The organism is Acinetobacter sp. NEB 394 (assembly GCF_013374795.1).
Lineage (GTDB): Bacteria > Pseudomonadota > Gammaproteobacteria > Pseudomonadales > Moraxellaceae > Acinetobacter > Acinetobacter johnsonii.
In genome coordinates this window covers 173,015-634,387 of sequence record NZ_CP055277.1, presented here as the reverse complement: position 1 = coordinate 634,387, position 461,373 = coordinate 173,015, and the positions used below count along the sequence as shown (strand labels likewise).

Sequence of the window (461,373 nt, the reverse complement as noted above, 5' to 3'; positions counted from 1 at the left end):
CGAAACAAAGCGGGATGCCATAACAGTGCTTGCTTGGCACTGCCCGAATAGTGATATTGGTACTCGGCATCGCCATACCACACCACTTTTCGTTCCGTGACATAACGTTTGCCATACAGTACGACCTCGTCAGGTTGCCATGCCAAATGTGCTAAAAAATAATCCAAATATTTCGCACTTTGCTCTGCCGTTAAAATCAAGCCCAAGTCCTGCACCTGCCCATCAAATGGGAGCAAGTTTGCTTGCGGTTCAGGACTAAACAGATCTAAGGTCATGACTTTTCCTCCTCTGCAAACAGTTTAACTGAATTTAGAACGACACAAATCAAAACAAAGTCACAGCTTGTCGCCTAGCCTCCTTATGCATACACTCATGTGAACTTTCACAATAAAAAGAAGCATGTATGAACCTTTGGCAGTTGTTTCAAAAGCTTCGCCCCTTTGTCCGTCCCTATCGGATATTGGTGATTGCGACCTTGATCCTGACGCTGATTGGCTCCTTCACCGCGCAGGTTAATGCTCTGACTTTGCAATATGCCGTCGACAGTATCAACCGTCTGGTCGAACAAGGCCAAGGACTGACCGAAGGCCTACATATTTTGATCACCATTTCTGTGATTTTACTCAGTAAAGAAATCATCAGTGCCTTGGTGCAGTTTGGTCAAAAGTTTTATGGGGAAAAGCTCCGCATTCTGGTATCGCAAGACTTGGCGCAAAGCATTATCGAAAAATTTCTCAGCTACCGTTTGGCTTTTTTTAATGCCGATCAAAACCAAGCGGGTAAGCTACAAACGCGAATTGACCGTGGCATTGGTTCACTGACCCGTCTGGTACAAATCTTTTTTATCGATATTTTGCCACTTTTTAGCAGTGCCATTGTGGCACTGGGGCTGATGTACTATGCCAACTTCTACGTCGGTTTAGTGGCGACCAGTATTATCCCAATTTACTTTTGGCTGACCTTCCAACAAGCTAAAAAACTGGGCGGATGGCGGCGCAACCTGCGTGATGGCCGTGAAAAAAAGAGCCAAGGCATTCTCAGTATTATCCAGTCGATTAGCGTGATTAAGTCCTTTAACCGAGAGTCCATTGAATCGACTAAACAACTGAAATTGCAAAAAGCACTGACCGATAACCAGATGCAAACGCGTCAACTCAGCTTTTTATTTGATGGCTTAAAGACCTTTATTGAACAAATCGGGATTGTGCTGATCATCATCCTCACGGCGTACTTTGTGCTCGATGGACAAATGAGCATTGGCATGATCATGTTTCATATTTTGCTGTTTAATAATGTCTCCGCACCCATTCGTTCATTGCACCGTATTTATGATGAAGTGAATGATGCAATGATTTATGCGGAAAGCTTTTTTAAAATTTTAGAAGCAGATGATGAAATCGAGCAAAGTGGTGCACTCAAACCCGCCATTCAGGGAAAATTCAGCCTAAAGAATGTCGATTTTTTCTACCCCAATGGTCATCACGCTTTAAAACAAATCAACATGGAAATTCGACCCAACAAAATTACAGCGTTGGTCGGTTTATCGGGTGCAGGAAAATCGACCCTAATTAGCCTATTAGATAAATTTTATCAGCCCGAAGCAGGAAAAATTGAACTCGATGGAATTGATTTACAAGACATCGACACCGCCTATTTACGCGATCACATTGGCCTCGTCTTACAGAAAAATCACATTTTCCAAGGCAGTATTTTAGACAATATTCGCTATGGAAAAATCAATGCCAGTGATGAAGAAGTGTATGCTGCCGCAGAAAAAGCCTCTATTCATGAACAAATTTTGCAGCTCCCCGCAGCTTACCAATCCGATGCACTGATGCTTTCAGGCGGGCAACAACAACGCATTGCGCTGGCACGGATGTTCCTCAAAAACCCACCGATTATTTTTCTCGATGAACCAACCGCCAGCCTCGATGCGATTGCTAGCGAGCAAATTAAACAGAGCCTCGATGAGATCAAACAAGGGCGAACGGTGATTATTATTTCGCATAGTTTGTCACAAATTATCGATGCCGATTATACCTATGTCATGAAGGAAGGCTGTATTGCAGAACATGGGGAACATGAAGCACTGTACCGTCAGGATGGGGTCTATAAGGAAATTTTCGATGCCATGGCCAAGAGCCTCAATATTGAAAAAATTGCCAAGACTTTTGAAGATGATACTGAGTAAGAAACGCATAGTTAATCTTTTCAAACACAAAAAAAGCTCCCGCAGGAGCTTCTTAAAAATCTAACAATCAAGGCTGTTTTAAGTAAGGCCAAGCCGCTTTGAGATAAATAAACATCGACCATAAAGTCAAAATTACTGCGGTATACAACAATGCATAAGCCAACATTTCAAGCGGCTGCCAATTCAGTAAGAACACGGTAATCGCAATCATTTGAAAAGCGGTTTTATATTTCCCGACCGTAGACACGGCTACATTAGTACGCGCACCTAATTCCGCCATCCATTCACGCAGTGCTGACACCGTAATTTCACGGGAAATAATCACAATCGCCGCAAATGCCATCGAAATTTCAGGTTTCCACTGTACCAACACGATCAGTGCCGCTGCCACCATCAATTTATCCGCAACTGGGTCTAAGAAACGCCCAAATGCAGAGGTCTGATTTAAAGTCCGCGCCAAATAACCATCGAACCAATCTGTCACCGCTGCAACGACAAAAATAGACGTCAACAAAATATGACGAGACATACTTACCGCTTGTTCAGCGATACCCATTACAGGGGGCCAATAGGCCACCAACAAAAAGACCGGAATTAAGGCAATACGCGCCAAGGTCAAGATATTAGGAATATTCAGGATGCGACCTGTAGTCATAAACACCGCCCGTTGTTTCCCTCATGTACGATGAAAATGCACACTTTTTTGAGGTTTAATCCATCGTTAATAGCGCCCACTTTATACGAATTGACCTAAGGTGTCACTAGGCAAACACGGTAACTGTTTGACGTGAAATTGCAATTAAACGATTCTGATCATCCCACAAATAGGCGGCTTCGGTGGAATATCCATCCGCAGCATATTGCGTTTCAACGTGGTATTTCATCCAATCGTGTAACTGATTTTTCAGCGGATGCACATAGGTCAAATGCCATGTTAGCGAACTGGCAGGTGCCATACTTTTAAACATCGGTAGCACCCCTGGTGGCCAAATGTCCATCGACACCATGAGGTCGGCTACGGTCATGTCTCGATTTTCATGTAAGTCTGGATTAAAGCGATACCAGCCAGAAAAGTCAGGCTTTGGGCTGGCTGTACACGGATACTGCCCTGTGACCCAAACCATATCCAGCTGCTTAAAACACTCAGGTGCAAGCGGGTGATGCGGTGCTGTTGTAAGACCATCAACCGATGGAAACGCTGGCGCTACAGGTTCTTGATGCACATGGATACTCGATTCACGCTGTGTCCCAAAGCTTGCCACTAAAATGCTTTGAACTGCATCATCTTGCCATAAGCGTACTTCCAAGGTGGTAACCGACTTGCCTTGACGTAGAATCTCGCTGGTTAAACGAACTTTGGCCTGTTGTACTGGGCCAACAAAAGTCACGCTACAACTGAGTAAATGCTTCGTGTCATCGGCAAGAGTCGACAATGCTTTTTGCATCATTAAACCTGCGACCAGTCCCCCATAAATCGTGCGTCCTTGTAACCAGCCTGTAGGAATATCAATCCATTCTTGTTCTGCTAAAGCCTGATAACTGTGTTGAAGCGACATGTGGCATCCTTGTTTTAAATTCCGTCTATATCTTTACAACACAATTCAACCAATGTGAATGATCAATGACCCATGGGTCAATAAGCACTTTTGCCATCGCAGTAGATGCTGTTCTATTCATGCAAAACTTTATAAATAGTACGGGCCATCACTTCACCCAAACCGGGGACTCTGATTAAGTCTTTTTCGGAGGCCTTTAACACCCCTTGAATCCCGCCAAAGTGCGTCAATAAATCGCGGCGGCGTTTCGGCCCCAACCCCGGAATCACTTCCAAAATCGATGAACCCCGTTTTTTATCACGTTTAGCCCTGTGTTTAGTAATCGCAAACCGATGTGCCTCATCACGTACCTGTTGTATCAAATGCAACGCTTTATGATCTTCAGGCAACTGAATTTTAGTTCCATCGGTAAAGTGTAAGGTTTCAAGGCCCGGTTTACGCCCTTCACCTTTTGACACCCCAACCATAAAGGCTTCTAAACCCAGCTCTTGCATGACTTCCATCGCCATATGCAACTGCCCTTTGCCACCATCAATCAGCAGTAAATCAGGCAGCATAGCTTTTTTATAACGACGAGTCAGCGCTTGACGCATTGCGGCATAGTCATCACCAGCGGTAATGTCTTGAATTGAAAACTGACGATAATCGCGCTTACGAATGCCACCACTGTCGAATACCACACACGAAGCCACGGTTTCTTCACCCATGGTATGTGAGATGTCAAAACATTCGATCCGATCAATCGGACGCCCCACCACTTGTTCAAGTTGATGGAAACGCTCATTCAGTTCAAAGTGATTGGCCAATTGTCCTTTGATCGCATGCTGCACATTCATCTGTGCCAGCTCTAACCATTCTGCACGTGTCTCACGCACGCTATGTTTAATCTGTACTTTCTTATCAAACTGTTGTTGTAACGCTTGTTCCAGTTCTTTTCGATCGGGCAATTCAACATTTACAATCAACTCACTGGGTACTTCATCTGCCACTTGGAAATAAAAGTTCGCCATGAAGTCAGCCAGCATTTGCCCCAAATTATCTCCGAGCATATCTGGAAAATAACTTTTACCTCCGAGCATTTTGCCGTTGCGCACATGCATAATCTGCACGCAGGTCACCCCTGCCTGATAAGCAATCGCTAAAATATCTGCCTCGCCTTTGAGCTTATAAATAGCTTGTTGTGACTGGACATCCCGCAGTAATGCCATACGATCACGGTAAAACACCGCTTTTTCAAATTCTAGGGCTTCGGCCGCTTGCTCCATTTTCGCAATCAGTTCTTGATTCAGCTCTTTGGTGTCCCCTTGTAAAAAACGAATCGAGTTATCGACATCATTTTTATACTCTTCAGGGCTAATGAGTCCCACACATGGCGCTGAACAACGTTTGATTTGATACTGCAAACAAGGACGCTTACGCTGTGAAAAATAGCTATTTTCACACTGACGAACATTAAACAGTTTTTGCAAAACCAACAAAGTATCCCGTGCATTATAAGCACTCGGATAGGGCCCAAAGAACTTACCAACTTGGTGTTTGCCTTTGCCCCGACCCGATGCAATCCGTGGATACGGTTTGTCGGCAGAGACAAAGATATACACATAGGATTTATCGTCCCTGAGCATAATGTTATACGGAGGACGGTGCAGCTTAATCAGGTTTTGTTCAAGCAGCAGTGCTTCAGTTTCGGAACGAACGACTAAGGTTTCGATGTCATAAATACGTGCTACCAAAGCCTGCGTCTTCGGGTGCTCAATAGTTTTGACAAAATAACTCGAGACACGATTTTTTAAATTTTTCGCTTTGCCCACATACAGCAGTTCACCGTCTTTGCCGAGCATGCGATAAACGCCCGGCAGTGTGGTCATATTGGCTAAAATTTTTTCGATATGTTCTCGTGCGTTTTCGTTCACAGGGTTCCCTAATTTTCTCGGCTCGCCGTCACCTGTTCTGCTTAGGCTTAGCCTTTGATCTGTCTTTTAGATTGGGCAGATCTGACACATTTCAAGCTTATTGCTAGTGCGTTTCAAAACCAGTCCGCTGGTAAAAGACATTGATACTGAGATTGAAGGCTTACTCCAGATCCATTGCTTCAAAGTCGATCCGTTCAAACACACCTTGTTCATTGCGGGCAAAGTGACTTCCCGCAGGTGCATTTAAGTGAGCAATGATGTCCGCATCATAATTGGCAATCACATTGACCTCATAAAGGCCTAAATTTTCAGGGTCTTCAATATAGTCATCTCCTTCTTCACCCGATAAAAACACCCAACCACTTTCATCGCTAGATTGTGCTTCTTCACGGTACATATAAGCCACTTTTAGGCCTTGCACCGTAATCATATCTGATGCGATACAACTCCCCATATGCGGCACTAAAGTTTGAATTTGTGTCGGACTCAATTGATACGACTTCATAAGCATATCCTTCAACGGCAAGTAGACGTTTTGCATGTGGAGGTTTGTGGGATGAACAGAACTCAAGTTTATTTTACTTTAGTCCTCACGGCATATTTGAGCAAGGCTTTCACTCGCTTAGTCCCGTAAAGCATACAACTTGCCTAAGACTGTATTTATGACAATTTTAACGCAGCTTTAAACGCGACTTTGTCTTTCGGCGACACCAAAATGGTTTTGGTTTGGCCCTGTTTCAAGTATTCAATCTTTAGACGATCTAAGGACAAGGCTGGTGAACTGATGGAATTATCTGTTTCAGAAACCGACTGTATCGCGCTTAAGGGAATGATCCACTTAAAACAGAGACTGCGAATTGTCAGTTGCTCCTGATCGACCACATAGCGGGTACTCCACAGCGGCCACCACAGCAAAACAATAGTCAAAGCATAGACCACAACGAACAAAAGATTTTGCATCAAAATGCCTTTGCCATAGGTGGTCAAAATCAATTGGGCCAACAGGCCTGACATCGCAATAATAAACCCCAAAAACCACCAGTCCATCTTCGAACGAAACTTTTGCACCTTGAAACCTCATGCTTTATCTAAATTATAAGTTGCGATCTTAAAAATGACACAGATACGCGCTCATGTTGTTTTTAGTTTTAACTGGATAAAGCATAAAGCCATACGTGGTTCGAATCCACTGTGAGCCTTGAAATAAATAGAAAAATCAAAAGGGCAGATAGGCTTCCCCCTTTTCTGCCCAAATAAAAAACGCCCCTCAGGGCGCTTAATGTGCTTTAAAACACATAAGGCCGAACAAAGATCAAAAAGAAAATTCCGAGCATCAGGAACCACTTTAAGAAGTAGTACAATTGACGGTTGGTTTTCTTCAAAGCTTTGGCTTTGATCCGCACTTGATAGACATAACCAAAGACTTTATTCAGCCCACCCGTTTGATCCCCTGCTTCATTTGGAGAACTGGCAGCGGTCATCACTTTTTTACCAAACCAATGGTTAAACTTTTGCATAAAGCGTGTTTTTAAAGGACGCTCGACATCAGCAAAGAAAATAATGCGGTTTTGATCAGTGGTGTTTTCGGCATAGTGAATATAAGTTTCATCAAAGACCACACTTTCACCATCGCGCCATGAATAGCGCTGACCATCCACATCAATAAAGCAGCGGTCATCGTTCGGTGTGATCAGCCCCAAGTGATAACGCAATGAACCCGCATAAGGGTCACGGTGACGAACCAAACGGCTGTCTGGTGCCAGTTCAGTAAACATCGCGGCTTTAATGGTCGGCAAGGTTTTCAGCAACGCCGTCGTTTTTGGACAAAGTTCAGCGGCTGACGGATGCGCAGAGTCATACCATTTCAGATAAAAACGCTTCCATCCTGTTTTGAAAAAGGAGTTAAACCCCAAATCATCATAACTGCTCGATGCTTTAATTCCGCCTTTTTCATATAAAGCTTTTGCTTCATCACGAATCATTTCCCAGTTTTCATCCAACACTTTTAAGTCTTGAAAATGCTGGGGGTCGATATATGGCTGATTCGGCACCTTTGAAAACATGTACATGAGGTAGTTTATCGGCGCAAGAATCGTTGAGTGATCGAAAAATTGACGATAAAACGAGTGACGAACCTTCCCACGTTGCTGAATATAAAGTGCAGAAAGAATAAAAATCGCCAGAATGATCCACTTAATCATATGAAAACCTGGAAACCAAAGAAAACGAAATAAAAGAAAAAGAAAAAGACCGGTATTCGGTCTAGACTGCGAATTGTAACATAGGCTGCAAAGTACGTCCTATTTCCAGCTTTTCATCACAAGTTTTCATTCTGTTTGGGTTTACCTGCAAGTGCAGCATTGACTAAATTGCCAAAATCGGCACAAAGATTGACTTGAAATATAAGGACGCCGTCTAATCATTTTTTAACCACTCATCCATAAAAAATCTTAAATGAAACAAAAACTTCACTCTATTTAGGCCGCATCATTCAAAAATACATCACGCAAGCACACGAAATAATTGAATAAAAATAGATGACCCTTGCGTCACGGCTTGATACAACTTGTTATGTTCTTTTTCGATATAGTTATCGTAAGATTGGCGGAGCATAGATGTACGTAGGAATGACGTACTCGCTTCACAACATCAACTTAGAAGTCCTCCAAAATAAAGGAGATCAGGCATGATCCACGCTGGCAATGCCATTACCGTCCAAATGCTTTCGGACGGAATTGCAGAATTCCGCTTTGACTTACAAGGTGAGTCGGTCAACAAATTTAACCGTGCAACGATTGAAGATTTCAAAGCTGCAATTGACGCTGTTAAAGCAAACGGTGACATCAAAGGCTTAATCGTTACTTCGGCTAAATCTACATTTATCGTTGGCGCAGATATTACTGAATTTGGTGCAAACTTCGCTCAAGGCGAACAAGCGATTGTGGATTGGGCATTGCCTGTTCACGACATCTTCAACGCGTTTGAAGATTTAGAGATTCCTAAAGTTGCAGCGATCAATGGTATGGCATTGGGCGGTGGCTTTGAAATGTGTCTCGTGTGTGACTATCGTGTGATGTCAGAAGCGGCTCAAGTCGGTCTTCCTGAAATCAAACTGGGCATCTTCCCTGGTTTCGGTGGTACGGTTCGTTTAAGCCGTCTAATTGGTATCGACAATGCAGTTGAATGGATGGCCATGGCTAATCCTAAAAAACCAGCTGCTGCACTGAAAGATGGTGCGGTTGATGCGGTTGTTGCTGCCGACAAACTCCAAGACGCTGCAATTGACTTGGTTAAACAAGCCCTTGCTGGCCGTGTAGACTGGAAAGCAAAACGCCAAGAAAAACTTGACCCAGTTAAATTGAACCCAATCGAACAAATGATGGCGTTCAACTCGGCAAAAGGTGCGGTACTTGCAAAAGCAAATCCTGCTCAATACCCTGCGCCTAAACTTCTTCTTGACTCATTACAAGCCGGTGCAAGCCTTCCACGTAATGAAGCACTGCAAGCTGAAGCAGCTGGTTTTGCAAAAGCAGCGATTACACCACAAGCAGGTGCATTAATTGGTCTATTCATCAATGACCAAGTGGTGAAGAAAACTTCGAAGAAATATGAAAAAGGTGCGCACCCTGTCAACCAAGCGGCTGTTCTAGGCGCGGGTATCATGGGTGGTGGTATTGCTTACCAAGCGGCAAGCAAAGGCACACCAATCATCATGAAAGACATTGGTAATCCACAACTTGCTTTGGGTATGAAAGAAGCCAATGGCTTACTGACCAAACAAGTTGAACGTAAGAAGATGAAACCTGCTCAAATGGGTGAAACGCTTGCGCGCATCCGTCCAACTTTAAGCTATGACGAGTTTAAAGAAGTGGACATCGTGATTGAAGCAGTAACTGAAAATCCAAAAGTAAAAGGCATTGTACTTGCTGAAACTGAGAAGAATGTTCGTGACAACACAATCATTGCCTCAAATACTTCAACAATTTCAATCACACGTTTGGCTGAAAACCTACAACGTCCTGAAAACTTCGTGGGTATGCACTTCTTTAACCCAGTACACATGATGCCTTTGGTAGAAGTGATCCGTGGTGAGAAGACTTCGGCTGAAGCGATTGCGACCACTGTAGTTCTTGCTCAGAAGATGGGTAAAACACCAATCGTTGTGAACGACTGCCCAGGTTTCCTTGTAAACCGCGTATTGTTCCCTTACTTCGGTGCATTTGACCTTCTATTGAAAGACGGTGCTGACTTCCAACAAGTCGACAAAGTGATGGAAAAATTCGGCTGGCCTATGGGTCCTGCTTACCTAATCGACGTTGTTGGTATCGACACGGGCGTTCATGGTGCAGAAGTGATGGCTGAAGGTTTCCCTGACCGCATGAAGCCAGACTTCAAAGGTTCAATCGAAATCATGTACGAAAACAAACGTTTGGGGCAAAAGAACGACGTTGGTTTCTACAAATACGAACTTGACCGTAAAGGCAAAAAAGCCAAAGTGGTTGATCCTACTGCGTATGAGCTTGTTGCTACTGTGGCAACTGCGGAAAAACGCGAGTTTGATGCTCAAGAAATCATTGACCGTATGATGCTTGCTTTCTGTAACGAAACTGTTCGTTGCCTAGAAGACAACATCGTCGCGACTGCTTCTGAAGCAGACATGGCGATGATCATGGGTGTAGGTTTCCCTCCATTCCGTGGTGGTCCATGCCGTTACATCGACCAAACAGGTGTTGCTGAATACGTTGCCCTTTGCGACAAATACGCACACTTAGGTAAGGCTTATGAAGCGCCACAAATGTTGCGTGACATGGCTGCTAACAACAAAAAATTCTACGGTTAAGGAGCAACGTGAATGGCTACTTTAAATCCACGTGACGTTGTCATCGTTGATGGCGTACGTTCAGCAATGGGTAAAACCAAAAACGGTATGTTCCGCAATGTACGTGCTGACAGCTTATCGGCTGAATTGGTTCGTGCTTTAGTTGCTCGTAACCAGTTTGACACCAATGAAGTTGAAGACCTGATCTGGGGCTGTGTAAACCAGACTTTAGAACAAGGTATGAACATTGGCCGTAACATTGGTTTATTGGCTGACCTTCCAAAAACTGTGGCAGGTCAAACAGTTAACCGTTTGTGTGGTTCATCTATGCAAGCGCTTCACACCGCTGCTGCACAGATTGCAACCAATCAAGGTGATGTATTCATCATCGGTGGTGTTGAGCACATGGGCCATGTCGGGATGATGCACGGCATCGACCTGAACCCAGAAGCGTCTAAACACTATGCAAAAGCGTCTAACATGATGGGCTTAACGGCTGAAATGTTAGGTCGTATGAACGGCATTACGCGTGAAGAACAAGATGCGTTCGGTGTTGAATCTCACCGCCGCGCTTGGGCTGCAACGCAAGAAGGTCGTTTCAAAAACGAAATCGTAGGTGTTGAAGGTCATGATGCAAATGGCTTCAAAATCCTTTGTGATATCGATGAAGTGATTCGTCCAGATGCAAACCTTGAAGCATTCAAAGGTTTACGTCCTGTATTTGACCCGAAAGGCGGTACAGTAACAGCTGCGACTTCTTCAGCTTTGTCTGATGGTGCATCTGCAATGTTGTTGATGTCTGCTGAACGTGCTCAAGCTTTAGGTCTTAAGCCACGTGCTGTCATTCGCTCTATGGCGGTTGCAGGCTGTGATGCTGCGATTATGGGTTATGGTCCAGTACCTGCAACGCAAAAAGCGCTTAAACGCGCAGGTTTCACCATGGCGGATATTCAAACCATCGAGTTAAACGAAGCGTTTGCTGCTCAGGGCTTATCGGCCATGAAAGGTTTAGGCATATATGAGAAGCAAGACATCATTAACTTAAATGGTGGTGCGATTGCATTGGGTCACCCATTGGGTTGTTCTGGTGCACGTATTACAACCACGTTGTTGAACGTAATGGAACAACAAGATACGCAAATTGGTCTTGCGACTATGTGTATCGGTTTGGGTCAAGGTATCGCAACCATTATCGAACGTGTTTAATGTTTAGTTAAATACTGAGATAAAAAGAACCCCGCTTATTGCGGGGTTTCTTTTTATAGAATCCTAAAATCATCATCACTAAACGGTTGAAAACTATCAGGCCATACAGCATTCATTTCACATAAGACTCTAAATTGTACAGGAGCGTCGGAATTTACCTTTAGAACAGTAAATTTAACTTTATCCCTATCAATAAAATTCAGTAAATTTTTAAGATCCTTACATAAATAGTGTGGCAGATAACCAACTTTAATCTGCTCATCTTTCAATAAAATAGTAGCATCAGCATCAATAGTATTCACATTATCAAATTGATAATTTAATTCATCACCAATATTGACCTGCTTCAATGACTGTTTTTCACTGGAAGTTAAATAGTTAATACTACTAATAAAAAACTTTACTCGATAAAAATCATTCACTTTTTGGGGTACGTTCACAATTCTAAAGTGATCTGTCTTTTTTTCTCCACCAGAAATAGCTAGTAATTCCAAGTAGTCTTTAGAATTCGCAGACAATCCAGACCATTCAAACATACTATCGTGCTCTGGTCGGCTTTCAGGAATTAAACGGTTTTTAAAAAAGGCGAACAATTTATCTGACTTATATTCCTCTAACTTATTTTCCATACTAGGAAAATAAGTAAAATTTTTATGATCAGAGCCTTTCGTATACTTAAAAACATATTCCAGGTCAGATTTCTGAGTTAATTTAGCCACTGGATACCACATTCTTGTATCCGCTGAATCCTGCCATAACACGAAAACATTCTTCATCATGACAATTTCACCTTAAACACCTTCACTAAATTCATTGTACATTTTTAACAAATTATCTCTATTGCAAATAAGCAATTGGAAAGTAAATTGTTTTGAAATATTAGACATTAACAAACTTGGAACTTTATCAATAATTATCCAAATTTGAGTATCTTCAATCTGATTTAACCTATCCAACCATGCCAATGCTGCAACTTTTTCCATTAAAGCATAACGTCTAAAAGCTTCAATCAACTTTAGGCGCTTATTCGTAGAAGAGTCTTGAAACTGTGATTTAGCCTTTCTTACATAATTAGGAACTTGTTGGCCTTGATCCCTACTCTCAAGTCTAATTTGACGTGTTTTATCACTTTCATTTCTTGCTAGGCTAGCACCATGATCATAACTAGGTGCTAAATGAGTAACACCTTTAGAAGTTATAATCATTCCCCAATTTTCATTATGTCTATCCTGATTTGAAATCAGAACATCAAACATTAAGTAACCAACAAAAAACTCACTTGCTGTCTTAATGTTATGAAAACTCGAAAAGCCGATCGGCTTTCCTTTAACATTATTTTTCATCACTTTAAAAACATGCTCTACATATTGAATATTAGGATTTTCGCCCCCCAATTGAGAAACATGTTCTTGTAGTAACTCATTACCGGCTGTAAGTGATTCAGAACGTTGGGCAAAATTTTTATTAATAAAGTTCTTCGTGACAACACCCCGTACCCCCTTATGTATAGCCAATTCATAATGAGCATGAGGTAATCCTAATAACTCTGCAAGTTCACACGCTATTTTTTCAGCCCAATCTTCACCTAAGCGCTCGCCAGTATTAGATGTAACACTTTTAAAAAGATATTCTATATCTTCATTTACATACCAAAACTTACTTTTTGTCCCTAATTGTTCTAAAGAATCTGAATCAAATTCAGAAATGTCTTGGATCAGATATTCATTACTCTCAGGTGTGTCCATAATAGCCTATTTAATTCAATAATAGAGGTCGTCTATCTGATAAGACGTCAATATATGACGCACAATTTTTATGTCGAAAAGAAATCTAATTTAATAAATTTTAGCAAATAATTTTAAATCAAAAATTACATTAAATTTTGATTAATTTATATCCTCTGTGCCAACAAGGTCGCAAAATGCTGCTTAATCCGATTGCCCTGCTCATCGACTCGATGTAACTCACCTACATTTTCATTGTATTTCACAATGTTCCAGCCATCGTATAGCGCACTTAACTCTCCTGCTTTAAACGCAAAAGGAAATTCAGCCTGCGCAGGAATAGTATCGGTATCCATCGCACAGACGATCAAGTTAAATCCATTTACATTTGTGGCTTGCTGCATCTGCGCAATCAATGGTTTCACTGTTGAGGCCTCTAAAAACATCATCACCACCGTACAGCAAATAAAGTCGTATGTGCTGGTAATGCTTGGGTCAGCATTGAGGTCACGCTGTTGCAGATGAATCTTTTGAATACCTTCGGCATCTATTATCTGCTGTAATTTTTGCAAACTTTGCGGATTCACATCCCAAGCATCCACCTCAAAGCCCTGCTGGCTTAAGTACAGCGAATTTCGCCCTTGTCCACAGCCGACATCCAAAGCCCGACCACCGTGTAAATACGGCGTAGCCGCCAAAATTTCTGAATGCGTGGGTGAAAGCTGATATTTCTTATTAAAATAATCCTGCGGAGTACAGTAAAACTGTAGTTGACACTCTATGTCGTCGCTGGTCGAAACAATCTTGTGCCATGCTTGAGGCTCAATAAACGGTGGCTGTTGCTCAGGGGTAAATAGATGTTCAGATTGCACTTGACCTGCCTCATCTAGAAAAGCAAAACTCAGCTCACCTTGATAAATCTTTAGCTTTGCCCACGTGCCCGCTTTGGTATTGTGTTGATTTTTAAAGCCTTGCGGAATGGTCTGCGCAGTCCACACAGGAAGTTCTTTATAACAAATCAAGTCTTGCATCAGCCGATTCCCACCTTTGTTATGACGTATTTGCTAATCCATCTTTTATTATTGAACGCTTGTATGATCATAGCCAGTTCAGACTCAAATGAACATTCATTCAGTGACTAAAAACTACAGATGTGTAAGAAATAAAATCTGTCGCTCCCCTGCATTGAGCGACTCATAGAACTTTCATGACGTTAAACTTTTGAGCTTTGACGCCTTTTTGAACATTTTAATGATAGGCTTAAAGACAATAAAAATTCAGCTTAACTATATTTCAAATGATTCGGAGTCTATCGATGTTTGCATCACCTTTAAGAACCATCATTTGCTTAGGCGTCATGGGAACATTATTCACAGGCTGTGCCACCAAAACCCTGATGACCAAAGACAATAAAACCTATACCCTTACCAACAAAGTGACCTTAATCGAAGACCAAGTGGTGGCTTTTGGCAAACCTGCTCAGCCTCTACCGAATTTACCTGCGCATAGTTTAGTGATTGCAGGCCAACAAAAAAGTTATGTATTGACCCAAGGTGGGCCTCAATTTGTCAGCTTGATTGGGAAACTGGATCCGAAGAATATTCAAGTGACCCGAGCACTAAGTTTCTATTCAGAAAAGAATGATGGTCATTTTACAGGGACATTGCCATTATCTTATGTGAAGCTCAAAGAAGACATCAGCAAAAAAGATCTGGAATTTTTTATTGAAAATGGCGCGAAGGAATGTTCAAGTTCCAGTGATGAACGCATGTTTGCACAGCGTTTCTGTTTTGAGATCAAACTGGCAGGTGTAGTTTACCCTGCCGCGAACAATTTAGCGTCGTTAAAAGCTTTGAGTAAGCCTTATCAGGTGAGCATTTATACCCACCAAGAGGAAAGTTATAAATCGAAGTCAGGCATGAATCCTTTTGAAAAATTAGTGCTGCTACCTTTTGCCGTCGCAATTGATGTGGTCAGCCTACCGTTCCAAGCCGCCGATAAAATTTTTGATTAAGACAATAAAAGTACAGCGCCTAAAACGAATCAGGCGCTGTACTGTTGTGTGAAGGATTTAAATTAAGAGCTCGCCCATCAACCAAGCCATATACTTTTCTTTGTCCATAAAGTCAGGCGCGCTGCCCGTATCTAGACTGAAGTACTGTTGGTTGAACTGAATCACGATTTGTTCGGTGTGGTGCCAGTCTTCGATCATTTTGAAATATTGGTTGAAGAAAAAACGATTCTTCCCCCAGTTGCTTAAACGTTCTAATTTTGGATAGTTTTTATTTTCTACAAACTCACTATACACATGCTGAATATCATCAAAAACGTGTATGGTTCTCATGACTCACCTGCCTGCACTGAAAAGTCGTCATCGTTATGTGCTTTTACTCTAGCAGCCAATTTTGAACAACAGATGACAGCCCGCTTACAAGACTGTCATCTTTGCACGGTGTTATAACTTCTGTTCTACCTCTTTTTGTGTCTGTTTTTCGACCTGCTGCATTTGGCTATTCAGTGCCAAAATCTCTTTATACAGCGCATTAAACTGCTGTAGTGGTGCATCTTCATAAAACATAAAGGTGTTATTTTTCTTTTCCCATTGGTTATTTTTCAGCACCAAGAAAATTTGATCCGCTTTGGCTAAATTCTGCTGTTCAAGACTAAACAGGCGGATAGCTTCATGGCTTTTTTCACTGGCTTTCATGCTGTCGGTCAGTTGATGGCGGAACCGCGAAGATATTGCTAAATCTTTGGCCTGAGCAATGGCATCTTTTTGACGTTGTTCAACTTGCTGTGCATAGCTCTCAACAACGGCATGTACGTTTTTCAGCATTTGCTCAGTTTCAGCATAATTGTTCTTTTTGTCTTTGCTTAATCGGTCAATATTTAGAAACTGATCCCAATTTAAGGCTTTTAAATCTCGCAGATATTGATTACGCGCTTCGGTATTTTGCAGCATATGACTGAGCACAAACTCCGCCATAATTTGATAGTCACCTGTCAGACGTGGGTCTTTTACATCGACTTGAATTGGTGTGGTCCAATCTTGAGCTTGTTTGTAAATTTGTTCAGTCTTTTCATACAGCACCGTTTCATAGCTTTGTAGCTGCTGCTGCTCTTTTTGTTGTTGAGAATACTGATAAAACATCCAACCAAAAACGGCACTGGTCGCAAGAACTAAAATCAACACGATACGTCGCATGTTCAGCTTCCTCTTCATTTCTTTTCATCATAGCAAATATAGGTACATGATCAATATTTCAACATGTTATCTATCTTTTAAGACCCTACGGCCGTACCTTCCCCAAGTCGATGAGGAATGTACTGGCGATAAACAAATAAGGACGTGTTACTTCGCTGGAGCTATTCTCGGCTGCTGACTATTCTGTTGAATCCCTTGCATAAAATTCCGATCAATCTGCCCAATCGAAATTTGTTCACGGGTAATTTGTACATTGGTCGCATTACGGTCAATGCCAAACGGCTGCAACATGATATACAAACCTTCAGTTGGATTAGACGACTGCAAACCAGCGGCGATGTTTAAGACATGCTCACGTAACAAAGGTGGCACAGAATTTAGATCTGCTGTGACCGCAGGTGGCAAAATATCGATGTTTTGAGTGATAGTCGGATCGACCACAAAAGACTGTGCATCATCCTGTAACTGAACAATGCGGTGCTGCAAGGCTTTACGAATATTTTCATCCTGTTGATAAGGAATCACGCCCGTTTCAGCACGTAGCTCTGATTCCGCCATGGTTTTAAAAGTCGGTAGACTCACGATCTCCCCATTGGCTTGCAGCAAAGTCGGCATAAGAAGAGCGCAACAAAAAATCGGAAGAGAATTTAAAAATTTCATAAAACAATCCCAAACGATAAGAGATATAAAAAGACATGCTCACACTGAGCGTCTTAACCCTATTGTATATTTTTCGATCTTTGTGCTGCGTAGTTGTCAGATAAACGGTCAAGCCCAGAAGATTCAACTGATTGAATCCATAGCGAAACAGCTTTTTTTAATGGCCCTGCTTTAAATTTTATAACTCATCCCCATCATTTCCTTAGTTGCTCTTTTTACTATTTTTGAGAAATCGCATGCGTGTAGATATTTGGTCAGATGTTGTTTGTCCTTTTTGTTATATTGGCAAAAAACGTTTAGAAGCGGCGGCTGAACAGGCTGGTGTGGAATTGGAAGTGCATTGGCACAGTTTTGAACTGGATCCAGATGCACCAGTACGCCAAGAAATTTCGAACTCAGAACGTCTCGCACTAAAATATGGTCGCACAGTGGCTGAAGTTGAAGAGATGCAACGTAATATTGCCAAAATGGCTGCGGAAGAAGGCATTGAATTTAACTGGGAAAATGCCAACTCAGGCAACAGTTTCAATGCACACCGTATTATTCACCTTGCTCAAAGCCATGGTTTAGGCAATGAAGCTAAAGAAGCCTTTTTCTTTAGCTATATGACGCAAGGCTTACCGATTGGTGAACGTGAAACCATTGAAGACGTGGCCTCTCGTATTGGCTTAAACCCAGTTGAAGTAGATGATGTGCTGGATTCTGACGAATACGCAGATTTCGTGAAGTTTGACCAAGAAGTGGCGCGTGAACAACTGAAAGTAACGGGTGTACCTTTCTTTGTTTTCGATCAACGTGTGGCTTTAGCGGGTGCACAGCCGCGTGAAGTCTTTTTACAAGTCCTTGAAAAAGCACAAATGCCAGCAGAAGAAAATAATGCGGCACAGTGTTCCGATGAGTCTTGTGAAACACCCAAATAATCATAAGGATACTGGTTTCAGACCTTAACTGAGCCCTATCTATAGATGAGAAAATCCCCGGCCTGCGGGGATTTTTTTATAGGTTAAAAAAAATGGATTTATGTTTAATCGACCAAGAAACTAATTTTAAGATTGACCCGATATTCTACAATTTGGTTGTCCTTAATCACCACTTTTTGTTCATTGATCCAAGCACCTTGAACATTCTTCACCGTCTCAGTGACTTTTGCGATCCCTGTCTGAATCGCATCTTCAAAACTTTTCGCACTGCTTGAATTGACTTCTACCACTTTTGCAATGGCCATCTGTTTGTCCTCAGCTATTGTTGTTTTTGCCTGTTCATCTTAGGTGAATTTTTAATCAAAAATAGATAACTTAAACATTCCACAGCAAAAACTTACACAGTATGCACAATCAAAAGACTTCAAAATGATGAATATTTAAACAATTAATCATGTAACTCCAAGTCCTTTTTCAGGTCTCATTTCAGACAAAAAAGTCCTACTTTCAAGCTTCATTTCAAACTTGAAAATCTAAATTTTCACTTTAAATTTAAACAGCTTAGCGCTGGAGTAAAAACTCTATACCAAGCTAGATCACTTATTCTAATTTATTGTTTTTTAACAATAAATGAACTCAACATTCATCTTTTAATGGCCTAAACCAGCGCTTAAATCGATCATTTTTTGATATTATTCATGCGAAATTTATCTTTTTAAAACTCCCAGTCTCCTTAGTGAGACCTCCTTTTTAGAGGAAATATCATGAACGCTGTTAAATATGCTTTGGCTGTCGCTGTAATGGCTCTTTCTGCAACTGTTTCTGCACAAGTTGTTTTTGTTCCAGATTTTCCTGTAAAAAAACCAGCAGACACTCAAACGGCAACGGCTGATGCTCCTGCGGCTGCACCACATCAAGAAGCGTAATTTGTGCTGACTTGGTCAAAAATAGGCAATGTTGATTGCCTATTTTTTTGCCCAAAATTGCAAAGAACTGACAAAAAATTTCAGCTATGAACCCTCTAGGGCAAAATATTTAATTCAATCTGTGCTGAAATCGAAATTATCTACATTTTTCACTACCCTTTTCTCGTATCGAGAGCAGAATAATTTTTGCCTATTTACTCTTTTATAATTATGATCAAACAAGAAGACTGAATTCCAAAACCAATAAATTAAATGCACTCAATAGCACATGCCTATGCAAAATTTACAAGCCCTTATCCAAGGTCGTATTACGCCCCAAGCCATTGACCTTGATCAATTGATTGCGTTTGCACAGCAGTATACGCAGCCGACTTCAGCCGAATATAAATTACTTGAACTGGCCATCAATATGGTTTTGGCAAGCTACTTGGAACAAGCACAAAAACAACTTTAGAGTTCAGCGCATGAAAGCAATCGAAAAAGCACTGCTGATCAAAGAACTGCATCAATTGATTGATGGTTTGGAACATCAACCTCTGTCTTTTTTTGAAATTGCGCGCTCGAAAAAACGCATCCGCGAAATCTTTGCACTCTGTGATGAACCCATTTTTCAAAAACAACTCGAAGCCTATAAGGCACTGACGCAACCTCAAGCGGCGGCTGAACGCTGGATACAACAAAGCCCCTACCAGCATGCCTATATTGGACTATTTCAATATGAGTCTGCTTTAACCGATGCCTTAAAACAGCAGGCGGCTTTCGCATGGGGTGTTTTATATAAATCAGGTTTAGGTTGGCAAATTGCTTTTCAAAGCACCCCACCTACACTGTATAGCAGCCCATGGCACATAAAGTTTGAACACGCTTACCAATGGTTTTTGAGTCATGCACAAAGTGCTCAACAACCCGAGAACGTACCTTTTCTCACAACATCTGAAACATCCATAGAAGTTGCAGAAGTTGCAGAAGTTGCAGAAGTTGCAGAAGTTGCAGAAGTTGCAGAAGTTGCAGAAGTTGCAGAAGTTGCAGAAGTTGCACGAGACCAGTTTATCCTGCCCGTTACAACCACATTCCATAAAAAAACTGACATAAGGCATGCACAGGACAATGTAGTTACCGATGCTTTTGTTTTCATGGGTATTGAGCTTTTAAGCATTGCTACAAATGATGATACATCGACTGTACGAACCCAAGAGTCTGAGCCCTCCTTCCCCAAAGTCAGTCCTGAGTCTAGTCTACTTTTATCTAAGGCTGAAGTAGCGCTTCATTTCAATACGGAAATTCAACCTACATTCGACAGCAACCCAAATACAACTCAAATTGAAGGAACCAAACTCAGGTCTTTTAAACAAAACACTGTAGAAGATGTCGTCCCAATCAATGCTATTGAGCTAAGTATCAAACAAGATAAGGAACCTGAAAATCAGGTCAATATCGTACGAACAGATTTAGAGCCTCGACCTGAAGTATTAGCAGAAAATCATTCACTTCTCAGTCACCTGCCTCTTTTAAGTGATGAGCCATGTCAGCCTCAGGAAGAATTTATCATTGAGGCCGCTGCACCCATTCGATTTGACCTCAAGCCAAGCACATCTATTTCAACGCTTGCCATTCAGGACTTTATCCAAAGGCGATCGATCTTGGCTGAACAACCAGATACAGACATTTCATCTGAATCTCAAAAGCAAGATCGACTTAAAAGCGAAGTGACAGCACCACACCTTGCTTTGCAGGATAGCCATACAGAAAATTCAGAAACATCGGCCACTGCTGTGCAACCTATACTGCCCACACAGATCAATCTAGGGCAATATCAAGCGAAATTGCGCACGCTGCATCAACCAAACTTAGATCCTAAGCTGTATGGCCTCGACCTTTCAGGGCACACCGAGATCGGCCAAAATATCGATTTTCTGATCCACAGCGACCGACTCGATCACTGGTTGGACTCTCCCATCTATGTGGCAGAACAGACCCATCAACACGGCGGGTTTATTAAGTATTTGGCTCTATTTGGTGCTGACAGTCCCACGGAAGCCATTTGCCTGAGCCAACAATTTGCCCAGAGTTGTCAACATCAAGTCGCAGCTATTCGCGAAATTGGATGGGACCAGCTACAGGGTCACATGCATGATGTATTTTCGATTTTTCAGCTGTATACCCAACAGGCCAAACTGGTATGGCATATTGAAGACTATCACCCCTTTATTCTGGCCGATCTACTCAATAGCCGTAAATTCATCCAGTTTGAAGAAAGCTCCGCGGACGCAAATACGCCCATTTTAGTGTTAAAAGAACGACAAAAAATTCGAGTAATTCATGGTCAGAAGCGGGTTGAACTCTCACGTACCGAGATCGCGTATCCGTGCTTGGTCTTAGACCGACAGCACGGCATCAGTTGGCAACTGATTCAAAATACGATTTCTACTTTGCCTGAACCTATCACTGTGTTTCAATTATTTGATTCTATTCAAAAACAACTGGGCAGCGAGTTGTAGAGTTTTGTATTTTCTACTTGTGTTCTTATGTGAAATTTACAACACTAAAACATCGAAGAACAATAAAGTACGAAAGCATGCTAAGAACTCAACATGTGGGATCCATCTCTTTATTTTTCTGCCTAAGTTTAGGTACATACGTCAACGTGGCTTGGGCGGAAAGCAATACCAACAGCACACAACATTTTGTGCCACCTCACGACGTGGCTGAAATTGACAAAATCGCATCGCCCCCCAAAGGTAGTGGACTTTTATACCAAATTCCACAGTGGATAGACTCACTTCCAACCGTTCTACCTGAAGAATCGGACGAGCTGATTGTGCCCACGACTGACCTCACTGAAGAACGCACGTGGGTCGACCGCCAGCAAAAAGAAGTTCGAAACTGGGCAGACCGAACAGCCGCCAAAATGGACAATTGGTTTGGTGAAACCGATCCTAAAAAACCGGCCACAGCCACCTTACGGGTCTTGGTCGATAACCGCTGGAATAAACATGATGAATATGATGTAAAACCGCGTATTCGGGGTCGAGTTAAACTTCCAACCTTAGAACATAAACTCAGTGTGGTGTTTGGGGATGATTCTTTAGATAACGAACTACAAAACAATGTCGCGATTACCAATGAAAATCCACCCAGTGCGAATAACGATAAAACATTTGATCGCCGCCAAACCCGTGATGCCAATAGTTCAATAGCATTAAGATGGTCGCAATTATCAGATCGTCTGCCTTTTGAAACCGATTTCGACTTGGGTGTACGCTCAGGGGATGATATCTATGCGCGGATCGAGTTATCGAAAGAATGGAAACTCGACAATGATTTTCGTGCGTATGCTGAACAGATTTATCGTTATGGTATCGACAGTGAAAATTATTTACGTACCAACCTAGAGCTGACCCATGCGCGACCCAATCAACCCTTTTTATCCAATCAGTTCAGTCTGACCTATGCCGACGAACAAGATGATGATCTGCTCTGGGATAACTATAGCTTTAGACAACACCAATTCTTTAATGGCAATCGTTTTAACTACGGCATTTACACTGGCGGTTTCTACAACAACGACGACCTGCGTTTGAACCGTTGGGGACCTTTTGTCTCGTGGCGTCAACCGTTCTTAAGGGAGTGGTTTTATATCCAAGGTGACTTAAATTATTTTAACGATCACCGTGAAGACCGCAGCCATTACGTCAGTGCTTTGGTGCGTTTTGAAGCTTTATTTTAATGGCATGGTGGATATTTAAGCTGAACTGTGGATAAGTTCTAACTTATCCACGAATATCCACATCAGCTTCTTTTCCGCCAATTTAATCGATGCGTTCAACAGATATTAAGGTGCTTGATCCAACTCATTGACATAAAAAAAAGCCTATCTTAACGATAGGCTTTCTTTAAACATATAATGGTTTATTGAAGCAATAAGCTGTTAATCCGTTTGATATATTCGGCAGGATCATCAGGTAAGCCGCCTTCAGCAATCACCGCTTGGTCAAAAATTACATTAGCCAAGTCATCAAACTGTGCCGAATTTTCTAATTTTCTCACCAATGGATGCTCTGGGTTAATTTCCAAAATTGGCTTGCTTTCAGGTACGGCCTGACCCGCTTGTTGCAGCATACGAATCAGTTGTGGAGAAAGTTCTCCCTCACCTGTCACCAAGCATGCAGGTGAATCGACCAAACGTGTGGTCACACGTACTTCTTTGGTCTTGGCTTTCAATGAGTCAGACAGTTTTTCAACCACAGGTTTAAACTGCTCTGCAGCTGCCTCAAGTGCTTTCTTCTCTTCGGCATCTTGAAAATCACCTAAGTCGACTGCACCTTTCGCCACGTTCTGCATTGGTGTGCCATCAAACTCATGGACAAATTCCATTGCCCATTCATCGACACGGTCTGCCATGAGTAAGACTTCAATGCCTTTTTTCTTAAATAACTCAAGTTGTGGCGAGTTCTTCGCAGCATTGAGACTGTCTGCAGTCACATAGTAAATCGCTTTTTGCCCATCAGGCATACGCGCTTTATAGTCCTGCAAAGAAGTGCTCACCGCATCATTGTTTGAAGTTGAGAAGCGTAAAAGTTTTAAAATACGCTCACGGTTACCCAAGTCTTCGCCCAAACCTTCTTTTAACACTGAACCAAATTCACGGTAGAAGGTTTTGAACTTCTCTTGATCTTTTTCATCTTCCGATTTGGCTAAACCATCCAACATGGTCAATACACGGCGTGCATTCCCTTCACGAATGGTTTTCACATCGCGGCTTTCTTGTAACAGCTCACGACTGACGTTTAATGGTAAATCGGCACTATCGACCACCCCTTGAACAAAGCGTAAATAGTTTGGAATCAAGTTATCCGCGTCATCCATAATGAAGACCCGTTTTACATAGAGCTTAATTCCTGCTTTGGCTTCACGGGTAAAGATATTCGCAGCAGCTTTACTCGGTACATACAACAACTGCGTATATTCGGTACTGCCTTCAACACGGTTATGCGCCCATGCCAGTGGGGCTTCAAAGTCATGGCTGAGGTTCTTATAAAACTCGATGTACTGCTCTTCAGTCACTTCATTTTTATTACGTGTCCACAGAGCACTGGCTGAGTTAATCGCTTCCCACTCACCCGTTTTCACATACTGACCCGGTTTTGGCTCTTCATCTTCGACCGCTTCTTCTTGCTGCCAAACCTCTTTTTGCATCTCAATCGGCAGGCTAATGTGATCTGAGTATTTATTGATAATTTGCTTCACTTTATGCGACTGTAAATAGTCCAACGCATCTTCACGCAAATGTAAAATAATATCGGTCCCGCGGCTGTCTTTGTGGATCTGCTCGACTTCGAACTCACCCGTGCCCGCACTGACCCAACGTACCGCCTGATCAGCATCCACACCTGCACGGCGTGATTCTACGGTAATTTTGTCAGCCACAATAAAGCCTGAGTAGAAACCGACACCAAACTGACCAATCAGTTGTGCATCTGATTTTTGGTCACCTGTAAGCTTAGACATAAAGTCCTTGGTTCCAGACTTAGCAATCGTACCTAAGTGGTCAATCGCTTCTTGTTCAGTTAAACCAATCCCATTATCTGAAATGGTCAGTGTTTGATTGGCTTCATCAAAGCTGACGCGCACATGTAGGTCTGGGTCATTTTCATAATATTCAGGATGATTAATGCCTTCAAAACGCAATTTATCGCAGGCATCGGACGCATTTGAGATCAATTCACGTAGGAAAATGTCAGGATTCGAATACAGTGAGTGCGTCACTAAATGTAATAGCTGAGCCACTTCAGCTTGGAAACTATGTTTATGTGCGTTTTGCTCGCTCATCAATCGCTCCTTAATGTATTAAGTCTTATAGAGAATGCTTAATGAATTGGAGTGAGCGATACGTTTTTCAATAGCAATCGCAAGTTTTTTTGCTTTTTTTAAAATGGGCCCTGACGGTAAATACGATCTAGCTGTAGTTCTAACTGCTGCTGGCGCATTTTATACACATCCATAAGGCAACTTTGTGAAGCACCACAACGGTCACGAAGACTCAACCACTTCACTTGCTCATCCTGAATCATGCCACGCGTCCCCATCGGAACAAGGCGTTTTAAAATGGTATAAGTGGTGGCCATTTTCACATCGGCGTCATTAATTTGGCGATGTTCACAGATCGCGTGCTCCGTCGTCGTTTTCGCTTTATCACAATTAAAACTGGCCGCTTGAGCATGCATGCTCCACGCCAAAGCACAGACTAAACCAATCCCGAGCATAGCTTTCATTTTTATAACTCTCTTATTCTGTTTCTATCCATTCTATAGATGATTTTCTTTAAATACTGAATCATCGTGATTTATTTCAGCATTGACCACTATTCAACTTTAGTCTTTGCATAAAAAACCCCATCATTGATGAGGTTTTTAAAAAGCTACTTTTGATTATTAAAATTTGTAGCTATAACCGAGGGTATAAATCACTGGATCGATATCTAATTTAAAGTTTTCAACCACAGTTTCAACTTTTGGGTTTAAGTCCGCATAACGAACATCGACAAACACACCCCAGTTTTTCGCATCAGCAGGTTGGTAATTAAAACCAAGTTGTGCAGCGTAGCCGTAGTCGTCTTTGACTTTAACTTTAGTTCCTGCAAGTACACCTGAAGTTTCTTCATCCCAAGCAATAAATGCTGTTGCACCGACACCAATATAAGGCGTGAAACCTGTTGAGTTTTTAAAGTTATACTTTGCCGTTAAGGTAGGCGGTAAATGTTTAATTTTTACTGCTTCTGCACCATTAATGAGTACATCGTGGCTAATTGGCGTTGCTAGCAGTAACTCGGCAGAAATATTGTCATTAAAGAAATATTCAACCGATGGCGTAAACGCAAGTTCGCTATCAGCTTCAATTTTTGCATTCCCCAATGCAGCAACTGTTGTATCTTGCGTTGGTGCAATTGCAGATCCACCGACTTTGACTTGCCATTGACCTGCCATTGCAGCAGATGCAGAAAGACCCATTAATGTAATTAGAGCAATTTGCTTCAACATTTCAAACAACCTCTGTTTGTAAAATAATTAATATAAAAATTAACATTAACTCATCATAAACAAGAGTGTAATTAATATGCAATTATAATAATAATGTATTTTAAATGCTATTTTTAAGTGATTGTTTATAATTGATTTAAATATTAAATACACTGTTTTAGTTGGTTTTAAATTAATAACGAAAAATCAAAATAAATATATTTTAATTCCAACCTTTTTAATCCGAATTAACATTATAAACCCGATTATTTTAATCTGAATAAATAATAAAAAAGGCGATTTAAAATCGCCTTTTTATAATAATTGGAGGGTAAATTACAAAACCATGGCCGCAATCCAACCGAAAATCATGAGTGGAATATTAAAGTGAATAAAGGTCGGGATCACGCTGTCTTTCATGTGATCATGCTGACCATCCATGTTCAAACCCGAAGTCGGTCCCAAAGTGGAGTCAGAAGCCGGAGAACCCGCATCACCGAGTGCCGCAGCCGTACCAATAATCGCAATGGTTGCCGCTGGACTGAAACCAAACTGGATACACAAAGGCACATAAATAATTGCTAAAATTGGAATGGTAGAGAACGAAGAACCAATTCCTAAAGTAATCAGTAAGCCAATCAATAGCATCCAAAATGCAGCGAGTCCTTGGCTAGAACCAATCCATTGCACTGATGCTTCTACCAATGCTGGCACTTGATTGGTCGCAGAAATAACAGATGCAAAACCTTGTGCTGCAATCATAATGAAACCAACTAATGCCATCATTCGCATACCGCTAATAATCACATCATCTGCTTCTTTCCATTTAAAAATTCCCGCACAGCTCAAAATCGCAACACCAACCAGACCAGCTAAAATCATGGAATCTGATGCAATTTGTACCCAAAGCGTAGCCACTACAGCAATAAGCGCCATAGATAACGTAAACTTTGAAATTTCGGGCTTAGACTTCTCACCCGTGATATCAAGTTCAGAAGAAATACTTTGCTGCACTGGTTCCACATGCACTTCTTCATATACACGTTTCTTACGGTAACTAAAGAATACAGCAACCAATAAACCGACAAACATACCCGAAACAGGAATGGCCATTGCTGAAGGGATATCGGCATAATTGATTTTAAAACCGTAGGGTTGCCCAAAAGTATTAATATTTTGACCTAAGATGTCATTTAGGAAAATCGCACCAAATCCAAATGGTACCAACATATAAGTGGCAACCAAGCCAAAGGTTAGAACGCAAGCAATTAGTCGACGATCTAACTGGAGATGGTTAAACACACTTAATAAAGGAGGAATCAGGACTGGAATAAACGCAATATGCACAGGAATGACGTTTTGTGAACAAATGGCTGCTAACGCGACGGTTATAAAAATCAGATATTTAACCCGATTTTGCGCCTTTTCATTGCTCGAACCTTTCAATGTTTTAATAAGCTTATAAGCCAACAAGTCAGGTAAACCTGAGCGTGCCAAAGCCAAAGCAAATGCACCTAAAACCCCGTAAGCCAACGCAATTTTTGCGCCGCCCCCAAGCCCATTATTAAATGCTTCGAGGGTACCGTGTAGCCCTAAACCAGCCAATAAACCGCCTGTGACAGCACCAATAATTAATGCAAATACTACAGGCACACGAGCTAATGAAAGTCCAAACATGACCCCAATAGCGGCAAGAATTGCGAACATAGTGAAAAGAGTGACTTGGAAGAAAGGCGCATTTTATCAGAAAATAACCAAAAAATTCTGCCCTTACAGGTCGCTAGCGCCTTTCTCTTTCACAGATCATTTCAGCTGGCTTCAACACAACGCCAGTTTTGAACAAACCTTTTGATTTCTTTAGCAATTACCTCTGGCTGGCTCAAGATTGCCCAATGGTTGGCATTCACATTCACCCGTTGAAAATCCTCGACCCACTTCGGCATTTCATCGATTAACGCTGGACTCACAAACTGATCTTGCTCCAACACAATCGCTTGTACGGGACAAATTGCAAAGCGTTCCCGAGGTTTCGTCAGACGTGGGATAAAGTTAGCGCGGTAGAGCGCAACCCCGTGTTTACCATCGGCAGCAATGTGATGATTCAGCGGTAAGTCTGAGCGTCCTTCTAAACGCGATAAAACTTTGCCCCAATGCTCAGGACTAAAAAACTGCCATACAGTTGGTGCTAAAAAAGGCAACTGAAAGGCCGCAATGTACCAAGACTTCGTTAACTGATTAAAAAATTGAGGCTTGTGTTGTCTGAACTGTTCTCGCATCCAAAATGCGGCATGGTCTAAGCATGGGCCTGAAATAGTGGTAAATGACAACATACGCTCTCTAAATTTTGGCTCAGTCGCGGACTCCCATGACTGAATCGCTCCCCAATCATGCGCAACCAGATGAAAGCTACGCTGTGGGATCATACTATTCACCACACTTTCCAAATCTAGCGATAGCTGAGGCAAGGCATAGGCCCGTGTACGACGCGGCACACTCGACATCCCTGCACCGCGAACGTCATAAGTCACAATATAATAATCATGGATGAGGTATTGAATCACAGGCTCCCATACGTCCTGATTATCAGGATGGCCATGCACCAAGACTACGACAGGATTGTTCGCATTGCCCCATGTTTTCACATAAAGTCTTTGCTGATCTGTAGTTTGTACCCAGTAACTTTGCTGCTCCATATTCAGCTCCTTATTGTTATTGACTGTTTTTTATACTTTACTGGCAAAACGATCAATGCGAATTGATTTGATCTTCTCTAGTATGGATAGAAGTTCATCAGATACCATTGACCGAAATGAGCATTTTAAAAAACTTGTGACACAGCCAATTGTCGCGAAATACTTTCTCAATCATTTTGCTCCCTTTAAAGGTGCAGGGATTCAAATTTAAAAATTTGACCTTAAACACTACCACATTCGTGTCAAAATGCCTTTGACCCGACACAATCGGAATATAGTCGGCGTACATTTTGGCGGGAGTTTATATGCGATGGTCGACCCGTTTTATATGACCCTACTGATGCACTACTTAGGCAATAAGTATATTGTCTGGGACAAAGCAGCCTCTATCCAATTTCTGAGACCAGGGCGAGGTACGGTTTATGCCGATTTTCATCTCGATGCTCAAGAGATTCAAACTGTAAAACAGTTGACTGAAAACCATGCTCCCATACATCGTGTGTATACCCTCAGCATTTATGATGATGCAGGGCTACGTATTGCAGAGGTAGAAAAAACCTTATACATCCGCCGCAAAAAACCTAAACCCGCACAGCTATAAAAAAAGCACTTCCATGAAGTGCTTTTTTTTGAAAATTTGAACTTAAAACATTATTTACGTTCTTCAATAGCCGCACCTGCACCGCCACCGATAGCACCACCAATCGCAGCGCCGGTATTACCACCAAACACGCTTTTACCTACTGCTGAACCAATCGCACCGCCAACACCACTGTAGGTTGCATTACGGTTTGATCCACCTTGAGCTTTACTGCCCACAGCCGCACCAGCACCACCACCAATGGCTGCACCTACACCACCACCGAGACTATTCCCAGCAGCGCCACCCACTGCACCACCTAAAGCCGCTGTACCAATACGTTGCTCAGAAGCGCTCATATTTTCACAACCTGCCAACAGCATCGTCGAAAGAGCTGCCACTGCAATAATGCTCATATACTTTTTCATGAGATTTGTCCTTATTGGCTATTTCTTACAGCATAAAAGATCAGTATGAACTTAAAACCCGTGAAATGTTACGGTTACAGGTGCTATTGCTGAAAATTTGTAAGCAAGAAGCCCTCCTGAGAGGGCCTCTTACCGTATTCAACTCAAGATTATTCAGGCTCTTTCACCACAACCACATCTTTGGTGGTGGTGCCATTTTCTTGGAGCACCGCACGCGTCACACTTTCTTGACTGTTCGGGTCTTTCACTTGATCCAGTTTCAGCTCCTTACGTACAGGTTCCTGCCCTTTCTTAAACTCAACCCCTTGTGCATCAACTTGCTTACCTTCTGCAAGGACGACACCACCTTGACTCAAGGTCGATTTCACTTCAACTTTGGATGTCGGAACAATCACGCTACCTTTTTGCACAATCGGTGCAGACATTTTTTTATCTGAAAATTGGCTGGCATTTTCTTCGAGAACCACTTCACGCGCCACAATATCTTTACCACCATTTTTCACTTCAAAAATAGTCGCTTCGGTCGTCCGCACTGGGTCTTGACCCGCGACACTGCGAATAATCTGTGTTTTGACAATCGGTACAACCGCCTTATCCTCCACTGTGATGGTATTCGGCATCGGCGCTGCCATCGTTTGGCTCACAAATGCGAAGATGCTTAAGCCCAATAGTTTTGATGTCAATTTCATGTAGAACCACCTCTATTTTTTAATCGTTAATGAAGTAAGGAGATTTGTGTACTTATATTTTTACTATAGGAAAAATGTGAAATTTATAAAAGCTTAAATCCACTTCTGTAACAAAAGGACAAAAAAAGCCACCCGAAGGTGGCTTTTTCATGCATTTAAAGGGCTAATTATAGACCGTTAAACTCATCGCTAAATGCTTGGCTTAATGCTTGATCCACATCAGAGAAGTCATTTACAAGCTCATGCTCTGCAGCTTCAGCTTCTTGACGACGACGCTCTAAGTGATACGCAAGACCGGTACCTGCAGGAATCAAACGACCTACAACTACGTTCTCTTTCAAGCCACGTAAATCATCTTCTTTACCTGTTACAGCCGCTTCAGTCAACACACGAGTGGTTTCCTGGAACGATGCAGCAGAGATGAACGAGTCAGTAGAAAGCGACGCTTTGGTAATACCCATCAATTGACGTTCAAACTTCGCAGGGAACTTGTTTTGCGCAAGAACAGCTTGGTTCTCTTGCATCACGCGGATGTAATCCACTTGCTCGCCTTTGATGAAGCTTGTATCACCGCCATCAGTGATATCAACTTTACGCAACATTTGACGTACGATCACTTCAATGTGCTTGTCGTTGATTTTTACACCTTGCAGACGGTATACGTCTTGAACTTCGTTCACGATGTAGTTGGTCAGCGCAACTTCGCCTTTCAAGCGTAGGATGTCATGTGGGTTTTGTGGACCATCAGAAACAGTCTCACCACGGTTCACATGTTCGCCTTCGAACACGTTCATGGTTCGCCATTTTGGAATCAGTTCTTCGTAAATCTCAGAACCATCATCTGGAGTAATCACTAAACGGTTCTTACCTTTAGTCTCTTTACCAAAGCTTACAACACCTGAAATTTCAGCAAGAATCGCATGCTCTTTCGGTTTACGTGCTTCGAACAAGTCAGCTACACGCGGTAGACCACCGGTAATGTCACGCGTACGTGAAGTTTCTTGTGGTACACGACCAATAACGTCACCCACACCAATTGTTTCGCCATCACGGACAGAAAGAATCGTGTTTTGTGGTAGGAAGTAGAACTGCTCACCACCGTCCGTCGTATCAAGAACAACCGCAGGACGTAAATCTTTACCAGACGCAGGACGTGCAGTCACAGGTAAGATTTCAATCGTCGTCATACCCGTTGCATCATCAGTTTTAGAGGTAACAGTTACGCCATCAGCGATTTGGCTGAAACGTACTTTACCTGCAACTTCTGTTACAAGTGGGTGTGTGTGCGGATCCCAAGTCGCCACAATACCGCCAGCTTCTACAGCTTCGCCATCTTTCAACAAGATAGACGCACCGTATGGCAGTTTATAACGCTCACGCTCACGACCTAAATCATCCGCAATACCGATTTCGCCTGAACGAGAAGTCGATACCAAGTGACCTTTAGCATGTTGTACTGTTTTCACATTGTGGAAACGTACGGTACCTTTGTTACGTACTTGTACGCTGTTTGCAGCAGACGTTCGGCTTGCAGCACCACCTACGTGGAAGGTACGCATTGTTAACTGTGTACCCGGCTCACCAATCGATTGTGCAGCCATAACACCCACAGACTCACCAGGGTTCACCTGATGACCACGCGCAAGGTCACGACCATAACATTTCGCACATACGCCGAATGTAGATTCACACGCAACCACTGAACGTACTTTAACTTCATCGACACCTTGCTCTTCTAGGAAGTTTGCAAGTTTCTCATCAATCAAAGTGTTACGAGGCAGGATAACGTCGTCAGAACCTGCTTTCTTCACATCTTCAGCAACAACACGACCCAGTACTCGAGTACCTAAGTTCTCGATCACGTCACCGCCTTGAATGAACGGAGTCATTACAAGACCGCCCAAAGTACCACAGTCAGGCTCAGTAATGACCAAATCCTGCGCTACGTCTACAAGACGACGTGTCAAGTAACCAGAGTTTGCTGTTTTCAGTGCTGTATCGGCCAAACCTTTACGTGCACCGTGTGTTGAAATGAAGTACTGAAGTACGGTCAAACCTTCACGGAAGTTCGCTTTAATTGGAGTTTCAATGATCGAACCATCTGGTTTCGCCATCAAACCACGCATACCCGCTAACTGACGAATCTGAGCTGCCGAACCACGGGCACCTGAGTCAGACATCATATAGATCGAGTTGAATGATTTTTGCTTCTCATCTTCACCCTGTTTGTTTTTAACAGTGGTAAAAGACAAGTTGTCCATCATCGCTTTCGCTACTTGGTCGTTGGTACGTGCCCAAATATCGACAACTTTGTTGTAACGTTCGCCCGCAGTTACGAAACCTTGTTCGAACTGTTGCTCAATTTCACGAACTTCAACTTCTGCTTTTTCAATAATTGAGTACTTCGCAGGTGGAATCACCATGTCTTCCATACCTACCGATACGCCTGAACGTGTCGCTTGACGGAAACCTAAGTACATCAATTGGTCAGCAAAGATCACGGTATCTTTAAGACCTAATTTACGGTAGCAAGAGTTAATCAATTTAGAGATGTTTTTCTTGGTCATCTCAACGTTGATTTGTTGGAAATCCATACCTTCTGGCACAACTTCCCAAAGTAAGCAGCGACCTGGTGTGGTATCCACAACAATAGTTTGCTGTTCACGGTTACCATTTTCATCAATCACAGTCTGGTGTACACGTGCTTTTACGCGAGCGTGTAAATTTACCTGACCTGTTGCAAGTGCACGGTTAACTTCGTGAGTATCTGCAAACACCATGCCTTCACCTTTGGCATTGATCGCATCACGAGTGATGTAATACAAGCCTAAGACAACGTCCTGAGACGGTACGATGATTGGCTCACCGTTCGCTGGAGACAAGATGTTGTTGGTCGACATCATTAACGCACGCGCTTCTAACTGCGCTTCAAGCGTTAATGGTACGTGTACCGCCATTTGGTCACCGTCGAAGTCGGCGTTAAACGCAGCACAAACGAGTGGGTGAAGACGGATCGCTTTACCTTCAATCAGGATCGGTTCAAATGCTTGAAGACCCAAACGGTGAAGTGTAGGCGCACGGTTCAACATCACAGGGTGCTGACGAATCACGTGAGCAAGAACGTCCCAAACTTCTGGCGTTTCGCGCTCAACCATTTTCTTCGCAGCTTTAATGGTTGTTGCTTGGCCAGATGCTTGTAGTTTCGCGAAAATAAATGGCTTGAATAATTCAAGTGCCATTTTCTTCGGAAGACCACATTGGTGCAAACGTAAAGTAGGACCTACAGTAATTACCGAACGACCCGAATAGTCAACACGCTTACCAAGTAAGTTTTGACGGAAACGACCTTGTTTACCTTTGATCATGTCTGCCAAAGATTTAAGAGGACGCTTGTTCGAACCCGTGATTGCACGACCACGACGACCGTTGTCTAACAATGCATCGACAGACTCTTGTAACATACGTTTTTCGTTACGTACGATAATGTCTGGCGCTGCAAGGTCAAGAAGACGCTTCAAACGGTTGTTACGGTTGATCACACGACGGTAAAGGTCGTTCAAATCAGAAGTCGCGAAACGACCACCTTCAAGTGGTACTAACGGACGAAGATCTGGTGGAAGTACTGGAAGTACATTCATCACCATCCATTCTGGCTTGTTGTTTGACTCTTTAAACGCTTCCATCAACTTCAAACGCTTAGACGCTTTTTTAAGCTTCGTCTCAGACGTTGTGTTTGGAATTTCTTCACGTAAACGTGAAATTTCGTTTTCAAGATCGATGTCTTTTAACAAGTCTTGAACGGCTTCTGCACCCATTTTCGCAGTGAATTCATCACCGTGTTCTTCTAAAGCATTGAAGTATTCTTCATCGTTTAAAAGTTGGTATTTCTCAAATGGAGTCATACCTGGGTCAGTTACCACGTAAGATTCGAAATACAATACACGTTCGATATCACGTAAAGTCATGTCTAATAATAGACCGATACGGCTCGGAAGTGATTTTAAGAACCAAATATGTGCAACTGGAGAAGCCAATTCGATGTGACCCATACGCTCACGACGAACTTTCGCAGTTGTTACTTCAACGCCACATTTTTCACAAATGACGCCTTTGTATTTCATACGCTTGTATTTACCACACAAGCATTCGTAATCTTTGACTGGACCAAAAATTTTGGCACAGAATAAACCATCACGTTCTGGTTTGAACGTACGATAGTTAATGGTTTCAGGCTTTTTAACTTCACCATGAGACCATGACTTAATCATTTCTGGTGACGCAAGACCAATACGGATGCGATCAAACTCAACTGGAGCATGACCGTCTGAATCCGTCTTTTTGCGCATGATATCGAGCAAGTCTTTCAATTTTTTTCTCCGTGTGTTGTGGAGACTTTCACTACACAACTGGGTCACAAATATTGTTTTTTAACTGAGAAATCTCCCCGCTTCCCTTTCGAGGAAGCCTCTCTTTGAACAAGAGAGGTTGGGGAGATTCAATGGAGAAACTTAGTCACCATTTTTCAGTTCAATGTTGATACCTAAAGAACGGATCTCTTTGGTCAATACGTTGAACGATTCAGGCATACCTGGGTCCATATAATGGTTACCATCTACAATGTTCTTATAGATACGGGTACGACCTTCAACGTCATCCGACTTAACAGTAAGCATTTCTTGAAGCGTGTAAGCTGCGCCATATGCTTCAAGCGCCCAGACTTCCATCTCACCGAAACGCTGACCACCGAATTGTGCTTTACCACCAAGCGGCTGTTGAGTTACTAATGAGTAAGAACCAGTAGAACGCGCGTGCATCTTGTCGTCTACCAAGTGGTTCAGTTTCAACATGTACATGTAACCTACAGTTACAGGACGGTCAAACTGTTCACCTGTACGACCATCATACAATACTGTTTGACCAGTACGTGAAATGTTCGCAAGCTCTAACAAGTCTTTAATTTGAGATTCTTCAGCACCATCGAATACCGGCGTTGCAAGTGGAACACCCGCACGTAAGTTACCCGAAAGCACCAAAATTTCATCATCAGTTAAGCTATCAAGATCTTCTTGCTCGCCACCAACTTTGTTATAAATCTTGTCTAAGAATCCACGAAGCTCAAGTACAGTACGTTGCGCTTTTAACATCTTGTCGATTTCTTCGCCAAGACCTTTCGCTGCCATACCTAAGTGAGTCTCTAGAATCTGACCCACGTTCATACGTGACGGCACACCCAGTGGGTTCAATACGATGTCGACTGGAACACCATTGGCATCGTGCGGCATGTCTTCAACAGGTAAGATGTTAGAAACAACACCCTTGTTACCGTGACGACCCGCCATCTTATCACCCGGTTGAATGCGACGTTTAACAGCCAAGTAAACCTTAACAACTTTCAATACACCTGTTGTTAATTCATCACCTGTAGAAAGTTTGCGTTTTTTCTCTGCAAATTTCTCATCAATTTCGAAGCTCTTCTCTTTCAAGAACACTTGAATTTGAGTTAAACGCTCTGCAATAGCTTCATCAGTCGGTTGGATTTCAAGTAAATCAACCAACTCTAAACCAGACAATACGTCTGCAGAAAGCTTATCGCCACGCTTAGTTGTACCACCACCGTTAGACTCTTGACCTGTCAACAAACGAACAATACGTTCACGTGCTGCTTCTTCGAAGATTTTGTATTCTTCTTTCAAGTCTTTACGGTATGAATCAAGCTGAGCTTTTTCAATTGCTTGCGCACGTTCGTCTTTTTCAAGACCATCACGTGTAAACACTTGAACGTCAATGACTGTACCTTTCGTACCTGATGGAACACGTAAAGATGAGTCTTTTACGTCAGCTGCTTTTTCACCGAAGATTGCACGAAGCAATTTTTCTTCTGGTGTTAACTGCGTTTCACCTTTAGGCGTTACTTTACCTACAAGAATATCGCCAGCAGTCACTTCAGCACCAATATATACGATACCTGATTCATCAAGCTTAGACAGTGCAGCTTCACCCACATTCGGGATATCCGCTGTGATCTCTTCCGCACCCAATTTCGTATCACGTGCAACACATGATAATTCTTGAATGTGAATTGACGTTAAACGGTCTTCTTGAAGTACGCGCTCTGAAAGTAAGATCGAGTCTTCATAGTTGTAACCATTCCACGTCATGAACGCAACGCGCATGTTTTGACCGAGTGCAAGCTCACCGCCATCTGTTGATGGACCATCAGCCAATACATCGCCACGACCCACTTTATCACCAAGTTTCACAAGCACTTTTTGGTTAATACAAGTGTTTTGGTTCGAACGTGTATATTTGATCAGGTTATAGATATCTACACCTGCCTCGCCTGCAACCATTTCATCTTCGTTGACACGAATCACAACACGTGAAGCATCGACGAATTCGATGCGACCACCACGACCCGCAATCACACACACACCAGAGTCATGCGCTACATTTGCTTCCATGCCTGTACCCACAAGCGGTTTGTCAGCAATCAATGTAGGCACAGCTTGACGCTGCATGTTTGAACCCATCAATGCACGGTTGGCGTCATCGTGTTCAAGGAATGGAATGAGTGATGCAGCAACAGAAACAACCTGCTGTGCAGAAACGTCCATATGCGTCACTTTTTCAGGCGGCATACGTACGAAATCACCTTGGTGACGTACAGAAACAAATTCTTCTGTTAAGTTACCGTCTTTATCTACGCCAGAATCGGCCTGTGCAATCACAGTACCTACTTCTTCAATTGCAGATAAATACTCAACTTCATCCGTTACACGACCATCAACCACTTTACGGTATGGTGTTTCTAAGAAACCGAAATTGTTACATTTCGCATAAACAGAAAGCGAGTTGATCAAACCAATGTTTGGACCTTCCGGCGTTTCAATTGGACATACACGACCGTAGTGAGTTTGGTGTACGTCACGTACCTCAAAGCCCGCACGTTCACGTGTCAAACCACCGGGACCAAGTGCCGACACACGACGCTTGTGCGTAATCTCAGACAATGGGTTGTTTTGGTCCATGAACTGAGATAACTGGCTTGAACCAAAGAATTCTTTGATTGCAGCAGCCACTGGTTTCGCATTGATCAAATCTTGCGGAGACAAGTTATCTGTTTCAGCTTGGCTTAAACGTTCTTTAACAGCACGTTCTACACGAACTAGACCAACACGGAATTGGTTTTCAGTCATTTCGCCTACTGAACGCACGCGACGGTTACCCAAGTGATCGATATCGTCGACTTCACCTTTACCGTTACGGATTTCAACCAATGTTTTTAATACATCAGTGATATCTTCGTTCGACAAAATACCTTCAACTTCACGAGACTTCTGATCCGTACCCACTTCGTAAGGACGACCTAAACGACGGTTGAACTTCATACGACCCACTGGAGAGAGGTCATAACGTTCTGAAGAGAAGAACAAGTTGTTGAATAAGTTTTCAGCCGCTTCTTTCGTTGGTGGCTCGCCTGGACGCATTACTTTGTAGATTTCTACCAATGCTTCTTCACGACCTGTCGTGGTGTCTGCACGTAAAGTATCTGCAACGAATGAACCACGATCGATATCGTTGGTGAATAGAATGTTAAATTGTTTAACACCACCTTCAGCCAATTTCACCATAATTTCATGGCTTAACAAGGTGTTTGCTGCAATCACATCACCATCTTTAAGTGGAATGTCTTCTGCAGTAATACGCTCGTATAAGTACTCATCAGGCACAGAAAGCTTTTCTAGGCCAGCAGCTTCCATTTGACGCACATGACGCGCGTTGATACGCTTGCCTTGCTCAACAATGGTTTTGCCATCATTGTCTACGATATCAAATTGTGCCATTTCGCCACGTAAGCGTTCTGGAACAAGGTCAATCTGGTAGCTACCCATGTCTAGATATACAGGCACTTTTTCATAGAACAAGTCTAAGATTTGCGCATTGTTATAACCCAAAGCACGAAGAACCACAGTCGCAAGTAATTTACGACGACGGTCAATACGCACAAATACAAGGTCTTTTGCGTCAAATTCGAAGTCTAACCATGAACCACGGTAAGGAATAATACGCGCAGAATAAAGCACTTTACCACTAGAGTGGGTTTTGCCTTTATCATGGTCAAAGAATACGCCAGGTGAACGGTGTAATTGAGATACGATTACACGCTCAGTACCATTAATAACGAATGTCCCGTTATCGGTCATGAGTGGCATTTCACCCATGTACACTTCTTGCTCGCGCACGTCTTTAATTGATTTAGTTTCGCGATCTTTTAAGATCAAACGAATTTTTACGCGCATTGGTGCTGCATAAGTTGAGCCACGAAGAATACATTCGCGTACATCAAACTCAGGCTTACCAAGACTATACTCAACAAATTCTAAAGCAGCATTGCCAGAATAACTTTCTATAGGAAAAACTGAACGAAACGCGGCTTGCAGACCGATATCTTCGCGGTTTTTTGGTGATTTGCCATCTTGTAAAAATGTTCTGTACGAGTCGACTTGAATCGCGAGCAAGTACGGAGCATCCATAACACTAGGCAATTTACCAAAATTCTTACGGATCCGTTTCTTTTCGGTATATGAGTATGCCATCTGGAGTCCTCGGAAAGTAAACCGAGCCCGCCTGCAGAACGGGCTCAGAAGGAATTACGCAGGCCGATATGGCCACCACTTTTTACAAATGCTGCAATTTTCAGTGGTATTGAAACGCTTACCAATATTTTTAAATTTGAAAAATATTGGTAAGCGTTTGATTCTTTTCTTTATTTTAATTTGATGGATTTTCCACCAAGCAAACAAAAATCGAGCCGATTATTGTAACGCAAAAAGGCTGATGACCCAAGAGCCATCAGCCAATTTTTGGGGTGAAATTAATATTCCCCCCCTGGTAACATTACTTAATAGTAATAGTAGCACCAGTTTCTTCAAGTTTTTTCTTAAGTTCTTCAGCTTCTTCTTTAGAAACTGCTTCTTTAAGAACTGAAGGAGCACCTTCAACCATGTCTTTCGCTTCTTTCAAGCCAAGACCAGTGATTTCACGAACTGCTTTAATCACAGCTACTTTGTTCGCGCCGAAAGAAGTCAACTCAACGTTGAATTCTGATTGCTCTTCAGCAGCAGCAGCAGCAGGACCTGCAGCTACAGCTACAGCAGCAGCAGATACGTTGAATTTTTCTTCGAAAGCAGAAATAAGTTCAACAAGTTCAAGAACAGTTTTTTCAGCAACTGCGTTTAAGATTTCTTCGTTTGTTAAAGCCATGAGAGTAACTCCAAATGGGTATTGAATGATGTGTGTTTAAGTTTGAGCTTATGCAGCTTCTGACTCGTTTTTCTCTTGAAGCGCTGTAAGTAAGCGACCCAATTTCGAAATAGGAGCTTGAAGAACGCTTGCAAGCATAGTAAGCGCTTTCTCTTGGTTTGGAAGATTCGCGATAACGCTAACTTCTGCGCCTTGATAAAGTTTGCCTTCAAATGCAGCAGCTTTAAGTTCAAATGCTTTGTTAGTTTTCGCAAATTCTTCGAATAAGCGTGCCGCAGCACCCATATCATCTGCAGAAGTTGAGAAAGCTAAAATTGTTGGGCCAACAAGGTTGTCGTTCAAGATATTGAATGGAGTATCTTGAAGAGCGCGTTTAGCCAAAGTATTACGTACAACACGTGTAGCAACACCTAACTTACGAGCTTCAACACGAAGAGCAGTTAATTGCTCAACAGTTAAACCTTGGTAGTCAGCAACAACAGCAGCAAACGCAGTAGAAGCAACTTCAGTTACTTCAGCAACGATCTGTTTTTTGCCTTCGATAAGAAGAGCCATTGTAAAACCTCCTAACGGTGATTTATGTACTTACGCGAAGTACACTCCCAATTCGCAAGTTCATCACTGAACTTACACGCGGAGGATGAACAAATCACACCACCGCGTCTACTCAGGCTGGGAAATTAAGAAAGTAATCGAAATTACTCTCGCCTGAGGTCTTTGACGCTGATAAATCTACATTTACCAATTCAAAGTTTGCCTAAGTTTGCAAGTAGTCCGAAACCGGTTTCTCTTGCGTAATATTTGAAGCAGTGCTTCAAATATTACTCAGGGCTTCAAAATTCTGTCTAAGTTAAACTTAGTTAGAAACGTTGTTTACATCAACAACAAGACCTGGACCCATAGTTGAGCTCAAAGTGATCTTTTTGATGTATACACCTTTAGATGTCGCAGGCTTTAACTTTTTCAAGTCTGCAATCAAAGTTTCAACGTTTTGACGAACAGCTTCAGCAGAGAAATCTACTTGACCGATCGCAGCGTGGATAATACCCGCTTTGTCTACACGGTAACGTGCTTGACCAGCTTTTGCATTTTTAACTGCACCAGCTACGTCAGGAGTTACAGTACCCACTTTAGGGTTTGGCATTAAGCCACGTGGACCAAGAATCGTACCCAACTTACCCACAACGCGCATTGCATCAGGAGCAGCAATCACTACATCAAAGTCAAGGTTACCCGCTTGGATGCTTTCAGCAAGGTCATCAAAACCAACCACGTCCGCGCCTTCAGCTTTAGCAGCTTCAGCAGCAGCGCCTTGAGCAAACACAGCTACACGTACAGTTTTACCAGTACCTGCAGGAAGTGTAGTCGCGCCACGAACAACTTGGTCAGATTTACGAGGGTCAACACCTAGGTTTACCGCAACATCCAAAGATTCTTTGAATTTCGCAGCAGGAAGACCAGCAAGAACAGCTACGGCTTCTTCTAAAGTGTAAACTTTGTTTGCTTCAATAGCAGCAGCAATGGCTTTTTGACGTTTAGTTAACTTTGCCATGTCTTATAGCTCCACTTCCAAGCCCATAGAACGTGCAGAACCAGCGATGGTACGAACACGTGCGTCTAAATCAGCACCAGTTAAATCTGGTTCTTTAGTAGTCGCGATTTCTTCCAATTGAGCACGAGTCAACTTACCAACTTTAGTTTTGTTAGGTACAGCAGAACCCTTTTGGATACCAGCAGCTTTCTTAAGAAGAATAGATGCAGGAGGAGTTTTCATGATGAATGTGAACGACTTGTCGTTGTACACAGTGATCACGACTGGAATTGGTAAACCAACTTCAAGTTTTTGTGTCGCAGCATTGAATTCTTTACAGAATGCCATGATGTTAACACCACGTTGACCCAATGCAGGACCAATCGGTGGAGATGGATTCGCTTTACCAGCTGGAACTTGCAGCTTGATATAGCCGTCAATCTTCTTAGCCATTTCAAATTACCTCTGGGTACAAACGCCGATGAAGGCTCCCCAATTTCTAAGTAACGATACCGTTACAACAACAATGCCTGACTTATAAATAAGCCAGGCGTTTTTCAACCAGTTCTAATTAAACTGATTTTTCGACTTGGCGAAATTCCAGCTCAACCTGAGTTGGTCGATTAAATACATTAATGGTCAACGTTAAACGTGACTTTTCGTATAGAACTTCTTCCACCACACCTTTAAAGTCTGTGAATGGACCGTCAATTACGAGTAATTCTTCGCCTGGTTCAAACATCGTCTTCGGACGTGGTGCTTCACCAGTATTGCGTACACGAGCAAGAATCGCATCTGCTTCACGTTGGGTAATTGGCGCCGGTTTCTCAGCCGTACCACCAATAAAACCTAAAACTTTTGGACATTCTTTAACAATGTGCCAAGTTTCATCATTCATTTCCATTTCGACCAACACATAGCCTGGAAAGAACTTACGTTCAGATTTACGTTTCTTACCATCCTTCATTTCTACCACTTCTTCGGTAGGAACAAGGACTTCACCAAAGCTATCGGCTACAGCGCTACGCTGGATTCGATCATTAAGTGAACGCATCACTTGTTTTTCATAACCTGAATAGGCATGAATAATGTACCAACGTTTCATAGCTCTCTTACCCGATAATAAACTTCATTAACCAGCCCAAAATGTAGTCAAAACACCATAATAAAATGGATGCAACAACTACAACCGCAAGCACCTGCCAAGATGTGGTCATGGTCTCTTGCTTCGTTGGCCAAGTCACTCGACGCAGCTCAATTCGTGAATCTTTCAACAAACGAGCAAAGCCTTTGCCTTGATGGGTGGCGTATAATAAACCGAATGCCACGATGATACAAGCCAAAATTACCCCAACGCGCACCCAGATATCGTTGGCTGGTGCCCAATACGCTGGTAGGTGTTGATTCACCATGGTCGCACCAATTAATAAAATCAATGCGATAATCCATAAGACGACGTCCAGGGGAGAACCAGATTTAACTACTTCAGCAGAATTATTTCTTTGAGGGATTGCCGCGTCGCTTTGTGCGTCGCGTAATTTTTCATTCGACATTTTTGTACTCGTCGTAGGTTTCGCGACTTATTATATGACCAGTTTTGCCGACATCAAGCGTCTTTTATAAAAAAGTTGGCAGGCCAGGAGGGACTCGAACCCCCAACATTCGGTTTTGGAGACCGACGCTCTACCAATTGAACTACTGACCTGCAAAACAAATTGGAGCCGAAACCCCAATTTGTAATTTTATTTTATAATTATGCAGTTACTTTAGCAACTACACCAGCACCAACTGTACGACCACCTTCACGGATCGCAAAACGTAGACCTGGGTCCATTGCGATTGGGTGAATTAATTCTACTGACATTTCTACGTTGTCACCAGGCATAACCATTTCAACGCCATCTTGTAATTTGATCGCGCCAGTTACGTCAGTTGTACGGAAGTAGAACTGTGGACGGTAACCGTTAAGGAATGGAGTGTGACGACCACCTTCTTCTTTAGAAAGTACGTATACTTCTGCATCGAATTTAGTGTGCGGCTTGATTGCACCTGGTTTAGCAAGTACTTGACCACGTTGTACGTCTTCACGCTTAGTACCACGTAGAAGAACACCACAGTTCTCGCCCGCACGGCCTTCGTCTAGAAGTTTACGGAACATTTCTACGCCAGTAACTGTAGTTACTTGAGTATCACGGATACCAACGATTTCAACTGATTCGCCTACTTTCACAATACCAGTTTCTACACGGCCAGTTACTACTGTACCACGACCAGAAATAGAGAATACGTCTTCGATTGGCATTAAGAATGCTTGGTCGATTGCACGTACTGGCTCTGGAATGTAAGTGTCAAGCGCGTCAACAAGCGCAACAACTGCTTCTTCGCCATACTGACCAGCGTCACCGTTAAGTGCAAGAAGAGCTGAACCACGGATAACTGGAGTGTCATCACCTGGAAAGTCATAAGTAGAAAGAAGTTCACGAACTTCCATTTCTACTAATTCAAGAAGTTCTTCATCATCAACAAGGTCACACTTGTTAAGGAATACAAGAATGTAAGGTACACCAACCTGACGAGAAAGAAGGATGTGTTCACGAGTCTGTGGCATTGGACCATCAGTCGCAGCACATACAAGGATCGCGCCGTCCATCTGAGCAGCACCAGTAATCATGTTTTTAACATAATCGGCGTGGCCCGGGCAGTCTACGTGTGCGTAGTGACGAGTTGGAGAATCGTATTCTACGTGTGAAGTATTAATTGTAATACCACGTGCTTTTTCTTCTGGTGCAGAGTCAATTGCAGCGTAGTCTTTCGCTTCGCCACCGAATTTCTTCGCACATACAGTTGCAATTGCAGCTGTTAAAGTTGTTTTACCATGGTCAACGTGACCGATTGTGCCCACGTTAACGTGTGGCTTATTACGTTCAAACTTAGCCTTAGCCATGTTCATCTTCCTCGTTTACGTCGAACACAGGTATAAACAACTCAGTATCGACACATCGCCTAAAAAATCAAACACCAAATACTTGAAAAGCAGACTAATAAGCCTGCTTCTTTAAAAATTTGTAGAAATTCTACTAAACTGTAATCTGGAGCTCTTATCGAGATTTGAACTCGAGACCTCTCCCTTACCAAGGGAGTGCTCTACCACTGAGCTATAAGAGCAAATATAAAACTTCAAATGGAGCGGGAGACGAGGGTCGAACTCGCGACATGTAGCTTGGAAGGCTACCGCTCTACCAACTGAGCTACTCCCGCACGATGTTGGTACAAAGACCACTTTCTTGAAGTCTTAAAATTGGTGGTGAGGGAAGGATTCGAACCTTCGAAACTTTCGTAGCGGAGTTACAGTCCGCCCCCTTTGACCGCTCGGGAACCTCACCATTTTACACTTACTTCAGTGTCGTTCTTTACTTAACCCACTCAACTCTCTAAGATGGTGCCGGCACACGGATTCGAACTGTGGACCTACTGATTACAAGTCAGTTGCTCTACCAACTGAGCTATGCCGGCGTTTCTTAGTGTTTCGTACGTTTCGTATCGGAACGGTGTGCAGTTTAGCAAAACTCAAAATCCTTGCAAGTGTTTTTTTCAAAAAAAACGTCAAAAACTCACAAAATCAATCCGTTTGACGATAATTCAACCGCTTTGATCACTGCGCGAGCTTTTATTTGGGTTTCATTCCACTCAGATTCAGGATTTGAGTCATAAACAAGCCCCGCTCCTGCCTGAACATACACCTTATTTTCACGAATAACGCAGGTACGAATTGCAATCGACATGTCCATTTCGCCATGCCAGCCTAAATAACCAACAGCACCACCAAAAATTCCACGTTTTACGGGCTCAACTTGATCAATAATTTCCATCGCACGAATTTTTGGTGCACCTGAAAGTGTACCTGCTGGGAAAGTTGCTTTAAAAACATCCAAGGCATCTACATCATCACGAACTTCGCCTTGCACATTGGAAACAATATGCATGACATGCGAATAACGTTCGATCACCATTTGATCAGTCACTTGCACTTTGCCAATTTTCGAGACACGACCAACATCATTTCGCCCCAAGTCAATCAACATTAAATGTTCAGCAATCTCTTTTTCATCCGACAGCAAGTCTTGTTCAAGCGCCAAATCTTCTTCTTTGGTTTTACCACGCGGTCGCGTTCCTGCCAGCGGACGCACGGTTGCAATCCCATTTTCAAGGCGAGATAAAATTTCAGGGGAAGAGCCGACAATATGAAAAGGCTGATTATTTCCCAAAGTTTGCCCTTGTACCAAGAACAAATAAGGCGATGGGTTCAAATGACGTAGCGCACGATAAACTTGTAAAGGCTCACCATCAAAGTCAGAGACCATGCGATGCCCTGGCACCACCTGCATCACATCGCCTGCACGGATGTACTCTTTCACCGTTGCAATCGATTCTAAAAATTTTGCTTTGCCCGTGAGTGACTCAAAATGCGGTGCAGTATGCGGCGTGGCTTTTAAACTAATTGGCGTTGCGAGCAAATCTTCCAAAGCATCCAGTTGCTGCTGGGCTTGGTTATATGCATCCGCATCTACTACATCGGCATGCACGATCAGGAATAGCGTATCTTTTAAGTTATCAAACACAATCACTGTTTTAGACAACATCATCCAAATATCAGGCAAACCCACTGGGTCTGCTTCTGGCGCGTTGTTTAAACGCGGCTCAATGTAACGTACCGCATCATAACCAAAGTAGCCCACCAAGCCCCCTGTAAAGCTTGGCAAAGCAGGTAAATCAGCTTGAGTTGGTACTTTATACTGCGACTGAAAATCTCGAATGAATTGAAACGGATCTGTACAAGGTTGCTTTTCTATAGTGCCGTCGGCTTGTTGAATGGTCAGCTCACCCGCGTTGCATGAGAACACAGTAGATTCACCTAAACCAATAATCGAGTAGCGTGCCCAGTTCTCCCCACCTTCTACGGATTCAAACAAATAGGCTTGCTTATGCTCTTTTAGGCGCGCAAAAACTGACAATGGTGTCTCAGTATCGGCTAAGCGCTGACGATAGACTGGAATCAGGTTATACCCTGCTGTTTTGAGTTGATCGAATTGAGTTTGCGTTGTCATGAGTGTTCTCTATTTTTTCAATATGGCGTGATCAGTTTTTAAAATTAGTGCTTGGAGTTTCGCCATCGAAAAGTCATATGTTTACTCATGTTCATTCCTTCGTTTGCAAAGTTACCCAATCAGTTCACACAGATTATCCACCACTTGCTGTGGCTGACAGTCTAAAATATTTTCACCATGATTATAGCCATAGCTGACCACAACACAATCAATACCCGCACGACGTGCAGCCTCAACATCATTAGATGAGTCCCCAATCATTAAGACCTGATCTTTGCTTTGCGCATATTGTTCAACACAGTGTAACAATTGACGCGGATGCGGCTTCCGCTCTTCGAAACGATCGCCGCCGATGACATCAGCAAAATAATGATTCATACCTAAATGATCGACAATCGCGCGTGCAGGCGCTTCAGGTTTATTGGTCACACAAATCATGGTTTTCTTTTGTGCCAAGCCCCATTCTAAAAACTCAAGAATGCCATCGAAAGGCTGAGTTTCCACACATGGGTCGGCATTATAAATTTTTAAAAACGTATCCAACAATTGTTGTTGCTGGGCAGGATCAACTTTACCCGTTAAATGCTGCAAGGTACTTTGACAAAACAGCGCCGTTCCCTTCCCAACCCAGATTCGCACCTGCGCTTCAGTAACAGTAGGCAGCTGCAAAGCATTCAGGCTCATATTCATGGCACGATGCAAATCTGTTGCTGAATCCACCAAGGTTCCATCTAGATCGAAAAGTAAAACCTCTCGCTGTGCCACATTTGCAATATTCATTCACCCTCACCCATTTTTATCGTGTACTGCCCAAAACAATCAAGGCATGCTTGTGCATGCCTTGATTGTAGTGTGATCTGCGTTTTATTTGAACATCAGCCAAGCAATAATCGCTAAAATAATCAAGACAATAATCGAGATTAGACCCAGCGAGGCATTTTTCTGAGTTTCAGCCTCTTGCTCAACCTGTACTTTTGGAGCCTCATTATTCTCAACCTGAGGCACGCTAGGCGCAGTCAAATCCACCCCTGCAGGAATAGGAGCGGGTTTCGGAATACCGACATTTTGTGGCATCCCGTCACGCGTTAAACTCACATTGCCATCGCGTTCTTTTAGCTCAGGCATACCCTGATCGCTCATATGCTGTGCTGCCGTTTTCGGCAGTTCTGGCTCAACAACAGGCGCATCAGCACTCACTTCCGCTTGAGCCGTTTCTGAAGCAGCTACTGCTTCAGATGGCTGGCTAATCGGTGTTTCAACCACAGCTGCACCTAAAGTTGCAGCCTCTACCGATTCCACCACATCTTCTAACGCTTTAGCAGGCTCAAAGACCGAAAACTTTATGCTTGCAAACTGGACGATATCACCTTGCTTCAACAACGTTTCTGCCGTAATTTGCACATCATTCACATACGTGCCATTGGAAGAACCCAAGTCCTGTAGCCACAAAGCCTGTTCTTTCAGTAAAAAGGCCGCATGTTTACGCGAAATTTCAGATTGTTGTAATAAAATATCCGCTGCTTGATGACGACCGACCAACATATCACGGTCAATGCTAATTTCCTGACCCGTTAATTCGCCAGTAATTGCTTGTATTTTCCAAGTCATGACTTATCTCTCTATGTGCTGATTTATGATAACACAGAGAATATTCTTTACCATTTCACCTTCCCTCACAGACGAATGGCAGAACAGCTAGGCAGAACCTATCGAGATATTCTCAGTATACCGCTCAGGGATGGAATAGCTTGTCGATACCACCTGTGCCATGTGTGCCACGCGAGCACCTTGAACATTTTGCATCATCAAGTTCAAGCCAATGTGAGGATGAACCGTTGGGTATAGCTGACGCGAGGTGGTATTTTTAGGAACATTAGCAATCGGCTGTTTACGAATCGCAGGCTCAATAGTCACAGGCGTTGTTTCAACCATCGGCTGCGTTGAGGTTGGACTGCTTGGCACCTGTTGATACGATTGTGGCAAGGTCGGTTTGGTTGATGTCACAGGCAAACGTTGTTGGAAAACATCATCGACATTTTCAGGCAACTTAGCAAAGCTACCATCTTTATCCATGGCCAACTGCAAACTATAAAGCTGACTGTAGCGCTGCTGAGAAAGGCGACGTGCAGACTCCCCATCCCCCACAATCGTCGGATGAATGAAAACCAGCAAATTGCGTTTCTGATCTGACTTACCATCTGAGCGGAACAAACGCCCTAACCCTGGTATTGCACCAAGACCTGGAATCGATTGGCGTGAATAAGACGTATTATCCGAAATCAAGCCACCTAAAACGATGGTATTACCATGTTCCGCCAAGACTGAGGTTTTAATCGCACGCTTACTGGTGACCAAATCCTGCGCTTCACCTTTATTGGTTTTGACATCCGAGACTTCTTGTTCAATCTCTAAGCGGATGGTGCCACCTTCACCAATATGTGGCACCACCTTAAGCGTTACACCCACATCTTTACGCTCAATGGTGGTGTAAGGGTTAGCTGTACCTGAAGAAGTCGTAGAAACTGAGCCTGTTACAAAGGGCACATTTTCACCCACGACGATATAGGCTTCTTCATTGTCCATGGTAACAATCGATGGTGTAGACAGCAAATTCGACTTGGTATTACTTTTTAATGCTTGGATCATTGCGCCATATAACCGACGCGAGCCATCACTGCCTTCTTTATAATCGCCAAGGATTAACGAACCACCCGCGCCGATTGCACTTGCAGCCCCCGCACCGCCCCCCGTTAAATAATTTGCAGCAATACTTTTGAGACTCGAACCAATATTGTCAAAATTGATAATCCCAACACCACTGCTTAAATCGCCCATCGCCCATTGCACGCCCAACTGGTCGGCATCGTTACCTTCCACCTCGAGAATAGTCGCCTCAATCAGGACTTGCTGACGACGGGTATCCAACTGCTGAATGGCAGACTCGATTTCACGCATCAACTGAGGGTCTGCTTTGACCACCAATGCATTTTGCGAACTATCGGCAATAATACTGACCCCATTACTGTTAAAGCTGGTGATGTTATTCTGATTGCGATTGGACTGGCTATTTAAGTTAATACTTGGGGTAGAAATCTGTGAAGATGAACCTTCACTCGAGCTATTACTTTGGTTATAGCTCGAATTACTATTGTTATTGCTGTCGTTAGACTGGCCAGAATTAACAGCCTGCCCTGAGACCAAACCTTGTAAAATTTCGGATAAGCTTTTAGCGCTGGCATATTTTAAGCGGAACACTTTCAATCCGCCTAGACGCTCCGCAGCAGGTACATCCAGCATCTCGATCATTTGGCGAATACGTTTACGCGTCGCGGTATCTCCTTTTAGAATAATTCGATTGGTACGGTTATCTGCAATGATTCGTATTCTGGAACCCTTTAAATCTTTGATCGAGCCCGTTCCGCTCATATTTTCTAGTAACCCAATCATTTCTTCAGCCTGACTCGACTGCAACGACACCGCTTCGATGTCATTTTGTCCCGTCCCATCCAAATTACGGATAATGGTCTCAAGCTGATAAATATTGTTGGCGCGATCAGACACAATCAGTGCATTGGTGCCATTCACCGCAGATAAATGTGCAAACTGCGGCATCAATGGACGCAGTGCAGGAATCAGGTCATTGGCATTGGTGTTTTCCAGCCAAATCACCCGCGTCACAACCTGATCGCCTGTGGCGCGGTGACGAACATCATAGGGAATGCCAGAACTTTTGACATTACTGTCAGGCACAATTTTAATGGTCCGACCAGAAGGAATCGCAACCACACCATTGACATTCAAGACCCCTAAGAATAAGTCGTAGACTTCTTGCTTATTCAACGCTTTGTTTGAAATCACCGTGACATTGCCGCGTACCCGTGGATCAACTGCAAAGTTTTTCCCCGTAATATCGGCAACTTCATTAATAAATGCAGTTAAGTCCGCATCGCGCAGATTAATTTTCCATGTTTGTGCATAGCTGGCTGTACTCACCATGGCAAGCAAAGGCGCTGCGATTGTCAGTGCCCAAACAGGGCGGTGATTCAATAAAGCCATAAATCCAAGTCATTCCTAACTAATATTGGTGATGTTCGATCACTGAAAATTCTGTTGTACCGTAATGATACGATCACCACGTTTCACTTCTATTTTTACTTGTCCTTCACGGCGCGCACGTTCTAACAGCTGCGCGTCGTTTTGCCCCTGTCCGATCGTTTGACCATTTAAAGACATAATCTGATCCCCAGCCTGTAAGCCCAAACGACTTCGCAGTGCAGCTGGTGTTTGCTCAGTGACTTGATACCCCTGCCCTGTGTTATTGGTATTTACACCCAAATCTTTTAAATATTGCTCACGATCCTGTTGTAAGTTTTGTACTGCTTGGCCTAATGCTTGCTGCTCTTGACTCACAGGAGGCGCTGCAACGGGTGCTGTTGCTGGGGGCACAATTTGCTGATCTAAATTATCAATCCCTTGAAAGAACAATTCTCGGGTTTGCCCACTGTTATTTTTAAGAATAGCGCGATCCCAATACACCTCTGCCAAATAATAAGCGCTGCCTTCGATGTTTTCCCCCACTCGATAACGCTCTGCCACATTATTTGCCTTAATCACAGCAGATGAGAACTGACTGGGTTGTCCAACCACCACCCCTTGTAGCTGTAAATTGAGCTGATCATCTGCGGGATTCTTACTTTGCTCTGCAAATAACGCAAAATTGGTAATATTCGGAACTTGAGGTTGCTGCGAACCCAATTCAACGCGTGGCATTTGCATGACTTGTGGTGGCGCCACCCAAAGCCAAAATAAGCCAGCCAACTTCCAGCATAGTGCCAAGATCAAAAGCATTAAGCACAGTGGTGCTACGCGTTCAAACTGTTTGAGATTCAGCTCTGGTAATTTTTGCAGATCAAAACCCATTAAAAGCCCCCACTAAGTAAAGGCTGACGTGAACTCACCACATAACTATCTAGGCCTGCTTTACCTTGATATGAAGGCACATTCAACATGAGACGCTGGGTTAATTGCACATCTAACATCAGACTTGGGTCGATGGTCAGGTTCATCAGTTTTTGTTGTCGTTGATCGCGTAAATCGACCATCAGCTTATTTTGCTCCTGCGACAAACGGCCCGCTAACGATGGAATCTGCATTTGTTGTGGGCGCTGCGCAAAGATATACATGAGTTCGCCGCCTGCCCATTGTATTCCCCCATCCACTTGATCAAATCCCTGCTCTTTTTTATAGTTAAAATCAATTTCTTTTAACTGAATCGCATTACTTGGCCATTGCCAATTGGCCAACGACTTTAACGTTTCAGGTGCAATTTGTCCGTTTAAATCACGTACCATTATTTTTTTCCCAAACCCATAGGCCAAAACGCCTTCAAGCTTGGTATTGGCACTATAAATTTCGAGATTGGCACCTGCACGAAGGAGCAGTAAATCTAAAGGTCGGGTGGTCCAAAGCACAGTTCCACGCAATTTTCCAGTTTGCCAATCAGCCTGTCCATGCCAAATATTACCGCTGACGTTATGTAAAACTTGGTTGTTTTTATAAAATTTTGCAATGAGCCATGCCGCAGGAATTTGCAGCAAAACAAAAATTAAAAAGGCAACGACTGCAAACATCCACCACGTGATGTATTTAGGTTTTGTGATTCTCCCACCACGAACTTTCAATTATTCTTCCTTGCTTCATTTCTTGTCTTTCTTTGATAGACATTATGCATAATTTTACAACAACACCAAACTTTAACTATAAAAAAACCAAGCAGATGATGCTTGGTTTTTTGAGCTTATGTCACATCTGTGACAAGGTGATGACTTAGATTAGAAAATCTTCAAGCTTCGCACCTTTTTCTAACTGAGCCACCAACCAACGTGGTTGCTTACCACGGCCAGTCCATGTCTCAGCAGCATTGCCTTTGTTACGGTAACGCGGTTCAACCGACTTACGTGTGCCTTTTTTACGCTTGGTCGCGCCAAACTCTAAAATTTGTTCAATGCTTAAGCCTACATTTTCCGCAATCGCGTTAATTTGAGTATAAGCATCTTCAATTGCTTGATCTTTTTTAGATGCAATTAAAGCTTCCGCTTCGATTTGTAGACGCTTTAACTCTTCTACGGATAAATTACTAATATCTGGCATTACATTAACTCCATTAACCAACATTTTATTTACTGAGTCTATTTAATAATATTTTGATTAGACCAAAGACTCAACTCATCCATGACTTAAACAACAATACTTAGACAATATTTATATAGTCTAACGACTTTTAAAATAAATAAAAAGAGATTTATATTTGGTGACCGACGGTTAACTCAAATTCTTTGAGTTTTTGACGCACCAGTTCAGGAATTAATGTTTTCTGCATATTGGTTTTATTAACACAAACAATGACCGCTTCTGCTTCCGCAACGAATGCTTGTTGCTGTTCACTCCATAATAAATAGTGCATACGAAATGCACTATTTCTGAGTTCTTCAATACGTGCACTAATTTTTAATTGGTCTGGATAAAATACTGGTTTTAAATATTTGCACTGATTTGATGCAACAACAGTCAGCACATCAGCAGATAAAATACCCGTATGTTCAATATAAGCCAAACGAGCACTTTCAACATAACGATAATACATGACATTATTAACATGACCAAAGGCATCCATATCTCCCCAAGCCACGTGTTGAGTATAAACCAATGGGTAATCTAAAACGCTCTGCATTATGCACCTATATTTTCATTTCTACAAAATTTGCATTATTTTCAAAAATTAAATTTAACTGTTTAATTAAATCTTCATCACCATTTAAAGTCGATTTGATTCTTAAATAGTTCATTAATACATTATCGGGATATAAACTTAATAACGCATCCGCCTGCTCTTGCATGCCTAAAGCAGTATAAATATGCCACTTGGCAAAACTCAAAACCGGCACACTCGTATACTTCGCTTCCCATGCTTCAATGTGTTGCTGCAAGTCCACATAATCGGGTTGCTGTTTCAAAAGTTGCTGCTGGAACCACAAATAAAATACTTCCGGATTAAACTGCTGATTGAGCAAATAAATCGACAAGTGTTCGTGCTGTTCACTCATGTCTGGCATACGTGCTAATAACTTAAGCCACAGCAGTTGAACATCATAACTGCGGCTGAAAATCTGATCAGACAAGTCCAAATAACGTTGTTTTAAATCCTCTAAATTTTCATAATTGGCTTGATCAAATTTTATCAATAAACGCTTCAGCCATGCTTTTTTCACATCTTGATCTAAATGACCATATTGGGTTGAGCGTAAATACAGCCACGGAAACTGAATCGCAAAACGCCCCCATAGCTCTTTTAAACACGCTTCATAAGCGGTTTGCACATCTTTAAGCCAAGGTGACAGTTCATGTTGATTGAGAAACTCTAGATGAGTTAAAGCTTGTTCTGCATCTTCTTGTGCTAAAAACAGTTCAATACGTTGCAGTTCAGCCAACTCAAAGGCCATGGCATTGCTTTGGCTCAAGGCGCTTAAGGCTTCAGGGAACTGCTCCTTCATCAAATATAAACGTGCATCGATAATACTTTTGAGCAAGCCTGACTGCGCGAAGACATTTTGAATAAAGGCTTGTTGATCTCGGCCTGCATCCAATAACCAAATCACAGCCAGTTGTTCATAAGGATGCAAACTTTTAAAATCAAAAACGGTTTCTGCTTTGCGTTTTTCTCGACTGAGATAGCGTTTTAGCCCCAACCAAACCAAATGCAAGCTAAAACTAAGCAGTGCTAGCGCAATAAATACAATCCAGAGATTGGTTTGTAACTGCCAGTCATGCCAAAACACGTAGACATAACCCGCACCATGCCCATAACTCAAGACACTCAACACAGCAATTGCAATTAAACTCACCAAACCATAAGCAATCAGTATTTGTTTCATTCCATTACCCCAACAACGCACGCGTACTTAAAATAGGCGTTGGGACAACCACCAATGTTTTCAGCTTATTCAGTTGTTTCAACAGCTCTTTGGCTTTAGGGTCTGGAAGTTGCTGGATCAACAGCATCACTTCGGTTAAGTCTTTTTGATATTCGGTATATTGCCCTGCAGCTAAGGCTTGGCGTGCCAACAATAAACGTAACTGAGCTTCTTTAAGCACGATTTGTCGTTGCATTAATGCTGTTGCAGGTGCTTGCGCAGGTTCGAGCCTCAACCATTGCTTCCAAAAGGGTTCGGACGGATCGCGTGTGGTGTTTAACTGAGGTTGTTGTATTTCCCGACTTAAGACCTGACCAATTTGTTGCAGCTGGCGGTTAATCAGCGCTTGCTGCTCATTGCGCTCAGCCACAAATTTCTGAATGGTTTGCATATCTCGCGCTATGACCTGATGCAAACTTTGCTTCAAAGCCACAGCCAAGTTATATTTTTCCAGCTGCATATCTAAAAAAGCCAACTTATCAGTGGCCACCACATACTGCTGTTGCTTTAAGGCAAACTCAACCAAGTCCAGCTGTTGCTTAATAAACAAAATTGGATCAATGCCTTCAACCACCAATTCGGCAGGTTGGCTAATCGTCGCATTCGCTGCTGTTGAGTCTTGTTTCAAAGTTCCTTTTTGACGCTGCATAGCCACGACTTGATCGTTCAAATTGGCGCTGCGCTGTTCGATTTGGTGCATTTCATTGAGCAAAGTGGCTTGCTGTGTACTCAGCCCCCACACGTCATAGCTTAGCTTCGCAATCCACGCCAATGCAGCCATCAATACAATGATAAGAATCTTCTTCATGCGTTCCCTTGCTCACTTTGTAACAACTGTACAATCGTGGCTGTCTTTAAATCTTTCAGTACACTCATTTTAAACAGCACATGCATTTGCTGTTGATACTGCTTCAAGATCTGTGCCAAACGCTCACCCAACACCAAAAAGTGTCCTTGTTGCAGAAGCTGAATATTTGAGTCCAGCAGAGCTAACCAATTCAGCCAACTGGCCTCACTGCTGATCAGTGCGACGTAGTGATTATGTTCTGATAAACATTGAATTAATTCAGCCTGTTGCTGCATCGTTTCATTTGGACAGCGACGCTCATACAAAACAAAGTTTAGTATAAGACGCCCGTGTTGCATTAAGGTGTCCATCATAAACTGACGCCCACCTTCTCCTCGCCAAAACGCAATGCTCGCATCACTGGCCAAGTTCTGCAAAACAGGCAGTTGCAACATCCCTTCAGAGGTTTCCACCTCAGGCACCACACTGTCCAAACCATATTCGCCCAAAGCCTGCGCTGTTTTTTGTCCGACTGCAATCCATTGAATATGCTGTAAATCGGACACCGTTAAACCGCTTTGCAGCAAATGTGCCATACCAAACTGCACAGCACTAGGGCTGACCACCACAATCACTTGGGTGTACACTAGCTGCTGATACAAGCGCTCTAGGTCATGACTCCATGCTCTAGGCAACAACTCCAGTAACGGCAATGGATAGACCTCAACAGCCTGTTGCTCTAGTGCCATCGTGAGGCTTGCCGCGCGATCAACAGGGCGCGTATTAATAAACAGCATCGTTAAGCAATATTAGTGATAAAAGGCTTTGAGTAAATCACCTGCACCTTGAGCCAATAGCTCTTGTGCAAGGACAACGCCCAAATGCTCGGCTTCAGCTGCATTGCCCGCCACTTGTGCTTTGAGGAGCGTTTGCCCATCGACACTCCCCACACGCCCTTCGATATGGATGCGGTTGTCTGCTAAAGTAGCATAGCCTGCAATGGGTACCTGACATCCACCTTCAAGATAAGCATTGAAAGCACGTTCAGCCCGTACACAGGTATCAGTTTCTACATGCAATAAAGGATGGATTAAATCCAATACCGCTTGATCATTTGCACGGCACTCTAGCCCTAAAGCGCCCTGACCCACGGCAGGTAAACTCAACTCAGGTCGAATGGTATGACGGATACGTTCTGCCAAACCCAAACGTTTTAATCCCGCACTGGCCAAAATAATGGCATCGTAATGACCCGCATCCAATTTAGATAAACGCGTTCCCACGTTACCACGTAAATCGATAATTTCTAGGTCAGGTCGTTGTTTTAAAATTTGGCATTTACGGCGTAAACTCGAGGTGCCGACCTTCGCCCCTTGTGGCAAGGCATCAAAACTCACGCAACTATTCGACACAAAAGCATCTAAAGGATCTTCACGCTCACAAATGACGGCCAGCGATAACCCCTCAGGCAAAGCCATCGGAACATCTTTCATCGAATGCACTGCCAAATCAGCACGACCATCCAACAAAGCTGCTTCAAGCTCTTTAACAAATAAACCTTTGCCACCAATTTTTGCCAATGGTGTATCTAAAATTTTGTCCCCTTGGGTAACAAAAGTCACCAACTCTACTGTGAGCCCCGCATGCAGTGCTTCTAAACGAGCACGAATATGTTCAGCTTGCCAAAGAGCAAGCGGGCTTTGTCGAGTAGCGATCTTTAGGGTTTTCATAAATTTTAGTATGTGCCAATAAGAATGAAACTATCTTAAACTGAATTTCCCCTATTGGAAATGTATTCAGCCCAAAGCACCCCGTCTCATCAGCAGCAGAGCCATTAAATTGGCATGCTAAAGCTTATGTAAACGCTCGCGCAAGCCTGGCAAATGCCGTCGACTCACCGCTAAACGCTCATCTAACTCACGGCAACGCACTTGATGCTGCCCAGAGTTGACCACTTCAAGCCCTTCTAAAAAGTGAACTGAAACCAAGGCATTACGGTGGATACGAATAAAGGCCTCCCCAAACTCATGTTCTAAGTCTTTTAAGGTCTCATCAATTAAGACACTGCCGTTTTTGTGGCGTACCGTGACATATTTTTGATCCGCCAAAAAATAATAAATATTTTCAATGGGAACCAATTCCACACCACGATAGGTTTTCGCTGCGATTTGATGTCGCTTTACGTTAAATTCGTCCATATTTTCTTTTTGTTTTATCTCGCTCATTTGAGCTTGGGTTAATTTAGTGAGGTGACCAAGCACCTGTTGCAATTCCTGTTGCATCACTGGTTTTAATAAATAACCTTCAGCATGTGACTTAAATGCATCGAGTGCATGTTCATCATAAGCTGTACAAAACACCAAAGCAGGCATCGGCTCAAGCTGACGCAAATAATGCGCACAGGTCAAACCATCCATTTCTGGCATCTGAATATCTAAAAGTACCACATCTGGTTCATATTGTTGAGTTAATTCAATTGCTTGTTGACCATGTGAGGCTGTTGCCACCACTTGATGTCCGAGCTGACTCACCAATCTAGACAAACGTTCGATTGCTAAAGGCTCATCATCACAAATTAGGATGTCCATTTATCTCCTCCCCAACAGTCACCTTGTTTATTTTTATAGGTTCACTGCGGCTTATTTATATTGATACTGCACAACAGTGGTATACATTCCCTCCCCTGCATAGGTTTGAAAACTCACAGTTCGCCCAAAATATGCTTCTAGACGCTGCTTCACATTTTCTATGGCAATACCATGTCCTTGTCTTTTATGAATTGTTTCCTTTGTAAATGGGTTAGTTATGACGATATTAACTTGATTTTGCAATATTTCAATCAGTACACTTATCGTACTCTTAGTTAAAAATTTTTCAACACCATGAAAAATACTATTTTCAAGTAAAGGTTGTAAAGTTAAGAGTGGAATTTGTACCTGCTGACACAATTCGGCATGCTCGATTTTCCATTCAACCTGTAAACGATCCCCCAAACGAATTTGCTCAATCGCCAAATAACGCTGACACAACTCAATTTCATCACTGAGCTTGACCAGTTTTAACTCTTGGAAACTGGCTCTAAACAGACGCGATAGATTGAGCAACATCTGTTCGGCTTTATCTGGATCAATCGCGATTAGGCTAATCACATTGTTTAAACTATTAAACAAAAAATGCGGGTGGATACGGGCTTGCATGGCCTGCACCCGTGCATTCAGCTCACTATTTTGCTGCCTAAACCACTGTTCTCTTAGGTACAAATAACGAAAACAAAAGCTGCCTAACAGCAAGCCATAGCCCAAATGCAAAGCAACATCATTCCATAAGATGGCTGAAGTCAAACCATTGAAACTAAAATTAGCTCCAAAGAAGATCAGTATATTAAGGCTGAGCGTGGTCACCAAAACAATGATCTGTAATAGAAAAAAGCCTGACAATAAAGTCATACCCAGACCCAAATTCTGCAACTTTTTTTGCCCATATTGCATTAGCGCAGCAAAAGACAGTAAAACCCAATTGATGTAAAGCATATAACCGAGTACATGCTCAAACACCAAGTTTGACCAAGACTGCGCCTCGGCCAAAGCCAACAGCATGGCCAACAAATTTCCACCAACAAATAATTCCAACAAATGCGGCCATTGCACGATTTTACTAAATAAATAAGAGATATTTGGCTTAGCCATGCTGGAAGTTAAACTTTGCGCATCTTGAACTTCGGCAAGTTGTCTTGAATTTGTTATACTCATGCGAGTTCTACCGCTTTTTATCTTATTGAGCCGACATGACCACATCTTCTAATTCCTCAAATCCGTCACAAGCCCAAACTTCGGGTATGTGGGGCGGTCGTTTCTCTGAAGCTACTGATGCCTTTGTTGCTGAATTTACAGCATCTGTACAATTTGACCAACGCTTTTATAAACAAGATATTGCAGGTTCTATTGCTCATGCGACCATGCTTGCAAAAGTTGGCGTTCTGACTGAACAAGAACGCGATGACATCATCAATGGCTTAAACACCATTCAAGCTGAAATTGAAGCGGGTCAATTCGAATGGCGTATCGACCTAGAAGATGTGCACATGAACATTGAGTCGCGTTTGACTCAACGGATTGGCATCACAGGTAAGAAGCTCCACACCGGTCGTAGCCGTAATGACCAAGTGGCAACCGATATTCGCCTCTATGTCCGCGATGAGATCGATGCCATTTTAGAATTACTAAAAAAATTACAAAAAGGTATTTTGAGTATCGCTGCTCAAAACACGCATACCATTATGCCGGGCTTTACCCACTTACAAACAGCACAGCCTGTGACTTTTGGTCACCATCTGTTGGCATGGTTTGAAATGTTAGTGCGTGACTCTGAGCGCCTCATTGACTGTCGTAAACGTACTAACCGTATGCCTTTAGGTTCAGCAGCACTTGCGGGTACTACTTACCCAATCGACCGCGCATTTACAGCAGAGTTACTGGGTTTTGAAGCAGTTTCTGAAAACTCACTCGATGCAGTATCTGACCGTGACTTCGGTATTGAATTCAATGCTGCGGCTTCTTTGATCATGATGCACTTATCACGCATGTCAGAAGAACTGATTCTGTGGACGTCTGCACAGTTTAAGTTTGTAAACATTCCAGACCGTTTCTGTACGGGCTCATCCATCATGCCACAAAAGAAAAATCCAGATGTTCCAGAGTTAGTGCGCGGTAAAACAGGCCGTGTCTATGGCGACTTGATGAGTTTGCTAACACTGATGAAAGGTCAACCGTTGGCGTATAACAAAGACAACCAAGAAGACAAAGAACCGTTGTTTGATGCGATTGATACCGTGCGTGGCTCGCTCATGGCTTTTGCAGACATGATTCCTGCTTTGGTTCCAAACATTGAAATCATGCGTGAAGCAGCGCTGCGTGGTTTCTCAACCGCAACGGACTTGGCTGATTATCTTGTAAAAAATGGCGTAGCTTTCCGTGATGCACATGAAATTGTGGGTAAAGCCGTTGCTTTAGGTGTACAAGAATCAAAAGATCTTTCTGAATTAACTTTAGAACAACTTCAACAGTTCTCTGACTTAATTCAAGCGGATGTATTTGAAAAAGCACTAACCCTTGAAGCGTCAGTCAATGCACGTAACCACATTGGTGGAACTGCACCTGCGCAAGTAGAAGCTGCCATTGAACGTGCCCATGCGCGTTTAGAAAAACTTTATGCTCAATAAGGACGTCTAGATATGACTCGACAAGTTTTTTGCCGTAAATATCAAACAGAAATGGAAGGTTTAGACTTTGCACCGTTTCCTGGTGCAAAAGGCCAAGAACTTTTTGAAAGCATCTCCAAGCAAGCTTGGGGAGAATGGTTAAAGCACCAAACCACTTTAATCAATGAAAAACGCCTAAATGTGTTTGAACCTGATGCGAAAAAGTTTCTTGAAGAACAACGTGAGAAGTTCTTTAACAATGATGAAAGCTTAGAAAAAGCAGAAGGCTTAAAGCCTGAGGCATGATAAAGCGGAGCACTGCTCCGCCACGCTGCAAGATGAAAAGCTATGCTTGGCGTGACCCATAGAGTATTGCTCTGAAAATTATCTAAAGTAAGCGCAGTACGTAGTTTCACATTTGAAAAGCCCCGACATCGGGGCTTTTCTTTTTATTCATAGAGTGTTCTATCTAAGCACAGGGATGACCAACCCCCAAATAGATGACATATTGATGACTCAATCAGACTATAGAACAGCTATTTGTATCTAAATAATTAAGTGTAAACATAGCGCTACACAACCATTGCAAAACTCAACATTACACTACAAGAACCTACATGACGCAGAAAAACATCTTTCCTATAATGGCATTCAAGGATAGAGGGAAACCTCTTATCGATAACGATAAATATCCCCGATTTTAGTCTCAGATTTCCCCCAAAGTCTGAGATTTTTTTTATTCAAAAATGAAGCAACCATTAAAAAGCACAACCGAAGTTGTGCTTGAAAAATAAGATATGCTTTTTATTTTTGGATATGTTTTTCAACTTCTTCAAAACTGGTATGACGCACATCCAAACCTTTCACCATGTAAATCACTTGCTCAGAAATGTTACGCGCATGATCGCCAATACGCTCCAATGAACGTAATACCCACATCACATTAATCACACGCGCAATATGACGCGGGTCTTCAATCATATAAGTCATCAAAGTACGCGTTGCAGATTGATATTCACGGTCAATATCAGCATCGGCCATCATCACACGTAGCGCTTGTTCTGCATCTAAGCGTGCAAAAGCGTCTAGGGCATCATGAATCATGACACGGACTTGGTTACCAATATGACGCGTTTCCATATAACCGCGAGGGGATTCACCGTCTTCACATAAGCTTTGCGCAATACGAGCAATTTTCGCAGCTTCATCACCAATACGCTCTAGGTCGGTATTGGCTTTCGACATCGCAATCACCATACGCAAATCAATCGCAGCAGGATGACGACGCGCCAAAATCAAGGTCAAGGCTTCATCAATTTCACGTTCGAGCTGATTCACCGCATTGTCTTTAAACTGAACATCAACTGCTAAGTTGGCATCGGTGTCGAGTAGCGCATGAATTGCATTTGCCACTTGTTGCTCTACCAAACCACCCATGGTCATAAATTTGGTGTTCACATCCTGCAAATCTTCATTGAACTGTGAAGAAATGTGATGGTTTAAAACAGGACTATTTGGCAAAGGACGTACTCCACAGCAACATCATGAGGGACTAAAGATTGAGCGATATTAAAGCATAGCAATTGTGAAGATTTGATGACAAGACCCTTTTATAAGCGTGCTTTGTCCACCAACCATGCATTCATTTCTTGAATATCTTGTTCAGTCAACTTACCCACAGATGCCTTTAAATGCAAGACATTGATCAGGTAGTCATACTTGGCATTGACATAGTCTTGCTTGGTCGAAAAGGCATTGCGCTGTGCCAGTAAAACATCGACCATGGTTTTTAAGCCTTCTTGATACTGCGCTTGTGAGGCACGAGAGACGAGGCTGGATGATTCCATGGCAGCTTTACGTGCTTGCAACTTGGCTTGGTCTGTTTCCACTTGTAAATAAGACTTTTTCACCTCGGTATTGGCTTTACGGATGGCGGCATCCAGTTCAGCTTCAGATTTTTTGACGTTGACGGCGGCTTTTTGAATCGACTTCTTGGTTCGCCCCCCCGTATAGACATTCCAATTCATCTCAATACCAATCTGATCAAAGTTGCCTTTGGCCGACATAATATTCTCAGGCGTCTGCTCACTATAACCATAGCTTCCCACAGCTTCAATTTGCGGATACAACGCAGCTTGTTCAACCCGTTTTTGATCTTCAGCATAGCGCTGCTGTAAACGTGCCTGCTGAATGCCTAGGTTCTGTGCGAGAGCTAAATTAGTCCATGCTGAAAGTTCTGCAGGATAAGGCTTTTGAAACTGAAAGTCTTCACGCAGCACTGCCAAGTTTTCTTGATAAGGCCCGATAATTTGCGCCAGTTGTTCCTGCGCCAAGACCAGTTGTACATGCGTCGCAATGCGGTTAGCCTGTGCGCTTTGGTATTGTGCATTGGCCTCACTCACATCACTTTTTGCCACCAAACCCTCTCTGAGTTTGGCATTCATCATATTCAGTTGCTCAAGTAGAGCCTGTTCTTCTTGTAAATTGGCTGCGGTTAAACTTTGTTGGCGCAGTACATTAAAATAGGCTTCCGTCACGTCTAAAATGTGTTGCTGCCGCTGTAGCTGTAAATTGACTTCACTTAAACTGAGGGAGGTCTTGACTTGTTTCAATCCTTCCCACGCATCCCAACGAAAAAGGGGTTGGCGCGCCGTAATCGCCACTTGTTTGGTGGTGGTCGTATCGGGCATGGAAAGAACCGAACTCACCTGTCCAATGGGTTGATTTTTTCGAGTCACATTACCAGACAGACTAATGGTAGGTAGTAAGTTACCTTGAGCAATGCCTAAATTGAGTTGATCTGCTTCATATTGGAGTAAATTGGCTTGCCAGTTAGGATCATTGACTTTGGCGCGTTGTAACGCGTCGACCAAATCCAAGGCATGACTCCACGGCGCGAAAAACAACACACAGCTGGCTAGGACACATTTAATCTTCATTGTTTTCAGTCAACCTTTCCGCCTCACTGGCCTCGTTCTGAGCAACGCCATACTAAAACGAGTTGTCATTATTTTCGTATATTTTTTATTGCACTGGTTACAATAGCACCCAATAATTTGTTCATTATGAAGTAAATATTGAACAGTGTCACAGCCGGTTCAACAAAATCATTCACAATACTACACATTAAAAATTCCATCCCCCCTATAAAATGAGGTACGGAGAAAAGGAGTTTCTCTACTGTGTAGTCGCTGAACTGAGTTTTTGATCGAGTCGCTGTGAATCATTCTTCTTTATTTTCGCTTAAACCTTACGCACTGATTTTTATGTGTGCGCTGTTGGCTGCCTGTCAAAAACCTGAACCTGTCAGCTTTCAAGAGCCCGCACAAATAGAAGCATCTTCGACTCAAACCTTGGACTTAACCGACTTGTGCCAAAAAATTGATAAAAACATGTCGGAAATAGATGCACAACGTACGACTTTTGCTCTAGAGCAAATCAATCAAGATCTTAAGCTGTGTTTACCTTTACTCGGCTTTCAACAACAAAAGCATTTATTGGGTTTATCCAATAAAATGTACCATGACTTTTTATCGGTCGAACGTACGCCGCAACAGCAGCGCGCTTTTGAAAGTTATGCTCTAGAAATGGCGCAACATCCGACCATTCAACAAAGTCTTTTTGAGCAACTGACCATTCGTGACCAATACCTCATCAAACACCAAGGGCAGTCTTATGTCGAGTTGTTTGATGCAGGCGAAGGACAAGTGCATTACCGCCGTAGCCCTGAGTATTTAGCCAAAATTTTTGCGCCTTATCTCCCTGTCGCTGAGCAAGAGTTTATTGAACATCTGGCAATACAGAATCAATACCCTGCCGTGATTGGAGGTCAGGTGAAAATTGACGCCAAAGAAATTGCGGATCGTGCGTTGTATTGGGAAAGCTATTTACAGCAATATCCAAAAAGTAGCTACCACCAAGATGCACGTCATCTATTGAACCTATATAGCACCCTCTTGTTTATCGGACTGGATGCTCAACGCGTTTACGACGGCTATACCGTGCATAGCAATTATTTGGAAGAAATTGAGCGCCTAGCCGAATTAAAAAATTCAAGTGTGACGGATCAAGCGCGCTTATTTTTAAAGTTTGTGGCGCTCAGCCCAGAACAACGAGCGGCTCAAATCATCTTGCCTGCATCCGCTCACGCGCAGCGCCTCGGTGCAGATCAACTATTACAAAGACAATTGGCGCACTTTATTCAACTGCGTATGGTCCAACCCGATCAAGGCAAAGACTGCTTAAGCGATGCCATTTGCTTAGAACGTTGAACACATTTCCCTTTCACACTTGGAATAAAAAGGTCGCTGTTTTTAACAACAGTGCATGTTAAGATGATGCATCGCTTGACGGAGCGCGAGTAATTGCTCGCTGAGATCAGCTAAGACTTTTCAATAAAGTTTTGAAGCTGAGTACCGTTGAACCTGATCAGGTTAAGACCTGCGTAGGAATCAAGCCATCTAAAAACTGAACGCCTTTCATTGAACTATTTCCAGTAGAAATACATCCGTTGCATTTGCACCCGCAAATCAACAACACACAGAAATAGCTTCAATTGCCATCGTTTTTGGTCGTGCTTGATTCGTTGATGTCATTCATAAGGATCATTGCAATGAACCAGTTAACGAATCTTTCCGCTGAAATTTCAGCACAACATGAACAAGATGCCAAAGATCTGACCCGTATCTTGCCTGCCTCTAAAAAAGTTTATATCCAAGGTTCACGCCCAGACATTCAAGTCCCCATGCGTGAGATTGAACTGACCGAAACCCCAACAGGCTTAGGCGGTGAATACAATCCACCAGTGATGGTGTATGACACCTCTGGTGTGTATACCGACACCAATGTCAGTATTGATCTAAACAAAGGTCTACCGAATGTCCGCGAAAATTGGATTGAAGAGCGCAACGATACCGAAATGTTAGACAGCCTCAGTTCAAGCTTTGGTCAAGAGCGTTTACGGGATATTCGTACCGCTGATATTCGTTTTGCCCATATTCAAAAACCACGTCGTGCCAAAGCAGGCCTCAATGTCACGCAGATGCATTATGCCAAACAAGGCATTATTACCCCTGAGATGGAATACATCGCTATTCGTGAAAATCAGCGTCAACGTGAAGGGGTCGATGCACGTCAACACGCGGGGCAAAACTTTGGTGCGCATAACCTGATGGAAATCACGCCTGAATTTGTGCGCAAAGAAGTGGCTGAAGGGCGGGCGATTATCCCTGCCAATATTAACCACCCTGAAATCGAACCCATGATCATTGGCCGAAACTTCTTGGTAAAAATCAATGCCAATATTGGTAACTCGGCTCTCGGCTCTTCAATCGATGAAGAAGTCGCAAAAATGACATGGGCAACCCGTTGGGGTGCAGACACCATCATGGACCTCTCCACAGGGAAGAACATCCATGAAACCCGTGAGTGGATTATCCGTAACTCACCTGTTCCGATTGGTACTGTACCGATCTATCAAGCTTTAGAAAAAGTCGATGGGGTGGCGGAAGACTTGACATGGGAAATCTTCAAAGACACGCTGATCGAACAAGCTGAGCAAGGCGTAGACTATTTCACCATTCATGCGGGTGTCTTATTACGTTATGTTCCAATGACGGCGAATCGCCTCACCGGTATCGTGTCTCGTGGTGGTTCGATCATGGCGCAGTGGTGTTTGGCCCATCATCAAGAAAACTTCCTCTATACACATTTCGATGAAATCTGCGAAATTATGAAGGCTTATGATGTGTCATTCAGCTTAGGTGATGGCCTGCGTCCGGGGTGTATTCAAGATGCCAATGACGAAGCACAGTTCTCTGAATTACGCACTTTAGGCGAACTCACCCATCGCGCATGGAAACATGATGTGCAAGTGATGATTGAAGGTCCGGGGCATGTGCCTATGCATATGATCAAAGAAAATATGGATCTACAACTTGAAGTCTGTCAAGAAGCGCCCTTCTACACTTTAGGGCCATTGACCACCGATATTGCCCCAGGTTATGACCATATTACGTCTGCGATTGGTGCAGCGATGATTGGTTGGTATGGGACTGCCATGCTCTGTTATGTCACTCCAAAAGAACACTTGGGCCTGCCGAACAAAAAAGACGTCAAAGATGGCATCATCACCTATAAAATTGCAGCGCATGCAGCAGATTTGGCCAAAGGTCATCCGGGTGCGCAAGTCCGTGATAATGCCCTATCTAAAGCACGTTTTGAATTCCGCTGGGAAGATCAGTTTAATCTCAGCCTTGATCCAGACACGGCGCGTAGCATGCATGATGAAACCATGCCGAAGGAAGCGCACAAATCTGCGCACTTCTGTTCAATGTGTGGTCCCAAGTTTTGCTCGATGAAAATCACCCAAAACGTGCGTGATTATGCACAAAATCAGCAAAACGCTACACTGAATAAAATTCAGCAAGAAGAGGTTGAAAACGGTCTCGATAGCATGAAAAAACAATTCCATGCAACCGGACAAAACTTGTACCAAAAAGTGTAAGTTGATAAAAAACCTTTTGTAATCATGTGATTCTCAGTTAGGATGAAATGATAAATTTCATCCTGATTGCGCTTTATGAACATAATTAAGCAAGCTACATATCACAGTGAAGATGTCCAAATTGTAGACAGGGCCTTTGTTTTTCAGGGTTTTGTTCAAGTAGAAAAAGTAAATTTACGTCATCGCCTGTTTAATCAAACTGAGTACACCGCTGTGATTTCACGTGAGCTCATTCAGCGTCCTGAAGCTGCGGGTGTCTTAATTTATGATGATGCACAACAAAAATTTGCCTTGATTGAACAATTTCGTATTGGTGCTATGGATGATCAAGATTCAGCTTGGCAGCTGGAGATTATTGCGGGAGTACTCGATGGTGATGAATCACCAGAAAGCTGTATTCGCCGTGAAGCATTAGAAGAATCAGGCTGTCAGATTGAACACTTACAACATCTGTTTAGCTTTTATCCTTCTGCAGGTGCCTGTGCGGAACTGTTTCATCTGTATAGTGCTGCGGCCGATTTACCCAAACAAGGTGGTGTATTTGGTATGCCCGATGAAGGTGAAAATATTTTATTACACCTGATTGATTATGCGCAGATCGATACATTACTTTCCAATGGTCGGCTCAGAAATGCGCCTGTCATAATGGCCTTGCAATGGCTACAACAACAGATTAAAACGACAAGGAATGTCTAAGGGGTCAGGCATGACTTTAAATAATGAGAAAAATTGGACCATTATCCAAATTTCAGATACGCACTTGATGGATCAAGATCATCTGGAGTTTGTACGTATGAATCCAGAGCAAAGCTTTCATCATGTAATACAACACATTGTGGAACGTCATCCACAAATTGATGCCTTCGTCCATACGGGCGACTTGGCACAAGTACCTGTGCCTCGAACCTATCAACGCTATTTAGACTTTATGCAGAGTTTAAAGACGCCGTTTTATCAGGTTCCGGGCAATCATGACAATGCCGAGCACTTCCCTTTTCATCAGCAGCAAAACAAAGTTCATGTGATTCACTTTGGTCCTTGGAGCGTGGTTTTACTCAATAGTGCCGTCAAAGGTAAAATCGATGGCTGGGTCGATGAAGCACAATTGAACCAACTGGAACAAATCCTACAAGAATTTGCCCAGCAACACATTGTGATTGCCTGTCATCATCATCCTTTTGAAATGCAGTCAAAATGGATTGATCAACATAAACTCAAGAACACCCAAGACCTCACTGCGGTTCTTGCGAAATACCACAATGTCAAAATTGTGCTGTCGGGACATGTCCATCAAGAATCATGGCGTGAATGGCATAGTATTCAGTTTTACTCGACGCCGTCTACCAGTGTCCAATTTAAGCCTTTAAGTGATCATTTCGCCTTAGATGAGCAAGCACCAGGTTATCGTATTTTACAATTAAACGCAGATGGCAGCCATGAAACCCACGTAGAACGTGTCTTACACGCACAGCAAAAAATAAATGTTGAAATTTCAGGTTATTAACTTTTCATTTTTATCGTTTTCAATTACCTTAGTTGCTCTTACGAAAAAGTGATCAATTTAATCCAAACATCAAAGACTATCAAAATACTTAAAAAGTCTATATGATGACGACCCCCGAGGGTGAATCTCCTCGAGGGTGGATAAAAACACTTGCATATCACCATATTTTTTGCGTATTAAAGATACGTATATGATGAGGATTGCCCTAAATGGCGAATGACAACCAAAATACTGTCTTAGACGAACAAACTGATGTTGTAGATGAAAAATCTACAAAACGTGTGCGCAAAACTAAGCCTAAAGCGACTGACGGTGGTTCTACTGCAAGCTTATTTGGTATTGAACCTTATCAGCCGAAAAAAAATGAAGAATACATGTCTGAAGGTCAGCTTGAGCACTTCCGCCAAATTTTGTTGGCATGGAAAGCAGAGTTGATGTCAGAAGTTGACCGCACACTCAACACCATGCAAGACGAAAACACCGCTTTGCCTGATGTGAATGACCGCGCGACACAAGAAGAAGAGTTTGCAATTGAACTACGTACACGTGACCGTGAACGTAAACTCATCCGCAAAATCGAACAATCAATTGAAGCGATTAAAAACGATGACTATGGTTTCTGTGAAACCTGTGGCATCGAAATTGGTCTGCGCCGTTTAGAGGCCCGTCCAACTGCGACTTTATGTATTGACTGCAAAACACTGGCAGAAATCAAAGAGAAGCAAAATAACGGTTAACTGTGACTGTTGATAACTCTCCAGCCAAGCATCGCTTGGCTCTTGCGCAGCGGCGAAACGATGTTTCGCTAACTCGCTACTCAGGTCGGTTTGCGCCATCGCCAACCGGCCCTTTGCATTTTGGGTCACTCATCACAGCCGTTGCCAGTTATTGCGAAGCAAAAGCACATCAAGGCACATGGTTGGTTCGTATCGAAGATACCGATATCCCGCGTATTTACCCCGGCAGTGAAAGCCATATCTTGCGTTGTATCGAGGCTTTCGGCTTTCAGCCCGATGCGGAGATTATTTTCCAAAAAGATCGTCTCGACCTATATGAAGACGTGATTCAACAACTGCATCAACTCAAACTGGTCTATGCCTGTCAGTGCACCCGAAAAATGCTTGGTTCTAACCACATTTATGCAGGCACCTGCCGTGACCTTGCTCTGCCTTTTGAGCAACAAGCCATTCGCGTCAAAGTAGAAGATGTCGAGATTTGTTTTGATGATGCGCTGCAAGGCAGACACTGCTCACAACTGGCACATGAGCTCGGTGACTTTGTACTGAAACGCCGCGATGGCATTATCAACTATCAATTAGCGGTCGTGGTGGATGACTACCTACAAGGCATCACCCATGTGGTTCGTGGTGCAGATCTCTTAGATAATACCGAGCGTCAAATTTATTTAGGTCAGCTGCTAGATTATCCGCGTCTTAGCTATATGCATCTGCCTTTAGCCATGAATGATCAAGGGCAAAAGTTGTCTAAACAAAACATGGCACAGGCACTGGATCTTAACCAAGCATCAGCACTACTCGCTCAAGCGATACATGCTCTAAATCAGCCATCTGTCACGTTAGACCACCCTGAACGAATGTTGCAACAAGCCATTGCACAATGGGATGTTTCACTAATTCCGCACCGTACTACCCTGCGTGGTATCTATTTATAGCAAAACGATTGCGGCAGAAACTCAACGCGAGGTCTAGTGCGCAACGTTTGTAATTGAAAGAAATTCAAAAAATTTAGAAGGGCTCAAACGCTATCCGCATAAAACGAAAAGTACGTTTAGTCTGCGGATAGCGTGATGAAAGAACAACCCGCTTAGAAGCTGGATTCTTCTTTGGTTGGATTAGCACTTTGTGTTGTTGCATCAATTTTCAAAATCAAACTGATCATCACTGCACACATAATCAGTGATGATCCTCCATAACTAATGAAAGGTAGCGTCAAACCTTTGGTTGGCAGCATCCCCATATTCATACCTGCGTTTACCAAAATTTGCAGTAAGAAAATAATCGATACCCCATAAGCCAAATAACCCGCACGCAGGTACTGATTTTTCAGCGCACGATGACCCACTTTGATACAGCACAGCAACATGGTAAAAGACAGAATTAAGACCGTAGTGATGCCGAAAAAGCCAAACTCTTCGCCTAAAATGGCCAACATGAAGTCGGTATGCGCTTCAGGCAAGTAGGCCATTTTTTGTACACTGTGGCCAAGTCCTACACCAAACCATTCACCACGCCCAAAAGCCATTAAGGCATTGGAAAGCTGGTAACCAGTACCTAGCGGATCTTCCCAAGGGTTTGAGAAAGACATTAGACGTTCAAAACGGTAAGGCTCAAATACAATCAGAAAGACAAAGGCCGCAAAAATTGCACCAAAAGCCATACCAAACTGAATCAACGGCGCGCCAGCAAGGAAGAAAATCCCGAGCATCATCAAACTAATCACCACGGTTGCACCCAAGTCGGGCTCCGCAATAATCAAACCCACCGTCAACAGCATAATAATACCGAGACGAATCAAGCCTTTGATGTTATTTCTTACTTCTTCGGCACGGCGTACCACATAGTCGGCCGTGAAAATCGCCATCATCACTTTGGCCACCTCAGAAGCCTGTAACGTGAAGCCCGCAACACGAATCCAGCGGGTCGAACCATTGACCTCCGTACCGACAACCAATACGGCGGCCAGCAGTAAGATAGTCAAAATCCACAGCGGAAAGGTGTTGTTGAACCAAACATTGAGTGGAACTCGGTATACCGCATAGGCCAAAACGCCAGCCACTGCGATTGAAATCCCGTGACGAAGGACATAGTGAAATGAATTCTCATGAAGGCGTTCAGCATAAGGCATCGACGCAGATGCGACCATGATCGAACCTAAACACAACAACGCAACGACGCAGAAGATCAACACATTACGTGGTGTCACTTCGCTGGGTACACGCGGCGCCCAACGGCTATAAAACTGGTTAATTTTATTGATCGTTGTCTGAGCAAACTCAGCCATCTCAATTTCCTTATTATTTTTAGTGGAGTTCTTGCACACAAGCGACAAACTGATGTCCGCGCTGTGGGTAACCACTGAACATATCAAAACTTGCACATGCGGGTGACAATAACACGACATCATGGGCTTGGGTATGGGCTTGGCAAAGTGCAACCGCCTGCTCTAAAGTCTCAGCATGCAGCAAGGTCGTTGTTCCTGCCACAGCTTGTTCAATCAACGCCGCATCTTCACCAATCAATACCACCACTTTCACGTATTTGCTCAAAGCCTCACGTAAAGCGCTAAAGTCTTGCCCTTTGCCTTGACCACCTAAAATGATCGCGACTTTGCCGCCTTTGGTTTCAATCGCAGCACCTAGACCATCAATTGCAGCCAGTGTTGCGCCTACATTGGTGCCCTTAGAGTCATTATAGTAACGAACACCCTCAACGTCTTTCACAAACTCACAGCGATGCTCTAAGCCTTTAAAGCTTTTCAGTGTTTCCAACATCGACTCCAGCGGAAGATTGATTGCCTCACCCAAAGCCAAACAGGCTAAAGCATTGGCAACATTGTGTGTACCTTGAATATACATCTCTGCACTGTTCAATAAACGTGTGCGGCCACGGGCCAACCAGATCGTACCGTCGTCATCTCTTAATACACCGTACTGATTCATATCAGGTGCATTTAAACCAAAGCTTTGCATTGGCGTAGCATCAGGTACCAAAGGACGCGTAAGTGAGTCATCACGGTTATGAACGACTTTTTTCACGCCTTGGAAAATGCGATGCTTCGCGGTGTGATAGCCCATCATATCGCCATGACGGTCAAGATGGTCTTCACTCATATTCAGTACCACCGCAACTTCAGCTTGTAAATTTGAAGTGGTTTCTAACTGAAAGCTGGATAGTTCTAAAATGTATAAATCTGGCTCATCTTTGGTCAAATCCAACGCTGGGCGACCAAGGTTACCGCCTACCGCAACTTTCACGCCTGCATGTTCAGCCATCAGACCAATCAAGGTCGTCACGGTACTTTTTGCATTCGACCCAGTAATGGCCATGATCGGCTTGTCGGTTGCACGGCGTAGGATTTGAATTTCACTCACCACGGGGATGCCTTTGGCAATCGCAGCTTGAATTTCAGGTAGTTTAGGATCAAGCCCAGGGCTAATAACGATTTCTTCAGCAGACAACAACAGCTCTGCGTCAAACTGACCAAAACTGGTTTGTACCTCTGCAGGAATTTGGTCATGACCGGGCGGGGTCGATCGAGAGTCCGTTACTGCAACGCGGTAGCCTTGGTTATGTAAAAAATTGACCGCTGCAACACCAGAAATGCCGAGCCCTGCAACGACCTTAAGTCCACCACGTTGTATTAACATTTTCGCCCCATGCTTGGTCTGAGATTTATCTGCGGAAATGTTAGCACTTTGCTGTTTTGAATGCTTTTTCTGTTTTGACTTTCCTGCACTTTTTTTGTGTCAGTGCGTAAAAAAGCCGTCCCTCTTGGACGGCTTTTTAATTTGTGAACAAAAATCGTTTTATTTCCACTTCACCGCTTGAACTTCAGGCTTTTTCGCATTGCTGTCTTCTGTTGCCGGACAAGCACAGTTTCCGCCACAACCGCCAGCCATTGACGGCCTTAACCACGTCGCCAAACGTGTCCAACCACGAGCCTCACACAGTGCGGACAAGGACATGAAAACTGAACCCGATGTCTTAGGAAATACTTTCTTAAATACCACCACTGCACTCCAGATCACTAGAGCAGCAACAATTAGAATTTCAATCATCTCAATCTCCTCGCCTATTTACGCCGATTAGCCCAAATAGTGCGTTGCAATTTGATAGGTCAGGAATGACATGAAATAAGCCAAACCAAACAAGTAAATGGTCATAAAACTCACGGTTTTCCATGAACCTGTTTCACGTTTGACCGTCGCTAAAGTCGCCAAACAGTGCGGTGCATAAATAAACCACACCAATAAAGACAGACCAGTCGCTACCGACCAGCCGAGCTCACCGCCACTACTGATGAGCGAAGCCAAACCTTGTGACATGGCATCTTCATCAACAGCGGATAAGGCATACACTGTACCTAAAGCTGCCACCACGACTTCACGAGCAGCCATGGCTGGAATCAAGGCAATACAAATCTGCCAGTTGAAGCCCAGCGGTGCAAAAATTGGTTGCAGTAAATGACCGAGCATACCGGCAAATGAATAATCAATTTCAGGTAAAGTCGCGCCTTCAGGAGCTTGCGGGAAGGTACATAAGAACCACAGCAAAATAGACAACGCGAAAATGATGCCACCCACGCGACGCAAGAAGATCTTGGCACGGTCAAGTAAACCAATCCAAATATTCTTTAAGTCAGGGAAACGATAGCTTGGCAACTCCATCATCAACATATGTTGTGACTTGTCTTTATGGAAGAATTTCAGAACGAAAGATACACACAGTGCACTGACAATCCCGGCCATATATAAAGCAAACAACACTAAACCTTGCAGATTAAAAATCCCCCAAACAGTTTGTTCAGGAATAAAAGCAGCAATTAACAAGGCATATACAGGTAAACGTGCAGAACACGTCATTAACGGTGCCACAAAAATCGTAGTCAAACGGTCACGCGGATCACTAATGGTACGCGATGCCATGATGCCCGGAATTGCACAGGCAAAGCTAGACAACAATGGAATAAAGGCACGCCCAGAAAGACCTGCTTTAAACATCAGCTTATCCAGCAAAAATGCGGCACGCGGTAAATAACCCGACTCTTCCAATACCAAGATAAAAAAGAACAAAATTAAAATCTGCGGCAAGAACACCACGACACCGCCCGCACCCGCAATAATCCCGTCTACCACCAAACTGTTAAGTAAAGGATGGCTAATAGACCCACCGATGGTTTCACCCAGCCAGCCAAAGAAGGTTTCAATCCCATCCATAAACGGCGCTGCCCAAGAAAAAACGGCTTGGAAGACAATAAACATCATTACTGCAAGGCTAACTAGCCCCAAAACTGGATGTAGAAAAATCTTATCCAGAAAATCAGTTCGCTTGTCTTCTTCATCGACGTACTGCACGGCATCGTGTAATAAATTTTCTACTTTCTCATGTGCAGTGTCGCCTTTTAAGCCCGTCAACTCAGTATAAGGCACGGCATATTTGCCCTGCGCTAAAGCACTGAGCAAGCTTTCAATACCCGAATTACGCACCGCAACGGTTTCAACGATCGGTACACCCAAGCGCTCAGAAAGCTTTTGGGTATTGATTTGCATGCCACGGCGACGTGCTTCATCCATCATGTTTAAAACGATTAACATTGGACGGTCCAATGCAATCAGTTCAATCACTAAACCGAGGTGAAGTTTGAGGTTAGTTGCATCAACGATACATAAGAAAGCATCTTGCTGACCTTCTTCTGCAATTTTCCCCATCACCACGTCACGGGTAATCATTTCATCAGGGCTAGTCGCATCTAAGCTATACGTCCCTGGCAAATCCAGAACGCGAACTGCTTGACCTGAAGGAAGAGTAAATTGACCAACTTTACGCTCAACCGTAACACCCGCATAGTTACCTACTTTTTGGCGGGTTCCAGTGAGATGGTTAAATAACGAAGTTTTACCGCAGTTTGGATTACCTACAAGGGCAACACGCAAGGCATCACTCATCTAGGTGCTCCTTCGACTTGAATTTCAATTTTTTCAGCTTCAACTTTTCTTAAGGCGAAACGTGTAAAACCCACTTGGATTAAAATTGGATCGCCACCAAAAACACCTTTGGTAATCACCTGTACTTTTGTACCTGCGACAAAGCCTAATGTTTCAAGACGACTAGCCACCAAATCAGTCTGAGCTTCGCCATCCAAAGTATGATTCACTTTGTTAATGATGGCAGTTTGTTTGACTTTTAAATCAGATAAACGCACCGCATCCAACCCTTTAATATTTTGAACAGTATACAAACAAATGAGAATAATTACCAAATCAGATTCGATAATGATTCGCATCTGTTATAACACATCGACAAGCGAGAATGATTACACTACATTGAATAAAACCCCTATTCCTTGTTTTTGTCTTTCCGTGATGATGTGCTTGAGAGCTTTATGTTAAATAAAAAACCGCGTGTGCCTGCGCCTGTTCAAATTCCAACTCAGCTCAGTTTTTTACACGGCTTTAAAGATTATCTCATTGCACAAACCGTCAGCCCACACACCCGAAATGCTTATCTCTCTGACTTATTGCAGTGCAGCGAGTGTAGTCGGGTGAGCATGCCTGAATGGAGCAGTGACGATGTCGCCGATGTTCTGCTGACCCTCACCAAGCAAGGCAAAAGCCCGCGCTCCATTGCGCGCTGCTTATCGGCCATGCGTTCATTTTTCAAATTTTTACGCGAGCAAAAATTACGTGCAGACAATCCTGTCGCGCTGCATAAAACACCCAAAATTGGCCGCGCACTGCCTAAGGATTTGTCTGAGCAAGACGTGGATGCCTTAATTCAAGCTCCAGATATTGAAACCGCTCTCGGGCTCCGTGATCGTGCCATGTTTGAAGTGTTGTATGCCTGTGGATTGCGTGTATCTGAGCTACTGAACCTACGCCTAGACTTAATCAATTTGAAACAAGGCTATTTAAGGATTACGGGTAAGGGCAATAAAGAACGCTTGGTACCTTTGGGGCAAATCGCAGTGGAATGGGTCGAAAAATACTTAATTGAATCCCGTCCGCAATTATATAAATCTGCAACCGACTATCTGTTTTTAACTCAACATGGCGGCATTATGAGTCGACAAAACTTTTGGTATGCCATTAAACGCTATGCCTTACAAGCAGGGATACAGGCAGAACTGTCTCCACACACCTTACGACATGCTTTTGCAACGCATTTACTCAATCACGGCGCCGACTTGCGTGTGGTACAAATGCTATTGGGACATAGTGATCTGTCCACGACACAAATTTATACCCATGTCGCGCAAGTGCGTATGCAACAACTGCATGCCAGCCATCACCCAAGGGCTTAAGGTCTTGATCATCCATAACTTAAGGCTGTTTTTAGCACGAAGACTACGAAGTATTACCGAGTCCTGTACTTTTTTTGCTATGCTTGGCGCTCTGTTTTTATAAAGTCAAAAGAAAAAGGGTTATCTATGTTATTTACCCGTAAACCATTGTTCATTGCCTGTGCCATTGCTTCAAGTGTTCTATTTACAGCATGTTCAAATAACACTGAAGAAAAAAAACAAGACTCTTTAACAGCAAGCGCACCAGCCACAGGTGAAGCGTCGACCTTGACGGAACGTAATGCAAAACAACGTTTAATTGATACCCTTCAAAAGCATTTCAAAACAGCCAATATCAATGCCAAAATCATCGATATCAAAACCACTGAAGTGCCAAATTTATTTTGGGTCAATCTTGAAGGGATGAGCTCGGTTTATACCACAGCAGATGGTAAATATATTATCCAAGGTGATGTGATTCGCTTGGGCGATAAAACCCTCCACAACGTCAGCGACAATCTTCAAGCTGAAGCCAACAAAAAGCTTCTAGCAGAGCTCAAAACTGAAGACCTACTGGTTTATAAAGCCAAAGGCAAGACCAAACATGTGGTTTATGTCTTTACCGATGCTAGCTGCCCTTACTGCCATAAACTGCACGAACACATCCCTGAAATCACGGCTCAAGGCATTGAAGTACGTTACATTGCATGGCCGCGTGGCGAACAGTTCATGCCAGCCATGGAAAGTGTGTGGTGTAGCGCAGACCGTCAAGCTGCCTTTGATCAAGCAATTTCAGGTGCTCAACTTCCACCAGCGACCTGTAAAAACCCAGTGCGAGATCAATACCAGTTGGGCCTCAACATGGGCGTAAATGGGACACCTGCCATCTACAATGAAGATGGTGAATATCTCGGTGGTTATTTGGCCCCAAGTGAATTATTAAATCGCCTTAAATAACTAATTTTTATTTGTTATTTAACTAATATTTATAGTTGAACATAAAATGATTTCTTTCCTAGAGTCTCACAGTTTTTTTAGCTATGATCTAGGCTTGGTTCAATATATAAGTAAATTGGAGTGTGACGTGAAACCAGTTCGTCTGGCAATCCTCGGTCTTGGTACTGTGGGTGGTGGTGCCCTTAAACTACTAAATGAAAATGCTGCTGAGATTAAACGTCGCACCGGTCGTGAAATTCAAATTACCTATGTCGGCACACGCCGCCCTCGTCCAGACTTAGATTTAGGTGATGAGGTCAAGCAAAGTGCTGACTTACTCGACATTGTGCGTCAGCCTGATGTCGATGTTGTGGTTGAAGTAATGGGTGGCATCCACCCTGCATATGAAGTGATTAAAGAAGCCATTTTGCATGGCAAACAAGTCGTCACCGCGAACAAAGCTTTACTTGCTGAACATGGTAATGAGCTGTTCAAACTGGCGGATGACAATGCCGTGCAAATCGCCTATGAAGCTGCGGTTGCAGGGGGCATTCCCATCATTAAAGTGATGCGCGAAGGTCTAGCGGCAAACAAGATTAATTGGTTAGCGGGTATCATCAATGGTACAGGCAACTTTATTCTGACTGAAATGCGTGAAAAAGGTCGTGCTTTTGCAGATGTGCTCAAAGAAGCACAAGAACTGGGTTATGCCGAAGCTGATCCAACTTTTGATGTCGAAGGCATTGATGCTGCACATAAACTCACGATTTTAGCATCGTGTGCTTTTGGTATTCCGCTACAGTTTGACAAAGTCTATACCGAAGGCATCAGTAAAATCACAGCGCAAGACGTGAAGTATGCTGAAGAGCTGGGTTTCCGTATTAAACATTTGGGGATTGCGCGTCGCGCAACGAATGGCATCGAACTTCGTGTTCACCCAACCTTGATCCCTGCTGAAGAACTGATTGCCAATGTCAACGGCGTTAAAAATGCTGTCTTGGTACAAGCACATGCTGTCGGCCCAACCTTGTACTATGGTGCAGGTGCAGGCGCAGGCCCAACTGCTTCTGCGGTCGTTGCAGATGTCATTGATATCGTGCGTGATATTTCTTATACCGAAGATGGTGCTGGAACGATTCCGCAATTGGCCTTCGAAGCACTAACCAATGTGCCCATTTTAAGCCGTGAAGAAATGACTACAGGTTATTACATCCGGATTAATGCAGAAGATCAAACTGGCGTCTTGGCCGATGTAACCACGATTCTCAGTCGTGCAGGCATCAGTATCGATGCCATCATGCAACAACCACGCTTAAAAGACCTTATTCCAATCGTGATTTTGACTGATCCAGTCGTTGAATCAAAAATGGATGAGGCACTTGCTCAAATTCAAGCCTTACCCGTCATTCATGGCGAAATCGTGCGAATTCGTTTAGAATCGCTTGATAATTAATCGGGTTGAGGAAAAGAACGCTCTTCTCTTCCTCACCAAGCTCTACACACAATTGGAACATCATCATGTCGAATGCCAATCGTTATACTGGTTTAGTTGACCGTTATCGCGACCGTTTACCAGTGTCTGCAACTACTCGCGCTATTTCTTTAGGTGAAGGTAATACGCCACTGATTAAACTCGAGAACATTCCACGTTTAATTGGCAAAAATGTTGAAATTTATGTGAAGTACGAGGGCTTAAACCCGACTGGTTCATTTAAAGACCGTGGTATGACCATGGCGGTTACTAAAGCCGTTGAAGAAGGCTCAAAAGCGATTATCTGTGCCTCTACAGGTAATACCTCAGCTGCGGCTGCGGCTTATGCAGCACGTGCAGGCATCAAAGCGTTTGTGTTAATCCCAGAAGGCAAAATTGCCATGGGTAAAATGGCGCAAGCAATGATGTATGGTGCCATCACCATGCAAATCCGCGGTAACTTTGATGACGGCATGCGTCTGGTTAAAGAAATTGCCGACAAAGCCCCAGTGACCATCGTAAACTCAATCAACCCATACCGTTTGCAAGGTCAAAAAACCATTGCTTATGAAATCGTCGATGAGTTAGGTCGTGCACCAGATTACCACTGCCTACCAGTAGGTAACGCAGGAAACATTACTGCACACTGGATGGGTTATACCGAAGCAGTTGCCAACCAACCTGCAGATCAATTTGAGCAAGTGATTTACGACGCTGAAACAGATCAATTTACGGGTCCTAAACCTGAAGGTTTACCAACCATGGTTGGTTACCAAGCAGCAGGTGCTGCGCCATTCTTACGTGGTGCACCCGTTGAAAACCCTGAAACTGTTGCAACGGCTATCCGCATTGGTAATCCACAAAGCTGGAACCATGCTAAAGCGGTGGTTCGTGATTCTCAAGGTTGGTTCGATGAACTGACTGATGCTGAAATCTTAGAAGCACAACGTTTGCTTTCAATGTATGAAGGTGTCTTTGTAGAACCTGCTTCTGCAGCGTCGATTGGCGGTGCAATCCGTGACATCAAAGCTGGAAAAATTGCGGAAGGTTCTGTGATTGTCTGTACGGTGACAGGTAATGGTCTGAAAGACCCTGATACTGCGATCAAGCAATGTTCTGATGCGGTCATGCTGTCAATCGATGCAACTTTAGAACAAGTTCGCGATTCCATTCTTTCAAACATGTAATTGAGTGTCTTGTCCTGAAATAGATTGACAGTATTCCACTTCAAACCGAGTTAAGCAATTAGCTCGGTTTTAGTTTGCTCATACATCTGATTCGGGGTGTTCATATTTAAACTTAAATGTGGTCTATAGTAATTATAAATCATGATAGATTCCGTAATTAAGTGATCTAACTCCTTCATGGTTTGACATCGTGTAGTTAAAAACTCCTGCTTTAATATTCCATTAATCCGCTCTGCTAATGCATTTTGATATGAGAAACACTGTTTCGCAAGGTATCCATCTGTCATGGAAGGACATATCCCATAATGGCGCAATGCCGATTGATATAGCTCAGAGCAATACTGAGAGCCTCTGTCTGAATGATGAATCATCCTAGTCGCTCGATCCGTCACATGCTGCATCGCCATATGTAGAGCCTGCATAACATTCTCCGCACGCATATCATTCGATAACTTATAACCTTTAATCTGACGGGTATAAGCATCTGTCACCAATGATAAATAATGTACGCCTTCAGCACTCTCAACATAAGTAATATCACTAACAAAGACTTCGTTGGCTTGCACTGCTGAATAATCCTTTAATAAATTTGGATGCTTCTTCATCCAATGCTTGCTATCCGTAGTTTTTGTATAGCGACGCTTGGGGCGAATCAATAAATTATGCTCTTTCAATATTTTAAATAACTGATCCCGTCCACACTTTAAACCACGCTGCAACAATTTGCCTTTAATAAGCCAATACAACTTACGTGTTCCGATACTTGGCATGAGACAACGATATTCCATAACCAACTCAAGTATTTGTTCAGTTGCTTGTGCAGTCATTTGAGCACGTTTTTCTGCTTGATAATAAGCTTGTCGGGTGATTCCCAACCACTGACAATAACGTGAAACGCTTAGTCCTGTTTGGCTTTGCCAATCTTTGAAACGTGCTCGGTATACTTTTTTCCAAGATCAGTCCCACATTCTTTATCAATGTGATAAATCACATCCTGAATAAATTCAGTTTTAAGCTTTTCTGCGGCTAACTGCTTTTCTAATTGGCGGATTCGTTGTTGGGGTGTTAATTGGCGTTTAGAAGAAGGCGGCATATTCGAAGTCCAGTCCTGTTGTCCGTGCTTGCGTAACCATACCAGCACAGTTGATCTTCCTTGAATACCATATTTTGCCTGAGCTTGTTTATAAGTAATTTGCCCTTTTTCTACTTCATGTACAACCATCATTTTAAAGGCAAAGCTATAATCACCTTATGTACGTTTAACTCTTTGTTCTCGTTCATGTTCCATAAAATAAGCCTCTTAAAGGTGTAAACTTATTTCAGGACGGGACAGAGAGAAGACAAAAAAAAGCCCTGCATATGCAGGGCTTTTTTATGACTCAATTTTTGTTGTTGAGTGAACAAAAACAAAGTCGGGTTAAATACGTTTTGGTAATTGGCTTGCCCAATTCATTAGGCGCGTTGCATCATTGGTACGTGCTGCAGATGAGTCCGCACCCAATAACACCACCACTGCTGGACGGTTATTTAAAGTGGTATGCATCACCACACAGCGACCGGCTTCATTAATGAAACCTGTTTTTGAAATATTAATATTCCAACCACCATTACGAACCAAGGCATTGGTATTGTTTGATTTCAATACACGATAGCCCAAGTTAAAGTCATAGCTTGCTGTGGTTGAGAACTGACGAATCAGACCATACTGAGACGCAGCATTGACCAAAATACCCAAGTCACGTGCTGAAGCGACATTGCCTGGATGCAGACCAGTCGATTCCATATAATGGGTTGAATTCATACCCAAAGATTTTGCTTTGGCATTCATCGCCGAAACAAAGGCTGAGCGACCACCCGGATACGTCCGTGCAAGCGCTGATGCTGCTGGGTTTTCTGACTTCATTAATGCAAATAACAATGCCTCTGCACGGTTCATACTGTCCCCTGCACGCAGGGACGAACTTGAACTTTTACAACCCGAACACGAAAAGTCCGCTTGCTGTAAAGTAATGTTTTCAGACATATTTAAACGCGCATCTGAAATCACCACTGCCGTCATCAGCTTAGTAATCGAAGCAATCGGTAGCGCGGTATTACTGTTTTTACTGTACAGCACTTCACCTGTATTGCCATCCATCACCAGTGCTGCACGAGCATTGACACTGGGTTGGTTGGAATATTTCGAGGTATCGAAAATTTGTACCGTTTTTGAGGTACTGTTGTTCGTCACCACACCGTTGGAACTGCGAATACTGGTGGTGACTTTTGTTGAACCCTGAGGAGCGTACTCTTCAGGATCTTCCATTAGATCATCATTCAGAAGCTGTTCTGCATCTGCCGCAGACCAGCTCATGCTTGCTTGGCTAGGCCTCGAGCCCGGGTTCATCACCAAGTCTGCAAAGCTATGGGTACTGACCGTCATTGCAATCGACCATCCCAATAGATGCATTAAAAATTTATTTGATTTTTTCACTTTTCTTCACTCAACTTCATAACCCATAAGATACATTTGCGTATTCACGCCAATATGCCTTACATTTGTACACAATGCGAACAGCATTGACGTCGACAGCGTGCATATCTTTTCAAATAAGCCTAAGAATAGGATTGCTAATTTTGTCGTTTCATTGCAAGCTTATTTTGCTTTATGTAACAAAAAATATGGTTTTTATAGTGAGGAAGAGCTAGGTGATCACAGTTTTAGTGGTAGATGACCATGAGTTAGTACGTACAGGGATTTGTCGAATGCTCGAGGACCATGCCGATGTTCAAGTTATTGGCCAAGCTGAATCTGGTGAAGAAGCAATTAACCTCGTCCGTCAACATCACCCAAATGTGGTTCTATTAGATGTCAACATGCCAGGTATTGGTGGAGTTGAAACCACACGCCGCTTACTGCAAACCGCACCCGAAACCAAAGTACTGGCAGTCAGTGGTCTAGCTGAAGAACCTTATCCTTCCCTGTTACTCAAGGCAGGCGCCAAAGGCTACATTACCAAAGGTGCACCTGTGACCGAAATGGTACGTGCCATTAATAAAGTGATGCAAGGCGGCAAATATTTCAGCGCTGATATTGCTGAACAACTGGCCAGTTCTTATCTATCGGATACACAAACCTCGCCTTTTGATGCTCTGTCTGAACGTGAAATGCAGGTAGCGATGATGGTCGTGAATTGCATTAGTGCACAGGAAATTTCTGACAAGCTTTTTGTCAGCGTAAAAACAGTCAATACCTACCGTTACCGAATTTTTGAAAAGCTCAACATCGACAGTGATGTGAAGCTGACTCACCTTGCTATTCGTTATGGTTTAATTAAACCCTGATGCAAGCTGACTAACACCCGCATGCTGCAATACTCAACCAATATTCAGTTAAATCAATACCGTCTAGGTGTTTGGTATGCGTCTTATCGACTGTTTATTGGCTGTTGTTTGTTGTTGGTTTATCTACTGACCTATGAGCAGTTGTTTTCAAATTATCAATATCCAGTATTGTATCGTTCTGTCCTGATTGGCTTTATTTTTATCAGTGCCTTTCAGCTATTGAGCCTCAAGCATGTGCGCAAGCGCATACCACTTCAGCTCACTTTGCTGTTTATTGTCGATGTCATTAGCCTCAGTTTACTCACTTTTGCCACCGATGGTCCGAACTTACAGTTAAGCTTATTGTTTGTGATCACGATCTTTGCCGCTTGTGTATTGGTCGATAAACAAAAAGCGCTCATCATTACCTTGATTGCTGTAATTACACTGGTTTATCAACACTTTATTGGAACGCTATTTTCAATTAGTTCATTGAATACCATTGGCAACAGTGCCGTGCTCGCCTTTTTGTTCTTTGTGGTTTATGGGTCTGGACAAATTGCAGTACGACGTTTTCAAGTCCTTGAAAATTTAAACTTCTATCAGTCCCAAGAACTGGACCAACTGCAAAACATTAACCGTTATATTTTAGAGCAAACCGAGCTCGGCTATTTGGTGCTCGATGAAAACTGCCACATGGTGCTGAGTAATCCTGCCGCATGTACATTATTGGGCATCTCCCCGATTTATGCCTATGACAAATATCCTTTATATAAGGCACAGCCTGATTTATTTGAACTCCTTAAATTCGACCAACTGAAAAATGGGGAAAAATTCCAATTTACATCCCAGCTGAGTCGCTTTCAAATTCAGATCGAAATTCAAAAACTTCAAGTCCCGAATCAAACACTCACCTTATTCGTGCTGCAAGATGCACAAAAAATTAATCAACGTGTACAACAACTCAAGCTGGCTGCACTGGGTCAACTTTCTGCCAGCATTGCACATGAAATTCGCAATCCACTGGCAGCCATCACGCAAGCCAATGAATTGATGCAGGTGAACGATCCTGAGCAAGCCCTGTTACATAACATGATCGCCAAACAAGCCTCACGGATTGATAAAATTATTGGCGATACACTGAGCATGGCACGCAGTAAAGAAACCTATCCAACCCTAATTGATGTCGCCGCTTTTTTAGAACGTTTTATCGTTGAAGATTTGCCCGATGTCAAAGATCAAATTGATTACCGCATCTCCGATCAAGCTCAGATTCAGTTTGATGAACAACAACTGAGACAAGTGCTGATCAACCTGATTCGAAATGCCATTCGGCATAATGCGGATGAAGCCGAGCACATTCAAATTCGTGTCTATAGCTATAAAAACCTCGTCCATATTGAGGTCCGCGATTTTGGTGAAGGGGTCGCCAAACAGGATCAAACCGCCCTGTTTCAACCGTTTTTTAGTACCTCCATCAATGGAACTGGGTTAGGATTATATTTATCCCATAGTTTCTGCGAAGCCAACCAAGCTAAGCTATACTATGTAGAACAAAAAATAGGGGCATGCTTTCGGATTGAATGCCCCCGTATAAACAATGACGTGTAATTTTTGGGGTTAATCGTGGAAAAAAAACCACTTGTTTTATTGGTGGATGACGAACAAGACTTATGTACACTGATGCAAATGTCTTTAAGTCGGATGGGGATTGATACACATATTGCCTATCGCTTACAAGAGGCGGTTCAAGCCCTGAAAACGCATCAATATGATGCCTGTCTAACCGATCTGAATTTACCCGATGGTAATGGTCTGAGCTTGGTCGATTTTATTGCTCAAAATTATCCTAATTTGCCTGTTGCAGTGCTGACTGCTTACGGCAATATGGATATTGCGATTGCAGCACTTAAAGCTGGTGCTTTTGATTTTGTCAGCAAACCGATCAACCAAAAACATTTAGAGCAACTTTTACAAAAAGCCTTTAATCAGCCCATCAGTCAGCTGCATATCCAAGAAGATACGCTTGAACATCGTCTGCTGATTGGTCAGTCCCTTCCTATTCAGCAGCTACGTATCACCTTAAAGAAAATTGCACGCTCGCAAGCCCCTGTCTTTATTACAGGTGAGTCAGGCACTGGCAAAGAAGTGGTGGCGAATCTGGTACATCGCCTGAGCAATCGTAATGAAGGGCCATTTATTGCCATTAACTGCGGTGCCATACCGACTGAACTGATGGAAAGTGAATTGTTTGGACACCGTAAGGGTAGCTTTACAGGGGCGACTCAAGACAAACAAGGGCTGATTCTATCTGCGCATGGCGGCAGTTTATTTTTAGATGAAATTGCCGAGTTACCGCTCACTATGCAGGTGAAACTGCTGCGCGCGGTACAAGAAAAACGCATTCGCCCCATTGGGAGTGACACCGAAATTGATGTCGATTTTCGTGTGATTAGTGCCAGCCATCAAGACCTAGAAGCACTGGTACAACAAGGCAAGTTCCGTCAGGATTTGTACTTCCGCATCCATGTCATGGACATTGTACTGCCAGCCCTACGTGAGCGTGGCAATGACATTATTCTTTTAGCACAACATTTCATTCAGAAAATCTGCCAAGAATGGGACATCCCAGTCAAAGCATTGAGTGAACGTGCACGTGAGTTTTTATTGGCCCAATATTATCCAGGCAATGTGCGTGAACTACGCAATATGATGGAACGTGCCATCACTTTAAGTGATGAAAGCAGTATCGACTTACCACACTTGCAAACAGCTCCACTGCGACCAATTGCTCAGACTAACTATGCCAATGCCACCCAACAAGTTCCTGTTAGCAATGATCAACTCAGTCATGTGCCTTCGCGTAAATTGCCCGAAGAGGGTTTAGAGCTATATTTAGAAAAAATTGAAAAAGAAATTTTGATGAATGCGCTCAATCTCACCCATTGGAACCGAACACTGGCGGCTAAAAAGCTCGGTATGTCTTTCCGTTCTTTACGTTATCGCTTGAAGAAATTCGGGCTAGATGGCGAAGACGATTCCGTTTAAAGACTTAACGACGATTCATTAAAATCTCTGCCACATGTTCAACATAACTTTCATCTTTGAGTTCATGTGGCATTGGATACACCTGATTTGGCGCAATCCCCACCCCTTCAATCATCCGACCACTTGGGGTGTAATAATGCGATACGGTCATTTGCAAAGCTGCACCATTCGATAACGGAAATAGTTTTTGTACCACGCCCTTACCATAACTTTTTTCACCCATCACCCACGCCCGTCCATGCTCCTTCAGCGCAGCGGTAAACACCTCCGCGGCCGATGCAGAGCGGTCATTAATCAAAATGCCCACTTTTAAATTTTGAAACTCGAGGCTAGGTAAGGCCTGAAACTGCTGATCGCCCTCGGAACGGCTTTGAGTTGAAACAATCACGCCTTGGTTTAAGAATAAATCGGCAGATTCAACTGCGGCAGACAACAGCCCCCCGGGATTATTTCTGAGGTCTATCAAGACCGCTTTTAAACGCGAAGACTGATGCTCTTCAATCAGTTGCTGAATTTCATTGGCCGTATCCTGTTGGAACACCCGCACCTTGAGCACCAAAACTTGGTTATTCAACAGTTGCGCCTGGATATCGGTTTCAACTTTTTTGGTTCGGACTAAATTGATCGGCGTTGAGTTAGCTTTCAACTGCAAGCTGACGGTACTACCAATCGCCCCACTGAGTAATTCATTGACTTGAGCATGGTTGAGCTTGCGTAGCTCTTGATCATCTACTTTAAAAACGGAGATCCCATTTTTTAAGCCCAGTTTGCTGGAATCTGAGTCAGGTTTTAATCCACGAATCAGCCATTGTTGTAAGCGAGAATCAAACTCTAAGCTGAAGTCAACTGAAGCCAAATCCCCTTCGGTATATTGCACCAGTTGTTTATATTCTTGAGGAGATAAATAGCGAGAATAACGGTCTAAGCCACTGACTAAACCTTTAATAACCTGTTGAAACAGTGCTTCATCACTACGTTCAGCCACATAATTGTCTTTGACTAAACCGTAGATTTGTACAAATTGTTGAATTGATTCAATTGGAACTTCGACATAACCTTGTTCCAATTCATCATCAAAAGCGGGTGCTGCCGCTGTTTTTGCAACAGCACCCATCGGGTGGATCAGACTCAGACCTAAAGCAATCACTACACCTATTGAAGTCCACGATGCTTTTGTCATTTACCCACCCAAATTGATTTATACGTCTAATGTAATTAAGTTACGACCTTGCATGTCTGCTGGAACAGGAAGATGCATCAAGCTTAACAAGGTTGGTGCGACATCGGCTAGTACGCCACCCTCAGCAATGGTTGCTTGAGTTGGGCCGACATAGATAAAAGGCACCAATTCTGTCGTATGCTGGGTATGCACCTGACCACTATGATAATCCTGCATTTGTTCAACATTACCATGGTCAGCCGTAATTAACATATGACCTTTTTGTGCCATCACCGCCTCATAGACACGGCCTAAGCATAAATCAACAGCTTCCACTGCTTTCACTGCAGCATTAAACACGCCCGTATGACCAACCATATCGCCGTTGGCATAATTCACCACCAATAGATCAAACTCGCCTGAGTTAATCGCAGCCACCAATTCATCGGTTACTTCATAGGCGCTCATTTCTGGCTTGAGGTCATAAGTAGCCACATTCGGTGATGGAATCAAAATACGTTTTTCACCTGGATATTCATCTTCACGACCACCACTGAAGAAGAATGTCACATGTGCATATTTCTCAGTTTCAGCAATACGTAATTGGGTTTTACCAAGGTCTGAAAGATATTCACCAATCGAGTTTTTTAATGCTTCAGGCATATATGCCACAGGTGCATCAATACTGGCTTGGTAGCGTGTCAACATCACAAACTTAGATAGGTTTGGTACGACTTTACGCGCAAAGCCTGCAAAATCTTTTTCAACAAACGCTTTGGTAATTTCACGCGCACGATCCGCACGGAAATTCATAAAGACGATGCTGTCACCGTCTTGAACTTTCACAGCATCGCCAATGCGTGTTGCTTTGACAAATTCATCAGATTCGTCTGCGGCATAAGCCAATGCTAAACCTTCAACAGCTGTAGCTGCAGTACGTGTTGCTTCAGACTCTGTAAGTAAACGATAGGCTTGTTCCACACGGTCCCAACGGTTGTCACGATCCATCGCAAAATAACGACCAATCAGACTCACAATACGACCTTGATTTGGATATTGAGCAAACAATGCATCTAATTTTTCTAAAGAAGGCTGTGCACTGCGTGGTGGGGTATCACGACCATCTAAGAAGGCATGGAGATACACAGTTGCACCGCGTTTTAACGCAAGTTCAGCCATGGCAACAATATGATCTTCATGTGAATGCACCCCACCTTCAGACAATAACCCCATGATGTGCAACGCACCACCCGCGGCTTTGGCTTTCTCAACAGCATCAACCAAAACTTCATGTTCGAAAAAAGCACCCGTACGAATGTCTTTGGTGATTCGGGTAAAGTCTTGATAGAGCACACGCCCTGCACCCAAGTTCATGTGGCCCACTTCAGAGTTGCCCATTTGGCCATCTGGCAGACCCACGTCTTCACCAGAACCTGAAATTAAGCTATGCGGATGCTTTGCTTCAATCGCTGTTAAATTCGGTCGATTCGCTGCTAAAAAAGCATTGTCTTCGATCGCTTCACGGTGTCCCACACCATCCATAATGACCAGTACGTGAGGGATTTTGCCAGCAGTTGCATCCGCCATAATAAGCACTCTTTTTTGTCTACAAATTCATCGCTCTATCTTACCGAATTTTCGGTCAAGACTCTATGCAGGCATGATGGTTTAACACCATCATCCGCATTGTTTTCTTCAATATCGTACAGTTATCGCGCACGTTGTAATAAATAACCACCTACGACAAACATCAGTAAAATCGGCACAAAAACAAACCATGCGGGTGAAGGCGAATACACCAAACTTGCATAACCCAAGAAGTCTTGTAGGTAAAAGAAACCTAGGCCTGTAAACAGTGCAATGACCAAACGAAAGCCCATCGATTGCTGGCGCAGTGGGCCAAAAATAAAGGAACAAGCAATCAACACCAAAGCAATCAAGGCAAATGGAGACGCCACTTTCTGCCAAAAAGCCAACTGATAAGTTTTAGGCACTTGGCTGTATTCATGCATATAGCTCATGAAACTGACCAATTGACTCGGTGAAAGGTCTTCAGGGTCAATCGTCACCATGTGCACATATTTCGGCTGCAGTGCCAGTGCCAAAGGCGTTTCAGCGGCCTTTTGTGCCGTAGCATTGCCTGTCGGCAGCAAATCAACTTGGGCCGTATTTTCTAAAATCCAACGACCATCTTGCACAAACTGACCTTGCTCAGCATTTAAAACGCCTTTCAAACGAGCATTATTGTCAAAGTCGACCACTTGCACATTTTTCAGCTGACCTTGAGAATTGGCATAATCGACATAAATAAAACGCTGCCCTTCTCGTGTCCAGTAACCACGTACTTCACCAAGTTCAGCCGCAGTTCGATGGCTTTTCACACCTTTAGCTTGCTCATTGGTATATGGAATCACCCATTCACTTAAAGCAAATGACAGCACCACCAAAATTAAAGCCGAACGAATCACCCAGCCGACGATTCGCCAGAGACTCACCCCCACCGAGCGCATCACAATCAGCTCACTGTTTGAAGCCAAAGTGCCCAGTCCCAGTACCGAGCCAATTAACGCGGCAATGGGTAGAATCTCATAGAGATATTGCGGTGCTCCCCACAGTACATAACGTAAAGCATCCCAAGCGCCATAACCTTCTTTTAGGGAGCCTAACTCACCCAAATAGGTAAATAGAATTTGCAAGACCGATAAAATAGCGGTAGCACCCAGCATTGCCATCGCGGTGGTTTTGGTCACATGTTTTGCGACTATACGACGTGCGAACATGATTAAGACCCCGCTCGTTGTAATGTTTTCTTAATTTTCGGGGCCAGCTTTTGTTTACGCGAAAACAAAGCCGCTGCTATCGCATAGATCACCAAGATCATTGGATAAGCCCAAATCCCCATTTCTTCTTTACTAACTCGGGTTTTAATTGCCATCAGCGCCACGATTAAACTGGCAAAAATAAGCAATGCAGGGAACAGCTTTAAGTAACGTCCTTGGCGTGGACTCACTTCAGATAAAGCCACAGCGAGGAGCAACGCCACTACAATGGCAAACGGTACAAAAATACGCCAGCCCAACTCACTCGCCACGACAGGATCATGACGATTATCCCAAAGTTTCATGGTGGACAATGCTTCAACATCGGCACTTTCAAACTTCGCTTCTTTATCATTTTCTAAACGTAGGCGATAAGACTGAAACTCGGCTTGGCTATAACGCGGCTGTCCCGGATAAATTTCATAACGGCGACCTTGCACCAAATCCACCACATTGGCGGGATCATTTTCAATTTCAACCCGCGTGGCTTCTTTGGCCAAAATCATCACATCAGGCTTACCTTCTGCTTCAGCGCGTTGATAGAAGAAGATGTCTTTGAGGTTCTTACGGTCTTCGGATAAGTCACCCGCATAAATGGTATAAGGCCCCGATGAAATAAACTCTTTGGGTCGAACCAAATCAAAACCAGTACGCACCGCCTGACTGGTGGTGAGCTGCTCAAACTGACGAACACCCCACGGCGCCATCCAAAGCATCAGCACGGCTTGAACAGCAAGAAACACCACGGTCATAGGAATCAGCAGTCGCCCCAATTGATTACGACTGACGCCACTGCCATTGAGTACTGCCATTTCATGATCGACATACAGACGACCAAAAACCAGCATCAGCCCAATAAAAAAGCCTAGAGGAAGAATCAGTGTTAAAAATTCAGGCAAACGATAGCCAATAATGCTAAATAAAATACCTGCATCTAAGCGACCCTGCGCGGCTACGCCAAAATACTTGATCAAACGACCGCCCATCATGATCAAGGTCAATAAGGCGATCACAACCAAGGATGTCGACACCACTTGTTTGACCAGATAACGCCGAATAATCAAATTAATTCTTCCAAAAATAGGTGAATAAAAACTAGCGCTAGTTTACCCGAATAGTGAAAATATAAAACCTGTACTCTTGTTGCACTTTGCAACTCTATTCATGTTAATGTTTCAGTGGTTTAATCATTTTCAAACTTTATAAGGCTTAAATAAAACTTATGAAACTCTCTATTAATACGTCATTCACAGAGAATACGTCTAGCCAATTTTTGTTGATATTAGTAGATTCTGAAAACACGCAACACCTTGCAAATGCTTATCAAATTAATGATTTAAACAACTTAATTGAAGCGACTCAGTTTAAAGCTGCGTTCAATGAAACCTTGAGCCTCATTGGTCAAATTCCAACAAGCCCCAATGCAGCCTTGGTCGGGGTGGGTAAAGCTGCTGAATTACAAGCAGCAAAGCTGGTGAAAATTGCTCAAACCATTATCAAAGCTTCACAAAAAAAATTCAAACACATCAGCCTTGACCTTTCAGCACTTCCAGCTGAACTCCATTATTTATTTGCTCTCAGTTTGACGCAAGCGGCATATGCTTTTGATGAATTCAAATCGAAAAAAGCCGACAACGTACTTGAACAGATCAGCCTCATTGCCACCGAGTCGCCGCTGAATGCTGCACAACTTAAATTGATTGAAGCCGTGCAGTCAGGTCAAAGCTTTGCTCGTGACTTAGGCAACCGCCCGGGCAATATCTGCTTCCCTGAATATTTGGCAGAGCAAGCCTTAGAACTGGCAGCCCAATACCCTGACCTACTCCGTGTTAATGTCCTTGATGAGCAGCAAATGGCGGATCTGAGCATGCATTCCTTCCTTGCGGTGAGCAAAGGTTCAGACCGCCCAGGCCGTATTATTACCCTTGAGTATCAAGCTGAACGTACTGAAGCCCCAGTGGTCTTGGTCGGTAAAGGAATCACCTTTGATACAGGTGGCATTTCATTGAAACCGGGCGCTGGTATGGATGAAATGAAATATGACATGTGTGGTGCAGCATCGGTTCTCGGGACACTCCGTGCTCTGTGTGAATCACGTTTAGCCATTCATGTCGTAGGTACGATTGCTGCAGCTGAAAATATGCCGTCAGGCAAAGCTACACGTCCGGGTGACATCGTGAGCACCATGAGCGGTCAAACCGTTGAAATTTTAAATACCGATGCAGAAGGTCGTTTGGTGCTGTGCGACACATTGACCTATGTAAAACGCTTTAACCCTGAATTGGTCATTGATATTGCAACCTTAACAGGTGCCTGTGTCGTGGCACTCGGTTCAGTCTTAACGGGTATGTTTACCCCAGATGACAAACTGGCGGCCGAACTATCTGAAGCAGGTCAAAATAGCTTTGACCGCGTCTGGCGCATGCCTGTGATTGATGACTATCAAGAACAGTTAGACTCTCCATTTGCAGATATTGCCAACATTGGCGGGCCTAAAGCTGGTGCTGTGACTGCGGCTTGCTTCTTGCAACGCTTCACCCGTGATTACCGCTGGGCGCATTTGGACATCGCAGGTACAGCATGGAACTCGGGTGCCAATAAAGGGGCAACCGGTCGCCCAGTACCCTTATTGATGCAATTCCTAGCTCATCGTGCGCAGTCTAATGGCTAATATTAGCTTTTATCTGTTTGAGCAAAGTCCTGAACGACAAGTCGAAAGTGCTTGTCGTTTATGTCGAAAAATCTTGCGTCAGCCAGAGCGAATCTGGCTGTATGCAAGCGACCCTGAACTACAACAGCAATTGGATGAACGTTTGTGGAGTTTTGATGACACGAGCTTTATTCCACATGGCATTGATCAAATCGATGCGCGCATTTGTATCTCAGCCCAACTGCCTGAGCAATCCGATTGGATTGTGTTCAATTTTAACGATCAAGCTCTTGAACAGTTCGAAAAATTTAGCCACATTATAGAAATTATTGAAAATAACGAATCGGCCAAACAACAAGGTCGTGAAAAATTTAAACAATATAGACGTCTCGGGGTTGAAGCTCGAACCTTCAAGCTTTAAATGATTCCCCGTCTAAATAAGGAGATGCGTAGTGGCATTGAATGTTGGTCCAGATTTTAAACAGCGCTGGTTAAATGTACCTGATGCTGTTCGTCAGGCCTTTATTGATGACCTGAGTCGCGTCTGCGATGTACTCAAACCTGAAACAGGTTTACACAGTTGGATTGAACAATACCAACGCGCTCAAGCTGTCTCGACCCAACGAATTGAACAAGCGTATGCCGATCTGAAAGCACAGCTGATTGAAGAAGCGCGAATTCGTAAACAACAAGCGTTGGAAAAATCACTGGCAGATAAACGCGCAGCGCAGGAAGCTTATGCGGAAAGCCTCAAAAAAGACGAAATCCGTCAGTTCAATGAGCAAACCCAAGCTTTAAATGTGATGCGTCAAAGTGTCGATCAGGAAATTTCGAGCTACACCGCACGCTATGAGAAAACGCCTGAACAAGCTCTGGACTATGCCAAAGGTAAATTTGGCATTGATGACTCACAAATTTTGTCTGAGTTAGAAAGTGTGCGTTTACGTTTAGAGCTTGAAGCGGAAACCTTAATTGAAGAGTCCGTCGCCAGCTATCGCAGTAAGCTACAAGCCGCGGCTCAAGAAGAAATTGACTATATTTTAAAAAATTCAAACTTTTCTGATGAAGTGGTCTCCAATTCTACCTAACAGACCTTGACTTCCACTTAAACTCACTTCGGTGAGTTTTTTTATGCCCGCTTGTTTTGCTCGGCTGATGTAGTCTGTCTCGATCTCAAACCAATACATCAACCATAAACGATAAGGTATTACCCACACCATAACCAATCGCCAACAAACTACCAATCCAAATCAGACCACCGGTCACGTTGTACCACATAAAAGTCGCCAAGCTCATATGCCCTGCGCCCGCGGCAAAAGGCGCGAAAGAACGTACAAAAGGAATAAAACGTGCCACTAAAATGGTTTTACCGCCATGCTTTAAGAAATATTGATTGGTCTTCATCATATATTCGGGTTTCAACCAACGTGAATGCTGATGGGCAAATTTAAAGCCCAACTTCTGACCCGTATAATAATTGACGATATAACCCAATACCGCAGCAATCATCATCAAAATACCCATGGTATGGATATGGATTAAATCCGAGCTAGAACATAGGGCACCAATGGCAATCAGTAAACTGTCACCCGGCAAAAAGAACATAAAAACGAAACCGGTTTCTGCAAAAATAATCAGAAAAAGAATCGCATAAATCCAAAGGCCGTATTCTGCAAGCAGTACGGGCAATAATTGTTCTAGATGGAGAAAAAAATCAATCATTGTCACCTATCCGTGCAATGAACTGCGTACTATCTTTCATCATACTCAATTGCTTACCTATTCATTTCAAAAGAAAAACTCCCTCATTTTGGGCAAATAGGGAGCTCATCTTTTGTCTATTCTTGCTGCAATCTAAACGATTTTTCTATTTCAAGAAACCATTTTGTGCCAAAAAGTCTAAACTAATTTTAGATTGTGGGGGAGTTTCCGCAGCTTTGTCACCCATCATCAGACGTTCAATGTAGCGTGCTAACACATCCACTTCAAGGTTCACTTGACTACCTGCTTTCCACGTTCCAATGTTGGTTCGTTCAGCCGTATGCGGAATTAAATTGAGGCTTAAAATACGCCCACGCAAATGATTAATGGTTAAACTGATCCCATCGACCGTAATCGAGCCTTTTTCTGCCAAGTAACGTGCAATTTCGGCTGGCGCAGTTACTTCAAAATAAAGCGAGCGTGCATCTTCACGCACAACGGTGATTTCACCCACAGCATCGACATGACCTGACACAATGTGCCCACCAAAACGTGTGGTGGGCAACATCGCCTTTTCCACATTTACACGTTGGCCAACTTTCCAGTGGGTCAGTGTGGTTCGGTTCAAACTCTCACGTGAGACATCGGCAGCATACCAGTGCTCACCCCAGTCAATCACCGTGAGGCAAATGCCATTGGTGGCAATCGAGTCACCCAAATGTACATCTGACATATCAAGATCCGTACCAATGCGTAACCGCACATCGCCACCGACATTTTGTACGCTTTCAACCGTGCCTAGACTTTCGATGATCCCTGTAAACATTTCTGATTTCTACCTCTATATTTTTACCACAGCGCCAACTGTGTCGTGACCCCAGATGTATCGACTCCACCCAATTCGGCATAATGGTACAACTGTCCCAGTAGCTGACGAATTGGCGGACCTGACTTGGCATGGGTATCAGTGATCACAATAAACTCTAACACACGCGCACGCTCAGACTGACGCTGCTTACTCACGCGATAACGCGGTACATCCTGCGTTAATAAAGTCACGCGACCTCGCTCCAAATTGGCTTTGAGCAAGTCCCCTGCTTCAATATTACCATCGGTTGAATAACTGGTCAGAATGTAACGTGCATTGATGGTGGAAAGTAATTTTTCATATGCCTCTTTGGCATACTTTGACGAGTTATAAGGACTCGGACGCTCTTTGCGCCACGCACGGTCAATTCCGCTTTTAAAACCTTTGGTGTCTGGTGTCGGCAAATCCACCTGATCCCATAGCGTTAAAGCATTTAAGACATGATAGTTACTGCTGTAGGCATGCTGGTTATAGGGTGGATCTAGATAAGCTACATCGACCTCAAAACTGCTCATTTGATTTGCCAAATGCTGTGCATCGACACACCACATTTCAGCCATCGGATTCTTTTGCTTATTATCACCCACTTCACTAAAACGACTTGGAGTCAACCACAACAAGGATTCAATCCGCTCTAGCGCTGTTTGGGTTTTACCCCCCCAACCGTGGTGGAAGCTTTTAAAGACGCCGGAAGTATTGCTGACAAAACTTGCAGAATACAGCAACGGTGCCAGTAAAGCAGACATCTCCACATCATCGATTGCCCCTTGTGCCTGCCATGTGGCAATTTGCTGACGAATCGCATCGATACGCATGCCGTTACGACGTTTGAAGAACAAACGATCTCGGCTTGGATCATAAATCTCATCATTTCGCGGACATAGATTATGCGTTACCCAGCCCTTAACTTCAGGCAAGCGGTTTAAATAATCAATGGCTTTTTGATAACCACCCAACTCCTTAAATGCAGGCGCTTCGGTACAAGCCAAAATGGCATGGTTCAGCGCATGGCTATACGGTTCCCAGTCATTGGCAATCACGCGATAACCATTTTGACGTGCCAAACGCGAGACCACACCCGAACCAGCAAAGAAGTCAGCAAAAATAGGCGCACGACCATCTGCACGGTTTAAAGTCCCTGTACTCTCGAGTGCCTCTAAAATCAGATGTAACAGGCGGCGCTTATTCCCCAAATAAGGAACAAGTTGATGAAAGAGATATTCATCGGTGGTACGTGCCGCGTGACGACGTTTATGATAAACCGTAGACTCTGAACTCATAATGACTCTTGAGAAGGGATAAGCGTTAAGCGCACATCATCACCCAATTGTGTGACATCCATGAGCTTAAAGCGGAGTTGCTCTGCCATCTGAGAAAACTCAGCATTGAACATTGCACGTGCAGACTGACCCAATAAGGTCGGTGCCACATAACTAATCATTTCATCGACCAACTTCTCTTGTAAAAAAGCTGTCGATAACGTTGCACCTGCTTCAACCATGACATCGTAAATTTGATGCGATTGAACCAACTGCGTTAATAACTGATCTAAAGGCTGTACAGCAAACTGTAGCACGCCTACATCGGCCAATGCTTGACGATAAGGCCCCATCACCATCACAGTATCCGGCTGCTGTAAAATTTGAGCCGTCAGCGGCAAGCGTCCTTGACGGTCTAACACCAGACGTTTTGGTTGTACAACCGTTGTCAGATCCGCAACACCCTGAAGCTGTCTGACATTGAGCTGAGGATCATCGGCCAGTATGGTTTCAATCCCCGTGATCACGACGCCAGAAATGGCACGAAAATGCTGAACATCTAAACGTGCGGCTGGGCCTGTAATCCATTTCGACTCACCCGAAGCCATCGCCGTTCGACCATCTAAACTAGAAGCAACTTTTAAACGCACATAAGGCATACCTGTAGCCATGGCTTTTAAAAAGCCCAAATTCAACTGATGCGCTTCGGCTTGGCAAATACCAACATCGACCTCAATGCCTGCTTCTTTTAAAATTTGTACCCCTTTACCGGCCACCAAGGGATTGGGATCTGGACAGGCAATCACAACACGCGCCACACCTGCCTCGACCAAACCTTTGGCACACGGCGGTGTACGCCCATAATGCGCACAAGGTTCTAAAGTGACATAAGCCGTTGCGCCTTGGGTCTGTTCGCCCGCTTCACGCATCGCAAAAACTTCTGCATGTGGCTGACCCGCTTTAGGGTGATAACCCGTCCCCAGCAACTGTCCATCTTTGACAATGACACAGCCTACATTTGGATTTGGCTTGGTACTGTATTGACCTTGCAGTGCTAAAGCAATCGCTTGTTTCATCCAAGCTTGGTCGGCGTGTAAAGCACTAGACTGTAATTCAGACATGGATGCCAACTCGCTTAATGTTCACGTTGTTGCATTTGTTCAATTTGGTGGCGAAAGGCATCCACATCCTGAAAGTCTTGATAGACCGATGCAAAACGTACATACGCAACATGATCCAACGAAAATAAAGATTGCATAACAATTTCACCAATGGTGCGTGATTTCACATCACGCTCACCTAAACGGCGGATTTGCAGCTGAATATCGCTCAAGACGGTTTCAATTTGCTCTTGCGTCACGGGACGTTTTTGTAAAGCATGCATCAAGGAACGACGCAATTTTGCTTCATCAAAAGGTTCACTTTTGCCATCCGACTTGATCACACGAGGCATGACCACTTCATAACTTTCAAAGGTTGTGAATCGTTCACCACAACTAATACATTCACGACGACGACGAATTTGACAACCTTCAGCGGCCAAACGTGAGTCGATCACTTTACTGTCTTCAGCGTTGCAAAATGGACAATGCATAGTGGTTAAATTGAACAAATTTGAATGGTTTTAGAGTGTAGCAAAAATTCGGTGTTTTGTAGAGTTTTACGCTAGATATAGAAAAAAAACAGCCCTTTCGGGCTGTTTCACACAATATATTGATTATACTGTTTATTTATTATTCTATTGATTAATCCACGCGTTCGCCATGTTGGCTCAAGTCTAGGCCCATACGTTCATCATCAGATTCAACGCGAATTCCAATCACCAGATCAATCACTTTTAAGATAATGAAGGTTAATACTGCTGAGTATGCGATCGTTGCCAACACCCCTTCAACTTGAACCCAAAGTTGATGCATCACATCACTTGGTGCTTTGTCGCCCATGATGAAATCGCTGGCAAAGAATGCCGTTAAGATTGCACCGACAATACCACCCACACCGTGTAAACCAAATGCATCTAAAGAGTCATCGGCTTTCAAAGCACGTTTCAAGGCACTGATACCCCAGAAGCACACCACACCGCCGATTAAACCCATCGCCAGTGCACCGCCGACAGTCACAAACCCTGCTGCTGGTGTAATCACTACCAGACCAGCAACCGCACCAGATGCAGCACCAAGTACTGAACCTTTACCACGTGCAACTTTTTCAGTAATTAACCAAGAGATTGCCGCTGCTGCTGCTGCTACTTGAGTCACAAGCAATGCATAACCTGCTGAGCCGTTTGCGCCCAATGCAGAACCACCATTGAAACCAAACCAACCGACCCACAGTAGGCTTGCACCCACAACGGTTAATGCCAAGTTGTGTGGAGCCATTGATTCACGGCCTAAGCCCATACGTTTGCCCAGCATATATGCAGCAACCAAACCTGCCACACCTGAGTTGATGTGTACAACGGTACCGCCGGCAAAGTCGAGTGCACCATCATTTGCTAACCAACCACCGCCCCATACCCAGTGAGTAATTGGTGCATAGACCACGACTACCCAAATCGAGATGAAAGCGATAAATGCGCCGAATTTCATCCGTTCTGCAATTGAACCACTAATAATGGCAACCGTAATGATGGCAAAGGTCATTTGGAAAATAACGAATAGAACTTCAGGAATGGTTCCTGTGAGTGCATCTGTGGTAATCCCTGTCAGCATGAACTTATCTAAGCCACCAATAAAGGCATTGCCCTCACCAAAGGCCAATGTATAACCAATGATGACCCATGCAATACTCACCACTGCCGCAGCAACAAAGCTATGTGCCATAGTGCTTAAGACGTTTTTCTTACGAACCATACCGCCGTAGAATAACGCTAAACCTGGAATGGTCATTAATAAAACCAGTGCTGTGGAGACTAAAATCCACGCCGTATCACCTGTATCTAATGTTGGTTCTTCTTCTGCAGGTGCGGGTGCTTCTACTGGAGCAGCAACGGCTTCAACCGCTGGAGCAGCCACATCCGTTGTTTCAACCACTGTGACTTGTTCTGATGGAGTTGGCGCTGTTGCTGCTTCTTCAGCCCAAGCAACAGAACCACCTAAAAGTGCGCCAGATAAGCTCAGCGCGAATAGCATCTTTTTCATTCGTATCCCCCAACCTAATTTGTGCGAGTTATGTGTTACTCAGCAAACTTCATGCCAAATTAAACGGCATCGGCACCTGTTTCACCTGTACGGATACGGATGACTTGCTCTAAATTTGTGACGAAAATTTTACCGTCGCCAATTTTTCCTGTACTAGCCACACGTGTGATTGACTCAATCACCGCGTCGACCATTTCATCACTGATCGCGATTTCGATTTTTACTTTTGGTAAGAAATCAACAACATATTCAGCGCCACGATAAAGTTCAGTATGACCTTTTTGACGACCAAAGCCTTTGACTTCAGTTACCGTGATCCCTTGAACACCAATTTCAGACAGTGCTTCACGCACATCATCCAATTTAAACGGTTTTACAATTGCAGTTACGAGCTTCATGTTTGTTTTCCTTCGGCTTATTTCACCAGTAAGGTTTTATGTTCAAATTTCATGCCAAAAATTCTTAGGTTGGGGGGAAAAGAAAGTCTGACATGAGTTTTCTTTATACCCTATTCTATACATTTAAATGCGTTTTGAGCTTCAAAATTCAGGTTTTTTAGTCGAAGATTTATGATTTTTTTACAATCGATGAAATCATATTTCATCTGAAAGGCTATAGAGTCAGAAGCAGCAATGGTACACTGCTGTCACTTCTCCAACTGTTGGATATAGAAATGATTGAAACTTTATTACAAGCCATACTGGAACAAGTCGAACAACCTAAACAAGACTTAGAACATAATTTACGCGCACTGCTGAATGAAGCAGTCACCAAGATGGATTTGGTTTCCAAAGATGAAATTGAACGTCAACGTACTGCACTGAATAATGCCAATTTGCGTTTAAATGATTTATTGAAACAAGTAGAAGCTTTAGAGTTACGCATCCAGAACAAAAAATGAGCACCTGTTTGGTGCAACAAAAGACGCATAACGAATTAAAATAATGCACTATAATGGAACAAAAGATGTCTTTTGCCAAAATTTACACTCGAGCTTTGCTCGGTTTACACGCACCTTCGGTTGAAGTTGAAGTTCATCTGAGCCAAGGACTACCCTCTTTAACCATTGTGGGGCTTCCTGAAGCAGCCGTTCGGGAAAGCAAAGATCGGGTGCGCTCCGCCATTATCAATAGTGGCTTTCAGTTTCCGACCAAACGCCTCACCATCAACCTTGCGCCCGCAGACCTGCCCAAAGACAGCTCACGACTGGATTTGCCTATTGCACTGGGTATTTTAATTGCCTCTGGTCAGCTCCCTGAGCAAGGAACTGAAAATTTTGAATTTATAGGTGAGTTGGCACTTGATGGGCAACTGCGACCAATTTCAGGTACTTTAAGTATTGCAATTGCCTGCCAGCAAGCTGGACATCAACTGATTTTACCGGAGGCCAATGCGCAAGAAGCCTCTCAACTGCCCAACTTTCAGGTGTTTGCAGCGCAACATTTAAAACAAGTCTGTGAGCATCTGTCGCAAAACCATCTCATCCAACAGTTTCAACCCACGGCGCTAAAAGCCTCACAGCACTACAAATTTGATTTGGCCGATGTTAAAGGTCAACTGCGTCCAAGACGCGCCTTAGAGATTGCGGCAGCAGGTGGTCATTCTTTACTGTTTAAAGGACCGCCAGGGACAGGGAAAACCCTATTGGCTTCACGTTTAGCCAGTATTCTCCCACCCTTGAACACGCAAGAGAATTTGGAAGTGGCGAGTATTTACTCGGTGGCCAATCATCAACATCCTTTTGGACAGCGGCCATTTCGTGCACCGCACCATACAGCTTCTGCGGTTGCCTTAGTCGGTGGCGGGTCACAACCCAAACCCGGTGAAATTACTTTGGCACATAAAGGCGTGCTGTTTTTAGATGAACTACCAGAGTTTGACCGCAAGGTGTTGGAGGTTTTAAGACAGCCGATTGAAGCCAAAGAGATTGTGATTTCGCGTGCTTCACGGCAGATCACCTTTCCAGCCAATTTCCAACTGATTGCCGCAATGAATCCGTGTCCCTGTGGTTATGCTTTTAATCAAGATAGCCGTTGTCAGTGCTCAGCCGAGGCGATTAAACGCTACCAAAACCGCATTTCAGGGCCGTTACTGGATCGGATTGATTTACATATTGATGTACCACCCTTGCATGCATCTGAATTGCAGGACACACAAGTCGTAGAAGACTCGGCAACTGTACGTGAGCGCGTGATTCAAGCTTATCAATGGCAAATGCAGCGCCAAGCTTGTCTCAATATGGCTTTATCACCCAAACAACTCGAACAATTCGCACCGCTAGATGGACAAGCGGCTTTAATCTTTGAAAAAGCACAACAGCGTTTAAATTTGTCTGCTCGGGGGTATCACCGTATTTTAAGAGTGGCCAGAACCATTGCCGACTTAGCGCAGTCTGAACAGATTCAAACAGGCCACTTAACCGAAGCCCTGTCTTATCGTGGGCAACATCACTAAAACGGCTGACTGTTCATAAAAACTGACAAGTTAGAGCGAAATCCCATCGCCGATAAAAAAAGCCCACTCGATTGGAGTGGGCTTTTTTATATTTAAGCAGCGTACAGCTTAGAACTCATACTTCAAACCGAAGACAACTTTGTTCTTTTGTTTTACGTCCGCACGGTCATAACCACCCAAGGTGTAATTCATACTTGCGGTTAAACCTGTTTCAGCTAAAGGTTTGCTCACGCCCACATCAAAATGACGGAAACCAAAACTCTCCGTCGTCCCTAATGCTTCTTCATAATCGCCAGAGTCTTGATAAGCATATAAGCCCAATGCCGTATCTAAGCTGAAATCATTCGGCAATGGATAACTATAAGTTGCCTTAATATAAGTATCACCCGCGTTACTCCAAGTGGTATCTTCCAGTAAAGTCTGTACAGTGACGCCAAAGTCTTTGTAGCTTAAGCCAAGCAAAGTTTCAAAACCGTTGGTATCTGAATTATCTGTTTCATAGTAATAACAATAAGTCGTACCAATAGTATAGCCGAGATCATCATTAATTGAGCCGTTATAGCCCGCGTAGAAATTGTTTTCAAAGGCATCACGGCCTTCTTCAACCAATGAATAACCCAGTGTAGAACCCCACCAACCTGCATAAAAACCAGATGCGTGGCTGTAATCTAAACCACCTTGAATAGTCGCATCTTCATTTTCAGGCGTATTGGTAATACCACGTAAGTTATAACTAGAAAAAACCCCAATATTCCCTGACACAGAATGAACGGACGTTGCTTCATCTGCATAAGTGAATGTAGAAGCTGCAGCTACCACAGCTAAAGATAATGCCTTAAGTGCAAATTTCATGGTTTGATTCCCCCACATCGTATCCGACGTCTTTTGGTTATTTCGATAAACTCATGTAGGTAGTAGCAATAGCTATGCCACATTCAATTCAACATCAGATACACCTTTTACAAAATCATTATAAATAATTGTTTTTATTAAAATTATTTAAAATATAAAAAAAATTGAGCTCGCACTCAACTTGATCGTTAAACCTCTTCGCGGTGAATTGAAGCCAAGCACATCAAGCAAACATAATTGTTTACAATATGCGCTATTTTGAGACTCATCTTTGGAAGGTACGTTTTTAAGTGCATAAAAAAAGTGCATCCCCAACCGATCTGGATGCACTTTTCATATCTACAACATTTAAAAGTTGTAAGTTAAACCCAGCACCAGATGGTCCTCTAAATCCTCGCCCATACGGTTATGTACACCATAAATATAATCCGCAGACATCTCGATCCCTGTCTCTGCAAAGGGTCTACTCAGGCCTAAGCGAACTTCATTAACAGTAAAGTTCTTCTCTGTAGTGAGTATGGCATCATCATGCTGACGATAAATCGATGCACCAATTGAACTATTGAATTGAAAGTTTTGTGGAAGTGCATAATGATGTGCAAGGCTTAAATAGGTATCGCCTGCATTGGCATAGCTCACATCAGCTAAAGCCACCGTGACGCCTACATCAAAGTCTTTATAGCTCAGACTATTTACAAACTCTGCTCCAGTCGTACTTCGTCGTTCTGTGCGATCTTCACTATAGACCGAGCCGCCATCATTATATAAATAAGTCACAATATGTGAGCGATAGCTTACATCTGGACTGAGTGTGCCTGCATAACCCATATAAAAGTCATGCTCAACACCGTGATCTTTGCTGATATCTGCTGCATCATAATTCAGTGTTGAAGCCCAATAACCAGCATATAGGCCAGATGCATGTTCATATTCAAGCCCTGCTTGCAAGGTAGGCTGATCATTTTCAATCCCCCCACGATAAATATACTGACTGAGCACAGCAAGGCTTCCACTGAGCACACCTTTTGAGCTTTGTTGCTGGGGCTCGCTTGCGTTGACCGACACACTGCCAGTGAAAAAAATTAAAAATAGTGCAGTTTTATGTGAATTTTTATGCATTTAAGCTCTCAAAATCTCTTTAGACATGAATCATTTACTGATTCCATACCTATAAATTTTAAAGCTATTTTTTAACAATAGGTCAATTTTATCTAGGCAACTGCTGTGTAATTCATCATTTTCCAATCTGGGTATAGGTTATTCTGAACCGATTCCAGACGACTAGAAATGACTGAACACTTTGATTCATAAGCTAAAATGACCTCACAGTCTATATATTATTTTCTGCAATACATAGCAAAAAACAGAATTAAGAGGAGAAAAATAAATTCGATGTTTTATAAAGGTTTATTTTATCAAACCGAATATTTTAACCAAAATTAAAATATTTCAAACATATCACTTACAAAAAAATGCATTACTTTAGTTGAATATGTTAAATAAAAATGAAAATTTTTCAGCGATTACTTATACAATTGCTGTTCTCTTTCCATCCAATTTGTATAAGGTTCGCTCCCCAATGCAAAACACAAAAAAATTAGCATTAGCAGTTTTAGTACAAACTGCACTTATATCAACAGCTTTTGCGAGTGAGCAAAGTGAATCTAAAGGTTTCGTTGAAGGCGCTGAAGGATCAGTGCTATTCCGCACAGGCTTTTTAAATCGTGATAAAAAAGACGGTTTAACAAATGATACAAGCTCAACTGCTCAAACTGCCATTTTTGATCTTCAATCAGGCTTTACAAAGGGTATTGTTGGCTTTGGTGTTGGCGTAGTAGGTGATGCATCTTTCAAGCTTGGTGCGAATAATAATACGGGTAATCAAATGATTCCTGTAGATGATCGTGGATTTGCTTATGATCATTGGGCTCGTGGTGGTGCCAATGTGAAAGCACGTATTTCCAACACAACCGTGACTTATGGTACACAGGTGTCAACACTTCCTGTCATGGCAAGTAATCAAGCCCGTTTAGTGCCTGAGTATTACACAGGTGTTTTCATTGAAAGTAATGAAATTCCAAATCTAAATGTGGTTGCAGGTAAATTCACAAAAAACCAAATGTCAAACCAAATTAGTACCGATAAAGATGTGACAGGTCAAGGACTTGATCGTGCAGTAGTTTGGGGTGCTAAATATAAATTTAATGATCAACTCAATTCATCGTATTATGGCTTAGATGTTCAAGATAAGCTAGAACGTCATTATGCCAATGTAAACTTTACCCAAAGCTTAAAAGACAAGAGTACCTTAACACTTGATGCCATGGGTTATCATACAAAATGGGATAAAGATGCGCTCACTGATTCACATACCACAGATGATCTAGCAAACCGCAAAAACTCGATTTGGGCTGTTTCAGTGGGCTATGGCAAAGATGTACATAATGTCATGCTTTCTTATCAAGATAACACAGGTAATACTGGGTATGACTATGGCTATAATGCTGATGGTTTACAAAGTATCTATGTCCCTAATTCCTATTTAGGTGACTTTAATGGTAATGATGAAAAATCTGTCGGGCTACAATATAACTACAACTTCAAAAATCACGGTTTACCTGGTCTAAACTGGACAACTGCATTTGTTTATGGTTGGGATATTGATATCGCTAAAATAACAGATCGCTCAAAAATCATTGACCAAGCCGAAGAACATGAGTTCTTTAACCAAGTCAAATATACAGTTCAAACAGGTGCATTGAAAGATGCAAGCCTACGTGTTCGCTATTCTTACTTACGTTCAAGTGATACCTATAATAATGTTTCTGGTCAATATGTCAGCAATGTCATTGGCTCAACCAATGAATGGCGTTTATTCCTTGATATTCCTGTGAAACTGTTCTAATTCACTTTAGATCAATTCATAAAAAACCGCCATTCAATTGAATGGCGGTTTTTTTATGAGCCTGATTTTAGGGTAATAAAATCAGGCTTTATTTTTTCAAAATTATTTTTTAGCAGCTTCGATTGCTTTCAACACTTCTTGCTTAGCAACTTCAGAACCTTCCCAACCTGTTAATTTAACCCACTTCCCTGGCTCTAAGTCTTTATAGTGAGCGAAGAAGTGTTCAACTTGTTGAATCAGTAAAGGTGGAAGATCGGTATATTCTTTCACGTCTTTATAAATTGGCGTTAACTTGTCATGTGGAACTGCGATCAATTTCGCATCGATACCACCGTCATCTTCCATGTTCAATTTACCCACAGGACGGCAACGAATTACTGAGCCTGGTTCAACTGGATGTGGCGTTACAACAAGTACATCTAATGGATCACCATCTTCAGACAAGGTGTTTGGTACATAACCATAGTTCGCTGGGTAGAACATTGCTGTACCCATGAAACGATCTACAAAAAGCGCATCCGAATCTTTATCAATTTCATATTTGATTGGTGCTGCATTTGCAGGAATTTCGATGATCACGTAGATATCGTTCGGTGCATCTTTACCCGCAGGGATATTGCTGTAGCTCATAACATCACTCTTTAACAAGTTAAATCTTTTTAAAAAACCGCATCGATTATAACGGTTTTTGAGAAAAAAATATTTCTGCGATTATACATCCACTGGGTGAAAATATATATGTTTCGCACTTAGCCCATCGTTAGTCGAATGACCAACAATAATAAACAAATAGGACAAAGCAGTGACAACAGCCAAACGATCGATCGAAGCGTCGACCAGTTGGCCAAATAGCAAATCCCATACACCACACGAAAGACAAGATAGGCAATACCAAACGTCATGGTGACCACTTGCGGAATCACCATATATTCAGCCATTAAGATAGCGGCAATAAATAAGGGTAAACTCTCAAAGCTATTTTGCTGTGCCGCATTGGCACGTGCTGCCAGACCAGTCGTCTTGGCGAGAAATTCACGCGGATGTTGATTATCTTTGGCGCGAAATCCTGCTGTTTTTTTAGCAATGATTGTAAATACGTACGGTAGTAAACAAGCAATTAAAATGAGATAAATAATCCCGCTAATGCTTTGCATTGGTTTTTTCTCATCAAGATCATTTCGACGGCTATCATAGCATGGCATTCCGAGGATAAATTTGGTTAAATTATAGTGTTTTTATAATTTCCCAATGAGACTCCTGCATGGCTAGCCCTGATCAAAAAGAAATGTTCGACGTGCTCGAAATTCAGCGTCAACATCAACGCCACGTGGATCGTGTTTTAAAGATTGTGCTTCCCGTTACTGCATTTTTATTGGCGGTCATTTGTGCCAATATGAATATTGGTTCGACTCTTGGCACACTGGTCATGCTGATCATTGCATTTTGGATGGTCGGGATTAAACGTCAGAACCTATGGTCTTGGTTGCTTGCAGTGACCGTCTATTGTCTGATCGATAATGTCCTGAGTTTTGGTAGTTTTGCTTTCCCAGCCTTTAGTCGTCAGTGCGGTACGATGCTGACCTTTGTTGGCATCTTGGGCATTGGCCGTCCCTATATCGACCGTTGGCTAATGAAAAACTAAAAATATAAATAAAAAAAAGCGCCATTCGGCGCTTTTTTTGAACTCAACTTATGCTGTTTTACGTAAATCTTTACGTAGGATTTTACCTACGTTTGATTTTGGCAATTCATCCAAAAATTCAACATAACGCGGACGTTTGTAACCCGTTAAGTTCTCTTTCGCAAAGGCCAAGACTTCTTCTGTAGTTAAAGATGGATCTTTCTTCACCACAAAGAGTTTTGGTACTTCACCTGATTTTTCATCAGGTACACCAATGGCAGCGACTTCCAATACTTTAGGATGCTTTGAAACCACTTCTTCGATTTCTGAAGGGTAAACGTTAAAGCCTGACACCAAAATCATGTCTTTCTTACGGTCTACAATTTTCACATAGCCGCGAGCGTCCATGACACCAATGTCACCCGTACGGAAGAAACCATCTTCAGTCATCACTTTAGCTGTTTCATCTGCACGATTCCAATAGCCACGCATTACTTGTGGACCACGGATTGAAATCTCACCTTGTTCACCCAGTGCAACTTCCTTACCGTCATCATCCAAAATTGCAACTTCAGTTAATGGCAATGGAATACCAATTGTGCCGCTAAATTCTTCTGACGCTGGCGGATTTGCCGTTGCCACAGGTGAAGTTTCAGATAGGCCGTAACCTTCAATGATGTTGGTTCCAGTAATTCGCTTCCACGCTTCTGCTGTAGAAGGAAGCACAGCCATACCACCGCCCATCGCCATTTTCAATTTGCTGTGGTCGAGTTGCTTAAACTCTTCATTGTTCACTAAAGCATTGAATAGTGTATTCACTGCTGGGAAGAATGACGGTTGATATTTACGTAATTCTTTCATCACCGCAGGTAAATCACGCGGGTTTGGAATCAAAACGTTGGCTTGGCCTTTGTACATGCCGTACATCGCACACACCATGAACGCAAAAATATGATATAGCGGTAAGGCACAGAAAATGCGGTCATCAGGTTGACCATCTTGTGCACCAAATTTACTTTGGAAAATACCGTCACACTGCAACATGTTCGCCACAAGGTTGCGATGCGTCAGTTCTGCACCTTTAGATACCCCTGTAGTGCCGCCAGTGTACTGAAGCACTGCTGTGTCACTTAACGTTAAGTTCGGGCGCTTATAGTTACTCGCACTAACTTTCGACATTGCCGCATTAAAGCGAATATGGCCAGGAATATTCCATGCTGGAATTTGCTTACGCACAGAACGTAATACAAAGTTCACCAGGGTGCCTTTTAATGCACCCAACATGTCACCTACAGAGGCAATCACAACATGTTTAACTGGGGTTTTACCATTAATCGCTTGATAAACAGAGGCAAAGTTTTCGATGATCACTAAAACTTCTGAACCCGAGTCATTTAACTGATGTTCAAGTTCACGCGCGGTATACAGTGGATTGACGTTAACCAATACTAAACCTGCACGGAATACACCCAAAGCAACGATAGGATACTGAAGAACGTTCGGCATCATCACAGCGACACGTGAGCCTTTTGCTAGACCCAAACTTTGTAAATACGTTGCAAATTTACGGCTTGCTTCCTCTAACTCATTAAAAGTGAGCACTTTATCCATAAAAATAAAAGCATCACGAGAGCCAAATTTTTGGAAATTTCGTTCAAAAACATCGACTAATGACGTGTTTTCTGGTGGCAATTCTACAGTCTCTGGAATCCCCATTTTTTGGTATTCTGCGAACCAAATTTTTTCCATATCGCCCGATTCTCCTATCAGTAATCCTTAAATTTCAACTATTGTTCTCAATATTAAGCGCTCTTTATTTAACTTCTGTTGCTTAATACTGCATCCATTTCCCGCATACATACCATATATAACGTATTTTGATCAATGGATGCTAGTTTTATCTCTGAACTAACAGTTTATTTGCTTTTTGATAACCACGTGGTAATAACTGCCCTTTTGATGCTCTTTTGCCTATGTATTTTTGCAAGTCATCACCCTTCAATTTTAATTGCTGCTGTCCTGCAACGACTTGCAGTATTTCATCTAGCGTTAATCTTGTCATGAATACAATTTGATCTTTCTCTTCAAGTTGTATCAATTTATTACCTTTACCTTTATTCAAAATAGGTAACTCTGACAACTCTAAAATCAACAAACGACCCGTTGAGGTCAATAATGCCAAATGGGTAGCTTGATCAACACTGGTTAACGGCATGACTGTGGCTTTTTCAGGTAAAGTTAAGAAGGCTTTCCCTGCTTTTGCATTGGTATCTAACTGTTTTGCCTGTGTTTTAAAACCATACCCTTTACTACTTAGTGCTATGACTTCGGCTTCATCATCAGCAATAAAGACTTGTTTAAAACCAATACCACTGGCTGGGGACAATTTTGAACTCAACGGTTCTCCCAGACCACGCGCGGACGGTAGGCTATTAATGGCTAGGGCATAACTACGTCCTGACTCATCCAATACATACACGCGCTGATTCGATTTGCCTTGCGCATGACTGAGGTATTGATCGCCCGCACGAAAGTTCAAGTTTTCGGCATCAACTTCATGACCTTTGGCTGAGCGAATCCACCCTGCTTCAGACAAGACCACGGTCACAGGATCAGCAGGCATGAAATCTTGCTCACTCATCGCCGTCGCTTCTGCTCGATGCACGATTGGTGAACGACGGTCATCGCCATATTTTTTCGCATCATCTTTGAGTTCATTGATGATTAAAGTCTTTAAAGACTCAGGATTAGCCAACTGTTCACGAATCAGTGCAGCTTTGGCCTCTAACTCTTCTTGCTCACGGCGCATTTCCATTTCTTCAAGTCGGGCCAAATGACGCAACTTGAGTTCTAAAATGGCTTCGGCCTGAATGTCATCAATATTAAAACGTGACATCAACTCCGCTTTGGGCTGTTCTTCTTCACGAATAATACGAATCACTTCATCAATATTTAAATAGGCAATAATCAAACCGCCCAAAATATGTAAACGTTTTTCAATTTTATTCAGGTGATATTGCAGACGACGGGTAACAGTTTCCTTTCGAATTTCAATCCACTCCAGCAAAATACGACGAATCGATTTCACTTGTGGACGGCCATCCGCACCAATCATGTTCATATTGACCCGATAACTCGACTCAAGATCGGTGGTGGCAAAAAGGTGACTCATTACCGCTTCAGCATCAATCCGATTTGAGCGCAGTACGATTACCAAACGGGTTGGGTTTTGATGATCCGATTCATCTCGTACATCGCTTACCAAAGGCAGTTTTTTCGCCTGCATTTGATCTGCAATTTGCGAAATAACTTTCGAGCCTGACACTTGATAAGGCAAGTCCGTGATCACAATTTCATTTTTTTCGATGCGATACACCGAACGCATACGGTAACTGCCGCGACCTGTGCTTTGTATTTTTAACAGCTCTTCAGGTGGCGTAATAATTTCTGCTCTGGTCGGCAAATCGGGTGCAGGAATATATTCTGCAACTTTTTCATCGCCTAGATTTGGATTACGAATTAAGGCAATGGTGCCTTTCACGACTTCACGCAGGTTGTGTGGTGGAATGTCCGTAGCCATACCAACCGCAATGCCCGTAGTGCCATTTAACAAAATATTCGGAATACGTGCAGGTAAAGTCACAGGCTCTTTCATCGAACCATCAAAGTTATCCTGCCAGTCACAAGTTCCCTGTCCCAGTTCAGACAAAAGTACTTCACTATACTGAGATAATTTGGCTTCGGTATAACGCATCGCAGCGAATGATTTCGGATCATCGGGAGAACCCCAGTTACCTTGACCTTCAATAAATGGATAACGATAACTAAAAGGCTGCGCCATCAGCACCATGGCTTCATAGCAGGCCGAATCACCATGCGGGTGATACTTACCGAGCACATCGCCGACGGTACGCGCAGATTTTTTGGGTTTACCGCTGTGTTTCAGCCCCAATTCACTCATGGCATACACAATACGGCGTTGTACAGGTTTTAAACCATCGCTGATATGCGGCAAGGCACGATCCATGATCACGTACATGGCGTAATTGAGATATGCTTGTTCAGTAAATTCTGCTACGGAACGGTTTTCTGTCGCTTGATGCGCAAGGTTCGTCATAACAACCTGTCATCCTAATTAATCGTTTTTTGTTTAAGTTCTTATGCTATGTCGCAGGCTCTGCCTATACAAGTGAAAGCGTACACCACTACGACAAATTGCGTCTTTAGATGTTCCTAGTGTCGTAAAATTATCCATTTTTTTTAAAATGAGCAACTAATTATTTTTGAAGTTCAGTTCCTGTGTTCATCTCTGCTCATCAATGAAAATGGTTAAGCAACTTCAGCCCACTCAACTTGATCGATACGATCGACAAAAAATCGGGTCATCCTCGCCCAAAATGCGACACAACCAATTGGATAGATTGCATCAATCAAGTCGCAGCTATTTTAAATAGCCTCATCATGCACGGGGCTAACTTTTATCAAAATACAACGCTGAGAGGCTACGTTTTGGCCGAGCAATTGAATTCTTATAGCTGAGTTGGATCTGGTTATTGGTTATTTTCAGATCCATCATCTAGATTTTATCTTGAGATTTACTGGAGACTGAGAGTCTCAGCACATCAGACGCTCAATCTTCAGCGCGAACTAAATTACAGTCCAATTTCTTCCAATGTTTTGCCTTTGGTCTCTTCACCCAAAATCAAAATTACCGCTGCCACCGCAAGCAATACTGCGGTAAACATCATGAAAATCGCACTAAATCCATTGCTCTGTACCATCATATGCGTCACCACCATCGGTGCGACAATGCCGCCCATACGGCCAATGGCTGATGCCCAGCCCGAACCAAAAGCCCGGATATTGGTTGGATATTGCTCTGGGGTATAGGTATACAACACCCCCCATGCACCGAGGTTAAAGAATGACATCAGGCAGCCCCAGAACATGATCATGCTCACAGTATCAGCTTGACCAAAGAAATACGCGGAAACTGCACACATGCCAATAAAACCAGCCAAGGTTACTTTACGTCCCAGCTTTTCGACCAGCCATGCTGCGGCCACATAGCCTGGCAGCTGTGCCAAAATCATCACCAGTACGTATTCAAAAGACTGAACAATGCTATATCCCTGCTTCACCAGCAAACTGGGCAACCATGTAAAAATGCCATAATACGAATAAACAATACCAAACCAAATCAGCCATAACATCAAGGTTCTACGTGCAAATGCCCCCGACCAGAGCTGGGTAAAAGACACATTCTTTTTTTCTGCCACTGGTTTAACGATGATATGTTCAATCACTTCCACACCGCATTGACGTTCAATCTGCTGCACTAAAGCATGGGCTTCCACAATACGGCCACGGTTGATGAGATAAGGAATTGACTCAGGCACTTTGAACCAAATCACAATGGCGTACAGTGCAGGAATCCCGCCCATCAAAAAAGCCATGTGCCAGCCAAATTTTGGAATCACAAAATACGCCACCAATGCAGCGCAAAGCCAACCTAGACCCCAAAAACTCTCTAGCAGAACAATAAAACGCCCACGTACCTGTGCAGGAATATACTCACTGACCAAGGTCACCGCTACTGGCAACTGTCCACCTAAGCCTAAACCCACAATAAAACGAAACACCAACAACCACGTTAAGTTCGGGGCAAAGGCACAGGCTGCCGTCGCTAAACTGTAAATCACTAGGGTCGCGGCAAAAACTGTTTTACGCCCAATACGATCGGCCAGACCACCTGAGCACACCGCACCAATCGCCATTCCGACAAAGCCAATGGAAACCACCCAACCTTTCTCGGTTGGACTCATGTGCCAGTCTTCGGCCATTTTTGCCAAAATAAAAGAAATCAGCCCCGTGTCCATCGCATCGAACATCCAGCCCAAGCCAATGACCCACAACAAGGTGTAGTGAAATTTACCGATCGGTAAGCGTTGTATGCGAGAAACTAAATCCATAGCTCGGCCTCTAAAGCGGGAAAAAGATAGCGGGCTGCTTCCTCAACAGGCTTTATCATTATGTGCTTTTTTATACAAATAAGGCAGTCAAATCACTGCTATTTTAGCTGGCATCTTTCGAGGAAGCAGATTGCTCATCATCGTCTTGATAAATGAATTTTGGCATTTCTAAGCCAAAGTAAATCGCGATTAGACGTAAGCTAAAACCAAAGATCAAAGTCGAAATCACGGTCAGCTCAAGTGATAAACCGAGCTGAATGCAGCCCCAATAGAAAATCACCGCGACAAAAGAAATACTGGCATACAGTTCACGGCGGAAGACCAAAGGCACGTCATTACACAAAATATCACGTAAGATACCGCCCGATACCCCTGTCAGAACTCCTGCGACCGCAGACACCACAAAACCATGTCCCATTTCTAAGGCAATTTGACAGCCGATGATGGTAAAACCGATCAGGCCCAGAGCATCGAGCACCAAGAAGATATTACGTAAATGGCGCATCCACTTGGCAATCAAAATCGTCATAAAAGCAGCAAAACAGGTCAGCATCAAATATTCAGGATGCTTGACCCAAGTCAGCGGATAATGTCCCAACAACACATCGCGGACAGAACCACCACCCAGTGCTGTGACACAGGCAATAATCACCACACCAAACCAATCCATACTACGCCGACCCGCCGACAGTGCACCTGTCATTGCCTCTGCTGTGATCGCTATAATATAAATAATAGTGAGTAACATCGCCTGGATTCCATATAGGCTAATTGATGCGCGCTATTCTAAGCCAAATTTGCTTAAAATTATAAAAATTGTGCACAACATTGTTTAAATTTTTTCCCTGAACCGCAGATGCACGCTTGTTTCATGGTGATTTGCATTTCAATGGTTGGATCTAAAAAATACCATGCCTCTGCATATTTCACAAAATGTGAAATTTCATGATGTATCTGTGGCGATGTGCCATCGTGATAATGGGCCTTGAACTCGACCATGGCATGGTTTTTATCGAGTTTTTCCTTAGCCTGTACGACGTCTAACTTCAACCATTGGTTGCTTCGACTCCACTCTGCAATTGCTGCAACATCTAGAGCCTGTTGCTGCCCCAACGCTGTGGTTTGCACAATGTAATCAATTTGCTGTTTGGCAAAAGCACTATAACGTGAGCGCATAAGTTGAGCAGCGCTCTGCGCACGGCTTTGTCTCAAGTGCAAAGGCTGACAGCACTTTTCATATTCACCCTGCCCACATGGACACTCAACATTACTCATGATTTTTCCAGAAAAAATAGCTCTACATTGCGAGCTATTTTAACCTGTTCAAACCAGATTAAGGTTTGTTTTAAGATGATTCCTTGTGCAGATCCGACTTTGGAATCACATGTACTTTTTCAATTTTGTGCCCATCCATCGTCACCACTTCAAAAATACAACCATCTGCTTCAAGGCTAGAGCCATTTTCGGGTAAACGGCCTAAATGAAAGAGGATATAGCCTGACAAGGTTGAGTACTGATCGGACTCGTCGACCAAATCACGATCCAACAATAACGACACATGGCGAATATCAGTGGAGCCATCGAGCATCAGGCTACCATCTTCTAAACTTTCAGCCACATTGTCTTCAGCATCTTCATCGGGGAACTCCCCTGCAATCGCCTCTAATACATCAATCGGCGTGGCAATCCCTTCAATCGAGCCATACTCGTTCAAGACCAAAGCCATTTGCAACGGTGCTTGACGCAATTGCTCCATCACCATCAGGACTTGCGCATTTTCATGCACAATCACAGGTTCACGTAAATGTTTATCAAAATCGAGTACACCCGTTTCAATATATTCATTCAAAACTTTATGGGTCAGTACCACACCAGCGATGTTGTCTAACTCGCCCCGTGCCACAATTAAACGCGAATGCGTAATGCTGAGTAGCTGTGATTTGATAGAAGCTTCTTCATCCTCTAAATCAATCCACTCCAACTCTGGACGTGGGGTCATCACGGACTTCACAGGACGTTCAGACAAACCCAGCACCCCTTGTACCAAGACACTATGATAGACCCCATTTTCAGGATCAAACACTTCATCCGCATAAGCGCGAGTTGCCAGTACATCTTCAGGCTCAGAGGCATGATCACTACTTTTACCGCCCAACATTCGCAGTACCGCAGACGCAGTTTTATAGCGAAGATCTGTGGTGGTGACCATTTTCTCTTGATTACGGCGCATGGTTTGGTTGATGAATTCAACAATCACCGAGAAACCAATCGCGGCATATAAGTAGCCTTTTGGAATATGGAAACCAAAGCCTTCTACAATCAAAGAGAAACCGATCATCATCAAGAAGCCGAGACACAAAATCACCACGGTCGGATGTTTGTTGACAAATTCCATCAAGGCTTTCGATGCCCACAGCATAATGCCCACGGCGATAATCACCGCAATCATCATCACAGACAGGTGTTTAACCATACCGACTGCGGTAATCACCGAGTCTAAGGAAAACACAGCATCCAAAACTACAATCTGAACGATCACCATCCAAAACACAGCATTGGCTGGACTTTCTTCTTTCTGAACCACTTTGGCGTCAATGCGTTCATGCAGTTCCATAGTACCTTTAAACAATAAGAACACCCCACCAAACAGAAGAATCAAGTCCCGTCCTGAGAAAGGATGATCGAAGATATGGAACAGCGGCTCGGTAAGTGTCACCACCCAAGCAATTGAGGCCAACAGCACCAAACGCATTAAGAGGGCAAGGATCAAACCAACAACTCGAGCCGTATTGCGTTGTTCTGGTGGAAGTTTCTCCGCCAAAATCGCAATAAAAACCAAGTTATCAATCCCCAGCACAATTTCCAGCACCACTAAGGTGAGTAATCCTACCCACGCAGAAGGATCAGACATCCATTCAAATATCATGTGATCTGCTCCTGTCGAGGGGAAATATATGGTGCATAACGCAACTTAAGCGGATGAAAAGGAAGATTCAGCACCAATGGCTGTAATTTTTTTTCGGAAAACTGAAGATGTCTTGAGCGACAACTACCACTACCCATGTTCGTTCTTGTGTTGTAAAACAGGAAATAAGTATAGGCAAGATCTACATGAAATTCATCTTTTTTTCAAAAGCGCACTGTTTTAAAAGATTTAACAAATTATTACCCGATTGTTAGATTAAATACAGCTTGCCGTCACATTTCTTGCTTAAACTAAGAGAGAAAAAGTAGATAAAGCAAAAGGTAAAAACATACGCCATGAATAGTGAATTAAAAATATCCTCTCTCAACACTCAAGTAAATGTTCAAACCACTCAACCTCTGATCGCACTTTATTGCGGTTCTCGTTCAGGCAATAAACCGATTTATCAAGAAAAAGCGATTGCACTGGCACAAGGTTTAGCTAAACAGGGTTTTGGTCTGGTTTATGGGGGGGCCAGCATTGGCCTCATGGGACAAGTGGCCGATGCCATGATTAGCCACGGCGGTGAAGCAGTCGGCGTCATTCCAGAATTTATGCTGGATTATGAAATTGCGCATCACCAACTGACCGAATTACATGTTGTACAAACCATGCATGAGCGCAAAGCCTTAATGGCCGAACGTGCAAGCGCCTTTGTCGCACTACCCGGTGGTTTAGGCACTTTTGAAGAAATTTTAGAAGTGGCAACCTGGGGACAACTGAACCAACACCAAAAGCCGATGATGATTTATAACGTCAATGGTTTCTATGACGCACTGATTGCCCAGTTGGATCATGCAGTAGAAGAAGGTTTTCTACCGCCACAGCACCGCGCAAAACTGATTGTGTGCAACCATGCTGAACAGATTTATTCAGCCATTGCCAACCTCGGCAGCCCAGCGCACTTCGCTATTTAAATCCTGTTCTTAATGCCATAAAAAAGCGAGCCTAGAGCTCGCTTTTTTAACATGTGCGGTTATTGCCCATAATGGGTGACAAAGTTATAGAACCACGGCAGTGTGGTCGCCAGAATCACGGACATGGCTAAACCAAACATCAATTTCATCGCATCTTTACTGACGTTACGCGAAGTGCGGTGTTTGTTCACTTCATCAAAAATCATCGACATTGCAAACTCACGACCTGCAAGTAAACCTAAGAATACCCATGTGGTACTCATTGGAATATTGCTCCACTCTTTGAAGACCAATAAAATCAGGGCATACATAAAGTCAATAATGGTTGCTGCACGAATATCGGTAACACCTGTTTTGGTATCAACAATCTTCTGAATCGCACCACCACGCTGGTACAAAATCACCGCCAACAACACCACAAAGACCGTGATGGCAAACAGTAAAAATGAAAACGGCACTTGACGGGGTACATAGACGAAAATATTGGCCAAATCTTGAATCAGCCACTGACTCCACAGAAAAGCCGTAGAGACCCACTGTAGCCCAATCCAAATATGCGACGGTTCTTGATTACGGGTTTTCGCAAAATACTTTGCGACTTGGCGCATTACAAAACGATAGACAATAATCGCAACCACAAAGGCCACCGCATAGCCCATCATCGATTTCACCATCATCGAGCCTAAACTTGCAGGCGAGAAAATGGTTAAAACCAAGAAAGTGGTACTGACGGGAATTCCGTATTTGGTTAAAAATAACAGTAAAATCGGTGGCACAATATAGAGCCACGTGACCCCACCCTCAGGAAAAGGGATCGTTTCTAAACGGCCATATGATGCATCACCCACACCGGATGCATACCAACCATAAATCAACACCACCACCAAAATGCTGCTGATAAAGAGCCAAAGCACCCACCATGGACGGTGTGCATTGGATGAAATAAACGTACCTAATGTCTGTGGCACATCATTTCCGACGATAGAATAAGCGGCTAAACAGAAGCCTATCACCATCAAAATTTCGATTGTCATAAAACCAACCTTTTGAATAATTTATTCCAAGACAGTGCCCTTGGACGTTTGCCAAAGATTATGACTGTTTTATTTCATTTTCATGACATCCTTGTCATATATTTTTTGTAGCGCCATAAAAAAGAGCACCGTAGTGCTCTTTTTTCAAATTCAAAACTCAGTTTTTTAATTGAGTTTGACTTCATAAACCGCTGTACTACCACTGACTTCATTTCCCACCACCAACAGCGGGTGACCATTGGGTGAATTCTTCGCCGCGATGAAAATCAAACCTTCTGGGCCTAAGTCACCTTGCTTCGTGACTTCTGTTTCCGTGGTGTTGCGATGGTTCAGATACTGAACAAATTTAGCCTGATTCGGGTTGCTAATGTCATACACTATGATGCCACTGGCACGCTCAAGTCCAATAAAGGCAAAGGTCTTTTCACCAATTTTACCCAAAGTCACACCTTCAGGTTCAGGGCCTTTATTGTCACTACGGTCATCAAATTTAAATGCTTCATGATTGCTATTAAATTGCTCTGGGAACAGCTCCGCAATTTTTTGCTCAAACTCACTCCCCGAGTCCCATACAATCTGTTTGGTTTCAGGGTCGACAATACTCACCGAACGACCACCATAGGCGTATAATTTGTCATAAGTCAGACGACCATTTTCATCTAGCTCCGGCAGACCTGTTAGTGGATCTTTTTGATAACCTTGCGTCCAACTAATGGTCAAACGTCCAATTTGTGAATCTTTAATTAAATTGTCCGCACAGACTTCTGTTGCATCAGCCGTTTGACAAGGTTTAAACACCTCGGGGTTTAATTTTGCCCCTTTCACACCCGGTGCAAGTTGACGTAAATGCGCGGCATAATCACCTTTGGCGTCAAAACCTGCTTTTTTAAACAAATGTTTGATGCGTATCTCTTCAGCATAACCAGCATTTAAGTCCCCGCCTTCAAAGTATTTGGCTTCATCCCTTAGCCATTCACGGGCATCCCCCTCATTGGCCGTGACCAAATAGGTTTTGCCGTTGGCTTGATATTGTGCAATGGCATCAGGCATATACATGCCATATAGTCCTGGCCAAGAACTAATATTAATCATGCCTGCATCTTTTGCACATTCTGTAATACTACGTCCCAAAGAGTCTTGACCAATAGCACAGTCACGGTCACTTCCATCCAAGGCATTTTCAGGCAAGCTATGGTCCTTGTAGCCCATCGGGAAAAGGTCAAAAAATTGATTTTTTTCTAGGTCTAAAACTCCAATCGCATTGTTTTCCTGCAAACTAACCCATGCTTTTTTACCATCAGCACTGACTGCGATGTACTCAGGCTCTAGGTCTTGTGCAACGGTGGTCGTTTGAATACCTACGTTAGCAACATTTGGGTATTGACTGATGTCTGGGCCAAAAATTCGAATGCCTGCATCTAATAAGTCTTGTTTACGGTCATTCCATGCGTGGAAGCCCGCAATAGTTGCTGTTGGTTTTTGAATATCTGAAATATCAATAATGCTGACGGAACCTTCGGGATCGACTTGATACCCTTCATTCGGTTCCGCTTCATTCGCTACCAGTACTTTTCGACCATCAGGCGTGAAGGTCAACATATCTGGCAAAGCTCCCACGTTGACTTGGCTGATAAAGGAAAGATCCTGTGCTTTAAAAAAAGCCACAATACCGGTTTGGGTTTTATCCTCAGCCTGAACAGCAAGCGCCACGATGCCATTATGCACCGCGACACTATTCACTTCGGAATTGGCTAAATAAGTTTTGGCATCCAAAGATTGGATATATGTCGGCTGCGCTGGTTGGGAAAAATCTAAAACATCGACCATACCTTTTTGTGCATTCACCACGAACAGACGCTTACTCGCAGCATCATAAGCGGGGATTTCAGCTGCACTCTGTCCAAATATCCCCGATTCATAACTTGCAAGATGAACCAGTTCAATACTATTCGGTGTAACTTCCTCTACCACAGGCGGTGATGTGATGGTTTGCGCATCATCGCTGTCATTACACCCCGCTAAGCCCAACCCCATGCATGCTAAAAAGACAGCACTATATGTTTTATTGATCATGATCTAAATATCGATTCAAATTTGACCAATGTATGACGTACGCGTTGCAAACACATGACGTAGAGATGTCAATTTGATGGCATGTGATAAATGCACATTCGCAACAACAGTCCAACTTAAATTAAGCTAAACTGTTTAAAAATTTCACTTTGTTGTATCTATGAACCAAACGCCGACCCATCAAGCACTCGCTCCTGAGTACCGTCTTTTGGTACTTCTGGTCTCGATTGGCTTTTTTATGCAAGGCTTAGATACCACCATTGTGAATACCGCTCTACCGGCTATGGCAGCCAGTTTGAATGAAGACCCGCTGCAAATGCATAGCGTGATAGTGGCCTATGTGCTTGCCGTTGCTGCCTGTATTCCCCTGAGTGGTTGGCTCGCCGACCGTTTTGGAGTGCGCAATACCTATTTCAGTGCCATTATCATTTTTACCCTTGCCTCGCTGGGCTGTGGCTTTTCTGAAAGTTTAAATGAATTATTGTTCTATCGCGTGCTACAAGGCATAGGTGGTGCATTATTGCTCCCTGTTGGCCGTTTAGCTATGCTCAAGGTCATTCCGCGGACGCAGTTCTTATCGGCCATGAGTTTAATGAGCCTTGCGGGACTAATTGGCCCTCTGATTGGTCCAACACTCGGGGGCTGGTTGGTCGAAGTCAGTACATGGCATTGGATTTTCCTGATTAACCTCCCCATGGGACTGTTAGGGGTCCTGATTAGCTTTAAAGCCATGCCGAATGTCACCGAGCAGAATGTACCGCATTTTGACTTTTGGGGTTTTATCCTGTTGGTGATCACCATGGCAGGACTATCTCTAGGGATTGAAAATTTTGCCAGTCCGCACCTGACTTTATGGTGGAGTATGGGGCTGATTGTGCTGAGCTTGGCGACTGCGCTTTGGTATGCCTATCATGCACATACGCATCAAAATGCGCTATTTCGCAGTAAACTGTTTCGTAACCGCATTTATGCCGTGGGTATTTTAGGTAACTTCTTTGCTCGCCTCGGTGGCAATGCTATGCCCTTTTTGATGCCACTCATGTTACAAGTGGCTTTCGGTTTTGAACCCTTTGTGACGGGACTCTTAATGATTCCGACCGTGCTGGGTTCACTGGCATCCAAACCCATCATTCGTCACTTGATTCAGCGCTTTGGTTATCGCCACGTGCTTTTGGTTAACACCTTATTGGTCGGCGCATGTATCGCCAGTTTTGCCCTCAATACCGCAGATACCCCAACCTGGCTGCGCGCGCTGCATTTCTTTGTTTTTGGTATGCTGAACTCCCTGCAATTTGTGTCTATGAATACCCTCACGCTGAAAGATTTACCGCAACAAGATGCCAGCAGTGGCAACAGTTTCTTGTCAATGATCATGATGGTGTCGATGAGTATTGGTGTGGCTCTAGCAGGTACTTTGGTTAATGTCTTTACGGCATATTGGGGTACAGATCACATCGTCATGGCATTCCATAACACCTTAATTGTTTTGGGCTGTATTAACCTGATAACCGCAGCTATTTTCTGGCACATCCCCAAAGATACCGTGGATTCATAACAGATACAAAGTGCTGCCATTCACTGACCATAATCATCATGGTCAGTTCCGCAAATTCGAGCTATGATGATGAGCTAAAAACCAATACCTGCAAAAGCATGTCCGCAAGAAAGAAAGTTTCCACGCCGTCAAAAACCTCATACCCCTATTACATACTTGCCTGTGTAGTGATGCTATGTGTCGGACTCGGGATCACCTATTTTTTCTTGCAGAACAATGTCGCATCTGCCCAAGAGTATCCAATAAAAGGCTTTGATGTGTCTCATCATCAGGGCGACATCCAATGGCAATCCATTTCTCCCCAAGAGTTTAAATTCGTTTATTTAAAAGCCACTGAAGGGGGCGATTTCAAAGACCGTAAATTTCAGGACAATTGGCTCAAAGCTCGTGAACAAGGCTTTTTGGTCGGGGCTTATCATTTTTATCGTTTATGCCGTGATGGCCAGATTCAGGCGCAGAACTTTATCGAAACTGTGCCGAAGAAAACCGATAGTTTGCCGCCTGTGATTGATTTGGAATATGACAGCACCTGTATCAATACCTATACCAGAGAACAGCTGCTCAAAGAAATTCAGGTCATGCACGACCAACTGTATCAACACTATGGTTTGCAACCCATTTTTTATACTTCTAAAGCATTTTATAATATTGTTTTGGTCGATGAATTTAAACAAACTCCCCTTTGGATTCGTGAATATCAAAGCCAGCCTGAGCTCAAAGGCAATCCGAAATGGACTTTTTGGCAACACACCAGCCAAGGTCAAATTAAAGGCATACCAACCTTGGTGGATCTCAATGTATTTCAGGGTTCAGAACAAGATTGGATCAGCTTTTTAGAGCGCCAAGGACTTTATCAACTGCCACAAAACTTACCAATCAAGTAAGCAGTTCCAAGCTCAGCATTGAAATTCAAATACAAAAACACCAAGTCCAATTCTGTCGCTTATGCCGCATACAGGACTACGCAATCGATCTGAATAGTGCAATACTGACTTAGGTTTCAATATTAAAATTCAGCATGCGAAAAATCATTCACATCGACATGGATGCCTTCTATGCCTCTGTGGAGTTACTTGATCGTCCCGACTTAAAGCATTTACCTGTGGTGATTTCTTCACACCATCCTCGTGCCGTCATTGCAGCCGCATCCTACCCTGCACGTCGCTACGGACTCCGCTCTGCCATGTCGATGACTCAAGCCAAAAAACGCTGCCCTCAAGTGATAGTAATTGAACCTAATTTCTCTAAATACCGTGCAGTCTCAGCGCAAATTCATACAATTTTTCAGCGTTATACCACACTCATTGAACCGCTTTCCTTAGATGAAGCTTATTTAGATGTGACGGAAAATTTACAACAACTGGCCAGTGCCACAGAAGTTGCTGAACGCATCCGTGCTGATATTTTTCAGAGCACAGGACTGACCGCCTCTGCGGGTGTTGCACCCAATAAGTTTCTAGCCAAAGTTGCTTCGGACTGGAATAAACCCAATGGTATCTGCGTGATTAAACCCTCACAAGTTCAGCAGTTTATTCAGCACTTGCCGCTTAAAAAAATCCCCGGAGTGGGTAAAGTCATGCAAGAAAAATTACATGCGCTCAAACTTGAAACTTTAGGTGATTTACAGCATGTGGATGCAAATATCCTGATTCATCATTTTGGCAAATATGGCAAACAGCTCTATCTATATGCACAAGGGATTGATGAGCGCCCTGTACAAGCGGAACGAGAACGTCAGCAAATTTCAAAAGAAACCACTTTTGATGATGACTTAACCATTGAACAATGTCTCCCATTTTGGCCCAAGTTGATTGCGCAAGTCTGGCAAAGCTTAGAGAAAAAGCAACTGTATGCCCGCGGTGTCACCGTCAAAATGAAACTGAAAAACTTTCAAACCCTACAGCACAGTAAAAGCTTCAAAACGCCATTAAAGCATCAAACTGAACTGCAAATGACCTTAGATATCTTACTCAAAGAAATGCAAATCACACCGGATCAACAATTTCGTCTGATCGGTGTTGGGGTCTATGCACTTTCGACTCAAGAGCCTCCACCCCAGCTCTCTTTATGGTCGAACTGAATGCTCAATCAGTCACTTTTTAATCAAAAGAACAAAAATAATGCAATTTAGCATTCACAAACTGTGTTTTTAGAGTAATCTAATGACGCGCTGCATTTATCCATGTAACCGCTGAGATGCTAAAACTTACCTTTACTTTTAGCATACGTCCTGTGATTGGCGTGACGATCAAATCCGAAGATTACAGGACATCTCTGATATTTATCATGGTATTCCCCCCCTATATTGCAGAGCAGTGCTCTATCATCAAAACAATCCAATATTCAAAAATATATTTTTATAAAGCCCGCATAAAATTTACCTATTGACTACGTTCCTTCATCTTTTGTAATTCATGTCGATATATTGAATCCATCCTCTGTTCACATGCGCTTATAACAATAGATAGGATCCTTCACGCTGTAAAATTCTGCACCTGATTGAAAGCCAACATCGCAGCCATCTGTCATACATGAGTTTGTGGTAGGCTATTGAACTACTTTTCATGTTCTATTTTTATACTCATCACACAGGATGCATACATCATGACGGTTCAACGTTTGCATGTCTCAAATCGTTTTTCTGAAGTTGCGATTGCTGGCAACCTCGTTCATTTGGCAGGTCAATTGGCGTCTGACTTTGATCTCGATATTAAAGGTCAAACGCAACAGACATTGGACATGATCGACCAATTTTTAGCTGATGCAGGCACAGATAAAAGCCATATCTTATCGGTAACGATTTATTTAAAAGACATTGAAAATGACTATGCCGCTTTCAATGAAGTTTGGGATGCTTGGGTTGCAGACATTGATGCCTTACCCCGTACCTGTGTTGAAGCTAAACTTTATGATCCACAAGTATTGGTAGAGTTAACCGTTGTTGCAGTGAAACCTGCATAAAAAATACATGCATAATAAAAAACATAATTTTTCATGTTTTTTTATTATGCGCACTAAGATTCAGTTAGCCGATCAGACGTAATTTTCGAGTTTGTGCTGCATTATAGTAATCATATTTTTTGGCTACACGCGTATCTTTAGTCAAACGCGACGAAGCATAGAGATCGCCATAAAAATCTTCACGTAACTGATGATAGTCAGGCACTTCTTCATAACGAATCACTTTGTAGCCAGCCATCTCGAGGATCGCATCCTTAAACTGTGCCTTTTGTGGACGTTTCAGTGAAAGCGGATCTTCTAAAGCAACCACTGCCAAAACTTGTTGTGCACTATCCATAATCACAAAATCAGCCACCAAATTGCGGTATTTGTTTCGTGTGCGTGAAAATTTTGTCGTGAGTAAGGCATCATAAGACACATGTGCCAACACAGTATGATGCGGTAAAATTTCTTTCAGACGAGTATAAGTCAGTTGCTCATGCATACTAAAAATAGCACGTTGTCTTAATGCACTATCTTGCTTCTTGGTCCCAGGGATCAACGCTTTACTCGCTAAAATCATGACCAGTATCAACAACACGCTACCAATTACCATATAGGTTGTCATATTTGTATCCTTTTGATCTTTATTATAATTTTCGGTATCACACCGACTTTTATCCGATCAGTATAACCTACTGACCATTTACCCAAACCACGCAATAAAAAAACTAAAGCTAAAATCAAACAAACGCTGATAAAACTAAACAATTTTTTGCAATGTCATTCGTTGTAACACGCTTTGTTTTAATCTGAATGAAATTTTGGCTCTTTAGCCTATCTACACTGTAATAGAGTGATCCATTCACGTGCAATATGATTCTTCGGATTGACCCAATTTTCCAGACGGATGGCAGAAAAGCCAATCTTTGAGCTATTTTTCTAACGCAATAAAAAAGATCGATCCTAAAAAAGGATGCCGTAGCATCCTTTTTTATATTCAATTGCTATTAAGCACGTGACTTAGACTTTGGTTTTGACTTTGAATGTCCAAATGGTTTCTTGGCATCACCTGTTTCACGCGGTGGCAAACCTGTATGCTGCGTTAAAATCTGACCGCGCTCAGGACGCTTTTTGGTATTCGATGGACGCGATTGATTTTTCGCTTGTTGGTTACGGCTATCACCATTACGTTTTTGCGAATCGCCATCCACGGTTGAGTTTTTCTTCCGAGCAGACTGATACTGACCTTCTGTCCCTTGCGGTTGATAGGTTGGAATCAAATGCTGTTTCGAGTTGCCAATCAAATCTTGGCGACCCATCTCCTTTAAAGCATCGCGGAGTAATGGCCAGTTGTTTGGATCATGATAACGCAAGAAGGCTTTATGCAGACGACGACGCTTCTCACCTTTCACAATATCCACATCTTCAGTATATCGCGCCACTTTGGCTAATGGGTTTTTACCCGTGTGATACATGGTGGTCGCGGTTGCCATTGGCGATGGATAGAAAGTCTGTACCTGATCAGCACGGAAACCATTTTTCTTCAACCAAATCGCCAAATTCATCATGTCATATTCGGTCGTACCCGGATGCGCTGCGATAAAGTACGGAATTAAATATTGCTCTTTACCTGCTTCCTTACTGAAACGATCAAACATTTGCTTGAAACGATCATAGGTTCCGATGCCCGGTTTCATCATCTTAGACAATGGACCTTTTTCGGTATGTTCAGGCGCAATTTTTAAATAACCACCAACATGATGCTGTACCAATTCTTTGACATATTCAGGGTTTAACACCGCCAAGTCATAGCGCAAGCCTGAACCAATCAGAATCTTTTTGATGCCTTTGAGTTCACGTGCTTTACGATATAACTGTGTTAATGGTGCATGATCGGTATGTAAGTTTTGACAAACACCTGGATAAACACAGGATGGTTTACGACAGTTCTTTTCAATCTCAGGGTCTTTACAATGCAAACGGTACATATTTGCAGTTGGTCCACCCAAGTCAGAAATGATGCCGGTAAAACCAGGTGCTGTATCACGAATCTTTTCAACTTCACGTAAAATCGATTCTTCAGAACGGTTTTGAATGATACGACCTTCATGTTCCGTAATAGAACAAAACGTACAACCGCCAAAACAGCCACGCATGATATTTACAGAGAACTTGATCATATCAAATGCAGGGAAACGTGCATTCCCATAAGCAGGATGTGGCAGACGTGCATAAGGCAAGTCAAACACATAATCCATTTCTTCAGTAGTCAACGGAATTGGTGGAGCATTCAGCCACACATCACGTTCACCATGCTTTTGCACCATTGCACGCGCATTTCCGGGATTGGTTTCAAGATGTAAGATACGATTGGCATGCGCATATAAAACTGGATCATTTGAAACATCTTCAAATGCAGGCAAACGAATCACCGCCAACTCACGTGGTGGTAATTTATGCTTAATCGCTTTAGATGCTGGCTGTAATTGAACAATTTGTGTATCAGGATCGAGTTTATCCCCTTCACGAACAATTTGATTCGTCACAATTTCTTTTTGGAAATTTTGATATTGGGTTAAAGAATTACCCTTATCTTTTTCAATTTCACAGCCATCTAAATCTTCAGTCATCACATAAGGATTGATGATTGGATCAACACGGCCAATGGCATCCACATCATTCGATGCGATTTCCACAAACTTGGCTTTAGATGGACGGTTTAATTTATTCACGATAAATGCCGTGCCGCGAACATCGGTGATTTCGTGAATTTTTTCGCCTTTGGCTAAGCGATGCATCACTTCAGTAATTGAACGCTCACCATTACCATACATCAAAAGATCGGCTTTTGAGTCCATCAACACTGAACGACGAACTTTGTCTGACCAATAGTCATAATGTGCAATACGACGTAAAGATGCTTCAATTCCACCTAACAATACAGGTACATCTGGAAATGCTTCGCGTACACGTTGGCAATACACCGTTGCTGCACGGTCTGGACGTTTATTGGGTAAATTATCTGGTGAATAGGCATCATCAGAACGAATTTTACGATCAGCCGTATAACGGTTGATCATCGAATCCATGTTCCCAGCAGTCACACCCCAAGCGATATTTGGCTTACCCAAAACGCGGAATGCTTCAACATTCGTCCAATCAGGTTGTGCAATAATCCCGACACGGAAACCTTGTGCTTCTAACGTACGGCCAATAATACCCGAACAAAATGATGGATGGTCGATATACGCATCACCACAGACCAAAATAAAGTCACAACTATCCCAACCGAGTTGGTCCATTTCCTCGCGCGACATCGGCAAAAATGGCGCAGGTTCAAAACATGACGCCCAATATTTGTCGTAATCAAACAACGCTTTAGGCGCGGTCTGCATAGTATAAGCAGTAGACATGGCTAGCAATTCTCGGCTGGCAGATGAAAGATCTCAAATAAAGATCAAAGATGAAAGCCGATCATTTTACCATGAATTACATTCAGCTTGCTTGGTTAAAAAAGCATCATATACAGCACGTTATCATTTATTTTTTTATGCAAAAGTAATTTCGAAGTTTTTATTTAAAAAGGAACAATTTGACAGTGAAGAGACAAAAGCTGGCCCTTCATTCCTTAAAGAATAAAGACCACTGTCCAATCACTTGGGACAGTAAGCAATACATCGAGACCCAACTGACTCAGCTGAATTATCCAGCAAAGAATGAAAAATTAACATCAACTATAGCTATGCCGATCTCTCAGAATATCCCTCACTTTATGGCATTTTTATTTAAGATCTCACCCATTTCCTTTTAAGATTCTAATATTTAGATTAATGAAAGATGCTGCTAAAAATAAACACCATCTTTCATCATGTAAAAACTCAAATCAGTTGAGTTCTTTCATACCAACTTTATTATTTTTGAGCGGTCGATAAGTCCATAATCAACTTTGTCACTAAATATAAACGCGGCACAATACTTTCGACCAGAATATATTCAGCATTATTCGAATGTGCACCATCACCAGATAAGCCCATGCCTTCTAAAATCGCTGCTTTCGAATTTAAGCCAGCAAATGCAGCATCTGTACCACCACCTGTTGCTTCAGCCAATACTTTCATTGGTAAATTAAAATCAGTTTTGTAAATAAGCTGTGCTTGTTCAGCCAATTTTTTTGCCTGTGGGTTTGCCATTAAAGGTGGGCGACGCATTTCAAACTTTAACTTAACTTCACTATCAGCTAACTTTTTATGTTTAATCCTTTCCTGTAATACACGTTCCACTTGCTGAAAATCTTTAACTTGCAAAGCACGAACATCTGCTTGTGCAGTCGCAAGGTCTGGAATCACGTTACGCACTTTACCTGCACTCGCTACAGTCCAGTTTAATTTCAACCCTGTTTTAGGATTCGATAAATCTTGTAACTGTAAGATTTGATGTGATAATTCTTTCAGTGCATTTATGCCTGCTTCAGGCTTAACCCCTGCATGTGCAGATTTCCCGTGAACCTCTAAATATGCTGCACCAATCCCACTGGTGGCTAAACGCAAACTGCCGTCTTTACCACCACCCTCAAATGACAAAACTACATCTTGGTCTTGTGCAGTCTCAGTAATCAGTTTACGTGAACCTGGCGAACTGATCTCCTCATCGGAGTTTAATAAGACTGTAATCGTGCCATAGTCTTGATAATTCAACTTTTTCAAAAGATCAAGCGTATGAATAATCGCAGCAACCCCCTGTTTGTCATCTAAGATTCCAAGACCAAAAACTTTATCCCCTTCCATTTTAAAAGGTTGGTCTTTCAATATTCCTGTTAAATACACAGTATCCATATGAGCAATTAGCATAATTTTACTGCTGCCTTTACCCATTAAAACAGCTTTTACCATTGGACCAGTCTGTTGGGGCGTATCATCCATACGATATATATCTTTAGCTTCTACAATACTGACCTCAGCACCTGTCATTTTTAATTGTTCAGCGACATATTTAGCGATCTTATTCACGCCGACAAGATCTTTACTGCCCGACTCAATATTGACTAAAGCCTCTAGAGTATTTAAATAATTCTTTTTTTCTGACTCAACCAGATGTTTGACCTGATCATTAGATACAGCATGTACTTGCCCAAAAGCCAAACAGCTCAACAACGCACATGAAATTAAAGGCAGTTTTTTCAGTTGATATTGAATTTTATTAGACATACTCATTATTCCATTTAAAGATATTGCTAACAAACTATGAGCATTTGATCGACTATCCAATTTTTTTAAAATTTTAAAACAAAAATGTTGGGTAGATTAAATGTCATGATCGATAAATAAGTAAATCAGTATGTAGAAACCTGTCCTAAACCTCAATTAGCCGATTGATTCCTTTATTATTTAATATTTTCATCATTCCGTGCATAAAAAAATCCCCCTATCTCATTTGAGTTAGGGGGATTTAGAATGAATGAGCTGGCGATGACTTACTCTCACATGGATAACTCCACACTACCATCAGCGCTAAGAGGTTTCACTTCTGAGTTCGGGAAGGGATCAGGTGGTTCACTCTTGCTATTGTCGCCAGCACAACTGTTTATGACTATTCGTTGGGTCTAACCTCAGAGCAGTGCTCTTCGTGCCTAACTTTCATCAAATGAGTTATTAACAGGTATATTTGAGTTGGATATTTTATCTAGCTTTATAACTAAATCAAGTTGTTTGCAGTGATTTGAACCACAACACCAACTGTTTGGGTGTTGTATAGTCAAGCCTCACGAGCAATTAGTATTGGTCAGCTTCACATATCACTATGCTTCCACATCCAACCTATCAACGTCGTAGTCTTCAACGGCTCTTTAGAGGACATAAAGTCCTAGGGAAATCTTATCTTGAGGTAGGCTTCCCGCTTAGATGCTTTCAGCGGTTATCCCTTCCGAACATAGCTACCCGGCGATGCGACTGGCGTCACAACCGGTACACCAGAGGTTCGTCCACTCTGGTCCTCTCGTACTAGGAGCAGATCCTCTCAAATTTCCAACGCCCACGGTAGATAGGGACCGAACTGTCTCACGACGTTCTAAACCCAGCTCGCGTACCTCTTTAAATGGCGAACAGCCATACCCTTGGGACCTGCTTCAGCCCCAGGATGAGATGAGCCGACATCGAGGTGCCAAACACCGCCGTCGATATGAACTCTTGGGCGGTATCAGCCTGTTATCCCCAGAGTACCTTTTATCCGTTGAGCGATGGCCCTTCCATACAGAACCACCGGATCACTAAGACCTACTTTCGTACCTGCTCGACTTGTGGGTCTCGCAGTTAAGCGCGCTTTTGCCTTTATACTCTACGCGTGATTTCCGACCACGCTGAGCGCACCTTCGTACTCCTCCGTTACTCTTTAGGAGGAGACCGCCCCAGTCAAACTACCCACCAGACATGGTCCTCGTCCCGGATAACGGGACAGAGTTAGAACCTCAATATTACCAGGGTGGTATTTCAAGATTGGCTCCACCGAAACTAGCGTCTCGGTTTCAAAGCCTCCCACCTATCCTACACAAGTAAGATCAAAGTTCAATGTCAAGCTGCAGTAAAGGTTCACGGGGTCTTTCCGTCTAGCCGCGGGTACACCGCATCTTCACGGCGAATTCGATTTCACTGAGTCTCTGCTGGAGACAGCGCCCCCATCATTATGCCATTCGTGCAGGTCGGAACTTACCCGACAAGGAATTTCGCTACCTTAGGACCGTTATAGTTACGGCCGCCGTTTACTGGGGCTTCGATCAAGAGCTTCGCTTACGCTAACCCCATCAATTAACCTTCCAGCACCGGGCAGGCATCACACCCTATACGTCCACTTTCGTGTTTGCAGAGTGCTATGTTTTTAATAAACAGTTGCAGGGGCCTGGTTTCTGTGGCTGCCAATAGCTCAAGGAGTAAATCCTATCACCGTCGGCAGCGTACCTTCTCCCGAAGTTACGGTACCATTTTGCCTAGTTCCTTCAGCAGAGTTCTCTCAAGCGCTTTGGTCTACTCGACCTGACCACCTGTGTCGGTTTCGGGTACGATTCCTATGTAACTGAAGCTTAGAGACTTTTCCTGGAAGCATGGTATCAGCCACTTCACTGTACAAGTACAGCTTGCTATCAGTTCTCAGCATAGAGTACCCCGGATTTGCCTAAGATACATGCCTACAACCTTCCACCTGGACAACCAACGCCAGGCTGACTTAACCTTCTCCGTCCTCTCATCGCATTACATAGAAGTATTGGAATATTAACCAATTTCCCATCGACTACGCCTCTCGGCCTCGCCTTAGGGGTCGACTCACCCAGCCCCGATTAACGTTGGACTGGAACCCTTGGTCTTTCAGCGTGCGAGTTTTTCACTCGCATTGTCGTTACTCACGTCAGCATTCGCACTTCTGATACCTCCAGCATACTTCTCAATACACCTTCATCGGCTTACAGAACGCTCCCCTACCACTTGCAATAAATTGCAAATCCGCAGCTTCGGCATATAGTTTTAGCCCCGTTACATCTTCCGCGCAGGCCGACTCGACTAGTGAGCTATTACGCTTTCTTTAAAGGGTGGCTGCTTCTAAGCCAACCTCCTAGCTGTCTATGCCTTCCCACATCGTTTCCCACTTAACTATAATTTTGGGGCCTTAGCTGGCGGTCTGGATTGTTTTCCTCTTGACTACGGACGTTAGCACCCGCAGTCTGTCTCCCGGATAGTACTCATTGGTATTCGGAGTTTGCATCGGTTTGGTAAGTCGGGATGACCCCCTAGCCGAAACAGTGCTCTACCCCCAATGGTATTCGTCCGAGGCGCTACCTAAATAGCTTTCGGGGAGAACCAGCTATCACCGAGTTTGATTAGCCTTTCACCCCTATCCACAAGTCATCCCCTGGCTTTTCAACGACAGTGGGTTCGGTCCTCCAGTTAGTGTTACCCAACCTTCAACCTGCTCATGGATAGATCACCCGGTTTCGGGTCTACACCCAGCAACTAAACGCCCTATTAAGACTCGATTTCTCTACGGCTCCCCTATGCGGTTAACCTCGCTACTGAATGTAAGTCGCTGACCCATTATACAAAAGGTACGCAGTCACCGAACAAGTCGGCTCCCACTGCTTGTATGCATGCGGTTTCAGGATCTATTTCACTCCCCTCACAGGGGTTCTTTTCGCCTTTCCCTCACGGTACTGGTTCACTATCGGTCAGTCAGGAGTATTTAGCCTTGGAGGATGGTCCCCCCATATTCAGACAAGGTTTCACGTGCCCCGCCCTACTCGACATCATCATATCAGCCCTTTCGTGTACAGGACTATCACCCACTATGGTTGCACTTCCCAGAGCATTCCACTAAAACTGATATGACTTAATGGGCTTTTCCCCGTTCGCTCGCCGCTACTGAGGGAATCTCAATTGATTTCTTTTCCTAAGGGTACTGAGATGTTTCACTTCCCCTCGTTCGCCTCGTATGACTATGTATTCATCATACGATACCTGCCTTATGACAGGTGGGTTTCCCCATTCAGAAATCTCCGGATCACAGGATATTTGCCGCCTCCCCGGAGCTTATCGCAGGCTATTACGTCTTTCATCGCCTCTGACTGCCAAGGCATCCACCACATGCACTTAATTACTTGACTATACAACCCCAAACAGTCGTTAATCCCTACAAGTAGGATTAAGACAGTCTATGATGATTTCTCATCACTTCCTTACAGTTTGTTGTTCTGTGTACTTAAACACTGTACAGCTTCAATTCAATTCACATACCAAAACGCTTGATTCAGTTAATTTCGCTAGTAACTCATTTCTTCAATCTTCATCAATCAGTAATAAATCACTGTTAATGTCGATCTTAAAAACGAGTATGAACAAATTATTTCAACTCAAATATATTCTGTTAATGATTTCTCCAGCCTTCGTCAGGTCAGGAAACTGTGATAAATCACAGAAGTTAATAAGTTATCTACTTACTAATTTCTGTAATCCAACCTATCTGCGCGAAGCATAGCTTCTTGCTTAAATTTCAAGGAAAAACGTTGTTTCTCTATTCTTGAAATTTGGTGGAGACTAGGAGAGTCGAACTCCTGACCTCCTGCGTGCAAAGCAGGCGCTCTACCAACTAAGCTAAGTCCCCAGCTTATCAATAAGTCAATGTTTCTGTTTTCTGTATTCAGCATTTAACAATGCTTGTTAGTCAGATTTGGTGGGTCTGACAAGACTTGAACTTGTGACCCCACGCTTATCAAGCGTGTGCTCTAACCAACTGAGCTACAGACCCTCAGATACATCGTCATGAAGAACAACTTGTTGTGGATTCTTACCAATCGTCAATCTTTCGTTAAGGAGGTGATCCAGCCGCAGGTTCCCCTACGGCTACCTTGTTACGACTTCACCCCAGTCATCGGCCACACCGTGGTAAGCGTCCTCCTTGCGGTTAGACTACCTACTTCTGGTGCAACAAATTCCCATGGTGTGACGGGCGGTGTGTACAAGGCCCGGGAACGTATTCACCGCGGCATTCTGATCCGCGATTACTAGCGATTCCGACTTCATGGAGTCGAGTTGCAGACTCCAATCCGGACTACGATCGGCTTTTTGAGATTAGCATCCTATCGCTAGGTAGCAACCCTTTGTACCAACCATTGTAGCACGTGTGTAGCCCTGGTCGTAAGGGCCATGATGACTTGACGTCGTCCCCGCCTTCCTCCAGTTTGTCACTGGCAGTATCCTTAAAGTTCCCGGCTTAACCCGCTGGCAAATAAGGAAAAGGGTTGCGCTCGTTGCGGGACTTAACCCAACATCTCACGACACGAGCTGACGACAGCCATGCAGCACCTGTATGTAAGTTCCCGAAGGCACCAATCCATCTCTGGAAAGTTCTTACTATGTCAAGACCAGGTAAGGTTCTTCGCGTTGCATCGAATTAAACCACATGCTCCACCGCTTGTGCGGGCCCCCGTCAATTCATTTGAGTTTTAGTCTTGCGACCGTACTCCCCAGGCGGTCTACTTATCGCGTTAGCTGCGCCACTAAAGCCTCAAAGGCCCCAACGGCTAGTAGACATCGTTTACGGCATGGACTACCAGGGTATCTAATCCTGTTTGCTCCCCATGCTTTCGTACCTCAGCGTCAGTATTAGGCCAGATGGCTGCCTTCGCCATCGGTATTCCTCCAGATCTCTACGCATTTCACCGCTACACCTGGAATTCTACCATCCTCTCCCATACTCTAGCTTCCCAGTATCGAATGCAATTCCTAAGTTAAGCTCAGGGATTTCACATCCGACTTAAAAAGCCGCCTACGCACGCTTTACGCCCAGTAAATCCGATTAACGCTCGCACCCTCTGTATTACCGCGGCTGCTGGCACAGAGTTAGCCGGTGCTTATTCTGCGAGTAACGTCCACTATCCTAGAGTATTAATCCAAGTAGCCTCCTCCTCGCTTAAAGTGCTTTACAACCAAAAGGCCTTCTTCACACACGCGGCATGGCTGGATCAGGCTTGCGCCCATTGTCCAATATTCCCCACTGCTGCCTCCCGTAGGAGTCTGGGCCGTGTCTCAGTCCCAGTGTGGCGGATCATCCTCTCAGACCCGCTACAGATCGTCGCCTTGGTAGGCCTTTACCCCACCAACTAGCTAATCTGACTTAGGCTCATCTATTAGCGCAAGGTCCGAAGATCCCCTGCTTTCCCCCGTAGGGCGTATGCGGTATTAGCATTCCTTTCGGAATGTTGTCCCCCACTAATAGGCAGATTCCTAAGCATTACTCACCCGTCCGCCGCTAGGAAATGTAGCAAGCTACATCTCCCCGCTCGACTTGCATGTGTTAAGCCTGCCGCCAGCGTTCAATCTGAGCCATGATCAAACTCTTCAGTTAAAAATCATTAGTAGCTTATGGCTACAAATCTTGGCTCATCAATTTTCTGACAAATATTTCTCAAATAAACTTCGAGTAATTTTTACCTTCAATCAATGAAATATTTTCGATCGATCAATCAGTAAAAATCCACACAAGTTGTTCTTCATAATCTCTTAATGATCTTCTTACTGATTCGTCATCAGCAAGCTAGGTCGGCTATACTACTCTCTTTCAAGAAGAAGTCAACAGGTTTTGTTAATTATTTTTAAACTTATTCAAGACTTTCAGATTCTACCACTTGGGCTAAACCCTTGTTTCTCAACAAGTTTTAATCAACATCACCGCCGATGGATGTGCATTCTACAGCATTTCTAATCCCTTGCAACACCTTTTCTCAATAAATATTTCTGCATGTTTATTTTTCAAACTCATAAAATTATAAGTTACTGTTATTTATGTAAAATATTTTTTAATAATTTTATCTACTTCCTAGTTAACGCCTTAAACCGCACCATCACATTCGCACAAATTAAACTTAATATATTGTTTTAATTAATTTAAATAAAAATATATCGAAATAATAGACTTCCGTCATAAATCAAAAAACGTACAATTTATTTGATCTTAAATTAATCAGCAAAATTATTTAATTCAAGAGATAATCCTTGGATGAAATTCAAAGATATTCAAAAATTATCAGACGTTAAGTTTCGTAGGCTTACCGGTGTTAGTTGGGCTACATTTAACCTCATGTTGGCCGAGCTAAATAAGCATTTACCTCGTCATATTGGTAAAGGACGACCGCATAAATTACCGTTGGAAGATCGTTTGCTCTTATGTATAGAATATTGGAGAGAATATCGAACATTTTTCCATCTTGGTATGAGTTACGGTGTATCTGAAACGAGTGCAATTCGTATCACACGTGTTATTGAAGATACCTTAATCGGTTCTGGAAAATTTAACTTGCCAAAACAACTTCCTAATCGAGATGAAGTGGATTGGGAAGTTGTTGTGATTGATGCAACTGAAATATTAGTTCAACGTCCAAAAAAAACAGAAGAAATGGTATAGCGGTAAAAAAAAGCGACATACCTTTAAATTTCAGCTATCTATGCACTATACAACAGGTGAAATACTGAGTGTATGTGGAAGTCATGGAAGCATGCATGATTTTAAAATATTTAAAAAAAGCATGAGGAAATTAAAATTTAAGCCCTTTTTTATTGTTGATAAGGGGTATTTAGGGATAAAGAAATTGGGTTTTGGATGCCTCATGCCATCTAAAGCAAAGAAAACTGAAAAACTAGATTCTGAATTAAAAAAGTTAAATAGAGAGATTGGTCGTAGACGAATTCAAGTAGAGCATGTATTTGGAAGGATGAAATGTTTTAAGATTTTATCTTGTGTATATAGAAATCGTCGTAAAAGATTAAACCTGCGGTTTAATTTACTTGCTGGCATATACAATTTAGATTGGGTGAAAGATAAACAATTAAATTGATTGAAAAATGATTTATGAAGGAAGTCTAATATTTAAATATTTTATTTAAATCGCTGTTTCTTTCTACTTTTTATGGTGAATATCCACTCAAAATGCTGTTTTCTCAGTCAATTTCTATCTTAGAACCCAAAACAGCCATTCTATTTCTAGAATGGCTGTTTCCGATCATCACAATAGATTTAGAACTTCATACTGATACGCGCCCAATAATTACGTCCAATATTGTTGAATTGTTCTGTTGCAGCATAACCAAAGCCTGAACTTCCAAGTTTATTCAAATGCTCGGCATAGTTTTTATTCAGCACATTATCTATCCCGACTGAAAGGTCTAGATCTTTTTGGATATTATAAGTCCCATTTAAAGACAAAGTTCCAAAACCTTTACTGTCTTCTAAATCGTATCCAATGATATTGCCTTCTCGATAGCTGGTACGATCTTGTGCTGCCACCACACGCCATAACAAACCGAGATTATATTTCTCTTGCACATAGCGTAAATTGAAACGTCCTTCTAATGGTGCAATTTGCGGTAAAGCAGTGTGATCCGTTGTATTTTCGCCCCATGCATACATGGCACTGATGTCCGCTTGAATTTGATCCGTCAACTGGTAAGCCACACCTGCTTCAGCACCTGCAATGGTTGCATCGATATTTCGGCTTTTGGCTTCCAACCGCCCCATTGAACCTGTCGGAGTATATGCCACCAATATATAGTCTTGAATCAAACCTGCATAAACTGAAGCCCATGATTTAAATGCACCCTGTTCATATTGATAACCTGCATCAAACTGCGCGGTTTTTTCATTCTCTAAATCGGCAAAGGTCGTACCTGCACTTTGATGATATTTGGTACTAAACAATTCCCAATAATCAGGCACACGCTCTACATAACCCAAACCTGCGTAAGTTTTAACATGTTCCGCAAGTTCACTTTCAATTCGAACAAAACCACTTGGCAGGGTTTCTTTACGTTCTGTATCAGTGGCTAAGTTATCGATCTTCGCTTGATCGACGCGTGCACCTGTCACCAGTTTATGCTGATCATTAAATGCATAACTCAGCTCACCGAAAGCCCCATAAGACTCAAAATCCATATCTCCGACACGAGCTTTATTTTGATAAGGAGACATTAAGCTGCCACTACGTTTAGTATGCTCATTTTTTTGACTATCAATACCTGAAATAAGTTGCAATTTCCCCCAGTCCTGCGTCATAGCAACCCGTGCATTTAAAGTCCTACGAGCAACATTTGAAGCCATCGGCATTGACATACCATCTGCGGGATTAAATTTTCGCAAACTAAAATTATCCATCACATGATCGTTATAGCTATAGTCAACTTGCGCTTCGACTTTCTTGATCACATCGCCAATGTTTTTCTTTTCAACATGTAAGCCTAGACTTTCACGAGCAAACTTAGAGCCATCCATTGGACGTCCAGCATAGACTGCCTCACCATCACTTTTCCCACCTTTCAGCTCTACCCATGTGTCCTCATTTGGAGTCCAGCCCAGCGCGAGATCTGCATTCCACTTTTCCCAATCGGACGGAACCGTATTGCCAGCTCCATCTTGATAACTATCTGCAATCGAACGGTTGGCATTTAAACGTGCATATTTCGTTTCATCACCAACAGCGGCTTCAACATTCTGATCCAAACGACCATAAGAACCAAGCATGACACTGGCTTGCCCACGATAAGGTTTCGCCGAAGTGAGCTGCTCAGGTTCACGTTCGAAAATAACAGTTGCTGCTGAACCCGTATGCGCATACTGAACAGTTTGTGGCCCTTTTACGACCGTGATTTTGTCGTAGCTTTCAGGAGAAACATAAGAAGCAGGATTATCCATACGGCTTGGGCATGCGCCTAAATTTTCCGTACCATCTGTGAGGATTTTAATACGTGAGCCAAACATACCGCGGAAGGTGACATCACCATTCGCGCCGCCATTTTTGATTTGGTTAAAACCCACAATACTTTGTAGGTAGGCTGCACCATCAACCGCAGGAATTGGCTGCGTGGGTTGTTTAGGGTCGGCATGTACAATCAGACCATGGGCATCATTGCCCTGCTGAGCCGTCACCACGATAGGTGCTAAAATGTGCGCACTGTCTGCTTCAGCGGCAAAGACTACGCTTGAAAAACAAGCAAGAGAAATCGCAGCCGCAAGAGGCTGTAAAAAGAATGTAGGCTGAGCCATTTTTATTCTCACTGAATCTATAAATACAACTAGGCTAGAGTCCGTTAAGACTCGAAAAATATATGTCTAGGTTTATACAAACAGTGGCGGTGCTCGCCCTTGAGGTAGTAAAAAGAGTTGTTGCAGTGCAAACCAAACATGCGCAAAGGCTTTTTGGAATGCAATTAAACGGACTTGAATACGGTCCAGTACCGCTTTTAACTCTAAATCAGGCGGCAACACAAGATTGCCATATACCGTACAGTATTGGCATTGATGACTTGCATCATGATGATGGTGTTCGGCAGGTTGTGAACTGAGTTCATGCTGAGCCTGCATTTCATGATGATGTGTGGAATGCTTTTCAGCATGAGAACTGAGATGTTCAACTGGTTTGAGTAAAAGCGCACGCGAAATGGTTTCACAGACCGGCGCAATTTGATATTGCGTCGGGAGCAAAGGCTGTAAAAAAACAGCAATCTGTAAAAACACGGCTACACAAGACAGTAGCAACGCAGCTCTAAAAAACAATCCATTCCATCCGAATTGAGAACGCGGCCAGTATAACAAAGCCCAATCGAAATTGGGCTCACTGTAAAGATGATTTTTAAGCAAAAAAACTTAACCGCGTTTCACAGCCACTTTGTCTTTTTGGCGCTGACGAGTCAATTTTTCTACTTTTTCACGTGCGCGTTGACGCTTCAATGGTGACAAATAGTCGACGAACAATTTGCCATTTAAGTGATCCATTTCATGTTGAATGCAAACAGCGAGAAGTTCGTCAGCTTCGATCTCAAATGCTTGACCTTCAAGGTTAATTGCTTCGATCTTTACGCGTGACGGGCGCTCAACTTTGTCGTATATTTGGGGAACTGATAGGCAGCCTTCTTCATAGGGCTGCGTTTCTTCAGTCAATGGGGTAACTTTGGGGTTAATGAATACCAAAGGTTGATCTTTATGTTCAGATAAGTCCATGACAATCAACTGAATATGACGATCAACTTGTGTCGCGGCAAGTCCAATGCCTGGCGCTTCATACATGGTTTCAAACATATCTGCAGCCAGCTGACGAATTTCATCAGTAACTTCTTCGACGGGTTCTGCAATGGTACGAAGACGGGGATCAGGAAAACTTAAAATAGGTAATAAGGCCATACTGCGTCCTCAATTATGCCATTGATCAAAAAACCAAATGAAGGGAATGCTTGATCAAAAAAATGTGTGTAATATCGTTATTATAACGCAACTACATACATAATTTTAGGAATTATGATAATGAAAAAGGTTTTTATGGGCATGCCATCTTTTAGTGCCTTGGGGTTTAAGCAACACATGTTAGCACTTGCCGTTTGCGTAAGTGTTGGCGCTGGCGTCATTTCAACAGCTCAAGCGGCGCCTACACGAAATTACAATCCACCTGCTTTAAAAGCCAATGCACCGAATGTTTATGTGGTGAAAAAAGGCGATACCCTGTGGGATATTTCTAAACGTTTCCTAAACAATCCTGTGCGTTGGCCTGAAATTTGGGCCAGCAATAGACACGTCAAAAATCCGCATTGGATTTTCCCAGGTGACCGCTTACTGATGTGTACTCATGAAGGCCGTCCAATTATTGGTAAAGATGAAGGCGATGGCTGTGAAGGGATCATTCGTCGTTATACAGGCGGCACCAAACTTCAACCTCAAGCACGTGTTGAATCTTTAAACAATGCCATTCCTGTCATTCCACTGGAATACATTAAAAACTGGCTTGAACACAGCACTATTCTTTCAAAGGAATCTTTAGAAGGTACGCCGTATATCGTCGGTGCTGCCGATCAGCGTGTGATTGCAGGTAAAGGTCAAACCGTTTATGCACGTGGCCAAGGCATTGAAGTCGGTCAACGCTACGCGATTTACCGTGAAGGCGAACCATACATTGTGACGGATGCAGAGGGCAAAAAACAAAATCTAGGTCTAGAATTGACTCAGGTTGGCTCAGCCATTGCCATTCGTGGTGAAAATGACATGTCCACTTTAGAAATCACAGATTCGTATAATTCTGAAGTACGTCGTGGTTATCGCGTACTGCCTGAATACGACGCCATGCTTCCAACCTTGTTCTACCCAACGCATGCACAAGATGTGACTGATGGTGGACAAGTGATTCGTGTTCAAGGTTCGATTGGTCTAGCTGCGAAGCATTCAGTTGTAACCATTGACCGTGGCACAGTGGATGGCGTTCAATCGGGTTATGTGTTCTCGGTTAGTCAAAAGGGTCAAGAAATTCGTGATCCGAAAACCAATGAAAAACTGACCCTTCCAACGGAACGTATCGGCAACATCATGGTGTTTAAAACCTTTGACCGTGTCAGCTATGCTTATGTGCTCGACAGCGAACTGCCAATGAACTTGGGCGCGAAACTTTCTCCATCTGTTGTGGATGAATAATCTGTTGTCTTAAGGTGTATACATGCTGAACTCTTTATCACATGAACAGATTGCAACAATCACCCTGTGGTATTTAGTTCAGCATTCTTTATCGAGCTTTCAAAAACTACAACAACATTTTGGCACAAGCACAAAAGCCGTTGCTGCTTCCAATCTTCAGATCTGGCCAAATCTCGGCTTACACAAAAGTCATCTACAACGTGTCGTAGAAATTCAAACACCTGCTGGACAAACCAAATTACAAACTTTATTGCATGACGTCCAAGCCAGTTGTGATTTTATTTTGCTTGATACTGAAAGTCATTATCCCTCGCAACTGCTGCCCTATTCTGACCGGCCACCGATTTTATTTGGTCAGGGTAATCCACAAAGTTTACTCCAACCTCAAGTTGCTATCGTTGGCAGTCGAAAACCCAGTCCACACGGCAAACAAGTGGCTTATGACTTTGCCTATTACCTCGCCGAAAAGGGCTTTTATATTTGCAGTGGTTTGGCTGAAGGCATTGATGCAGCGGCACATCAGGGCGGCTTAAAATATCAACGTACCATTGCAGTGATGGGCACGGGCTTAGATCTCACTTACCCGTCCCAACATCAAGCCCTGCGTACGCAAATATTAGAAAATAATGGCTGTATTATTAGTGAATTTTTACCACATACACCGCCTTTACAGCATAATTTTCCACGGCGCAACCGCATCGTCAGTGCATTGAGTTTAGGGGTTGTGGTTGCAGAAGCCGCACTCAAAAGTGGCTCTCTTGGTACAGCCAAATCTGCTGCTGAACAAGGGAAAACCATTTTTGCGATCCCCGGTCATATTTACAGTGAACACCATCAAGGCTGTCATCAACTGATCCGAGAAGGGGCGATTTTGGTCGATCATCCTGAGCAAATCATTGAAGACTTGGCACTCCCCACTCAATGGTATAGCCAATCCCAGTCACAAGAAACCACCCCAAGCGCTAGTATTGAGATCCCATCTGATTTACTCGAACTTTATAATCAACTGGATTGGGTGGGACAAAATATGGATCAACTTAATTTCAAACTTAACACCGATATTGCCACACTCACCAGCCAGTTAATGGAACTGGAAATTTTGGGGCTTGCACAACAACAAGCTGGCAATTATCTGCGTTGCCGTTCCAGCCAATAAGGTTCACAATAACCCTTTATGAATCAATAAAAGGTACAAAGTGTAATGATTACCACCTCTGTGACTGAAGCGGCGCAATGTTTAAAACAAGGTCAAGTTTTAGCATATCCAACAGAAGCAGTATGGGGTTTAGGCTGTGATCCGTATAACGAACAGGCCTTTCTAGATATTTTGCAGATTAAGCAACGCCCGATTGAAAAAGGGGTAATTTTACTGGCTGGGCAAATTGCTCAAGTTGAACCGCTTTTAGAACATTTAGATCCTCACATCCGTCAACAAGTGATCGACAGCTGGAGCGATCGCAGTCCATCAGAACGCGCAACCACGTGGTTGTTACCTGCAAATAAACATATTCCAACATGGATTAAAGGCAATCACCCTAAAGTTGCTGTACGGGTAACCACACATCCGATTTGTGTGGCACTTTGCAATGCCTTTCAAGGCTTCATAGTCTCAACCAGTGCCAACCCTGCTGGATTATCACCTGCCCGCTCATTACAAGATGCCAACCAATACTTTGCGCAACAAGTGAATTATCTAAATGGTGACCTAGGCTTGAGCCAAGAACCGAGTCGCATACTCGATGCCGAAACTGGAGCAGTGGTTCGTGCCTAAAAGCGTGCTATTTCTCAGGATTTTTACTGAAAAATAGATAAAAAAAAGCTCAGCCATATAGGGATGGCTGAGCATAAAAAAGGATGTGTAATCACATCCAGAGGGTCTGAAAACTGATGAGCAAACACTTAATACCCGTTTTGACATTGGCCTAAGTTTGCAGTGGGCGTATTATGTAGCAAATTGCTTTTCTAAACAAATAGATTTTTTATATTAAAAACAGCGTTAAAACGCTGATTAATGGAGATAATTAAATTATAATTCAAATTATCTACCTATTTTTAATCAGCTTTTGCATACATTAAATACATAAACTATCTGAAATAGCATTAATAAATTAACTTATTAATGAATTATTCTATTAAAAAAACAACTCAAATGATCGTTTTTTAATCAACATCAATCCATCGAGTTTGCTAAAGGTGCCGTTTTTAACGCTGTTTTACGCTGTGCCAGTAAAATACCACAGATAATGACCACGCCACCGACCGTATGATAAACCGTCCACGCCTCTTTCAACCAGACATAGGCAATCACTGCGGTAAAGACCGGCATCAAGTTCATAAAAATACTGGTTCGATTCGGCCCTAAATGGGTAATGGCCAACATCCATAGTAAAGGGGCAACTAAGGAAGGGAAAATGCTGGCATACATAACACTTGCCGCATTTTGACTATTGATTGAATCGAGACCGAAATAGGCAATAAAAGGTAAATGGTAAAGCAGTGCAAAAAAGATCTGCACATAGAGGCTCAACATCAAGGGAATTTGCAATTGCCACTTTTTCAAAAACACCCCATAAAAGGCATATAAGAATACCGCAACCACCATCAGGACATCACCCAAATGCCCACCCGATTGAACTAAGCCTGCAAGATTGCCCTGCCCAATGATATAAACCAAACCTGCAAAAGATAAAATACTCCCGATCATCGCAAAACGATTTGGAATATCTTTTAAAATCAGCAGAGAAACAAAAATGGTAAAGATCGGAATAAAGGCATTAATCAGTCCCATATTGGTCGCAGTTGTATAGTGCGCTGCGGTATAGGCTAAGCCCTGATACAACACCAGGCCAAATGCACTTAGCACTGCCAACTGCCCCAAATGCGCTCGGATTAATGCCCACTGCCGACATAAAGGTCGCACGACAAAAGGTGTTAACAGAATGAAGGCAAAGAACCACCGATAAAAACTAATACTGACTGGCGAAATGAAATCAGCTACATAACGCGTAACGACAATATTGATCGACCAAATGAGTACGGCAATGATAGGGAGACTCAAAGCCCAATACATACGTTGTGGTGTGGTACTCATTCTTTTTCCCGTTTAGCTTTTGTTTGCAAAATTTAAATGAATGGTAAAACATTTTTATGATTTATTCGAATATCATTTGGGTATCACACATAATTGATACATTTATCTTAAAATATAAAATTCATAAAAAACATAATATTAAGATGATGCAAAACTATACATTTCAATAAATTGATGCATTTCAGCAGCTTCACTCTACAAAAACACCATAGAACAATGTCAACGATCTCTGCATCGTATTGATGCTGTTCTAGCGAACGTATTTTTTAATTGATTGGTCATTGCTCTTAGACTCTGGCCTACAAAAACATATTTCCCGATAGAAGGATGTCGTTATGAAAAAGTTACTTTTAACCACAGTTTGTATGGCCACACTTACTTTGGCTGCGTGCGAAAAAAAAGGAACTGAGCCAGCCGTTGAACAAACGACGTCTGCATCTGAAGCGACCTCAACCGAAGCAACCACTATCGTTGCTAATCATAGCAATAACAATATTGCCGATATTCAAGCCGATTTGTTAGCCGTACAAACGCTATCGAATGCCAAAGCTCAAGAAGCCACCGCGTTTCAAAAAGAAGTGAGTGCAACCTTAGAGAAAAAGGATCCCGCTCAAATTAAAAATATGGTTGAAAAAACAGAAACCTATGTGAAGCAATTTAATGATGAATTAGATGCCTTAACCTTAAAAAGTGCTGAAGTAGATGCTTTACGTGAAAAAATGCAGGACGCCAATGATCTGGGTGTCGAGCTCACCAAAGAAAGTACAAAAACAACGCCAGATAGCGCGAAAATCACCGAACTTCAAAACAAAGCGACTGAATTGCAGAAATCGATCATTGCTGACGTAACGGCTTTGGAAGCGAAAGTCAAAGCGGCTCCAGCGTCTTAATGACCTCCCTACCCTTTAAAGCAAGCCTTGGCTTGCTTTTTTGTTGCGATCAATCCGCAAATGGGCGTGACTTTGTCGAACGCTTCCAACACAATAAAATGCACATCGTATAAGGACACGCAAATGAGCACTTCGATTTATAATATTCCAGTCAAATCCATTCAGGGCGAAGACATCAACTTAAACCAATACCAAGGTAAAGTTCTCCTGGTGGTGAATGTGGCATCTAAATGTGGCCTCACACCGCAGTACGAAGGTTTAGAAAAACTCTATCAAGACAAAAAATCACAGGGTTTAGAGATTCTAGGTTTTCCTGCCAACAATTTCTTGGCACAAGAACCGGGTTCAGATGCTGAAATTCAAGAATTCTGCTCTTTAAACTATCAAGTGGATTTCCCGCTTTTTTCAAAAATCTCGGTTGCTGGGGATGATAAGCATCCACTATATGAAACGCTCACCCAAGCGGTGCCTGAACGCATTGGTGAAGGCCCTTGGTGGAAAGACTTGGTAGACTATGGTTTAACACCGAACGAACCACCTGAAGTGCTGTGGAACTTCGAGAAATTCTTAATCAATAAAAATGGCGAAGTGGTTGCGCGTTTTGCACCGGACATTACAGCCAATGATCCGCGTATTGTCGATGCTATCAATGCTGAATTGGCCAAATAAGCCAGAAGCTGTTTATAAGCAGTCGAATTTAACGGCTGCTTATATTTTATTTTTTAAATGAATAATGGCACTCGAATCGGCTCAATCTTCATGATTTCTTCTTTATTTTGATGATTTTACAACACTTCATTCACGATCAATCAAATACTTCACTCTATGATGCATCTATCCGCTCAAGACAACCAAAAGTGAAGCTCATGAATACCTTTATAAAAGCAGCTATTTTATCTATCTCAACGGCATTGATTGCCCTTCCTACACTAGCAGCACCACAAGAACAACATCAGCAACATCACGCAGCTCAGTCACACGGACATGCGCAACAGCAGACATCAAATGGACATCAACAGCCAACTCAAGCCACTGTCAAAAAAGCCAACCGTCCATCTCAAGACTGGAAAGCCGGTCAAAAACTCCCAAGCGCTTACCATAGCAATGCCTATAAAGTAGATCACCAAAAATACAAAAAACTCAGCAAACCGGCTAAAAACCAACAGTGGATTAAAGTGAATGGCGACTATGTACTGACAGACATTCGTAATCATTCCATTATTAAAATCATTGCTGGTTAAACTGCTGTAAATGAAGAGTGCTCAGGCACTCTTTTTTTGTTTTAAAAAGTTTTGTTATGACTTTGAAACCCAGCATTTTATCTACACATTTTGCCCTTATATTAAAAAACACATAGCCCAATATTGATTTGATGATGAAAAAACTTTTACAAAACTTAGTTCTTCCTTTTGCACTGTTTAGTTCAGGCATCCTACTCATTGGCTGTGAGCAAGCAACAGAGCCGAATCAGCAAGACATCCAGACTGAGTCATCTGAGCAAAACCAATCTGCGAGTACACAAAGCCCTGAAAAAGCTGAACTGAAAAGTGGCAACATGCTCTATATCGTGCGTGATGTGGCAGATATGCAATTAAAAGCAGGTGAATACGTCACTCAGCTGCAAGAAACCCAAAGTGACTTGCAGGCCGCAATTGAACAGCACGATCAGCAACAGTTGCAACACGCCGCGACAGCTTTACAACAACAGCTCACAGGTTTCAATAATGCCTTGAATGGCCTAAATCTTAAAACACAAGAAATCAATGATATCCGTGAAAAATTACTATCTGCCAACCAACAAGTTTTAGCTTCGCCTTTTTTAAATGGACAGGTGGATTTCAGCCAAGTCGACTTTAAAAAGATGCAACAGCAAATGGGCACTATTCAATCTGAAATGTTGAAACTCGCTTCAATGATGATTCCTCAGCAAGCTGAGAATGATAGCTCAAACACAAACCAATCTTAAAACATGTAAATATTGGTGCTTTCAGCAATAGAGTAGGAGAAAATGACTACAACCGTTTTCTCCTACTTTGATTGAGGCACGATTTCACACATGCAGCTGATTATTTTTATGGGCATCCAAGCTTCGGGAAAATCGAGCTATTATCTGCTGAATTTGGCACATAGCCATTTGCGCATCAACCTTGATATGCTGAAAACACGGCATCGTGAAAAAATCATTTTTGAAGCAGGACTGGCCTCAAAAACCAAAATGGTGATTGATAATACCAACCCTACGCCAGCCGATCGTGCGCGTTATATTGCCAGTGCTCAGGCCGCAGGCTTTGAAATTGTTGGCTATTTCTTTGAGACTGAGCTTAAAGGTGCACTGGAACGCAACCACTTACGTGAAGGCAAAGCCTGCATTCCTGAAGTCGGAATCAGAGCCACCGCTCAAAAATTTGAACCTCCACACTACGCTGAAGGCTTTGATGCACTGTATAAAGTTCGTATTCTTGGGCAAGGTGAATTTTCAATTTCACCCATACCGATTTGAAGCTTTAATGAAAAAACATTAACTATTTCTCATTTTTAAGCTACCATGTACAAATAAGAAACACAGAAAAACATTTTTATAATGAAAAAAGTCATTCTTGTGATCGCCTGTTTAGCAATCATCGTCTTTGGCGGGATGCACTTTTTAATGCCTGAAAAAACCACGCCACACTTAACCCAGTTTTTTTCTAAAGAGCATAAAGAAGTTCAACGTATTCAGGACTGGCTCAAATACAAACAACAACAGCAGTTACTTTTGGTCGATGTTACAAGCCCTGTCAGCCCCAAACAACAAGGTGCTTATGCTGAATACATCAAGCAAAAAATTGAGCTCAACCAGCAAAATATTCAGCGCCTGCAACTCAGCCGCTATCAGAGCAAAGCGTTTAAAGAGCTACAACAGCTTGAAATTCATGCGCTAGAGCAATGGAATACATTATTTCAGACGCATATTGTAGATGCCTTCGTTGAACAACAACATTTCACTGAAATTCCAGCCGAAGAATACCAACAATTTGATGCTGAAGCGCGCTATGCCTTACAAAAGCAAGAAATTTTGATTCTCGAACACTTACAACAATTGCTGCAACACAAGAGCCCATATCTGTCTGACATCGATCATAGCCTGCTCAGCGATTGGCTTTCTTACCAACTGATGCAACATGAAATTCATCCAGTGATCTCTGAATGGTTGGAAGTCGAAACAGATATGCCTCGCCGAAGCCGTCAAGATGCGATGCAAGACTTAAGGCTTTATAAGAGGTTTAACCCGAATACTGATGAATATAAGTACATCATGTCACTCGAAACACAGCTTTGGCATGCCGAACACCCATCTTCAAATTTACTTACGCAACCATCCACTACCATGTCAAATTCAGATATCGAAATCGATTCAGAGATTTTGATTCCTGAAGATAAGCCTCAGGTTGAGCAAATCAAAAAGCTGATCGAGACGCAGCACGATACCGTTAGCCGCATGATGTTCAGCCAATTGCGTCAGAGCTTTTTAAAATAATTTTAAAACAATGCTTTAAGCTCACACCTCATCAAAACGAGGACTGTTCCTGAGTTTTGCTCTGTGCTAACCATTCTTTAAAAGCCTTTTGCATGGCGTGACGCTCATATGGCTTGGCTAAACGTGATTCCATCATTGAGAAATCACCTTTATAAGCTGCTTCAATCATGGCTTTGGTCAGCTCCTGAATGCTCGCGCGACCCCGATGTTCATATTGCAATATTTCTTCTGAAGTCAGTACCAAGTCCCAACACGACACCACTGAACTCATATCGACTGCAATACTCAGATAATAATGCTCAAAATCTTGGTAAAGTTCCCAAAAGTGGGATTCATGCGCAATCAGGTTCATATTCATCTTCGCTTACAGAGAAGCTTTCAAAATATAACTTCTGTTGAATAAAAGATATGCAACTTTAGATAGCTATGTCCTTGCTTAACGAAATATATCAAGCATAGGAGCATTGATTCAGATGAATTTTAAAAATTGTGTATTCAAAATATTCTACAAGCCAGCGCACAGTTAAAAGACGAAGCACTATCATGCAAAACAAAGATTGCATGTATGCAGCAGACCAATCCAGTCCATTTGAACAATGACAACTAAGAAACCAACAAACTCATCATGAAATAAGCAATTGACGCCTTTTTATCAACTGACATAAAAAAAGCCACCTTTCGGTGGCTTTTTTTAATCTCAAACCGTCGCTTATTGAGCGCGGTTTTTGATTTTGCGGATGGTTTCCAACTGAGCAGCAGTTTCTGCAAGAGCAGCCAAAGCAGCAGCCGAGTCCAAGTCGCTCTTTTGATTTGCAAGCAATTGTTCAGCGTGTTTACGCGCTTCAAGAATTGCTGCTTCATCTAAGTTTTCTGCACGGACTGCAGTATCTGCAAGAACCGTAACAACATGCGGTTGAACTTCTAGAACACCACCAGATACATAGATTAACTCTTCTGTACCGTTTTCAAGCAGAACACGGATTGTACCCGGCTTGAGTAAAGTTACTAGTGGCGCGTGACCAGGCATAATACCTAATTCACCACCAGCACCTTTAGCAATTAACATCGTTACAGCGCCAGAGTACAAAGACTCTTGAACACTTACAACATCACACTGCATAGTCGACATGAGAATCTCCTAAATTAGGTAACTAATTAAAGTTTCTCAGCTTTAGCAATTACTTCGTCAATACCACCAACCATATAGAACGCTTGTTCTGGAATGTGGTCATATTCACCAGCTAAAAGACCTTTAAAGCCACGAATCGTTTCTTTAAGCGGTACAAGTTTACCAGGAGCACCAGTAAACACTTCAGCTACGTGGAACGGTTGAGAGAAGAAACGTTGGATTTTACGCGCACGGTAAACAGTCAACTTATCTTCTTCTGCAAGTTCGTCCATACCAAGAATCGCGATGATGTCTTTCAATTCTTTATAACGTTGAAGAACGTTTTGAACTGAACGAGCGATCTCGTAATGCTCAGCACCCACTACGAGTGGATCTAACTGACGTGAAGTTGAGTCAAGTGGATCGATCGCTGGGTAAATACCAGAAGATGCGATGTCACGGCTCAATACTACAGTTGCATCTAAGTGAGCAAACGTAGTTGCAGGCGATGGATCTGTTAAGTCATCGGCAGGTACATATACCGCTTGGATTGACGTAATAGAACCAGACTTAGTCGATGTAATACGTTCTTGAAGAACACCCATCTCTTCTGCAAGTGTCGGTTGGTAACCTACTGCAGATGGCATACGACCTAGAAGTGCTGATACTTCAGTACCTGCTAGTGTATAACGGTAAATGTTATCTACGAACAATAATACGTCACGACCTTTGCCGTTTTCGTCTTTCTCGTCACGGAAGTACTCAGCCATGGTCAAACCAGTCAACGCTACGCGTAAACGGTTACCCGGTGGCTCGTTCATCTGACCGTAGACCATTGCTACTTTGTCTAGAACGTTTGAGTCTTTCATCTCGTGATAGAAGTCGTTACCTTCACGAGTACGCTCACCAACACCAGCGAACACAGATAAACCTGAGTGCGCTTTAGCGATGTTGTTGATCAACTCCATCATGTTTACAGTTTTACCAACACCGGCACCACCGAACAGACCAACTTTACCACCTTTAGCGAATGGGCAAAGTAAGTCGATGACTTTAATACCCGTTTCTAAAAGGTCAGTAGAAGCAGCTTGTTCAGCATAAGAAGGTGCTTGACGGTGAATTGGCAAACGCGCTTCAGTTGCAACTGGACCAGCTTCGTCGATTGGGCGACCAAGAACGTCCATGATACGACCTAGAGTCGCTGTACCTACTGGTACAGAGATCGGTGCGTTAGAATTCGTTACGTTCAAACCACGCTTAAGGCCTTCAGTAGAACCCATTGCAATAGTACGAACTACGCCATCACCAAGTTGTTGCTGAACTTCTAATGTAGTTTCAGTGCCATCAACATGGAGAGCGTCATAGATCTTAGGAACGCTGTTACGTTCAAACTCGACGTCGATAACCGCGCCGATGATCTGAATGATACGACCGCTACTCATTGCTGTCTCCTCAATTCAAAATAATGTTAAACGGCAGCGGCACCACCAACGATCTCAGAAATTTCCTGAGTAATCGCGGCTTGACGCAGCTTGTTATAAATAAGTTGTAGGCTCTTGATCAAATCACCTGCGTTATCCGTTGCAGCTTTCATTGCAACCATACGAGCTGACTGCTCACACGCGATGTTTTCGATCACGCCTTGATATACCACAGACTCGATATAACGAACCAATAAGCCATTTAAAAGCTGTTCAGCTTCAGGCTCATAGATATAATCCCAACCGTATTGACGGTTAAGGGTCTTGTTTTCTTCAGCAGTTGCTAAAGGAACAAGTTGTTCGATTTTTTGATTTTGAGTCATGGCATTGACAAAGCCGTTTGACACGAGATAAATACGATCTAACTCGCCTTTATCAAATGCGTCTAACATCACCTGTACAGAACCAGATAACTGTTCAAGGCTTGGTGTATCACCGACATTTGTCGTAGCACCCAGCACTTTACCGCCGTAGTTTTTAAAAAACGAAACCGCTTTTTGACCAATTAAAGCAAATTGAACTTCAATTGACTGCTCTTGTTGCTGTTGTACGTGTTTAACCACTTTTTTGAACAAGTTAATGTTCAAACCACCAGCAAGGCCGCGATCTGAAGACACAATGATATAGCCAACGCGCTTTACAGGGCGTTCAACCATATAACGGTGTTTGTATTCAGGATTCGCTTGAACCAAGTGAGCAATTACACGGTGCATATTTTCGGCATACGGACGGCCTTGAGCCATGCGCTCTTGCGCACGACGCATCTTAGAAGCTGCTACCATCTGCATCGCGCGAGTAATTTTCTGCGTGCTTTTGATACTAGCTACTTTGGCGCGAATTTCTTTTAAATTTGCCATACGCTTAACCTAGTATTCGAAGGCCCTTTCGAGCCCTCGAAGGTTGATTCCGTGAACCAAACCAAAACTAAATCCAACTGAAGTTGAAATTAGTAAGTTTGAGTCGCTTTAAAGCTTTCAATACCTGCTTTAATTGCAGCTTCGATGTCTTTGTTGTAATCACCAGTTTCATCGATGTTTTGCATTAACGCAGCATTTTCTGAACGGAAGTAAGAGATTAACGCAGCATCAAAGTCTACGATTTTCTTCACTTCAACGTCAGCCATGTAGCCTTCGTTAGATGCATAAATTGAAACAGCTTGGTCAGCAATTGAATATGGAGCATATTGTTTTTGCTTCATTAATTCAGTTACACGTTGACCATGTTCAAGTTGCTTACGAGTTGCTTCATCAAGGTCAGAAGCGAACTGAGCAAACGCTGCCAATTCACGGTATTGCGCCAAAGCAGTACGGATACCACCAGACAATTTTTTGATGATCTTAGTCTGCGCTGAACCACCAACACGAGATACAGAGATACCCGCGTTCACAGCAGGACGAATACCTGCGTTGAATAATGATGTTTCAAGGAAGATCTGACCGTCAGTGATCGAAATTACGTTCGTTGGTACGAATGCAGATACGTCACCCGCTTGAGTTTCAATGATTGGTAATGCAGTTAATGAACCAGTTTGGCCTTTAACTTCACCATTCGTGAATTTCTCAACATAGTCAGCAGAAACGCGCGAAGCACGCTCAAGAAGACGTGAGTGAAGATAGAATACGTCACCTGGATACGCTTCACGACCTGGTGGACGACGTAATAACAATGAAATTTGACGGTAAGCAACAGCTTGCTTAGACAAATCATCATAAATGATCAGTGCATCTTCACCGCGGTCACGGAAGTATTCACCCATTGTACAGCCAGAGTATGGAGCCAAGTACAACATTGCTGCTGGATCGGCTGCAGCTGCTGCTACAACAGTGGTATACGCCATAGCGCCAGTTTCTTCTAGCTTGCGCACAACGTTAGCAATAGTCGATTGTTTTTGACCAATTGCTACGTATACACATTTAATGCCAGAGTTTTTCTGAGCGATGATCGCATCGATCGCCATCGCTGTTTTACCAGTTTGACGGTCACCAATGATCAACTCACGCTGACCACGGCCTACAGGGATCATTGTATCTACTGATTTATAACCAGTTTGTACAGGTTGATCCACTGATTGACGCCAAATTACGCCTGGTGCTACTTTTTCAACAGCATCAGTTAATTTTGCATCAATTGGGCCTTTACCATCAATTGGGTTACCCAAAGCATCTACTACACGGCCTAAAAGTTCTGGACCAACCGGAACTTCTAATACACGACCTGTGCAACGCGCTTTTTGACCTTCTTGAAGGCTTAAGTAGTTACCTAAAACAACGACGCCCACTGAATCCTGTTCTAGGTTCAGTGCCATACCGTATAAGCCGCCGTCGAATTCGATCATTTCACCGTACATTGCATCAGCAAGGCCGTGAATACGCACAATACCGTCGGAAACCATAACAATGGTCCCTTCGTTTTTAGCGGTCGCGCTGGTGTCCAGATCGCCGATACGCTGTTTAATGAGCGCACTGATCTCGGATGGATTCAGTTGTTGCATTGCGCTATACCTCAATCTTTTTAAAGTTCAGTCTTCATATGCAATTAAGCAAGAAGACGAGTCCGCATTTTTTCTAGCTTGTTAAGCGCAGAATCATCTATCACTTGGTCGCCTGCACGAATAACAACACCAGCAATAAGCTCTGGTTTAACTTCTACAGAAACATTTACTGCAGCTTCAAATTTTTTCTCTAAAGCATGTGCAAGTAATTGTTCTTGTACAGAAGTCAATGGGAATGCAGATTCAATCACTACATCCACAGTATTGTTATTCTGTGATTTGAGCTGCTCGTATTCAGCAGAAATTTCAGGAAGAAGCGCCAAACGGTTGTTTTCAGCAAGCAATGTCAAAAAGTTTGACACTGCTGCAGTTTGGTCTTCGCCTAATACTTTTGCAAAAAGACTTACCTGCTCAGCAGGAGTAAGCTCAGGGCGAGTTAATAAAGCTGAAAATGCTTCGTCTTGCACCGCAGCACTGAGCAAGTTCAATGCAGATGACCAAGAGTCAGTTGCATTTTGCTCAGAAGCGTAAGCAAATGCTGCTTTAGCGTACGGGCGTGCCAACGTCAAGAGTTCAGCCATAATCCGCCTCTCTTAAAGTTTAGCAGCCAGCTGAGTCAGCATGGCATTGTGAGCTTCAGCATCAACTTTTTGGCTAAGAATTTTCTCAGCACCTGTTACTGCAAGATCAGCAACTTGTTGACGTAATTCTTCACGAGCAGAATTGATTTCTGTATCAACAGCTTCTTTTGCTTGTTGACGAATACGCTCACCTTCAGCTGACGCTTGAGTACGAGCTTCTTCTACCAATTGTGCACCGCGACGGTTCGCTTGTTCGATCAATTGAGCCGCTTGCGCTTTCGCTGCATCTAATTCAGCTTTCACTTGAGCTTGCGCATCCGCAAGATCAGCTTTTGCTTTTTCAGCAGCGTTTAAGCCATCAGCGATTTTACGCTGACGCTCACTAATCGCATTGATTAGTGGTGGCCATACAAATTTCATGCAGAATGCGACAAACATCGCAAATGCAATCGCTTGGCCAATCAATGTGAGGTTGATATTCATTGCTATTCCTCAATAGTTTAATTTAGGAATTAAGCTGATTAACCTACAAATGGATTAGCAAAGATGAAGAACAAGCCAATACCAACACCGATCATAGGCACAGCATCAAGAAGACCCGCGATTAAGAACATACGAGTTTGAAGTTGTGGAGCCAATTCTGGTTGACGTGCAACAGCTTCAAGGAAGCGACCGCCTAAAAGACCAAAACCAATCGCAGTACCTAAAGCACCAAAAGCGATCAAGATAGCAGATGCAATTGCAACTAGACCTAAAGTGAGTTCCATGATAATTCCTCAGAGGTTAGGTTTATACCAAATTAAATTAAAAAATTGTGCGCCCAACCATCCAGTGATAGTTGGGCATTACCATTAATGCTTTTCGCTTGCCATGCTCAAGTATACGATAGTCAGCATCATAAAGATGAATGCTTGTAGCGTGATAACAAGAATGTGGAAGATCGCCCAAGGCACAGACAACGCCCATTGGATCCAGAACGGTAATAATGCGATAAGGATGAAGATTAACTCACCTGCATACATGTTACCGAAAAGTCGCAGAGCCAATGAAACTGGACGTGCAAGGAATGTTACTAATTCAAGAATTAAGTTCACTGGAATCAATAACGCTTTTGCAACTGGGTTACTTGGGTTAAATGGGTTAAGTGCTAATTCGCCAACGAAACCACCAATCCCCTTTTCGCGAATACTGTAGAACAAGATCAGTACAAATACAGATAAAGACATACCTAGGGTAATGTTTGGATCTGTAGAAGGTACAACCTTGAAGTAAACGTGATGAGGATCCATACCAAATACACTTGCACCAATCAGTTGAGCTGTATATGGAATAAAGTCAACTGGGATTAAGTCCATTGCGTTCATGAGGAAAATCCACACGAAAATGGTCAATGCAAGTGGCGCAATTAAGCGTGATTTGCCATGGAAAGTGTCGCGAACACTTGAGTCCACAAACTCAATGATCATTTCAATTGCAGACTGGAACTTGGTTGGAACACCAGAGTTTGCAGCTTTCGCTACGCACCAGAACAACAAACAGAAAATCACACCAAGAGTGATAGACCAACCCATTGAATCCAAGTGAATAGCAGTGAACCCCATCTGTTGAGCTTCTTCAGCAGTCTCAGCCAACTTCCATGAACCGTCTGGCATTTTGCCATAAGTCATATTCGTCAAGTGATGCTTGATATACTCGGTCGAAGTAAGGGCATGTTCTTCAGCAGCCATAAATCACACCTGGTCAATGTCAAATACAAATAGAGAGAACGAACATCGCGTGCTGCTTGATATCTCGTCCATCTCCTAAAAAACTTTTCAATTTTTTGTAGTGCTTATTAAACTCGTTTTTGTTGACGCGACACCCAAAATGGAGCAACCCACGTCATGGCTTGAACGAGCATAAAACCACAAAACAACGCCACCGCTGACAACGGTTTGACATTGCTTAAAATTAAAATGAAACCAACAATCACAATTGCAAACTTACCCATCATGCCTTTATACATGTTCGCAAGAACTTGTTTAGAAGCGCGAGCTCCTGCTGCTCGAAACGACTGCCATGAAAAATAGCAAGTCGCAAGCCAACACACGAGCGCACCTAATGCTGCACTCAGGGCTGCGGTTGAGTCTTTCACGACCCAGCCGATCAAGGCTGAAACAGGAATCATACATGCTTGTAAGAGGACTAAAGCTTTCGCTAATCGTCGGTCAATCAAGCGACTAGTTCGGCTCATTATTTATTCACTCACAACAATCATGCTTGACAAGTTTAGCTGATGATTATTTTTAATCGCAGGCATTATAGAGTTACACCCCTGAACATGCAATCTTTTCCCGACCTAAGTCGAGTTTTTTTCTATGTTTAAATTGCTTTTAAACTAATCAATTATTGTTTAATTTTTGCGTCACTTTCGCGCATTTAGCACACATTTATGCACATGATCGGCCAATTGCTTCCACGCGCTGACAAAATCCCCTGCCCCAGTCATGCTTTCATCAACAGCTTGGAAAACCAATGGGTTCAACTTTTGATATTGTGCTTGACTGGCATGCACTTCGGCCAAAAGGCACATCTTTGAATAAGGGCGGCTGTCATTTAAGTATTTGATTTGCGCAACCGTAGGGGCAATATGTGGGTCATCTGTCAAAGCGCCTGCAAAGCGTAAGTTTAAAGGTCGCTCAATGTATTGATAGGCATCATGAAAAGACCAATATGGGCGAGCTTGGGTACTTTGACTATATATAGCTGAGGCTTGCAACATTTTCTGAGCAAAGATTTTGGCATTGTTCCAGTAGCGCTCCTTATACTCAGGCATCTGCTGTGAACGGAGGCCTGCAATAAAGAAACCGATACGTACCGCATTGTTTGGGTCAAGCCAAACATGGGTATCAATGGTATTTTTTAAGGCATCACCACGGGTATTTCGTAGTGGTAAGGCATTGATAATGCCTGAATCTAAAATAGAAACTGCTTTATCATTGGGGGTCAGGAGTTTATCCAGCGGTGCTTCATGTGCTCGTCCCAGCCAAACAACCAAACCTGCATCGTGAATGATTTTACGATGCATTGGGGTCAAACTTACATCATGTCCAGATTGATCGGCCAATAATAAGGTTGGTTTTTCAATGCCTTTCGTCACTTCCTGTGCAATCAAGTAAATCGGCTGTGTAGAAACAACCAAGTCTTGCGTCCAAGCAACACTACTAAACAGCGCAAACGCAAAAAGAGCCAAGAAACGGGACATGGGGAGCAATCACTAGAAATACAATTAGTGTTATAATATAACAAATCGACAAAAATACCTATGCCTAATCGAAACTCTCTGCGCTTCATGTTAAGATTTAATGTCGTTTTTCTTTTATAAATTTTGCACTTGAGGTTTGTTATGAGCGCTTGTTCTCACGAACACCACCATGCTTTACATGATGTGCATGGTCATCACAACGTTGAGACGCGTTTGGCTGAAGCAGAAGTCTTGTGCGCAACAACTGGTGCGCGCCTAACCCCCTTAAGAAAAGAAGTCTTGGCATTGATCCTGAATGCGACAGGCCCGATGGGTGCGTATGATTTGTTGGCTAAAATTAAAAGCAATGCCGACCGCCCTGCTGCCCCACCGACGGTGTACCGCACCTTAGACTTTTTATTAGAAAAAGGCCTCATTCACCGACTCACCTCGATTAATGCCTATATCCCGTGTTGCCATCCACGCGAAGGCCATCAAGCCGCTTTTCTCATTTGCACTGATTGCAAGTCAGTGACAGAAGCCTCTGCCCAAGGATTATTACAACAACTCGATGCACTTTCCGCAGCCGATGGTTTTACGGCACAACATAGCATTATCGAAATTTCAGGAATTTGTCAGCAGTGTCGCCACAAATAAGCCTCGATCCGGTTCTGGTCGAACTCTCCCAAATTAGTGTTCGTATCGATGAACGCGACATTTTAAAGCATGTCGATTTTGTCTTACATGAACGGGAAATTGTGACCTTGATCGGCCCAAATGGTGCGGGAAAATCCACGCTCATTAAAGTGCTGTTGGGTATTGTGCACCCTAATGCTGGCGACATTAAAACAACAAAGCCACTCAAGTTTTCTTATGTACCCCAAAAATTTAATCCCTCACATAGCCTACCGCTTAGGGTGAAAGACCTTTTGGCTTTGGAAAAATGCGATCCTGTAATCAAGCAAGAAATTATCCACGATACTGGGATCAGCAAACTTGAAAATTCTAAAGTACAGCAGCTTTCAGGTGGAGAGCGCCAACGCGTTTTACTGGCTCGTGCACTGTTACGTCAACCCGATATTTTGGTTCTCGATGAACCCATGCAAGGCTTAGACATTCAGTCTGAAGCTGAGCTGTACGACTATGTACGCAGCTTACCCGCCAAATACGGCTGTGCTGTACTCATGGTTTCACATGACTTGCAGTGGGTCATGCAAGGGACTCATCGTGTAGTGTGTTTGAATAAACACATTTGTTGTAGCGGCCTACCTGAAAACGTGCAACAACACCCTGAGTATCAAGCCATTTTTGGTACCAACCGCGTGTTCTATCAACATCATCATGATCACTGCGCACATGGTGATAGTGCAACGCCTTGTCAGCATGACGCTCGCCCACACATTCACCCTGAACCGGAAGCTTAACTCATGATGGAATGGTTACAACTGCTGTTGCCTGCATGGATTATGGGCACGCTTCTGGTCTTTTTAACTGCGCCACTGGGCTGTTTGATGCTATGGCGCCGCATGTCTTTCTTTGCCGACACCATGGCACATGGCACGTTACTGGGTGTCGCGATTGCAGGAGCAATGGCGTTGCCCCTGTGGATGGGTGTAGCTTTTATTGCGGGGTTGTTGGTGGCAATCCTTTGGGTGTTGCATGATCCACGTTTACCAAATGATGCATTACTCGCACTCTGTTCTGCGACCTTGCTCTGCTCGGGTCTGATGTTTATTCAACACATTCCAAGCCTAAGGCCTGAACTGCTGAGCTATCTGTTTGGAGATCTGCTGCAAATTTCCTGGTCAGACTTACCAGTGTTTGCACTGGTGATCATTGCCGCTTTAGCGGTACTGTATACAAACTGGAAAGCCCAAATTCAGATTGCGATTGACCCGGATATGGCTGTTAGTGAAGGCGTCAGTGCGAAATGGCAACGTTTGATTTTTATGTTGCTACTGGCTTTATTTACCATTTTAGCGCTTCGTGCAGTGGGTTCTTTACTGATGGGTGCCTTGCTTGTCATTCCAGCACTTACCGCTCGACTACTTGCCCACTCTCCAAAACAAATGGTGATTTGGGCCTTTGTGATTGCGCAAATTGGGGTGACGGTTGGTTTATGGTCCAGTGCAGGACTGAATACCTCTACAGGGCTCAGCATTGTTTTAACCATGTCGATTCTGTTTGCGTTGATTTTTATCGCGCAGAAGTTTAAAAAATTGACATAACTAAATGAGCCATAAACGTTATTTTATCAGTGCATGTCTACTCGGACAAAAAGTCCGTTATGACGGCAAAGACTGCTTAGTCTCTGAGTTAGTTCAAGCTTTGCTCGATAAAAATTATGTCAGCTTATGTCCTGAAGTCAGTGCAGGACTTCCAACCCCGCGTCCCGCAGCAGAAATTCGCCACGGGTCAGGTGCTGATGTTTTATTAGGCCACGCACAGGTTTTTTCCTCAGATGGCCATCAGATTAGCGATGTCTTTATTCAAGGTGCTTACAAAGCTTTAGCATTGGCGCAAGCCAATCACGTTACCCATGCTGTGCTCAAAGCCAATAGCCCATCCTGTGGCAGTGATGGTATTTATGATGGCTCATTTACTGGACAAAAAATTGCAGGGGAAGGAATTACTGCCGCCCTATTTCGTCAGCACGGTATACATGTGGTTACCGAACAACAATTTTTAGCAGAACTGACGCAGACTAAACTTACTGATGAACCAAACTAAGCAATCCCGCCGCACAACTAAATAACACTGCGAAAGTACGATTGAGATATTTTTGCTGTCGCGGTGATGTTAAGAGTTTTAAAACTTTCGCTGCTAATCCCGTATATCCTGCCATCACAATCAAATCAATCGTGACCATCGTGACGGCCATCACAGCATATTGACTCCACTGCGGTTTAGACAAATCCAAAAATTGCGGTAAAACTGCCAATAAAAATACGATTGCTTTGGGATTGCTCATATTGATCAAAAAGCCATACATCACCAATTTGGAGCGTGACTTAGTCGGTTGTTCTTGTTGAATTTCAATCGATTGGATGGGTGCCATCCATTGTAAATAAGCCAAATACAATAAATAAGCCACACCAAACCACTTCACGGCCCAAAATGCCCACGGCGTTGTGGCAAAAAGTACCCCTACCCCAGCCGCCACAATACCGATCTGTACCAACAAGGCGAGTTGTAAACCCAGCGCATTCCAATAGCCATGCCAAAAACCGTAGTTAAGGCCACTCGACATTGACGCAATGGCCCCTGCCCCTGGAGAAATACTAATGATCCAACATGCGAGTACAAAGCCCAGCCAAATTTGAAATGACATAGTGGTATTGAGAAAAAAATGACCTTTAGATTATATGATCTTTCATGCTTTTAGGGTTTATTATTCATCAATGAATTTATCACTTAAGGCTATGAAGCTGAAACTGCATAAGGCACAATAAGTACAGCCAATAGAAATAACAATTTTTTTAGGAGCCATGAATGACCGCCCAATCTGTAATTCTACCATTACCTTCAGATCATGCCCGTTTTATTGTTTTACGTTTAAAAGATTTAAGTATTGATGAACTTAAAGAAAAATTAGAAGATTTATTTTCCACCCGTGATCGTCTTATTACCCAATATCCACATGCGCAAATTAAAACGGCTGTTGCTTTTGGCCCTGAACTTTGGGCACAACTTCATCCTACAGCGCCTGCAGGGTTTAAACAGCTAGAGCCAATTTATGGCTCTTTCAATATGCCTGTTTCACCTGCGGATGTTTTAATTCATATTGCGGCTCAGCGTACCGATATTTGTTTTGCCCTTAGTCAATCGTTCTTCGAAGGCATCCAAGATAAAGTTGATGTTTTAGATGAACGAGTCTGTTTCCGCAATTTTGATGGTCGAGATTTGACTGGTTTTATTGATGGTACTGAAAACCCGCAGTTTCCCGATGATCGTGCTGCAACGACATTATTAAGTGAAGATGCAGGAGTATTCGCAGATGGTTCTTTTATCTTTGCACAGCGCTATTGCCATGATTTGGAAAAGTGGAAAAAGCTAAAGGTTGATGCTCAAGAGCAAGTCTTTGGACGGACAAAACTTGAAAGTATTGAACTAGATGATGACGTTAAACCTGAAAATTCTCACGTTGCACGTGTCGTGGTTGAAGATGATAAAGGAGAGGAAATGGAAATCCTACGTCACTCTCTTCCATATGGCGATGGTAAAGGTGAGCAAGGTTTATTTTTTATTGCCTATACGAAAGATTTAAACATTATTGATGCGATGTTACTGCGTATGTTCGGCACCAGTGGTGATGGAATTCATGATCGTATGCTTCATTTTGTGACTCCTGTGGACGGTGCTTATTATTTTGCGCCGAGTGAGGAGTTGTTAGAAGAAGTGTTGGAAGGGTGATAAAAATCCATATCTCTATACTTTAAAAGTTGAATATAAATTTTCTTTACTAAAAAATATTAAAAAGAAAGGTATATAATTACCTTTCTTTTTATTCTTATTTTTTTAAATCCAACAAGCCTGAGCTAACTATTTTATCATTTTCAGTACATGATGGCTGTATATCCATATCTAAAAAAGTATAACGGTGCAATAGTTTTTCCTCATTATTGTGCCCTCCCCAAATATTAAAATGTGAACCTTCCTGTGAAAAACATTCAGTTATAACATTTGGAATACTATTTCCAATTAGATCTACTCCTCTAATTTTTCCATTATTATACATAATTTGGCTTTGACTTAACTGAAAACCATAACCTCGAATAGAGGTTCGAGTTCTTTTATCAATATTATAAAAATAGTTAGGTTCATCAGTTACAAACGTTAAGTTTGAAACACAATCAGTATCATCCTTTTTAGTTACTGGTTTCACCATATCATATTTAAATTTTTCATCTTCCTTATATATAATAATAACATCATTATTAATTGGTTTTTCACTTACAATACATCCTTCTTTAGAGTTTAATAATACATAAATTTTATTATCTAAGGCTTTCTTTATATCTTTACTACTGTGCAAAATCTTCCCAGGTGATAAATCTGATTGTGGCGTCTCTATTTTCTGTTGTTCAATCGATTTAGCATGAGCAGTCTCACCTAAATATTTAGTTTCGCAAGCACTTAAACTCAATAAGCACATAATAATCAATGTTTTATAAATCACTTTTACCTACCTGTGTGTGACCAATGAGGTGCATCTTTACTACCATACCAAATTACACTATGTTTTTTCCCTAATTGCGTTAATGTAGACCAACTGGTAATTTTTGTGCTTTCACCATCAATAGTCACAACTTTTCCAATATAATTAGATATTTTCATATCTACTGCCATTTTTCTATTATGGTTTGAGGATCCTGGCTTACCCACTGGGTTATCCCCTATACCATATTTTTGATGCATTGCTTTGGCAGCTTTTACTGCTTCAGCTTTCTTTCCTTTATGTGTCCAATCAATACTTACTCCTGGGAAAGGAGGTACTTTATCTACAGCTATTTTCCCTCTTGCTATTGCTGTAGAATAGTACATTAAATAACTTCTTTTATCAGGGCGCCAAGTTGTGTTAATTACAACATTAATACCGGCATTTTTCATACCATTAATAAATTTTGTTGCGTTCGTTTTAAAAGGTTCAGCCAAGTCATTTAAACTACTACTTTGTAGAAATAAACCACACCAATCAGCACCACTAACTCTTAGTTGTGAGAAATCTGCTTTAGCAACATGAATAGATATAGGTTGCATATCTTTTTTCAATACGATCTGAGTCAACAAGTTATTATTTTCAAAAATTTTAATTGTTTGCCCAGATTGTCCCTTATGATTTTTTGCCCCTACACCACTAACGCCGCTTATATGAGATTTTTTATTTCCTTTATACTCAAGTACATATTCACAATCACTAGCCAATTGATGAGATACTTTGTCATAAGTTAAGACTTTAAATTCTATATCACTATTATCTGTAACAATTGTTTTAGGATGTCCTTCAGTGCTGGTTTTTACTTTTTCATCTCTCTTAGGAGTAGAATCCTGAGATTCAACAGGCTTTTGAATTGGTTGTTTACGTTTTGATTCGGAAGAAATAGCAGTCGGTTGTTGTGTTTCATGAACTTTGCTACCCACCTTGATATTTTTTGATGCGTGTTCTATTGCAGAAGAATCAACATCTATAATACGAAGTGCTTTATTTTTATCAACTTTGATTGTAAGTAGGTTCCTTTCATCTCTCAATTTATAATTAAGTTCAAATCCTGGCATCGCACTAACCGTTATTTTTCCACTACTATTGGTTTTTTTTGGCTTTGAGTTATTTCTATATTTTTGAATTAAATTTAAATTTGTAATAGGTTTTTTAGTGCTTCCATGCCTAAAAAGTATATCAAAAGTATATAAATTAAGTTTTACAGTTTTTACCCCCATACCATCTTGTACTGTAAAACGATTAATCTCTTGCTTTGTGTCTCGCCCACTAATTAAAACTACAATTTCCTCACCACTTAATCCTATTAAACCATTTTCAATACCATCAGCACCTGCACGGTGTTTCTTTTCAATATTTTTATATTTTAAAAAGTAAGAAAAATTGGGAATCGTCTTATTTTCACTATCTATAACCTTAATACTGAAATTAATATTTTTTTGCTGAACATCATTTTCATCTACTTTCGACGTTTGCTCAATACTCGCTTTGTTATCCTCTTTCTCAGGCTCTTGTTTCTGTGAAGACGTCGGTTGTTGGATATGGATATCCGTTTGAGATTTTATTCCACTACTGCTATTTGCAACCACTAACACCGATGAATGATTTTTTCCATCTGCAATTAGCTTTATTTCATTCTTATTATTATCAAGAAGTTGAACACCATCAACAGTAAATCTTGCCCCCCAACCATCTTTTACTAAAAATGATCTGATTTTACCCTGATTATTGGTTATTAAGTTAGTAAGTGATGGAACCTCTTTCGTTTTTTTGTACCCAATACTTACTTTAGATTTAACAAGGGCATTAGCACTTCTATCCACAAATTGAACATAAAAACGAGATGTGCCTTTATATCTGTACCATTGCATATCATCATTTTCTGTTCCTTTTATTTTCACTTCTTCAGTTAAAGAGCTTTTAGCAAAATCTGGGATTAAAGAAGGCAGAGTAAAACTTGAAGTGCGACATAAACCACCTAATTAATTTAAAGGGTTTATGGAGTATATAAAATTGTCATACCATCATCTTAACTTTGAAGATCGTACTGCATTAATGCTTGAGTCAAGAAAAGAAGGCTTTTCAGCCAGAAAATTTGCTGAACTCATTAAAAGACATCCTAGTACGATCTATCGTGAGCTTAAAAGAAATAGCATCAATGACGTTTATCAAGCTCAATATGCTTCTGATAACACCTTCGCTAGACGTAGACGTGGTCACAGAAAACTCAAAATCGATTCAATCCTCTGGAAATTTATTGTTGAAGCGATCCGTTGTTTATGGTCTCCTCAGCAAATAGCAAAGCGTTTAAAGACATTTCCTGATTTGGATCAAACAATGAATGTAAGCCATACAACGATTTATTCAACGATACGAGCATTACCAAAGGGTGAGTTGAAAAAAGACTTATTATCCTGTCTGCGTCATGAAAATAAAAAGCGAAAAGCTAACGGTGAACCTAAAAAAGATTCTATATTACAGGATATTAAAACTATTCATGAGCGCCCAGCCGAAGTTCAAGAAAGAAAAATACCGGGTCATTGGGAAGCTGATTTAATTAAAGGTAAAGACAATAAAAGTTCGATAGCAACACTTATTGAACGAAATACACGGCTCTGTATCTTGGCAACATTACCTGATGCAAAGGCAGAATCAGTGCGCAAGGCTTTAACTGAAGCTCTGAAATATTTACCTGCAGAACTGCGTAAAACGTTGACCTATGACCGTGGACGCGAGATGGCAGAACATAAAATACTTGAAGAAGATTTAGGCATAGATGTATATTTCTGTGACCCACATTCACCCTGGCAAAAAGGCACATGCGAAAATATGAATGGTTTAATTAGGCAATATTTACCTAAAGGGATTGATTTAAATCAGGCAGATCAGCATTATTTAAATCAAGTTGCCATGTCACTGAATACTCGTCCTAGAAAAGCGTTAGATTGGCTTACACCATTAGAGAAATTTGCTCAGCTTGTTGATTATCATAAGACTTTTCAAACTGTCGCACCTCATGTTTGAATTCGCCGAAGTATATTTACTAGGGTTTTTACTATGTAAAGCAGCTTGAGCTTTAGGGCTGAAATATAAAACAACTCCGTTTGTTATATCCTCTTCTAATCCTTGATAAATTGGAGATATCGCATCAACAATATCTTGTGTATGATCCGATATGTTTCCTAAACGCATTTCTGTCACAGCTTTTTTAAAAGGTCCATTTTTATCGGTAATTGCATCAAAATTCTTTTTTAAAATATCACTAACATCTCTCGCATTGACCCACTCTGCAAAACCTATTCTATTCTTTATACAATGGGCAACAGCTTTCCAGGTATTTACACTACATCCTCCTGCTTCACCTGCTACAGTTCCAACATATTTAATAAACTCTTCTGAATAGCTCATTTTTCATAATTTCCACATGGGTTTTTTATTTTCTTTTTAAATAAAATTTCACCAAAATCATTTGCAATCAAATTTAGATTACCAAATTTATCAAAATACGACATCTCATTAAAATCACTATAATAATTAAATTTTGATGGAAGAATATCAAATTTTTTTTCATTTAAATTTATTAAAGTTTTTCTAGTATTAGAAAATATTTTTTTTGCATATATTTTCTTTTCATTACTATCACTCTCTATAACGCATTTTGATTTAAAATCAACTTTAATCAACTCCTCAGTATAATATTTTGCATGCTTACCAATAAAATAATTCCCTACACAAGGCGAACCACATGAACTCACCACATGAAAAACATCTTTACCAATTTCTTCAATACTTGGTGATTTTATATTACGTAAGAAAATATTTTTTTCATTACCATTTATCAATACTAAATCACAACTTGTTTCATATTCATCAGTACATTGCGAAATAACATTAAAATCATCTTCTGCATAAATTTTTAGTGATAAAAAAACAAAAATTAAACAAGCAATATTTTTTTTATTAAGCATTATTCAACCTCCCTTGTATTATTACGTATATGTTCATGCTCCTCTCCACAACCACATACTGTAACTTCATCTTCATCCAAAGACTCTGTCTCTTGTTCAGGGGGTAAGTCTTTAATTTCTGTCAAATATGCGCCTGGTACTAATGAGAGTTCTACATTATCAACAGCGTCACTATAAACACGTGCACTGCTTTGCTGCTCAAACTCATATTCAGCTTCAATTTTTTTAGAATGATTTATTAATTTATATTTCATATTTTTCAATATATTCGGATCAAAAATTTGGCTCAGATCAAATCTCATACTATACATTCCACTCTCAGGCATTTTAGGTAATTCAGCATTTACTGTGGCCCCACCCACAAAACTATGCTGCCCCGCCTTACTTTCAAACTTTCCACCTGTTGTCGTAAAAATTCCATCCCCATTAATTTTGAGCTGTGAACCACCAGCAGTCAGTACAATTTCTTTCGGACTGGTTATTTCTATTTTATCTTCTGTTGAAATTAGCTTAATCACCTTACGCGCAATCGCTTCTATTGCATCATCTTGCGCCTGTAATTCAACTTTTCCTTTCGCAGCAAATGCCTTTAGCCCTTTTTGCGCAGCAAATAAGCTCACCTTATCCTGTGCATGCGCAATAATATTCTTCTGGGCACTTAAGTTGATGGATCCCTGTGCACTTTCAGCGATGTCTTGAGAAGCTTGTAAAACAATATCTTCAGGCGTCGTTAAAGCAATACCATTGGGGGAAGCCAGCAGCATTAAAGCCTGACGAAAGATCTTCGCTTGAGCTTGATTCTGAGTATCCTGCGTTTGCTCTGCCTCTTGAGCATATGTCTCCATAAAGCCTTGCATGGAGCCCAATGCCTGCATGGGATTAACATTCAGTTTGCTGCCTTTATTAAAGCTTCCGCAGGCACTGGTCAGGTCAAAGTCTTTCATCTCAACATTGGCAATCACTTTGCCTACATCTTTTAAAGCGGCGAATGGATCTGCGTTCAATTTTTCTTTAACGCCTTGCAACTGACTTTTCAAAGCATCTGTGCCATGTTCTTCGAGGTTATCAATAAAGGCTTTTAAATTACCTATTGAAGCCTCTGCATCCCGAAAATAATCTTTAAATTCATTAATCAAATTGTCCGTATCTTGACCAAATTTTTGAATATCCTCAAGAAAACCCCCGCACGTTTTTAATGCCGAAATCGGATCCTGACTAACTGCGGATTTAAATAAACCAACAGTTGCTTGGAGGGCTTGATTGGCCCCTTTTAGCTCTACAGACTGAATCAATTTAGGCAGACGATTGATCACATTCAGTGCATCAGTCTGTTGTTTAACAGCCAAAGTACTCAGCATGTGCATACTGTCATGACCTTGCTGCAAGATGGACTGGGCTTCTGATGCAGCCAAATGATCCGCAACCGCTTGATCCTGTGCATAGGTACTAATCAAGAGACCCTTGCCTGCACGCATGGCTCCCCATTGATCCGTTCTTAACTCAAAACCCTCACCACGCCCATCACTGTTCTCAGTTTCTTTCGGATGACTGAGGTTACCTAGATTAAGCTGACTCGCTCCATGACTGCTATGTAGCTGCACACTAATTTGCCCTGTCGTATCATCAAAACGCAGCTGGTTAAAACCTTGCCCTGCAACTTCTTGTGAACGAATCCCGCTGAGTTTTTTCGTCGCAGGCAATGTCCCTTTCACATCAAACATGGTTTGGTGGCGCTCCGCTTCATGAATACGTCCCACCACAAAAGGTCGATCGACATCCCCCTCAAAGAAGTCGATGACCACAATTTCTCCGACACGCGGATGAAAACGTGCTCCATATCCCTCACCCGCCCATGGAGTCAATACATCGACCCATGCCGAGTCCGTGTCATTGTCATTTGCACCTGCACCACCATCATGAGCATGGTCATCACTACGCGTAAACATAAAGCGAACTTTAATTCGCCCCCATGCATCCACATAAATTTCTTCTCCCTCAGGTCCGACGACTTTGGCCCGTAAAGGATAGGCTGCTGGACGGTGTATCCACGCTTGATATTCAGGAACAATTTTGACCTCACGGCGTACGACAAAGAGTTCATTGGCTTGTCTTTCCTCACTCAGAGCTTGCCAGCGACTTCCTTTTAGTAACAGATTGATTTGCTGTAGCAACTCTTTGGGTAAATTATTTTGGTTATAAAAGACTTTGCCTAAAATGAGAAATTCACGCTCTACGGACACATGTTGGTCTATTTCAGGATGATCCACCATTTCAAACCAATAGCCCACTTGCGCATCTCGAACGCTACTTTTTGCTGTGAAATATTTGGCCTGAAGCTCATGATATTGGTTCAGTTGTTGGTTGAGACGATCTAGTTGACTGCTATTGGCAGACGTGGCCTGATCCGCACCCTGTAGATCAGCTGTCCATGCTGGACTGACACACCAGACTTGTTCCAAACCCAAGCTTTCATTGTCCTGTTGATCACTGTGCTGATGCGCACTCAATACAGCCTGACTCTGATCTTGAGCTAAATGTTGCGCTTGCCAACGTTGCGTCTGTACCGTGGTGGACTGTAAGTGACGTTCAGCAATAAAACTGGTGATGCTATCAAAAGGCTCGGTGGCATGGCTGCGGTGGAAACGAATCTTTCGGCGACCCAGTGCTGTAAAAGCTTGATTATCATCCATCAAACGAAGTTGCTGTGCCTGAATTGGTTCGGACGAACTGAACACCATCGGAACTTGTTCATCGATCAACCAATTAATACCTTCACTCCGCCATAATCGAGTGAGAAACTCAGCGTCGGTTTCATTAGACTGCATGACAAAGGGGCGTACATCATAATCACGACTCAAACCGTCTAAGTTCAGGCTTAAGCTGGCTGCAAATAATGTACTGTGACTTTGCCATTCACTAAACAGAGTTTCAGTGATTTCACGAACACTTTTACTCATAAACACGCGACTATTTCTGCGCTTATGCCACAGCGCTGTTGCATCTTCAATCGTCAGTTTATAAACAGTTAGCGCACCATCACTTTGCCCCTGACTGGCACTGGTAATCACCCCTGTCAGACGAGAAAGCTGCCCCACATCCGTGACCTGATCAACTGCGATACGCCCACCAATGAACTGTTTTAAAGGCAGATAAGCATTGGTCGATAGACATAGAATTTCAGCTTTTAGGCCCTGATTAATGCGATGTTCACCCTCAATCCGCTGAATAAACACCTGTGTGTTCAAAGCCGGATTGGAAAAATGAATATGCAGAGCACGTTTTTGTGAGCCGAATCCAAAGGATTCCAGCATTTTATAAATAGAATTGAACATGATCATTGTTAACTTATTGGTTTTTATACTTGTGCGCGGAGTGTACAAAATGTCTTTTTTTTAATCTAGTAAAATAATGTTAATGAAGACTTAGCTCTAAAAAAAAACAAAAAGGAGCAGCATGCTCCTTTTTGTTCGATCTCATTTTAAGCTTTAGAAGGCGACACGTTTATAGTGACGATACTCTGGCTTCCAGAAGTTTTTCTCAATCGCGTATTGCAATTGTTCATCACTAATAATCGGAGCTACACCTGCACCCATTGCTGCTTTGGCCACTTTAAAGGCTATCAGCTTAGAGACTTTCTGAATTTCATCAATCTCAGGCAATAAATCTGCTGTAGGGTTCACCAGCATCGGTGAGCAATCTGCCAAAGCATTACTCGATGCAATCAGCATCGAATCGGTCACACGGGTTGCATTGGCCGCAATCACGCCTAACCCAATGCCCGGGAAGATATATGAGTTATTGCACTGCGAAATATTATAAATTTTGCCTTGATAGTTGACTGGAGCAAAAGGACTGCCCGTCGCAATCAAAGCCTTACCGCCCGTCCAGTGAATAATATCTGCTGGCACTGCTTCAACACGCGAAGTTGGGTTAGACAGTGGCAATACAATCGGACGATCACAGTTCGAAGCCAAAGTGCGAATTACTTCTTCAGTGAATAAGCCCGGCTGACCCGATACCCCAATCAACACGGTAGGTTTGGCATTTTTCACAACATCGAGCAGTGAAATCACTTCTTCAGCATTGCCCCATTGCGCTATCACATTTGGCTTTTGCGCCAATTTACGTTGGAAATCGAGTAGATTCGGCTGATTTTCAGTGATTAAACCAAAACGATCGACCATATACACGCGTGCACGCGCTTCGGCATCAGTTAAACCTTCAACTTTCATCTGTGCAACAATTTGCTCAGCAATCCCACAGCCTGCTGAACCCGCACCTAAGAAGGCAACGGTTTGATCTTTGAGCTGTTTACCTGCCGCACGTGATGCAGCAATCAAACTGCCCACAGAAACGGCTGCGGTACCTTGAATATCATCATTAAAACAACAGATTTCATCACGGTACTTATTCAATAACGGCATGGCATTATTTTGTGCGAAGTCTTCGAATTGAATTAAGGCTTTCGGCCAACGACGCTTGATCGCAGCAATCACTTCATCAACAAAAGCATAGTACTCATCACCACTGATGCGCGGTTGATTCCAACCCATATAAATCGGGTCATTGAGTAACTGCTGATTATTGGTACCGACATCGAGGGTAATTGGTAACGTATAAGCTGGGCTAATACCCCCACACGCGGTATATAGCGACAATTTTCCAATCGGAATACCCATCCCGCCAATACCTTGGTCGCCCAAGCCTAAAATACGCTCGCCGTCGGTAATCACAATAACTTTGACATTTTTCTTGTTGATGTTATGCAAGATGTCATCAATATGCGCACGGTCTGGATAGGAAATAAATGTACCACGATGGCGACGATAAATATCCGAGAAACGCTGACAGGCCTCACCCACCGTTGGAGTATAGATAATTGGCATCATCTCACTTAAATGGTTTTCAATGAGGTGATAGAACAAGGTTTCGTTGGTGTCTTGAATGTTACGCAAGTAAATGTGTTTATTGATCGCATCATTAAAAGCACAGTACTGTTGATAAGAACGCTGACTTTGTTCTTCAATGCTTTCTTCAACATGTGGAATTAAACCATGCAAGTTGAAGCGAGTGCGCTCTTCTTCCGTAAACGCCGATCCTTTATTTAACAGCGGCAACTCAAGCAAGGTATTGCCCGCATAAGGGAGGTATAAGGGTTGTTTTGTCTTTAAATATTCTGTCGTCATTACCTATCTCGTTATACATAGATTTAGATGAACCTATGGGGAGAATCTATGCATCTAATTCGGCTACTAGCTTAGCGTCATTTGCTCGTCTTTTGATATTTATAAGCGTGATGTAATTATCAAAGCGATTTAGTCTGAAAATAAAAATCAAACCGACTCAACGCAAAAATGACTTTTATGACAGCCTTTCGGTCAAATAGCGCATGGATAAAATTTGAACTTGAACAAAGCTCAAGCTAAGCTAGCGCTTTTATTTCTTCTTTATATTAAAAATGATCATCAAAAAACTGATGTTGTTGAGCCTTACATGTCTTTACATCACGCAAATGACAGCATGCCAATCTATTTCTACGGCGCAAACGACAGTGAGTGATAAAATTACAGGACTATTTGGTCATAACGAAAAACTGCCTGAAATCGATCCCAAAGGCATTGTCGATATCAGTAAAGCCACCATCGAGCAATATGAGCAACTCAGTGCAAATTTACCCTTGAACCAATGGGTCTATTTGGAGAATGAAAAACAAGGGATTTATCAGCTACAAAACAAATCAACTGAAGGCTTTGTAATCTCACTGCGTCTGAATTGTAAAATCAGCAGTCATCCCCCTACGTTTGAGCTTCAAGATGCGCAAGGCAAACGTATCTTATACGGCTATGATAAAGAAGCAGGACAGATTCAGTTTTTACTCGACAACAAAAACTACGGCAATCCGTTTGATCCATTTCAACGCCAAACCCTAAGTCGTTTTCAACAACAGCTTGCCAGTGCCAAAGTGATTAAACTCTTTCATGCCGGCAAACTGTATCGTTTTCAAAACCAAAATGCGGAACTCCTCAGCAAACCTGTCTCATGCCGTGAAAATAGCTAAAATGGGGCTTATTTCGGTGGGTTCAAATGTGACATATCAACAAATACACCGGTCAAACGGCGCACAATCGGCAGTACAATGAGCACTACAGGATAGGCCACCAACCAAGACATCATCCATGCGGACAGCCAAACCTGTAGGAAATTGTCCACCCAACCCAAATTGCGCCAAAGATTGATCATCGAGATAATGCCACTCATAAAAAATGAGATAAAAAACGGCAAAATAAACATTGCATATTTTGCTGGTAACTTGGGAATATTGCCAATGATCATCGGTCGCTGTTCAGACACGTTTTATCCTTAAAAGTATGCGTTTTGGTTCTCATCATACTGCGCTTTTCATGTTTATTGCAGCGCAATCGTTAGCAGTTTTTGAACATTTTTTATTCTAAAAAAATGGATTCACCTAAAGACGTGGAAATTTGCTATATTTAGCGTTTTTCTGCGACATTAAATTTTCGACTGAATATGAACACGGCAATCCAAGCAGCTCTCGAGCACGCAGTGCAAAACCTTCAAGCTGAAGGTATCCTTCCAGCAGACTGGAACAACAGCAGTACTTTGACGCGTACCAAAGACCGAAGCCACGGGGATTTCGCGTCCAATATCGCGATGATTGCCTCTAAAGCTGCGGGTATGAAGCCACGTGATTTAGCCGAAAAAATTCTTGCTGCACTGCCTGAAGTAGCGGATATCAGCAAAGCAGAAATCGCAGGCCCTGGCTTTATTAACTTCTTCTTAAATGCTGATCAACGTTTTGCCGTGCTCGATCAAATTCAAGCGCAAGGCAAGCAATTTGGCCGCACTCAAGCCAATGCTGCGAAAAAAATACAAGTAGAATTCGTTTCTGCCAATCCAACGTCTAGCTTGCACGTTGGTCATGGTCGTGGCGCTGCCTATGGGATGACGGTTGCAACGTTGCTTGAAGCAACAGGTGCAACAGTAGACCGTGAATATTATGTGAATGATGCAGGCCGTCAAATGGACATCCTTGCAACATCTACCTATTTGCGCTACCTCGAATTAACAGGCCAAGAACTGGTTTTCCCTAAAAATGCCTATCAAGGCGATTATGTTAAAGAAATCGCGCAAAGTATTATCGATGCTGATGGCGATGCTTACGTTCGCCCTGTAGCAGACGTCTATAAAGATGTTCCTGAAGATGTACAATATGCAGAAGAACTCGATGCTGAAGGCAATAAAGTTGTCCTTTTAGGCGACAAAGAAAAGCACATCGATGGTTTAATCCATAATTCACAAAGCTTAATCGGTGAAGCTTACCGCGTATTCCACCAAGCAGCGCTGAATGTGATCTTAGATGACATCAAAGATGACTTGGGCGAGTTTGGTGTAACCTTTAACCAATGGTTCAGTGAAGCTTCATTGACAGACAAAATTGATGAAGCTTTAGAAACTTTAGAACAACGTGGTTTCTTATATGAAAAAGACGGCAACATTTGGTTCAAATCGACTGAATTTGGCGATGAAAAAGACCGTGTTGTGAAGCGTCGTAATGGACAAACTACGTACTTTGCTTCTGACATTGCTTATCATCTGAACAAATTACAACGTGGCTATACCGATATCATTGATATCTGGGGCTCAGACCACCATGGCTATATTTCACGGGTCAAAGCCGCCATTGATGCCTTGGGTTATGACTCGAAAAAACTCACCGTTCTATTGGTTCAGTTCGTCAGCCTATGGCGTGGTGGTGAGATGGTACAAATGTCATCTCGTTCTGGTCAGTTCGTGACTTTACGCGACCTGCGTAAAGAAGTGGGCAACGACGCTGCGCGTTTCTACTACGTGATGCGTAAGTCCGAGCAACACATTGACTTTGACTTAGACCTTGCGGTTTCACAAAGCAAAGACAATGCGGTGTACTACATCCAATATGCGCACGCACGTGTCAATCGTATGGTCGATGTGAAAGCCCCTGAAAAAGGCATTCCTTTTGATCGTAGCAAAGCAGCTGATTACGATGCGACCTTATTAACTCTTGACGCTGAAACTGAAATTCTTGCCAAACTTGCAGCCTATCCTGAAATTGTGCTTCGTGCTGCAAATAGCTATGAACCACACCAAGTGGGTAACTATTTGAAAGAACTCGCAGCGTTATTCCATGGTTGGTATAACTTGGATAATACAAGAATTATCGACGAACAAAATATTGCCCTTTCGCAAGCCCGTTTATTACTTTCAATAAACGTACAACAAGTTTTGCGTAATGGTTTAGAGTTACTAGGTGTGTCTGCACCTGAGACGATGTAATCTGAAAAGCAAAGCTTCACACATGGCTGCAAGACCGAAAGCTATGCTTGAGGTACCGATGTAAAAAGCAACGCTTTGCACATCGTCGCAAGATGGAGAGCTTTGCCCGAAGTAGCCATATCAACCCCGATGTATTGCTCGCTTTGTGAAACTTGAATTTTGCAAAGCGATTCTTTATTTTACAATGACGCCTCTTTTAATTGCTTGAGGCCAAGTACTAAAATAAAGCAAAGAATGGGCCAGTCCCTCATATTGATTAGAAGAAAAGAGGTTTCCACGTGTTTGGAAAAACGCAGCGCGGTGTATCTGAAAGACCGAACAAACCCAAAAAGCCACTGATTCCAGCTTGGCTCGGTACACTTGTGGTCATTTTAATCGTGCTCTGTTTTGCTGTAGCACTGTTACTGTGGAAGCCTTGGGCGCCAGTGAAGCCGAAAGGTCAAATCACCTCGGAACATTATCAAGAAGAAACCAATAAAGACTACCGTTTCTACGACTTACTGCCACAGCAGCAAGTGACTCCGATTCCAGATCAAGCCATTCCTGAAACCAAAGACAATCCAAGCACTGTGGTGATTGTTGAAGCACCTGCTGCCGAAGAAAGCATCCCTGCTGAACCGGGTTTAACCGAAGCAGCACCGACACCGCAAGCGCCAAGCTTTATATTACAAGTCCGCAGTTACCCCGACCCTGACAGTGCCGATGCACGTCGTGCAGAAATTATCTTAAATGGTCTCTCTGCCGATGTCGTCAAAACCGTTGAAGGCGGCCAAACATGGTATCGCGTGATTTCAGGGCCATATGACTCGCAAGAAGCCGCGGTGATTGCACAGCAAACCCTACAACATAGCGGGATTGATTCGATTGTAGTCAAACGCTAAAACAAAAAAGGATGCCTCGGCATCCTTTTTTATACTCTGAGTTTGGCGAGAAAATTTTGAATCAATTGCACAACATGCTCAGCATGCACATAAGCCAAATCATGTTGACCCTGTGACACGATGTGCAATTCAGCATGTGGTATTTGACGGTGTAAGGACTGCCCCACCGCAACAGGACTAATCGGATCTACATCGCCCCAAATCAACAAAACTGGACACTGGATACGCTCCAGACTGTCTGTCAAATCAGACTGATGCTGAACAAACCAATCAGGAACCGTAAAGCTCTGTTGATAATCCTCTCTCCAATCCGCCACCTGAAAAAAACTTAAATCAATGCCACCTGAGGTTGCCACGAGTACCAAAGCCTGCACCTGCTCAGGCTTTTGTAAGGCAGCTTGTACTGCAAAAATACCGTCCATCGATTGTGCAACGACCACAGAAGGCTGTTGGATTTGATTCAATACATCGTCTTGTAAGCTCTCAAAACTCTGCACATCCACATCATCAGAATAGTCACCAAAGCTCGGATAAGCGACGACCATGGTTGAATCGTCTGTAGGCGTTGGATAACAGGTTGCCAGAATGCCGTATTGCCCGACGCACCAGGCAAAAAAATCAGGTTCAAATCATCACCATCCACTAGAACCCACTGAGCTCTTTGGCTTTTTTAAATGCTGGGCGCTGCTGAATGCGCTGTGCATAAGTAACCATTTGAGGGTTATGGGCTTTTACCCGCTCTTGCATCGCCACCACAGGAAAGCTCATTTGAATATCGGCAAAGGAAAAATCACCTGCAAAATAGTCATGTTGAGACAAATAATCTTCCAAATATGCACTGTGTTCTTTCAAGCGTGGATTAATAAAGCCGCCTTTCACCCCATCACAAATTTTATTGGCAAGCGGTTTAATTAGAAAGGGAACATGTTTCGGTACATGACTCATCACCAAAGTCATAACCAAATATGGCATCAACGAGCCTTCGGCATAATGCATCCAGTAGTTGTATTGCATTAAATCCTTTGGATTTTGCGGTTTAAACTTGTGCTCCGTATCGTAGGTGGCTTGTAGGTATTCCAAAATCACCGCAGATTCTGCTATGACCAAATCACCATCGGTCAAAACAGGGGCTTTGCCTAAGGGATGAATGTTTTTTAACTCAGGTGGCGCAGCATAGGTCGGTAGGCGTTTATAAAACTTCACCTCATACTCCAACCCTAACTCTTCCAAAGCCCATAAAATGCGTAAAGAGCGTGAATGTTCCAAATGGTGCAGGGTGATCATTGTTTTACCTTTTTTAATTGAAATCTAGCACCCACTTTACTCTAAAATTTGGATTTTGCACCTCTCGATACACATGAATATCCAGTCGCACAAAATCCTTTACCGCCTATAAAAAACCGTCAAGCGAGTTAGACAATTGAGGTTTCAATCTCGACGGAACGTAATAAAGTTTTAGTGACTGGTGTTTTTTGACAGATGTCTAAGATTTTTTGGCGTACTTCTTCTGTCAATGTTTGCTCAAACGACAAACGACGGCTGATCCATTCTCGGCCTTCTTTATTGGCATTAAAATCTGCTTCGACACTAAAAGCCCCCCACTCAATACCTTTGTGCTGCGCATACATACGTAGGGTAATCATGGTGCAGGAAATCAAACCTGTACAAATAAAGTCATAAGGTGCAGGGCCTTTATCTTGACCGCCAAAAGATGCTGGTTTATCGGTAATAAATTGGTGTTGTCCACTGCTTACTTCACCAGACCATGCTTCGACGCATGTTTTGACTTCTGCATTCGCAATGATTGCCATTTTTTTATTATCCTATTTTTCATTGATATTATTTTGAATAGGTTTCAAGTATTGAAACTGTCCACCTATTCTGTTGTTGAACGACTTGTCGCAGTATTCAATTTATTTTGAAGCACGCATTTGGTCTGGAAATGCTGGAGCTTCCAAACGTGGACCTTCATAGTCAGGAATGGAACCAAAACGTTCATCTTGTGCAATCCACTGATCACGCGCAATTTTCAATTCTTCTTGAGTACGACCAACAAAGTTCCACCACAGTAAAATTGGACTTTCAAATGGCTCACCACCTAACAGTAACAAGCGGCTACCAGCATGGATTTCAATTTCAATCGCACTTACACCCTGCTCGAGTACCACCATATTGTCTTCTGTCAGTTCGTGCCCATTAACCGTGGCCGTTCCTTCTAAAGCCATAAAGCCATATTCAAAGTTTGGATTGAGTGTTAAACGGGTTTTGGTGCTTTCTGTTGCGCTTAAGTCCACTCCTAACAGCTCGGTATAAACACTCACAGGTGAGGTAGTATTTAAAAACTCTCCGACCAAAATGGTAAATGCTACCCCATCTTTTTCCACCACTGGCAGTTCTGGATAGTGATCGAAACGGGGTTCAACAGCAATTTTTGCATCGGGTAATGCAATCCACAATTGTGCCGCATGCATTTTGGTTTCTGTATCTGGTGCGACTTCCGTATGGGAAATCCCGTGTCCTGCGGTCATTAAATTGACCTGTTTTGGACGAATCAGCTGTTTGCTGCCCAAACTGTCGGTATGCATCATGGTGCCTTCAATCATCCATGTAAAGGTTTGCAAACCAATATGTGGATGTGGACCAACATCTAAACCATCCCCTTGTGGGAAAGTTACAGGGCCTGCGTGATCTAAGAAACACCATGCGCCAATCATTCGTTTATGGCGACTTGGCAGCGCGCGTTTGATGACCGTCCCTTGGCCTATTTCCGCACTTCTCAGTGGAAACTCTTGAATGAATTGATTTACGTATTTTTCACAGTCATCCGAATGTGATAGTTCAGTATAGTTATTATTCGTCATGTGCTTACTCATTACAGATCCATATATCCCAGATCATAACAAGCAGATTCCCAACTGCACATCCCTAAAAATAGAATGCTGATTCTTAAACATGGGACAATACCTTGTGTTTTCAAAACCTAAGTTCAAGGCAATGAGTGGATGTAAAAATGTTGTTACATCTTTATAAGGTGTGTTTTTGCTCTGCAAAAGTGTTTTAGAAGTGATGGAAAGCCATCGCTTAGGAAGAATCAAAAGTTTTCTTTATCGAAACAATGTAAGCTTATTATTTACTAATTTTTGACTATTTCATAAATCTGAGAAGACGTAATAATTTCTACCGCTTTAGGTTTTTCCAAATTGATAGATGAGAGGAACTCTATCATTTCATCAAATGAGATTTCATCCCCTAATACAATGTCATCAATTCCTAAAAGGTCTCCCTCTTTTAACTTTTTTTCTAATCTCATGGCTTCAGGTTTATCCATAGTAACTAAGTAACACCTAGCCTTACGGTGTACATATTTTAATGATACAGCTTCTAAATCGGCCTGCTTATATCTCTCTCTTAAGGATGTCTTAGCCGAAATTGATATTGGACCAAATTCTTTACTATAAACAATCAGATCAAAGTTAACATTTGGTACAAAAACAACATTTGCTTGAGAAAAAATTGGCCCGATTCCGCTCTCAAGCATTACTGTCGCAATAATTACCTCAAATACTTTACCATTAATATTGTTATTGTTTGGACAATTGTCTTTATATGCTTTCCATAGAACTTGTAGTTGTTCATGCGGTTTTAAATTTTGAATATCTAAACTCTTTTCAAGAACCAGTTTAAAAGCCTCATATACAGCCCCTTTCTTTACAATGTTATATTTATTTAATAAGTGTGAATTGTTCTGCACTTAGTTTTTCCTTAATTTTTTTATAGAATGCTTCTATGGCATCAACTGATACAGAATTTCCTAACTGTTTCATTGCCTCTATTTCAGATACAGGAAAAATGAAATCCGAAGGAAACCCTTGCATCAAAAGACCTTGTTTAGAAGTTAAACGTCGAATCTCACCATCAACTTTATAAAATTCCCAATTTCGTCGATCACCATAAACTGATCCACGCCCACCAACTCGTAGTGTAAAGCCAACTTCTTTTTCACAATTGCCTGAAAAAATATCACTCATTGTATATTTCAATGGAAGCTTTTCTGGTAGCTCTATTTTTGTTACACCATCTCGAAAACCAATCATAAAAAGACGAGGCCGATGCTGTGGTAAACCATAGTCGCTTGATTTTACAACAAAACTTTGAAAGCTATAACCAAGTGCCTCAAGTTTTTCTTGAATAACTGAAAAAGTACGCCCATTATCGTGCTTAAGCAATCCGCGTACATTTTCCAAAAAATAGGCTTCTGGTCTTTTTTCTTCTAAAATTTGCAAAATATTAAAAAATAAAGTTCCTCTGACATCATCGAAACCTTTTTTTTGTCCTGCTTGACTAAACGGCTGACATGGAAAGCCCGCACACAAGATCTCATGATCAGGAATCTGTTGTGGTTCAATTAATGTAATATCACCATGCCAAGCATCTTTATCCAAACTATGATTGGCTAAATATGTTTTCTTAGCCTTTTCATTAATTTCAGACGCAAAAACACATTGTGCGCCTTGTCGCGCAAGGGCTAGATGGAAACCACCTATCCCTGCGAACAAGTCAATAAAGCGAATTTGTTGCATTTGATCGAAAAACTGCAACTGTTGCACTTGCTTTATTCCCACTCAATCGTTGCTGGTGGCTTAGACGACACGTCATAAACCACACGTGAAACATCTTTAATTTCATTCATGATACGAGTCGAAATTTTATCTACAAGATCATAAGGAAGATGTGCAAAACGCGCTGTCATAAAGTCAACGGTTTCAACAGCACGAAGTGCAATCACCCATGCATAACGACGACCATCACCGACGACACCAACAGATTTCACCGGTTGGAATACAGCGAAGGCTTGCGCAGTTTTATCATACCAACCGCTGGCACGAAGCTCTTGCATGAAGATGTCATCTGCAAGACGTAAAATGTCTGCATATTCTTTCTTCACTTCACCCAAAATACGCACGCCCAAACCTGGACCTGGGAATGGATGACGATATAGCATTTCAAACGGTAAACCTAAAGTTGTGCCTAAACGACGCACTTCATCTTTAAACAAATCACGGATTGGCTCAACCAATTCAAAAGCTAAGTCATCTGGTAAACCGCCCACATTGTGGTGAGATTTAATCACATGAGCTTTACCATTTTTGGTTGCAGCAGATTCGATCACGTCTGGGTAAATCGTACCTTGAGCAAGGAAGTTTACGCCATCAAGTTTACGCGCTTCTTCAGCAAAAACTTCAATGAACTCACGACCAATGATTTTACGTTTCTTCTCAGGATCAACTTCACCCGCTAAAGCAGTCAAGAAACGCTCTTCAGCATCGGCACGAATCACACGGATACCCATGTTTTTCGCAAACATGTCCATCACTTGTTCGCCTTCGTTCAAACGAAGCAGGCCGTTGTCTACAAATACACAAGTCAATTGATCGCCAATCGCACGGTGTAAAAGCGCAGCAACCACTGATGAATCAACACCACCAGACAGACCTAAAAGAACTTTTTGATCGCCAATTTGTTGACGTAATTGTTCAACACGCAGGTCGATAATGTTTTCAGAGTTCCACAAGCTACGACAGCCACAAATGCTGTGTACAAAGTTCGATAATAACTCTGCACCTTTTGCAGTGTGTGTTACTTCTGGGTGGAACTGAATACCGTAGAAGCGACGTGTTTCATCAGAAACCATCGCCACTGGACAGCTTGGTGTGCTTGCAGTGATTTGGAAACCTTCAGGAATCGCTGTCACTTTGTCACCATGACTCATCCAGACTTTAAGTTGGTCTTTGGTGTCTTCAAGATCACCAATCAACTTGTCACGAACTTGGATGTTTACTTCGGCATAACCGAACTCATGTACAGTACCCGGCTCAACTTTACCGCCAAGCTGTGCAGACATGGTTTGTAAGCCATAGCAAATACCCAAAACTGGTACACCTAAGTTGAACACAACTTCTGGCGCACGTGGGCTGCCTTCTTCGTGTACGCTCTCAGGACCACCTGATAAGATGATACCGTTTGGATTAAATGCACGAATGTCTTCTTCAGACATGTCATAGGCATACATTTCAGAATATACACCAGCTTCACGTACGCGGCGTGCAATAAGCTGGCTATATTGAGAACCGAAATCCAAAATAAGGATACGATCTTCAGTAATTTGAGTATTGGTAGTCATGACAAACAACTATGAAAGGCAAACGAATATAAGCGCCGCATTCTAGCATTTTTCCGCGCATAACGCACATAATTCGGACAAGCTTTATACAACGCTTAAAACCTAATGGTTTTTATATCAAAAAGCACGCTTTCGCGTGCCTGATGTTTATTTCAAAACTTTTTCTATTTTAACGACTTCAATATCAGTCGGTTTATAACGATGTGTATCCACCTCACCGACCACCTGTACTTTATCGCCTGCTTTAATATTGGATGCTTTCCATAAATGGTCATCAATATCCAGCAAAATAACCCCTGTACCATCGCTGAACTCGTAGTGGTCTTCATTGAGATGTTTCAGCAGCGTGCCTTTTAAGGTGACCGCAGTTTCATCTTTGAGCTTTGCAATGGCTGACACAGAGACATGGTTCTTTGCAGCTTCTTGTAAAATGATATGATCATCTTTGGCCCATGCGCCAGCGGCAAGACTTAAACTTGTAATACATAACCCTATTTTAAAAAGATTTTTTCATCTTATTTTCCTCATGTTTTATTGATCTTGATCAAAAAAAATAACGTCCACACCGTACTTTTTTGTAAATAAAAAAGCAGCATCCTGCATGCTGCTTTTCATTTTGAATTATTTTTCAATCAAATGATCTAGACTCATTTTTCCTGCACCATGCAGCATTAGAAACAATAGACCACCTGCCATGGCAAAATTTTTCATAAAATTAATGCTGGCTTGTGCGCCATCGTGAAAAATAAACGCGGTAATAACACTAAATAGGTCTAAGCCAAACGCAGGAAAGTGGGCTTGAAAACCAAATAACAGCGCTAAGCCACTACCAAACTCAACTAAAATGGTTAAAGGTAATAGCGCTCCAAGCCCCCATATACCCTAAAGTTACGCTATAAGCTGAAATTTTTCCCTAGCTTGCAACAAGAGAATATAAGCCATCAGTACACGGGGAATTAAAGCTAAAACTACATCTGTATTGGGTTGATTGATAATATTTTTGGCCACAACATTTCAATTAAATATTTTTACACCTTTAAATACGTTTTATTTGAAGTTGTAGCTATCTTAATGTTCTCTATTTTTAGAATAAATATCCATTTTCATCACACATACTTTTAAGATAAGAACACTGATAGCTAAATTTATTTACGTTTTAATACTGACTTCTGATAACGAGACTGCTAGGATTTCCGCACTCTTTTGCTTATTTGTGCCCCATGGAACTGATTGATTTTATATTACATGTCGATGACCATCTGCTTGAGTTTATCACCAACTATGGGGTTTGGATTTATGCAATTTTGTTTCTCATCATCTTTGTGGAAACAGGTTTGGTGGTCATGCCGTTCCTACCCGGCGACAGCTTATTGTTTGCCGCAGGTGCCTTAGCAGCATCCACAGGTGCAATGAATCCGTGGACTCTTGGTGTTTTACTTTTTATCGCGGCCGTACTGGGCGATACGCTGAATTATCACATTGGTCGTTATATTGGACCGCGCGTTTTTGAAATCGAATCCCGTTTCATCAATAAACAACATCTGATTAATACACAAAAATTCTTTGAAAAACATGGTGGTAAAACCATTATTTTTGCGCGTTTTATTCCTTTTGCGCGGACTTTTGCACCTTTTGTAGCAGGTGCAGGAAAAATGGATTACAAATTTTTCCTGTCTTATAACCTAATTGGCGCATTCTGCTGGATTGGATCATTCATTACTTTAGGCTATATTTTTGGTAATGTGCCTGTGGTCAAAGACAATTTCACGCATCTGATTTTCGGCATTATTATTATTAGCATCTTGCCGGGAATCATTGGTTTTATTCGTGCCAAATTAAAGAAAAAAATCAACCACTGAAGCTTAAGCAAAAAAACGTAGAATTACGGGAAACATACACACCACCAACAACATGGCCGATCCTTTATATAAGAGATCGGCTTTTATTTGTTTGGACTCACCCGATAAAATGGCACGGCCAAAAGACATCCAGAACAGTGCCGTTGGCAATAACACCAGACTAAACACCGCAAAGACCAAAAAGAAATTGGTTGGATTATCCCAGGCTTCATAGGGAAAAATACCCGCAGCAAATAAGACCGCTTTCGGATTTTTCAAAGTAGAAAAAAATAATTGTTTAGGTCGAATCGAGGTAAAACGTTGATTATGTTTTTCTAGGTGTGAGCTTTTCCACAAATGAAAAGCCAGCCAGAACACATAGACTGCACTGAGTGCATGTAAAAGGTCTATCAGATAAGGCCAAGTCGGTGTACTGAGATGAATCAGGAGTACCCATAAATTGATGGCATAGAAATACCCAAACAGTTCTGCGGGTACAAGTAAGCTGGTCTTCGCCAGACCTTGCTGATGTGCAGAGCTTGCGAGTAAAGCATTGGTTGGTCCCGGAATCATCAAGACAGCAATCATTGCCAATACAAACAGCCAACTCTCAATCATAGACATCCAACAACAGCATTAAAGATGCGCAATTTAGCCGAAAAAGAACGGTTTCCTCAAGTCAAAGCGGAAAAAAATACAGAACCCATAAGGTAAAAAAGTGCGTGTTAAAACGATAGTCCATTGTTTTATTGAAATTATTTTCGAAACATTTTGCTAAGATTTTAATGACTGCTGAAAGGTTGAACCCTTCAGCAGGATGAATAAATGCGGCATTAATTCGTCTTATTTTGCACGGTAATCGCACAGCCTTTGAATTTTGCAGCCTGTACAATCGCCTCTTGCTGACCCAAAAGTCGTGAAATTTCAGTTTTTTTGGTATTCGATGATTGTCCCATATTGACTGAAACGCTTGGGCCAAAGCCCCAACCGCCACCATGACTCCATCCACCACCCAGACCTAGACCCACGCCGACACCCGTACGTTTTGCAGTAGGTGCACCTTCATCTAAATGTTGCTGAATCCGATTATATTCTGCTTGTAACTGTTGGCAGTTCAAAGCTTGATACTGTGTAGGAGAGACATAAGTCGGTTTAACCGTTGTGGCACAGGCGCTCAATAACAGCGTACTGCCCATTAAAAAAGCAATTGTGATCTTTTTCATGCTGAATCTCGCAATTTATTATTCTCAATCTCATTGAACAATGATTGATAGGCCTGCGTCAATTTATGATCGTGTGCCAAATGAATTAAGGGTAAATTTTTGTGATGCGATTCTTTCATCAGCACCGATGGGGGCAACATACTTTCTAGTACAGGAAGACCTTCATCCTTCAGCTGTTGCACCACTTCACGCGGAAGTTTGGCCTGCGCTTGGAACTGATTCACCACAATGCCTTCAATTTCCAAATGATCATTATGATCGTCTTGAGTTTCGAGCACATTTTCGATCAAAGTTTGCAATGCACGTTTAGAAAAGACATCACAATCAAACGGAATCAGGACTTTATTGGCTGCGATCAGTGCCGACAAAGTAAAGAAGTTAAAAGCTGGAGGTGTATCGATATAGACACGATCATATTTTCCAGCAAGTTGTTGTAACGCATCACGCAGTTTATAAATTTTATGTTTTGACTCTAAAGCATAAGCCAACGCCCCAAGGCTTGGGCTGGCTGGAATCACATCCAAATTTTTAAAAGGGGATTGGTGTACATAACTTTCTAAGCCTTTAGCCCGTCCTTTGAGGATCGAACCAATGGCACTGCCCAATAGACTTTTATTTTGAGTCGTTCCAAGCACTTCTTCAAAATAGTTTTCAATATTGGGTTCTAAAGCTGGTTTGTCTGCCGAATACGTTGCGTCATCGCCCAGCACATACTGACTCGAGTTCGCTTGCGGATCGAGATCAATCAATAAGGTTTTTAAGCCTTGATGTGCACTAATTGCCGCCAAATTTACTGCAATACTGGACTTACCGACACCACCTTTTTGATTAAATACCACACGTGTATGCATGAAATCCCCTCCCTCTTGTTATTTTTCCGCTATAAATAGCAGTGTAGCGCAGAACAATCGCTGTGCCGATGATTATGTCTAACAATTAGCCAAAGTTTGGTTTAATCATGACTAAACCTAAAATGGAAATCATCGCAACCACCGCCAAGAATAAGCCCGCTCGGCGCTGTGTAAGTAAAATGCTGTCTTCTTTTTTATAAGCTTTCGACAAAGAAGATAACATCACTAAAAATAAAACCACTTTGGCATAAAACCATGTTTGTACATCAAAGTTTTTCATGACCAAAAGGGCAATGCCAGTCAGTACAATCACCAGCATGCTTAAGTGCTGAAGGGCTACAAAAGCTGTTCGACCTGCTGGATTGGGCTGATTGCCTTGGACGCCTTTAAATAGCGTCATGGCACGCGCCAAAATCACGACACATGCCAAGCTGACCGCACTCATATGCACGATCTTAATCAATAATTGTGTTTCCATGACTGAATCTCTGCTTAGCTTTTCGGGGCATGTGCGCAATTTGGACTAGAAGTGTCTTGTCCTTGCCATTCTGCGGGTAAAAAGGCATGTATAGCCAAAGCATGAATTTTACCTGGACTGAGTAAGTCTCCTGCTACCGCATAAATTTTTTGATGACGCTGAACTAAACGTAATCCCGCAAAAATATCACTCACCACGATTACTTTAAAATGTGATTCTTTCCCTGGGAAATAGCCACCATGACCAGAAGATTCATTCACGACTTCTAAATGTGATGGGGAAAGCTGTTGTAAGCGTTCAATCAGTTGCTGCTCCAAGCTCATACCTGTCTCCAAAAATGATGATTCGTTCAAAGTATACCTGTTCCTTCGGGATGTTGAATGCGTAAAACTCTTTTCACTAGTATGAGGCACAACGTTTCGCGAGTAAAAGTTAAAAAAGCTCAAGGCATCGTCTAAAACTGGCTTTATTTTATGCAATTAAACTCAGCTTTTTCATAAAGCTATTGACCCTGAACTTGCTTGCTGTATCATACAGCGCTATGCGGGAATAGCTCAGTTGGTAGAGCACAACCTTGCCAAGGTTGGGGTCGCGAGTTCGAGTCTCGTTTCCCGCTCCAAATTTTTTTCAGTGTAAGTTTTAGCAAAAACTGCTCAATACGCGGGAATAGCTCAGTTGGTAGAGCACAACCTTGCCAAGGTTGGGGTCGCGAGTTCGAGTCTCGTTTCCCGCTCCATTTTTTAGTGTAAGTTTTAGTAAAAACTGCTCAATACGCGGGAATAGCTCAGTTGGTAGAGCACAACCTTGCCAAGGTTGGGGTCGCGAGTTCGAGTCTCGTTTCCCGCTCCAAATTCAAAAAAGCCCTCATCGAAAGATGGGGGCTTTTTTTATTGATTTAATTATGATTTTTTCAATGTTCAACTTATTCAAAGGCACCATACATGATGTCAGCATGATCTTGCTGTGAATGGTTTGTGACCAACATATGACCATTTTGTGCCTTACATATATACCTAATCTTAAATAACATTAAATTTGGTTAATTTACATTGGAACTTGGAGCTCAAATCAATAATTTAAAACTCTTATTAAAAGTTTTCATCCGTTCATTTTTTCATAGATAACTCAGTCAAAAATTGTGACCAGTTGTGACCAAAGGCTTTCTAAATACATAAGTAAAATTTGTTCTTTTAACAATAAACCATAGCATTTACTTATCTAAATAATTCCCAACGTATGGCTCCCATCGAAATAGGCTCACATTTGTGACAAACTGCAATTTTAATGTGACCAGTTGTGACCAAATTAGGCTCCATTTACCTGATTATTATCATTTTTTTTGAAAATCAATAAATCACCGACCTCTATGTCTAATGCAATACAAATCTTATCTATCGTTTCAAAATCAATTCGCGCAGATTCATCATTATAAAGTTTATGCAAAGTGGATTTATTGATTCCAGTACTCCTTACCAAATCAGCCACCTTTAACTTTCTTTCAGCTAATAAGACTGCCAAGTTTGAAATAATCATACTTTTTCCTATTTAAATAATAAAAAATACTTGAAAGAACATAAAAATATGATAATTTATGTGTAAGGAATAAAAATTCCCACTTTCCTAGTAAAATATTTGAGGCCCTATTATGTCATATACCTATCTTACAACCCAGCAACTAGCTGAAAAAATTCAGTATGACGCTCGTACTATTCGTAATCAGCTTAAGGATAGTGTTCTCATTGAAGGTGTGCACTACATACGCCCTTTTGGTGGTCGAAAAATCCTTTTCGTTTGGGAGCGCATCGAAACTGAAATGCTTAAGTTCACAGGCTTAAGCATGAATGCCTTGCAATAACTGCCAGGAGATTTAACTGATGGCTACCATCCGAGAACGAAGTGGAAAGTTGATTGCCGACTTTCGATATATGGGCATCCGTTGTAGAGAAACAACCCATCTTGAAGACAATGCTTATAATCGCCGCGTTTTAAAAAAACGACTCGAGCAACTTGAAGCTGAAATTACTTTAGGAACTTTTGAATACGAAAAATACTTTCCAAAAAGTAGACGTGTTGAAGATTTTAAAGAAAAAAGAAGTCAGCAGATTGCTGTACAAAGCAAAGTTCCTCTGTTCAAAGAATTTACTGATCTTTGGTTTAAACAGAAAAAAATTGAATGGAGAAAGTCTTATCAACAGAAGGTTTTAATAGTGATCACCAACTATTTAAAACCAGCTTTTGGAAATCAAGTACTTTCAAAAATTAAGAAATCAGACTTGCTCAACTTCCGTGCCTCCCTCGCCAAAGTGACACACGGAAAAGATCAAACAAGTCTGAAAGCATCACGGATTAATCAAATCATGACACCTTTACGTATGATACTGAATGATGCGGCAGAACGATATAGTTTTGACTCGCCTTATAAAAACATCAACAATCTTAAAGAAAGTAAAATTGAAGTTACGCCCTTCTCGTTGAAAGAAGTTCATCAGATTCTCACAACTGTACGTGAAGATTTTAGACCTTATTATACTATTCGATTTTTTACTGGCATGCGTACCAGTGAAATCGATGGACTTCAATGGAAAAATATCGATTTTCAACGCCGTGAGGTTCATATCCGTGAAGCCTTAGTGAATGGTATTTTAGGTGGAACAAAAACCTATGGTTCAAACCGAACCATTCAAATGAGTGACCGAGTGTATGAGGCTTTTAAGCAACAAAAGAGCTTAAACAATGGCAAATCTGAATTTGTCTTTTGCAGCCGAGATGGTTGTCCTTTGGATTATAGGCTTGTCAATAAAAGAGTATGGCATCCCATTCTACGCTTTCTAAAATTAAAACCTCGACGTGCTTATCAAACACGTCATACAGCAGCAACGCTTTGGTTATCTGCAGGAGAAAACCCAGAATGGATCGCACGTCAACTGGGGCACTCAACCACTGAAATGTTGTTTCGTGTCTATAGTCTCTATATTCCCAATGTAACCCGTCGAGATGGTAGTGCTTTTGAAGCAATGCTGGAAAAACTTGATACAGAGGAGCTTACGTATGAACAGTAAAGCTTTCTTTGGTGGTGTAGTTGTCAGTCCTGAAGTCGATATAGTCGCTCGTGAATTAATTCAGGAATTTCATATTCCAAAACTACACAATTTGGCTTTCCTGCTAAAGGTTAATAAATGTTTCGATGATCATGAAGCATTGAGACTTTGGCTACAATGTCTGCTAGATGATGGGCAGGTCCATTATGATGATCTAGCCCAACAAGCCCGCCTCCAATTAATGAGTCTGGCTCATTCATAAACACACATATAAGGTCATCTATTCGGTGACCTTAACCCATTTATACCTATAAGAAAGGTAAACCCATGCATAAAAATATTTCAATCTGGATGCCACTCTATATTGGTGACTTACAGGCAAAATTCGCACGAATGACTACGGAACAAATCGGTGCAACTCTATTGCTAATGATGGATTTCTGGAAAAATGGTGCTATCCCTAATGATTTCACCACTATATGCAGTATCACAAAGTTTCCCCAACAAGCCAAAGTAAAAACACTTCTAATGACTTTAGACAGCTTAGAACTTTTTGAAGTTGAATCTAGCTTGATCACTTCTACATTTTTAACCGATTTGAAAAATCAAGCTGCTCAAAATCAACAAATGAAATCTGATAAAGCAAAAAATGCTGCCCAAGCACGTTGGAACAAATCCTCAAGCAATGCACAAGCATTACCTAAACAACCACTAGGGAATACCCAAACTTCCTCTGAGGATAGTACAAGCATTGCTCTAACCACGCTCAAGCAATGCCCTTCATCTTCATCTTCATCTTCATCTTCATCTTCATCTTCATCTTCAAATTTTGAAGAAAAAAATCAAAATGTTTTAGAAAGTTCTAATTGGATTTAGGAGAATAACCATGAATACTATGCTTAGAGCACTCCAAACGTATCCAGTAGTAACAAACGAACTTTGCCCCACTCACCGTTGCCCAATGCTTGAAATTTCAGGTCACCAACTCTGTAAGCAATGTGCAAAAGAAACTATTCGTAAAGCTCATACTAGTTATGAAAATGGATTACAGCAGCGCCTGTTTCAACAAAAAATTAAAAATTCAGGACTCAATAAACGCTATATGAACTGCGGATTTAAGAATTTTGTTGTCTCAACTTTAGCTCAAGACAACGCAATAAAATTATGTCAAAGCTTCGCACAACAAATCATTTCAGAACAACACCCAAATCTACTACTTGTAGGAACACCAGGAACAGGAAAGACCCATCTAAGTGCCTCCATCATCCGCAATCTTTTGCATAACAGCACTAAGTCTGCACGTTACTACACCAGTGCAGAAATCGCTCAAAATATGATGGACACATGGTCTGATCCTTCACGCTCCGAAAAAGAATTAATCGAACATTTTTCTAGCTTTGATTTATTGGTAATTGATGAATATGGCCTACATGACCGACATGAAAAACGCCTAGAGATGGTACATAAGGTTTTATATAGTCGTTATGACAACATGAAATCTACCTTAGTTATTTCTAATTTTTCTCTAACGATGATGGAACAGGATGTAGGACCTAGGTTGTGGTCACGGCTACATGAAAATGATTTAATTGTTGTGCCCTGTTATTGGAAGGACAATAGGATCAATTAATGCATTAAAAATAAAGGGAGTTAAGTCACCCTTTATTTTTTATAACTTAACGTATCCGGATATTGAGCTCTTTACCTTATCAGGTATATAATCCTGATTGATGTTTTAGATCACATATTAAAATATACTTACCTTAGATAGGATTGATAAAAACTTTTCAATTAAAATAAAAGACATGTTATTTAACAATCATATTGTGAACAACAATATAATTAAAATCCATCCTAGCAATTTATACATAGCAGCATTTTTATAATTTTAGAAATTACAAACCTGCAAATTGAACATCAAATAAGTCAAATAACATAAAAATTAAAAGAAAAGTAATCTTTTATTAATAAACTAAAAACATATTTTAACACCCCATAAAAAACACCAAATATCCAGACTAAAAATTACTTAAAACATCAATTAAAATAATTTTATAAATATATATAATTCGAATATCGATTTTATTAAAATAGGCTAAAATATAAAAATAAATAGCAAAAAATAAAATTTTATAATGTGTACAGAGAATGGTTATTTCCTAAGAGTGCTGACTCTTTTGTATGTAAATAGAAACCTGAACTAGACTTATCTGTGCTAAATTTTACTCATAGTATCTATTTGAAAAAACACTCAAAACATTGCAGAAAAAAGCTTGAAAATCACCGCCTTACAAACTAGAATTTATTTATAAAAATCCTCAACATTACACTCAATATTTTAGGAAACCACTATCAAATTAAATTAATATTAACAATTACTTAAACTTCAAGTTTACGATTAACTCAACTAGAACCAAGGCGTATTTTCGGTGCGAAATGAAACAGAAAAATAAAATTAAATGGATAGGGGACGTTATTCTAATAAGACCTATGTCATTTACGTTACTAACCACAATTACTGCTTCAATTACGGTAATTATTATTGCTTTTTTTTATTGGGGAACCTATACAAAGAGAACAACAGCAAAGGGACAGCTAGTTCCTAATACAGGGCTAATTCGAGTATATTCAAATGATTTAGGAGTTCTTGAAGAGAAGTTTGTTAATGAAGGTCAAAAAATAAAAATTAATGATAATCTGTTAAAAATTAAAATGAAAAAATTCAGCAATATTGGGGACAACAACTTATTAATAGAACAACAAATTCTATCAAAAAGAGAGGAATTAAATATAGAAAAGATTAAAATTCAAGAACTGAACAAAAATGAATATATAAAAACCAAAGAAGAGATTGAGTTATTAAAATCTGATATCAATAAAATGAATGAATTAATTAAACAGCAAAATCAAAGAGTAAGCCTTGCAAAAGATAATGTTAACCGCTATGCTTATCTCCAAAAAAAAGAATATATTTCAACTGAAGAACTTCAAGCAAAGCAGGATATACTATTAAATCAAAAAATAGCATTACAAAGTTATGAACGCGATCGAATTGAAAAGCAAGCAGTATTGATTAATACCGTAAGTCTATTGAATAGTTTATCAAGCAAATTATCGAGCGAATTAAGTAATATTAATCGCCAAATTGCATCCAACCAATTAGAATTGATTGAAAACAAGGCAAATAACTTACAAATAATTAAAGCCAATACAAATGGCACTATTTCTTCTATTAATGTTGAAGTTGGCCAACAAATTAATCCAAACATTAATTTATTAAATATAATTCCAGATAATTCAACTTTAGAAGCACATCTATATATTAGCACTGAAGCTATTGGATTTTTAAAAAAAAATCAAAAAGTAAATTTACGTCTTCATGCATATCCATTTCAAAAGTTTGGGCATGCTCAAGGTAGAGTAATCTCAATTTCCGAAACAACTATAAGACCTCAAGAACTACTTAACACAGTTGATTCAAGTACTAGTCAACAAAGAGATTCAATTTATTTAGTAAAAGTAGAGCTAAAACAGAAAGGTATGCAAGCATATGGAGAAGTATACCCATTTAAAGCAGGAATGACATTTGATGCAGATATTATGCAAGAAGAACGGAAATTATATGAATGGGTTTTAGAGCCTCTATATAGTATTAAAGGAAAGTTATAAGAAGTTAAACAATGCAAATTTTAGATAAAATATCATTTAACATAAACCGTAATATCCCAACTATATTACAAACAGAAGCAACCGAATGCGGACTTGCTTGTATTGCAATGATAGTACATTATTATGGATATGAATCAGATTTAATTGTACTACGAAGGAAGTTCCCAACTTCTCAAAAAGGTAGCACCTTAAATGATCTAATAAAAATAAGCAAACAAATAAACTTAACTACTAGGCCACTAAAATTAGAGCCGGATCTTATAAATAAATTACGCATGCCTTGCATTTTGCACTGGGATTTTAACCACTTTGTTGTTTTACAGAGTATTAAAGGCAACAAAATCATCCTTATTGATCCAGCATTTGGCAAGCGAATCATAGATATAAATGAATTAAAAGAGCATTTTACAGGCTTTGCACTTGAATTATGGCCAAATACTAAGTTTGAAAAAAAAGAAGAAAAAAGCCAAATTAGATTTCAAGAATTATTAGGGAAAATACAAGGTTTCTGGAAATCATTTGGACAGATCTTAATTTTAGCTCTGTCTTTAGAGATCTTTTCATTAATTAGCCCTTTTTTTATGCAATGGGTGATCGATCATGTCATTGTATCATCAGACTATAGCCTACTAACCATCTTAGTCATTGGCTTTACATTACTTATGATCTTACAACAGCTGATTAGCCTATTAAGGTCATGGCTAACGATCTATATGAGTACACATTTAAATGTACAATGGATGGGAAATGTATTTGACCATCTTTTAAACATTCCAGTTTCATATTTTGAAAGACGGTCATTAGGCGACATTATTTCGCGCTTTAGTTCAATAAATAATATACAGCAAACGCTAACCTCAACGTTCATAGAAACCATATTAGATGGCTTAATGACAACTTGTACATTAATTTTAATGTTTATTTATAGTCCAAAATTAGCATTGATTGCCCTATTAACAATGTTAATTTATGCTTTAATAAGATGGATTTGGTATACACCACTAAAAAATGCTACGGAAGCAGAAATTATTCACGCTGCAAAGCAAAATACCCATTTCATGGAAACTATTCGCGGCGCAAAGACTATAAAATTATTTCAACGTCAAAATATTCGACATGCAATGTGGTTAAACCTGGTTGTAAATCAAATAAATTCAGGATTAACAACGCAGAAATTAGGTCTAGGTTTTAGATTTGCTAATGGCATTTTATTTGGGTTGGAAAATATAATAATAATTTGGTTAGGAGCAGTTTTAGTTTTACAAGGAAATTTCACAGTCGGTATTTTAATTGCATTTATTGCATACAAAAATCAATTTGATAGCCGTGTTGCAAACTTAATAGATAAACTCGTTACTGTAAAAATGCTTAAAATAGATTTAGAACGCTTATCTGATATTTTACTAACTGAACCAGAAAGCTTAGAGACTGGTAATGAATTAGAGCCAAATAAAACAACAAATGCATTAGAAATAAAACATTTATATTTCAAATATTCAGATAGTGAACCTTATATACTTCAAGACATTAACATCAAAATACCGTTAAATCAGTCTGTTGCAATAATTGGTGCTACAGGATGTGGTAAAACAACTTTATTAAATTTAATACTTGGAATTTTCCCTAAGAATAATGGTGAAATCTTAATCATGGGACAAAACATTGAAAAAACAGGTTTAAATACTATAAGAAACCAAATTGCAACAGTATTGCAAGATGATATTTTATTTGCAGGATCTATTGCTGAAAATATCTCATTTTTCGATCCGCAACCTGATTTTAAATGGATACAAGAATGTGCAGAAATTGCAGCAATTCATGATGATATTCTTAAAATACCAATGGGCTATCAATCTTTAGTAGGTGATCTCGGCAATATACTTTCTGGAGGACAAAAACAACGAATTTTACTTGCAAGAGCAATTTATAAAAAACCCAAAATATTATTCATGGATGAAGCTACAAGTCATTTAGATATACAAAAAGAACAAGAAGTAAATGAAAATTTAAATAAATTAAATATTACCAAGATAATTATTGCACATCGACCTGAAACTATTGCATCTGCAGAACGAATAATTGCACTTCAAAATGGGGTTGTTGTCCAAGATTTATTAGTAAAGGAAATTAATCCCACATGAAAAAAAGAAAATTTAATATATTTTTATTACTTACGATTATGCATCTCTATAGCATTTCAAGTTCTAATGCTGGAGAAAAAACAGAAAAAGATGATACACTCACCGTTAAGTATAGTGTAGAAAAACCCATTAATAAAAAAATAATAGAAGACAAAGAGACATTAGATTTTGAATGTTTAGAGCAACTAAATCTCAATAGCTTTAAGAAAATTGATTTGATAAGTGCAATTGAAAAAGTAATATGCAATGATTCTGATAATAAAATTGCATGGATCCAAACAAAAATACACGCACAAAATTTAAATATTGAGAAATCATCATACTATCCGATAATCACAAGCAGTTTAAATTATAGTTTAGAAAAAAATAAATATAAAATTGAAAGCCAACAGGCTGTAAAAAATGAAAAAAATATTAATCATAATGTTAATTTAAAAACAAGCTGGTTATTATATGATTTTGGCAGTAGATACCACAGGATTAATGAAGCAAAGAACTTATTGGCTATGTCTTTAGCTTTAGAAGACTCTACCCTACAAACAATAATTTTGAAAACCATAACTTCATACTACACTATAGTAGAATATGAATTTCAAAAAGAGAATATAAAAGAATTAGTTCAATCCGCTGAAAAAAATTATGAAATTGCAAATGAACGATATAAGGTAGGTGTTGGAAATAAGTCGGACCAATTACAATTGTATTCCAATTTAATTAAAGCTAAATCTGAATATAAATTAATAAATGGAAAACTAAAAATAGCTAAAGGTGAATTAGGCATATTAATGGGAAACCCTTCTCTTGATGATTTTGATGTTAGTACTCAACTATACACACCCGAAACTCTAGATTTAGAGCCGATTAAAGACCTCATTGAACAAGCTAAAGAAGATCATCCACGCTTTAAAGCTTTATATTTTTCAATAAATGCTGCAGAAGAAAAAATTAAAACACTTAAAAGGTCAAATTATCCTACTATTTCATTCATTTCAGATTACAATAATTCAGAGCAGTCCAACCAGAGCTTTAGCTCCACACAATCGCACCAAATACAAGCTGGGATACAAGTAGATATACCAATTTTTGACGGTTTTAGCCGTAAATATCAGATTGCGAAAGCAGAAAAGGATTTAGAATTAAAAATATTAGAAAGAGAGAAGCTTGAGGAAGAAATATCTATCCAAATTTGGAAAAACTATAAAGAAATTGAGTTAACATTCGAAAATATAAGAGATCTCATCTCTCTTAAAGAAAGTGCTGAGCAAGCCTATAATATCTCACAAGGGCGCTATAAAGCAGGAGTTGGCAATATAATTGAAGTCATATATGCACAGAATTTCTTTAATGATGCAAATATGAATTACTTAACTGAACTAAAAAAATTTATTAATCTTCGTTATCTTCTTTTATACAATATTGGTAAGTTATGATAAGCACCAGATAACACTATTATTACTCATATTCTTCCGCTAATAATATTTATAAATTCAGTTTTGTTTTTTGGTGATATAAAAACTTCTTCGGTTAGTCCATTTACACAGTATTTAATATAAACTCTATCGACAGATAAGGCAGGAGAGGAAGAAAAAGACTTCATACTTTTAATTAAGACAATAGAGCTTAATATAATTTCTTTACGATAAAATCCGCATTGAATAAATATTTTATCTTCAAAAATTGCATACTTAGTGTTAAAAAATTGAAGCCACATTGTATAATAACCAAAAAAAACTATTACTATTAATAATAGAACGCGAAATACTCCCCCATAAGAAATAGTATCAAAATTTTCCCAAAAATAAAAAAAAGGGAACAACATTAAACAAGTAGAACCTAAAATTATTAAAGTAAACCACCAATCAACTTTTGAACGGAATATCATTATATTTTCTCGAAAATAAAAATTTAGATATTATTACCATACAAAAAAATTTAATGAAATACTAGAATTTAAAACTCTTTTCAGATTCTTAATTCAAATGCCTAATTGACGGATCTCGACAATTTTTGACTGAAACGAGGCTTTGTTGCACAAAGATTTAAAGGTAGAGTTTTCCTAAGTTGCTAAAATTTAAGTGACAACTTGGGTATGAGGTCTGCCTAATTCCGTAAATTTATTTAATACGGCTACGCGTGCATGAATCTTATTCACTTGGCTGTCAAAATTCCTTGAGCAGAGTTTATCGCCTAATAAATTTAATGCAATGCATCTTGGTTTCAACCAGACTTCGCCAATGATAGCCTGACCATTTTTTCCATAATCTTCCACCTAGTAAGTCATTTCGCTCCTGTGAGCTAATCTTTTGATCCTTCCAAGGCTTTGTATTTTTTCTGGATGGAATCACTGTATGCGCTTGACGATCTGCAACAAACTGACTGCATCGTTTTGTATCATAAGCCCCATCGTTATATACGGAGTCAATTTGCTCATCCAGTGAAATTTGATCAAGTAAATCTCCGAGTATTTGTGAATCACTGACATTATTCGTTGTGAGCTGAACTGTCCGTATTTGCAGTGTTGCAGCATCTATACCAATATGGAGTTTACGCCATTGGCGACGATATTCAGGTTGGTGTTTCTTGCGTTTCCATTCACCCTCACCTAAAAACTTCAAGCCTATTGAATCTACGAGTAGATGTAGTCCATTACAACTCTTTTCATACCTAATTTGAATATCAATATGCTTTTGTCTGCGACTGAGAGCGGAATAATCTGGCGCAATCCAATCTAGACCACACAGTTTAATCAGACTTTGTACAAAGCACGTGATCATACTTAAAGAGAGTCGAAATAAGGATTTAATCATTGAACAACATTGAACGCTGTAGCTAAGTAGGTTTGATTTCGTTCATACTTACTTTGAGACTGAGCATACCACTGAGTTTTAGGATCAAACCAAATGGCAATATTTCTACGATTAATGAGAACCAATTGGTTGTATGGTAAATTTTAAGTGCTGGCTTCTTCATTCGCAAATTATATTGCTAAAGATAGCTTTAAGAATAGGTTTGTGCAAAAAATCCTCTTTAAGTTATTGATGTAAATGTATAAAATTAAGTGTCTATTCTTTTTTTTAATGTTGTGAAAGACTAAAATAAAATGATTGGAAAATACGAGTTGTGATCGAACACATCAATAGTCAATTGAAAATCTTTAGAAAATTAAGTGAACGCCATAGAAATAGGCTGAAAAAAATTTGATTTACGCTTTAACTTCATTGCTGCACTGGTAAACTAGATGAACTTGCAATAATGTATTTCATAAGAGGTCTAATAATTAAACTATAAACACTCCACCCAATCCACAATATCCTTAATAACAATTGATTCAACGTAATTAAAAGATTTCACCTCATCTTCATTATAAAAAAAATGATTTAGGTGTGGGTATAACTTACAAACACTTTTTCTATTATTTGATTTTAATACATAATTCTTCCACTTTAAAAAATCCTTGTTCGGCAAAACATTGTAATCCTTACCACCTTGCAATACAAATATTGGTATATTAATTTTGTTAAATTCTTCAATTGGATCATAACTTTCAAGGTATTTCAAATATTCCCCTGCCTTATTAAAAATAAGATTATCATCAAAATCACAAATATTGGAATCACTCTTTTTACACTTTTCCCAGTTCCTTTTCGCTAAAGTAACTTCTTTTATTTTTTTTAAATATATATCGTGCAATTCTGGATTTTTACCTGATAAATAATTCAACTGATATATCAATCTATTATGAATATCATTATCAGCAGGAGGAGCTAACAAAATAAACCCACTTACCGTATATTTTAATTTCTCAGCAATCTTTGCCAAAAATAACGCACCTTGACTATGACCAAGTAATACTACTGGAATATCATTTTTTTTTAATTGATCATAAGCTAAATTGGCAGCTAAAACTGCATCATTAATTATCTCTTCCTCTGGATCTTTCATATTTAGAAATGGATATACCCATGTTCTTTTGTCAAATCTAATACTAGCTATATTATTTTTTACCAAATTAACAGCTATATCGAAAAAAGGGGCGCAATTACCAACATTCTCATTTTTATCTAATGCACCACTTCCTTGGACCATAACCATCATTGCTGAGGTTTTATGTAACGGAATTAACATAGAGCTATCAATTAGGAATTCCTTATTTGAACCTATTTTAGACGTTATTTCTTCAGCGATATCAATAATATTTGATGGAAGTTTTATATCTTCTCTTAGTTCATAATTATTAGGGAAAAAAAATAAACCCTTTAATTTATTCTGATGATCAAATCTAAAATTTACGAAATATTCAGATAATTCAAATTTTATTTGAATTGTAAAATTTGAATTTTCTAATTCATTTATATTACTAACATCTTGAATTTTGCCAAATTTTAGAAGCTCTTTTTTAATAGTTTCCAACTTATCTAGAGTGAGATTTTTTTTTAGTTTTATATTCCAGTTCGTAAGACTAAGTTCAGTCTCATTTCTGAGCCACTGTATTAAATTTAAAACTTGATTTTCAATAATTTCACTCTTCATATTTATTTAAAACCTTCGAACCTTAATGCTATAATATTCTGGTAAATTACATTCCGCTAACATTATTGTAACTATTAATATATTTATTTAATTCTAGCTGATGTCGCTTGTTAAATTCAGAAATAGCTATGTCCTTATTAATTTTAGAAAGGTTTATATCTTCCCTAATCTGTATAGAGGAATATCTATCATTGCTTGCATGTAAAATATTATATATATCTGAATATGCAAGATATGCGATATTTTTTGAATTATACAAATTTAATTTATGTAATAATATAAAATCTACCAACTCTTTTCTTGATAGACTGGGTAGTTCCCAGTCGCAATTACCCCAAATATCTATCGTACTATTCAACTTATATTCACCACTCTTTGCTAGCTTAGAATTTATATTTAATGAATTTTCTTCTAGGCAAATTAGGTCAACATAACACTCAAGAGAGGATATATACAGCTTGATCAGACTAAGGTTATTTCCAGGGAATCCTGCAATGAAATTTATTAAAATATAAGGTACATATCCTATTATATTTCTAATTTTAACAATTGTATCAAATACTAATTTTTCAAAATTTTCACAATATTCTTTATATAATGGGATTATTAATTTTAAAGATCCAATCCTTAATTTTTTTATAAGCGCCCATGATTCAGACAGACAAAAAAAATCAAAAAAGTTAATTTCTAAATGTAACTCAATACTATTATTAGGAGATATTTTATTGATTAGCTCATATGTATTTTTAAGCTTTGTATTGTTTAGTGTCAATGGATTTCCAGTTAACATCAAATTTAAAGGCAATTCTCCTACTAGAATCTCTCTCTCTAAAGAATCAAAATTTTCATGTAAAACATTTACTTTTGAACTCAAATAAATATCGCAGTTATTTTTTTCTAAATCACAATTTCTACAATAACCAATTGGACAAATCAAAGGTGGCATGTCAATCATTAAATTTAAAGAACGCCATTGAAAACCATTAGCTGGAGGATAATTAACAAATTTACGATCACTATATATTAAATTGTTATTTTTTAAGTTAACTAAATTTGCATAATCTAATATTGAATCATAGCCATTTACCAATACAGCCTGCGAGTTAAAAAAGATTTCTTTAAAATTTGAATCATCACCTGCAAGACTAATGATACAAGAATTAAAATTTGGTAAACTATTTCTTATTAAACCAATTTTACTATTTATACCTTCAAGCCAACTCTTGAAATCTATCTTTAATTCTTCATAATAAAAACCACCAATATAAATACTTATCCAGAAAACTTTATCTCCATAAAATTTCTTTAAATAATTAATCAAAAGTTCACTAGGAATTTTTAAAAAACTATCATGAATATTTATATATATTCCATTCTCTTCAAAAATACCCTTACATGCATAAACACCAGGTATTGGCCAGATTCTATTATCAGGTCTCTCAATAAATAATTCTGTTTTTAACATTATTTTTCCAAAAATGTAATATCTTTTAGATCAAATTCACCCATTTCACACTTTAAACTTATAGGGATTAGTCCTGTTATCCAATATAGTGCTGCACATAAAAAAGGTAGCCTATAAAAAAATTGTGATTTACAAACTTGATCAAATTTTTCACCCTCCAAATATAGGCAGCTACCTTTACAGAAAGAAAGTAAAGGACAATTTGAACAATTTTTTCTAGATTTCCAATGGAAAATTGTATTTATCTTTAAGTTCTTCAAGTCAGAAATAGGACCTATATCATGTTTTCCTTCCGGTAATGTATTTTGACATGTAACAACATGCTGCGTTTTTAAATTTAGAACCAACACATCAGCCCGATCTAAACCGCATTTTTGCTCAATACAGTTTGATGGTTTTGACTCACTTATCATTTTAAAAAAACCAAAAATATCAACACCATATGCAAATAATGACTCTCCTGATATGATTTCTTTATAAATTACATTAAGGTGTTTGGCATCATAATCATTATCATTATGAATAATAGGCATAGCCAAACCTTCAGTAAGTAATATTATTTCTATAGGATCTGTTTCCAATTCATCTGCAATGAATTTTCTAATTTTTGATATAGATATATTATCAATAGTTAAAACGCAGTTGAATTTTAGCGGACGTATTGTTCCTTTCAACTCATGAAATAAGTTGTAAATATTTATATTCTTTAAAACATTTTCATCTCTATGTGTACTTTCGCCATCATGACTAATTGTTATCGTGATATTATCATTATCCAATATCCAATTTGCTATTTCAGAATTAATCAAAGACCCGTTTGTTGTTATACTTATAATACTATTTGAATATTTATTTATAAGCTCTGTTGCTAGTACATTTATTATTGGCCAATATAAAAATGGCTCCCCCCCCCACAGTTCAAAAATTACTTTATCAGTGTCGTTAATTATATGATCTAAGTTTTCAAGCAACTTATAGACATCCTCCCTTTTTGCCATCTTTCTTAATGACAACTCCTTCGGAGAATTATGAGGAGTCTGAGCACAATAATCGCAACTAAAATTACAACTGAGTCCCAACTGAATTTTAATTAAACGAAAAGGCCCTGATTTTACTCCAGGGTTCAGTGGATTAACATCAGTTTGATTATGATGTTCCCATGGCTCAGTAGGCCTTGTATATGATCTTCCTATTGTACTAAGATCAACTAACTCATTAGTATCCTTCCATATTAGTTTATTTTTATGAATATCATAAAAAATTGACCTAACATTATTATTAAAATCATTAAAAGCTATTTCAGCATAATTATTCATTTCCATTTTATATCTAAACTCATTTAAAAATTAATCACGTTTTACACTGAACTTTCCACCGCATAATCATTAGCATAAAATACTTTTGTACCATTAAGAACAAATGAATGTAATGTTTCATTTTTATCAACAACCCTATGGTTAATGCTAACCACTTCAGATAATTTATCAAATAAATAAACCTTATCTCCAACTTTCATTTGTTTTACAGCAGTATCTTCCAAACCAAAATTCGGTTTATTTATTCTTTTGATTGTTCGATATAAGCGATAACCATCTATATCTACTGCTAACCACTCCCCATGTTCTCCTAGAAATAACTGTTCCCAGGTACTTTCAATTTCATTATTAACATTATAAATTTTATCGCCTTTCTTTACTTCACATAAAACTCGTTCAACCACTACACCTTTTTTTCCGTCTATAGAAGCTAATTCATCACCTATATTAATTTTTTCAATCGATATCTTAGTTCCATCTACTTTTCGCACCCCAGTTCCGCGCGGGAAACAACAAAACCCTCCTGTTTGTCCTATTGCTACATACTGAATGCCAATTACCATAAGATAAGCTACTGCATTGGCCGCAGCTATAGCATTTGTGACTGCATTGATATTAACAGCATAATTCACATTAATTGCTTGATTAATATTGCCTGCAGCGGCTCCAGAAACATTATCTAAAACAGGATCTCCTTCATTAATTTCAATCCAATCATCACCCTTTGCTCTTAAAAATATAGAGGTACTTAATAATTCAGAATTCAACTCGGTATTTATGTATTCTGCTAGATCTTTATTATTAATTGATATATTGTTTTGTACTTTTACTTCATCCAACAAATGAATCAGATTAAAATCTTGCTCTAAATTCTCTTTAATTTCTCTATCAAGACAATCTTTATCTTTCATGTTAACCTCTTTAATAATTTAAAATTAGATTACGTTTCAACTAAACCATTGTCCCATAAAAAATTGATAAGGTGAAAATTCTTGATTTTATTATCATCCATTAAAACGATATCAACTGGAGTATGAGAACCACTATTACAATACTCAATAAATTTTTCTGAACACTTAATTTCCCTCTTTAAATTTGGAGTTTTTAGAAATGCCATACCATTCTCAAACTGTAGCTCTACATTAGCAACTATTTTTATAGCCTTTTTAGCATTAATCTCAAGTGATGATTTAGAGATCATACTCTTCATAATTTTTGATATTTGATCAGGTGAATCATATTTTGCTTCATCAAATATAATATATCCATTAGGCCATATATCATTTGCTATTGTCGGGCTAACAAGTTTAATTGATTTTGTTACAATATTGATCAAAAATCCTGATACACAGGCAATTGTTGAGCCTCCATCGACTGATTCGAATTTTTTCTTCTTTGATTCAGAAAAAAATACTTTTTCATCTTCGTTTATTAAAGCTTTTCCTGAAGCCGATTTAATAGTGAATAATGCACCTTGATTCTGTAATACTAACTCTACACCCAATAATTCTTCGTCATTAAAATTACTATGGATTTTTTCTAATATCGAAGTTGTCAATACTGAGAAGCGATTTGGAACCGTTTTTTTATCTTCCCAGAATTTCAATACACTTTTTGTTAAATCCACATTTTTTAAAGCAATGGCGGTAGTTGTTTGTGGTATTGCATCGACTATAGATGTATATGTTTCTAGAAACTCGAGATAATCTGGATTATCTAATGGGTCCGTAGCCCAGTATAAGAAACTTGATTCCATAGATGAGCCTAACAAAGAATAAGCTTCGTTCACAATTGCTTTCCACTCTCGTAAATTTTCAGGAGTTAACTCAAAATGCCCCTTAAATTTTTCTGCAGAAATACCACAAAACCAACATCCTACTGAACATCCATCCGACAACTCAAATGCTATTGGTGGATGGATAATCCCCACTGATTTTGCTCCCATCTCTATCGAAACTCTATTTATATTCCGTCTACGCCATTTATCAAACTCAGGCCAAATGTCATAATTACTCCCTATTTCTATTGAGTACTTTCGGTAAGCTTTAGCCGCATCAATATAGTCTAACCAAAGCCCGACTAAGGGCCATTTTTCTTTAATCTCTTTTTGAGAAAAATGACTTGGGATTATTGACGAGTCTATTACTGGCATCACATCATTTAGACTAATCCCACTTCCTTTAAAATTTTTGTCAATATTTTCAATAGGTATACCAATATTTAAAGTATTTCTAAGCCTCTCATTTCCAGTATAAATTTCAAGCAACCTCTTTACCAATCCTAACTTTTTCTTCTCAGCTTCACTCAAAGAATTCAAATAATTCGAGTAAGGATTTCCTTTAGATATTCTATCGTTATCTAACATTTTTTTTATGGCTCAAAAATTAAAATTTTACATCTAAAACTTATCACGTTATTAATTTTTATGCAATTTCTGTGTTTAACTATTTAAATAATGTTGCACTATTAATGAAACAACAGCTCTATTTCTAATTTTTTTATTTATTACTACAGACTTACATACTCTATTATTTATCTGATCGAGATTAAGTTTTATCAATATAATTGGCAACATAAATCTAAAGTTTTTACTTTCTAAAATCCCCCATAATCCATTTAATTCACTCAAAAATCACATTTATTCAATTACGATTATAAAGATAAATTTTTAGATTCTAAATTATTTATTCCTTACCCATAATTTAAAAGTTAATAGTTTTAAAATAGTCATTTACTAATTTAATCAATATATTTTGCACTGTATTCAAGCTTATGAAAAATTAAAAAGCTAGTTGAAATCTAAATTAATTTCAATTTTTACATGTTATTTTACCAGCTTCTATTAACTCAAAGACATTTCTTAATTGCTTGGGCAGAATTTTAACGCTATTCGCATTTAATTCAACACAAGCACTCACAATATCCAAATGACTCAATTAAGGTCCAGTTTATCTAAAATAATAACCCAGCGTATCGTCTTTTGAGTCTCCCCACCCGGTCCAGATTTCTGTTAGCTGCACATAATCCTGATTGATGCTTTTGACTTTGTATAAGAAGCTACGTGGCGGAGAGGTCTCATTGAGACGTACTTTTTCGATTAAGATAAAGGTCTTGTCATCCAACCATCTGACCCTAAGCGGCATGGGATCCTGACACTGCCCCAGTTCTGCATACATCGCCGCATCTTTGCCATTTTTTGAGAAGGACAAGCCGGCACATTGAACATCCGGGATGTCCATCACCAGACGTTTTCCGATTAGGCTTTCTTTGGCGCCCGCACAGGCCAAGCTTGAAAGGCTGAGACATAAGCCCGCTAAAAATATTTTTTTCATGGCGTTACTCTTTATTTATTCGGTTGAAGCGGTTTAAAACATATTGTCAATAAAGCCACACTGTAATATGTGCTGTGATGGATCTATTGGATGGTCATACAGACTGATATAAGCAATCATGCTGCTCAGATCAGAAACATCCCGTTTATAGTGCTGGGTATAGATGTAAATCTGTTTAGGGCTGTAACGCTTTCCGTTTTGAAAGACCTCTCCGTTAAACACCTTTAAATGCGGATACTGTTGAAAGACCTGCTGGGTCTTGGTTCGTTTTTCATTGTCATGTGCTAAGGCTTGATCCCACTGCTGTTTAAAGCGTTTAAATTGCTGTCCACTATAGTGACTGAGCTGAATATTTAAACCCGCTTCAATGTTATCTTTGGTTTGGGCCATGTCATCATTGCGATAAATCGAGGTACTGGCCCCAGCCACACTGACCTGCATCAAAGCCTCAATCCGTTGAATCGGATTGCGTTGATCGTTGGGCAAATAGACTTCTATTTCAGGACAATCCTCACAGTAGTTTTCATCGTCTGGATCATCTACAACAGTTGATTTTTGCTGGGTGTATTGCTGTTTAAATTGTTTCTGTAGAACCGTTAGATCAGAGGCTGCGGTATGCGTCCAATCGCCCGTGGCCAGTTGATTGCTAAAAGACTGTTCTTGCTTGGCCCAATCCAAACAGTTTAAGCCTTGCTCTAAAGTCACTGGCTGCACAGTCACTGCATTGGCGGTAGAAACAGGTTGAGCTACCGCAGTCTGCAATGCAAATAATGAAGCGCTGGCGAGTAAAAATGATCTCAGCTTAAATCTCATTGGATGATTCTCCTGCTGAGCGTTGTTCTCCTGATAAGCGTTGTTCACCGGACTGATCATCAACTTTAAACCAGTAGGTATAGTCCTCAGCTTTTCCATCCACCCATACATTCTTCACCTGAACGTCATAGATCACGTTGTATTGCATTGCACTAAAATGAAATTGCAGATTATTGGCCACTAAACCATAGCTGATATTGTCATACTGGATGTTGCTGATCGTTTGAACTTGCTGATTATCCCGTCTCGTCACTGTGAGCTTTGCCTGTGAAAAATCCACCGTATTGTTGGCATAAGCATTTTGTGGATTGACTAATATCGACAAGGATAAAGGTTCAGCTTTTGAAAAGAATTTCTTCGGATACACATGATACGGATAAGCAATCACCCCTTTCGGCATCGTGGTACTTAGGGTTTGCGATGCAAAGGGATAGACCACTTTCATGGCAGCGCCTAAGATGGTCGATACGCTTTTAGCCTCAGTATTGGAGACTTCACCATAGGCGGTTTTGATCAGGAAGGGACTCAAGATATGACGTCGATGTCCAATGCTGGCCGAGTTTTTTTCAATCAACCAATTGATCAGATGGGTATCTGCACCGTAGCTGGCTAAAGGTTGATAGGCTTGAATAAAATTCAAGTTCGATGTTGAAGCCCCTTGATAGCCAATATCACTAAAACAGCGCCAAGTACGATCCGGATAGTGTGAGGTCTTTTCATTCACCGCCAGTAACATAGAGGCTTGCATCATTTGGTCTTCATAGGCATCGTCGTAGCGAACTTTCGGCAGATTGTGTAAGGCACGAATCTCATTCAGTGTATTGATAAACAGCTGACGCTCCGCCTCACTGGGTCTCCCGGCCTGACAGGCATTCAGATCTTTATGCTCCTCTGCATGCGCCTCAATGACATCCACCACCATCGTGCTATGCACAGGCAGAAGCTGTGATGTTCCTGCTTGTGTCAGTGTTAAACTACATTTGCCCACACCAAGGGCTTTGAGCTCGCCTTGTTCGAAGTCACAAATACTTGGACTCTCACTGCTCAAACTGAGGGCCAGATCTTGATCCGTCTTCAGATTTAACTGATACATTTGACCTTTGAGAAAGCGATGGATCTCTAAGGGTTCAAAGCGTTGTGCTGTCTTGTTTTTACAGATCCCTTCTTGCAGATATTGCGTTTCAGAACACGTGACAGGTTGAGGTGAAGTACCACCATCGTTTGCCCCACCCGTTCCACCACTATTGGAACCAGTATTTCCACCTGACCCACCACCGCCACATCCAACCATCGCCATACTGATGGTCAGCATCAGGGTGCTGATTCTAATGGATGGTATCCCCTTTTTTATACGTTTCATCATTTTATCCCCCCCTCTTATGCTTAGTTATTATTGGTAATGATCAGCCGACAGTAGTTGGCGGATTTCACTGGCCATTTTGGGGCTACGCCAAGGAAACAACACTTTGAGGCGGTAATGCGGTTTGAATGGGTCGCGTGTTCCAATATTGACTTGGTATTCTCTTTTGACTGGGCTGCGATGTTCATGATGGCGGATATGCGTTCCCTTCATCGGATTGCTGGTGATTGTGCTGGAATAAGAGACTTTGTCTTCAACTAAGTTGAAGTGACCGACCGACGTAATATAGTCAAATGGGTATTTCACTAAACGCTGTTCAGGTTCATCAAACAGAATAATGGTTTTATGCTGACTGTTAATCCAGACCCCACGATTGTGATAATTAAACTGTTCACCTTGACGGGTCAGTTGCTCCGTCATACCTGCAAAGTAGGTGCTGCCATAGGTATACAAGTAATAAACAATCACAAACCATAACAGCCAGATGCCAAAGAATAGGTAGCCAAACCAGCCAAAGGAAAAGACTTTGGCCAGAATTAAAAAAATGACGATCGGCACCACGATGCACTTTACAAAGACTTTGGATTTTGGTGGACGATTTTCGATTGGAATGATTTTTGGTTGAGTGAATTCAGACATCATTGTTCCCCGCATGTTCAATGCAATTGACAATCACAAGGGGATATAAAAATAAGTATTTTTTTATAGGCGTGATTGAGCCATCCACCTTAGAGATTGTTCGTGTAAAAATGTTTTTTAATACAGCTTAAAAATTAAAATCAGTGCTGTATGCCCTGTTGAATGACACAACAAGGTTGAACAGGTGCGGAGACACAATAAAGAATAGATGGATACAGCATGAGAAGCTCCTTGAATATTAAGAAGCTCTGCCGATTACTGCTAAATAATGGTGGCAGAGCAAAAGAGGGTTAGCAGACTGGGATCCAAGGAACCAGCACGTCAAAGACGTCCCCCTCCTGCCCTACCATAGAAAAAAAGGGGGACGAGAAGGTTCACAAAAAATAGACAGGCTATTTTCTGTGCTGGATCAACGGTCTGCTAAAACCGACTGGCAATGTAGGCCAGCGATATAATATTAAGTTGAAGTAAGCTTTCAGTCAAATTAACTATTTCAACTAATGTAACTTTAATTATGAACAATCAATATTTCACAGCTTAGCATATACATTAACTACAGCCTGCTTCATGTTTCAAAACTATTTTTTTGACAATGCACTATCTAATAAAAAATTGGTTTCATGCTAGTTTCAAAGAAAATTTTTCATAATCTTCCGCTGATAACTTATTTTTATAGCATTTGTTGTCTTAATAATTAACAGTATTTCTTCCTAGATGATACAAAGTTAAGATCGCCATCCCCCACTTTTGTTACGGAGACAGGAAAGCCTTTGATCACTCATCTACTAAAAACACTAATCTAGACTACCTATTTTTAATCACCTTGATTAGCCACTTGTCTGTAGTAATACATGATATAACTTAGACCTAAACGATTTGTACAATAATGTTCATCATATTGAAAAATTTCTCATATACATCGATTAATAGCATCTAATACATCCTAAATATTTGAATTAAAATCTCTATTATTTTTAAAATCTTAGAGAATTTAATTTTATAATTAAGATCCTTCACAGAAAATAAGCGACCTGCTAAATTACTCAACTCATCTTGCAACAATTTTTTATTGATAAAAATTATTTATGAAAAATCCTATTAAAAATATTGTAAATTTTTATAGATAACCCGAATCTTGGATAAAAAATTGACTTGAAAAAAGAAAGGCTAGAACCATCAGTTTAGTTACCACACAAAACTCACAGCCCTAGTCCTTATGTTCCTTACGCTATATATAGCTCATACCGAATTATTCTTTGTCATTGATGATTTCTTTCTTAGATTTGAAGCAACTTATTGGAAATTTCTTAAACAAAGCGGCAGATGCTTAAGAATTCGCCCCTCGGAGCTCAGCATTTCAGAAATTATCTTTATCGTAGTTTGGTATAAGTGTTCCAATTTTACGCATTTCAAAGCATTTTTCTTGTGGTTAAAAAATGATAGATATCATTTATTTAAAAGCTTACCCTGTTATCAACGTATGATTCATTTGATTAATGCACATCAACTGGCTTTGCATGCCTTACATTTTGCCTTGATGAGAAATCATCAAAGTTCATTTTATGGATTGATTCAACCACATTACCTGTTTGTAAAAATCAAAGAATACAACGTCATAAGTCCCTATCTGCGATAGCAACGCGTGGTAAAAGTTCAATGGGATGGTTCTTTGGCTGTAAATTACATTTACTCATGAATCCATCAGGAGAAATTGTAAATACAGCATTATCTAATGGACATACAGCAGACATCAAAATGGTTGAACAGTTAGTCGAAGGACTCAAATCAAAACTCTATGCTGATCGTGGGTACATTAGTCAAGATTTAAAATTAAGACTAAAGAGTCAAGGTATTGATTTAATTACCTATCATCGTAAAAACATGCAATCGATTGATCTATTGAAAGCAGATGGATATCACTTGAAACAACGGAATAGGGTTGAAACTTTATTCAGTTTGCTTAAGGGGACCTATAATTTAGTCTCGAGTAAAGCTCGAAGTGTTGCTGGCTATTTGTCTGGTATTTATGCTTCTTTGTGTGCGTACCAACTCTGTCATCAAAATAAACCAATGATTCGTTTATGAAAACATCAGCTTAAACAGGATTCGGGTTATAGATAGTTAAAGTATATAACAATGGCCAAGTTTATTAATAAAATATGGCATTATTATATAAAAAATTAAATAAGCATTAAAAAAGGCCTGAGAGTTGAGATCAGACCTTTCAAATTCATCAACTTATTAGAATCAATGAATCTAAAATTAAATTTAGCACAACAACAAATTTCAAGCAATACACTAAATTAAAAAAATAATTTATTGAATGTATGCTTGTAGTTATCAAATTAATTAAAATTTCCCCATTTTCTTAAGGTACGCCTTAATTATTTACAAACATCAAATATAACACCTTCTTCTTTGATTTTATTTTTTCATAATTTCCCCTAATTTTCGATCCAATTAGGGTTAATACCACATTATTTTAGGTGACAAAAAATGTCATTATCTGTATTTAAATTGTAATAACAAACAAAATAGAGCTTGTATATATTGTTTTAATTTTCAATTAAATATATGAATATTACATTAGATCTTAATTTTGAGAATACTCGTCTATATGGGAATAGTATTAAGCTTCAATGACGAATTTGGTGTACATAAAGAATTATCAGTCAAAAACTTCAATAAGATCCATATTAATGTACACCCTGAATTCATTGGCATCCATCTTTGCTATCTTGAAGCTTTCAAAAGCTTAAAAACTAGTTTATCAATATTTTCTTCTCTTCCAGAAATCCAGGTATGGAAAGATTCAAAGCTTCAAGGCTATTGCATCGCAAGTAAATTCTCCTCGTATCTATATTGGTCAGAAATAACACCACAAAGTATCAAATTACTAGTTCATTCTTTCCCACAAGACGAAGAAAAAGTTGAGCTATTAAAAAATGCTGCTAGTACGGAATTTCTAGATTTTCTATCCTCTTTTCATCACGATTTGAATCTGATGAATCCTATAAAGTTACAAACACTCATCAATCGCCACATTTCACCTAAAGCTATCTTAGCTCTAAACAAGAAATACTCTAATAAACCACATAGTGAAATCAGCTTAGAACAACTTGCGACATTACTATCTTGTTCACGGAATCAGTTGAATTATCGCAATAAAAATATCTACCGAGAACGACAGAATGTGCTTGATCAATTAGAAAAATCCGAGGCTATCGTATATCAACTTTTAAACAATACTGACTTTACACTTACATTAGATCAGTTTTGGAAATAATCATGTCAAAAAATAGTTTACTTACTCAAAGTCCTTCTAATACTCTAAAATTATCTTTAAAACAGATATTAGAAAAATTGTTTGGAGATGAAGATCTCAATCGCAACGAGCATATTCAGTATGTTGTTAATTTATTAGCGTCACAAAAAACTGATGAGTATTTGTATGGTCTCAATCTCGATCTATTTAACTTTGATCTACAAGAGAATGTTACTACGTTAAAACTAAGACCTTTAGTTTCTTCGAGAAAGAATAAAGTCCTTGAGGCACCCATTACTTGGTATGTAAACTCAATTGCGCAATTAGAACATCCAGAAAGAAATATTTTAATTTGGAATATTTTAGTTTTAAAAGCTGCAATCTATTTAATTGCTTTACCTGACCTATATCCAAAGCTTTATCAGAATAAAGAGAATTTTTCAGAACACCTTAATACAATAAAACGACTATTTCAGCGTTTTCGCGCAGCTAATCGCATTCTAAACCCAAATAAAAAATATAAGAACACTGAAAAATACATGAACTTGTGGAATCATTATCTAAATGATCCCACACTTTCTTTAGAAGAATTTGTTGAATTTTTAAAAGATCACGATAATCAAAATGACACGAATACTTTTGAAAATAACCTGTTGAATGATCTTCGCGTTACTTTTACCTATGTTTTAAAAAATAAAGCAAAAATTACCAAAGTTAGTACAGAAACTAAACTTCAGCATCAATTCTTAGATGAAGATGAACTCATTTTGGAGTCATCAGAAGTCTTCAAAGGCTCGAAGTCTAAATCACTCAATATTGAAAAACAGTTAGATGATCAAGATATCCGTCAAATTCATGTAGATCCCCTTACAATCACCCCACTTGCTAAAAACTCAGAGACTATTCAGAGTTACTTACTACCTTTAGTTTCTAAACATATTCAGAGAAAAGAACATTTATTGCCATTTAGTAGTTTATATCCAAATAAAACCACTACCTGCGCTCTACTCTCTAAACTATATGACGATTTCACTCAAAATAAAAAGCGTAATGTATCGCTTATTTTGATGCTGTCATTCCTGACAGGAAATACAACGAAAGAATGGCTTAAATTACAAAATAAACGTGTTAAGAGCTTAAATTCACGGCAAAAGGTTATCAAAATCAATGGGAAATGCTTTCTTCGAAGTAAGTTTTCAATTTTTGAAAACAAAAATTTTTCTTATCCAAATGCCCTCCTAAACCACTTAATCTATTTAGATATCCCTATACCAAATTTATTCATAACTTCTCTACAAGAAAGTAATCTAGTTTCGGAAAAAGAACTTAATGAACATTTAGCAAAATTGAGATTAGAATTGTATGTTCCTAAATTATCACTCATAAAAATAAGCTCTCTTTTACATCAATCAATTCTACATAGAACTGGAAATAGGCAACTTGCCGATCTTCTCACTGGTGTTGACGCAAATAAATCTTCTTCAATTTCTTATTGTCATCAGAGTATCCCAACCTTACAGCTACAATATCTCTCTTTTTTAAAATCCCTATGTGAACCCCTATCTAATGCTTATCCAGAGATGGTCCCACTTGTTTGAACAACTAAAAGCTTATTTATAAGTGATATTCTGCTCTAGTTAAGCTACCTTATTTTGTTGTGGTAGCTGGTCATAGTAAAACTCATCTGGAGTCATTTTGTCCAGACTCGAATGAGGTCGTTTCAAATTATAAAATTCAAAATAGGCATTTAATTGCTTTTTCGCATCAAAAACATTGCTGTAGGCTTTGAGATAAACCTCCTCGTATTTAACGCTCCGCCATAATCGTTCAATCATCACATTATCAACCCAACGACCTTTACCATCCATGCTGATTTGGATGTCATTTGATTTTAACACTTCAATAAATGCATCACTGGTAAATTGACTGCCTTGGTCTGTATTAAAGATTTCAGGTCGGCCATATTTTTCAATAGCTTCATTTAATGTTTCTATACAAAATGCAACCTCCATACTAATCGATACGCTATGGGCAAGCACCTTACGGCTGTGCCAATCAATCACAGCACATAAGTAGACAAAGCCTTTTGCCATAGGGATATACGTTATATCCGTTGCCCACACTTGATTACTCCGTTGAATATTCAATCCTTTGAGCAGATATGGATATTTACGGTGAGCTTGATTGGCCTGACTTAGATTTGGTTTACGATATAACGCATTAATGCCCATTTTCTTCATTAAAGTACGTGTATGACGTCGTCCTATATGATGTCCTTGACGGTTCAATAAATCACGCATCATACGGCTACCTGCAAAAGGGTATTGCATATGTAATTCATCAATACAGCGCATCAGCTTCAGATCTGATGCACTCACAGGTTTTGGGCGATAGTAATAACAACCACGGGAGACTTTCAGTAGCTTAGCTTGCTTAGATACTGAAATCTGAAGTGAGTCGTCGATTAACTTTTGTGGTTGAAGCGGCCCAGTTTCTTCAACACACCTTCTAAAAAATCAATTTCTAATGCCTGCTCACCGATTTTTGCATGTAGTTTTTTTAGATCAATGGGCGGTTCTGCTGGAGCTTTTGATTGATCGAAGGCTTGCGAGGAAGCTGAAAGCAATTGATTTTTCCAGTCGATAATTTGGTTTTGATGAACATCAAATTCAGCACTCAATTCAGCAAGTGTTTTTTCTGCTTTAATCGCAGCAAGCGCTACCTTAGCTTTAAAGTCATTTGAATGATTTCTTCTTGGTCTACGTGCCATAAAATACTCCATATATCGATGTTTATAACATCATTTGGGGAGCAAAATATCACTTATAGGAGTTGTTCAAATTTACGGAGCCATCTCTTCCAGACATCGAATCTAGCAGCACACTAAATTTTGGCAGTCGTAAAGCTCCAACACCAAATATGATCAAAAGAATATTTACAGTGCTAAAAACAAAAATATTCATTCAGGATGAGCATAATTTAGTAGCAGTTTACAACCACTACAACATTTGGATGTGGCACTTTTTATTACTTTTTACTGCTGCCAGACCTGTTTCAGAGTTTCCTGGATTTTTAAAAAGTTTTAATTTGAAAAGGAAAATATTCATGGTCTCTGATAAAGAAATCGGTGGGCGCCACGACTATGGACGATTAATCCCCCTCAGCCCTTTTGTTGTAGAAGAAATACAAAAATTCCTACATTTTTTGGACTATTTCAAACTCCAGATTGGACCAAGTTACCCCGAGATTCAGTATCAAATACAACTAATTCTAGTCAACAAACTTCCGTTACTAAATATTTTTCATAATGAAAAATGGCAAACGTTAAGTCCATCGACTGTGAGAAACTTCACTCCTGAATTAGACTTAGAACATGCTAACTGGCACCGACATGCGGCCCGTGCTTTTCTTAGTAACAAAATTAGTGAGACTGAAATTTTAGCATTATTTGGTCATGAACAAATGCAGCAAGAAGCAGCCCATCCTTACTCAAGTCTATCTATTACCCAATACTCGAAAATTTCCCTCATTCTTGAACAAATGAAAGATCATTTTCAAATTACAGGTATTGAACTTAATGCTCTTATCTAATATTCAAATGAAAAAAAAACAACCACAGTATGCCGAAAACCGTAGAAAACAAAATCGAGACTATCAGGAAAAGCAGCTACAGATTGATGTAGAACAGGAATTACTCCAATATTTCAAAGAACATGAATTTGAGAAGCGTGAAAATCCTGAAGCATTCTATCCAGCAATTTATGAATTTATCAAGCACAAAGCTCCTAGCCTTGCCTGGAAAAGATATGCACATGAGTTCTTCAGAACATATATCAAAAAAATCAATCTAAATCTCCATGAAGCTTTGGCCCTTCCTAATCTGACGTTTGAAATGAAACGCGATCAGCCTGTTTTTACTATGAACTGGATCGAAAAAGGTCATCAGATTGATGAAATAATGGATAAGCTTTGGGACTATTGGGTTCTAGTTAATAACAGCCAAGCATTTTCTGACGATGAGATTATTGGAAATATTCTTATTTCAGCAATGCTTTACTCAGGCTTGAACCAAAAAGCGTCGTTAGATGCTTTGCTTGAGCATTTAAAAAATCCTGAAAAAATCAGAAATCTTGAAAATATTAACATTATTTTTTTAGAGCCTCTCTCCTCTTCTTATGGAGATCTATTTATTGATGAGAAAACCATTCGAAAATCACGTAATTTTATTCCAGATCAGATTACTCGATTATGGTTAATCCATTTTAATACCAGGAATATTCGCTCAGTGAATCAAAATATTGAAGAGTATCTCCAGACTATTTTCAATAAGATCGAAGTGCCTTTTGATTCCAAAACATATAAATTCTTATGTAATTATGCCAACTTTAACTGGATGCAACTTCCTAAAGTTAACATTGACCCTGCACTTTCTCAATGCTTACTTGAAAACATTCAAACATGTGGATTATCAGAAGCTGAGTTTGAAAGATTTTTGCAACCGAAATTCAAATATAAGCAGAATTCAATTGATGATATAGATATAGAAAAATCATCAACCATAGTGAGACCCTCTTACTCCGATGATGTTCAACTTCTCTTAGATAATGTAATAAGGATTCACAAAGATCTTTTACAACTAATTCGTACGACACAATCGAATCAAAGCATTTATGTATTAATCATTGAATATTGTATTAAAAATGCGGATAACTTTAATGAGTACAGTAAACGTGTCACTTTATGGCTGATCAGCCTTTATAAACCAACATTAGAACAAATTCAGCCTCTAGCTGAATGTTTTAGTTTTTGCACAGATAAATTTCAAAAATCATTGCATCAAAATAAACCTTTAGCAGATAGTTCGATTTACACTTATTACTCACGTATTGCTGAACCCTGGCTAACTCATTCATTACAATATCTAGATAGTGAAGATGATTTCAATATAAGCATAGCGAAGATCTACCAACAAATAGTTACGAACACTCGACTCGCAGATGACGCAGGCCAACCTGAGTTTAAGAAATCCGTAGGCGAGACAAGTAGGATGTTGAAACGCTTCCATAAATTTCAACAAATCCTGTTCCAAACAGAATCTATCGAATTTGAATCTTTTGCCTTACAAAACCGGCCTAAAGCTCGTATTATCGGCCCTTTAACTTATCAATCTTTTATGAATAAGTTAGATGCATTCTTTTCAAGCTCTCCAAGTCAAGAAAACACTTATAAAGTATTAAAAATCATCTATATTTTAGCTTATCGAACAGGAATGCGCCTTGATGAAATCCTAGGTTTACGTGTACAGGATGTTGAAGGTTTAAGTTGCCTCTCAGTATGGATTCGACCTTATGGCTCTATTAAGACAGGGAACTTACATGAACTCAAAACTGATAGTTCAGAACGAAACGTGCCCGTGTATGTGTTATTAAAAGCTGATGAATATCAGCTCTTCCATAGTTATGTAGTTGAACAACGCCTACTTAATCAGAGAAACTCATACCTATTCCGTACTTGGAATGGAAATCGTAAACTAAATCAATATACAGTAACGGCACCTTTTAGAATGATTATGAACAGACTTTTCAAGCATCATAGTTATTCTTTTCACTCATTTCGTCACACAACTACGAATCAATTATCCCTTCTTCTTAACTGTGATTATGCTCCTCTAGTAAAGAATCTGACAGATTATTCTGAAGATGAATATTATTCTATCCGGACGGAGTTACTACGCAATCCAAATGGTCAAAATCATTGGTTTATTATTGCCCATCTACTGGGGCATATTGATCCTACAGAAACTTTTAAAAGTTATATTCATCTGAGCTACCTTATGGCTGGGCATAAAATACTTCAATACCATCCGGATATTGATAATCAATTTGCAAAAAAAATAATGGGCTACCAACCTTCTTTCAATTTTCTAAACACAGTGAAGGATTCTGCTCCATTCAATTTCGAAAAACATTCTTCTCATTTAAGCCAACAGTTACTCAATGATCAAACCAGTTGGTTGGATAGTAATGTAGAGGATATTTTAAGCGAAACCACCTCAGTTTCTTCCAAGAAGCATAATTTTTTCAAATATTTTGCTGGAACAAAAGAATCAAAAATTTCACTGAATGTGTTCTTCAAATGCCTAAATTTATTGGAAATCTCTAATGACCCACACCAAGTTTCAATTGAAATTGGTCTTCCCTTAGAACTCGTTCAATATTGGTATGAAAATGCCAAACAATTAAGTCAGATCCGGTCTCAAAAGAACAAACTTAGATTATTTGATCAGAAGTATACCAATGATATTACTTCCCCTCTTAAACCAGCCATGATTGACACAAATGAAGAACAAACTGCGATGATTTTCTTTTTTGAGAATATTCAAAAGAAATTTGAACAAGATCCTCATCAAATTGAAGCCGTGCTTGAGACATTTTTAAGTCGTGTCACTGCGTCGCATACAGGTATCCACTATAGGTGGAATAAAATTGATCAATTAGAATCATTTTACTCCAAAGTAAAAGACCTGTTTCCACCCAAGTTTTGGCATCTACTCGGACAAAACCTTATAGAATCGTTAGATGCTAAAAAACAGCCGTTATTAAAAAAACTCGCCAAATTGAATACACCCAATCATCCAAAAACTCAAGAAAACTACGTCCGTCTCCAACTTTACTCAATAAAAGATGGTAAGGCTCTTGCCGCATTTAAATTTTGTCTACATTTAGCATGTATAGGTAGACCAACTTCTCTAATACTCAAATAGCCGATCCTGAAATTCTGAAAAATTTACTATAAACATTCTATTTCAGAAGACCCTGTAATTTTAACTTTATTAAGTTGGCATATTTTTTTATGCACTCAAGGTTTAAGCAGCCAACTCATTAAACTTAATAATATTTTTATCGTAAAGATCAGAAATAAAAAAGTCTACTTTGTCTAATGTCGCATAAACCGCACCCGTTCCAGAATAGTTTTCTTTAAAATTTTTCCAATTTAAATGTATAATTTCTTTTAAAACTTGAGCTTCTTCAACACTTCTACAGTCTATAGAAAATATACAATCTGAAATCACAACCTCTACATCAGGCAATAAGATACAAACCTTATCCTGATTAAAATTACCAACTCTTGGAAATAACACTGCAGGTCCTTTTACTATAGAATTAGGGCAAGTTACATAAAGAGTATTTAAAAATTCGATTTTATGATTTTTTAAAGAAGTTGTGTGTACTAAAGGAAAGCCATCTTTATCCAGTTTTTTTGAGACTATATGCATTTGAAGCTTACCTCTAAAAACTTTTGATTTTAAAGGTTTTTTCTCACAAGATGAATCTAAAAATAATGCTTGAGGACTTATATTTTCTATTAAAATTATTGATGTTTTTACTTTAACTTTATCAAAACTAGCCTCTTTGTTCTGAGCAATAACTTTAAAAATATAGTTTTTTTTCAAATAGTTTAATGCTTTTCTATCTCTTTGGCTTGTTAAACAGCCATTTGGAACTACAGCAACCAAATAACCAGCTGGCTTTAAAAAAGCCAGCGACTTATAAATAAAACTTAAAGCAAGGCCTGAAGTGATTTCACAACTTATCCCTTCCCATGCGATAGGCTTCACGTGTCTCTGACTAAAAGGTGGATTCAACAATATCAAATCAATCTTATTTTCAAAAGACTTCAAGCCAGAATTAGAAACTAGTTTTGAGTCTAAAAAATTCATATTAAACTTATACCAGTTTTCCTCATTCAATAGATCTAATGTAGTTTTACATAAATCATTTGCAACAACACTCACCCCTCTCGGCCACTTTTTTAGAGCAGCATAAATTAGGCTACCCTCACCAACTGCAAAATCTGCAATGTAAGATGGTATAAATTCTTTTGGCAGGGAATCTACTAAAAGACTTGCCAATAGAGGAGGAGTAAAATGTTGATCAATCATTAAGCTGAACTTGTCCTACGTGTTCTCAAACTTCTTATAAAATCTTGTGTTCTAGTCGGATTTGGTTTGACGAGACTAGAAACATGATAAACATGTAGCTTTGAAGATCCATCAGTTCTACCTGATTTTCTAACTGGATGATCGTAGATTATCTCTATCTGAGGATGATTCAATGCAAACATGACGGCTGCTAAAGCATGAGGTTTAGTTCCTATAGGTGCAATTTTAATATGCTGTTCATTATACGTTGTATATACGTCATTTAATAAATAATAACAACTAAATGGACAGTCCCCAGGAGCATATCGAATTGATTCCCATGCACGAGTTTCAACTAATGAAGCTTTATTCCCCTTCAATGTTTCAAACACATACCATGGTTTAAATCCAGGTAACCCAACGATAGGCATTATATGTTCATTAGCAGGCTGAATTTGTTCAATAATGTATTTTAATCTCGTACCTTCAAAACCAAGCAAAGGAACAAACATAGTCTCTGCTTTTTTAGGCGCAAGTACTGCAAATCCAGGCAAAGGAGAAATTTCTGTGATTTTTTCACTTAAATCATAAATCTGCCCCTCAAGAGGAGCATCACTTCTACTATATAAACCTGGTTCTACATATACAACCAATACTTTATAACCATTGTCTATTGCAGACTTCAATACTCCTGCCCACGTAGAGTGAGATAAGCCCGTGATATCTACATAAATGTTTGATTCTTTTGAGACATCTTTCCATAAGTTTGATAAATTTTGGTCGCTTCTCAAAAAAATCTCATTTGAATCATCACCATTAACAATGAAGGAACTATTCGTTTTCTCTGAAATTTCAATGAAATTTACGTTTACTGTAGAATTCCTCCAATCAGCAATATGTTGACTTCTAACTTCATCTGTTAAGCCGAATACATAAATACTATGATCAAGTGGTTTAAAATCCCCTGCTTGTTGAAAAGTATCAGTATAAATTGGTACGTTTTTTAATTTATTCATAATAATTTCCAAACAACTGTAGTTGATCAGGTAGTTGAAAATCTAAGCTTTCATTACGATTAGAGTTTTCAAGTACTTCTTTAATACCTACTTTAGGTTGGAGAACTAACTTCAAAAGACTACTAGATTGCAAGGTTATCTTACGTTTTTTCCTATAGGAAAATACAAAAAATGGAGAAAAAATAGGATGGATCATGTAATCATAATCCCTAATATCAGTTTTATCAGTTAACTTGCTGCCAGGGGTTCTAGTTAAAGCTAAATGCATCACTGCTTGGGTAAGGATATTATTTACAGTATCTTCAGTTGTTACATCTGAATCGCTAGCTAATTGAAATTGATTAGCTTCAGGAGTATGCCCTAGAGGTGAAGCAGCTAATACACCAAAAACACGTCCTAGGCTTAATAACAATTTTGTTAGTTTCGCCCCTTCAACACTAAGCCCTTCCAATTCTGTTAGATTTTTTCGGCCAATTTGAATTGCAGCATTAGTTTGTACATCATAAGTGATTGGTATAAAATTAGTTGTATTTGACTCTTCCAATACATTTAAATGTTCCAATAATGCCGCATGTACCAACTCTAATAAGTAACGAATATTACCATTAGCTAAACTTAGATAAGTATCCCAACCTGTGTAATATTTTCTAATACCAACTTTACCTGTTCGAATAGAAAATAAAGATGCATAGAAATGATTATTCAATCTCGTATTCCAAGATTCTTTACCATTTAAAATCCAGTCTTCAACTAACTCAGCAAAACACTTACCATTTTCCTTTTCACTCCAATATTTTATGAAGAAAAGATAGCCTGGTTGTATCGCTTTAGCTTTTTCATAAAGGTTTTTATCAATTTTTATCTCTAAATCTTTTAACCATCCCAAATGACTATTTTTTAATAGTAAGTTAGCTTCTTCAAGTTGAGATAAAGATGGTAAAAGATCAGTTATTCTTATTTCCTCTTGCTGTCCAAGAAAACTAGAATCATTTAAACGACTATTAATGACGGCTTCAGCAAATTCCTTAAACTTATTAGCTTCTTTATTACCTGTACTATTCTGAAATATTTCTGTTAAATCAATTCGAACATAATCTGCCGGTGATGTTAACTGTTCATTCTCATTTAAAGTTGCCTTCTGTCTAAATCCTAACTCTCTTACACCTATTTTAAATGTATAAAAACTATTATTATGTTTTATAAGAGTATTTAATACTTGTTGTTGGTAATCTTGAAAATTTTCAAACTCATCAATTAAAAAAAAGAATTGCTTACCTTCTAACGCTGTACCTGAAAGCAAAGCCTCACTTAAAGTATCTATTGGTGCCCCTTGCATAGTAATTTTACTTGGAGGATTATCAACCACCTGATTAATAGAAGACTCAAATTCCAGTAATAAAATTTCTAACTCTTCTTCCAAATACTCTAAAGAATCAATTGCCTCCTCTAATTTTAGTACTGTTTTAATACCTCTCCATTTTCTTGGAGTTATTTCAATTTTTTCACCTGTATTTTTTTCATACCACAAAGCAAACTTAACTAATTCCTGACAAAAACATAAATTAATATAATGGCTGAAATAACTTATCCATCTATCTAAAGAAACATCATTCCCACTAAACGTTGCTACTCTATTAGTGTTTACTCTGTAATAGATACCTATAGAATTCCAATCCTGAATCTGGGTATTGGTATTTATAGCGAATTGTCCTGTATAGGACAGCCCTTTAAGTACAGTTGTTTTACCTGTGCCTCGGCCACCAATTAAAACACATGGTCGATTGGTTTTTAATTCCGAAAAATATCCTGGCTCATTGAAATGATCGAAAAGCTTTGAACTTAACCATTCAGCCCTGTATAAACCTAATAACTTTTGAGCTTGTTTTAATCTCAGTAAATAATTATTCATAACTCTCCCTTTTTCAAAAGAGGCTTAAATCCTCCTTCATTATGATAAAATAAAGGCAGTGTTGCATCTGGCCAACCGTGGGAAAAACCTAATACTAAGCCCAATTCTAAATATCCTTGCCAACTAACAATCTTCGTTCCATCAGCATTTACAATTACCCCCGCATTTTCTAATTCAGGTATACCAACTTTCATACTTATTTCTTTTATAAAATCTGGGCCATCTTTAGAGAAGTCTCTCCATATATAAGATTCTGGATTTAAAGCACTATGAAGTTCAGTATATAAATGTGCAGGTAGTACTTTTACAGGACAACATTTTCTAATTAAGTTATATCCCATCTGAGTACATATAGCTGGACAATAAAAGAATTTTCTATTAGGGAAATGCTCATATATTTTTTGAAAAGTTATATTCGGTAAAATTTCTTGCTGATGCCAGAAACTAATAAATTGATTACCAGAACCAACAAAATCATCGACGAAAACAAAGCTTGCTTCAGGGTTATATTGAATTACTTCAACAAACTTTTGTGAGGTAATTATTTGTGTTTCTGGTATACCTAAAACATCTCTAGAGCTTCTTGTAAATATGTATCCACTATCAGCATCACTTGGATCCTCTCCCGTAACCCTCAATATATAAAGATTATCTAAAAAAACCGACCACTCTCTAGCTGATAAAATAGAATCCGCCTTATTTGTTAGAATATATTTTGAAAGTGATACAAAACTGCTTTTAAATAATTGTTTAACCATGTCTTCAGAAAAATAAGTGAATTTTTCTAATAATCTTCTAGCAAACTTTTTCTCATCAGAATCAAAATTATTTATCCACTCTTGGGGAGCGAATTGATTTCTTTTAGGCCAAACCCCAGTGTCTATAAAATATTTCCACTGATCATCACTTTGAAACATTATTCAATACTCTGCTTATTTCTCTATTTGCTTATATCTTTGTTCTAACTGTGTGTATAGATAACTAGATAATTGAATATCTATCTTATCTTCATAATAATTATTTAAAATCTCATATAAATGTTCATTATCTTCGCGATTATTCCAAATTTTTATATATTCTCCAGATTTATATCCGTTGTGCTGTCTAAAACTGTTCAATACATTTTTCGCAACATATAGTTTATAGATTTCAACTATATCAAGAGATAACATAAGTGATAGATTCATAAAACTTTGTATATCAAAACTTTTATGTGTAACTGTAAAAGCCATGAAATCTTCAACTTTTGTTAATAGTTCACTTTTATCTATAGTTGTATGATGAATGTCTATCAAAGCATCTAAACTAACTTTCTCTAACTCTTTGGAAATTTCATCAATTGTTATTTTTCTTTGAAGAATATCACTAAGACCAAAGTGCCAAATATCTATTAACTCAATTTGGGCTTGTTCAATATCGATTTCTTGCTTCTTCCACCATTTCCAACCAATATGATCCATTAATTCTGCACATTCAGTCCAAATAGCCCTATACCAAGGATTTTTTGCATCACGCCAATTAGGGTTAATTACACTATTTATCGAATCTTGTAGATTCAACATTTCTTCAATAATTTCAAAATTATTATTTACCATAACGCCCTCAAATTTTTAAAAATATTCAACAACTTAATTATAAACTTCTTTTATATTGTATCAATGTTACCTTCATTTTAAATTTAATAAAAAATTGTACCTATGCACACGTACTCAATGGCGTACCAAACATATGGTTATTTCATTTGTTTATTCTTACCAAAGCCTATGTACATCTACATAGAGTTCTGTTTCTACGGATATAGCCTTGAAATCAATAAGCAGACTAAGAGCTTCTTGGATTAGGACGACATTTAAGTTGGTGAGTTGGTCGAATCAAGGATATGCGACAATGAGGACTAGAACGGAACCGATCGAAACTCCTGTTTATGATAACCAAAAGTTAAACGATTCGATAATTTATTAAATTCAATTATTGTGAAAAAAGTACAAGATGCTTTAAGGATCAATGTAGTTCACTTAAGTATTCCCTTCGGTACAAACTGTACAACAAAACCATTAAACAAGCAGAATCTAAGATATTGCTGCTATTTGTGTATCCCAGATCATGCCATAAAACTTAAAAGATAGCTTATCCATACTCAATCTATTTAAGACTAAAAAATGCCGTCGTTTATTTTACCAAACGATAAAACCAACAAGATATATAAAGATTTATGTCTTTAATTATTGTTGAATTTTTAACTTAAAATGTGACCAACTTACTCGTATATAATTTTATCTCACATTACGCCGCGAAATAAATTAAACATAAACCATTGTTTTAAATTGAATTAATTTTTTGTACTTTTATAAAGTATAATGCAACTTATGTTGGTGACTCTTGCCAAGGTTGGGGTCGCGAGTTCGAGTCTCGTTTCCCGCTCCAGATTCAAAAAGCCCTGATCGAAAGATTGGGGCTTTTTTTATGTTGATTTTATTAGATTTTTTAAAATAAGAAAGCTTCTTACGCTGATTTCAAATACCGTCTATCCCAACGTCTTCAATTTGCATGGTGACCACAAGTGACCAAAAAGTGCCTTCAATAAATCAAGAAGATACGAAACTCTGTTTAAAAATGCTTAGAAAATTACTCTACCGAGAATTTTTATGTCATTAGACTTCTATTCTTTTTTAATTCAATATTCTTACAAGATCAAATAGTAGCGTGACCAAATTTGGTCACGCAATAACACCCTCGATAAATACAGATCATTTTTAAAAATTTCTTAAATTCAGTCCAGCATGCTCAATCTACACACTTATCTGAAAAATCAAAGTCAAAAGTACTCTAAAAAATAAGGTGACCAAATTTGGTCACCTTATTTTTATAGATATTTCATTAGCTTAAGATTCTTCAACTTGTAATTTCAGAAGATCTCCAACCTCTACATTTAATAATAAACAGAGCTTCTCAATAGTTTCAAAATCAATACGAGTCGATTGACCATTATAAAGTTTATGCAGAGTGGTTTTACTCATCCCTGTTTCACGCGCAACATCCGCAACCTTCATTCTACGTTCTGCTAATAAGACTGGCAAATTGCAAACTATCATTAATTACCACCATTGTGTAATAAAGTACTTGCATGATGTATTTAATACTTGTAGTATTTCATTGTGTTCTTAAATAACATCATTGTGATACTTTATAAAAGGATATACATATGAACTTCACGTATCTTACTACAAAAGAGCTTTCGGAACGAATTCATTACAACGAACGCACTATCCGAAATCAACTCAAAGATAGCGTCTTACTCGAAGGTATTCACTACATTCGCCCATTTGGTGGCCGCAAAATTCTTTTTGTTTGGGAGCGCATTGAGGAAGACATGACAAAAACCTCGTTCGGCTCTCTTTATAACCTACAACTACAATAGGAGTCTTAATCACATGGCCTCAATCCGTACAAGATACGGCAAGCTTACAATCGATTTTCGGTACTTAAATAAGCGTTGCCGTGAAACAACTGCAATGGAAGACACCCCCAACAATCGCAAAAAACTTGAAAAAGCGATTGAACGTATGGAAGCTGAAATGCTCTTGGGTGTATTTGATTATGCAAAATATTTTCCCAAAAGTGCTCGGCTGGCAGAAATTAAAACCGCCGAAAACCTAATTAATGCAGTGAGCTCTAAAACACCTATTTTTTCTAAATATTGTGAAATATGGGTTACTGACAAAGAAATTGAATGGCGTAGCAGCTATGCAGGAAAAATTAGGATTGTTATTCGAAAATATTTAACTCCATATTTTGGAAAAATTCCTGTTATTAACATCAAAAAGTCAGACATCCTTGGATTCCGTTCATCCCTCGCCAAAGTGACATACGGAAATAACCAAGAATGCCTTTCACCATCACGAATCAACCAGATTATGACAGTACTTCGTATGATACTCGATAGTGCTGCCGAACGATATGACTTTGATAGCCCTTATAAAAATATCAAGAACTTAAAGCAAGGAAAGATTGAAGTTACTCCCTTTTCTCTGGAAGAGGTACATAAAATTCTTAGCACTGTTCGTGATGATTTTAAGCCTTATTACACTATTCGCTTTTTTACGGGTATGCGTACCAGTGAAATCGATGGTCTTCAATGGGAAAATATCGACTTACAACGTCGTGAAATCCATATCAGAGAAGCGTTAGTGAATGGTGTGCTTGGTGGAACCAAAACTTATGGTTCTGACCGTACCATCCAAATGAGTGATCGGGTTTATCAGGCCTTTCTGCAACAGAAAAGCTTAAATAATGGTAAATCCAGTTTTGTCTTCTGTAATCGTGATGGTGGGCCTCTCGATTATCGCTTGGTAAACAAGCGTGTCTGGCATCCCCTGCTACGCTTTTTAGGGCTAAAGCCCCGTCGTGCTTATCAAACACGTCATACCGCAGCAACTCTCTGGCTGTCGGCAGGCGAGAACCCGGAGTGGATCGCACGCCAGCTGGGACATTCAACTACTGAAATGCTGTTTCGGGTCTATAGCCGTTACATCCCCAATGTTACACGTCGCGATGGCAGTGCTTTTGAAGCCATGCTAGAAAAACTCAATACAGAGGAGCTTGCACATGAATAGTAAGGCTTTCTTTGGTGGTGTGGTCGTCAGCCCAGAAGCAGATATGGTCGCTCGTGAATTAATCTATGAGCTACACATTCCCAAACTGCACAATCTGGCCTTTTTGCTGGAAATCAATAAATGTTTCGATGACCATCAGGCTTTGAGACTTTGGCTACAGCGAATGCTAGATGATGGACAAGCCCATTACGATGATTTAGCTCAACAAGCCCGTATCCGGTTAATAAATCTAGCTCCCTGATCTAATAAATATACAAGGTCATCAAATTGATGACCTTAGCCCCTTATACCCATAAAAAGGTAAACCCATGCATAAAGATATTTCAATTTGGATGCCACTTTATATTGGCGACTTACAGGCAAAATTCGCACGAATGACTGTAGAACAAATCGGTGCAACACTGCTGTTAATGATGGATTTCTGGAAAAATGGTGCCATTCCTCATGACCTAGCGACTGTATGTAGCATCACAAAATTATCGCAACATACCAAAGCTAAAACTTTATTGAATACGCTGTTGGCCCTTGAATTGTTTGAAGTCGAATCTGAGCAGATTCATTCAAATTTTTTAACCAGTTTAAAAAGCCAGGCATTGCAAAATCAGCAAATGAAATCTGATAAAGCTAAAAATGCAGCTCAAGCACGTTGGGGGAAATCCGCAAGTAATGCTCAAGCATCAACTAAGCAACAAAAAGTAAATGCTCAAGCAGGTCCTGAGAAGAGCTCGAGTATTACTCAAGTTATACTTGAATCATGCCCTTCATCTTCATCTTCATCTTCATCTTCATCTTCATCTTCATCTTCATCTTCATCTTCATCTTCAAATTTTGAAGAAAAAAATGAGAGTTTTTTAGAAAATTCAAAATGGATTTAGGAGATCAGCCATGAATACCATCCTTAAAACACTCCAGTTTCGTGCAGAAACAACGGAAACACTTTGCCCTGCCCATCATATACCCATGATAGAAATTGCAGGTCACAGGCTCTGTAAATTGTGTGCCAAAGAAACCGTCCATCACTCACATGCGGCTTATGAGAATGAACTGCAACAGCGATTACTACAGCAGAAAATTAAAAATTCAGGACTCAATAAACGCTACCTGGATCGTGGCTTCAAGAATTATGTAGTTGCATGTACTGCACAAGACAATGCCATCAAACTATGTCAGGCTTTTGCACAGCAGATTATTTCTGACCACAACCCGAACATGTTGATGATTGGTACACCGGGTACAGGCAAAACCCACCTGAGTGCATCAATCATTCGCAACATTCTACATAACAGTACAAAATCTGCACGCTACTATACCAGTGCAGAAATTGCTCAAAAAATGATGGATACCTGGTCTGATCCTTCACGTTCTGAGAAGGAAGTTATCGACCATTTCTCCAGTTTTGATTTATTAGTGATTGATGAATATGGCCTGCATGACCGGCATGAAAAACGTCTAGAAATGGTACATAAGGTTTTATATAGCCGTTATGAGAGTATGAAGTCGACTCTACTAATTTCCAATTTCACAGTCCAAAATATGCAGCGGGATTTAGGTATCCGATTATGGTCACGATTACATGAAAACAATTTGATTGTAGTACCGTGTTATTGGGATGATCAACGAATAATCGGATAGCCAAACTCTTTGCTCAAGCCAATTATCTTCCGAGATAATTGGCTTTTTATTACAAGAATTACTTACAGAATATCTCGCTTCCATAAGTATAACTGAAAATAATACTTCTAAGCTGCCTATCCGGCAGTGAACAGCATCACTACGGAGCCGAACCAGCGTTTCACATTTCTAAGCTGCCTATGCGGCAGTGAACTGAACCATACCGGGTTTGTCGGAGATTTTTTTATTTAAGTTAGGCCACCTGACCTAACGGGTTAATCTTATCATAGTACATTGCTTCAAACTCAAAAGGCGATACATAACCCAGTGCACTGTGTACACGCTTTTTATTGAACCAATATACCCAGTTTAGTGTCGCAAGTTGTACATCTGCTAAACCTTGCCAATCTGCTTTTAAATATTCAATCACCTCTGTTTTGTATAAGCCATTCACCGTTTCAGCCAGAGCATTATCGTATGAATCACCCGTTGTACCGACTGATGCTCGTAAATTTGCTGCTTCTAAACGATTGGTATTGTTAGCGGCAGTGTAAAAATGACCCCCTAATGGCATTTAAAAACTGACCCCCTTGGTTAATATAGCGGTCATTTTGGACTGCTCAACATGTTAACTTTGGAGCAAGCAGTGACAATCCAAATACTTCATCAACAAGGTAAATCTATTAAAGCGATTACTCGTGAACTGGGGGTATCCAGAAATACCGTACGTAAATATTTACGGCAAAACACCACACCTCAGTATCAGCGTATACAGCCTAGAATAAGTATCCTTGACCCATATAAACCCTATTTACTCCAACGTGTAAATGCAGCTCATCCTGAATGGATTCCTGCTGTTGTGCTCTACCAGGAAATTTTAGGGTTGGGATATCCAGGAAAGATCAGGATCTTGAGGGAATATCTTGCAACATTAAAACCAGTTGCTAAACCGGAACCGATCATTCGTTTTGAAACCCAACCTGGCCAACAAATGCAGGTAGATTTCACCACAATTCGACGCAACAACACGACTTTAAAAGCCTTTGTCGCAACATTAGGCTATTCCAGAGCGACTTTCGTGAAATTTTATGATCATGAACGTACCGATGCATGGATCGATGGTCTAGAAAATGCATTTCAGTTCTTTGCAGGAGTACCTCAAGAAATCCTGTTTGATAACGCTAAAACGATCATGATTGAACGGGATGCCTATCAGGAGGGGCAGCATAAATGGAACCCCAAACTGCTCGACTGCGCCAAGAAGTACAGCTTTCGTCCTCGCGTATGTAAGCCCTACCGTGCACAGACCAAAGGCAAAGTTGAACGCTTTAATGGATACCTCAAATCAAGCTTTATTGTGCCATTGAAAGCAAGCCTGAAGACTTCGGGTTTACTGTTAGATGTTGATGTCGCCAATGCCCACATTGGCCGGTGGCTGCATGAAACCGCCAATCAGCGGATTCATGCCACCACGCAAGAAAAACCGGCTGTTCGACTACAACAGGAGCAGCAAAAATTTACGCCATTACCGCAATCAGATACAGGTTCCAGCACTGTACCTGTTGCAGCAGCACAGCATGTCATGCCCTACGAGAGTTTGCAGCATCCCTTATCGATATATGACCAGTTGCTGGGAGTTTCCTGATGAATCTGCAATACGACCGTATAGAGCAACTTTGCCAAAAGCTTAATCTGCCTGCCATCACATCACAATGGTCACATCATGCACAACAAACATTAGGTCAGGATGGAAGTTATGCCGACTTTGTTGAAGCGATCTTGACGCATGAATATGCTGCCAGGCAACAGCGTAGCCAGCAGGTACTGATGAAACTCTCAGGCCTGCCTCAAGTCAAAACCCTGGAAGACTATGATTTTAATTATGCCCTAGGGGCCCCTAAATCACAGGTGATTGAACTGTTCAATCTGAGCTTTATTGCTAGAGCAGAAAATGTGGTGTTTCTCGGGGCTAGCGGAGTAGGAAAAACGCATTTATCTATGGCATTAGGCTATAAGGCCATCATGAACAACATTAAGATCAAGTTCATTACCGCAGCGGATTTAATGCTGCAACTGAGTACAGCCTATCAGCAAGGTAAATTGAAAACCTATATGCAACGTGCGGTACTGGGACCAAAGTTACTGATTATCGATGAAATTGGTTATTTACCGTTTGGACGTGAAGAAGCGAATCTGTTCTTTAACGTGATTGCCAAGCGTTATGAAAAAGGCAGTACGATATTGACGAGTAACTTACCCTTTAGCCAATGGTCTAAGTCATTTGCGGATGATGTTACGTTGACCGCTGCGATGTTAGATCGGCTATTACATCACTGTCATGTGGTACAGATATCGGGTGAGAGTTATCGTTTGAAGGATAAAAAGAGAGTAGGAATTCAACCACAAATTGAGTCTTAATAAATCATCAAAGGGGTCAATTTTACTTTGCTGTTTTTAAGGTAAAAGGGGTCAGTTTTAAATTGCCGTTGACAGTGAAGGGATTCATCTGCTGTATCTCGAAATAAATAAGATATTTAGCTTATCATGTCAGCCTATTTGCAACAGTGCCCTTTCAGGATAGTCGTTCAGGCCAGCATGCTGCAGAGTTCCTGAATGGCTGGCAGGGCAATCTAGTCTGTGATGATTACAGTGGTTATAAAGCACGCTTTAAATCAGGTCAGGTCATTGAGGTGGGCTGCATGGCCCATGCACGTCGTAAATTCCATGAACTGCATGTGACCGGGAAAAGTCAGGTCGCTGAACAGGCATTGGTGCTGATTCAGAAACTGTATGCGATAGAAGCAGAACTCAGGAAAAAGACCGATGGTACGGCAGAACAGCGCCGCGAATACCGACAACAGCATAGTCAACCGGTGATGCAACAACTGTATGAATGGCTTAACCAACATCAACTGACTGTGCCATCGAGTTCTCCAACCGCCAAGGCCATCAATTACACTCTGAAGCGTTGGCCAGCTTTAAGCCGCTATCTGGATGATGGCAATCTACCTATAGATAATAATTGGGTGGAAAACCAGATGCGACCTTGGGCGTTGGGACGTAAGAATTGGCTATTTGCAGGTTCGCTGCGCAGCGGTCAGCGAGCAGCCAATATCATGACATTAATCCAGTCAGCAAAGCTGAATGGCTTGTATCCGTATGCCTATTTAAGTGATGTGCTGAAAAGGCTGCCGACGCATAAAGCGACCCAAATAGAAGAATTACTGCCACATCGCTGGAAATCCAACTCAAATTAAAAAATAGGCATGGGGTTCAGCGGACGCTTACACTCAAACTTATCTGGTTTTAACTAAACTCATATTTTTGAGCTGTGCGACAGGTATTTTTTTATTGATTGGGTATTATCGGCTTGTGGTTCGTGCGCGGTAATGAGATATCTAAAATTAAAAAAAGGATTTTGTATCACTACAAAATCCATAAAATTTAAGACTTTATCTTTCTCTTAACGCTTCTCTGGCTTTATTGAATGGCTTAATCAAATAGTCCAGCACTGTTTTCTGTCCAGTGCGAATATCAACTGTCGCCACCATTCCAGGCGTAATCGCAAAAGTCTTACCCTGTTTATTTCGCAGCTTATCTGAATCAGTGCGAATATAAACCCGATAGTAAAATTGATCCTGTTTAACTTCATCTCGAATCGTATCAGGAGATATCACGGTCACTTTGCCATGTAATCCGCCATATATCGCATAATCGTACGCTGTAATTTTGACTAAAGCTTGTTGGTTTGGACGAATAAAGGCAATATCTCTTGGCGAAATTCTAGCTTCGATCAGAAGCTGTTCATCTAACGGCACAATCGTCATAATCTTGCCATTAGGAGGAATTACGCCACCTAAAGTCATTACATCGATTTCTTTTACCACACCGCGAACAGGCGCTCTAAAGACTGTACGATTTAATGTATCTGATTTTCCTTTCACAATCTGCCGTTGTGTTTCTACGTCGGTATTGGCTTTGGATAATTCTTCCCTTGCTTTTACATAATACTGACTACGTGTATCATTAATTTGCTTTTGTAAATCAGAAGCTTGACGTTTTAACCTTAAAACCTCTACCTCACTTGCAGCTCCTTTAGCAACTAACGGCTCAGTCATTCTTAGCTCTTGCTGTACCAATGTTAAAGAAGTCGTTAGATCTGATATTGACTCTTCTAAATTTATCCGTCGTGTATTATACAACTGTGTTTCTTCACGAACCAATTGCGAATCTTTTTGAACTATCTCGGGAAATTGTAATGCAGTTCCATTTACTTCTGCCCGTAAACGTGCCGAAGTGGCCAATGAAGAAACGAGCAAAGACTGCGATTCACCTACATTAGATGCAAAGCGAGTCGGATCAAATTGTGCCAATATGGTGCCTTTTTCTACAATATCACCTTCTTTAACATCGAGTTTGGTCAAAATACCACCCTCTAATGACTGAATAATTTGCTCTTTAGAAGATGGAATAACTTTACCCGTACCTGTAGAAACTTCTTCCAATTTAAATAAAGCAGCCCATATAAAGAACACCAAAAGTCCTAAGCCAATAATCCAGATGACCATACTCGATTTAGGTAAAGGTGGTTCATGAAATGAAGCTTTAGCAGGACGTTTTGTTTGTTGTGGTTGTTCATTCATTATTGTGCCCCACTGGATGGATGAGTTTGATTATTTGATTGACTCAAAATCTGATCGCGTGGACCATCCATCACAATTTTCCCCTCATTCATGACAATAATTCGATCAACTAATGCCAAAACAGCTCGCCGATGAGTTGCAACAATTAAAGTCCGATGCCCCATCCAATTCATTAGATGATCAATAAATTGTTTTTCTGCTACATCATCAATCGACGCTGTTGGCTCATCTAACAATACAATATTAGGTTGGCGAATAAGCAAGCGTGACAGCAACAAAGCCTGCCGTTGTCCACCAGAGAAACCTAAGCCACCCTCAAGTACAAGATGATCAAGACCTTCTTTTTTATCTTGTACAAATGACCAAGCTCCTGTCATTTTGAGCGCCTGAATCAAGTCATCATCTGAGGCTAAAGGTGCGCCTAAAGTTAGGTTTTCCCTGATTGTGCCATAAAACAAATGCGCACTCTGATTAAGTAACCCTGTATCACGACGAATATCAGCAGGATCAATCAGTGATAAATCAAGACCATCAAGATAAATATTACCTTGCTGCGGCATTTGCATGCCTGATAATAATTGCAATAATGTGGATTTCCCCGCGCCATTTCGGCCTAAAATTGCAATTTTCTCTCCCGCCCGAATTGCTAGTTGAGCAATCGCTAGATTGGGTTTTGCATCATCTTGATTATATTTAAATAAAGTGCCATTCAATTGATAATCACCCAACAATACTGAGCGATGGATCAAATGCGCCCGATCAGGTTGGTCAACTGGCTTTTTCATTAACTCATCAAGACTACTTTTTGCGACTTTGGCTTGCTGTAAACGTCCCAAAACACCCGTAATTTGTGCAATTGGTGCCAACATTCGTGAAGATAAAATTGAGCATGCAACCAATGCACCTGTGGTCATTTCTCCACTAATCACGGCAAAACAGCCAACAAGTACCACAAGAGCATAAGTCAGACCTTGGACTTTTTGCGTCCATGCAGTCATCACGCCCACTATTTTACGCTGCTTCATACTAATATCGGCAGACATTTCATTCATATGATTCCATTGATTCTGGAATCTGGATTCAGCGCGTAACAGCTTAATGTCCTCTATGCCTTGCACTGATTCCACCAATATTGCATTACGAATCGAAGACTCACGCATTCCCTCTCTGGCAAGTTTAGCCAGTGGTCTTTGTGCCAATATGGCTGGAATAATCATAAGCGGTACAACAAGTACCATGACCCAGAAAAGATTGCCGCCAATGATCCAGAATATAACCAAAAATAAAAAGAAAAATGGCAAGTCGGCAATGGCGCTAATCGTCGTTGAGGTGACTAGCTCCCGCACCCCTTCCAACTCCCGAATTTGGGAAATAAAAGTACCTGTTGATTTGGAACGCTCACTATTTTTAATTCTGAGCGTATGACCAAAAACCCGATCTGAAATACGCAAGTCTGCTCGTTTACCAATAATATCTGATAAATAGATACGCGCTACACGTAAAACAAATTCAAAAATTGCCGCAATCAATACACCACCTGCCAACACCCATAACGTAGGAATTGACTGAGAAGGCACGACTCGATCATAGACTTGCATTGAAAATATAATGGTTGCCAGTGCCAGAATATTTGCAATTAATGATGCAAACATAATATCGATATATCGTTTCCAGTCACGTAACACGATCGACCAGAACCAACTACTCTCATAAGGTTTGATATATTCATCAATACGCGCATCTGCAACTGATTTTTCAGGTCGCAGGATATAAACACTTTCAATTTCATGTTGAAGGTCAGAAGCAACAAAACTTTGCGCAAGCCCCTGATCACCACTCATCTGGATACTGACATTATGATCGACATCTGCCTGATCAACCACACCAACTTGACCATCCTTGAATACCACGATGACTGGTAAACGCCATGGATTAAGCATCTCTTTTGAAAATTTACTTTTACGTACACTTAAGCCAATCTGACGTGCAATCGTTTTCACGACCTCATCTGCTGCACTAGCCCCTGCCCAATCCATCTGCAAACGGATACGTTCTTCAGAGGTTTCGATACGATAATGTTTGGCAATCAATAAAATTGCCTGAAGATATGGCTGGTAATTCATCGTACTCATGGCTGAACCTCAACCCCCTGAATGGATAGACGATTAAGATGATAAACATCTCGTGATTGACCTGTAGTCGAGATAAGTTGGACTAGATTTGCATAAATATCATAACGATTATTTTCAATTTCCATATTTGCACTATGAATGGCTTGTTCAGCATTAAGTAAGTCCACTACTGTCCGCGTACCAAGCTTATATTGCTCCTGATATAATTCTTTTGTTCTGGTGGTGGTTGATTGTCTGGCAACCAAAACCTGCATCTGCCGTTGTTTATTTGTGACTTGTTCCTCAGTCATGCGAATCTGTTCCAGAATATCCATATAACTATTTTGTACTTTGGCTTTGGCAGCTTCTTCTGCATAACTTGCAGCGCGACTTTGCGCCCCCACTGATCCACCCTGAAAGAAGTTACTGCTTGCTTCAAATTTAATTGAACTATCAAATCCGTCATCCTTGTTATTGTTTGGATTGACACCATTCAGTGCCTGACTTAGCGTTCCAACTAAATTTAAAGTAGGGTAACGACTGAGATCTGTCTGAGTTTTCTGTGCTTTTGCGACATTTACTTCTGCTTGAGCAGACATAATCGTAGGAATCGTATTGATTTTAGGTGCTTCAAAAATCTTTGATTCAGTGACTACATTTTCAGGTATTTTCCAGTTGATCCGACTGATATCAAAGCCCAGTAAAGTCCGTAATTTTTGTTGATACAGTCTTAATTGTGTTTGTTGAGCAATTAAATTTGATTGGGAAGCTTCAAGATACGACTTCGCCTGCACGGGATCTGCCTGACTGCTAATGCCAGCATTTGCACGCAAATTGGCAATCTCAGCAATACGTGCAATCCCATCTACTTGCTGCTGTGCAATGCGACAGACTTCCTCATAGCGTTTTAGATTCACGATTGCACTTGCAACCTCAAGTGCAACCTCATCAATCTTGACCAGCACTTGCGCCTGCTGCAATGCTAATCTGGCTTTTTGAATATCCACACTGGATTTGACCTTACCAAAATCATAGACCATCGGTGTCGCATTAAGACTTAATAACTGCCGACCGCGTTCGCCAGAAGTCATATCTCCAGTCGAAATACCACCCGATAATTGAGGATAATATGCAGCTTTAGCCACATCAATATTGGCATTTTGAGAAGCAAGACTCGCAATATTTTGACTAATTTCAGGATGTCGCTGAACCGCAATTTTCACTGCCTCAGAAATATCAAGCGTTCTTGAAGTGGGGCTTACCAAGCTCAATCCCGCAGTATTGACCGTATTGGAATGTGTTGAACCGATAACAGGAAGTTCATCAAACTTTGAGGTATCGACATCAAAATTTGAGAGCTGTTTAAGATCTACTTTATTAAAATGATCATCCGATTTTGGGGTAAATACACCTTGTAAATTATCTTTTAACGAAGTTGCAATTTCCTGACCAGACGCTGCATAAAGTAAAGGCATATAAAGGCTAAGAAGTGAACATAAACTCGTCTTTATTAATACATTCCGTTTATTCATGATATTGTTTCACGACTATAATAATGATGAGGAAAATCAAAACTCAAGCATTGTACTGGAATTTTGTGTAAGCGTCCGCTGAATCCCATACCAATTTTAATTCGATTTAGGTTTCCAGCAGTGTGGCAGCAATTCTTCAATTTGGGTCACTTTGTGTGTCGGCAGCCTTTTCAGCACATCACTGAGATAGGCATACGGATCCAACCCATTCAGCTTTGCTGACTGGATTAAAGTCATGATATTGGCTGCTCGTTGGCCACTGCGCAGCGAACCTGCAAATAGCCAGTTCTTTCGTCCCAAGGCCCAGGGGCGCATTGAGTTCTCTGCCCAGTTATTGTCAATGGGTAGATTGCCATCATCCAGATAGCGGCTTAAGGCTGGCCAACGCTTCAGAGTGTAATTGATAGCCTTGGCGGTAGGAGAACTCGATGGCACTGTCAGATGATGTTGGTTGAGCCATTCATATAGTTGTTGCATCACTGGTTGACTATGCTGTTGTCGGTATTCGCGGCGGTCTTCCGCTGTACCATCGGTCTTTTTCCTGAGTTCTGCTTCTATCGCATACAGTTTCTGAATCAGCACTAAGGCCTGTTCAGCAACCTGACTTTTCCCAGTTACATGCAGTTCATGGAATTTACGACGTGCATGGGCCATGCACCCCACCTCAATCACCTGGCCTGATTTAAAACGTGCTTTATAACCACTGTAATCATCACAGACTAGATAGCCCTGCCAGCCTTTCAAGAACTCTGCAGCATGCTGGCCTGAACGACTATCCTGAAAGTCATAGATCACCGCCTGAACTGGATTGTACTGTGTAGTGGCATAGGCCCAGACATAACCTTTCTTCGGTTTTTTATCATTCTCACCCATCCGCATGATGGTGACCGGTGTTTCATCTGCATGCAGCACCCGCTGTTGTAGTACCACCTCTTTTAAGGCATTGGCCAGAGGTTCCAGTTCTACACCGCAGCGACCTATCCAGTCAGATAAAGTTGATCTAGAAAGTTCGATTCCCGCCCGCTGATAGATCAGACGTTGACGGTACAGCGGCAAATGATCGGCATACTTCGATACCAGCACATGGCTGAGCAATTCAGGTGAAGCAATGCCTTTATCAATCACATAGGCGGGCATCGCTTGCTGAGTCAGAGTGTCACACTGATCACAGACCCATTTACCACGCACATGCTGTTCCTTATAGAACTGTGCCGGTCTGAAATGCAGTTTTTCACTGACATCTTCGCCGATACGACGGAGTTGGCAGCCACAAGCACATTGGGTTGATGCAGGTTCATGCTCAATACGGATGGTGTGTAGATGATCTGGCAGTGGTCGACGTTTAGGTTTATTGGTTTTGGCTTTCTGTGTCGCTGCATTGGTTTTATCTGCATTTAGCCGTTCCAGTTCTAGATCAACCGCGGCAATATCTTCTTCGACCGCTTCATCCCAGAGATGGATTTGTTTTGCGGTGAGATGTTCGTTTTTACTGCCGAATTTGTGCTTTTTAAACAGCGCCAGTTCATGCTCGTATTTTTGATTGAGAATAGAAAGATGTTGAACTTTAGAATCTAATTGCTGATTGGTGACTTCAAGATGTTGAACTCTGGCATCTAATTGCTGGTTTGATTGTGCTAGAGACTGATGCTGCATCGCCAACTGTCTGGTGAATTCCAGCAGTTGTTCATGGGTCAGTTGGCTTAAGTCAGGCAGCGTATTCATGACCGCAGTATGCCTGAGGTCATGAAGAGAATGAAATAGAACGTTTGGAGGATGGCAGAATGGTCGAGCTTGGTTTAGAGCATATTCACCACTTGCTGCAATCCAATTCTCTGCCAGGGCAAACCTTGGATTAATGCCTGTAACTGTTCCGGGCTGAGGGCCACGGTTTCACCTTGGTCAACTTGAGCCCAGTGAAATTTACCCTGTTCCAAACGCCGGGCACACAGCCAGATGCCCAGTCCATCATGTACCAACACTTTCATACGATGACCACGTTTATTACAGAACAGGTAGGCGCAATGCGGTTTGATGTAGCCAAAGGCTCTCACCACCTGAGCCATGACAGTATCCATTCCTGCTCGCATATCCATGGGCTGGGTAGACAACCAGATTTCATCAATGCGGATCATGTTGCCAGTGCCTTGAGTAATTCTGCCAAGGCAGGTATTTCTGATGTCTGCCATTTTAGCTGAATATCATTATTCGTATGAGGCACGGTGATACACAACGTGATCCTCTCATCAATAGGTTGGCTGATTGCAGCAGTGTAAGGCAAAGCAATAAATGCTGGATTCACATGAGTAGGATCCTGCACGGCACCATCATGATGGCTGAGGATCCTGATCCAACGGTAAGCGTCCGCTGAATCCCATACCAATTTTAATTCGATTTAGGTTTCCAGCAGTGTGGCAGCAATTCTTCAATTTGGGTCACTTTGTGTGTCGGCAGCCTTTTCAGCACATCACTGAGATAGGCATACGGATCCAACCCATTCAGCTTTGCTGACTGGATTAAAGTCATGATATTGGCTGCTCGTTGGCCACTGCGCAGCGAACCTGCAAATAGCCAGTTCTTTCGTCCCAAGGCCCAGGGGCGCATTGAGTTCTCTGCCCAGTTATTGTCAATGGGTAGATTGCCATCATCCAGATAGCGGCTTAAGGCTGGCCAACGCTTCAGAGTGTAATTGATAGCCTTGGCGGTAGGAGAACTCGATGGCACTGTCAGATGATGTTGGTTGAGCCATTCATATAGTTGTTGCATCACTGGTTGACTATGCTGTTGTCGGTATTCGCGGCGGTCTTCCGCTGTACCATCGGTCTTTTTCCTGAGTTCTGCTTCTATCGCATACAGTTTCTGAATCAGCACTAAGGCCTGTTCAGCAACCTGACTTTTCCCAGTTACATGCAGTTCATGGAATTTACGACGTGCATGGGCCATGCACCCCACCTCAATCACCTGGCCTGATTTAAAACGTGCTTTATAACCACTGTAATCATCACAGACTAGATAGCCCTGCCAGCCTTTCAAGAACTCTGCAGCATGCTGGCCTGAACGACTATCCTGAAAGTCATAGATCACCGCCTGAACTGGATTGTACTGTGTAGTGGCATAGGCCCAGACATAACCTTTCTTCGGTTTTTTATCATTCTCACCCATCCGCATGATGGTGACCGGTGTTTCATCTGCATGCAGCACCCGCTGTTGTAGTACCACCTCTTTTAAGGCATTGGCCAGAGGTTCCAGTTCTACACCGCAGCGACCTATCCAGTCAGATAAAGTTGATCTAGAAAGTTCGATTCCCGCCCGCTGATAGATCAGACGTTGACGGTACAGCGGCAAATGATCGGCATACTTCGATACCAGCACATGGCTGAGCAATTCAGGTGAAGCAATGCCTTTATCAATCACATAGGCGGGCATCGCTTGCTGAGTCAGAGTGTCACACTGATCACAGACCCATTTACCACGCACATGCTGTTCCTTATAGAACTGTGCCGGTCTGAAATGCAGTTTTTCACTGACATCTTCGCCGATACGACGGAGTTGGCAGCCACAAGCACATTGGGTTGATGCAGGTTCATGCTCAATACGGATGGTGTGTAGATGATCTGGCAGTGGTCGACGTTTAGGTTTATTGGTTTTGGCTTTCTGTGTCGCTGCATTGGTTTTATCTGCATTTAGCCGTTCCAGTTCTAGATCAACCGCGGCAATATCTTCTTCGACCGCTTCATCCCAGAGATGGATTTGTTTTGCGGTGAGATGTTCGTTTTTACTGCCGAATTTGTGCTTTTTAAACAGCGCAAGTTCATGCTCGTATTTTTGATTGAGAATGGAAAGATGTTGAACTTGAGCATCTAATTGCTGATTGGATACTTCAAGATGCTGAACTTTGGTATCTAATTGTTGGTTTGATTTTTCTAATTCTTGATTTGATTGTGCCAGAGACTGATGCTGCATTGCCAACTGTCTGGTAAATTCCAGCAGTTGTTCATGGGTCAGTTGGCTTAAGTCAGGCAGCGTATTCATGACCGCAGTATGCCTGAGGTCATGAGAAGAATGAAATAGAACGTTTGGAGAATAGCAGAATGGAACAGCCTGGTTTAGAGCATCGTCACCACCTGCTGTCGTCCAATGCGCTGCCAAGGTAAACCCTGGATCAGTGCCTGTAACTGTTCCGGACTGATCGCCATGCTTTCACCCTGGTGAACCTGCGCCCAGTGGAATTTTCCCTGTTCCAGCCGCCGGGCACACAGCCAGATGCCCAGTCCATCATGTACCAGCACTTTCATGCGATGGCCACGTTTATTACAGAACAGGTAAGCACAATGCGGTTTAATGTAGCCAAAGGCTCTCACCACCTGAGCCATGATAGTATCCATCCCTGCTCGCATATCCAGAGGTTGGCTAGAAAGCCAGATTTCATCAATGCGGATCATGTTGCAAGTGCCTTGAGTAATTCTGCTAAAGCAGATATTTCTGATACTTGCCATTTCAAGCCAATTTCTGCTTTTGAGTGGGGTAAAGTAATTTGAACCGTTAACATGTCAGTAGGAGTAGGATCTAATGGTGCAGAGCAAGATAAGGCAATAAATGCAGGTTTATTCGGTAGTGGTGAGCGATCATTCCCTGGCTTAGCATCAATTAAGCGAATCCATTTGGATACAAGATTTGTATTCAATCCATGTTGCAAAGCGACCGAAGCAATTGAAACGTCCGGTGCTTTACAAGCCTGAACGATCTGCTGTTTAAATTCAGCACTGTATGTTCTTCGTTTTTTCGCAAGAGATGCGATGGATGTCTGGTGATTTGTAGTCATAAATTTTAGTCCCCACTTGTTTTTAAGTGGGGACTAAATTAAGGCTTATAGGATGAATTCATAAGGTGTGTTCAGCGGACGCTTACATCCAACGACTGACAAGGTTGGCATTAATACTATGTTGCAGTGCGACCGAAGCGATCGAGGTATTAGGATTTTTGCAGGCATTGACAATACTGAGTTTGAATTCTTTGCTGTATGTTCTGCGTTTTTTAGCAATAGGAGGTGTTGCTGAATATATATCCATGTTCATGGATTAAGTCCCCACTTGTTTTTAGGTGGGGACTAAATTAAGGCTTATAGGATCGCTTGGTAAGGCTGTGTTAGCCGGATGCTTACAATTTTGTTTTGCCATTAAATGATTTAGCGAAATTATTCACATCTAGCATAAAAATTGCCCCACGGATGGGGCAACTTTTATTCATCAACACGATAAGTTAGCCAATCGTAATTTGATGATTATTTAACAGCTCTGCAAGCGTTACATTCGAAGTTTGATGTTCTAAGACCAAAAGATCCTGATAATTTGAACCATTTGCTTCACCATCACGATCTACTTTCACGGTTGCAGATTCAGTTGCTGCATCATAGTCAACCTTAATGAATTTTTCGACTTGTGAAAGATGAGATGATGTCAAATCACTATCACTAAGCAAATCATTAAAGAATTCTGATGAGAATTGAATCGTTTCGGCATTGCTATCTGTTGCGGTAGAACCAAAACCGAAATCTGTCCAATGATCAATACCATGCCCCGCTTTGGCATCACTCGCATCTAGCACATTATAAATCAATGTATCGTGACCCTGACCCGTCGTAATGGTATCGTTACCCGCTTTGGCCACAATCACATCATCCGAACTGGTTTCAGCTACGCTGAAGCTTCTCGCTGATGATGGATTTACTCCAGATTGGGTACGAACATTTTCACTCACCAGCAAAGTGACAGCCGTACCCGATACGGTACTGATGTATGTCACATAACCATTATTGGTTGCACTTTGTTCCCAGCCTGAACCAAGTCCAACAATATCCTCAGTAGTACCATTGATCTTCAAGGTATGTGCCGCATCAGTCATGGTCAATACATGTGATGCTGTCAGGCTAGTGATATTATTTGCTCCATTTACAGACAAATCCAGCACTTCAACATTCTTCAGATTTACTGCCAAAGTAGCACCTGATACAGTTTCACCAGAACGGAGCTGAATCGTATCTGTACCTGCTCCAGCATTAATACTACTTGCTGTATATAGCAAGGTATCATTACCTGTTGTAGCCTGTTGGGCCGTCATATTTACAGTAATGTTCGTAAAAACATGAGCAGATTCACTATTTCCAACACCACTTTCAACTGTCCATGCTTCTACCCCGATTTGTGTACCTGTAGTCGTTGAATCCTGATCAGTTAAAGCTGCTTTCGCCTGTTTAAAGCCTAACTTATCTATATTGCTTTGGGTTAAACCTGTAATGGTATAAGTCGTACTTGATCCAGTTCCACTTACTGTAATTTGACTAGATGAAATCTGTACACCATCGATATAAAAAGAGGCATATTGACCCAGACCTGTGAGTTTAATGGTCATAGTTTCAGTACTGCTGTCATTTGCAACTTCTGAAACTTTTGGATCATGCATCGATGCATTCAGGTTAAGTGGAATAATCTCATTTTCTTTACCGAAAGTTAAAGTCGGTTTGATATCAACGCCATTGGCTACGGCATTAACCACCAAATCTCCAATGTCTTTGGTTTCAGTTAAAGGAGATAAGCTACTTTCACCAGAAGTTACAACCAACTGTAAGTTTTCAACAGTACCACTCCAGTGTATCGGCGGTAATATCGCAACATAAGCTGGTAGTCCACCACTTTCTGAGAGTACCCAAGTGTTGGTTGTGCCATCACCACCTGCATTACTTGCAAGCGTTGCGGATGCCGCATCATTTCCGACATAAACCAAGAAGCCATTTGGAACATCAGATAGCAAAATTGCACCATAAGACTCTGAACCATCTGAATCGTTCAAACTCACGCTTAGTCCACCTGCACCAGTCAGCTCAATTGCATTGGCTTTAGTTGCCAGTTCTGACTCATTACCAATAAAGTTTTGTGAAACAACATTTACACCATTATTGATCCGTTGAACTTCCACAGAACCCGTGACACTGACTGCTTTAACATCTGCACCGTCTTCTTGTACGTTTGCATAAGCAGTAAATGATACATTACCTGGTACAGTTTTCTCACCATTTGGCATGGTATACGTTAAGTCTACTGTTCCGCCATTTTCACCAATGTCAATGACGTAGAAATCACCATCAGTTATACCATCACCATCAATATCTACACTTTGTAAATCAAGTGGTGTTGTACTACCCGTGATGTATAGCTGACCACCTTCCATGGCATCGGTTGTATCAGCAGCATTGACTTGCACATACATTTTACCATCGACAACCTTACCAAAACTTCCATCGGCAGGGTCGAGTGTAATAGAACTTGTGATTGCTGTCGCACCCTCACCCACCATACTATCTCCAGACATGGTGAATATCGGATTATCCGTCACAGGAGCGATTGGAATCGTCATGTCTTGAATCGTTGCCTCTTCGGTAGTGCCACCCAAGACCGAAGTCGTAAGTGTCGCAACGAAATGGAACTGTCCAGATTGACCATTATCATTCCAGTCTGCTGGTGGCGTGATCACAATACTCTCTAACAGATTTAGCAAAGCAGCTTCGGCTTCGTCATCAGTGGCATTCGGATCTACCGTAACACTTGCTGTCCATACTGGGGTATCAGGGTTACCATCATTATTTGTATCGATCATGGTTTGTACCTTACCATTGACGATTGTACCTGCTGGTAAATCTTTCAAGGTGACAGTAAACAAATTGCTTGCCGAATTATCCTGAATGGTAATGGCTTGATCTACCACATCGCTTAATTTAAATGGTGTATCTTCCTTAGCAGATGCACCATTATATTGCCATTGGTCAATAAGCGGTGCTTTACTGCCTGGAGCCTCAGCAAAATCTGTATTTAGATACCATGTCACTGAATCAGATTTGATGTCTGTTATAGCAGTCAAATCAGACCCTAGATCTTGTGTCTGTACAGTTATCTTAATCGGATGGTCTGTTAAGCCACCCGCGTCGGAACCAATCTTGAAAGTGACTGGTACATCAATACCACCCTGTGCGTCGATTGAAGGTGCATTATTTGCCTGATAGACCAGTACCCATGTACCAGCACCTATCTGTTGAACATTTGCACCTTGTACAGTTACACCCTCTGGCACATTTTCGATCAAGATACGAACCACGTGTTCACTGCCATCATGGTCAATCGAAGCGACGTTCAGATTAACGGTCACAGTATCCGTTGCAGTCAGTGTTGCGGTGTCTGGAGTAGCATCATCATCTGCATGTTGATCTGATGAAGTGGTATTGCTTATTCCAGAAATACTAGTAACAGATAACTCAACAGCATCGGTAACTGCACTCGCCGTTAATTTTAATTCTCCATCTTTAACCACCGTGTCCGCTGGTGCGGTTTGCACCGAACCATAATGCTTATCGGTCACTTCATATTTATAAGTGAAGAAGCCCTGATCACCATCAAGCTGATCACCACCTTTAGCTGCCAAGGTTTGAGCTTGTTCAGCAGTCAATTCGTAGTAGTTCACCCCATCAATGGTTTTGATTGGTAAGTTTGCATTACTTAAGAGAGCAGCCGATGTGCCTGTACCTAGATATAAAGTATATTTTGCACCTGCCGCCTGATCCTGTGCAATCCAAACATGTCCCAAAGTTTCGTCATTGTCACCATTTACATGAACAATGCCAAAATTCAGGGTCGTAATTTCATCTTCAACCAGTGTCGCACTGGTCGTTGCTTCTGCTTCGGCAGAAGGTGTCACTGTGAAATTAACATCAGTTAATGCACCAGTTTTGGAATCACCATCATTTTCAGTAGAAACGCCTGCAACTTTGAAATTCACATTGCCACTGTAATTCTCTGGTACTGTGATAAATACATGATCTAAATCTGTTGGTTTAATCACCCAGACACGTTCTTCACCTGTGCCAGTGACCAAAACAGTGGCTGGTCCACCCAGATTGAAATCTTTGGCTAAGCCTGTAATACGAAGGGTAAAGCTTTCTGAGCCATCTGTATTATCAATCGATGAAACATTTTCAATCAAATTAGAGAGTGACACTTTATGCTGGGCAGTACCATCCAGATTAGCTTCAGTGGTTGTATAAGACTGTACACCAGGCTGATTACTGTCATAATCTTTTAAGGTAATTGTCGGTGTATCTGCTACACCATAAACTGTAACAAGTATAGAGAGCGGACTAGATGAAGCAGATGTGACGCTACCATCCGTCGCCGTCGCAGTAACACTTAAGGTAAAGTTTACATTGCTGTTAAAAGGTGGAGTAATCGTCAGTGGCGTAGATGTACTAAAGTTAGAGATCGTGACTGAACCGTTAGTAATCGTTTGTTCTACGCCGCCATAGATAATTTTTGCACCAGCAGGAATATCTGAAATGGTGATATTAAAGGTTTCTGATGGATCAGAACTTCTTGGCGTAATAGACAGTGGGATTGGCGTATCTTCCAAACCAATCGCACGACCATTTAATGACAAGGTATTAATACCATCAGCAACAGGTGCGATGATAATACCTTCTAACCAAGCTTCACCTGATACTGCTGTCGCTGGTGTACCCGTCCCTTCATTGTCATCATCATAGTCTACTGTATAAGCTTCAACTTTGATTTTAAAGGTACCCGATACATTTTCAGGAGCCAAGAACTGTAATGTTGACAATGCACTAACAGGTACATCAATTGGTGTGCCTGTATAAGTTGCAGTATAGTCAACACCAGAAACTGTCCATTTGAATTGTGATCCGATGACTGTCGCATAGCTATCCCCTGAAACTAACTCAGGCGTTAAATGTGCATAAGTCAGTTCATCTGCGTCCTGATTCGTCCAGCCATTGGCAAGGTTAAATCCACTACTCTCAGTACCCAGTGTATACCATGTGTCTTCTGCACCTGCTGTCGTGTAACTGTGACCACCTGTCATGGTCAGGTCAGCTGTACCATCTTTATCAGAATCACCTGAACCAGGAAGATTACCCACGATTTCAGCAACAGGATTTACAGTGACTTTTATTGGCAAAGTTTTAGTCTGGGTATCTGTATCCAAACCATTGGTATCAGTTGATGTTACACTTACTTGAATGGTTGCATCTACACTACTGTGTGCTGGCGGCAAAATTGTGAAACCATCCAATATAGCTTCACGGTCTGCTTCAGTCACATTGCTGTTAAAAGTGATGGTATATGGAGAGCTGCTCGAACCATCTCCACTAATACTCCATCCTCCGTTATTGGTTGGAGCAGTCACGACCCAACCTGTCGGAATTTCAAATGCGACTTGTGTAATGACTTCTGTACCAGTAGTCGTATCCGTCACTCTTACATTTTGCAGGAAAGCAACTGCTGTGTCTTCATTGGTAGAAACATCACCTGCTGCGACATCACCTGCTACTGGCGTAACATGTAGATTTAAATAAACACTGTCAGTAATTTCAGTTCCAGTAGTCGGCCCATTACCTACACCATCACTATCTTGGTCCTGCGCATGTAGCGTGATCTGGATATTGTTAATGTCACCACTAAAGTCTTTTGGTGGTGTCACTGTAATCGATGGTAAGCTTGGTGAAACGCCATTGTAATTATTTGGAATGTCTATTCGATATCCATTCGACGATTCTGTTGCAGTAATGGTGTGAGGCTGTCCACTTACAGTTAAGGTTGTACCTGCTGGTAACCCCGTAATGGTCATCCAGCGTTGCTCACTACCATCGGTGTCGGCAATCGAATTACCATCGCCACCAGTCGCCAATGTCACTTGCAACAAATTAGTCAAATTAAGTGCAGTATCTTCCGCAATGGTTTGAACCACAGGTGCTGCACTGCTTGTATCAACAAAACTATTGCCATCTGAAATTTTCAGATCGATACCGTCCGTAACCGCCTGAACATTGACCACGACTGTTGCAGTACTGGTTGCACCGTTAACACCAGAAACTTTAGTACCGCTATCGTTAACTTCATAACTGGTTACACTTACCGTTACGGTAAAGTTGGCATGACTTTCCGCAGGTGGTAAAACCTTTAATGCTTCAAACTCAGCAGACGTCATCTCCAAAGCATTTGCTGGTTTGGTTTCATCAGTCGGATGATTAACATCGGTTAACCAAATGGAGATATTGCCGCCATTCGATGTGAATAATGTAGCATCAGTACCAGATAAGAGCGCTGCGCCAGCAGGAATACCGCTTAAGGTAATCATGCCTAGACGTTCTGGGCTATCACCCGTTGTTGTATTGCCATTTTGATCAATAGCATCGATTACACGTGGTGCTTTCAGACCCAATATAACAGCCGTATCTTCATTCGTAGTCACATTTGCTAGTGTTACATTACCACCCACACCCGTTGTTCCGGCTAAATTTGGTGCATCTGCGACTGGATTTACATTTACAGTCACATTGGTTGTTGTGGTTTGCCCACTGTCATCAGTAACTAGTACTTTAAATGTATCGGGACTGGTCGAAGAGCTTCCATCATAGTTACTATAGTTATCGGCAGGTTTATAAGTAATTCGACCAGCCTCATCTACAGTCACAGTGCCATGTGCAACACTGAAACTTTTGCTTCCATTACCGTTATCTGTTCCAGCAATGGTATTACCATTCGCATCCTGAATGGTAATATTCTCAAGTCGTGAATCAGCTGAGGTGGTGAACGGACCATAACTATGATCCTCATCCATCGTGATCACAATCTCAGTTTTTGGTGCATCATCAATCACTTGAACAACGAAACTACCAGATGCCGTATCGCCATCACCATCTTTGGCAATAAAGTCAAAATTCAGATTCAATGGTGTAGTATGACTTGGATGGTTTAATGAACCCAATAGTTCAAAGGTATATTTGCCTGTAGTCGTATCCAAAGTGACTTTGAACACATCACTGCCGCCACGCGTGGCTGTCAGTACGTTACCTGCCGCATTAATACTAAAGCTTATACCGCTATTACCTGTACTATCTAGCACTGCCTTTAAAGCAGTTTGATTTGCAGCAAAGCTTAAACCACCGCCATTACCTGAACCGTCCTGACCATAACTCACACTCAAATTGCCTTCTGCGGTGAGTAACGATGTGTTTGGTTCACTTCCTGTCGCTAGACCTTTTTCATCTACAGAAGTTACTGCTGGCGCAGAACCAATTGATGGCCCATCATCCTTAAAGATAAAACGATCACCTACCGCAACAGGATCACTGGTGACCGCATCACCATCACCATCTGTAGCAGTTGCAGTTAGGGTAATTAAACCTGCATTGCTGATAGAAAGACTTTCATCATAAGAAGAACCACCCACTGGATGTTTAAGTGCTTCTGATTGAGTTAAGGTAACAGCGCCCGTGGTCGGATCAATGGAGATACGAAATACCACATCGCCTGATGCACTACCCGCACGTCCTTCAATCTGATTACCTACTTTATACAGCAAGACATTTTGGCCACTGGTGGTATCTAATCCGCTATCCACACCATTGGAACTAATGTTAAGTGCATAAATCAACGCATTACTTGTAGCTTGACCATCTGCACCATACACAGGGGTGAATACATCTTTGACAAAATTAGCATCTGTTGCAGAAACAGAACCTGAGACAAAATTAGTTTCATCAACAGTTACACGACCAACATTTGCATCGTTCTCACTGATTTTAGGTTTATCGTCAACAATGCTAATGGTTACGGTATTGGTGACCGTATTGCCATATTGGTCTACAGCAGTGTAAGTGAAGCTATTGGTTTCATTGCCTGCTAAATCTTTGGTTGCTGAAGTTAAAGTAAAGCTATAAGTACCATCTGAATTGACGGTATACGTTCCATTTGCTGTAGTGCCTGTTTTTGCTTGTGCTGTCCAACCCGTCTGTAGATTCAAATCACCATTAATAATATTGCTAGAACTACTCGCATCTGTTCCCGCAGGCTGAGTACCATTGGCATCGATCCCATCCTCACGTACGCTACCCACTGTAGTTAATGGATTGGCTGTAACGTCCTGCACATTAATGGTAAGGGTAGATGTTTTTAAGTCACCATCCGCATCACGCACTGTATAAGTAAATACATCCTGTGCATTGGCTGTTATTTTGTTTGGATCCGCTTTATAGCTATAACTACCATTGGCATTTAATGTAAGCGTACCATAATCACCTGTGATGCTTGTTCCTACTCCAGTACTCGAAGTTGTACCTGTATTGCCTTTAGCAACACCGACCACACCGCCACCTATAGCCCAACCATCTGCGCCTGACTGGTCGCTAGAAAGTACACCACTGGCTGCATCTTTGGTCAAAAGCGCGCCTTCTGTAACACTTCCTGTATCCGCTACGGTGATTGGTGCATCATCAACAATATTGATAACCAAATTCCCTGCTGTTGCACTATCTCCATCAGCATCCTTGATTTCAACAGCGAAAGTAGCTGTTGTATTATCGCCACTCGTTTTTGCAGGCAAGGTATAACTATAATAAATCGTCCCCGTTCCAGTTGCTGCATTGTATTCATAACGCGCAGTTAGACCATCTGAAAAGCTCTGATTCGTGGTAGTTAAAGTATGCCCACCCAGCTTGATTGCATCACTGACTGCCAGACCGTCTGGAGAGGTAAAGCTAATTGTGCCACTGGTGGTTTCTTTATTAGTTGAAGCTTCTGTACCACCATTTAAACCAGATTCATAGACTGTCGTTGTTGCACCACCAGCCGTTGGTATTGTGCTGGTCGGGGTTGCATCAGCAATAGTGATTGTCAATTGTGCTGTTGCTTTGTCGTTATCGCCATCCGTTAAAGTATAAGTAAATACGTCACTTACACCACCAGCTGAACCTGCATTACGTGCATAACTATAGCTACCATCGGAATGAATCGTTAATGTGCCATATTGACCACTAACTTGATAGTTTCCAACTGGATTAATCGTGACATCTGCCCCACCAGCAGTATCTGATTTTACTGTAGTTACTCGTGCGCCATCTGCACCTTTCGTGTCGTTGCTGACCACATTACCAGTAACTACTGCCAAACTACCTACAGGAATGCTATTGCTATCATTCACAGCAGTTGGAACATCATCAATCACTTGTACAACCAGACTACCTGTTGTGGTTACCCCTCCTGCATCTGTGACACTCAGTGGAATGCCACTCAGAAGTAAATCATCATTTCCAACAGCGCTATGTGTCTGGGCATTGTTCAAAGTATAGGTATAACTCAAACTACCTGAAGTTGGGATACCACCTACACTGCTATTTGCCGTAAAACCATTTAGAACGATGGTTCCACCAGCGACGTTGATCGCTGCCGATGGGTTGCTGCTACTCAGTGATTGTAATTGTGAAAGGCTAAAGGTCTGTCCGCCTATGTTAATACTGCTTAAGCCATCTCCTGCATTGATCTGAATCGTTCCACTGGCAGATTCGCTCGCTGCACTTGCATTGCTACCTGTACTTAGACCACTTTCATACACTGTAATCTGACCACCAACATTGTTTCCGTTCTCATCGTTCGGTGTAATGCTTGGTACGCCATCAGTATGTCCGTTAATGGTGATGGTTAATGTTGTGGTACTCCAGTCCCCATCTGCATCTTTAATGGTGTAGCTAAATGTTTCTGTGAGCTTGCCTCCATCTTTTAATGCATTCACGGTTGCGTTATTTGGGTCAACGGTATAGCTGTAACTACCATCGCTATTGAGTATCAGTGTGCCGTAGTCACCTGCAAGTCCTGTTCCACCAACATTATCTGTTTGTTCTGTTGTTGAGCTTCCTTTGCTGACTCCTGTCACTTGTGTTGCATCTGCACCTAAACGGTCAGCAACATCTGCACTATTGCTACTAACACCTGTGATCACGTTTCCTTCAAGTGCTGTACCGTCTTCTGTCACTGTGCCTGTGTCAGCTTTCGCTTCTGGGGCAGTATCTGTAATGAGAATGACCAGATCAGTCGCTACTGAGCTTTCATCGGCATTGTCTGTCACTATAATTGGGAAACTATCACTTACGCTGCTATCACCACCGCTGTGGTTTTTGCTGGTGCCACTTTGTTGGTAGCTATAACTGACTTTGCCTGTTACTGGATCATAGTCGGTAAGGGTCAGTGTTCCTTGTGTACCTATGATTGTTTGTGGTGTGGTCGGGGATAGACCCAAGAGTTCGCTGGTCAGAATGGTCGTGCCACCAATCGTGATAGATTTCAGTCCATCTGCTGCGTTGACGGTAAACTCGCCTTGTACTGGGGTCGTTGCATTTTCGGCAATGCTGTTCGCACCAAGCGCTGATCCATTATGATCAGTGATAACCACGTTAGGTGCGCCATCGGTATGTCCGTTAATGGTGATGGTAATGGTCGCTGTCGATTTATCTCCATCTCCATCGGTAATGGTGTAGCTAAATACGTCTTGGAGGCTTTGGTTATCTTTAAGGGCATTTACATCCGTATTGTTATTATTTAATTGGTAGGTGTAACTACCGTCAGCACGGAGAATTAATGTTCCGTATTCTCCATTCACTGCTGTATTCAATGCGCCATTTGCTACGTGTTCACCTGACGCAACTGTTCCAGCCTGTACTCCACTGACGTTAGCTTTGTCTGCGCCTTGGGTATCAGCTGTATCTCCACTAGATACGCCTCCTGTCAGTACGTTGCCACTGACTGGATTAGGTACGCTGTCTTCTGTAATGCTATTCGTGTCAGGCTTCGCAACAGGTGCGTCATCTATAATCGTAATCGTTACGGTATTCGTTGTACTATTGCCCTGAGCATCCTTAGTTGTATAGCTAAACGTATCCTCAACATTATCGCCATTTGATGGTTTAGTCAGTGTGTATGTGTAGTGACCATCTTCATCAATGCTGAACGTCCCATATTGAGTCGAACCATTAGTAACGGGTACTGCTTTGACCTCGGATGGTAGGTTCACTGTATCTGTTACGGTATGACCAGTACCCGCAGTTGAACCACCCGCAAGACCACTTTCATTGACAGTATTGCTAATTGGGGCTGGTGTTAGATTGACATTTGCCACATTAATCGTAAGCGTTGAATGAGTTAAATCACCATCCGCATCACGTACCGTATAAGTAAATACATCCTGTGCATCAGCTGTTACTGCATCAGCGGTTGATACATAGGTATAACTGCCATCGGCATTTAAAGTGATATAGCCATATTGGCCATCTATCCTGCCTCCAACGCCACCAGCGCTGTTCGTTGCAGTATCACCCGATACCACACCAACCACTGCACCAGTATTCACCCAACCATCTGCGCCAGCAGTATCATTTGTTAATACACCGTCAGCAGCAAGTACGCTCAGCACACCACCTTCACTAAGGCTACCAGTATCTGCCACAGCAGTCGGAACATCATCAATCACTTGTACAACCAGACTACCTGTTGTGGTTACCCCTCCTGCATCTGTGACACTCAGTGGAATGCCACTCAGAAGTAAACCATCATTTCCAACAGCGCTATGTGTCTGGGCGTTGTTCAAAGTATAGGTATAACTCAAACTACCTGAAGTTGGGATACCACCTACACTGCTATTTGCCGTAAAACCATTTAGAACGATGGTTCCACCAACGACGTTGATCGCTGCCGATGGGTTGCTGCTACTCAGTGATTGTAATTGTGAAAGGCTAAAGTTCTGTCCGCCTATGTTAATACTGCTTAAGCCATCTCCTGCATTGATCTGAATCGTTCCACTGGCAGATTCGCTCGCTGCACTTGCGTTGCTACCTGTACTTAGACCACTTTCATACACTGTAATCTGACCACCAACACTGCTACCGTTCTGATCGTTCGGTGTAATGCTTGGTAGGCCATCGGTATGTCCGTTAATGGTGATGGTTAATGTCGTGGTACTCCAGTCCCCATCTGCATCTTTAATGGTGTAGCTAAATGTTTCTGTGAGCTTGCCTCCATCTTTTAATGCATTCACGGTTGCGTTATTTGGGTCAACGGTATAGCTGTAACTACCATCGCTATTGAGTATCAGTGTGCCGTAGTCACCTGCAAGTCCTGTTCCACCAACATTATCTGTTTGTTCTGTTGTTGAGCTTCCTTTGCTGACTCCTGTCACTTGTGTTGCATCTGCACCTAAACGGTCAGCAACATCTGCACTATTGCTACTAACACCTGTGATCACGTTTCCTTCAAGTGCTGTACCGTCTTCTGTCACTGTGCCTGTGTCAGCTTTCGCTTCTGGGGCAGTATCTGTAATGAGAATGACCAGATTCGTCGCTGCTGAGCTTTCATTGGCATTGTCTGTCACTACAATTGGGAAAGTATCGCTTACGCTAGTATCACCACCGCTGTGGTCTTTGCTGCTGCCACTTTGTTGGTAGCTATAACTGACTTTGCCTGTTACTGGATCATAGTCGGTAAGGGTCAGTGTTCCTTGTGTACCTATGATTGTTTGTGGTGTGGTCGGGGATAGACCCAAGAGTTCGCTGGTCAGAATGGTCGTGCCACCAATCGTGATAGATTTCAGTCCATCTGCTGCGTTGACGGTAAACTCGCCTTGTACTGGGGTCGTTGCATTTTCGGCAATGCTGTTCGCACCAAGCGCTGATCCATTATGATCAGTGATAACCACGTTAGGTGCGCCATCGGTATGTCCGTTAATGGTGATGGTAATGGTCGCTGTCGATTTATCTCCATCTCCATCGGTAATGGTGTAGCTAAATACGTCTTGGAGGCTTTGGTTATCTTTAAGGGCATTTACATCCGTATTGTTATTATTTAATTGGTAGGTGTAACTACCGTCAGCACGGAGAATTAATGTTCCGTATTCTCCATTCACTGCTGTATTCAATGCGCCATTTGCTACGTGTTCACCTGACGCAACTGTTCCAGCCTGTACTCCACTGACGTTAGCTTTGTCTGCGCCTTGGGTATCAGCTGTATCTCCACTAGATACGCCTCCTGTCAGTACGTTGCCACTGACTGGATTAGGTACGCTGTCTTCTGTAATGCTATTCGTGTCAGGCTTCGCAACAGGTGCGTCATCTATAATCGTAATCGTTACGGTATTCGTTGTACTATTGCCCTGAGCATCCTTAGTTGTATAGCTAAACGTATCCTCAACATTATCGCCATTTGATGGTTTAGTCAGTGTGTATGTGTAGTGACCATCTTCATCAATGCTGAACGTCCCATATTGAGTCGAACCATTAGTAACGGGTACTGCTTTGACCTCGGATGGTAGGTTCACTGTATCTGTTACGGTATGACCAGTACCCGCAGTTGAACCACCCGCAAGACCACTTTCATTGACAGTATTGCTAATTGGGGCTGGTGTTAGATTGACATTTGCCACATTAATCGTAAGCGTTGAATGAGTTAAATCACCATCCGCATCACGTACCGTATAAGTAAATACATCCTGTGCATCAGCTGTTACTGCATCAGCGGTTGATACATAGGTATAACTGCCATCGGCATTTAAAGTGATATAGCCATATTGGCCATCTATCCTGCCTCCAACGCCACCAGCGCTGTTCGTTGCAGTATCACCCGATACCACACCAACCACTGCACCAGTATTCACCCAACCATCTGCGCCAGCAGTATCATTTGTTAATACACCGTCAGCAGCAAGTACGCTCAGCACACCACCTTCACTAAGGCTACCAGTATCTGCCACAGCAGTCGGAACATCATCAATCACTTGTACAACCAGACTACCTGTTGTGGTTACCCCTCCTGCATCTGTGACACTCAGTGGAATGCCACTCAGAAGTAAACCATCATTTCCAACAGCGCTATGTGTCTGGGCGTTGTTCAAAGTATAGGTATAACTCAAACTACCTGAAGTTGGGATACCACCTACACTGCTATTTGCCGTAAAACCATTTAGAACGATGGTTCCACCAACGACGTTGATCGCTGCCGATGGGTTGCTGCTACTCAGTGATTGTAATTGTGAAAGGCTAAAGTTCTGTCCGCCTATGTTAATACTGCTTAAGCCATCTCCTGCATTGATCTGAATCGTTCCACTGGCAGATTCGCTCGCTGCACTTGCGTTGCTACCTGTACTTAGACCACTTTCATACACTGTAATCTGACCACCAACACTGCTACCGTTCTGATCGTTCGGTGTAATGCTTGGTAGGCCATCGGTATGTCCGTTAATGGTGATGGTTAATGTCGTGGTACTCCAGTCCCCATCTGCATCTTTAATGGTGTAGCTAAATGTTTCTGTGAGCTTGCCTCCATCTTTTAATGCATTCACGGTTGCGTTATTTGGGTCAACGGTATAGCTGTAACTACCATCGCTATTGAGTATCAGTGTGCCGTAGTCACCTGCAAGTCCTGTTCCACCAACATTATCTGTTTGTTCTGTTGTTGAGCTTCCTTTGCTGACTCCTGTCACTTGTGTTGCATCTGCACCTAAACGGTCAGCAACATCTGCACTATTGCTACTAACACCTGTGATCACGTTTCCTTCAAGTGCTGTACCGTCTTCTGTCACTGTGCCTGTGTCAGCTTTCGCTTCTGGGGCAGTATCTGTAATGAGAATGACCAGATTCGTCGCTGCTGAGCTTTCATTGGCATTGTCTGTCACTACAATTGGGAAAGTATCGCTTACGCTAGTATCACCACCGCTGTGGTCTTTGCTGCTGCCACTTTGTTGGTAGCTATAACTGACTTTGCCTGTTACTGGATCATAGTCGGTAAGGGTCAGTGTTCCTTGTGTACCTATGATTGTTTGTGGTGTGGTCGGGGATAGACCCAAGAGTTCGCTGGTCAGAATGGTCGTGCCACCAATCGTGATAGATTTCAGTCCATCTGCTGCGTTGACGGTAAACTCGCCTTGTACTGGGGTCGTTGCATTTTCGGCAATGCTGTTCGCACCAAGCGCTGATCCATTATGATCAGTGATAACCACGTTAGGTGCGCCATCGGTATGTCCGTTAATGGTGATGGTAATGGTCGCTGTCGATTTATCTCCATCTCCATCGGTAATGGTGTAGCTAAATACGTCTTGGAGGCTTTGGTTATCTTTAAGGGCATTTACATCCGTATTGTTATTATTTAATTGGTAGGTGTAACTACCGTCAGCACGGAGAATTAATGTTCCGTATTCTCCATTCACTGCTGTATTCAATGCGCCATTTGCTACGTGTTCACCTGACGCAACTGTTCCAGCCTGTACTCCACTGACGTTAGCTTTGTCTGCGCCTTGGGTATCAGCTGTATCTCCACTAGATACGCCTCCTGTCAGTACGTTGCCACTGACTGGATTAGGTACGCTGTCTTCTGTAATGCTATTCGTGTCAGGCTTCGCAACAGGTGCGTCATCTATAATCGTAATCGTTACGGTATTCGTTGTACTATTGCCCTGAGCATCCTTAGTTGTATAGCTAAACGTATCCTCAACATTATCGCCATTTGATGGTTTAGTCAGTGTGTATGTGTAGTGACCATCTTCATCAATGCTGAACGTCCCATATTGAGTCGAACCATTAGTAACGGGTACTGCTTTGACCTCGGATGGTAGGTTCACTATATCTGTTACGGTATGACCAGTACCCGCAGTTGAACCACCCGCAAGACCACTTTCATTGACAGTCTTGCTAATTGGGGCTGGTGTTAGATTGACATTTGCCACATTAATCGTAAGCGTTGAATGAGTTAAATCACCATCCGCATCACGTACCGTATAAGTAAATACATCCTGTGCATCAGCTGTTACTGCATCAGCGGTTGATACATAGGTATAACTGCCATCGGCATTTAAAGTGATATAGCCATATTGGCCATCTATCCTGCCTCCAACGCCACCAGCGCTGTTCGTTGCAGTATCACCCGATACCACACCAACCACTGCACCAGTATTCACCCAACCATCTGCGCCAGCAGTATCATTTTTTAATACACCGTCAGCAGCAAGTACGCTCAGCACACCACCTTCACTAAGGCTACCAGTATCTGCCACAGCAGTTGGAACATCATCAATCACTTGTACAACCAGACTACCTGTTGTGGTTACCCCTCCTGCATCTGTGACACTCAGTGGAATGCCACTCAGAAGTAAATCATCATTTCCAACAGCGCTATGTGTCTGGGCATTGTTCAAAGTATAGGTATAACTCAAACTACCTGAAGTTGGGATACCACCTACACTGCTATTTGCCGTAAAACCATTTAGAACGATGGTTCCACCAGCGACGTTGATCGCTGCCGATGGGTTGCTGCTACTCAGTGATTGTAATTGTGAAAGGCTAAAGGTCTGTCCGCCTATGTTAATACTGCTTAAGCCATCTCCTGCATTGATCTGAATCGTTCCACTGGCAGATTCGCTCGCTGCACTTGCATTGCTACCTGTACTTAGACCACTTTCATACACTGTAATCTGACCACCAACACTGCTACCGTTCTGATCGTTCGGTGTAATGCTTGGTAGGCCATCGGTATGTCCGTTAATGGTGATGGTTAATGTCGTGGTACTCCAGTCCCCATCTGCATCTTTAATGGTGTAGCTAAATGTTTCTGTGAGCTTGCCTCCATCTTTTAATGCATTCACGGTTGCGTTATTTGGGTCAACGGTATAGCTGTAACTACCATCGCTATTGAGTATCAGTGTGCCGTAGTCACCTGCAAGTCCTGTTCCACCAACATTATCTGTTTGTTCTGTTGTTGAGCTTCCTTTGCTGACTCCTGTCACTTGTGTTGCATCTGCACCTAAACGGTCAGCAACATCTGCACTATTGCTACTAACACCTGTGATCACGTTTCCTTCAAGTGCTGTACCGTCTTCTGTCACTGTGCCTGTGTCAGCTTTCGCTTCTGGGGCAGTATCTGTAATGAGAATGACCAGATTCGTCGCTGCTGAGCTTTCATTGGCATTGTCTGTCACTACAATTGGGAAAGTATCGCTTACGCTAGTATCACCACCGCTGTGGTCTTTGCTGCTGCCACTTTGTTGGTAGCTATAACTGACTTTGCCTGTTACTGGATCATAGTCGGTAAGGGTCAGTGTTCCTTGTGTACCTATGATTGTTTGTGGTGTGGTCGGGGATAGACCCAAGAGTTCGCTGGTCAGAATGGTCGTGCCACCAATCGTGATAGATTTCAGTCCATCTGCTGCGTTGACGGTAAACTCGCCTTGTACTGGGGTCGTTGCATTTTCGGCAATGCTGTTCGCACCAAGCGCTGATCCATTATGATCAGTGATAACCACGTTAGGTGCGCCATCGGTATGTCCGTTAATGGTGATGGTAATGGTCGCTGTCGATTTATCTCCATCTCCATCGGTAATGGTGTAGCTAAATACGTCTTGGAGGCTTTGGTTATCTTTAAGGGCATTTACATCCGTATTGTTATTATTTAATTGGTAGGTGTAACTACCGTCAGCACGGAGAATTAATGTTCCGTATTCTCCATTCACTGCTGTATTCAATGCGCCATTTGCTACGTGTTCACCTGACGCAACTGTTCCAGCCTGTACTCCACTGACGTTAGCTTTGTCTGCGCCTTGGGTATCAGCTGTATCTCCACTAGATACGCCTCCTGTCAGTACGTTGCCACTGACTGGATTAGGTACGCTGTCTTCTGTAATGCTATTCGTGTCAGGCTTCGCAACAGGTGCGTCATCTATAATATTAATAACCAGATCACCCGAAGCTGTTTTATCGCCATCGATATCTGTCACTTCCACTGCAAATGTTGCATTGGTATTATCACCTGACGTATTCGCAGGAAGTGTGTAGCTATAGTGGATAGTACCTGTACCAGTTGCCGAATTGTATTCATAGCGTGCAGTTAAACCATCCGAGAATGTTTGATCTGCTGTCGTTAGGGTATGTCCACCTAACTTCACTGCATCTTGAGAAGCCAAACCATCTGGAGAGGTAAAAGCAATTGTACCGCTTGTTGTTTCCTTATCAGTAGATGCTTTAGAGCCACCATTATTCAAACCTGATTCATAGACTTTGGTACTCTCTCCATCGCTCGAAGGAAGCGTAACAAGAGGCGCACTATTGCCAATGACTAATGTCAAGCTAGCTGTTGAGCTATCCCCATCACCGTCAACCAATGTATAAGTAAATACCTCATTTACACCGCCCGGCGTACCTTCATGACGCTCGTAACTATATTCACCTGTGGTCTTATTGAGTATTAGAGTACCATACTGCCCTTCGATCGTCAGCGTTGTGCCATCATCTGTTACCACGTTAGCAGATACATTATCACTAACCACTGTGGAGATGCTCACTCCATCGGCACTAATTTTGTCTGCACCTGTAGCCCCACTACTCGTACCAACACCCGTCAGTACATTTCCAGTTTCAGGGGTAAATTGATTAGCAGCCACATTATCGATGTCGTTTTTGGCAAGTGGTGCATCATCAATAATGCTAATGACTAGACTGCCACTGCTCACAATATTACTTTGATCTGTCACAGATATACCGACTTCTTCCAGAAAGTTATCAGTGTGTGATGCATCGTTGGTAACAGGTTGATCTAGTTCATATTCATAAGTAATGGTGCCACCCGTAGATACGCCATTAAATTCCTGACCATTTGGCGTATAGTCAGTAATGATGATCTTGCCATGAGGCGTGTTGATAATAATCGGTGTAGTTGAGGCATTTTCCAGATCTGTTAGCAAAATATTGGTATCACCAACCGTAACAGACTTTACGCCATCACCAGCCCCAATCGTAATACTACCCGTTTCTTTATTTGAACCCGATGTATCAGTTAAACCCTGTTCATATACAGTAACATGCCCCTGTTCAATTAATGTATCAGTAGTATTGTTCGGATTTTCACTGCCGCCATTTTCATCTTTTATGCTAATCGAAGGATTTGCATCAGGTGTAATTGTGATTACCAATTCCGCTGAAGCGGTTCCACCCTGGCCATCACTAATTGTATAAGTAACTGTTGGAACGGTGCCATTCCAGTTAGTCGCAGGGACAAAGTGATAAGTTCCATCGGCATTGAGCGTTAGCTCGCCAATTTTATCAATTGTAACGGTTTGGCCTGCATTATAGCTTTTACCCTCCACAACAAATTGAGTAACTGTGATTGCGTTTCCATCAGGATCACGATCATTAGTTAAAACATTGCCATTAACTGGGGTATCTTCAACACCTGTAATTTCATCCTTAACGGCGATTGGCCATGCGTTTTTATCCCCTCCACCGCCACTTCCTGCGGCTGCAATGATGCCACCAATAACAGCACCACCACCAATAATCCATGGCAGTAAAGACCCACCTGCCGCACTAGCAGGTAATAAGACCTCAAGCCCAGGTATTCCCTTAAAACCAGAAACACCATCAAACCAGTATAAGATACAACCATCTTCTTCAAAAACCAGATCAGAATCAACTTTGTCATATACGACAAAGAAGTTTTCGATAAGGACAGTTTCACCATTATTTAACTTTAAAATCAGGTTATTGCCATCACGTAAAAACTCTGCTACATCATTACGATGCATTTTGGTATGGACAATTGATGCTTCTGTTAAAGTGATATGTTGCGTGTTGATAGATACTTTATTTAAAGAATCTTTTTCTACTACAATAAAATTTGTCATGTTCTGTGTGGCCTATATTCGTTGAAACTTTTAAATGCTGAATTACTTGGTAATGCCCGTAATTTGTACCGTCACGCGACGATCGGGCTGTAAACATGCTTTTAGTGCTTCACGAGATTTAACCGTAGGACAGCCGTCCGTGACTGGTTGATTCTTCCCTGCACTTGCCACCGAGATAATATTTGCGGATACGCCATTTTGAACAAGCAGACTACGTACAGTTTCAGCACGATTCTGACCAAGTTTTTGGTTATAAGTTTCGCTTCCTAGACGATCCGTATGACCGACCAATATGATCTTACTGACAGAAACAAAACCTGTTGAAATTTTTGATGCTACGTCCTGAACTTCCTGACGGCCTTTAGGCAATAAATCATTTAAAGATGAACCATCAAATTTAAATAATGTATCGGCTGCCAAATCAATTGTTTCAGTATGCTCAACAGGAGCAACGACAGGCTTTTGAGCTGCTGGCTGTTGTCTACAAGCCAAAGGATGACCATTATTTGAAATAAAAGGTACACCAGCAGCATCTACAGAAAGAATAAAGTTACGATCTTTTAATTGATCTGGCCGCAAGTCGACATCGCAACTCTGACAATTTTTTTCGCCGCTACAATTTTTAACTTTGAAATTATAAACTTCTGGTTTTAAATAATACTTTGCCGTATTATTGATATAGAATTTACCTGATTCAATACTGTCAATATAGAAATGAATTGGGCAACTCTGTTCATCTCTTGTATCCCCTGCGCATAATTTAGCATCTCTGTTGACATTGATCTCCTGATTATAACCTTGCTTATTATTTTGAAACCGTAAAGCAGAAGGCTTTGAGTAAGGATCAGATGCACAAGAGGCTACCACCAATGAAATTACAGTAGTTAAAAGCGATAATTTCCACATAAACAACCCTTGGTAGACTTAATGTATTATTAGATTTGTATGACATATTTACGCGAATCTCAACTTTTTAAGTCTTTGAAATAAAAAGGACATAATCCAATTTAATTTTCGACTAAGAAAAGCAAAGCAAAGCAAAGCAAGTTATGTCCATTTACTAATTTATCATTTCTGTATTTTTAATCATAGAGCAATTTTACTCAGCGATTGTCATTCAACCTTTAAGAAGTAGAGGATTTCCACCCGCTTTAAGTGATATTGAAATTCTTACTATACAAATTGTGGGAGAGTTTCTTGGCTTAGATTCTGATAAAAATATCTGGTTCTACTTTAAACACAATTGGTTTGAATGGTTTCCAAAATTAGGTTCCTATCCTAATTTTTGCAAACTTTGTGCAAAATTATGGCATGTAAGTCAACAGATTATGTCACAACTAAAATCTTTTTTCGGTTTAGATAATATTCATTTTATCGATGGCTTTCCTATACCTGTTTGTCGTTATGCTAGAGCAAAAAAACATAAAAACTTCAAAGAATCTGCAGGTTTTAGTTATTGTGCGGCTAAACAAGAAAAATATTATGGTTTCAAAGGACATATCGTTATTAACTTTTCAGGAATGATTACAGGCTATACTTTTGCTCCAGCTCATTGTGATGAACGTGATGTTGCACCAGAAATTACTCAAGATATTCAGGGATTACTTGGTGGTGATAAAGGATACTTAAGACCTGAATTAAAACACTATTTTATGTACCAAGATATTGATTTACAAACACCTTATAGAAAGAACATGACTGATAGCAGGTCTAAGGAAGCTATGGCGAGGCTCATGAATGCTCGTAGAAAAATTGAGACTGTTATAGGTCAATTAACTGAACGATTTCACATTCAAAAAGTAAGAGCTAAAGATTTATGGCATTTAACGCATAGAATTACGCGTAAGATTCTTTCACATACCATTGCAGTAATTTTAAATACACGATTAGGAAATCCACCTTTACAGCTGGAAAGCCTTATTCAAAGTTGAGATTGGGGTATATTTATTAAAAAATATGCCATTTTATTTATATCACTTAGGACTTACGCAGTATTATTTATAGATTCTCTGTGGTAGCAGATGATTTTTATCGAGAATAAAGTCATCAATGAAGTTTTTGATCATTGGTCTAAATAACTTCTTCTGCCAACGATATACATTTTCAAAGATCCGCTCAAACTGGTTCTTTTGTATCTCAACGTAGGCCATCAAGGCTGAAAAAATATGATTCGAAATCAGTTTAGATCGTCTTACTTGAAACTTTTCAATATGACAAACCTGTTTAATCACTCGGTGATATTGTTCTATTTTCCAATGACTTGAATGTAATTCATGAAAACCCTCAAAGGACAATAAATCATCTTCATCTTGATGCACAATATAAAACCTCTGCTGTTCTTTTAACTGAGTCTTAAATAATTGTACAAAGCCAAAATCTTTAAGCCAGACCACTTGACCCTGATGGAAATTCGGCAATAAACGCAGTTGAAACCATTGTCCTTTTTCTGGGGAAACCTTACGGTTACAGTCGATACCAAACATAAATCGAATACCATATTTTCTTATGGTTTTTAGATTTGCAGTCGATGAATACCAACTATCACCTGTAATAAATTGAATCTTTGCACCCCAACTGAGTACTTCACTTAACATATCCATAAAGTAATCATTCTTGGTTTTACTTTCAGATTTGTCATAAATTCGGAAATTAATTGGAATATTTTGACCATTTTGATCTGTCGCATACAAGGTAATGAGATTAATACCCTTGACGGATCGGTGGTGTTTGCCTGACCAAAAATAGCTAACCAAGTCCATATGCTGACTATACGGTTTATCTAAAACAGTATCATCAATACTGACTATAAGTTTATTATTATCAATATGTTGAATTGCTTCTTGATATAGGTCGTGAGGTGTGTAGTCTTCACGCTCTAGAAAGCGATTTACACTATCATGCGAGATGTTATAAGTCTCGGCAAGTTGTGTGCAGCTAATAGAGTTCGGTTCTGTCATGAGAAAGCCCATATAAATGGGTAGTGTACAAGTTGCTGTAGAAGCATTTTTAATTCGTCTGATCACAGATACTTTATAAAGTATTTTAATACTTTTTTGAATCCGTCAATGCGTAAGTCCTATCACTTTAATAACAAAATAAATACACGAGCATAATTAATTTTTTAAATAAATTGCATTTTTTACAAAAAATATAGACCACGTCACGCTAAATATCCTAATTTTATTACAATTTTCTAATTTATAGAGTAGAAACTCTATTTTAAAAAATCCAATTTACTAATACAAATAAATGAAAAATAAATACTTTATTAGGACTTACGCAAAGACGACCGAAGGCGAGCGTAACTGCTCACGCAAATAATCACTGAGTAAACCCCTTTTAACCTGATATAAAGATTGTTTTAACCGTTTAGCCTGTCTGGCTAACTGCAGCCAAACCAGCATACAACAACAAATATGATTCCGCTGAATACGAGCCTTACGACACTGATTAGCTTCAATACCAGTGAGTTGTTTAAGTTCTCGGTGAAACTGCTCAATCTTCCAGCGGATGGCACACACCAATCGTGTGCCATCTGATGAATCCTGAGTGGTGTCGTTGGTGACAATCCAGTCCGTGCGGTTTTCATTAACCACTACTCGGAACAGTTGCACTTTGTAATCTTTAGGAAAGGCATGTATTTTAATCAGTTTGCCATTTTGTTGCTCTTGGTCAGTCCAAGTTAATTCGTTGACTGCTTTGTAAGGGTGTACTCCTTTTGAATCATCGACTTTGCGATTGGATTTTAAAGGACAATAATAGATTTTTTGTAAGTTATCAATATACAGCATGATGTCTTTGGTGGCATACCAGGTATCCATGAGCACATATTTGAATTTAATTTGTTTGTGTTCAATACTGTGCTGTAGCATGTCTTTTAGATGGTCAAGTTTGCTTTTGCCATCGGTGGTTTTGTCATAAATACGGTAATCAATGAACCAGTATTGTTCGGTCTTAGGATTGACATAGATACAGTTAACGATGCAGATGCCTTTAATAATGCGATGGGCGTTGCCACTGAACCGTACCGGGTTTGTCGGAGAGTCAATATTCTGAGAGACTATCCCGATGACAAAATTAAAATATACCCCTGAAATCAGAGAAAGAGCGGTTCAATTATTGATTGAATCTGAAAAAGATTATCCTTCTACTTGGGCTGCGATCACCGCTATTGCTCCCTGAGCAGTATACTGCGCAAGGGTTGTACTCCTGAAACACTACGTGTTTGGTATCAAAAATATTTAGATAAACTAAATCCAGTTAAAGTACAGCAGCTTTCAGATCAAGAACGTATTAAACAACTCTAACGTGAAAATAAAGAACTGCAACGCGCCAATGAGATTCTACGTAAAGCAGCCGCTTTTTTCGCCCAGGCGGAGCTCGACCGCCCACACAAATAATGGTGGATTTTATCCATAATAATAAAGAGCTGTACGGAGTCGAGGCGATTTGTAGAATTTTACCGATCGCACCCTCAACCTATTACCGGACTCTAGATCTCTGCGAAAATCCAGAACATCGAGCAAAGCGAGATTTACATGACTTGCATCATGCTGAGGAGATTAAACGAATTTGGAAGGAAAGTTCAGGTCGGTATGGTGTACGTAAAGTCTGGCAAAAACTGAAACGTGAAGGCTATATTATTGCACGCTGTACTGTTGCTCGATTAATGAAAAAGCTAGGTATACAAGGTGTTTGGCGAGGTAAGAACAAACAAACCACCCGTAGCCGAGATGACCAAAAACGAGCAGATGATTTAGTGAAACGTAATTTTACTGCTGATCATCCTGACCCTTGCGAAGCAGTGCTTCTCAGGTCAGTGACTTTACGTATATTCAAACTCATTCAGGCTGGGTCTATACCGCCTTTATTATTGATGTGTTCTCACGAGCAATTGTTGGCTGGAAAGTATCTACACGAATGAATACAGATATGGTGCTCGATGCATTAGAGCAAGCATTGCATGATCGAGGCATGCCAAAGAATGTGATTCATCATTCCGACAGGGGTGTGCAATATCTTTCGATTCGCTATACCAATCGTTTAGAAGCAGCAAATTTACGAGCATCAGTCGGTACAACTGGTGATTCATACGATAATGCTTTGGCTGAAACGGTGAATGGCTTATACAAAACAGAGGTGATTGAATATTTAAAAGCAGATTGGCAAGGTTTAGCAGATGTACAACTTGCGACACTAAACTGGGTAGATTGGTTCAATAAAAAGCGTGTACACAGTGCACTGGGTTATGTGTCGCCTTTTGAGTTTGAAGCAATGTACTATGATAAGATTAACCCGTTAGGTCAGGTGGCCTAACTTAAATAAAAAAGTCTCCGACAAACCCGGTACGGTTCACTCTTACCAATATGATGCCTCACTCGATGGCTGGGGGGCTCTAGAATTTTGGTGGCTATTCAGTCCATCATTACCTACATTCCAACTCTCTAGTTTTCCAACTAGCCCAGGTTATAATAGCCACCCAAAATACGATTGATCTATTATGAACACCTCCAATGACCCTTTACACGGCAAAAAACTTGCTGACATTTTGGATGAATTATTGGATTACTACGGTGGCTTTGAAGGCTTAAGTCACAAAATTGAAATTAGATGTTTTTGCATAGACCCAAGTGTTAAATCATCATTACGATTCTTGCGTACCATACCATGGGCACGTGAAAAAGTAGAGAGCTTATATTTGTACGTCTTACGCCAAAAGGCCAAACAGAAACCGTAGCCTCAGGCAACACCCCTCTCATCATAAAATTATACCAGTCAGTAAAATACCTTTAGATTAAGCATATGTATGTTGGTTATTATTGTTGATTATCACAATAAATTAGTGACCAAAAATAAAAGTACCCCACCCCATCTTAAATTACGTCACACAAAATAAAAACTCTATATAACTGTTATATATAGAGTTTATTAACGTGCCAATTGTGTTATTTAGTGTATTTTATGTCGGTGACTCTTGCCAAGGTTGGGGTTTCATGAAAATACGCTGATTTGCTTTTATCGCGCTCGACCTGCGCACTAATGGCTCCAAAAGAATATAAATTCAGGGTGCCACGTAAACCCGGCGTGAAGTCTTCACTGGCATAATCGGTGCGATCTTTATGGGATTGACCCAGGACTTGATTTGCGGTCACTGCCAAAACTGGATAATGCAAGGCCTGTGACTCTTTAACTTTACTGATCGCCGCCTGCTCATTGGCTTGCGCTTCAATCATCAATGGATCTTGTGTTAATGCATTCTGTAGCAATATTTTGAGATCCGCTGCATAAACCGGGGAAGTCAACATTAATGTGGTGAACAGCACCATCACCTGATTTTGAGGATATCTCACAACAGATCTATGACTTTTTTTCATATTCAACTTTAAGTGATTATTACATAAAAAATAATGATGACTTTCAATAATTAGCTTTAAGATTTCTACTGTGTTCTAATCAAAAACTCGGTATTAACCATCCAAATTAATGTGAAAAACATCACATTAATTAGAGCATTTTCGGATTTTAAAGCAACAACTCATTAAAATACAGACTAAACACATGAAACTTTCATTAATTTTTTGCTCTATTATCAAGTGACTATATTTTTTAAGTAGGTAACTTCATCCCCTCTTTTTTCCGGAATTTTAATTCTATTCCTCAACAGTAAGTCCCTTGCATCAATGATGCAAATATCCATTTTTTGATCATGATTTGTACCGTCAACTTGCAGGATTTATACATAATTTATGTATAAAATCGATCAGCTCAAAGAAACCAAATCCCATCTCTTTCCCAGATCCAAAGCAGACACCCTGTCCACCTGACTTTGGGTATAGTGAACAATTTTCTGGATTATTTTAGTCTATAAACTTACATTCAACGCAGTATCATCAATTTTTCCAGTAATTTTATTTTCCAGCTTTTTTGCATTATTTTTATCCATTCTAAAACGGATAAAAATAGCTGTTTTATAGACGTTTAACACAAAAAATTAAAGTGATAAGTCAAACAAAAAAATGACTCATCATATGAATAGAAATTGATTAAAAAAATCCCCGCACAAGGCGAGGATTTTTTTAATCTATACTTTTTAACAGGTAATTATTTACCGCCAAAAACGTATGATACACCTACACGACCACCAACTTCGTTACCGCCGGCAAAACCTACCGCAGCACTTACAGAAGTACGACCGTCGGCAAATACGCTAGCAACACCTAGAGCACCAGCAGATTCACCTTCATAGTGACCTACACCACCAAATACTGCAAATTGACCAGCACCGATGTTAGGGATTTGTTGTTGCGCAGCTAAAGCAATAGCGATACCACGGTAAGAAGTTTTCTCAACATCATCAACACGTGTATTCAACTGGTTCACACGTGAATTTACATTAGCCACTTGTGTATTTGTATAAGCATTTGCTGAAGCTAGAGTTGCTACATCACCATTAGCAAATTCTGAACGAATCGCTTGACGATCTGTTGCTGCTGCTGCTAAACCAGCTGCACGAGTAGCTGCTTCAGCATTAATGTTGTCTTGTAAAACTACATCTGCTGCTGCACGAGTAGCTGCTTCAGTATCAACACGAGTATTTAATGCTGTATCTGCTGCTGAACGAGTTACTGCTTCAGCATTAATGTTGTCTTGTAAAACTACATCTGCTGCTGCACGAGTAGCTGCTTCAGTATCAACACGAGTATTTAATACTGTATCTGCTGCTGAACGAGTTGCTGCTTCAGCATTAATGTTGTCTTGTAAAACTACATCTGCTGCTGCACGAGTAGCTGCTTCAGTATCAACACGAGTATTTAATGCTGTATCTGCTGCTGAACGAGTTGCTGCTTCAGTATCAATATTTGCTTGTAATTGAGTATCTGCTGCTGCACGAGCTGCTGCTTCATTTGCAACTTGACCATCTGTATAAAGATTTGCAGATGCTAAAGTCGCTGCATCCCCATTAGCGATTGTTGTTGCTAAATCTTGACCAGCAAGTGTAATTTGACCAGTTGAAATACCAGAAGCATTTACAGTAGTTGAATTTGTCACGCCATTATCTGTTTTACTGATAGATAATTGGTAATCTTCTGTAGGATTATTACGTCCTAAAGTTAGATCTTGAACCTTATCAACAGTTGTTGCAACAAAACCATTATCAATAGTAGCACCTAACACTGGACCCGTTAGACTACCAGACACAATTACACCTAAAGCATCATAATCGGCAGTTGCAGATTGCGATGTTGTCCAAGTTTGCTGTCCAACTTGCTCAGATGTAGTTAATTGGAACTTATTTTCATTAATAACTTGTGCATCAACTGTACGAGTTTGATCTTGAGTATCTACTCGATCTTGATTAAAACTCTGCGTAGTACCTGCAAAAGCAGCATTTACAGTCGGTATAATTAAATCAGCACCAGCTGAAATCGTACCAGCATTAAGGATATTTGATGCTCCGCCATTAACAGTCAAATTACCATTGAGTTGGCTTGGACCGTTTACTGTTAATGAAGCCGTTGTTACACCAGTAGCAATACCTGCTGTGATTGCTGCATCACCTGCATCAGCATAGCTATTTGCTGAAGCTAAAGTAGTCGCATCGCCTGCATCAGCATAGCTATTTGCTGAAGCTAAAGTAGTCGCATCGCCTGCATCAGCGTAGCTATTTGCTGAAGCTAAAGTAGTCGCATCGCCCGCATCAGCGTAGCTATTTGCTGAAGCTAAAGTAGTCGCATCGCCTGCATCAGCGTAGCTATTTGCTGAAGCTAAAGTAGTCGCATCGCCTGCATCAATGTTGTCTTGTAAAACTACATCTGCTGCTGCACGAGTAGCTGCTTCAGTATCAACACGAGTATTTAATGCTGTATCTGCTGCTGAACGAGTTACTGCTTCAGCATTAATGTTGTCTTGTAAAACTACATCTGCTGCTGCACGAGTAGCTGCTTCAGTATCAACACGAGTATTTAATACTGTATCTGCTGCTGAACGAGTTGCTGCTTCAGCATTAATGTTGTCTTGTAAAACTACATCTGCTGCTGCACGAGTAGCTGCTTCAGTATCAACACGAGTATTTAATGCTGTATCTGCTGCTGAACGAGTTGCTGCTTCAGTATCAATATTTGCTTGTAATTGAGTATCTGCTGCTGCACGAGCTGCTGCTTCATTTGCAACTTGACCATCTGTATAAAGATTTGCAGATGCTAAAGTCGCTGCATCCCCATTAGCGATTGTTGTTGCTAAATCTTGACCAGCAAGTGTAATTTGACCAGTTGAAATACCAGAAGCATTTACAGTAGTTGAATTTGTCACGCCATTATCTGTTTTACTGATAGATAATTGGTAATCTTCTGTAGGATTATTACGTCCTAAAGTTAGATCTTGAACCTTATCAACAGTTGTTGCAACAAAACCATTATCAATAGTAGCACCTAACACTGGACCCGTTAGACTACCAGACACAATTACACCTAAAGCATCATAATCGGCAGTTGCAGATTGCGATGTTGTCCAAGTTTGCTGTCCAACTTGCTCAGATGTAGTTAATTGGAACTTATTTTCATTAATAACTTGTGCATCAACTGTACGAGTTTGATCTTGAGTATCTACTCGATCTTGTTTAAAACTCTGCGTAGTACCTGCAAAAGCAGCATTTACAGTCGGTATAATTAAATCAGCACCAGCTGAAATCGTACCAGCATTAAGGATATTTGATGCTCCGCCATTAACAGTCAAATTACCATTGAGTTGGCTTGGACCGTTTACTGTTAATGAAGCCGTTGTTACACCAGTAGCAATACCTGCTGTGATTGCTGCATCACCTGCATCAGCATAGCTATTTGCTGAAGCTAAAGTAGTCGCATCACCATCACCGATTGCTTGTACGATGTTAGTAGTACCAACAGTTAAAGTACCAGAAATAGTCGTATCACCAGTTACAGTTGTATTACCAGCTGCCAAAGTACCAACAGTTGTATTACCAGCTGCCAAAGTACCATTTACTGTAGTGCCAGCATTCAAAGTAATAGAGTTTCCAGTATTATTACCAGTTACAGGTATAAAACCTGTCCCACTAATTGTAGTTGCTGCGAAAGCTGGTACTGAAACACTTAACGCTGCGGCTAGAGCTGAAAGTTTAAAAGCTGTATTAATCTTCATAAATATCTCCGTTTCTTATAAAAAGACTGGCCTACCCTAGGATCCTGTAAACCAGCAAAACTTCTAATTAAGGTGTAGTTATTCGAATCCTTTACTAATTAAGATCAAACCCTCACCAACTACCAGCCAATCATATACAAAAATAAACATTTTTATCAATCAATATTTTAGGGTCTGTTGACACTTACTGTTCATAATTAACCCTATAACGGTAGCCATAAAAATATACAGGCTAAGGCAACAGAACTTTGATAATTTCTTTTGAGCTTGTCATATCGAGTAGCTATTCCTCTAAATTGCTTTAATCTACAAAACATATTTTCAACTAAATGCCTGATTTTATATAAATACCAGTCCATATGGTCATTGTTCGATTGGCTATTCGTTTTCTTTGGTATATTCGCTTTAGTCCCTGTTTTCCTGATCTGTTCACGCAGTGGTTCTGAATCATAGCCTTTATCTGCGCATACCACTTTTGTCTCTTTTAAATCTAATGTTGATATTAAATCAGGCGCAACTTTAACATCATGTGTGGTTCCATCGGTAATCATGAAATCAATAGGATTACCATGTGCATCAACAATCAAATGTATTTTTGAGGAGTTTCCTCCTACACTTTTAGAAATAGATTGATTCGCTATGCCGGCAGAATGTTGATGAGCACGTACATGAGAGCCATCAATAAAAATCCATTCCATATCGGGGCATGAGGCTAGTAATTTGAATAATCTAAGTAACTTACCGCTGCTTGACCAACGATTAAAACGTTTGAAAATAGAGTTTGAATGACCAAAACAAGAAGGAATATCTCGCCACGGACAACCTGTTCTAATTCTATAGAGAATAGCTTCAATAAAATTGCGTAAATTTGAGTTGTGGTGAATGGATAAATTACGCAGAATAACTTTCAACTTTTGCCAGTGTTGATCTGTCAGCATGGTACGAGGCATAGCGAATAGTAAAATTGGGTTTGGTGATTTGATTTTACTACTTCGCTATTTTTTTAAGCTAAAAGTGTCAACACACCCTAAAAATATGGATTGGATAATTGGATTCAGCACAATCACACTAACAATAGCATTTTTAACTTTAATTTATTTCAATAAAGTTCAATCTATTAGAAGTAATGCTCCCTCATTTTTGGTGACTTTAGGTATTCTTTTTATGTTTATGGGGGTTGGTTTGGGTCTTTATGACTTTGATTTGAGCTCCAATCCAACTAAAGCAATTAACAATCTCTTGATACATATACAAGGTGCCTTTATAGCATCCACGATAGGAGTCTTTTATTCTATTTTATATAAAGTAATATTTTACTTCGTAAAAAATGATCAAAAAAATGATGATGCGCTGGAGGCTAGAATAAGTGTATTTCTAGATAATAATGAAAAAAGTCTATTGATCCAACAGAGACAGGAACGTGAATCAAAAGATTATAAAGATACATTAGTTAAATACATTGAAGAGTTAGTTACTAGTAATGCAGATACTTTAGCAATTCAGAGAAAACAAGAAACTGAATTTAAAAATTATAAAGATATACTTGTAAGTCGTATTGTCTCACTGCAAGAGAGTAATGAAAAATTTATTACTTCCCAAACAGAAAGAAATAATGAAATATTTATTTCTGCATTAAAGGCCGTAATGTTGGAGTTCAACAAAGATATTGGAAATCAATTTGCATCTAACTTTCCTAAATTAAATGAAACTTTAGAAAATGGGCAGAGTAAAACTTGAAGTGCGACATAAACCACCTAATTAATTTAAAGGGTTTATGGAGTATATAAAATTGTCATACCATCATCTTAACTTTGAAGATCGTACTGCATTAATGCTTGAGTCAAGAAAAGAAGGCTTTTCAGCCAGAAAATTTGCTGAACTTATTAAAAGACATCCTAGTACGATCTATCGTGAGCTTAAAAGAAATAGCATCAATGACGTTTATCAAGCTCGATATGCTTCTGATAACACTTTTGCTAGACGTAGACGTGGTCACAGAAAACTCAAAATCGATTCAATCCTCTGGAAATTTATTGTTGAAGCGATCCGTTGTTTATGGTCTCCTCAGCAAATAGCAAAGCGTTTAAAGACATTTCCTGATTTGGATCAAACAATGAATGTAAGCCATACAACGATTTATTCAACGATACGAGCATTACCCAAGGGTGAGTTGAAAAAAGACTTATTATCCTGTCTACGTCATGAAAATAAAAAGCGAAAAGCTAACGGTGAACCTAAAAAAGATTCTATATTACAGGATATTAAAACTATTCATGAGCGCCCAGCCGAAGTTCAAGAAAGAAAAATACCGGGTCATTGGGAAGCTGATTTAATTAAAGGTAAAGACAATAAAAGTTCGATAGCAACACTTATTGAACGAAATACACGGCTCTGTATCTTGGCAACATTACCTGATGCAAAGGCAGAATCAGTGCGCAAGGCTTTAACTGAAGCTCTGAAATATTTACCTGCAGAACTGCGTAAAACGTTGACCTATGACCGTGGACGTGAGATGTCAGAACATAAAATACTCGAAGAAGATTTAGGCATAGATGTATATTTCTGTGACCCACATTCACCCTGGCAAAAAGGCACATGCGAAAATATGAATGGTTTAATTAGGCAATATTTACCTAAAGGGATTGATTTAAATCAGGCAGATCAGCATTATTTAAATCAAGTTGCCATGTCACTGAATACTCGTCCTAGAAAGGCGTTAGATTGGCTTACACCATTAGAGAAATTTGCTCAGCTTGTTGATTATCATAAGGCTTTTGAAACTGTCGCACCTCATGTTTGAATTCGCCATGTTATTTCATGGCAAAATAGCTATAGTGAAGAAATTAAAAATAATCAGGCTACTTTAAAACAAATAAATGAAAGTTATCTTGAGCAACAAAAACAGTTTGATTTGTTGAAAAATTATACTGAAAGTTTCATTCAAATGAATAAAGGACTACAATTAAGTTCAGAAGAGCTTGATAAGCAAATCAATATCATAGATGCAAAAGTAGAACAATTAGCTGTTTTAGGCAAAGAAAGTATTGTTGATGCTGAAAAATATCGCATACAGATGGATGCGATATATAACCAGTTTAATCAATCAAATCTTGATCTCATTGAAAACATGAAAACCTATCAACAAAATTCTTTAGATATGGCAAAATCATTTGAGCAAGTAATAGAAGTTAATAATTTATTCAAAAATAATAGCATTGATATATACGAACAAAATGTAGAATATTCTAAGATGGTGTATTTAAGTCAAACAGATTTAATTGAAAAAGTAGGTGTTCATCAAATGGCTGCTATTGATAAATTTAAGAATAAAGTTGATAAGCAACTATATGAAGTACATATGGACATTACACAAAAATTTGAAATGACGAATGATCACTTAAATAAAATAGATTCGCTGATCGAGAATCAACATGCATTAATAAAGAATATTCAATTTCCTAAATTTGATAAACAATTATTGGACCTACAATCAGATATTTCGAAAAAAATTGAAATGACAAATAATCATATTAATAAGATTGATATGAAAATTGAAAATCAACATTCCTCAATAAAGAATATTCAAGAACTCAAAGCTCTGCCTATTAGTATTTCTTTAGGTGGAAATTAATTCATGAGAATTTTTAGAAAGTTAAGTCGAGAAGATGAATGGGTAAGCTTAAGTGATATAATGACTTCACTTATGCTTGTTTTTTTATTTATTGCAGTTTATTTTATTGTTTCGACTAAAGATATTATTGAATTTCCAAAAGTTTTTCAAAGAAATGAGGTTTTGTTACATTCTGAATTAAATAAAGTCCTTAAAAATAATTTATCTAAATGGGGGGCTGATTTAGATACTACAGGACTTGTGAGATTTAATAATAGTCAATTTATACAATTTGATACAGGTTCTTCTGATTTATCACCGCAATTTAAGAGTGTAATTGATGAGTTTTTTAAAAATTACTTAACAGTTGTAATGAAACCAGAGATCGAAAAAAATATTAAAGAAATTTATATTGAAGGCCATACCTCCACATATTGGTCCCGCAATAGTTCAAAGCAAGAATCTTATATTGCAAATATGAATTTATCTCAGGCTCGTGCACAATCAACTTTGGTCTATCTTTTAAGCTCTTCAAGTTTAAGCGTTGATCAAAAAAAATGGCTTAGTCAGAAAGTAAGAGCAATTGGTTATTCGTCATCTAAACCTTTAAATAATACTGGTGAACCTCTAAAAATTGGTGAAAGTGAAAATCCATCAAAATCACAGCGCGTTGATATCCGAGTTGTTACAACTACAGAAGAACAAATTCGTAAACTTGCAAATGAACACTTTAAAAATGATGGCAGTATATGAGTGATCAAATCAATTATTTGCCAGAATCTGTTAGCGAAAGCTTAAAGCTGAAAAAATTTTATGTTCAGCTTAAAAGCACAAATAGTATGGATGATTTTTCAGATTTGGTTTTGCTTACTTTAGACTGTAATCATGAACAAATTGATATCATTCACTTATCTTCTAGTACCCCTATTGAGGTGCCTTTTATTATTCATAAAGATAAAGTCATAGGTGTTATTACGATTTGGTTCGATACGACTAAAATACCAAAAAATATTTTTCACATTAAATTGGATAATTTAAGAGGTTTTGATAGTATTGAAATCAAACTAAGTATTTATAATGAATTGGTTTTTAAAAAAATTTATGAGTATTTTTATACTTTAGGACTTACGCACTATTATTTATAGATTCTCTGTGGTAGCAGATGATTTTTATCGAGAATAAAGTCATCAATGAAGTTTTTGATAACTGGTCTAAATAATTTCTTCTGCCAACAATATACATTTTCAAAGATCCGCTCAAACTGGTTCTTTTGTATCTCAACGTAGGCCATCAAGGCTGAAAAAATATGATTCAAAATCAGTTTAGATCGTCTTACTTGAAACTTTTCAATATGACAAACCTGTTTAATCACCCGGTGATATTGCTCTATTTTCCAATGACTTGAATGTAATTCATGAAAACCCTCAAAGGACAATAAATCATCTTCATCTTGATGCACAATATAAAACCTCTGCTGTTCTTTTAACTGAGTCTTAAATAATTGTACAAAGCCAAAATCTTTGAGCCAGACCACTTGACCCTGATGGAAATTTGGCAATAAACGCAGTTGAAACCATTGTCCTTTTTCTGGGGAAACCTTACGGTTACAGTCGATACCAAACATAAATCGAATACCATATTTTCTTATGGTTTTTAGATTTCCAGTCGATGAATACCAACTATCACCTGTAATAAATTGAATCTTTGCACCCCAACTGAGTACTTCACTTAACATCTCCATAAAGTAATCATTCTTGGTTTTACTTTCAGATTTGTCATAAATTCGGAAATTAATTGGAATATTTTGACCATTCTGATCTGTCGCATACAAGGTAATGAGATTAATACCCTTGACGGATCGGTGGTGTTTGCCTGACCAAAAATAGCTAACCAAGTCCATATGTTGACTATAGGGTTTATCTAAAACAGTATCATCAATACTGACTATAAGTTTATTATTATCAATATGTTGAATTGCTTCTTGATATAGGTCGTGAGGTGTGTAGTCTTCACGTTCTAGAAAGCGATTTACACTATCATGCGAGATGTTATAAGTCTCGGCAAGTTGTGTGCAGCTAATAGAGTTCGGTTCTGTCATGAGAAAGCCCATATAAATGGGTAATGTACAAGTTGCTGTAGAAGCATGTTTAATTCGTCTGATCACAGATACTTTATAAAGTATTTTAATACTTTTTTGAATCCGTCAATGCGTAAGTCCTATACTTATAAATTTATGAAAAATACTTTACTGAAACTGAAAAGAAATAACGATTTTTTTCTTTATGATAATGAGTAAGAATTATGAGAAGACTGCCTGTCTATTTAGTTATTGATACATCAGGATCGATGCACGGAGAGCCTATTGAATCTGTTAGAAACGGTATAGACCTATTTGTCTCTTCATTACGACAAGATCCGCATGCTCTAGAAACAGCTTATTTATCAGTAATCACATTTGATGATAAAGCTCAGCAGATAGTACCATTAACAGAACTTGCAGATTTTCAAACCCCATCTATAGAAGCTGGAGGTTGGACGGCTTTGGGTGAAGGGCTAACTTTAACAGCAAATTGTATTATTAACGAAGTTAAAAAGAATACAATTGACTCTAAAGGGGACTGGAAGCCATTGATTTTTATTATGTCTGATGGTGTGCCAACGGATGATTGGAAGCAGGGTTTCGAAAAACTGAAAGCAGTAAAGCCTGGCCTCATTATTCCTTGTAGTGTTGGCAGTATTGAAGCTGCAAGTGTTCTTAAGCAATTAGCAGAAGGAATTGTTCATTTACCTACTGCCGACAGTGCAACAATTACAGCTTTCTTTAAATGGGTTACACAGAGTGTTTCAATGAGTAGCCAAAAAGTTGATTCAAATCAAGGTGATGCTGTTATTGGAGATTTACCTCCGCCACCCCCTGAAATCAATTTTGTATTTTAAGAGGTGATAACCATAGCCTAATAGGGGCTATGGTATTTTTTTGATGAAAAAACTTCCTGTAATATGCCTAGTAGACAGCTCAATTTATAATTCTCATGAAAAATTGCAATCAACTAATATTGCATTAGAAGTATTATATAAGTTGTTGAATAACGATGATTATCTTAGAGAAAGTTGTGAAATTTATTTCTATACTTTTTCTGAAAATTTAATTTTTAAAAGTGTTATTAATCGTAAGTCTAACTTGAGAGATTTTCAAATTTCGGAAAATGAATTATTTGGTTTGAATTTTCTAGGAAATGCTCTTTATGAATTAGAAAACTCAATAAGTTTTGGCAAGGAATTTTATCGTCCAAACTTATTTATATTTAGTTCAAATAATGCAGTAGATGTATTTACTTTTGAAAGTTTTTCTAAAACTATTAGTAATATTTCACAATTTTCCAATATTGTTATTTATTCTATGGGTAATCTGACTATAAATTCAAAACATAAATATATGACTTTGACAGATAATATATTGAATGTCGAATATTTAACGGAATCAATTTTTAATATGTGTTTGAAATTTGAAGAGTAAAATTATGCTAAGTAAAAAAGATTATTGGGGAAATTTAGATAATTTTTTCAGTCATACAATAGATTTAATTGAAATGTTAGATTTAAAAAAAAATTGGATAGGAGTTGACCCTAAGAAAAAACTTTTATCTGAATTAGATGAAATAAAAAAAATTATTAATGAACAAATAGATTTTAATGAAAAAGGCGGTATTTTTTTTAATAAAAGATATAGTTCAAAAGACTCTAATCAAATAAGTGATACAAATACACCTACTATATTGATAGGTCAAGAGGTTTTAGCTGATAAAGAAGAGACTGATTTAGCAAATAAAAAGAAAGTCGAAGAGCATTTAGAAATAAATGACTCTGATCAATTATTATTACAGGATATTGTGATTGTAAGTGATGCAATTCAAATTGATTTAGTGAAAAATAATAAGATAGAACAAGAGGGTTTTGGAAAAGATATTAATGAGGAGCAACCAGAGTCTCAAAACAATAATGTTGAAGCTTTAAGTCCTTCTTTTGAAGAGAAGTCAGATAATCTAACTGATAATATTTCTCCAAGTATTCAATTCTATACTCCAGAAGCTCAAAAAAATAAAAATGAATCAATAATTCAGCTTTCTAATGCACAATCAAATGAATTGGAAAAAATTAATGCTGAGTTTGTTAACAATGAAATTAATATAAATAATAAAGACCAAGAGGTGTTAGCTGGTGAAACTAATGAGCAAAAAACACAAAAATCTAGCAATCAAATAATATCAAATATTGATATTAAAAAGTCAAAAAACAAATCAGCATCTAAGATAGTACCTCCAAAGGTGACTTTCTCAATTCCAAATGGAAAAATTAAAGAGTTTTATAAAGAAAAAATCACTATAAAGGAAAATATAGAAATTGAAATTCTTTATGAAAGTATTACTTTTTCAGAAAATAATTTAGGTATAAGTGTTGAAGACAGTTTTATTGTGGGACTTCCTCAAAAAATAGGTTCATCTGTTATTAACTTTAATTATAAACATCAAGATAACGTTTATAAGGCTAGTGCAAATTTAATTATTGTTGCAGATCCTAAAGATTTATGGGAGATCAATGAACCTGCCACAGCTTCATTATTTCCTAAAGAGCATGGATTTTATAAAACGACAAAATTTAATAATAACCAGGATTATAAAATTATTGCTGCAAGTCGTCGAGGGCGCTCACATGAACACAATGGTTCATTTAGGGATGATCATTTTGAATATAAAATTCTAGAACATGATCCATCCTTAGTACTTCTTTCTGTTGCAGATGGTGCGGGAAGTGCAAAGTACTCAAGAGAAGGTTCAAGATTAGCAGCAGAACAGTCGATAAACTTTTTAAGTCATAAATTAGTCGCAATACAAGCTTTTCAGGATTTAGAAAAGTATGTTTTTGATGAACCACACACGTCTGAAATAAATAAATCTATTGTTGAGAACTGGAATACAGCAGCAATCCAATTATTTAGAGAAGCAACTGATCATGCAATGGAGAAGATTCGTCAGAAAGTTGAGAATACTCAAAGTTCTTTTAGAGATTTTGCAACCACCTTACAAATCGTGATTGTTAAGCATGTTCAAGATAAACGTTTTATATCAAGTTTTTGGGTTGGAGATGGTGCTGTTGCCGTATATAACCAAGAGAAGATACGTTTGTTAGGTCAAACAGATGGTGGAGATTATGTTGGACAGACAGTTTTCTTAAGTCCAAATTTAGAACCCTTCCATCAGTATGTAAGCATTACAATTGCATCTGCACAAGATTGGTTGTTTTTAATGTCTGACGGTATTTCAGATCCATACTTTGAAACTGATAGTGAACTAAGTAGTCTAGATAGTTGGACTCAATTTTATAATGAATATAAAGAAGTTTTAAATAGCGATATAGATGGATCTGATTTGAATGAAAAAATTCATTTCTTCAAAAAAGGGCATCATGATGACAGAACGCTTCTTGTGCTTTTACCACACAATGAACCGAATTTAAGTTTAACAGTTGAGAGTTTCACGGATGTCTAATATCGTTCATTGTAAAACCCATGATGGAAGATCAATTAGTTATATAGATCAAATTATTGGTTCAGGTGCGATGAAAGATGTTTATTTCTCACCTGATAAAAGCTATGTCGTATGTTTTTTTAATAAGCAAAAAAACAAGTTTTATGAAAATCAAAATGACTATCAAGAACAAAAACGACGTTTACTAGAAATCGTTACGACTAAGCATGACAGTATTATGAACGGTTTGGGTGGGAAATATTGGGAAAAAGCGTTCTGTTGGCCAAATGCGTTAGTTGAGCATAATAATTTATTAGGTATTGTTGTGCCTGCTTATAGTAAAGACTTCTTTTTTGAATTTGGTTCAATTAATAATGATCAACTTCTTAAAATTAAAGGAAAGGAAAAAGAAGGCAGGTGGTTTGCGAGTGCCAGTAATCAAAATCGGTTTCTTGATGAAAAAGAGAAGGGCAATTGGGCTAGTTACTTGAAAATATGTATGATGCTAGCTCGTGGAATACATAGAATGCACGCAGCAGGATTGGCACATTCAGATTTATCATATAAAAATGTCTTGATCGATCCGATAAATGCTAAAGCATGTATTATCGATGTTGATGGGATGGTTGTTCCGGGTAAGTTTCCGCCAGATGTTGTGGGAACCCCAGACTTTATTGCTCCTGAAGTTATGGCAACCAGTCATTTAGATAAGAATGATCCAAAACGTTTTCTTCCATCAATTAGGACAGATAGACATGCACTAGCAGTACTGATCTATATGTATTTGCTATATCGCCATCCATTGCGTGGAAAAAAAGTACATGATTTGGATGATAGTCAGAATGATGAAAAATTAAGTATGGGAGAGCATGCACTATTTGTCGAACACTCCATAAATACATCTAATACTATTAATACTGACGATTGGAAAAAATCATATTTGCCATGGGTGGACACTAAAAAAATTCCATATACAGTGACTGGGCCATACTTATCAAAACTATTTAAAAAAAGTTTTGAAGATGCTTTACATGCCCCAAATCAGCGTCCTTCAGCAAATGATTGGGAAGTAGCTTTAGTAAAAACAACTGATTTACTACAGCCCTGTGTTAATTTAGATTGTAGTCAGAAGTGGTTTGTGTTTGATAATTCACAACATCCACATTGTCCATTTTGTGGTACGGCATACACGAAAAAATTACCTATTCTGAATTTTTACTCTTCTCGTAATCAGAAGGATTATAAATCGGATAACCATCGCTTAATGGTATGGTCAAATCAATCACTTTTTGAATGGCATATAAATTCTTTGATTTTGCCAAATGAGCGCTTAGAAGCTCATCAAATGCGAAGAATGGGTTATTTTGTCGAACATCAGCAAAAATGGTGGTTGGTGAATGAGCGAATGAACAGCTTATTTGTCTTCGATGAAGAAGATCGGCAGCATAAAATTGAAATTGGCAATCGTATTGAGTTGAAAGAAGGTGTGAAAATCATTCTTTCTAAAGACTCTGGTGGTCGTTTGGCTTATGTTCAAATGTCTAATTCGTAAAGTTGTATAAATAGAGAATTAGTAAGTTCGAAAAAATATGCCTCGCTTGAGTTAGGGTCTGTTGACATTTCAAGTATAGAATTTACCCGATAAAGGTAGCCAAATAAATATACAAGCTAATGCAACTGCCCCCTCGTAGCTACACTTTAGCTTATCATATCGTGTTGCTATTCCTCTGAACTGCTTTAACCTACAAAATGCATTCTCAACTAAGTGTCTGATTTTATATAAATACCAATCCATATGATCATTATTTGACTGAGTATTTGATTTTCTTGGAATATTCGCTTTAGTTTTTTTCACAGATATTTGTTCTCTTAATGATTCAGAGTCATATCCTTTGTCTGCACAACATACTTCCGTTTCACTCAAATCAAGTTTTTCAATCATTTTGGGAGCAATCTTGACATCATGTATCGTTCCATCGGAGATAATAATTTCGATTGGATTGCCATCCGCATCAACAGCTAAGTGTATTTTAGAACTATTTCCACCAATGCTTTTAGAAATATCCTGATCTTTTATTCCAGCAGAATGTTGGTGTGCCCGAACATGACTAGCATCAATAAAAACCCATTCCATATCAGCATTTGAAGAAATTAATTTAAATATTTTCATTAACTTATCATTTTTACACCAACGATTATATTTTTTAAAGATTGAGTTATACGAACCAAATTCTTTAGGCAAATCACGCCATGGGCAGCCTGTTCTTATTCTATAAAGTATTGCTTCGACAAAATTTCTCAAATTAGATTTGAAATAGATATCAAAATTTCGGAAAATAGAAAGTAACTTAGACCAGTGTTGATCATTCAGCATTGTACGAGGCATAGCGAGAAGTAAATTTGGTTTGGCGATTAAATTTTACTTTCTCGCTATTTTTTTGAACAGAAAATGTCAACAGGCCCTAGGTTTTATTTAGCTTTGTTGCATAAACATTCAAAAGCTGAACTTTTTCCAAGTTATCCAAATTTAAGTTACAACTAGGGTATGAGGTCGGCCTAATTCCTTAAATTTATTCTGTACGGCTATAAGAGCATGTATTTCATTTACTTGACTTGAAAAATGCCTAGTTGACAACTTATCGCCTAATAATTTAAGGCAATGTATTTTGGTTTCTACCAAACTTCGGCGATGATAGCCTGACCATTTTTCCATAGTATCCTACCTAAACGCTTAACAGTTCGGAGTAATTCATTGCGCTCTTGCGAGCTCATCTTTATATCTTTCCAAGGTTTCGCATTTTTTGGCGGAATTACCGTAAGCGCTTGTCTTTCTGCAATGCCTTGACGGCATTATTTGGTGTCATAAGCCCCATCAGTGTAGACAGATTCAATCTGTTCTTCTTGTACAATCTGATCAAGTAAGTAACCAAGCACCTGTGAATCACTCACATTGTTGGTTTTGAGCTGAATAGCGCGTATTTGCAGGGTTTCAGCATTGATACCAATTGTAGTTTATTCCATTGAAGATGATATTCAGGCTGATATTTTTTGCGTTTCCATTCGCCTTCACCTAAGAACTTTAAGCCACTAGAATCGACGAGTAGGTGGAGAACATTACTGCTTTTTTGATAGTGAATGCCAATATCAATATACTTTTGTCTTCTACAAATAGCGGAATATTCTGGTGCTGTCCAATCTAAACCACAAAGCTTAATCAGACTTTGCACAAAGCCAGTGACCAGACGTAAAGATAGACGGAATAGAGATTTGATCATTAAAAAGCATTGAATCGCTGTATCGAAATAAGTTTGATTTCGTCCGTGCCTGCCTTGTGGTTCTGCATGCCATTGGGTTTTGGGATCAAAACAAATGGCAATATTCCCACGATTAATGAGAGCTCGGTTATATGCGGGCCAATTGGTTGTGCGGTAGATTTTATGTGTAGGCTTCTTCATTTGAAAATTATATCGCTGAAAAAGCCTTTACAGATAGGTTTGTGCAACAAAGTCCTATTCAACTAATGATCATGAATGAATTCGCCCATCTATGAGTAATGTATTGTTTATTCTAATTATGAACAAATACTCTGAAAATTAAAAAATAAAGATCCATCAAATAATGCTATCAGTTTTTTTCTCAACAAGGCATAGTAACTTAAAGATTAGACCTCTTGAGAAAATATGCTTTTACCTAATTTTTGAATCAGCTAAAACCTTATAAAATATAACTTGCGGCTGTTTAAATTTTGACTAACGCAAGAGATCTATTGTATAAAAGATTTTTAAAGAATATCTTTTATACAGAATCTTCGGTTACAGAAACGTATTCCTCCAAACGGTACATTTCATCATCAATAATAGCAACTTTTGTAAATTCTCCCCAAAAGTCTACAGTAGATGCATCATATGATGCGACCTCCCATCTCGAACCATCATCAAGGACAACCACTCTTCCATCATATTTAATCTCATGGATGTCACCTACTTTATGTTGACCCAAGCCATACATTCGTAGCCCCCACCGTAATATTTCCTGTTGCTCAGATTCTGAAAGCTTATTAATACCAGATGCTACAACTTCATCTGACGTCATCATTTTATACATATCAAAATTCATATTTACTCCTATATCAGATTATAAATCTGACTTTTTAACACGTGCCTAGTAAACTAAGACTTAACAATATCTCTAACAGTGATAAGAGGTGGTCCCACTTGTTTGAACAACTAAAAGCTTATTTATAAGTGATATTCTGCTCTAGTTAAGCTACCTTATTTTGTTGTGGTAGCTGGTCATAGTAAAACTCATCTGGAGTCATTTTGTCCAGACTCGAATGAGGTCGTTTCAAATTATAAAACTCAAAATATGCACTCAATTGCTTTTTCGCATCTGTGACACTGCTATAAGCTTTGAGATACACCTCTTCATATTTAACGCTCCGCCATAATCGTTCAACCATCACATTATCAATCCATCGACCTTTACCATCCATACTGATTTGAATGCCATTTGATTTCAATACATCAATAAATGCATCACTGGTGAACTGACTGCCTTGGTCTGTATTAAATATTTCAGGTGATCCATATTTTTCAATTGCTTCATTTAAAGCCGAAATACAAAAATCCACCTCCATACTAATCGATACCCTATGCGCAAGTACCTTGCGGCTATGCCAATCAATCACAGCACATAAATAAACAAAGCCTTTTGCCATAGGGATATACGTTATATCCGTACACCACACTTGATTACTGCGCTGAATAGCCAATCCTTTGAGCAGATATGGATATTTACGGTGAGCTTGATTGGCCTGACTTAGATTTGGTTTACGATATAACGCATTAATGCCCATTTTCTTCATTAAAGTACGTGTATGACGTCGTCCTATATGATGTCCTTGACGATTCAATAAATCACGCATCATACGGCTACCTGCAAAAGGGTATTGCATATGTAACTCATCCATACAGCGCATCAGCTTCAGATCTGATTCACTCACAGGTTTTGGGCGATAGTAATAACAACCACGGGAGACTTTCAGCAGCTTAGCTTGCTTAGATACTGAAATCTGAAGTGAGTCATCGATTAACTTTTGTGGTTGAAGCGGCCCAGTTTCTTCAACACACCTTCTAAAAAATCAATTTCTAATGCCTGCTCACCGATTTTTGCATGTAGTTTTTTTAGATCGATGGGTGGTTCTGTTGGAGCTTTTGATTGATCGAAAGCTTGCGAGGAAGCTGAAATCAGTTGATTTTTCCAGTCAATAATTTGGTTTTGATGAACATCAAATTCAGCACTCAATTCAGCAAGTGTTTTTTCTGCTTTAATCGCAGCAAGTGCTACCTTAGCTTTAAAGTCATTTGAATGATTTCTTCTTGGTCTACGTGTCATAAAATACTCCATATATTGATGTTTATAACATCATTTGGGGAGCAAAATATCACTTATAAGTGTTGTTCAAATTTCCTGATCCACCTCTATATTTACATCACCACTTGGCAAGGATAATACTGAGCTTTCCCCTATTGTAAGCCCAAGTAATACTTGTCCCAATGGGCTATTACTGTGGGTAATACCTTCCTGATAATTGTTAAAGTTATTAGAAATTTTCACACTAACAATTTTCTCAGAATTTCTACTATCCACATATTTTACTAAATCATTTACCTCCACAAAATCATTGAAATCCTCAGCTATATTTTCGAATGCTAATGCATATTGATTTTCTTTAACTGATGCTTTCGATAATTTAATATTTAGCTCAGCTCTATTATTCTCAATCAATGGTTTTAGATTACTCAATTTTTCTAGCAAAATTTGCATTTGCTCTTGAGAGTTTTTGAACCAATCTGTTGACCAAATACGGTGTATCCTCCACCCTAAACTTTCTAAAATTTGTTGACGTAATCGATCACGATCACGACTAGATTTTGCTGAATGATACGTTGCACCATCACACTCAACTGCTAATAAATATTCTCCGGGATTATTTGGATTTTTAACAGCCAGATCTAAGAAGTAGCCTGCAACACCTAATTGCGGTTCACATTCATATCCATGTTTTGCTAAGTATCAACTAAAAAGTAAACATGTATTCATTACCAAAACCCTTTGAAATCTGCCCAACCCAACGCTCTATTTGATCTGCCTTCATTACCTTAAAATCCCGCCAGTTATACTTCATCTGCTTCCAAACCATCTCAATTCTATTCAGCTCAGGACTATACGCAGGTAGAAAATACAAAGTCGTTGAATACTCTTGTACAAGAAGCTTGCGCCAATCTACCATCTGTTTGCTGCGATGAATCGAGGCATTGTCAACAATCAACACCAAAGGAACTTGATAGCTGCGTTTCACCTGTGCTGCTACACCCATCAAATAGGCATAAAACCAGCGACTGTTAACGGACTCCTGTAGGCAACTGGTGATCAGATGACCCGTTGACAGGAGACAACCCATCACATTAACTCGCTTTAGTCTTACAGCGTCAACCGCATGAACATCGCCTATCTTTGTCCATGCATAACGGTTATCTGGCGTAGCCGAAAATCCTGTTTCGTCGACATAGCCCAATACAATTTCACCACGTGCCGCTTGCTCACGTAATGCTTCAATTTGCTGTTGCGCTTGTCCAAATGCGGTCGGGTCTCTTTTTTTTCAAGCTGTGGCGGGTGCGTTTGAAGACCATGCCTGAATCTCGCAAAAACTTGCGAATAGTTTCAACAGACACGGACACACCGTATTTTTCATACAGTTTGACTCGGATTTGTTCTGCATTGAGTGGGCTTGTGTTGACCCACTCTAAGATTTGAGCCTGATAGTTTGATGTCAGTGTATTGGGACGGCCTGAGCGATGACCTTCTTGAATCGATTCAAACTGATGTAGCTCCCAATGTCGGCGTTGTAGCCTTATGGTTTCTGGGATACGCTCTTGTAACGCAGCAACTTCGGCAACAGTTTTACCTTCGGAAAGCCAGAGAATAGTTTGGGCACGTTGTCTTTCACGCCAATGTGCTGCATGCTTGGTCAGGAGAATTAGTTGTGCACGCTGTTCTAAGCTGAGTGGGACGGTAACAATCCGTGGCATGTGCAAACATCGTTTAACCAAAAATGTCTTTTCGCATGTTTAGTTATTTTTGTCAACTTAATGCCTTCATTACAGCTATTTCAAAATCACTATCCGGAGCCTTACCTGTCTGTTTTTCTTCATGTAAGAAACCTGTCTCACAATATCTCAAAAATTCTTTTAGGGCCGATACCCCTTTACTACTAGTATCAGATGTCAGGATATCTGTAGAATTCATTGATGAGATAATATGCATTCTCTTCTTCGAACGAGTAAAGAGCACGTTTAAACGTCTCCATCCAGAGCTCTGATTAATAGGACCAAATCGTTGAAATACTTTTCCAGCAATCTGACTTGGCCCATAAGTCATCGAAATAACAATAACATCCCTTTCATCACCCTGAACATTTTCAAGATTTTTGATAAATATAGGCTCAAAAGATTTCATTTTTTTATCATATAAACTCTGTAATAAAGAGTTTTCAGATAATTTAAGCTCTAGCTGGTTTTCAATTTCATCTCGTTGCTGGCTATTCATTGCAACAATACCTATCGACTCTTCTGTGTTTTGAAGAATTAGTTCACATACTTCATTAACAACAGCTTGAGCTTCCTCATAGTTACGTCCTGAATTGAATGTACCTGAGACTTTTTTGAATCGAATGCCTAATTCAGGCGAACTTTGTATTGCTGAAGGAAATAAAATAAGGTCAGAGTCATAAAAATGCTTATTCGAAAATGCAATTAAAGATTGATGTCGCGAACGATAATGCCAACGTAAGCGTCTCTGTTTAAACATTGAAACTGAATCTAAAATACTTTCTGCATCTTCAACTCCTACTAAATCTTCTTCGTCGGTATTATCCAAGTTTATAGAAGTACTAAAGAAACTTGTTGGAGGTAATTGTTTCGGATCTCCTACAATAATCGCACTTTTACCACGAGCCAAAGCACCAATAGCATCCTCTGGTAGAATTTGAGATGCTTCATCCATAATAACTAAATCAAAATCAAAAAGACCAGGCTTCAAGTATTGAGCTACAGACATAGGACTCATCATGAAACATGGTTTCAATGCCTGGATCGCATTGGGTGCCCGCTCAAGCAAAGACCTAATAGGTATATGTCTCATTTTTTTTAAAGATTCTTTAGCTATGAGAGAATATTCAGTTAAATCTGATACGCGACCATAAGCAATTCCTTGGGGTACATCAACTGTTGCTGCATTGCTAGCAATCTGTTTTCTCTGCAAAGCTATTAATTCATTATCATAATTCTTAAAATCATCAACCATTGTTGATAATTCCATCCCATTAAATTTCTGAATCAACGTATCAGTATTGATAATATGCTTTGCTAAAGAACAATATATAGAAAGCTGTACGGTATCGACTAATGAATAGCTCTCTAGTGTACCATTTTCCAACTTTCCAATAATATTTTTCAATCCTAAAGCTTCAGCTTTAGATTTAACTGATTGATAATTACTCCAAGTAAATATCCAATCTTGATTATCCAAGGCTAGATCATTCCTTTTGATCAAATTATCAAAAGAAGTTTTATGTAGTTCGATCCATGATTCATCTACATCTGAATGATCTTTAAACTTTATTTTTAATTTAGCCTCATTATTAAAATGAAATGCAATTTTACTATTAACTTCTTTGAAGTTCTTATAACTTTCCGAATTTAAAATCTCTAGCAATTTATGTTTAATAACATCATCACAATCAGAAATTACTTTCAATAAATTCAAAGCCTTATTTGCTCTACCCACCTCATAATGATTAGCCTTACCTTTAAATTCTTTCAACTCCCATTCATTGCATATTTCTGGGTGACTGCTCTTTATTTCTTCAAATCTAATTAAATTATGAAGATTTTCATTAAACAAATTTAATTTATTTTCAATAGTTAAAAGTGAATTATTCTTATTAATAATTAAGGCCTGAAGATTATCCTTTAACTCTTTAAGATCGGACAATGTAGATGAAATATCACTTTTCTCATTAACAATCTCATGAATATTTTTTAAACCTTTAATTTTATTGTTATATAAAGTAGAAAATTCCTCCAATAGATTTAATGAGATTTTAATTTTTGGTGCAATTTTGCGATCATATTCTTCAATGATAGATTGAATCAAATTGCTTTCTAGTCTTAAGATAGCAGAACCAATCTTTACTCTCTCATCAAAACCAACACCATAATCATGACGAATACCTTTATACCATTCACGTAAAGTTTTTATATCATCTAAAGGTGTATGAACACCATCATACATATGACCTAAAATTTTATATTTTTGATTTAAACTATCAGCTATATCGATGTTTTGTCTAAAATCAATTAATTTAGAAAAGTTATTCTGTATCTCACCAAATGGAGTATTTTCATTTTTACTCATATCTGTGATGAATTTTCTTGCTTTCCACCATCGTCTAGTAAAATACTTAAAGAATCCACCTATACATACATTTTTATAATTTACTTCCAAATCATTTAGGTCTGGTAAATTATCTATATTATAAATTTCCTTACAATCTAGATAATTTTTTTGTAGTTGAATAAATACAGGCTCAAATTCCAATATAAATTGATCAATATTAGATTCATCAAAAATTTCATTTCTTATTTTTAGCAATTCAAATGGCAAAGATTTCAAATGAGTTACTAATAACTCCATATCCTTGAATTTTTCCTCAGAATATCCAAAAACACTCTTAAGTTCATAAGGTATATTATTTTTAACTAATTCAATATCAGGACTTAAATCAATTAATGATTTTCTAATATTTTCCAAACGATCTATTGCTTCTACTAATTGATTGAAAGAGATAATTTTATCTAATTTATTACTCTTATTAATCAAATCTTGAATATCATTAATCTGTTGAATATCCAAATTTTCTAGGAATTTCTCATCAAATGTAGAGGAAATTTCAATATAGTTTTTATTTATTATAGAATATAAGTTAATATATTCCTCTAAAATATCTTTTTTCGAAATTAATTGGTGTATTAATTCATAAGATATTTCTTCATCAAATTCTGGCAATTTATTCGCATTTACAACAATTTTTTCAACATAATCTAAATTAAAATCATCAATAGAAAAGACCTCCGTAATTAAGGACTTTATTGATTTTAATTCTGTATTCCATTGCTTAAGTGAATTAATAATTTCAACCTTATCTGAATCGATTAGATTTATTTTATTAACTCCAAACCAGTAATGTTTAAAAATATTTTTATCTATACTCTGATCACGAGTTTGTATAAATGCATTTTCTAATAATCTCCCACAGTCGATATAACTATAAATTTCATCTTGACTTAATGCACTTATATTTAAATTATCAATTAATACCTCTTCAGGATTTATGTCTAAAAATATTTTCAATTTAGCTGATTTAGCTAGAATTTCATGCGCTGTAAGTTTGGTTGCACCCCATTCCTTATTAATACTCTTAACATATTTATTTAAATTACTCTTACATAAATCTAATTTGTTTTTTGTTACTTGCAATTGATTTGGCTTTGTATACTGCCCAATTTTTTTATATTGGTCACTTAAGTCGTTTAATATTTTTAATTTATTCGATTTATGGCTATGTAATTCTAAACAAAATCCACCTAGATCTGCTTTATCTAATCTATCTTTTACTACATTTAAGGCAGCCATTTTTTCAGCAACAAAGAGTACTTTTTTTCCATTATTAATAGCGGCAGCAATTAAGTTAGTAATAGTTTGGGACTTACCTGAACCAGGAGGACCCTCAATAACTAAGTTTTCACCTTTTACAGCGTCAATAAGTGCACTATGTTGTGAACTATCAGCATCATAAATTATTGGAAATTTTTCATTAATATCAGCAATTTCATCAATTTCATACTCTATATCGAAACTATGATTCTCTTTTTCTTTTGCAACTTTGCTGAATAATTGTTGAATGACTGGATGTTGTTCAATGGAATGACTTTCTGGCCAAATGCTAGGATCTAAGTCTTGATACATCGCTTGCTTTGTAAAGTTCAACAAACACATGCACGCTTTACGTTGAATTTTCCAACCTTTTTCATGAGCTAAAATATTTTGTTCGATTAAGTTAAAATATTCTTCCGGTGCTATATCTTCATCTAATAATGGCAATTCCAATCCGAATTCATTCTTTAATTTCTCATGCAATGTAACATTACTGAGAAGCCCATCATCTAGCAGAGAAATCTCAAAACTATCATAACCTCCATTCTTAGTTTTTGATTTTTTCTCTATTTTGACTGGCAAAGTAAATAATGGAGCCAACCTTCTCATTGACGAATCTTTGCTTTCCGCCCACTCTAAAAAGCCAATCGCTATATATAGAACATTAGATCCAGTTTCGCTAAGTGAAGATTCAGCTTGCTGTTTTATATGCTTAATTCTAGTTTCTAAATCTTTTGGATAGAGCAAACTCTGCAAACAATCACTATCGGTATGTATTGAAGTACAAAAGTCATTTTGCTGTAAATCAAAGCTAGTTTGATAGCCCAAATGCTTTGCCCAGGATTCGGCAGTAGGAGTCAAATCCTTTAAATTAGAATCTTTTTTACCTTCACTCTGATAATAAGCCTTAATTTCAGCATCTGTTGGTTTTGGAATTGATGCTAAATCTATTGTTTTTTTATCACTTAATGCTTTAAATACTGCATTTGGAGTAGTTTCAATAAATTGGAGACACTTGCCTCTAGGAAATTTATAATTTAATAGTGCATTTCTTGAACTTAAATCTAATAATCTTTTGCGAATAGATTCTAGTGAATCATATGCAAATGTCACTGCACCTTCAGTCATTGAATTTTTACAAACCTCTAAAATTTAAAAGCAATATTTTTATATATTTTATGATAGCAATTTGATGTTTATATTGTAAGCCTCCACTGAACCCCATAAAATAATTTGAATCGTTAACATGTCAGTAGGAATAGAATCTAATGGTGCAAAGCAGGATAAAGCAATAAATGCAGGTTTATTCGCTTAGTGGTGAGCGATCATTCCCTTGCTTAGCATCAATTAAGCGAATTCATTTAGTCACAAGATTTGTATTCAATCCATGTTGCAAAGCGACCGAAGCAATTGAAACGTCCGGTGCTTTATAAGCATGAACGATCTACTGTTTAAATTCAGCACTGTATGTTCTTTGTTTTTCGCAAGAGATGCGATGGATGTCTGATTATTTGTAGTCATAAATTTAAGTCCCCACTTGTTTTGATCTGACCCCATAAAGTTGGACAGTTAATTAAGCAGTTTTATAAACTGATTTCTATATTCTTCAGCGGACGCTTACAAACGAATTTAGGCTGAGAAGAATTTAGCTCAAATTTAACCTGACAGGCAAAATAAAAAATGGGGAACTATCAGATTAGTTTTGAGCTGGTACAATTAATACGATTATTTTGTTCCAATTATTACCTCAATTAAAATCCCACATAAAACTTTTCAATCAACTGTCTTGTTTTTACCATTAAATTGGTTAGCACATTGTCTCGCTCAAACAGCTTCACTTTGAAGTTAGGCAACTCTTTCATTTCTTCTTTACGTGGCAAGCGTTGATTGAACTCGTAATTATCCAAGACCTGTTTCAACACTTCAGGTTTTAGGTTTTCTTGCTCACAGAAATATTGATAAGCCTGTTCCTTCTCTGCATCCCAGAACTGAGCAAAGGCTGTTTGTACACTCTGTCCATTGATCATTTTCGGCATATTTTCTTCGATGAATTTTTGGATCAAGTCTTGTTTGTTATGCAAGCTAATATCACTGCCAATCAGATCATGTACTTGAGCTTCGTATTTCTTACGCTGCTCATCTGTTTCAGCATTCAACGCCATCTGTAACAATGTCAGGATATAACCCACATTAATACGGTCGCTGTGCAGTAAATCCAATTGGAAATCGACATCATCCAGCACCGAGACTTTTTCTTTTTTAGTGGCTTTACGAGTTGCTCGACATAGATCTGCATATTTCGAAGCGAAATTAGCAAAGTGTTGTTTATCTAAAACAGTCTGATCTTGGTCATATTCCACAAAAGTTTGCAGTTGTGCGTTGTAACGCATGACCTCGCGGAATGCCTTGATGAATTCCAGTTGCTGATCTTCAGTCAGCAAATCATCCACGGCTTGATAGTCGGGGGTAATGTTCAGTAATTTTTCGACTGCATCCGCATAATCCTGTTGAATTTCTTCAAAGCTCGGTACCAGTACTGTCTTTCTTGCTTCCTTATTAGAAAACAGGGCCAAGGCTTCATCGGTAGCGCGTTTTAGGTTACGGAAACTGATGATATTGCCAAATGGTTTTTTATCGTTATAGACACGGTTGGTGCGTGAGAACGCTTGAATCAAGCCATGATATTTAAGGTTCTTATCGACATACAAGGTATTTAACGGCTTTGAGTCAAAACCTGTAAGGAACATATTTACCACAATTAGAATATCAATCTGTCTGTTTTTTACGCGCTGTGCAATGTCGCGGTAGTACGCATAAAATTGATCACCAGAATTGTAGTTGGTTTTAAACTGTCGATTGTAATTCGCTATGTAGCGATCTAGCTTATCCCGACTGGATGAATTGACCTGACTTGGAATATCTGCGGCTTCTTCATGAATCAAGCCATTTAAGTCATCAATCGGTACAGCCTCATTTGCAGCATAGGAAAAGATGGTGGCAATAGTCAACGGTTTAAATATCCGACCTTGTGCTTCATCTTCAATTTGCTTTTCAGCTTGGACTTTCTCAAACAAATCGTAGTACTGGGTCAAGGTATCGACTGAACTAACACAGAACATCGCCGTGAATTCACGACTCTTGGTTTTGGTGTCATGTGTCTCAACGATATAACGTGCAATCATTTCCAGTCGTTGCGGATTGTCGTATAGCTCTTGGGTATCAATCCCCTCAACATCATCGTCACAATCAAGATTGTTCTGCATCCCTTTAGCGGTATATTTGCCACGGTAATCAATTTGGAACTGCAATACATTGCGGTCACGTATCGCATCGACAATCACGTATTGATGTAAGCACTGATTGAACAGGTAATCCGTGGTCAGTTTCAAACCTGCTTTGGATTGGCTGTTTTCCTCAAAGATTGGTGTACCTGTGAAGCCAAACATCTGCGCATTGCCAAAGAACTTTTTAATGTTCTGATGCGTGTCACCAAATTGACTGCGATGGCATTCATCAAAGATGAACACCACTTTCTTGTCTTTTAGGTAATTGATGTATTCCTGATAGCGGTCATTACTGATGGCACGATTCAGCTTTTGGATGGTGGTCACAATCAGCTTGTCGTGGCGTTGATCGAGTTGTTTTACCAAAGTATGCGTACTGTCTGTGCTATCCACACTCTCAGCTTTAAAAGCATTAAACTCACGTGAGGTTTGCGTGTCGAGGTCATTACGATCCACCACAAATAAAACCTTTTCAACATCGGGCATATTCATGATGATCTGACTGGCTTTAAATGAGGTCAGGGTTTTGCCTGAACCGGTAGTGTGCCAGATATAGCCGTTCTGATCGGAGTTTTGCCCATGCTCCACAATTTTCTGTACTGCATAAATCTGATAGGGACGCAGCACCATCAGGCTTTTGGTGGTTTCTAGCAGCACCATGTACTGGGTCAGCATTTGGGTTAGATGCTGATGATTTAAAAAGGCATCAGCAAAATCAACAATTTCATTGATATGTTTGTTGGCAACATCCGCCCACGGAAAGGCAAACTCGATGCCTGTGGTGCCGTTGGAGTAATAACGAGTATTGGCACCATTACTAATCACAAACAGCTGGATAAAGCCAAACAGCCCTTGCCCTGCCCAATAGGCTTCACGAATATAGCGTTGGGTTTGATTAAAGGCTTCGGCGATTTCCATACCGCGCTTTTTCAGCTCAATCTGTACCAAAGGCAAACCATTGACCAGTAAAGTCACATCAAAACGGCTGGTTCTGCCATTATAGTCGCGGTGGTCGATGGTGATTTGATTGGTGACCTGATATACGTTTTTGCTTGGCTCATCTGATAAAAAGAAAATGTGCTTGCTTGAACCATCATCAAATTTAACAGGAAACTGGTCACGTAGGTTTTTAGCTCGTTCAAATACCGTACCTGTATTGAGAAAGCTAATCACCTGCTTCCATTCCGTTTCTGATAATGGTGCAAGTCCATTGGCACGTTCGACTTGGGTTTTGAGGTTAGACAGTAGTTGGCGTTCATCCTTGAGCATCACTGAGGCATAACCCAATTGCTTGAGCTGGCTAATCAGTTCATTTTCAAGTTGGTATTCGCTTTGTACTGTCATTTCACCATCACTTTAAATCAATATTTAACAACAACTTAACCAATACAATAACTAAGCATAGTTTTAGCTATTTATCAAATTTTAGACTCTATTTAAACAAAATCTGTGCAACGCATATTTTTCATTAATCTCATTTAAAGACTTGATAAGAGGAATACCACATAGAAAACTTTTGTAGAATCAGTGCATTAATCTCAAAAACTGAGGATTATTCACCTTCATTTGCAAATTGTTTTTATATTCTTCAATTGTTCCTCGAGCACAGAAACGCTTACCCACCATGCCATCAATACGACCGAAACGCTCTTCAAACCATTTGTAGTTATTGTCCCAAACTAATAGCGTCAACGTTTGATTCGGATACATTCGATCAAGGTTTAAATAGTGCCGATTTTCTAAATGCTTAATCTCAGCTAACTGCCCACATGCCATCACGGTCTTACCAACATGGAATGGAGCTTTAATTGCCTCAATTTTAATTTCCTGCGAAAAAGCATTTAAGCTCGCCATAGACAACAAAGAAGTCATTAATATTTTTTTTAGCATAGGGTACACCTTAAGTATTTAATAGCTTGAAATCTGATTTTCTACAGAGCGAATCACAATTTGAGGAACACCTTTATAGCTTTCGACTAAGCCAGTGATACAAATATTGCTACCCTCTGATGTCGGCATGATGTTGTTTGACCAAATCACTGCACTGAATTTATGTTTTGGATATATACCTCCAAAATTTATATACGTTGCTTTTGATGTTTGTGAAATTTGACTCACTTCACCACACACAATCGTACTTTCTCCAATATGTGCATCTGCTTCATATACTGAAATCTGACCAGATGTCGATAAATTTTTATCGTCTATATTGCCTTCAAATGGATTTAAAACAGCCTGTCTTGGCTCTTCAATTTTAGGTTGATCAATTGGTTTAGTAGTTGATGCTGTATCAGTTTCTATTTGTTGCTCATGCACATTCGATGGTATAAATCTTTCTGGCAAGTGTTGATTTTGTTGACTGTCCACTGGCAATTGTCGTGAGGCATCTGCTATTTCTTCTGCGTTAAGAAGTATGTGATCTTCTCTAGCAACTACAGATTCATTGTTTGAAAATAAAATATAGCCACCAATAAAAATTATCAAACCAATCAAGCTAACAATTACAGCCTTATATTGTTTATTCTTGCGAGTCTGTTCTTGGTATATAGGATCAAGACCTGCTTGCTTTCTAAACTCTAATTCTTGTTCAGCCTTCTTCCTCTGTGCTTCTAGCGCAAACTCATCTTGTTTTTTCTTTTGTTCAAGATCGTATCGCTCTTTTTCTTTCACCTCCTGATAGGTTTCTGAAAAGAAATTACAAATACTTAAAACAATCCCGATAGCAACTAAGCCAGCAAAAAAAATTATGAAAGCAATCATTAAATATCTCTTTACACGATTTGATCCAATGAGCCTAGAATCATCTGAGGTTTGCCTTTGTAATTCTCGATCATCCCTTTTACACAGAGTGTATTATTTTCTACATTTCGCAGTTGTTTGCTGATGTGAGAGTTATTATTCCAAATGACTACTGTAAATGTTGCTTTTGGATAAGGTTGATCGAAGTTCAAATACACCCCTTTTGAGAACTCTTTTAATTGGGCTACCTTACCGCATACTATTCGATTTTGACCAATATACATACTAGCTTGAATAGATTGAATATGATTCGCACTTGAAGTTGAATTTTGATCTGCCTGAACATCTGATGAAATATAACTAGATGAAACTTGCTGTGTTATGGGTATATTTTCAACAGATTGTGAGGTTGATTTTATATATATCACTGCACCTAGAGCAATAGAGGCAACAAGACCTACTCCGATATAAATCTGTTTTTTGATTTCATTTTTAACTGAGCCAAGCTCTTGTGTTTGCCTTCCTTTCATTTCTGAAAGTTCTTTTTGTACATTTTGTAGTTCTTGTAAATGATTTTGTTTAAATGCATCTATACCTTTTCTGACATTGCTTAGCTCATTTGAAACATCTGAATGATTTAGTGAATTATTTGTAGTTTGCTGTTTTTCATAATCGGCTATTTTAGCTTCATATTCAGCGATCAGAACTTGAATCTGTTTTTGTTTAGATTGTTCAGTAATTTGATGGCTCACTTGAGCTTGTAATGCTTTACGAATCTCAAGGATCACTTGTTGCTGTTGTTGAAATGCTTTTTTATTGGTATAGCGTAAGACAATTCCAAATTGTTGAATTAAATCATTCTGACGCTCGAGAAAGTCATTAAACTTTTCATACCCCTTATTATTGATTTTTGCGTAACCGTCCAACTCAATTGGCAATTGATAGCCTTTGCTTTTATTAACGATCATGAAATCAATATACCGATTACCAGATTTATTATCTTTAAATGGATACTGAGCGATAACATCATCGGGGGAGATTTCTGGCATTTGACTTAAAATTTCATCTACAAATTTTTCTTCATACCCAACAATATGCTTAATCTTGTCTCTATTTTCATATTTCCACTTTTGCCAGTCCAACATTCCACACCCATACAAAAAAATTAAAAAACTCTAAAGCTTAAAATTCACACAAACATCTGCTGCAACAAGCCTGTTTTCCAAGTTTTGGCTTGTTCAATTTGCTGTGCCACCACTTCAATTTTTTGGTCAATGGCAGATAAAAAATTAGCGATTTTGGTTTGTTCTTCTAAGCAAGGTAATTTAATTTCCATTTTTGAAATCATATCCATACGAACAGAATCTACGGAATTTTTTGCAGATAATCTCTTCACTCGATCATAAAAATAATTAGAAAAATAAATATATAGATACCTACCTATAAGCCTTTCAGAAAACTCGTATAGACAATATACACGTTGATGAAAATCAAATTTACCATTCATGTAATGATAGTTTTTCCCAACGCCAACACCATCACCAGAGGTCAAAATTGCTTCACAATCCATACTGTATGAATTAATTTTTTCAACAGTTTGAGATCGCACAAAAAATGGATACAACCCATCATCTACTTTATTTTGTGTGTCTTTGTTTCCTGTAGTAATTTTACACTCATTGCCAATATATGAATTTTCCCACTCCCCAAACTCACTGCCATCATCCGCTTTAAAACGAAGCTGCTGGCTAAACAGCTTTTGCATCATGCCTTGTTTATATTGGCTCAGCAGTTCATGTTTTTGCGTGAGTTGGCTGATCTTTTCATCGACTGCGGAAAGGAAAGAGGCGATTTTGGTTTGTTCTTGAATATTTGGAACTGCAATATTCAATTTACGCTGCGTTGTAATAGGAACTTGATTTCTTGTTGATTGGCTCATAATGCCAAAATATTGTTGAACAAAAAAATCGGATTCAAAATAATTTTTTAAATAATGATTGTTTAAATATGTAGCTTCACATCGGTAATAAGTAGCAGTAGTGCTAAGAATAACAAAATCCAGATCTGTTTTTAAAATTGCAACTGGACCGACTGTAGCGTTATGCGCAAACAAGACATCTCCATTTTTTGCAATACCTTTTTTGAACAACTTTGCTCTTTCAATCGGAAGTCTTTTACATGTTGCAAAATTTACATCACCAAAGCTAAAGTCTGTCGCACTGATATATGGTACACCAGTTGCACTAAACTCCTCTGATTTAGGATACAGCTCACCGTGATTCCCATCCATTTGGTCTAGAATAAAATTATTATCCATAAAAAATTGGATAGTACTTTTAGTCCACCCCCCATCAAACTCTTTAAACCGCAACTTAGGTACAGTCATTACTTCACCTCCGCAAAAGGTGAAGCAATACCTAGCTCTTTGCAGAAATCCGCAATGATGGCATCGGTCTTTTGGCTGTCTTGTTCCAAAGCTTGAAGCTGTTTGGCAATCGCATCTAAATCAATCTCGGCTTCCGCTTCAAAGGTATCCACATAACGCGGAATATTCAGGTTGTAATCGTTATCTTTGACTTCTTGCAAGGTCGCCACATGCGCATATTTTTCAATATTTTCACGCTTTTCAAATGCCGCAACAATCTTATCCAGATGCTCAAGCAATAACTTGTTTTGGTTCTTCTGCTTTTCAAAATCATTGCTGGCATCAATAAACAGAATATTGCCGCTCTGCTCACGGTTTTTCTTCAACACCAAAATACAGGTCGGAATAGACGTGCCATAGAAAATATTGGCGGGTAGACCAATAATCGCATCCACCACATTCAACTGTTCAATCAAATACTGACGAATCACGCCCTCGCTCGAACCACGAAACAAGACACCATGTGGTAACACCACCGCCATGGTGCCGTTGTCATCGAGTTGATACAGCATGTGCTGTACAAACGCCATATCGGCTTTAGAACTTGGCGCCAGTTTGCCATACGCAGCAAAACGTTCATCTTGTAAAAATAACGGATCGGCAGACCATTTTGCAGAAAATGGCGGATTCGCCACCACCGCATCAAACTTTTTATCTAAATGCTGCGGACGGGTTAAAGTATTTTCCTGCTTGATGTCGAACTTGGCAAAATGCACATCATGCAGAATCATGTTCATGCGTGCCAAGTTGTAAGTGGTACGGTTCATCTCCTGACCGTAAATCATATCGACATCTTTCACTTCACGTTTTACCCGAAGCAACAACGAACCTGAACCACAAGTCGGGTCATAGACTGAACGTAAACGGTCTTTGCCTTGGGTGACAATCTTTGCCAATAAAGTCGATACCGTTTGCGGGGTGTAAAATTCCCCCGCTTTTTTGCCCGCGCCTGAGGCAAATTCGCCAATCAGGTACTCGTAAGCATCCCCCAGTACATCGGCTTCGGTATTACTAATATCAAAATCAATATCATCTAAATGACTCAGGACTTTCGCCACCAGTGCATTACGGTCACTGGCATTATTGCCAAGCTTGGTCGAGTTTAGATCCAAATCTTCAAACAGGTTGGCAAAGTCATCGGCAGAGTCGGTGCCTAACGTGCTTTGTTCAATTGATTTTAAGGTTGCCGTTAAATCATCCAGAATGAATTCGCCCTGACGACCACGCTCGGCTAAGGTATGGAATAGCTGTTTGGGTGTGAGCGCATAACCGACTTCGGCAATGGCATTCTTTTTAATTTCTTCGATGTAGGGCACATGCTCAGCATTATTTTCATCAAATTCTAAAAAGCTGACGTCTTCACCATCGAGCAATTCGTTGGCAAAGTTCACCGATTTTTCTGATAAATATTTAAAGAAAATAAAACCCAGAATGTAATCACGGAATTCATCGGCGCCCATGGTGCCACGCAAAGTATTGGCAATATTCCAAAGTTGTTTTTGTAATTGTTGCAGTTGTACGTGGGTCATTGTTATAGGAGTCCAAATAAGTAAATCATTAATAAAATGATTTTACCTAAAATTCTAAATTATGCAGCAGTAAAAAGGTGGACAAGGACATGAATTGTCGTGGTCAAGCGATGTAATCTGTCAATTCAGGCGCTAGATAGAGACATAATCTAAACTATATAGCAGCCTACTCCAGTAATCTTCACTACAGAAAAATAAAGACATTAAAGTACTCCAGATATGGGACTAAACACCTAATATATGTTTATATTTTCCACCTAGCCAGACTAAATATTCATTCTCTATTGCCTGCTTATACGCCCAGTCGGCAACCCGATGCGAACGTTGCAGATCGGTTAAAAAACCTAATTGAGAAATTTCCCGAACAATAGATTGATCATGTAGATAGTTCCGCTCCTGCCACTGTTGCAGAAATTGTTCTGACGCCAAATAATTACTTTTTTGTGAGTTGCACTTTTCATCCGCCAGGACAAAATTATGTCCGGTATCGGCAGGATATAATGACCATGGAATAAAATGATCCACGGCATATTTTGAATTTTTGAGACTTTTTCCACAGTAAAAACACTGGCATTGCTGTAAGTCAATTAAGAAGTCCGCGACCTGCCCCAATTGATTACGACTTGGAGCAAACATGAATTCATCTAGGTCAGGTAACCCATCTAATACAACCAGATTCTGCTTATTCAGCCGAACAAAATCAATCCAGCGCTTCTGGCATAACTCTTCAATGATTTCACTAAATTGTCTTAAGCAATACATCACCTTGGGCAACAAGTTGAGGGACTGTTTAGAGTCTTCAAGGCAATAAAGAAATTCTACCGTTTGACCATTCAGATTCTGCAAATATACCACCGGCATTTGCTTTACCGTTGTTGCAACTGCTCGCTTCAACCTGTTCCAGTAAAGTACATCCTTTCTCAACGCAGCCAAGGTCTTGAATTGTTGCTGTGCATTCTGGATTTCAGTGATGATCTTTGCCTGCTTACCAGTGCTTTGATGAATAGTAAAAGGCTCATACTGGTTAAACTGAAACGGCAGTGATTGTTTCCAGTACAGGTCAATAAACTTTTCAGCAATATCCTGATATTCCAAATGCAAGGCAGCACCAGTATCTTGCCCCTGTTCAATCGCGAGACGTGTGATACTTATCAGCAAAGCAAACTTATATGTCGAAGTAAAAGTCCCTGACTGCAATATCTGCTGAATATGCTTCAAAAATTTCAGCTGCTCGTTGGGTGTAGGTTTATTATTTTCTAGGCTCTAGACTAGCAGAATAATTATGTTAGTCTAGAATAATGATAGAAAACAGTAAATTAAGTCACTACAAGATTAAAAAAATTATTCAATGCTTTTGTGTTGATATTCCTGCTTCCAAAACAGCCTTATTACTCAATTTAAATCGTAATACGATTAATTATTGGTACATGCTTTTTAGAGAAACTATCTATGATCATCAAACAGATTTAAGAGCTAAGTTTGTTGGTTCAATAGAAGTAGATGAAAGCTATTTTGGAGCGAAAAGGCAACGTGGGTTTCATGGAAAGTTAAAGCGTGGTCGTGGGACTCTAAAACAGCCAGTGTTTGGAATATTCGAACGTAATGGGCGCGTCTATACTGAAATCGTACCTGACTGTAAAATGAAGACTTTACAAGAGGTTATCATTGGTAAAGTTTCACTTGAGAGTGTGATTTATAGTGATGGATGGCGTGGCTATAATGGTCTTGTTGATGTGGGTTATTCAAAGCATTTTAGGGTAAATCACGGAGCAAATGAGTTTGCTAGAGGACAATGCCATATAAATGGAATAGAATCATTTTGGAGCTTTTGTAAAAGAAGGCTAGCAAAGTTTAACGGCATATCAAAAGAGTACTTTGATTATCATCTTAAAGAAACTGAATGGCGTTGGATGAGGGAACCTAATGAGTTAGCAACTGAGCTGTGGAACCTCATTAGGTAAAATTAAGTGTAAATCTGCTAGTCTAGAGCCTTTTCTATTAAGTGATCATCCTGCCACATGTTGAAGCTTCACCTGTCTTTGTAATCCTGCTTCCGTAGCGATTTCCATCATTTTCGCATTTTGAATGGCTTTTTTACGCATAGCTGAAAGGGTTTCTTTAAACTCGTGCTGATTACCTTTCAAATTGAGTGGCAGTATCGTTTGTTCAAAAACCTTTTCCTCAACATTCCAAGGTTCTTCACAAATTATCCAAGACACATATGCATTATCTTCAAGCCATGCATCCAGCCATTGTTCACCTGAATGCGTGAAAGTCATGCGATTACCTGTACCTACTCTTCTAAGCGGATACCCACTCATCTCAGCCAGAAGTATGCCCAATGTTCGTCTTAGCGTTGAACCTTCTGCGTTACCTGCAAAGTGTGTTTTAAGCCGTATTCTCAAGTTTGATTTACTATTTGGTTTAGTCTTTTTGTCAGGCGATATGCCAACATACAACAAAGTATATTCTTGATACGTTATACAGTTTTTTGTTGGGATTCCCGGTGGATTTGTTTTGAACCACCAAAAATAAATCCCGTGTTCTGCAGGAATCAAAGAGGGCTCTTTCATTAACTCGGCACGATTGTATAAACGCTGCGGGTAATAATCAAAAGCATGTGATTGCTTTTTCCATATTACGTTGATCCACTCTTCTGTACGGTCTGGACGTTTATCTACAGTAATCCATTGCTGTAACAGTAAAGCCTGATCTATTTGTTTGAGTAAGTCGTAAGCTTGCTGCTCATTCAAGTCAGTAAAGCTGCGCCCTTCTTTCTCACGGTCTGAATCGCCATATTTAAAAGACATGTAACACACACCATTTGGCTTTAATGCTTTAAATAAGCGCCCCAACACTTCAGTCAGGCGATCTCTTTCACAGTGTAAAAGAGAAGCACAGGCCCAAATCCCATCATACTTAGCTACTTCATTCAGCTCATAAAAACTTTGCTGACGTACCTCGATGCCTGTCAGCTCTCTCGCCTTTTCAACCAGCTCGATAGAATAATCAATTGCCTCAACTTGATAGCCTTTTTTCTTAAATGCCAAAGTGTCCCGCCCCGAGCCACAGCCAAAATCCAGGATCAATGCCTGTTCCGGCAAATATCTTAGAAATGGTGTGTAAAGACTTTCCATCTCAACCTGATAGGTATTTTCAAAAAATGCTTGAGCATGTTGATTGTAATAATTTGATGTTTGATTCATTGTCTAAAAGCCAATATCTTATGTTAAAGAACATACTGATATTTCACTAGCTAAGTCAAATGATCAGTCCTATGAATGAATCAAACTTTTATTTCACTGTATCCCGACAACTGAGATAGAAACCAAACTGGTTCTTGTAAATGGAAAAAATATGGGCTTCAGATTTCGCAAGAGTATTAAAATATTACCTGGATTAAAAATCAATCTGACGCATAAAGGCATTAGTAGCGCGAGCATTGGCAAACCTGGTGCTTCTTTAAATGTTGGAAAAAAAGGCACCCGAACCAGCGTTGGTATTCCTGGCACAGGCCTATCCTATTCAAAACACCAGCCCTATAAGAAGAGAGTTGGCAACCAAAAAAATCCTACTCAGGAACAACAACCGTTCTATACATCACGTACTGAGCAACCCAAATCGAATGTCTGGATTTGGGTGGTTTTTGGATTATTTTGTTTTATTGTCGGGGCAATTATTTTTTGAATTTAGCCATTCTTTGTACCCCATAATATCCACTGCTAGGCAAAATTTAATTCATTCATTACTATGGACGGATGTTAAATACAATAAAGGCTGCCGCTAATGTCTGATAATGACAATACTCTGGATTATGATGAAAATGATTTAATCGATTCTCCCTTATCTCAAATTTTACAACAGGATAATGAGCAAATTGAAGTTCTAATTTATCGATTACCCGATAGTGATTGGACACTGGAAGTGGTAAACCAAAATGGTACTTCTACGGTATGGGATGAAACATTCCCGTCAGATCAGGAAGCTCTATCCGTTGCTTTAGATGGAATTAAAGCCGCAGGCGGTATTCAAGCATTTTCCGAACTCAGTGACCTCGAAGCAAAGAAAAATATTTTTCCTGAATCCCTTACTCGCCATTAAAAATGAAGCTGCTAGCGTGGATATGAATCAGTATTTTCTGAATTCTTAGAACCTATCGCGATGATAGGTTCACTTCAACCCAAACCCATCCAGGGTTGAAGGGTCAAAATTTTCATCAAACATAAACTCATCTGCTCGCTCTTTTATTAATGTCGCCAAGGCATAAAAGAAACATTTCTCACATAACTGCAATTCATATCTTTCCCCGTCATGCTTGGAACCATAGCCTCAATGCGCCGATAAAGTTCCAAACTCCAGTTTCGTTGATTGGTTGCATACATCACATACAACATCTGTAACGACTTCTACCTGTTTCAGTTGTTTAATTTCCATATACGGCTCCCGATATCAATCATGTTAAATTTGTCTACATACTTATCAAAAATTGACTCCTGTTTGGTTTTAATTACCATTAAAAAAGATCAAATTTGAGCATTGTTATTGTAATAATCAACTATACTCATCCCTACTGTATTCATTGTAATCTGCTATGTGAACATCATAATAGAAACATGATATTTTTTGCCAACTCACAAATATAGCTAACTAATAGTGAGTATCTAATCGAGGAGGAAAATTTGAAACTTTCAATAATAAATAAACTTTAAAAACAAGGAAAAAATGATACCTCCTGCCATATTCAAAAACTCTAAATATACGTAAGTATTGCTGTATTATTTTTATTCAATAGCACACATGGATCTGACATCTGAACTACTTTTGAAGTTTCCAGCAACACAGATAAGTACTCTAAAAAATTTCAAAAAAAGAAGAATCACCATTCATCCACAAGCGTATGGTTTCAACTTATGCTACTTAAATATGTTTAAAAATCTCACTGCAGATTTAGATATTTCTAATCGCATAAAAGAACTCCATGTGTGGAAAACTTCAGAATTTGATGACTACTCCATTTTCAATAATATTAACTTATATCTTAGCTATTTAAAGCAAGATATTAATGAAGTCACTTTAATTATTCATCATCAACAATCTTTTTCAGAGGATGAGTTAGCATTTCTGATGGAGTTATGCAGTCGTGAATTTATTCAATTCATCAAATCTACAAAATTTGATATTCGTTCGTTAAATCCACGAAAAACATTGCATTTAATTAACACACATCTTTCACGTCAAACACTATTGACCCTTAACAAAGAATCATCTTTAAAGCCACATCATCAAATGAGTCTGGAACTGCTAGCACAACTACTTTCATGTTCTCGAAATCAACTGAATCAGCGTACTAAAAATATCAAACAACAGCGTACACATATTTTTAATGAATTATCACTCAACAGCAGATGTGTAAAAGAACTCGTTGATCACTCTGATAGTTGTATAAGTACAGAAAAAATTTGGAGATCATAGTGTCGAACGATCTAAACGAGCATATTGATTTGACAGTTATTTCACTGCAAAAAACACTAGAAAAACTGTTTGGTGATGAGCAATTTGAACGTACGCAACATATCAACTTTGTGCTTAAACTATTGTCTTCTCAACAGACTGACAATTTTCTGGTTGGTCTCAATCTCGATTACTTTGATATCGATATAAAGTTTGATTCGCAGCTGCCGACACCTCCGGTAATCCCTTTCACGAAAAAAGTTAAGATCAGTGATCTACCGATTACTTCATATGTCAATTCAATTTCGCAATTATCTGAATCGCAGACGCATGCAAAAAATTGGAATATTCTAGTTTTAAAAGCGGCAATTTATTTAATTGCTCTTCCTGAGCTTAAACCAGAGCTTTTTAAACAAGCACACACAGAACACTTCAATACCGTAAAGCGCTTATTCCAGCGCTTTAGGACTGCAAATAAAAATTTAGATACTGAAAAAAAATATCAAAATACACAAGAGTATCAACGTCTCTGGAGTACCTATCTTCAAGATCCAACACAGAGCTTAGAGCAATTTATTCAACATCTGATCACATTAGATACGGATGAATTGCCTGAGTTTGATCGCAATCTACTCAATGATATTCGGATTACTTTTAACTACATTTTAAAAAACAAAGCGAAGATTGCACGTGCAAGTATCGATACGCAGCTTCAACATCAGTTTCTTGATGAAGAACAATTCATTGAAGAAAGTATCGAAATCAAAAAAGGGGCTAAATCTAAAGCACTGAATATAGAAACCTTAATCGATGAGCCGATTAATCGGCAAATTGTTGTCAATCCAACTGACGTCACACCACTCGCAGCACATTCAGAAACGAGTCAAATCTATGTTCTACCGCTTGTTGCAAAACATATTCAACGCAAAGAACATTTACTCACGTCGAGTAGTTTTTTTCCGAATCCATCTAGCGTGAACCATCTCCTGAAAAGACTTCATGTGGACTACTCTGAACATCAAAATAAAAGTGCTTTGATCCTAATGCTCGCATTTTTGACCGGTAATAGTGTGAATGAGTGGCTATATATACAAAGCAAGCGAGCTAAAAAGTTAAATAACCGCCAAAAATTGATCTATAAAAATGATCAGGTCTTCTTAAACAGTCACTTTAATGTATTTGAGAACCGCAATTTTGAGTATTCAGACAACTTGCTCAATCAGACGATCTATTTAGACATTCCAATCCCGAATCTATTCATTGAGGATCTGCGCAAAATGGATTCGGTTAGTTTCGATGATATACAGCAATATTTACGCAAATTAAGACAAGAATTATTGATTCCAAAACTGTCTGTCGTAAAGGTGAGTTCTCTACTGCATCATACGGTTCTTGCAAAAACAGGGAATAAACAACTCGCAGATTTAATCACAGGGATTGATGCCAATCAGTCATCATCTGTTTCTTATTGTCATCAGAATATTCCACGATTACATGCACAATATATTGATATTCTAAAATCACTTTGTGCAGATGTAGCAAGCACATATGAAAGTTGTGTACCTTCGCTCCCTGATTCAATAACTCATTTTGGTAGTCGTAAAGCTCCAAAACCACAGGTCATTACAGAGATTTTTGCTGTATTGAAGTTTAATATTTTTTCACAAGCTGAAGACGATCTGATTGCTATATACAACCACTACAACATATGGATGTGGCATATCCTCCTTCTTTTTACAGCAGCACGCCCCGTTGCTGAATTCCCTGGATTTCTTAAAAACTTTAATTTAAAACGCCAAATTTTGATGGTTTCTGACAAAGAAGTAGGCGGCCGCTATGGATTCGGACGTCTAATCCCACTTTGTTCATTTTTAGTTGAAGAGATAAAAAAATTCCTTAAATTTTTAGAATATTTTTCGACTCAAATCATGATGAGTCATCCAGCTTTAAATGGTGTTATACAACAAATAGAAGCAAGTAAGCTGCCCTTTTTGGGAATCATCCAAGATGATGAGTGGAAACCACTAAGTCCTTCTACAGTCAAAAATTTCCATCCTGAATTAGGACTTGATCATGCAAATTGGCATCGCCATACAGCTCGTGCATTTTTGACTCATAAAATTACCGAACCTGAGATTTTAGCTCTCTTTGGACATGAGCTCATGCAACAAGAAGCAGCACATCCTTTTTCCAGTTTATCACTATCTCAATTTTCTAAAATTGCGAATGTTTTAGAGCAAATGAAAGATCAATTTAAAATTAGCGGGATTGAAGTTCATGTCATCATTCAATAAAAAAATCCCAAAAAAACGCTATGCTGAAGATAGACGTCAACTTCAACGTAATGAATTAGAAAAGAACCTACGAGCTGATGCAGAACAAGAGCTCCGACAGTACTTTGATGAGCAAAAATTCTCAAATGAAGACTTAATTCAAGCTTATCCTGCAATTTATGAGTTTATTAAACGTAAAGCACCGAATCTTGCCTGGAAAAAATATGCTCATGAATTCTTCCGAACATATATCGAAGACCTCAATAAAAGTAATAACCTAGACCTCCCACTACCTTATCTCACCTTTGAGATGAAACGCGATGAACCAATTTTCACCCTAGATTGGATCCAAGCCGGTCATGAAATTGACATCATCCTCGAAAAACTGTGGGATTACTGGATTCTTGCTCAAGATAGTTCCGCTTTTTCTGATGATGAAATTATTGGGAATATTCTGCTTTGCTCAATGTTATACGGTGGATTAAATCAAATAGCTTCATTAAATGCTTTGCTCGAACATTTAAAAAACCCTGAAAAAATCCAAAAAATTTTCGATTTTAATATCATCTTTTTAGAGCCACTTTCTCCAAGCTATGGCGATCTATTTGTTGATGAAAAAACAATTCGAAAATCACGTAATTTTATCCCAGATCAACTCACACGACTCTGGCTCATTCACTTCAATACAAGACAAATTCGTGACATCAGTCTAGACGTGAATGCGTATCTGCACCTCATTTTTCAAAAAATAAAACATCCATACACCAACAAGACTTTTAAGTTTTTACGTGACTACGCCAATTTTAATTGGCTACAACTGCAGAACGCAGATGTTGATCCTGCCCTTTCACAATGTTTGTTAGAAAACACTCTCACGTGTGGTTTATCAGAACATGAGTTTGAAAACTTTGCATTCCCAAAATTTAAAACTCAATTAAGTGCTGAAATCGAACGAAATGTCTCTTCTACAGCCAAAGCCCTACCAGATCTCAATACGTCTGAAGCAGTAGAAAATGTGATATTTATTCATAAAAACTTGCTGAAAATTATGCGCACATCAACGGACCAAGGCACTGCTAAACTCATTATTGATTTTTGCCTGCGTCACCAAGAGCAGTTTAATGAGTTTTCTAAACGTATTATTTTGTGGCTCATCAGTCTCTATCGACCAAGTTCAGAGCAAATAAAAAAATTATCAGCCACCTTTGATTTTGATACAACTCAGTACACGAAGGCATTTCAAGACAATCAAAAACTCGCAGATAGTTCAATCTATACATATTACACCCGGATCGCAGAACCGTTTTTAACTCATGCCTTACAATACATCGATGCCGACGATGACATTAATGATCTGCTGAACAAAATCTATCAACAAATCATTAGCAATACACGACTTGCTGATGAAGTAGATCAACCTGAGTTTAAAAAATCTAAAGACCAAACAATCCACATGTTGAAACGCTTTCATACCTTTCAACAAATTGTTTTTCAAGCAGAAGATTTCGAACTTGAATTTATTGCATCGCAAAGTCGACCACGGGCACGCATCATAGGTCACACAGCCTTCCAGGTCATATTAAAGAAGTTAAATCAGCTCTTACATAACCAATCCATCTCAGACCATCACTATAAATTATTAAAAATCATTTATATTTTGGCTTACCGTACTGGTATGCGTATTAACGAAATACTCGGGTTACGTGTAAAAGATATCGAGGGTTTAAATCAATTTTCTATCTGGGTTCAACCTTATGGTTCAAAAAAACAAGGGAATCAACATCTGCTCAAAACGGATAGTGCGGAACGGATTGTGCCTGCATACGCTTTGCTAAAAGATGATGAGTACCAATTCTTTAGCGATTTTGTTGTTGAAAAACGCTTAGAAAATAAGAAAATTTTATATTTATTCAGCAACTTGAATGAAAATAAAAAACTGAATAAACACACTGTCACCGCACCCCTAAAACTGATATTAAATCAGGTCTTTAAAGGGCATCATTACTCCTTTCACTCTTTTCGTCACACTACAGCGAATCATTTATCGCTTTTACTGAACTCTGAATATGCACCACTTGTGCAAAAGCTAACTGACTATAGCGAAAACGAATATCAAAAAATTCGAGCCGAGCTACTTCAAAATCAACATGGACAAAACCATTGGTTTGTTATTGCACATCTCTTAGGACATATAGAGCCAGTTGAAACATTCAAAAGCTATATTCATTTAAGTTATCTCATAGCTGGTCAAAAACTACTAAAACATCATCCAGATATGCCTAATGAATTGGCTAAAAAAATTATGGGCCACAATGCAACGTTTAAAAATTTGCAAATAACAAATGATGAAAAAGACTTTAATTTTGAAAAAAACCAGGCCGTTCTAGCAACTATATTATTAAACGATCAAACAAAATGGCTTCAAAGTAATGCTACTGACATTTTAGATGAACTGTCGTTACAAATAGATCAATCCCATGATTTTTTTGCTTTCTTTGTTGGAACAGAAGATTCTAAAATTTCACTTCAACGCTTCTATGAAACGCTCAATATATTGGAGACTACTCACGATCCTAAAAGTGCAGCTCAACGTATGTGCTTACCAGAAGAACTCGTCAATTATTGGTATGAAAATGCTCTAAATTTAGCAAACATTAAATCAAAAAAAGGGAATCCCCGTTTATTTGGTATTGATAGCTCAACCCACTTAAAACCAGCAATGCTTGATAGCGCTGAAGAGCTTCATGCGGTGACTTATTTTTTTGAACATCTACAGAAAATAGCTCGTAAAAATCCAATACAAATTGCATGCGTCCTGAATATATTTTTAAATCGAGTGACCGCATCACACACAGGTATCCATTATCGCTGGAAGGATATCGATCAACTCGAACATTTTTACTCCCAAGTTAAGGCTTTATTTCCTGCCAAATTTTGGCACTTACTTGGACAAGATTTGCAAACAAAGTTAGATGCTAAACAACAGCCTCAACTTTTCAAATTAGCAAAAGCATCAACAGATAAACATCCATCAACTCAAGAGGAATTTCCTCGTCTACAACTCTACTCAGTAAAAGATGGTCATGCTCTTGCTGCATTTAAATTTTGCTTACATCTAGCATGTATTGGGCGCCCACTATCTATTCCGCTTAATGGGTTGGATTACATGTCACCTGATACCGTACATAAACCTATGGCTGTATTACACCAACAGGAACTTCTTAAAACTGATTAAATCACTGATCTATTTATGATTTCCATTGTGTGTTTAACACCCCCATAATTCTATTTTAATAGTAAAATATAGTCAGTTTTCGCTATTATATAACTATTAAAATAGTATAATTCCCCTTATTTTCAATGGTCAGACTATCTATATTAAACAAAATCATAAATTGCTTTTCACAATAAAAGAAACTAATATGTTTCTTACATGACCTAAAAGCAATAAATGTATCTACAATGAATAAGTCTTTACTTCAGCAAATCAAAAAAAGACGAACCCAATTGGGCTTAAAGCAAGTTGATATGCAATCCCGTACAGGCATTTCAAGACAGCAATACCAAAAGCTGGAAAGTCAGGGCAACCCTCGATTAGAGACCTTAGAAATTATCGCGGCAGGATTAAATGCTCAACTGATGCTCATCCCTGATGATAAGGTTCATTTGATTAGACAATTATTGAATGATGAAATTAAAGTCACTATTGAAGATCAGGATGACTTAATGACTAACCCATGGAAGGGTCTTCTCGGAGGAGAGGAACCATGAATACTGTTGCCGTCCTGAAATTAACATTACATCACGCTGTCGTTGGATACTTGGCAGGATTTCAGAGCGGAAAAAATATTCTGGTTTTTACGGATTCTTTCCGATTTGATCAGCAACGCCAGACCTTGAGCTTGCTGACTTCCCCCTTGTATCCTCAAGCAGATAAGATTTTAGAAAAGACCTATGTTACACATCAGCGCTTACCCCCCTTGCTATCAAACTTGCTACCAGAAGGCGCATTACGCGAACTCATTGCACAAAGCCTTAAAGTACATATAGACAATGAATTTCAGTTATTGGCAGCTTTAGGTCATGACTTACCTGGAGCACTCATTGCGACCCCATTAGATCCAGAAGAAATTCCAGATGAAATAAAATTCAAACTGCAGATCTCGAATCCAGATCAGATTTTAAAGCAAGAGATTCGAACAGATAATAAGTTTTCCTTGGCTGGCGTCCAAATGAAGTTTTCCATGAAAGCCAAAGATGGGCGTTTTACATTAGCACAGGCAATAGAATCCAGTCTATTAGGGGATTGGATTATCAAAACTCCTTCTTCCAGACATGGTTTTGTTCCACTAAATGAATATTCTATGATGAGCCTTGCCAAAACAGTCGGCATAGATGTCCCTGAGATTCGCTTGGTGGATATGGCACTCTTACAAGACCTGCCACCATTAAATTTACCCCAAGAGCAATATGCTTTCGCAATCAAAAGATTTGATAGACAGAGTACTGCTGATACTATAGAGCTTATTCACATCGAAGACTTTGCTCAGATCTTCGGCGCATATCCACATCAGAAATACAGCACCACAAATTATGAGCAGATAGGAAAGATCATTTATCAATTTTCAGATAACAAAATTCTTGATATTCAGCAATTTGCCAGCCGCTTACTCGTCAATATTTTGCTCGCCAATGGAGATGCGCACTTAAAAAACTGGAGTATGATTTATCATGATAAAAGTGCACCCAGATTATCTCCCGCATACGATATATTAATGACCAGTGTATATATTGAAAATGAGCGTCATTTCGCATTAAATCTTGCCAAAAATAAAGATTGGTATTTAGCTGAGATGAAACACTTTGAACAATGGGCTGAAAAAGTCGGTGTTCCATGGCGTGTTATTGAAAAACAACTTCACGCGATCATGGACAAAGCACGGTCAGTATGGCCAGTGCTATTACTAGACTTACCTATGATTTCTGTTCATAAAGAAAAATTAAGAGAACATTGGAAAAAATTGCATCCAGACTTTCAGATACTTACAGATGATTAGGGTAATCTGAAACCAAACTAAAATTTCTCAAACAAGTTCATCACGTCATTTTCCGTCAGTTTCGCTTCGCCCTCATGATCGGTACTTAGAATAGACTGTGCCAGTTCTGCTTTATTTTGCTGTAAGGCAAGAATTTTTTCTTCTATGCTTTATTGGTAATCAGCTTATACACAAATACTGGCTTGTCCTGTCCAATCCGCCATGCACGATCTGAAGCTTGATCTTCAGCAGCAGGGTTCCACCATGGATCATAGTGAATGACCGTATCTGCGGCAGTTAGATTCAGACCGACCCCTCCTGCTTTCAGACTGATTAAAAATACTGGCACTTGTCCAGACTGAAATGCTGTAATGACTTCATCTCGCTTTTTGGTCTTTCCAGTCAGCTTCACATAGCCAATTTCTGCGTGATGGAGCTGTTGCTCAATCAGTTCCAACATTGAGGTAAACTGAGAGAAGATCAGAATTTTTCGCCCCTCCTCCACCATTGGAACGACCATATCCATCAACTGTTCAAGTTTGGCAGAGTGTGCCTGCCCGGTTTTCACTGAATCCAGCTTTAGTAAGCTAGGATGGCAGCACACCTGACGTAGCTTCAGTAAGGCATCTAAAATTTGAATTTGACTACGTTTAAAGCCTTTTTCTGCCACAATTTTCTGAATATTTTCCTGCATCGTGGCACGAACAGCCTCATATAACTTGGATTGCTGGTCATTCATATCAATATTGACTTCAATCGTAGTTTTTTCTGGCAATTCTTTGGCTACGTCAGTTTTCAAGCGACGTAAAATGAAGGGCTTAATCCGGTTGACCAGCTTTTGCCTTAACTGCTGATCACCGCGTTTTTCAATCGGATGACGGTACTTTTTATTAAAAATTTCTTGTGAATATAAAAATCCTGGCATCAGGAAATAAAATAGTGCCCACAGTTCACCCAAATGATTTTCCATCGGGGTACCTGTTAGACACAAACGATGTCGTGCTTTTAATTGGCGTACTACCTGTGCAGCTTTGGCACGCGGATTTTTGATATTCTGCGCCTCATCCAAAATGAGTTGATGATATTCATATTGCTTTAGTTGTTCTTCATCTCTCGCTAGAAGCGGATAGGTGGTTAACACAATATCATAGTGCGGAATCTGCTCAAAATTCTGATGGCGGTCGGGCCCCTGTAGCAGCAATACCTTGAGCTCAGGGGTAAATTTCTCCGCTTCTTTGAACCAGTTATGCATCAGCGATGTGGGTGCAACAATTAAGGCGGGACTGTCCTGCAAATATCCAGCCTGCTTTTCCATGAGTAAATGGGCTAAAGTTTGTGCTGTTTTCCCCAAGCCCATATCATCTGCCAGAATCCCGCCATGCTGGGTTTCCCTTAAAAACTGTAACCAGCCTAAGCCCTGCTGCTGGTATGGACGCAACTCCCCCTGAAAACCTTGTGGTGTCGGCAGTTGTTGCTGATAGCCTTGTTTGAATTTCTGTACAAATTGCTGCAGGCGATCACTGACCTGCCATGTCATCCCAAGATTATGCTGCAATTCTAATAATTGACTCGCATCATAGCGATCAATACTGCGCTCTTCTTGCTGTAAAATGCTCTGCAGATGTAACAATACCGGCTTAATATCCCTAGCGGATAGAGCCAAATCAGGTTGATCAACTGCAGTTTTCACGGTGAAAATTTGACTGTCATGCAGATGACTAAAAATCCGTGGATCAAGTAAATCAGGATTTACTCGCACCAAAGCTACGAGCGCATCAAGCAAATTATAAGAATTACCTGCACTGTCTTGAACCGTCGCCCCGATATTGAACCAGTCCTGCTGACCTTCAGATTCAGTGATAGAAATATTTAAATTTTCGACATATTGCAGGTTAAAGGGGCTGTTTTCCAGATGCTCTATCTGCCAGCCCATCAACTCAATTTGATTGATGGGCATGAGCTGTTTGATCCAGTCTCCATAGAAAGCAAAAACCATAGAATCAAGACGTTGTTTATCCAGTTTTAATTGCTGGTCATAACTAAGATCTTTCACCCACTTCAGTGATTCGACCAATAGCTGTAAACGCTGGATTGACTGTTGTTCCTGAACTAAGTCCCGAAGCTGTCGCACCATTTTGCCATGCTGTTCACCAATAAAACTGTCACCTGATGTACCTGCTTTAATTCGCCCACCTGCATAGGAGAATTCAATTTCAGCACAAACAGACTCTTCCCATTTCCAATCAAATTTATCTAAAACACCGAAGCGTAAAATTGGCTGGGGACTACCCTCAAAGACATCAATATGCTGAATAAACTCGGGTTGAGGCAGATTTTTCACATCTGAATATTGATGAGTCAGTTTCTCAAACTCTGGCAAGAGCTTAGCTGGAAGATCAGGCATCTGTAAAAAATGGTAGAGCAGATTTGCCGTATATTCACCATATAACTGGCCCACCGTGTTCTGTTGAATATCCACATAACATGGTGGCTGGCTCGCGAGAATCTGGATATGTGGATTTGATTTTAAATCGAGTCGAATATCGCCATTGACCAATTCAATGTTTAAATGCTCCGTCTGTTTGTTGACACCTTGTTCCCAGATCAATTCGATGTGATAGCCTTGTTCTGACCATTGAAGTGCAGCATAGCTCTTTTTTTGCCAGTACACATCGCCACTTTGAATAAAAGATTTAAAGTGCTCCAATGAAATTCCGGAGATATCAAGATTGCTTTGATAAAAACGCTCGTCGCTGTTTATTTTGGCGTAATAATAAATCTGGTTAAATAATTGTCGTTTTTGTTCAGGTAAAGTCAGATGCTTTCTGGTGATATTTTCATATTGGGTATAATAACTTTCCCCTGCAATTGAGCCGTTTTTATTGCGTCTGGCCTTCTGAACATCAACTGTCAATTTCTTTAAGCTGACCGACTGATCTAGCAGGTAAATTAAATAATTGTTTGTTTTGACAGATTGCTCTGGTTCAGTCTGTTGTAAATACCGTTTAAAATCATTCAACCAACGCTGCGCCTGATCATCCCCCCATCGGCGTTTTGCGATTCCCTGCGGAGATTGAGATTCAGCATAACGCTGTTGAAATTCCTGACGATATTCTTGAAAGAATAACCGCGCTAAAGCAGCAGCATGTTTACAGTTATATCCAACTGGACAAGTGCAGTCATCATCGATTAAACGGTCTTTTTTAAGATTATAGGTAATCGCGGTATCGTAATAATCTGTCCCTTCAATTTGAGCATACATCGTGACATCATCATTTTCCTCAAAGAACTCAATCGTTTCCCTATCAATGTGTTTAGCATAGCTCAGACTGCGATGAAGAGTTGGATTACTAAAGTGAGATAGAAAATTGATCAATGAGGACATGATTACCAGACACTAAAAATGTTTATACAATTATAACGGACAAAGCTGTCATTTTAGAATAGTAGCCGAACTGCTCAACCTGAGCACAAATTCGACTCATTCAATAGGAATATTGTGAGTAAAGACAATCAAATCAGAAAAGTTAAACAGATCATTGAGGTCGAAAATATCCTGATAGAAAGTTCTCATTTCTTCACGACAGTTAACTTTAAACCAAATGGGGTTAAAAGTTTTAGCATTGTTTCTACGGTTGGATTTGCATCTGATCGCTCTAGCTTCTGTAAAGTTTGAAGCGAAATTTTAGTGATCTTGGACATTTCATTTAACGTCAGATGCAACTCTGTTCTAATGAATTTTGCAATGACATGTATCGGCCAATCAGGATTCAGTTGAATCTGTTCTAAGACATATTGTCTTTTTTTAATTTGCTCTATTTGAGAGAGTGGAATAAAACGTTTATCCATAACAAATCTCCTTTAATTGTGCGCAAATCCCTTCAATGCGATATGCACAATTTTCTAGAATTTCATCATCTATCCCAATAGATTTCATCTTGATCAAAAGCCCTTGATACAAAGGTAATTGTTCAGAAAATAGAGATTTTATTTGTTCTAAAGTTAAAGAACTGCATTCTACAATTTGATGAGCAATTGAAGCCCAGTTGTTATCGTCTTTTTCCCATCGAGTAGATCTCGCGATTCCATCAGGATGTAACCACATGGGGGCAAAATCAAATAAAGGCGTTAATCGAATATTGCCATTGTTAAGCCTTTGAAATGCCGTATTACGGGTATGATTATCTTTATTTCCTAAAGCGATATTGGCTAAATCTCTTTTTACATATTCAAGAATTTCTGTTTCTGGATCTGTACAACAATTCATGATAATTTTGCAGACTTCGTTATGAGACATTTTTACTCCGAAGCCCGCTTTTCCACTAAAAGAAGCTAAACTTTCTTGGGCTATTCTTTCAACACGGTTATCAACCACTTGCCGATCAAAACGTGGAATAAATAAAGTTCTTCCATGTAATTCTAGAGGTCTAAACACTCGCAATCCTAAATATGCTGCTATTTGCATATATAAGGGTTCTTGATTCAAAATTTTGTTTAGACGTTGATCCGTTCCTCGGCTAAATTTAACCAACCAGTGCTGTTTAGCCATTTCATCAGGTAACGTATGATCAAGATAAAATAACTCATCATGACCTTGTGTGAGTAATAGTTTTGGCCACTCACCTTGAACACCCGATGATCCAGAGATAAATAGTCCAAAAGATGATAATGACTCAAGAAACTCTTCACTACGTTCGATAATTTCCTGTATTGAAAATCCTTGTACTAACTGATCTGACTGTTGAGTTAAAAGCCATTCATGAGCTTCTTTTATTCTTAAGTTACCAATAGGGTTGCTCGCTCCTACTTTAAGCAATGACCAATCTGCCGACTCTTCTTCATACTCAGGGCGACCAAGTTTTTTTAATAGTTCTTTTCGACCATATCCTTGAGGTAATAGATCAATTAGAAAAGCTGGCCACGTAGGCTCAATATTGCTTTCTAAATTAATCGGATAATGGTTTGAAACAGCATGACCATCTCGTAACCCCATATGTTCAATTGCATAATCCATTGAATAATATGTTCCGCAGCTAGCTTTCCAACCTTTAGCTTTTTCACCTATTACTTCAATAGTGGCACAATCGATCCATTGATTATTCAGAAATATTTGGACAGAGCAAAAATCATTCATAATTCTATTTAAATAGTAAAGTATAGGCAGTTTTGCCTATTATATACTTATTATAGTAGTAAAGTATTATTTTTATCCAAGTGAGTTTTCAAAATTATGCTTCATCCATAATCCATTCTTTAAAAAGAGCATCCTCGATTTCATAAGTACCATTTTCTGGTTTAAAAATAATTTGTTTTTTTGATAAAGAACGTAGGGCCGATTGAATACTTGATACCGCAATGTTATCTACACCAATGGAATCAGCCAGATGTTGTCTAAATTGACTACTATAAAGTTCAACTTGTGATTCCGCTATGGCTTTTAAAATTAGCTGTTCTAATAACTTAAACTCTCCCCATAATCCCGAAAAGTCACGATGCCCCATTGTATCGGCTATAAGCTGTTCCTTGGCAAAATCTATAGCCAGCATTGGGTTTAAGGCTAAACGCTCCACTAATGATCTTGCTAGTTGAGGACTTTGCTTCATATCTAAAAAAGCGTGCCATAAAATTTCTTTATTCAAACTACGTCCTGTTGTCTGATTAAATACATCTGCCAGATAATCTGTAAATGCTTTTGTTAAATTTGGAAAAGGTAAATTCTGTCCATAATGAAAAAATGGAGCACTACTCACAGAAAACATTTGTCTCAGGCCTTCTCGACTTGAACCAGTAAAAATCACCTTTATTGTTTCTTTATGCATATCTAAAGCGGTACGTAAACTGGCAATCGTGGTTTTATATTTTGAACTAGCTAAAGCCTGAATCTCATCAAGTAACAGTAAAATAGGTTTCCCCTGCTGAGCCAGTTTAGTAATGCTAGACAAAATACTGGAATTCACTTGTCCTTGTAGAAGTGTCACTTCAGCTTTTACCTCTGCCACCTCTGTACTTAAAGAACCAATATTTTTAATCCAATGTGTGGCTTTCCCCATTAAGCCATTTTGTTTTGAAAACTCATCAAGAGCTTTTACAAACTGCCCTTCACTATGCAGGCCTGCATCTAAAAAACTGAAATAAAAAACGCGCCATCCAAGCTGTTCTGCTAGGGGCGTAATATCTTTTCGTAAAAATTCAGTTTTTCCCATCCGGCGTGGGGCAAAAAAAGTCAGAGAACTAGCTAGTCCAGTCTCAAACATGCCTAAAATTTGTTTCGCCAGTTCGGTACGTGGAAAGTGCCAAGGGTCATTGGAGATGGTCATCATTTTAATTACTCGGCAATGATTTATTTATTACCATAGATTGTATTAGATTCCATTAGATTGTAAATGTCTAATTAGATTTCTTTAATCTAATAGGATCTAATCAGGCCAATAAAGCACCTTCTTACCGATCAACTGGTTTATTTTATAACTCCATTATTTTGTGGTTTAATAGACATATATGGACATAAGACCCAATATTATGGATTTAAAATTCAGAAAACCTGAAGAAGTTGTTGGATTATTATGTGAGAGGCTTCGTAAAGAACGACTTTATCTGGAAATGACTCAGGCAGATGTTGCTGCACGTGCTGGTATTGGTGTGAATACAGTATCCAATCTGGAAGCAGGTCGAAATGTTTCATTTGAAAATTTAGTACGCGTTGCCATGGTCCTAGGCCGATTACAAGAATTAGAGGAACTCTTCAAACCTCATTTAAACAGTGTAGATGATATTCTTCGCTATGAGAGCAATACGGCTCGCCAACGTATCAAAAGGAAATAAATCCATGCTCAAAAAACTTAATGTTTACTACAATGGATGGGGTGAATATTGGCTTTAGGGTACACTGGTCTCCTCAACAGCAATCACAGGTCGACCATTAATTGCCTTTGAATACAGTGCTGAAGCGATCCGTAAAGGTTTAGAGCTTTCCTCTTACCTACTTCCATTAAAAGGTGACCCATTAAGAAAAAACTTTCCTACACAGCAAATGGGATTACCAAGTCATATATATGATGCATCACCCGATGGCTGGGTGTGCTCCAGAATTTTGGTGGCTATTCAGTCCATCATTACTTACATTCCAACTCTCTAGTTTTCCAACTAGCCCAGGTTATAATAATGGCCACCCAAAATACGATTGATCTATTATGAACACCTCCAATGACCCTTTACACGGCAAAAAACTTGCTGACATTTTGGATGAATTATTGGATTACTACGGTGGCTTTGAAGGTTTAAGTCGTAAAATTGAAATTAGATGTTTTTGCATAGACCCAAGTGTTAAATCATCATTGCGATTCTTGCGTACCACACCATGGGCACGTGAAAAAGTAGAAAGCTTATATTTGTACGTCTTACGCCAAAAGGCAAAACAGAAACCGTAGCCCCAGGCAACACCCCTCTCATTATAAAATTATACCAGTCAGTAAAACACCTTTAGATTAAGCATATGTATGTTGGTTATTATTGTTGATTATCACAATAAATTAGTGACCAAAAATCAAAGTACCCCACCCTACCTTAAATTACACCACACAAAATAAAAACTCTATATAACTGTTATATATAGAGTTTATTAAAATACCAATTATGTTATTTAGTGTATTTTATGTCGGTGACTCTTGCCAAGGTTGGGGTATTATCAGGCGCGCAATTATAGCACTGAGCCACATTTTTCACAAAAAATAACAAGCGCTGATAGGTTCAAAAAAGGAGGATGCAGCAACACTGATCCTCCTCCTTAAAACAAGAGCAACTAGATATAATATTGCGTTCTTTTCTTGGCAAATTTATCCAGTTGTTTTAAAAAGCCTTCGAAATAATCCTTCTCTTTTTCCTCAGTACGATAGCCTGCATAAAGAGTACGACGCAAACCTTCAGGTGCTACGCAGTCCAAACGCCGCGAAGTCACCCAACCCTTCTGTTCATATTCGTTCACCACCCAATCGGGTAATGCCCCAATACCACGCCCACTTGCCACCAGTTGAATCAGCATTTGAGTGAGGTCGGTGGTACGGATCTGTTTCGGCAGAATATTGGCTGGAATAAACAGACGCGACATAATGTCTAAACGGTGCTTATCCACTGGATAGGTCACCAAGGTTTCTTCTGCAAGTTCTTGCACGGTAATGTCTTTGGCACGAACCAAAGGGTGGGTATTGGATAGAACCAAACGCGATTCATACTCAAAAATCGGGAAATACTCCACCCCTTTTAACGCAATCGGGTCGGCCGTAATCAATAAATCAAATTCACCCGTCTGCAATAACTCATGCGGATTGGCCTCAAAACCTGAAGCGAAGTCCAGATCAACATCGGGATACTGTTGGCGATATTGATTTAACAACGGCATTAACCAATCGAAACAGCTATGACACTCTGAGGAAAAAGTAATACGTCCAGTTTGACCATGCACAATACGGGTGATGTCGCTTTGTGCAATTTGTACCTGCGGCAATACTTCATCAGCCAGTTTTAACAAACGCTGTCCCACATTAGAAAAGCTAACGGGACGGCTACGACGGTTCACCACCTCCACCCCAAACCACTGGTCTAACTCACGCAACTGGTGCGACAAAGCTGAAGGCGTTAAGCATAGGTCTCCCGCAGCAGCCACCAATGAGCCATGCTCTCTTAAAGCGGTTAAGGTTTTTAAATGGCGGAGTTCTAACATCTGGCGCGGCCCAATTTTTTAATCTTGATGAATACGGTATAGCTTAACCTATAAAAGTGACATTTGATTATTTTTTCTCACCTTATTTTATACTTAATTAGTTTATTTCACTTTAATATTTATGATCTACAACGAAAATATTCGCCCCATTTACAGAGAATGAAAAAATTTAAGCATTCAAATTCATAATCTTCATGATCCATGCATGAACGCTAATCGAAGTAAGGCTTTGTTTTATAACTATAGGTGCCTTCAAAGCTATCTCTTGGTCATGCGTAGATTGAAGCATAATTCCTTCAGTTTTTGAGAGGTACAACGACCGAATCCAGCCCACCAACCGTACTACTTAATCGTGACCATGCATTGAACTCTTGTGATATATCTACGTTGATATAGCAAAATCATGTGACAGCAAGCAGTATGCTCTTGTACCTGAGTTAAATTCAGTTCAAATATTGAGAACTGATGATTCTGATCTTCTATTCAAATTGAGCTGGCTAAAGCGCTGAAAAAACATAAAGCTCTGGCGAGTAAAACTTCGTATAGCCCTAGCCTCCAGGCTTTTTTATGTTCCACGTGAAGCATTATGTAAGCATCGAATAAAAGTCGCTTGTCTCTCAAACTGGTGCGATGCCAAACAGAACATGTAAAAAACAAAAAAGCTTCCAAAATAGGAAGCTTTTTTAAATCTTAGATTTAACCATCAATAGTGAGCTTTAAAATCTCAGCTTTGGTATAACCCCGTTCTTTTAAAAGATGTTGAATGGCTTTTTTCTCATCTTGATCTTCAAGGAATTTACAGCGTTGGATCAAACGCATATCGGTCTCATACTGAAAGTTATGACGACACTCCAATTCCTTATTGGAAGGCGTAGTAAAAAAATGAAGCACAGCTAGATACTCTCTTTCTTGCTGTTGAAGTGGCCCGCCTTCAACGAATACCTATCTAACACAACTGTTAAACACCCTTTGTGTAAATGATGACGAATCTCGCTCCATTATGCAAGTTTGGGCCTCTCAAATGTTCTCTCTCTACTCATCTACAGCGCTCAAAGCAGATTTTAATCATGAAAATTCATCAGCTCATCCTGAGAATTCTTCATCCAATCGCCGTTGATCCGCTCGTTAGACGTTTTAAACTGTCTGGTTTAAATAGCTAAAAATCATTCAATATGTCGAAGCTCGAACGTCAGAAACTTAGCCTCCCCACAGGTCATGACAAACTGCTCTTACATTCCTGCTGTGCACCTTGCTCAGGTGAAGTCATGGAAACCCTGATTGAATCAGGTATCGATTTTTCCATCTTTTTCTATAACCCCAACATTCACCCTGTAAAGGAATATCTGATTCGCAAAGAAGAAAATATTCGCTTTGCAGAAAAACATCATATTCCATTTATTGACTGTGATTACGACACAGACAACTGGTTTGCACGTGCCAAAGGTATGGAAAATGAACCAGAGAAAGGCATTCGTTGCACCACGTGTTTTGATATGCGTTTTGAACGTACAGCATTATATGCAGCAGAACATGGCTTTAGCCTAATCAGCAGCTCTCTCGGCATTTCCCGTTGGAAGAATATGCAACAGATCAATGAGTGCGGCCACCGTTCTGCTTCACATTATGCAGGCATTCACTACTGGGACTATAACTGGCGCAAGCATGGCGGTGCGTTACGCATGCTGGACATCAGCAAACGTGAAGAATTTTATCAACAAGAGTACTGTGGCTGCGTGTATTCACTGCGGGATAGCAACCGCTGGCGCATGAGCCAAGGCCGCGAACGCATCAAACTCGGACAAAAGTTCTATTCCAATGCCATGGATCAGGACAGCTGATTTTAGCCCGCAGCCTCCACATACCAATTTTTCCAAGAGCTGGTTCCACGCACCGCAATCGACACGGTCGGAATCAGCTTTTCTTTTAATATCTTGGTTTGTCCAACGGCTTTGGCTAAGCGTGCTTTGACTGAATGAATGCATTCACGATCACCAAATTCACAACGGTCTAAGCTGGTTCCACCACAGGGCCCATTGGCCAAGCCTTTGGGGCAAGTTTCTGGGCAAATATACAGAGTCTCGCCTAAACGGCATTGACCGCAACTTTCACAGCCCACCACCGCATGCTTACTCAAATGTTCTGTTTTCAGTAACGCTTGTTTGGCACGCGAGTGATCCCAAACATTGAAATTAAAAATAAACCGCCCCACCCCTTTGGCCAATTTAGATTCAAATAAAGCATCATGCATCAGATGCAGATGTTGGTATTTAATAATCTGACTTGAGGTCGCAGGCCGTGAATAATAAGTCAGCTTCGGATGAAACTCTGTACCGGTTTGCACCTGCCAAAGCGTATTCCAAAGTTGTTCACACTCAGCAAAACTCAAGTGCCGATATTCTTCAATATAACGCTCCAGTAAGCTTTGTTCTTCAGGCTGATTGCAAGCCGATAAATGCACCCCCGCAAAACCCAAATGTCGACACATTAGAATCTGTAATGCGCAGCGCACATAAACGCGATCACTTAAACCCTGTTCTTTTTCCTGTTGCAACACCTGTAACATATGCGGGGTGATCACAATGCCAGCCACTTTATGTTTCAGCATAAACTTGGCCCGTGCCAAGGTCAGTGGCATGACGCAAGCTAAAATTTTCTGAGCATACTGATGCTGCACCAAAAATGCATGTGCATCTTGCAAAGCAGTCATGTCATAGCCCAATTGGGTAATCACATAATCAGCCCCTGCTTTCATCTTTTTATGCAGTTTCAGATATTGCGCCTCTTTTTCCGCTTCAGCATATTTAAACGGATTAAACGCCACACCAATATGAAAACCGCCTTGGCGTTTGGCTTCCATGACAGCATTCACGGACTCCAAATAACGTGTTCGCGGCTTTAGGTCATGGCTATAGTGGTGCTGTTTTAATTTATCGCCTGTTAAAAGCAACAGGTTCTTTTGACCCTGTGTCTTTGCATCTTGCAAAAACTGCTCAAAGTCTTGTATATCCCGTGCCTTCCCTGAAAAGTGAATGACTTTCTCAATCTCTTGTGGATACTGTTTGGCGACTTGCAAAGGCGCTTCATCGTCATCTGCATGCACCCGATCAGCCAGAGTCATAGCCGCAGGAAAACCTGCAAATTGAGTTTTCACAGGCCACTGGGCTTGGTGCGAGCTTAAGTATTCAACCAATACGCAAAATTGTTGCTGTGCAAAATATTGAGCAAGTAGGGACATCACAGAAGAAATAATCCAGAGGATTAAAAAAGAAGAATTATAGTACAAATCAAAAATAGATGACGAATCGTCTGATTATTCACTACGGCAGATTCAATATTTTTTTGACTCGTCCTCTACCTGATGAGTGAGCACAAATATCCACCCCGATCTGATTGATCAGTTGCAGCACCCTGCTCAAAATGAACCTGATGGTCAATTTCAAAAAAAAGGTACTCTAACGCTCAACCACACGCCGCCAATAGCGCAACATTTGTCTAGACCCCTTATTTACTACGCCGATTGACTTATTTTCGATAAGATTGTTTTTTTATGCTTTTCAATTATTTAAAGCCTGAGCACATTTCAGCTTTTTAAAATAAAGGCATCTTTTCAAGCTGGGACTGACTGTGTATAACAATGAACGACTTAAGGAAATAATTCGCACATAGGCAAAAGCCTGAAAAAAGCTTAAACTATGTGCCAATGAAAACAAATGATATGTCGTCTATGGCGACAACGATGAAGGTGAAGGTTGATGCCGCTCAATACCGTTGAAGAGCTAGTTGCAGATATCCGTGCAGGTAAAATGGTTATCCTGATGGATGACGAAGATCGTGAAAATGAAGGTGATTTAGTTATCGCAGCAACCCATGTTCGCGCAGAAGACATCAACTTTATGATCACCCATGCCCGTGGTTTGGTGTGCTTAACGCTCAGCCGTGATCGCTGTAAACAATTGAATCTTCCTTTGATGGTCGATGCCAATGGCGCACAACATGGCACCAACTTCACGCTCTCCATTGAAGCGGCAGAAGGGATTTCTACAGGGATTTCACCTGCGGAACGTGCGCATACCATTCAAACGGCAGTAGCAGCACATGCCAAACCATCAGACATCGTTCAACCAGGTCATATTTTCCCATTGATGGCGCAGCCTGGTGGCGTTCTACACCGCGCAGGTCATACCGAAGCAGGTTGTGATTTATCTCGTCTAGCGGGTTTAGAGCCTGCATCAGTCATCTGTGAAATCATCAATGAAGATGGCACGATGGCGCGTCGTGCCGATCTTGAAATTTTTGCTGAAAAGCATGGTTTAAAAATTGGCACTATCGCGGATCTGATCCACTATCGTATGACCAATGAACAAACGGTTGAACGGATTGATCAGCAAAGTATTGATACCGAATATGGCACTTTTGACTTATATCGTTACCGCGAATTGGGCAACCCAGATATTCACTTGGCTTTGGTGAAAGGTGAACCAAAAGAAGGGGTAACCACCGTTCGTGTTCATGGTTTCAACCCTGTTCGTGACTTGCTTAAGTTCAATAAAAAGGACGGCGAGCCAGCATGGAATCTCGACAAAGCCCTGCAAGAAATCGCAAGCAGCGATCGTGGGGTTTTGGTTTGGATTGGGCAGCGTCATTTACAAGACTTAGGCCCAGCCCTAGACAGCCTTACAGCACCAAAACCAACCAAATCCAATGCTGCTTTATCTCAGCAGTACCAAACCATTGGGGTGGGCGCACAAATTTTACGTGATTTGGGCGTAGAAAAGATGAAGCTTTTGAGCTCACCTTTACGCTTTAATGCACTCTCTGGGTTTAATTTAGAAGTGGTGGAATATATCACCGCACATCAAACAACTTAAAAAATCATCGAGGTTGCTATGGCAATTCGCCGTATTGAAGGTATGTTACATCTCGCTAGCGAAGGCCGTTATGCGATTTTAGTGGGTCGTTTTAATAGTTTTGTTGTCGAACATCTATTAGAAGGTGCAATTGATACATTGAAACGTCATGGTGTATCAGAGGATAATATCACTGTTGTTCATGCACCAGGCGCGTGGGAACTTCCTGTCGTGGCTAAAAAATTAGTGGCGTCTGAACGCTTTGATGCCATCATTGCACTGGGTGCTGTGATTCGTGGTAGCACACCTCACTTCGACTTTGTTGCAGGTGAATGTGCCAAAGGTTTAGGCGTGGTTGGCCTAGAATCTGGTCTTCCAGTGATTAATGGTGTATTGACTACGGATAGTATCGAACAAGCGATTGAACGCTCGGGTACAAAAGCAGGTAATAAAGGCGGCGAAGCTGCTCTTACTGCAATTGAAATGGTTAACTTGTTAAAGGCTATTTAACGCTATGTCGCAAACATTGCAAGCAACTTATGCAGCAAAACGTAAAGCACGTCGCTTTGCTGTACAAGGAATTTACGAATGGCAAATGAGCCACAATCCAGTTCATGAAATTGAAGCACGTACGCGTGTGGAAAATGCCATGCACAAAGTGGATCTGAGCTATTATCATGAATTGTTAACCCAAGTGGTTGCCAATCATGAAGCATTGGATGCGCTCTTAATCCCTGTGCTTGATCGCGAAGTTTCTGCGCTTGACGGCGTGGAACTAGCAACTCTTCGTTTAGGCGCATATGAGCTCAAGGAACACCTTGAAGTCCCATATCGCGTAGTTTTAGATGAAGCGATCGAGCTTGCTAAGCATTTTGGCGGTGCCGACAGCCATAAATACATCAATGGTGTATTAGACCGTTTAGCGACGACTTTACGTGCAGCAGAAAAGCAACAAGCGAACTCACAGTAGTAGATTTGTTGTATGGCTGAGTTTTCGATCATTGATACCTATTTTAATCGTAAGAGCCCTCATTCTGTCGATTTAGGCGTCGGTGACGACTCAGCCTTGCTCACCCCACCACCACAGCAACAATTGGTCATTTGCGCCGATACTCTGGTTGCTGGACGTCACTTCCCGCTTGATACCAGCCCACATGCAATTGGCTGGAAATCTGTCGCAGTCAATTTATCTGATATCGCCGCAATGGGCGCGAAACCTCAGAGTATTTTACTGGCCTTGAGCTTACCCCAAATTGATCATGACTGGCTCAAAGGCTTTAGTCAGGGTTTATATGATTGCTGTGATCAATTTGGAGTGAGTTTAATTGGTGGAGACACCACCCAAAGCCCACATCTCACCATTTCCGTGACTGCACTGGGCTGGGTCGATATCGGTCAAGCCGTCACCCGTTCTGCCGCTCAAGTGGGTGATTTGATTTGTGTCAGTGGTACGGTCGGTGATGCTGCTTTTGCCTTGCAACACTTAGGCCACCCTCTCCAACAACGTTTAGACTACCCTACCCCACGCTGTGAACTAGGTCAGGCACTCAAAGGCTTGGCGCACAGTATGATTGATGTGTCCGATGGCTTAGCACAAGACTTAAGTCATATCTTAAAAGCATCCCATGTGGGCGCGACCCTACAACTTGATCAACTGCCCATCAACACCGCTCTACAAGATTTAACACGAGAACAACAATGGCAATATGCTTTGGCGGGTGGCGATGACTATGAATTATGCTTTACAATAAGTCCGCAGAATTATGAAAAACTTTTGCAACAACAAAACCATAGCAGCATCAGTGTCATTGGAAAAATTGATGCCGAAATTGGTCTGCGTTTTCAACAAAATGGCTTAGACCATTCCTTGCAATTTAATGGATATCAACACTTTGCATAAGCCTCCTATCCTCTTTCGTCAGATGTCTGGGTACGACCGTTTCATCGTATTTTGCGGTGTAGGATTCGGCTCAGGGCTAACACCCAAAGCACCAGGCACGTTCGGTTCTGCCTTTGCGCTGCTGTTCGTCCCGATTTGGCTTGCAATTGGCCTATCGAACACCATTATTGCCATTATCCTCATGTCTCTTATCGGCATTTATATCTGTGGGCATACTGCCAAAGTCATGGGCGTACATGATGATGGACGTATCGTATGGGATGAGTTTGCTGGCCAGTCCATCACCTTTTTACCTGTTCTATATTTAGGGCAAATGAATTGGCTCTGGCTGCTGCTGGGTTTTATTTTATTTCGTATTTTTGATGTGTGGAAACCGTGGCCGATTCGTGTCATTGACCAAAAAGTCGAAGGTGGTTTTGGCATTATGCTCGACGACCTAATTGCAGGACTATGGGCTGCACTTTGTATTTGGATTTATTTTTATTTCACTGTGGCTTAGGCCATTTTTAGGATTAGAACATGTCAACGACTGTTATTATTCTTGCTGCAGGTAAAGGAACACGTATGCGTTCTTCTTTACCCAAAGTACTACAACCACTTGCAGGACGTCCTTTACTCGGTCATGTGATTGAAACAGCAAAAAAAATCCACGCTGAAAACATCATTACGATCTATGGTCACGGTGGCGATCGGGTTCAAGCAGCTTTTGCAGATCAAGACATTAAATGGGTTGAACAAGCAGAACAACTCGGAACAGGTCATGCGGTGCAAATGACACTCCCTGTGCTTCCACAGGAAGGCAGCTCACTGATTTTATCAGGTGATGTGCCTTGCATCTCTCAAAACACACTACAAAAATTACTCAATGCAACAGCCGAGACAGGCATTGGCCTAGTGACTTTAACTTTAGCCGATGCAACTGGTTATGGCCGTATTGTGCGTGAGAATGGTCAGATTCAGGCGATTGTTGAACATAAGGATGCGACCACAGAGCAGCACCAGATTAAAGAAATTAATACAGGTATTTACTGTGTCAGCAATGCCAAATTGCACGAATGGTTACCTAAACTCAGCAATAACAATGCGCAAGGTGAATATTACCTGACTGATATTGTAGCAATGGCCTTAGCTGATGGGATGCAAGTCGCATCGGTTGAGCCTGAACAAGCCTTCGAAGTTGAAGGAGTGAATGATCGTATTCAGCTCGCCGCATTAGAACGTCAATTTCAAACAGATCAAGCCAAAAAGCTGATGCAGCAAGGTGTCCATCTGATTGACCCAAGTCGCTTTGACCTACGTGGCAATTTAAAAGTGGGGCAAGACGTCCGCATCGATATCAATGTGATTGTTGAAGGCGAATGTGAATTCGGCGACCATGTAGAAATTGGTGCAGGTTGTATCATCAAAAATACCAAGATCGCGGCAGGTACAAAAGTTCAGCCGTATAGCATCTTTGATAATGCTATGGTCGGTGAAGATGCGCAGATTGGTCCTTTTGCCCGTTTACGCCCAGGTGCCAAACTGGCGGCTGAAGTGCATATTGGTAACTTCGTTGAAGTCAAAAACACCAGTATTGGCTTCGGTTCAAAAGCCAACCACTTTACCTATTTAGGTGATGCTGAAATTGGTACAGGCTCGAACATTGGTGCTGGGACTATTACCTGTAATTATGATGGTGCAAATAAATTTAAAACCATCATTGGTGATGCTGCATTTATTGGTTCCAACAGCTCATTGGTTGCACCTGTCACCATTGGCAACGGCGCAACCGTCGGTGCAGGTTCAACCATTACCCGTGATGTTGCAGAGAATAGTTTAGCGGTAGAGCGCTCTAAGCAAGTTGCAAAAGAAAACTATCAACGTCCACAAAAGATGAAGAAATAAGAGGATTAGACTATGTGCGGTATTGTCGGTGGCGTTGCAGAACGTAGTATTACCAATATTTTAATTGAAGGTTTAAAGCGCCTTGAATATCGCGGCTATGACTCTGCCGGTTTAGCGCTAGTCAATCAAGGCCAAGTTTTACGCGAAAGACGTGTCGGTAAAGTTTCCAATTTAGAAGAAGCCGTTAATCAATCGGGTATTCTCGGTTCTCTGGGTATTGCGCATACCCGCTGGGCAACCCATGGTAAACCCACTGAAGATAATGCACATCCGCACATTTCTGGCGATGTTGCTGTAGTCCATAACGGTATTATTGAAAACTATCAAGAACTTAAAGATGATCTTGAAGCTTTAGGCTATATATTTACCTCACAGACCGATACCGAAGTGGTCGCTCACTTGGTGAAGGATGCTTTAAAGTCAACTCCAAGCTTGCTAGAAGCTGTGCAACAAGTCGTGCCTCAGCTTAAAGGGGCTTATGCACTAGGTATTGTACATACTGACCATCCCGATGAACTGATTACCGTGCGTGAAGGTTCACCTTTGGTCATTGGAGTCGGTATTGGCGAAAACTTTATCAGTTCAGATCAATTGGCTTTACTACCAATCACCAACCGCTTTATTTACCTCGAAGAAGGTGATATTGCACGTTTAACCCGCAATAGCATCGAAGTCTTTGTCGCTGGACAATTAGTTCAACGTCCTGTGAAAGAGTTAGATGCGACTGTGAGCACCGCATCTAAAGGTGAATATAAGCACTACATGCTCAAAGAAATTTATGAGCAACCCGAAGCGATTCAACAAACCATTTCTCAAGCCTTAAATGGTAATGCACTGCGTGAAGACTTTCTTGCCAATGCTGTTTCCGATTTGTCGAAAATTCAGCAAATCCAAATCATTGCCTGCGGGACCAGCTACCATGCAGGGATGATTGCCAAATATTGGTTTGAACAACTGATTGATCTACCATGCCAAGTGGAAATTGCGAGCGAATTCCGCTATCGCAGCCCTGTCATTGTCAACCACACTCTGTATGTCTGCATTTCACAGTCTGGTGAAACTGCTGATACCTTAGCCGCACTGCGTGATACCCAAAAGCGTGCTGCAGCAAAAGCTGCTGACATCACCACCATGACCATTTGTAATGTCGCAACATCGTCTATGGTGCGTGAGACCAACCATAGCTTACTAACTCTTGCAGGTCCTGAAATTGGTGTTGCATCCACCAAAGCATTTACCACACAGCTTGCGGCACTCATGTTATTGGTCTTAAAAATCGGTACGATCAAAAATAGCATTTCTGTACAACATGTGGCGGAGATTACGGCTGAACTTTGGCATACACCCAAAGTGATTTTAGATACCTTACGTAATGACCCTGAAATTTTACGTTTATCTGAACTTTTCGTAGAGAAGCAGCACTGCTTATTCTTAGGTCGTGGCACGAATTTCCCGATCGCACTCGAAGGGGCATTGAAACTCAAAGAGATTTCATATATCCATGCTGAAGGCTATGCCGCAGGTGAACTTAAACATGGTCCGCTCGCTTTAGTCGACAATGACATGCCTGTGGTCATTCTCGCACCGAAAGATGACATGCTCGATAAACTCAAATCGAATATGGAAGAGGTTCAAGCCCGTGGTGGTGAACTCTTTGTCTTTGCCGATGAAAATAGCGGCATTAAAGCCAAAGACCGTCAGCATGTGGTTTATGTACCAAGCATTAGCCCCATACTCGCTCCTATTGTTTATAGCGTGCCGGTACAACTACTGTCTTATCATGTTGCAGTCCTTCGTGGTACAGATGTCGACCAACCTCGAAACCTCGCTAAATCGGTCACTGTAGAATAATTATTTAAATAAAGGCTGGATATCCAGCCTTTATTCTTTATCTAAATAGAGAATTGCATATGTCGCAACTTACCTGCTTTAAAGCCTATGATATTCGTGGCAAGCTCGGGACAGAGCTAAATGAAGAAATTGCCTATAAAATTGGCCGTGCCTATGGACAAATTTATCAACCCAAAACTGTAGTTATCGGTTGCGATATCCGTCTGACCAGTGAAAGTCTCAAACAAGCCACTATTCAGGGCTTAAATGATGCTGGGGTGGATGTCCTTGATCTTGGTATGACAGGTACAGAAGAGGTTTACTTTGGTGCATTTCATCTCGATGTTCAAGGCGGTATTGAGATTACGGCGAGCCATAACCCCATGGATTACAATGGGATGAAATTGGTTCGAGAACAAGCGCGCCCTATTGGTGCAGATAGTGGTCTGGCAGAAATCCAAGCCTTAGCAGAATCGGGGGCATTTACAGAAGTCACGCAAAAAGGCTCAACCACACCATATAATATTCTGCCTGAGTTTATTGAACACCTTATGGGGTATATTAATCCTGCAAAAATCCGCCCATTAAAATTGGTCGTAAATGCAGGAAATGGCGCCGCAGGTCATGTCATTGATGCGATCGAAGAAAAATTTAAAGCCCTAAATATCCCTGTTGAATTTATTAAAATTCACCATGAAGCCAATGGTCATTTCCCCAATGGCATTCCCAACCCAATTTTAGTTGAAAATCGTGATAGCACACGCGATGCTGTGCTTGAACATCACGCAGATATGGGTATTGCTTGGGATGGTGACTTCGACCGCTGTTTCCTGTTTGATGAAAAAGGCCAATTCATTGAAGGTTATTATATTGTTGGCCTTTTAGCACAAGCCTTCTTACTGAAACAATCAGGCGAAAAAATTGTCCACGACCCACGTCTGATTTGGAACACCTTTGATGTCGTAGAGAAATATCAAGGCATCCCTGTTCAGTCGAAATCAGGGCATTCCTTCATTAAAGACAAAATGCGCGAACACAATGCCGTTTATGGCGGCGAAATGTCTGCACACCATTATTTCCGCGATTTTTCTTATTGCGATAGTGGAATGATTCCATGGTTGTTGGTTGTTTCTGTACTGTCTGAAACTGGACAATCATTGTCCTCATTGGTTGAAGAGATGATCACTAAATTCCCTTGCTCTGGGGAAATCAATTTTAAAGTCGCAGATACTCAAATCACAATTCAAAAGCTTTTTGACCATTTCGCAAATCAAAATCCAAGTATTGACCACACAGATGGCGTAAGTTTAGATTTTGGTGCTTGGCGCTTTAACGTACGTGCTTCAAACACAGAGCCCCTATTACGTTTAAATATTGAAACTCGTTTAGACCAACATCCAAAGCCGATGCAAGACTATGTTGATGAATTGACTCGGTTGATTCAAAATTAATTTCTCGGTTTTAAATATAAAAATAGGCACCTTAAGTGCCTATTTTATTGTGCGGAAAAATCTTATAGAAAATTATGCTTTGTAGCCTGTGGGATTCTGCTTTTGCCAATTCCAACTGTCTGCTAACATATCTTCTAATGTCAATTCAGGTGTCCAGTTTAATTCTCGATTGGCTCTTGAAGCATCTGCATAGAAGCATGCTAAATCACCAGCTCTTCGCTCAACAAACTCGGAATTAACGATAACGCCATTCACTTTTTCAAAAGTCTCTTTAATTTTTAATACTGAAATTGGAATGCCTGTCCCAATATTCCACGCACGACAACCTTTATGCTTCAGTCTATTTTCAACAGCTAAAACATGCGCCTTTGCCAAATCAACCACATGAATAAAGTCTCTTTCACAGGTTCCATCATCAGTTGGGTAATCTTGTCCAAAAATAGACAGTTTTTCTCTGCATCCCACTGCAACCTGTGTCAAATAAGGCATTAAATTGTTTGGAATTCCTTGAGGATCTTCACCAATTTGAGCGCTTTTATGTGCACCCACAGGATTAAAATAGCGCAACAAGGCAATTGACCACTCATCATTTGCCTTTGACAGTTTTTCTAATAACTGTTCTACAATCAATTTGGTATAGCCGTAATTGTTGTTTGGCATCCCCAAAACCATATTTTCTTGATATGGCGGTGAGTTTTCTTCTCCATAAACAGTTGCAGATGAACTGAACACCAAGTTAAAAACGTGTGCACGCTCCATCGCTTGCACTAACTGGATTGAACCTGAAATATTATGATCAAAATAAGTCAGTGGTATTTGCTGGCTTTCACCTACTGCTTTTAACCCTGCAAAATGAATCACTGCATCAATGCGATTGGAAGAAAAAGCTTGATCTAAATCACTTTGATTACGAATATCGCCCTGAATAAACTTAAGCGTTTTTCCAGTTAACTCCTGAACACGTTTTAACGACTCTTCCGAGCTATTAGAAAGGTTATCGAGCACAATCACATCATGTCCAGCTTCAAGGAGTTCAACACAGGTATGTGAACCGATATAACCCGCCCCACCAGTCACTAAAATATTAGCCATCTATTTTTCCTAATAAGATTTTTAATAAACCCTGAGTCGAAACATCTAATGTAGATAGATCTTGTTGATGACCATTTAAAATGGGCAATAACTGATTGGCAATTTCCTTGCCCTTTTCAACACCCCATTGATCGAAAGGGTTAATATTCCAAAGTACGGATTGTACAAATACTTTATGTTCATACATCGCGATAAGCATACCTAAGCTATAAGGATTGAGCTCCTGCATTAAAATAGTTGTACTAGGCTGGTTACCCTCATATTTTTTATATTCAGGCAAAGAGGCTAATTCGCTCTGATCTAGCGCTTGATTGCCAAATGCCAATAAACGTGACTGTGCTAAACAATTTGAAAGTGCCAAATGATGTTGTTCAATTAATGCCTCAGCATTATCCACATAGGTAAACTGATTTGCGTTATAACGTTGTATTGGTGCAATGAAGTCACAACTCACCGAATGTGTCCCTTGATGCAACAGTTGATAAAATGCATGCTGCGCATTGGGTCCCACCTCGCCCCATACAATCGGACAGGTATCCCATTCAACTTTTTCACCATTGCGTTGGATCGACTTACCATTCGATTCCATCTCAAGCTGCTGTAGATAAGATGCAAAGTACTTGAGGCGACCGTCATACGGTAAAACAGCATGGGTTTGAATATCTAAGAAATTATTATTCCAAGCCCCTAAAAGCCCCATCAAGACAGGAATATTCTGCTCAAAAGTGGCATTTTGAAAATGCTGGTCAATGGCATAAGCACCCGCTAAAAACTGCTTAAATCCATTCACTCCAATAGTTAAAGCAATTGGAAGTCCAATACACGACCATAAAGAATAACGACCACCCACCCAATCCCACAATAAAAATTGATTCTCTGGCGCGATCCCCCAAGCAGTCATTTTTTCAGGCTTGGTCGATACGCCAATAAAATGGTGCTTTAAGGTTTGAGCCTCTTGACCTAATGCTTTTTCAAGCCACAGACGTACCGTTTGCGCATTGGAGAGGGTATCAATCGTACCAAATGACTTTGACGAGATAATAAATAATGTGGTTTCTGGACGAAGCTTATGCAGAAGTTCTGAAAGCTGACTTCCATCTATTGTTGAAACAAAATGCAGATTTAAAGGCTTTTGTGTCGATTTTTTAAAATCAGATAAAGCATGGCTGACCATCAGCGGCCCTAAGTCAGACCCCCCCACACCAATATTGACCACATCTTGAATCACTTCACCAGTCGCGCCACGGTATTGGCCCTCGTGAATTTTGTTGACCAATCCATACATTTTTTGCAATTGTTCATGAACCTGATCCGCAATAGCCTGATGCTGTTGATCACATTTTGGTAAACGTAAAGCCCAATGCATGGCTGAGCGCTGTTCAGTATAGTTAATTGCTGTACTTGAGAATAAGTTTTTAATCCAGTTGGTTAAGTCTCGTGTTTGCGCCCACTGTACTAAAGAATCAACTACACTTCGGTCAATACGATGTTTACTAAAATCAAAAATAATCGGCTCTAATACGACAGAGAGCTGCTCAAAACGAGTCGAATCATCTGCAAAAAGATCATTCAGATGATGCTGTTCAAAATGATCTTTCAAGCCCTGCAGTCGGGCAATGGCTGTATTAATATCTTCAACGGGATATGGTTTATTTTGATGCTTCATCGCCCTACTCCCTGATAGGCAAAGCCTTGGGCTTTGACATAGCATGGATCATAAATATTGCGACCATCTAGAATCAGTGGGTGCTGCATTTTTTTGAGTAATTCTGGGTAATTAGGGCTCCAATACTGCTTCCAAGCGGTTAATAAGCACAAAGCATGTGCTCCCTCAACTGCTTCATATTGATCGGTACAGTAAATCAAATCTTCTCGATGCCCATAATGTTTTTCAATTTCGGCCAATGCCTGAGGATCATGCAATTTGACCACCATATTTTGTGCCCAAAGCGCTTTTAACATGGCATGAATTGGAGATTGCTGAATGCGAGACGTGTTTTCTTTAAATGATGCACCCCAAATCGCAATCACCTTACCCGCTAAATCCCCATGATAATAATTCCATAATTTACGAAAGAGAATTTCTTTTTGCTGCTCATTGATATCCCAAACTTGTGCCAATAATTGGCTCTTCGCTCCAGTCCCCGAAACAGTATTTGCTAATGTTAAAACATCATGAGAGAAGTTTTCACCGCCAAAGCCAGCACCTGGATAAAGATATGAAGCCCCGATTCGACTATCCGCCGCCAAGCCTTGACGTACATGCTCAATATCGATACCTAGCTTTTCAGCCACCACAGCTAAATCGTTAATATAACTGATGCGGGTTGCCAACATGCCTGAAACACTAAGTTTAGTAAACTCGGCATCTAAAACGGGCATAAACAAATATTGTTGTTCTCTTGGAAATAAAGGACGAAGTAACTCTCGAATTTTAATTTGACTCGTTGCACTTGAACAACCAACTGTCAGTTGTTTTGCCTGCACGAAGCTTTGTAAAGCATTACCTTCTTGGATTACGTCAGGCAAATACACCCAATCATCGTCCGATAATATTTTTTCAAATTTTTCAGTGCCATGTAACCCTAAAGTCGAGGCATTGATCATCAATTTAGGATGAATAATAGGCCGCTGTTTGAGTTCTTTTAAAATTTCAATGCCTTGTGATTCTTCAGTCGGACTCAGACTAAAAAAGTAAGCATCGATATCGAGAGGAATCGCATTAAAATTGCAGTATTGCAGAAATCCACTTTTTTCTTGCTTATAGAGTAGATTGATCACAGCATCATCTTGGGTATAGGCTTGCTCTGAAGCCGGCCTTTTTAAGATATCGCACCAAAAGACCTGATGTCCACATTCAGCTAGCAATGCCGCCATAACACCTGAATACAGGGTTTGTCCAAATACTGCAACTTTCATAAGAGTTTCCCGCTGATCATTAAAGCTCTTGGATAAGCACTTTAAATGCCTCACCCAAAGTCGGGTGATCAACCCCATAATGTAGAACGGCTTTTAAATAACCCAGTTTACTACCACAATCAAAAGTTTGACCTTTCATACGATAGGCTTCAACTGTATTGGTCTGTTGTAGCATGGCAATTGCATCGGTTAATTGAATCTCATTACCTGCACCTTTCGGTGTTTGTTCTAACAATTGCATAATTTTGGCTGGAAGCACATAACGGCCAACCACAGATAAATTAGAAGGCGCTGAACCCACTGCTGGTTTTTCAACAATACCTTGCATCACTATACTTTGACCTTCATTGGGTACAGAAGCTACATCAACAATACCATACTGATCGACCAAATGGTCAGGCACCGCTTCAACCATAATTTGTGAAGCATGTGTTTCATTGAAACGCTGAATCATTAAGCTCAAATCATTAGTTAGATCAGCATCTTTAACTAGAACATCAGGTAACAGCACAGCAAAATCATCATTTCCCACAATCGACTTTGCACATAAAACTGCATGTCCAAGTCCTAAGGGTTGCGGCTGGCGCACACTGACTACGCTGACATGTGCGGGCAGAATATCCTTAATCTCTTTGAGTAAATCAAATTTTTGCTTCTGCTCAAGTGTCGTCTCTAATTCAAAGTTACGATCAAAATAATTCTCAATCGATGCTTTAGATGAATGTGTGACTAAAATTATTTGCTCAATGCCAGCAGCTACAGCTTCACGTACCACATACTCAATAGCTGGTCGATCAACCACCGTCACCATCTCTTTAGGAATAGATTTACTTGCAGGTAAAAAACGGGTGCCAAGACCCGCCACAGGAAGAATTGCTTTTTTAATTGTCATCACCGATCCAGACATTTGTGTTCATTACATCATTAAGACTTAGTTTACCCTAACTTCACTGCTACGTTGATAGCCATCGACATAATGCTCTAACTGAGATAAGGCCCAGTCAATATCTTGGTCAATTGCGGTTAAATCAGACATTTTCTCAAAAATAGGCCGCAATTCATCTAAAGAAAAATATTTTTCAAAAGACCGTAAAATTCGGCTATGTTCAGTTAATTGAGTGTCCTTATGATCAATCAACAACTCCTCATACAGTTTTTCACCTGGTCGAAGTCCCGTAAACTGAAGTGCAATATCCCCTAAGCCTTTTTCATCCATAGGTTTAAACCCACTTAGACGAATCATCTGTTTAGCCAAATCAACAATTTTAACGGGTTCACCCATATCCAGTAGAAAAACATCTCCGCCTGTTCCCATTGCCCCCGCCTGAATCACCAACTGCGCAGCCTCAGGAATGGTCATAAAATAACGAGTCACCTCAGGGTGAGTCACTGTAACAGGTCCACCTTTTTCAATCTGTTTTTTGAACAAAGGAACGACAGAACCTGATGAACCTAATACATTACCAAAACGAACTATACTGATTTGTGTTTGCGGTTTTGTGGCAGCTAAACCTTGGCAATACAATTCTGCCATCCGTTTCGATGCACCCATGACATTGGTTGGGCGTACAGCTTTGTCAGTAGAAATCAGGACAAAAGTTTCTACCCCTTGAGCCACAGCAGCGTCAACACTACGGGCCGTACCAATTGAAGTATTATAGATCCCTTCAAAGGGGTTGGCCTCAACCAAGGGAACATGCTTATAAGCTGCTGCATGGTAAACCGTTTGCACAGCATGGTTTTGCAATATACGTTCCAACTTTATTTGGTGAGTCACAGAACCTAGTATAGGCACTACTTCTACACCTGCGTTTTGTAATTCGCGATCAATGGAATACAGTGCAAATTCAGACATTTCAAATAAAACAAGGCATTTGGGTTGATGCTTCACGATCTGACGGCAAAGTTCTGAACCAATTGATCCACCTGCACCTGTTACCATCACCACTTTATTTTTAATATTTTTTTCTAAAAGGGCTAACTTTGGTGGTACTGGATCACGTCCCAGTAAGTCAATAATGTCAACTTCTCTAATGTCGGAGACTTGAACGCGCCCTCCTACCAGTTGGGTAACTCCTGGCAGCTCCATAATTTTGACATTAGACGGTTCAAAAGACTCAATAATTGCTTTTTTACGTGCACGACTTACAGATGGCATAGCCAGTAATATTTCTTCGATGTGAAACTTACGAAATGCTCCGAGTGCCTTTTTGGGTGAAAAGATTTTTAGTCCGCTTAAAGACTGCCCTTGCAACGAAGCTTTATCATCAATAAAACAGACGGGCAAATAGTCATCCGAGCGATATAATGCGGCCGCAATTTGTTGCCCCGCAAGCCCTGCACCATAAATCGCGACACGTTTACGATTTTGCTTTTTCACAAAAGTACGCAGTGTGGCATAGCGAATCACAGCACGGCTCCACCACATCCAAGAAAACAGCACAAAGCCGTACATGAGCGGAATGCTCATAGGAATAAAGGCTAAACCAAGTTTCTTAACCGCATATAACCCAACAATTTGAATAAATGTCGCAATCGAGATCCGTAGCAAATAGTCTTCATTGAAGGAGCGTACAATCGCGCTATAAATGCCGAGTAAGGCAAAAATTGCAACACCAAAAACACCGACATACAGATACCAGAAATCTAAGCCTTCCATCACGGGAACATTGGGTTTGGCTAGTCGAATGGCATAAACCAGCCACATCATCAAAGGCAAAACACAGATATCCATGACCACTAAAACAGCTTGTTTTTGACGGCGCGGCAAAGATGCAATGACTCGGATAATGTCTTTCACGATGGGCTCAATGGTTTAGATAAAGGCAAAAAGTTGCATAACAAATTATACGCTGTTTCACATGGAGATTTGTGAGATCACCTGTTGGATACTATCCACCGTTTTTTGCATATTGCTGTCAGACAAAGTCGGATGTACCAAGAACATTAAACTGCTTTCTCCCAAGCTTTTGGCATTAACCAGTCGTTGCTCAGGACGCCACGGCGTTCCATCGAAGGCTTTTTCTAAATACACTTCTGAACATGAACCACTAAAGCATGGCACACCCAGTGCATTAATTTCCGCCATAATGCGATCACGTGACCAACCTTCTGGCAATTGTGCTGTATTCACTTGTACATAAGCCTTATATGCCGCATGAACATAATTCGCAGGTGGCATTGGCACAGTAAAATAAGGGTTATTTTCAAAACTTGCTAAAACGCGACGCATATGCGCATTACGCACTTGCGTCCATTCTGGCATTTTTTGGAGTTGTAAGCGTCCGATGACAGCCTGCATTTCCATCATGCGCCAGTTGGTGCCAAAGCTGTCATGTAACCAACGAAAGCCGGGCGGGTGCTGTTTGTTATAAATGCTGTCAAAGTTTTTACCGTGATCTTTATATGACCACATTTTTTTCCATAAATTTTCATCATTGGTGGTGACCATACCGCCTTCACCACCTGTGGTCATGATCTTGTCTTGGCAAAATGACCATGCGCCAATATGCCCAATTGAACCTGCGGATTGACCGTTATAGAATGCACCATGGGCTTGAGCACAATCTTCGATGACCCAAATCCCATTTTCCTCAGCCAACTGCATGATCGGATCCATATCACACATCCAACCCGCCAAATGTACACAAATAATGGCTTTAGTTTTCGGAGTAAGAATAGCTTCAATGGTACGGCGTGAAATATTCTGTGAATCCAGCTCAACATCGGCAAAAACAGGATTGGCACCAGCCGTCACAATTGAACTGGCAGATGCAAGAAATGTCCGTGAAGTGACGATCACATCATCGCCTGTGCCAATGCCAAGAGCTTTTAAGGCCAAATCCAGTGCGACTGTGCCATTGGCCACGGCAACTGCATGCTTGGTTCCTGCAAACTGTGCAAATTCTTTTTCAAACTCACGGCACTCTTGTCCTGTCCAATAATTGACTTTATTGGATAAAAGGACCTTTGACACCGCATCTGCTTCAGCTGAGGTGAAACTTGGCCACGGTTCAAATGCAGTGTTTAACATGAGTTTTTCCTAAATTTATCATTTACTGGTCAGTATACGGGCAGGATTTCCCACCACTGTTACGCCCGCAGGCACGCTTTTGGTCACCACAGCGCCCATACCCACCACAGCACCACGACCAATCACCAAAGGTTGCGCAGGTGTGCCTTGTTTAATCACGGCACCTGCACCAATATAAACATGGTCTTCTATATGAATATTACCGTTGCATTTTACGCCCGGTGCAAACGTGACGAAATCACCAATCACACAATCATGTTCAACATAACTGTATAAATTGGCTTGAAAACACTTACCGATTCTGACATTTGAGCCAATGGTGACAAATGGACTTAAAGCAGAGCCTTCATCGAGCTCAAGCTGATCCATTAGAACGACATTGTCCGCGATGATCGACCAAAGCTGAATGCCATCCATCTTTAAACGCTGAGCGATCTTTTCTCGTACATGACTATTGGCAATGGCAATTTGTACGTATTTTTCTGAAGCCGTTTCATTTAAAAATGCGAGGTAATTCATGGCACGATGAGCGTTTACTTCTGCAACCGATTCCAAGGCATCATCAATAAATACAATTTCTGAAGCATCGCTTTCACGTGCTAATTGTTGACGTGCTACAGGCATTAAGCTCCGCCCGCAACCCGAAGCCCCATATACTGCATAAAGCTTAGTCATGTTTAGTGCCTGTGAATTTATGCATGGTCACTTCACCCTCTGCACTAATATCATCTTTCGCGAGCACTTTTTTAACAGTTTTTAGCATGATTTTAAAGTCAAGCCAGAGGGACTGATTTTCAACATACCATGTGTCGAGCTCGAACTTCTTTTCCCATGAAATGGCATTACGTCCATTCACCTGCGCATAACCCGTGATGCCGGGACGTACCTCATGGCGTTTGGCTTGCTCGCTATTATATAAAGGCAAATATTCCATCAACAAAGGGCGTGGCCCCACGATACTCATATCGCCTTTAATCACATTCCATAACTCCGGCATTTCATCCAAACTGGTAGCACGTAGCATTTTACCGAAAGGCGTTAAACGCTCACTATCGGGTAGCGGATTGCCTGCGGTATCCAGTGCATCTTTCATGCTGCGAAACTTAATCATTTCAAACGGCTGTCCATATAGGCCCGGACGCGTTTGGCGAAAAAGTACGGGAGAACCCAAATTCTTTTTTACTTTATACGCCACCAGCGCATAGACAGGAGATAACAACACCAAAGCCGTTGAGGCGATTACGACATCTAAAATTCGTTTCAGCATGCTTAAACTCCCATCTCAGACATCATGTGGGCATTCACTTGATGGACATCATATTTCTCTAAAGCGATTTCACGCGAACGCTGTCCCATACGTACCATCAGTTGAGGGTCATTAATAAAAGTTTGCATAGCTTGCACTAACTCTTCAACCGACTTCACTGGCACCAAATACCCATTCTGACCATGGATCACTGTTTCTCGGCAACCCGGAGCATCGGTGGTGATAATGGCACGCCCCATCGCCATCGCCTCAAGTACGGTGCGAGGTGTACCCTCGCGATAAGATGGCAGTACATAGACCGAACTGGCTGCAATTGCAGGTCGTACATCACTAAGTTTACCCCAATAATTGACGACTTTCTCTGCCACCCACGTATCTAGTTCGGCTTGCGCAATTGCAGCAGGATTTTCATCAATCCAACCCACCAAATGAAACTCGACTTTTGGATGCTTTGCTTTAATGATGCGAGCCGCTTCCGCATATTCGCGTACGCCTTTATCCCCCAATAAACGAGCAATGAGCAAGAAAGAAGCCTTTGCTTGTCCGTGTTCATTTTTAGGCAAATCCAGTACTGCAAAATCCTGCACATTCACCCCAGAACCATTCACCACCACCGTCGGTTTTTGAGGCGATACGAGTTGCATACTTTGAAATAATTTTAAGTCGTCTGGATTTTGAAAAAAGACTTTATGGGCATGTTTGAGTGCATGTGCATATAGACCATGCACCATTTTTTGAAAAATACTGCGTTTACCCGATTCCGCATTTTGAAAGGCATAACCCAAACCCGTAATCAAGGCAAAACGATGAGGCACTTTTGCCAACATTGCAGCCAATGTGCCATAAATGACTGGTTTGATAGTATAAGACAATACATAATTAGGCTGAATTTGGCGAATTAGCTGATACATCGTTTTTAAAGTTTTGAGATCTTGAATTGGGTTGGTTCCTGTACGTTGCATGGGCACCGTATGCACCTGATAACCCAATTGCTGCAATTGATTCAGTTCATCAGGATAGTCTTGTAAGTCGGGCGCTAGGACATGTATTTCTAAACCCTGAGCATGAATCGCCTCTAACAATTTACCGCGAAAGTTCAGTACAGACGGTAGATAACTACTGATCATCAAAAATTTCATCAACCTTGTCTCCATACCGTCATGTATTGCTGGCTCACGTGCTGAATACTAAAGTTCTGCTCTACCCGCGCCCGTGTTTGTTGCTTTAAACTGTGCTTATCAGCCTGCGACAATTTTACATATTCTAAAATAGCCGCTTTCAACGCTGCTACATCGCGTGGCGCAACCACCCAACCCATATCTTCTACGATATATTTGGCATCCCCAACATCTGTCGTGATACAAGGTAAACCTGATGCCATCGCTTCGACCAAAACATTCGGAAAACCTTCCGTAATCGAAGTCATCAAAAAAGCATCCAACGATTGATAAAAAGCCGGCATACCCGAGACTTGATCGAAGAGCTGTACTTTTTGTGGATCTAACTGATGCTCAGCAAACGCTTGTTTGATTTCAGGGGTGTCTAAATTGGCACCACTCCCCGCAATTTTAAAAATAATCGGCTGATCTTTAAGTTCAGCAATCACTTGCAATAAATATGCATATCCTTTAGCTGTATGGTAGCGCCCTGCAAAACCAATTGTGATCGGTTCATGCAATTGCTCATTTACTTGAAACTGATCTAAGGCAACACCATTGGCAATCACCTGCTGATTTGCATTGTTAAAACCAAACGCTTGATGTTGCTCAAGGGATGAATGCGCACAATACACAATGCCTTTCGGCTGCTGAGAGAAAATCTTGCTGAGGTTTAATGCCACTTTGGTACTCAGCGACTCTTCTTTAGGTGATGCCAGTGAATGATGAACCCCCCAAAAAACAGGTGGTTTTTGTTGCATACCCAACAGACTTAGACTGGTCATCACATTGGCATGGTACATCCAACCTTGTACCACATTTGGTTGAATCTGTTGCAGTAGTGTTCTGAGTTTAAGCATGACACTAAAACTGTTTATACCCTTCCAATTTAAACTGTAGTGTGAAGAGCACAGCTTCAAGGTTTCGGCATAAACATTGGATACATGCATTAATGAAATAATAATGTGTTCATACTCTGCCTGCGTTTGCGCAACCAAACGGGACAGCATCATTTCAGCGCCACCCACACCTGCGAAGTTGGTAATCACATGTACAACCACAGGTTTGTTCATACTGCCAACCCCATCATCTGAGCATAGCGTTGCAATACCGTATCTTTATGGAACTGCTGACAGTGCTGTTCAAATTCAGCCGCAGTATATTGCACACCGTCTGCACAAAGCGCTTGCTGCATAGCCTCTGCTAATACAGGTGCATCATCGCAAGGCACCAATAAGCCGAATTTGGCATTATCCAAAATTTCCATCGGGCCACTTGGACAATCGGTACTCACCACTTTAATTTTTGAAGCTAGCGCCTGAATCAGCACACCTGGCAAACCTTCCCAATTTGAACTCAATACGAACAACTCAGCATATTTGAAGTAAGCATAAGGATTGGCATCAAAACCGGGTAAATCCACAACATCGTGTAGACCCAAGTCAGCACGTAAATGTTCCAGTTCCTGACGCAACTCACCTTCACCCAAAATGATCAATCGGGTATTCGGCTGCTGTTGATGTAACCTAGCAAAGGCACGAATTAAATTGGCAAAGTTCTTTGCTTCTGTTAAACGTCCAACCGCCATGATGACTTTAAGATTAGGCTCAAAAAAACGATGCGTTACAGGTGCTTGAAGTTTGACAAAATAACTGTCATCAATCACGGGGTTGTAAATGGTGACTAAATTAGACTGTTGATAGCCATAGTATTCACGAAAATCCTCTAACACCCCATTGGATACACAAACCACGCGATCCGCCATGGGATAGCTATAGTTCACGAGGCTTTTCAAGACAAACTTAGAAAAACCTTGCAGTTTCATATTTTTCGAAGGTGTCGATACTTCACGGAAGATTAATTTAGTTTTGACTCTAGCCAGTTTCTTGGCAAAGGCACAAATAATATTGCTATGGGTTTGGGTGGCAACGACTGCAACGTACTGCCCTGTTTTTAATTGTTGTTTCAGTGGCATCAAAGCATTCACCACTCGCCCACAGTTCAAATCAAGCAGTTGGATTTTAGTACTAACCTCAGGACGTAATTTTCCCTTTTCACCCTGTATATTACAGACAGCCAAATCCACCTGAATACCTTGCTCAGCAAAACTATTGGCTAACTGGATGACAGTTCGCTCAGCCCCTCCACCACCCAGTGTTGGTAAAAAGAACATCACTTTATTCAACATCATAAAACCCACTTAAACCTAAAGCTGAGATTGTTTTTGTGCTTGAAGCTCAATCGCACGCTGCACACGTTGAGTATAGTCCTGAACCTCTGCAAGATCAGAATCACTGGCACAAGTGGTTTTGATTTTAGCTTGGAAATCATCAAAACTGCTCACCACTTTGGCAGGTACACCAATTGCTACACTATTATCAGGAATATCTTTCGTCACCACTGAACCTGCGCCAATCACCACATTTGAACCAATCGTGACCCCCGGCATAATGATGCTATTGACCCCAATAAAAACATGAGAACCCACATGAATAGGGGCAAAACGTTGATAACGTTTACCTTGCGCATCATAAACGAGGCAAGTACTACCATCATGAGTAATAAACTTGACGCCTGAGGTGACTGTAACGTGATTTCCTAGATGAATCAGAAAAGGTTCAGAACCCCAACTCTTGATATAAATTCGACAATGCTCACCAACAGTCACACCTTTTTTACGCGCGTAGGCAATACTGCCCTTGGACATAAAATAGGTTAAATCAAACACTGTGTTGAAAATTGACTGAATCAATGCCATGTATCAAAAAACCCAAGATAAATAGATAAATGTGCGACAAAAGTATTGCAATGGGCTATTTTACTCTCAATTGTGCAACACGGATATGCTCTGTCCAACAGAGTTTTATTTTATTTTTTTCGCAGGTGTTCCCACGTAAACACCCGCCTCTGGAATGCTTTTACTCACCAATGAACAGGCGCCAACCACCACATTATTGGCGATATTGACACCATCAAGCACGGTTACTCGGGCACCAAACCAAATGTTTTCACCGATTTGGATCCCCTGTTTGGTAATTTGGTCTTTGACCAAAACCTCAGGATCATCAAACTTATGGTTACTGGCGATCATAATACTTTGCGTACCAATCCGGGTATTATCCCCAATGCTTAGATCACCACAGCCATTGAGAAACGATTTGGAGTTGATACTGACATTCTGTCCAATTTCAATCTTGCCGCCAAAACATTTGATATAACAACTTTCACCAATAAAACTGTGATCACCAATACCAAGAGAGGCACCTTGTTCCACAATAATCGTAACGTCATCTCCAATATAGACATTTTTTCCGATACTCACGGCACCGCTAATATCGAGCTTGGTACGCTTCCCAAAATATTTAAACTGACTTGAAAATGCCATGTTATACAGCGCTTTACGGCACTGTGCAGAGAACCAGTTGAGCAACTTCAAAGTTTTAAAAAACATCACAATTTTGCTCTCCACACCACATATAAAATGGAAAAATTATAAAAAATGAGTGCTACGGGAACAGCCAAAAGCATATAAATTTTATCATTCATCATGGTATAGAGCGCAGCAAACAAAACGAACTTTAAAATCAATTCCACAATTTGCAGTCTAAACAAAACTTGGCTGTTTCGTTTCGCAATCAGATAAGCTGAACTAGGCGGATTACAAAAGACCGCCCAATAGCCCAATGCCAAAATTTGGAAATAGGTTGAAATACCAACCCATTCATGGCCAAAAGCCCACAAATAAACACTTTCAGGTAATACAAAAAATACTGCAAAAAATGGCAATGAAATCAGGCTTAGAATCACACTGCTTTGCAAAGCCTGACGATTGGTGTGCGCATGTTTCAATTTGCGAATAAAAAATTGGCGAAGGGTTTGCGACATTAGGTTAATTGGGACACGGAGCGTGCGTTCAACAATGGCGTAAAAACCCATTGCCTGTACACCGACAAAATGTGAAACCACATAGTAGGGAAGATTATGTGAAAAGCTATTTAGAAGTGCATGCGGCGTATTGCTATAGATAAAATCTTTGTAATGTTTAAATGCCTGCCAACTCACGGTATAAAGGTGATTTTTCAGAATATAAAGCACGACGATAAGCAGCATAATCAGTGAGCTTACCGCATAGCTACCAACCAAGCTAGTATTCATCCATAAAGGCAAGCTTAACTGCACCACCACCACAACTAAGCTTCTAAAAATATTCAGCCCTGCGCAGAAATATTCGGCATGTACTGAAAACTTATAGTTATAAAGGCTTTGAATCAAGGTATTGGCAAGTATTCCACTGCAAATTGCCCAGATCATCGGTCCATCAAAGAACCAACTCAAAACACCTGCTGAAAGCAATGAAATAACGGTCGCAAAAACCGCACCTTCGAAAATGAGGCTTTTTTGATGCTGTTGTTCTGCGACCAATTGCGCTTGATCTAAACGCAAATTTGCTACCGTAGATAAAACACTAACGATGGCTAAAGCAATGCCATATTCACCAAAATTTTGAACTGAGTATAAGCGCGTTAAAAAAGGCAGGGCGATAAATGTCATTATCGCCCCCACTAATAAACTGGTGGTGATTAAACCAATCGACTGGTATTTGGCGAACAGACGCGCAATCATGTCAGCCCGTTCAGGTCAAATTATTGACATACCAACGCATTGCCAACTGAATGCCTTCAGCAATCGGGTATTCAGGCGCATATCCTAAAGCCTGTTGAATTTTGGCAATACTGGCTTGTGAATGGCGCACATCGCCTGCACGAAACTCACGGTAAACTGCAGACTTTGCATAGTTAATCGAATTTTCAAGCAATGCCACTTGAATCGCAGCATATAGATCATTCAAAGTGGTACGATCACCCACAGCCACATTATAAACTTGGTTTTTCGCCTCATCAGCGGCTGTAGCCGCCAAAATATTGGCTTGAACCGTATTCTCAATAAAACAAAAATCGCGGCTGGTTTCACCATCACCATTGATGAAGACATCATCGCCAGCAATCATTGACGCAGTCCATTTGGGAATCACCGCTGCATAAGCACCATTTGGATCTTGGCGTTGTCCAAAAACATTAAAATAGCGCAATCCAATCGCCTTAAAACCATAGCTACGGGCAAACACATCTGCATATAGCTCATTCACATATTTGGTCACGGCATACGGTGAAAGTGGATTCCCAATATTTTCTTCAACTTTAGGTAATCCCGGATGATCACCATAGGTTGAACTGCTTGCGGCATAACTAAAACTTGAAACATGCGCATCACGTGCTGCCGTCAGCATATTCAAAAAGCCACTGATATTGGTGTCATTGGTCGTGATCGGGTCAACAATCGAACGCGGTACAGAGCCCAAAGCAGCTTGATGTAAAACATAGTCCACACCATTACAGGCTGTTTGACAGTCCGCAAACTGACGAATATCTCCCTCAATGAAATTGAAATTTGACCACTGTGCCTCTGAGACACATCCTTTCACTTCATCAAGATTATGTTGATAGCCTGTCGCAAAATTATCTAACCCGACCACTTTCTGATCCAGCTTTAACAAGGTTTCAAGCAGGTTTGAGCCAATGAATCCTGCAACACCTGTGATCAACCACGTCTTTGGGGCGTATTTTAATTGCTCGCAAACCGTTTGATACTGATTCATGCTCTTTCCTACTTTAAACATTATAAACGAAGATCAGATTCAGCTTGATCCAGGACATACTTTAAGTCATATAAAACATGACTTTCTTTACCTAAAGCACGAATAGCATCAGCACCCATCACCTTAAATTGCTCATGTGCGACCGCAAGAATAACGGCATCATAGGTTTGTGCATTTAAAGTAGGGACTGGGGTAATACCATATTCACTTTCAGCTTCAATTGTGCTCACCCAAGGGTCATACACATCAACATCGATATGATATTCTTCAAGCTCTTTCACAATATCAATGATGCGGGTATTCCGAATATCTGGACAGTTTTCTTTAAAACTGAGACCCAAGACCAAAACCTTTGCACCTTCTACCTGAATCTTCTTTTTCACCATACTTTTAACAAGTTGGGTGACCACATAAGCACCCATGCCATCATTAAGACGGCGACCTGCCAAAATAATTTCAGGATGGTAGCCAATCGATTGTGCTTTATGGGTTAAATAATACGGATCAACCCCAATACAGTGCCCACCCACTAAACCTGGGCGGAACGGTAAAAAGTTCCACTTTGTCCCCGCGGCTTTCAGGACATCTTCGGTGTCGATGCCCATTTTATTGAAGATCAATGCAAGTTCATTGATTAAGGCAATATTGACATCACGTTGTGTGTTTTCAATCACTTTTGCCGCTTCTGCAACTTTAATACTCGGCGCCTTGTGCGTCCCTGCTTCAATAATAAGGTTATAAACCTCATCGACAAAATCAGCAGTTTCAGGTGTAGAACCTGCCGTAATTTTTAAAATATTGGTCACACGGTGAAGCTTATCCCCTGGATTAATCCGTTCAGGACTATAACCCGCAAAGAAATCTTGATTGAATTTTAAACCTGATACTTTTTCTAAGACAGGAATACAAGCTTCTTCTGTTGCACCCGGATAAACGGTTGACTCATATACCACGATATTGCCCGATTTTAGGACTTGGCCGATGCTCTGTGACGCTTTAATCAATGGGGTTAAATCAGGTTGTTTGAACTCATCAATCGGTGTTGGAACGGTCACGATATAAAAGTTACAACTTTCTAAATCTGCTAAATTGGCACTGTAGGTCAATTGGTTCGCCTGAGCCAACTCATCTGGAGAAACCTCTAAGGTATGATCTTTGCCTGACACAAGTTCATTAATACGCGCTTGATGAATATCAAAACCAACCACAGGCACTTTTTTACCAAACTCTACGGCCAAGGGTAGACCAACATAACCTAATCCGATGATGGCAATTTTTAGATCAGCGAGTTGTAGCATGGTACAGCCTTGTGCAATTTTAAGAAAAGAAGATCAGAGACCTGAATGCAGCACAATATAGCAGAAATTTGATTTTTTTTAATGACTAAATTGTAGGTTGCTGACACACTGTCTTATTAACTTTTTTATGGCAGCAGATGATTTTTGTAGGCAATAAAGTCATCAATAAGTTTTTTATTTTCTCTTGAACTATGTCTTAAAAATGGAAAAATAAACATCTTTCAACCACACTTATTACTCGTCACCCATTTTCTATTAACACCAATATCTTTTTAAGCGATAACTAACTCGTGCCACCAAAATCAAGTATAAATCGAAGATCATATTCTTTAAGGTATTTTTTAGATATCGAGTCGCTCCAGCTCTTATGGAAAATCTCATATAGATAAAACATGAACCTTATCTACCACCTGAATCTTGGATAAGCAATTGACTTGAAAAAGAGAAAGACTAGAGCCATCAGTTAAGTTACCACACCAAACTCACAGCTCTAGTCCTTATGTTCGATAGCACCCAATTATTCTGTGTCATTGATGATTTTTTTCTAAAATTTGAATCAATCTATTGGAAATTTCTAAAACAGAACTTTCAACGCCTAAGACGTCGACCTGCTCAACTCAGTATTTCTGAAATTAGATTTATTGCTGTTTGGTACAAGTCCTCTCATTTTAATAATTTCAAAGCATTCTTTACGTCATTAAAACTGGACAAAAAACATTTATTTAAACAGCTTCCTTGTTATCAACGCATGATTCATCTGATCAATGTCCATCAACTGGCTTTATATGCCTTGCATTTCGCTTTGATGAAAGATTAGCAAAGTTCTGATATGGATCGATTCAACGACATTAGCTGTCTGTAAAAACCAGCGAATACAACGGCATAAATCCCTAGCAGCAATTGTAACCCGTGGTAAAAGTTCTATGGGTTGGTTCTTTGGCTGTAAGCTGCATGTGCTTATGAATTAGTCTGGTGAAATGCTCAGTACAGCTTTATCAAATGGGCATACCGCAGATATTAAAATGGTTGAACAGTTAGTCAAAGGTATGACTGCCAAACTGTATGCTGATCGTGGCTATATTAGTCAAGAATTAAAGAGCAAATTAAGAGTACAAAATACTGATTTAATTACTTATCACCGATAAGAATATGAAATCTATACAATTATCAAAAGCAGATGAATACCATCTGAAACAACGCAATAAAATAGAAACTTTATTCAGCTTGCTGAAAGGGACGTACAATCTAGTGACAACTCAAACTAGAAGTGTTGCAGGCTATTTAGCTGGTATTTATGCATCTTTATGTGCTTATCAAATATGTCATCAAAATAAGCCGATGATTCGTATTATGGAAATATCGGTTAAGCAGGATTCGGGTTATCTATATAGTGTCTATTCATATACTGTCGAGGTATAAATACTATTAGATCAAAATAAGATGCGATCTTTATCATAAACCTCTTAAGCTTAGAATAGAAACAACCTTTATTTTGTATGACAAACGTTTATATATTCAAATCCTTATAGTTTTTTTAAGGACTTCGGCATATATTAATTTGAAAATGTACTGGTGGTACAAAACACGTCATTCATGAAGTCTGCTAAGATGCTAAAAAACTTTTTGAATGTAATAGAATTAGGAAAAATTTCACATGAGTAAAGCCTTACCCATTGCTGTAGCTGTTATTCTAGGCGGTGCTGCACTTGTTCCCGTTTATTATGCATCTCAACACCCAGCTTCAGCCGAAGCCCAAGTTTCAAAAAATGCATCTGCCGTAGAAAAAATTAGCTATGCACTAGGTTATGAGGTTGCTCATCAAACCCCACCAGAACTCGATATTAACAGTTTTGTAACCGGTGTCCGTGCTGGTCATGCCCGTAGCCAACCCGCCTATAGCGAAGAAGAATTAAAACAAGCCTATGAGCAGTTCCAACAAGAAATGCAACAAAAACAGGCCAATGATGCGAAGCAAGCACAAACAACCAGCGACAGCTTCTTAACTGAAAATGCGAAAAAACCTGGGGTGAAAACCACAGCGTCAGGCTTACAGTACAAAATTACGCAAGAAGGCACAGGCAAGCAACCCACTGCCAGCTCTGTCGTGACCGTGCATTACAAAGGCCAACTGGTCGATGGTAAAGTCTTTGATAGTTCACTTGAACGTGGCGAGCCAATTGAGTTCCCATTAAACCAAGTAATTCCAGGTTGGACTGAAGGTCTACAACTCATGAAAGAAGGTGGGAAAGCGACGCTCTACATCCCTTCTAACTTAGGCTACGGTCCACAAGGTGTACCCGGCATGATCCCAGCCAACAGCACGCTTATTTTTGATGTTGAACTGATCAAAGTAAAATAAGACAAGTCAATCAAAGGAGAGCTTTTGCTCTCCTCTTTTTATTGAGAATACGATATGAAAATTCAAACAACATTACTCTGTGGCTTGTTACTTTCTACACCTGTTTTTGCAGCACCGATTAATAATAAAAGCAGCATCAACCAACAAGTCGGTTATAGCTTTGGCTACCTCATGGGTCGGAGCAATGCCGAGTCTATTCAAGATTTAGATCTCGATGCTTTTGTGCAAGGGTTACGTGAAGCATCTAAAGGTCAAGCTGCGTCATTAAGTGATGAAGACATGGCGCGAGTACTCACCCAATATAAACGCCAAGCCGAAGCAAAACAGTTATTAGAAGTTAAACAACTGGCTGATAAAAATGCCAAAATTGGTGCAGCCTTTTTAGCTGAAAATGCGAAAAAACCCGAGGTGAAAACCACGGCTTCAGGCCTACAATATATGGTTTTACAACAAGGCCAAGGCAAGTCACCTAAGGCCAATAGCAAAGTCAAAGTCCATTATGAAGGACGTTTGATTGATCAGACCGTTTTTGACAGCTCGATTGCACGTCAACAGCCTGCGGAGTTTCAAGTCAGCCAAGTGATTCAAGGTTGGACTGAAGGCTTACAGCTAATGAAAGAAGGCGCAAAATATCGCTTCTTTATTCCCGCTAAACTGGGCTATGGCCAAATTGGTTCAGGCGATGTGATTGAACCGAATAGCACCTTGATTTTTGATGTGGAACTGATTGAAGTGTTGCCAAAATAAGGTAGCAATGCAAAGGCAATGCTATACACAAAATAAAAAGCCTGATCACGAAGATCAGGCTTTTTATTGATTTCAATCTATTTTCAAATTAAGCCATGCTTTTTTAAGCTACGCGCTTCGCTTGTCTTACAACAGAAAACAAAGCCGCACCTTGTTTTAGGCTTCATGTTTGAGATGCCGTGGTCTAAACCCTGTAAGGAGCAAACCAACCGCATAAGCCACAACGCCGACCACGCACAGCCCGATCACTTCGGCAACGCGAATCCACTGTGACACATCACCCTTATACCAAGTCAATGCATACCACAAAGCCACAATCATCACGGCGTTAGAAATACCAAACTGGATAAACAGTTTTTTCCAGTGTGCGCCAAAACGGAAAATATCGCGCTTGTGTAGATAGAAATACAACATCCCCGCATTCACTAGAGCAGAACCCGAAGAGGCTAAAGCCAAAGCCATATGCTCTGCCTGCCAGTCAATCAATTTAAAGAAGCCAATAAACACCACGTTTAAAATCGCATTTGCGGCAACGGCCATTAAACCGACACGAACTGGTGTTTTGGTGTCTTGTTGCGCATAAAATCCGGGTGCAAAAACTTTAATCAACATAAATGAAATCACCCCAGCACTCATACATTGCAGCGCTAAAGCCGTCATTTGTGTATCTTCAAGGGTGAATTGACCGCGTTGGAACAGAGCTTGAATAATAGGGGTCGATAACATGAACAACGCAATACTAGCAGGCACACCAACCAAAACAATGACCTTCGCAGCCCAATCCATCATGCCACGGAACTTCGACATATCTTGCTCTGCATGACGGGTCGACAAAGCAGGTAAAATCACCGTCCCAATCGCTACCCCAATCAAGCCCAGAGGTAATTCAGTCATGCGTTCCGCACTGTACAACCATGACACTGAACCGTCTTGCATAAACGAAGCCCAAATGGTGTTCAGGAGTAAGTTGATTTGCGTGACAGAAACACCAAATAGCGCAGGCAGCATCAATTTCATGATGCGATCCACCCCTTCATGTTTAAAATCGACTTTCGGCGGAATCAGTAACTTTTTATGCCAAAGTTCAGGAATTTGGATCGCCAGTTGCAATACACCCGCAGCAATCACCGCCCAACCGAGTGCCATAATCGGCTCCGCCATATACGGCGTCAACCACCATGCTCCTGCAATCATCGCAACATTCAGCAATACTGGTGAAAATGCGGGTGAAGCAAAGGAACCATAACTATTTAAAATACTGCTGGCAAAGGCTGTCAGCGACATAAACAATAAATAAGGAATGGTGAGGCGGAACATTGAAACCGCGAGGTCGAACTTCTCTGGATCGGCATGGAAACCCGGTGCATAGATGTATAGCACTGCTGGAGCTGCGACCATAGCAATGAAGGTTAAAGCCGTCATAACGGTCATTAAACAACCAAAGACACGGCTAATCAGAATTTGAACTTCCGCATGGGTACGCCCAGTTTTATATTCGGTCAGTACTGGAATAAACGCCTGTGAGAATGCTCCCTCAGCAAATAGCCGACGGAAGAAGTTCGGGATACGAAAGGCCACCACAAAGGTATCGAAATCTTTCCCCGCACCAAAGACATTTAGTAAGACAATGTCTCGTACCAAACCCAAGACCCGAGAAAGCATGGTCATTGCACTTACAATTACGGTTGACCGCCACAGCGCCATCGTATCCACCTAGTTTTTCATTTGCCGCTATTGTAATGAAACTTCAGCGAATATTTGATTGTTTAATGTTGTTGTTGACTCTCAATTCATTGACTTTTTAACTGCTGCAAACGATTTCGATAGCCTAACCAATCAAAAAATGTGCCTGGATCGGTCTTACGTCCTGGCGCAATATCGGAATGCCCTGCCAAATGCTGCTGAATTTGAGGATAGGCCTGTTGTAAACAAGCCGTCACGTGTACCAATGTTTCATATTGGGCATCTTCAAAAGGTAAGTCATCACTGCCCTCCAGCTCAATGCCAATCGAATAATCATTGCACTCTTTCTTGGCCAGATAGCTTGAGCGTCCTGCATGCCATGCACGGTCATTAAAATTGACAAATTGTAAGACTTCACCACTTCTTAAAATCAGTAAATGCGCTGAGACTTGCATACCTTGAATGGTTTGAAAATATGGATGTACTGACCAATCCAATTGATTTTGAAAAAATTGTTCAATATAGCCGCCGCCAAACTGTGAGGGAGGCAAGCTGATATTATGGATGACAATCAGTTGAATCTCAGTATCAGCAGGACGTGCATTAAAATTAGGCGATGGAATTTGTCTCGCTCCCAGCAGTTGCCCTGCTTGCACTTGAAACGACGGAATGACCTGCATATTTTTATTCCTCAAACCCATTACGCCCTTTGGGCAATCTTTTTTAATGTCTCTCATGCTAAATCTTTCCCCGTCATTTCTCAAATTGATCAGCGTTTGATTCTGAAATTTTCACGCCTTTTTCAGGAAAAATGCTAATATATTGCGCAATTTTCATGGCTTCTATAAAGATACGGACAATCGGATGAGCATATCGCAGCAACTGCTTGAACAATCTATTCAACTGAATATTCAACAGGCATTACAAGAAGACATCGGTGATGGTGACATTACGGCGCTTTTAACACCTGAAGATGAACAAGCGACTGCGACCATTATTAGCCGTGAAGACATGATTCTTGCAGGTCAACCTTGGGTCAATGCATTAATTGCCGCTTTTGATCCAAGTGTACAAATCACGTGGCTAAAAAATGATGGCGATCTGGTTCTTGCCAATGACACCATTTTTAAACTGGCGGGTTCAGCACGCAGCTTACTTACGGTTGAGCGCCCTGCACTCAACTTTGTACAAACACTATCTGCGGTAGCAACCAAAACGGCTGAATATGTCAAACAGCTCGATGGCTTAAACACCAAGTTGCTGGATACCCGTAAAACCCTACCGGGTCTGCGTATTGCCCAAAAATATGCTGTCGCGGTCGGCGGCGGTCAAAACCATCGTTTAGGTTTATTCGATGCTTTTTTAATTAAAGAAAATCACATCATGGCGGCAGGCGGCATTGCTCAAGCCATTGCCAAAGCGCATCAAATTGCCCCAGGCAAACCTGTCGAAGTCGAAGTTGAAACTTGGGCTGAATTAGACCAAGCATTGGAAGCCCAAGCTGATATCGTGATGTTAGACAACTTTAGCCAGCAACAAATGATTGATGCGGTCAAGCATGTTGCAGGACGGTGTAAATTGGAAGCGTCAGGGAATATCACCATTGCCAACTTGCGCGAAGTCGCAAGCACAGGCGTGGATTATATTTCGATGGGTGTATTGACTAAAGATGTCAAAGCAGTCGACCTTTCTATGCGTTTTAATGCTTAATTCTAATAGTTCGCATTCAATCCACACACAATAAAAAACGCACTCTCAAGTGCGTTTTTTATTGGGTTAAAACTTACCAGCCCAGTGCTTGCTGTTGTTTTTTCACCAATTCTTGAATGCCCTTTTCCGCCATTTCTAACATGACATTGCACTGTACACGGGTAAACGGTTTATCTTCTGCCGTACCTTGAATTTCAATAAACTCGCCAGCTTGGGTCATCACCACGTTTAAATCCGTTTGGCAGTTTGAGTCTTCTTCATAGCACAAGTCTAAAAGCACTTCGTCTTGGAAAATACCGACTGAAATGGCAGCCACTAAGCCTTTTAATGGATCTTGCTTAATTTTCTTTTTCTCAAGCAACGTGTTCATCGCATCAATGAGAGCCACGGCAGCACCTGTGATCGCAGCAGTACGTGTACCACCATCCGCCTGAATCACATCACAGTCGATGGTGATGGTGTTTTCACCGAGTTTTTTTAAATCCACCATGGCGCGTAGACTACGGCCAATCAAACGTTGAATTTCTTGAGTACGACCACTTTGCTTACCACGCGCAGCCTCACGGTCACTACGGGTATGCGTCGAACGTGGCAACATGCCATATTCAGCGGTTACCCAGCCTTGACCCTTGCCTTTTAAAAAGCGTGGTACGGAGTTATCAATACTTGCCGTACAAAGAACTTTGGTATGACCAAACTCAACCAATACCGAACCTTCCGCATAACGTGTGTAGTTACGAGTAATGGTGACATCACGTAATTGATCTAATGTTCGTTGGTCGATACGCATAATACGCCCTTCATCTGACTAAATAGGTTGGCGCATAGTATAGCAGAAGCAGACCCAAAGCATTTGTCTGACTGCATTGCATTTGTAATCGATCGCCTGTTTCCCTACCCATCCATATTCTTTGTTAAACTGAAGCTTAAAAGAGGCTGAGGCAATCATCTATGTCGATTCGGGAAGAACGTAAACAACAAAGCCGCCAAGCTTTGCTAAATGCTGCATTACAACTCAGCACCTCGGGACGTTCCTTTAGTCGCATTAGTCTCCGTGAAGTCACTCGCCAAGTGGGTTTAGTGCCGACCGCTTTTTATCGCCACTTTGATGACTTGGATGAGTTAGGACTTGAACTGGTTGACCAAGCTGCGCTCCACATCAAAAGCATGTTAACCCAATTGGGGCAAAGCTATGTTTATGGTCCACATGCCACGATTGAGCACAGTCTAGACCTATTTTTTCATGCTGTAGAGCAACATCCTGAACAGTGGATTTTCTTGATTGGAGAACGTTGGGGTGGATCGGCCTTGATCCGTGCAGCCGTTGAGCGAGAAATTGCCTTTTTAATCGATGACTTCGCCCATGAATTAACCCGTATTGAAAGCATGCAACATATCCATGACAGCGAAGACCTCAAAGTTTTGGCCAATATTTTAATGGATGCCTCTTTTAACTGGGCCATGCGCTGGATTGGTTTGAGTCGAGATGTGGCTCCCGATAAACTCCAACAGCAGCAGGCTGCATTTAAACTGCAAACCATCGTGCAGATTCAACTCATGTTCCGTGGAATCTCCAATTGGCAACGACCATCTGCTCAAACCAAACACGCCAATCCGACTTTGCATTAAGCCGCTCGCAGACGCAATTTTGGTGTATTACAAAATTTTTAATGCGCTTTACTCAAACTTGGATGCTTTTTCACTATCATAGAGCCAGTTTTTTCATCTGTAGCTCCTATGCGTTTTTTTCTTTTTTTAGCGGCGAGTGTCTGTATTGCCTTGGCATGGCTATTGCCCATTCATTATCGCCCTTGGGTCACCTATACAGGTGAATTGTTTGCATTTTTATCTTTATTTGCACTCTCTGCCTTATTTTTAAAAGAAAAACTCTTGCTCCCGAAAGTGAGTCTGCCACTATTGCTATTGAGTCTGGTGCCCTTCATTCAGTACGGTTTTGGCGAGCTGTTCTTTTTCAGCAAAGCACTGATGTGTGGCTTATATATCTTTGCATTTTGGCTGAGTATGGTTTTAGGTTTTAACCTGAGCCAAAAACCCTTGGAACGTGAGCAATTATTTAGTGGTCTGTGTACTGTATTTTGGTCAGTCGGTCTGGTAACAGCGCTCATCGCCACTTGCCAATGGCTCAATATTGAACAGTACATTCCCGGCATGACTGCCTTAAAAGGCGATCGTCCTTATGCCAACTTTGCTCAGCCGAACAATATGGCGAGCTTTCTGATTCTATCCTTACTCGGCACACTGTACCTATTTGAAAAGAAAAAATTCAACTCGATTCTGCTGTGCGTCAGTGCTGCATTGATGTTATTTGCGGTAGCCCTGAGTCAGTCCCGTACATCATGGGTCGCAAGCATTTGTGTACTACTCTATTTACTCTATCAACAGTACAAGGGTGTGGTTCAACTGAAGTGGTATAGTGCCCTCGCATGGTTTGCGTTGTTCATTGCATTTACTGCGTTTATTCCACAGCTCAATCACCTGTTGGCTCAGCTGTCTAATGTCGAAGTGACCCAAACCCGTGATGCGGTTGCGCGAGCAACGGGCGATATGTCGCGTCTTGCCATTTGGCAACAGATGCTCCATGCCATTGCTGAGCGACCTTGGTTTGGCTATGGTTGGCATCAAACCAGTGTGGCTTACACCCTAATCAGTGATCAGTTCCAAGGCCCCGTTTGGGTGAAAAGTGCGCACAACTTTATTCTCGACTTTATTTTGTGGAATGGATTAGTGATTGCGATTCCATTTTTTGCCTATCTCAGCTATTGGGGCTATCAACTGCAAAAGCATGCGACATCGCTCGAATCTGTGATTGGACTTCTGATGGTCGGTGCTTTACTGATTCACGGTATGCTCGAATTTCCGTTGTTCTACGCTTATTTCTTACTACCACTCGGGTTGATTCTAGGCATTATTCAATCTCAGCAAAAAGTGAAAACGTGGACTTTACCGAGCTTTGCCATGCCGATCACATTTACTGTCTGTGTGGTCTTGGTCGCACTGATTATTCGTGACTATGAGTTGATGGTACCAAAGCTGAATGAGGCTTCTCGTTATGAACACACCCCTGAAAAGTTCACCAATCAAGATCACATTTTACTGCTGTCGGAGTTTAACCGCCGCATTGAATGGATTCAGTTAAATCCATACAGCAAAGTCAGCCCTGAGCAAATTCGTGACTATGAGGAAATGGTGCTGAACTACCCAATTCCGTATGATTTGACCAAATTTGCCAAACTCTTGGCCTTTAATGGCTATGAAGCCGAAGCCCGTCATCAACTTTGGCGCTTAAAAACCTTAAGAAAAATTGAACTGCGTTATGAGGATTTATTGCAGCCTGCATCAGCCGCGCAATAAACGTTTTTAACCCATAAAAAAGCCTGCTGACGCAGGCTTTTTAACTGAATAAGGACTTAAAACAGATTCAGCTTATTTTGCAGCACGTTCTTTTTCAATCAAGTAATCCACGACTTGAGTCACTTTAGCATCTTCACCTTGCACAATATATTTACCATTCACCGTCACCGCAGGAACACCACTGAGTTGATAGCGCTTGGCTAAGTCTTGTGCTTGTGCAATTTTTGAAGTGATCGCAAATGATTTATAAGTGCTGTTAAATTTCGCTTCAGGAATACCAAACTGAGTATAGAACTTGGCTAAAGCAGGTTGCTCTAGAATCGGTTGATTTTGATCATGAATGGCATGGAATAACGTCAGATGGGTCTTTTTACGTACACCTAAAGCCTCAGACACATAATAAGCTCGCGCCGCTTGTTCCCACACTGGATTCATGGCTGCTGGGGTACGCACAAAACGCACATCTTTCGGTAGTTTTTTCAACCAAGTCTGCATATGAGGTTCAAGTTTAAAGCAGTGACCACAGCCATACCAAAAGAATTCGCGGACTTCAATTTTTCCTGGCACTTCCACCTGTACAGGTGTTGGTACGATGATATAGTCCTGACCTGCCACAAAATTTGCAGCCAATGCGCTACCAGAAATAGCGAAAACAGCGGTTGCTAATCCACTCAAAAGGAGTTTTTTCATTGAACTTATTGTCCTCAAAATCATTATGATAAGTTTATGCAAATACTATAAATCAAATATGCCAAATTCGTTTTCATTCTGTGAACTTTTTTCAGGCTTTTATCGCTTTTTCTAGAATAAACGCTACACTAAGCCCTATTGAACGTTTTAAATATCATGACTTAAATTGAGGTGCCGACGATGTCGCAACTGAATGTTGATCCACAAGAAATTGCCAAATTTGAAGCATTTGCTGCCATATGGTGGGATCAGCACTCGGAGTTCCGCCCTTTACATATGATCAACCCACTACGCTTAAACTGGATTGATGAACATGCAGGTGGACTCAATGGAAAAAAAGTCCTTGATGTCGGCTGTGGTGGCGGAATTTTAGCTGAAAGTATGGCACGTCGTGGTGCAGATGTGCTCGGCATTGATATGGGCGAGGCCCCCCTGAATGTGGCACGTTTACATGCAGAACAAGAAGGTGTTGAGCATATCGAATATCGCCAAATTCCAGTGGAGCAGCTCGCAGAAGAACAAGCAGGACAATACGATATTGTGACCTGCATGGAAATGTTGGAACACGTACCCAATCCAGCCTCAATCATTGCAGCCTGCCATAAACTGGTGAAACCAGGCGGTCATGTATTCTTCTCCACCATTAACCGTAATCCCAAAGCCTACCTGTTTGCCATTATTGGCGCTGAATATGTCCTGCGCATGTTAGCTAAAGGCACCCACGATTATCAAAAATTCATTAAGCCCTCAGAACTGGCACATGATATTCGCGGCGCAGGGCTCAAACTGAAAGACATGACGGGTTTACATTACAACCCCTTGACCAAACGCTATTGGTTAGCGCCGAATGTCGATGTCAATTACATGGTCTATACCGTCAAAGAAGGTGCTGCATGAAAGCCGTCTTATTCGACCTTGATGGCACACTGATCGACACTGCCGCCGACTTTATTCGCATTATTCAAGACATGTGCCGTGAAAAAGGTGTTGCTGTGGTCGATGCAAACCTGATCCGTAGCCAAGTCTCTGAAGGTGCACGGGCGATGGTGAAATTGGTTTATCCAGAACTGGAAGTCGAAGACCCGATTTTTCTTGCACATCGTCAGCGTTTTTTAGATACCTACGGTGCCGATATCGCAGTAGATACTGACCTGTTCTCAGGCATGTATCCGCTACTTGAAAAACTTGAAAGCCAAGAGATTCCTTGGGGCATCGTCACCAATAAACCGCGTTGGCTCAGTGAAACATTATTAGATGCGCTGAATTTGACAGAACGCTGTGCGGTTTTGGTCTGCCCAGAAGATGTCTCGCAGACCAAGCCTGATCCTGAGCCGATGTATTTGGCTGCCAAGCACATCGCGATTGCGCCTGAAGACTGTATCTATGTCGGCGATCATCCACGTGACATCGATGCAGGTCGTAACGCGCAGATGTATACCATTTTGGCGGCTTATGGTTATTTACCATTCGCGCACAAAGATGACTTAACAGCGTGGCAAGCAGATTGTATAGTGAAGTCTGTGGCTGAATTGGACGATGTTATCCAGTCTCTTGTGAGTCAAACTACACCGTCCAACTCACTGAATTGATCACAATTAAAAAATCAAAATAACGAGGAGGTAATGATGAAATATTCAGAATATCAACCTCGCCCCGATCTGCTCAAAGATCGCATCATCTTAATTACAGGTGCGGGCGATGGTATTGGTCGTGCTGCTGCATTAAGTTATGCCCTACACGGCGCAACTGTGGTGCTGCATGGGCGTACCTTAAATAAGCTCGAAGTCATTTATGATGAAATTGAAGGCTTAGGTGCGCCGCAACCTGCAATTTTACCCTTGCAGCTGTCGAGCGCCTCTCCTCGTGATTATGAATTACTGGTCGACACCTTAGAGCGTCAGTTTGGGCGCCTAGATGGCATTTTGCATAATGCGGGCATTTTAGGTGAGCGCACCGAACTGGAAAATTATCCTGTCGATGTCTGGGATGATGTGATGGCCGTCAACTTGCGTGCGCCATTCGTTATGACTCAAGAGTTAATGCCACTCCTGAAAAAATCTGAGCATGCCTCCGTGGTTTTTGCCAGCTCAGGTGTCGGACGTGAAACGCGTGAACGTTGGGGCGCATATTCGGTGTCTAAGATCGCCATTGAAGCGGTCAGCCAACTGTTTGCCAAAGAAAATACCTCACCGAATATCCGCTTTAACTGTATCAATCCAGGGGCGACCCGCACTGCAATGCGTGCAAAAGCCTATCCCGATGAAGATCCAAAAACATTGCCAACGCCTGAAAATATCATGCCTGCCTATCTGTACTTGATGGGCGATGACAGTTTGCATATGAATGGTCAAAGTATTGATGCACAAGACTAAAATGTGTCACTTAAGAGGAAGCTTCGGCTTCCTTTTTTTATGTATCAAACTGAAGCTTAGTCATCTGCAACATGATTTCAAGGTTCAGAAAAGGTTGTCTTTTTTCAATTTTTGCGGATACTGATGTCCAACTCCATTTTTGAAGTATATGCCATGACGGACTTGAGCAACATCACTGTACAACCCACTGAAGATGGTATGGTTAGCCTGTTGATTGACCAACAGCCGATTTCAGAAAAATATGGAATGAAGTTTGAAGCCAGTATTGTGGAGGAACTTCAAGCCCTGGAAAATGGCGCCACACTGAAACTTTTCGACCAGTTTGTTTTTGCCCATACCGACTTGAACTTTGAACATAGCTATCACTACCTCACGGTCATTGCTAAGAATGATGAACAATACAAAGCCAAGAAAAGCTTTGTTTATCGCATCAAAATTGAGGGGCAACCCGACATTGAGCATGCCATCAGTAAAAATGGTGAACCGATGACCGCAGCAGATGTACGTGAATTTATCCAAGCGCATGTGCAGAAGTCATTGAGTGATTATACTGACCTCAACTATGCTTATTAAGCCGAATCAGCCAAGTTGAAAACTCAGCTTGGCTAGCTAGATATTTTAAATCGTATTTTTAAATTATCTTAATAAAAATATTCGGTTTTTCAGATTTAAATTTTCTATTTATCATCCTGATTTATCAAGAATTGAAAATAAGGATGCAGCATGGCTGATTTGCAACGTAAACATGACACCATTCGTCATATCCATAATTTACAACTCCCCGAAAGCCTAATTTGTGCTTTGGAAGATGCCAGTCAAGCTGAAGCAGTAGTTCATTCAATCCGTTCATTACAACATCTGGCGCAGCAGTGGAATTAAATAATGCACTATGCATTCTTTGACAAAGGGGGATCTGTGTCGCCAAAATGAGTCAAAAATCAGAAGATACAGACTGTTTGCTTTGGACTTTGGCGCAATTGATGATTTAATTCAGGCTTAGAATTGGGCATAATCTTCTTAATATCTCTGCATTTGTTAATAAATACCCAATTCATCTTCACAGTTTCTCTGCATTTTTTTCGTACATTATAGGAAAGAATGAAATTACCTTAATGAGGATTCAACATGAAAAAGATTTTGACAGTATTGGCAATCTCTTTCAGTGCTTTGATGGCAAGCAGTCTCAGTACTGCTGCCCCTCAGTTTGACCACGATCATCCACGCTATGGCAATGAGCCACGCGGACGTGACTTTCGCGATTCAGGTAATGACGATCAGCAAGATCGTCGACGTATGCGCGAAGAGCGCGGTGTCAAACGTTTACAACAGCATAAATGGCAACAAGGTTATGTCATGCCACAGCATTACCGTGGTAACGGCTATAAAGTCGAATATAAAGACCATAATCTTCCAAAGCCAAACAGAAACCAGCAGTGGTACAAAATCAACAATGACTACATCTTAGTCGACGCAGACAGCAACAATATTCTGCGCATTATGGGGCTTTAATCTGCGCTTCATTTTGTACAACTCCTCGACATTATTCTTGAGACCTGAATCAACACCCTTTCACCCGCTTTAGTACGACTGCATACTCCTCTTAAGAGACCACAGTCAGGCACAGCATGGAAGGCGTTGTTTCAGGTTTTTTATGTGCCAAAGCTTTTGTTTGCAAGCATTGCAGAAAAACAACAATCTCCTCAGTCTCTTCATACATTTCACAATTCACCTAAATAGCCCTCACGCTTTCTCTAGAGTTATTCGCTAATTTTGAATGATCGAAACAAGACTCATACTGGACGAAAGCAATGAAAAAATTCTGACTGCAATCACACTCTCTTTAGGCGCGCTCATGGCCACATCTGCAATGGCAGCACCACAATACTATAACCGCGCGCATGCTCATGACTCGCGCTGGGATCATCGCGATGACCGTCGTTGGGACAATGACAATCGCTACCAAAACAAACGTGTTAACCCAAGCCGTGACTGGCGCTCAGGTCAAACCTTGCCACGAGGCTATGACTCATCGCGTTACCATGTCAGTGACCGCGAAGCACGTCGCCTACCCAACACTGGACGCTACCAACAATGGTATAAGGTCAATGGTGACTATGTTTTAGTCAATGAACGCAATAACCGTATCCTACGTATTATCGGTTAATTCTGGCTGGTGTCGCAAAACCGATTGAACACCTGAACATTGCTTCAGGTGTTTTTCTATTTAAGACTTCCTCTTCTGCATTTTTTGATTAAAATCATGCTAAGCAGTTCATTTTGAGACAGGCATGCACGAAAATTCCATCGAAACACATCACAGTACAACTTTGCAGTATGTGCATTGGTTTCGACATTCTGCGCCTTATATCAATGCTCACCGTAATAAAACCTTTGTAATCATGTTTGATGGTGAAGCAGTTCAGCATGATAACTTTCAACATATTATTCACGATATTGCCTTACTGCATTCACTCGGGATTCGCCTGATCTTGGTGCATGGCGCGCGTCCGCAAATCAACCACAACTTAAAACAAAGCCAGATTCAAACGCCATTTCATCAACATCGCCGCGTGACCACGCGAGAATCCCTAAGTTGCGTGATGAATGCGGTAGGCTCAATTCGTTTGCAAATTGAAGCCTTACTGTCGATGGGGTTGGCCAACTCACCGATGTATGGCGCACGCATTGATGTAGTTTCAGGGAATTTTGTCACAGCCAAGCCCTATGGCATTCGCAATGGGGTCGATTTTCAGTTAACCGGCGAAGTCCGTACGGTCGATACCGACGCCATTCAACGCCATTTGGATAATCACAATATTGTGCTGCTCGGGCCAACTGGCTATTCCACCACAGGTGAAGTATTCAATCTGCTGGCTGAAGAAGTAGCGACCCGCACAGCGATTCATCTTAAAGCAGACAAACTGATTTTCTTGGGCAAACAACATGGTCTGCTCAATGAACATGGGCAGTTGCAACGCGAAATTTCACCACACAAGCTCGATGCACAAATTGAAAAATACCAAGATTCGAATCCAGACATTGCGGTACATTTACGCGGTGCCAAAAAAGCCTCGACGGATGGCGTCCATCGCGTCCATCTGATTTCCTATGCTTATGATGGTGCCTTGGTTGAGGAGCTCTTCACGCGTGATGGTTCGGGCACCATGATTACCGACGCCCATTATGAAGAAGTCCGTATGGCCAACATTCAAGATGTCGGCGGGTTGATTAACCTATTACGCCCACTTGAAGAAGAAGGCATTTTGGTTTATCGCTCACGTGAACGTCTCGAAAACGAAATTGGGCAATTTGCGGTGATTGAACGTGATGGCATGATCTTGGCCTGTGCTGCGCTTTACCCACTACCAGCGGCAGAGGGTGAAATCCGCAGTGCCGAAATTGCCTGTGTCGCAGTCGATCCTAGCTATCGCAAATCTAATCGTGGCAGCCAAATTTTGCATTATCTCGAAGGTAAAGCCCGCAGTATGGGCATTCAACAGTTGTTTGTACTGACCACACGTACTGCACATTGGTTCTTAGAACATGGCTTTGAAACGGCCAATGTCGATGAACTTCCCAATGCACGCCAAGCCTTATACAACTATCAGCGCAACTCACTCGTCTTTAAAAAGCCACTTTAAGTGGCTTTTGCAGGATTATGGATATCTTTATTTCTCATATCTTTATCTAGAAAACACCGCAAAAATCGCTCAAATCTATATTGCGTGAAACACTAAGCTTATTCCAAAAACAAAAATACCTTTTAAATAATAAATATCAACAAGTTAATCTCAATAAATTTTATATTTTTATGTTTTTTATATTGCTGTTTTTTGCATAAGTTTTGCACTTTTGTTTTTATCTTTTTTTCTCATGTCTAAAGCCCGATTTCTTATTTTTTCTGAAAAGAAATGCCCATTAGCGTATGTGTTCACCAACTCACTCACCTTATTTATTTGGAGTTATGAAACACATGAGCACTTCTCGAGCACAGTTCTGGATCAAAACAAGCGTTCTTTCTGCAGCAGTCGTGGGTGCCATGATGTTATCTGGATGTGGGAAAAAAGAAGCTGAAACCGTCACACTCAATATTGGCTTTCAAAAATATGGCATTTTGCCCATCGTTAAAGAGCGTGGCACTTTAGAAACGGCGCTTAAAGCACAAAATGTCCAAGTGAAATGGGTCGAGTTTCCTGCTGGTCCACAGCTCCTCGAAGGCTTAAATGTCGGCAGTGTGGTCTTTGGTGAAGCGGGGGAAGCGCCTCCGATTTTCGCACAAGCTGCAAATTCAAACTTGGTTTACATTGCCAACCAACCTGCTGCACCTAAAGCAGAAGCACTGATCGTACAAAAAGACTCAAAGATTCAAAGCATTCAAGATTTAAAAGGCAAGCGGATCGCACTCAACAAAGGTTCAAATGTGCATTACCTGCTACTCAAAGTGTTAGAAGCGAATAACCTCAAACTTTCTGATATTGAAGCAGTCTATCTACCCCCATCAGATGCACGTGCCGCATTTGAACGTGGTGCAGTCGATGCATGGGTGATTTGGGATCCCTTCTTTGCTGCCGCTGAACACCAAATCTCAGCACGTGTGATTGCTACCGGAGAAAACTTAGTCAGTAATCATCAGTTCTATCTGGCCGATCGTAAATTTGCCGAAACCCATCCAGAAGTTTTAAAAACGGTCGTCAATGAACTCAACACCACCACACAGTGGGTCGAACAGAATCAACAACAAGCAGCCCAGTTGCTAGAAAAACCGACAGGCTTGTCTTTAGACATTTTACAAAGCTCGATTGGCCGTATGGGCTTTGGCGTTCAACCCATTTCAGCCGAAGTCGCAAAAAAACAGCAGTACGTTGCGGATGCTTTCTATCAACAAAAACTCATTCCGAACCAGCTGAATATTGACGCTGCCATTATTAAACAAAAATAACGAGATCATTATGAAAACACTTAAAACAGTTTCCCGTATTGGCATTGTCACCTTGAGTCTGGGACTCGGGGCATGCCAAAAGCAAGACACGGCAGCAACAAGTACTTCTGAAAAGCAGGCAGCAGATCCAGTTAAAACCCTGTCGATTGGCTATCAAAAGTCGTCTTTAAACCTGTTGGTCGCACGTGAGCAAAAATTATTTGAGCAACAATTTCCTCAAGCCAAAATTGAATGGAAAGAGTTCCCCGCTGGCCCACAAATGCTAGAAGCCTTGGCCGTCGGTGCAGTTGATTTTGGCTCTGTGGGCAATACCCCACCGATCTTTGCTCAAGCTGCTGACAAAGAACTCAGTTATGTCGGCTATGAGCAAGTTCCAGCCAATGCTCAAGCGCTGTTGATTGCTAAAAATAGTTCCATTGATTCAATACAGGCCTTAAAAGGCAAACGGATTGCGGTTCAACGCGGTTCAAGCGCACATGAGTTACTGGCGAAAGTCTTACAAAAAGCAGGACTCAGTTGGCAGGACATTCAACCGATTTGGCTGCCCCCTGCGGATGCGCGTGCCGCGTTTGATAAACAATCCATCGATGCATGGGCCATTTGGGAGCCCTACCTCAGTGCAGCAGAGCAGGATGCACAGGCCAGAGTCTTGATTGATGGCACAGCATTTCCGAAAACCTATTCTTTTTATATTGGCAATCCAAAATTTATTCAGGCCTATCCTGAAGCGAATGCTCAATTCATCCACGGCTTGAATCAGGCCGATCAATGGGTGCTGAAAAACCAAACTCAAGCACTTTCGGTCTATACCCAAAGTACGGGTTTACAGCCCTCTATTGCTCAACGGGTCATCGACAAACGTCTGAAGCCTTCACCGATTCAAACCCTGACGCCTGGAGTTGTGCAAGCCCAACAACAAATTGCGGATTTGTTCCTACAAGTCCAGCTCATTCCGAAACACATTCAAGTTCAAAGTACCGTTTGGGTTGCACCGAGCAAACCTTAAACGACTCTATCTAAGGATTTTTAAAAATGAAAATTTTCTGGTTTATCCCAACTCACGGTGACAGTCGCTACTTAGGTACCAGCAAAGGTGCTCGTCAAGTGGACCATGCTTATATGAAACAGATTGCGGTTGCCGTGGATAATTTAGGTTATGAAGGTGTACTGATTCCAACGGGTCGTTCATGTGAAGATCCATGGTTGACCGCAGCCAGTCTGATTGATGCCACGAAAAAATTAAAATTCTTGGTTGCATTACGTCCAGGCGTGACCACTCCGGCACTGGCTGCACGGATGGCAGCCACCTTTGACCGTCTCTCCAATGGTCGAGTTTTATTGAACTTGGTGACAGGTGGCGATGAAAAAGAACTGCAAGGCGATGGCGTTTATGAAGACCACTCGACTCGCTATAAAACAGCCAATGAATACGTCAAAATTTGGCGTGAGATTTTAACCCGCTCCCATACAGGTGAAAGCTTTAGCTTTCATGGCGAACGTCTAAACGTAAATGATGCCAAACTGCTGTATCCACCTGTGCAACAACCCTATCCTCCACTTTGGTTTGGCGGCTCATCGGATGATGCCATCGAGTTGGCTACGGATCAGGTCGACACTTATCTGACATGGGGTGAACCCCCTGCTGCTGTTAAAGACAAAATTGACACTGTACGTGCCAAAGCTGAGGCCAAAGGCCGTACGCTCAACTATGGTATCCGTCTGCATGTGATTGTACGTGAAACCAATGAACAAGCATGGCAAGCGGCGGAAGAGCTTATTCAATATGTCGATGATGCCACCATTGCTGCAGCACAGGCAAAATTTAAGAGCATGGACTCGGTCGGCCAACGTCGCATGGCTGAATTACACAATGGTGACCGCAGTAAACTTGAAGTATCTCCCAACCTTTGGGCTGGTGTTGGACTGGTTCGTGGGGGTGCAGGTACGGCATTGGTCGGTGACCCTGAAACAGTTGCAGCGCGTATTCAAGAGTATGCTGACTTGGGCATCAGCACCTTTATTTTCTCAGGCTATCCACATCTTGAAGAGTCGATTCGTTTTGCCGAGTTGGTGTTTCCACTCCTGCCGCTCGAAACTCAAGCAAGGTTAGCACAACCAAATTTAACAGGCCCCTTTGGTGAGATTGTGGCAAACAACTACACACCCGATGAAAACAAAAAAACAAAAGTGATTCAGGAGCCTGCCTAATGTCCAAAATTGTTTCAGTGCAAACCCTCCAGGAGGAAAAGGTTTCACGTGGAACTCAGTTAGGGCAGCTATTGCTGCCTTGGCTCTTTCCTATCGGCTTGATTGTGCTTTGGCAAATTGCCTCCAGCACGGGACTTTTAGAAAGTCGGATTTTACCTGCACCAACGGCAGTAGTTACTGCTTTTTGGCACCTGCTACTGAGTGGTGAACTATGGAAGCATGTGCAAGTTAGTGCAGGCCGTGCCTTACTCGGCCTATTGGTGGGTGGGGGTTTAGGGCTCTTTCTAGGTTTATTAAATGGTTCATCGAAAACGGCGTCAACCCTGCTCGACACCACACTACAGATGATCCGAAATATTCCTGCACTGGCACTTATTCCGTTAGTGATCTTATGGTTCGGGATTGATGAAACCGCCAAGCTGTTTTTGGTTGCGGTCGGGGTCTTTTTCCCTATTTACATCAACACCTATCACGGCATACGTTCGGTAGATCCACAACTGATTGAAATGGGGAAAAGCTATGGTTTGACCCGTTGGCAACTGTATAAAGAAATTATTTTACCGGGTGCGATGCCCTCTATTTTAGTCGGACTACGCTTTTCACTGGGTTTAGTGTGGGTCCTGCTGATCGTTGCTGAAACCATTTCAGCTCAAGCCGGCATTGGTTATATGACTATGAATGCGCGTGAATTTTTACAGACTGACATCGTTTTGGTGGGGATTTTACTATATGCCCTACTTGGAAAATTGGCTGATGTACTGGCCGTCACATTAGAAAAATACCTGCTGCGCTGGCATGCAGGATACCAAAAATAAGGAGTCTGAGATGACTGATTCAAGCCTTGGTCGCCATGCCAATATTCCGTCGCCGCCAAATCACAATCAAGACATCAACCCTCAAGCGGTGCTTGGGGCCGAAATTATTATCGAGCAACTGCATAAGTTTTATGGTTCAGTTAAAGTCCTTGAAGACTTAGATCTACATATTCAGCCGGGTGAGTTTTTAGCCATTGTCGGACGCAGTGGTTGTGGTAAAAGTACCCTGCTGCGCCTGATTGCCAACTTAGAACAACAAAGCTACGGCGAAATTAAATTTAAGTCCGCGCGACACCTCCGCGAAGGGATTACAGCAGACGATATACGGGTCATGTTCCAAGATCCACGACTGTTACCATGGCGCTCAATTGAACAAAACGTACAACTAGGTTTGCCGAAACAACAACATGCCACTGCCTCGGGTCTGCTTGAAAAAGTCGGACTCAAAGAAAAAGCGGGACTTTGGCCTTCGCAGCTCTCTGGGGGACAGCGTCAACGGACCGCTTTGGCAAGAGCTTTATCGCATAAACCACGGATTTTATTGCTCGATGAACCTTTGGGAGCACTCGATGCCTTAACCCGCTTAGATATGCAGAATTTGATTGAAAAATTATGGACGGAACAGGGCTTTACCGCCATTTTAGTCACCCATGATGTCAGTGAGGCCGTTCAACTGGCCGATCGGATTATTTTGCTAGACCGTGGCCATATTGCCAAAGAGTTTCAAGTCGATCTACCCCGCCCTCGCGTCAAAGATATGCAGTTCAATACCCTTGAACAGCAGGTGTTAAATGCCGTTTTAGCCACATAAGTTGACTAAAAAATTCTTAGCTTGAGGTGCTAAGGATTTTTTATGCTAAATTTCAGTAAAAAAAGCTAAAGACTTTCATATCACTTAAGCATACTTTAGTTTAAATAATGTAATAAATTTCACGTTATTTTTATCAAAACTTGCTATTTCCCATTGAATCATTTCATATAGTTTAGACAAAATAGTTTTTATATAATTATATTTTATTGGACAACGTTTAGAATTTATCGCAATTTAAGAGCCAATCTACAGAATAAATGATCATTATTCAAAAAATTAAATTTCCACTTTGTGCACAAATCTGATGATTTGCCGTACAATTTGTCCTTCCCCTTTTTATTGTTTTTTAAATTACAGAATGGAACAGAAAAAGAGTACTCAAAAACGCCTCCAGCTGCTGAATGCTGCACTAGATGTCTTCTCGCTCTATGGATTTAATGGAGCAAGCTTAGATGAAATCGCACAGATTGCTGAAATGCACAAATCAAATATTTTCTATTACTATGAAAATAAAGAAGCTTTGTACGTTGAAGTTTTAACGACGGTTTTACAAAAATGGTTAGCCCCACTACAAATGTTAGAAGCTGACTTAGAGCCGGAAGAAGCGATCACCAACTACTTATTGCAAAAGATTGAGGTTTCTCGGACTCAACCGAAAGCGTCTCGCTTGTTTGCTTTAGAAGTGATCCAAGGGGCTCCGCATATTTTGGAAATCCTCAAAGGGCCTTTAAAGAAGTTGGTCAAACGTAAAGCCAAAGTCATTAGTAATTGGCAAGAGCAAGGTAAAATTTCAACTGAAATAGACCCTGAGCTGTTAATCCTCAACATTTGGGCATTAACACAAAACTATGCTGATTTTGCCACGCAAATGGAAATGGTGACAGGTAAAACCCTACGTAACCGCAGTATGCAACAACGAGTCATTCAACATACCGTGCATATGATGCTGTATGGCGTGATCCCGCGAACACCGTCTGCATTATTCAAAGCTGAGTAATTTTGGCATACGACCATAGCACTCTATGGTCGCCGAATTGAAAAAGACAGAATCAAAGCCTCAGATACTTTCAAATAATGCTAATAATTTCTGAGCTCCCAATAACAAATTGTCTTCCCAGTCCAAATGCGCGGTGTCGTTGGCACCATCTGAAATATATTTGACCGAAATCAGACGGACACCCTGTTTTTTACAGACCTTTGCCAGCGCATATCCTTCCATATCAACCAAATGACACGGTACTTTGGGTTCACCCGTTTCAAAGCTATCCCCTGTTCCACATATACCAGTGCGGAGTTGTTGGAAAAACGGTTCTAAATGAATTTCCGCAGGATGCATGGTGTCAAATGGGGTAAAGCCGACAGCGAAACCCAGTGGAGAGACATCCATGTCGCGTTGTACAAATTGAGAAACTTCAACCAATTCATGCTTATCAAAATAAGTACTGCCTGCTGTACCTAAATTAATCAGGGTTTTACAGCCTGTTTTTTGAATCACTTCAAATGCTTTATAAGCCGCGTTGACTTTACCAATACCGCTGTAATGAACTTCAATCCCTGCTTGCTCAAACAATCCTTTAGACTCATTCGGCAAAGCCATGATTAGTGCAACATCCGACATAAAATACTCAATTAACAGACTTCATGCGTGTCATTAGAAAACAAATCGATCCGAAAGAAAAGCGCCTCTGGTCTCTGCTCAAACAACATATATAAGATCAAATGGCGCTTTAAACTGAAAGGATTGTAGACCTCATTTATACTGCTGTTCTAAATAGGTTTTTAAGCACGGCGAAAAGAACAAATGACCTTGATAAAAACCGTGTGCCGTTTTGGTTGCGACCAAACTCCATAACAACATCAGTATGGCTGCAAAAGCATAGCCAACGGCATACAAGAAGGCCAAATTAAGTTGTTGGGCTAGAGTTAAGATTGCCAGTGTATATACGCCCAATGGAAAAGTCAGTCCCCACCAACCCAAATTAAACGGTAAGTCCTGTTTGGCATGGTGCAAAGTCGTCAGCACCGCAATTCCCAACCACCACAGTCCAAAACCCAGCAGAATTAAACTGGCCAAAATTCCCGCCTGCTGAAATAACTGACCCAGTTGTGCTAAGCCCAAACTCGCCATCAGCATCGGTGCCTGATGCCCCAGAACCAATAACGCCAAAGCAGCAGTGCCTATCGGTCCCAAAGCCAACCAACTGCTGACCGCCAACTCTTTTTCAGGCAGTTTATGTAAGACCAACCGCAACATTAAAATCGTTAAAATAGCAAAGGCGGGTAATACTGAAACACCCCACAACACATAACTGCCCAATAAAATCGCAACAGCATGAGTATCAGCTGCCAAATGCCCCAGCAATAAACCACCACTGCTGGCTGCAACTTCACAGGCCACTATTGGCAATAACCACACCGCAGTCATCTGCTGTAAAGCATGCTCCTGATGTCGATACATGGCAAAAGGAACTGCCCACGCCACCAAGAGTGCCAAGACCACATCGGCATACCAGAGCGTTTGCGCAATCTGTACAGCTGTGTCGCCATAAATAAACTGACCATACTTTAAAAAGCCATTGAGGATGGTGGCCAGCGCCATCGGAATCGTCCCTAAAAATAGGCTCATGCTTGGATGTTGAAAAATCTGTTTGGCTTCGTGCGGATAAAATGCCCAACGTAAGCTATATAGCACACTAAAAAGTACGAACAGTAAAATATTGAAATACCACAGCCCTGTGCCGAGTTGCCATGTGAGTGCCTTTAACATCGGAAACTCTGATACAATTAACGCCACGACACCTGTTCCCATACTGACAGTGAACCAGTTGGGGGTGAACTGACGAATGATATTGTGGCGCTGTCCAAGTTGTGTAAATGGTTTTTGCATGAGTTCGGCCTCATTTAAAATCTACATTTATACTAATCAAATTTATAAATAAGAAAAATTGATTAATTTATATTAAATAAATCAATAAAATTGATATAAATATGCTTTGCACTAAATTTTGCGTTGTCAAAAAACAACCACAAGACGAATGCCCAAGAATATGGCAATATATAAGCCGTTCTTAATTCCAAGCACTTGATTTGCCCATGAAGCTGCTCCGTCTAAATGCTTTGCCTTCAAATACCCAATTAGAAAAAACCGCTGTCACCATCGGTAATTTTGACGGGGTGCATTTGGGTCATCAAGCCATGATTCATCAGCTCAAAGCCGTTGCAAAACAACAAAATCTAAAAACAGTGGTGATGATTTTTGAGCCTCAACCACTTGAATTCTTTAAAGGTTATGATGCTCCACCGCGTATTTCATCATTACGTGAAAAAGTCGAATATTTAACTGAGCTGGGTGTGGACTATATTGCGGTCGCGAAATTTGACAACAGCTTCCGCAGTTTAAGTGCAGAACAATTTGCCGATATTTTAAAAGAAAAACTCAATGCCCAAAGTTTGGTTTTAGGCGATGACTTTCACTTTGGTAAAAACCGCCAAGGCAACAGCGAATTTCTAGAAAACTATGGTTTTCAAGTCCACAATCTAGAAACCATCCTCGCAGAAGGTGAACGCGTCAGTTCAACTCGGATTCGCCAAACACTGGCCGCAGGGGACTTGGCGCTGGCTGCTCAGTTATTAGGGCGCCCTTATAGCATTACGGGTCGGGTACAATATGGCGACCAAATTGGCCGAACCCTTGATTTTCCAACTATTAATGTACGTTTAAACCGACATAAACCCTGTTTAAACGGCATTTATGGTGTAGATGTGATGTGTGAAACTACGTCTTTACGCGACAAAGTGAAAGCAGACCACCCTGATCGATTAGGGGTTGCAGGATATGACCATTCAGCGCTTTTTGGTGCGGGTCATGTCGGAACACGTCCAGCCATTCAACAAGCACAGCCAGAATGGCGATTAGAAGTACATTTCCCTGATGTTTCTGCTAATCTGTATGGCTTGTTAATGCGGGTCACTTTCTTGAACTACTTACATGGTGAAAAGAACTACCCTTCGCTGGAAGCACTAAAAGCGGGAATTGATGATGATGTGGTGAAACTGCTTGAGTTCCGCCAAAACACCCCCACATTTCCCTTTTAAATACCAATCAATTTTATGTAAAACGCGTCAGCCGAGCCGCTGATTAAATTGGAAGACATCTTGCATGAGCGATAAGCAAACTACTGAAAATGCAGTGGATTATAAAGCCACACTCAACCTCCCAGGTACCGAATTTGCTATGAAAGCAAACCTTGCGGTGCGTGAAGCAAAATGGTTAGAAGAGTGGTATGCCGACAACATTTATCAGCAGATTCGTGCGTCGCGTATTGGCAAGAAAAAATATGTCTTGCATGACGGCCCTCCTTATGCAAATGGCCAAATTCACTTGGGTCATGCGGTCAATAAAGTTTTAAAAGATATCATTATTAAAAGTCGTATTCTCGACGGCTTCGATGCCCCTTATGTACCAGGTTGGGACTGTCACGGCCTTCCAATTGAACTGAAAGTAGAAGAGAAAGTCGGTAAAGTGGGCGTGAAGGTGGATGCTTCTACTTTCCGTAAAGCCTGCCGTGAATATGCTTACACCCAAGTTGAACTGCAAAAGAAAGACTTTGTGCGTATGGGCGTGTTTGGTGACTGGGACAATCCTTACCTGACCATGAACTTTAAGCAAGAAGCGGATATTGTGCGCTCTGTTGGCGCGATTGCAAAAGCAGGCCATATCGAACCAGGTCTTAAACCTGTGAATTGGTGTTTAGACTGTGGTTCAGCTTTGGCTGAAGCCGAAGTGGAATATGAAGATAAAAAATCTGACGCGATTGACGTTGGCTTCACGGTTGTCGACTTAAAAGACTTAAGCGCACGTTTAAATCTCAACGTAGACGCTGCAACAGATATCGTAATTTGGACCACCACGCCTTGGACTTTGCCTGCAAACCAAGCGGTTGCCGTCCATGCTGAAATTGACTATCAACTGGTTCAAGTTAGCACCGACCGTGGCGTGCAAAACTTTATTTTAGCCAAAGACTTGGTTGAGTCGGCAGTTGAGCGTTATAAGCTTGAAAACCCTGTGGTTCTCGCTGATTTTAACGGCTCAGCAATCGAAAACCTATTATTACAGCACCCGTTACTGACCGATCGCCAAGTGCCTGTGATTTTAGGTGAACACGTGATTGCAACCAGCGGTACGGGGGCGGTACATACGGCACCTGGCCATGGTGTAGACGACTATAAAGTTGGCTTACAGTACAACTTAAAAGTTGAAAACCCAGTGGGTGGTAATGGTGTGTATTTACCAACTTCACCAATTTTTGCAGGCGAGCACATCTACAAAGCCAATCCAAAAATCATTGAAGCATTGGATGCAGTTGGTCGCTTATGGGCACATCAACCGATCAAACACAGCTACCCACACTGCTGGCGCCATAAAACGCCAATTATCTTCCGTGCGACCCCACAGTGGTTTATCAGCATGGATGCACAAGGTTTACGTCAAAATGCTTTAAATGCGATTGAAAACGAGATCAGCTTTGTGCCTGATTGGGGTAAAAACCGTATTCAAGCCATGATCGAAGGTCGTCCAGACTGGTGTATTTCGCGTCAACGGACTTGGGGTGTGCCAATCCCATTCTTCGTGCATAAAGACACCAACGAACTCCATCCGCGCACAGCCGAGTTGATCGAAGAAGTCGCGAAATTGATCGAACAAGAAGGGATTGATGGTTGGTACAACCGTGATGCCAGCGACTTCATTGGTGATGAAGCGGAACAGTACAACTGTGTTCGTGACACTTTAGACGTGTGGTTCGACTCAGGCACAACGCACTATGCTGTGCTACGTGAACGTGAAGAATTACAAGATCCAGCAGACTTATATCTTGAAGGTTCAGACCAACATCGTGGCTGGTTCCAATCGTCATTGCTCACCTCAATTGCGATTAATCAACGTGCGCCATATAAAGGCTTACTCACTCACGGTTTCGTCGTGGATGAGAAAGGTCGTAAGATGTCTAAGTCATTAGGCAACATCATCACCCCACAAGACATTATTAAAGACATGGGTGCAGATGGCTTACGCTTCTGGATTGCTTCGGCAGATTACCGTTATGAAATGACCGCAGGTAAAGAAATCTTTAGCCGCGCATCAGATGGTTATCGTCGTATCCGTAATACCTTACGTTTCTTGTTAGCGAACTTGAATGGCTTCAAACCATCGACAGATGCGTTGCCAGTCGACCAACTGATTGCATTGGATCAATACATCTTACAACGTGCGGCTGAAGTGCAGAAAACCATTCAGCAAGCCTATGAAGAGATGAACTTCCATATTGTGACCAATGCATTGACGAGCTTCTGTATCAATGACTTAGGTGGTTTCTATCTCGACATCATCAAAGATCGTCAGTACACCACCAAAGCAGACTCACAAGCGCGCCATTCAGCTCAAACTGCGCTGTATCATTTGGTGCAAGCCTTTGTACGTTGGATGTCACCAATCTTAAGCTTTACCGCTCAAGAAGCATGGCCACTCATTCCAGAACAAACTGAGAAATATGTGTTCACTGCGGAATGGTATGACATTCCTGTGGCTTCAAAAGCAAACTTGTTGTCTGAAGCCGATTGGCAAACGCTGATTGCGGTGAAGTCTGCGGTCAACAAATTCATCGAAACTGCGCGTACCGCGAAAATCGTGGGTTCAAATCTCTCTGCCAAAGTTGAACTGTGGGCAGATGCAGAACTCAAAGACGTACTGGATCGTTTAGATGATGAACTTCGCTTTGTTATGATCACTTCACAAGTCTTGGTCAATGCATTCGATGCAACTCAAGGTGAAGCCTCTGATCTGGCAGGTCTGAATGTGCAAGTCTCTGCGGCTGATGGTGAAAAATGTGTACGCTGCTGGCATGTGCTGCCAGATGTGAATACACATGTTACACATCCAGGTTTATGTGGTCGTTGTATTATCAACCTTCCTACAGGCCAAGGCGAAGAGAGAAAGTATGCCTAACCCACAACATAAAAAGGGCTTATTCCAATTCTATCCGCACAATTTAGTGTGGGTAGGTTTGGCGATTCTAGCGATTGTCTTAGATCAATGGACCAAATGGATTGCCAGTACCCATCTGAATTATGCAGATCCAGTACCAGTCCTGCCCTTTTTAAATTGGACTTTATTGCATAACTATGGCGCAGCCTTTAGTTTCTTATCCGATGCGGGCGGCTGGCAACGTTATTTCTTTACCTCTCTTGCAGGTATTGTGTCTGTCATTTTTCTGTTTTGGCTAATGCGTATGCCCAAAACCGTGAAAGTGCTGCCCATCGCGATTGCTCTTATTTTAGGTGGTGCTATAGGGAATTTAATTGACCGTGTAACCTTAGGCTACGTGGTTGATTTTATTCATGTGTACTATCAAAACAGCCACTTCCCTGCGTTTAATATTGCAGATAGTGCGATTACACTAGGAACGATCCTTTTGTTGATCGATACCTTTTTTCTCGAAAAAAACCGTATCCAACGTGCCGAAGTAAACCATGACTGATTTTATTAATCCCAATGAAGAAACTCGCGTAAGCGAAGGTTCAAAAGTAGAGTTACATTTTTCTGTGTGCATTGAAAATGGCGTAGAAATTGATAACACACGTAGCCGTGAAGAGCCTGTGAGCCTGGTGATGGGTGATGGCAGCTTACTTCCTGGTTTTGAAAAAGCCCTGTTCGGTTTACGTGCTGGCGACCGTCGTACGGTGAGCCTACCACCAGAAGATGCTTTTGGCCCGTGGAATCCTGAAAACGTACAACAGTTTGATACGGTCAAATTTGAACAGCGTCCTATTGAAGGGCACATGATCGAGTTTGAAGACAAAGCCAAACAAAGCCTGTATGGCGTAGTGAAAACTGTAGGTGATGACATCACCGAAGTCGACTTTAACCATCCATTGGCAGGTAAAGATATTACCTTTGAAGTTGAAATCTTCAAAGTGACGCCTGCTGGCCAACAAGGCATCAAAATTATGTAAAGCCACAGATCGATTGTCTGTGTGTCATTTAAAGCTCCTTCGGGGGCTTTTTTAATGCCTCAAACATTGGTCAATCAGATACATATTCAATAGACTTCCGTCATAAATCAAAAAACGTACAATTTATTTGATCTTAAATTAATCAGCAAAATTATTTAATTCAAGAGATAATCCTTGGATGAAATTCAAAGATATTCAAAAATTATCAGACGTTAAGTTTCGTAGGCTTAGCGGTGTTAGTTGGGCTACATTTAACCTCATGTTGGCCGAGCTAAATAAGCATTTACCTCGTCATATTGGTAAAGGACGACCGCATAAATTACCGTTGGAAGATCGCTTGCTCTTATGTATAGAATATTGGAGAGAATATCGAACATTTTTCCATCTTGGTATGAGTTACGGTGTATCTGAAACGAGTGCAATTCGTATTACACGTGTTATTGAAGATACCTTAATCCGTTCTGGAAAATTTAACTTGCCAAAACAACTTCCTAATCGAGATGAAGTGGATTGGGAAGTTGTTGTGATTGATGCAACTGAAATATTAGTTCAACGTCCAAAAAAAACAGAAGAAATGGTATAGCGGTAAAAAAAAGCGACATACCTTTAAATTTCAGCTATCTATGCACTATACAACAGGTGAAATACTGAGTGTATGTGGAAGTCATGGAAGCATGCATGATTTTAAAATATTTAAAAAAAGCATGAGGAAATTAAAATTTAAGCCCTTTTTTATTGTTGATAAGGGGTATTTAGGGATAAAGAAATTGGGTTTTGGATGCCTCATGCCATCTAAAGCAAAGAAAACTGAAAAACTAGATTCTGAATTAAAAAAGTTAAATAGAGAGATTGGTCGTAGACGAATTCAAGTAGAGCATGTATTTGGAAGGATGAAATGTTTTAAGATTTTATCTTGTGTATATAGAAATCGTCGTAAAAGATTAAACCTGCGGTTTAATTTACTTGCTGGCATATACAATTTAGATTGGGTGAAAGATAAACAATTAAATTGATTGAAAAATGATTTATGAAGGAAGTCTAATCTATGCAAAGCCTAATTTTCATACTACCGTAGCGTAATCACATTTATTTTCCCAAGGATTTTTCATGAAAATTCAGGTCATTATAGGCAGTGTGCGCAAAGGTCGGACAGCCATTAAAGTTGCGCGATGGGTGCAAAAAGGCTTTGAACAACTAGAACTCAATACGGTCCAACTCGAATTGGTCGACTTAAAAGAGTGGGGGTTGCCGATTTTTTCAGGTGCCAATCCTCCTATGACAGGGATTTATGATCAACCCAAACAACAAGCATGGGCCGACCACATTGCGCAAGGCGATGCCTTTATTTTCATTAGCCCCGAATACAATCATGGTTATAGCCCTGCGCTTAAAAATGCCTTAGATTACTTAGGCAAAGAATGGCAAGGTAAGCCTGCGGCCTATATCAGTTATGGCGGGACCAATGGCTCACGCTCCATCGACCAAATTCGCCAAGTCGGTACTCAGCTCGGTCTGGTCGATACCAATGCGGTGATTGAAATTCGAGATATTTTTTCACGCAATAAAACCGAAGATTTTGAACCAAATCCTTTTGATGAGAAGAATCTAAAAGCAGCAATTGATAAACTTATTAAATATGTCAGCGCATAAGCATGAGATTCCTCTGTACGCTATTGCTTACAGTAACTTAAGTATTTGTCGGCTTTTCAATAATAAACATCAACGCTATAGTTAAATCATACAGAGACAGGATGTCTCAGATTAAAAACAAAAATAACAACATACACAGCAGGATGCTGATCGGTAGGACAGGAGTTATACCGCTTGAAAGAATTTAAAAAGCCCTCGACAGGATGTCGGGGGCTTTTTAATTGTATTGATTTTTAGCTCAATATTTCTCTAAAAGCCCAAATCTAGATCAGATATTAACGAACCTCTTATATGCTTCAATACTTTAGAATAAACTCGTGAATACAAATTAAAATTAGTCTGACTGGATGTCTTTCTCAACTTAAATATTATAAAAATATAAAACATATAGATAAACACAGAATGCTTCCCAAGTAATCATTTCCGTCCAACGTACCTATTTAAGCGCTAATCTATAAATTAGATCCATCAAATATTAAGACTTTCACCGTTTGTCGGCATGTTCTTCTGTACAACGAAATATTACATCTGGCGCTCGAACTACACTTTATACTCTCGCCCACTGAACATTTACTGATTCAGCCAAAATGGATCAGTTCAATACAATAAATTAAAAAAACAACAATAGAGAATATTCACATGCAACTAAACACCACACTTTTAAATGATTATTGCAAAATTTATGCCGCTGACTCCGAATATACAGATGTAGATGCTCTAGCCGCCTACGTTAGAGTCCATCGTACGGAACTTATGCAAGAGTTGCATCAGTACGGCATCTTATTATTTCGCGGCTTTAAATTACAACGTCAGTATGAATTTCATGAGCTCATCGAATATCATTTTCAGCTTGAACCTTGGCATACATTTACGCCTAAAAAATCAGGTTAGTTTGCCTCTTTCATTCGTAAATATAGCGAAAATCGTACAGGTGATGATAGACCTTACCTCAACTGCAATACGGTAGAATTAGGCTCTATTGAAAACTCAATTCAAGGTCCACATGTCGAAGGTTGCCTACATTCGACCCGCTCACGTTATATTGCCTTGTTTTGCCAAGAACCTGCGGACTACTTACTCGAAACAGGGTTTAATAACCTCGAAAAAATTTGGACCCATTTTCCAGTCAGCGTACAACAAAAATACTTAGGCGCATGGAATCATTTTTCTTATATTTCAACACGTAAAGTCAATCTATTTGATCGCTTGCTATTAAACAAAAAGCCCTTTCGTTTCAACAAACAACCAAATAAAGAAAGCAAACTGACCTTAAAACGCTCACCTTTCGTTGTCATACACCCGAACACGCAAAAGTTGATGATCGAGCCGTGGGCTTTTGCAAACAATACCAACGCTTTTGCCCACCAAGCTGCACAAAAAAGCTTTAAGCATCGAGGAAAGCTTCAACTAGACCCTACGGCTAATTGCATGCAACTGTCATGGGAACTTTTCACCCATGAAGGTGAAAAAATTGAATGGACCGATCAGGAAAAACAGCACTTCTTTGAAGCCTTATATAACGATGCACTCTTGCTCCAGTGGCAAAAAGGGGATGTCGCCTTGATCGATAATATTAAAATTGCCCATTGGCGGATGAATGGCAAACAAGGACAACGAAAACTGATACAGATCCAAGCCAATGTCTTCAATGCCGATCAATATGCTGCGCGTTAAGACTGTCTTTCCTCGCAATATTCTGTTTGGGTGATTAATGTGAAAGCAACTGAATTAAATCAGCATTTTTCCCATCCTCAATCACCCAAATACTGCCATCTTTCGCTTGTTGTAAACCACGGATACGTTCTTTCATATCTATACGTTGGATTTCTTTTACTGGCTGCGCTGTGGTGTCTACAATAATTAATGCTTCAGATGAAAGCCCACCAATGATGGCTTTATCCTGCCACTTTGGAAACATCTGTCCCGTATAAAAAATCAAACTCGATGGAGAAATCACAGGGGTCCAGTCTAATTTCGGCGCTTCAAACTCAGGTCGTGTGACGTGGTCAGGGATATTCAAACCACTATAATGATCACCATTCGAAACGATTGGATAACCATAGTTTTTGGCCTTTTGAATTAAATTAAGCTCATCCCCACCTTTGGGGCCCATTTCAACCACCCAAAGTTGTTTTTTGGCATCCAAGGCCATTCCCAAAGGATTACGATGCCCCAAACTCCATATTTGTTTTGCGACATCACCCTGCATCTGAAATGGATTATCTGAAGCAACCGAACCATCATCATTCAAGCGAATCATTTTTCCAAGGTTCGATGTTAAATCTTGTGCAGGCTCAAACTTTTGCCGTTCTCCCGAACTAATCCATAATTTCCCTGCACCATCAAATAACATCCGATGTGCATAATGTCCCTGCCCGCGCACCTTGGGTACTTGTTTCCATATCGTTTTAAGGTTGTCTAATTGTGGCTGCGCCTGATCTAAATTCAAATCAGCACGAATCACAACCGCACCATAACCACCTTGCACTGCTTCTGCATAGCTAAGATAAATTTGATGGTTTTGTGCAAACTCAGGATGTAAAGCAATATCGCCTAATCCGCCCTGACCACCATAAGCCACTTTAGGTATATTCCTAATGAGAGTCTTTGTCTGATCTATCGGATTAAATAAAATCAACTGTCCTGATCTTTCAGTAATCAATAATCGCCCATCAGGCAATACCGCTAATGCCCATGGCTCATTGAATTCAGAAATACGTTTGAGGTGTATAGATGTGCCTAAAGAAGCAGAACTGTCCTGTTGTTCATGTGCTGCTGACTCCGCTGATCTTTGTGCATGACATGCCATTAAGCCCAAAAATGCACTCACTGTAATCAACAAACAAAAAGCTTTTTTGCTCAGCATTGCCTTCCCCATTAAATGCACGATCACCATTCATTGTAGAGAAATCATAAGTACAAGGTTATCCGCTTTGGTAACAAGATGAATCTGTGTAAGTCAAAGCTTACAAATACTGAGGAAAGTGACCACTAACCTTAAAACAGCTTACCGCATATATTAAACACATCAGGAGACAGGACGTTTCCCAAACTTAAAACAACAATAATCAGTTTGAGCATCAGGATGTGTGATATGACAGGAGTTGTATCTAAGCACTGAAATACAAAGAAACCTCGACAGGATGTCGGGGTTTCTTTTTTATTGAGCACATTAAAATCTAAATCAAAACCTGTTTTGGCATATTTTGCATGATCACGAGTTAACTATAGCCATTCTTTTCCAACGGATATAGATGAAATAGCTGTTTAATTACTCAAAATACATGCAGATACTTAGTTAAAATTTCTTTTAGTGAAGAAAAAACCATCAAATTCAAGTGATAAAAACTAAACCTATTAAATATTAACGGCTATTTTAGCTAATATTCTTCTTTTCTCTCATTTATATTATTTAACCTTCTCTGCATAAAAAAATCCCCCTATCTCATTTGAGTTAGAGGGATTTTGAATTAATGAGCTGGCGATGACTTACTCTCACATGGATAACTCCACACTACCATCAGCGCTAAGAGGTTTCACTTCTGAGTTCGGGAAGGGATCAGGTGGTTCACTCTTGCTATTGTCGCCAGCACAACTGTTTATGACTATTCGTTGGGTCTAACCTCAGAGCAGTGCTCTTCGTGCCTAACTTTCATCAAATGAGTTATTAACAGGTATATTTGAGTTGGATATTTTATCTAGCTTTATAACTAAATCAAGTTGTTTGCAGTGATTTGAACCACAACACCAACTGTTTGGGTGTTGTATAGTCAAGCCTCACGAGCAATTAGTATTGGTCAGCTTCACATATCACTATGCTTCCACATCCAACCTATCAACGTCGTAGTCTTCAACGGCTCTTTAGAGGACATAAAGTCCTAGGGAAATCTTATCTTGAGGTAGGCTTCCCGCTTAGATGCTTTCAGCGGTTATCCCTTCCGAACATAGCTACCCGGCGATGCGACTGGCGTCACAACCGGTACACCAGAGGTTCGTCCACTCTGGTCCTCTCGTACTAGGAGCAGATCCTCTCAAATTTCCAACGCCCACGGTAGATAGGGACCGAACTGTCTCACGACGTTCTAAACCCAGCTCGCGTACCTCTTTAAATGGCGAACAGCCATACCCTTGGGACCTGCTTCAGCCCCAGGATGAGATGAGCCGACATCGAGGTGCCAAACACCGCCGTCGATATGAACTCTTGGGCGGTATCAGCCTGTTATCCCCAGAGTACCTTTTATCCGTTGAGCGATGGCCCTTCCATACAGAACCACCGGATCACTAAGACCTACTTTCGTACCTGCTCGACTTGTGGGTCTCGCAGTTAAGCGCGCTTTTGCCTTTATACTCTACGCGTGATTTCCGACCACGCTGAGCGCACCTTCGTACTCCTCCGTTACTCTTTAGGAGGAGACCGCCCCAGTCAAACTACCCACCAGACATGGTCCTCGTCCCGGATAACGGGACAGAGTTAGAACCTCAATATTACCAGGGTGGTATTTCAAGATTGGCTCCACCGAAACTAGCGTCTCGGTTTCAAAGCCTCCCACCTATCCTACACAAGTAAGATCAAAGTTCAATGTCAAGCTGCAGTAAAGGTTCACGGGGTCTTTCCGTCTAGCCGCGGGTACACCGCATCTTCACGGCGAATTCGATTTCACTGAGTCTCTGCTGGAGACAGCGCCCCCATCATTATGCCATTCGTGCAGGTCGGAACTTACCCGACAAGGAATTTCGCTACCTTAGGACCGTTATAGTTACGGCCGCCGTTTACTGGGGCTTCGATCAAGAGCTTCGCTTACGCTAACCCCATCAATTAACCTTCCAGCACCGGGCAGGCATCACACCCTATACGTCCACTTTCGTGTTTGCAGAGTGCTATGTTTTTAATAAACAGTTGCAGGGGCCTGGTTTCTGTGGCTGCCAATAGCTCAAGGAGTAAATCCTATCACCGTCGGCAGCGTACCTTCTCCCGAAGTTACGGTACCATTTTGCCTAGTTCCTTCAGCAGAGTTCTCTCAAGCGCTTTGGTCTACTCGACCTGACCACCTGTGTCGGTTTCGGGTACGATTCCTATGTAACTGAAGCTTAGAGACTTTTCCTGGAAGCATGGTATCAGCCACTTCACTGTACAAGTACAGCTTGCTATCAGTTCTCAGCATAGAGTACCCCGGATTTGCCTAAGATACATGCCTACAACCTTCCACCTGGACAACCAACGCCAGGCTGACTTAACCTTCTCCGTCCTCTCATCGCATTACATAGAAGTATTGGAATATTAACCAATTTCCCATCGACTACGCCTCTCGGCCTCGCCTTAGGGGTCGACTCACCCAGCCCCGATTAACGTTGGACTGGAACCCTTGGTCTTTCAGCGTGCGAGTTTTTCACTCGCATTGTCGTTACTCACGTCAGCATTCGCACTTCTGATACCTCCAGCATACTTCTCAATACACCTTCATCGGCTTACAGAACGCTCCCCTACCACTTGCAATAAATTGCAAATCCGCAGCTTCGGCATATAGTTTTAGCCCCGTTACATCTTCCGCGCAGGCCGACTCGACTAGTGAGCTATTACGCTTTCTTTAAAGGGTGGCTGCTTCTAAGCCAACCTCCTAGCTGTCTATGCCTTCCCACATCGTTTCCCACTTAACTATAATTTTGGGGCCTTAGCTGGCGGTCTGGATTGTTTTCCTCTTGACTACGGACGTTAGCACCCGCAGTCTGTCTCCCGGATAGTACTCATTGGTATTCGGAGTTTGCATCGGTTTGGTAAGTCGGGATGACCCCCTAGCCGAAACAGTGCTCTACCCCCAATGGTATTCGTCCGAGGCGCTACCTAAATAGCTTTCGGGGAGAACCAGCTATCACCGAGTTTGATTAGCCTTTCACCCCTATCCACAAGTCATCCCCTGGCTTTTCAACGACAGTGGGTTCGGTCCTCCAGTTAGTGTTACCCAACCTTCAACCTGCTCATGGATAGATCACCCGGTTTCGGGTCTACACCCAGCAACTAAACGCCCTATTAAGACTCGATTTCTCTACGGCTCCCCTATGCGGTTAACCTCGCTACTGAATGTAAGTCGCTGACCCATTATACAAAAGGTACGCAGTCACCGAACAAGTCGGCTCCCACTGCTTGTATGCATGCGGTTTCAGGATCTATTTCACTCCCCTCACAGGGGTTCTTTTCGCCTTTCCCTCACGGTACTGGTTCACTATCGGTCAGTCAGGAGTATTTAGCCTTGGAGGATGGTCCCCCCATATTCAGACAAGGTTTCACGTGCCCCGCCCTACTCGACATCATCATATCAGCCCTTTCGTGTACAGGACTATCACCCACTATGGTTGCACTTCCCAGAGCATTCCACTAAAACTGATATGACTTAATGGGCTTTTCCCCGTTCGCTCGCCGCTACTGAGGGAATCTCAATTGATTTCTTTTCCTAAGGGTACTGAGATGTTTCACTTCCCCTCGTTCGCCTCGTATGACTATGTATTCATCATACGATACCTGCCTTATGACAGGTGGGTTTCCCCATTCAGAAATCTCCGGATCACAGGATATTTGCCGCCTCCCCGGAGCTTATCGCAGGCTATTACGTCTTTCATCGCCTCTGACTGCCAAGGCATCCACCACATGCACTTAATTACTTGACTATACAACCCCAAACAGTCGTTAATCCCTACAAGTAGGATTAAGACAGTCTATGATGATTTCTCATCACTTCCTTACAGTTTGTTGTTCTGTGCACTTAAACACTGTACAGCTTCAATTCAATTCACATACCAAAACGCTTGATTCAGTTAATTTCGCTAGTAACTCATTTCTTCAATCTTCATCAATCAGTAATAAATCACTGTTAATGTCGATCTTAAAAACGAGTATGAACAAATTATTTCAACTCAAATATATTCTGTTAATGATTTCTCCAGCCTTCGTCAGGTCAGGAAACTGTGATAAATCACAGAAGTTAATAAGTTATCTACTTACTAATTTCTGTAATCCAACTTCTTAGATTAAGCTTCGTTCCATGTGTGCCTGCGCACAGCATAGCTGTTTGCTTAAATTCTCGGACAAAGCGCTGCTTTGTTTTTCCTCGAATTTGGTGGAGACTAGGAGAGTCGAACTCCTGACCTCCTGCGTGCAAAGCAGGCGCTCTACCAACTAAGCTAAGTCCCCAGCTTATCAATAAGTCAATGTTTCTGTTTTTCTGTATTCAGCATTTAACAATGCTTGTTAGTCAGATTTGGTGGGTCTGACAAGACTTGAACTTGTGACCCCACGCTTATCAAGCGTGTGCTCTAACCAACTGAGCTACAGACCCTCAGATACATCGTCATGAAGAACAACTTGTTGTGGATTCTTACCAATCGTCAATCTTTCGTTAAGGAGGTGATCCAGCCGCAGGTTCCCCTACGGCTACCTTGTTACGACTTCACCCCAGTCATCGGCCACACCGTGGTAAGCGTCCTCCTTGCGGTTAGACTACCTACTTCTGGTGCAACAAATTCCCATGGTGTGACGGGCGGTGTGTACAAGGCCCGGGAACGTATTCACCGCGGCATTCTGATCCGCGATTACTAGCGATTCCGACTTCATGGAGTCGAGTTGCAGACTCCAATCCGGACTACGATCGGCTTTTTGAGATTAGCATCCTATCGCTAGGTAGCAACCCTTTGTACCAACCATTGTAGCACGTGTGTAGCCCTGGTCGTAAGGGCCATGATGACTTGACGTCGTCCCCGCCTTCCTCCAGTTTGTCACTGGCAGTATCCTTAAAGTTCCCGGCTTAACCCGCTGGCAAATAAGGAAAAGGGTTGCGCTCGTTGCGGGACTTAACCCAACATCTCACGACACGAGCTGACGACAGCCATGCAGCACCTGTATGTAAGTTCCCGAAGGCACCAATCCATCTCTGGAAAGTTCTTACTATGTCAAGACCAGGTAAGGTTCTTCGCGTTGCATCGAATTAAACCACATGCTCCACCGCTTGTGCGGGCCCCCGTCAATTCATTTGAGTTTTAGTCTTGCGACCGTACTCCCCAGGCGGTCTACTTATCGCGTTAGCTGCGCCACTAAAGCCTCAAAGGCCCCAACGGCTAGTAGACATCGTTTACGGCATGGACTACCAGGGTATCTAATCCTGTTTGCTCCCCATGCTTTCGTACCTCAGCGTCAGTATTAGGCCAGATGGCTGCCTTCGCCATCGGTATTCCTCCAGATCTCTACGCATTTCACCGCTACACCTGGAATTCTACCATCCTCTCCCATACTCTAGCTTCCCAGTATCGAATGCAATTCCTAAGTTAAGCTCAGGGATTTCACATCCGACTTAAAAAGCCGCCTACGCACGCTTTACGCCCAGTAAATCCGATTAACGCTCGCACCCTCTGTATTACCGCGGCTGCTGGCACAGAGTTAGCCGGTGCTTATTCTGCGAGTAACGTCCACTATCCTAGAGTATTAATCCAAGTAGCCTCCTCCTCGCTTAAAGTGCTTTACAACCAAAAGGCCTTCTTCACACACGCGGCATGGCTGGATCAGGCTTGCGCCCATTGTCCAATATTCCCCACTGCTGCCTCCCGTAGGAGTCTGGGCCGTGTCTCAGTCCCAGTGTGGCGGATCATCCTCTCAGACCCGCTACAGATCGTCGCCTTGGTAGGCCTTTACCCCACCAACTAGCTAATCTGACTTAGGCTCATCTATTAGCGCAAGGTCCGAAGATCCCCTGCTTTCCCCCGTAGGGCGTATGCGGTATTAGCATTCCTTTCGGAATGTTGTCCCCCACTAATAGGCAGATTCCTAAGCATTACTCACCCGTCCGCCGCTAGGAAATGTAGCAAGCTACATCTCCCCGCTCGACTTGCATGTGTTAAGCCTGCCGCCAGCGTTCAATCTGAGCCATGATCAAACTCTTCAGTTAAAAATCATTAGTAGCTTATGGCTACAAATCTTGGCTCATCAATTTTCTGACAAATATTTCTCAAATAAACTTCGAGTAATTTTTACCTTCAATCAATGAAATATTTTCGATCGATCAATCAGTAAAAATCCACACAAGTTGTTCTTCATAATCTCTTAATGATCTTTCTGACACCTCGTCAGTGCCAGAAGCTGGACTCAATATACTTAACAACTCAGCACTTCGTGCTTCGTTCGTTTCCGTCTATCTCGTCGGTATGGGGTGCATTCTAGAGGATTTCTAAAGCTTTGCAACCCCCAAATTCACTTATTTGAAACAGGCGTTGGTTTTTTCTACAAAATTTAAGAAAAACCGTATTTTTCATCTATTTTTTGATCATATTGATCATATTTATCATTTTTTCTCTTATTTCTTTCAACAGGAGCATTTCATTTCCAATCTTTAAAAGTCTTTTAAGTTTGAAATTTAAGCCTTAGCATTTATTTTTTCTTTCAGCAGAGTCTTACCAATCTTCTAGCAATGTTGTTTTCAGACTTAAAATCACTCTGTATTCCGTCCATCTCTGTATTTTTGATAAATCATCTTTCTAAAGACGTAGCTCTTTTATATTTGATACATGCCTAAGCTGAAAAACTGCCACACCGCTATAAAGGCACCTAATTATTTAACAAGAATACAATGCTTAGTCTCTTTTTATTTCATTTGCGTAATAGCAAAGCCCTCTTCTACCCACATCTCAATCAAAATAATTCAAGACAGAGCTGAAATAACAGCCACGATAAAGCTGGATGATAAGAAGCATCTGAATATAAGTAGAAAACGCAGTGTTATATACCTGTGAAGGTGATGACCATATTTATTTAAGAGTCTGTTGCACCTAACTTTTATGACAACTCGTTATTTGTCTGCGAGAAATTGATTTTAAAAAACTAAATTTTTGCCAATAAAAAAGGAAGAGATCTCTCCCAAAACCTCTTCCTCGGAGTTAGATCGTTATCTGATCCATAGATGTCATTATTATAGTTATCTTAAAAAAAGTCCCTTGGGGAAGAGACTTGAAAACTGTGGAGAGTTATTCTTTTTGACCCTTCTAGCGATGTTAAAAACATTGACTAGACGTTGAAATCATATACACACTCATTTTAAATTGCAATATTTTTGGAAAAAATTAAGCATTGTTTTTATAAGGTTTTTTTGAATTTTCTTATTTGATTTTTTTATAAAGATTAAAAAATTAAAAGCAGACCGAAGCCTGCTTTTATATCAATAACTTAAAGCATATATATGTACTGACTTAGTCAGTAAAAGTGACTTTCGCAATGGCTTTTTTACCCGACTGGATAATTAAAGTGACATTTTCTTTAACAGAGAAACTCATATCGACCACGTTCCAATCGACTTTGACCGCACCACGAGCCACGGCATCTTTTGCTGCTGCTGCATTTGGGTTTAAGCCCGCTACGCGAAGAATCGTTGCAATAAACAACTCACCACCAAATTCAGCGCGTGAAATCGTCACTTCAGGTGTCCCTTCGGGTAGTTCACCCTCAGTAATCAGATTGCCTGCACCTTTATGTGCATTTTCTGCCGCTTCTGCACCATGGAAACGCTCTACCAACTCAAGGGCTAGAATCTTTTTCACTTCTTGTGGATTACGCCCTTCAGCAATTTCGTTTAGCAGGACTTTAATGTCCTCAACGGATTTAAAGCTGAGTAAATCGAAATAGCGTTCAATTAATGCATCTGGCATCGAAAGGACTTTTTGATACATCGCCCCTGGTGCATCAAATACGCCAATATAGTTACCCAAAGACTTAGACATTTTGTTCACACCGTCTAAACCTTCAAGGATGGGCACTGTAATGCAGACTTGTGCTTCTTGATCATAACGACCTTGAAGTGTACGTCCCATCAATAAGTTAAAGGTTTGGTCTGTACCGCCTAACTCAACATCCGCCTCAAGGGCAATCGAGTCATAACCTTGAACCAATGGATATAAAAACTCATGAATTGCGATTGGTTGATGGTTGTTATAACGCTTGGTGAAGTCATCACGCTCAAGCATACGTGCAACCGTTTGCTGTGATGCCAACTGAATTAAATCAGCCGCTGTTTTGGTTGCAAACCATTCTGAGTTGAAGCGCACTTTGGTTTTATTAGGATCAAGAATTTTAAACACTTGTTCTTGATAGGTTTTTGCATTTTCAAGCACTTGCTCACGCGACAATGGTGGACGTGTTGCACTTTTTCCAGTCGGGTCACCGATCATCGCGGTATAATCCCCAATCAAGAAGGTCACATCATGACCCAAGTCTTGGAAAGTTTTCAGTTTATTAATTAAAACCGTATGCCCCAAGTGCAAGTCAGGCGCAGTCGGGTCAAAGCCCGCTTTAATTTTTAAAGGACGATTTTCTTTTAATTTCTTCAGAAGATCTTCTTCAGAAATAATTTCATGCGTGCCTCGTTGAATGAGAGCAAGTTGTTCTTCAGCCGGCAGGAAATTTGACATCACAAAACCCAAACACATCAGTTATTCAATTTGTGCGATATACTAACACTTTTTCAGCACATTGCAGGCTTTAGAATAATCATGACAGCGATCTACATTGGGGTAATGACCGGCACCAGCATGGATGGTGTTGATATTGTTGCTGCTTCTTTTGATCCATTGCAGCTTCACGCCACCCTCACTCTTTCTTTCGACCCAGATTTACGCGATGAACTGATGGCACTCACTTTGCCCGGTGACAACGAAATCGACCGTATGGGCAAGGCAGATGTGGCTTTAGCAAAGATGATTGGCGAAGGCATCAATCAGCTGATTGAGCAAAGTCATTTAGATCGTAGTCAAATCAAAGCGATTGGCTCACATGGACAAACCATTCGCCATCGCCCAGAGCACGGCTTTACCCTGCAAATTGGTGACCCAAACATCATCACTGAAATCACCCAAATTCCGGTGATTTCAGACTTTCGACGTCGTGATATGGCCGCAGGTGGCCAAGGTGCCCCGCTGGTTCCTGCGTTTCACCAAGATATGTTCCAACATGAAAGCATTCATCGCGTCATCTTAAACCTAGGTGGTATCGCCAATGTCAGTATGTTGCCCGCAGGCCAACCTGATCAGGTCTACGGTTTTGATACAGGCCCAGCCAACATTTTAATGGACGCTTGGTGTGAACGCTTTACTGGACAGCCCTACGATGAAAATGGCAATTGGGCAGCTTACGGCCATCCGATTCGCAGCTTGCTTGATCGGCTCCAATCCCATGAGTATTTTTCTAAAGAACCACCAAAAAGCACTGGCCGTGAAGACTTTAACCTCGAATGGTTAGATGAACAAATTGCCGACTGGCGCAATGACCTTGAATATGACGAGCTTGAAGATAGTCCAGAAAATGTTCAAGCCACCTTAATGAAGCTCACCACGCGCGCCATTAAAAAAGCCATCTATCGCTCCGATATGGATACTGGTGAAGTCTACGTCTGCGGCGGTGGTGCGTATAACTCGCATCTTTTAGAACAATTACGCTGGCGCTTACGTAAACACAATTGGTCTGTACAAACCACCTCCGCCATTGGCTTAGCCCCAACGTGGGTAGAAGCAACCGCCTTTGCTTGGTTGGCTATGCGCTTTATCCAGCAACTCAGTGGCAACTTACCGACAGTGACAGGGGCACAAGGTAACCGTATTCTCGGAACGATTACCGCGGTTTAAACATCACAGTGCTTCTGACCTTTTAGTCGCAACCAGTGCAAATCAAAAAAGCCAGTCAGGTGAATAACCGACTAGCTTTTTATCTATCTCAGCGATTTTTTGCTGTTAATGTTAACGCATCATCAACTTGGCATTTTCCTGACGAAAGGCTTTTAAAATTTGCTGTCCCGCTCGTCCCGTCGGACTTAAACCTAAACGGATTTGCTCCTGTCGAATGGCTTGACGAGTTTTATCACCAATCAAACCATCTACCGCGCCAATATCATAGCCACGATTCAGTAAAAACTGCTGAATTTCACGACGTTCAGAACGTGAAGTGCCTGCATCATCAGTTGGCCAAGTTGTACTAAAACCGCCTTGCCCTTGTAAACGGTCTGACAAATGCACAATCGCTAATGCATAACTTTCTGCTGCGTTATAACTATAGATTGCATCAAAGTTTTTAAACACTAAAAACAGTGGACCATTTTCACCAGCAGGTGCCATCAACCCCGCTTGCGAGCTAGAAGATAAATTGCCTTGAATTAACGCTGAGCCATCTGCACGTACCAAGCCATTTTGCATCCAGTAAGATAAGGACTTCTTATTGCGACGACTTTCACCACTCAGAGAGATCGCTTGCGGATTTTTCACTTCAAATCCCCAAGGTTGCCCAGTTTGCCAACCGCGTTTTTTGAGGAAATTGGCTGTTGATGCTAAAGCATCTGTAGTACTCGACACCAAATCACGGCGTCCATCGCCATCAAAGTCGACGGCCAGCTCTTCATACGTCGATGGCATAAACTGGGTATGGCCAAACGCACCTGCCCATGAGCCTTTCAGTTGTGGCTCCGTTAAATCGCCACGCTGTAAAATACGCATAGCGGCAAAAAACTCTCCACGGAAATAGCTTTGGCGGCGCCCTTCACAACTCAATGTGCCTAAAGCTTGTAATAATGGATATTTACCTGAAATATCGCCAAAATTACTTTCCACGCCCCACACGGCAACCACGGTCTCCGCAGGCACACCATATGCTGCCGCAACACGATTCAACACTTCACGATGCTGCCCCAATTTTTGCTGACCTACTGCAACACGCTCATCATCCACCAATCCTGACAAATAATCCCAAATAGGCGTGGAAAATTCAGGTTGGTAATTTAATTTTTCAATCACAGAATAATCAGGCGCTAAATTTTGTGTGTAGCGATCATAAGTGGACGCAGACACACCATTCGAAATCGCTTGGTTTTTTAAATTGGCAATACAGCTTTGAAATGAATTCTGAGGACGATAATCGGAAGTTGCGACATTCGAACTGCCTGTAACTTTTTGACCATTAATAATAAGCTCAGCATTCGCCTGAGTCGCCGCTAAAAAAAATGAACCTAAAAGAAAAGCAAAACGGTGCATAAAATCCCTAATGATTCTTTATCTCTAAATTATGCTTTTAACCTTAACACTTTCTATTTCACTTTTCTGAATCAAAACGTAAATGAATATTCATTCTGGTTTAAATTCAAAACCATCCTTTAAATTTAAAACCACTTATCCATAGCACCCCATATCTCAACTTTTGAATTCAAAAACAATCTTTGACTCAGCAAGCACTTTAAATTCAATCATCTTGTTTTAAATTTATTTTATCCACATTTTTATTTAACCTTCATAATCAAAAATATACAAAGAATTAAACTTCGAAACCCAAGCTCAATATTTTTAAATTCAAAACTTTAAATTCATCTCACAGACTTTAAATTTATTGTTTTGAATTTAAATTCAAACAGCATCAAAACTTTTAAATTCATTTTAAATTTAAACACTCGATTTAAATTTAAAACCCACTTTTAAATTCAAAACATACTTGAAAAGATATCCACATACCCAAGTTGATAGAGCTCTCTACTGTTTCACTTTCTTTTAGGTGAACATCAGTGTCACATTCAATTGTGGGCTCTGTTTTAAACGTGCTTCTCCACACAAAACTCGCTTTATTTTGCTTTCAGTTTATTTTTCTATGCGCTAATTTTATTTAAACGGATAAAAAACATGCAATTTATTTTAATTTTGATCCGATAAACGGTCACTTTTTTCAAAGAGGCGCAATCATGCCTGAATGAATCCAAATAAAAAAGCGACCACTATCGTGATCGCTTTTTTTAACAACAACTGAAGCTTTAGATGGTCATATCTTCGCTCAGTGCCAATGGATTCGGTAAAATTTTCGCCAACTGACGACATAGCATCGTGAGTTGAGTAGTGTCATTCGGCATTAAAGTCAGGTGACCAATCTTACGGCCTTCACGTTCTTCCTTATTATAAAGATGTAGATGTACACCTTCTAAGGCCAAGACTTGTTCAGACTGTGGATACTGACCAATAATATTGATCATGACCGTAGGGCGAACTACTTCTGTTGAACCCAAGGGTAAGCCTGCGACTGCACGAATATGGTTTTCAAACTGAGAGCATACTGCGCCTTCAATCGACCAGTGTCCTGAGTTATGCACACGTGGCGCCATTTCATTGGCATACAAACCTTTGTCTGTGACAAACAGTTCTAAGGTCAACACGCCAACATAATTCAAATGATTCAATAGGCGAGTGATGTAGTCTTGTGCAACGGGTTGTAAGTCCGCACTATTCGGTGCAGGGACAATCGAATGCGACAAAATACCATGATGGTGATGGTTTTCAGCCAATGGCCAGGTTTTCACATCGCCATTTTGACCACGTACCGCAATGATCGAAACTTCACGCGAGAAGGTCACAAAGCTTTCTGCAATTAAACTTCCAGCAGGGCCTAATTCAGCCCATGCTTGTTCAATTTGTTGTTCAGAACGCAATACAAACTGACCTTTGCCATCATAGCCACCTGTGGCTGTCTTCAGTACAATCGGTAAGCCTAGCTCAGCAACCGCAGCGCTTAAACTTTCTAGTGAATCTACCGCTTTATAAGGCGCAACAGGAATCTCAAGCTCATCAAATAACGCTTTTTCAGACAAGCGATGCTGTGCAATGGCTAAAGCCTGACGCGGCGGATGCATATCTTTTTGCTTGGTCAAAACATCAACATCAGACAAAGGCGTATTTTCAAACTCAAGGCTGAAGACATCTGCACTGGCAATAAAGTCTTGTAAACCATTTTCAGTTTTGCTTGAAATCACCGTTCCTAAAGCCGCTGAAGGGCAGTCTGTACTCACATCAAAGAACGTACATTGAATATTCAGTGGCAAAGCCGCTTGCGCCATCATGCGACCCAGCTGCCCACCACCAAAAATACCGATGGTTTTATTCATGAGGAATGCCCCGTATTAAGCTTGGCCTGGAATATTGTTGCTTGCGACTTTGTCAGTTTGTGCAGCACGGAAATCGGCTACATTTTTTGCAATTTCAGGACGTGTCAGACCTAAAATTTGTGCTGCCATAATCGCGGCATTGGTTGCACCTGCTGGACCAATTGCCAAAGTACCCACTGCAATACCTGCAGGCATTTGCACAATGGATAACAGTGAATCGACACCGTTTAAAATCGAAGACTTCACTGGCACACCCAGTACAGGCAAATCAGTTTTCGCCGCACACATTCCCGGTAAATGCGCCGCACCGCCTGCACCCGCAATAATCACTTGGATACCACGGTCACGTGCTTGTTCAGCATATTCAAAAAGACGATCTGGCGTACGGTGCGCAGACACAACTTCCGCTTCAAATGGGACACCAAGTTGCTTAAGCATATTGGCAGTGTGTTCGAGAGTGGTCCAATCTGATTGAGAACCCATGATAATTCCAACGAGAGGAGTGTCTTGTGAAGCGGCCGCGTTCATTGCAATGTTTCCAGAGATAGTTAAGAGAGATAAATCTCGACTAGCGCCAAGCTTTAATAAGAGCCCCGTATTATAGACTGATTTTTCAGCTCTCCAAAATTTAACCGTACAACTAAATGCAGATTTTTCTTGTTTTTTTATGGCGTAGCATAAAACTTAAATAAAAAGAGGACTGTAGCCTCACTTTTTGATTTATTGGCTGCGAAAGACAAAATACACACAACCAAATAAACACAGTCCTGCCCATAAATAATCGAGCTTAAAAGGCTGTTTAAATAAGAAAATCATAAACGGTACAAAAACCAAGAGCGTCACCACTTCTTGGGTGATTTTCATTTCACCCATTGACCAGCCTTGCTGTGACAGCATACGGGTCGCAGGAATCATAAAACTGTATTCCACCAACGCGATGAACCAGCTAAATAAAATGGCTTGCCAAAGCGGTACACCCGGCAAAAATTTTAAGTGTCCATACCATGCAAGTGTCATAAAACAGTTGGCAATAATCAATAAAATAAAGGGCAGGGACATGAAGCAAAATCGCTGAGTTTAGGAGCATTTTATTCTACGTTTTTTGCTAGAAAATTCAGCAAATATTGCACTTTTCAGCCTATTTTTTTACAAAATAAAAGCACTGCTCAAGCCGCAGAATAATTAAACGATTAGATACAAGAATCACTATCTTTTCGCTAAGCGCCTTGCTATGGTTGCTTTCACATCGAATTAATCACGACAACAGCACCAACAATACGTGATGTGTCTATAAAAGCAGTGGAGTGAGGCGGAATGCATCTGCATATTTTGGGTATTTGTGGCACCTTTATGGGGTCTTTAGCGCTTTTAGCACGTGATCTTGGCCACACAGTGACGGGTTCGGATCTAAACGTTTATCCTCCCATGTCGACCCAACTCGAAAATGCAGGCATTACCTTAATGCAAGGTTATGACCGCAGTCATTTACAACCGCATCCTGATTTAGTCATCGTCGGCAATGCGATGAAACGTGGGATTGATGCCGTTGAATACATGCTCAATGAAGGCTTGCCGTATATTTCAGGCCCACAATTTTTGGCCGATCATGTGCTCCAAGGTAAACACGTACTTGGCGTAGCAGGAACCCATGGTAAAACCACCACCACCACCATGTTGGCTTGGGTATTGGATCAGGCAGGTTTAGAGCCAGGTTTCCTGATTGGCGGTGTACCGTTAGGTTTCTCTGAAAGTGCGCGTTTAGGTGCTGGCAAATACTTCTGTGTTGAAGCCGATGAATATGATTCTGCCTTTTTCGACAAACGTTCGAAGTTCGTGCATTACCACCCCAAAACAGCCATTTTAAATAACCTTGAATTTGACCATGCCGATATTTTTGATGATCTAGCAGCGATTCAAAAACAATTCCATCACTTGGTTCGTACCATTCCAAGTGAAGGTCGTATCATTGCTCCGATTACTGAAAGCAATATTGATGAAGTTTTAGAGCAGGGCTGTTGGACACCTGTGGTTCGTACCTCTTTAGAGGCCCACGACAAGTCTGAATTGTATGCCGAACAACTCAGTGCTGATGGTTCGCATTTTAAAGTACTCCAACACGGCGTGGTGAAAGGCACGGTGCAATGGAACATGACAGGGCAGCACAGCGTAGCCAATGCTTTGGCGACTATCGCTGCGGCTGAACACGTCGGCGTGAGCATTGAAACAGCGTGTGAAGCCCTATCTAACTTTGGCGGCGTGAAGCGCCGTATGGAGCTTTTAGGTACAGTACGTGGCGTTGAAGTATATGATGACTTTGCCCATCACCCAACCGCAATTGATACGACGCTGGAAGGCGCACGTAAGCGTTTAGGCGAACGTAAGTTATGGGCGATTATTGAACCACGTTCAAATACCATGCGTATGGGAAGCCATAAAGATGGACTTGCGCACTCTGCACGTTTGGCCGATGAAGTGATTTGGTATCAACCAGAAGGTTTAGACTGGGACTTGCAACCTGTCATTGCGGCTGCACCCAACAAGGCAGTAGTTGCACGCACTTTGGATGACATTATCCATACCATCGTCAGTGATGCAGGCGAGGGCGATGCGGTTGTGATCATGTCCAATGGCGGCTTTGGTGGTTTACACCAAAAATTGATTAGCGCCTTGAACGCAGAATAAATTGTCCCATTAGAAAAAAAAACCCGCATATGGCGGGTTTTTTTTACAAGCGTATCCAATTAAAAACCAGACATCGTACCCGTATATTCAAAGTCTTTTAGTTTTGACCAACCTTGAACCGTGTCTCCCAAGCGTTTGCTGAAATACATGATCGAAACCCACTGTTCTTGGCCATCATCATAGGTGCTATAAGCAGTGATATGGTCATTTTTAATCATAAACAGATCTTTGATTTTACAAGCATTGCTCGGTGCTGAATGAAAATACACTCTGGTTGGAGCTATCACTTTCATGCCCCAACGTGGAATAATCTGAACTTCTTTTTGTTCTGCCTTTTCCTCAAGTTTTACACAATCTTCAGCATGTAATAAAGGGGCAACTGAACAGAATAGGGCAATAGATAAAAGCGTCTTCATATACTTTAATTCCATCATGTTCAGCATTGCAAAGTCCAAATTAGAACTGCAATGGCAGCTATATCATTTTAGTTTAACGCTTAGAACCGCGATGAATGTTGTGAACAATTAAGCCGCGACATCCTCAAAACTTTTCTCACGGCGAAACATCACATCGACATAAGAACAAGTCGGGATAATTTTCAGGTTTTTCTCACGTGAAAAATCAACCAGAGTATCCAACAGCAAACGCGCCACACCTTGACCCCGCAGTGAATCATCAACCCAAGTATGGTTGGCATCAATGGTTGTCTCGTCCCGCCAAATATAGCTAATTTCAGCAATGCGCTGACCGTCTGCATTATTTAAAAAAAACTCACCTTTTTGATCGCGATCTACATGTTGAAATTGCATAGCACACTCGTTGAATGGATTGATTTATCGTTCTCTATCTTAGTGGAATAAAACATCATGAATAGATGGATCTTTGTCGAATACCGATTTGGAAAACGGACACAAGGGTAAAATTTTCACGCCCTTATCACGGGCAAAGTTAACCAAAACATCCAATAACTGACGCCCCACATGTTGCCCACGCAGCAACTCACTGACCCAAGTGTGATCAATAATAAATTTATCATCCCCAGCCCAACTATAAGTCATTTCCGCCACACGCTCGTTTTCTTGCTCAACAAAAACTTCGCCTTTACTACCTGTTTCTTGATGTTGAATTTTCATTATTATTCCTCTAGCTGATTATGCTGCTTTTTTAGCTTGCCACAAATTGAAGCAAAATTTTGTCTCATTTATATTTCATCTACAATTTTCTTTAATATTTGCTCAAACCATAAAAATATGCGATGCTTAGCTCACTTTTGGATCAAATCCAAAACCAAATTTATGTTGAACAAGGGGAGTAGCCTCCTCCAAACGTGAAAAATCAATGCCATGCATAACTTTCACGTGTCAGATTATCGTCATTACACTTTGCAAAAAGTCGGCATCTGAGCATTTTAGCGCACAAAATACATACGCTAAAATGTAGGCAAGACCTTGATCATGTTGTCACAGATATTTTATTTCATCTGGCAGCAGGTCAAGGTTTTTTTGTGGCCGATTGCTGGATGTGGAGGATTTCATGGAATCTATCGGCAATTTATGGCTATACATTGCTTTTTTCGGCATTGTTACCGTGATGCTACTAATCGACTTTTTAGGCTTTAAACAAAAAGAAGGTCAAGAAGTTAAAATCAAAACCGCCGCGTTATGGAGTATTGCATGGGTTTCCGTCGCATCACTCTTTGGTGCAGGTCTCTGGTTGTATTTACAACAAACTGCAGGTGTCACTGTGGCCAATACCAAGGTCATGGAGTACTTCGCAGGTTATTTACTTGAAAAATCTTTAGCCGTCGACAACGTCTTTGTCTGGCTGATGATCTTTGCTGCTTTTGCCATCCCACCTGCACTACAACGCCAATTATTGCTGTATGGTGTATTGGGCGCGATTATTCTACGTACCATCTTTATTTTTATTGGCGCGTGGTTCGTGCAAGAGTTCTCATGGATTCTGTATATCTTCGGTGCGTTCTTGGTGTATACGGGTTTCAAATTCTTCAAAGGGCAAAACGAAGAAGAAACCAATATCGAAGATATGGCAATCTTAAAATGGTTGCGTAAACATATGCGGATTACCCCGCAACTGCATGGCAATAAGTTCTTTGTCCGTCAAAACGGCATGTTGTGGGCAACGCCGCTATTCTTGGTGTTAATTTTAGTTGAAGCATCGGATGTGATTTTTGCGGTGGATTCCATTCCTGCAATTTTCGCGGTGACTTCTGATCCGTTTATTGTGTTGACTGCAAACTTAATGGCAATTTTGGGTCTACGTGCGATGTTCTTCTTGTTGTCTGGTACAGCAACCAAGATGCATTACCTCCCGTATGGTTTAGGTATTATCTTGGTATTCATCGGCTTTAAGATGCTCATGCTGGATGTGTTCCACATGCCAATTTGGATTTCACTGGGCTTTATTGTGTTGGTGCTGACCATTACTGCGATCTTGTCGATTCGATACAGTAAGAAACATCATCAAACCACCCTCTAATGTTTTAAAAAAGCCTTCCTCTGTGAAGGCTTTTTTGATGGCTAAATCTTAAATTGTACAAGACTTAATCCTATGATTTTCTGTGCAAATGTACTGTACTTTATGCAAACAGCTCCCTATGATAAGCGGGCTTAAAACCCTTGGTTTTACCTGTAAAAATAAAAGAACCTGAAGGTTGCTCATCCATGCGTACCAAAAAATTAACTCTTGTTGTAGTGCCCGTTTTACTCACGGCATGTAGCGGTTCTAAAACCCTACAACAGGATGTTTACAATAACCAATACAACTGCTACCAAGACTGGCATTTTGAACTGTGCGAACCTGCTAACGAAAATAGTGAATCGAGCTATAGTGGCTCTACTGGGGTTTATATCGGCCCACAATATTATAAAAACAACCGTAAAGTCCGTTACATGGGCAAAGTCTTGAAAGCTCGCGGACGTCATTCGATGGGCACACCCAGAATCTCGACTCACGTTTTTAGCCATGCCAAATCCCAACCCATTCGTGGAGGCTTCGGCCGTGGCGGGGGCTCATTCGGAGGTTAATACATGAAACGAGTTCTATTCCCTGAGCGTGCAAACTGGCAACAGGCGCATCAAGAGATTGGTTTTGACTACTACAACTTGCCGTCGCGGGATGGTTCAATGTATTGGTCAGAAGGGGTGGCTTATGAGTTTAGCCTCAAGCAAATTGAACAGCTTGAAGATGCCTCGAACGAATTACACCAGATGTGCCTTGAAGTGGCAGGGGATATGATTCAACGCGGTCATTATCCCGAATATTTTCAAATCCACCCAGCAGCGATTCCTCTGATTGAGCACTCATGGAATAACCAAGCGCCGATGCTCTATGGCCGTTTCGATTTTGCCTATGATGGTCAAACCATCAAAATGCTGGAATACAATGCCGATACGCCAACGGGTTTACTCGAAGCCTCAGTTGCACAGTGGCATTGGATTGAACAGGTCGAAAATATTGAAAACCGTGATCAGTTCAACAGCATTCATGAAAAGTTGATTGAGCGTTGGAAACAGCTCTATCCTACACGTAGCCGTGTCCATTTCGCAGCCTGCCAAGAAGCAGGGCGTGAAGATTGGGGTAATTTAGAATACCTCATGGATACCGCTTTTCAGGCAGGCTTAAATGTCAGCGAACTGTCGATGGAAAACATTGGTTGGAATGGCACCGCCTTTGTCGATTTGCATCAGCAACAGATTCAGCATTTATTTAAGCTGTATCCGTGGGAATGGATTTGGGAAGAAAATTTTTCACAGTTTCTCAAACCTGAAACCGAATGGATTGAACCGTGTTGGAAAATGCTGCTCTCCAATAAAGCCCTATTGATTGAGCTATGGAAACGCTTTCCAAATCATCCATTGTTGTTAGAAACCCATGCTTATGATGCGCACGCCCACTACGCAGGGAAATGGGTGCGTAAGCCCATCTTAGCGCGCGAAGGCGCAAATATTCATATCCTACAAAACAATGTCGATTGCGGCGCAGCCTCAGGTAGTTTTTACTTCGATGACTACGACAAATATGGTTATGTCATGCAGTGCTGGGTAAAAACTCCGTTGCATGAAGGCATGCTGCCCACCTTGGGACTTTGGATGGTCGGGGATGAATGTGCGGGGATGTCACTGCGTGAAGATGTATTTGATGTGATCGGCAATGATGCGCATTTTGCTGCGCATTATTTTGTGGAATAAAGTGGCGCTCTAAATCACCTATTTAAAATATCTGTCCAAAAATTAATATGGGTCTGTTCAGGCGTTTTAGTAGGAGCACCATCACTTTTAGGTTATTCACGGCGGAGTCTTATCTTTTTTAAGTTCAATACTGGGAGCTCAATTATTCTTTTGTTTCGCCAAATGAGAAGCGAAGCTTCGTAAGAAAAGCATTTGTCCTCCGCAAAACCTGTTCACTTTCTATAATTAAAAAATTTGTGTTGCAAAAATAATCTATTCCAAACACTACGCAGATTGCGGATGACGCTTCCGTGTATCAAATAAAGTTTAAATTGAAAAAGAAAATGCCTGTCAAATCTAAAACTGACAGGCATACATTCGAAAACAATATTTTTTTCAAGCTTAGATGGTATGCGCTTTAACCCGCTTCATATAAGACACCAAACGCGTGAAAAACAAGATTTGCAGGAAGATGGTAAACAGTGAAATAGTCCACTCATACCAATCATCAAACGCCGTGCCTTCTAGATTAAAAGCAAAATAAAGCCCCAATAACAATGCACCAAAGACAACACCAGCTACAGTGGTTTGTACCAAAATGGGAAAAGACAACGCTGTGATTCGACCTAAGAAATGCTCGCCATCATCGCCGCCATTGGCTTTGTAAGCGCTTTGAATCCCGATAAACATAATCAATAAAGTCAGAAGTCCCTCAACACCAATCACACGAACATCCCCATAGGGTGAATACATGCCGTAGTAATACACCACTGAAACCAGTAAGGCGGTGACTAAGTAATAATTTTTATAATGCTTTTTATCGAGGGTGTTGCTAGATAATTCATGTGCTAATGCTTTGGTATTCCAAAAATACATGCGGGTCATTGTCTCTTATTTTATCAATGTCGACACTGTACTGACTCAGCATTTAAAGATAAAGACTTTCTCAACAAAATTTTGCGAATAGATTGAATCATTTAAGCTCAAAGCTTGTGCTTATGTATTGCATAAAAAATCATGATCTTATCGATGGCACAGGTACATGACTGGCCTCAAAACAGTTCAATTTTTTAGAAAATACTGCTCCAGTCTTTCATTTAAAATCTAGCGTTCACAACACACATAAAAACTTCATTAAATAGCCGTGAAAAAAATCCAGTTTACGGTACAATCAATCGAAAAAAAGTCAAAACACAGGTTTAAAATGTCTTCTGTAGTTGCAACGACGGCGGTTCGCGGTCGCTTCCTAGATATTCAGAATACGGTTGCCCAAGCGCGTGAAATTCACGACCAAGTGCGTTACGTAGAAGATGGTTTACTGATTAGCCAAAATGGCAAAATCCAATGGTTTGGATCTTGGCAGGAGGGGCAACAGCACCTTCCTATTGGCGTCGAGGTTCAGCACTATCCTGAACAATTGATTGTGCCGGGTTTTATCGACACCCACATTCATTTTCCACAAACAGAAATGGTGGGGGCCTATGGTGAACAGCTACTCGAATGGCTCAATACCTATACCTTCCCAACTGAATTACAATTTTCAGATAAAGCCTATGCCGACCAGATTGCCCAATTCTTTGTGCAAGAACTGCTAAAAAATGGCACCACCACAGCCTTGGTCTTCTGTACTGTGCATACCGAATCAGTCGATGCTTTATTTGAAGCAGCAGGGCAGCACCAGATGCGCCTGATCGCAGGTAAAGTCATGATGGATCGTCATGCACCTGAAGACCTGTGCGACACGCCTGACAGTGCTTATGCAGACTCTAAAGCACTGATTGAGAAATGGCATGGCAAGGGCCGTAACCTGTATGCGATTACGCCACGTTTTGCTCCAACCTCAACACCAGAGCAATTGGCTAAAGCAGGGCAGCTCAAAGCTGAATACCCAGATGTTTATGTGCATACGCATTTAAGTGAAAATAAAAATGAAATTGCTTGGGTAAAAGACTTATTCCCTGAACAGCAAGGTTATCTCGATGTTTATCATCACTTTGGTTTAACCGGTTCGCATTCGGTCTTTGCCCACTGCGTGCACTTAGAAGAGGCTGAGTGGGACTGCATGCATCAGACTGACTCTGCCATTGCTTTCTGTCCGACCTCCAACCTATTTTTAGGCAGTGGTTTATTTCCATTGAATAAAACTTGGGAAAAGCAGGTAAAAGTTGGGCTGGGTACCGATATTGGTGCAGGGACCTCTTTTAACCAACTACAAACCCTCAATGAAGCCTATAAAGTGCAGCAGCTTCAGGGTGATAAACTGTCCGCGTTTGAGTCGCTTTATCACGCTACGCTTGGCGGTGCCAAAGCACTGAGCTTGGATGATAAACTCGGTAACTTTAATTTGGGCAAAGAAGCCGACTTTGTTGTGCTCGATCTCAAAGCAACTGCGCTGCAAGCATTACGTCAGCAACGTGCAAAAGGGATTGAAGATGCGTTATTTGCCCTAATGACCATGGGTGATGACCGTAATATTCATGCGACTTATATTTTTGGTCAGAAAGCCTATGTGCAAAACTAAGTAGCAAATAGCGAAAATTTAAGCAGCTAATCGAGTTTTGAAACAACTTTGATTTTCGCCTCTAAACCAAGCAGCATCCCGCCTGCAATGAAATGATTACATTTCCAGCGGGCAAAAGGGGGTGCATCTCGTTTAGAGATATATTAAAATTAATGCATATATAGAGGTGTTGCAGGTCAACGCCTTTTTTATTTTTGATTTTTTTTAATTTTTTAGGTATCTACCCATGACCGTTCAAATGAGCGTAATGATTTCTACTGAAGAGATTCAAGCGAAAGTAAAAGAGCTTGGTGCACAAATCGATGCGCATTATGCAAACAGTGATAAGGAACTCGTACTGATTGGTTTATTACGTGGTTCAGTCATTTTCATGGCAGACTTATGTCGTAGCATTTCAAAACCCCATGAACTCGACTTCATGACGGTTTCGAGCTACGGTGGCGGTACGGTATCTTCACGTGATGTAAAAATTTTAAAAGATTTAGACGGCGAAATTCGTGGTAAAGATGTCTTGGTCATTGAAGACATCATCGACTCAGGCAACACCTTGAGCAAAGTACTCGAAATTTTAGAAACACGCTCTCCCAACTCAATTGAACTATGTACCTTAGTCAGCAAACCTTCACGCCGTGAAATTGAACTCGATGTGAGGTTTTTAGGCTTTAATGTCGAAGATCGATTCATTGTGGGTTATGGCTTAGACTACGACCAAAAGTACCGTCATTTGCCATTTATTGGGGAAATTGGTCTTTAAGAGCAATCGACAAAAGAGTGGCCGAAGGCCACTTTTTTTATTTTTATCGTGAGCTAAGTACATAAAACATACAGTTTTTAGCAGATTTGCTCTACTGCAAAGCAGCATTATGCCCGATGATATTTTTGCACATGATGTAAAAACAAAGACATGATAAAAAAAGGAGCTGGCTCATGTGGTCACTTATTGTTGCAATCGTGATTGGTTTTATTGCAGGTCTCATCGCACGTGCTATCCATCCTGGCGATGACAAAGCAGGATTTATTGTCACCACTTTACTGGGGATTGCTGGTTCTCTCGTAGCCACTTATGGTGGTCGTTTACTCGGTCTCTATAGTGAAGGCTCTGCCGCAGGCTTTATTGCTTCAGTTATTGGAGCCATTGTTATTTTATTCATCTACAACATGGTCACCAAAAAAACCTAAACTCAGCCATTAAAAAAAGCACCGTTTCAGGTGCTTTTTATCTGTATATTTGAACTCTTATAAGCCCAATTCACGCCACATATTTTCAATGGTGGTTGAAGGCACAGCGCCATTCACCTTAAAGCCATTTGAGAAAATAACCACGGGCGTCCCTTGTAAACCCAGACTACGACCAAGTTGAATGTTGCGCTCAATTGGATTGGCACACGGTTTTTTCGACGTTGGCTGAGTCCCTTTTGCAATCAAATTTTTCCATGCGAGGGCAGGGTCTGCTTCACAAAACACTTGTTTCGACGGTGCAATCGATTGCGTCTTAATGGCATAAATAAAGGTATAGATGGTCACATCATTCAGTTTATTCAGCTCAGCCTCTAACTGCTTACAGTAAGGACAGTTTGGGTCTGAAAAAACCGCCAATTGGCGTTTGCCGTTGCCTTTAACGCTTTTAATGGCATCTTTTAGCGGCAGCTTGTTCCAATCGAGCGAGTTTTGTTGCACATATAAGGCAGCACTTAAATTTTTCTGATCTTTTAAACGTACCATCGAACCTGCAATCACATGCTCAGCCGCTTCGCCTAAATACACAATTTCGCCATCTAAAGATCCGCTATAAATGCCCGACATTTCTGTTTTTTGAATATTTTGAACATTAATATTTGGATAATTCTTTTTTAAGTTAGCTTGAACACTTTCTACACTGGCCATAGTCATGCTTGCAATTGCACTTGTGAGTAGTGCCAAACCCAGTTTTTTTATCATCACTTTTTGCTCTTTCAATCGGAGAACCACGGCGCTAGTGTAGAGCGTATTATTCAAGCATTGAATCATTTTTTCCACGGCTTTACCGAAACCCAACACGCCTTGCTTATGAACTGGCCAAAGTTTCACGTGGAACAGTGAGAGCCTTGCTATTAATTTCCACCGAGACATGAACAATTTCCTCATGAATCGAGAGCATTGTCCGCACGCGATCCGCAGTTAAGCCTACCGTCGTTTCTAAAGCCAAAATGCAGGAAAACTTGCCTTTGCCTACTTTCCAAACATGTAAATCGGTCAAGGTCGTATGCGGTAGTTCTGCCAATACTTCGCGAATTTCATCCACCACATGATGATCCATTTCAGCATCTAACAAGGTTTTTCCCGTTTCTTGCATTAAGCTTAATGCCCATTTGGCTACCAGTATTGATCCCACGATTCCAAGCGCAGCATCGAGAAAATCCCAGCCCAAATATTTACCAAAAATCAGCGCGATAATGGCAAAAATGGAAGTCACTGCGTCTGCTACCACATGCATAAATGCAGCTTTCTGATTTAAATCATGATGATGGCTATGTACTTCTACTACATGATCATGATGGTGATGGTGATGGTGATGGTGATGGTGATGGTGATGGTGACCATCATGCAGCAACCATGCACAGATTAAATTCACCAATAAGCCTAAAATCGCAATTGGAATTGCTTCGTTATAATGAATTTGTACAGGCGAGAATAGGCGCTGAATTGAATGAAAAGCCATAAAACCCGCCACCACCATCAGCAAAATAGCGCTGCTGTAGCCTGCAAGAATTTCAATTTTCCATGTGCCGAAACTAAAGCGCTGATCATGGGCATAATGCCGTGCAGCACGATAGGCAAAATAAGCCAAACCCAGTGCCAACATATGCGAACTCATATGCCAACCATCCGCCAGCAAAGCCATTGATTGGAAAATCCATCCACCAATCACTTCTAATAACATCATGACTGCCGTTAAAATGGTCGCCATTAAAATCCGTTTTTGTGCCAGTGGATTACCGTCATCAAAATGATGCGTATGCTGACGTGATGGGGTATTTTGCATTTAAAATCATTCACCAATATACTCCCCCTTAGTATATTTATTTTTGGAGCAATGTGTTGAGTCATTTGCATGAAGATAAAAAAATTTTAAACCGTGTGAAACGCTTACAAGGACAGGTCAACGCCGTTGAACTCTCGATCACACATCCCGATGCCAGTTGTATCGACGTTTTACAACAAGTCGCTGCTATTAAAGGCGCGGTCAATGGGCTGATGAATGAACTCGTTGAAGCACACTTACGCCATCATGTATTAACACAAGCTGAACAGGTCAATGAAGAGGAGTTGGCTGAGTTCTTAAAACTGCTGAAACGCTATGGCTAAGTTTTATTGCTTTCTTTTTCAAGTTTTTAGTTGACCATTTTTTCCACAAACCGATACACTGTTGCTCTCTATCCTTTTTCTCTTGGGCATCAAAATATTCTTGTTTTGACCGAGAGAGCCGCATGGCATTTGCATGACAACAAGCACTTCTTGGCGTCCATTTTGTATGGTCAGCCTCGCCTTAATGATGGGAACGATGGGGACTGCCTTAGCCAGTCCACTTTACCCGCTGTATCAAGCCTTATGGCATCTGGTGCCGAGTCAGATCACCTATATTTTTGTGGCTTATATGTTTGGTTGTCTCGCTACTTTGCTGTTTCTCGGCCGGACCAGTAATAGCATTGGCTATTTACGCACCTTACAAGTAGGGTTGGTGTTTATTAGCATCGGGTTGGTGATTTCCGCTTATGCTTCTGATGCTCTCATTTTATCTTTGGGGCGCTTTATTATTGGTATTGCATCTGGTTTGATGACCACTTCGGCCTTACTGGGACTGATGTATACCGTGCCCAAAAGCCATCAACAGATTGCACCACAACTGAGTTCGATTATTACCGCAGTAGGCTTTGGCTTAGGCCCGCTGATTGGTGGCCTGATAGCTCAATTTTCAGAATATCCGTTAGTCAGTCCTTATCTACCCGTTATACTTGGCGCTGTACTGTGTTTCTTTGGTTTATTTTGGGTTCAATCTCCCACGTTTACCTCACAGCCCTTTAGTATTGCCCCAAAGCTACTCCGACCAGAAGTGCAATATCATCAGTTGTTTTTGATCGTTGGATTTACCGCATTTAGTGCCTTTGCCGCGTTTAGTTTATTTGCATCCTTATCACCTTCATTTGTGCGGGATATTTTGCCGTGGCACGGCCCTCTCATTAGCGGTTCAGCCATTACCAGTATTTTAATTGTCTCTGCCGTGGTGCAGTATTTTGCTAGAAGCATTCCCGCTTATAAGTGCCTCAACTATGGCTTAATTACCTTGATTGCAAGCTTAGGCATTTTGGCGCTGTGTATGCTATTTCAACTGAGTGCATTTTTCTTTATCAGTGATTTTCTCGTTGGTGTCGGACATGGCCTGACCTTGATTGGTTCCTTTGGTCTCATTCATGCGATGACCACCTTAGAGAATCGTGCTGCAGTGATGTCGACTTATCTTTTTATTGGTTATTTGGGTACGATTGTACCCATTGTAGCTGTGGGTTATTTGGCAGATCACTTTGGATTAAGCTTCGGGGTCATTAGCTTTTGCATTGCCATCGCTTTATTGTGTTTTTATCTGTGGTTTGCGCATAAAAGCAGTATACGTCTAGCTTCTGCATAGAAAGAGTGAAGTCAAAATCATTTCGATTTAGATCGTTCTTCAGATGCCATTTTTCAGTCTACCCTTGCTATAACTTAGGTTCTTTTCTTGTTGGCATGGGCTAAGTCCGTATGTTCATTTAAATACTGGCTTAAATGTTCTAAAAAATAGGACACTCTTGGTGAGTGCTCGAGCCGATCCATATAAATCGCATAGATATCGGCAGGGGGCGTCTCATAGTCCTGCAATACTTGGACTAAACGACCACTTTTTAAATACTTGGCCACGTCCCATTCAGCGCGCATTAAAATTCCATGACCATCGAGTGCCCAGCCAATGGTGACTTGGCCATCATTGCTACTCAATTTTCCATGCACTTTAACTGTCTCTTCCTTATCCCCTTGAGTTAAACGCCAGTTCGCATATGCCGCATCATTTTGTCTTAACACAATGCATTGGTGCAGGGTCAGTTCGCGTGGCGTAAGTGGTGCCCCAGCGTTCGCCAAATAACGCGGAGAAGCACATAGAAGCCGTCTATTGGCCGCAATTTTTTTCGCAATTAGTCGTGAGTCTGGTACCTGTCCAAAGTGAATCGAGACATCAATCGCATCATTCGGCAAATGAATCGGACGATCGGTCAGATGTAACTGGACTTCAATATCTGGAAATTTTCGCGCAAAGTCTGAAATCGCAGGAGCAATGTAGGTTCGACCAAAACCAAACGGTGCATTCACTCGCAGCAAACCCTTAGGTGTGGTGCGACTGCGTGCTACTTGCTGTTCCATTTCTTCAATTTCTTTCAAGATTCGCGAAGCATTCTCAAAATAAATTTCGCCTTCATTGGTCAAACTGATACGTCTGGTGGTCCGATTCAACAACCGAACCCCTAAACGCTCTTCCATTTGTGTCAGACGTCGGGACACAGCAGGGGGCGTTAAATTCAACTCACGCGCTGTTGCAACCAGACTGCCCTGTTTTATTAGTAAACAAAAAAATGCTAATTCGGTATCTGAGCTCATGATTATTCAGTTTTTTGCAAGAGTGATTTAACTTTATATCGATTCATCGGTTTTGCAAAGTCTCTAATATCCCTATCACGTTACCCCCCAAACAACATATCTCACCCAAGCAAGGAAACTTGAGTGAGTCATAAAGTCCACCGTGTAAGGACAACGGTGCACAAACGGGGAGCTGTTTCGCCAAACTCGATTGCGGTGTGACTTCAACCCAATCGGGAGGTAATCGCTACTGATATGGAGATAAGCCATGGACATGGATATCGAGAAACGGACGCTACGCAAAATCACTTGGCGTATTGTGCCGTTTATCATGATTTTATATTTAATTGCCTATATTGATCGGGTCAATATTGGTTTTGCTGCCATTACCATGAAAGAAGATTTGGGCTTTACCGCTTCGATTCTCGGTTTTGGCGCAGGAATTTTCTTTTTGGGCTATTTCCTCTTTGAAGTTCCCTCCAACATTATTTTGCACAAAGTCGGCGCTCGCATTTGGATTGCACGAGTCATGGTGACTTGGGGCATTATTGCTGGCGGGATGGCCTTTGTCGAAAGCTCAACCAGCTTTTATGTTATGCGATTTTTACTCGGTGTCGCCGAAGCAGGCTTTTTCCCCGGCATTATTTTGTATTTAAGCTACTGGTTCCCTGCACGAAATCGAGCAGGGGTAATTGCCTTATTTATGGCTGCCGCCCCTATAGCCACGGCGATTGGTTCTCCTATTTCAGCAGCATTACTGGAAATGCACGGCATCATGGGCTTAGCAGGTTGGCAATGGATGTTCCTGATTGAAGCCATTCCTGCGGTGATCCTAGGCGTCGTAGTGTTTTTCTACATGACAGATCGACCTGAAAAAGCCGCGTGGTTAAAACCCGATGAGCGAGAATGGTTGGTTAAAACCATGCAAGCGGAAGATGCCAATAAAGGAGGGCAACAGCAGCATAGTATTTTACGCGGACTCGCCAATCCACGCGTGCTTGCTCTGGCACTCATTTATTTCGGTACCTCAGCGGGGCTGTATACCCTTGGCATTTGGGCACCTCAAATCATTAAAGAACTGGGTGTCAGCTCAATGACCGTCGGTCTATTGAACGCCATTCCTCCTATTATCTCTGTTGTTGCCATGATTTTGTGGTCACGTCACTCCGACAAAACCAATGAACGCACTTGGCATGTGGCTTTGGCTTGTTTAACCGCAGCTGTGGGGCTCGCGATTGCAGCCAGTACTGGCAGTATGTTTGGCCTGATTGCCGCATTAACCATTGTCAACGTCGGCATCAGTTGCTCTAAACCACCACTGTGGAGCATGCCAACCATGTTTTTATCGGGTGCCGCCGCAGCGACAGGCATCGCAACCATTAACTCGATTGGGAACTTAGGTGGCTTTGCGGGTCCAGCCATGATCGGTTGGGTTAAAGACCAAACTGGAAGCTTTGCAGGCGGTTTGTATTTCGTCGCAGGTCTGCTGATTTTATCTACCGTCTTGACCCTCGTTTTAAGTTTTACTCAAAAAAACAAAGCCAATTCGGCTGAATTGAGTAATTCATGATCTTCATTTTTACCTTATTCGATATTCGAGCGAATTGAACGCTTAACAAGGAGCCTCCCATGGAAAAAGAACTTGCCGTACAGTCCCTCACGGACACCATGGCCAAATTTACAGCCTATATTGGCAAACGTTTACCCAAAGATGTCAAAAGCAAACTGATTGAGCTGAAAACATTGGAAACCAACCCACTGGCCAAATCAATTTATGATTCAATGGATGAAAACCAAGAAGCAGCAGATCGACTAAACCGTCCCAGCTGCCAAGACACAGGCGTGATTCAATATTTTGTTGAAGCGGGTGCGCATTTCCCACTGTTGGGCGAATTGCAGGAAATTTTACGTGAAGCGACCGAAGAGGCAACCCGTACAGGCCCCTTGCGCCACAATGCAGTTGAAACCTTTGATGAGAAAAACACGGGCACCAATACGGGCACCCAAATTCCGTGGCTAGACTGGCGCATCGTCCCGGAACAGGATACCTGTACCATCGATGTCTATATGGCAGGCGGCGGGTGTACCTTGCCAGGTGCAGCTAAAGTTTTGATGCCAGGTCAAGGCTATGAAGGTGTAGCTGAGTTCGTGATGGATGTGATTACCGAGCGTGGTGTGAATGCTTGCCCGCCATTACTGGTCGGTGTCGGGGTGTCCACTTCAGTTGAAACCGCTGCACGCTTGTCCAAACTGGCCATTATGCGCCCTGTAGACTCAAGAAGTGATAACCCCCGTGCTGCACTGATGGAAGACTTGCTGGAACAAGGCTTGAATGAAATTGGCATTGGCCCACAGGGCTTAACAGGCAATAACAGCGTCATGGGCGTCAATATTGAGTCTTCGGCTCGTCACCCATCCACCATTGGCGTGGCAGTCAACACCGGTTGCTGGGCACACCGCCGTGGCAAAATTAAAATTAACCCTGATATGTCTTATGAAATTCTGTCACACGAAGGAGTTGTGCTATGAAAAAAGTACTGACCACCCCATTACGTGATGAAGACTTAGCCGATCTTAAAATTGGTGACGTGGTATATCTAACTGGACGTCTAGTTACTTGTCGTGATGTGGCACATCGCCGCTTAATTGAACAAGGTCGACAACTTCCCGTGAATTTAGAAGGCGGTGCGATTTTCCATGCTGGCCCCATCGTGCGTAAAAAGGATGATGGCGGTTTTGAAATGGTCTCCATTGGGCCCACCACCAGTATGCGTATGGAAAAATTTGAACGCGAATTTATCAAACAAACTGGGGTGAAACTGATTGTGGGTAAAGGTGGCATGGGCCCTGAGACTGTCGCAGGCTGTCAGGAGCACAAAGCAGTCCATGCGATTTTCCCTGGAGGATGTGCGGTACTGGCAGCCACTCAAGTCGAGGAAATTGAAGGCGCTGAATGGCAAGACCTCGGGATGCCTGAAACTTTATGGATTAACCGCGTCAAGGTATTTGGCCCGCTGATCATCTCGATTGATACCCATGGCAATAATCTTATTCAGCAAAATAAAACCCAGTTCCAAGCCAAAAAGAAACCAGTGCTGGATCGGATTAGTAAAGAACTGAGTTTTATTAAATAGTGCATTACAGACAGCACCTCAAACTATCCCGTTCGGTGTTGTCTGTCTCTCTTTGTTTTAACTCTAGGCCTGCATTTGGTCAGATATATAATAGCCAAATCAGGCATTTATCTTCACTTGTGTCCCTATTCACCACAACGTCTCGACGTTTAATCCATACTTCTTTCAGCAGAATACGGACATTGCAATCGATGTAACGAGATCAAGCTCATGATGGATCATGTAACCATAAAAAAACCGCTCTATATTCCCTATGCAGCTCATTCACTTTTAGAACTGCCGTTGTTGAATAAAGGAGCTGCATTTTCAATACAAGAACGCAATACCTTCAATTTACACGGCCTGATTCCACACGTGATTGAAACCATTGAGGAACAAAGTCGCCGCTCCTATCAGCAGTATTTATCTTTTAAAGATGACATCAACAAACATATCTATTTACGCAATATCCAAGATACCAACGAAACCCTATTTTATCATCTGCTCAAACATCACTTAAGTGAAATGATGCCGATCATTTACACCCCAACTGTGGGTGAGGCCTGCCAACGTTTTTCCGATATTTATCGCCGACATCGTGGCATTTTTATTTCCTACCCAGATCGCGCGCATATTGATGAAATTCTACACAACGTCAACCGTAAAAATGTCAAAGTCATCGTCATGACCGATGGAGAGCGGATCTTAGGTCTTGGTGATCAAGGCATTGGCGGCATGGGGATTCCCATTGGTAAACTGTCGCTTTATACCGCCTGTGGAGGCATCAGTCCAGCCTATACCTTGCCTATTACGCTGGATGTTGGGACCAATAACCAACAGTTACGCAACGATCCGCTGTATTTGGGTTGGAACCACCCCCGTATTAGTGGCGATGAATACAATCAATTTATCGATGATGTGATTCGTGCCATTCAACGACGCTGGCCGAAGGCCCTGATTCAGTTTGAAGATTTTGCTCAGCAAAATGCCATGCCTTTACTAACTACCTATCGTGAACAAATCTGTTGTTTTAATGATGATATTCAAGGTACGGCGGCTGTAGCGTTAGCTAGCCTGATTGCAGCATCTCATGTGGTGAAAAAGCAGGTCAAAGATCAAACGATTGTTATTTTAGGTGCAGGTTCAGCAGGCTGTGGTATTGCAGAACAAATTATTGCACAAATGAAAATTGAAGGGCTCAGCGACCTTGAAGCACGCTCACGTCTTTATTTGGTAGATCGCTTTGGTTTAATGACTGAACAGCAACCCAACTTACTCGATTTTCAAAGCAAGTTGGCGCAGCCTTTGCGTGCCATTGAGACATGGGCAAATGTAGCGCCAGAGATTTCTCTGCTCGAAGTCATTCAGCATGCCAAACCCACAGTATTAATCGGAGTTTCAGGACAAACTGGCTTATTTAGCGAAGAGATTATTCGCGCACTGGCTGAAAACTGTGAACGCCCGATCGTCTTTCCCTTGTCCAACCCCACCTCTCAGGTCGAAGCGCTCCCCACAGATATTATTCAATGGACAGAGGGTAAAGCCTTAATCGCAACAGGCAGCCCATTTGCACCAGTACATCATCAAGGCCATATTTACCCCATTGCTCAGTGCAATAATGCTTATATTTTTCCTGGGGTTGGTCTAGGTGTCATTGCCGCAGGTGCGCAAAGCGTGACCGACCTGATGTTAATGGCCGCGAGTAATGCTTTAGCCAGATGTTCACCCATGCTGAAAAACCCAGACCATGATTTACTGCCAAGTATTGGCGCCATTCAGGACATCTCTAAAATTATCGCCTTGCAGGTGGGTCTTGCCGCGATACGGGAAGGGGTTGCCCCATTGATGGATGAAGCTAGCTTGCAAAAAGCCATTGAGGCGCATGTGTGGAAACCCGAATATCGAGATTACCGCCGAATTACCTTTTGATTAGCTTCTTACAGCATAAGAATCTCATAAACTTTTGTGCCAAAGAGAAGCTGAATAGCAGCACTAGCCATCCTATGTATAAAAAAGCACCCTGTGTTTAAAACTGAGTGCTTTTTATATCCATCTACCTAAATAGGCACGATGCTAAATATTGGCATTATTTTCCAATACAGAACGATCCAAAAATTTTCCCAAGCAAATCATCCGCACTAAAATCCCCTGTAATTTCACCGAGGGCATTTTGCGCCAAACGTAGCGACTCTGCGACCAACTCGCCCGCGTTATACACCACCAATTGTTCACGCGCTTCAGCAAGGTAAAGCTGAGTACGCTTCATTGCGTCTAAATGGCGTGTACGCGCAATAAAGGTATCTTCTTCTGGCTGGAAGCCTGCATGCGCTGTAATCGATTCTATGAGCGCTTGAACGCCAGTTTCTTGCTTTGCCGAAACCATAATATGCCGGAAGCCATTAAAATCTTCGATATGCGATGTTGTTTCCATCAAATCACACTTATTACCAATCAGCATTAAACGTTTCGGTTCAATATGCTCAGCAAAATATTCTTGCGCCAGTTTGAGTGGGTCTTCGCCTTGGCTTAAGTCATAGACCAAAAGTAACAGATCGGCTTGCTCAATTTCTTTAATGGCACGACGAATCCCTTCTTTTTCTACAATATCACCCGTTTCACGTAAACCAGCGGTATCGGTTAAGGTAATAGGTAAGCCATTCAGGGTAATTTTTTCATGTAAGACATCCCGTGTAGTGCCTGCAATATCCGTCACAATGGCGCGTTCAATGCCTGCTAATGCATTGAGCAGTGATGACTTACCCGCATTCGGTTTTCCTGCAATGACCACTTGTAAACCTTCACGCAGCAACTGTCCTTGACGAGCCGATTGTTGCACTTGGTTCACGGCAGCCGTAACGCCATCTAAAAGATTTAAAATTTTCCCGTCCGCGAGAAAATCAATTTCTTCTTCAGGAAAATCAATCGCAGCTTCCACATGCAAACGTAGATGAATCAATTGCTCCAACACGCGATTTACTTTAGTTGAAAATGCACCTTGTAATGAACGTACCGCAGAACGTGCAGCGGCTTGAGACGTCGCATCAATTAAGTCAGCAATCGCTTCAGCCTGTACCAAATCCAGTTTACCATTTTCAAAAGCACGCATGGAAAACTCACCGGCTTTTGCTGCAATCGCACCAAGCTCCAACAAACGCCCCAGTAAAGCATTTTGAATGACAGGGCCACCATGACCTTGCAACTCAACCACATCTTCACCAGTAAACGAGTTGGGGTTCGGGAAACAAATCGCTAAGCCCTCATCCATCACCTCGCCAGAGGCATCATAAAACTGGCGAAAACCAGCAAAACGCGCTTTCGGCAAGTCTTTTTGGGTCAAGGCCTGTGCAATCTCATAAGACTTGGGACCAGATAGGCGAATGACCCCCACACCACCACGCCCAGGTGGTGTTGCAATGGCAGCAATCGTGGTTCGGTTGTACATAACATTCACCTAAAATCTTAAAAGTCACACAATGAAAAATCCGCCTAAGATTACCATCTTAGGCGGATTTATTCAGCTTTTCGCGAAAAGTTGCCTCGATTAACTCGACGCACGTTCCTTATTCAAGCGGTCTTTTTCAACAGATTTGTTGATCAAGGTCTGCTGAATAATCGTGATACTGTTGTTGACAATCCAGTACAACACGAGACCCGCAGGGAAGAACAACATAAAGACTGTGAAAACAATCGGCATGATTTTGAAAACTTTCGCTTGCATTGGATCAGCCGGTTGTGGATTTAAAGACTGCTGAATGAACATCGTTGCGCCCATTAACAGCGGTAAAATAAACCACGGATCCATCGCTGACAAATCTTGAATCCAAAGTAACCATGGCGCATGACGAAGCTCAACTGACTCCATCAACACCCAGTACAACGCAAGGAAGATTGGCATTTGTAATAACAATGGCAAACAACCCGCAAGCGGATTGACTTGTTCACGTTTATATAGTGCCATCATTTCTTGAGAGAAGCGCATACGGTCTTCACCGAACTCTTCTTTCATACGCTGCATTTCAGGTGCAATGACACGCATTTTCGCCATTGAGCGATAACTCTTAGACGACAATGGCCAAAGAATCAGTTTCACCAAGACCGTTAACAAAATAATTGCCCAGCCCCAGTTACCCACTAAACCGTGGAAGAACTCAAGACCCAAGAACAATAATTTCGCAATTGGCCATAACCAACCATAATCAACAGTTTGGTTTAAACCTGTTGCAAGCTCTTTTAACTCAGATTGAACTTTAGGACCTGAATAGAAGGTCGCATCAATCTCAGCCACTGTACCAGCAGGCACAGTAATCGTCGGCGAAGTAAAACCAATGATATTCATATCATCCGTTGACTTACGCGACTCTAATTTCGCGACATAAGGTTGACCATTGGCTTGCGTCAATTTTAAGTCACCAGGAATCCAAGCACTCACAAAGTAGTGCTGAACCATAGCAACCCAGCCGCCTTTCGCTTCAACATTCAATTTTTCTTCATTGAAGTTAGCAAATTTAAGCTTGTTATAATGTTCTTCAGGCGAACCCCAAGCACCACCTAAGAAAGTGCCCAGCGTGAAAATACCTTGATCCGATTTGCCTGGATCATCAGAGTTGTCACGTTTGAGTTGACCAAACATTTGACCCTGCCAGTTTTGACCACTGCGGTTCACTACTTTATGGTTCACAACAACAGGATATTCACCTTGCTTAAAGGTAAAGGTTTTAATGATTTCCACACCATCAGCTGTTTTCAGTACCATCGGTACGGTTAACACTTTGATGCTTTTTCCATCTTCAATTTGAACCGCTTTGGCATCATTCAATGTATAAGCAGATTTTTCAATCTCATACATTGGACGACCGCTACGGTTACTGTCTGGACCATTAAGACCAATTAAACCAGACTGCGCCACATAAGTACGTTTTGCATCACTTTCAAGCATGACAAATGCTTCGTTACTGTCTTTGCTCTTGTCATGGTTTAACAATTCAATACGAACAATATCACCACCTTTAGGATTAATCCAAAGATGATAAAGGTCAGTTTGTACTGAAATAAGCTGTTGATTTACAGATGCTTTTGCTTCTGTAGCTGGTTGCTGAGTCGCGATATTTGCTTGTGGCATATCAGACGCTGCTGAAGCCGTTTGAGCATTTGGCAAATCTGCAGATACTTCATGTGAAACTGCTGCAGCCTGTTGTGGCTGTGGCTGAGTCTCAGCATGTCCATAATCTTTTTGCCAAGCCAAAATGAGCAAATAAGCGACAACAAACATGGCCCCGAGAATGGCAAACCTGGCCCATTGTTGCATATCGATTACCCCAAGTGGTTAGAGTGATTTTGGTTCAAGAAACAATCACGAAAGGGTACAGCAACCAGATGCTTTTGAGAATCTATTTGCTGAAAAGAGATAAAACGAATCCTTTTGTTTGGAACAGGGTCATACCCCGATCCACCCCAAGGATGACAACGGCAAATACGTTTAGTAGCCAACCACACACCACGCACAGCACCATGTGTATGGACTGCTTCCAATGAATATTGAGAACATGTAGGGATATAACGACAACGCGGCCCAAGTAAAGGACTAATCGCAATTTGATAAAATCGAATTAACCAATGCAGTAAGCGTACCATTGGCCATCTCTACTTTTGCAGGGAGGGAGCTATTTTTTGATGCTTTTTGGCAAGACGTTGTAATTTTTGCCAAGCAAATTGTAATTGCTGGTGCAACTCTGCATTAGGCACTGTTTCTATCCCCATTTTAGGCATAACCACAATATCTAAAGTTAATTGCTGTTGATGCAAGCGAAAACTTTCGCGAGCCAAACGTTTTACTCTATTTCTTTCGTGTGCACGACGCACTTTCTTTTTAGCAACAACAATACCCAAACGACTTTGAGGTTGTTCGGTCAGTTTTGCTAGAAATAAGAAATGGGGCTGATGCACTTTAAAAAGCGCACCATCGAAGACACTTTTATAATCGGCAGCACAGCGAATACGAACCTCTGTGCTGAAGCCATAAAGTGTAGTCATAACACCCAAAATCGTTTAAGCGTTAACTATTGATTAAACAGTTAAGCTGTGACGACCTTTTGCACGACGACGAGCTAATACTTGGCGACCAGCTTTAGTAGCCATACGAGCACGGAAACCATGAACGCGCTTACGCTTTAATTCAGATGGTTGGAATGTACGTTTCATATCGAAACTCCAAAAATGATCATTCAATGAAGGTTCGCGAGTTTAGTGTTCATTGCTTGAGCTGTCAATGGAAAACCGATTTTCTTGTGAAATTAAGCCTTTTTATTTGTAACAGCAGCTTGAGCTTGCTTTTTTCTCGATAACATTTAAACAACTGCCCTTTTTTCTTATACACAACCTAGATTATTGTTTATTAAAGTGATATAAGTTACCAACAAGATTACCCACACAATTATCCACAAGTCTTTAAATTCACTTGCTGTGCATGTTTTTAAATTTAAATTCATTTTGGATCTGCAGTTATCCCCAGAAAACAGGTCTCTTATAAATAAATTCAAATTTATAAATTTAAATTTATTACTATTAGGGTGGTCTTTTTCTGTGGAAATGACACTTTTTTAATTATAAAACAATAAAATATGGTGTGGATAAGATTGTTTTTATAAAATCAATAGTTTGTGGATAACTTTGTGCTATATTCTATCCACAGGTTGCGGATAACCTTATCCACACCGCTATTTGAATTTAAATTTATTTTCATAAGCAGGCTTTTTGAGCAATATCTGCAGAATTTTCCATGACAGATGTGGATAACTTGGTTAGAATGGCGACCCGCTTCGGTGGGTACATAGTGTTTTTATTAATTATCGATGGAATGAATAGGGGTTTCACATGCTTTGGACGGACTGCTTAACTCGCTTGCGACAAGAGCTATCTGGGAATGTCTTTACAATGTGGATACGCCCTTTAGTTGCAGAAGAGTTAAATGACACACTACGTCTTTATGCTCCGAATCCCTATTGGACACGTTACATTCAAGAACATCACCTAGAATTGATTACAATTTTAGTGGAGCAGCTCTCTGAAGGGCGTGTACGTAAAGTTGAAATTTTAGTCGATTCACGCCCGGGTGCAATTTTATCTGCGAGTGAGCAACCTGCAACGACGACTGCAGCTTTAGAGTCTGCTCCAGCACCTGTTGTGCGTCCGAAAAAAGAAAAAGAAGAAGGGAATTCTAAAAACAGCCGTAAACGCCAGTTAAATCCTTTATTTTCCTTCTCACTTTTTGTGGAAGGTCGTTCAAACCAAATGGCTGCTGAAACGTGTCGTAAGGTTTTAACCCAGTTAGGTGCTTCTCAGCACAATCCCTTATTTTTATATGGCCCGACTGGTTTAGGTAAAACACACTTAATGCAAGCAGTGGGCAATGCCTTGTTGCAAGCCAAACCGAATGCACGTGTCATGTATATGACGGCAGAAAGCTTTGTTCAAGATTTTGTTAGTTCTTTACAACAAGGCAAAGTGGAAGAATTTAAAAAAAATTGCCGATCTTTAGATCTATTGTTGGTCGATGATATTCATTTGTTGGCGGGTAAAGAGGCGAGTTTAGTAGAGTTTTTCTATACTTTTAACGCACTTTTGGATGAATCTAAGCAAATTATTCTGACTTCAGATCGCTATCCAAAAGAATTAACGGAATTAGATCCACGTTTGGTTTCACGTTTTTCATGGGGCTTGTCGGTTGGGGTTGAGCCACCTGATATTGAAACCCGTATTGAAATTTTGCTGAAAAAAGCAGAAAGCAATGATGTGGAATTACCACGAAACTGTGCGTTATTTATTGCGCAACAAGTGGTTGCAAACGTACGTGAATTGGAAGGTGCGCTGAATAAAGTGGTGGCCATTTCACGCTTTAAGGGTACAGCTATTGATTTGGATGTTGTGCGTGAGTCTTTAAAAGACGTTTTGGCCATTCGTGCACGAACCATCAGTACTGAAAATATTCAACGTGTGGTGAGTGAGTACTTTAGAATCCCACTCAAAGAGTTGGTTGGGCCTAAACGGACCCGTATTTATGCTCGTCCACGCCAATTGGCAATGGGCTTGGCACGTGAGTTAACGGGAGACAGTTTCCCTGAAATTGGTATGGCCTTTGGCGGTCGAGATCACAGTACCGTCATGCATGCTTGTGAAAAAGTTTTAAGTCTGCGCGATGAAGATCCGATCTTCAATGAGGACTATAAAAACTTGCAACGCTTGCTGCAAAGTTAAGCAAAATTGCTCAAATTCTATTCTTGCAATGCGGCATGTTCTGCCGCATAGTACACTGCTAAAAACACATTTATTTATTATTTTATCTTCAGTTTTTCGAGGAATGTATCGTGCGTTTAAAAATCGCGAAAGAAAGCTTACTTAATGTTCTATCACATGTCGTAGGAGCGGTTGAACGTCGCCATACTTTAAACATTCTTTCAAATGTTAAAGTGCAAGTGAGCCAAGCGTCGTTGACGATTACAGGTTCGGACTTAGAGGTCGAATTGGTTGCAAGTACCACGCTTGCGGAAGGGGCGTGTTTGCAAGCGGGTGAAACCACAGTTCCTGCACGTAAGCTGATGGATATTTGCAAATCTTTACCGACTGCAGCACTGATAGACCTACAAATTACTGAAGATCAACGTTGTATCTTAAAGTCCGGTAATAGCCGTTTTGTGTTGGGGACTTTACCCGCTGAAGATTACCCGTTATTGACCACAGAGAACACGCAAGGCACGCAAGTTGCGGTGACACAGCGTGAATTAAAGCGTCTATTTGAAAAAACTGCATTTGCTATGGCGGTGCAGGATGTACGTTTTTATCTCACAGGAACCTTGCTCGAAATTGATAATAATCAACTGCGTGCAGTGACCACAGATGGCCACCGTTTAGCTCTGTGTGAAACTGTTGCTAGCTCAAATGCCACTCAATTGATTCAAGCGATTGTTCCACGTAAAGCGGTGGGTGAACTACAGCGTTTATTGAGCATTGAAGATGAACAATTGGCGTTGTTGATTGGTCGTGAACTATTGAATGTGACCATTTCTATTGCCAGCCGTGACAAAGAACAAGGGGATACAACGGTTCGTTTCACCACTAAACTGATTGACGGTAAATTCCCTGATTATCGTCGTGTGATTCCACGTGGTGGGGATAAAAATGTGTTAATTGCACATGATGTCTTTAAGCAATCTTTACAACGTGTTTCGATTTTAAGTAATGAAAAACTACGTGGTGTGTTCTTAAACTTTGCCGCAGATACTTTGCAGCTACGTGCCAATAACCCAGAGCAAGACGAAGCCGTAGAAGATTTGGCGATTCAATATAATAATGCGCCAATGGAAATGTCTTTTAATGCCCAATACATCTTGGAAGTTTTAGGTGCATTGGATGGTGATGATGTATCAATGACGATGACCGAAGCAAATCAATCGGTTCTAGTGCAAGATCCAGCCCATCAAGATCAGACCTATGTGGTCATGCCAATGCGTGTTTAAGCCCTAGGTTTAGGCATGCAAATCACGCGTTTAAACATCGAACGTGTTCGAAATCTCAGAACGGTTGCTCTCCATGGATTGCAACCGTTTAATGTTTTTTATGGACAAAATGGTTCAGGTAAAACCTCAATTTTAGAAGCCATTCATCTGCTGGCGACAGGGCGTTCCTTTCGCACCCATATTCCGAAACACTATATTCAAACCGATACCCAAGACGCGATTGTCTTTGCCCAATCCAGTTCTGAAAAAATAGGGATGCAAAAGCTGTTGTCTGGTGAACAGCTCATCAAGGTCAATGGCGACAATATTGCCACTCAAGGTCAATTAGCTAAAATCCTTCCTTTGCAACTGATTGATCCGCAAAGTACCGATATTATTGATCATGGTGCCAAGCCTAGACGGCAACTATTAGATTGGCTGATGTTCCACGTGGAACCTGAGTTTTATCATGCATGGCAATATTATTCACGGGCATTAAAACAGCGTAATAGTTTACTAAAAACACGACGGAATCTAAGTCTGGCAGATTTGGAGCCGTGGAACAAAATGCTTGGTGATTATGGGGAAATGCTGCATTCGCAGCGCGTCAGCATTGTGGAGCAGTGGAAGGGCTTTTTTGAGCAAGATTTAAAACACCTGCTGCCAGATATCGAGGTTCAGTTAGAATATAGCCCTGGCTTTCATACCGAGTTAGGGTTACTGAATGACCTGCAAAGTCATCATCAAAAAGACCTTGAACGGCGCTATACCGAGTATGGTCCACACAAGGCAGATTTGCGTTTAAAAACAAGCCTTGGCGATGCTGATGTCGTACTGTCACGTGGACAAAAAAAGCTGTTAATCATAGCCTTAAAACTGTCACAGATTGCAATGCTACATGCTTGTAATAAGGAAACTGTGGTATTATTAGATGATCTGACAGCAGAATTAGATTTAACAGCACAACAACGTTTAATTGAGCGATTGAGCCAACTGGGTAGTCAAGTTTTTATTACCACTTTAGAGTATGAATCAGTCAAAAATCACTTACATGATTTATCTATTTCTTATCAATTATTCTGTGTTGAAAACGGTCAAGTTCAAGTTGTCGCACAATGATTTTAGATTTTACCCATCACGGGATAGACCTATTTTTCGCTAGGGAGAAACCATGAGTTCAGAAGATCAACAAGCTGCTTCTCAAACGGAACAAACCACAGAAAAAGCTTATGATTCCTCTAGTATCAAAGTATTACGTGGATTGGACGCAGTACGTAAACGTCCGGGTATGTATATTGGCGATACGGATGATGGTTCAGGCTTACACCATATGGTGTTTGAGGTGGTGGATAATGCGATCGATGAGGCGCTTGCAGGTCACTGTGATGAAATTTTGGTGACGATTCACGAAGATGAATCTGTAAGTGTATCGGACAATGGGCGCGGTATTCCGACCGATATTCACCCTGAAGAAGGGGTTTCTGCCGCAGAAGTGATTTTAACCATTCTGCACGCAGGCGGTAAATTTGATGACAATAGCTACAAGGTTTCAGGTGGTCTACATGGTGTAGGCGTATCGGTTGTGAATGCCTTGTCACGTAAGTTGGAACTGACGATTCATCGTGCAGGTCATATTCATCAACAAGAATATAAACACGGTGATCCGGTTTACCCACTGACTGTTGTGGGGGATACGGATACCACAGGAACAACTGTCCGTTTTTGGCCAAGTGCTGAAACTTTTAGCCAAACCATTTTCAATGTCGATATTCTAGCGCGTCGTTTACGTGAATTGTCTTTCTTAAACGCGGGCGTGCGCATAGTTTTGCGTGACGAGCGTATTCATGCAGAACATGTGTTTGACTACGAAGGCGGTCTGTCTGAGTTTGTGAAATATATTAACCAAGGCAAAACCCATCTGAACGACATTTTCCATTTCACCGTACAGGCTGAAAATGGCATTGGTGTTGAAGTGGCGTTGCAGTGGAATGATACCTATCAAGAAAACGTACGTTGCTTTACCAACAACATTCCACAAAAAGATGGTGGAACGCATTTAGCGGGTTTCCGTGCGGCATTAACGCGTGGTCTAAACAGCTACATGGAAAACGAAAACTTACTCAAAAAAGAGAAAGTAGCGGTTTCTGGTGATGATGCACGTGAAGGTTTAACTGCGATTGTTTCAGTGAAAGTGCCTGATCCGAAGTTCTCTTCTCAGACCAAAGAAAAGTTGGTTTCAAGTGAAGTGAAACCTGCGGTTGAGCAGGCAATGAATAAATCATTCTCTGAATATTTGCTTGAAAACCCGCAAGCTGCAAAATCAATTGCAGGCAAAATCATTGATGCGGCACGTGCTCGTGATGCAGCACGTAAAGCGCGTGAAATGACGCGTCGTAAAAGTGCGTTAGACATTGCAGGCTTACCAGGTAAGCTCGCGGATTGCCAAGAAAAAGATCCAGCATTATCTGAATTGTATCTGGTCGAGGGTGACTCTGCGGGCGGTTCAGCTAAACAAGGTCGTAACCGTAAGATGCAAGCGATTTTACCGTTGAAAGGTAAAATCCTAAACGTGGAACGTGCGCGTTTTGACAAGATGATTTCATCTCAAGAAGTCGGCACCCTGATTACGGCATTGGGTTGTGGTATTGGTCGTGAAGAGTACAATCCGGACAAGTTGCGTTATCACAAAATCATCATCATGACCGATGCTGACGTGGATGGTTCGCATATTCGTACCCTATTGTTGACCTTCTTTTTCCGTCAAATGCCTGAGCTGGTGGAGCGTGGTTATATCTATATTGCTCAGCCACCGCTGTATAAGCTGAAAAAAGGCAAGCAAGAGCAGTATCTTAAAGATAATGATGCGCTTGAAACCTATTTAATTTCAAACGCGATTGATGAGCTTGAATTGCATATCAGCGATGCTGCACCTGCAATCCGTGGTGAAGCTTTAGCGAATGTGATTGCGGACTATCAAACGTCTCAGAAGAGCTTACAGCGTTTAACTGTACGTTATCCTGCCAGTGTCTTAGATGCGTTGATTTCGGTTGAAGGCTTTAAGCTTGATCAAAACCATGACCGAGCTTATGTAGAGCAGTGGGCTGAGCAAGTGCGTAGTGCTGTGGCAGAGATTCAACCGAGCTTGCGTCCAGAGTTAAGCTTAGAAACGTTTGAAAAAGAACTGGCGGATGGTCAAAAGATTGAGACTTACTTGCCTCGTATCACCATCTATGTACACAATCTGCCGCACAGCTATTTATTAGATGCAGGTTTATTGGGTTCTGGTGAATATGCACGTTTGTTGAAAAACTCCAAGAGCTGGTTTACGTTGTTGGAAGACGGTGCTTACCTACAAAAAGGCGATCGCAAGATTGCAGTCACCAACTTCCATCAGGTATGGCAGCATATTTTATCTGATTCTCGTCGTGGCATGATGATTCAGCGCTATAAAGGCTTGGGTGAGATGAATGCGGACCAGCTTTGGGAAACTACCATGGATCCTGAAAACCGTAACATGTTGCAAGTTACTATTCAGGATGCGATTGAAGCCGATCGTATGTTCTCTTGTTTGATGGGTGACGATGTGGAACCACGTCGTGCATTCATTGAGGAAAATGCATTGAATGCGGACATTGATGCCTAAGCGCTTTACAAAATAAGCCAAAAAAGCACCCTACGGGGTAATGCCAGTCAGTTAAGAAATTGACTGGCATTTTCTTGGATATTTTTGTGCTTTAATTTTCACTACTCGCGGACATTGCCTTTGCCTTTTTTCAGGTAATACAAATATTTTAGATTGTTCAAATAATTGTGCTAAATGTTTGGGTAGATTTCCTGCTGATTCTAAAGGTGTGTGCCTTAAGATATTGATAATACTCATAGATGCAATATGGAAACTGATCCTTAAAGGACTCACCTTTGCATGTTCAGCGATAAACCTCATCTGTCTTCTTAAGATATTATAAGCAATAAATACCCCCCACAATTCTTGATAGACCAAATCAGGTTGTTTGCTTCTTAAAATTCTTGCATCCTGTAAATCACTTTTAATTTCCCGATAACACATTTCTATTTCCCAACGCTGGATATAAAGCATTGCAAGGTCTTTGAATGGATAAACTTTAGAATCTGTTAATGATGTAATGTAACGTCTTATTTTTCCTGCATATTCAACTTCAATTAAACGTGCTTCCCAATAGTCACCCAATGACGGATTTATCTTTTTTGCTCTTGCTGAAACAGGCATTTTGATCTGAAAGTCATGGGCCGCATTATGATGAATCACTTCATAACGCAGGTTGTCCTTTGCTCGCATCAACCAATGACTCTCTTCTGCCTGAGATTGCCAACTTACTAAAAAATCAGCAGAGAAGTAAGCACGATCAAATAGGGTAATACTGCGAACTGGTGCTTTTAATTGACTGGCTAAGGTTAATTCACCTTGATCCATACTGCCAATTTGGGCATCAATCATTTCATGCGTATTGGTATTCACCAGGCAAGTCGCTCTGACTTGTGGGTAAGGGGCAGCTGCTGTTTTGCCTTTGGATGAACCAAAGTGCTTAAAGTTTTCTTCTGTATGAGGCATAGACCAAACAACACCATCTACAGCACAAACGCATAGACCGTGAAAGTTGCTATATTGTTGTTGTGAGTCTTTAAACCATGCCTGACTTAATGTCGAAAATAAAGCACTCATGGGCTCTAAGCCTAAGCGCTGTCTTGCTTGTACGGATGCACTCGGTACACAGTATTCTGCCGTACCGAAAACAAGTTGCAATTGTTGAACCACATACCAAATCGGTTGATTTCGAAATAGAGCAAGTCCGATCACCAGCCAAACAACATGTTCAGCAGGCAGTTTTCTTTTTCGAATTGATGCTTTACCTGTTTGGTTTAAGCAATCTTCAATCCAGTTTAAATCAATCAATTCACTGAATTGTGAAAGTGAAGGTAGGGTTTGTTTTAATGTTAAATCTAAATTCTGAGATAAATTCATAAAAAAAGAGCGTATTTACATACGCTCTTTTTACAGTATTTTAACTTTTTTTGCTTAACTGACTGGCATTAACCCTACGGGGTGCTTTTTTTTACAGCATTTTTTATGATTTTGAATAAAATATAAGCAGTGCACACTGTTATTAAACTGACTTATAGCGATGTCATGATGTGAGTATCAAGTCTTTTGCACAGTGCAAAATGTGAGGTCATTATGATGGATAACCAACTAGAACAAGTACGCGACATTTGGGTGAATGCTTTTTTTACAGGTAATTATGAGGTTTTAGCTCAATATGAAGATGAGCATTTTAAAGTGGTCTATGAACAAGCTGATCGTGTAGAGAGTAACTATACGCGCTATGAAAAGATCGCGCATGCTGTGAAAAATGGCGTTTGGAAACCTCAAAAACCCGACGTCGAATTTGAAGAATTTGAGTTTGATCGTGACCAAACACGCTGTCAGGTCTTGATCGGTTTGGTTGAAAATCGCCAACAAATCCAAGAAACATGGGTCTTCGATCAGGGATGGAAAATACAAGAATTACGTTTTTTAAAGGCGCAAAGAGCTGTATTAAATTAAGGAAAAAGAGCGCAAAAAAGAGGATGGATTTGCCTAAAACAACTGAATAAATAAACAACATTAGCCTGTGGATAAATAAAAATAGCACTTTATATCAGTTGCTAAAATACGTATAATTTTATCCACAGCTGCTTTAAGTGTGGTTTTAAATTTAAAACCATGCGTTATTTTTTAAATTTAAATCGGATCTTTTAAATTTATTCCCTCTTTTTAAATTCAAAACTTGTTGTGTTGAAAGGTGCATGTCTGAACATGATGGATATTCGCTGTCTGTTGTGAAGGTTGTATTTGGCTTTAAGCTGTGAAATGCATGGAAATAGGGCTGTATATAGTTGAATATTCAATTAATTAAGCTAAATTAAACAATCTAATTTTTTGCTTTTTAAGAATATCTAAACAATAAGAAACAATCAATTTATTGATTTATTTATTAAGAAATAATTTTAATTTCAATCACTTATGATTTCTTAAAATGCTCAGACTATTTGGGTGCATTTCCTATTGAGTTATATGCATAGACCGAAAAGGCACGTTTTTCGAGATCGATTGGTGTTGCAGCAAAGTAAATCAATCAAAATGGTTAAGACATAAAAATGCCCGCCATGCATAAACAGAGCGGGCAGGGTTTGTAACTGCTAATTGAAATCTACTTATTTCTATACTATTATATACAACATGAGTAAATATGTAAGCATTAGCGTTGCAGCTAAAACATTAGGTGTTTCCATTCAAACATTAAGGCGTTGGGATGAAGAAGGCACTTTGGTTGCAGATCGAACCCCTAAAAATCATAGACGATATGATCTGAGTAAGATCACGCCTGAGCAAATACACAAGCCCGATAGTCAACTTCAAAGGAAAACCATTGCATACGCAAGGGTATCGAGTCATGACCAAAAAGAAGATTTAATTCGACAGCAACAAGTTCTTGAAATGTACTGTGCAAATCAAGGTTGGACGTTTGAATTAATCTCCGATCTTGGTTCGGGTATGAACTATAGAAAAAAAGGCTTAAATAAGCTGCTAGAAGCAATCATGAATGATGAAATCGGACGTTTGGTTTTAACGCATAAAGATCGCTTATTGCGGTTTGGTGCTGAGTTGGTTTTTGCCTTATGTGAAGCTAAAAGCGTGGAGATCGTCATTCTTAATAAGGGTGAAAATTTGTCTTTTGAGGAAGAACTTGCTCAAGATGTTTTGGAAATCATTACAGTGTTTTCGGCAAGATTATATGGTAGTCGTAGTAAGAAAAACCAAAAGTTAATACAGGCAGTCAAAGACGCACTATGAGCCGATTCATACGAGGGCATGTAATCCAATTACTGCCAAATAATAAGCAAGCAAGTCATTTCGCTCAAGCGAGTGGTGTTGCTCGTTTGTCGTATAATTGGGCTTTAAAAGAATGGCAACGTCAATATAAAGCAGATAAGGAATATAGAGATCAGTGTGACTATTATGGCGTTCAGGTGGATAAAAAACTTCTAAATAAACCATCCGAAGCTAAAATAAGAAAGCACTTAAACTCGTTCAAGCGTGAGAAATACCCTTTCATGCTTAAAGTGACCAAATGTGCGCCACAACTTGCGATTAAGCAATTGGGTAGTTCATTTGATCGTTTTTTTAATGGTCAATCCAAATATCCAAAGCCTAGAAAAAAAGGCGTAGATGATCGCTTCTCATTATCAAATGACCAATTCAGCATTAAAGATAGAAAAATTAGTATCCCAAACTTGGGTTGGGTAAAAATGACTGAGGATTTGCGTTATCAAGGAAAAATATTATCAGCGAAAATATTTAAACAGGGTGGTAAGTGGTTTGCTTCGATTGCTGTTGAATTAAATCAGCCTGAGAAACTTCACCCCAAAACAGGTTTATCTGTTGGTATTGATTTAGGTGTTTCCAGTCTTGCCACTTTATCTAATGGCGAGGTTGTTCCATCAAGTGCGCCACTAAAGAAACAGCTTGCCAAGTTAAGACGACTTGCTAAGTCTTTTAGCCGTAAAAAGAAAGGTAGTCAAAACAGAGAAAAAGCGAAAACCAAGCTCTCTCGTTTGCACTACAAAATATCATGCTTGAGAAAAAACAATCTTCATCAAGTCACATCTGATTTAGTTAAGCGATTCGATCTGATTGCGATTGAGGATTTAAATGTGAAAGGTATGGTACAAAACCGTAAGCTCTCAAGAGCCATATCGGATATGGGCTTTTATGAGTTCAAGCGACAGTTGATTTACAAGGCTAAACAGCATGGCAAATCAATACTTTCTGTTGGACGATTCTTTCCAAGCAGCAAGATGTGTTCGAATTGTGGTGAATTAAACCAAAACCTGACACTTGCAATGCGTGAGTGGCGATGTTCATGTAACACCCTGCATCACAGGGATATTAATGCTGCCATCAATATTCTAAAACATGCAGATAAAGAATTGGTGGCTACATAAGCCACCAATGGCGGTGAGTTACACCGTGACAGCCTATGGAATTGAGGTAATCCCAAGCGCAATAGCAATTGGTTCTTGATGATGAAGTAGGAATTAAACATTAAACCCACGTAAGTAGGTTTAAGTAGGTTTTAAATAACGGTGTATGAGGAAAGATTATTCGTTTTCGAATGAGCTTTCGAGCTCTTCAAGTTCCATCATCAGCTCTAGCATTTGTTCTTCAGCTTCACTGACTTGGTTTTTAAGTTCGGTTTGCTCATTCATCAGTTTCATGAGTTCATCTTTGCGTGCAGCGTCATATAGGCCAGCATCACCGAGTAAACTTTCAATTTCGAGTAAACGTGGCTGGTGTTTTTCCAGTAGGCTTTCACATTTTTCGATATTTTTACGAATCGGGCGCGTTTGTTCACGGCGTTGTGCGGCCAATTTACGCTGCGCTTCTTTATCAACCTTTGAAACCATAGTTTTTTGAGTACTGACTTTAGACACGATCGGTGCTACGATTCCGCCTTGTTTAATCATTTCTAGGCGCGCTTGGCGTAACCAGTTGGCATAATCGTGTAGATCACCTTCAAATTCGGTCGATTTTCCAGCATGGACTAAAATGAGGTCATCACATACGCTGGCAATCAGTTGGCGTTCATGCGAAACCAAGACCACAGCACCTTCATAGTCTTGTAAAGCCATGGTCAGGGCATGGCGCATATCTAAGTCTAAATGGTTGGTCGGTTCATCTAGAATCAACACATTGGGACGTAACCATACGATTAAAGCCAATGCCAAACGCGCACGCTCACCGCCAGAGAAGCTCTCGCAAGGGGTATCCATTCGCTCGCCACTAAAGCCGAAACTGCCTAAAAAGGCACGTAAGGTCGCTTCACTGATTTTTTTATCTGCAATCCGTGCCAATTGCAGCATTGGGCTGGCCGACTCATCCAGTGAATCCATTTGATGCTGTGCAAAATAGCCAATATTCAGCAGTTCTGAGGCTTTGCGTTGTCCTGCCAATAAAGGTAAATCGCCGACCAAGGATTTGATTAAAGTTGATTTACCTGCACCATTCATCCCCAATAAGCCAATTCGGCTCGTTGGGGTAATTTGTATGTTGATATTGGTGGCAATCAGTTTGTCGCCATAACCAATATCAGCCTGTTCTAAAGTCAGCAGTGGTGAACTCATTTTAGTGGGTTCACGGAAGCTAAAGGTAAATGGGGTATCGACATGCGCAGGCGCAAGCAGCTGCATCCGTTCCAATTGTTTAATTCGGCTTTGTGCCTGACGTGCTTTAGTGGCTTGGGCTTTAAAACGGTCAATATATTTTTGAATATGCGCCCGTGTTTCGAGCTGCTTTTCATAGGCTTGTTGTTGTTGTGCTAAACGTTCAGCACGAGTGGTTTCAAAGGTGGAATAGTTGCCGCTATAGAGGGTGAGTTCTTGATTTTCGATATGTAAAATACGGTTGGTAATCGCATCTAAGAAATCACGATCATGCGAAATTAAAATCAGGGTGCCCGTATAGGCATTTAACCAATCTTCTAACCATAAAATAGCATCGAGATCCAAGTGGTTGGTCGGTTCATCCAGTAATAATAGATCCGAACGGCTCATCAAAGTACGCGCTAAGTTTAAACGCATTCGCCATCCACCAGAGAAACTCGAAACCAAGAGTTGGTTTTGATGTTCCATAAAACCCAGACCCGCCATAAGCTGAGCGGCTTTAGCGGGCGCGGAATAACCGTTAATTTCGTCGAATCGGCCATGTAAATCAGCCAGTTCAGTGTCAGTTAACTGTTCAGGATGGTTGAGCTGTTGTTGAATGTTCCAATATTCTTCATCACCGGTCAGGACGAAATCAATCGCGGCCATATCTAAGGCTTTTACTTCCTGCGCCATGTGCGCCACTGTCCATACGGCAGGGCGGCTTAGGGTGCCATCATCAGGACCGATCGAGCCTAAGAGCGCAGCAAACAGGGTTGATTTTCCAGCACCGTTGACACCGGTAAGACCAACTTTCCAACCCGGATGGATTTGCATGGAGGCTTTTTGAAATAACACTCGTCCACCACGGCGCAATGAAACTTGATCAAGCTGAATCATGGAACTATCAAATATCAGAAAAAGGTGCGCCTATTCTAATGGATGCGTCAGCAAAAGACTAAACATTCAAAATTTATCTGAACTGAAATCTCTAAGGGTTTCTTTATAAGGGGAGGATGAAACTATTTGACCTTTGGTCGGAAAGCTAAAAGTTGACCTTTTTTGAGCTATATTGAGGAATAGCACACAGATATATTTCCCCCAGTAAAACAAAAAACATGAAGGGATAATAATGAAAAGAAAAGGAATTTTTATTTTATCGACGCTAGCACTGTGCGGCTTCTCAAGTATGGTGCAGGCGAAGCAGCAGGTGTGTGTCTTCGACCTATTGGGTAAAGCAGGGGAATCTTATAAATTCTTAGAAGAATTGGCTTTGGTCAGTAAAAAATGGGGTGCACAGGTACAGTTGATTTCATTTCAGGACGAAGACTTAGCCGATAAAGCTTTTCAAAATGATAAATGCGATGCGGTGTATATGACCTCGATGCGCGCGCGCACCTATAACAAGTTCGCAGGTTCGATTGATGCCTTAGGCGGAGTACCAAGCAATAAAATTGCACAAAAGGCGGTGGAATATGTACTCGATCCCAGAAATACCAAGCGCATGACTACTACGCTGCAAGGGGACAGTTATGAAGTGGCAGGCATTGGCTTGATTGGTTCAGCCTATATTTTTGTAAAGGACCGAAGTCTAAATACCATCGAAAAAGCGCAAGGTAAAAAATTTGCCATTCTGCATTATGACCGGGCACAACGGGTGATGGTAGAGCGAGTGGGCGCTGTACCTGTGATGTCGGATATTTCCAACTTTATAAAAAAGTTTAATACAGGCGAAGTCGATGTGGTTGCTGCACCTGCATATGCCTATAAACCCTTAGAAATTGAAAAAGGTCTAGGCTCTAAAGGGGCTATGCTTAACTTTCCCGTGGTCAATGTCACTGCAGATTTAATTGTCAGACCCGAGCGTTTTCCTGCTCAATTTGGCGAGCAATCACGGCAATGGTTTTTGCAAAAAATTCCGCAATCCTTTGCTATGGTCCAGCGACTTGAAGCTGCGATTCCCAGTAAAATCAAAATGCAGCTCAGCAAAGAAGACAAAGAAAAATATCAGCGTTTGCTACGGGAAGGGCGCATTGATTTAACCAAACAAGGGGTCTATGACCCAGGCATGATGCGCGTGTTAAAAAAAGCCCGTTGTACGGTTGAACGCACCAATTTTGAATGTTCATTGGGCGGTGAATAAGGCGAAAATCTGTATTTCTTTGTAATATTAAGCATCATTCATGTAAAAAGGATGATGCAGAGTTTTTATTTTAATATGATGAATTTAAAATGCTTTTAATAATCCTGTGAAAATAAAAATGAGAGAAAAGAAAAAATTTGCCCAATTGACAGTAATTTTTGAGTAAATGCTCTATTTTTTTAATTTTAACTTGCTTAATATTTTGCATGTGTATGGACACCTGTCAAACAACAAAACGAACAAGGACACAAGAATGAAAAAATTAACCCTCGCACTCGCTGCTTTTTCTGCTTTGGGTGTAGCGTCGACAGCACAAGCGGCTAAAGTGGACATCTGTGTATTTGACTTGCTTGGCAAATCTGGTGAGTCGTATCAAATGGCGCAAGAATGGGCTTTGGCGGCAAAAGGCTGGGGAGCTGAAATTAATTTGATCCCTCGTCAAGATGAAGCCGTTGCCGACAACGACTTTAAAGCAGGCAAGTGTGATGGCGTGTTTATGACCGCTATGCGTGCACGCCAGTACAATAAATTTGTCGGTTCTATTGATGCATTGGGCGGTGCTCCAAGCAATGCTATTGCACAACGTGCGATTACTTTTGCATTGGATCAGCGTAATGCGACCAAAATGGTGACCAATCTTGGGGGTAAAAAATATGAAGTGGCAGGGATTGCACCTTTAGGTTCAGCTTTTATTTTTGTGCGCGATAAAAGTATTAATTCCATTGAAAAAGCGGCAGGTAAAAAGTTTGCAGTCTTGGGCTATGACGATGCCCAAAAAATCATGGTACAACGCGTCGGTGCGCAAGCTGTGATTTCCGATGTGTCTAACTTTGTGGCGAAGTTTAATAATGGTCAAGTTGATATGGTCGGGGCACCGGCTTATGCTTATAAACCTTTAGAAATTTATAAAGGTTTAGGCACGAACGGCGCCATGTTTAACTTCCCTGTACTACAAGTGACAGCTGACTTTGTGATTCGCCCAGATCAATTTCCCGCAGGCTTTGGACAAAAATCGCGAGATTGGTTTGTGAAAAACCTACCGAAAAGCATCGCGATGATTGGTCGTTTAGAAGCAGGCATTCCTGCAAAATACAAAATGAATCTTACAGCAGAAGACAAAACCAAATATCAAAAAATGTTACGTGATGGTCGGATGGATATGACCAAACGAGGCATCTATGATCCAGCAATGATGTCGGTCTTGAAAAAAGCCCGTTGCTCGGTGGATAAAGCCAACTTTGAATGCTCACTGGGCGGTGAGTAATTTGCCGAGTGTAATCAAAGAAAGCTCAGTTTAAATTGAGCTTTCTTTTTTGCTTTTAATCGACCGATTTAAATGGATTTGAAGCAGCTAATTTGTATAGCGCGCAGGAAATGAGTGGTTTTGAACCGAGTGCATTGTCATTCGGGGCATTAAAAAATAACAAAGAGCAGAAGTGAATGGCTCATCACAATAAACAACAATAAGTCAAAAGGAAGATACATGAAACAGTGGATGAAAAGCCTGAGCGTCGGGACATTAGTCATTTCTGCAACAGCGATGGCGCAAGCCAAACAAGTGGTTTGTGTATTCGACTTGGTCGGTAAAAATGGTGATGTGTATAGCCTGATGAAAGATTATCAGTTGGCGGCTAAAAACTGGGGCGCGGATATTGAACTGCGGGTCGGACAAAACGAAGCCGTGATTGCTGAGGATTTTAAAGCAGGAAAATGCGATGCCATTAGTGTTACGGGCATGCGCGGGCGCCAATTTAACGCGTTTACAGGTTCACTTGACGCGATTGGTGCGATTCCCGATCTCAATTTAGCGGTTAAAGTGATGCAAGGCTTGGCCAGTCCAACTTTTGCTAAACATATGGTCAATGGTAAGTACGAGGTCGCAGGTGTGATTCCTGTGGGGGATGCCTTTTTATTGGTGAATGACCGTAGCATCAATACCGTAGCGAAAGCCGCAGGCAAGAAAATTGCGGTTTTAGACTATGACCAAGCGCAAAAGGTTATGGTTCAACAAATTGGTGCGCAAGCTGTGAGTGCCGATGTCACGAACTTTGGTGCAAAGTTCAATAATGGTCAAGTCGATATTATTGGTGCGCCTGCAGCGGTTTTTAAACCGTTGGAATTACATAAAGGCTTGGGGACGAAAGGGGCGATTGTAAATTATCCGATTTTACAGGTCACAGGTAATATCATCATTCGTCCAGATAAATTTCCTGCAGGTTATGGACAAAAATCACGGGAATGGGTCAAAGGCCAGCTGCCACGTGCATTCGGTATTTTGGGTAAAATGAAAGCTGAAATTCCGCAAAAATATTGGATGCAGGTGCCCGCTGCAGATCAACCCGGTTATCAAAAGATGATGCGGGAAGCACGAATTGATCTCACCAACCGCGGTATTTACGATAAGCGAATGATGAAACTGTTATGGCAATTCCGTTGTAAACAAGCGGCGAAAAACTTTGAATGTGGACTACAGGATGAAAATTACAAACAATCTTGAGAAAATTAGTCTGATTTGACTTTAAATATTCAAATAGGGACCATATATTGAGTATGCTATACTCGAAATATGGTCTTTTTGATTTGAAAGACAGCTGAACCGAACTGAGGAATCTAAGATGAATGCCCAAGCACTTGAACTAAGCGACAATGCCGCAAATAAAGTACGTCAATTACGTGACAGTGAAGGGAATCAGGATTTAATGCTTCGTGTATATGTCACGGGCGGTGGTTGTTCAGGTTTTTCTTATGGTTTTAACTTTGCTGAAAACCAAAATGAAGACGACGCAGAATTTATCAATGGTGATGTGAAAATGTTGGTTGACTCATTGAGTTATCAATATTTGGTCGGTTCAGTGGTGGATTATATTGAAGGTTTAGAAGGTTCACGTTTCATCGTGCAAAACCCAAATGCAACAACGACCTGTGGTTGTGGTTCATCTTTCTCGATCTAAGCCTGATCTGATTAAAAAAGCCCTCATGATGAGGGCTTTTTTATGTGCAATCATTCACTTTCAATCGAGTTTAATTGCATCGAGTAAGTCAAAAATAATCGTGGTGACATCTTGGCTTAAGTCACGGTTATTAAAAACTTCATAGGCAGTAATGGTGACATCGGTGTCACTCGGTAACAGTTTCTGTTCTTCTTCGATCAAGTCATTGATCGGTAAAAGCGTCTGTTTCACTTCCAGATGTAAAACATCCTTAAACTCTAAATTTTCATCTTCAAGTTCTAACAGCTGCTCGTTAAAATAGGGCAATAGAATAGAATGGAGATAAGGTTGAATCTCAACAATATCAAAGATTTCGATATCACGAGTTTCTTCAATCGTACTGATGTGGTCATTTACTTCGATTAAGATATGGTAGTAACTCACATTCGTCTCCAAAGCTTCTAGTGGATATTCAATTATTTACAATAACACGAACCCGAGTCAAGATGTGCTGTGATTGTATTTCATACACATATTAAAATTAGGGGATTTTTTTAGTAATTCATCATTTCAACGGGCATTAAACAATGCAATATCGGCACTTTGTAAACGGAAATGCTGCATATCTTGCTCTTCTAGCATTGGGTACATCAGGGCTTTCGGATCATTATGATGTTTCATTCCGAGGGCATGGCCAAATTCATGCGCTAAAGTCAGACGTAAGTCTTCTTTGGACTTAAACTCATAAATATGAATTTCACGCCCATTGAACAGTCCTTTATCAAATAGACGGGGTTGGAAGCGTTGGTTGAACTGGTCGATGGCCCGATTATGGCCTTGATCTAAACGATTCAGCTCATCTACCTTTTGGTTGTAGGCATTCACTTGCAGATTAAAGCTGGCAATTTGTTGGTCTAAAAAGTGTTGCTGTTGACGCAGCTGCGCCAAACTCTGTTGTACGGCCGCTTGCTGCGAAGCAGGAACTCCGCCGTGCTGGTTATACTGACGGATCATGGCATTATAGTTTTGACTAAGTTCCTGCAGACTCTGTTTTTGCGCATCTAAAGCCCCTGAGTGGCGTGCCAGATTTTGTTGCATGGCTTTGAGTTCAGTATTTTTTTGACTCAGCCCGTGTTCATTTTGTGTCAGTTTAGACAGTTGATCACGGCGTTGTACCGACTCATCTTGACGTTGGTCATAAATGAGTCGAATACTGAGCCGAGCATTGGGGTCATAGACAAAGTAGTCTTGGCCTAAACCCTGTTTCCAAATATCCGTGGCTTGCTGGCTAATGTACTTTAACTCATGTTCACTAAGACCAAAACGCGGATCGACTTCCGCAATACGATAGCGAATACGCTGATCGAATGGATGAGTGAGCCGATCCAGCAGTGGATTGAGGCGCAGCTGGGGCTGTTGCATATTTTGATACAGAATCAACCCTAAAAAGCCCAGTAAAGCAAACAAGAGACTTTGACGCATATTTCTTCATATATCTTTATTTTTAGATACTTTAGCGTAAAAAATACCTTTGCAACATAAAAAATATGTCTTCTCTGTGGACTTAAATTATCCCCAGTCCTGTCAGGCTTTGTTTGACCAGTTGCTCACGCACGCTGGCTGAAATCCCTGTTTTCATATGCATATTCAAAGCAAAATACACTTTTTCACCTGTTGCTGTTTCGACCCAGCCTGTCCACCAGCCCACTTGCGGTTCTAGGTCCATACCCCAGCCTGATTTGGCGTAGAGTTTATAATTCGGTTTTTGTTCAATCAGCAGCATGTGTTGTACTGCATGTTGCACATCTGGTTTAAAAGCGAGTTGTGTATTGGCCAGCTTCTCTACAAAAAGGACTTCTTGAACAGGCGTAATTTGCAGTGGACCGACTAACCAAAAATTATCGACAACGGTGCCAATCTGTTGATTGCCATATCCAATGCGCTGTACTTCTTTTTGCATCAGGTCTAGACCAATGCGCCGTGCTAGCTCCTGATAAACGGGAACGGCAGATGCTTGCATGGCTTGCCCTAAAGTCATGTCTTTTTCCCAGGCAGGGAAACTACGCTTTTGACCATCCCATTTAAACACCTCGGTGCTGGTTGCTTTACCATGTTCTAGTCCGATTAAGGCATTCAGCATTTTAAAGGTAGAGGCCGGTACATAGGGTGTCTGAGCACGGCTCAAGTCATTGCCGTAGCTGTGTAAGCCATGTTTATCCTTAATGACAATCACCCCCGTGGTTTGGAGTTGATCGAAGGCTTGTTGGATCTGCTGCTGCGCGCTTTGCTGCTGTTGGTTTTTAGCTGTTTCTACGGAGGGGGTTATTGTGGTACATGCGGAACTGAAGGTTGTAATGAGGGCGATGAGGCCCAATTGTAAATTTTTCATGGGGGGCTAAGATCTAAACTTTTTATCAGCCTAATGTAAAAGTGGAATGTGAAACAACAATATTTAGGTAATAAAAAACCGCGCTTTCGCGCGGTTTTTTATTAAAGAGACAAATTATTTTTTGTCATCTTTTACTTCAGTGAACTCAGCATCTACAACGCCATCGTCCGCTTTTTGTTGTTGACCAGCGTCACCGCCAAATGCATTCGGGTCGAAACCTTCAGCACCGCCTTGACCTTGCGCAGCTTCATAAGCGCGTTGCGTGATCGGCATGATGATGTTTTGAAGTGCTTCAGTTTTCGCTTTGATGTCTTCTACATCATTTTCTTTGGTCGAAGTTTCAAGCTCAGCGACTGCAGTTTCAACAGCAGTTTTTTCGTCAGCAGTTACTTGCTCGCCTAGATCTTTTACTGCTTTTTGAGCAGAAGATACCAATGCATCCGCTTCGTTACGTGCTTTCGCAAGTTCTTCGAACTTACGGTCTTCTTCAGCATTCGCTTCAGCATCTTTGATCATTGCTTCGATTTCAGCATCAGACAAACCTGAGTTTGCTTTAATCTGGATTGATTGCTCTTTACCCGTGCTCTTATCTTTAGCCGATACTTTTAAGATACCGTCAGCGTTAATGTCGAACGATACTTCAATTTGTGGCACACCACGTGGAGCAGGTGGAATGTCGCCCAATTGGAAGTTACCCAACAATTTGTTTTGCTGTGCCATTTTACGTTCACCTTGGAACACAGAAATGTCTACAGCAGGTTGGTTGTCCGCAGCAGTTGAGAACACTTGAGATTTCTTCGCAGGAATCGTGGTGTTTTTCTCAATAATTGCTGTTAACACGCCGCCCATGGTTTCGATACCAAGTGTCAACGGAGTAACGTCAAGAAGAAGTACGTCAGTTTTGTCACCAGACAATACCGCACCTTGAATCGCAGCACCCATTGCTACCGCTTCGTCAGGGTTCACGTCTTTACGTGGTTCACGACCGAAGAACTCTTGTACTTTTTGTTGTACAAGTGGCATACGAGACTGACCACCCACCAAGATCACATCAGAAATCTCAGAAGTTGAAAGACCTGCATCTTTAAGTGCAATACGGCAAGGCTCGATTGTACGTTCAACCAAATCAGCCACTAAACCTTCAAGTTTCGCACGCGTTACGTTGATCACTAAGTGTTTAGGACCAGTTGCGTCCGCCGTGATGTACGGAAGGTTAATTTCAGTTGCATTTGATGAAGAAAGCTCGATTTTTGCTTTTTCAGCTGCTTCTTTCAAACGTTGTAATGCAAGTGGATCTTGTTTCAAGTTGAAGTTTTGTTCTTTCTTGAACTCTTCAACCAAGAACTCGATTAACGCGTTATCGAAGTCTTCACCGCCAAGGAAGGTATCACCGTTAGTCGACAATACTTCAATTTGTTGGTCGCCATCTAAGTCAGCGATTTCAATGATAGATACGTCAAAAGTACCACCACCTAAGTCGTAAACTGCGATTTTACGGTCGCCTTCTTTTTTGTCCATACCGAACGCAAGTGCCGCAGCCGTTGGTTCGTTGATGATACGTTTAACATCAAGACCTGCAATTTTACCTGCATCTTTAGTCGCTTGACGTTGTGCATCGTTAAAGTAAGCAGGAACAGTAATCACCGCTTCAGTAACCGTTTCACCTAAATAATCTTCTGCAGTTTTCTTCATCTTTTTCAAGATTTCAGCAGAGATTTGTTGTGGTGCAAGTTTCTTGTCGTTTACATCAACCCAAGCATCACCATTATCTGCTTTGATGATTTTGTAAGGGACAAGACCGATGTCCTTTTGAACCGCTTGGTCTTGATACTTACGACCGATCAAACGTTTGATCGCGAATAATGTGTTTTTAGGGTTAGTCACTGCTTGACGTTTTGCAGACTGACCCACCAAGATTTCGCCATCTTTATACGCAATAATCGATGGTGTTGTACGTGCACCTTCAGCGTTGTCGATCACTTTAACTTTGTCGCCTTCAAGTACAGCGACACAAGAGTTTGTTGTACCTAAGTCAATACCAATGATTTTAGCCATTTGGATGATTCCTCAAAAATTTTTGCAATGTTTTTGCTTGTTATTCGATATGAGAGCCGTTCAATTTTTTTCAAGTGATAATCACGAAAAAATTTCAAAAACTCTCGAATTTATAGGGCTTATGCGCCAACCATGACCATTGCTGGACGGAGCAAACGACCATTTAAGGTATAACCTTTTTGTAATACCGTTCCGATCTCGTTGGCTTTCGCATTTGGATCAATCCCGACTGCTTGATGCAAGTCCGCATTGAAACCATTTGCTGTATCAACTGCAACCACACCAAATTTTTCCAGTGCAGTCAGTAACGATTTCAACGTCAGTTCCACACCTTCAAACATTGGTGTTTTTTCTTCACCCGATGCACTAATGGCACGTTCTAAATTATCCACTGAGTCAAGTAACTCTTTTGCGAATTTTTCGAGAACAGTGTCTTTATGCTTATCTGATTCACGTTGAATACGCTCTACACTTTTTTGTGCTTCGTATACAGCATTTGCAGTGCGTGCTTTTTCAAGCTTTAAGCTTTCTTCAAGATTGGTAATTTGAGCTTGTAAATCCTCAACTGAAACTTCAGCTTGCTCCGTTTCAGCTTGAGTTTGCGCTGTTTGTGAATCCGCTTGCTCTTGCCCTAGATCTTGAGCTTCTTGATTTTGCTCAGTCGCCATTGATTTACTCCGTTTAAATGGGTTCTTAAACATGTACAGTCCTTCAGGCATCAGTGTTAACTGGGTTAATCTGAACTGCCATGCGTTATTGAATTCAGGATTACTACAAAAGGTCGGGGCAACAGCCAAAAATTCAAGCGGCTTCAGTGATTAATTCATGTATTTTTGGTAAAAAATTGCTGAAATCAGGCTTTCTTGGTGCTTATTCTGTCCGAAGGTCCATTTCCAATCTGGCTTTAGTTTTTTTATGTTGAAAAAGGCTAATCGTTACATTGAATTATTTTAATCAAATTTATCTGTTTTACTAATTTTTCGATTGTCCACATAATGAGTTCATCAGCGGTGATCATACTTTGTGGAGAGAGCAAAGTATGGTGACTGCGACCTATTTTGATAGCTTGGGGAAACCCTCCTAATTTAGAGATTTAGGTTTTTGAATAGTACGTCTCCCAAAAGTACTTTATTCAGTGCAAAGGTATAATGCTGTCAGGATGCTTCGAGCTTTGTGCTCAAAATTCGATTTTTAAGGCTGTAGTTTCTGTATTTTTGTATGCTTTTTCGAGCTTAATCCGCCTTGGATTAAGCTTTTTTTTGCTTCAAATTTAAAAATAACATTATTTAATCGTGTATCAGCATACAAGAGTTCTGCAATGCTGAAGAGTTGATGGTCTAAGCACTGAGTTCCTATTTGTGCTGCTAGTCGAAGAGAGAAACAATGAAGAATCAGTACATTAACTTGCGTTGCTGTTGAGATGTAGGATTAAGGCTGCATTTGTGCGCAATTAATAAAAAATTGCACAAGTTGTACTCGAGTCTGCAAAAACTACAACTCAGCACGTGTGTAAAAGTTTTCGGATTTGACAAAGATAGGCAGGGTAAAGTTTGGCTTTGCTATTTTGTATGACGTAAAAGGAAATGAAAGAATGTTAAATAAGAAAACTGCATTATTGTCTCTAGCGCTTTTAGGTTCAGCATTTGCCATTGTGGGCTGTAGCTCAAATGAAACCAATACAGCGCCTGAGTCCGCTCAAGTGACCACTGCACCGGATGCAACAGCAACCGTTGAGGGGAGTGCTGGAGTCGAGGTTCAAGCAGATCCTGCGGCTCAGATTGAACCCATCCAATCTACACCTGCGACAACACAACAATAAAGCTTAAAAGAGAACTTCTCTTACATTCGCTTTGTTAAAGACCTTCACAGGATGCCGTGAAGGTCTTTTTTTTAAGGGTAAATAATTAGAAGCTGTTCAGCCGTGTTATTTCATCAGTCTGATGTACGATGACGATTTTATCGTTCTTGACGTGAGTTATCCCAACCTTTGTTTTTATCGCGGCGTTGATCATCGGGACGTTGCTTACGATCCTTATGGGATTGTTTGCGTCGATCTTCAGTCCGTTGACGCTCTTGCTCACGACGTTTGCGTTCGGCATTTTGTCGTTGCTGACGCTCAGCATCATAACGTTTACGTTCTTGGTTTAATCGCTCTTGATCACGCTTTTTCTGTTGCCAGTCGTGATGACGTTGGTTAGCGATCCGTTTGCGCTCAGCTTCAATACGTTGCCGTTCTTGTTCGCGGTTTTGGCGTTCCCATTCAGCATGTCTTTGGCGGTTTCGGTCTGCCTCGCGACGTTCGCGTTCGATACGGTTTTGTCGTTGTTGGTATTCCCAACGTTGGCGGTCTCGTTCACGTTCATAGCGATCATGTTGGTCGTAGCGTCGATCATCATAATCATAGCGGTGGTCGTAGCGTCCGTCATAATAGCCATCCTCGGGAAAAGCCACACAACCAACAAACAAGGTGCTGATGAGCGAGAGGAATATTATTTTTTTAGTCATGGCAGGTCTCCTTCATAAAACGGAGTAGCAAAACACTCCTAAATCGGCATAAAAATTGTCAATGACAAGCTCTTAAAAGAAGATTAGCGTATAGGGCGTATTGCTATGTATCTTGATGTGAAGACTTATATAAGAGAATGGTCACATAAGTGATGATCATGTAGAGAATATGAAGAACGATAAAAGGATATTATTGATATGGGCGTGTTGAATCAAACTTTACAACAATGGATGGAACAAGGCCAAGGCACTGCGGCACGTATGATTGATCGCTTACCGACAGTAGCACAAGAAGGCCTGGTGAAAGCACTAGGTTATCCTCACCAGTTTGAACAACTGGACCCCTTTATTAAATGCTTAATGGCGGCTCAATATAAGCAAGGCAAATCGGGCTTTATTTTTGAAGACTACCACCGTTCGCGTAAATTGTTTGATCATCAAATTCAAATGTTGACCGCCAAACCCAGCACGGTAAAACAAGTGGAGGATTTACGTCTACCTTTACAAAGTGGAACTGTGTTTGCGCGGCATTATCATCCTGCACCGAATAAGAAACTTCCGATGCTGGTGTTTTATCATGGCGGCGGCTTCGTGGTCGGCAGTCTCGACAGTCATGATGAAGTCTGTCGCTTACTGGCGATCCATGCCAAAGTGCAGGTGCTCAGTATTGATTATCCTTTGGCGCCAGAAGTTGGCCCGAATTTATTAATTCAATCTTGTGAAGATGCTTTGGCTTGGGTCTATCAAAACCGTCGTCAGTTCAAAATTTTGAAAAACCGAATTGCGGTGGCTGGCGATAGTGCCGGTGGTAATATCAGTGCCGTGGTGGCGCAGCGAACTGCTGCAAAAGCTTATGCGCCAAGTGCACAACTGTTAATTTACCCCGTGGTCGATTTCAAAAGTCGCCATCCATCGTTCTTTGCTTATAAAGATGGACTGACCTTAACGGGGCAAGATGTCGATAGAGTGACCTCGTTGTATGCTGAACAACATCAGGTAGCTCTGGATGATCCTATTGTTTCGCCGACTTATGGCGTATTAAAAAGTGTCGCACCCGCTTTTGTCATCACCGCAGGTCATGATTTATTGCATGATGAAGGTGAAATTTATGCCATCAAATTAAAGCAGCAGGGCAATAAGGTTTATTATCAGAATTATCTAGATCAACCTCATGGGTTTGTGAACTTCACCATCATTTCTCGTCGAGCAAAAAAAATCACCATAGAAATGGCAAAGAACTTTAGGAAATTTTGGGATAAGAATACCAAATAAAAAAGCATGAATTTTCAAAAGAATGTTTCACGTGGAACATTCTTTTTTTATTTAGGGCGGATTTTGGCTTCTGGAAAAACGAGCTGAAAACTCGGGACATAAAAACTTTGTAGAGCCTTGGCTTGGCCAAAGTCTGGGAAGAGGGTGGTATGGTTTTGCCATTCAAATTTTTTCAGTTTTATTAGCTTTGCGCGAAACTGTGGAGAAAACTCATAGCGTTGACCTTGCCATGCTTGTTGTATTTTGAGCATGGAACGTGGAATGTGATGACTATTAATATAAAACGGACGTGCCTTTTTGCATTGGGTGAGTGTTAAACACAGGGTTTGGTCTTGAGTGCTGAGTTGACATTGTGTTGTTTCGTGCTGCGTATGCCAGTCAAACTGAGCGAACTCTTTCGGAATGCCCCAAAGTTGTTGACCATGTTCAACTGAAATCTGTGTAGACACATAAATTTTAGGAATCGAGCTTAATCGCCGTTTGCTCAGTAAAGGGTGGTCGAGCAAAAGCAGTTCATCATAAGGTCCAACAGGGGATTGATGATAACGCACCAACATGACTTGAACCACACGACCAATCGGGGACGGGGCGATACGAAACGCTTTATATTGTCGGATAAATTGCGGACTGATCCAATAATTCAAAATAAAGGCTTCACCTTGTAAATGCCAAGGTGGAAATTGACTCAATTGAGACAGGGCTAAAGCTTCATTCATCGTTATTCTCGTTTTCTTAGAAGAAGTAGTGTTTTATTTATCCATTGGAGCGTAAAACCTCGGGGTTTAGCCCATAGGTATCTACACAATTTCCGAGCTTTGCGTTAAATTGAAGAGCATGCTCTTCAATTTAACATCTCTGGTCTGGATCAGCGTCTTGTCAAACGTTATAACAGCCTTGTAAAACTCAATATGAATCCTCTTGCTTCACTTGCTCCCGCAATCAAAGACCTGGCCTCTACCCAAAAGTCGAGTTTCTCAACTACACAGGCTGTTTGGCGATTCCTGAATAATAATAAAATCTCTTTTAGTCAATTAAACCAGCCGATTAAGCTTCTTGCATGCGAACAGATCAAGACATCACCGCATCAGTATGCATTAATCGTTCATGACTGGTCTCAACTGCAGTATGTGAAGCACAGTCATAAGGTTCAGCGTCTTCAAAGAACAGAGGCGAATTCAGGCTATGAATTGCAAAGCAGTTTACTTGTCGATGCGTCATCAGGGCTCCCAATTGCGCCATTAGCTCAGACGCTAACAGATGCATCCGGCTGTTATTCCACATTCAGTGAACAATACAGCGAGCGCAAGTCCCATTTGGACTCACTCGCAGAACAAATCAAAACGATTGAACAGTATCCGATTGAGAAAACAAAAGTCCATATCATTGACCGTGAAGGAGACTCGATTGCCCACTTGAGGGAAATCAGCAGCCATGGTTTCAAATGGTTGATTCGGGCCAAAGAAAGCCATCGGATTGAGCATCAAGGGGAAACCTACAAAGTTGCAGAAGTCGCAGAAAAAGTAGTAACTCAGCAAGTTAAGCCGATTGCTTATAAAGGAAACAGGCATATGCTGCATGTTGGAGAAACCGATATTCGGATAACGCGTGCAGCAAAACCGAAGAGAAAAGATGATTTAGGCCAACGGGTTGCTCCCCAGCCAGGCAAGGCAGTTACAGCCAGATTAATTGTTGCTGTGGTGAAAGATGCTCAAGGTAAAACAGTCGCGAGATGGTCGCTGATCAGCAATGTTTCTTCAGAGATTGATGCGGTAGAATTAACCACCTGGTATTACTGGCGCTGGACAATTGAGTGCTATTTCAAGCTTCTGAAGCAGGCAGGCCATGACGTTGAATCATGGCTTCAGACCACACCTGCAGCGATTTTAAGACGGCTCCTGATCAGCAGTATGGCGTGTGTACTGACTTGGCGAATACAGCGTTCTGAAGATGAACAAAATCAGAAAATTCGTATATTTCTGGCCCGTCTTTCAGGCCGACAGCAGAAGAGAGGTAAGTTGGAAAGTGCACCTGCAATATTGGCAGGACTTTCGATTTTACTGAACACTCTTCAACTGCTCTCAGAATATTCAATAGATGAACTGAATGAAATCGCAACAATTGCATTAGGTACATCAAGATGTGTAGATACCTATGGGTTTAGCCCGAGGATATAAGCGAGTGGCGTAAGCCATTAATGCGGTGTTTGCTGTTGTTGAATATATTGTTTAACAATTCCAATTGGCGCACCGCCACATGAAGCAGCGAAGTAACTAGGCGACCACAAAGCACTGCCCCATAGCTTGTTTTTAATTTCAGGGTGTTTGGTTCTTACAATGCGACTTGAAGCACCCTTTAAACTATTCACTAAGCTAGAAATTGCTATTTTAGGTGGATAATTCACAAGCAAATGAACATGATCGTGTTCACCATCAAACTCTACCAACTCGGCTTCAAAGTCTAAGCAGATACGCTCAAACACTTCACGCATTGTTTCAAGCATTGCTTTGGTAAAAACATCTCTACGGTATTTAGCCACAAAGACTAAATGTACATGCATATTAAAAACACAGTGGCGACCTGTTCTAATCTCTTGACTATTGCTCATAGACCAAATATATTTTAATCATGAAAACACTTAAATTACGCATAAAAGACAAACATTACAAGGTACTAGACCAACTCGCATTGGAAGTAAATTTTGTTTGGAATTATGTGAATGATTTAGGATTTAAACATCTAAAAAGAAAAGGTGAATTTCTTTCAGCTTACGATATTGCTAAATACACGAAAGGCACATCTAAAGAATGCAATCTGCATAGTCAAACTGTTCAAGCGATAACAGAAGAATTGGTTACTCGAAGAAAGCAGTTTAAAAAAGCAAAGCTAAAATGGCGGGTGAGTAATAAGAAGTCTGCAAGACGTTCTTTGGGTTGGATACCGTTCAAAAAGGTTGCAATCAAATATGCTGATGGCTACGTGCAGTATGGCAAGCATCAATTCAAGCTATGGGATAGCTATGGACTATCAAAATACAACGTCAAAACAGGCTCATTTGTAGAAGACAGTCGTGGACGTTGGTATGTTTGTTTAGTTGTTGATAAGACAAAACAAGTTAAATCAAAGGGTAATACCTCAATCGGTATAGATTTGGGCTTAAAAGACCTTGCAACCTGTTCAGATGGCGTAAAGCTCAAAGCCCCTCAAATCTATCGGCAATACGAACAAAAACTTGGCATTGCTCAACGTGCTAGAAATAAAAAGCGTGTTAAAGCGATTCATGCCAAGATTAGAAACATACGTCAAAATACGCTACATCAATTCAGTCATAAATTGGTGAATAAACATGCAGCCATCTTCGTTGGTAATGTGAATGCAAAGGCATTAGCACGGACTAAACTAGCGAAGTCTGTATTAGATGCAAGTTGGACAACACTTAGAACCATGCTCAAGTATAAATGCGAGAACGCAAGTGTATGGTATAAAGAAGTCAATGAAGCCTATACTACCCAAACTTGTTCGAGCTGTGGCTCACGCTGTAGTAGTCCGAAAGGTAGAACGGGACTTGGAATAAGAGAATGGCAGTGCATGGAATGCGGTACATTCCATGATAGGGATATAAATTCCGCACTGAATATTCTTGCGCTCGGACATGAGCGTCTAGCAGTAGGAATCCCCGTCCTTTAGGTCGCGGAGGATGTCAAACTGAACGATTAATATACCGAAATCTAATAACATCTGAATGCTGTGAGTAAAGAAATGTTAAAGAAGAGTTTAGTTGCAGTGGCGGCTACATGTATGAGTATGGCGGTCATGGCAAATAACACGATTGTTGAAATGAAAACATCAATGGGCAACATCGAAATTGAACTGTTTAATGATAAAGCACCTATCTCAGCAAAAAACTTTGAAGACTATACGAAAGCTAAGTTTTATAACGGCACGATCTTTCATCGCGTCATTCCGGGTTTCATGGTACAAGGCGGGGGTATGACTGCGGACCTTGTAGAAAAGCCAACTCGACCAGCCATTCAAAATGAATCAAGCAATGGTCTATCTAATAAACGTGGCACTTTGGCGATGGCACGAACCAACCTACCGCATTCTGCAACCAGTCAGTTCTTTATTAATGTGGTGGATAATAACTTTCTAGATAGAAGTACCAATAACGCAGGTTATGCGGTTTTTGGTCAGGTCACTAAAGGTATGGATGTGGTGGATAAGATCACTAAAGTACCGACAGGACGTGCAGGGCCACATCAAGATGTACCGAAACAACCTGTTAAAATTCTCAGTGTGAATATTAAAGCAGCAGCAGTGCAAAAGTAATGAAAAAAGAGAGCAGAAATATTAAATTTATATTTCTGCTTTAAAATTATTAGGTTAGGTGTGTGACTGCATGTTTTTGAACCTTTTTAGTGCATAAAAATACAACACCCGATAAAACAACCAGTTAAAAGCACTTGCAAAGCTTTAGAAATCCTCTAGAATGCACCCCATACCGACGAGATAGACGGAAACGAACGAAGCACGAAGTGCTGAGTTGTTAAGTATATTGAGTCCAGCTTCTAGCACTGACGAGGTGTTAGAAAGATCATTAAGAGATTATGAAGAACAACTTGTGTGGATTTTTACTGATTGATCGATCGAAAATATTTCATTGATTGATGGTAGAAATTACTCGAAGTTTATTTGAGAAATATTTGTCAGAAAATTGATGAGCCAAGATTTGTAGCCATAAGCTACTAATGATTTTTAACTGAAGAGTTTGATCATGGCTCAGATTGAACGCTGGCGGCAGGCTTAACACATGCAAGTCGAGCGGGCGAGGTTGCTTCGGTAACTGAGCTAGCGGCGGACGGGTGAGTAATGCTTAGGAATCTGCCTATTAGTGGGGGACAACATTCCGAAAGGAATGCTAATACCGCATACGTCCTACGGGAGAAAGCAGGGGACCTTCGGGCCTTGCGCTAATAGATGAGCCTAAGTCAGATTAGCTAGTTGGTGGGGTAAAGGCCTACCAAGGCGACGATCTGTAGCGGGTCTGAGAGGATGATCCGCCACACTGGGACTGAGACACGGCCCAGACTCCTACGGGAGGCAGCAGTGGGGAATATTGGACAATGGGCGCAAGCCTGATCCAGCCATGCCGCGTGTGTGAAGAAGGCCTTTTGGTTGTAAAGCACTTTAAGCGAGGAGGAGGCTACTTGGATTAATACTCTAGGATAGTGGACGTTACTCGCAGAATAAGCACCGGCTAACTCTGTGCCAGCAGCCGCGGTAATACAGAGGGTGCGAGCGTTAATCGGATTTACTGGGCGTAAAGCGTGCGTAGGCGGCTTTTTAAGTCGGATGTGAAATCCCTGAGCTTAACTTAGGAATTGCATTCGATACTGGGAAGCTAGAGTATGGGAGAGGATGGTAGAATTCCAGGTGTAGCGGTGAAATGCGTAGAGATCTGGAGGAATACCGATGGCGAAGGCAGCCATCTGGCCTAATACTGACGCTGAGGTACGAAAGCATGGGGAGCAAACAGGATTAGATACCCTGGTAGTCCATGCCGTAAACGATGTCTACTAGCCGTTGGGGCCTTTGAGGCTTTAGTGGCGCAGCTAACGCGATAAGTAGACCGCCTGGGGAGTACGGTCGCAAGACTAAAACTCAAATGAATTGACGGGGGCCCGCACAAGCGGTGGAGCATGTGGTTTAATTCGATGCAACGCGAAGAACCTTACCTGGTCTTGACATAGTAAGAACTTTCCAGAGATGGATTGGTGCCTTCGGGAACTTACATACAGGTGCTGCATGGCTGTCGTCAGCTCGTGTCGTGAGATGTTGGGTTAAGTCCCGCAACGAGCGCAACCCTTTTCCTTATTTGCCAGCGGGTTAAGCCGGGAACTTTAAGGATACTGCCAGTGACAAACTGGAGGAAGGCGGGGACGACGTCAAGTCATCATGGCCCTTACGACCAGGGCTACACACGTGCTACAATGGTCGGTACAAAGGGTTGCTACCTAGCGATAGGATGCTAATCTCAAAAAGCCGATCGTAGTCCGGATTGGAGTCTGCAACTCGACTCCATGAAGTCGGAATCGCTAGTAATCGCGGATCAGAATGCCGCGGTGAATACGTTCCCGGGCCTTGTACACACCGCCCGTCACACCATGGGAATTTGTTGCACCAGAAGTAGGTAGTCTAACCGCAAGGAGGACGCTTACCACGGTGTGGCCGATGACTGGGGTGAAGTCGTAACAAGGTAGCCGTAGGGGAACCTGCGGCTGGATCACCTCCTTAACGAAAGATTGACGATTGGTAAGAATCCACAACAAGTTGTTCTTCATGACGATGTATCTGAGGGTCTGTAGCTCAGTTGGTTAGAGCACACGCTTGATAAGCGTGGGGTCACAAGTTCAAGTCTTGTCAGACCCACCAAATCTGACTAACAAGCATTGTTAAATGCTGAATACAGAAAACAGAAACATTGACTTATTGATAAGCTGGGGACTTAGCTTAGTTGGTAGAGCGCCTGCTTTGCACGCAGGAGGTCAGGAGTTCGACTCTCCTAGTCTCCACCATATATTGTTCTTCAATATATAAGCTAAGTGGTTAGATTATAGAAATTAGTAAGAAGTAGACCTTGGTTTACATTTTATTAACTTCTGTGATTTATCACAGTTTCCTGACCTGACGAAGGCTGGAAAAATCATTAACAGAATATATTTGAGTTGAAATAATTTGTTCATACTCGTTTTTAAGATCGACATTAACAGTGATTTATTACTGATTGATGAAGGTTGAAGAAATGAGTTACTAGCGAAATTAACTGAATCAAGCGTTTTGGTATGTGAATTGAATTGAAGCTGTACAGTGTTTAAGTACACAGAGCAACAAACTGTAAGGAAGTGATGAGAAATCATCATAGACTGTCTTAATCCTACTTGTAGGGATTAACGACTGTTTGGGGTTGTATAGTCAAGTAATTAAGTGCATGTGGTGGATGCCTTGGCAGTCAGAGGCGATGAAAGACGTAATAGCCTGCGATAAGCTCCGGGGAGGCGGCAAATATCCTGTGATTCGGAGATTTCTGAATGGGGAAACCCACCTGTCATAAGGCAGGTATCGTATGATGAATACATAGTCATACGAGGCGAACGAGGGGAAGTGAAACATCTCAGTACCCTTAGGAAAAGAAATCAATTGAGATTCCCTCAGTAGCGGCGAGCGAACGGGGAAAAGCCCATTAAGTCATATAAGTTCTAGTGGAATGCTCTGGGAAGTGCAACCATAGTGGGTGATAGTCCTGTACACGAAAGGGCTTATATGATGATGTCGAGTAGGGCGGGGCACGTGAAACCTTGTCTGAATATGGGGGGACCATCCTCCAAGGCTAAATACTCCTGACTGACCGATAGTGAACCAGTACCGTGAGGGAAAGGCGAAAAGAACCCCTGTGAGGGGAGTGAAATAGATCCTGAAACCGCATGCATACAAGCAGTGGGAGCCGACTTGTTCGGTGACTGCGTACCTTTTGTATAATGGGTCAGCGACTTACATTCAGTAGCAAGGTTAACCGCATAGGGGAGCCGTAGAGAAATCGAGTCTTAATAGGGCGTTTAGTTGCTGGGTGTAGACCCGAAACCGGGTGATCTATCCATGAGCAGGTTGAAGGTTGGGTAACACTAACTGGAGGACCGAACCCACTGTCGTTGAAAAGCCAGGGGATGACTTGTGGATAGGGGTGAAAGGCTAATCAAACTCGGTGATAGCTGGTTCTCCCCGAAAGCTATTTAGGTAGCGCCTCGGACGAATACCATTGGGGGTAGAGCACTGTTTCGGCTAGGGGGTCATCCCGACTTACCAAACCGATGCAAACTCCGAATACCAATGAGTACTATCCGGGAGACAGACTGCGGGTGCTAACGTCCGTAGTCAAGAGGAAAACAATCCAGACCGCCAGCTAAGGCCCCAAAATTATAGTTAAGTGGGAAACGATGTGGGAAGGCATAGACAGCTAGGAGGTTGGCTTAGAAGCAGCCACCCTTTAAAGAAAGCGTAATAGCTCACTAGTCGAGTCGGCCTGCGCGGAAGATGTAACGGGGCTAAAACTATATGCCGAAGCTGCGGATTTGCAATTTATTGCAAGTGGTAGGGGAGCGTTCTGTAAGCCGATGAAGGTGTATTGAGAAGTATGCTGGAGGTATCAGAAGTGCGAATGCTGACGTGAGTAACGACAATGCGAGTGAAAAACTCGCACGCTGAAAGACCAAGGGTTCCAGTCCAACGTTAATCGGGGCTGGGTGAGTCGACCCCTAAGGCGAGGCCGAGAGGCGTAGTCGATGGGAAATTGGTTAATATTCCAATACTTCTATGTAATGCGATGAGAGGACGGAGAAGGTTAAGTCAGCCTGGCGTTGGTTGTCCAGGTGGAAGGTTGTAGGCATGTATCTTAGGCAAATCCGGGGTACTGTATGCTGAGAACTGATAGCAAGCTGTACTTGTACAGTGAAGTGGCTGATACCATGCTTCCAGGAAAAGTCTCTAAGCTTCAGTTACATAGGAATCGTACCCGAAACCGACACAGGTGGTCAGGTCGAGTAGACCAAAGCGCTTGAGAGAACTCTGCTGAAGGAACTAGGCAAAATGGTACCGTAACTTCGGGAGAAGGTACGCTGCCGACGGTGATAGGATTTACTCCTTGAGCTATTGGCAGCCACAGAAACCAGGCCCCTGCAACTGTTTATTAAAAACATAGCACTCTGCAAACACGAAAGTGGACGTATAGGGTGTGATGCCTGCCCGGTGCTGGAAGGTTAATTGATGGGGTTAGCGTAAGCGAAGCTCTTGATCGAAGCCCCAGTAAACGGCGGCCGTAACTATAACGGTCCTAAGGTAGCGAAATTCCTTGTCGGGTAAGTTCCGACCTGCACGAATGGCATAATGATGGGGGCGCTGTCTCCAGCAGAGACTCAGTGAAATCGAATTCGCCGTGAAGATGCGGTGTACCCGCGGCTAGACGGAAAGACCCCGTGAACCTTTACTGCAGCTTGACATTGAACTTTGATCTTACTTGTGTAGGATAGGTGGGAGGCTTTGAAACCGAGACGCTAGTTTCGGTGGAGCCAATCTTGAAATACCACCCTGGTAATATTGAGGTTCTAACTCTGTCCCGTTATCCGGGACGAGGACCATGTCTGGTGGGTAGTTTGACTGGGGCGGTCTCCTCCTAAAGAGTAACGGAGGAGTACGAAGGTGCGCTCAGCGTGGTCGGAAATCACGCGTAGAGTATAAAGGCAAAAGCGCGCTTAACTGCGAGACCCACAAGTCGAGCAGGTACGAAAGTAGGTCTTAGTGATCCGGTGGTTCTGTATGGAAGGGCCATCGCTCAACGGATAAAAGGTACTCTGGGGATAACAGGCTGATACCGCCCAAGAGTTCATATCGACGGCGGTGTTTGGCACCTCGATGTCGGCTCATCTCATCCTGGGGCTGAAGCAGGTCCCAAGGGTATGGCTGTTCGCCATTTAAAGAGGTACGCGAGCTGGGTTTAGAACGTCGTGAGACAGTTCGGTCCCTATCTACCGTGGGCGTTGGAAATTTGAGAGGATCTGCTCCTAGTACGAGAGGACCAGAGTGGACGAACCTCTGGTGTACCGGTTGTGACGCCAGTCGCATCGCCGGGTAGCTATGTTCGGAAGGGATAACCGCTGAAAGCATCTAAGCGGGAAGCCTACCTCAAGATAAGATTTCCCCGAGACTTTATGTCTCCTAAAGAGCCGTTGAAGACTACGACGTTGATAGGTTGGATGTGGAAGCATAGTGATATGTGAAGCTGACCAATACTAATTGCTCGTGAGGCTTGACTATACAACACCCAAACAGTTGGTGTTGTGGTTCAAATCACTGCAAACAACTTGATTTAGTTATAAAGCTAGATAAAATATCCAACTCAAATATACCTGTTAATAACTCATTTGATGAAAGTTAGGCACGAAGAGCACTGCTCTGAGGTTAGACCCAACGAATAGTCATAAACAGTTGTGCTGGCGACA

The 461,373-nt window shown here is 41.1% G+C and carries 376 protein-coding genes, 14 tRNA genes, 9 rRNA genes, 25 pseudogenes, 1 riboswitch and 1 other annotated feature (2 of these 426 only partly in view); of the genes and pseudogenes, 180 read left to right on the top strand and 244 right to left on the bottom strand.

Features of this window, described 5'->3' with window-relative positions; genetic code table 11:
• Window positions 1–275 carry the 5' end (the start) of an alpha-ketoglutarate-dependent dioxygenase AlkB gene (locus tag HUK62_RS02885; protein ID WP_176537042.1) on the bottom strand. The gene continues 358 nt to the left of window position 1, outside the view, so 275 of the gene's 633 nt are visible here — the first part of the coding sequence; the start codon lies at window positions 273–275; the stop codon falls past the left edge of the window.
• 128 nt (window positions 276–403) lie between these two features.
• Here HUK62_RS02885 and HUK62_RS02880 point away from each other — a divergent pair, with 128 nt between their 5' ends.
• Complete coding sequence (locus tag HUK62_RS02880) at window positions 404–2,191, top strand: ABC transporter ATP-binding protein (protein ID WP_176537041.1); 1,788 nt, start codon at window positions 404–406, stop codon at window positions 2,189–2,191.
• A gap of 67 nt (window positions 2,192–2,258) precedes the next feature.
• Here the strand turns inward: HUK62_RS02880 and pgsA are convergent, their stop codons facing one another.
• From pgsA to lpxO, 6 genes are all read right to left on the bottom strand, one after another.
• Entirely contained in the window at window positions 2,259–2,846 is a 588-nt protein-coding gene (gene pgsA, locus HUK62_RS02875) for a CDP-diacylglycerol--glycerol-3-phosphate 3-phosphatidyltransferase (RefSeq protein WP_004692729.1), read from the bottom strand.
• Between the two features lie 106 nt (window positions 2,847–2,952).
• Window positions 2,953–3,747, bottom strand: coding sequence for a thioesterase family protein (locus tag HUK62_RS02870; protein WP_176537040.1), 795 nt, complete (start codon window positions 3,745–3,747; stop codon window positions 2,953–2,955).
• Between the two features lie 113 nt (window positions 3,748–3,860).
• Window positions 3,861–5,660 carry an excinuclease ABC subunit UvrC gene (gene uvrC, locus HUK62_RS02865; protein ID WP_176537039.1) on the bottom strand — a complete coding sequence of 600 codons (1,800 nt, stop codon included), beginning with the start codon at window positions 5,658–5,660 and terminating at the stop codon, window positions 3,861–3,863.
• Window positions 5,661–5,820: 160 nt separating this feature from the next.
• Window positions 5,821–6,165 carry a DUF2185 domain-containing protein gene (locus HUK62_RS02860; RefSeq protein ID WP_078390040.1) on the bottom strand — a complete coding sequence of 115 codons (345 nt, stop codon included), beginning with the start codon at window positions 6,163–6,165 and terminating at the stop codon, window positions 5,821–5,823.
• A 155-nt stretch (window positions 6,166–6,320) separates the two neighbouring features.
• A complete protein-coding gene (locus HUK62_RS02855) occupies window positions 6,321–6,728 on the bottom strand; it encodes a PH domain-containing protein (protein WP_176537038.1) in 408 nt (135 codons plus the stop codon).
• 218 nt (window positions 6,729–6,946) lie between these two features.
• Complete coding sequence (lpxO, locus tag HUK62_RS02850; protein WP_176537037.1) at window positions 6,947–7,861, bottom strand: lipid A hydroxylase LpxO; 915 nt, start codon at window positions 7,859–7,861, stop codon at window positions 6,947–6,949.
• A gap of 485 nt (window positions 7,862–8,346) precedes the next feature.
• Between lpxO and fadB the strand changes: the two genes are divergently transcribed.
• Together fadB and fadA are read left to right on the top strand one after the other, a co-directional pair.
• Window positions 8,347–10,500 carry a fatty acid oxidation complex subunit alpha FadB gene (fadB, locus tag HUK62_RS02845; protein ID WP_110975682.1) on the top strand — a complete coding sequence of 718 codons (2,154 nt, stop codon included), beginning with the start codon at window positions 8,347–8,349 and terminating at the stop codon, window positions 10,498–10,500.
• Window positions 10,501–10,512: 12 nt separating this feature from the next.
• Window positions 10,513–11,685 (top strand): acetyl-CoA C-acyltransferase FadA, encoded by a 1,173-nt coding sequence (gene fadA, locus HUK62_RS02840; RefSeq protein WP_176537036.1) that lies wholly within the window; start codon window positions 10,513–10,515, stop codon window positions 11,683–11,685.
• Window positions 11,686–11,738: 53 nt separating this feature from the next.
• On the opposite strand, the gene HUK62_RS02835 is transcribed toward fadA, so the two are convergent.
• The 3 genes from HUK62_RS02835 to tehB all read right to left on the bottom strand — a co-directional run bounded on the left by HUK62_RS02835 (window position 11,739) and on the right by tehB (window position 14,440).
• Entirely contained in the window at window positions 11,739–12,464 is a 726-nt protein-coding gene (locus HUK62_RS02835; RefSeq protein ID WP_176537035.1) for an HIRAN domain-containing protein, read from the bottom strand.
• Between the two features lie 12 nt (window positions 12,465–12,476).
• Window positions 12,477–13,430 carry a HipA domain-containing protein gene (locus tag HUK62_RS02830; RefSeq protein WP_176537034.1) on the bottom strand — a complete coding sequence of 318 codons (954 nt, stop codon included), beginning with the start codon at window positions 13,428–13,430 and terminating at the stop codon, window positions 12,477–12,479.
• Window positions 13,431–13,576: 146 nt separating this feature from the next.
• Window positions 13,577–14,440 carry an SAM-dependent methyltransferase TehB gene (gene tehB, locus HUK62_RS02825; RefSeq protein ID WP_176537033.1) on the bottom strand — a complete coding sequence of 288 codons (864 nt, stop codon included), beginning with the start codon at window positions 14,438–14,440 and terminating at the stop codon, window positions 13,577–13,579.
• A gap of 284 nt (window positions 14,441–14,724) precedes the next feature.
• On the opposite strand from tehB, the gene HUK62_RS02820 reads away from it, so the two are divergent.
• On the top strand, window positions 14,725–15,423 hold the full coding sequence (locus HUK62_RS02820) for a hypothetical protein (RefSeq protein WP_176537032.1): 699 nt from the start codon (window positions 14,725–14,727) through the stop codon (window positions 15,421–15,423).
• Window positions 15,424–15,480: 57 nt separating this feature from the next.
• Here HUK62_RS02820 and HUK62_RS02815 read toward each other — a convergent pair whose 3' ends face one another.
• The 3 genes from HUK62_RS02815 to HUK62_RS02805 form a co-directional block, all read right to left on the bottom strand.
• Complete coding sequence (locus tag HUK62_RS02815; RefSeq protein ID WP_005400961.1) at window positions 15,481–15,753, bottom strand: hypothetical protein; 273 nt, start codon at window positions 15,751–15,753, stop codon at window positions 15,481–15,483.
• Between the two features lie 111 nt (window positions 15,754–15,864).
• The gene (locus tag HUK62_RS02810; RefSeq protein ID WP_176537031.1) at window positions 15,865–16,614 is read right to left on the bottom strand and encodes a hypothetical protein; all 750 of its coding nucleotides are present in this window, start codon (window positions 16,612–16,614) and stop codon (window positions 15,865–15,867) included.
• A gap of 147 nt (window positions 16,615–16,761) precedes the next feature.
• A complete protein-coding gene (locus HUK62_RS02805; RefSeq protein ID WP_176537030.1) occupies window positions 16,762–17,274 on the bottom strand; it encodes a hypothetical protein in 513 nt (170 codons plus the stop codon).
• 236 nt (window positions 17,275–17,510) lie between these two features.
• Between HUK62_RS02805 and HUK62_RS02800 the strand changes: the two genes are divergently transcribed.
• Complete coding sequence (locus HUK62_RS02800) at window positions 17,511–18,194, top strand: DsbA family oxidoreductase (protein WP_078425769.1); 684 nt, start codon at window positions 17,511–17,513, stop codon at window positions 18,192–18,194.
• 104 nt (window positions 18,195–18,298) lie between these two features.
• Here the strand turns inward: HUK62_RS02800 and HUK62_RS02795 are convergent, their stop codons facing one another.
• Window positions 18,299–18,499: a dodecin family protein gene (locus tag HUK62_RS02795; RefSeq protein ID WP_004978694.1), complete on the bottom strand. Its 201-nt coding sequence runs from the start codon at window positions 18,497–18,499 to the stop codon at window positions 18,299–18,301.
• 459 nt (window positions 18,500–18,958) lie between these two features.
• Between HUK62_RS02795 and HUK62_RS02790 the strand changes: the two genes are divergently transcribed.
• From HUK62_RS02790 to HUK62_RS02775, 4 genes are all read left to right on the top strand, one after another.
• Window positions 18,959–19,120, top strand: coding sequence for a hypothetical protein (locus HUK62_RS02790; RefSeq protein WP_004692748.1), 162 nt, complete (start codon window positions 18,959–18,961; stop codon window positions 19,118–19,120).
• A 274-nt stretch (window positions 19,121–19,394) separates the two neighbouring features.
• Window positions 19,395–19,574 carry a hypothetical protein gene (locus HUK62_RS02785; protein ID WP_017397192.1) on the top strand — a complete coding sequence of 60 codons (180 nt, stop codon included), beginning with the start codon at window positions 19,395–19,397 and terminating at the stop codon, window positions 19,572–19,574.
• A gap of 10 nt (window positions 19,575–19,584) precedes the next feature.
• Window positions 19,585–21,618: a hypothetical protein gene (locus HUK62_RS02780; protein ID WP_176537029.1), complete on the top strand. Its 2,034-nt coding sequence runs from the start codon at window positions 19,585–19,587 to the stop codon at window positions 21,616–21,618.
• Window positions 21,619–21,695: 77 nt separating this feature from the next.
• Window positions 21,696–22,847 (top strand): hypothetical protein, encoded by a 1,152-nt coding sequence (locus HUK62_RS02775; protein WP_176537028.1) that lies wholly within the window; start codon window positions 21,696–21,698, stop codon window positions 22,845–22,847.
• 182 nt (window positions 22,848–23,029) lie between these two features.
• On the opposite strand, the gene htpG is transcribed toward HUK62_RS02775, so the two are convergent.
• From htpG to HUK62_RS02750, 5 genes are all read right to left on the bottom strand, one after another.
• Window positions 23,030–24,949 (bottom strand): molecular chaperone HtpG, encoded by a 1,920-nt coding sequence (gene htpG, locus HUK62_RS02770; RefSeq protein WP_176537027.1) that lies wholly within the window; start codon window positions 24,947–24,949, stop codon window positions 23,030–23,032.
• 98 nt (window positions 24,950–25,047) lie between these two features.
• The gene (locus tag HUK62_RS02765; RefSeq protein WP_176537026.1) at window positions 25,048–25,392 is read right to left on the bottom strand and encodes a lysozyme inhibitor LprI family protein; all 345 of its coding nucleotides are present in this window, start codon (window positions 25,390–25,392) and stop codon (window positions 25,048–25,050) included.
• A 159-nt stretch (window positions 25,393–25,551) separates the two neighbouring features.
• A complete protein-coding gene (locus HUK62_RS02760) occupies window positions 25,552–26,157 on the bottom strand; it encodes an OmpW family outer membrane protein (protein ID WP_176537025.1) in 606 nt (201 codons plus the stop codon).
• 315 nt (window positions 26,158–26,472) lie between these two features.
• Window positions 26,473–27,843: a Na+/H+ antiporter NhaC family protein gene (locus HUK62_RS02755; protein WP_058868765.1), complete on the bottom strand. Its 1,371-nt coding sequence runs from the start codon at window positions 27,841–27,843 to the stop codon at window positions 26,473–26,475.
• 101 nt (window positions 27,844–27,944) lie between these two features.
• The gene (locus HUK62_RS02750) at window positions 27,945–28,829 is read right to left on the bottom strand and encodes an alpha/beta fold hydrolase (protein ID WP_176537024.1); all 885 of its coding nucleotides are present in this window, start codon (window positions 28,827–28,829) and stop codon (window positions 27,945–27,947) included.
• A gap of 82 nt (window positions 28,830–28,911) precedes the next feature.
• Between HUK62_RS02750 and HUK62_RS02745 the strand changes: the two are divergent.
• Window positions 28,912–29,430 (top strand): annotated as a pseudogene (locus HUK62_RS02745) (DUF4442 domain-containing protein).
• 50 nt (window positions 29,431–29,480) lie between these two features.
• Here the strand turns inward: HUK62_RS02745 and HUK62_RS02740 are convergent.
• From HUK62_RS02740 to HUK62_RS02595, 30 genes are all read right to left on the bottom strand, one after another.
• On the bottom strand, window positions 29,481–29,837 hold the full coding sequence (locus HUK62_RS02740; RefSeq protein WP_176537023.1) for a DNA transfer protein p32: 357 nt from the start codon (window positions 29,835–29,837) through the stop codon (window positions 29,481–29,483).
• 149 nt (window positions 29,838–29,986) lie between these two features.
• A complete protein-coding gene (locus HUK62_RS02735) occupies window positions 29,987–30,526 on the bottom strand; it encodes a hypothetical protein (RefSeq protein WP_058868761.1) in 540 nt (179 codons plus the stop codon).
• Window positions 30,527–30,693: 167 nt separating this feature from the next.
• A complete protein-coding gene (gene rpoC, locus HUK62_RS02730; RefSeq protein ID WP_010325734.1) occupies window positions 30,694–34,893 on the bottom strand; it encodes a DNA-directed RNA polymerase subunit beta' in 4,200 nt (1,399 codons plus the stop codon).
• Between the two features lie 141 nt (window positions 34,894–35,034).
• The gene (rpoB, locus tag HUK62_RS02725) at window positions 35,035–39,123 is read right to left on the bottom strand and encodes a DNA-directed RNA polymerase subunit beta (protein WP_062035236.1); all 4,089 of its coding nucleotides are present in this window, start codon (window positions 39,121–39,123) and stop codon (window positions 35,035–35,037) included.
• A gap of 301 nt (window positions 39,124–39,424) precedes the next feature.
• Entirely contained in the window at window positions 39,425–39,790 is a 366-nt protein-coding gene (rplL, locus tag HUK62_RS02720) for a 50S ribosomal protein L7/L12 (RefSeq protein WP_004692767.1), read from the bottom strand.
• Window positions 39,791–39,838: 48 nt separating this feature from the next.
• Entirely contained in the window at window positions 39,839–40,345 is a 507-nt protein-coding gene (gene rplJ / locus HUK62_RS02715) for a 50S ribosomal protein L10 (protein ID WP_116758814.1), read from the bottom strand.
• 301 nt (window positions 40,346–40,646) lie between these two features.
• Window positions 40,647–41,342, bottom strand: coding sequence for a 50S ribosomal protein L1 (gene rplA / locus HUK62_RS02710; RefSeq protein WP_010325731.1), 696 nt, complete (start codon window positions 41,340–41,342; stop codon window positions 40,647–40,649).
• Between the two features lie 3 nt (window positions 41,343–41,345).
• Entirely contained in the window at window positions 41,346–41,774 is a 429-nt protein-coding gene (gene rplK / locus HUK62_RS02705; protein ID WP_004668262.1) for a 50S ribosomal protein L11, read from the bottom strand.
• Between the two features lie 118 nt (window positions 41,775–41,892).
• Window positions 41,893–42,426 (bottom strand): transcription termination/antitermination protein NusG, encoded by a 534-nt coding sequence (gene nusG, locus HUK62_RS02700; RefSeq protein WP_004692772.1) that lies wholly within the window; start codon window positions 42,424–42,426, stop codon window positions 41,893–41,895.
• A gap of 7 nt (window positions 42,427–42,433) precedes the next feature.
• A complete protein-coding gene (gene secE / locus HUK62_RS02695) occupies window positions 42,434–42,874 on the bottom strand; it encodes a preprotein translocase subunit SecE (RefSeq protein ID WP_004692774.1) in 441 nt (146 codons plus the stop codon).
• Window positions 42,875–42,950: 76 nt separating this feature from the next.
• Window positions 42,951–43,026: transfer RNA gene (locus HUK62_RS02690), tRNA-Trp, on the bottom strand.
• Between the two features lie 48 nt (window positions 43,027–43,074).
• Window positions 43,075–44,265 carry an elongation factor Tu gene (tuf, locus tag HUK62_RS02685; protein WP_004692776.1) on the bottom strand — a complete coding sequence of 397 codons (1,191 nt, stop codon included), beginning with the start codon at window positions 44,263–44,265 and terminating at the stop codon, window positions 43,075–43,077.
• Window positions 44,266–44,411: 146 nt separating this feature from the next.
• Window positions 44,412–44,486: transfer RNA gene (locus HUK62_RS02680), tRNA-Thr, on the bottom strand.
• Window positions 44,487–44,503: 17 nt separating this feature from the next.
• Window positions 44,504–44,579, bottom strand: a tRNA-Gly gene (locus HUK62_RS02675).
• A gap of 41 nt (window positions 44,580–44,620) precedes the next feature.
• A tRNA-Tyr gene (locus tag HUK62_RS02670) sits at window positions 44,621–44,704 on the bottom strand.
• A gap of 54 nt (window positions 44,705–44,758) precedes the next feature.
• Window positions 44,759–44,834: transfer RNA gene (locus HUK62_RS02665), tRNA-Thr, on the bottom strand.
• A 98-nt stretch (window positions 44,835–44,932) separates the two neighbouring features.
• Window positions 44,933–46,426 carry an anthranilate synthase component I gene (trpE, locus tag HUK62_RS02660; protein ID WP_176537022.1) on the bottom strand — a complete coding sequence of 498 codons (1,494 nt, stop codon included), beginning with the start codon at window positions 46,424–46,426 and terminating at the stop codon, window positions 44,933–44,935.
• 111 nt (window positions 46,427–46,537) lie between these two features.
• Complete coding sequence (locus HUK62_RS02655) at window positions 46,538–47,206, bottom strand: HAD-IA family hydrolase (protein WP_176537021.1); 669 nt, start codon at window positions 47,204–47,206, stop codon at window positions 46,538–46,540.
• 84 nt (window positions 47,207–47,290) lie between these two features.
• Window positions 47,291–48,034: an FHA domain-containing protein gene (locus tag HUK62_RS02650; protein ID WP_176537020.1), complete on the bottom strand. Its 744-nt coding sequence runs from the start codon at window positions 48,032–48,034 to the stop codon at window positions 47,291–47,293.
• Between the two features lie 87 nt (window positions 48,035–48,121).
• The gene (gene gspD / locus HUK62_RS02645) at window positions 48,122–50,482 is read right to left on the bottom strand and encodes a type II secretion system secretin GspD (protein WP_176537019.1); all 2,361 of its coding nucleotides are present in this window, start codon (window positions 50,480–50,482) and stop codon (window positions 48,122–48,124) included.
• Between the two features lie 39 nt (window positions 50,483–50,521).
• Window positions 50,522–51,346: a type II secretion system protein N gene (locus HUK62_RS02640; RefSeq protein WP_176537018.1), complete on the bottom strand. Its 825-nt coding sequence runs from the start codon at window positions 51,344–51,346 to the stop codon at window positions 50,522–50,524.
• Window positions 51,346–52,056, bottom strand: a complete 711-nt coding sequence (gene gspN / locus HUK62_RS02635) for a type II secretion system protein N (protein ID WP_176538435.1) — start codon at window positions 52,054–52,056, stop codon at window positions 51,346–51,348. The genes HUK62_RS02640 and gspN overlap by 1 nt, the downstream gene beginning before the upstream one ends.
• A 196-nt stretch (window positions 52,057–52,252) precedes the next feature.
• Window positions 52,253–52,600 (bottom strand): H-NS histone family protein, encoded by a 348-nt coding sequence (locus HUK62_RS02630; protein ID WP_171056712.1) that lies wholly within the window; start codon window positions 52,598–52,600, stop codon window positions 52,253–52,255.
• Window positions 52,601–52,727: 127 nt separating this feature from the next.
• Window positions 52,728–53,156, bottom strand: a complete 429-nt coding sequence (locus HUK62_RS02625) for a thioesterase family protein (RefSeq protein WP_125273404.1) — start codon at window positions 53,154–53,156, stop codon at window positions 52,728–52,730.
• A gap of 7 nt (window positions 53,157–53,163) precedes the next feature.
• The gene (locus tag HUK62_RS02620) at window positions 53,164–54,357 is read right to left on the bottom strand and encodes a heme biosynthesis protein HemY (RefSeq protein WP_176537017.1); all 1,194 of its coding nucleotides are present in this window, start codon (window positions 54,355–54,357) and stop codon (window positions 53,164–53,166) included.
• Between the two features lie 4 nt (window positions 54,358–54,361).
• Window positions 54,362–55,204 carry a hypothetical protein gene (locus HUK62_RS02615; protein WP_176537016.1) on the bottom strand — a complete coding sequence of 281 codons (843 nt, stop codon included), beginning with the start codon at window positions 55,202–55,204 and terminating at the stop codon, window positions 54,362–54,364.
• Complete coding sequence (locus HUK62_RS02610; RefSeq protein WP_176537015.1) at window positions 55,201–55,980, bottom strand: uroporphyrinogen-III synthase; 780 nt, start codon at window positions 55,978–55,980, stop codon at window positions 55,201–55,203. Before HUK62_RS02610 ends, HUK62_RS02615 begins: the two co-directional genes overlap by 4 nt.
• A 12-nt stretch (window positions 55,981–55,992) precedes the next feature.
• Complete coding sequence (gene hemC, locus HUK62_RS02605; protein WP_218015309.1) at window positions 55,993–56,913, bottom strand: hydroxymethylbilane synthase; 921 nt, start codon at window positions 56,911–56,913, stop codon at window positions 55,993–55,995.
• Between the two features lie 117 nt (window positions 56,914–57,030).
• A complete protein-coding gene (locus tag HUK62_RS02600; protein ID WP_176537014.1) occupies window positions 57,031–57,771 on the bottom strand; it encodes a LytTR family DNA-binding domain-containing protein in 741 nt (246 codons plus the stop codon).
• 51 nt (window positions 57,772–57,822) lie between these two features.
• Window positions 57,823–58,977, bottom strand: a complete 1,155-nt coding sequence (locus HUK62_RS02595) for a histidine kinase (RefSeq protein ID WP_176537013.1) — start codon at window positions 58,975–58,977, stop codon at window positions 57,823–57,825.
• Between HUK62_RS02595 and argH the strand changes: the two genes are divergently transcribed.
• Both argH and HUK62_RS02585 read left to right on the top strand, forming a co-directional pair.
• On the top strand, window positions 58,968–60,401 hold the full coding sequence (argH, locus tag HUK62_RS02590) for an argininosuccinate lyase (RefSeq protein WP_058868743.1): 1,434 nt from the start codon (window positions 58,968–58,970) through the stop codon (window positions 60,399–60,401). The genes HUK62_RS02595 and argH overlap by 10 nt on opposite strands.
• 12 nt (window positions 60,402–60,413) lie before the next feature.
• Window positions 60,414–60,686, top strand: coding sequence for an oxidative damage protection protein (locus HUK62_RS02585; RefSeq protein ID WP_004978611.1), 273 nt, complete (start codon window positions 60,414–60,416; stop codon window positions 60,684–60,686).
• Window positions 60,687–61,184: 498 nt separating this feature from the next.
• Here the strand turns inward: HUK62_RS02585 and phoU are convergent, their stop codons facing one another.
• Window positions 61,185–61,901, bottom strand: coding sequence for a phosphate signaling complex protein PhoU (gene phoU / locus HUK62_RS02580; RefSeq protein WP_004692799.1), 717 nt, complete (start codon window positions 61,899–61,901; stop codon window positions 61,185–61,187).
• Between the two features lie 89 nt (window positions 61,902–61,990).
• Window positions 61,991–63,319, bottom strand: a complete 1,329-nt coding sequence (locus HUK62_RS02575; RefSeq protein WP_176537012.1) for a TolC family outer membrane protein — start codon at window positions 63,317–63,319, stop codon at window positions 61,991–61,993.
• Between the two features lie 279 nt (window positions 63,320–63,598).
• Here HUK62_RS02575 and HUK62_RS02570 point away from each other — a divergent pair, with 279 nt between their 5' ends.
• From HUK62_RS02570 to gluQRS, 6 genes are all read left to right on the top strand, one after another.
• Window positions 63,599–64,651: a hypothetical protein gene (locus tag HUK62_RS02570; protein WP_218015308.1), complete on the top strand. Its 1,053-nt coding sequence runs from the start codon at window positions 63,599–63,601 to the stop codon at window positions 64,649–64,651.
• A 69-nt stretch (window positions 64,652–64,720) separates the two neighbouring features.
• A riboswitch (TPP riboswitch) is annotated at window positions 64,721–64,848 on the top strand.
• Between the two features lie 144 nt (window positions 64,849–64,992).
• Window positions 64,993–66,885: a phosphomethylpyrimidine synthase ThiC gene (gene thiC / locus HUK62_RS02565; RefSeq protein ID WP_004692806.1), complete on the top strand. Its 1,893-nt coding sequence runs from the start codon at window positions 64,993–64,995 to the stop codon at window positions 66,883–66,885.
• Between the two features lie 75 nt (window positions 66,886–66,960).
• Window positions 66,961–67,581, top strand: a complete 621-nt coding sequence (locus tag HUK62_RS02560; RefSeq protein WP_004692807.1) for an NUDIX domain-containing protein — start codon at window positions 66,961–66,963, stop codon at window positions 67,579–67,581.
• A gap of 10 nt (window positions 67,582–67,591) precedes the next feature.
• A complete protein-coding gene (gene cpdA / locus HUK62_RS02555) occupies window positions 67,592–68,389 on the top strand; it encodes a 3',5'-cyclic-AMP phosphodiesterase (RefSeq protein WP_176537011.1) in 798 nt (265 codons plus the stop codon).
• A 209-nt stretch (window positions 68,390–68,598) separates the two neighbouring features.
• Window positions 68,599–69,126, top strand: a complete 528-nt coding sequence (dksA, locus tag HUK62_RS02550) for an RNA polymerase-binding protein DksA (protein WP_004692816.1) — start codon at window positions 68,599–68,601, stop codon at window positions 69,124–69,126.
• 2 nt (window positions 69,127–69,128) lie between these two features.
• Window positions 69,129–70,061: a tRNA glutamyl-Q(34) synthetase GluQRS gene (gene gluQRS, locus HUK62_RS02545; RefSeq protein ID WP_176537010.1), complete on the top strand. Its 933-nt coding sequence runs from the start codon at window positions 69,129–69,131 to the stop codon at window positions 70,059–70,061.
• Window positions 70,062–70,213: 152 nt separating this feature from the next.
• Here the strand turns inward: gluQRS and ftsW are convergent, their stop codons facing one another.
• From ftsW to HUK62_RS02520, 5 genes are all read right to left on the bottom strand, one after another.
• Window positions 70,214–71,410 (bottom strand): putative lipid II flippase FtsW, encoded by a 1,197-nt coding sequence (gene ftsW, locus HUK62_RS02540; protein WP_125280616.1) that lies wholly within the window; start codon window positions 71,408–71,410, stop codon window positions 70,214–70,216.
• 19 nt (window positions 71,411–71,429) lie between these two features.
• Window positions 71,430–72,776 (bottom strand): UDP-N-acetylmuramoyl-L-alanine--D-glutamate ligase, encoded by a 1,347-nt coding sequence (gene murD / locus HUK62_RS02535; protein WP_176537009.1) that lies wholly within the window; start codon window positions 72,774–72,776, stop codon window positions 71,430–71,432.
• 159 nt (window positions 72,777–72,935) lie between these two features.
• Window positions 72,936–73,187 carry a DUF6587 family protein gene (locus HUK62_RS02530; protein ID WP_004978599.1) on the bottom strand — a complete coding sequence of 84 codons (252 nt, stop codon included), beginning with the start codon at window positions 73,185–73,187 and terminating at the stop codon, window positions 72,936–72,938.
• 27 nt (window positions 73,188–73,214) lie between these two features.
• Window positions 73,215–75,074: a ferrous iron transporter B gene (locus HUK62_RS02525; protein WP_176537008.1), complete on the bottom strand. Its 1,860-nt coding sequence runs from the start codon at window positions 75,072–75,074 to the stop codon at window positions 73,215–73,217.
• Window positions 75,071–75,331: a FeoA family protein gene (locus tag HUK62_RS02520; protein WP_010325703.1), complete on the bottom strand. Its 261-nt coding sequence runs from the start codon at window positions 75,329–75,331 to the stop codon at window positions 75,071–75,073. Before HUK62_RS02520 ends, HUK62_RS02525 begins: the two co-directional genes overlap by 4 nt.
• Before the next feature lie 180 nt (window positions 75,332–75,511).
• On the opposite strand from HUK62_RS02520, the gene xerD reads away from it, so the two are divergent.
• The 4 genes from xerD to thrC all read left to right on the top strand — a co-directional run bounded on the left by xerD (window position 75,512) and on the right by thrC (window position 80,002).
• Complete coding sequence (gene xerD, locus HUK62_RS02515) at window positions 75,512–76,429, top strand: site-specific tyrosine recombinase XerD (RefSeq protein ID WP_176537007.1); 918 nt, start codon at window positions 75,512–75,514, stop codon at window positions 76,427–76,429.
• Window positions 76,430–76,555: 126 nt separating this feature from the next.
• Window positions 76,556–77,365 (top strand): DsbC family protein, encoded by an 810-nt coding sequence (locus tag HUK62_RS02510; RefSeq protein WP_078390102.1) that lies wholly within the window; start codon window positions 76,556–76,558, stop codon window positions 77,363–77,365.
• 127 nt (window positions 77,366–77,492) lie between these two features.
• Window positions 77,493–78,797 (top strand): homoserine dehydrogenase, encoded by a 1,305-nt coding sequence (locus tag HUK62_RS02505; protein WP_176537006.1) that lies wholly within the window; start codon window positions 77,493–77,495, stop codon window positions 78,795–78,797.
• Window positions 78,798–78,862: 65 nt separating this feature from the next.
• Window positions 78,863–80,002, top strand: coding sequence for a threonine synthase (gene thrC / locus HUK62_RS02500; RefSeq protein WP_004692833.1), 1,140 nt, complete (start codon window positions 78,863–78,865; stop codon window positions 80,000–80,002).
• A 50-nt stretch (window positions 80,003–80,052) separates the two neighbouring features.
• Here thrC and HUK62_RS02495 read toward each other — a convergent pair.
• Both HUK62_RS02495 and HUK62_RS02490 read right to left on the bottom strand, forming a co-directional pair.
• Window positions 80,053–81,290: pseudogene (locus HUK62_RS02495) on the bottom strand (IS3 family transposase).
• Window positions 81,291–81,419: 129 nt separating this feature from the next.
• Window positions 81,420–82,475 carry a serine hydrolase gene (locus HUK62_RS02490; RefSeq protein WP_176537005.1) on the bottom strand — a complete coding sequence of 352 codons (1,056 nt, stop codon included), beginning with the start codon at window positions 82,473–82,475 and terminating at the stop codon, window positions 81,420–81,422.
• Window positions 82,476–82,690: 215 nt separating this feature from the next.
• Here HUK62_RS02490 and HUK62_RS02485 point away from each other — a divergent pair, with 215 nt between their 5' ends.
• From HUK62_RS02485 to HUK62_RS02475, 3 genes are read left to right on the top strand one after another with little or no spacing between them, the layout of a single operon-like run.
• Entirely contained in the window at window positions 82,691–83,326 is a 636-nt protein-coding gene (locus tag HUK62_RS02485) for a response regulator (RefSeq protein WP_004692836.1), read from the top strand.
• 21 nt (window positions 83,327–83,347) lie between these two features.
• On the top strand, window positions 83,348–84,916 hold the full coding sequence (locus HUK62_RS02480) for an ATP-binding protein (protein ID WP_176537004.1): 1,569 nt from the start codon (window positions 83,348–83,350) through the stop codon (window positions 84,914–84,916).
• Window positions 84,917–84,931: 15 nt separating this feature from the next.
• Window positions 84,932–86,353, top strand: coding sequence for a sigma-54 dependent transcriptional regulator (locus HUK62_RS02475; RefSeq protein WP_176537003.1), 1,422 nt, complete (start codon window positions 84,932–84,934; stop codon window positions 86,351–86,353).
• Window positions 86,354–86,357: 4 nt separating this feature from the next.
• Here the strand turns inward: HUK62_RS02475 and HUK62_RS02470 are convergent, their stop codons facing one another.
• The 4 genes from HUK62_RS02470 to lptF form a co-directional block, all read right to left on the bottom strand.
• Complete coding sequence (locus tag HUK62_RS02470) at window positions 86,358–87,533, bottom strand: S41 family peptidase (RefSeq protein WP_176537002.1); 1,176 nt, start codon at window positions 87,531–87,533, stop codon at window positions 86,358–86,360.
• Window positions 87,534–87,551: 18 nt separating this feature from the next.
• On the bottom strand, window positions 87,552–89,099 hold the full coding sequence (gpmI, locus tag HUK62_RS02465) for a 2,3-bisphosphoglycerate-independent phosphoglycerate mutase (RefSeq protein ID WP_176537001.1): 1,548 nt from the start codon (window positions 89,097–89,099) through the stop codon (window positions 87,552–87,554).
• A 122-nt stretch (window positions 89,100–89,221) separates the two neighbouring features.
• Entirely contained in the window at window positions 89,222–90,292 is a 1,071-nt protein-coding gene (gene lptG, locus HUK62_RS02460) for an LPS export ABC transporter permease LptG (RefSeq protein ID WP_176537000.1), read from the bottom strand.
• 2 nt (window positions 90,293–90,294) lie between these two features.
• A complete protein-coding gene (lptF, locus tag HUK62_RS02455) occupies window positions 90,295–91,395 on the bottom strand; it encodes an LPS export ABC transporter permease LptF (protein ID WP_004978580.1) in 1,101 nt (366 codons plus the stop codon).
• A 158-nt stretch (window positions 91,396–91,553) separates the two neighbouring features.
• On the opposite strand from lptF, the gene HUK62_RS02450 reads away from it, so the two are divergent.
• The 3 genes from HUK62_RS02450 to HUK62_RS02440 are packed head-to-tail and all read left to right on the top strand — an operon-like array spanning window position 91,554 to window position 94,069.
• Entirely contained in the window at window positions 91,554–93,002 is a 1,449-nt protein-coding gene (locus tag HUK62_RS02450) for a leucyl aminopeptidase (protein WP_176536999.1), read from the top strand.
• Window positions 92,995–93,402: a DNA polymerase III subunit chi gene (locus tag HUK62_RS02445; protein WP_004692846.1), complete on the top strand. Its 408-nt coding sequence runs from the start codon at window positions 92,995–92,997 to the stop codon at window positions 93,400–93,402. The genes HUK62_RS02450 and HUK62_RS02445 overlap by 8 nt, the downstream gene beginning before the upstream one ends.
• Before the next feature lie 31 nt (window positions 93,403–93,433).
• A complete protein-coding gene (locus HUK62_RS02440; RefSeq protein WP_176536998.1) occupies window positions 93,434–94,069 on the top strand; it encodes a hypothetical protein in 636 nt (211 codons plus the stop codon).
• Window positions 94,070–94,154: 85 nt separating this feature from the next.
• On the opposite strand, the gene HUK62_RS02435 is transcribed toward HUK62_RS02440, so the two are convergent.
• The 7 genes from HUK62_RS02435 to glnK all read right to left on the bottom strand — a co-directional run bounded on the left by HUK62_RS02435 (window position 94,155) and on the right by glnK (window position 100,347).
• Entirely contained in the window at window positions 94,155–94,703 is a 549-nt protein-coding gene (locus HUK62_RS02435; RefSeq protein ID WP_004692848.1) for a VTT domain-containing protein, read from the bottom strand.
• 145 nt (window positions 94,704–94,848) lie between these two features.
• Window positions 94,849–95,508, bottom strand: a complete 660-nt coding sequence (locus tag HUK62_RS02430) for a riboflavin synthase (protein ID WP_176536997.1) — start codon at window positions 95,506–95,508, stop codon at window positions 94,849–94,851.
• A 23-nt stretch (window positions 95,509–95,531) separates the two neighbouring features.
• Window positions 95,532–96,830 (bottom strand): DNA adenine methylase, encoded by a 1,299-nt coding sequence (locus HUK62_RS02425; protein ID WP_004692850.1) that lies wholly within the window; start codon window positions 96,828–96,830, stop codon window positions 95,532–95,534.
• Window positions 96,827–97,930, bottom strand: a complete 1,104-nt coding sequence (ribD, locus tag HUK62_RS02420; RefSeq protein ID WP_176536996.1) for a bifunctional diaminohydroxyphosphoribosylaminopyrimidine deaminase/5-amino-6-(5-phosphoribosylamino)uracil reductase RibD — start codon at window positions 97,928–97,930, stop codon at window positions 96,827–96,829. Before ribD ends, HUK62_RS02425 begins: the two co-directional genes overlap by 4 nt.
• A 14-nt stretch (window positions 97,931–97,944) precedes the next feature.
• Complete coding sequence (nrdR, locus tag HUK62_RS02415) at window positions 97,945–98,403, bottom strand: transcriptional regulator NrdR (RefSeq protein WP_004692852.1); 459 nt, start codon at window positions 98,401–98,403, stop codon at window positions 97,945–97,947.
• 151 nt (window positions 98,404–98,554) lie between these two features.
• A complete protein-coding gene (locus tag HUK62_RS02410; RefSeq protein WP_058868720.1) occupies window positions 98,555–99,949 on the bottom strand; it encodes an ammonium transporter in 1,395 nt (464 codons plus the stop codon).
• Window positions 99,950–100,008: 59 nt separating this feature from the next.
• Entirely contained in the window at window positions 100,009–100,347 is a 339-nt protein-coding gene (gene glnK / locus HUK62_RS02405; RefSeq protein WP_004281042.1) for a P-II family nitrogen regulator, read from the bottom strand.
• A gap of 275 nt (window positions 100,348–100,622) precedes the next feature.
• On the opposite strand from glnK, the gene HUK62_RS02400 reads away from it, so the two are divergent.
• A complete protein-coding gene (locus tag HUK62_RS02400) occupies window positions 100,623–100,850 on the top strand; it encodes an accessory factor UbiK family protein (RefSeq protein WP_004692854.1) in 228 nt (75 codons plus the stop codon).
• Window positions 100,851–100,915: 65 nt separating this feature from the next.
• The gene (locus HUK62_RS02395) at window positions 100,916–102,403 is read left to right on the top strand and encodes a YifB family Mg chelatase-like AAA ATPase (RefSeq protein ID WP_176536995.1); all 1,488 of its coding nucleotides are present in this window, start codon (window positions 100,916–100,918) and stop codon (window positions 102,401–102,403) included.
• A 108-nt stretch (window positions 102,404–102,511) separates the two neighbouring features.
• Here the strand turns inward: HUK62_RS02395 and HUK62_RS02390 are convergent, their stop codons facing one another.
• Window positions 102,512–103,255 (bottom strand): TorF family putative porin, encoded by a 744-nt coding sequence (locus tag HUK62_RS02390; protein ID WP_176536994.1) that lies wholly within the window; start codon window positions 103,253–103,255, stop codon window positions 102,512–102,514.
• 348 nt (window positions 103,256–103,603) lie between these two features.
• Window positions 103,604–104,374: a TorF family putative porin gene (locus HUK62_RS02385; protein WP_176536993.1), complete on the bottom strand. Its 771-nt coding sequence runs from the start codon at window positions 104,372–104,374 to the stop codon at window positions 103,604–103,606.
• A gap of 460 nt (window positions 104,375–104,834) precedes the next feature.
• Between HUK62_RS02385 and HUK62_RS02380 the strand changes: the two genes are divergently transcribed.
• Window positions 104,835–106,160 carry an OprD family outer membrane porin gene (locus tag HUK62_RS02380; protein ID WP_010325681.1) on the top strand — a complete coding sequence of 442 codons (1,326 nt, stop codon included), beginning with the start codon at window positions 104,835–104,837 and terminating at the stop codon, window positions 106,158–106,160.
• 102 nt (window positions 106,161–106,262) lie between these two features.
• On the opposite strand, the gene ppa is transcribed toward HUK62_RS02380, so the two are convergent.
• Together ppa and HUK62_RS02370 are read right to left on the bottom strand one after the other, a co-directional pair.
• Window positions 106,263–106,790 carry an inorganic diphosphatase gene (gene ppa, locus HUK62_RS02375; protein ID WP_058868713.1) on the bottom strand — a complete coding sequence of 176 codons (528 nt, stop codon included), beginning with the start codon at window positions 106,788–106,790 and terminating at the stop codon, window positions 106,263–106,265.
• Window positions 106,791–106,909: 119 nt separating this feature from the next.
• Complete coding sequence (locus HUK62_RS02370) at window positions 106,910–107,314, bottom strand: MAPEG family protein (RefSeq protein WP_005401007.1); 405 nt, start codon at window positions 107,312–107,314, stop codon at window positions 106,910–106,912.
• Between the two features lie 107 nt (window positions 107,315–107,421).
• Between HUK62_RS02370 and HUK62_RS02365 the strand changes: the two genes are divergently transcribed.
• Window positions 107,422–107,802, top strand: a complete 381-nt coding sequence (locus HUK62_RS02365; RefSeq protein ID WP_004692879.1) for a hypothetical protein — start codon at window positions 107,422–107,424, stop codon at window positions 107,800–107,802.
• Window positions 107,803–107,850: 48 nt separating this feature from the next.
• Here the strand turns inward: HUK62_RS02365 and HUK62_RS02360 are convergent, their stop codons facing one another.
• From HUK62_RS02360 to HUK62_RS02335, 6 genes are all read right to left on the bottom strand, one after another.
• Window positions 107,851–109,530 carry an AMP-binding protein gene (locus HUK62_RS02360; protein WP_176536992.1) on the bottom strand — a complete coding sequence of 560 codons (1,680 nt, stop codon included), beginning with the start codon at window positions 109,528–109,530 and terminating at the stop codon, window positions 107,851–107,853.
• Between the two features lie 148 nt (window positions 109,531–109,678).
• The gene (gene parC, locus HUK62_RS02355) at window positions 109,679–111,898 is read right to left on the bottom strand and encodes a DNA topoisomerase IV subunit A (RefSeq protein ID WP_176536991.1); all 2,220 of its coding nucleotides are present in this window, start codon (window positions 111,896–111,898) and stop codon (window positions 109,679–109,681) included.
• A 535-nt stretch (window positions 111,899–112,433) separates the two neighbouring features.
• Window positions 112,434–113,753, bottom strand: coding sequence for an MFS transporter (locus tag HUK62_RS02350; RefSeq protein WP_176536990.1), 1,320 nt, complete (start codon window positions 113,751–113,753; stop codon window positions 112,434–112,436).
• A 103-nt stretch (window positions 113,754–113,856) separates the two neighbouring features.
• A complete protein-coding gene (locus HUK62_RS02345; protein WP_004692884.1) occupies window positions 113,857–114,501 on the bottom strand; it encodes a trimeric intracellular cation channel family protein in 645 nt (214 codons plus the stop codon).
• A gap of 59 nt (window positions 114,502–114,560) precedes the next feature.
• On the bottom strand, window positions 114,561–115,028 hold the full coding sequence (locus HUK62_RS02340; protein WP_176536989.1) for a YchJ family protein: 468 nt from the start codon (window positions 115,026–115,028) through the stop codon (window positions 114,561–114,563).
• Window positions 115,029–115,098: 70 nt separating this feature from the next.
• Window positions 115,099–116,679, bottom strand: coding sequence for a TerC family protein (locus HUK62_RS02335; protein ID WP_004978531.1), 1,581 nt, complete (start codon window positions 116,677–116,679; stop codon window positions 115,099–115,101).
• Between the two features lie 335 nt (window positions 116,680–117,014).
• Between HUK62_RS02335 and HUK62_RS02330 the strand changes: the two genes are divergently transcribed.
• Complete coding sequence (locus tag HUK62_RS02330; protein ID WP_176536988.1) at window positions 117,015–117,635, top strand: TIGR00730 family Rossman fold protein; 621 nt, start codon at window positions 117,015–117,017, stop codon at window positions 117,633–117,635.
• A gap of 59 nt (window positions 117,636–117,694) precedes the next feature.
• Here the strand turns inward: HUK62_RS02330 and HUK62_RS02325 are convergent, their stop codons facing one another.
• Together HUK62_RS02325 and HUK62_RS02320 are read right to left on the bottom strand one after the other, a co-directional pair.
• Window positions 117,695–118,669, bottom strand: coding sequence for a hypothetical protein (locus HUK62_RS02325; RefSeq protein WP_004978518.1), 975 nt, complete (start codon window positions 118,667–118,669; stop codon window positions 117,695–117,697).
• A 165-nt stretch (window positions 118,670–118,834) separates the two neighbouring features.
• On the bottom strand, window positions 118,835–120,742 hold the full coding sequence (locus HUK62_RS02320; RefSeq protein ID WP_176536987.1) for a choice-of-anchor I family protein: 1,908 nt from the start codon (window positions 120,740–120,742) through the stop codon (window positions 118,835–118,837).
• A 160-nt stretch (window positions 120,743–120,902) separates the two neighbouring features.
• On the opposite strand from HUK62_RS02320, the gene mdtD reads away from it, so the two are divergent.
• The 4 genes from mdtD to HUK62_RS02300 all read left to right on the top strand — a co-directional run bounded on the left by mdtD (window position 120,903) and on the right by HUK62_RS02300 (window position 125,258).
• Window positions 120,903–122,297, top strand: a complete 1,395-nt coding sequence (mdtD, locus tag HUK62_RS02315) for a multidrug transporter subunit MdtD (protein WP_176536986.1) — start codon at window positions 120,903–120,905, stop codon at window positions 122,295–122,297.
• A 170-nt stretch (window positions 122,298–122,467) separates the two neighbouring features.
• The gene (locus HUK62_RS02310; protein WP_176538432.1) at window positions 122,468–123,181 is read left to right on the top strand and encodes a GH25 family lysozyme; all 714 of its coding nucleotides are present in this window, start codon (window positions 122,468–122,470) and stop codon (window positions 123,179–123,181) included.
• 134 nt (window positions 123,182–123,315) lie between these two features.
• Window positions 123,316–124,377, top strand: a complete 1,062-nt coding sequence (gene dinB, locus HUK62_RS02305) for a DNA polymerase IV (protein ID WP_176536985.1) — start codon at window positions 123,316–123,318, stop codon at window positions 124,375–124,377.
• Window positions 124,378–124,901: 524 nt separating this feature from the next.
• Window positions 124,902–125,258, top strand: coding sequence for a RidA family protein (locus HUK62_RS02300; RefSeq protein WP_176536984.1), 357 nt, complete (start codon window positions 124,902–124,904; stop codon window positions 125,256–125,258).
• A gap of 64 nt (window positions 125,259–125,322) precedes the next feature.
• Here HUK62_RS02300 and HUK62_RS02295 read toward each other — a convergent pair whose 3' ends face one another.
• Entirely contained in the window at window positions 125,323–125,865 is a 543-nt protein-coding gene (locus HUK62_RS02295) for a DUF2726 domain-containing protein (RefSeq protein WP_125280641.1), read from the bottom strand.
• Window positions 125,866–126,247: 382 nt separating this feature from the next.
• Window positions 126,248–128,653, bottom strand: coding sequence for a YgiQ family radical SAM protein (locus HUK62_RS02290; RefSeq protein WP_176536983.1), 2,406 nt, complete (start codon window positions 128,651–128,653; stop codon window positions 126,248–126,250).
• Between HUK62_RS02290 and HUK62_RS18950 the strand changes: the two genes are divergently transcribed.
• Entirely contained in the window at window positions 128,652–128,879 is a 228-nt protein-coding gene (locus HUK62_RS18950) for a hypothetical protein (protein WP_228723726.1), read from the top strand. The two genes, HUK62_RS02290 and HUK62_RS18950, sit on opposite strands and share 2 nt — an antisense overlap.
• 272 nt (window positions 128,880–129,151) lie before the next feature.
• Here the strand turns inward: HUK62_RS18950 and HUK62_RS02280 are convergent, their stop codons facing one another.
• From HUK62_RS02280 to HUK62_RS02255, 6 genes are all read right to left on the bottom strand, one after another.
• On the bottom strand, window positions 129,152–130,444 hold the full coding sequence (locus HUK62_RS02280; RefSeq protein ID WP_176536982.1) for a glutamate carboxypeptidase: 1,293 nt from the start codon (window positions 130,442–130,444) through the stop codon (window positions 129,152–129,154).
• Between the two features lie 253 nt (window positions 130,445–130,697).
• A 5S ribosomal RNA gene (gene rrf / locus HUK62_RS02275) occupies window positions 130,698–130,812 on the bottom strand.
• A gap of 175 nt (window positions 130,813–130,987) precedes the next feature.
• Window positions 130,988–133,881 (bottom strand): 23S ribosomal RNA (locus tag HUK62_RS02270).
• Between the two features lie 421 nt (window positions 133,882–134,302).
• A tRNA-Ala gene (locus tag HUK62_RS02265) sits at window positions 134,303–134,378 on the bottom strand.
• A gap of 67 nt (window positions 134,379–134,445) precedes the next feature.
• Window positions 134,446–134,522: transfer RNA gene (locus tag HUK62_RS02260), tRNA-Ile, on the bottom strand.
• A 61-nt stretch (window positions 134,523–134,583) separates the two neighbouring features.
• A 16S ribosomal RNA gene (locus tag HUK62_RS02255) occupies window positions 134,584–136,121 on the bottom strand.
• A gap of 651 nt (window positions 136,122–136,772) precedes the next feature.
• Between HUK62_RS02255 and HUK62_RS02250 the strand changes: the two genes are divergently transcribed.
• Window positions 136,773–137,177, top strand: coding sequence for a transposase family protein (locus tag HUK62_RS02250; RefSeq protein WP_017395860.1), 405 nt, complete (start codon window positions 136,773–136,775; stop codon window positions 137,175–137,177).
• 37 nt (window positions 137,178–137,214) lie between these two features.
• A pseudogene (locus tag HUK62_RS02245) lies at window positions 137,215–137,607 on the top strand (transposase family protein); the annotation flags it as partial.
• Window positions 137,608–137,786: 179 nt separating this feature from the next.
• Here the strand turns inward: HUK62_RS02245 and HUK62_RS02240 are convergent.
• The 3 genes from HUK62_RS02240 to def form a co-directional block, all read right to left on the bottom strand.
• Window positions 137,787–139,808, bottom strand: a complete 2,022-nt coding sequence (locus tag HUK62_RS02240; protein ID WP_176536981.1) for a TonB-dependent copper receptor — start codon at window positions 139,806–139,808, stop codon at window positions 137,787–137,789.
• A 72-nt stretch (window positions 139,809–139,880) separates the two neighbouring features.
• Window positions 139,881–140,318 (bottom strand): DUF2946 family protein, encoded by a 438-nt coding sequence (locus HUK62_RS02235; protein ID WP_176538431.1) that lies wholly within the window; start codon window positions 140,316–140,318, stop codon window positions 139,881–139,883.
• Window positions 140,319–140,408: 90 nt separating this feature from the next.
• Entirely contained in the window at window positions 140,409–140,942 is a 534-nt protein-coding gene (def, locus tag HUK62_RS02230; protein WP_004684452.1) for a peptide deformylase, read from the bottom strand.
• Window positions 140,943–141,062: 120 nt separating this feature from the next.
• On the opposite strand from def, the gene HUK62_RS02225 reads away from it, so the two are divergent.
• From HUK62_RS02225 to HUK62_RS02215, 3 genes are read left to right on the top strand one after another with little or no spacing between them, the layout of a single operon-like run.
• Complete coding sequence (locus HUK62_RS02225; RefSeq protein WP_176536980.1) at window positions 141,063–142,217, top strand: LysM peptidoglycan-binding domain-containing protein; 1,155 nt, start codon at window positions 141,063–141,065, stop codon at window positions 142,215–142,217.
• 22 nt (window positions 142,218–142,239) lie between these two features.
• Complete coding sequence (gene dprA / locus HUK62_RS02220) at window positions 142,240–143,373, top strand: DNA-processing protein DprA (RefSeq protein WP_176536979.1); 1,134 nt, start codon at window positions 142,240–142,242, stop codon at window positions 143,371–143,373.
• A gap of 45 nt (window positions 143,374–143,418) precedes the next feature.
• Window positions 143,419–143,988, top strand: a complete 570-nt coding sequence (locus HUK62_RS02215) for a Sua5/YciO/YrdC/YwlC family protein (protein WP_125281522.1) — start codon at window positions 143,419–143,421, stop codon at window positions 143,986–143,988.
• Between the two features lie 399 nt (window positions 143,989–144,387).
• Here the strand turns inward: HUK62_RS02215 and HUK62_RS02210 are convergent, their stop codons facing one another.
• Window positions 144,388–145,308 carry a DMT family transporter gene (locus HUK62_RS02210; RefSeq protein WP_176536978.1) on the bottom strand — a complete coding sequence of 307 codons (921 nt, stop codon included), beginning with the start codon at window positions 145,306–145,308 and terminating at the stop codon, window positions 144,388–144,390.
• A 335-nt stretch (window positions 145,309–145,643) separates the two neighbouring features.
• Between HUK62_RS02210 and HUK62_RS02205 the strand changes: the two genes are divergently transcribed.
• The 6 genes from HUK62_RS02205 to HUK62_RS02180 all read left to right on the top strand — a co-directional run bounded on the left by HUK62_RS02205 (window position 145,644) and on the right by HUK62_RS02180 (window position 149,715).
• Window positions 145,644–146,198: a hypothetical protein gene (locus tag HUK62_RS02205; RefSeq protein WP_176536977.1), complete on the top strand. Its 555-nt coding sequence runs from the start codon at window positions 145,644–145,646 to the stop codon at window positions 146,196–146,198.
• 123 nt (window positions 146,199–146,321) lie between these two features.
• A complete protein-coding gene (locus HUK62_RS02200; RefSeq protein ID WP_004984048.1) occupies window positions 146,322–146,867 on the top strand; it encodes a glutathione peroxidase in 546 nt (181 codons plus the stop codon).
• Window positions 146,868–147,064: 197 nt separating this feature from the next.
• Window positions 147,065–147,439: an RcnB family protein gene (locus tag HUK62_RS02195; protein ID WP_176536976.1), complete on the top strand. Its 375-nt coding sequence runs from the start codon at window positions 147,065–147,067 to the stop codon at window positions 147,437–147,439.
• Between the two features lie 134 nt (window positions 147,440–147,573).
• Complete coding sequence (locus HUK62_RS02190; protein ID WP_176536975.1) at window positions 147,574–148,164, top strand: hypothetical protein; 591 nt, start codon at window positions 147,574–147,576, stop codon at window positions 148,162–148,164.
• 90 nt (window positions 148,165–148,254) lie between these two features.
• Window positions 148,255–148,698 (top strand): AAA family ATPase, encoded by a 444-nt coding sequence (locus HUK62_RS02185; RefSeq protein ID WP_126038746.1) that lies wholly within the window; start codon window positions 148,255–148,257, stop codon window positions 148,696–148,698.
• Window positions 148,699–148,779: 81 nt separating this feature from the next.
• Window positions 148,780–149,715, top strand: a complete 936-nt coding sequence (locus HUK62_RS02180; RefSeq protein WP_176536974.1) for a hypothetical protein — start codon at window positions 148,780–148,782, stop codon at window positions 149,713–149,715.
• Between the two features lie 31 nt (window positions 149,716–149,746).
• Here HUK62_RS02180 and HUK62_RS02175 read toward each other — a convergent pair whose 3' ends face one another.
• The 11 genes from HUK62_RS02175 to HUK62_RS02125 form a co-directional block, all read right to left on the bottom strand.
• Window positions 149,747–150,067 carry a hypothetical protein gene (locus HUK62_RS02175; RefSeq protein WP_176536973.1) on the bottom strand — a complete coding sequence of 107 codons (321 nt, stop codon included), beginning with the start codon at window positions 150,065–150,067 and terminating at the stop codon, window positions 149,747–149,749.
• Between the two features lie 357 nt (window positions 150,068–150,424).
• Window positions 150,425–150,844, bottom strand: coding sequence for a F0F1 ATP synthase subunit epsilon (locus tag HUK62_RS02170; protein WP_004684427.1), 420 nt, complete (start codon window positions 150,842–150,844; stop codon window positions 150,425–150,427).
• Between the two features lie 26 nt (window positions 150,845–150,870).
• Window positions 150,871–152,265: a F0F1 ATP synthase subunit beta gene (gene atpD / locus HUK62_RS02165; RefSeq protein ID WP_176536972.1), complete on the bottom strand. Its 1,395-nt coding sequence runs from the start codon at window positions 152,263–152,265 to the stop codon at window positions 150,871–150,873.
• A gap of 26 nt (window positions 152,266–152,291) precedes the next feature.
• Window positions 152,292–153,161 carry a F0F1 ATP synthase subunit gamma gene (gene atpG / locus HUK62_RS02160; RefSeq protein WP_004684424.1) on the bottom strand — a complete coding sequence of 290 codons (870 nt, stop codon included), beginning with the start codon at window positions 153,159–153,161 and terminating at the stop codon, window positions 152,292–152,294.
• An 89-nt stretch (window positions 153,162–153,250) separates the two neighbouring features.
• Window positions 153,251–154,795, bottom strand: a complete 1,545-nt coding sequence (atpA, locus tag HUK62_RS02155; RefSeq protein ID WP_004684423.1) for a F0F1 ATP synthase subunit alpha — start codon at window positions 154,793–154,795, stop codon at window positions 153,251–153,253.
• A 44-nt stretch (window positions 154,796–154,839) separates the two neighbouring features.
• The gene (locus tag HUK62_RS02150) at window positions 154,840–155,376 is read right to left on the bottom strand and encodes a F0F1 ATP synthase subunit delta (RefSeq protein ID WP_176536971.1); all 537 of its coding nucleotides are present in this window, start codon (window positions 155,374–155,376) and stop codon (window positions 154,840–154,842) included.
• Window positions 155,377–155,388: 12 nt separating this feature from the next.
• Complete coding sequence (locus HUK62_RS02145) at window positions 155,389–155,859, bottom strand: F0F1 ATP synthase subunit B (RefSeq protein ID WP_004684420.1); 471 nt, start codon at window positions 155,857–155,859, stop codon at window positions 155,389–155,391.
• A 38-nt stretch (window positions 155,860–155,897) separates the two neighbouring features.
• Window positions 155,898–156,143 carry a F0F1 ATP synthase subunit C gene (gene atpE / locus HUK62_RS02140; RefSeq protein WP_000424060.1) on the bottom strand — a complete coding sequence of 82 codons (246 nt, stop codon included), beginning with the start codon at window positions 156,141–156,143 and terminating at the stop codon, window positions 155,898–155,900.
• Between the two features lie 84 nt (window positions 156,144–156,227).
• Window positions 156,228–157,103, bottom strand: a complete 876-nt coding sequence (gene atpB / locus HUK62_RS02135; RefSeq protein WP_004684418.1) for a F0F1 ATP synthase subunit A — start codon at window positions 157,101–157,103, stop codon at window positions 156,228–156,230.
• A 107-nt stretch (window positions 157,104–157,210) separates the two neighbouring features.
• Entirely contained in the window at window positions 157,211–157,609 is a 399-nt protein-coding gene (locus HUK62_RS02130) for an ATP synthase subunit I (protein ID WP_176536970.1), read from the bottom strand.
• A gap of 171 nt (window positions 157,610–157,780) precedes the next feature.
• On the bottom strand, window positions 157,781–158,620 hold the full coding sequence (locus HUK62_RS02125) for a zinc ABC transporter substrate-binding protein (protein ID WP_176536969.1): 840 nt from the start codon (window positions 158,618–158,620) through the stop codon (window positions 157,781–157,783).
• Between the two features lie 141 nt (window positions 158,621–158,761).
• Between HUK62_RS02125 and HUK62_RS02120 the strand changes: the two genes are divergently transcribed.
• From HUK62_RS02120 to HUK62_RS02105, 4 genes are read left to right on the top strand one after another with little or no spacing between them, the layout of a single operon-like run.
• Window positions 158,762–159,256 (top strand): transcriptional repressor, encoded by a 495-nt coding sequence (locus tag HUK62_RS02120; RefSeq protein ID WP_004984035.1) that lies wholly within the window; start codon window positions 158,762–158,764, stop codon window positions 159,254–159,256.
• Window positions 159,241–160,023, top strand: a complete 783-nt coding sequence (gene znuC, locus HUK62_RS02115) for a zinc ABC transporter ATP-binding protein ZnuC (RefSeq protein WP_176536968.1) — start codon at window positions 159,241–159,243, stop codon at window positions 160,021–160,023. The genes HUK62_RS02120 and znuC overlap by 16 nt, the downstream gene beginning before the upstream one ends.
• 3 nt (window positions 160,024–160,026) lie before the next feature.
• The gene (gene znuB, locus HUK62_RS02110) at window positions 160,027–160,827 is read left to right on the top strand and encodes a zinc ABC transporter permease subunit ZnuB (RefSeq protein WP_176536967.1); all 801 of its coding nucleotides are present in this window, start codon (window positions 160,027–160,029) and stop codon (window positions 160,825–160,827) included.
• 4 nt (window positions 160,828–160,831) lie between these two features.
• Window positions 160,832–161,329, top strand: coding sequence for a DUF523 domain-containing protein (locus HUK62_RS02105; protein ID WP_010325640.1), 498 nt, complete (start codon window positions 160,832–160,834; stop codon window positions 161,327–161,329).
• Here HUK62_RS02105 and HUK62_RS02100 read toward each other — a convergent pair.
• Window positions 161,310–161,930, bottom strand: a complete 621-nt coding sequence (locus HUK62_RS02100; protein WP_176536966.1) for a LysE family transporter — start codon at window positions 161,928–161,930, stop codon at window positions 161,310–161,312. The two genes, HUK62_RS02105 and HUK62_RS02100, sit on opposite strands and share 20 nt — an antisense overlap.
• Window positions 161,931–162,091: 161 nt before the next feature.
• Between HUK62_RS02100 and HUK62_RS02095 the strand changes: the two genes are divergently transcribed.
• Entirely contained in the window at window positions 162,092–163,012 is a 921-nt protein-coding gene (locus HUK62_RS02095; RefSeq protein WP_176536965.1) for a Dyp-type peroxidase, read from the top strand.
• Between the two features lie 97 nt (window positions 163,013–163,109).
• Here HUK62_RS02095 and HUK62_RS02090 read toward each other — a convergent pair whose 3' ends face one another.
• A complete protein-coding gene (locus tag HUK62_RS02090; protein WP_176536964.1) occupies window positions 163,110–163,778 on the bottom strand; it encodes a hypothetical protein in 669 nt (222 codons plus the stop codon).
• Window positions 163,779–163,780: 2 nt separating this feature from the next.
• A pseudogene (locus HUK62_RS02085) lies at window positions 163,781–165,772 on the bottom strand (hypothetical protein); the annotation flags it as partial.
• Window positions 165,773–165,872: 100 nt separating this feature from the next.
• Between HUK62_RS02085 and HUK62_RS02080 the strand changes: the two are divergent.
• Entirely contained in the window at window positions 165,873–166,841 is a 969-nt protein-coding gene (locus HUK62_RS02080) for an IS30 family transposase (protein WP_081398964.1), read from the top strand.
• Between the two features lie 6 nt (window positions 166,842–166,847).
• On the opposite strand, the pseudogene HUK62_RS02075 reads toward HUK62_RS02080, so the two are convergent.
• From HUK62_RS02075 to HUK62_RS02060, 4 genes and pseudogenes are all read right to left on the bottom strand, one after another.
• Window positions 166,848–167,225: pseudogene (locus HUK62_RS02075) on the bottom strand (hypothetical protein); the annotation flags it as partial.
• Entirely contained in the window at window positions 167,222–167,785 is a 564-nt protein-coding gene (locus tag HUK62_RS02070) for a hypothetical protein (RefSeq protein WP_176536963.1), read from the bottom strand. The pseudogene HUK62_RS02075 and the gene HUK62_RS02070, both read right to left, overlap by 4 nt.
• On the bottom strand, window positions 167,785–171,117 hold the full coding sequence (locus HUK62_RS02065) for a type VI secretion system Vgr family protein (RefSeq protein WP_176536962.1): 3,333 nt from the start codon (window positions 171,115–171,117) through the stop codon (window positions 167,785–167,787). The genes HUK62_RS02070 and HUK62_RS02065 overlap by 1 nt, the downstream gene beginning before the upstream one ends.
• A gap of 153 nt (window positions 171,118–171,270) precedes the next feature.
• On the bottom strand, window positions 171,271–172,971 hold the full coding sequence (locus HUK62_RS02060; RefSeq protein WP_176536961.1) for an NAD-dependent malic enzyme: 1,701 nt from the start codon (window positions 172,969–172,971) through the stop codon (window positions 171,271–171,273).
• Window positions 172,972–173,243: 272 nt separating this feature from the next.
• On the opposite strand from HUK62_RS02060, the gene HUK62_RS02055 reads away from it, so the two are divergent.
• The gene (locus HUK62_RS02055; protein ID WP_176536960.1) at window positions 173,244–173,843 is read left to right on the top strand and encodes a hypothetical protein; all 600 of its coding nucleotides are present in this window, start codon (window positions 173,244–173,246) and stop codon (window positions 173,841–173,843) included.
• Between the two features lie 8 nt (window positions 173,844–173,851).
• Here the strand turns inward: HUK62_RS02055 and HUK62_RS02050 are convergent, their stop codons facing one another.
• Window positions 173,852–174,136 carry a DUF2798 domain-containing protein gene (locus HUK62_RS02050; protein WP_176536959.1) on the bottom strand — a complete coding sequence of 95 codons (285 nt, stop codon included), beginning with the start codon at window positions 174,134–174,136 and terminating at the stop codon, window positions 173,852–173,854.
• A gap of 177 nt (window positions 174,137–174,313) precedes the next feature.
• Between HUK62_RS02050 and argS the strand changes: the two genes are divergently transcribed.
• Both argS and HUK62_RS02040 read left to right on the top strand, forming a co-directional pair.
• Window positions 174,314–176,119 (top strand): arginine--tRNA ligase, encoded by a 1,806-nt coding sequence (argS, locus tag HUK62_RS02045; RefSeq protein WP_176536958.1) that lies wholly within the window; start codon window positions 174,314–174,316, stop codon window positions 176,117–176,119.
• Window positions 176,120–176,397: 278 nt separating this feature from the next.
• Window positions 176,398–177,000, top strand: a complete 603-nt coding sequence (locus HUK62_RS02040) for an SPOR domain-containing protein (RefSeq protein WP_078426288.1) — start codon at window positions 176,398–176,400, stop codon at window positions 176,998–177,000.
• A 29-nt stretch (window positions 177,001–177,029) separates the two neighbouring features.
• Here HUK62_RS02040 and HUK62_RS02035 read toward each other — a convergent pair.
• The 9 genes and pseudogenes from HUK62_RS02035 to HUK62_RS01995 form a co-directional block, all read right to left on the bottom strand.
• Window positions 177,030–177,628 (bottom strand): annotated as a pseudogene (locus HUK62_RS02035) (alpha/beta hydrolase).
• Between the two features lie 14 nt (window positions 177,629–177,642).
• Window positions 177,643–178,284 (bottom strand): glutathione S-transferase, encoded by a 642-nt coding sequence (locus tag HUK62_RS02030; RefSeq protein ID WP_176536957.1) that lies wholly within the window; start codon window positions 178,282–178,284, stop codon window positions 177,643–177,645.
• 128 nt (window positions 178,285–178,412) lie between these two features.
• Window positions 178,413–178,811, bottom strand: coding sequence for an OsmC family protein (locus HUK62_RS02025; RefSeq protein WP_176536956.1), 399 nt, complete (start codon window positions 178,809–178,811; stop codon window positions 178,413–178,415).
• Window positions 178,812–178,913: 102 nt separating this feature from the next.
• Complete coding sequence (locus HUK62_RS02020; RefSeq protein ID WP_058868666.1) at window positions 178,914–179,861, bottom strand: pirin family protein; 948 nt, start codon at window positions 179,859–179,861, stop codon at window positions 178,914–178,916.
• Between the two features lie 272 nt (window positions 179,862–180,133).
• Window positions 180,134–180,751, bottom strand: coding sequence for a hypothetical protein (locus tag HUK62_RS02015; protein ID WP_058868665.1), 618 nt, complete (start codon window positions 180,749–180,751; stop codon window positions 180,134–180,136).
• Window positions 180,723–181,607, bottom strand: coding sequence for a DNA cytosine methyltransferase (locus HUK62_RS02010; protein ID WP_201702121.1), 885 nt, complete (start codon window positions 181,605–181,607; stop codon window positions 180,723–180,725). The genes HUK62_RS02015 and HUK62_RS02010 overlap by 29 nt, the downstream gene beginning before the upstream one ends.
• 5 nt (window positions 181,608–181,612) lie before the next feature.
• The gene (gene guaA / locus HUK62_RS02005) at window positions 181,613–183,181 is read right to left on the bottom strand and encodes a glutamine-hydrolyzing GMP synthase (protein ID WP_004684379.1); all 1,569 of its coding nucleotides are present in this window, start codon (window positions 183,179–183,181) and stop codon (window positions 181,613–181,615) included.
• Between the two features lie 147 nt (window positions 183,182–183,328).
• Window positions 183,329–183,676, bottom strand: a complete 348-nt coding sequence (locus HUK62_RS02000) for a NirD/YgiW/YdeI family stress tolerance protein (RefSeq protein WP_078426284.1) — start codon at window positions 183,674–183,676, stop codon at window positions 183,329–183,331.
• 126 nt (window positions 183,677–183,802) lie between these two features.
• Window positions 183,803–184,189, bottom strand: a pseudogene (locus HUK62_RS01995) (DoxX family protein).
• A gap of 212 nt (window positions 184,190–184,401) precedes the next feature.
• Between HUK62_RS01995 and HUK62_RS01990 the strand changes: the two are divergent.
• The gene (locus HUK62_RS01990) at window positions 184,402–185,040 is read left to right on the top strand and encodes a DedA family protein (RefSeq protein ID WP_078426283.1); all 639 of its coding nucleotides are present in this window, start codon (window positions 184,402–184,404) and stop codon (window positions 185,038–185,040) included.
• A gap of 3 nt (window positions 185,041–185,043) precedes the next feature.
• Here the strand turns inward: HUK62_RS01990 and HUK62_RS01985 are convergent, their stop codons facing one another.
• From HUK62_RS01985 to HUK62_RS01965, 5 genes are all read right to left on the bottom strand, one after another.
• Window positions 185,044–185,637 (bottom strand): LysE family transporter, encoded by a 594-nt coding sequence (locus tag HUK62_RS01985; RefSeq protein WP_176538430.1) that lies wholly within the window; start codon window positions 185,635–185,637, stop codon window positions 185,044–185,046.
• Window positions 185,638–185,852: 215 nt separating this feature from the next.
• Complete coding sequence (locus HUK62_RS01980) at window positions 185,853–186,242, bottom strand: hypothetical protein (RefSeq protein WP_176536955.1); 390 nt, start codon at window positions 186,240–186,242, stop codon at window positions 185,853–185,855.
• Complete coding sequence (locus HUK62_RS01975; RefSeq protein WP_004684373.1) at window positions 186,239–187,093, bottom strand: ParA family protein; 855 nt, start codon at window positions 187,091–187,093, stop codon at window positions 186,239–186,241. The genes HUK62_RS01980 and HUK62_RS01975 overlap by 4 nt, the downstream gene beginning before the upstream one ends.
• An 85-nt stretch (window positions 187,094–187,178) precedes the next feature.
• Window positions 187,179–187,571, bottom strand: coding sequence for a SirB2 family protein (locus HUK62_RS01970; protein ID WP_005401912.1), 393 nt, complete (start codon window positions 187,569–187,571; stop codon window positions 187,179–187,181).
• A gap of 14 nt (window positions 187,572–187,585) precedes the next feature.
• On the bottom strand, window positions 187,586–187,894 hold the full coding sequence (locus tag HUK62_RS01965) for a BolA family protein (RefSeq protein ID WP_176536954.1): 309 nt from the start codon (window positions 187,892–187,894) through the stop codon (window positions 187,586–187,588).
• A gap of 220 nt (window positions 187,895–188,114) precedes the next feature.
• Between HUK62_RS01965 and HUK62_RS01960 the strand changes: the two genes are divergently transcribed.
• From HUK62_RS01960 to HUK62_RS01950, 3 genes are all read left to right on the top strand, one after another.
• Window positions 188,115–188,190 (top strand) — tRNA-Gly (locus HUK62_RS01960).
• Between the two features lie 41 nt (window positions 188,191–188,231).
• Window positions 188,232–188,307, top strand: a tRNA-Gly gene (locus HUK62_RS01955).
• A gap of 37 nt (window positions 188,308–188,344) precedes the next feature.
• A tRNA-Gly gene (locus HUK62_RS01950) sits at window positions 188,345–188,420 on the top strand.
• 456 nt (window positions 188,421–188,876) lie between these two features.
• Here HUK62_RS01950 and HUK62_RS01945 read toward each other — a convergent pair.
• On the bottom strand, window positions 188,877–189,104 hold the full coding sequence (locus HUK62_RS01945; RefSeq protein ID WP_148826957.1) for a helix-turn-helix transcriptional regulator: 228 nt from the start codon (window positions 189,102–189,104) through the stop codon (window positions 188,877–188,879).
• A gap of 112 nt (window positions 189,105–189,216) precedes the next feature.
• Between HUK62_RS01945 and HUK62_RS01940 the strand changes: the two genes are divergently transcribed.
• The 8 genes from HUK62_RS01940 to HUK62_RS01905 all read left to right on the top strand — a co-directional run bounded on the left by HUK62_RS01940 (window position 189,217) and on the right by HUK62_RS01905 (window position 197,849).
• Window positions 189,217–189,426, top strand: coding sequence for a hypothetical protein (locus HUK62_RS01940; protein WP_148826958.1), 210 nt, complete (start codon window positions 189,217–189,219; stop codon window positions 189,424–189,426).
• A gap of 19 nt (window positions 189,427–189,445) precedes the next feature.
• Window positions 189,446–190,630, top strand: coding sequence for a tyrosine-type recombinase/integrase (locus HUK62_RS01935; protein WP_176536953.1), 1,185 nt, complete (start codon window positions 189,446–189,448; stop codon window positions 190,628–190,630).
• Window positions 190,620–190,871 carry a hypothetical protein gene (locus HUK62_RS01930; RefSeq protein ID WP_176536952.1) on the top strand — a complete coding sequence of 84 codons (252 nt, stop codon included), beginning with the start codon at window positions 190,620–190,622 and terminating at the stop codon, window positions 190,869–190,871. Before HUK62_RS01935 ends, HUK62_RS01930 begins: the two co-directional genes overlap by 11 nt.
• Window positions 190,872–190,936: 65 nt before the next feature.
• Entirely contained in the window at window positions 190,937–191,485 is a 549-nt protein-coding gene (locus HUK62_RS01925; RefSeq protein ID WP_176536951.1) for a DUF1376 domain-containing protein, read from the top strand.
• Between the two features lie 10 nt (window positions 191,486–191,495).
• Window positions 191,496–192,239, top strand: a complete 744-nt coding sequence (locus HUK62_RS01920) for an ATP-binding protein (RefSeq protein ID WP_176536950.1) — start codon at window positions 191,496–191,498, stop codon at window positions 192,237–192,239.
• Window positions 192,240–193,045: 806 nt separating this feature from the next.
• Entirely contained in the window at window positions 193,046–194,278 is a 1,233-nt protein-coding gene (locus HUK62_RS01915) for an HlyD family efflux transporter periplasmic adaptor subunit (RefSeq protein WP_176536949.1), read from the top strand.
• A gap of 11 nt (window positions 194,279–194,289) precedes the next feature.
• On the top strand, window positions 194,290–196,419 hold the full coding sequence (locus HUK62_RS01910) for a peptidase domain-containing ABC transporter (protein ID WP_176536948.1): 2,130 nt from the start codon (window positions 194,290–194,292) through the stop codon (window positions 196,417–196,419).
• On the top strand, window positions 196,416–197,849 hold the full coding sequence (locus HUK62_RS01905) for a TolC family protein (RefSeq protein ID WP_176536947.1): 1,434 nt from the start codon (window positions 196,416–196,418) through the stop codon (window positions 197,847–197,849). The genes HUK62_RS01910 and HUK62_RS01905 overlap by 4 nt, the downstream gene beginning before the upstream one ends.
• 26 nt (window positions 197,850–197,875) lie before the next feature.
• Here the strand turns inward: HUK62_RS01905 and HUK62_RS01900 are convergent, their stop codons facing one another.
• The gene (locus HUK62_RS01900; RefSeq protein WP_176536946.1) at window positions 197,876–198,301 is read right to left on the bottom strand and encodes a PH domain-containing protein; all 426 of its coding nucleotides are present in this window, start codon (window positions 198,299–198,301) and stop codon (window positions 197,876–197,878) included.
• Window positions 198,302–198,490: 189 nt separating this feature from the next.
• Window positions 198,491–199,389: pseudogene (locus HUK62_RS01895) on the bottom strand (IS5 family transposase).
• Window positions 199,390–199,430: 41 nt separating this feature from the next.
• Between HUK62_RS01895 and HUK62_RS18945 the strand changes: the two are divergent.
• A pseudogene (locus tag HUK62_RS18945) lies at window positions 199,431–199,657 on the top strand (IS5/IS1182 family transposase); the annotation flags it as partial.
• Window positions 199,658–199,701: 44 nt separating this feature from the next.
• Here HUK62_RS18945 and HUK62_RS01890 read toward each other — a convergent pair.
• The 9 genes from HUK62_RS01890 to HUK62_RS01850 form a co-directional block, all read right to left on the bottom strand.
• The gene (locus HUK62_RS01890; protein WP_176536945.1) at window positions 199,702–200,949 is read right to left on the bottom strand and encodes an alpha/beta hydrolase; all 1,248 of its coding nucleotides are present in this window, start codon (window positions 200,947–200,949) and stop codon (window positions 199,702–199,704) included.
• 46 nt (window positions 200,950–200,995) lie between these two features.
• A complete protein-coding gene (locus tag HUK62_RS01885) occupies window positions 200,996–202,414 on the bottom strand; it encodes a hypothetical protein (RefSeq protein WP_176536944.1) in 1,419 nt (472 codons plus the stop codon).
• Entirely contained in the window at window positions 202,414–203,736 is a 1,323-nt protein-coding gene (locus HUK62_RS01880) for a radical SAM protein (protein ID WP_176536943.1), read from the bottom strand. Before HUK62_RS01880 ends, HUK62_RS01885 begins: the two co-directional genes overlap by 1 nt.
• A 35-nt stretch (window positions 203,737–203,771) precedes the next feature.
• On the bottom strand, window positions 203,772–204,641 hold the full coding sequence (locus HUK62_RS01875; RefSeq protein WP_176536942.1) for a hypothetical protein: 870 nt from the start codon (window positions 204,639–204,641) through the stop codon (window positions 203,772–203,774).
• Window positions 204,642–204,670: 29 nt separating this feature from the next.
• Window positions 204,671–206,095, bottom strand: a complete 1,425-nt coding sequence (locus tag HUK62_RS01870) for a radical SAM family RiPP maturation amino acid epimerase (RefSeq protein WP_176536941.1) — start codon at window positions 206,093–206,095, stop codon at window positions 204,671–204,673.
• A 583-nt stretch (window positions 206,096–206,678) separates the two neighbouring features.
• Window positions 206,679–207,062, bottom strand: a complete 384-nt coding sequence (locus HUK62_RS01865; protein ID WP_176536940.1) for a hypothetical protein — start codon at window positions 207,060–207,062, stop codon at window positions 206,679–206,681.
• A gap of 33 nt (window positions 207,063–207,095) precedes the next feature.
• Window positions 207,096–207,875 (bottom strand): hypothetical protein, encoded by a 780-nt coding sequence (locus tag HUK62_RS01860; protein WP_176536939.1) that lies wholly within the window; start codon window positions 207,873–207,875, stop codon window positions 207,096–207,098.
• A complete protein-coding gene (locus tag HUK62_RS01855; RefSeq protein ID WP_176536938.1) occupies window positions 207,865–209,238 on the bottom strand; it encodes a CAP domain-containing protein in 1,374 nt (457 codons plus the stop codon). Before HUK62_RS01855 ends, HUK62_RS01860 begins: the two co-directional genes overlap by 11 nt.
• Before the next feature lie 27 nt (window positions 209,239–209,265).
• A complete protein-coding gene (locus HUK62_RS01850; protein WP_176538429.1) occupies window positions 209,266–209,874 on the bottom strand; it encodes a hypothetical protein in 609 nt (202 codons plus the stop codon).
• 1,216 nt (window positions 209,875–211,090) lie between these two features.
• On the opposite strand from HUK62_RS01850, the pseudogene HUK62_RS01845 reads away from it, so the two are divergent.
• From HUK62_RS01845 to HUK62_RS01835, 3 genes and pseudogenes are all read left to right on the top strand, one after another.
• Window positions 211,091–211,959: pseudogene (locus HUK62_RS01845) on the top strand (IS982 family transposase).
• Between the two features lie 532 nt (window positions 211,960–212,491).
• Window positions 212,492–213,160 (top strand): hypothetical protein, encoded by a 669-nt coding sequence (locus HUK62_RS01840; RefSeq protein WP_176536937.1) that lies wholly within the window; start codon window positions 212,492–212,494, stop codon window positions 213,158–213,160.
• Between the two features lie 2 nt (window positions 213,161–213,162).
• A pseudogene (locus HUK62_RS01835) lies at window positions 213,163–214,707 on the top strand (hypothetical protein); the annotation flags it as partial.
• A gap of 69 nt (window positions 214,708–214,776) precedes the next feature.
• Here HUK62_RS01835 and HUK62_RS01830 read toward each other — a convergent pair.
• A protein-coding gene (locus tag HUK62_RS01830) for an IS3 family transposase (protein WP_223287772.1) occupies window positions 214,777–215,909 on the bottom strand; the annotation gives its coding sequence in 2 pieces (ribosomal slippage) (window positions 214,777–215,657 and window positions 215,657–215,909; 1,134 coding nt in all).
• Window positions 215,910–216,004: 95 nt separating this feature from the next.
• Here HUK62_RS01830 and HUK62_RS01825 point away from each other — a divergent pair.
• Window positions 216,005–216,730: pseudogene (locus HUK62_RS01825) on the top strand (hypothetical protein); the annotation flags it as partial.
• Window positions 216,717–219,902, top strand: coding sequence for a tyrosine-type recombinase/integrase (locus HUK62_RS01820; protein WP_176536935.1), 3,186 nt, complete (start codon window positions 216,717–216,719; stop codon window positions 219,900–219,902). The pseudogene HUK62_RS01825 and the gene HUK62_RS01820, both read left to right, overlap by 14 nt.
• Before the next feature lie 102 nt (window positions 219,903–220,004).
• Here the strand turns inward: HUK62_RS01820 and HUK62_RS01815 are convergent, their stop codons facing one another.
• The 6 genes from HUK62_RS01815 to HUK62_RS01790 all read right to left on the bottom strand — a co-directional run bounded on the left by HUK62_RS01815 (window position 220,005) and on the right by HUK62_RS01790 (window position 227,077).
• Window positions 220,005–221,081, bottom strand: coding sequence for a methyltransferase (locus HUK62_RS01815; protein ID WP_176536934.1), 1,077 nt, complete (start codon window positions 221,079–221,081; stop codon window positions 220,005–220,007).
• Entirely contained in the window at window positions 221,081–222,076 is a 996-nt protein-coding gene (locus HUK62_RS01810; protein WP_148826979.1) for a hypothetical protein, read from the bottom strand. Before HUK62_RS01810 ends, HUK62_RS01815 begins: the two co-directional genes overlap by 1 nt.
• Window positions 222,069–223,985 carry a hypothetical protein gene (locus tag HUK62_RS01805; protein WP_148826980.1) on the bottom strand — a complete coding sequence of 639 codons (1,917 nt, stop codon included), beginning with the start codon at window positions 223,983–223,985 and terminating at the stop codon, window positions 222,069–222,071. Before HUK62_RS01805 ends, HUK62_RS01810 begins: the two co-directional genes overlap by 8 nt.
• Window positions 223,982–224,902: a hypothetical protein gene (locus HUK62_RS01800; protein WP_176536933.1), complete on the bottom strand. Its 921-nt coding sequence runs from the start codon at window positions 224,900–224,902 to the stop codon at window positions 223,982–223,984. The genes HUK62_RS01805 and HUK62_RS01800 overlap by 4 nt, the downstream gene beginning before the upstream one ends.
• Before the next feature lie 15 nt (window positions 224,903–224,917).
• Window positions 224,918–225,580: a dUTP diphosphatase gene (locus tag HUK62_RS01795; RefSeq protein WP_148826982.1), complete on the bottom strand. Its 663-nt coding sequence runs from the start codon at window positions 225,578–225,580 to the stop codon at window positions 224,918–224,920.
• Window positions 225,581–226,867: 1,287 nt separating this feature from the next.
• Entirely contained in the window at window positions 226,868–227,077 is a 210-nt protein-coding gene (locus tag HUK62_RS01790; RefSeq protein ID WP_176536932.1) for a helix-turn-helix transcriptional regulator, read from the bottom strand.
• Between the two features lie 110 nt (window positions 227,078–227,187).
• Between HUK62_RS01790 and HUK62_RS01785 the strand changes: the two genes are divergently transcribed.
• The 5 genes from HUK62_RS01785 to HUK62_RS01765 all read left to right on the top strand — a co-directional run bounded on the left by HUK62_RS01785 (window position 227,188) and on the right by HUK62_RS01765 (window position 230,230).
• The gene (locus HUK62_RS01785) at window positions 227,188–227,403 is read left to right on the top strand and encodes a hypothetical protein (RefSeq protein ID WP_176536931.1); all 216 of its coding nucleotides are present in this window, start codon (window positions 227,188–227,190) and stop codon (window positions 227,401–227,403) included.
• 13 nt (window positions 227,404–227,416) lie between these two features.
• Window positions 227,417–228,598: a DUF3596 domain-containing protein gene (locus tag HUK62_RS01780; RefSeq protein WP_176536930.1), complete on the top strand. Its 1,182-nt coding sequence runs from the start codon at window positions 227,417–227,419 to the stop codon at window positions 228,596–228,598.
• Window positions 228,591–228,839 carry a hypothetical protein gene (locus tag HUK62_RS01775; protein WP_176536929.1) on the top strand — a complete coding sequence of 83 codons (249 nt, stop codon included), beginning with the start codon at window positions 228,591–228,593 and terminating at the stop codon, window positions 228,837–228,839. Before HUK62_RS01780 ends, HUK62_RS01775 begins: the two co-directional genes overlap by 8 nt.
• Before the next feature lie 67 nt (window positions 228,840–228,906).
• Window positions 228,907–229,473: a DUF1376 domain-containing protein gene (locus tag HUK62_RS01770; RefSeq protein WP_005401918.1), complete on the top strand. Its 567-nt coding sequence runs from the start codon at window positions 228,907–228,909 to the stop codon at window positions 229,471–229,473.
• Window positions 229,474–229,483: 10 nt separating this feature from the next.
• Entirely contained in the window at window positions 229,484–230,230 is a 747-nt protein-coding gene (locus HUK62_RS01765) for an ATP-binding protein (protein WP_176536928.1), read from the top strand.
• 232 nt (window positions 230,231–230,462) lie between these two features.
• Here HUK62_RS01765 and HUK62_RS01760 read toward each other — a convergent pair.
• A pseudogene (locus HUK62_RS01760) lies at window positions 230,463–230,744 on the bottom strand (integrase core domain-containing protein); the annotation flags it as partial.
• 90 nt (window positions 230,745–230,834) lie between these two features.
• Here HUK62_RS01760 and istA point away from each other — a divergent pair.
• The 3 genes and pseudogenes from istA to HUK62_RS01745 all read left to right on the top strand — a co-directional run.
• Complete coding sequence (gene istA / locus HUK62_RS01755; RefSeq protein WP_176536927.1) at window positions 230,835–231,854, top strand: IS21-like element ISAba8 family transposase; 1,020 nt, start codon at window positions 230,835–230,837, stop codon at window positions 231,852–231,854.
• Window positions 231,854–232,627, top strand: a complete 774-nt coding sequence (gene istB / locus HUK62_RS01750) for an IS21-like element ISAba8 family helper ATPase IstB (protein WP_176536926.1) — start codon at window positions 231,854–231,856, stop codon at window positions 232,625–232,627. The genes istA and istB overlap by 1 nt, the downstream gene beginning before the upstream one ends.
• 152 nt (window positions 232,628–232,779) lie before the next feature.
• Window positions 232,780–233,466 (top strand): annotated as a pseudogene (locus HUK62_RS01745) (IS66 family transposase); the annotation flags it as partial.
• A gap of 195 nt (window positions 233,467–233,661) precedes the next feature.
• On the opposite strand, the gene HUK62_RS01740 reads toward HUK62_RS01745, so the two are convergent.
• The 12 genes and pseudogenes from HUK62_RS01740 to HUK62_RS01680 form a co-directional block, all read right to left on the bottom strand.
• Complete coding sequence (locus tag HUK62_RS01740; RefSeq protein WP_005001541.1) at window positions 233,662–234,852, bottom strand: HlyD family efflux transporter periplasmic adaptor subunit; 1,191 nt, start codon at window positions 234,850–234,852, stop codon at window positions 233,662–233,664.
• Window positions 234,852–236,984: a type I secretion system permease/ATPase gene (locus HUK62_RS01735; protein WP_000106054.1), complete on the bottom strand. Its 2,133-nt coding sequence runs from the start codon at window positions 236,982–236,984 to the stop codon at window positions 234,852–234,854. Before HUK62_RS01735 ends, HUK62_RS01740 begins: the two co-directional genes overlap by 1 nt.
• Window positions 236,981–238,495 (bottom strand): TolC family protein, encoded by a 1,515-nt coding sequence (locus HUK62_RS01730; RefSeq protein ID WP_176536925.1) that lies wholly within the window; start codon window positions 238,493–238,495, stop codon window positions 236,981–236,983. The genes HUK62_RS01735 and HUK62_RS01730 overlap by 4 nt, the downstream gene beginning before the upstream one ends.
• A 96-nt stretch (window positions 238,496–238,591) precedes the next feature.
• Window positions 238,592–240,217, bottom strand: coding sequence for an IS66 family transposase (locus HUK62_RS01725; RefSeq protein ID WP_176536924.1), 1,626 nt, complete (start codon window positions 240,215–240,217; stop codon window positions 238,592–238,594).
• 74 nt (window positions 240,218–240,291) lie between these two features.
• A complete protein-coding gene (gene tnpB, locus HUK62_RS01720; RefSeq protein ID WP_176536923.1) occupies window positions 240,292–240,627 on the bottom strand; it encodes an IS66 family insertion sequence element accessory protein TnpB in 336 nt (111 codons plus the stop codon).
• Window positions 240,624–240,848: pseudogene (locus HUK62_RS01715) on the bottom strand (IS66 family insertion sequence element accessory protein TnpB); the annotation flags it as partial. The pseudogene HUK62_RS01715 and the gene tnpB (HUK62_RS01720), both read right to left, overlap by 4 nt.
• Window positions 240,849–240,877: 29 nt before the next feature.
• Window positions 240,878–242,524, bottom strand: a complete 1,647-nt coding sequence (locus tag HUK62_RS01710) for an IS66 family transposase (protein WP_176538428.1) — start codon at window positions 242,522–242,524, stop codon at window positions 240,878–240,880.
• A gap of 74 nt (window positions 242,525–242,598) precedes the next feature.
• On the bottom strand, window positions 242,599–242,934 hold the full coding sequence (gene tnpB / locus HUK62_RS01705; protein WP_176536922.1) for an IS66 family insertion sequence element accessory protein TnpB: 336 nt from the start codon (window positions 242,932–242,934) through the stop codon (window positions 242,599–242,601).
• Window positions 242,931–243,314 carry a transposase gene (locus HUK62_RS01700; RefSeq protein WP_004691518.1) on the bottom strand — a complete coding sequence of 128 codons (384 nt, stop codon included), beginning with the start codon at window positions 243,312–243,314 and terminating at the stop codon, window positions 242,931–242,933. Before HUK62_RS01700 ends, tnpB (HUK62_RS01705) begins: the two co-directional genes overlap by 4 nt.
• 85 nt (window positions 243,315–243,399) lie before the next feature.
• A pseudogene (locus HUK62_RS01695) lies at window positions 243,400–243,567 on the bottom strand (transposase); the annotation flags it as partial.
• A gap of 184 nt (window positions 243,568–243,751) precedes the next feature.
• Entirely contained in the window at window positions 243,752–263,035 is a 19,284-nt protein-coding gene (locus HUK62_RS18940) for a VCBS domain-containing protein (protein ID WP_228723725.1), read from the bottom strand.
• A gap of 42 nt (window positions 263,036–263,077) precedes the next feature.
• The gene (locus HUK62_RS01680) at window positions 263,078–263,941 is read right to left on the bottom strand and encodes an OmpA family protein (protein WP_000265727.1); all 864 of its coding nucleotides are present in this window, start codon (window positions 263,939–263,941) and stop codon (window positions 263,078–263,080) included.
• A 161-nt stretch (window positions 263,942–264,102) separates the two neighbouring features.
• On the opposite strand from HUK62_RS01680, the gene HUK62_RS01675 reads away from it, so the two are divergent.
• A complete protein-coding gene (locus tag HUK62_RS01675) occupies window positions 264,103–264,966 on the top strand; it encodes an IS982 family transposase (RefSeq protein WP_228723756.1) in 864 nt (287 codons plus the stop codon).
• A gap of 63 nt (window positions 264,967–265,029) precedes the next feature.
• On the opposite strand, the gene HUK62_RS01670 is transcribed toward HUK62_RS01675, so the two are convergent.
• Both HUK62_RS01670 and HUK62_RS01665 read right to left on the bottom strand, forming a co-directional pair.
• Window positions 265,030–266,058: a transposase gene (locus HUK62_RS01670; RefSeq protein ID WP_176536921.1), complete on the bottom strand. Its 1,029-nt coding sequence runs from the start codon at window positions 266,056–266,058 to the stop codon at window positions 265,030–265,032.
• A gap of 252 nt (window positions 266,059–266,310) precedes the next feature.
• Window positions 266,311–266,958 carry a transposase gene (locus HUK62_RS01665; protein ID WP_234305122.1) on the bottom strand — a complete coding sequence of 216 codons (648 nt, stop codon included), beginning with the start codon at window positions 266,956–266,958 and terminating at the stop codon, window positions 266,311–266,313.
• A 145-nt stretch (window positions 266,959–267,103) separates the two neighbouring features.
• Here HUK62_RS01665 and HUK62_RS01660 point away from each other — a divergent pair.
• Both HUK62_RS01660 and HUK62_RS01655 read left to right on the top strand, forming a co-directional pair.
• Window positions 267,104–268,351: pseudogene (locus HUK62_RS01660) on the top strand (IS3 family transposase).
• Window positions 267,393–267,509, top strand: a sequence feature (AL1L pseudoknot). (Overlaps the previous pseudogene by 117 nt.)
• A gap of 184 nt (window positions 268,352–268,535) precedes the next feature.
• A complete protein-coding gene (locus HUK62_RS01655; RefSeq protein WP_005005662.1) occupies window positions 268,536–268,772 on the top strand; it encodes a VF530 family protein in 237 nt (78 codons plus the stop codon).
• Between the two features lie 208 nt (window positions 268,773–268,980).
• Here the strand turns inward: HUK62_RS01655 and HUK62_RS01650 are convergent, their stop codons facing one another.
• The 3 genes from HUK62_RS01650 to HUK62_RS01640 all read right to left on the bottom strand — a co-directional run bounded on the left by HUK62_RS01650 (window position 268,981) and on the right by HUK62_RS01640 (window position 274,140).
• Window positions 268,981–269,385 (bottom strand): TolC family protein, encoded by a 405-nt coding sequence (locus HUK62_RS01650; protein WP_176536920.1) that lies wholly within the window; start codon window positions 269,383–269,385, stop codon window positions 268,981–268,983.
• Window positions 269,386–270,136: 751 nt separating this feature from the next.
• The gene (locus tag HUK62_RS01645) at window positions 270,137–273,190 is read right to left on the bottom strand and encodes a YadA C-terminal domain-containing protein (protein WP_176536919.1); all 3,054 of its coding nucleotides are present in this window, start codon (window positions 273,188–273,190) and stop codon (window positions 270,137–270,139) included.
• A gap of 203 nt (window positions 273,191–273,393) precedes the next feature.
• Complete coding sequence (locus HUK62_RS01640) at window positions 273,394–274,140, bottom strand: IS5-like element ISAba31 family transposase (protein WP_005262957.1); 747 nt, start codon at window positions 274,138–274,140, stop codon at window positions 273,394–273,396.
• Here HUK62_RS01640 and HUK62_RS01635 point away from each other — a divergent pair.
• The 5 genes from HUK62_RS01635 (at window position 274,127) to HUK62_RS01615 (ending at window position 277,945) form a co-directional block, all read left to right on the top strand.
• The gene (locus HUK62_RS01635) at window positions 274,127–274,927 is read left to right on the top strand and encodes a hypothetical protein (RefSeq protein WP_176536918.1); all 801 of its coding nucleotides are present in this window, start codon (window positions 274,127–274,129) and stop codon (window positions 274,925–274,927) included. The two genes, HUK62_RS01640 and HUK62_RS01635, sit on opposite strands and share 14 nt — an antisense overlap.
• 94 nt (window positions 274,928–275,021) lie before the next feature.
• Complete coding sequence (locus HUK62_RS01630) at window positions 275,022–275,990, top strand: IS30 family transposase (protein ID WP_252513945.1); 969 nt, start codon at window positions 275,022–275,024, stop codon at window positions 275,988–275,990.
• A gap of 144 nt (window positions 275,991–276,134) precedes the next feature.
• Window positions 276,135–276,821, top strand: coding sequence for a hypothetical protein (locus HUK62_RS01625; RefSeq protein ID WP_176536917.1), 687 nt, complete (start codon window positions 276,135–276,137; stop codon window positions 276,819–276,821).
• Between the two features lie 3 nt (window positions 276,822–276,824).
• On the top strand, window positions 276,825–277,553 hold the full coding sequence (locus HUK62_RS01620) for an OmpA family protein (RefSeq protein ID WP_176536916.1): 729 nt from the start codon (window positions 276,825–276,827) through the stop codon (window positions 277,551–277,553).
• Window positions 277,550–277,945, top strand: coding sequence for a hypothetical protein (locus HUK62_RS01615; protein ID WP_176536915.1), 396 nt, complete (start codon window positions 277,550–277,552; stop codon window positions 277,943–277,945). Before HUK62_RS01620 ends, HUK62_RS01615 begins: the two co-directional genes overlap by 4 nt.
• Here HUK62_RS01615 and HUK62_RS01610 read toward each other — a convergent pair.
• A complete protein-coding gene (locus HUK62_RS01610) occupies window positions 277,936–278,964 on the bottom strand; it encodes a transposase (protein WP_176536914.1) in 1,029 nt (342 codons plus the stop codon). The genes HUK62_RS01615 and HUK62_RS01610 overlap by 10 nt on opposite strands.
• A gap of 137 nt (window positions 278,965–279,101) precedes the next feature.
• Here HUK62_RS01610 and HUK62_RS01605 point away from each other — a divergent pair, with 137 nt between their 5' ends.
• The 4 genes from HUK62_RS01605 to HUK62_RS01590 are packed head-to-tail and all read left to right on the top strand — an operon-like array spanning window position 279,102 to window position 283,877.
• A complete protein-coding gene (locus tag HUK62_RS01605) occupies window positions 279,102–279,737 on the top strand; it encodes a VWA domain-containing protein (RefSeq protein ID WP_176536913.1) in 636 nt (211 codons plus the stop codon).
• A gap of 43 nt (window positions 279,738–279,780) precedes the next feature.
• Entirely contained in the window at window positions 279,781–280,317 is a 537-nt protein-coding gene (locus HUK62_RS01600) for a hypothetical protein (protein WP_176536912.1), read from the top strand.
• Between the two features lie 4 nt (window positions 280,318–280,321).
• Window positions 280,322–282,346 (top strand): PP2C family serine/threonine-protein phosphatase, encoded by a 2,025-nt coding sequence (locus HUK62_RS01595; RefSeq protein ID WP_176536911.1) that lies wholly within the window; start codon window positions 280,322–280,324, stop codon window positions 282,344–282,346.
• Entirely contained in the window at window positions 282,339–283,877 is a 1,539-nt protein-coding gene (locus tag HUK62_RS01590; RefSeq protein WP_176536910.1) for a serine/threonine-protein kinase, read from the top strand. Before HUK62_RS01595 ends, HUK62_RS01590 begins: the two co-directional genes overlap by 8 nt.
• A 69-nt stretch (window positions 283,878–283,946) precedes the next feature.
• Here HUK62_RS01590 and HUK62_RS01585 read toward each other — a convergent pair whose 3' ends face one another.
• The 15 genes and pseudogenes from HUK62_RS01585 to HUK62_RS01515 form a co-directional block, all read right to left on the bottom strand.
• Window positions 283,947–284,711 carry an IS5 family transposase gene (locus HUK62_RS01585; protein ID WP_078426309.1) on the bottom strand — a complete coding sequence of 255 codons (765 nt, stop codon included), beginning with the start codon at window positions 284,709–284,711 and terminating at the stop codon, window positions 283,947–283,949.
• 141 nt (window positions 284,712–284,852) lie between these two features.
• Window positions 284,853–285,780 (bottom strand): annotated as a pseudogene (locus HUK62_RS01580) (IS5 family transposase).
• Window positions 285,781–286,120: 340 nt separating this feature from the next.
• Window positions 286,121–286,441, bottom strand: a complete 321-nt coding sequence (locus HUK62_RS01575) for a hypothetical protein (RefSeq protein ID WP_176536909.1) — start codon at window positions 286,439–286,441, stop codon at window positions 286,121–286,123.
• Window positions 286,442–286,586: 145 nt separating this feature from the next.
• Window positions 286,587–287,719 (bottom strand): IS3 family transposase gene (locus HUK62_RS01570; protein WP_227554019.1). Its coding sequence is split into 2 segments (ribosomal slippage): window positions 286,587–287,467 and window positions 287,467–287,719, totalling 1,134 coding nucleotides; the frame shifts between segments, so codons are not numbered across the junction.
• Between the two features lie 66 nt (window positions 287,720–287,785).
• Window positions 287,786–288,151: a GreA/GreB family elongation factor gene (locus HUK62_RS18880; protein ID WP_218015307.1), complete on the bottom strand. Its 366-nt coding sequence runs from the start codon at window positions 288,149–288,151 to the stop codon at window positions 287,786–287,788.
• Window positions 288,152–288,404: 253 nt separating this feature from the next.
• A complete protein-coding gene (locus HUK62_RS01560; protein WP_126038012.1) occupies window positions 288,405–288,944 on the bottom strand; it encodes an IS630 family transposase in 540 nt (179 codons plus the stop codon).
• Window positions 288,940–289,416, bottom strand: a complete 477-nt coding sequence (locus HUK62_RS01555) for a helix-turn-helix domain-containing protein (protein ID WP_176536908.1) — start codon at window positions 289,414–289,416, stop codon at window positions 288,940–288,942. The genes HUK62_RS01560 and HUK62_RS01555 overlap by 5 nt, the downstream gene beginning before the upstream one ends.
• A 52-nt stretch (window positions 289,417–289,468) precedes the next feature.
• Window positions 289,469–294,229: a DUF4011 domain-containing protein gene (locus HUK62_RS01550; protein WP_176536907.1), complete on the bottom strand. Its 4,761-nt coding sequence runs from the start codon at window positions 294,227–294,229 to the stop codon at window positions 289,469–289,471.
• Window positions 294,230–294,852: 623 nt separating this feature from the next.
• Window positions 294,853–297,729, bottom strand: a complete 2,877-nt coding sequence (locus HUK62_RS01545) for a type I restriction endonuclease subunit R (RefSeq protein ID WP_176536906.1) — start codon at window positions 297,727–297,729, stop codon at window positions 294,853–294,855.
• A gap of 180 nt (window positions 297,730–297,909) precedes the next feature.
• Window positions 297,910–298,275 carry a hypothetical protein gene (locus tag HUK62_RS01540; RefSeq protein ID WP_176536905.1) on the bottom strand — a complete coding sequence of 122 codons (366 nt, stop codon included), beginning with the start codon at window positions 298,273–298,275 and terminating at the stop codon, window positions 297,910–297,912.
• 18 nt (window positions 298,276–298,293) lie between these two features.
• Entirely contained in the window at window positions 298,294–299,145 is an 852-nt protein-coding gene (locus tag HUK62_RS01535) for a hypothetical protein (protein WP_176536904.1), read from the bottom strand.
• Window positions 299,146–299,156: 11 nt separating this feature from the next.
• Window positions 299,157–300,269 (bottom strand): hypothetical protein, encoded by a 1,113-nt coding sequence (locus HUK62_RS01530; protein ID WP_176536903.1) that lies wholly within the window; start codon window positions 300,267–300,269, stop codon window positions 299,157–299,159.
• Window positions 300,270–300,313: 44 nt separating this feature from the next.
• The gene (locus HUK62_RS01525; RefSeq protein WP_176536902.1) at window positions 300,314–301,510 is read right to left on the bottom strand and encodes a restriction endonuclease subunit S; all 1,197 of its coding nucleotides are present in this window, start codon (window positions 301,508–301,510) and stop codon (window positions 300,314–300,316) included.
• Complete coding sequence (locus HUK62_RS01520) at window positions 301,510–303,078, bottom strand: type I restriction-modification system subunit M (protein ID WP_176536901.1); 1,569 nt, start codon at window positions 303,076–303,078, stop codon at window positions 301,510–301,512. The genes HUK62_RS01525 and HUK62_RS01520 overlap by 1 nt, the downstream gene beginning before the upstream one ends.
• A gap of 225 nt (window positions 303,079–303,303) precedes the next feature.
• On the bottom strand, window positions 303,304–304,305 hold the full coding sequence (locus tag HUK62_RS01515; protein ID WP_176538426.1) for an HNH endonuclease signature motif containing protein: 1,002 nt from the start codon (window positions 304,303–304,305) through the stop codon (window positions 303,304–303,306).
• A gap of 71 nt (window positions 304,306–304,376) precedes the next feature.
• On the opposite strand from HUK62_RS01515, the gene HUK62_RS01510 reads away from it, so the two are divergent.
• Window positions 304,377–305,039: an IS1595-like element ISAcra1 family transposase gene (locus HUK62_RS01510; protein WP_016651315.1), complete on the top strand. Its 663-nt coding sequence runs from the start codon at window positions 304,377–304,379 to the stop codon at window positions 305,037–305,039.
• Window positions 305,040–305,084: 45 nt separating this feature from the next.
• On the opposite strand, the pseudogene HUK62_RS19265 reads toward HUK62_RS01510, so the two are convergent.
• Together HUK62_RS19265 and HUK62_RS19260 are read right to left on the bottom strand one after the other, a co-directional pair.
• A pseudogene (locus tag HUK62_RS19265) lies at window positions 305,085–305,558 on the bottom strand (GIY-YIG nuclease family protein); the annotation flags it as partial.
• A gap of 147 nt (window positions 305,559–305,705) precedes the next feature.
• Window positions 305,706–306,284, bottom strand: a pseudogene (locus HUK62_RS19260) (class I SAM-dependent methyltransferase); the annotation flags it as partial.
• 151 nt (window positions 306,285–306,435) lie between these two features.
• Here HUK62_RS19260 and HUK62_RS01500 point away from each other — a divergent pair.
• Both HUK62_RS01500 and HUK62_RS01495 read left to right on the top strand, forming a co-directional pair.
• The gene (locus HUK62_RS01500) at window positions 306,436–306,765 is read left to right on the top strand and encodes a DUF4236 domain-containing protein (protein ID WP_114836477.1); all 330 of its coding nucleotides are present in this window, start codon (window positions 306,436–306,438) and stop codon (window positions 306,763–306,765) included.
• Between the two features lie 99 nt (window positions 306,766–306,864).
• On the top strand, window positions 306,865–307,179 hold the full coding sequence (locus HUK62_RS01495) for a hypothetical protein (RefSeq protein ID WP_176536899.1): 315 nt from the start codon (window positions 306,865–306,867) through the stop codon (window positions 307,177–307,179).
• A gap of 69 nt (window positions 307,180–307,248) precedes the next feature.
• On the opposite strand, the pseudogene HUK62_RS18935 reads toward HUK62_RS01495, so the two are convergent.
• Window positions 307,249–307,512: pseudogene (locus tag HUK62_RS18935) on the bottom strand (hypothetical protein).
• Window positions 307,513–307,875: 363 nt separating this feature from the next.
• Here HUK62_RS18935 and HUK62_RS01490 point away from each other — a divergent pair.
• The 5 genes from HUK62_RS01490 to HUK62_RS01470 all read left to right on the top strand — a co-directional run bounded on the left by HUK62_RS01490 (window position 307,876) and on the right by HUK62_RS01470 (window position 315,859).
• On the top strand, window positions 307,876–308,550 hold the full coding sequence (locus HUK62_RS01490) for a hypothetical protein (protein ID WP_016653305.1): 675 nt from the start codon (window positions 307,876–307,878) through the stop codon (window positions 308,548–308,550).
• Window positions 308,550–310,823, top strand: a complete 2,274-nt coding sequence (locus tag HUK62_RS01485; protein WP_176536898.1) for a hypothetical protein — start codon at window positions 308,550–308,552, stop codon at window positions 310,821–310,823. Before HUK62_RS01490 ends, HUK62_RS01485 begins: the two co-directional genes overlap by 1 nt.
• Window positions 310,807–314,037, top strand: a complete 3,231-nt coding sequence (locus tag HUK62_RS01480) for a site-specific integrase (protein WP_176536897.1) — start codon at window positions 310,807–310,809, stop codon at window positions 314,035–314,037. The genes HUK62_RS01485 and HUK62_RS01480 overlap by 17 nt, the downstream gene beginning before the upstream one ends.
• A 227-nt stretch (window positions 314,038–314,264) precedes the next feature.
• Complete coding sequence (locus tag HUK62_RS01475) at window positions 314,265–314,573, top strand: helix-turn-helix transcriptional regulator (RefSeq protein WP_004282130.1); 309 nt, start codon at window positions 314,265–314,267, stop codon at window positions 314,571–314,573.
• A complete protein-coding gene (locus HUK62_RS01470) occupies window positions 314,570–315,859 on the top strand; it encodes a type II toxin-antitoxin system HipA family toxin (protein WP_019837107.1) in 1,290 nt (429 codons plus the stop codon). The genes HUK62_RS01475 and HUK62_RS01470 overlap by 4 nt, the downstream gene beginning before the upstream one ends.
• A gap of 17 nt (window positions 315,860–315,876) precedes the next feature.
• On the opposite strand, the pseudogene HUK62_RS01465 reads toward HUK62_RS01470, so the two are convergent.
• From HUK62_RS01465 to HUK62_RS01450, 4 genes and pseudogenes are all read right to left on the bottom strand, one after another.
• Window positions 315,877–319,223, bottom strand: a pseudogene (locus HUK62_RS01465) (DEAD/DEAH box helicase).
• A gap of 185 nt (window positions 319,224–319,408) precedes the next feature.
• Window positions 319,409–319,687: a helix-turn-helix transcriptional regulator gene (locus HUK62_RS01460; protein ID WP_151838134.1), complete on the bottom strand. Its 279-nt coding sequence runs from the start codon at window positions 319,685–319,687 to the stop codon at window positions 319,409–319,411.
• Entirely contained in the window at window positions 319,680–320,972 is a 1,293-nt protein-coding gene (locus HUK62_RS01455; RefSeq protein WP_176536896.1) for a HipA domain-containing protein, read from the bottom strand. Before HUK62_RS01455 ends, HUK62_RS01460 begins: the two co-directional genes overlap by 8 nt.
• Window positions 320,973–321,066: 94 nt before the next feature.
• Window positions 321,067–322,158, bottom strand: a complete 1,092-nt coding sequence (locus HUK62_RS01450) for an ATP-binding protein (protein WP_176536895.1) — start codon at window positions 322,156–322,158, stop codon at window positions 321,067–321,069.
• 199 nt (window positions 322,159–322,357) lie between these two features.
• Here HUK62_RS01450 and HUK62_RS01445 point away from each other — a divergent pair, with 199 nt between their 5' ends.
• The 3 genes and pseudogenes from HUK62_RS01445 (at window position 322,358) to HUK62_RS01435 (ending at window position 323,265) form a co-directional block, all read left to right on the top strand.
• On the top strand, window positions 322,358–322,660 hold the full coding sequence (locus HUK62_RS01445; RefSeq protein ID WP_139850597.1) for a helix-turn-helix transcriptional regulator: 303 nt from the start codon (window positions 322,358–322,360) through the stop codon (window positions 322,658–322,660).
• A 64-nt stretch (window positions 322,661–322,724) separates the two neighbouring features.
• Window positions 322,725–322,913, top strand: a pseudogene (locus HUK62_RS01440) (type II toxin-antitoxin system HipA family toxin); the annotation flags it as partial.
• Window positions 322,914–323,028: 115 nt separating this feature from the next.
• The gene (locus tag HUK62_RS01435) at window positions 323,029–323,265 is read left to right on the top strand and encodes a VF530 family protein (RefSeq protein ID WP_002058193.1); all 237 of its coding nucleotides are present in this window, start codon (window positions 323,029–323,031) and stop codon (window positions 323,263–323,265) included.
• Window positions 323,266–323,636: 371 nt separating this feature from the next.
• On the opposite strand, the gene HUK62_RS01430 is transcribed toward HUK62_RS01435, so the two are convergent.
• Window positions 323,637–324,554: a LysR family transcriptional regulator gene (locus HUK62_RS01430; protein ID WP_004684302.1), complete on the bottom strand. Its 918-nt coding sequence runs from the start codon at window positions 324,552–324,554 to the stop codon at window positions 323,637–323,639.
• A gap of 696 nt (window positions 324,555–325,250) precedes the next feature.
• Window positions 325,251–325,445: a hypothetical protein gene (locus tag HUK62_RS01425; RefSeq protein ID WP_176536744.1), complete on the bottom strand. Its 195-nt coding sequence runs from the start codon at window positions 325,443–325,445 to the stop codon at window positions 325,251–325,253.
• Window positions 325,446–325,726: 281 nt separating this feature from the next.
• Here HUK62_RS01425 and HUK62_RS01420 point away from each other — a divergent pair, with 281 nt between their 5' ends.
• Window positions 325,727–326,392 carry an epoxyqueuosine reductase QueH gene (locus tag HUK62_RS01420; RefSeq protein ID WP_176536894.1) on the top strand — a complete coding sequence of 222 codons (666 nt, stop codon included), beginning with the start codon at window positions 325,727–325,729 and terminating at the stop codon, window positions 326,390–326,392.
• A gap of 2 nt (window positions 326,393–326,394) precedes the next feature.
• Here HUK62_RS01420 and HUK62_RS01415 read toward each other — a convergent pair whose 3' ends face one another.
• The gene (locus HUK62_RS01415; protein ID WP_176538425.1) at window positions 326,395–327,789 is read right to left on the bottom strand and encodes a methylenetetrahydrofolate reductase C-terminal domain-containing protein; all 1,395 of its coding nucleotides are present in this window, start codon (window positions 327,787–327,789) and stop codon (window positions 326,395–326,397) included.
• Between the two features lie 517 nt (window positions 327,790–328,306).
• Between HUK62_RS01415 and ribBA the strand changes: the two genes are divergently transcribed.
• From ribBA to HUK62_RS01375, 8 genes are read left to right on the top strand one after another with little or no spacing between them, the layout of a single operon-like run.
• Window positions 328,307–329,422, top strand: a complete 1,116-nt coding sequence (gene ribBA / locus HUK62_RS01410) for a bifunctional 3,4-dihydroxy-2-butanone-4-phosphate synthase/GTP cyclohydrolase II (RefSeq protein WP_058868641.1) — start codon at window positions 328,307–328,309, stop codon at window positions 329,420–329,422.
• Window positions 329,423–329,440: 18 nt separating this feature from the next.
• Entirely contained in the window at window positions 329,441–329,911 is a 471-nt protein-coding gene (gene ribE / locus HUK62_RS01405) for a 6,7-dimethyl-8-ribityllumazine synthase (RefSeq protein ID WP_004684294.1), read from the top strand.
• 4 nt (window positions 329,912–329,915) lie between these two features.
• A complete protein-coding gene (gene nusB, locus HUK62_RS01400; RefSeq protein ID WP_004684291.1) occupies window positions 329,916–330,371 on the top strand; it encodes a transcription antitermination factor NusB in 456 nt (151 codons plus the stop codon).
• A gap of 12 nt (window positions 330,372–330,383) precedes the next feature.
• On the top strand, window positions 330,384–331,301 hold the full coding sequence (gene thiL / locus HUK62_RS01395; RefSeq protein ID WP_176536893.1) for a thiamine-phosphate kinase: 918 nt from the start codon (window positions 330,384–330,386) through the stop codon (window positions 331,299–331,301).
• Window positions 331,279–331,800, top strand: a complete 522-nt coding sequence (locus HUK62_RS01390) for a phosphatidylglycerophosphatase A (protein WP_125274156.1) — start codon at window positions 331,279–331,281, stop codon at window positions 331,798–331,800. Before thiL ends, HUK62_RS01390 begins: the two co-directional genes overlap by 23 nt.
• A gap of 20 nt (window positions 331,801–331,820) precedes the next feature.
• Entirely contained in the window at window positions 331,821–333,185 is a 1,365-nt protein-coding gene (gene glmU, locus HUK62_RS01385) for a bifunctional UDP-N-acetylglucosamine diphosphorylase/glucosamine-1-phosphate N-acetyltransferase GlmU (protein WP_176536892.1), read from the top strand.
• A gap of 12 nt (window positions 333,186–333,197) precedes the next feature.
• Window positions 333,198–335,036 (top strand): glutamine--fructose-6-phosphate transaminase (isomerizing), encoded by a 1,839-nt coding sequence (glmS, locus tag HUK62_RS01380; RefSeq protein ID WP_176536891.1) that lies wholly within the window; start codon window positions 333,198–333,200, stop codon window positions 335,034–335,036.
• A gap of 59 nt (window positions 335,037–335,095) precedes the next feature.
• On the top strand, window positions 335,096–336,466 hold the full coding sequence (locus HUK62_RS01375; protein WP_176536890.1) for a phosphomannomutase CpsG: 1,371 nt from the start codon (window positions 335,096–335,098) through the stop codon (window positions 336,464–336,466).
• A gap of 72 nt (window positions 336,467–336,538) precedes the next feature.
• Here the strand turns inward: HUK62_RS01375 and galE are convergent, their stop codons facing one another.
• From galE to tviB, 16 genes are all read right to left on the bottom strand, one after another.
• Window positions 336,539–337,558 carry a UDP-glucose 4-epimerase GalE gene (galE, locus tag HUK62_RS01370; protein WP_063454453.1) on the bottom strand — a complete coding sequence of 340 codons (1,020 nt, stop codon included), beginning with the start codon at window positions 337,556–337,558 and terminating at the stop codon, window positions 336,539–336,541.
• Window positions 337,551–339,224 carry a glucose-6-phosphate isomerase gene (gene pgi / locus HUK62_RS01365; protein ID WP_176536889.1) on the bottom strand — a complete coding sequence of 558 codons (1,674 nt, stop codon included), beginning with the start codon at window positions 339,222–339,224 and terminating at the stop codon, window positions 337,551–337,553. The genes galE and pgi overlap by 8 nt, the downstream gene beginning before the upstream one ends.
• Window positions 339,221–340,477, bottom strand: a complete 1,257-nt coding sequence (locus HUK62_RS01360) for a UDP-glucose/GDP-mannose dehydrogenase family protein (protein WP_176536888.1) — start codon at window positions 340,475–340,477, stop codon at window positions 339,221–339,223. The genes pgi and HUK62_RS01360 overlap by 4 nt, the downstream gene beginning before the upstream one ends.
• A 19-nt stretch (window positions 340,478–340,496) precedes the next feature.
• Window positions 340,497–341,369 (bottom strand): UTP--glucose-1-phosphate uridylyltransferase GalU, encoded by an 873-nt coding sequence (gene galU / locus HUK62_RS01355; RefSeq protein WP_176536887.1) that lies wholly within the window; start codon window positions 341,367–341,369, stop codon window positions 340,497–340,499.
• A 39-nt stretch (window positions 341,370–341,408) separates the two neighbouring features.
• Window positions 341,409–343,277, bottom strand: a complete 1,869-nt coding sequence (locus HUK62_RS01350) for a nucleoside-diphosphate sugar epimerase/dehydratase (RefSeq protein ID WP_176536886.1) — start codon at window positions 343,275–343,277, stop codon at window positions 341,409–341,411.
• A gap of 57 nt (window positions 343,278–343,334) precedes the next feature.
• The gene (locus HUK62_RS01345) at window positions 343,335–344,510 is read right to left on the bottom strand and encodes a DegT/DnrJ/EryC1/StrS aminotransferase family protein (protein WP_176536885.1); all 1,176 of its coding nucleotides are present in this window, start codon (window positions 344,508–344,510) and stop codon (window positions 343,335–343,337) included.
• Window positions 344,511–344,528: 18 nt separating this feature from the next.
• Window positions 344,529–345,185, bottom strand: a complete 657-nt coding sequence (locus tag HUK62_RS01340) for an acetyltransferase (protein WP_176536884.1) — start codon at window positions 345,183–345,185, stop codon at window positions 344,529–344,531.
• The gene (locus HUK62_RS01335; RefSeq protein ID WP_176536883.1) at window positions 345,178–345,777 is read right to left on the bottom strand and encodes a sugar transferase; all 600 of its coding nucleotides are present in this window, start codon (window positions 345,775–345,777) and stop codon (window positions 345,178–345,180) included. Before HUK62_RS01335 ends, HUK62_RS01340 begins: the two co-directional genes overlap by 8 nt.
• Window positions 345,778–345,779: 2 nt before the next feature.
• Window positions 345,780–346,916: a glycosyltransferase family 4 protein gene (locus HUK62_RS01330; protein WP_176536882.1), complete on the bottom strand. Its 1,137-nt coding sequence runs from the start codon at window positions 346,914–346,916 to the stop codon at window positions 345,780–345,782.
• Window positions 346,916–348,007 carry a glycosyltransferase gene (locus HUK62_RS01325; RefSeq protein ID WP_176536881.1) on the bottom strand — a complete coding sequence of 364 codons (1,092 nt, stop codon included), beginning with the start codon at window positions 348,005–348,007 and terminating at the stop codon, window positions 346,916–346,918. The genes HUK62_RS01330 and HUK62_RS01325 overlap by 1 nt, the downstream gene beginning before the upstream one ends.
• Window positions 348,004–349,125 (bottom strand): glycosyltransferase, encoded by a 1,122-nt coding sequence (locus HUK62_RS01320; protein WP_228723724.1) that lies wholly within the window; start codon window positions 349,123–349,125, stop codon window positions 348,004–348,006. The genes HUK62_RS01325 and HUK62_RS01320 overlap by 4 nt, the downstream gene beginning before the upstream one ends.
• Before the next feature lie 15 nt (window positions 349,126–349,140).
• Entirely contained in the window at window positions 349,141–349,692 is a 552-nt protein-coding gene (locus HUK62_RS01315; protein ID WP_176536880.1) for an acyltransferase, read from the bottom strand.
• A 105-nt stretch (window positions 349,693–349,797) separates the two neighbouring features.
• Entirely contained in the window at window positions 349,798–350,385 is a 588-nt protein-coding gene (locus tag HUK62_RS01310) for an acyltransferase (protein WP_176538423.1), read from the bottom strand.
• Window positions 350,385–351,557: an oligosaccharide flippase family protein gene (locus tag HUK62_RS01305; RefSeq protein ID WP_176536879.1), complete on the bottom strand. Its 1,173-nt coding sequence runs from the start codon at window positions 351,555–351,557 to the stop codon at window positions 350,385–350,387. The genes HUK62_RS01310 and HUK62_RS01305 overlap by 1 nt, the downstream gene beginning before the upstream one ends.
• A gap of 10 nt (window positions 351,558–351,567) precedes the next feature.
• The gene (locus HUK62_RS01300; RefSeq protein WP_176536878.1) at window positions 351,568–352,590 is read right to left on the bottom strand and encodes an NAD-dependent epimerase/dehydratase family protein; all 1,023 of its coding nucleotides are present in this window, start codon (window positions 352,588–352,590) and stop codon (window positions 351,568–351,570) included.
• Window positions 352,591–352,610: 20 nt separating this feature from the next.
• Window positions 352,611–353,888: a Vi polysaccharide biosynthesis UDP-N-acetylglucosamine C-6 dehydrogenase TviB gene (gene tviB, locus HUK62_RS01295; protein ID WP_176536877.1), complete on the bottom strand. Its 1,278-nt coding sequence runs from the start codon at window positions 353,886–353,888 to the stop codon at window positions 352,611–352,613.
• A 499-nt stretch (window positions 353,889–354,387) separates the two neighbouring features.
• On the opposite strand from tviB, the pseudogene HUK62_RS01290 reads away from it, so the two are divergent.
• From HUK62_RS01290 to HUK62_RS01280, 3 genes and pseudogenes are all read left to right on the top strand, one after another.
• A pseudogene (locus tag HUK62_RS01290) lies at window positions 354,388–355,307 on the top strand (IS982 family transposase).
• Window positions 355,308–355,542: 235 nt separating this feature from the next.
• A complete protein-coding gene (locus HUK62_RS01285; protein ID WP_058952446.1) occupies window positions 355,543–356,247 on the top strand; it encodes an FKBP-type peptidyl-prolyl cis-trans isomerase in 705 nt (234 codons plus the stop codon).
• A 54-nt stretch (window positions 356,248–356,301) separates the two neighbouring features.
• Window positions 356,302–356,994, top strand: a complete 693-nt coding sequence (locus HUK62_RS01280) for an FKBP-type peptidyl-prolyl cis-trans isomerase (protein ID WP_004684203.1) — start codon at window positions 356,302–356,304, stop codon at window positions 356,992–356,994.
• A 156-nt stretch (window positions 356,995–357,150) separates the two neighbouring features.
• On the opposite strand, the gene murJ is transcribed toward HUK62_RS01280, so the two are convergent.
• Entirely contained in the window at window positions 357,151–358,707 is a 1,557-nt protein-coding gene (gene murJ, locus HUK62_RS01275; RefSeq protein ID WP_176536876.1) for a murein biosynthesis integral membrane protein MurJ, read from the bottom strand.
• 77 nt (window positions 358,708–358,784) lie between these two features.
• A complete protein-coding gene (gene ampD / locus HUK62_RS01270; RefSeq protein WP_005401607.1) occupies window positions 358,785–359,357 on the bottom strand; it encodes a 1,6-anhydro-N-acetylmuramyl-L-alanine amidase AmpD in 573 nt (190 codons plus the stop codon).
• Window positions 359,358–359,541: 184 nt separating this feature from the next.
• On the opposite strand from ampD, the gene nadC reads away from it, so the two are divergent.
• Window positions 359,542–360,387 carry a carboxylating nicotinate-nucleotide diphosphorylase gene (gene nadC / locus HUK62_RS01265; protein WP_176536875.1) on the top strand — a complete coding sequence of 282 codons (846 nt, stop codon included), beginning with the start codon at window positions 359,542–359,544 and terminating at the stop codon, window positions 360,385–360,387.
• A 73-nt stretch (window positions 360,388–360,460) separates the two neighbouring features.
• On the opposite strand, the gene rph is transcribed toward nadC, so the two are convergent.
• Window positions 360,461–361,177 carry a ribonuclease PH gene (gene rph / locus HUK62_RS01260; RefSeq protein WP_176536874.1) on the bottom strand — a complete coding sequence of 239 codons (717 nt, stop codon included), beginning with the start codon at window positions 361,175–361,177 and terminating at the stop codon, window positions 360,461–360,463.
• Between the two features lie 161 nt (window positions 361,178–361,338).
• Between rph and HUK62_RS01255 the strand changes: the two genes are divergently transcribed.
• Window positions 361,339–362,016 (top strand): TetR family transcriptional regulator, encoded by a 678-nt coding sequence (locus HUK62_RS01255; RefSeq protein ID WP_176536873.1) that lies wholly within the window; start codon window positions 361,339–361,341, stop codon window positions 362,014–362,016.
• A gap of 108 nt (window positions 362,017–362,124) precedes the next feature.
• Window positions 362,125–363,759: an O-antigen ligase family protein gene (locus HUK62_RS01250; RefSeq protein ID WP_176536872.1), complete on the top strand. Its 1,635-nt coding sequence runs from the start codon at window positions 362,125–362,127 to the stop codon at window positions 363,757–363,759.
• A 72-nt stretch (window positions 363,760–363,831) separates the two neighbouring features.
• Here the strand turns inward: HUK62_RS01250 and HUK62_RS01245 are convergent, their stop codons facing one another.
• Entirely contained in the window at window positions 363,832–364,449 is a 618-nt protein-coding gene (locus HUK62_RS01245) for a thiol:disulfide interchange protein DsbA/DsbL (RefSeq protein WP_176536871.1), read from the bottom strand.
• Window positions 364,450–364,629: 180 nt separating this feature from the next.
• On the opposite strand from HUK62_RS01245, the gene ubiG reads away from it, so the two are divergent.
• The 14 genes from ubiG (at window position 364,630) to HUK62_RS01175 (ending at window position 376,591) form a co-directional block, all read left to right on the top strand.
• On the top strand, window positions 364,630–365,346 hold the full coding sequence (gene ubiG / locus HUK62_RS01240; protein WP_004983831.1) for a bifunctional 2-polyprenyl-6-hydroxyphenol methylase/3-demethylubiquinol 3-O-methyltransferase UbiG: 717 nt from the start codon (window positions 364,630–364,632) through the stop codon (window positions 365,344–365,346).
• Entirely contained in the window at window positions 365,343–366,038 is a 696-nt protein-coding gene (locus tag HUK62_RS01235) for an HAD-IA family hydrolase (protein WP_176536870.1), read from the top strand. Before ubiG ends, HUK62_RS01235 begins: the two co-directional genes overlap by 4 nt.
• Before the next feature lie 36 nt (window positions 366,039–366,074).
• Window positions 366,075–366,821, top strand: coding sequence for a YciK family oxidoreductase (locus HUK62_RS01230; protein WP_005401600.1), 747 nt, complete (start codon window positions 366,075–366,077; stop codon window positions 366,819–366,821).
• Between the two features lie 153 nt (window positions 366,822–366,974).
• Window positions 366,975–367,394 (top strand): hypothetical protein, encoded by a 420-nt coding sequence (locus HUK62_RS01225; RefSeq protein WP_176538422.1) that lies wholly within the window; start codon window positions 366,975–366,977, stop codon window positions 367,392–367,394.
• Window positions 367,395–367,544: 150 nt separating this feature from the next.
• Window positions 367,545–367,700: a hypothetical protein gene (locus HUK62_RS01220; protein ID WP_176536869.1), complete on the top strand. Its 156-nt coding sequence runs from the start codon at window positions 367,545–367,547 to the stop codon at window positions 367,698–367,700.
• 246 nt (window positions 367,701–367,946) lie between these two features.
• Entirely contained in the window at window positions 367,947–368,330 is a 384-nt protein-coding gene (locus HUK62_RS01215) for an RcnB family protein (RefSeq protein WP_004684183.1), read from the top strand.
• Between the two features lie 265 nt (window positions 368,331–368,595).
• The gene (locus HUK62_RS01210) at window positions 368,596–368,985 is read left to right on the top strand and encodes an RcnB family protein (RefSeq protein WP_176536868.1); all 390 of its coding nucleotides are present in this window, start codon (window positions 368,596–368,598) and stop codon (window positions 368,983–368,985) included.
• Between the two features lie 124 nt (window positions 368,986–369,109).
• The gene (argA, locus tag HUK62_RS01205) at window positions 369,110–370,462 is read left to right on the top strand and encodes an amino-acid N-acetyltransferase (RefSeq protein ID WP_176536867.1); all 1,353 of its coding nucleotides are present in this window, start codon (window positions 369,110–369,112) and stop codon (window positions 370,460–370,462) included.
• 332 nt (window positions 370,463–370,794) lie between these two features.
• Window positions 370,795–371,760, top strand: a complete 966-nt coding sequence (locus HUK62_RS01200) for a sulfonate ABC transporter substrate-binding protein (protein ID WP_176536866.1) — start codon at window positions 370,795–370,797, stop codon at window positions 371,758–371,760.
• A gap of 10 nt (window positions 371,761–371,770) precedes the next feature.
• A complete protein-coding gene (locus HUK62_RS01195; protein WP_176536865.1) occupies window positions 371,771–372,766 on the top strand; it encodes an aliphatic sulfonate ABC transporter substrate-binding protein in 996 nt (331 codons plus the stop codon).
• A gap of 26 nt (window positions 372,767–372,792) precedes the next feature.
• The gene (gene ssuD, locus HUK62_RS01190) at window positions 372,793–373,968 is read left to right on the top strand and encodes an FMNH2-dependent alkanesulfonate monooxygenase (protein WP_176536864.1); all 1,176 of its coding nucleotides are present in this window, start codon (window positions 372,793–372,795) and stop codon (window positions 373,966–373,968) included.
• A complete protein-coding gene (gene ssuC, locus HUK62_RS01185; protein WP_176536863.1) occupies window positions 373,968–374,783 on the top strand; it encodes an aliphatic sulfonate ABC transporter permease SsuC in 816 nt (271 codons plus the stop codon). Before ssuD ends, ssuC begins: the two co-directional genes overlap by 1 nt.
• Before the next feature lie 10 nt (window positions 374,784–374,793).
• Complete coding sequence (locus HUK62_RS01180) at window positions 374,794–375,594, top strand: ABC transporter ATP-binding protein (RefSeq protein ID WP_176536862.1); 801 nt, start codon at window positions 374,794–374,796, stop codon at window positions 375,592–375,594.
• A gap of 358 nt (window positions 375,595–375,952) precedes the next feature.
• Window positions 375,953–376,591, top strand: a complete 639-nt coding sequence (locus tag HUK62_RS01175; RefSeq protein WP_176536861.1) for a TetR/AcrR family transcriptional regulator — start codon at window positions 375,953–375,955, stop codon at window positions 376,589–376,591.
• A gap of 60 nt (window positions 376,592–376,651) precedes the next feature.
• On the opposite strand, the gene HUK62_RS01170 is transcribed toward HUK62_RS01175, so the two are convergent.
• Together HUK62_RS01170 and HUK62_RS01165 are read right to left on the bottom strand one after the other, a co-directional pair.
• The gene (locus HUK62_RS01170) at window positions 376,652–377,212 is read right to left on the bottom strand and encodes a 5'-nucleosidase (RefSeq protein WP_004684171.1); all 561 of its coding nucleotides are present in this window, start codon (window positions 377,210–377,212) and stop codon (window positions 376,652–376,654) included.
• A gap of 132 nt (window positions 377,213–377,344) precedes the next feature.
• Complete coding sequence (locus tag HUK62_RS01165) at window positions 377,345–378,481, bottom strand: TDT family transporter (protein WP_176536860.1); 1,137 nt, start codon at window positions 378,479–378,481, stop codon at window positions 377,345–377,347.
• Window positions 378,482–378,687: 206 nt separating this feature from the next.
• Between HUK62_RS01165 and ribF the strand changes: the two genes are divergently transcribed.
• The 9 genes and pseudogenes from ribF to HUK62_RS01125 all read left to right on the top strand — a co-directional run bounded on the left by ribF (window position 378,688) and on the right by HUK62_RS01125 (window position 386,928).
• Window positions 378,688–379,689: a bifunctional riboflavin kinase/FAD synthetase gene (ribF, locus tag HUK62_RS01160; RefSeq protein ID WP_176536859.1), complete on the top strand. Its 1,002-nt coding sequence runs from the start codon at window positions 378,688–378,690 to the stop codon at window positions 379,687–379,689.
• 64 nt (window positions 379,690–379,753) lie between these two features.
• Complete coding sequence (ileS, locus tag HUK62_RS01155) at window positions 379,754–382,597, top strand: isoleucine--tRNA ligase (RefSeq protein WP_176536858.1); 2,844 nt, start codon at window positions 379,754–379,756, stop codon at window positions 382,595–382,597.
• Window positions 382,590–383,129 carry a signal peptidase II gene (gene lspA / locus HUK62_RS01150; protein ID WP_010325539.1) on the top strand — a complete coding sequence of 180 codons (540 nt, stop codon included), beginning with the start codon at window positions 382,590–382,592 and terminating at the stop codon, window positions 383,127–383,129. The genes ileS and lspA overlap by 8 nt, the downstream gene beginning before the upstream one ends.
• A complete protein-coding gene (locus tag HUK62_RS01145) occupies window positions 383,122–383,604 on the top strand; it encodes a peptidylprolyl isomerase (RefSeq protein WP_004684162.1) in 483 nt (160 codons plus the stop codon). The genes lspA and HUK62_RS01145 overlap by 8 nt, the downstream gene beginning before the upstream one ends.
• A gap of 178 nt (window positions 383,605–383,782) precedes the next feature.
• The gene (locus HUK62_RS01140) at window positions 383,783–384,187 is read left to right on the top strand and encodes a transposase family protein (RefSeq protein WP_176536857.1); all 405 of its coding nucleotides are present in this window, start codon (window positions 383,783–383,785) and stop codon (window positions 384,185–384,187) included.
• 37 nt (window positions 384,188–384,224) lie between these two features.
• Window positions 384,225–384,617: pseudogene (locus tag HUK62_RS01135) on the top strand (transposase family protein); the annotation flags it as partial.
• Window positions 384,618–384,711: 94 nt separating this feature from the next.
• A complete protein-coding gene (locus HUK62_RS01130; protein ID WP_176536856.1) occupies window positions 384,712–385,254 on the top strand; it encodes an NAD(P)H-dependent oxidoreductase in 543 nt (180 codons plus the stop codon).
• Between the two features lie 639 nt (window positions 385,255–385,893).
• The gene (locus HUK62_RS18930; protein WP_228723723.1) at window positions 385,894–386,145 is read left to right on the top strand and encodes a hypothetical protein; all 252 of its coding nucleotides are present in this window, start codon (window positions 385,894–385,896) and stop codon (window positions 386,143–386,145) included.
• Between the two features lie 156 nt (window positions 386,146–386,301).
• Window positions 386,302–386,928, top strand: a complete 627-nt coding sequence (locus HUK62_RS01125) for a hypothetical protein (protein ID WP_342755708.1) — start codon at window positions 386,302–386,304, stop codon at window positions 386,926–386,928.
• Between the two features lie 34 nt (window positions 386,929–386,962).
• On the opposite strand, the gene HUK62_RS01120 is transcribed toward HUK62_RS01125, so the two are convergent.
• The 7 genes from HUK62_RS01120 to tyrS form a co-directional block, all read right to left on the bottom strand.
• The gene (locus tag HUK62_RS01120; protein WP_176536855.1) at window positions 386,963–388,120 is read right to left on the bottom strand and encodes a PQQ-dependent sugar dehydrogenase; all 1,158 of its coding nucleotides are present in this window, start codon (window positions 388,118–388,120) and stop codon (window positions 386,963–386,965) included.
• Between the two features lie 610 nt (window positions 388,121–388,730).
• A 5S ribosomal RNA gene (gene rrf / locus HUK62_RS01115) occupies window positions 388,731–388,845 on the bottom strand.
• Between the two features lie 175 nt (window positions 388,846–389,020).
• Window positions 389,021–391,914, bottom strand: a 23S ribosomal RNA gene (locus tag HUK62_RS01110).
• 447 nt (window positions 391,915–392,361) lie between these two features.
• A tRNA-Ala gene (locus tag HUK62_RS01105) sits at window positions 392,362–392,437 on the bottom strand.
• Between the two features lie 68 nt (window positions 392,438–392,505).
• A tRNA-Ile gene (locus tag HUK62_RS01100) sits at window positions 392,506–392,582 on the bottom strand.
• A 61-nt stretch (window positions 392,583–392,643) separates the two neighbouring features.
• A 16S ribosomal RNA gene (locus HUK62_RS01095) occupies window positions 392,644–394,181 on the bottom strand.
• Between the two features lie 1,294 nt (window positions 394,182–395,475).
• A complete protein-coding gene (gene tyrS, locus HUK62_RS01090; protein ID WP_101495457.1) occupies window positions 395,476–396,708 on the bottom strand; it encodes a tyrosine--tRNA ligase in 1,233 nt (410 codons plus the stop codon).
• A 63-nt stretch (window positions 396,709–396,771) separates the two neighbouring features.
• On the opposite strand from tyrS, the gene HUK62_RS01085 reads away from it, so the two are divergent.
• Window positions 396,772–397,899 (top strand): anhydro-N-acetylmuramic acid kinase, encoded by a 1,128-nt coding sequence (locus HUK62_RS01085; protein ID WP_126039055.1) that lies wholly within the window; start codon window positions 396,772–396,774, stop codon window positions 397,897–397,899.
• A gap of 111 nt (window positions 397,900–398,010) precedes the next feature.
• Here HUK62_RS01085 and HUK62_RS01080 read toward each other — a convergent pair whose 3' ends face one another.
• The 4 genes from HUK62_RS01080 to HUK62_RS01065 all read right to left on the bottom strand — a co-directional run bounded on the left by HUK62_RS01080 (window position 398,011) and on the right by HUK62_RS01065 (window position 402,239).
• Window positions 398,011–399,294, bottom strand: a complete 1,284-nt coding sequence (locus HUK62_RS01080; protein ID WP_218015306.1) for a lytic murein transglycosylase — start codon at window positions 399,292–399,294, stop codon at window positions 398,011–398,013.
• 764 nt (window positions 399,295–400,058) lie between these two features.
• Window positions 400,059–401,180, bottom strand: a complete 1,122-nt coding sequence (locus tag HUK62_RS01075; RefSeq protein WP_058870639.1) for a 5-(carboxyamino)imidazole ribonucleotide synthase — start codon at window positions 401,178–401,180, stop codon at window positions 400,059–400,061.
• A 15-nt stretch (window positions 401,181–401,195) separates the two neighbouring features.
• The gene (purE, locus tag HUK62_RS01070; RefSeq protein ID WP_176536854.1) at window positions 401,196–401,708 is read right to left on the bottom strand and encodes a 5-(carboxyamino)imidazole ribonucleotide mutase; all 513 of its coding nucleotides are present in this window, start codon (window positions 401,706–401,708) and stop codon (window positions 401,196–401,198) included.
• Between the two features lie 192 nt (window positions 401,709–401,900).
• A complete protein-coding gene (locus tag HUK62_RS01065; RefSeq protein WP_104221713.1) occupies window positions 401,901–402,239 on the bottom strand; it encodes a DMT family protein in 339 nt (112 codons plus the stop codon).
• 255 nt (window positions 402,240–402,494) lie between these two features.
• Here HUK62_RS01065 and mpl point away from each other — a divergent pair, with 255 nt between their 5' ends.
• Window positions 402,495–403,862: a UDP-N-acetylmuramate:L-alanyl-gamma-D-glutamyl-meso-diaminopimelate ligase gene (gene mpl, locus HUK62_RS01060; protein WP_062031185.1), complete on the top strand. Its 1,368-nt coding sequence runs from the start codon at window positions 402,495–402,497 to the stop codon at window positions 403,860–403,862.
• Between the two features lie 59 nt (window positions 403,863–403,921).
• On the opposite strand, the gene HUK62_RS01055 is transcribed toward mpl, so the two are convergent.
• The 3 genes from HUK62_RS01055 to HUK62_RS01045 form a co-directional block, all read right to left on the bottom strand.
• Window positions 403,922–404,305 carry a hypothetical protein gene (locus tag HUK62_RS01055; RefSeq protein WP_176536853.1) on the bottom strand — a complete coding sequence of 128 codons (384 nt, stop codon included), beginning with the start codon at window positions 404,303–404,305 and terminating at the stop codon, window positions 403,922–403,924.
• 81 nt (window positions 404,306–404,386) lie between these two features.
• Entirely contained in the window at window positions 404,387–404,671 is a 285-nt protein-coding gene (locus tag HUK62_RS01050; RefSeq protein ID WP_004697494.1) for a GNAT family N-acetyltransferase, read from the bottom strand.
• Between the two features lie 39 nt (window positions 404,672–404,710).
• A complete protein-coding gene (locus tag HUK62_RS01045) occupies window positions 404,711–404,995 on the bottom strand; it encodes a GNAT family N-acetyltransferase (protein WP_062031177.1) in 285 nt (94 codons plus the stop codon).
• A gap of 400 nt (window positions 404,996–405,395) precedes the next feature.
• Between HUK62_RS01045 and HUK62_RS01040 the strand changes: the two genes are divergently transcribed.
• The 3 genes from HUK62_RS01040 (at window position 405,396) to HUK62_RS01030 (ending at window position 408,073) form a co-directional block, all read left to right on the top strand.
• Window positions 405,396–406,361 (top strand): TerC family protein, encoded by a 966-nt coding sequence (locus tag HUK62_RS01040; protein WP_176536852.1) that lies wholly within the window; start codon window positions 405,396–405,398, stop codon window positions 406,359–406,361.
• Window positions 406,362–406,546: 185 nt separating this feature from the next.
• Window positions 406,547–406,909, top strand: a complete 363-nt coding sequence (locus HUK62_RS01035) for a hypothetical protein (RefSeq protein ID WP_176536851.1) — start codon at window positions 406,547–406,549, stop codon at window positions 406,907–406,909.
• A 3-nt stretch (window positions 406,910–406,912) separates the two neighbouring features.
• Window positions 406,913–408,073 carry a glutathionylspermidine synthase family protein gene (locus HUK62_RS01030; protein WP_176536850.1) on the top strand — a complete coding sequence of 387 codons (1,161 nt, stop codon included), beginning with the start codon at window positions 406,913–406,915 and terminating at the stop codon, window positions 408,071–408,073.
• 381 nt (window positions 408,074–408,454) lie between these two features.
• Here HUK62_RS01030 and HUK62_RS01025 read toward each other — a convergent pair whose 3' ends face one another.
• On the bottom strand, window positions 408,455–408,928 hold the full coding sequence (locus HUK62_RS01025; RefSeq protein ID WP_176538420.1) for a hypothetical protein: 474 nt from the start codon (window positions 408,926–408,928) through the stop codon (window positions 408,455–408,457).
• A gap of 328 nt (window positions 408,929–409,256) precedes the next feature.
• On the opposite strand from HUK62_RS01025, the gene guaD reads away from it, so the two are divergent.
• The 3 genes from guaD (at window position 409,257) to HUK62_RS01010 (ending at window position 411,752) form a co-directional block, all read left to right on the top strand.
• A complete protein-coding gene (gene guaD, locus HUK62_RS01020) occupies window positions 409,257–410,573 on the top strand; it encodes a guanine deaminase (protein WP_176536849.1) in 1,317 nt (438 codons plus the stop codon).
• A gap of 226 nt (window positions 410,574–410,799) precedes the next feature.
• The gene (gene hpt / locus HUK62_RS01015; RefSeq protein ID WP_176536848.1) at window positions 410,800–411,327 is read left to right on the top strand and encodes a hypoxanthine phosphoribosyltransferase; all 528 of its coding nucleotides are present in this window, start codon (window positions 410,800–410,802) and stop codon (window positions 411,325–411,327) included.
• A gap of 173 nt (window positions 411,328–411,500) precedes the next feature.
• Window positions 411,501–411,752, top strand: coding sequence for a GlsB/YeaQ/YmgE family stress response membrane protein (locus HUK62_RS01010; RefSeq protein WP_004977734.1), 252 nt, complete (start codon window positions 411,501–411,503; stop codon window positions 411,750–411,752).
• Between the two features lie 57 nt (window positions 411,753–411,809).
• Here the strand turns inward: HUK62_RS01010 and HUK62_RS01005 are convergent, their stop codons facing one another.
• Window positions 411,810–412,511 (bottom strand): DsbC family protein, encoded by a 702-nt coding sequence (locus HUK62_RS01005; RefSeq protein WP_176536847.1) that lies wholly within the window; start codon window positions 412,509–412,511, stop codon window positions 411,810–411,812.
• Between the two features lie 106 nt (window positions 412,512–412,617).
• Window positions 412,618–413,595, bottom strand: a complete 978-nt coding sequence (gene dmeF / locus HUK62_RS01000) for a CDF family Co(II)/Ni(II) efflux transporter DmeF (RefSeq protein WP_176536846.1) — start codon at window positions 413,593–413,595, stop codon at window positions 412,618–412,620.
• Window positions 413,596–413,651: 56 nt separating this feature from the next.
• Here dmeF and HUK62_RS00995 point away from each other — a divergent pair, with 56 nt between their 5' ends.
• Window positions 413,652–413,918 carry a metal/formaldehyde-sensitive transcriptional repressor gene (locus HUK62_RS00995; protein WP_176536845.1) on the top strand — a complete coding sequence of 89 codons (267 nt, stop codon included), beginning with the start codon at window positions 413,652–413,654 and terminating at the stop codon, window positions 413,916–413,918.
• 166 nt (window positions 413,919–414,084) lie between these two features.
• Entirely contained in the window at window positions 414,085–415,236 is a 1,152-nt protein-coding gene (locus HUK62_RS00990; RefSeq protein WP_176538419.1) for an MFS transporter, read from the top strand.
• A gap of 74 nt (window positions 415,237–415,310) precedes the next feature.
• Here HUK62_RS00990 and HUK62_RS00985 read toward each other — a convergent pair whose 3' ends face one another.
• Window positions 415,311–416,234, bottom strand: a complete 924-nt coding sequence (locus HUK62_RS00985) for a LysR substrate-binding domain-containing protein (RefSeq protein ID WP_104221746.1) — start codon at window positions 416,232–416,234, stop codon at window positions 415,311–415,313.
• A 247-nt stretch (window positions 416,235–416,481) separates the two neighbouring features.
• On the opposite strand from HUK62_RS00985, the gene HUK62_RS00980 reads away from it, so the two are divergent.
• The 4 genes from HUK62_RS00980 to HUK62_RS00965 all read left to right on the top strand — a co-directional run bounded on the left by HUK62_RS00980 (window position 416,482) and on the right by HUK62_RS00965 (window position 421,255).
• On the top strand, window positions 416,482–417,783 hold the full coding sequence (locus tag HUK62_RS00980; protein ID WP_063454561.1) for an MFS transporter: 1,302 nt from the start codon (window positions 416,482–416,484) through the stop codon (window positions 417,781–417,783).
• 59 nt (window positions 417,784–417,842) lie between these two features.
• Window positions 417,843–418,742: a L(+)-tartrate dehydratase subunit alpha gene (ttdA, locus tag HUK62_RS00975; RefSeq protein WP_176536844.1), complete on the top strand. Its 900-nt coding sequence runs from the start codon at window positions 417,843–417,845 to the stop codon at window positions 418,740–418,742.
• Entirely contained in the window at window positions 418,739–419,347 is a 609-nt protein-coding gene (ttdB, locus tag HUK62_RS00970; protein ID WP_062031160.1) for a L(+)-tartrate dehydratase subunit beta, read from the top strand. Before ttdA ends, ttdB begins: the two co-directional genes overlap by 4 nt.
• Window positions 419,348–419,560: 213 nt before the next feature.
• Window positions 419,561–421,255: an NAD-dependent malic enzyme gene (locus tag HUK62_RS00965; protein ID WP_176538418.1), complete on the top strand. Its 1,695-nt coding sequence runs from the start codon at window positions 419,561–419,563 to the stop codon at window positions 421,253–421,255.
• 157 nt (window positions 421,256–421,412) lie between these two features.
• On the opposite strand, the gene mnmE is transcribed toward HUK62_RS00965, so the two are convergent.
• The 5 genes from mnmE to rpmH all read right to left on the bottom strand — a co-directional run bounded on the left by mnmE (window position 421,413) and on the right by rpmH (window position 425,524).
• Complete coding sequence (gene mnmE / locus HUK62_RS00960) at window positions 421,413–422,768, bottom strand: tRNA uridine-5-carboxymethylaminomethyl(34) synthesis GTPase MnmE (protein ID WP_176536843.1); 1,356 nt, start codon at window positions 422,766–422,768, stop codon at window positions 421,413–421,415.
• 99 nt (window positions 422,769–422,867) lie between these two features.
• Window positions 422,868–424,631 (bottom strand): membrane protein insertase YidC, encoded by a 1,764-nt coding sequence (yidC, locus tag HUK62_RS00955; RefSeq protein WP_176536842.1) that lies wholly within the window; start codon window positions 424,629–424,631, stop codon window positions 422,868–422,870.
• A gap of 5 nt (window positions 424,632–424,636) precedes the next feature.
• Window positions 424,637–424,957: a membrane protein insertion efficiency factor YidD gene (gene yidD / locus HUK62_RS00950; protein ID WP_004977726.1), complete on the bottom strand. Its 321-nt coding sequence runs from the start codon at window positions 424,955–424,957 to the stop codon at window positions 424,637–424,639.
• Window positions 424,958–424,966: 9 nt separating this feature from the next.
• The gene (gene rnpA / locus HUK62_RS00945) at window positions 424,967–425,356 is read right to left on the bottom strand and encodes a ribonuclease P protein component (protein WP_039890852.1); all 390 of its coding nucleotides are present in this window, start codon (window positions 425,354–425,356) and stop codon (window positions 424,967–424,969) included.
• A 33-nt stretch (window positions 425,357–425,389) separates the two neighbouring features.
• Window positions 425,390–425,524 carry a 50S ribosomal protein L34 gene (gene rpmH, locus HUK62_RS00940; RefSeq protein ID WP_000831329.1) on the bottom strand — a complete coding sequence of 45 codons (135 nt, stop codon included), beginning with the start codon at window positions 425,522–425,524 and terminating at the stop codon, window positions 425,390–425,392.
• Window positions 425,525–426,196: 672 nt separating this feature from the next.
• Between rpmH and dnaA the strand changes: the two genes are divergently transcribed.
• The 4 genes from dnaA (at window position 426,197) to gyrB (ending at window position 432,457) form a co-directional block, all read left to right on the top strand.
• Window positions 426,197–427,576 (top strand): chromosomal replication initiator protein DnaA, encoded by a 1,380-nt coding sequence (dnaA, locus tag HUK62_RS00935; RefSeq protein WP_004697428.1) that lies wholly within the window; start codon window positions 426,197–426,199, stop codon window positions 427,574–427,576.
• A gap of 110 nt (window positions 427,577–427,686) precedes the next feature.
• The gene (gene dnaN / locus HUK62_RS00930) at window positions 427,687–428,835 is read left to right on the top strand and encodes a DNA polymerase III subunit beta (protein ID WP_004977721.1); all 1,149 of its coding nucleotides are present in this window, start codon (window positions 427,687–427,689) and stop codon (window positions 428,833–428,835) included.
• Window positions 428,836–428,850: 15 nt separating this feature from the next.
• The gene (gene recF / locus HUK62_RS00925; protein WP_078390109.1) at window positions 428,851–429,933 is read left to right on the top strand and encodes a DNA replication/repair protein RecF; all 1,083 of its coding nucleotides are present in this window, start codon (window positions 428,851–428,853) and stop codon (window positions 429,931–429,933) included.
• Window positions 429,934–429,985: 52 nt separating this feature from the next.
• A complete protein-coding gene (gene gyrB / locus HUK62_RS00920; protein ID WP_004697421.1) occupies window positions 429,986–432,457 on the top strand; it encodes a DNA topoisomerase (ATP-hydrolyzing) subunit B in 2,472 nt (823 codons plus the stop codon).
• Between the two features lie 51 nt (window positions 432,458–432,508).
• Here gyrB and HUK62_RS00915 read toward each other — a convergent pair whose 3' ends face one another.
• Complete coding sequence (locus tag HUK62_RS00915; protein WP_168525014.1) at window positions 432,509–433,813, bottom strand: IS4 family transposase; 1,305 nt, start codon at window positions 433,811–433,813, stop codon at window positions 432,509–432,511.
• A 213-nt stretch (window positions 433,814–434,026) separates the two neighbouring features.
• On the opposite strand from HUK62_RS00915, the gene HUK62_RS00910 reads away from it, so the two are divergent.
• The 3 genes from HUK62_RS00910 to HUK62_RS00900 all read left to right on the top strand — a co-directional run bounded on the left by HUK62_RS00910 (window position 434,027) and on the right by HUK62_RS00900 (window position 436,836).
• Window positions 434,027–434,395: a hypothetical protein gene (locus tag HUK62_RS00910; protein ID WP_004977712.1), complete on the top strand. Its 369-nt coding sequence runs from the start codon at window positions 434,027–434,029 to the stop codon at window positions 434,393–434,395.
• A 675-nt stretch (window positions 434,396–435,070) separates the two neighbouring features.
• The gene (locus tag HUK62_RS00905) at window positions 435,071–435,685 is read left to right on the top strand and encodes an IS607 family transposase (protein WP_005402019.1); all 615 of its coding nucleotides are present in this window, start codon (window positions 435,071–435,073) and stop codon (window positions 435,683–435,685) included.
• The gene (locus tag HUK62_RS00900; protein WP_005402020.1) at window positions 435,682–436,836 is read left to right on the top strand and encodes an RNA-guided endonuclease TnpB family protein; all 1,155 of its coding nucleotides are present in this window, start codon (window positions 435,682–435,684) and stop codon (window positions 436,834–436,836) included. The genes HUK62_RS00905 and HUK62_RS00900 overlap by 4 nt, the downstream gene beginning before the upstream one ends.
• 156 nt (window positions 436,837–436,992) lie before the next feature.
• Here HUK62_RS00900 and HUK62_RS00895 read toward each other — a convergent pair whose 3' ends face one another.
• Complete coding sequence (locus HUK62_RS00895) at window positions 436,993–438,933, bottom strand: ATP-binding cassette domain-containing protein (protein WP_176536841.1); 1,941 nt, start codon at window positions 438,931–438,933, stop codon at window positions 436,993–436,995.
• Between the two features lie 232 nt (window positions 438,934–439,165).
• On the opposite strand from HUK62_RS00895, the gene HUK62_RS00890 reads away from it, so the two are divergent.
• The 4 genes from HUK62_RS00890 (at window position 439,166) to erpA (ending at window position 443,127) form a co-directional block, all read left to right on the top strand.
• On the top strand, window positions 439,166–440,176 hold the full coding sequence (locus HUK62_RS00890) for a putative solute-binding protein (RefSeq protein ID WP_176536840.1): 1,011 nt from the start codon (window positions 439,166–439,168) through the stop codon (window positions 440,174–440,176).
• Window positions 440,177–440,429: 253 nt separating this feature from the next.
• Entirely contained in the window at window positions 440,430–441,440 is a 1,011-nt protein-coding gene (locus tag HUK62_RS00885; protein WP_058951454.1) for a putative solute-binding protein, read from the top strand.
• Between the two features lie 219 nt (window positions 441,441–441,659).
• A complete protein-coding gene (locus HUK62_RS00880) occupies window positions 441,660–442,673 on the top strand; it encodes a putative solute-binding protein (protein WP_130234843.1) in 1,014 nt (337 codons plus the stop codon).
• Window positions 442,674–442,791: 118 nt separating this feature from the next.
• On the top strand, window positions 442,792–443,127 hold the full coding sequence (erpA, locus tag HUK62_RS00875) for an iron-sulfur cluster insertion protein ErpA (protein ID WP_004697409.1): 336 nt from the start codon (window positions 442,792–442,794) through the stop codon (window positions 443,125–443,127).
• Between the two features lie 60 nt (window positions 443,128–443,187).
• On the opposite strand, the gene HUK62_RS00870 is transcribed toward erpA, so the two are convergent.
• The 5 genes from HUK62_RS00870 to grpE all read right to left on the bottom strand — a co-directional run bounded on the left by HUK62_RS00870 (window position 443,188) and on the right by grpE (window position 448,218).
• Window positions 443,188–443,562 (bottom strand): hypothetical protein, encoded by a 375-nt coding sequence (locus HUK62_RS00870; protein WP_005401765.1) that lies wholly within the window; start codon window positions 443,560–443,562, stop codon window positions 443,188–443,190.
• A gap of 114 nt (window positions 443,563–443,676) precedes the next feature.
• Window positions 443,677–444,588 carry a matrixin family metalloprotease gene (locus HUK62_RS00865; protein WP_176536839.1) on the bottom strand — a complete coding sequence of 304 codons (912 nt, stop codon included), beginning with the start codon at window positions 444,586–444,588 and terminating at the stop codon, window positions 443,677–443,679.
• Between the two features lie 82 nt (window positions 444,589–444,670).
• Window positions 444,671–445,495, bottom strand: a complete 825-nt coding sequence (blaOXA, locus tag HUK62_RS00860) for an OXA-211 family carbapenem-hydrolyzing class D beta-lactamase (RefSeq protein ID WP_176536838.1) — start codon at window positions 445,493–445,495, stop codon at window positions 444,671–444,673.
• A gap of 114 nt (window positions 445,496–445,609) precedes the next feature.
• On the bottom strand, window positions 445,610–447,550 hold the full coding sequence (gene dnaK / locus HUK62_RS00855) for a molecular chaperone DnaK (protein ID WP_176536837.1): 1,941 nt from the start codon (window positions 447,548–447,550) through the stop codon (window positions 445,610–445,612).
• Window positions 447,551–447,669: 119 nt separating this feature from the next.
• Entirely contained in the window at window positions 447,670–448,218 is a 549-nt protein-coding gene (gene grpE / locus HUK62_RS00850; RefSeq protein ID WP_039890837.1) for a nucleotide exchange factor GrpE, read from the bottom strand.
• A gap of 923 nt (window positions 448,219–449,141) precedes the next feature.
• Between grpE and HUK62_RS00845 the strand changes: the two genes are divergently transcribed.
• The gene (locus HUK62_RS00845; protein ID WP_039890835.1) at window positions 449,142–449,369 is read left to right on the top strand and encodes a hypothetical protein; all 228 of its coding nucleotides are present in this window, start codon (window positions 449,142–449,144) and stop codon (window positions 449,367–449,369) included.
• A gap of 137 nt (window positions 449,370–449,506) precedes the next feature.
• On the opposite strand, the gene HUK62_RS00840 is transcribed toward HUK62_RS00845, so the two are convergent.
• Window positions 449,507–450,055 carry a hypothetical protein gene (locus HUK62_RS00840; RefSeq protein WP_176536836.1) on the bottom strand — a complete coding sequence of 183 codons (549 nt, stop codon included), beginning with the start codon at window positions 450,053–450,055 and terminating at the stop codon, window positions 449,507–449,509.
• A gap of 198 nt (window positions 450,056–450,253) precedes the next feature.
• Between HUK62_RS00840 and HUK62_RS00835 the strand changes: the two genes are divergently transcribed.
• On the top strand, window positions 450,254–451,327 hold the full coding sequence (locus HUK62_RS00835) for an alpha/beta hydrolase (protein ID WP_176536835.1): 1,074 nt from the start codon (window positions 450,254–450,256) through the stop codon (window positions 451,325–451,327).
• Between the two features lie 47 nt (window positions 451,328–451,374).
• Here the strand turns inward: HUK62_RS00835 and HUK62_RS00830 are convergent, their stop codons facing one another.
• Entirely contained in the window at window positions 451,375–452,043 is a 669-nt protein-coding gene (locus HUK62_RS00830) for an acetoacetate decarboxylase family protein (RefSeq protein ID WP_005401739.1), read from the bottom strand.
• 192 nt (window positions 452,044–452,235) lie between these two features.
• On the opposite strand from HUK62_RS00830, the gene HUK62_RS00825 reads away from it, so the two are divergent.
• Window positions 452,236–453,501, top strand: a complete 1,266-nt coding sequence (locus HUK62_RS00825) for a transposase (protein ID WP_176536834.1) — start codon at window positions 452,236–452,238, stop codon at window positions 453,499–453,501.
• Window positions 453,502–453,518: 17 nt separating this feature from the next.
• On the opposite strand, the gene tnpA is transcribed toward HUK62_RS00825, so the two are convergent.
• Window positions 453,519–453,932 carry an IS200/IS605 family transposase gene (tnpA, locus tag HUK62_RS00820; RefSeq protein ID WP_005402021.1) on the bottom strand — a complete coding sequence of 138 codons (414 nt, stop codon included), beginning with the start codon at window positions 453,930–453,932 and terminating at the stop codon, window positions 453,519–453,521.
• Between the two features lie 20 nt (window positions 453,933–453,952).
• Between tnpA and HUK62_RS00815 the strand changes: the two genes are divergently transcribed.
• The 7 genes from HUK62_RS00815 to rrf (HUK62_RS00785) form a co-directional block, all read left to right on the top strand.
• Entirely contained in the window at window positions 453,953–455,011 is a 1,059-nt protein-coding gene (locus HUK62_RS00815; protein WP_058951462.1) for an RNA-guided endonuclease TnpB family protein, read from the top strand.
• A 72-nt stretch (window positions 455,012–455,083) separates the two neighbouring features.
• Entirely contained in the window at window positions 455,084–455,653 is a 570-nt protein-coding gene (locus tag HUK62_RS00810; RefSeq protein WP_005402030.1) for a peptidylprolyl isomerase, read from the top strand.
• Window positions 455,654–456,080: 427 nt separating this feature from the next.
• A 16S ribosomal RNA gene (locus tag HUK62_RS00805) occupies window positions 456,081–457,618 on the top strand.
• A gap of 61 nt (window positions 457,619–457,679) precedes the next feature.
• A tRNA-Ile gene (locus tag HUK62_RS00800) sits at window positions 457,680–457,756 on the top strand.
• A gap of 67 nt (window positions 457,757–457,823) precedes the next feature.
• A tRNA-Ala gene (locus tag HUK62_RS00795) sits at window positions 457,824–457,899 on the top strand.
• 395 nt (window positions 457,900–458,294) lie between these two features.
• Window positions 458,295–461,188 (top strand): 23S ribosomal RNA (locus HUK62_RS00790).
• A gap of 175 nt (window positions 461,189–461,363) precedes the next feature.
• A 5S ribosomal RNA gene (gene rrf, locus HUK62_RS00785) occupies window positions 461,364–461,373 on the top strand; it runs 105 nt beyond the window's last position.

Bases quoted from the DNA above. Each gene is read 5' to 3' on its own strand.
- trpE (WP_176537022.1), bottom strand. From the start codon at position 46,426: ATGACAACGCAAACTCAATTCGATCAACTCAAAACAGCAGGGTATAAC.
- HUK62_RS01500 (WP_114836477.1), top strand. From the start codon at position 306,436: ATGGGCTTCAGATTTCGCAAGAGTATTAAAATATTACCTGGATTAAAA.
- HUK62_RS02105 (WP_010325640.1), top strand. From the start codon at position 160,832: ATGAGCCATAAACGTTATTTTATCAGTGCATGTCTACTCGGACAAAAA.
- HUK62_RS01225 (WP_176538422.1), top strand. From the start codon at position 366,975: ATGACGGACTTGAGCAACATCACTGTACAACCCACTGAAGATGGTATG.
- HUK62_RS02070 (WP_176536963.1), bottom strand. From the start codon at position 167,785: ATGCTTAATAAAAAAAATATTGCTTGTTTAATTTTTGTTTTTTTATCA.
- ribD (WP_176536996.1), bottom strand. From the start codon at position 97,930: ATGTCTGAATTACAGTCTAGTGCTTTACACGCCGACCAAGCTTGGATG.
- HUK62_RS00990 (WP_176538419.1), top strand. From the start codon at position 414,085: ATGGTCAGCCTCGCCTTAATGATGGGAACGATGGGGACTGCCTTAGCC.
- HUK62_RS01215 (WP_004684183.1), top strand. From the start codon at position 367,947: ATGAAAAAGATTTTGACAGTATTGGCAATCTCTTTCAGTGCTTTGATG.
- HUK62_RS02130 (WP_176536970.1), bottom strand. From the start codon at position 157,609: ATGAGCCGAACTAGTCGCTTGATTGACCGACGATTAGCGAAAGCTTTA.
- HUK62_RS00900 (WP_005402020.1), top strand. From the start codon at position 435,682: ATGAGCCGATTCATACGAGGGCATGTAATCCAATTACTGCCAAATAAT.
- HUK62_RS02225 (WP_176536980.1), top strand. From the start codon at position 141,063: ATGAAAAAGGTTTTTATGGGCATGCCATCTTTTAGTGCCTTGGGGTTT.
- istA (WP_176536927.1), top strand. From the start codon at position 230,835: ATGTTAACTTTGGAGCAAGCAGTGACAATCCAAATACTTCATCAACAA.
- HUK62_RS02335 (WP_004978531.1), bottom strand. From the start codon at position 116,679: ATGATATTTGAATGGATGTCTGATCCTTCTGCGTGGGTAGGATTACTC.
- HUK62_RS01555 (WP_176536908.1), bottom strand. From the start codon at position 289,416: ATGCCACGGATTGTTACCGTCCCACTCAGCTTAGAACAGCGTGCACAA.
- HUK62_RS01595 (WP_176536911.1), top strand. From the start codon at position 280,322: ATGCTAAGTAAAAAAGATTATTGGGGAAATTTAGATAATTTTTTCAGT.
- HUK62_RS01315 (WP_176536880.1), bottom strand. From the start codon at position 349,692: ATGGCATTGATTCAGTCAATTTTCAACACAGTGTTTGATTTAACCTAT.
- HUK62_RS01525 (WP_176536902.1), bottom strand. From the start codon at position 301,510: ATGACTGTACCTAAGTTGCGGTTTAAAGAGTTTGATGGGGGGTGGACT.
- HUK62_RS02525 (WP_176537008.1), bottom strand. From the start codon at position 75,074: ATGAGTGATGCCTTGCGTGTTGCCCTTGTAGGTAATCCAAACTGCGGT.
- ribBA (WP_058868641.1), top strand. From the start codon at position 328,307: ATGCCGCTCAATACCGTTGAAGAGCTAGTTGCAGATATCCGTGCAGGT.
- atpA (WP_004684423.1), bottom strand. From the start codon at position 154,795: ATGCAACAACTGAATCCATCCGAGATCAGTGCGCTCATTAAACAGCGT.
- galU (WP_176536887.1), bottom strand. From the start codon at position 341,369: ATGACAATTAAAAAAGCAATTCTTCCTGTGGCGGGTCTTGGCACCCGT.
- HUK62_RS01680 (WP_000265727.1), bottom strand. From the start codon at position 263,941: ATGTGGAAATTATCGCTTTTAACTACTGTAATTTCATTGGTGGTAGCC.
- HUK62_RS02395 (WP_176536995.1), top strand. From the start codon at position 100,916: ATGTCTTTTGCCAAAATTTACACTCGAGCTTTGCTCGGTTTACACGCA.
- HUK62_RS01645 (WP_176536919.1), bottom strand. From the start codon at position 273,190: ATGAAGATTAATACAGCTTTTAAACTTTCAGCTCTAGCCGCAGCGTTA.
- lptG (WP_176537000.1), bottom strand. From the start codon at position 90,292: ATGTTCGCACGTCGTATAGTCGCAAAACATGTGACCAAAACCACCGCG.
- HUK62_RS01035 (WP_176536851.1), top strand. From the start codon at position 406,547: ATGCGTACCAAAAAATTAACTCTTGTTGTAGTGCCCGTTTTACTCACG.
- HUK62_RS02595 (WP_176537013.1), bottom strand. From the start codon at position 58,977: ATGTGGTCATGTCGGCTCAATAAGATAAAAAGCGGTAGAACTCGCATG.
- HUK62_RS01435 (WP_002058193.1), top strand. From the start codon at position 323,029: ATGAACACCTCCAATGACCCTTTACACGGCAAAAAACTTGCTGACATT.
- HUK62_RS02345 (WP_004692884.1), bottom strand. From the start codon at position 114,501: ATGTTACTCACTATTATTTATATTATAGCGATCACAGCAGAGGCAATG.
- HUK62_RS02785 (WP_017397192.1), top strand. From the start codon at position 19,395: ATGCAAAATTTACAAGCCCTTATCCAAGGTCGTATTACGCCCCAAGCC.
- HUK62_RS01085 (WP_126039055.1), top strand. From the start codon at position 396,772: ATGACAGCGATCTACATTGGGGTAATGACCGGCACCAGCATGGATGGT.
- HUK62_RS01575 (WP_176536909.1), bottom strand. From the start codon at position 286,441: ATGAATTTTGATATGTATAAAATGATGACGTCAGATGAAGTTGTAGCA.
- HUK62_RS00910 (WP_004977712.1), top strand. From the start codon at position 434,027: ATGATGGATAACCAACTAGAACAAGTACGCGACATTTGGGTGAATGCT.
- HUK62_RS02600 (WP_176537014.1), bottom strand. From the start codon at position 57,771: ATGGACATCCTAATTTGTGATGATGAGCCTTTAGCAATCGAACGTTTG.
- galE (WP_063454453.1), bottom strand. From the start codon at position 337,558: ATGGCTAATATTTTAGTGACTGGTGGGGCGGGTTATATCGGTTCACAT.
- HUK62_RS00905 (WP_005402019.1), top strand. From the start codon at position 435,071: ATGAGTAAATATGTAAGCATTAGCGTTGCAGCTAAAACATTAGGTGTT.
- HUK62_RS01725 (WP_176536924.1), bottom strand. From the start codon at position 240,217: ATGAATACGCTGCCTGACTTAAGCCAACTGACCCATGAACAACTGCTG.
- HUK62_RS01490 (WP_016653305.1), top strand. From the start codon at position 307,876: ATGGATCTGACATCTGAACTACTTTTGAAGTTTCCAGCAACACAGATA.
- pgsA (WP_004692729.1), bottom strand. From the start codon at position 2,846: ATGACTACAGGTCGCATCCTGAATATTCCTAATATCTTGACCTTGGCG.
- tviB (WP_176536877.1), bottom strand. From the start codon at position 353,888: ATGCTACAACTCGCTGATCTAAAAATTGCCATCATCGGATTAGGTTAT.
- HUK62_RS01005 (WP_176536847.1), bottom strand. From the start codon at position 412,511: ATGATAAAAAAACTGGGTTTGGCACTACTCACAAGTGCAATTGCAAGC.
- HUK62_RS01945 (WP_148826957.1), bottom strand. From the start codon at position 189,104: ATGATTATTTCAAACTTGGCAGTCTTATTAGCTGAAAGAAAGTTAAAG.
- HUK62_RS02805 (WP_176537030.1), bottom strand. From the start codon at position 17,274: ATGAAATTTTTAAATTCTCTTCCGATTTTTTGTTGCGCTCTTCTTATG.
- rnpA (WP_039890852.1), bottom strand. From the start codon at position 425,356: ATGACTACACTTTATGGCTTCAGCACAGAGGTTCGTATTCGCTGTGCT.
- lspA (WP_010325539.1), top strand. From the start codon at position 382,590: ATGCCTAACCCACAACATAAAAAGGGCTTATTCCAATTCTATCCGCAC.
- mdtD (WP_176536986.1), top strand. From the start codon at position 120,903: ATGAACCAAACGCCGACCCATCAAGCACTCGCTCCTGAGTACCGTCTT.
- HUK62_RS02445 (WP_004692846.1), top strand. From the start codon at position 92,995: ATGGCTAATATTAGCTTTTATCTGTTTGAGCAAAGTCCTGAACGACAA.
- HUK62_RS00810 (WP_005402030.1), top strand. From the start codon at position 455,084: ATGTTAAAGAAGAGTTTAGTTGCAGTGGCGGCTACATGTATGAGTATG.
- HUK62_RS01930 (WP_176536952.1), top strand. From the start codon at position 190,620: ATGAACAGTAAAGCTTTCTTTGGTGGTGTAGTTGTCAGTCCTGAAGTC.
- HUK62_RS01040 (WP_176536852.1), top strand. From the start codon at position 405,396: ATGGAATCTATCGGCAATTTATGGCTATACATTGCTTTTTTCGGCATT.
- HUK62_RS02020 (WP_058868666.1), bottom strand. From the start codon at position 179,861: ATGACGAATAATAACTATACTGAACTATCACATTCGGATGACTGTGAA.
- HUK62_RS01445 (WP_139850597.1), top strand. From the start codon at position 322,358: ATGGATTTAAAATTCAGAAAACCTGAAGAAGTTGTTGGATTATTATGT.
- rplK (WP_004668262.1), bottom strand. From the start codon at position 41,774: ATGGCTAAGAAGATTGACGGCTATATCAAGCTGCAAGTTCCAGCTGGT.
- dinB (WP_176536985.1), top strand. From the start codon at position 123,316: ATGCGAAAAATCATTCACATCGACATGGATGCCTTCTATGCCTCTGTG.
- HUK62_RS02640 (WP_176537018.1), bottom strand. From the start codon at position 51,346: ATGGGTTTTGATCTGCAAAAATTACCAGAGCTGAATCTCAAACAGTTT.
- HUK62_RS02095 (WP_176536965.1), top strand. From the start codon at position 162,092: ATGACCGCCCAATCTGTAATTCTACCATTACCTTCAGATCATGCCCGT.
- HUK62_RS02835 (WP_176537035.1), bottom strand. From the start codon at position 12,464: ATGATGAAGAATGTTTTCGTGTTATGGCAGGATTCAGCGGATACAAGA.
- HUK62_RS01855 (WP_176536938.1), bottom strand. From the start codon at position 209,238: ATGATGAAACGTATAAAAAAGGGGATACCATCCATTAGAATCAGCACC.
- ttdA (WP_176536844.1), top strand. From the start codon at position 417,843: ATGGAAAAAGAACTTGCCGTACAGTCCCTCACGGACACCATGGCCAAA.
- HUK62_RS01415 (WP_176538425.1), bottom strand. From the start codon at position 327,789: ATGTCCCTACTTGCTCAATATTTTGCACAGCAACAATTTTGCGTATTG.
- dksA (WP_004692816.1), top strand. From the start codon at position 68,599: ATGGCGAATGACAACCAAAATACTGTCTTAGACGAACAAACTGATGTT.
- HUK62_RS02765 (WP_176537026.1), bottom strand. From the start codon at position 25,392: ATGAAAGCTATGCTCGGGATTGGTTTAGTCTGTGCTTTGGCGTGGAGC.
- HUK62_RS01055 (WP_176536853.1), bottom strand. From the start codon at position 404,305: ATGCTGAACATGATGGAATTAAAGTATATGAAGACGCTTTTATCTATT.
- gpmI (WP_176537001.1), bottom strand. From the start codon at position 89,099: ATGGCGGATGCAACTGCTGGCAAAATCCCTCACGTACTGGTCATTATG.
- HUK62_RS02775 (WP_176537028.1), top strand. From the start codon at position 21,696: ATGCTAAGAACTCAACATGTGGGATCCATCTCTTTATTTTTCTGCCTA.
- thiL (WP_176536893.1), top strand. From the start codon at position 330,384: ATGGCTGAGTTTTCGATCATTGATACCTATTTTAATCGTAAGAGCCCT.
- HUK62_RS01480 (WP_176536897.1), top strand. From the start codon at position 310,807: ATGTCATCATTCAATAAAAAAATCCCAAAAAAACGCTATGCTGAAGAT.
- HUK62_RS02180 (WP_176536974.1), top strand. From the start codon at position 148,780: ATGAAAAAAGTCATTCTTGTGATCGCCTGTTTAGCAATCATCGTCTTT.
- HUK62_RS02320 (WP_176536987.1), bottom strand. From the start codon at position 120,742: ATGATCAATAAAACATATAGTGCTGTCTTTTTAGCATGCATGGGGTTG.
- HUK62_RS02625 (WP_125273404.1), bottom strand. From the start codon at position 53,156: ATGCAGAGCGTTTTAGATTACCCATTGGTTTATACTCAACACGTGGCT.
- lpxO (WP_176537037.1), bottom strand. From the start codon at position 7,861: ATGATTAAGTGGATCATTCTGGCGATTTTTATTCTTTCTGCACTTTAT.
- HUK62_RS02470 (WP_176537002.1), bottom strand. From the start codon at position 87,533: ATGACAAAAGCATCGTGGACTTCAATAGGTGTAGTGATTGCTTTAGGT.
- HUK62_RS02290 (WP_176536983.1), bottom strand. From the start codon at position 128,653: ATGTCTACTGCTTATACTATGCAGACCGCGCCTAAAGCGTTGTTTGAT.
- HUK62_RS02190 (WP_176536975.1), top strand. From the start codon at position 147,574: ATGAAAAAACTTTTACAAAACTTAGTTCTTCCTTTTGCACTGTTTAGT.
- HUK62_RS01780 (WP_176536930.1), top strand. From the start codon at position 227,417: ATGGCCTCAATCCGTACAAGATACGGCAAGCTTACAATCGATTTTCGG.
- HUK62_RS01735 (WP_000106054.1), bottom strand. From the start codon at position 236,984: ATGAGTACGATGAATTACCAGCCATATCTTCAGGCAATTTTATTGATT.
- HUK62_RS02125 (WP_176536969.1), bottom strand. From the start codon at position 158,620: ATGTCCCGTTTCTTGGCTCTTTTTGCGTTTGCGCTGTTTAGTAGTGTT.
- nusB (WP_004684291.1), top strand. From the start codon at position 329,916: ATGTCGCAAACATTGCAAGCAACTTATGCAGCAAAACGTAAAGCACGT.
- pgi (WP_176536889.1), bottom strand. From the start codon at position 339,224: ATGAAGCATCAAAATAAACCATATCCCGTTGAAGATATTAATACAGCC.
- HUK62_RS01530 (WP_176536903.1), bottom strand. From the start codon at position 300,269: ATGTTGGACTGGCAAAAGTGGAAATATGAAAATAGAGACAAGATTAAG.
- HUK62_RS02820 (WP_176537032.1), top strand. From the start codon at position 14,725: ATGTTTGCATCACCTTTAAGAACCATCATTTGCTTAGGCGTCATGGGA.
- HUK62_RS01285 (WP_058952446.1), top strand. From the start codon at position 355,543: ATGAGTAAAGCCTTACCCATTGCTGTAGCTGTTATTCTAGGCGGTGCT.
- HUK62_RS01255 (WP_176536873.1), top strand. From the start codon at position 361,339: ATGTCGATTCGGGAAGAACGTAAACAACAAAGCCGCCAAGCTTTGCTA.
- HUK62_RS01495 (WP_176536899.1), top strand. From the start codon at position 306,865: ATGTCTGATAATGACAATACTCTGGATTATGATGAAAATGATTTAATC.
- HUK62_RS02795 (WP_004978694.1), bottom strand. From the start codon at position 18,499: ATGGCCATTGCAAAAGTGGTAGAAGTCAATTCAAGCAGTGCGAAAAGT.
- HUK62_RS02780 (WP_176537029.1), top strand. From the start codon at position 19,585: ATGAAAGCAATCGAAAAAGCACTGCTGATCAAAGAACTGCATCAATTG.
- cpdA (WP_176537011.1), top strand. From the start codon at position 67,592: ATGACTTTAAATAATGAGAAAAATTGGACCATTATCCAAATTTCAGAT.
- HUK62_RS02175 (WP_176536973.1), bottom strand. From the start codon at position 150,067: ATGAACCTGATTGCGCATGAATCCCACTTTTGGGAACTTTACCAAGAT.
- HUK62_RS18880 (WP_218015307.1), bottom strand. From the start codon at position 288,151: ATGCAAATTTTGCTAGAAAAATTGAGTAATCTAAAACCATTGATTGAG.
- HUK62_RS02810 (WP_176537031.1), bottom strand. From the start codon at position 16,614: ATGCGACGTATCGTGTTGATTTTAGTTCTTGCGACCAGTGCCGTTTTT.
- HUK62_RS02575 (WP_176537012.1), bottom strand. From the start codon at position 63,319: ATGAAGATTAAATGTGTCCTAGCCAGCTGTGTGTTGTTTTTCGCGCCG.
- HUK62_RS02185 (WP_126038746.1), top strand. From the start codon at position 148,255: ATGCAGCTGATTATTTTTATGGGCATCCAAGCTTCGGGAAAATCGAGC.
- HUK62_RS01865 (WP_176536940.1), bottom strand. From the start codon at position 207,062: ATGAAAAAAATATTTTTAGCGGGCTTATGTCTCAGCCTTTCAAGCTTG.
- HUK62_RS01460 (WP_151838134.1), bottom strand. From the start codon at position 319,687: ATGGATAAACGTTTTATTCCACTCTCTCAAATAGAGCAAATTAAAAAA.
- HUK62_RS01620 (WP_176536916.1), top strand. From the start codon at position 276,825: ATGAGAATTTTTAGAAAGTTAAGTCGAGAAGATGAATGGGTAAGCTTA.
- glmS (WP_176536891.1), top strand. From the start codon at position 333,198: ATGTGCGGTATTGTCGGTGGCGTTGCAGAACGTAGTATTACCAATATT.
- HUK62_RS01245 (WP_176536871.1), bottom strand. From the start codon at position 364,449: ATGAAAAAACTCCTTTTGAGTGGATTAGCAACCGCTGTTTTCGCTATT.
- HUK62_RS01510 (WP_016651315.1), top strand. From the start codon at position 304,377: ATGATAGAAAACAGTAAATTAAGTCACTACAAGATTAAAAAAATTATT.
- HUK62_RS01325 (WP_176536881.1), bottom strand. From the start codon at position 348,007: ATGAACAAACCTGTGGTTGTACATGTGATTACCAACTTCGCAGGTGTG.
- HUK62_RS18950 (WP_228723726.1), top strand. From the start codon at position 128,652: ATGGCTAGCAATTCTCGGCTGGCAGATGAAAGATCTCAAATAAAGATC.
- gspD (WP_176537019.1), bottom strand. From the start codon at position 50,482: ATGGCTTTATTGAATCACCGCCCTGTTTGGGCACTGACAATCGCAGCG.
- HUK62_RS01075 (WP_058870639.1), bottom strand. From the start codon at position 401,180: ATGAATAAAACCATCGGTATTTTTGGTGGTGGGCAGCTGGGTCGCATG.
- HUK62_RS18940 (WP_228723725.1), bottom strand. From the start codon at position 263,035: ATGACAAATTTTATTGTAGTAGAAAAAGATTCTTTAAATAAAGTATCT.
- dnaK (WP_176536837.1), bottom strand. From the start codon at position 447,550: ATGGCTAAAATCATTGGTATTGACTTAGGTACAACAAACTCTTGTGTC.
- HUK62_RS01990 (WP_078426283.1), top strand. From the start codon at position 184,402: ATGGAACTGATTGATTTTATATTACATGTCGATGACCATCTGCTTGAG.
- HUK62_RS02030 (WP_176536957.1), bottom strand. From the start codon at position 178,284: ATGATCACCCTGCACCATTTGGAACATTCACGCTCTTTACGCATTTTA.
- blaOXA (WP_176536838.1), bottom strand. From the start codon at position 445,495: ATGAAAAATTTACAATTGGGCCTCATCGCCCTCATTACAACCTTCAGT.
- HUK62_RS01360 (WP_176536888.1), bottom strand. From the start codon at position 340,477: ATGAAAGTTGCAGTATTTGGACAAACCCTGTATTCAGGTGTTATGGCG.
- tuf (WP_004692776.1), bottom strand. From the start codon at position 44,265: ATGGCTAAGGCTAAGTTTGAACGTAATAAGCCACACGTTAACGTGGGC.
- HUK62_RS02340 (WP_176536989.1), bottom strand. From the start codon at position 115,028: ATGAGTAATGTTGAGTGTCCATGTGGGCAGGGTGAATATGAAAAGTGC.
- HUK62_RS01585 (WP_078426309.1), bottom strand. From the start codon at position 284,711: ATGCCTCGTACAATGCTGAATGATCAACACTGGTCTAAGTTACTTTCT.
- HUK62_RS01730 (WP_176536925.1), bottom strand. From the start codon at position 238,495: ATGAATAAACGGAATGTATTAATAAAGACGAGTTTATGTTCACTTCTT.
- znuB (WP_176536967.1), top strand. From the start codon at position 160,027: ATGATGGAATGGTTACAACTGCTGTTGCCTGCATGGATTATGGGCACG.
- ssuD (WP_176536864.1), top strand. From the start codon at position 372,793: ATGAAAATTTTCTGGTTTATCCCAACTCACGGTGACAGTCGCTACTTA.
- HUK62_RS01235 (WP_176536870.1), top strand. From the start codon at position 365,343: ATGAAAGCCGTCTTATTCGACCTTGATGGCACACTGATCGACACTGCC.
- ssuC (WP_176536863.1), top strand. From the start codon at position 373,968: ATGTCCAAAATTGTTTCAGTGCAAACCCTCCAGGAGGAAAAGGTTTCA.
- HUK62_RS01740 (WP_005001541.1), bottom strand. From the start codon at position 234,852: ATGAATGAACAACCACAACAAACAAAACGTCCTGCTAAAGCTTCATTT.
- murD (WP_176537009.1), bottom strand. From the start codon at position 72,776: ATGTTAATACAACGTGGTGGACTTAAGGTCGTTGCAGGGCTCGGCATT.
- HUK62_RS02510 (WP_078390102.1), top strand. From the start codon at position 76,556: ATGTTATTTACCCGTAAACCATTGTTCATTGCCTGTGCCATTGCTTCA.
- HUK62_RS01940 (WP_148826958.1), top strand. From the start codon at position 189,217: ATGTCATATACCTATCTTACAACCCAGCAACTAGCTGAAAAAATTCAG.
- HUK62_RS02800 (WP_078425769.1), top strand. From the start codon at position 17,511: ATGCGTGTAGATATTTGGTCAGATGTTGTTTGTCCTTTTTGTTATATT.
- HUK62_RS01375 (WP_176536890.1), top strand. From the start codon at position 335,096: ATGTCGCAACTTACCTGCTTTAAAGCCTATGATATTCGTGGCAAGCTC.
- HUK62_RS02750 (WP_176537024.1), bottom strand. From the start codon at position 28,829: ATGGAGCAGCAAAGTTACTGGGTACAAACTACAGATCAGCAAAGACTT.
- HUK62_RS01535 (WP_176536904.1), bottom strand. From the start codon at position 299,145: ATGATTGCTTTCATAATTTTTTTTGCTGGCTTAGTTGCTATCGGGATT.
- HUK62_RS01840 (WP_176536937.1), top strand. From the start codon at position 212,492: ATGGGAATAGTATTAAGCTTCAATGACGAATTTGGTGTACATAAAGAA.
- HUK62_RS01220 (WP_176536869.1), top strand. From the start codon at position 367,545: ATGGCTGATTTGCAACGTAAACATGACACCATTCGTCATATCCATAAT.
- mpl (WP_062031185.1), top strand. From the start codon at position 402,495: ATGCATCTGCATATTTTGGGTATTTGTGGCACCTTTATGGGGTCTTTA.
- rplA (WP_010325731.1), bottom strand. From the start codon at position 41,342: ATGGCAAAGTTAACTAAACGTCAAAAAGCCATTGCTGCTGCTATTGAA.
- HUK62_RS00985 (WP_104221746.1), bottom strand. From the start codon at position 416,234: ATGAGCTCAGATACCGAATTAGCATTTTTTTGTTTACTAATAAAACAG.
- atpE (WP_000424060.1), bottom strand. From the start codon at position 156,143: ATGGAACTCACTTTAGGTCTAGTTGCAATTGCATCTGCTATCTTGATC.
- HUK62_RS02325 (WP_004978518.1), bottom strand. From the start codon at position 118,669: ATGACAATCGAAATTTTGATGGTGATAGGCTTCTGTTTAGCCGCTTAT.
- HUK62_RS01340 (WP_176536884.1), bottom strand. From the start codon at position 345,185: ATGACTAAGCTTTATGCAGTATATGGGGCTTCGGGTTGCGGGCGGAGC.
- HUK62_RS01430 (WP_004684302.1), bottom strand. From the start codon at position 324,554: ATGTTAGAACTCCGCCATTTAAAAACCTTAACCGCTTTAAGAGAGCAT.
- argH (WP_058868743.1), top strand. From the start codon at position 58,968: ATGACCACATCTTCTAATTCCTCAAATCCGTCACAAGCCCAAACTTCG.
- HUK62_RS00825 (WP_176536834.1), top strand. From the start codon at position 452,236: ATGAATCCTCTTGCTTCACTTGCTCCCGCAATCAAAGACCTGGCCTCT.
- HUK62_RS02170 (WP_004684427.1), bottom strand. From the start codon at position 150,844: ATGTCGACTATGCAGTGTGATGTTGTAAGTGTTCAAGAGTCTTTGTAC.
- HUK62_RS01915 (WP_176536949.1), top strand. From the start codon at position 193,046: ATGAAACAGAAAAATAAAATTAAATGGATAGGGGACGTTATTCTAATA.
- purE (WP_176536854.1), bottom strand. From the start codon at position 401,708: ATGAACGCGGCCGCTTCACAAGACACTCCTCTCGTTGGAATTATCATG.
- parC (WP_176536991.1), bottom strand. From the start codon at position 111,898: ATGACGAACCTTGCGCATCAAGCGACAGAAAACCGTTCCGTAGCAGAA.
- HUK62_RS01455 (WP_176536896.1), bottom strand. From the start codon at position 320,972: ATGAATGATTTTTGCTCTGTCCAAATATTTCTGAATAATCAATGGATC.
- rph (WP_176536874.1), bottom strand. From the start codon at position 361,177: ATGCGTATCGACCAACGAACATTAGATCAATTACGTGATGTCACCATT.
- glnK (WP_004281042.1), bottom strand. From the start codon at position 100,347: ATGAAGCTCGTAACTGCAATTGTAAAACCGTTTAAATTGGATGATGTG.
- HUK62_RS01805 (WP_148826980.1), bottom strand. From the start codon at position 223,985: ATGAATAATTATTTACTGAGATTAAAACAAGCTCAAAAGTTATTAGGT.
- HUK62_RS01180 (WP_176536862.1), top strand. From the start codon at position 374,794: ATGACTGATTCAAGCCTTGGTCGCCATGCCAATATTCCGTCGCCGCCA.
- HUK62_RS01475 (WP_004282130.1), top strand. From the start codon at position 314,265: ATGAATAAGTCTTTACTTCAGCAAATCAAAAAAAGACGAACCCAATTG.
- tehB (WP_176537033.1), bottom strand. From the start codon at position 14,440: ATGCAAGACTTGATTTGTTATAAAGAACTTCCTGTGTGGACTGCGCAG.
- HUK62_RS02360 (WP_176536992.1), bottom strand. From the start codon at position 109,530: ATGGAAAAAATTTGGTTCGCAGAATACCAAAAAATGGGGATTCCAGAG.
- HUK62_RS01630 (WP_252513945.1), top strand. From the start codon at position 275,022: ATGCTTGAGTCAAGAAAAGAAGGCTTTTCAGCCAGAAAATTTGCTGAA.
- HUK62_RS01175 (WP_176536861.1), top strand. From the start codon at position 375,953: ATGGAACAGAAAAAGAGTACTCAAAAACGCCTCCAGCTGCTGAATGCT.
- HUK62_RS02280 (WP_176536982.1), bottom strand. From the start codon at position 130,444: ATGTCTAATAAAATTCAATATCAACTGAAAAAACTGCCTTTAATTTCA.
- HUK62_RS01795 (WP_148826982.1), bottom strand. From the start codon at position 225,580: ATGGTAAATAATAATTTTGAAATTATTGAAGAAATGTTGAATCTACAA.
- ileS (WP_176536858.1), top strand. From the start codon at position 379,754: ATGAGCGATAAGCAAACTACTGAAAATGCAGTGGATTATAAAGCCACA.
- HUK62_RS01775 (WP_176536929.1), top strand. From the start codon at position 228,591: ATGAATAGTAAGGCTTTCTTTGGTGGTGTGGTCGTCAGCCCAGAAGCA.
- HUK62_RS01300 (WP_176536878.1), bottom strand. From the start codon at position 352,590: ATGAATCAGTATCAAACGGTTTGCGAGCAATTAAAATACGCCCCAAAG.
- HUK62_RS01025 (WP_176538420.1), bottom strand. From the start codon at position 408,928: ATGTATTTTTGGAATACCAAAGCATTAGCACATGAATTATCTAGCAAC.
- HUK62_RS02815 (WP_005400961.1), bottom strand. From the start codon at position 15,753: ATGAGAACCATACACGTTTTTGATGATATTCAGCATGTGTATAGTGAG.
- HUK62_RS02145 (WP_004684420.1), bottom strand. From the start codon at position 155,859: ATGAATATCAACCTCACATTGATTGGCCAAGCGATTGCATTTGCGATG.
- HUK62_RS02210 (WP_176536978.1), bottom strand. From the start codon at position 145,308: ATGAGTACCACACCACAACGTATGTATTGGGCTTTGAGTCTCCCTATC.
- HUK62_RS02390 (WP_176536994.1), bottom strand. From the start codon at position 103,255: ATGAAATTTGCACTTAAGGCATTATCTTTAGCTGTGGTAGCTGCAGCT.
- secE (WP_004692774.1), bottom strand. From the start codon at position 42,874: ATGTCGAATGAAAAATTACGCGACGCACAAAGCGACGCGGCAATCCCT.
- HUK62_RS01470 (WP_019837107.1), top strand. From the start codon at position 314,570: ATGAATACTGTTGCCGTCCTGAAATTAACATTACATCACGCTGTCGTT.
- ppa (WP_058868713.1), bottom strand. From the start codon at position 106,790: ATGAGCTACAGCAATATCCCTGCGGGTAAAGATGCACCGAACGATATC.
- HUK62_RS01170 (WP_004684171.1), bottom strand. From the start codon at position 377,212: ATGTCGGATGTTGCACTAATCATGGCTTTGCCGAATGAGTCTAAAGGA.
- HUK62_RS01640 (WP_005262957.1), bottom strand. From the start codon at position 274,140: ATGCCTCGTACCATGCTGACAGATCAACACTGGCAAAAGTTGAAAGTT.
- HUK62_RS01250 (WP_176536872.1), top strand. From the start codon at position 362,125: ATGCGTTTTTTTCTTTTTTTAGCGGCGAGTGTCTGTATTGCCTTGGCA.
- HUK62_RS01600 (WP_176536912.1), top strand. From the start codon at position 279,781: ATGAAAAAACTTCCTGTAATATGCCTAGTAGACAGCTCAATTTATAAT.
- rplL (WP_004692767.1), bottom strand. From the start codon at position 39,790: ATGGCTTTAACAAACGAAGAAATCTTAAACGCAGTTGCTGAAAAAACT.
- HUK62_RS01280 (WP_004684203.1), top strand. From the start codon at position 356,302: ATGAAAATTCAAACAACATTACTCTGTGGCTTGTTACTTTCTACACCT.
- nusG (WP_004692772.1), bottom strand. From the start codon at position 42,426: ATGAAACGTTGGTACATTATTCATGCCTATTCAGGTTATGAAAAACAA.
- HUK62_RS02450 (WP_176536999.1), top strand. From the start codon at position 91,554: ATGAAACTCTCTATTAATACGTCATTCACAGAGAATACGTCTAGCCAA.
- HUK62_RS02400 (WP_004692854.1), top strand. From the start codon at position 100,623: ATGATTGAAACTTTATTACAAGCCATACTGGAACAAGTCGAACAACCT.
- HUK62_RS01545 (WP_176536906.1), bottom strand. From the start codon at position 297,729: ATGACAGTACAAAGCGAATACCAACTTGAAAATGAACTGATTAGCCAG.
- HUK62_RS01065 (WP_104221713.1), bottom strand. From the start codon at position 402,239: ATGTCCCTGCCCTTTATTTTATTGATTATTGCCAACTGTTTTATGACA.
- HUK62_RS02830 (WP_176537034.1), bottom strand. From the start codon at position 13,430: ATGGACACACCTGAGAGTAATGAATATCTGATCCAAGACATTTCTGAA.
- argA (WP_176536867.1), top strand. From the start codon at position 369,110: ATGCACGAAAATTCCATCGAAACACATCACAGTACAACTTTGCAGTAT.
- HUK62_RS02100 (WP_176536966.1), bottom strand. From the start codon at position 161,930: ATGTCATTTCAAATTTGGCTGGGCTTTGTACTCGCATGTTGGATCATT.
- HUK62_RS01790 (WP_176536932.1), bottom strand. From the start codon at position 227,077: ATGATAGTTTGCAATTTGCCAGTCTTATTAGCAGAACGTAGAATGAAG.
- ubiG (WP_004983831.1), top strand. From the start codon at position 364,630: ATGTCGCAACTGAATGTTGATCCACAAGAAATTGCCAAATTTGAAGCA.
- HUK62_RS02310 (WP_176538432.1), top strand. From the start codon at position 122,468: ATGCTATGTGTCGGACTCGGGATCACCTATTTTTTCTTGCAGAACAAT.
- HUK62_RS01145 (WP_004684162.1), top strand. From the start codon at position 383,122: ATGACTGATTTTATTAATCCCAATGAAGAAACTCGCGTAAGCGAAGGT.
- HUK62_RS02120 (WP_004984035.1), top strand. From the start codon at position 158,762: ATGAGCGCTTGTTCTCACGAACACCACCATGCTTTACATGATGTGCAT.
- HUK62_RS00835 (WP_176536835.1), top strand. From the start codon at position 450,254: ATGGGCGTGTTGAATCAAACTTTACAACAATGGATGGAACAAGGCCAA.
- HUK62_RS01655 (WP_005005662.1), top strand. From the start codon at position 268,536: ATGAACACCTCCAATGACCCTTTACACGGCAAAAAACTTGCTGACATT.
- HUK62_RS01010 (WP_004977734.1), top strand. From the start codon at position 411,501: ATGTGGTCACTTATTGTTGCAATCGTGATTGGTTTTATTGCAGGTCTC.
- HUK62_RS02790 (WP_004692748.1), top strand. From the start codon at position 18,959: ATGAACGCTGTTAAATATGCTTTGGCTGTCGCTGTAATGGCTCTTTCT.
- HUK62_RS02655 (WP_176537021.1), bottom strand. From the start codon at position 47,206: ATGAATATTGCAAATGTGGCACAGCGAGAGGTTTTACTTTTCGATCTA.
- HUK62_RS02410 (WP_058868720.1), bottom strand. From the start codon at position 99,949: ATGAAAAAGATGCTATTCGCGCTGAGCTTATCTGGCGCACTTTTAGGT.
- HUK62_RS01045 (WP_062031177.1), bottom strand. From the start codon at position 404,995: ATGAAAATTCAACATCAAGAAACAGGTAGTAAAGGCGAAGTTTTTGTT.
- HUK62_RS02630 (WP_171056712.1), bottom strand. From the start codon at position 52,600: ATGTTGGTTAATGGAGTTAATGTAATGCCAGATATTAGTAATTTATCC.
- HUK62_RS01080 (WP_218015306.1), bottom strand. From the start codon at position 399,294: ATGCACCGTTTTGCTTTTCTTTTAGGTTCATTTTTTTTAGCGGCGACT.
- HUK62_RS01965 (WP_176536954.1), bottom strand. From the start codon at position 187,894: ATGAGCTTGGAGCAGCAACTGATTGAACGCTTACAACAGCTTTCCCCA.
- HUK62_RS01130 (WP_176536856.1), top strand. From the start codon at position 384,712: ATGAAAATTCAGGTCATTATAGGCAGTGTGCGCAAAGGTCGGACAGCC.
- HUK62_RS01985 (WP_176538430.1), bottom strand. From the start codon at position 185,637: ATGATTGAGAGTTGGCTGTTTGTATTGGCAATGATTGCTGTCTTGATG.
- HUK62_RS02200 (WP_004984048.1), top strand. From the start codon at position 146,322: ATGAGCACTTCGATTTATAATATTCCAGTCAAATCCATTCAGGGCGAA.
- HUK62_RS01625 (WP_176536917.1), top strand. From the start codon at position 276,135: ATGAATAAAGGACTACAATTAAGTTCAGAAGAGCTTGATAAGCAAATC.
- HUK62_RS02240 (WP_176536981.1), bottom strand. From the start codon at position 139,808: ATGGCTCAGCCTACATTCTTTTTACAGCCTCTTGCGGCTGCGATTTCT.
- HUK62_RS01310 (WP_176538423.1), bottom strand. From the start codon at position 350,385: ATGTTTTTTAAAACTTTGAAGTTGCTCAACTGGTTCTCTGCACAGTGC.
- fadB (WP_110975682.1), top strand. From the start codon at position 8,347: ATGATCCACGCTGGCAATGCCATTACCGTCCAAATGCTTTCGGACGGA.
- HUK62_RS01710 (WP_176538428.1), bottom strand. From the start codon at position 242,524: ATGAATACGCTGCCTGACTTAAGCCAACTGACCCATGAACAACTGCTG.
- ftsW (WP_125280616.1), bottom strand. From the start codon at position 71,410: ATGGCTGAGTTTGCTCAGACAACGATCAATAAAATTAACCAGTTTTAT.
- HUK62_RS01615 (WP_176536915.1), top strand. From the start codon at position 277,550: ATGAGTGATCAAATCAATTATTTGCCAGAATCTGTTAGCGAAAGCTTA.
- HUK62_RS01320 (WP_228723724.1), bottom strand. From the start codon at position 349,125: ATGATGTTGAATAAAGTGATGTTCTTTTTACCAACACTGGGTGGTGGA.
- HUK62_RS01905 (WP_176536947.1), top strand. From the start codon at position 196,416: ATGAAAAAAAGAAAATTTAATATATTTTTATTACTTACGATTATGCAT.
- HUK62_RS01860 (WP_176536939.1), bottom strand. From the start codon at position 207,875: ATGAGATTTAAGCTGAGATCATTTTTACTCGCCAGCGCTTCATTATTT.
- HUK62_RS02330 (WP_176536988.1), top strand. From the start codon at position 117,015: ATGAATAGTGAATTAAAAATATCCTCTCTCAACACTCAAGTAAATGTT.
- HUK62_RS01165 (WP_176536860.1), bottom strand. From the start codon at position 378,481: ATGCAAAAACCATTTACACAACTTGGACAGCGCCACAATATCATTCGT.
- HUK62_RS01850 (WP_176538429.1), bottom strand. From the start codon at position 209,874: ATGTCTGAATTCACTCAACCAAAAATCATTCCAATCGAAAATCGTCCA.
- HUK62_RS02370 (WP_005401007.1), bottom strand. From the start codon at position 107,314: ATGCAAAGCATTAGCGGGATTATTTATCTCATTTTAATTGCTTGTTTA.
- HUK62_RS00915 (WP_168525014.1), bottom strand. From the start codon at position 433,813: ATGAATTTATCTCAGAATTTAGATTTAACATTAAAACAAACCCTACCT.
- HUK62_RS01815 (WP_176536934.1), bottom strand. From the start codon at position 221,081: ATGATTGATCAACATTTTACTCCTCCTCTATTGGCAAGTCTTTTAGTA.
- HUK62_RS00890 (WP_176536840.1), top strand. From the start codon at position 439,166: ATGAAAAGAAAAGGAATTTTTATTTTATCGACGCTAGCACTGTGCGGC.
- HUK62_RS02740 (WP_176537023.1), bottom strand. From the start codon at position 29,837: ATGAAAAAGTATATGAGCATTATTGCAGTGGCAGCTCTTTCGACGATG.
- HUK62_RS01520 (WP_176536901.1), bottom strand. From the start codon at position 303,078: ATGACCCACGTACAACTGCAACAATTACAAAAACAACTTTGGAATATT.
- HUK62_RS02025 (WP_176536956.1), bottom strand. From the start codon at position 178,811: ATGGCAATCATTGCGAATGCAGAAGTCAAAACATGCGTCGAAGCATGG.
- yidC (WP_176536842.1), bottom strand. From the start codon at position 424,631: ATGCAACAATGGGCCAGGTTTGCCATTCTCGGGGCCATGTTTGTTGTC.
- HUK62_RS00840 (WP_176536836.1), bottom strand. From the start codon at position 450,055: ATGACTAAAAAAATAATATTCCTCTCGCTCATCAGCACCTTGTTTGTT.
- guaD (WP_176536849.1), top strand. From the start codon at position 409,257: ATGTCTTCTGTAGTTGCAACGACGGCGGTTCGCGGTCGCTTCCTAGAT.
- HUK62_RS01635 (WP_176536918.1), top strand. From the start codon at position 274,127: ATGGTACGAGGCATAGCGAATAGTAAAATTGGGTTTGGTGATTTGATT.
- HUK62_RS02195 (WP_176536976.1), top strand. From the start codon at position 147,065: ATGAATACCTTTATAAAAGCAGCTATTTTATCTATCTCAACGGCATTG.
- HUK62_RS02435 (WP_004692848.1), bottom strand. From the start codon at position 94,703: ATGATTGATTTTTTTCTCCATCTAGAACAATTATTGCCCGTACTGCTT.
- ampD (WP_005401607.1), bottom strand. From the start codon at position 359,357: ATGCAGGTCATTCCGTCGTTTCAAGTGCAAGCAGGGCAACTGCTGGGA.
- fadA (WP_176537036.1), top strand. From the start codon at position 10,513: ATGGCTACTTTAAATCCACGTGACGTTGTCATCGTTGATGGCGTACGT.
- HUK62_RS01195 (WP_176536865.1), top strand. From the start codon at position 371,771: ATGAAAACACTTAAAACAGTTTCCCGTATTGGCATTGTCACCTTGAGT.
- dprA (WP_176536979.1), top strand. From the start codon at position 142,240: ATGCTGAACTCTTTATCACATGAACAGATTGCAACAATCACCCTGTGG.
- mnmE (WP_176536843.1), bottom strand. From the start codon at position 422,768: ATGTACAACCGAACCACGATTGCTGCCATTGCAACACCACCTGGGCGT.
- erpA (WP_004697409.1), top strand. From the start codon at position 442,792: ATGAATGCCCAAGCACTTGAACTAAGCGACAATGCCGCAAATAAAGTA.
- HUK62_RS01785 (WP_176536931.1), top strand. From the start codon at position 227,188: ATGAACTTCACGTATCTTACTACAAAAGAGCTTTCGGAACGAATTCAT.
- HUK62_RS02880 (WP_176537041.1), top strand. From the start codon at position 404: ATGAACCTTTGGCAGTTGTTTCAAAAGCTTCGCCCCTTTGTCCGTCCC.
- ribE (WP_004684294.1), top strand. From the start codon at position 329,441: ATGGCAATTCGCCGTATTGAAGGTATGTTACATCTCGCTAGCGAAGGC.
- HUK62_RS01335 (WP_176536883.1), bottom strand. From the start codon at position 345,777: ATGCTGAAACGAATTTTAGATGTCGTAATCGCCTCAACGGCTTTGGTG.
- htpG (WP_176537027.1), bottom strand. From the start codon at position 24,949: ATGAGCGAGCAAAACGCACATAAACATAGTTTCCAAGCTGAAGTGGCT.
- HUK62_RS01770 (WP_005401918.1), top strand. From the start codon at position 228,907: ATGCATAAAGATATTTCAATTTGGATGCCACTTTATATTGGCGACTTA.
- HUK62_RS01030 (WP_176536850.1), top strand. From the start codon at position 406,913: ATGAAACGAGTTCTATTCCCTGAGCGTGCAAACTGGCAACAGGCGCAT.
- tnpB (WP_176536922.1), bottom strand. From the start codon at position 242,934: ATGATCCGCATTGATGAAATCTGGCTTTCTAGCCAACCTCTGGATATG.
- HUK62_RS01935 (WP_176536953.1), top strand. From the start codon at position 189,446: ATGGCTACCATCCGAGAACGAAGTGGAAAGTTGATTGCCGACTTTCGA.
- HUK62_RS01230 (WP_005401600.1), top strand. From the start codon at position 366,075: ATGAAATATTCAGAATATCAACCTCGCCCCGATCTGCTCAAAGATCGC.
- HUK62_RS01120 (WP_176536855.1), bottom strand. From the start codon at position 388,120: ATGCTGAGCAAAAAAGCTTTTTGTTTGTTGATTACAGTGAGTGCATTT.
- ribF (WP_176536859.1), top strand. From the start codon at position 378,688: ATGAAGCTGCTCCGTCTAAATGCTTTGCCTTCAAATACCCAATTAGAA.
- HUK62_RS01980 (WP_176536955.1), bottom strand. From the start codon at position 186,242: ATGAAAAAGATCACAATTGCTTTTTTAATGGGCAGTACGCTGTTATTG.
- HUK62_RS01050 (WP_004697494.1), bottom strand. From the start codon at position 404,671: ATGCAATTTCAACATGTAGATCGCGATCAAAAAGGTGAGTTTTTTTTA.
- HUK62_RS01700 (WP_004691518.1), bottom strand. From the start codon at position 243,314: ATGACTACAAATCACCAGACATCCATCGCATCTCTTGCGAAAAAACGA.
- yidD (WP_004977726.1), bottom strand. From the start codon at position 424,957: ATGGTACGCTTACTGCATTGGTTAATTCGATTTTATCAAATTGCGATT.
- HUK62_RS00865 (WP_176536839.1), bottom strand. From the start codon at position 444,588: ATGCGTCAAAGTCTCTTGTTTGCTTTACTGGGCTTTTTAGGGTTGATT.
- hemC (WP_218015309.1), bottom strand. From the start codon at position 56,913: ATGAAAACCCTAAAGATCGCTACTCGACAAAGCCCGCTTGCTCTTTGG.
- HUK62_RS01550 (WP_176536907.1), bottom strand. From the start codon at position 294,229: ATGACTGAAGGTGCAGTGACATTTGCATATGATTCACTAGAATCTATT.
- HUK62_RS02530 (WP_004978599.1), bottom strand. From the start codon at position 73,187: ATGATTGAAATTCTAATTGTTGCTGCTCTAGTGATCTGGAGTGCAGTG.
- HUK62_RS01540 (WP_176536905.1), bottom strand. From the start codon at position 298,275: ATGCTAAAAAAAATATTAATGACTTCTTTGTTGTCTATGGCGAGCTTA.
- HUK62_RS01345 (WP_176536885.1), bottom strand. From the start codon at position 344,510: ATGTTAAACACTGCATTTGAACCGTGGCCAAGTTTCACCTCAGCTGAA.
- HUK62_RS01900 (WP_176536946.1), bottom strand. From the start codon at position 198,301: ATGATATTCCGTTCAAAAGTTGATTGGTGGTTTACTTTAATAATTTTA.
- HUK62_RS01200 (WP_176536866.1), top strand. From the start codon at position 370,795: ATGAGCACTTCTCGAGCACAGTTCTGGATCAAAACAAGCGTTCTTTCT.
- HUK62_RS18930 (WP_228723723.1), top strand. From the start codon at position 385,894: ATGCAACTAAACACCACACTTTTAAATGATTATTGCAAAATTTATGCC.
- HUK62_RS01800 (WP_176536933.1), bottom strand. From the start codon at position 224,902: ATGTTTCAAAGTGATGATCAGTGGAAATATTTTATAGACACTGGGGTT.
- rpoB (WP_062035236.1), bottom strand. From the start codon at position 39,123: ATGGCATACTCATATACCGAAAAGAAACGGATCCGTAAGAATTTTGGT.
- HUK62_RS02755 (WP_058868765.1), bottom strand. From the start codon at position 27,843: ATGTTCGCAATTCTTGCCGCTATTGGGGTCATGTTTGGACTTTCATTA.
- atpD (WP_176536972.1), bottom strand. From the start codon at position 152,265: ATGAGTAGCGGTCGTATCATTCAGATCATCGGCGCGGTTATCGACGTC.
- xerD (WP_176537007.1), top strand. From the start codon at position 75,512: ATGTTAAATAAAAAACCGCGTGTGCCTGCGCCTGTTCAAATTCCAACT.
- nadC (WP_176536875.1), top strand. From the start codon at position 359,542: ATGAGCATATCGCAGCAACTGCTTGAACAATCTATTCAACTGAATATT.
- tyrS (WP_101495457.1), bottom strand. From the start codon at position 396,708: ATGTGTTTGGGTTTTGTGATGTCAAATTTCCTGCCGGCTGAAGAACAA.
- HUK62_RS02300 (WP_176536984.1), top strand. From the start codon at position 124,902: ATGACGGTTCAACGTTTGCATGTCTCAAATCGTTTTTCTGAAGTTGCG.
- glmU (WP_176536892.1), top strand. From the start codon at position 331,821: ATGTCAACGACTGTTATTATTCTTGCTGCAGGTAAAGGAACACGTATG.
- HUK62_RS02735 (WP_058868761.1), bottom strand. From the start codon at position 30,526: ATGAAATTGACATCAAAACTATTGGGCTTAAGCATCTTCGCATTTGTG.
- HUK62_RS00880 (WP_130234843.1), top strand. From the start codon at position 441,660: ATGAAACAGTGGATGAAAAGCCTGAGCGTCGGGACATTAGTCATTTCT.
- HUK62_RS02205 (WP_176536977.1), top strand. From the start codon at position 145,644: ATGAAAAAGTTACTTTTAACCACAGTTTGTATGGCCACACTTACTTTG.
- HUK62_RS02350 (WP_176536990.1), bottom strand. From the start codon at position 113,753: ATGGATTTAGTTTCTCGCATACAACGCTTACCGATCGGTAAATTTCAC.
- dmeF (WP_176536846.1), bottom strand. From the start codon at position 413,595: ATGCAAAATACCCCATCACGTCAGCATACGCATCATTTTGATGACGGT.
- HUK62_RS02055 (WP_176536960.1), top strand. From the start codon at position 173,244: ATGATCATCAAAAAACTGATGTTGTTGAGCCTTACATGTCTTTACATC.
- HUK62_RS02380 (WP_010325681.1), top strand. From the start codon at position 104,835: ATGCAAAACACAAAAAAATTAGCATTAGCAGTTTTAGTACAAACTGCA.
- HUK62_RS01605 (WP_176536913.1), top strand. From the start codon at position 279,102: ATGAGAAGACTGCCTGTCTATTTAGTTATTGATACATCAGGATCGATG.
- HUK62_RS01305 (WP_176536879.1), bottom strand. From the start codon at position 351,557: ATGATTGCGCGTCTGTTCGCCAAATACCAGTCGATTGGTTTAATCACC.
- HUK62_RS00830 (WP_005401739.1), bottom strand. From the start codon at position 452,043: ATGAATGAAGCTTTAGCCCTGTCTCAATTGAGTCAATTTCCACCTTGG.
- HUK62_RS01210 (WP_176536868.1), top strand. From the start codon at position 368,596: ATGATCGAAACAAGACTCATACTGGACGAAAGCAATGAAAAAATTCTG.
- HUK62_RS02080 (WP_081398964.1), top strand. From the start codon at position 165,873: ATGCTTGAGTCAAGAAAAGAAGGCTTTTCAGCCAGAAAATTTGCTGAA.
- HUK62_RS01590 (WP_176536910.1), top strand. From the start codon at position 282,339: ATGTCTAATATCGTTCATTGTAAAACCCATGATGGAAGATCAATTAGT.
- HUK62_RS02560 (WP_004692807.1), top strand. From the start codon at position 66,961: ATGAACATAATTAAGCAAGCTACATATCACAGTGAAGATGTCCAAATT.
- thrC (WP_004692833.1), top strand. From the start codon at position 78,863: ATGTCGAATGCCAATCGTTATACTGGTTTAGTTGACCGTTATCGCGAC.
- thiC (WP_004692806.1), top strand. From the start codon at position 64,993: ATGAACCAGTTAACGAATCTTTCCGCTGAAATTTCAGCACAACATGAA.
- HUK62_RS02060 (WP_176536961.1), bottom strand. From the start codon at position 172,971: ATGACGACAGAATATTTAAAGACAAAACAACCCTTATACCTCCCTTAT.
- grpE (WP_039890837.1), bottom strand. From the start codon at position 448,218: ATGGCGACTGAGCAAAATCAAGAAGCTCAAGATCTAGGGCAAGAGCAA.
- HUK62_RS01920 (WP_176536950.1), top strand. From the start codon at position 191,496: ATGAATACTATGCTTAGAGCACTCCAAACGTATCCAGTAGTAACAAAC.
- HUK62_RS01140 (WP_176536857.1), top strand. From the start codon at position 383,783: ATGAAATTCAAAGATATTCAAAAATTATCAGACGTTAAGTTTCGTAGG.
- HUK62_RS01390 (WP_125274156.1), top strand. From the start codon at position 331,279: ATGGATATCAACACTTTGCATAAGCCTCCTATCCTCTTTCGTCAGATG.
- HUK62_RS02650 (WP_176537020.1), bottom strand. From the start codon at position 48,034: ATGACTTGGAAAATACAAGCAATTACTGGCGAATTAACGGGTCAGGAA.
- HUK62_RS01765 (WP_176536928.1), top strand. From the start codon at position 229,484: ATGAATACCATCCTTAAAACACTCCAGTTTCGTGCAGAAACAACGGAA.
- dnaA (WP_004697428.1), top strand. From the start codon at position 426,197: ATGCTTTGGACGGACTGCTTAACTCGCTTGCGACAAGAGCTATCTGGG.
- HUK62_RS00845 (WP_039890835.1), top strand. From the start codon at position 449,142: ATGTTAAATAAGAAAACTGCATTATTGTCTCTAGCGCTTTTAGGTTCA.
- HUK62_RS02870 (WP_176537040.1), bottom strand. From the start codon at position 3,747: ATGTCGCTTCAACACAGTTATCAGGCTTTAGCAGAACAAGAATGGATT.
- HUK62_RS00980 (WP_063454561.1), top strand. From the start codon at position 416,482: ATGGACATGGATATCGAGAAACGGACGCTACGCAAAATCACTTGGCGT.
- HUK62_RS02585 (WP_004978611.1), top strand. From the start codon at position 60,414: ATGACTCGACAAGTTTTTTGCCGTAAATATCAAACAGAAATGGAAGGT.
- HUK62_RS02365 (WP_004692879.1), top strand. From the start codon at position 107,422: ATGGCTAGCCCTGATCAAAAAGAAATGTTCGACGTGCTCGAAATTCAG.
- HUK62_RS01910 (WP_176536948.1), top strand. From the start codon at position 194,290: ATGCAAATTTTAGATAAAATATCATTTAACATAAACCGTAATATCCCA.
- HUK62_RS02620 (WP_176537017.1), bottom strand. From the start codon at position 54,357: ATGAAACAAATACTGATTGCTTATGGTTTGGTGAGTTTAATTGCAATT.
- recF (WP_078390109.1), top strand. From the start codon at position 428,851: ATGCAAATCACGCGTTTAAACATCGAACGTGTTCGAAATCTCAGAACG.
- HUK62_RS02430 (WP_176536997.1), bottom strand. From the start codon at position 95,508: ATGTTTACAGGGATCATCGAAAGTCTAGGCACGGTTGAAAGCGTACAA.
- HUK62_RS01875 (WP_176536942.1), bottom strand. From the start codon at position 204,641: ATGAAAGATAAAGATTGTCTTGATAGAGAAATTAAAGAGAATTTAGAG.
- guaA (WP_004684379.1), bottom strand. From the start codon at position 183,181: ATGACTACCAATACTCAAATTACTGAAGATCGTATCCTTATTTTGGAT.
- HUK62_RS00965 (WP_176538418.1), top strand. From the start codon at position 419,561: ATGGATCATGTAACCATAAAAAAACCGCTCTATATTCCCTATGCAGCT.
- HUK62_RS01450 (WP_176536895.1), bottom strand. From the start codon at position 322,158: ATGATGACCATCTCCAATGACCCTTGGCACTTTCCACGTACCGAACTG.
- HUK62_RS02610 (WP_176537015.1), bottom strand. From the start codon at position 55,980: ATGCTGTTTATTAATACGCGCCCTGTTGATCGCGCGGCAAGCCTCACG.
- HUK62_RS02425 (WP_004692850.1), bottom strand. From the start codon at position 96,830: ATGAGTTCAGAGTCTACGGTTTATCATAAACGTCGTCACGCGGCACGT.
- rplJ (WP_116758814.1), bottom strand. From the start codon at position 40,345: ATGGCTCTTCTTATCGAAGGCAAAAAACAGATCGTTGCTGAAGTAACT.
- HUK62_RS01975 (WP_004684373.1), bottom strand. From the start codon at position 187,093: ATGCATACACGTGTGGTATTTAATCAAAAAGGTGGTGTCGGTAAGTCC.
- HUK62_RS02065 (WP_176536962.1), bottom strand. From the start codon at position 171,117: ATGTTCAATTCTATTTATAAAATGCTGGAATCCTTTGGATTCGGCTCA.
- HUK62_RS01420 (WP_176536894.1), top strand. From the start codon at position 325,727: ATGTCGAAGCTCGAACGTCAGAAACTTAGCCTCCCCACAGGTCATGAC.
- HUK62_RS02150 (WP_176536971.1), bottom strand. From the start codon at position 155,376: ATGGCTGAACTCTTGACGTTGGCACGCCCGTACGCTAAAGCAGCATTT.
- atpB (WP_004684418.1), bottom strand. From the start codon at position 157,103: ATGGCTGCTGAAGAACATGCCCTTACTTCGACCGAGTATATCAAGCAT.
- HUK62_RS00895 (WP_176536841.1), bottom strand. From the start codon at position 438,933: ATGATTCAGCTTGATCAAGTTTCATTGCGCCGTGGTGGACGAGTGTTA.
- HUK62_RS01970 (WP_005401912.1), bottom strand. From the start codon at position 187,571: ATGGAAACACAATTATTGATTAAGATCGTGCATATGAGTGCGGTCAGC.
- HUK62_RS01870 (WP_176536941.1), bottom strand. From the start codon at position 206,095: ATGTTAGATAACGATAGAATATCTAAAGGAAATCCTTACTCGAATTAT.
- HUK62_RS02215 (WP_125281522.1), top strand. From the start codon at position 143,419: ATGATTACCACCTCTGTGACTGAAGCGGCGCAATGTTTAAAACAAGGT.
- HUK62_RS02480 (WP_176537004.1), top strand. From the start codon at position 83,348: ATGCTGCAATACTCAACCAATATTCAGTTAAATCAATACCGTCTAGGT.
- HUK62_RS01890 (WP_176536945.1), bottom strand. From the start codon at position 200,949: ATGAAGAGTGAAATTATTGAAAATCAAGTTTTAAATTTAATACAGTGG.
- argS (WP_176536958.1), top strand. From the start codon at position 174,314: ATGAACACGGCAATCCAAGCAGCTCTCGAGCACGCAGTGCAAAACCTT.
- istB (WP_176536926.1), top strand. From the start codon at position 231,854: ATGAATCTGCAATACGACCGTATAGAGCAACTTTGCCAAAAGCTTAAT.
- HUK62_RS01330 (WP_176536882.1), bottom strand. From the start codon at position 346,916: ATGAAATTTTTGATGATCAGTAGTTATCTACCGTCTGTACTGAACTTT.
- rpmH (WP_000831329.1), bottom strand. From the start codon at position 425,524: ATGAAACGTACATTCCAACCATCTGAATTAAAGCGTAAGCGCGTTCAT.
- HUK62_RS01820 (WP_176536935.1), top strand. From the start codon at position 216,717: ATGCTCTTATCTAATATTCAAATGAAAAAAAAACAACCACAGTATGCC.
- HUK62_RS00815 (WP_058951462.1), top strand. From the start codon at position 453,953: ATGAAAACACTTAAATTACGCATAAAAGACAAACATTACAAGGTACTA.
- HUK62_RS02250 (WP_017395860.1), top strand. From the start codon at position 136,773: ATGAAATTCAAAGATATTCAAAAATTATCAGACGTTAAGTTTCGTAGG.
- HUK62_RS01810 (WP_148826979.1), bottom strand. From the start codon at position 222,076: ATGAATAAATTAAAAAACGTACCAATTTATACTGATACTTTTCAACAA.
- hpt (WP_176536848.1), top strand. From the start codon at position 410,800: ATGACCGTTCAAATGAGCGTAATGATTTCTACTGAAGAGATTCAAGCG.
- HUK62_RS01885 (WP_176536944.1), bottom strand. From the start codon at position 202,414: ATGTTAAAAACAGAATTATTTATTGAGAGACCTGATAATAGAATCTGG.
- nrdR (WP_004692852.1), bottom strand. From the start codon at position 98,403: ATGCATTGTCCATTTTGCAACGCTGAAGACAGTAAAGTGATCGACTCA.
- ttdB (WP_062031160.1), top strand. From the start codon at position 418,739: ATGAAAAAAGTACTGACCACCCCATTACGTGATGAAGACTTAGCCGAT.
- gyrB (WP_004697421.1), top strand. From the start codon at position 429,986: ATGAGTTCAGAAGATCAACAAGCTGCTTCTCAAACGGAACAAACCACA.
- def (WP_004684452.1), bottom strand. From the start codon at position 140,942: ATGGCCTTATTACCTATTTTAAGTTTTCCTGATCCCCGTCTTCGTACC.
- HUK62_RS02385 (WP_176536993.1), bottom strand. From the start codon at position 104,374: ATGCATAAAAATTCACATAAAACTGCACTATTTTTAATTTTTTTCACT.
- gspN (WP_176538435.1), bottom strand. From the start codon at position 52,056: ATGTTTGCAGTCGTTGCCTTTTTAATTTTTGTTTTGCTGCAAATTCCT.
- tnpB (WP_176536923.1), bottom strand. From the start codon at position 240,627: ATGATCCGCATTGATGAAATCTGGTTGTCTACCCAGCCCATGGATATG.
- HUK62_RS02860 (WP_078390040.1), bottom strand. From the start codon at position 6,165: ATGAAGTCGTATCAATTGAGTCCGACACAAATTCAAACTTTAGTGCCG.
- atpG (WP_004684424.1), bottom strand. From the start codon at position 153,161: ATGGCAAATTTAAAAGAAATTCGCGCCAAAGTAGCTAGTATCAAAAGC.
- HUK62_RS02295 (WP_125280641.1), bottom strand. From the start codon at position 125,865: ATGACAACCTATATGGTAATTGGTAGCGTGTTGTTGATACTGGTCATG.
- HUK62_RS01880 (WP_176536943.1), bottom strand. From the start codon at position 203,736: ATGGAAATGAATAATTATGCTGAAATAGCTTTTAATGATTTTAATAAT.
- HUK62_RS01925 (WP_176536951.1), top strand. From the start codon at position 190,937: ATGCATAAAAATATTTCAATCTGGATGCCACTCTATATTGGTGACTTA.
- HUK62_RS02615 (WP_176537016.1), bottom strand. From the start codon at position 55,204: ATGAAGAAGATTCTTATCATTGTATTGATGGCTGCATTGGCGTGGATT.
- HUK62_RS02760 (WP_176537025.1), bottom strand. From the start codon at position 26,157: ATGTTGAAGCAAATTGCTCTAATTACATTAATGGGTCTTTCTGCATCT.
- tnpA (WP_005402021.1), bottom strand. From the start codon at position 453,932: ATGAGCAATAGTCAAGAGATTAGAACAGGTCGCCACTGTGTTTTTAAT.
- HUK62_RS00885 (WP_058951454.1), top strand. From the start codon at position 440,430: ATGAAAAAATTAACCCTCGCACTCGCTGCTTTTTCTGCTTTGGGTGTA.